Genomic DNA, 461,373 nt, shown 5'->3' with positions numbered 1-461,373 from the left:
CGCCGTCCTGCGGCGACCGCTGCCCGCTCCCTGGTGAACATCCGCACGGCTCCGACCCCAGGGGGTTCCAGTGACGGACGAAGCTCGACTCGTCGCATACATCCGCACGATGACGGGCGATCTCCGCAAGGCGCACAGACGGCTGAAACAGCTGGAGGACGCCGACAGCGAGCCCCTGGCGATCGTCGGCATCGGCTGCCGGTTCCCCGGCGGTGTCCACGGCCCCGACGAGCTGTGGCGACTGGTGGACGAGGGCCGTGACGCGGTGGGACCCATGCCCGACAACCGCGGCTGGGACTTCGACGCCCTGTTCGCCGACGACGAGGGGATCGGCACCAGCCGTGCCCGGGAGGGCGCCTTCCTCCACGACGCGGGCGAGTTCGACGCCGGCTTCTTCGGGATCTCTCCCCGCGAGGCCCTGGCGATGGATCCGCAGCAGCGACTGCTGCTGGAGGTCGTCTGGGAGGCGCTGGAGCACGCCCGGATCGTGCCGTCCTCGCTCGCAGGCAGCCGCACCGGTGTCTACGCGGGCCTCATGTACCACGACTACGGCGGCGAACTGTCCACCCTGCCCGACGAGGTGCAGGGCCTGATGAGTACCGGAATGTCCGGCAGTGTGCTCTCCGGCCGGGTCGCCTACACCCTCGGCCTGGAGGGCCCGGCGCTCACCGTGGACACGGCCTGCTCGTCCTCCCTGGTCACCCTGCACCTCGCCGCCCAGGCGCTGCGGGCGGGGGAGTGCGACCTGGCGCTGGCCGGCGGTGCCACCGTCATGTCCAGCCCGGCCACGTTCGTCGAGAGCAGCCGGCAGGGCAATGTGGCGCCCTTCGGCCGCTGCCGGTCCTACGCGGACGCCGCCGACGGCACCGCGTGGGGCGAGGGCGCCGCCGTCCTCGTCGTGGAGCGGCTCACGGACGCCCGCCGCCACGGTCACCGGATCCTCGCCGTGGTCCGCGGCACCGCCGTCAACCAGGACGGCGCGTCCAACGGCCTGACCGCCCCCAACGGCCCCTCCCAGCAGCGTGTCATCCGTCAGGCCCTGGCGAACGCCCGGCTGACCGCCGCGGACGTCGACGTCGTCGAGGGGCACGGCACCGGCACCCGCCTCGGCGACCCCGTGGAGGCGCAGGCGCTCCTGGCGACCTACGGCGCGGAGCGGCCCGACGGGCACCCGCTGTGGCTGGGGTCGGTGAAGTCGAACCTGGCGCACACCCAGGCCGCCGCCGGCGCCGCCGGGGTCATCAAGATGGTCATGGCCATGCGCCACGGCAGGCTGCCCCGCACGCTCCACGTCGACCGCCCGTCACCGCAGGTCGACTGGACGGCCGGTGCCGTCGAACTGCTCACCGAGGCACGCGACTGGCCCGCCCTCGGCCGCCCGCGCCGGGCCGCCGTCTCCTCCTTCGGCGTGAGCGGCACCAACGCCCACGTGATCCTCGAACAGGCCCCGGCGGACGCCGAACCGGCCGACGCCGAACCGGCCGACGCCGAACCGGTGGGCGCGCAACCGGCGGGCACGCGGGCGGCGGGCGCGCAGCCGGCCGATGCGCGCCCGGCCGAGCCGGACCCCGCTCGTTCGCGACCCGCCGGCCAGGGACCGGACAACGCGGCCGGCCCCGTGGTGCCGCTGCCCGTCGTACCCGTCCTCGTGTCCGCCCGCGACACCGACGCCCTGCGGGCCCAGGCCGCCAGGTTGCACGCGCACATGGGCGGCGCCACCGCACCGCGGCTGCTCGACGCCGCTCACGCCACCGCCACGACCCGCGCCGCCCTCGAGCACCGGGCCGTCGCCGTCGTGCAGGACCGCGACGACCTCGCCCGCGTCCTGACGGCCCTGGCCGCCGGGGAACCGGCACCCGGACTGGTGACGGGCCTTGCCGACGAGCAGGTCTGCGCCTTCCTGTTCACCGGACAGGGCGCCCAGCGCCCCGGCATGGGCCGTGAACTGCACGCCGCCTTCCCGGTGTTCGCGCGCGCCCTCGACGCCGTCTGCGCCGAACTCGACCGGCACCTCGAACGGCCCCTGCGGGACCTGATGTTCGCCGAAGCCGGCACCGACGCGTCCGCGCTCCTCGACGACACCCAGTACACCCAGCCCGCGATCTTCGCGATGGAGGTCGCGCTCTTCCGGCTCGTGGAGAGCTGGGGAGTCACCCCCCGCCACCTCGCCGGACACTCCATCGGCGAACTCACCGCCGCCCACGTCTCCGGCATGCTCACGCTGCCCGACGCCTGCGCCCTGGTGGCCGCACGCGGCCGGCTCATGCAGGCCCTGCCGGCCGGTGGTGCCATGGTCGCCGTCGAGGCCACCGAGGACGAGGTCGCGCCGCTGCTCGCGGGCCAGGAGGACACCGTCGCCCTCGCGGCCGTCAACGGTGAACGGTCCGTGGTGGCGTCCGGCACGGCGGAGGCGGTCGCCTCGATCGCGGAACACTTCACCGGACTCGGCCGCCGCACCCGGCCGCTGCGCGTCTCCCACGCCTTCCACTCGCCGCTGATGGACCCCATGCTCGACGCCTTCCGCGACATCGTCCGGACCCTGGACTTCCGGCCCCCGGCGATCCCCGTCGTCTCCAGCGTCACCGGTGCCCCGCAGACCGACGAGGAGTGGCGGTCGCCGGACTACTGGGCCCGACAGGTCCGCGACACCGTCCGCTTCCACGACGTCACCCGCGCCCTGCGCGAGGCGGGCGTCACCACGTCCCTCGAACTCGGCCCGGACGCCGCGCTGACCGCGATGACCGACGGCGACGACGACACCGCCCGGCCCGTGGCGGCCCAACGCCGCGACCAGCCCGAGGCGCGGGCGCTCGTCACCGCGCTCGCCCACCTGCACACCCGCGGCGTCCCGGTCGACTGGGCCGCCTTCTTCGCGGGCCGGGGCGCCCGACCGGTGTCCCTGCCGACCTACGCCTTCCAGCACCGGCACTACTGGCTGCGGCCCCGGCCCGGGGCCTCGGCCGCCACCGGCGCGGCCGGACTGCCCGCCGCCGGACACCCCCTGCTGGGCGCCGCCGTCACCGTCGCCGGCACCGGCACCCTGCTGCTCACCGGCCGCCTCGGCCTGGACACCCACCCCTGGCTGGCCGACCACGCGGTGGGCGGCACCGTCCTCGTCCCCGGAACCGCGCTCCTCGAACTCGCCCTGCACGCCGCCTCCCGGCACCACACCCCCGCCCGCACGGCGCTCCGCGTCGGCGAACTCGTCCTCCAGGCCCCGCTCGTGCTGCCCGCCACCGGCGGCGTCCACATCCAGGTCGTCGTCGGCGAGCCCGACACCGACGGGCGCTCGGCGTTCCGCGTGGCCTCCCGCCCCGAGGCTGCCGACGGCGACGACTGGACCACCCACGCCGACGGCGTCCTCGACACCGGCGCCGCACAGCCCGACACCGGCCCGGGAACCAGCACTTCCTGGCCTCCCACCGGAGCCGCCCCCCTCGACACGGACTCCCTCTACCCCGGCTTCGCCGCCGCCGGTTTCGCCTACGGGCCCACCTTCCAGGGCGTACGGCGGGCCTGGCGCCACGGCGACGACGTGTACGCGGAGGTCGCGCTGCCCGCGTCCGTCACGGACGCCGACGCCTTCGCCCTCCACCCGGCGCTCGCCGACGCCGCCCTCCACGCCGCCGTGTTCGCCGGCGGCCCCGCCGCCGAGACAACCGGCGAGGGCAGGCTGCCGTTCGTGTGGGACGGAGTGACCCTGCACGCCACCGGGGCGACCGCGCTGCGCGTCCGGATCACCCCCACCGGCCCCGACTGCTTCGCCCTGACCCTCGCGGACCCCACGGGCGGTCCCGTGGCGGACATCCGCTCGCTCACCGTCCGCGCCGCCCCCGGACCGACCGCTCCCACGCCGGCCGCAGCGCCGGACCGCGACCTCCTCCTGCCCGGCTGGGAAGAGGTCCCCGTCCCCGCGGAACCCGCCGCCCCGGCCGACCGCTGGGCACTCGTCGGCGATCCCGGCGGACTGCCCCGGCTCCCCGGCGCGGCCCAGCACCCGGACACGGCGTCCGCCGCACGGGACGCCGACCAGGTCGTCGTCGTCCTCGACGCGGCGCTCCCGCCCGGCACCGAGCCGGGCGACCCGGACGCCGTGACGGCAGTGCACACCGCGACCCGGCGGGCGCTCGACACCGTGCGCCGCTGGTCCGCCGACGACAGCGGGGCCCGGCTCACCGTGCTGCTGCGGGGCGCCGCGCGCGTCGGCGACGACGACCCCGTCCCCGATCCCGTCGCGGCGGCCGTGTGGGGGCTGCTGAGCTCCGCCGCGCACGAGAACCCCGACCGGATCACCGTCGTCGACTGGGACGGCGACGACGCGTCCGCCTCCGTCCTCGCCCGCGCCACGGCCCACCCGGAGCCCCGCCTCGCCCTCCGCGCCGGCACCCTCCACGCGCCCCGCCTGGTCCCCCTCACCCGCGACCCCGCGCTGCGGCCCCCGCCCGGACCGGGACCCTGGGTCCTCGACCGCGCGGGCGACGGCGCCACCATCGACGACCTGGCCCTCGTACCGGCCCCGGATGGCCTCGGGGAACAGCTCGCCCCCGGCCAGGTCCGGGTGGAGGTCCGCGCGTGCGGGGTGAACTTCCGCGACGTCGTCGTCGCCCTCGGCCTGGTCCCCGGCCTGCGCGGACTCGGCGGTGAACTCGCCGGTGTCGTCACCGCCGTCGGCCCCGACGTCACCGGCGTCCGCCCCGGTGACCGCGTACTCGGCCTCGGCCCCGCCACCTTCGGCCCGGTCGCCGTCACCGACCACCGCTGGCTGGCGCCCATGCCCGACGGCTGGACCTTCGAACAGGCCGCCGCCGTCCCCATCGCCTACCTCACCGCGTACTACGGCCTCGTCGACCTCGCCGGTGTCCGGCCCGGCCAGAAGGTCCTCGTCCACGCGGGCGCCGGAGGCGTCGGCACCGCCGCCGTGCAGCTCGCCCGCCACCTCGGCGCCGACGTGTACGCCACCTCCAGCGCCGGGAAGCGGCACGTGCTGCGCGCCGCCGGACTCGACGACGACCACACCGCCGACTCGCGCAGCCTCGGCTTCGCCGACCACTTCCACCGGACCACCGGCGGACAGGGCATGGACGTCGTCCTCGACTGCCTCGCCGGGGAGTTCGTCGACGCGGGCCTGCGGCTCCTGCCGCGCGGCGGCCGTTTCCTGGAGATGGGCAAGACCGACATCCGTGACCCGCGGGCTGTGGCCGCCGCCCATCCCGGCGTCGCCTACCAGGCGTACGACCTCCAGGAGGCGGCGCCCGACCGGATGCGCGAGATGCTCCATGCGGTTCTCGACCTGTTCGCGCAGGGCGCGCTCACCCCGCCTCCGCTGACCGTGTGGGACATCCGCCGGGCCCGCGACGCGTTCCGGGCACTGAGCCAGGCGAAACTCGTCGGCAAGGCGGTCCTCACCGTCCCCCGCGCCCCCGACCCCACAGGCACCTTCGTCGTCACCGGCGCGGGCGGCCACCTCGGCGGCCTCGTCGCCCGGCACCTCGTCACCCGCCACGGCGCCCGGCACCTGCTGCTGCTCGGCCGCCGCGGCCCCGCCGCCCCCGGCGCCGCGGAACTGGAGGCCGACCTGCGGGCGGCGGGAGCCACCGACGTCACCACCCTCGCCTGCGACGTCGCCGACCGCGACGCCCTGCGCTCCGCCCTGGCCGCCCTGCCCGCCGACCGCCCCACCACGGCGATCGTCCACACCGCGGGCGTCCTCGACGACGGCGTCGCCGCGGGACTCACCGACGAGCAACTCCACCGCGTCCTGCTCCCCAAGGCCGACGCCGCCGCCCACCTCGACGCCGTCACCCGCGAACTCGGCCACGACCCGGCGGTGTTCGCCCTGTTCTCCTCCGCGTCCGGCTTCACCGGCAACCCCGGCCAGGCCAACTACGCCGCCGCCAACACCTGCCTCGACGCCCTCGCTGCACAGCGCAGGGCCCGCGGACTCCCCGCCGTCTCCCTGCTCTGGGGTGCCTGGGAGCAGGCCGGCGACGGCATGACCGCCTCACTCGGCGACACCGACCAGCGACGCATGGCCCGCTCCGGGCTCCGTGCCCTGGGCGCCGACCAGGGCCTCGCCCTGTTCGACGCCGCCCTCGGCGTGGACGCTCCCGCCGTGGCACCGCTGGCACTGGACACCGCCGCCCTGCGCGGCCAGGCCGAGGCGGGCACCCTGCCCGCCGTGTTCCGGGCCCTCGTCCAGACCTCCGCCCTGCGCCGCGCGGCCCGCGCCGCGGCGGGCGAACCCGCCCTCGCCGAGCGGCTGGCCGCCCTGTCCGACACCGAGCGCGACCACCTGCTGCTCGACCTCGTCCACACCCACACCGCCACCGTCCTCGGACACGGCTCACCGGGGTCACTCGGCTCCCAGCGCACCTTCCGCGAACTCGGCTTCGACTCCCTGACCGCCGTCGAGCTGCGCAACAGCCTCGCCGCCGCCACCGGGCTGCGGCTGCCCGCGACCCTCGTCTTCGACCACCCCACCCCCCAGGCGCTGGCGGAACTGCTGCGCGCCGAACTCGCCCCGCCGCAGGCGTCACCGGCACAGGAGGCCCTGACCCTCCTCGACGGCCTCCTGAGGCACCTCGGCGACGTCGCCCCCGACGACCCGGACCGCAGGCGCCTCGACGAGCGGCTGCGGCACCTGCTGGAGACCTGGCGCCGACCGGACGCCACCGCCGACGGCCACGACCCGGAGCACGATCCGCACCACGACCTCGACGCGGCCTCCGACGACGACCTCTTCGCCATGGTCGACGACGGCGTCCGGCTGCACTGAACCGGCCGGGGCCCCCCGGCCGCCGCCCCGTCCGGCGGCGCACCACCTGCTCCGGCACGCCACCCCCACCCACGTGCCCCGCCGGCAGCACACCCCCCACCTCGAGGAAAGTGACGCACGTATGCCCAGCACAGCCGACGAACCCGGCACCGCCACCGAGAGCAAGCTGCGCGAGTACCTGAAGCGGGCCATCGCCGACGCCCGCGACCTGCGCGAGCGGCTGAAGCGGACGGAGGACCGGGTGCGGGAGCCGATCGCCGTCACCGGCATGGCCTGCCGGTTCCCCGGCGGGGTCCGCTCCCCGGAGGACCTGTGGCGCATGGCGGCCGACGGCGTCGACGCGATCGGCCCCTTCCCCCGCGACCGGGGCTGGCCGCTCGACGACCTGTACGCGACGGCCGACGGCGACTCCTCCTCGACCACCCTGGAGGGCGGCCTCCTCGACGATCCCGCCGGCTTCGACGCGGAGTTCTTCGGGATCTCGCCCCGCGAGGCCCAGACGATGGACCCGCAGCAGCGGCTGCTCCTGGAGGTGTCCTGGGAGGCGGTCGAACGCGCGGGCATCGACCCCACCTCCCTGCGGGGCAGCCGCACCGGAGTCTTCTTCGGCGGCGGGTCCGAGGACTTCGCCGGCCTGCTGGCGATCCGCCGCGACTCCGCCGAGTCAGCCTCCCTGACCGGCGTCACCAGCAGCGTCATGTCGGGCCGCGTCGCGTACACCCTCGGTCTGGAGGGCCCCGCGCTGACCGTGGACACCGCCTGCTCCTCCTCGCTCGTCACCCTGCACCTCGCCGTTCAGGCACTGCGCACGGGCGAGTGCGACCTGGCGCTCGCGGGCGGTGCGACGGTGATGGCCACACCCGGCATCTTCCCCGAGTTCGCCCGGCAGGGCGGCCTCGCCTCGGACGGACGCTGCAAGGCCTTCGCGGACACGGCAGACGGCACCGGCTGGGGCGAGGGCGTCGGCGTGCTGATGGTGGAACGGCTGTCGGACGCCCGCCGCAAGGGCCACCCCGTGCTCGCGGTGATCCGCGGCTCGGCGGTCAACCAGGACGGCGCCTCCAACGGCCTCACGGCACCCAACGGCCCCTCCCAGCAGCGCGTCATCCGTGACGCCCTGTCGAACGCCGGCCTGTCGCCGGCCGACGTGGACGCGGTGGAGGCCCACGGCACCGGCACCCGCCTCGGCGACCCCATCGAGGCACAGGCCCTGCTCGCCACCTACGGGCAGGGCCGGCCCGAGGGCCGGCCGCTGTGGCTCGGCTCCGTGAAGTCCAACATCGGGCACACCGTCGCGGCGGCCGGCGTCGGCGGCGTGATCAAGACGGTGATGGCCCTGCGGCACGGCGTCCTGCCGAAGACCCTGCACGTCGAACGGCCGACGCGACACGTGGACTGGTCGTCGGGCGCCGTGGAACTCCTGACGGAGACCCGGCCCTGGCCGGAGACGGGTCGGCCGCGCCGGGCCGGGGTCTCCTCGTTCGGGATCAGCGGCACCAACGCCCACGTCGTCCTCGAACAGGGCGACGCGTCCCCGGCCGGCCCCCCGGAGGAGGACACCTCCCCACGGCCCCTGCCCTGGCTCCTGTCCGCCCGCGGCGCGTCGGCCCTCCAGGCCCAGGCCGCGAAACTCCACGCCCATCTCACCGACCACCCCGACACGCGTCACCAGGACATCGGCCTGTCGTCGGCGGTCACCCGCGCCGCCCTGGAGCACCGCGCCGTGATCGTCGGCAGGAGGCGCGAGGACCTGCTGCGAGGCGTCGCGGCCCTGGCCGAGGGACGACCGGACGCCGGACTGACACGCGGCCGGGTGAGTGGCGGTCCCGGTCCGGTGTTCGTGTTTCCTGGTCAGGGGTCGCAGTGGGTGGGGATGGCGGTGGAGTTGCTGGAGGCTTCGCCGGTGTTCGCGGAGTGGATGGGGGAGTGCGAGCGGGCGTTGGCGCCGTATGTCGGCTGGTCGTTGCGTGAAGTCCTCGATGACGAGGTCGCGTTGGACCGGGTCGATGTGGTGCAGCCGGTGTTGTGGGCGGTGATGGTGTCGCTGGCGGGGGTGTGGCGGTCGTTCGGGGTGGAGCCTTCGGCGGTCGTCGGGCATTCGCAGGGTGAGATCGCCGCGGCGGTGGTGGCTGGTGGTCTGTCGTTGGAGGACGGGGCGCGTGTGGTGGCGCTGCGGTCGAGGGCGATCCTGGCGTTGTCGGGCAGGGGCGGCATGGCTTCCGTGCAGTTGCCGGTCGAGGACGTACGCACTTTCACGCCGGTGACGGACGGCCGGGTGGAGGTGGCCGCGGTCAACGGTCCTTCCTCGGTGGTCGTGGCGGGTACGCCGGAGGGTCTGGACGAGGTGGTTGCCGAGGCGGAGGCGCGCGGCGCGCGGGCCCGGCGGGTCGAGGTGGACTATGCCTCGCACTCGGCGCACGTGGAGGAGATCCACGACGAACTCGTGTCTGTTCTTGCTGATGTGGTGCCGTCCGTGTCGCGTGTGCCGTTCTTCTCGACGGTGACCGCGGACCGTTTCGACACGTCGGGGTTGGACGCGGAGTACTGGTACCGCAATCTGCGGTCCACGGTGCGGTTGGAGGCGACGGTGTCGGGGCTCGTCGGCGCCGGGCACGGTGTCTTCGTCGAGGTCAGCCCGCACCCCGTCCTCGTCGGTGCCGTGCAGGAGACGGCGGAGGCGGCCGAACGCGCGGTGGCCGTCACCGGTACGTTGCGGCGGGACGACGGGGGCCTGGAGAGGCTGCTGCTGTCGCTTGCGGAGGCCTACGTGCACGGGGCCCCCGTGGACTGGCGGGAGTGCTTCGCCGGGACCGGGGCCCGGACCGTCGACCTGCCCACCTACGCCTTCCAACATCTGCGCTACTGGACGGAGTTGCCCGCCGCACGGTTCGGGGACGCCACGCTCGCCGGGCTCGGTGCGGCCGAACACCCCCTGCTGGGTGCCGTCGTCGAGCCGGCCGACGGCGACCGCACGGTGTTCACGGGGCGGCTGTCGCCGCAGGAGCAGCCCTGGACGGCGGATCACGCGGTGCACGGCACGCTACTGCTGCCGGGTGCCGCCTTCCTGGAGCTGGCCCTGTGGGCGGGTGAGCGGACCCAGGCGCCACGGGTCGACGAACTCGTCCTGGAGGCGCCACTGCTGCTGTCCGCGTCGGAGCCGGTGCGGCTGCAGATCGTCGTGGACGGGCCGGAGGAGGACGGGCGACGGGCCGTGCGGTTCTACTCCCGCGCGGAGTCGACGGGACAGGAATGGACCCGGCACGGCAGTGCCGTACTGAGCGGGGCCGAGCAACCGGAGTTCGATCTGGGCGCCTGGCCGCCCACCGGCGCCGAACCGGTCGAACTGGATGGTCTGTACGAGAAGATGGCGACCGCCGGGTTCGGCTACGGTCCGGCCTTCCGGGGGCTGCGGGCCGCCTGGCTGCGCGGCGACGAGGTGTTCGCCGAGGTGGAGGTGGAGACCGACGCGGCGGGAACCGGCGGCGACGCGTTCCTGGCACATCCCGCGCTGCTGGACGCGGCGCTGCACGGCGCCAGTCTGCTGCCGGGCACGCTGGACAGCGGTGCGCGGCTGCCGTTCTCCTGGTCCGGCGTCACGATGTACGCGACCGGCGCCACCTCACTGCGGGTACGGCTGGCCCCGGCCGGGGCCGACGGGCTGTCCCTGCACGCCGTGGACGCCCTCGGTGCCCCCGTGCTCGCGGTGGACGAGCTGGCCTTCCGGCCGGTCGCCCCCGAGCGGCTGTCTGCTGCGGCGCCCGGTGGGCCGGACGGGCTGCTGCGGGTCGAGTGGCCCGAACTGCCCGTGCGCGCCGCCACCGCCGGGACGTACCTGTGGCTCGACGGCGACCGGGCGGAGGACACACGCACCTACGGCACGGTGGCGGACCTCGACGCCGCGCTCGCGGCGGGCGAACCGGCGCCCTCGGCCGTGGTGGCCCCCTGCCCCGTCACCGCCGACGAGGAGGAGCCGGCGGACGCCGCCGAACGCGCCACGACATGGGGCCTCGCCCTGCTGCGGCAGTGGCTGGGCGGCACCAGGACGGCCGACCTGCCGCTCGTGGTCGTCACCCGGGACGCGGCCCCCGTCGCCGGAACGCCCCCCACCGCCACGGGCACCGCCCACGCGGCCCTCGTCGGGCTGCTCAGGTCCGTGCAGGCGGAGGAGCCGGGCCGCGTCGTCCTCGTGGACGTCGCCGGGGACGAACCGCCGACCCCGGAGCTGCTCGACGCCGCGCTCGCCGCCGCCGAACCCGAGGTCGCCGTGCGGGGCGGCTCGGTGCACGGCAGGCGGCTGGTGCGGGCCGGCGGCGAACCCGGCCTGCTGCGCCCGCCCGCCGGGCACACCCAGTGGCGGCTCGACGTCACCGAGCCGGGGTCGTTCGGCAACCTCGCCCTCGTGCCCACCGCGGAAGGCGCCGGGGAACTCGCGGAGGGACAGGTCCGGGTGGCCGTCCGCGCGGCCGGACTGAACTTCCGCGACACCCTCATCGCCCTCGGCATGTATCCGGACCCGGCGCCCCTCGGCAGCGAGGGGTGCGGGGTGGTGACCGAGGTCGGCCCCGGCGTCACCGGCCACGCCCCCGGCGACCGTGTGATGGGCACCCTCGACACCCCGTTCGCGCCCCTCTCCGTCGCCGACGCCCGGCTGCTCGCGCCGGTCCCCGACGGCTGGACGGACGCCGAGGGCGCCTCGGCCACCGTCGCGTTCCTGACCGCGTACCACGGCCTGGTCGACCTCGGCGGGCTGCGTGCGGGCAGCCGGGTCCTGATCCACGCCGGCGCCGGCGGTGTCGGCTCCGCCGCCGTGCAGCTCGCCCGCCACCTGGGTGCCGAGGTGTACGCGACGGCGTCCCGCCCCAAGTGGGACGCGCTGCGCGCGGCCGGCCTCGACGACGCGCACATCGCGGACTCCCGCACCCTCGACTTCCGCGACGCCTTCCTCGCCGCCACCGACGGCCACGGCATGGACGTCGTCCTCAACTGCCTGGCCGGCGAGTTCACCGACGCCTCCCTGGAACTGCTGCCGCACGGCGGGCGGTTCGTCGAGATGGGCAAGACCGACCTGCGCGACCCCGGGCGGATCGCCGCCGACCGTCCCGCGGTCACGTACCGGCCCTTCGACCTCGCCGAGGCCGGACCGGAACGGATCCAGGAGATCCTGCGGGAACTGGGAGCCCTCTTCGCGGACGGCACGCTCACCCCGCCACCCGTGACCCGCTGGGACATCCACCGGGCCCCGGACGCGTTCCGCGCGCTGGCCCGGGCGGACCTCGTCGGCAAGGCCGTACTGACCCTGCCGGGCGCCGGGTTCACGGCCGACGAGACCGTCCTCGTCACCGGCGGCACCGGCACCCTGGGCGCCCTGGTCGCCCGGCGCCTCGTCACCCACCACGGGGCCCGGCGGCTGCTCCTGCTGTCGCGCTCGGGACCCGAACCGGACACGGCGCGGACGCTGAGCGCCGAACTCGCCGCGGCGGGCGCCGACGTCGAGGTGGTGGCCGGCGACATCGGTGACGCGGGCGCCGCCACGCTCCTCCACGACCACCTCCGGCGGCGGGGCGACCGGCTGGCCGGCATCGTGCACTGCGCGGGCACCACCGACGACGGCGCCCTCGCCTCCCTCACCGAGGAGCGGATCAGGCGCGTCCTGCGGCCCAAGACGCACGGCGCCCGGAACCTGCACCGGCTCACCGGACTCCACCCGGAGGTACGGCGGGTGGTGCTGTTCTCCTCCGCCGCCGCCACCTTCGGCTCACCGGGCCAGGCCAACTACGCGGCCGCCAACGCCTTCCTCGACGCCCTGGCGCACCGGTGGCGGGCCGAGGGCCCGCCCGCCGTGTCCATCGGCTGGGGACTGTGGGAACAAGCCAGCGGCCTCACCGCCCACCTCGACGCCACCGACCACCGGCGGCTGCGGACCGGCGGCTTCCGCGCCCTGCCCACCGACGAGGCGCTGGCCCTGTTCGACGAGATCCTGCGGGGCCCGGTCCCCGGCCCCGCCGTCGTGGCCGCGCCGCCGGACACCGCCGCCCTGCGCGCCCGGCACGCGCGTGACCCGCTGCCCCCGTTCCTGCGGGGCCTCCTCGGCCCGTCCGCGGCCCCCGCCCGACGCCGGGCCGCCGCGGAGACCCGCGCACCGGGCGAGGCGCTGCGCGCCCGGCTCGCCGCGATGCCGGAGGAACGCCGCCGCGCCGCCCTGCTCGCCGTGGTGCGCGCGGAGGTCGCCGCCGTGCTCGGCCATGCCACCGCGGGGCTCGTGGACACCGAACGGTCCTTCCGCGACATGGGATTCGACTCCCTCACGGCCGTCGAACTGCGCAATCGCGTCAATGCCGCGACCGGGCTACGACTTCCGGCCACGCTGGTTTTCGACCACCCCCGGCTGGAATCCCTCGCCGCGCACGTGTCGGACCTCCTCGCCCCCGGCGGAGGCCGAGCGGTCACCGGGGCGGACGGCGACGAGAAGGAGGCGGAGATCCGCAGCCTCCTCATGTCGGTGCCCTTGGCACGTCTGCGCAGCAGCGGACTGCTCGACCCGCTGCTCGCCCTCGCGACAGGGCGGTCCGCCCCGTCCGCCACCGCCGGCGTCGAACGACCCGACCGGGGGGACGACATCCGCGGGATGGACGCGGCGGCCCTGGTGAAAATGGCCAGAACTCTTTCCACGGGCCGGGAACCCGAAACGGAAACTCTTGCATAGTCATGGTTTTGATCGAACTCTGAGAATCTTTACACTGCGCATCCGGTCTGTTTCCGGAATGCTGGCTTCCGTGGCCGCTGACCCTTGGCTATGTTGGTGGCGAGTCGGCAACCGGACTGCTCGGCCGGGGCGGTCAACCACGGTTCCGGCTCATCAAAACCGATGTGGTTTCCACGGGGGCTCCGAACCCATCGGACAGTTCTATAGACCGTCCGGCGCGCTCTGCGATTTCTGGGTCGATCCCCATGCGAATCGCAGAACACGGTGGGGTGTGATTGGGGTTAGGTACATGTTGTTTTCTGGCCGAGACGACAAACTGCAACTCATGAAGGCCCTCCTCGCCGAATGCGAGCGCGGTACAGCCCTGACCGTCGTCCTGGAGGGCGGAGTCGGCTCCGGGAAGACCGACCTCATGGAAGGCTTCGCCCTCCATGCCGTGGACAACGGTGCCACCGTCCTGTCCGAGCGCGACCTCGACGGCCTGCTCTCCACCGGACCGGATCGCACCGTCGCGCCCGGGGCACCGGAATCCACCCGGCCGTCCGACTTAAGCGATCGCCTGGGGGAGCTCGCGGAGCGGGCTCCCGTGGTCATCTGCCTCGACCAGCCGCAGGAGCGCGAGGACTCGGTCTGGCGCCGCCTGCTGGCGGCCCTCCGGCGCCGGCTGCGCAAGAGCTCCGTCATGGTGGTCGTCCCCCTGCTGCCGTACGGCGGCTGCCAGGGCGACGTGCACTGCGAACTGCTCCGCCAGCCCAACCTGCACCGCCTCCGGCTCGGTCCCCTCGACCGCGACCAGGCCGCCGAACTCTGCGCGACCCTGCACGGCGGCCCCCTGGACGACAGCGACCGGGAGGCCGTGCACGCCCTCAGCGGTGGCAGCCCTCTGCTCGTCCGCGCCCTGGCCGAGGAACTGGACATGCGGTCGCGCGCCGAAGCGGGGGCGCCCTGGCCCAGCCCTCGCGGCCTGTACTCGCGGGTCGCCCGGGACTGCGTCTGCCTCAGCGGCCCGCTGGCCGCCTCCGTGGCCCTGGGGCTGGCCGCGCTGCGCGAGTTCTCCGACCCGGTCGGGCTCGCCGCCGTCCTGCGCCTGGACGGGGCGGAGATCGCGCGCGGCCTGCACCTGCTGCGCGAGGCCGGGGTGGCCGACGGCTGCCGGCTGCGGCACCCGGTGATCGAGGACGAGATCCTGGAGCACGCCGACCCCGACCACCGCTCCGAGGTCCTGCTGCGCGCCGCCGAACAGGTGCGCCGGTGCGGCGCGGGAGCCCTGGCGACGGCCCGCTATCTGCTGAAGATCGGCACCGCCCGCGAGCCCTGGCAGACGGCCGTCCTCCAACGCGCCGCCGACGAGGCGCTGGCCAGGGACGACGCCGACTTCGCCGTGGCGTGCGTCGACCTCGCCCATGACGCCGCGACCGACTGCTGGGAGCGGGCCCGCCTCGCGCTGAAACGTTACGTTGTGCTGCTGCGCACCGACCCGTGGCGGGTCGAGCACCAGTACCTGGGCAGGATCGAGTGGCCCGAGTGCCACCACGGGGCGGACGCCTGCCCGGCACGGACCGTGCTCGCCGCCCTGCTGATGATCGGATGCGGGCGGCTGGAAGAAGGCGGAGCCATGCTCCGCGCGGTGGCCGCGCAGGTGGACACCGGGGAGGCGAACGCGCGCCCCGACCACTTCAACGAGGGCTGGCCCTGGTTCTTCTGCCTCACCCCCGGCATCCCCGACGCCTGGTCGCTGGCGATGTCCTCCGAACGGACCGCCTGCGGCGAGGAGCACGACTTCGACGGACGGGTCAGCGCCGACGGGGTCAACTTCGGTGTCTGCGCCAACGGCCACCACGTCCGGCCCCCCGCCGTCCACGAGATCGAGGAACACCTCGCCGCCTGGACGCTCGGCGACACCACCCTCGCCCTGATCGTCCCCGAACTGCGCCACCTCATGGCCGCCGGCCGCCCCGACCTCGCCGACGCCTGGTGCGAACACTTCCAGAGCGAGGCGGCCGCACGCGGCGTCGAGGGCTGGCGCCAGCTGTTCACGGCGCTGCGCGCGGAGACCGCCCTCGCCCGCGGCCGCCTGACCGAGGCGGAGACGTACGCCCGGGAGATCGTCGACCTGGGCGGGGACGCACCCAGCCACTGGCTGTGCGGCCAGGTCATCACCGCCCTGATCGCCGTCTGCACCGCGTCCGGCCAGTACGAGGAGGCCGTCCGCCTGCTGGACCGCCCCGTGCCCGACGGGTTCTTCCGCAGCCTGCACGGACTGGACTACCTCCGCGCACGCGGCCAGTTCCTGCTGGCCGTCGGCCGCCCCCATCTCGCCCTCTCGGACTTCCTGGCCGTCGGCCGCCACACCGAACGCTGCGACGCGCTCCGGAGGACCCAGCCGACCTGGCGGATCGACGCGGCGGAGGCCTGGCTCGCCCTCGACAACCCCCAGGAGGCCCAGCAGTTGCTGGAGGACCACGAGAACCACTCCGGCGGTGAGTCCCCCCTGGTCGCCGGATCGTGGCTGCGCGTACGGGCCCAGTTCGCCCCGCCGTCCGAACGGCCAGGACTGCTCACCCGCGCCGCCGAGCATCTCCAGGCCTCCGGCAACTCCTGGGAACTCGCCCGCGTCCTGGTCGACCTCGCGGAGGCCTACCGGGGCCTCGACCAGCCGGCCCGCGCCGACCTCACCCTGCGCAAGGCCCAGCAACTGGCCGAGGAGTGCGGGGCCGGCCCGCTGCGCGAGCGGATCGCCTTCCTCGGGCTCGTCGACGGACGTCCCGCCGTACGGGTCGCCCGCGGCCCCCGCCGGGCCCCGGACCCCGTCGCGAAACTCAGCGACTCGGAGCGACGTGTGGCGGTCCTCGCCTCCCGCGGCATGACGAACCGCGAGATATCCAGCGAGCTCTTCATCACGGTCAGCACCGTCGAGCAGCACCTCACACGTGTCTACAAGAAGCTCGACATCACCTCGCGCCAGGAACTGCCGCTCCATATCGAGCTGGGGCTGCCCGAGACGGCCTGACACCGCCTTTACGGGGGTGCCTAGGGGTTGTCCGTGCGCGAGGGCGCTGCGAGATTCTCACCGAGGCAGAAGTCCACTGCGAATCCCTGGCTGAGGAGGTTTTCGGCATGGTTAATTTCAAGGTATTTCTGTCCGACGGCCCGGCGTATTTCCCGGATGAGGAGAGGGTGCAGTTCGCCACCTCCCTCACGGAGAAGGTCAAGCACCGCCTGGGTGCCGGATACGAGCACTTCGTCCACAAAGGTGAATTCACCACCATCGACGGTGAGGAGGTCGCCGTCTTCCGCTGGATCACCCGGACCGCCATCGCGGAATGAGCGCGGCCCCCGCACCCCGGACAGGGGGCCCCGCGGGATCTGAGGGGTGGCGTTAGGGGGCGGAGCCTCACCTAGCGTCGACGACACCGGTAGCCGTACGAGGAAGGGCCGACATGGGTTCTGTGACTGACGCGGTGCTCGCGGGAGCGAGTCCCGAGGAGGTGGAGCGTGCGGCTCTGCCGGAGGAGTTCACCGCGGCCCACCTCCGCATCGAGGACGTGGACGTGTTCCGGGGTGTCGCCGACAAGGACGTGCGCAAGACCCTCCGCGTCGGCCCCGTGCCGCTGCCGGAGCCCGCCCCCGACGAGGTCCTCGTCGCCGTCATGGCCAGCTCGATCAACTACAACACCGTCTGGTCCGCCACCTTCGAGCCCCTGCCGACCTTCCGGTTCCTCGCCGGCTACGGACGGCAGGGCGGCTGGGCCGCCCGCCACGACCAGCCGTACCACGTCCTCGGTTCGGACGCGGCCGGTGTGATCGTCCGGGTCGGCTCGGCCGTCCGGCGCTGGCGCGTCGGCGACCACGTCCTGGTCAACGCGGCCTGCGTCGACGAGCAGGAGGCCGTCACCCAGGCCGACGGCATGCTCGGCGAACACCAGCTCGCCTGGGGCTACGAGACCAACTTCGGCGGCCTCGCCCACTACTGCCTGGCCCGCGCCGGGCAGCTCATCCCCAAACCCGCCCACCTCACCTGGGAGGAGGCCGCCTGTGTGCCCGCCTGCGCCGGCACCTCCTACCGGATGCTGGTCTCGGACCGCGGCGCCCGCATGAAACAGGGCGACGTGGTGCTGATCTGGGGGGCGACCGGTGGAGTCGGCGCGTACGCCGTGCAGTTCGTCAAGAACGGCGGCGGCATACCCGTCGGCGTCGTCGGCTCACCGCGCAAGGCCGAGGCGCTGCGGGCCCTCGGCTGCGACATCGTCATCGACCGCTCGGAGATCGGCATCGGCGAGTCCGAGGGCGACGACTTCGAGCAGGCCATCGCCGACGGCAAACGACTCGGCGCGGTCATCCGCCGCGAGACCGGCGAGGACCCCCACATCGTCTTCGAACACGTCGGCCAGGCCACGTTCGGGATGTCCCTGTTCGTCGTACGACGCGGCGGCACCGTCGTCACCTGCGGCTCCAGCACCGGCTACCGGCACCGCTACGACAACCGCTACCTGTGGATGAAACTCAAGCGGGTCATCGGCAGCCACGTCGCCAACCTCCACGAACAGTGGGAGTGCGCACGGCTGTTCGGCCAGGGCCGCATCATGCCGGTGATGTCCTCGCTGTTCCCCCTGAGCGAGGTCGGCGAGGCCACCCGGCTCGTGCAGCGCAACGACCACATCGGCAAGGTCGGCGTCCTGTGCCTCGCCCCCGAACCCGGCCTCGGCGTCACCGACCCCGAACTCCGGGCCCGCATCGGCGAGGACCGCCTCAACCCGCTGCGCCCCTTCGCCGCCGACGTGCCCGGCGCCCTGGCGGTGACCCGATGACCACCTCCATCGGCGTCCTCGGCACCGGCTCCTACCTCCCCAAGGAGGAGATCACCAACGAGGAGATCGCCCGCCGCGTCCCCGGCATCACCGCCGAGTGGATCGGCCGCCGCACCCTCATCACCGGTCGCCGCTACGCCGCCCCCGACGAGGCCACTTCCGACCTCGCCCGGCACGCCGCCACCGCCGCCCTCGACGACGCGGGCGTCACGGCGGACCGCATCGACCACCTCATCGTCGCCACCTCCACCGGCGACGCCCCCCTGCCGCCCACCTCGTCCCTGGTGCAGAACGCGCTCGGCGCCCACCGCGCCGCCGCCTTCGACATCAACATCGCCTGCGCGGGCTTCGTCTACGCCCTCGACGTGGCCCGCGCCCTCGTCGCCCAGCGTCCCGGCTCACTCGCCCTGGTCATCGGCGCCGACCTCTACTCGCGGTTCCTCGACTACGGCGACCGGGGCACCGCCGTGCTCCTCGGCGACGCGGCCGGCGCCGCGGTCGTCGGCGCCGTACCGGAGCAGCGCGGCATCCTGGACGTCGAACTCGCCGGACGCGGCGACGCCCACGAACTCATCTGGATCGAGGGCGGCGGAAGCCGCGTCCCCGCCTCCGCCGACACCGTCGCGAACGGCGGCCACTACCTGCGGATGATCGGCCGCGGCGTCGCCGACTTCGTCATGCACAACGTCCCCCCGATGATCGACCCCCTGCTCGCCCGCACCGGCACCACACGCGAGGAGATCGCGCACTTCGTGCCCCACCAGGCCAACGGCGTGCTCCTCGGCGAACTCGTCGAACGCTGCGGCCTCACCGGAGCCCGCACCCACACCCCGCTCGTCACCTACGGCAACATGGGCGCCGCCTCGGTGGCCGTGGCCCTGGACGAGGCGTCCCGCGCGGGTCTGCTGCACGACGGCGAACTGCTCCTGCTGGCCGGCTTCGGCGCGGGCATGGCAGCCGGGCTCTGCCTGCTGCGCTGGTGAACCCGGCCGCCCGCACCGGCCGTTCACCCGCCGACGCGAACGCCGTCCTTCCCCCTTCTCCGTCCCGCCCCCTCCCACCGAAGGAACGCTGCCGTGCCCGAAGCCACCCCCACCGCGGAGTTCGACTTCCCCCTGCTGAGAACCTGCCCCTACGCGCCGCCCGCGGAGTACCCCGCCCTGCGCGCCACCGGGGGACCCGCACCGGGACGGCTCTACAACGGACGGCGCGTCTGGCTCGTCACCCGTCACGACCAGGCCCGCGCCGTCCTCAACGACGCCCGCTTCAGCTCCGACATCACCAACCCCGGATACCCCATGTACGCCGAGGCGTTCGAGGGGTCCCGCGCCTTCCCGATGCTGTTCACCATGGACCCGCCGCAGCACACCGTCCAACGCAGGGCCGTCGTCAGCGAGTTCACGCTGCGCCGTGCCGAACAGCTGCGCCCCGCCATGCAGCGCAAGGCGGACGAACTGATCGACGCCATGCTGGCCGGCGGGAACGAGGCGGACCTCGTCACCGCGTTCGCCGAGCCGTTCTCGGGCACCATCACCTGCTGGGCGCTCGGCATGGAGTACGCCGACATGCAGGCGTGGCTGCTGGACCAGCGGGAGGTGCGGCGGCAGGCGACCTCCGCCGTCGACACCGCGCAGGTCGGCGACGAGGTCGCGACCCGCATGATCGCCCTCCAGCAGTACTTCCTGCGCTTCATCGACAACAAGCAGGAGAACCCCGGCGACGACCCCACCAGCCGCGTCATCGAGAAGCACGTGAAGACCGGCACGATCAGCAGGACCGAACTCGCCAACCTCTGCTTCCTGATCTTCATCGCCGGCCAGTCACCGGTCCAGGCCATGCTCACCGCGGGCGTGGGCCTCCTCCTGGACAACCCCGACCAGGTCGACCTGCTGCGTGACGACCCCGCCCTCGTCCCCGGCGCCGTCGACGAGATGATGCGGCTGATCAGCCCCCTGGACCTGATGCCGCGGGTAGCCCTGGAGGACGTGGAGGTGGGCGGGCGGCTCATCCGCGCCGGCGAGGGCGTCGTCGTCGCCAACGGCGCCGCCAACCGCGACCCCGCCGACTACCCCGAGCCCGACCGGCTCGACGTCCGCCGGGCGGGCCGCGGCCATCTGGCCTTCGGTACCGGCATCCACCACTGCCTCGGCGCCAACCTCACCCGGATCGGCCTGGAGGTCGCCTACGGCACCCTCTTCCGCCGCCTGCCGGGCCTCAAACCGACGCTGCCCGTCGAGGAGTTCTACGACCGGCCCGGCTGGCACCCCGAGGTGGAGCGGATGCCGGTCACCTGGTGACGCCCGCGGGGGCCCGTCCGCTGCCGCCGAGCCGGACGGGCCCCCGCACGGCAGCGGGCCTGTACCTTCCCCCGCAGGGAGGTACAGGCCCGCTGCCGAACCCGGCGCTGCGCCTCAGCCGGTGACCTCGACCGTCAGCCGGCGCGGACCGACCACGTTCTTCGGGTGGTGGTGGGCCACCGCGTCCGCGTCCCCGGCGACCCTCAGCCCGGGGAACCGGTCCATCAGCAGGTTGAGCACGATCCGTGCCTCCAGCCGGGCCAGCGGGGCGCCCATGCAGAAGTGGACGCCCTGACCGAACCCGAGGTGGCGGCCCTGGTCCCGGCGCAGCTCGAAGGCGTCGGGGGAGGTGAACCGCTCGGGGTCCCGGTTGGCGGACACCGTCCACAGCGTCAGCACCTGGCCGGCGGGGATCGTCACACCGGCCAGCTCCGACTCCCGGGTCGTCATACGGACCAGTCGGGAGAAGGCCGGGCGCAGCCGCACCGACTCCTCCACCGCGGCCGGCACCAGGGAGCGGTCCCGGCGCACCTCCGCGAACGCCTCGGGGTTCTCGTCCAGGCACAGCACGGTGCTGCCGAGCACCGCCGTCGTCGTGATGTGACCGGCGAGCAGCAGCGTGCCGACGAAGCCGACGATCTCGTCGTCGTCGAGCTGCCCCTCGTCGGTCCTGGCCAGGACCAGCTGGGTGATCAGATCGTCCCTCGGCGCCGTCCGCCGCAGGGCGATCTGATCCAGCATGTACGTCCGCATCTCCACGGCCGTCCGCACGAAGGCGGCGATGTTCTCCTCGCTCGGCAGGGCGCTCTCACCGCCGCCGTTGGCGAGGATGAAGTCCAGCCCCCACTTCTCGAACAGGGGCTGGTCCTCCAGCGGAACGCCGAGCAGTTCGGCGATCACGAACACCGGCAGCGGATGGGTGACGGCCTCGACCAGGTCGAACCGGTCACGGTCGGCGACCGCGTCCAGCAGCCCGGAGGCCAGCTCGGTGATCCGCGGCTCCAGGCCGGCCACCAGCCGAGGAGTGAACGCCTTGCTGACCAGTGAACGCAGCCTGCCGTGCATCGGCGGGTCCATTCCGACCACGTTCCCCTTCGCCATCCAGTCGGTGTCCGGATGGGAGGGAATCACGGCGGACATGTCGCTGGAATAGGTGGCCGTGTCGGACAGCACCCGGGACACATCGGCGTACCGAAAGACATGCCAAAGCCCGGGAAACGCATCGGGAACAACGGGATTCTGCTGGCGGCTCTGCGTCAGCCAGGCAAGCAGGGACGGGAAATCGTCCTGGGTTTCCGGCAACGGGGACTGCTGATCGGTGGTCATCGCCTCGCTCCTCGGTGAAGGAACCGGACGGTGGCCGGCTCCGCCCCGGGAGCCTAATGACCTCAACAGATGCCGGACACCCCTAGCTCCCGCGCGACCCGCCCCCGATCACGTCCCGCGACCCCCCTAACAGATCCGTCCGGGCTTGTGCGCGGCAATCCCGGGTCCATAAATTCCCTTCCGTATCAACGGTGTCCCCAGCCAACGGAGTTGCCATGAGTGCGCAGCCCATTCAGTCCGCGGACGACACGTCGCGGGATTCCGTTCCCGTCGAGAGCGGTGCAGTCGTTCTGCCCAGCCGTAACGACATCGCGCCGGAAATGCGGCAACTGGATTTCCTCCTGGGTGATTTCCGCATCGAATACACCAACCTCACCACGGACGAGGTCACCACCGGTGAGGCGACCTGCTCCACCCGCCCCCTGGCCGACGGCCGGTTCTACGAACTGACCCAGCGGATCCCGGTGCCCGGCATCGTCGCCACCTGGCTCATCGGCTGGAGCGACGTCGACAAGTCCTTCGTCAGCTTCTACTACGACGACTGGGGCCACCACGGCACGTTCACCGGCCCCGGCTGGGTCGACGGCCACTTCAGGCTCCGGGGGGACAGCGCGGTCTTCGGCACCCACCACGCGTTCGTGGAGGACTTCGAGATCGTCGACGCCGACCACCTCGTCAAGCACGGCTTCATCGTCGTCGGCGACGACCTGGTCCCCGGCGACATCCTCCACTTCCACCGGATCTGACCGCACCCGAACCGCTCAGCCCACGGCACACGCCGTGCGACGGAACGTCTGGAACACAGGGAGGGAAGCGGATGACGGCCGCGTCCGAGGCGATCGCCGTGGTCGGCATGGCGTGCCGACTGCCCGGAGCCGGCAGCCCGGCCCAGTTCGCGGCCCTGCTCGCCGACGGCGGTGACGCCGTCGCGGAGGTCCCCGACGCACGCCGCGCCGCCGTCCCCGACAGGCCGGGGACCCGCCCGCGCGGCGGATTCCTCGACCACGTCGACACGTTCGACGCCGCGTTCTTCGGGATCTCCCCGCGCGAGGCGGCCGTGATGGACCCCCAGCAGCGCCTGCTGCTGGAACTCGGCTGGGAAGCCCTCGAACACACGGGCACCGTCCCCGCCGGGCTGCACGGCACCCGCACCGGGGTCTTCGTCGGCGCCCTCGCCGACGACTACGCCCATCTCGTGCGACGGCACGGCCCCGCCGCCCTCACCCCGCACACCTTCACCGGGGTGCAGCGCTCCCTCCTCGCCAACCGCGTCTCCTACACCCTCGGCCTGCGTGGACCCAGCCTGACCGTCGACACCGGCCAGTCCTCCTCCCTCGTCGCCGTCCACCTGGCCGTGGAGAGCCTGCGCCGCGGCGAGTGCACCCTCGCCCTCGCGGGCGGTGTCAACCTCATCCTGGCCCCCGAGAGCACCCTCGCCGTCGCCCGGCTCGGCGCGCTCTCGCCGGACGGCCGCTGCCACACCTTCGACGCCCGCGCCAACGGCTACGTCCGTGGCGAGGGCGGCGGCCTCGTCGTCCTCAAACCCCTGTCCCGGGCCCTCGCCGACGGCGACCGCGTGCACTGTCTGATCCGCGGCAGCGCCGTCAACAACGACGGCGGCGGCAGCGCCCTGACCGTCCCCGACCCCGAGGCGCAGCGCGAGGTGCTCACCCTCGCCTGCGAGCGTGCTGGCACCGAGCCGGGAGACGTCCAGTACGTCGAACTCCACGGCACCGGAACCCCCGAGGGCGACCCCGCCGAGGCCGCCGCGCTCGGCCGCGCACTGGGCGCGTTCCGCCCCGCCGGCCGGCCGCTGCGCGTCGGGTCAGTCAAGACCAACATCGGGCACCTGGAGGGCGCGGCGGGTATCGCCGGGCTCCTCAAGACGGTGCTGTGCCTGCGTGACGCCCGCCTCGTCCCCACCCTGCACCACGACACGCCCCACCCCCGGATCCCCCTGCACGATCTCGGTCTGACCGTGCAGCGCGCCACCGAGCCCTGGCCCGACACCGGGGGGCCACGCGTCGCCGGCGTCAGCTCCTTCGGGCTCGGCGGCACCAACTGCCATGTGATCCTGTCGAGTTGGGAGGGAGAGGAGGGCTCAGGCACGGGGGAGGGCGACCACCCCCTGCGGGACGCTCGGGACGCGGGACCGGGCTCCGCACCGGACACCGACGACCACGGGGGCACGGCCGTTCCGTGGGTGCTCTCCGCCCGGACGCCCGCGGCCCTCGCCGATCAGGCGCGGGCCCTGCTGGACGCCGCTCCGGACGCGCCGCCCGCCGACATCGGCCACGCCCTGCTGACCACCCGCACCCTGTTCCCGCACCGCGCGGTGGTGCTCGCCGCCGACGGCCCGGCCGGGACGCGCGGCCTCACCGCGCTCGCCTCCGGCGAACGCGCCCCCGACCTGGTCACCCACCCGGGCCCCCTGCCGCCCGCGGGGCCGGGCCCCGTCTTCGTCTTCCCCGGCCAGGGCTCCCAGTGGGCCGGCATGGCCGCCGAACTCCTCGACAGCTCAGCCGAGTTCGCCGCCGCCTGGGCCCGCTGCGAGGAGGCACTCACGGCCTGCGTCGACTGGTCGCCGACCGGCGTCCTCCGCGCGGCCCCGGGCGCACCGGGGCTCGACCGGGTCGACGTGCTGCAACCCGTCCTGTGGGCCGTCATGGTCAGCCTCTCCGAGGTCTGGCGCGCCCACGGCGTCGAGCCCGCCGCGGTCGTCGGGCACTCCCAGGGCGAGGTCGCCGCGGCCTGTGTCGCGGGTGTCCTCTCCCTGCGGGACGGCGCGCGGATCGCCGTACGCCGGGCCGAGCTGATCGCGCGCCGGCTGTCGGGCCGGGGCGGCATGGTCGCCGTACCCGAGTCGGAGGGCCGCGTCCGGGACCGGCTCGCGGCTCTCGGCGGACGTGTCGAGATCGCCGCCGTCAACGGCCCCCACGCGGTGGTGGTGTCCGGTGCCCCCGACGCGCTGGAGGAACTGCTCGCCTCGTGCGCCGCCGACGACGTCCGCGCCCGCCGGGTCGCCGTCGACTACGCCTCCCACTCCTCCCACGTCGAGGACGTCCGCGCCGAGCTCCTCGACGCGCTCGCCGACGTCAGCCCGCTGCCGGGCCGGGTCCCGCTGTACTCCACCGTCGAGCCGGGCCGGATCGTGCTCGGGGAGGACGGACCACGCCAGGACGGCACCTACTGGTACCGCAACCTGCGTGAGCCGGTGGCCTTCGCCCCCGCCGTCCGCGCGCTGGCGCGGGCCGGCCACCACACCTTCATCGAGATCAGCCCGCACCCGGTCCTCACCACGGCCGTCGCCGCGACCGTGGAGGAGATCGCGGAGGAGACCGGTACCGCGCCGGTGGTCGTCCCCACCCTGCGCCGCAACCACGGCGGCCCCGAGCAGATCACCGCCTCCCTGGCCCAGGCGTTCGTCGCCGGCACGGACGTCGACTGGGCCCCCGCCTTCGCCGGACACCGGCCCGCTCCCCGTCTCGACCTGCCCACGTACCCCTTCCAGCGCTCCCGGCACTGGCTGGCTCCGGACGACGGGCCGGACGAGCGGGGCGACGGGCGGAGCGGGCGGGGCGAGGGCGACGTGTCGGAGCACCCGTCGGTCCCGAGTAACCCGTCGGTCCCGAGTGACCGGCCGGTCCCGCGCGTCCCGAGCGACCCGCGTGACCTGCTCGACCTCGTGCGGGCCGAGGCGGCCCTGGTCCTCGGGCACCGGTCGGCGGCGGACGTCGCCCCCGAACTCACCTTCAAGGACCTGGGCTTCGACTCCCACCTGGCCCTCGAACTGCGCAACCGCCTGGGCGCCGTGACGGGCAGGCGGCTGCCCACCACCCTGCTGTTCGACCACCCCACGCCCACGGAGGTCGCGCGCCGGCTCGCCGAGGACGGCACGGCCACGGCCCGGTCCACCCCCGGCGTTCCCGTCCCCGCCGACGAGCCCGTCGCGATCGTCGGCATGGCCTGCCGGCTGCCCGGCGGCATCAGCGACCCCGAGGGGCTGTGGCAGGCCGTCCTGGACGGGGTCGACGCGATCTCCGCGCCACCCGCCGACCGCGGCTGGGGCGACGGCGTCCACCGGGGCGGTTTCCTCGCCGACGCCGCCGACTTCGACGCCGACCTGTTCGGCATCGCGCCGCGTGAGGCGCTGGCGATGGACCCCCAGCAGCGGCTGCTCCTGGAGACGGCCTGGGAGGCCCTCGAACGCGCCGGTGTCTCCCCCTCGTCCCTGCGGTCCACCAGGACCGGTGTCTACGTCGGCGCCATGTCCCAGGAGTACGGGCCCCGGCTCCACGAGGCCCCCGACGACCTGCGCGGCCATCTGCTCACCGGGAACACCGCCGGGGTCCTGTCCGGCCGTCTGGCGTACGTCTTCGGCTGCGAGGGCCCCGCAGTCACCGTGGACACCGCCTGCTCGTCGTCGCTGGTCGCGCTGCACCTGGCCGCCGAGTCCCTGCGTCGTGGGGAGTGCGCGACGGCGCTCGCCGCCGGTGTGGCGGTGATGGCCACCCCCGGTCTGTTCGAGGAGTTCGCCCGGCAGGGCGGGCTGGCGGGCGACGGCAGGTGCAAGGCGTTCGCCGCCGGGGCCGACGGCACCGGCTGGTCCGAGGGCGTGGGCGTTCTCGTCCTCGAACGGCTCTCCGACGCCCGCCGCGAGGGCCGTACGGTCCTCGCCGTGCTGCGCGGCTCCGCCATCAACCAGGACGGCGCCTCCAACGGCCTCACCGCCCCCAACGGCCCCGCCCAGCAGGGCGTGATCCGCGACGCGCTGGCCCGCGCCGGGCTGTCGGCATCGGACGTGGACGCCGTCGAGGCCCACGGCACGGGAACCCGGCTCGGCGACCCCATCGAGGCGCACGCCCTCCTCGCCACCTACGGTCAGGGTCGTGAACGGCCTTTGTATCTGGGGTCGTTGAAGTCGAACATCGGTCATGCCCAGGCGGCGGCCGGTGTGGCGGGTGTCATCAAGACGGTGCTGGCGCTGCGGCACGGGACGTTGCCGCGCACCCTCCATGTGGACGAGCCGACACCCGAGGTCGACTGGTCGGCGGGCTCGGTGGAGCTGCTGACGGAGGCACGGGCCTGGCCGGAGACCGGCCGTCCCCGCCGGGCCGGGGTGTCGTCGTTCGGGATCAGCGGCACCAACGCCCACGTCGTCCTGGAGGAGGCCCCCGTCGCGGAGACCCCCGACAACGAGGCGGTCGGCGTCCCCGTACCCATAGAACCACCCCTGTCTCCCGTACTCCCTCCATCTCCCGTACCCCCCGTATCGCCCGTGCCCCTCGTGGTGTCGGCCGCGACCGGGGAGGCGCTCGCGGCGCAGGCCGCGCGGGTGCGGGCGCGGCTGGCCGCGTCGCCGGACGGGGAGGGCGTGTTCGGGGAACCCGGTGGGCTCGCCCGCGTCGGGCACGCGCTCGCGGTCACCCGTGCCGCGCTCCCGCACCGGGCCGCCGTCGTCGCCGCCGACCGCGCCGAGGCACTGGCCGGACTCGACGCCCTCGCCTCCGGCGCCGGGACGGCCACGGCGTTCCACGCGACCGCCGCCGAGGGCCGGACCGTGTTCCTCTTCACCGGCCAGGGCAGCCAACGGCCCGGCATGGGCCTGGAACTGGCCGCCGCACAGCCCGTGTTCCGGGATGCGCTGGACGAGGTGGCCGCGCACCTCGACCCGCACCTCGCGCAGCCCCTCGCGAAGGTACTGGCCGACGGCACGGGTCTGCTCGACCGCACCGAGTACGCCCAACCCGCCCTGTTCGCGCTGGAAGTGGCGCTCCACCGCCAACTGGACCACTGGGGCTTCGTCCCCGACCACCTGCTCGGGCACTCCGTCGGCGCGCTCGCGGCGGCACATGTCGCCGGGGTCTTCTCCCTGCCGGACGCCTGCCGTCTCGTCGCTGCACGGGGCCGCCTGATGCAGGACCTGCCCGCGACCGGTGCGATGGCGGCCGTGGAGGCCACCGAGGAGGAGATCCTGCCGGAACTCGCCGGCCGGGAGCACGAGATCGGCCTCGCCGCCGTCAACGGCCCCGCCGCCGTGGTGATCTCCGGTGACACGGAGGCCGTGACGCGTACGGCACGACACTGGGAGCGGCGAGGCCGCCGCACCCGGATGCTGCGCGTCTCCCACGCCTTCCACTCGCCCCACATGGACCCGATGCTCGCCGCCTTCGCGGAGGTCGCCCGCTCGGTCGCCTACCACCCGCCGGTCCTCCCGGTCGTCGACGACCGGACGGGCGGGACGGCTACGGCCGACGACCTGTGCTCACCGGACCACTGGGTCCGTCACGTCCGTGAGACGGTCCGCTTCCATGCCGCCGTCCTGCGGCTGAGGGACCTGGGAGCCACCCGTTACGTCGAGTTGGGGCCGGACGGCGTGCTCAGCGCGATGGTCCGGGAGACCCTGACGGAGGAGGCCGGCGCGCCCGCCCCCGCACTCGTCGTGCCGCTGCTGCGCCGGGACCGGCCGGAGGCGCCGAGCGCGGTGGCCGCCGTCGCGCGCCTGCACGTGACGGGCCACAGCCCCGACTGGGGCACGGTCTTCGCGGGACACCCGCCCGCCGGCCCCGACACCCTGCCGACCTACGCCTTCCAGCGCCGCCGCTACTGGGTGGCCCCCGCCCCGGCCCGCACCACCGCCGTGCCCGGCGCCACCCCGCTCGACCATCCGCTGCTCACCTCGGCCGTCACCCTCGCCGACTCCGGGCACACCCTGCTGACCGGACGCGTCGACACCACCGTCCGGCCCTGGCCGGCGGACCGTACCGTCCACGGCAGGGTGTCCGTCCCCGACACGGTCCTGCTGGATCTCGCGGTCCTCGCCGCCCGCGAGACCGGCGCGGGCCACGTCGAGCACCTGCTGCCCGTGACACCGCTGGTACCGCCCCTGCGCGGCGCCCTCGACCTCCAGGTCACGGTCGGCCCGGAGGACGGCGTGCACGGCCACCGTTCCGTGACCGTGCACGCCCGCCCCCACGACGGCGACACCGGCTGGATCCGGCACGCCGAAGGCACCCTGACCACCGCCCCAGGCGCGGGACACGCCCTTGAGGACGAGCCGGAGCGCCCGGCGCGGGAAGCGCGCCCGTCCGAGGAGGCGCGGGAGTGGCCGCCGGCCGGAGCCGAGCCCGTCGACGTGCCGTCGTCGGCCGACGACGGACCCGACCGCACAGCGAGCGTCGGGTACGGGCCTGGCCTCGCCGGACTCCGCGCGCTGTGGCGGCGGGGCACCGAGGTGTGGGCCGAGCTGGTCACGCCGGACACCGACCAGGTCGCCGCGGAGGACTTCGGACTGCACCCGGCGCTCCTGGAGGGCGTGCTGCACGCCCTGAGGCTCACCCGGACGGGCGGCGCCACGCCCTGGCACACGGCGACCTACCGCGGCGTCACGGTGCGGGGCACGCCCACCGGACGGCTCCGGGCGCGGATCACCCCCGTGGACGGCGACACGGTCACCGTCACGATCACCGACACCACCGGCCGCACGGTCACGACGGTCGGCGCCCTCACCCCGCTCCACCGTCCCGCGCCCACGGCGACGGCCGCCCACCCCTACGACGAGGCCCTGCCGTACGAACTGGCCTGGCGCCCCGTCCAACCGCCCCTCGGCACACCTCCGGACCGCTGGGCCCTGATCGGCGATCCGCACACCCTCCCGTCCGGCGCCGTACCGGACGCCGACCGCCATCCGGACCTCGGCGCGCTCCTCGCCGCCCCGGCCCCGCTGCCCGACACGGTCGTCACCCGCTGCGCCGCCGCCACGCCCGCCTTCCCCGCCGACGCCTCTGCCTCCGCCGCCCCCTCGCCCCCCGAGGGGCCGTGTCCCGGCGCCTCCGCGTCCGACGCCGCCCGTGCCGCCGCGCACCGGGCCGCCGGGCTGGCCCGGACCTGGCTGGCCGACGACCGCCTCACCGACACCCGGCTGGTCGTCGTCACACGGCGAGCCGTCGCGGCCGGTGACGGACCGTGCGAGCCCGCCGAGGCGCCCGTGTGGGGCCTGCTCCGCTCGGCCCAGACCGAGCACCCGGGCCGGTTCGTCCTGGTGGACCTCGACGACGACCCGGCGTCCGCCGCCGCGCTGACCGCCGCAGCGGCCTGTGGAGAGCCGCAGGTCGCGGTCCGCGCGGGCCGCCTGTACGCACCCCGCGTCGTACGGGCCACGGCCCCCGGGACCGACCCGGACCGCAGCGACACGGCCCCCGACCCGAGCGGCACCGCGTTCGACCCGAACGGCACCGTCCTCGTCACCGGCGGTACCGGAGCCCTCGGCCGGCTCGTCGCCCGGCATCTCGTGGCCCGTCACGGGGCACGTCGGCTCCTGCTGGTCAGCCGCCGGGGCGCCGACGCCCCCGAGGCGGCCGGGATCGAGGCCGCCCTGCGCCGGGAGGGGGACGTCCACGTCACGGTCGCCGCCTGCGACACGGCGGACCGGGACGCGCTCGCCGCCTTGCTCGCGCGGATACCCGAGGCCCACCCGCTGACAGCGGTCGTGCACACCGCGGGCGTCCTGCACGACGCCGTCGTGGAGGCGATCGAGCCCGGTGACCTGGACCGCGTTCTGCGGCCCAAGATCGACGCCGCGTGGAACCTGCACGAACTGACCGCCGACGCCCGAATCTCCGCGTTCGTCCTGTTCTCCTCCGTGTCCGGCGTCAACGGCGCGGCGGGGCAGGGCAGTTACGCGGCCGGCAACGCCTTCCTCGACGCCCTGGCCCACCTGCGCCGCGACCGGGGCCTGCCCGCCGTGTCCCTCGCGTGGGGACCGTGGGCCCCGGAGGCGGGTGCCCCGCTCGGCGCGGACCCGGCCGCCGGACAGGCCGCGGGCATGACCGCCGGGCTCGGCGAAACCGACCTGCGCCGGATGCGCCGCACCGGACTTCTGCCCCTCGACCGGGACCAGGGCCTCGCGCTCCTGGACGCCGCCCTGCTGCGGCCGGGCCCCGCGCTGCGGCTGCCGCTGGCGCTGTCCCTGCCGGTCGTGCGCCGTACGGCGCACGAGGGGGCGGCCTCGCCGCTCTACCGGGAACTGGCCGGCAGCGCCTGGCGCGACCCCGCCACAGCGGCCCCCGGCACCGGTCCCGGCGGCGATGAGCAGTCCGGCAGCACGGCCGCACGCCTCACCGTCGGCGCCGGGCTGACCGCCCCCGAACAGGAGGCCGCCCTCCTCGAACAGGTCCGCGGCCACGCCGCGGCGGTCCTCGGCCACCGGGACGGGCGCCGCGTGGACGCCGCCCGCACCTTCAAGGAGCTGGGGTTCGACTCGCTCATGGGCGTCGAACTCCGCAACCGGCTCACCGCCGCGAGCGGGCACCGCATGCCCGCCGGGCTGCTGTTCAACCAGCCCACACCGGCCGCCGTGGCCCGCTATCTGCGCACCCGTCTCGCGCCACCGCCCCGGCCCGCCGCGGGCTCGCTCGACGACGGGATCGGACACCTGGAGGACCTCCTGACCCGGATCCCGGCCGGCCCCGCCGAACTGCACGCCACGGCTCGGCGCCTGCGCGACCTGCTCGCCCGGTGCGAGGAGCGCTACGCGGCCACCTCCACGGCGGCTGCTTCCGTACCCCACCCGGCGGGCGGCAACGGCACACCCCGGGCGGGCACCGCCGCCAACGGTGCCGGAGCCGGGCCGGGCGACACCGGCGACGGGAGCGCCGGGAACGCCGAGGACGGCGGCGTACGCGCGGCGCTCCGGACGGCGAGCGTCGACGAGATCTTCTCCTTCATCGACCGGGAACTCGGTACCGACCTGCAGGAGCGCGGGGAGTGACGCACATGGCGGAAGCGGAAGCGGAGAAGCTGGTCGAGTACCTCAAGCGGGTCACGGCCGAACTCCACGAGACCCGCGGGCGGTTGCGCGAGGTCGAGGACAGCGCGCGCGAACCGCTCGCGATCATCGGGGTCGGCTGCCGCCTGCCCGGCGGAGCCGACGCGCCGCAGCGGCTGTGGGAGCTGGTGGCCGGCGGCCACGACGCGATCGGGCAGGTCCCCGCCGACCGCGGCTGGGACGTGGCCTACCCGGGCGGCTTCCTGCCGGACGTGGCGGGCTTCGACGCCGCCTTCTTCGGCATCTCGCCACGCGAGGCCGCGGCCATGGACCCGCAGCAGCGGCTGCTCCTGGAGACCGCCTGGGAGGCGTTCGAACGCGCCGGGATCGCCCCGCGCTCGCCCGCGTCCCGGCGTACGGGCGTCTTCGCGGGACTGGTCTCCCAGGAGTACGGGCCGCGGCTGGACGAGGCGGCCGACGACACCGGCGGCCATGTCCTCACCGGCACCACCGCGAGCGTCGCCTCCGGCCGCATCGCCTACACCTTCGACTTCGACGGGCCCGCGGTCACCGTCGACACCGCCTGCTCGTCGTCGCTGGTCGCGCTGCACCTGGCCGCCCAGGCCCTGCGGCGCGGCGACTGCGACCTGGCCCTCGCGGGCGGCGTGTGCGTGCTGCCCACCCCGGGCACCTTCCTCAGCTTCGAACGCCAGGGCGGCCTCGCCGCGGACGGCCGCTGCAAGGCGTTCGGCGCGGGCGCCGACGGCACCGGCTGGTCGGAGGGCGCCGTCCTCCTCCTGGTGGAGCGGCTCTCCGACGCCCGCCGCCACGGGCACCCGGTCCTCGCGGTCGTCCGGGGCACGGCGGTCAACCAGGACGGCGCCTCCAACGGCCTCAGCGCGCCCAGCGGACCCGCGCAGGAACGCGTCATCCGGGCCGCCCTCGCCGACGCCGGACTGACCCCCGCCGACATCGACGCCGTGGAGGCCCACGGCACCGGCACCCGCCTCGGCGACCCCATCGAGGCGGAGGCGCTGCTCGCCGTCTACGGCCGGGACCGCCCCGCGGACCGGCCGCTGTGGCTGGGGTCCCTCAAGTCCAACATCGGCCACACCCAGGCCGCCGCGGGCGCCGCCGGTGTCGTGAAGATGCTGCTGGCGATGCGGCACGGGACCCTGCCGCCGACCCTGCACGCGTCGGAACCCACCCCCGAGGTCGACTGGTCCGACGGCACCGTACGGCTGCTGACGGAGAGCCGGCCGTGGCCGGAGTCGGGCCGGCCCCGCCGGGCCGGGGTCTCCTCGTTCGGCATCAGCGGCACCAACGCCCACGTCATCCTCGAACAGGCCCCCGACGACGGGGAGGCGGCCACCGCGCCGGAGCCGGCCGGGCCCGCCCCGTTCGCCGTACCGCCCCTGCTGCCCTGGCCGCTCACCGCGCGGTCCCGCGCCGCGCTGCGGGACCGGGCCCGCACCCTGCGCCGGCACCTGGAGGACACCACCGACGCGTCCGCCGCCGACGTCGCCTGGACGCTGGCGACGACCCGCGCCCCCCTGGAGCACCGCGCGGTCGCCCTCGCCCCGGACCGCGACGGACTGCTCGGCCTGCTCGCCGGGGCCGCCGACGACACCGCCCCGCACGGGCTCGTGCACGGCCACCACCCGGCCCCCGGACCGGCCCGCACCGTGTTCGTCTTCCCCGGCCAGGGCTCCCAGTGGGCGGGCATGGCGGTGGACCTGCTCGACGCCTCACCGGTGTTCGCGCGCCGCATGGCCGCGTGCGAGGCCGCCCTCGCCCCGTACACCGACCTGCGGCTCACCGAGGTGCTGCGCGCCCCCGACGTCGCCGACCTGCTGACCCGTGTGGACGTCGTCCAGCCCGTGCTGTGGGCGACCATGGTGTCCCTCGCCGAGCTGTGGGCCTCCTGCGGGGTGCGGCCCGACGCGGTCCTGGGGCACTCCCAGGGGGAGATCGCCGCCGCGGTCGTCGCCGGCGCGCTCAGCCTCGACGACGGCGCCCGCGTCGTCGCCCTGCGCGCCCGCGTTCTCCTCGAACTGACCGGCGGCGGCATGCTCTCCGTCGCCGAACCCGCCGACGCCGTACGCGCCCGCCTCGCCCCCTGGGCCGGCCGCCTCGACATCGGGGTCGTCAACGGCCCCGCGACGGTGGTCGTCACCGGCGACGCGACCGCCCTGGACGAACTGGCGGCCCACTGCGCCCGCGACGGCGTCCGCGCCCGCCGCGTCAACGTCGACTACGCCTCCCACTCCCCGCAGGTCGCCGCCCTCGAGGACCGGATCACCGGCCTCCTCGCCCCCGTGCGCCCGCACCCCGCCCGTACCGCCTACTACTCCTCCCTCGCCGGCGGCCGACTGGACACCACCGGCCTCGACGCCGGCTACTGGTACCGCAGTCTGCGCCACACCGTCCGGTTCGAGGAGGCCACCCGCGCCGCGCTCGACGACGGCCACACCCTGTTCGTCGAGATCAGCCCGCACCCGGTGCTCGTCGCGGCCGTCCAGGACACCGCGGAGGCCGCCGAGGCCGCCGCCACGGTGACCGGCACCCTGCGCCGGGGGCCCGGCGGCCGGCCCGAACGGTTCGTGGAGGCACTCGCGGAGGCGTTCGCGCACGGCGCCCCCGTCGACTGGACGGCGCTGCTCGCCGGCACCGGAGCCCGCCGCGTCGACCTGCCGACGTACCCCTTCCAGCGCGCCCGGCACTGGCTGGACCGCCCCGCCCCGGCCGCCGCGGACGATCCCGCGACGACCGCCCTGTGGGAGGCCGTGACCCGGGACGACACACCGGCGGTGGCCCGGCAGCTCGGCGTCCGGCCCGACGACTCCCTCGCCGGCACCGTGCGCGCGCTCGCCGCCTGGCGGGCGGCGGCCCGCGGCTCCGCCGCCGCCGACCGCTTCCGCTACCGCGTCACCTGGAAGCCCGTCCCCGCACCGGAGGACGCCCGGCCCACCGGCGACTGGGTGCTCCTCGTGCCCGGCCGCACCCCGACGGCCGACTGGGTGGCGGACGCCCTGCTCGCCCACGGCGCCGACCGCGTCGACCGGATCACGGTCACCACGGCCACCGGACGCGACGAACTCGCCGCACTGCTGCGCCGCCACGCCTCCGCGGCCGGTGTCGTCTCCCTGCTCGCCACCGACGTGCGGCCCCACCCCGACCAGCCCGGAGTGCCCGTGGGCACCGCCACCACCCTGACGGCCGTCCAGGCCCTGCTGGACGCGGGCGGCACGGGCCCGCTGTGGTGCCTGACGCGGGGTGCGGTCGCCACGGGGGCCGACGGGACGGCCCGCGCCCTGTCGACGGCCTTCCCCGGCGCAACGACGACCGGTGTCGGCGCGCCGACCTCCACGGGCGGCACGGTCCCCGTCGCCGGGACGGTCCCCGTCGATGGGAGTGCCCGCGCCGACGGGACGACTTCCGCGGGCGGCAGCGCGACCCACGTCGGCGGGACGATCCCCGTCGACGGAACCACCTCCGACGGCGGGACGACCCCTGCCGACGGAACTGCTCGCGGAGACGGGACGCCTCCCGTCGGCGGGACGATCCCCGCCGACGGGCCGGCCCTCGACGTCAGTCCCGAACAGGCCCAGGTCTGGGGGCTGGGCCGGGTCGTCGGGCTGGAGACCCCCGGTGTGTGGGGCGGCCTCCTCGACCTGCCCGACCGGCTCGACGACACAACGGCTTCCGCTCTCGCCGCCGTCCTCGCCGCCCCCGGCGACGAACAGGAGTGGGCGCTGCGCGCCTCGGGCCCCCGGGTCCGCCGCCTCCTGCGCGCCCCGCGCCCCGCCGCACCCGCCCCCCGCAAGCGGCCCCGCGGCACCGTCCTGATCACCGGCGGCACGGGTGCCCTCGGAGGGCACGTCGCCCGGCGGCTCGCCCGCGACGGCGCGGACCACCTCGTCCTGACCGGCCGTCGAGGCGCCGACGCGCCCGGCGCCGCCGACCTCGCCGAGGAACTGCGCGCCCTCGGCGCCCGGGTGACCCTCGCGGCCTGCGACGTCGCGGACCGGGACGCCCTGGCCGCCGTCCTCGACGCGATCCCCGCCGACCACCCCCTCACCGCCGTCGTCCACGCCGCCGGCGTCAGCTCCCTCGACCGGCTCGACACCCTCACCCCCGCCGATCTCGCCGCGGCGGCCGCCGCGAAGGTGACCGGGGCCCGCCACCTGGACGCGCTCCTCGACGGCCGCGAACTCGACGCCTTCGTACTGTTCTCCTCCGGCGCGGCCGTCTGGGGCGGCGCCCGCCAGGCCGCCTACGCCGCCGCCAACGCCCATCTCGACGCCCTCGCCGCCCGCCGCCGCGCCCGCGGCCTCACCGCCACCTGTGTGTCCTGGGGCAGTTGGGCCGGCGGCGGCATGGTCGACGCCCGCACCCAGCGCGTGTTCGAGCGGATCGGCGTACGGGCCATGGACCCGGACACCGCCGTCAGCGCGCTCCTCGACGCCGTCGCCCATGACGAGACCGCGCTGACGGTCACCGACATGGACTGGCGGGCCTTCGCCACCGGGTACCGCCTCTCCCGCCACCGCACCCTCCTCGACGACCTCCCCGAGGCGGCGCCCAGCGCCGGCGAAGCGGCCCCGGACCAGCAGCCGTCGGCCGCGACCTCCCTGGTGGAGGCCCTCTCGGGCCTCACCGACCGCGAACGCGACCGCCGCCTGCTGGACCTCGTCCGCTCCTCGGCCGCGGCCGCCCTCGGCCACACCGACGCGGCCGAGGTCGCCGCCGACGCCCCCTTCCGCGACCTCGGCCTCGACTCCGTCACCGCCGTGGACCTGCGCAACCGGCTCACCGCCGCCACCGGACTCCGGCTGCCGGGCACCCTGGCCTTCGACCACCCGACCCCCGCCGCGGTGGCCGCCGAACTGCGCGCCCTGCTGACGTCCCGCCCCGCCACGGCACCGGTACCGGCACCGGTTTCCTCCCGCGCCGCAGCAACGGCCGACGACCCCGTGGCCGTCGTCGCCATGGCCTGCCGGCTGCCCGGCGGCGTCGCCTCGCCGGAGGACCTGTGGCGGCTGGTCGCCGAGGGCCGCGACGGCGTCACACCCTTCCCCACCGACCGCGGCTGGCACCCCACCGCTCCCGACGACGACCGCGCCCTCCCCACCGAGGGCGGCTTCCTCCACGACCTCGCCGGCTTCGACGCCGCGTTCTTCGGCATCTCGCCGCGCGAGGCCCTGGCGACGGACCCGCAGCAGCGGCTCCTGCTGGAGACGTCCTGGGAGGCCCTGGAACGCGCCGGCATCGACCCCCTCTCGCTGCGCGGCAGCCGCACCGGGGTCTTCGTCGGAGCGGGCCACTTCGACTACGCCACCCTGGCCCTCACCACCGAGGAGGGCAGGGACTACGCCATCACCGGCTCCGCGGGCAGCGTCCTCTCCGGCCGCGTCGCCTACACCCTGGGCCTGGAGGGCCCGGCCGTCACCGTGGACACGGCCTGCTCGTCCTCCCTCGTCGCCCTCCACAACGCCGTCCGGGCCCTGCGTGACGACGAGTGCGGCCTCGCCCTCGTCGGCGGCGCCGCCGTGATGGCCACCACCGCCGCGTTCGAGGCATTCGCCCGACAGGGCGGCCTCGCCGCCGACGGTCGCTGCAAGGCGTTCGCGGACGGCGCCGACGGCACCGGCTGGGGCGAGGGCGTGGGTGTGCTGGTGGTGGAGCGGTTGTCGGACGCGCGCCGCAACGGTCATCCGGTGCTGGCGGTGGTGCGGGGTTCGGCGGTGAACCAGGACGGTGCGTCGAACGGTCTGACGGCGCCGAACGGTCCGTCCCAACAGCGGGTCATTCTGGACGCGTTGGCGAACGCGGGTGTGTCTCCGGCCGATGTGGACGCGGTGGAGGCGCATGGGACGGGGACGCGGTTGGGTGACCCGATCGAGGCGCAGGCGTTGCTCGCGACGTACGGTCAGGGTCGTGAACGGCCGTTGTATCTGGGGTCGTTGAAGTCGAACATCGGTCATGCCCAGGCGGCGGCCGGTGTGGCGGGTGTCATCAAGACGGTGCTGGCGCTGCGGCACGGGACGTTGCCGCGCACCCTCCACGTGGACGCACCGTCACGGCACGTCGACTGGTCGGCCGGCGCGGTGGAACTGCTCACGGAGAACCGGCCCTGGCCCGAGACGGGACGCCCGCGCCGGGCGGGTGTGTCCGCGTTCGGAGTGAGCGGGACCAACGCCCACCTGATCCTCGAACAGGGCGACGACCCGACGGAGCCCGGCACGGACACCGCCCGCCCGCTGCCCGTCGTCCCCGTGCTGCTCTCGGCTCGCGGGGCGGCAGCTCTCCAGGCACAGGCAGCCCGTCTGCGCGACCACCTGGACGGAGACGGAACCCCGCCCGACCTCCACGACACCGGCCTCACCCTGGCCGCGCACCGTGCCGCGCTCGACCACCGCGCCGCCGTCGCGGTCACCGACAGGGAGTCCCTCCGCGCCGCGCTCGACGCGCTGGCCGAGGACCGCCCCCACCCCTCGCTCGTGCGGGGGAGGGCCGCCGGAAGCGGTCTGGCGGTGGTGTTCTCGGGTCAGGGTGCGCAGCGGGTGGGGATGGGGCGTGGGCTGTATGAGGCGTTCCCGGTGTTCGCCGCTGCTTTCGACGAGGTGTGTGCGGCGTTCGAGGGGTTGTTGCCGGGTTCGTTGAAGGAGGTGGTGTTCGGGGGGCCTGCGGAGGTGTTGGAGTCGACGGGGTGGGCTCAGCCCGGGTTGTTCGCGGTGGGGGTGGCGCAGTTCCGGTTGTTGGAGTCGTGGGGTGTGCGGGCGGATGTGGTGCTCGGGCATTCGCTGGGGGAGTTGGTGGCGGCTCATGTGGCGGGGGTGTGGTCGCTGTCGGATGCGTGTCGGGTGGTGGCGGCGCGTGGGCGGTTGATGCAGGGGTTGCCGTCGGGTGGTGCGATGTGGGCGGTGCAGGCGGAGGAGGCGGAGGTCGCCGGCCTTCCTGAGGGGGTGTCGGTGGCTGCGGTGAACGGGCCGTCGTCGCTGGTGTTGTCCGGTGCCGAGGAGGCTGTGCGTGGGGTGGCCGACGGGTTCGCCGCCCGGGGTCGGCGGGTGAAGCGGCTGGCGGTCAGCCATGCGTTCCATTCGGTGTTGATGGAGCCGATGCTGGCTGACTTCGCCGGGGTGCTGGCCGGGGTGGAGTTCCGTGTGCCGTCGGTGCCGGTGGTCTCGAACGTGACCGGTGAGGTGGCGGGGGAGGAGCTGCGGACCCCGGGGTACTGGGTCCGGCATGTGCGGGAGACGGTCCGGTTCGCCGACGGGATACGTGCGGTGCGTGCCCAGGATGTGGGTACGGTGCTGGAGGTCGGTCCGGACGGTTCGCTGGTCTCCCTGGTCCAGGAGACCGTGCCCGATCTGCGCGCGCTTCCCGCTCTGCGCAAGGGACGGGACGAGGCGGCGGCGTGGGTGTCCGCGGTGGCGGAAGCACATGTGCACGGGGTGGCCGTCGACTGGCGGGCGGTGTTCGCGGGTACGGGCGCGCGGCGGGTGGAGCTGCCGACGTACGCCTTCCAGCACCGCCGTTACTGGCCCGACGACGCCGGGTTCGCTTCGACGGGTGCGCTTCGGGCCGCGGGGCTCGGCACGGCCGACCATCCGCTGCTGCGCAGCTGGCTCGTGCAGGCCTCGGGTGAGGGGGTCATCGCCACCGGGAGGATCTCGTCCGCCGCGCAGCCCTGGATCGCGGACCACACGGTGCTGGGCACGGTCCTGCTGCCCGGCACGGCCTACGTGGACATGGCGTGCTGGGCGGGGCAGCGGCTCGGCTGCCCGGAGCTGTCCGAGCTGACCCTCGCCACCCCCCTGGCGCTCACCGGGCAGGAGGCGGTCGATCTCCAACTCGTCGTGGGCGCACCGGACCCGGACGGTCGCCGCACGGTCGCCTTCCACTCCCGGCCCGCGTCCCCCGACACCGACGCGGACGGCGACCAGGTCTGGGTGCGGCACGCCGAGGGAACCCTCTCGCCCGCCGCCGCTCCCACCGCCGACGTCACCCTGTCCTGGCCCCCGGAGTCGGCCGTGCCGGTCCCGCTGGACGGCTTCTACCCCGCGCTGATCGACGCCGGCTTCGACTACGGGCCCGCCTTCCGAGGGCTGCGCACCGTACTGCGGTCCCCTGACGGCGCGCTGTACGCCGAGGCCGAACTGGACGGGGAGGACCGGGAACGCAGCGCACGGTTCGCCGTCCACCCCGCTCTCCTCGACGCGGCCCTGCACGCGCTCGGCGTGGACCTGCCGCCCGGTGCCCCGGCCCGGCTGCCGTTCACCTGGAGCGGCGTACGGGTCCACGCCACCGGCGCCGACGCCCTGCGGGTGCGGGTGACCCGGGGATCCGACGGGGCCGTGAGCCTGACGGCGGTGGACGTCGACGGTGCCCCGGTGGTCACCGTCGAGAACCTGGTGCTGCGCGAGGCGGACGCCGCACGGCTGCCGGGTGGCGCCGCCCCGGACCGGGACGCCCTGTTCCGGGTCGAGTGGACCCCGCTGCCCGTGCCCGTGGACGTGGCCCCCGTCGATCCCGTGCCGCTGCCGGTGACCGGTGAGGGCGCCGTCGACTTCGAGCGCCTGGAAGGTCTGCCCGACGCCGTGGTGGCGCACTGCCCGTCCGGTGACGTCGACGCCGTGACGGCCCGGATGCTGCGGCTGGTGCAGGAGTGGCTGGGCGCCGAGCGGTACGCGTCCGTCCCCCTCGTCGTGGTCACCCGGCGGGCCGCCACCGTCCCGGAGCCGGGTCTGCCGGCGGGTACCGCCGGGACCGGCGAGACGCTGGACGACACCCTCGCCCACGCCGCCGTGGCCGGACTGGTGCGCGCCGCCCAGGCCGAACACCCCAGCCGCCTGGTGCTCGTGGACATCGACGGCATCGACACCGTCGACGGCACCCCGGCCCCCGGTGCCGACCGCGCCGGCCGACCGGTGGCCTCCGCGGGCGACGCGGACACCTCGGGGACGCACGGGCTCCCGCTCGCGCGGCTCCTGGCGTCCGGCGAGCCCGACCTCGCGGTCCGCGCCGGACGCCTCCTCGGGCGCCGTCTCGTCCGGGCCGAGGCCGGCGCGCCCCTGGAAACGCCCGCCGGGCCCTGGCGGTTGGACACGGTCCGCCGTGGCTCGATCGACGGGCTGGAGCCGGTGGCCCACCCCGACGCCGAACGGGAGCTCGCGCCGGGCGAGGTACGCGTCGCCGTCCGGGCCGCCGGGGTGAACTTCCGGGACACGATGATCGCCCTCGACATGTACCCCGGAGCGGCCGACCTGGGCATCGAGGGCGCCGGAGTGGTGCTGGAAACCGGCCCGGCCGTCACCGGGTTCGCTCCCGGCGACCGGGTGGCGGGCATGCTGGACGCCGCGTTCGCCCCGGTCGCGGTCACCGACCACCGGCTGCTCGCCCGCGTACCCGAGGCCTGGACGTCCGCGCAGGCCGCGGCGGCGCCCGTGGCGTATCTGACCGCCTGGTACGGACTGTGCGACCTCGGCGCCGTGGGCCCCGGCAGCCGGGTGCTCGTGCACGCGGGGGCCGGCGGCGTGGGATCCGCCGCCGTCCGGCTCGCCCGCCACCTGGGCGCCGAGGTGTACGCGACGGCCTCCCGGCCCAAGTGGGGGGCGCTGCGCGCGGCGGGACTGGACGCGGAGCACATCGCGGACTCCCGCGACACCGGATTCCGCGAGCGGTTCCTCGCGCGCACCGACGGCGCCGGCATGGACGTCGTCCTCAACTGCCTGGCCGGGGAGTTCACCGACGCCTCCCTCGCACTGCTGCCGCGCGGAGGCCGGTTCGTCGACATCGGGAAGACCGATCCGCGCGACCCCGGGCGGGTCGCCGCCGACCACCCCGGCGTCCGCTACCGCGCCTTCGACCTCGGTGACGCGGGCCCCGACCGCATCCAGGAGATGCTCACCGAACTGTCCGCGCTGTTCGCCGACGGTGTGCTCACCGCGCCGCCCGTGACCACCTGGGACGTCCGCCGCGCCCCCGAGGCGTTCCGGGCAGTCGCCCAGGCCCGGATCGTCGGCAAGGCGGTGCTGACCTTCGCCGCCGGGCACTCCGCCGGGGGCACGGTCCTCGTCACCGGCGGCACCGGCACCCTGGGCGCACACGTGGCCCGTCACCTGGCCGTCCGGCACGGAGTGCGGCGCCTCGTGCTGACCTCGCGCTCGGGAGCCTCCGCACCCGGCGCGGCAGCCCTGCGGGACGAACTCGCCGCCGCCGGCGCCGAGACGGACATCGCCGCCTGCGACGTGGGCGACCGTGCGGACGTCACGGCGCTGCTGGACCGGCTCGCCGCCGAAGGACACGTCCTGACCGGTGTCGTGCACTGCGCCGGGACCGTGGACGACGGCGTCCTCACCTCCCTCACCCCGGACCGCGTCGGACGGGTCCTGCACGCCAAGGCGCACGGAGCCCGCCATCTGCACGACCTGACCCGGGACCTGGACCTGTCGTTCCTCGTCCTGTTCTCCTCCGCGTCCGCCACGTTCGGCGCCGCCGGACAGGCCAACTACTGCGCCGCGAACGCCTGCCTCGACGCCCTCGCCGAACGGCGCGCCGCCGAGGGCCTGCCGGGTGTCTCCATCGCGTGGGGCCTGTGGGAGGAGGCCAGCGGGATGACCGCCGCGCTGGACGCGCGGGACCGGGAACGGCTGCGCCGCACCGGCACCGCCGCCCTGCCCACCGAACGGGCGCTCGCCCTGTTCGACGCCGCCCTCACCGGCACCGCCCCGGTCGTGACGGCCGCCCCGCTCGACCTCGCCCGGCTGCGGACCGAGCACCGGGACCGGCCCGCCCCGGCCCTGCTGTCCGAGCTGCTCGGCACGGTGCCGCGCCGGGCGGCCGTACGCCGCCCCGACGCGCCCGCCGCGGACCTCGCGACCCTGCTCGCCGCGCTGCCCGAGGAGGAGCGGCCCGCCCGTGTCCTCGCCCTCGTGCTGGACAGCACCGCGCAGGTCCTCGGGCACGCCCGCCCCGACGAGGTCGACCCCGACCAGGCATTCAAGGACCAGGGGTTCGACTCCCTCACCGGCGTCGAACTGCGCAACCTGCTGCGGACCGCCACCGGCCTGGACATGCCCGCGACGCTCGTGTTCGACCACCCCGCCCCGACCGCCCTCGCCGAGCACCTGCTGCGCCGGCTGGTGCCCGCCGGGCCGAGCCCGCGGGAACGGCTGCGCGGCGACCTCGACCGGCTGGAGACCACCACGGAGGGCCTCGCCGCCGACGACCCGGCCCACGCCGAGGTCACCGAGCGGCTCCGCCGCATCCTGCACCGCCTCGAAGCGCCGACCGGCACCCCGGACGGTGACGCGGACGGCGACGCCGCCCTCCGCTCGGCCACTGCCGACGAGGTGCTCGCCTTCATCGACAGCGAGTTCGGCGACCTCACCTGACCCGCTCCGCCGACCCCGACCCGACTGCTCCCCGACCCCGACCCGACCGCCGCTGCGGGCCCCACCGGCTCGCGCCCGCGGACCCCACCAGACCCCTCTTCCGTACGTACGCTCGAATCGGAGTACCCGTGGCGAACGACGACAAGGTTGTTGACTACCTCAAGCGGGTGACCGCCGACCTCCAGCGCACCCGCGGCAGGCTGCGCGAGCTGGAGGAGAGCCGGCGCGAACCCGTGGCGATCGTCGCGATGGCCTGCCGCTTCCCCGGTGGAGTGGAGACCCCCGAGGCGCTGTGGGACCTGGTGCGCGAGGGCCGCGACGCCATCGGCGCCTTCCCCGCCGACCGCGGCTGGCGCACCGACGCCCTGTCCGGCGCCGGGGTCCGTCTCGAAGGCGGATTCCTGCACGACGCCGCCGAGTTCGACGCCGGGTTCTTCGGTGTCTCCCCGCGCGAGGCGCTGGCGATGGACCCGCAGCAGCGGCTGCTCCTGGAGACGTCCTGGGAGGCCCTCGAACGGTCCGGCCTCGACCCGGCGGCCCTGAAGGGCACCGACGGGGGCGTCTTCGTCGGCGTCACCGACCAGAAGTACGGCCCCGAGGGCGACGAGGCGCTGCGGGAGGTCCGGGGCCACGTCCTCACTGGCACCACCGCGAGCGTCGCCTCCGGCCGGCTCGCCTACCACTACGGCCTGGAGGGCCCGGCGCTCTCCGTCGACACCGCCTGCTCCTCCTCCCTCGTCGCGCTCCACCTGGCGGTCCGGGCCCTGCGCGCCGGAGAGTGCTCCTTCGCCCTCGTCGGCGGCGCCGCCGTGATGGCCCGGCCCGGCCTGTACGAGGAGTTCCTGCTCCAGGGAGGACTCGCTGGCGACGGCCGCTGCAAGGCGTTCTCCGCGGCTGCGGACGGTACCGGCTGGGCCGAGGGCGCGGGCGTCCTGGTCCTGGAACGGCTGTCGGACGCCCGCCGCGCCGGACACCGCGTGCTGGCGGTCGTCCGCGGCACGGCGGTGAACCAGGACGGCGCCTCCAACGGCCTGACCGCCCCCAACGGTCCCTCCCAGCAACGGGTCATCCGCGCCGCCCTCACCGACGCCGGCCTCAGCCCCGCCCAGGTCGACGCGGTCGAGGCACACGGCACGGGTACCCGGCTCGGCGACCCCGTCGAGGCGCAGGCGCTGCTCGCCACCTACGGCCAGGACCGTGAACAGCCCCTGTATCTCGGCTCGTTGAAGTCGAACATCGGCCACGCGCAGGCGGCGGCCGGGGTCGGCGGCATCATCAAGACGGTGCTGGCGCTGCGCCACGGCGTCCTGCCGCGCACCCTGCACGTGGACGAGCCGACGCCCGAGGTGGACTGGTCGGCCGGGTCGGTGGAACTGCTCACCGAACAACGGTCGTGGCCGGAGACCGGCCGCCCCCGCCGGGCCGCGGTCTCGTCGTTCGGGATCAGCGGGACGAACGCCCACGTCGTCCTGGAGCAGGCGCCCGACGCCGCACCCGACGGGAGCGAGGTCGCCGCCGGGGCCGCCGGCACCCGCGGCGCAGTCACGCCGCCCGGCGCGGCGGCACCGAACGCCCCCGTGGCGCTGCTCCTCTCCGCCCGCGACACCGAGGCCCTGCGGGCACAGGCCGGCCGACTCCGCGACCACCTCGGCCCCGCGAACGCCGACGACCTGGACACCGATGATGCGGACTCCCGCGACGCGGCCGACGGCGGCGCGGACGGCGACGACCGTGACGACGTCCCCGACCCGCGCGGCGCGGCCCGTGCCCTGGCCGCCCGGCGGACCCGGTTCGCGCACCGGGCCGTGGTGCTCGGCACCGACCGCGCGGAGCTGACCGCCGCACTCGACGCCCTCGCCCAGGGCCGTCCCGACGCCCGTGCGGTGCACGGCACGGCGACGGCACCCGGACCGCTGGCGTTCCTCTTCACCGGCCAGGGCGCCCAGCGCGTCGGCATGGGCCGGGAACTGCACGCGGCGTACCCGGTGTTCGCCGCCGCCTTCGACGCCGTACGCACCAGGCTCGACGCGCGGCTGGAGCGGCCCCTCGCCGAGGCACTGGACTCCGAGGAACTGCTCGGCCGGACCGCCTACACCCAGACCGCGCTGTTCGCCTTCGAGGTCGCCCTGTTCCGGCTCCTCGAACACTGGGGCCTGACCCCCGACCACCTCCTCGGCCACTCCATCGGCGAACTCGCCGCCGCACACGTCGCGGGCGTGCTCGACCTCGACGACGCGTGCACCCTGGTCGCCGCCCGCGCGACCCTCATGCAGGCCCTCCCCGACGGCGGCGCCATGCTCGCCGTCGAAGCGGCTGAGGAGGAGGTGCCCGCCCTGCTCGACGCGGCCGGCACCACCGGCCGGCTCGCCGTGGCGGCCGTCAACGGCCCCCGGGCCACCGTGCTGTCGGGCTCCGCCGGAGCGGTCGACACCACCGCCGCCCTGTGCGCCGAACGCGGCCTGCGGACCCGGCGCCTGAAGGTCAGCCATGCCTTCCACTCGCCGCTGATGGACCCCATGCTCGACGACTTCCGCGCGGTCGCCGAAACCCTCACCTTCCACGCGCCGCGCATCCCCGTCGTCTCCGACGTCACCGGCCGCCTCGCCACCGACGAGCAGCTCCGCTCGCCCGACTACTGGGTGCGGCACGTCCGGGACGCCGTACGCTTCCACGACGGCGTCCGGCAGCTCGGCGCGCTCGGCACCACCGCCTGCCTGGAGATCGGCCCCGGCGGCGCCCTGAGCGTGCTGGCCCGCGACTGCCTGCCCGAGGCCGGCCCCGCCCTCGTCCCCTCCGTCCCGCACGGCCACCACGAGCCCACCGCTGTGCTGACCGCACTCGGCGAACTGCACGTCCGAGGCGTCGACATCGACTGGACCGCCGTCCTCGGAACACCCGACGGCGACTGCCCGGACCCGCCCACGTACCCGTTCCGCCGCGAACGCTTCTGGCTGCCGGCCACGGCCGGCACCGGCGGCCCTCTCCTCCCCGCCCCGGCGCCCGCCGTCACCGAACCGACACCCGCACCGGACGGGGACCGGGGCGTCGACCTGGACCTGGTGCGCGCGGTGGCCGCCGCGGTCCTCGGACACGCCGGCCCCGACGCGGTGCCCCCGGACCGCGCGTTCAAGGACCTCGGCTTCGACTCGCTGTCCGCCGTACGCTTCCGCGACCGGCTCGCCGAGGAGACCGGCCTGGCACTGCCCACGACCCTCGTCTTCGACCATCCGACCCCGGAAGCCGTCGTCGCCCACCTGAACGGCGACACCACCGGCCGCCACGCCCCCGTCCGCGCCCGCTTCGCCGACGAACCCCTCGCCGTCGTCGGCATGGCCTGCCGCTATCCCGGCGGCGTCACCACCCCCGAGGACCTGTGGCGCCTGGTCGCCGAGGGCCGCGACGCCGTCACCGCCTTCCCCCGCGACCGCGGCTGGGACCTCACCGCCCTGCGGCACATCGACGGCGCCACCCCCACGACCGGCGGATTCCTGCAGGGCGCCGCCGAGTTCGACGCCGACTTCTTCGGGATCTCCCCGCGTGAGGCCCTCGCGATGGACCCGCAGCAGCGGCTGCTCCTGGAAACCTCGTGGGAGGCGGTCGAACGCGCCGGTGTCGACCCGATGTCGCTGCGCGGCAGCCGCACCGGGGTCTTCGCCGGCATCGCGGGCTCCGACTACGCGGACGTCCTCGCCGCCACCCCCGAGACCGAGGGCCACGTCATGACCGGAACGGCGGGCAGCGTCGTCTCCGGCCGCGTGTCCTACGCGCTCGGCCTGGAGGGCCCTGCCGTCACCGTCGACACCGCCTGCTCCTCCTCCCTCGTCGCCCTCCACCTCGCCGGGCAGGCCCTCAGGACGGGGGAGTGCGACCTCGCCCTCGCCGGCGGCGTCACCGTCATGAACACCATCGGCGGCTTCCTGGAGTTCGCCCGCCAGGGCGGCCTCGCCGCCGACGGCCGCTGCAAGGCGTTCTCCGAGGCGGCCGACGGCACGGGATGGGCGGAGGGCGTGGGCGTCCTCGTCCTGGAACGGCTCTCGGACGCCCGCCGCAACGGCCGGCGCGTGCTGGCGGTGGTGAAGGGCTCCGCCGTGAACCAGGACGGCGCCTCCAACGGGCTCACTGCACCCAACGGCCCCTCCCAGCAGCGCGTCATCCGCGACGCCCTGTCCAACGCCGGCCTGTCGCCGGCCGACGTGGACGCGGTGGAGGCGCACGGCACCGGCACCCGCCTCGGTGACCCCATCGAGGCGCAGGCCCTGCTCGCCACCTACGGGCAGGACCGCGAACAGCCCCTGTACCTGGGCTCGTTGAAGTCCAACATCGGCCACAGCATGGCGGCCGCCGGCGTCGGTGGCGTGATCAAGACGGTGATGGCCCTGCGGCACGGCGTCCTGCCGCGCACCCTCCATGTGGACGAGCCGACCCACCAGGTCGACTGGTCCGCCGACACCGTACGCCTCCTCACACAGAACAGGTCCTGGCCGGACACGGGCCGCCCCCGCCGGGCGGGGGTCTCCTCCTTCGGCATGAGCGGCACCAACGCCCACGTCATCCTCGAACACGCCCCCGCCGAGACCCCGCCGCCCACCGGCGAGCACCCCGAAGGGCCCGCCGACGGGGAAGGCGTCCGCGGCGACGCGCCGGGCGCCCAACGCCCCGCCGTCCGGCCCTGGCTCCTCTCCGCACGCACCCCCGAGGCCCTGCGCGCCCAGGCCGCACGTCTCGCGGACCACCTCACCACCGCCGACACCACGCCGGCCGCCGTCGGCAAGGCCCTCCTCGGCAGCCGCTCGCTGTTCGAACACCGGGCCGTCGTCATCGGCACCGACGACACCGACCTGCTCACCGGCGTACGCGCCCTCGCCGACGGCACGGCCACCGCCCCGCAGGTCGTCACGGGCACGGCCCGGCTCCTCGGCCGGGGCCCCGTGTTCGTGTTTCCGGGTCAGGGGTCGCAGTGGGTGGGGATGGCGGTGGAGTTGCTGGAGGCTTCGCCGGTGTTCGCGGAGTGGATGGGGGAGTGCGAGCGGGCGTTGGCGCCGTATGTCGGCTGGTCGTTGCGTGAAGTCCTCGATGACGAGGTCGCGTTGGACCGGGTCGATGTGGTGCAGCCGGTGTTGTGGGCGGTGATGGTGTCGCTGGCGGGGGTGTGGCGGTCGTTCGGGGTGGAGCCTTCGGCGGTCGTCGGGCATTCGCAGGGTGAGATCGCCGCGGCGGTGGTGGCTGGTGGTCTGTCGCTGGAGGACGGGGCGCGTGTGGTGGCGCTGCGGTCGAGGGCGATCCTGGCGTTGTCGGGCAGGGGCGGCATGGCTTCCGTGCAGTTGCCGGTCGAGGACGTACGCACTTTCACGCCGGTGACGGACGGCCGGGTGGAGGTGGCCGCGGTCAACGGTCCTTCCTCGGTGGTCGTGGCGGGTACGCCGGAGGGTCTGGACGAGGTGGTTGCCGAGGCGGAGGCGCGCGGCGCGCGGGCCCGGCGGGTCGAGGTGGACTATGCCTCGCACTCGGCGCACGTGGAGGAGATCCACGACGAACTCGTGTCTGTTCTTGCTGATGTGGTGCCGTCCGTGTCGCGTGTGCCGTTCTTCTCGACGGTGACCGCGGACCGTTTCGACACGTCGGGGTTGGACGCGGAGTACTGGTACCGCAATCTGCGGTCCACGGTGCGGTTGGAGGCGACGGTGTCGGGGCTCGCCAGCGCCGGGCACGGTGTCTTCGTCGAGGTCAGCCCGCACCCCGTCCTGCTCGCGCCCCTCACGGAGACCGTCGAGAAGGCGGATGCCGAGCCGCTCGTGGTCGGGACGCTGCGTCGGGACGAGGGCGGTCCGGCGCGGATGTTCGCCTCCCTCGCCGAACTCGCCGTCTGCGGCGTCCGGGTGGACTGGTCCCCGGCGTACGCCGATCACGTGGGCGCCGGGCCCGTCGGTGAGCCGGTGGAGCTGCCCACGTACGCCTTCCAGCGGCGCCGCCACTGGCCGCAGACCCTCCCCGGTGGGGCCCTGGCCGACCCGGCGCACGACGAGTTCTGGCAGGCCGTCGAGGAGCAGGACGTCACCGCGCTCGCCGCCACCCTCGACCTGCCGCCCGACGAACCCGCGCTGCGCGCCGTGCTGCCCGCGCTCTCGTCCTGGCGCCGCGACCGGCGCCGGCGCGGCACGGTAGACGCGTGGCGGTACACCGTCGACTGGCGTCCCCTGCACCCGGCCCCGGCTCCCGCCGCGCTTCCGGGCACCTGGCTCATCGCCGTACCGGAGGCACTGCGGGACGATCCGGGCCTCGTGGCGGCGGCCGACGCGCTGCGGGAGCGAGCCGAACGGGCGGTGACCCTGACCGTCGCGCCGGACGACGACGCCGACACCCTCGCCGCACGTGTCCGGGAGATCGCGCCGACCGCCGCGGTGACCCTGACCGGCGCCGACACCACACCGCACCCCGCCGATCCGGTCGTGCCCACGGGTCTCGCCACCACACTGGCCCTTTTCCAGGCGCTCGTCAGGACCGGCACCGCGGCACCCCTGTGGTGCGTGACGCGGGGTGCCGTCGGCACCGCCGACGACGCCGGGCCCGCCGATCCGGCGCAGGCAGCCGTGTGGGCGCTGGGACGCGCCGCCGCCGTCGAACTGCCCCAGCACTGGGGCGGTCTCGTCGACCTCCCCGCCACCGTCGACCCGGCCGCCACCGACCGGCTCCTCGCCGTCCTCGCCGGCACCGACGGCGAGGACCAGGTCGCGGTACGGCCCTCCGGGGTCCACGCCCGGCGCCTGGTGCACGCCGCTCCCACGGCCGACGGCAACCCCGGCTGGACACCGCGCGGCACCGTCCTCGTCACCGGCGGCACCGGTGCCCTCGGCGCCCACGTCGCCCGCTGGCTCGCCCGGGACGGCGCCGAGCACCTCGTGCTGCTCAGCAGGCGGGGCGCCGCCGCACCCGGCGCGGACGCGCTGCGGACCGAGCTGGAGGAGACCGGCGTACGCGTCACCCTGCTGGCCTGCGACACCGGCGACCGTGCCGCCCTGGCCACCGCCCTCGCCGAGGTCGAACGCGACGGCGACCTGATCCGCGCCGTCGTGCACGCCGCCGGCGTGGGCGTCCTCGGACCCGTCGCCGACGCCCCGTTCGAGGACCTGGTCACCGTCCTGGGCGCCAAGGTCACCGGGATCGAGAACCTCGAAGCCGTCCTCGATCCCGACCAGTTGGACGCCGTCGTCTACTTCTCCTCCATCACGGCCGTCTGGGGGGCCGGCGACCACGCCGTCTACGCGGCGGGCAACGCCGTCCTGGACGCGCGCGCCGAACGGCGCAGCGCCGACGGGGTGCCCACCCTGTCGGTGGCCTGGGGGCCCTGGGCGGGCGGCGGCATGGTCTCCGACACCATCTACGACCAGCTCCGCGCCACCGGCCTGCCCGTCATCGACCCGGAGACCGCCGTCGCCGGACTGAGCACGGTCCTCGCCGACGGAGAGGTCGCGGTGATCCTCGCCGACGTCGACTGGGAACGGTTCGCCGAGGTGTTCACCTCCGGACGGCCCAGCCATCTGCTGGACGACATCCCCGAGGCCCGCCCCGCCGCTCCCGGGGAGCCGGCGACCGGCTCCGCCCCCTCCGCGCTCGCCCGCCGCCTCGCCGACCTCGACGGCGCCGCCCGCACCCGCGCCCTGCGCGAACTGGTGCGCGAACACGCCGCCGCGGTCCTCGGCCACCCCGACCCGGCCGCCGTGGACCCCCAACGAGCCCTGAAGGAGCTCGGCTTCGACTCGCTCACCGCCGTCGACCTGCGCAACCGGCTCGCCGCGGCCAGCGGCGTACGGCTGCCCAGCACCCTGATCTTCGACCACCCCACCGTCACCGCCCTCGCGGTGTTCCTCGGCGGCAAACTCCTGGGCGAACAGGAACGCCCCGCGCCGGTCGTGGTCAGGGCCGCCGCCGACGGCGACGACCCGATCGCCGTCGTGGCCATGGGCTGCCGCCTCCCCGGCGGCATCGGCTCCCCGGAGGAGCTGTGGCGGGCCCTCACCCAGGAGGCGGACCTCATCGGCCCGTTCCCCACGGACCGCGGCTGGCCCCTGCACCGGCTCCACGACCCCGAGGGCACCGCACCGGACTCCAGCTACGTCGACCACGGAGGCTTCCTCTCCGACGCCGCCTGCTTCGACCCGGCGTTCTTCAACATCTCGCCACGTGAGGCGCCGGCCATGGACCCGCAGCAGCGGCTCCTGCTGGAGACGTCCTGGGAGGCCCTGGAACGCGCCGCCATCGACCCGTCGACCCTGCGCGGCAGCCGTACCGGCGTCTACGTCGGCGTCAGCGAGCAGGGCCACACGGCACGCCTGCTGGACGCGGCCACCGACGTCGAGGGCTACTTCGCCACCGGCGCCGCCGCCAGCGTCGCCTCCGGCCGCATCGCGTACACGCTCGGCCTGGAGGGCCCGGCGGTGACCGTGGACACGGCCTGCTCGTCCTCCCTGGTCGCCCTCCACCTCGCCGTGCAGGCGCTGCGGGCCGGGGAGTGCGACCTCGCGCTCGCCGGCGGAGCGACCGTCATGTCCGAACCCGCCTCCTTCGTGGGCTTCAGCCGGCAGCAGGCCCTCGCCCGTGACGGCCGCAGCAAGTCCTTCGCCGCCGCGGCCGACGGCTTCGCCCTCGGGGAAGGCGCGGCAGTGCTGGTGGTGGAGCGGTTGTCGGACGCGCGCCGCAACGGTCATCCGGTGCTGGCGGTGGTGCGGGGTTCGGCGGTGAACCAGGACGGTGCGTCGAACGGTCTGACGGCGCCGAACGGTCCGTCCCAACAGCGGGTCATTCTGGACGCGTTGGCGAACGCGGGTGTGTCTCCGGCCGATGTGGACGCGGTGGAGGCGCATGGGACGGGGACGCGGTTGGGTGACCCGATCGAGGCGCAGGCGTTGCTCGCGACGTACGGTCAGGGTCGTGAACGGCCGTTGTATCTGGGGTCGTTGAAGTCGAACATCGGTCATGCCCAGGCGGCGGCCGGTGTGGCGGGTGTCATCAAGACGGTGCTGGCGCTGCGGCACGGGACGTTGCCGCGCACCCTCCATGTGGACGAGCCGACACCCGAGGTCGACTGGTCGGCGGGCTCGGTGGAGCTGCTGACGGAGGCACGGGCCTGGCCGGAGACCGGCCGTCCCCGCCGGGCCGGGGTGTCGTCGTTCGGGATCAGCGGCACCAACGCCCACGTCGTCCTCGAACAACCCGAGCCGCCCGCGCAGTCGGAGTCTGCGCCCGTCAGGCGGCCGGAGGCAGGGACCGTCGAGCACGAGCCCCCCGCCGTGCCCCTCGTCCTGTCCGCCCAGGACGACGCGGCCCTGCGCGCCCAGGCGGCCCGCTATGCCGCCTTCCTGGCGGAGCGCCCCGACGTCCGGCTGCCCGACCTGGCGCTCTCCCTCGCCACCACCCGAGCCGTCCTGCCCACCGCCACCGTCCTCACGGCCACCGACCGCGACCAGCTCCACGAGGCGCTCACGGCTCTCGCCGAGAACGGAGCCTCCGCCACCGACACGCCCTCGGGCGGTGGTCTGGCGGTGGTGTTCTCGGGTCAGGGTGCGCAGCGGGTGGGGATGGGGCGTGGGCTGTATGAGGCGTTCCCGGTGTTCGCCGCTGCTTTCGACGAGGTGTGTGCGGCGTTCGAGGGGTTGTTGCCGGGTTCGTTGAAGGAGGTGGTGTTCGGGGGTCCTGCGGAGGTGTTGGAGTCGACGGGGTGGGCTCAGCCCGGGTTGTTCGCGGTGGGGGTGGCGCAGTTCCGGTTGTTGGAGTCGTGGGGTGTGCGGGCGGATGTGGTGCTCGGGCATTCGCTGGGGGAGTTGGTGGCGGCTCATGTGGCGGGGGTGTGGTCGCTGTCGGATGCGTGTCGGGTGGTGGCGGCGCGTGGGCGGTTGATGCAGGGGTTGCCGTCGGGTGGTGCGATGTGGGCGGTGCAGGCGGAGGAGTCCGAGCTGGGGGAGCTGCCCGAGGGGGTGTCGCTGGCCGCGGTGAACAGCCCGGAGTCGCTGGTGCTTTCGGGGACCGAGGAGGCTGTGCGTGGGGTGGCCGACGGGTTCGCCGCCCGGGGTCGGCGGGTGAAGCGGCTGGCGGTCAGTCATGCGTTCCATTCGGTGTTGATGGAGCCGATGCTGGCCGACTTCGCCGGGGTGCTGGCCGGGGTGGAGTTCCGTGTGCCGTCGGTGCCGGTGGTCTCGAACGTGACCGGTGAGGTGGCGGGGGAGGAGCTGCGGACCCCGGGGTACTGGGTCCGGCATGTGCGGGAGACGGTCCGGTTCGCCGACGGGATACGTGCGGTGCGTGCCCAGGATGTGGGTACGGTGCTGGAGGTCGGTCCGGACGGTTCGCTGGTCTCCCTGGTCCAGGAGACCGTGCCCGATCTGCGCGCGCTTCCCGCTCTGCGCAAGGGACGGGACGAGACACGGGCGCTGGTCACCGCGTTGGGGTGGCTGCACGTGCGGTCGGTGGGCGTGGACTGGGCCGCGTTCCTGGCCGGTAGCGGTGCGCGCCGGGTGGAGCTGCCGACGTACGCCTTCCGGCGGGACGCCTACTGGCTGGAGACGGTCCGCGACTCCGCCGAGGAGCCCCGCACCGGGGACGGGGACCTGTACACGACGACCTGGCAGCCCGTCGAGGGCGTCACCCCGGCCGGGGCCCGGTGGACGGTGCTGGGACAGCCGGACGGGCGGGCCGGTCTGCTGGCCAAGGCCCTCGCCCTGCACGCCGGGAACACGGTGGACGTCCGGCCCGAGGCGTCGGGCGTGGACGAGGGCGCCGGATTCCTGGTCCTGCCCCTGGAGCCGCCCCTCCGGGCGGAGTCCGGCGCCGATGCGGACCGGTCCCGGGAGCGTGGTGGCCCGGATGCCGTACGCGGTCTCACCTACGACACGCTCGCCCGGGTGCAGTCCGTCCTGGCGCAGGAGCGGTCGGCGGACGTCCGGGTGGTCCTCGTGAGCGGGGGCGCGACCACCGGGGACCCGGCCGGTGCGGCGGCGTGGGGGCTGCTGCTGTCGTCGCAGGCCGAGCACCCCGGCCGGTTCCTGCTGGTCGACCTGGAGGACGACGACGCCGACGCGCCCGCCCTGGCGTCCGCCGTGGCCACCGCGCTGGCCCGGGACGAGACACAGATCGCCGTACGCGGTGGACAGGTGCGTGTGCCGCGGCTCGTTCCCGCCGAGGCCCCGCCCGCCGACACTCCCGCCCCCGCCCCCGCGTACGGCACGGTCCTGGTCACCGGCGGCACCGGGGAACTGGGCGCGCTCGTCGCCCGGCGGCTCGCCACCGGGCACGGTGTGCGCGACCTGCTGCTCGTGAGCCGGCGCGGCGCGGACGCGCCCGGAGCCGAGGCGCTCGCGGCCGACCTCGAACGGGACGGCGCGCGGGTCACGTTCGCGGCCTGTGACGTGTCCGACCGTGCGGCGCTCGCCGCCGTCCTCGCCGCCGTACCGGCCGACCGGCCGCTGACCGGCATCGTCCACACGGCGGGCGTCGTCGACGACGGCGTGGTCACCGCCCTCACCCCGGAACGCGTGGACACCGTCCTCGCCCCCAAGGCCGACGCCGCACATCACCTGCACGAGCTGACCCGTGATGCGGACCTGTCACACTTCGTGCTGTTCTCCTCCGCCGTCGGTACCCTCGGCGGCGCGGGCCAGGCCAACTACGCCGCCGCCAACGCCTACCTGGACGCCCTCGCCCGCGAACGCCGCGCCCAGGGGTTGCCGGCGACGTCGCTGGCGTGGGGGCTGTGGGGCACCGGCGGCGGCATGGGCGGACGACTCGCCGAGGTCGACCTGAGGCGCCTCGCCCGGGCCGGTGTGCTGCCGCTGGACGCGGAGCGGGGACTCGCCCTGTTCGACCGGGCCTGGGCGACCGGGGAGGCCGTCCTCGTGCCGCTGCGCACCGACCCCGCCGTCCTGCGGGACCGGGCCGCGGCCGGCACGCTGCCCGCCGCCCTGCGCACCCTGGTGCCGAGCACCGGCCGGGAGGCACCCGCGCGGACCCGGCCGCAGGGACCCGACGGCACGTACGCCGACGGCGCCCCCGTCAACGGTGCGGCCTCCGGTGCCGTACAGGCGGAACGGCTGGCGGCGCTGCCCGCCGCCGAACGGTCCCGGACCCTGCTCGACCTGGTCAGGGCGCGCGCCGCCGCCGTCCTCGACTATCCGTCGCCCGACAGCCTCGACCCGCGCCGGTCGTTCCGTGAGGCCGGGTTCGACTCGCTCACCGCGGTCGAACTGCGCAACAGCCTCGCCGCCGCCACGGGGCTGCCGCTGCCCGCCGCCCTCGTCTTCGACCACCCCAGCCCCGCCGCACTGGCCGAACAGTTGGAGCGGCGCCTCGTCGACCAGGCTGGTCCCGCGCACGCCCGGCAGCGGCCTGCGCTGCCCGCGCTGCTCGACCAACTGGAGGCGGCGCTCGCGGAACTCGGCGCCGACGACCCGGAACGGCCCCGGGCCACGGCCCGGTTGCGGGCCCTCGCGGGCGTCGGCACGGCCCCCCAGACGGGCGGCACCGACGTCGAGGAGCGGCTCGCCGCCGCCTCGGACGACGAGTTGCTGGACTTCATCCGCTCGGAACTCGGCAAGGAGTGAACGGTTCACATGGCTGATGGCAAGGAACTCCGCGACTACCTCAAGCAGGTCGCCGCGGAACTGCACCGGACGCGGGGGCGCCTCGGTGAACTGGAGTCGGCGGCCCGGGAACCGATCGCCGTGGTCGGCATGGCCTGCCGCTACCCGGGCGGAGTACGGTCACCGGAGGACCTGTGGCGGCTCGTCGACGAGGGCCGCGACGCGATCGGTCCCTTCCCCACGGACCGCGGCTGGGACCTCGCCTCCCTCTACGACCCCGACCCGTCGAAGGAGGGCACCTGCTACGTCCGTGAGGGCGGCTTCCTCGACGACGTCGCCTCCTTCGACGCCGCGTTCTTCGGCATCTCCCCCCGCGAGGCGCACTCCATGGACCCGCAGCAGCGGCTCCTCCTGGAGACCAGCTGGGAGGCCCTCGAACGCGCCGGGATCGACACCCTCACCCTGAAGGGCAGCCGCACGGGCGTCTTCGCCGGTGTCTCCCAGCAGGACTATGCCGCCCTGCTGACCGCCACCGAGGGGCGCATCGACGGCCACGGCTCCACCGGCGTCTCCAACAGCGTGCTCTCCGGGCGGATCTCCTACGTTCTCGGCCTGGAGGGCCCCGCCCTCACCGTGGACACCGCCTGCTCCTCCTCCCTGGTCGCCCTGCACCTGGCGGTACGGTCGCTGCGGGCCGGCGAGTGCGATCTGGCGCTGGTCGGCGGGGTCACCGTGATGTCCACGCCCGACGTGCACGTGATGCTGTCCCGGCAGGGCTCCCTCGCCCCCGACGGGCGCTGCAAGGCGTTCGGCGCCGTGGCCGACGGCGCCGGTTGGAGCGAGGGCGCCGGCGTCCTCGTCGTCGAGCGCCTCTCCGACGCGCTGCGCGGCGGGCACCCCGTGCTGGCGGTCGTCCGCGGCACCGCCGTCAACCAGGACGGCGCGTCCAACGGGCTGAGCGCCCCCAACGGGCCCTCGCAGCAGCGCGTCATCCGCGACGCCCTCGCCGACGCCGCGCTGACCGCCTCCGACATCGACGCCGTCGAGGCGCACGGCACCGGCACCCGCCTCGGCGACCCCATCGAGGCCGACGCGCTGCTCGCCACCTACGGCGCCGCCCGGCCCGAGGGACGCCCGCTGTGGCTGGGCTCCCTGAAGTCCAACATCGGGCACACCCAGGCCGCCGCCGGCGTCGGCGGCGTCATCAAGATGGTGCAGGCGCTGCGGGAACGGGTCCTGCCGAGGACCCTGCACGCCGACGAGCCCACTCCGTTCGTCGACTGGTCCGCCGGTACCGTGCGCCTGCTGGACGAGTCCCGCGCCTGGCCGGACGGCGAGGCGCCCGGCCGCGCCGCCGTCTCCTCGTTCGGCGTGAGCGGCACCAACGCCCACGTCATCCTCGAAGAGGCACCCCCGGCCACCGCTCCGACTGCGGCCTCTACGACAGAGGCACCCACCTCCGCCCCCGCGTCCACGAACACCTCCCCAGCACCACAGCCCTCCGCCACCGCCGCCCCGTTCCCCGCCGTCCTCTCCGCCCGGGGCACCGCCGCCCTGCGCGCCCAGGCGCGGCGGCTGGCCGACCACCTCACCGCACGCACCCCGCTCGGCGTCACCGACGTCGCCTTCTCCCTCGCCACCACCCGCACGCCCCTCGACCAGCGGGCGGCCGTGCTCGCCGCCGACCGGGACACCCTGGTCGCGGGGCTCCACGCGCTCGCCGCGGGCCGCCCGCACGACGCGCTCGCCGAGGGCGCCGCCGTCACCGGCAGGACCGCGTTCGTGCTGCCCGGCCAGGGCTCCCAGTGGCTCGGCATGGGACGCGAACTCCTCGACACCGAGCCGGTGTTCGCCGAGCACGCCCGGCGGTGCGCCGCCGCCGTGCGGGAACTCGTCGACTGGGACGTCCTCGCCGTCCTGCGGGGCGAACCCGGCGACGTCGACCCCGACCGCATCGACGTCATCCAGCCCGTGCTGTTCACCGTGATGGTGTCGCTGGCCCGGACCTGGCAGGCGTACGGCGTCGCACCGGACGCGGTGGTCGGCCACTCACAGGGCGAGATCGCCGCCGCGCACCTCGCCGGCGGCCTCGGCCTGCGGGACGCGGTCCGTGTCGTCGTCCTGCGCAGCCGCGCCCTGCGCACCCTCACCGTGCGCGGCGGCATGGCCTCCGTGCTGCTGCCCGAGGACCAGGTCCGCGCCCGGCTCGCACCCTTCGGCGACCGGCTGTGGATCGCCGCCGTCAACGGCCCCGCCTCCGTTGCGCTCACCGGCGACCCCGACGCCTGCGACGCGTTCGTGGCCGCCTGCCAGGCCGACGGCGTCCAGGCCCGCCGCATCCCCGGCGCCGCGAGCCCCGGCCACTCCCCGCACGTCGAGCCGTTGCGGGAACAGCTGATGGCCGAACTCGCCGGCCTCGAACCCCGCAGCGGCGACGTGCCGTTCTACTCCACCGTCACCGGCGGCCCCTTCGACACCGCCGGACTCGACGCCGCCTACTGGTGCCGCAACATGCGCGAACCCGTCCGCTTCGAACCCGCCGTGCGGGCGCTGCTCGCCGACGGGCACCGCCTGTTCGTCGAACCCAGCCCGCACCCCGTCCTCGTCACCTCCCTGCAGCAGTGCGCCGAGACCGACGACCACGAGGTCACCGTCACCGGCACCCTGCGGCGCGGCGAGGGCGGCCCCGGCCGGCTGCGCACCGCCCTGGCCCACGCCTGGACCGGCGGGGCGCCCGTCGCCTGGCCCCGCGTCTTCGCGGACACCGGCGCGAGCCGCGTCGACCTGCCCACCTACGCCTTCCAGCGCACCCGGCACTGGCCCGACGGCCCCCGCCGCCGCGCCGACGTCTCCGCGGCCGGCCTCGGCCCGCTCAACCACCCGCTGCTGGGCGCTGCCGTGCGGCTCGCCGACGACGACGGCGCCGTCCTCACCGGGCGCATCGCCCCGCACGACCACCCGTGGCTCGACGGATACCGCATCGGCGACCGGGCGGTCCTGCCCGGCACCGCGTTCGTCGAACTCGCCGTCCTCGCCGGCGACCAGGTCGGCTGCGGCAGGATCGAGGAACTCACCCTGCACACCCCGCTGCCCCTGCCCACGGACGGCGCCGTCGCCCTCCAGGTCAGGATCGGCGCCGACCGGGGCGGCCGCCGCACCCTCGCCGTGCACGCCTCCACCACGGGGGCCGGCACGGACGGACCGTGGACCGTGCACGCCACCGGCACCCTCGTCGCCGAGACCGGGGCCCCCGCCGCGGACCTCACGGCCTGGCCCCCGCCCCACGCCACCCCCGTACCGGTCGACGCCGTGTACGAGGGGCTCGCCGCGGCCGGCTTCGGCTACGGTCCCGAACACCGCCTGCTGGGCGCCCTGTGGCGCACCGACGACACGGTGTACGCCGAGGTCGCCCTGCCCGCCGCCCAGCACCCCGAAGCCGCCCGCTTCGGCCTGCACCCCGCCCTGACCGAGGCCGCGCTGCACGCCCTGCACGCCCTCGGCGACAGCCAGGGGGGCGCCGTGCCGTTCGCCGTGCCGTTCTCCTGGGGCGGCGTCGAACTCCACGCCACCGGCGCGGCCCGCCTCCGCATCCGCCTGACCCGCACCGGCGAACGCACCGTCGCCCTGCTCCTCACCGACACCACCGGCGCCCCCGTGGCTGCCGCCGACTCCCTGCTGCTGCGCCCCGCCGACCCGGCCGGCCTCCTCACCGTGCCGCCCGCCGAACGCCTCGACCTGGTCGACCCCCGCCCCGTGCCCCGGCCCGCCCGCACCCGCCGCACCGCCGCCACCGGCGCCGACGACGGCGATCCCGGCTCGCTGCGTGGCCGCCTCACCCCGCTCACCGAGACCGAACGCACCCAGGCCCTGCTGCGGCTGGTCCGGGACACCGCCGCCGCGGCCCTCGGCCACACCGACGCCGACACCGTCCAGGCCGCCCGCCCGTTCAAGGAACTCGGCTTCGACTCCCTGACCGCCGTCGACTTCCGCAACCGGCTCGCCACCGCCACCGGACTGCGCCTGCCCGTCTCCGTCGTCTTCGACCACCCCTCACCCCGCCTCATGGTGCGGGCGCTGTACACGGAGCTGTTCGACGACGCGGAGCAGACGCCCGCGACGGCGGCGGCCACGCCCGCGCGACGGGCCGCCGCCGACGGCGAGCCCCTCGCGATCGTCGGCATGGCCTGCCGCTTCCCCGGTGGCGTCACCAGCCCCGACGAGCTGTGGCAACTGCTCGCCGAGGGCCGCGACGGCATCACCGGCTTCCCCCGCGACCGCGGCTGGCGCGCCCAGGACGCCGCACGCGGCGGCTTCCTCGACGACGTCGCCGGCTTCGACCCCGGATTCTTCGGCATCACCCCGCGTGAAGCCCTCACCATGGACCCGCAGCAGCGGCTGCTCCTGGAGACCTCCTGGGAGGCGATCGAACACGCGGGCATCGACCCGACGACCCTGCGCTCCACCCGCACCGGCGTGTACGTCGGTGCCGCCGGGCTCGGCTACTCGCTGCTGTTCCCGCCCGGCTCCGAGCAACTCGCCGGGTACGCCGTCACCGGCACCGCCACCAGCGTCATCTCCGGCCGCGTCGCCTACGTCCTCGGCCTGGAGGGGCCGGCCGTCACCGTCGACACCGCCTGCTCCTCCTCCCTCGTCGCCCTGCACGACGCGGTCCAGGCGCTGCGCTCCGGGCAGTGCGACCTGGCGCTCGCCGGGGGAGTGTGCGTCATGCCGGACGCCTCCCTCTTCGCCGACTTCGAACGCCAGGGCGGCCTGGCGACGGACGGCCGGTGCAAGGCGTTCGCCGACGCCGCCGACGGCACCGGCTGGTCGGAGGGCGTCGGCCTGCTCCTGGTGGAACGCCTCTCGGACGCGCGCCGCAACGGACACCCCGTCCTCGCCGTCGTCCGCGGCACCGCCGTCAACCAGGACGGCGCCTCCAACGGACTCACCGCCCCCAACGGCTGGGCCCAGCAACGCGTCATCCGCGACGCCCTCGCCGACGCGGGACTCACCCCCGCCGACGTCGACGCCGTCGAGGCGCACGGCACCGGCACCCGGCTCGGCGACCCCATCGAGGCGCACGCGCTGCTCACCACGTACGGCCAGGACCGCGAACGACCCCTGTACCTGGGCTCGTTGAAGTCGAACATCGGGCACACCATGTCCGCGGCCGGCGTCGGCGGCGTCATCAAGACCGTGCTGGCGATGCGGCACGGGGAACTGCCCCGCACCCTGCACGTGGACCGGCCCTCCCAGCAGATCGACTGGACGGCCGGCGCGGTCGAACTGCTCACCGAACACCGTCCGTGGCCGGAGACCGGCCGCCCCCGCCGGGCGGGCGTGTCGTCCTTCGGCATCAGCGGCACCAACGCCCACGTCGTCCTCGAACAGGCCCCGGACGAGACCCCCGCCGAAACCGCACGGCAAGCCGCACCCGACGGCACGTCCGACACCACCCCGGGCGATGCGACCGACGGCACCCGCGAGGCGACGGCGGGCGGTTCGCGTTCCTGGCCGCTGCTGCTGTCCGCGCACGACGAGAACGCCCTGCGCGACCAGGCGGCCCGGCTGCTCGACCGCCTGGACTGCGACCCCGGCCTGACCGCCCTCGACCTCGCCCACTCCCTGGCCACCACCCGCGCCGCCCTCGGCCACCGGGCCGCCGCGACCGTCCGCGACCGCGCCGGTGCGAGCGCCGCGCTCACCGCCCTCGCCGCCGGCGACCTGCCCGCCGGGGTACTGCGCGACACCGCCCGCGAGGGCACCCTCGCCGTGCTGTTCACCGGGCAGGGCGCCCAACGCTTCGGCATGGGCCGCGACCTGTACGCCACCCACCCGGTGTTCGCCGAGACCTTCGACGCGGTGTGCGTCCACCTCGACCCGCATCTGGGGCGGCCCCTCGCCGAGATCGTGTTCGGCACCGGCACGCAGGACCCCGACCCGGAGGCCGTGCACCGCACCGAGTACACCCAGCCCGCGCTGTTCGCCTTCGAGACCGCCCTGTACCGGCTGCTGGAGAGCTGGGGCGTACGCGCCGACTACCTGCTGGGCCACTCCGTCGGCGAGATCACCGCCGCGCACCTCGCCGAGGTGCTGACCCTGCCCGACGCCTGCCGCCTCGTCGCCGCCCGCGGCCGGCTGATGCAGCGACTCCCGGACGGCGGCGGCATGCTCGCCGTCGCCGTCGACGAGAAGCGGGCCGTCGAGGCACTCGCGGACCACCCGGACGTCGCCGTCGCCGCCGTCAACGCGCCCGGCTCCGTCGTCCTGTCCGGCCCCGCCGAGGCCCTCACCACCCTCCGCGACCACTTCGGCGAACAGGACGTACGGGCGACATTCCTGACGGTCAGTCATGCCTTTCACTCGCCGCTGATGGAGCCGATGCTCGACGACTTCGCCCAGGTCGTCGCCGCACTCGACCTCCGTCCGCCGCGCATCCCCGTCGTCTCCGACCTCACCGGCGAACTCCTCACCCCCGAGCAGGCGTGCTCCCCCGACTACTGGGTGCGTCACGTCCGTGACACGGTCCGCTTCGCCGACGGGGTGCGCACCCTCGCCGCCGAGGGCGTCACCGTCCTGCTGGAGGCGGGACCCGACGGTGTCCTCACCGGATCGGCGCAGAACTGCCTGGACGCCGACGACGAACCCCCGGTCTGCGTCGCCGCGCAGCGCCGGAACGCCCCGGAGGACGAGACCCTCGTCACCGCCGTCGCCCGCGCCCACCTCGCGGGCACCCCCGTCACCTGGTCCGCCGTCTTCGCCGGCACCGGAGCCCGCCGCGCCGACCTGCCGACGTACCCCTTCCAGCGCACCCCCTACTGGCCCGAGCCCCGCCCCGCCGCGTCGACCGGTGACCTCACCGCGCTCGGCCTGCGCCCCGCCGGTCACCCGCTGCTCGGTGCCCACGTCACCTCGGCCGCCGACGGCACCACCCTGTTCACCGGCGAACTGTCCACGGCGACGCAGCCGTGGCTCACCGACCACGCCGTCCTCGACACGGCCCTCTTCCCCGGCACCGGTTTCGTCGAACTCGCGCTGTGGGCCGGCAGCCGCCTCGACTGCCCCCACCTCGACGAACTCACCCAGGCCGCCCCCCTGCTCATCCCCGCCGACGCGCCCGTGCAGCTCCAGGTCGCCGCCGGCCCGCCCGACGACACCGGCCACCGCGCCCTGTCCGTCCACTCCCGCACCGGCGACGACGACACCTGGACCACCCACGCCGAAGGCACCCTCGCCCCCCACCCGTCCACCACGCCCGCCGCGCCCCTCACGGCCTGGCCCCCGCAGGACGCCGAACCCGTCGACCTGACCACGTTCTACGACGACCTCGTCGACCACGGCTTCACCTACGGCCCCGCCTTCCGCGGCCTCACCGCGGCCTGGCGGCGCGGCGACGAGGTCTTCGCCGAGGTACGGCTGCCCGACCCCGCCCGCGGCGGTTTCACCCTCCACCCCGCCCTGCTGGACGCCGCCATGCACTCCCTGGCGTTCCGCCCCTCGGCGCCCACCACCGGCGGACCCCTGCTGCCGTTCGCCTGGCGGGGCGTCACCGGCCACGCCCAGGAGGCGACCTCGCTGCGCGTACACGTCCGCGACGAGGCCGAGGACCGGGTCGCGGTGGACCTCACCGACCCGTCCGGGCGCCCCGTCGCCTCCGTCGCCGCCCTGCACATGCGGGCCGCGTCCACCGCCGGCTTCGACACCCCACGCATCCGCCCCGAATGGCTGCTCCACACGGAGTGGACCTCCCTCGACCCGCCCTCCGACACCCTCGCGGACACCCTCCCGGGCCGGATCGCGGTCCTCGGCGACACCGCCGCGTACGCCCTCGCCGCGCCCTGGGCGGCGACCACCGAGGGCGTCGGACACCACACGGACCTGGACGCCCTGACCGGCGCGGACCCCCTGCCCGACGTGGTGGTCGTGCCGCTGCCGCCCGCCGAGCCGACGGCCGCCGCCGCCCGCGACGCCGTCCACCGGGCTCTCCACCTGCTCCAGCGGTGGACCACCGACAGCGCCCTCGCCGCGACCCGGCTGGTGCTGTGCACCTCCGGCGCCGTCCGCGCCACGGACACCGAGACCGTCACCGACCCGGCGGCCGCCGCGGTGTGGGCCCTCGCCCGCTCCGCCCAACTGGAGAACCCCGGCAGCGTCGTCCTCGTCGACGACCATCCCGACAGCACCACACCCCTGCCGCGGGCCGTCGCCCTCGCCCTGGCCCTCGACGAACCCCAACTCGCCCTCCGCGACGACCGGCTGCTCACCCCCCGGCTCGCCCGGCTCACCCCCGCCGCCCCGCCTGCCGCCGACGACCGGCCGGAAGCCGCCGACCCGTCGGCCCCCGTCCCCACCGACGGCGCCCCCGGTGTCTGGCCCGCCACCGGCACGACCCTCGTCACCGGCGCCACCGGCACCCTCGGCCGTCTCGTCGCCCGGCACCTGGTCACCCGGCACGGTGTCCGCGACCTGCTGCTGGCCGCGCGGCGCGGCGGCGACGCACCCGGCATGGAGGACCTGCTCACCGAACTGACCGGACTCGGCGCCACGGTACGGGTCGCGGCCTGCGACGTCACCGACCGTGCCGCGCTGGCCGCGCTGCTCGACTCGGCCCCCGGTCTGAGGGCCGTGGTGCACACGGCGGGCACCGTCGACGACGCCACCCTCACCGCCCTCACCCCCGCCCAGGTCGACGCGGTGCTGCCGGTCAAGACGGAGGCCGTGGAGCATCTGCACGAACTGACCGCCGACCGTGACCTGGACGCCTTCGTCGTCTTCTCCTCGCTCGCCGGCACCATGGGCGGCGCCGGCCAGGCCAACTACGCCGCCGCCAACGCCTTCGCCGACGCCGTCTGCCTGCGCCGGGCCGCCACCGGGCTGCCCGCCCTCTCCCTCGCCTGGGGCCCCTGGCAGCGCGGCGAGGGCATGACCTCGGGCGTCGCCGACAGCGATCTCAAGCGCATCGCCCGCGCGGGCCTGCGCCAGCTCGATCACCGCGAGGGCATGGCCCTGTTCGACGCGGCCCTCACCACCGGGGAGAGCGTCGCCGTCCCCGTACGGCTGGACACCTCCGCCCTGGAACCCGGCTCGCCCACCACGCCCGTCCTGCTGCGGGCACTCGCCGCCGCAACCCGCGGGGGCGGCACCGCGCAGGCCGCCCCGGCGGCCGGGCTGCGTGAGCGGCTGCTGCCCCTGTCCGAGGCGGACCGCACCACTGCCCTCGTCGAACTCGTCCGCGCGGAGGCGGCGACCGCCGCCGGACTGCCCTCCGCGGACGCCGTGCCCTCGGGCAGGCCGTTCCAGAACCTCGGCTTCGACTCCCTCATGGCCGTGGACCTGCGCAACCGGCTCTCCGCCCTCACCGGGCTGCGCCTGCCCGCCACCCTCGTCTTCGACCACCCCACCCCGAAGGACCTCGCCGCACTCCTCCACCAGGGCCTCGACATGGCGTCCGCGCAGGCACCCGACCCCGCCGTGCTCGCCCTGCAGTCCCTCGAAGAGGCCCTGCGGACCCCCGCCGAGGACCCCGCACGCAGGTCCTCCCTGGCGCTGCGCCTGCGGGTGCTGCTCACCAAGCTGGAGGAGACGCCGGCCGTCGGCGGCCCGGCCGCCGCTTCGGCCGCCGGGGACGACACCGACGCCGACCTCAGCACCGCCAGCACCGAGGAACTCCTCAGCCTGATCGGGGACGAGTTCGGCATCAGGTGACCCCCGCCACGGCCGGGCGGACACGGCCGCCACCCCTGGCCCGCGCACCACGCGGGTTAGGGGGCGGCCCCCCGGATTCTGGGGCTCCCACGCCCGGCGCGGAGCCGTAGCGTCACCACCGCGCCCACCAGCACGACTCCCGTCCGCGGCGCCGTCCTCGCCCCCCGCCCGCCCTGATCCCTTCCCGTGTCCCGGCCCCTCGCGGCTTGATCCCCCCACGTGATCCGCGACCCCGATCACCCCAAGGAGTCCGATGCCCCTCGACATCGAAACCCCGCTGCCCTACCAACGCGACTCCGCCTGCCCGTTCGACCCCGGACCCCGGCTCCGCCAGGCGCAGCGGGAGGGCCCGATGCACCGGTACCGCCTCCCGAACGGGCAGGACATCTGGGTCGTCACCCGCTACGACGAGGTGCGGCAGATGTTCACCGACCCGCGTCTGAGCAGCGCCCTCACCCCGCTCACCCTGATGCTCCCCGGTCTCGGCGACGACCAACTGGAGGTGTCCCCGGGCAGCTTCGTCAACATGGACCCGCCGGAGCACACCCGGCTGCGCCGCACCGTCACCTCCAGCTTCACCGCCCGGCGCCTGCGCGAACTCACCCCCCGGCTGGAACGCATCGCGGAGAATTGCCTCGACGGCATGGAAGAGACGGGCCCGCCCGCCGACTTCATGACCGCGTTCGCATCCCCTTTCCCGCTGCTCGCCATCTGCGAACTGCTCGGCCTCACCGACGCGGAACGCGACGAGTTCATCGCCCTCACCGGCAAGGCCGCCGCCGGACTCGCCGCCACCCCCGAGGAGGCCAAGGACCTCGTCGACCACGCCCACCGTTTCATGCTGGGCATCGTCACCGCCCAGCGCGCCGACCCCCGCGACGGGATGATCGGCATGCTCGTCGCCGAGCACGGCGACGAACTCACCGACGAGGAGATCGTCGGCATCAGCAACATGTTCCTGTCCGCCGGCTTCGACACCACCGCCAACACCATCGGACTGGGACTGCTCGCCCTCCTCGACAACCCCGACCAACTCGCCCTGCTGCGCGACGACCCGGCCGTCCTCGACACCGCCGTCGAGGAACTCATGCGCTACCTCAGCGTCATCTCCGCCACCAGCGGCCGCACCGCCACCGAGGATCTCGAACTCGGCGGCGTCACCGTCAAGGCGGGCGAGTACGTCGTCCCCGCGCTGGCCGTGGCCAACCGCGACCCGGCCCACTACGCCGACCCCGACCGGCTCGACCTCACCCGGCCCCCCGGCCAGCAGGTCGGCTTCGGGTACGGCGTCCATCGCTGCACCGGCGCCACCATGGCCCTGCTGGAGCTGAAGATCGCCTTCTCCGCCCTGCTGCGCCGCTTCCCCGGCATCCGCCTCGCCGTACCGCGCGAGGAACTCGCCTTCCGCGGCTACACCATGGTGCACGGCGCGCTCGGCATCCCCGTCGTCTGGTGAGCCCCACCCCACCCCGCCGGAGGCCGGCCCCCTAGGACACGGCCCCGCCCCTACCCGGCCACGGTCACCTCCCGACCGGGCCCCTCGCGTCCACCACCAGCGGCAGAACCAGTGGGAGCCCAGCGGCATGAACACATCTCTCGACGAGGTCATCGACGCACTGCGCGCCTCTCTCCTGGAGAACGACAGGCTGCGCCGGCAGAACGAGCGGCTCACCTCGGCCGCGACCGAGCCCCTGGCGATCACCGGCATCGGCTGCCGCTTCCCCGGCGGGGTCGACGACCCGGAGGGCCTGTGGCGGCTGGTCGCCGAGGGCCGCGACGCCATGACCGGCCCGCCCGCAGACCGCGGCTGGGAGAACCATCCCGCCTACGACCCCGGACACCAGGGGGCGTTCCTCGCGGGCGCCGGGGACTTCGACGCCGGCTTCTTCCGCATCTCGCCGCGCGAGGCCCTGGCCATGGACCCGCAGCAGCGGCTGCTGCTGGAGGTGGCCTGGGAGGCGATCGAGCGGTCCGGCACCGACCCGCTGTCCCTTCGCTCCACCCGCACCGGCGTCTTCGTCGGCGGCGCCACCCAGGAGTACGGCGTCCTCCTCGGGGACTCCCCGGAGAACACCGACGGATACGCCCTCACCGGCCTGCCCGCCAGCATCATGTCCGGCCGGATCGCCTACCTCCTCGGTCTGGAGGGCCCCGCCCTCACCGTCGACACCGCCTGCTCGTCCTCCCTGGTCGGCCTGCACCTGGCGGCCCAGTCCCTGCGCGGCGGCGAGTGCGACCTCGCCCTCGTCGGCGGCGTCCTCGTCCTCACCGCCCCCACCATCTACGGCGAGTTCGACAGCCAGGGCGGATCGGCCGCCGACGGTCGCTGCAAGGCGTTCGCGGACGGCGCCGACGGCACGGGCTGGGGCGAGGGCGTGGGTGTGCTGGTGGTGGAGCGGTTGTCGGACGCGCGCCGCAACGGTCATCCGGTGCTGGCGGTGGTGCGGGGTTCGGCGGTGAACCAGGACGGTGCGTCGAACGGTCTGACGGCGCCGAACGGTCCGTCCCAACAGCGGGTCATTCTGGACGCGTTGGCGAACGCGGGGCTGTCCCCGGCCGATGTGGACGCGGTGGAGGCGCATGGGACGGGGACGCGGCTGGGTGACCCGATCGAGGCACAGGCGCTGCTCGCCACCTACGGCCAAGGACGCCCGCAGGAGCGGCCGTTGTGGGTCGGCTCCGTCAAGTCGAACATCGGACACACCCAGTTCGCCGCCGGGATCGCCGGCGTCATCAAGACGGTCATGGCGATGCGGCACGGCGTACTGCCCCGCACCCTGCACGTCGACCGGCCGACGCGACAGGTGGACTGGTCGGCCGGCGCGGTACGCGTCCTCACCGAGCAGCGGGAGTGGGCGAGGGCCGACCGTCCGCGCCGCGCGGGCGTCTCCTCGTTCGGGATCAGCGGCACCAACGCCCACGTCGTCCTCGAAGAGGCACCGAAGGACGAGCCGCCGGCCGACGAGCCCGAGCGGACCCGGGGCACAACGCTCCCGGCCGTCCCCGTCCTGCTCAGCGCCCGCAGCGAGCCCGCCCTCCGCGACCAGGCCGCCCGCCTCCTCGCCCACCTCGACCGGCACCCCGGCCCCCGGCTGACGGACCTGGCCGCCTCGGCGGCCACCACACGGGGCCTCATGGAACACCGCGCCGCCGTCACCGCCACCGACCTCCCCGCCCTGGCCGACGGCCTGCGCGCGCTGGCCACGGGGGAGGACGCGCCCGGCCTCGTACAGGCCACCGCGTCGGGCGGTGGTCTGGCGGTGGTGTTCTCGGGTCAGGGTGCGCAGCGGCCGGGGATGGGCCGTGGTCTGTACGAGGCGTTCCCGGTGTTCGCCTCCGCCTTCGACGAGGTGTGCGCGGCGTTCGAGGGGTTGGTGCCGGGCCCGCTCAAGGACGTGGTGTTCGGGGGTCCCGCCGAGGTGCTGGAGACCACGGGATGGGCGCAGCCTGCCCTGTTCGCGTGGGAAGTGGCGCAGTTCCGTCTGCTGGAGTCATGGGGGTTGAGGCCGGATGTGGTGCTCGGGCATTCCCTGGGTGAGGTGGTCGCGGCTCATGTGGGAGGGGTGTGGTCGCTTGCTGACGCGTGTCGGGTGGTGGCGGCGCGCGGACGGTTGATGCAGGCGCTGCCGTCGGGCGGTGCGATGTGGGCGGTGCAGGCGGAGGAGTCCGAGCTGGCGGAGCTGCCCGAGGGGGTGTCGCTGGCCGCGGTGAACAGCCCGTCGTCGCTGGTGCTTTCGGGGACCGAGGAGGCCGTGCGTGAGGTGGCCGACGGGTTCGCCGCCCGGGGTCGGCGGGTGAAGCGGCTGGCGGTCAGCCATGCCTTCCACTCGGCGTTGATGGAGCCGATGCTGGCCGACTTCGCCGGGGTGCTGGCCGGGGTGGAGTTCCGTGAGCCGTCGGTCCCCGTCGTCTCGAACGTGACCGGTGAGGTGGCGGGGGAGGAGCTGCGGACCCCGGAGTACTGGGTCCGGCATGTACGGGAGACGGTCCGGTTCGCCGACGGTGTGCGCGCCGCGCGCGCCCAGGGCGTGCAGACTGTTCTGGAGGTGGGCCCGGACGGCTCGTTGATCTCCGTGATCCAGGAGACGGAGCCGGAGGCGGCGGCGGTCGCGGCGCGGCGGGACCGGGACGAGGCGGTGGCGTGGGTGTCCGCGCTGGCCGAGGCGCATGTGCACGGCGCGGCCGTCGACTGGCGGGCGGTGTTCGCGGGGACGGGCGCGCGGCGGGTCGAGTTGCCGACGTACGCCTTCCAGCACCGCCGCTACTGGCCCGACACGCGGGTGGCCGCCGGTCGTGGCCGCGTCGTGGACGACTGGCGCTACAAGGTCACCTGGCGGCGCCGTCCGCTGACCGGGGAACGCGCCCTGACCGGCCGCTGGCTGCTGGTCCACGCAGGAGGCGCGGCCGGCGCCCGGGTGGCGGAGGCACTGCGGGCGGCGGGCGCGGACGTGCAGGTCGCGGACCGGGCCGCGGCCGGTGACTTCGCGGGCGTGGTGGCCCTGCCGGAGTCGGTCGAGGACGCCGTCTCGCTGGTGCGGGACCTGCGCGCCGCCGGTTCGCGGGCTCCGCTGTGGTGGGTGACGGCGGACGCGGTGGCGGTCGGCTCCGGTGACACCGTACGACCCGACGCCGCACAGCTGTGGGGCCTCGGCCAGGTGGTCGGCCTGGAGGAACCCGGCTGGTGGGGCGGGCTCGTCGACCTGCCCGCCATGGGGGACGACGCCACGGGGGAGTTGCTCGCGGCCGTTCTCGCCGGCGCCGCCGGTGGCGAGGACCAACTGGCCGTACGCGCGGGCGAGGTGTTCGCCCGGCGCCTGGTACGGGCCCCGCTGGCCGGGCGTGCCCCGGCCCGCCCGTGGAAGCCGCGGGGCACGGTCCTGGTGACCGGCGGCACCGGCGGTGTCGGCGCCCATGTCGCCCGCTGGCTCGCCGGGGAGGGCGCGGAGCATCTCGTTCTCACCAGCCGCCGCGGTGCCGCCGCGCCGGGGGCCGAGGCCCTGGCCGACGAACTGCGGGCCCTGGGCGCCGACGTGACCCTGGCGGCCTGCGACATGGCCGACCGGGAAGCCGTCGCCTCCGTCCTGGCGGACATACCGCCGACGACCCCGCTGAGCGCCGTCGTCCACGCCGCCGGCATCGTGCGCTACACCAAGGTGCGCCATCTGACCCCCGAGGAGATCCACGAGGTCGTCGACGGCAAGGCGACGGGCGCCCGCCACCTCGACGAACTCACCGCCGGTCTCGACCTCGACGCGTTCGTCCTGTTCTCCTCGGGAGCGGCCTCCTGGGGCGGCGGTTCCCAGGGCGCCTACGCCGCCGCCAACGCCTACCTCGACGGACTCGCCGAGTCCCGGCGCGCCCGGGGTCTGCCCGCCACCTCCCTCGCGTGGGGCACCTGGCGCTCCGACGGCATGGCGGCCGACCTCGACGAGGAGTCCCTGGCCCGCATGGGCCTCGCCCTCATGGACCCCGCGCTCGCGCTGTCCGTCATGCGGGAGGCGGTCGAACACGGCGAGACCTGCCTCACCGTCACCGACACCGACTGGTCCCGCTTCACCCCCGTCTACGCGGGCGCCCGCCACCGCCCCCTGATCGAGGAGATCCCGGAAGCGGCCCGCGCACTCCAGGGCGACACGGACACCACCGGCACTCCCGAGGGCACCACCGACACGGCGGACGCCGACAGCGCCTCCTCCGGGCTGATCCGCCGCCTCACGGACCTCACCGACGGTGAACGGCGCACCGCCCTGCTGGAGTTGGTGCGTTCCCGTGCCGCCGCCGTGCTCGGCCACACGGACGCGACGGAGGTCGCCGCCCACCGCCCGTTCAAGGACCTCGGCTTCGACTCCCTGACCGCCACCGAACTCCGCAACCGCCTCAACACCGCCACCGGACTGCGGCTGCCCGCCACCCTCGTCTTCGACCACCCCACCCCCACCGCCCTCGCCGACGACCTGCACCGGGCGTTGTACGGCGGCACCGACCCCGCCGCCCGGACCGTCGTCGTCCGCGAGGCCGGACACGACGAGCCGCTGGCGATCGTCGGCATGGCCTGCCGCCTGCCGGGCGGTGTCACCGGACCGGAGGACCTGTGGCGGCTCGTCACCGAGGGCCGCGACGCGATCTCCACCGTCCCCGGCGACCGGGGCTGGGACGCCTGGGGCGCGGCGGGCGGCCACGAGGGCGGCTTCCTCACGGACGTCGCCGGATTCGACGCGGAGTTCTTCGGGATCTCCCCACGCGAGGCGCTGGCGATGGACCCGCAGCAGCGGCTGCTCCTGGAGGTGGCGTGGGAGGCGGCGGAACGGGCCGGGATCGACCCGTCGTCCCTGCGTTCCACCCGCACCGGCGTCTTCGTCGGAGGCTCACCGACCGGCTACGGAAGCGTCGTCGGCGACAGCGCCGACGCCGGCGGCTATCTGCTCACCGGCAACAGCGGGAGCGTGATGTCCGGCCGCGTCGCGTACACGCTCGGCCTGGAGGGTCCGGCCCTCACCGTGGACACGGCCTGCTCCTCCTCCCTGGTCTCGCTGCACCTGGCCGGTCAGGCGCTGCGCGGCGGCGAGTGCGACCTGGCCCTCACCGGCGGTGTCGCGGTCATGCCGACCCCGGGGGCCTTCGACGAGTTCGCCCGGCAGGGCGGTCTCGCCGCCGATGGCCGCTGCAAGGCGTTCGCCGACGCCGCCGACGGCACCGGCTGGTCCGAGGGCGTGGCCTTCCTCGTCGTGGAGCGCCTCTCCGACGCGCGGCGCAACGGGCATCCGGTGCTGGCGGTGGTGCGGGGTTCGGCGGCGAACCAGGACGGTGCGTCGAACGGTCTGAGCGCGCCGAACGGTCCCGCTCAGCAGCGGGTGATCCGTGCCGCGTTGGCGAGCGCTGGTCTGTCTCCGTCGGAGGTGGACGCGGTGGAGGCGCATGGGACGGGGACGCGGCTGGGTGATCCGATCGAGGCTCAGGCGCTGCTCGCGACGTACGGGCAGGGTCGTGAACGGCCGCTGTTCCTGGGGTCGTTGAAGTCGAACATCGGTCATACGCAGGCGGTGTCGGGGGTCGCTGGTGTGATCAAGACGGTGTTGGCGTTGCGGCATGGGGTGTTGCCGAGGACGTTGCATGTGGATGAGCCGTCGAAGGAGGTGGACTGGTCGGCGGGTGCGGTGGAGTTGCTGACGGAGTCGCGGGAGTGGCCGGAGACGGGTCGGCCGCGTCGTGCGGGGGTGTCGTCGTTCGGGATCAGCGGCACGAACGTGCACGTGGTCCTGGAACAGGCCCCGGAACCCGACAGCACGACGGAGCCCACGCCACCCTGCTCCGGTCCGCTCCCCTGGACCGTGTCCGGCCACACCGAGCCCGCCCTGCGAGCCCAGGCCGCCCGTCTGGGAGCACACGTGACGGACCGTCACGACATGGCCGCCGACGTGGTGGGCCGCACGCTGGCTGTGTCCCGCGCCGGGCTGGAGCACCGGGCGGTCGTGGTCGGAACCGACCGCGAGGACCTGCTGCGAGGCATCGCCGCCGTCGCCGACGACCGGCCCGACGCGAGGGTGGTGCGGGGTCGTGCGCGTGGCGGTCCTGGTCCGGTGTTCGTGTTTCCGGGTCAGGGGTCGCAGTGGGTGGGGATGGCGGTGGAGTTGCTGGAGGCTTCGCCGGTGTTCGCGGAGTGGATGGGGGAGTGCGAGCGGGCGTTGTCGCCGTATGTCGGCTGGTCGTTGCGTGAAGTCCTCGATGACGAGGTCGCGTTGGACCGGGTCGATGTGGTGCAGCCGGTGTTGTGGGCGGTGATGGTGTCGCTGGCGGGGCTGTGGCGGTCGTTCGGGGTGGAGCCTTCGGCGGTCGTCGGGCATTCGCAGGGTGAGATCGCCGCGGCGGTGGTGGCTGGTGGTCTGTCGCTGGAGGACGGGGCGCGTGTGGTGGCGCTGCGGTCGAGGGCGATCCTGGCGTTGTCGGGCAGGGGCGGCATGGCTTCCGTGCAGTTGCCGGTCGAGGACGTACGCACTTTCATGCCGGTGACGGACGGCCGGGTGGAGGTGGCCGCGGTCAACGGTCCTTCCTCGGTGGTCGTGGCGGGTACGCCGGAGGGTCTGGACGAGGTGGTTGCCGAGGCGGAGGCGCGCGGCGCCCGCGCCCGGCGCATCGCCGTCGACTACGCCTCGCACTCCGCTCATGTCGAGGACATCCGAGAGGAGTTGGCGGAGGTACTGGCGGACATCACGCCCACCGCGGCCTCGGTGCCGTTCCACTCCACGGTCACGGAGGGACGGCTCGACACGTCGGGGCTGGACGCGGAGTACTGGTACCGCAACCTGCGCTCCACGGTGCGGCTTGACTCCGTGATCAGGGGGTTGGTGGAGGCCGGCCATCAGTCGTTCGTCGAGGTCAGCGCGCATCCGGTGCTGACGGGGGCGGTGCAGGAGACCGCGGAGGCGGCCGGTCGCGAGGTGGCCGTCACGGGCACGTTGCGGCGGGACGACGGGGGCCTGGAGAGGCTGCTGCTGTCGCTGGCGGAGGCGTACGTGCACGGGGCCCCCGTGGACTGGACGGTGCGCTTCACGCCGCCCGGCGAGGAGCCCACCCCGGATTCCGGCGTACCGCACGTCGATCTCCCGACGTACGCCTTCCAACACCGGCGCTACTGGCCCGAAACGACGGTGGTCGCCGCGGGCAAGGGCCGCGCCGTCGACGACTGGCGCTACCGGGTCGTATGGCGACGAGGCACCCTCCCCGACGGCGAGGACCCGCGCCTCGCCGGGCGATGGCTGCTGATCGCGCCCGAGACGCCCCACTCGGAAGAGGACCCCGGCGCCGTCTCCCGGACCGACGTGCCCACCACGACCGAGGACCGGATCGCCGCCGCGCTTCGGGCGGCCGGAGCCGAGGTGACCCTCGCGGCGCAGGCCGCGCCCGGCGACTACGCGGGCGTGATCGCGGCCCCGCGCTCCCTCCGCGACGCCGTGGCCCTGCTCCGCGACCTCCGTGCCGCCGATGTGACGGCACCGCTGTGGTGGCTGACCGAGGGTGCCGCCTCGGTCGTCGCGGGCGACGCCGTCAGCCCGGCGGCGGCCCAGCTGTGGGGGCTGGGACAGGTGGTGGGCCTGGAGCACCCGGACTGGTGGGGCGGGCTCGTCGACCTGCCGGCCGACTGGACCGAGGACACGGGGCGCGGGCTGGCGGCCGTACTCGCCGCGGGGCGCGCCGACCGCGCCGCCCTCGGCGACACGGCCGACAGGGGAGCCGTCGGCGGGGAGGACCAGGTCGCCGTGCGCGAGTCCGGGACCTACGTGCGGCGGCTGGTGCGTGCCCTGGCGGGCGGACGCCGGCCGGAGCAGGTCTGGAAGCCGCGCGGCACCGTCCTCGTCACCGGTGGCACGGGCGGCGTCGGCGCGCATGTCGCCCGGTGGCTCGCCGCCGAGGGAGCGGACCACCTGGTGCTGACCAGTCGGCGCGGCACGGCGGCGCCGGGCGCCGCCGACCTGGGCCGGGAACTGGAGGCACGCGGGACACGCGTGACGATCGCCGCGTGCGACGTGGCGGACCGCGACGCCCTCGCGGCCGTCCTGGCGGACATCCCCGAGGAAACCCCGCTCACCGCCGTCGTCCACGCCGCCGGCGTGGCGACCTTCTCCGACGTGCTGTCCATCGACGACGACGAAATCGTCTCCGGTACGGCGGCGAAGGTGGAGGGCGCCCGTCATCTCGACGCGTTGACGGCGGAGCTGGACCTGGACGCGTTCGTGCTGTTCTCGTCGGGGGCCGCGGTGTGGGGGAGCGCGGGCAACGGCACGTACGCGGCGGCCAACGCGTTCCTGGACGGGCTGGCGTACGAGCGGCGGGCGCGGGGGCTGCCGGCCACCTCCGTCGCCTGGGGCGGCTGGGCGGGCGGCGGCATGCTCCAGGGCTCCGAGTCCGTCGCCGGACAACTGGAGCGCATGGGGCTGCGGCAGATGCAGCCGGAGCTGGCGATCGGTGTCCTGAGCGAGGCCGTCGGTCAGGGCGAGACCGCTCTCACCGTCAGCGACATGGACTGGGAACGCTTCGCCCCCGTCTACGCGCTCGCCCGGCGCCGCCCGCTCATCGAGGAGATCCCCGAGGCCGCCCGCGCCCTGACCGGCGGGGACTCCACCGACGACACGACGACGGCCGACACGAACGCCGCCGCCCGCCTGCGCGAGAGCCTCGCCGCCCTCACCGACCTCGAACGTCAGGACACCCTCGTGGACCTCGTCCGGGAGCACGCGGCCGCCGTCCTCGGCCACGCCTCCCCGGACGCCCTCACACCCGACCGGCCGTTCAAGGACCTCGGCTTCGACTCCCTGACCGCCACCGAACTCCGCAACCGCCTCAACACCGCCACCGGGCTGCGGCTGCCCGCCACCCTCGTCTTCGACCACCCCACCCCCACCGCCCTCGCCGGCCTCCTGCACGACGAACTCCTCGGCGGCGCGCCGGACGACCCGATGGACGCCCTGCGCGTCCAGCAGGAGCTCGACCGCATGGAAAAGGCCCTCCTCCCGGCGGTGACCGCGCCCGACATGGACCCCGCTACCCGTGCCGACGTGGCGCAGCGACTGCGCGACCTCGCGGCACGGCTCAGCGGCACCGACCCGGACGCCGCACCCCGCACCGCCGACGGCCTGGAGTCCGCCACGGACGACGAGATCTTCGACCTCATCGACCGTGACCTGGGTGTCGGCTGACCCCGCCCCGACCGGCTCGCCCCCTCGCCCCCCACCCTGCCCCGCGCCGCCCCGCCGCGCCCATCCGCAGCCGGGTGACCTCACCGCGCCGCCGGACGGCACCACCGCCGTCCGCGGCCCGTTCAGGCGCCCCCCACACCGATCTGGAGTCGACCATGACCGAGGACAAGCTCCGCACGTATCTGCGGCGGGTCACGGCGGAGTTGCAGCAGACCCGCGACCGGTTGCGTGAGTCCCAGGACCGGTGGCGCGAACCCCTGGCCGTCGTCGGCATGGCCTGCCGCCTGCCCGGCGGGGCGGACTCGCCGGAGAAGCTGTGGCGCCTCGTCGCCGACGGCGTCGACGCGGTCGGCGGCCTGCCCACCGACCGCGGCTGGGACCTGGACGACCTGTACGACCCGGACCCCGACAAGCCGGGCAAGACCTACACCCGCGAAGGCGCGTTCCTCTACGAGGCGGGCGACTTCGACCCCACGCTGTTCGGTATCTCGCCCCGCGAGGCGCTGGCGATGGACCCGCAGCAGCGGCTGCTCCTGGAGACCTCCTGGGAGGCGATCGAACGCGCCCGCATCGACCCCCTGTCCCTGCGCGGCAGCCGCACCGGCGTCTTCGTCGGCGGCCTGCCCACCGGCTACGGAGGACTCCTCATGGACTCCGAGGAGGACCAGGGGTACGCCATCACCGGCGGCACCGGCAGCGTCATGTCCGGACGCGTCTCCTACTCCCTCGGTCTGCAGGGCCCGGCGGTGACCGTCGACACCGCTTGCTCCTCCTCCCTCGTCGCCCTCCACCTCGCGGCCCAGTCGCTGCGCCAGGGCGACTGCTCCATGGCCCTGGCCGCCGGAGTCGGCATCCTCGCGACCCCGGCCGGCTTCGTCATCTTCGCCCGCCAGCGCGGTCTCGCCGCCGACGGCCGCTGCAAGGCGTTCGCCGACGCCGCCGACGGCATCGGCTGGGGCGAGGGAGCCGCCGTCGTCTTGCTGGAGCGCCTCTCCGACGCGCGGCGCAACGGGCATCCGGTGCTGGCGGTGGTGCGGGGTTCGGCGGCGAACCAGGACGGTGCGTCGAACGGTCTGAGCGCGCCGAACGGTCCCGCTCAGCAGCGGGTGATCCGTGCCGCGTTGGCGAGCGCTGGTCTGTCTCCGTCGGAGGTGGACGCGGTGGAGGCGCATGGGACGGGGACGCGGCTGGGTGATCCGATCGAGGCGCAGGCGCTGCTCGCGACGTACGGTCAGGGTCGTGAACGGCCGCTGTTCCTGGGGTCGTTGAAGTCGAACATCGGTCATACGCAGGCGGTGTCGGGGGTCGCTGGTGTGATCAAGACGGTGTTGGCGTTGCGGCATGGGGTGTTGCCGAGGACGTTGCATGTGGATGAGCCGTCGAAGGAGGTGGACTGGTCGGCGGGTGCGGTGGAGTTGCTGACGGAGTCGCGGGAGTGGCCGAAGACGGGTCGGCCGCGTCGTGCGGGGGTGTCGTCGTTCGGGATCAGCGGCACGAACGTGCACGTGGTCCTGGAACAGGCCCCGGAACCCGAGACCCCCACCGAACCCGAGGCGACGCCCGGGGACCGGCCCCTCGCCGGGCCCACCCCGTGGACGCTCTCCGCCGCCACCGAGACAGCCCTGCGCGACCAGGCCCGCCGTCTCCTGGAGCACACCGCCGCGCACCCCGACCACACCGCATTCGACATCGGGCATTCCCTGGCCACCACCCGCGCGGCCCTCGCCCACCGGGCCGTCGTCCTCGCCGACTCGCACGAGGACCTGCTGACCCGCGCACGGGCCCTGGCCGACGGCACCGACGCACCCGGCGTCGTGACCGGCACGGGCACCAAGGCCAAGACCGTGTTCGTGTTTCCGGGTCAGGGGTCGCAGTGGGTGGGGATGGCGGTGGAGTTGCTGGAGGCTTCGCCGGTGTTCGCGGAGTGGATGGGGGAGTGCGAGCGGGCGTTGGCGCCGTATGTCGGCTGGTCGTTGCGTGAAGTCCTCGATGACGAGGTCGCGTTGGACCGGGTCGATGTGGTGCAGCCGGTGTTGTGGGCGGTGATGGTGTCGCTGGCGGGGGTGTGGCGGTCGTTCGGGGTGGAGCCTTCGGCGGTCGTCGGGCATTCGCAGGGTGAGATCGCCGCGGCGGTGGTGGCTGGTGGTCTGTCGTTGGAGGACGGGGCGCGTGTGGTGGCGCTGCGGTCGAGGGCGATCCTGGCGTTGTCGGGCAGGGGCGGCATGGCTTCCGTGCAGTTGCCGGTCGAGGACGTACGCACTTTCATGCCGGTGACGGACGGCCGGGTGGAGGTGGCCGCGGTCAACGGTCCTTCCTCGGTGGTCGTGGCGGGTACGCCGGAGGGTCTGGACGAGGTGATCGCCGAGGCGGAGGCGCGCGGCGCCCGCGCCCGGCGCATCGCCGTCGACTACGCCTCGCACTCCGCTCATGTCGATGACATCCGAGAGGAGTTGGCGCAGCTACTGGCGCCCGTGGCGCCGGTTTCCTCGAAGGTGGCGTTCCATTCGTGCGTCACCGGTGGCCGCTTCGACACGGCCGGACTGGACGGCGGGTACTGGTTCCGCAACCTGCGGCAGCCGGTGCGGTTCGAGGAGACGACGCGGGCCCTGCTGGAGCAGGGGCACGGGCTGTTCGTGGAGATGAGCCCGCACGCCGTGCTGACGGGGGCGGTGCAGGAGACGGCGGAGGCGGCCGGTCGCGAGGTGGCCGTCACGGGCACGTTGCGGCGGGACGACGGGGGCCTGGAGAGGCTGCTGCTGTCGCTGGCGGAGGCGTACGTGCACGGCGCGCCCGTCGACTGGCGGACGTGCTTCGCCGGGACCGGGGCCCGGACCGTCGACCTGCCCACCTACGCCTTCCAGCACCGGCGCTACTGGACCGAGACGCCGGTCGCGACCGGCGTCTTTACCGGCCGGGCCGTGGACGGCTGGCGCTACCGGGTGGCCTGGCGGCGGATCACCCCGACCGCCGCCGCCCCCCTGGCGGGCCGCTGGCTGCTGGTCGCCCCCGGCGGTGACGGGGGCGAGGTCACCGAGGCGCTGCGGACGGCGGGGGCCGAGGTGGAGGTGTCCGGTGTACCCGTCGCCGCCGGCGGCGACGGCGCGTACCGGGGAGTCGTCTCGCTGCTCGACTCGGCCGCCGACGCGCTCTCCCTGACACGGGAGTTGGACGCCGCCGGGGTGCGGGCGCCGGTGTGGTGGCTGACGCGTGGCGGGGCGGCCGTGGCGACGAGCGACGACGTGCGCGGTACCGCCGCACAGCTGTGGGGCCTCGGGCAGGTGCTGGGGCTCGAACACCCCGACTGGTGGGGCGGGCTCGTCGACCTGCCCCGAGCGTGGAGCGAGAGCACGGCGGAGGTGCTCGCCGCCCTCCTGGCGGGCTCGGCAGGCCCCGAGGACCAGCTCGCGATCCGTGGCTCCGCGGTCTACGCGCGACGGCTGGTCCGCGCCCCGCTCACCGACCGGGGCCCCGCCCGGCCGTGGAAACCGCGCGGCACGGTGCTCATCACGGGCGGCACCGGCGGGATCGCCGCCCACCTTGCCCGTCGGCTCGCCGCCGAGGGCGCCGAGCACCTGCTGCTGCTCAGCCGGCGCGGCCCGCAGGCACCGGGCACCGGGGCGCTCGCGGAGGAACTGCGGGCCCTGGGCGCCGAGGTGACGTTCGCGGCGTGCGACGTCGCCGACCGCGACGCCCTCACGGCCGTCCTGGCGGACATCCCCGAGGAGACCCCCCTCACCGCGGTCCTCCACACGGCCAGCTCCACCTCCTACGGTCCGCTGCTCGACGTCGGGGACCGGGAGTTCACCGACGGTACGGCGGCGAAGGTGGAGGGCGCCCGTCATCTCGACGCGTTGACGGCGGAGCTGGACCTGGACGCGTTCGTGCTGTTCTCGTCGGGGGCCGCGGTGTGGGGGAGCGCGGGCAACGGCACGTACGCGGCGGCCAACGCGTTCCTGGACGGGCTGGCGTACGAGCGGCGGGCGCGGGGGCTGCCGGCCACCTCCGTCGCCTGGGGCGGCTGGGCCGACGGGGGCATGCTGACGGGATTCCCGGCCCTCGCCGACCAGTTGGAACGGATGGGCGTACGCCCCATGCGGCCGGACTCCGCCCTCGACGTGCTGTGGGAGGCCGTCGAACAGTCCGAGACCACGCTCACCGTCAGCGACATGGACTGGGAACGCTTCGCCCCCGTCTACGCCCTCGCCCGACGCCGCCCGCTCATCGAGGAGATCCCCGAGGCCGCCCGCGCCCTGACCGGCGACCGGCCCGGCGACGGCCACGCCGACGGCGACGGCACGGCCGCCGGGCAGCTGCGCGGCACCCTCGCCGCGCTGAGCGAACCGGAACAGCGCGCCACACTGCTGGAGTTGGTGCGTTCCCGTGCCGCCGCCGTGCTCGGCCACACGGACGCGACGGAGGTCGCCGCCCACCGCCCGTTCAAGGACCTCGGCTTCGACTCCCTGACCGCCACCGAACTCCGCAACCGCCTCAACACCGCCACCGGACTGCGGCTGCCCGCCACCCTCGTCTTCGACCACCCCACCCCCACCGCCCTCGCCGGACGGCTGCGCGACGAACTCCTCGGCGGCACCGAGGCAGCGGGCACCACACCGGCCGCAGGGCGGACCACCGACGACGACCCGCTGGCCGTCGTCGGCATGGCCTGCCGGTACCCCGGCGGCGTCCGCGGCCCCGAGGACCTGTGGACACTCGTCACCGAAGGCCGCGACGAGATGGGCGACTTCCCCACCGACCGGGGCTGGGAGGCGCTGTCGCTGTACGACCCGGGGCGCGACACCACCCTCGCCGGACAGGGCGCCTTCCTCCACGACGCCGGTGACTTCGACGCCGAGTTCTTCGGGATCTCCCCGCGCGAGGCCCTCTCCATGGACCCGCAGCAGCGACTGCTCCTGGAGACCTCCTGGGAGGCGATCGAACGGACCGGCATCGACCCGCTGTCGCTGCGCGGCAGCCGCACCGGCGTGTTCGTCGGCGGCACACCCCAGGAGTACGGCGCCCTGCTGATGAACTCCGCCTCCCTCGCCGGCGGGTACGCCCTGACCAGCTCGTCCGGCAGCGTCATGTCGGGCCGGGTCTCCTACGTGCTCGGCCTGGAGGGCCCCGCCGTCACCGTCGACACCGCCTGCTCGTCCTCCCTCGTCGCCCTCCACCTCGCCGGCCAGGCGCTGCGCGCCGGGGAGTGCGACCTCGCCCTCGCCGGCGGCGTCACCGTCATGGCCACACCCGGCGCGTTCGCCGAGTTCGCCAACCAGGGCGGACTCGCCGCCGACGGCCGCTGCAAGGCGTTCGCGGACGCCGCCGACGGCACCGGATGGGGCGAGGGCGTCGGTATCGTCGTCCTCGAACGCCTGTCGGACGCGCGGCGCAACGGGCACCACGTCCTCGGCCTGGTCCGCGGCTCGGCCGTCAACCAGGACGGCGCCTCCAACGGCCTGACCGCCCCCAACGGCCCCTCCCAGCAGCGCGTCATCCGCGCCGCGCTGGACGGCGCGGGCCTCGATCCCCGCGACGTGGACGCCGTCGAGGCCCACGGCACCGGCACCCGCCTCGGCGACCCCATCGAGGCGCAGGCCCTGCTCGCCACGTACGGCAGGGACCGGGACACCGAACGGCCGCTCTGGCTCGGCTCCGTCAAGTCGAACATCGGGCACACCCAGTACGCGGCGGGCGTCGCCGGCGTCATCAAGACGATCATGGCGTTGCGTGCGGGCACCCTGCCGCGCACCCTCCACGTCGACGAGCCGACCCGGCAGGTCGACTGGTCCGCCGGCACCGTACGCCTCCTCACCGACAACCGGCCCTGGCCCGACACCGGCCGCCCCCGTCGCGCCGCCGTCTCGTCCTTCGGCATCAGCGGCACCAACGCCCACCTCATCCTGGAGCAGGCCCCCGAGACGGCGCCGGCCGAGACCTCCGGCGACACCCCCGCCGACCAGCCCCCCGTCCCCGCGGACGCGACCACCACCGGGCCCCCGCACGAGACACCCGCACCGGGGCAGCCGGACCCCACGGCCACCCCCGCACAGCCGACCCCGGCCGGCCCGCCCGAGCCGTCGGCCGTCACCGGGCCGGCGACCGCGGAGCCCCGCCCCGCCGCGGTGGTGCCCTGGCTGGTCTCCGGCCACACCGAGGCCGCCCTGCGCGCCCAGGCGGCGCGGCTCCTCACCCACCTCGGCGCGCGGACCGAGGGCACGCCCCTCGACGTCGCCTGCTCCCTGGCCACCACCCGCGGCGCCCTCACCCACCGGGCGGCCGTCGTCGCCGACACGCCGCCCGCCCTGCTCGCCGGACTGCGCGCCATCGCCGACGGCGACCCCACGGCCCCCGACGTCGTCCGGGGCACCGCACGGGAGACCCCGCTCGCGGTGGTCTTCCCCGGCCAGGGCTCCCAACGCCCTCAGATGGGCCGCGACCTGTACGAACGCCACCCCGTCTTCGCCGCCGCCTTCGACGAGGTCTGCGCCGCCCTCGACCCGTTGCTCGACCGGCCCCTGCGGGACGTCGTCTTCGCCGACGACCCGGACCGGCGGGCGGACCTGGACCGGACCGCCTGCACCCAGCCCGCCCTGTTCGCCGTGGAGACCGCGCTCTACCGCCTCCTGGAGAGCTGGGGCGTCCGCCCCGACGTGCTCATGGGCCACTCCGTCGGTGAACTCGTCGCCGCGCACGTCGCCGGGGTCTGGTCACTGCCCGACGCCTGCCGGGTGGTCGCCGCCCGCAGCCGCCTCATGCAGGCGCTGCCCGCGGGCGGTGCGATGCTCGCCGTCGAGGCCGACGAGACCACGGTCGTCGCCGTGCTCGCCGCCCACCGCGACCGCCGCATCGGCATCGCCGCCGTCAACGGACCCTCCTCCGTGGTCGTCTCCGGGCCCGAGAACGCCGTCCTCGACGTGGCGGCCGAGTTCGTCGGACGCGGCCACCGCACCCGGATGCTCACCGTCAGCCACGCCTTCCACTCCCCGCTCATGGAGCCCATGCTCGCGGACTTCGCCGCCGCCCTCGCCGACGTCGAGTTCCACGAGCCGGTCCTGCCCCTCATCTCCAACCTGACCGGCGCCCCCGCCGTCGCCGGCGACCTGCGCGCCCCCGGCTACTGGGTGCGCCACGTCCGCAACACCGTCCGCTTCGCCGACGGCGTGCGCACCCTTCTCGACCGGGGGGTGCGCACCTTCCTCGAAGCGGGACCCGGCGGCGCCCTGACAGCCATGACGGCCGCCACCGCCGCCGAACACACCGACGACGCCGTGACCTGCCTCGCCACCCTCCGCGACGCGGACCGAGGCGAGGCCGACGCCCTGGTCGCCGCCCTCGCCCGGCTCTCCGTCCACGGCACCCCCGTGGACTGGCGGGCGTACTACGCGGGCAGCGGCGCCCGCACCGTCCCGCTGCCCACCTACGCCTTCCAGCACCAGCGGTTCTGGCTGCGCGTGCTCGGCTCCGGCGCGAGCGGCGGCCGGGACGCCTCCTCCGTCGGCCTGACCACCACCGGGCACCCCCTGCTCGGCGCCGTCACCGAACTGCCCGGTACCGGAGGGCTGCTCCTCACCGGCCGGCTCGACCGCGCCGACCAGCCCTGGCTCGCCGAGCACACGCTCGGCGGCGTCCCGGTGCTGCCCGGCACCGCCCTCGTGGACCTCGCCCTGCACGCCGGCAGCCACCTCGGCTGCGACACCCTCGACGAACTCGTCATCCACACCCCCCTGGCGCTGCCCGAACGGGGCGGAGTCGCCCTCCACCTCGCCGTCGACGACGCGGACGACGACGGGCGGCGCCCCTTCGCCCTCCACGCCCGGTCCGAGACGGCCGCCGACCGCTGGACCCGCCACGCCTCGGGTGTGCTCGCCCCCGCCCCCGCCGGGGCGCCCCCGGCCGGGAGCACCGTGTGGCCGCCGCCCGGCGCGCGCCCCGTGCCGCTGGACGACTTCTACGCCACGACCGCCGCGGCGGGCCTCGACTACGGGCCCGTCTTCCAGGGCCTGACCGAACTCTGGCAGGCCGACGGCGCACTCCACGCCCACGTCGCCCTGCCCGACGCCGCCGAACAGGGCGCCGACGACGGGAACGCCGGCGAGGGGAGCACCGACGGCGGGAGCACCGACGGTTTCACCGTCCACCCCGCCCTCCTCGACGCCGCCCTCCAGCCACTCGCCCTCGGTGTCCTCGGCGCGGACCGGCCCGACGGCACCGCCGTCCCGGCGGGCCTGCCGTTCGTCTGGTCCGGCCTGCGCGCCCACGCTACCGGCGCGTCCGCCCTGCGCGTGCGGCTGGCGCCCACCGCCGACGGCGCCGTCACCGTACGGGCCACCACCCCCGACGGCCTGCCCGTCCTCGACATCGACGCCCTGACCCTGCGCGCGCCCTACACCGTCCCCGCGGCCCCGGCCACCACCCCCCGCGCCGAGCCGCTGTACCGGCTGGACTGGCCGAAGGCAACCCCCGCCGCCGAACCACCGTCGGCGACCGGGAGTTGGGGCCTGCTCGGCCTGGACCCCCGGGAACTGCGCCCCCGGCTGGCCGCGGCCATCGGCCGGGACGTCGTCCCGTACCTCGACCGTGACGCCCTCACCGACACGATCGACACGGGGGGCCCGGCCCCCACCGCCGTCCTGCTCTTCTGCGACCCGCCCGGCCGGGACGACGCGGCCGCCGACGCCCACGCGGCGACCCGGCACCTGCTCGACACCCTGCGGCCCTGGCTCGACGACCAGCGGCTCACCGGAACCCGGCTCGTCCTCGTCACCCACGCAGCCGTCACGGCCGCCCCCGACGACCCCGGGCCGCTCCCCGCTGCCGCCGCCGTCTGGGGCCTCGCCCGAGCCGCCCAGACCGAACACCCCGAGCGCCTCGTCCTCGTCGACCTCGACGACGACACCGCGTCCCTCGCGGCCCTGCCCCGAGCCCTGGCGACCGGCGAACCCCAACTCGCCCTCCGCCACGGCGTTCCCCACACCCCGAGGCTCACCCCGCTGCCGCCGCCGGAGCCCCCGGCGGCCCGCCGGACCCCTCCCGCGACCGCCGATGCCCCGGCCGCGGGAGGCCCCCCCGCCGCGGAGCAGGAGACGGCCCTCCCGGCGGTCTCCCCTTCCGGCGTGCTCTTCGGCCCGGGCGGCACCGTCCTCGTCACCGGCGCCACCGGTGCCCTCGGCGCCCTGGTGGCCCGCCACCTCGTGACCCGGCACGGCGTACGGCATCTGCTGCTGGCCGGACGCCGGGGGCCCGCCGCGCCCGGCGCGGACGAGCTGACGGCCGAAATCGCCGCGGCCGGCGCCCGGATCACCTGGGCGGCGTGCGACGTCGCCGACCGCGACGCACTGACCGGGCTGCTGGCCGGTGTGCCCGCCGCCCACCCCCTCACCGCCGTCGTCCACCTCGCCGGCGTCGTCGACGACGGACTGTTCGGCGACCTCACGGCGGAACGGCTCACGGCGGTGCTGCGCCCGAAGGCGGACGCCGCCTGGCATCTGCACGAACTGACCCGCGACCTCGACCTCACAGCCTTCGTGCTGTTCTCGTCCGCCGCCGGGGTGCTCGGCAGTCCGGGCCAGGCCAACTACGCCGCCGCCAACGCGTTCCTCGACGCCCTGGCACAGCACCGCCGCGCGCTCGGCCTGCCCGCGCTGTCCCTGGCCTGGGGGCCCTGGCAGGGCGTCGGCGGCATGGCCGACGCGCTCACCGCCGACGGGCGGCCCCGACCGGCGGCCGGCGGGGTACGGCCGTTCACCGCCGGCTCCGGTCTCGCCGCCCTCGACCGCGCCCTCGCCGCCCCCGACGACGCCGTGCTCGTTCCCCTCGGGCTCTCCCCGGGCACCACGTCCTTCCCTGCCGACCGCGTCCCCGCCGTCCTGCGGTCCCTCGTGCGCGCCAGCGTCCCCCGGCGGACCGTCACCCACCGCACCGACCGCGCGGACGCCTCCGCCCTGGCCGCCCTCGCCCCGGCGGACCGCCGGACCGCGCTGCTGGAACTGGTGTGCGCCCAGGCCGCCCGGGTCCTCGGGCACAGCGGCACCGACGGTCTGACCGCGGACCGGGCCTTCGGTGAACTGGGCTTCGACTCGCTCACCTCCGTCGAACTGCGCAACCGGCTCGCCACCGCCACCGGCCTGCGTCTGCAACCCACCCTGGTCTTCGACCACCCCACGCCCGGCGACCTCGCCGCCGCCCTCGACCGGCAGTTCACCGCCCCGGCGGACGCACCCGCGCGGGCCTCCGCCCCGGCCGACCCGACCACGGCCGTCGCCCAGGCCGTGGAGTCCCTCTACCGCCACGCCGTCACCGTCGGCCGCTACGACCAGGCCGGGAAGGTGCTGATGAACTCCGCGGGCCTGCGCCCCTCCTTCCCCTCCGCCGACGCGGTCGGCAAGGCACCGGCCCTGGTCAAGCTCGGTGACGGAGGCCGCCACCCCGCGCTCGTCGGGCTGCCGTCCACGTCGGTGTGGGCCAGCGACCAGGAGTTCGTCGCCCTGGCCCGGCCGCTGCGCGGACTGCGCGACACGCACTCGCTGATGATGCCGGGCTTCGTCTCCGACGAACTGGTCGCGGGCAGCGTCGAGGCGGCCGTGGACCACGCCGCCCGCACCATCGCCCGCACCCTGGACGGTGCCCCGTTCGCCCTCGCCGGCCGCTCCTCCGGAGGCTCCCTCGCCTACGCGGTGGCCACCCGCCTGGAGGAGCTCGGCACCCCCGCCCTGGGCGTGGTCATGCTGGACACCTATGTGGCCGGCACCCCGCAGACCGACTACATCGTCCACGCCATGGAGTCCCGCTCCCTCGAACGCGAGGCGGAGTTCGGCCGGATGACCGGCCTGCGGCTCACCGCGATGGCGTCGTACTTCTCCCTCTTCGAGACGTGGCGGCCGCGCCCCATCAGCACGCCGGCACTCCTCGTCCGGGCCTCCGAACCGATCGCCGTCGACGCCGACGCGCTGCGTGAGCGGCCCGAGCAGTGGCAGTCGACATGGCCCGTCCCCCTGGACGTGATCGACGTCCCCGGCGACCACCACTCCATGATCGAGGAACACGGCGAGACCACCGCGAGGACCGTGCACGACTGGCTGACCGGGCACGGCGCCTGAACGACGACGGCGGGGCCCCGGGGAGAACGCCTCCCCGGGGCCCCGCCCCGTCACGCCCGGCCTCCGAGCGCCTAACGGATCACCCGCGCGCAGGCCCGCACCCGGTCCAGCAGTCCGCTCATGCCCAGCAGGTCCTCCGGACCGTCCCGGGGCGGCACCCCGTCCAGCACGGCTGCCGCGAAACTCCGCACCACTGCCCCGCACTGGTCGTCGGCGGCCAGCGTGACCTCCCGCACGAGATCCTGCTGCTCCAGCCGCAGCACGGGCCGCAGCGCCGGCGGCGGGGTGAACGCGCGGTCGAGGACGATCCGGCCCCCGCTGCCCCACAGCGCGTACGAGCAGCGGTAGGCGTGCTCGAAGCCGAAGGACAGCTCGGCGGTGACCCCGTCCGGGGTCGTCAGCAGCACATGGCCCGCCACGTCCACACCGAGCCCCGCGTCGACCCGCAGCACCGCGCCCACCGGGTCGAGTTCGTCACCCAGCAGCAGCCGTGCCGCGCGCAGCGGATACACGCCGACGTCCAGCAGCGATCCCCCGCCGAGGTCGGCCCGGTGCCGGACGTCCCCGGCGGGCAGCGGCGGGATGCCGAACGCGGAGCTGAAGGAACGTGGTGCGCCGATCTCACCGGAGGCGACCAGACGCCGTACCTCCTCGTGCTGACCGTGGTGGAGGAACATGAAGTTCTCCATCAGCCACACCCCGTGGGCGCGGGCGGTCTCCAGCATCACGGCCGCCTCCGCGCGGCTCGTCGCCAGCGGCTTCTCCACCAGCACGTGCAGACCCGCGCGGAGCGCCCGCACGGTCCACGCGGCGTGCAGTCCGGTGGGCAGCGGGACGTAGACGGCGTCGAGGTCGCCGCGGTCGAGGAGCCGGTCGTAGCCCTCCACCGGTTCACCGCCGAACCGCTCGGTGAACCGGCGTGCCTTCGCCGCGTCCCGGCTGGCCACGGCCACCAGACGTGTCCTCGGTTCGGCGGCGAGGGCGGGCAGCACCCGGCGCCGGGCGATGTCCGCGCAGCCTAGGACCCCGACCCGCACCACACGCTCCGGTCCGGTCCCGGACGGCCCGCTCACCGCAGGGCCTCCGCGCAGGCCACCAGGGTGCGCGCCTCGATGCCGACGTAGTGACTGTGGCGGAGCAGTTCCTTGAGCTGCCCCAGGGTGACCCAGCAGTACCCGGCCGGCACCCGGGCGGGGAAGTCCTCCTCCAGTTCCGCGATCACGTACCGGTTCTCCGCGGCGAGGAACCGCCCGCCCTCCTCCGACAGGATCCGGTCGTAGCGGATCCGTTCCGGGGGGAGCGCGCCGAGAACGTCGAGGTACGCGGGCCGGTCCTCCGGTGCCCGGTCGCGCTGCTCGTCCGGTACGCAGTGCACGGTCGGCCCGATCTCCAGCCGGTCCAGACAGCCCTCCTGGGCGTGCGCCCGCACCAGGAAGTGCGGGACCCCGCCGATGGCCCGGTACAGCAGGGCCGCGAGTCCCCGGGAGCAGGGTGCCAGCATCGGCTGTGTCCAGTGCGGGACCTCGCGGTGCGGTGCGGTGACGTCGACGGCGACGATGCGGAACCGCCCGCCGTCCTCGGCCGCGATCTCGGTCGCCGTGCGGCGCCAGCCGGGGAGCCCGGCGAGCGGCCCGACGTCGGCGGTCAGCTCGCACCGCGTCTTGGCGTCGGTGAACCAGCTCGACAGCTCCGTCATCGAGTGCAGGGCGCCCTGCCGGGGCCCCAGGGCCTGCGCCGAGGCCCTCCACGCGGGGCCGGGCCCGCCCGGAGCGTCGGCCCCGGGTTCGGTGCGGGGCAGACACGACAGCACCGTACGGGCGTCCATGTTGACCAGGTTGTCCCGGTGGAGCAGGGCCCTGATCTCCTCCAGGGTGAACCAGCGGAAGTCGTCGTGGACGGGGACGTCGTCGTCGATCTCGACGATCATGTTCCGGTTCTGTTTGTGCAGGAACCAGGCGCCCTGCTCCGACTGCAGGACGTCGACCAGCACCCGTCCCCGGCGGTCGGTGAAGTACTCCAGGTAGCGCACGGACCCGCCCCGGTGGACCCGGGTGTAGTTGCTGCGGGTCGCCTGCACGGTCGGGGACAGCTGGATGCCGTCGACGTTGCCGGGTTCGGCCTTCGCCTGGAGCAGGAAGTGCCGGACGCCGTCGAACGTCCTGGCGAGGATGCCGAGGACGCCGATCTCCGGCTGGTGGATGATCGGCTGCCATCGTTCGGGGGCCGGGCCGTCGCCGCCGGGCCGCACCCGCAGGCCGCGCACGCTGAAGAACCGGCCGGTGCGATGCCGCAGGTCACCCGTGGCCCCGTCGAACCCCCAGCCGTCCAGGTCCGCGAACGGGATCGCCTCGACGCGCTGGTCGTTGACCCGGGCGCGCTCGGCGAACCAGGTGGCGAAGTCCGCCGTGGCGGGCACCGCGCTCACCATGTGACGGGCAGGCAGGCGGGGCCGCGCAGGACGCCCCCGGTGAACTCGATCGCGTCCCGGGGGATCGCGAGCGCCAGCTCGGGGAAGCGCCGCAGCAGGGACCCCGCCGCCACCTGGAGCTCCATGCGGGCGAGCTCGGCGCCGATGCAGCGGTGGGCGCCGTGGCCGAAGATGAGATGGGGATTGGCGGAGCGGTGGAAGTCCATCTCCGTCGGCTCGTCGAACACGGCCGGATCGAGGTTCGCGGCCTGTGTGTCGATCACCACGGCCTCACCCTTGCGGATGGTGCCGGTACTCAGCTCGACGTCGTCGACCGCGATCCGTACGAACCCGCCGGTGACCGAGAGCGGCGCGATCCGCAGGACCTCCTCGACCGCCGCCGGCACCAGCTCGGGCGAGGCCCGCAGCTCCGCCAGGTGCTCGGGGCTGCCCAGCACCAGGGCCGCGAAGTTGGCGATCTCGTGGGCGGTGTTCTCGAACCCGCCGACCAGCAGCGTCAGCGCGAGGTTGACGAGTTCCTCCTCGCTCAGCCGGTCGTCCTGGTCACGGGCCTGGACCAGCCTGCCCAGCAGGTCGTCGGACGGGGCCCGTCGGCGCTCCGCGACCAACTCGCCGATCAGGCCCATCATCTGCCCGACCGTGGACTCCACCTCGCCCTGGTCGGTGCCGGTGAACAAGGTGTGCGCCAGTGCGCGGAAGGTGTCGCTCTGCGCGTCGGGAACGCCCAGCATGTCGCAGATGACGGTGAGCGGCAGCGGCCGGGCCAGCGCGGTCACCAGGTCGGCGGGCGGCCCCTGTTCCTCCATCGCGTCCAGCAGCCCGGCCACGGCCTTCTCGACCCGCGGCCGCATGGTCTCGATGCCGCGCACCGTGAACGCCTGCGCGACCAGTCTGCGCAGGCGCGTGTGCTCCGGCGGATCGAGGCTGAGGATCGAGGTGTCGTGCAGCAGCGGAGCCGTCGGGCGGGGGATGTCCGCGCCCACCGTCGCGGCCCTGCTGAACCGGGGGTCCGACAGCACCGCCTTCACGTCCGCGTGCCGGGTGATCAGCCGCGCCTCCATGCCGTACGCCATGCGGATCCGCGCCAGCGGCTCCTTCTCCTGGAGCTCGCGATAGCACGGGGGATAGGCGAAGCCCGTGGGTTCGCTGATCGGGAACGTGTGGATGCCTTCGGCTACGTCCATTACCTGACTCCAAGTCATCGAGGAAGAGGGCGCGGTGTGTGCGGCGACGAGGGGGCGGGCCGGAAAGGACGCCACGCCCACGCGGCGGCCGAGGCATCGGCTGCCGCGTCGGCTGCCCCGACGTGACCCGCGTGACGGTGCTCTGGCGGACGGCCGGCGCCGTGGGACACGAAGACCTCCGGTGCGGTGAGGACGCCACGTCCTCACCGCACCGGAGGCCTCGTCCACTGCCGGGAACGACGGGTCTCAGGCGCGGTGATCCGCCGTCAGCTTCTCCAGCACGGGCACCACGTCCACCGGCGTGGGCAGGGCCAGGACCCGCTCGTCCCGCAGCCGCCGCGCGGACTCGCCGAACGACGGTTCCTTCAGCAGCCGCTCCAGCGCCGTCCGTAGCTCACGCCGCTCCGACACATGGAGCCCCGCGCCGACGCTCCGCAGGTGCCGGCCCAGGTGCACGGCGTACCAGGTGTCGGCGGCCAGCAGCTGCGGAACACCCGCCGCGAGAGCCGTGTTCCACGTGCCGCCGCCCGCGTGGTGGATCACCGCCGAGCAGCTCGGCAGGAGCGCCAGCAGCGGTACGAAGTCGACGAGCCGCGTGTTGGCGGGGACCGCCGTTTCCTCGCCGGGGACCTGTCGCAGGGTGGCGACCAGTTCGATGTCCAGGTCCTCGAACATGCGCAGGTCGGCGGGTGAGAGCGCGTCGTGCCCCGCCTGGTTGCGCAGGGTGACCCCACCGGTCAGGCACACCCGGGGCCGCGTGGGCGGCTCGTGCAGCCAGCCGGGCACCGTGGCGGGTCCGTTGTACGGCACGTACCGCATCGGGACCCGCCGCACGTCGAGCGGGAACCGGGCCTCCGCCGGAACCGTGTCGAGCGTCCACTGCCCGACTGCCATGTCCTCGGCGTAACCGCCTCCGCCGAACCGCTCCAGCAGCGGCCCGAGCCATGCCTCCAGCGGGTCGGCGCGTTGTTCCTCGGGCGCCTCGTGCCGCAGCCGCAGGAACGTGCGTCGCATCTGCTGGAAGTAGTCCGGGCTGAACACCAGCCGTGCGTGCGCCGCGCCGACGGCTCGCGCGGCGACCGGACCGGCGAAGGTGTAGGGCTCCCATACGACGAGGTCCGGCCGGAAGTGCCGGGCGAACCCGGTGAGCCCGGCGACGAACTCGTCGTTGTTGACCCCCCGCATGTAGAAGTCGACGAAAGCCCGGTACAGCAGTCCCTGGCCCTCCCAGGTCTCGGGCGGCTCGACGGCACCGTTCTGTCCGAAGCCACCCGAGAAGTCGGCCTGACCGGCCTCCTGGAGGCGCTGGAGGAAGGTGTGGTCCTCACCCACCGGTACGGCGGTGAGCCCGGCCCGGGTGATCTCCTCGGCGAGCGCGGGCTGCGACGCCACGCAGACGTCGTGCCCCGCCGACCGCAGGGCCCAGGCGAGCGGGATCAAACTGTGGAAGTGGGTCTTCTCTGAGTGGGTCGCGAAGAGCACCCGCATCGGGCGGAAACCTTCCGTTCGGTGGGCGGAGAGGCCGCGCCCCGGGCTGCGGGACCGGCACCCGGCAGCAAGGCTGCTCCGCCGCGGCCCGCCCGCCAACCCCTATCGCCCCCACCTCGCCGGACCCCGCCCGAGCCGCCACCCTTATCCGCTGGCCGTCCGGCGGACAGGGGGGTGCTCCCCGCCACCGCTCCGCGTCAGGTGCCCAGGGCGGCCGCGACCTCCGGGTCCAGCTCGCGCAGGGGCGTGTTCAGAACGGTCATCGACGTCCTCCGCGATGAAGCGTGATGCGTATGGGGCAACAAATCGTGTGATACGCAACATGGTCCGGTCGGGGCGTGCCCCGGTCAAGGGCGCGTCGCCGGAACCCGCGCACCCCGAACGCCGTCCCGCGCCGAAACGTCACGGGGCGCCCGTGCGCAGAGCCGTCCGCGACGGGGCCGGCAGTCCGGCCCGAGCCGTCACGCCCGCCCGTGTGCCTCCTGCGAGCGCCGCGACAGGGCGTCGATGACCACCGCGGCGAACAGCACCCCACCGGTGATCATGAACTGGACGGCGACCGGTGTGTCGGTGATGGCCATGCCCGAGGCGATCGACTGGATGACCAGCATGCCGAGCACCGCCGACCAGGTCGTGCCCCGGCCCCCGAACAGGCTGGTGCCGCCGATGACGGCCGCCGCGATCGCGTTGAGCAGCAGTACGCCCGAGCCGGAACTCTGGCTCACCGACGTGATGCGGGAGGCCAGGAACAGTCCGCCGATCCCGGCCATGGTGCCCGACACCGCCAGCACCGCCGTCTGGACTCCGGCCACGTTGAGGCTGGCGCGCCGCGCGGCCTCGACGCCGCCGCCGAGCGCGTACACCTGCCGCCCGTAATGGGTGCGGCGGAGCACGATGTCGAGGCCGGCCACCACCACCAGGAACACGAGCAGGGCGAGCGGCAGCCCTTGGAAGCTGTTGAGGACGTAGGCGATGGCGAACGCCGGCACCGCCACGGCGGCCGTGCGCACCGTGATGCCCGTGACCGAGCGGTGCGGCATGCCGACCGCCATCCGGCGCCGTCGGTCCTGGTGGGCGGCGACGAACACCATGGCGGCGCTGATCGCCGCCACACCGTACGCGGCGACGTCATTGCTGAGGTAGTAACTGGTCAGCCTGGCGACGATGCCGTCCTCGCTGAGGTTGACGGTGCCGCTGGTGCCCAGGATGTAGAGCATCAGGCCGTTCCAGGTGAGCAGACCCGCCAGGGTGACGACGAACGCGGGCACCCGCGTTCTGGCGAAGGAGAAACCCTGGACGGTGCCGGCGGCGGTGCCGGCGAGCACCGCGACGACCAGTGCCAGCCATTCGGGGACGCCGTTGTTCACGTTCAGCACCGCGAAGACGGCGGCGGCGAGCCCGCTGATCGCACCGACCGACAGGTCCAGCTCGCCGATCAGCAGCACGAAGACGATACCCACCGCGATCAGCCCCGTGCCCACGATGTCCACGCTCAGATTGGACAGGTTCCGGGGCGAGAGGAAGTTCTGGTTGAGGATCTGGAAGGTGATCCAGACGGCGCCGAGGACGAGGACGACGGGCAGCGAGTTCAGCTCGCCCGAACTCAGCTTGCGCCGGAGCACGGCGAGCCCGTGCTCCACCGCCGCGGCGACGGCCCGGCCGCGTCGCGGCGCGCGGGCCTCGGCGCCGGGCCCGGTCGGCTCCGTGCGCGGTTCCTCCCGCATCTCGCGCATCCCCCTCACCACCCCGCCTCGGGGGCGGCCACCCGGCGGGGCACGTTCTCCGTGGCGCCGGTGATGCACGCGATGATCTGCTCCTGCGACGCGGTGTTCACGTCGAAGAAGCCGTTGTTGCGGCCGAGGCGCAGCACGGCCGCCCGGTCCGCGAGTGCCTTGACGTCGCCCATGTTGTGGCTGATCAGCAGCACTCCGAGACCCCGGTCGCGCAGCTGGTCGACCAGGTCGAGGACCTCGTTCGTCTGCTCCAGGCCCAGGGCCGCGGTCGGCTCGTCCAGGATCAGCACCCGGGGCTCGCCCAGCAGGGAGCGCGCGATGGCCACCGTCTGCCGCTGGCCGCTGGACAGCGCCACGACGGGGGCGCGCAGATCCGGGACGCCCCGGGTCAGCCGCTCCAGCAGGCTCCGGGTCCTGCGCTCCATCTCCACCTCGTCGAGCAGGCCGAACCTGCTGATCTCCCGCCCGAGGAACAGATTGCCGACGACGTCGAGGTTCCCGCACAGCGCGAGGTCCTGGTAGACGGTGGCGATACCGAGGTCGCGGGCGTCATGGGGGCGTCTGATGTGGACCCTGCCACCCTCCCACTCGATGACCCCGCGGTCCGCGGGGGCCACCCCGGAGATCACCTTGACCAGAGTGGACTTCCCGGCCCCGTTGTCGCCCAGCAGCGCCACCACCTGTCCTGCGTGGATCTCCAACTCGACGTCCTTGAGGACGTCGACGACTCCGAAGCGCTTGCACACACCGCGCAGCGCCAGCAAGGGGGGACTCGGCACGGGCAACCATCTCCTCACCGGGGCGCGGGGCCCGGTCATGACCGGCTGTCAGGTCAGGCCGACCTTCTGGCAGGCGGCCCGTACGGCGGGGGAGCAGATCTGCTCGACCGTGTAGACGCCGTCCTTCACCAAGGTCTCCTCGATCGTGTCCGCGGTCACGGGTATCGGGGTGAGCTTGACGGCGGGCACCGTCCGGCCGTCGGTGGTCACGGTGTCCGTGGCCACCTGGTCGAGGTTCTCCCCGCGGGCCGCCGCCACCGCCATGGCCGCACCGGCGGAGGCCTCCGGCGCGAACGGCTTGTAGACCGTCATGTACTGGTCGCCGGTGACGATCCGCTGGACCGCCCGCAGTTCGGCGTCCTGCCCGGTGACCGGCGGCAGCGGCTCGATCTTGTTCGCCTTGAGGGCGGCGATGCTGCCGGCGGCGAGACCGTCGTTGGCGGCGTAGACCCCGTCGATGGACTCGGCGCCGAGGCTGGCGATGGCGCTGGACATGTTCATGTTCGCGGTCTCCGTCCGCCACTGGGCGGTGTCGTACTCCTTGCCGATCTTCACCCTGCCCCCCAGCACGGACAGCGCGCCCTTCTTGAACGCCACCGCGTTGGGGTCGCTGAGATCGCCGTTCATCATGACGATCTGCTGGTGGGCCGCGCCGTTCCCCATGGCCGTCAGCAGGGCCTCGCCCTGGAGGCGGCCCACCTCCTCACCGTCGAAGGAGGCGTAGCCCGAGACGGGGCCCTCGGAGAGCCGGTCGTAGGCGATTACGGGGATGCCCGCCTCCGCCGCCTTCCCGACGGAGCCCGCGAGCGCCCTGGAGTCCACGGCCGCGAGCACGATCGCGTCGACCCCGCGGGTGATCATGGACTCCATCTGCTCCTGCTGGGCGGCCACATCGCCCTTGGCGTTGCCGTGCTCGACCTCGCAGTCGGCGCAGCGCTCCTTGATCTGCCGCTCCAGCATCGGCCTGTCCCGCGTCTCCCACCGTGCCGTCGTGGAGTCCGGAAGCAGCAGCGCGATCGTCGTGGCGCCGCTCCCGCCCGACGCGTCGTCGGAGGGCTCGTCGGCCCCGCAGGCGCTGAGGACGACGACCGTCGAGACCGCGGTCACCGCGGTGGCCGCGTCCCGGATGCGGGCCTTCATGCGACCGACCTCCTCACCCGGCGTCGCGTCGCCCCGCACCGCGCGCGGAGGCATCCGGGTGCGCCGTGGAATCGGGGACGCGTGTCCGGTGGCGGAGCGGCGCCACCCGGCCTCGGACGTACCGCGTGTGGAAGGGGCGGGGCGACCACGTCGTCAGTTTGTCACCGGCCACGACGTTCGGCGAATGCTCGGCCATCCACTCCTCTGTCCGTTCTGTCCGGCTGGTTCGTCTATGCGATTCTGGTAGGTGAATGCCTGATCTTGCCAGTGCTCGCGGCATGGACGGGAGGATGGTCACGGACATGCCCCATGACGGCCCTGTCCAGGCCGGGGTCTCGGAACGGCGGGTGTCGGGGAACGGTGCCGCCGGCACCCGCCACCCCTTCCTGCTTTCGGAGGCCGCCGCGAGCGAACGGGCGCTCGCGTTCGCCGGGACGGCCCTCGCCGCCGTCTACACGGCCGACCCCGAGGACACGGAGCTGCGGCTGGTGGAGACGACGGGCCGCGCCACCCCCGCGTACGCGCCGCCCGACCGGCTGCCCCTGTCCGGCGGCTCGGCCGTCGCGCAGGCCGTCCGCACCGGCCGGCCGCTCTGGCTCGACGCCCGGGGGCTCGCCGGCTACCCGGAAGGACGGACGGTGCCGCCGGAGCCGGGCGCCTCCCTGGGCGCCCTGCCGCTGGGGGGTGAGCGCGGCCGTCGGGGCTGCCTCGTCGTCGTGGGGCCGTCCACCGCGGGTTTCGACCCCGAGCAGCGCGGTTTCCTCGGCCGGTACGCCGACGCCGTGGCCGACGTCCTGCGGTCCGGGGACGGCGGGACCGTGCCGGCGTCGCCGCTGACCACCGCGCTGCGCGGCATGCACGTCGGCTCGTTCACCCTGGTGCCGGACACCGGTCTCATCGAGGCGGACGAGACCCTGCTCGACCTGGTCGGGATCACCCTGGACGAGTTCGACGGCAAGGTCGACACCGTACTGGCGCACGCCGTCCCCGAGGACATGCACGCCCTGATGTCGGTGGTGGAGCCCACGATCCAGACCGTCGAACGGCGGGAACTGGAGTTCCGGGTCCGCCGGCCCACGGGCGGAATGCGCTGGCTGAGCCTCGGCTGCCGGGTCCTGGCGGGCGCCGACGGCCGGGCCGAACGGGTGCACGGAATCGTCCGGGCCACCTCCGAGCTGCGCCGCAGCGCCGACGACGTCGCCCGGATCCAGTGGCTGACGGCGGCACTCGACGACGCCACGACCGTCCGGGACGTCGGCCGGGTCGTGGTCAGGGCGCTGCGCGAGCCCCTCGGCGCCGACCGGGTGGCGCTCGCCGAGATCACGGGCGACCGGCTCGTGGTCACCGTGCTGGACCCGCCCCAGACGACCTACTGGCCCGAGAGGTGGCGGGCCGAATGGCGTACGGAGTGGCCCGAGGCACCCATCAGCATGCTCCCCACCCTCAGGACGGCCCTGCGGGACGGACGCATGGACCTGTGGCCGGCCGGCACCGAGCTCGAACCGGGGCTCGTCGGCGTCGGCGACGGCGGACTGGCCGTCCTGCCGCTGCCCGCCAAGGGCCGCGCCGTCGGCGTGTGCCTGATCGGCTGGGACCGACCCCACGAGTTCGTCCCCGACGAGCGGGCCCTGCTGACCGCAACCGCCGCGCTCGTCGGCGACGCGCTCAAACGCGCGCAGGCGCACGACGCCGAGCAGGAACTCGCGACGATGCTCCAGCGCAGTCTGCTGCCCCGGCGCCTGCCCGACCTGCCCGGCGGCGTCGCCGTCGCCCGCTACGTGCCCGCCCGGCAGGGCCTCCAGGTCGGGGGCGACTGGTACGACGTCATCGCCCTGTCCGAGGACCGGGTGGCGCTCGTCATCGGCGACGTCCAGGGACACAGCGCCGGCGCCGCGACGATCATGGGCCAGATGCGTACCGCGGTCCGCGCCTACGCCGTCGAAGGGCACCCGCCCGACGTGGTCATCTCGCACGCCAACCGGCTCCTCGTCGGCATGGAGACCGACCTCTTCGCCACCTGCTGCTACGCCGAACTGGACATGGAGGCGGACAACATCCTCTTCGTCCGCGCCGGACACCTCTCTCCGCTGATGCGCCACCCCGACGGCCGCACCGAGGAGGTCCTGGTCGAAGGCGGGCCCCCGCTCGGCATCCTCGCGGACGCCGACTTCCCCATGACGGCCGTCCCCATCGTCCCCGGCGCGCTGCTGGCGCTCGTCACCGACGGCCTCGTCGAGGCCGCCGACCTGCCCCTGGACGAGGGCATGCGCCGGATGAGCGCCTCGCTCACCGCCGCCGATCCGGCCGACCTCGGACGGGTGGCCGACGCCCTCCTCGGCGACTTCGGTCCCCGTGAGGACGACGTCGCGCTGCTGCTGCTGCGCTACGACGGCATGCGCACCCGGCCGGTCAAGGCGGGCTGGGCGGTGTGGCGGCTGCCCGACGCGGTCATGCACGCCCGCCGCTTCACCGCGCGCACCCTGCGCCGGTGGCAGGCGCAGGAGGTGGCCGACGCGGTGCTGCTGGTCGTCTCCGAACTCGTCACCAACGCCCTGATCCACACCCAGGGCCCGGTACGCATCGACCTGACCCTGCGCGGTGACCGGCTGCGTGTCTGCGTCAGCGACTCCTCGCCCCGCGCCCCGGCCAAGCCGGTCATCGTGGACTGGGAGTCGACCGGCGGGCGCGGCCTGATGCTCGTCGAGGCGATGTCCGACGCGTTCGGCACGGTGCCGGTGGCAGGCGGCAAACAGGTGTGGAGCGAGATCGTCGTACCGCCACCCGACACGGCCTCCGCGCATCCGGGGACCCGAACGGAACCGAGGGACCTGCCATGAGAGCACGGACGGGGCAGGCCGGGGCGGCGGTCCTCACCACGCTCCTGGCGATGTCCATGGCCGCCTGCGGAGGAGGCGACGCATCGGACGGGGACGGCGGCTTCACCGTCGGTCTGCTCCTGCCCAGCGGAGCCATCCCCCGCTGGGAGCACTCCGACAAGCCGCTGATCGAGAAACGGATCAAGGAACTCTGCCCCCGTTGCACCCTGCGGTACGCCAATGCCGAGAACGACGCGGCCCGCCAGCGGGACCAGGTCACCTCCATGATCACCAAGGGGGCCGAGGTGCTGATCCTCGACGCCGCCGACACCCGGGCGATCCGCTCCTCGGTCCATGAGGCCCGCCGCGCCGGCGTCCCGGTCGTCGCCTACGACCGGCTCGCCGAGGGCCCCGTCTCGGGCTACGTCTCCTTCAACGGCGCGGAGGTCGGCAGGCTCCAGGGCACGGCCCTGCTCAAGGCGATGGGCCGCGACGCCGAGGGCGGGACCGTCGTCATGATGAACGGCGACCCGGCCAGCCCCAACGCCGCCTGGTACCGGGAGGGCGCGCTGTCCGTCCTCAAGGGCAAGGTGAAGATCGGCAGGGAGTACGAGACCGGGTGGAGCACGGACGGCGCCCACGCCAACATGGACGCCTCCATCGCCGCCCTCGGCCCCCAGCGCATCGACGGTGTCCTCGCGGTCAACGACGCGGTCGCCGCCGGCGTCATCTCCGCCCTCAAGAAGGCCGGCGTCCGCGACCTGCCGCCGGTCACCGGCCAGGACGCCGACCTCGACGCGGTACGGCGCATCGTCGCGGGCGAGCAGACCATGTCCGTGTACAAGCCCTTCCGTTCGGAGGCGTCCGCGGCGGCCCGCATGGCCGTCGCCCTGGGCCGCGGCGAGGACCTCGACGCCATCGCCACCACCACGACCGACAGCCCCACCACCGAGGACATTCCCACCGTGCTGCTCGCGCCGACCCCCGTGACGGCCGACACCATCGGACCGACCCTCGTCGAGGACGGTGTCTACACCGTCGACCAGATCTGCACCCCGCCACTCCGCACCGCCTGCGAACGGGCCGGACTCACCTCCTAGTGCCGCGACGGGGCGAACGTTGCCCGTCGCGGCACCACCCAGGTCCCCACCGCCCCGGCCCGCCCGGTGTCCGTCGTCATCCGGGAGCGCGTGCCGGGCTGAACCGGCCGCCGACGATCCCGTCCGGTGGCTGCTGTCCGCCGCTCACCCGGAACCGCCGCGGGGCGGCCCCGGCTTCGAGGGCGTCCTCGGAGGCGTGCTGGACCAGGTCCGTCACCGTGCTCCCGTGCCGCGCGAGGCCGGGGTCGGGGCCTGTGGGCCGGAGGCGTGGAAGGTGACCGCCGTCTGCTCCCGGTGGAGTTCCTCCAGGGTGTGCAACTGCCGGTGGCCGCGGTGCAGGAGATCGTCCAGCACCGCGGGGTCGAGGCGCTCGTCGCTCTCGGCGAGCTGCCGCAGGGCCTCCCAGCACGCGATCTTGCCGGTGACCCCCGCCCGCAGCATCTCCAGTTCGACCACCGTGCTGAGCGGGGAGCGGCGCACCAGCCTGCCGTTCGCCTTCAGCCGCCCCAGCTTCTCGGCGGTCCAGCCCGCGTAGACCTTGTACCGGCGTGCGGGGATGTGCAGCCGGCGCAGCAGGTCGGTCAGGCTGCGCCGGTCCTTGGCGATCTCACCGGCGATCGCCTCCAGGGTCGGGCCGAGGTCGGTGCCACGACAGGAACGGGCCAGATAGCGGGCGCGGTCGGTGCCCGCGGTGGCGCCGGCCAGATGGTCGTTGAGGTAGACGGAGAGCAGTTCCGTGTGCGTCCGCCGGGCGGAGGCGGAGGTCCGTGCGGGCCGGGTCCGTGTCGCATGACTCATCGGGATGCTCCTTCGTGCCGAACGGGTGGGCCGCACGCCTGCGGGTACCCGCTCACCCCCGCTCACACCTGCGCGGAGCGGGGCCCGCGCGCACCGGGCGACCGGGCGCGCGGGCCCCGCTCCGCGCAGGCCGGTCAGCCGCACCTGCCGCTCGGCCTGGCCCGGGTGACCACCTCGCCGGTGCCGGTGGTCGCGTCCAGCCACACCACGCGGGTGCCCGGCGCCGCCGCGGCCGAGAGCTGCTCGCCCCGGTTGCAGGAGACCCGGTCCCGGCGGTCGCCGTCCGGCGAGAACTGCCAGAGCTTCGACAGTGCCTCGTTGCGCAGCACGGTGTCCGGCTTCCTGGCGACCATCGTCACCGCGCTTTCGGAGGCCGTCACGTGCGAGACGTTCAGCCCCTGCGGACCCGCCTCCGCACTGAGGTCGGTGACGTTCGAGCCGTCGAGTCCGGCGCTGCGCAGCGCCGTCGTCCCGTTCCCGTCGATCTCGTCGAGCAGCCAGTACACCCGCCCGCCCGCGACCGCCGTCGGGCCGAGGCTCGTGCCGGGCGTGGCGGTCTGGACGACGCTCTCCTCGCCGGTCGCGATGTCCACCACCCGGGTGCTGGACTCGTACACATGGGCCACCCGCCGCGTGTCCTGGTAGACGAGCTTGCCGTCGCTCACCGACGGCCAGGTCGCCCGGCGGTAGGTGCCCCCGCCGCGGGAGACCTTGTTCGCCGGGTCCTTCAGACTGAGGTGGGCGACGGCGGCGCGTCCGCCGTGGTTGTTGTAGGCGTAGGCGACCACGTCACCGTCGACGTCCAGGGCGCGCCCGACGCTCCGGTGGTGGGCGAGGACCTTCACCGGCCCGCCCGCGAGGGGGCGCGCGAGGATGTCGATGCCGTTCGATCCGTGGGCCTGCCACACCACGGTCTTGCCGTCGGTGGCCGGATTGACGTGGTAGCGGCCGTCGTTGGGGCTCATCAGCTTCAGCCGCCCGGTGCCGTCGTTGCGTCCGGCCCACACCGAGTACGGCTCCGTGCCGTCCTCGTCGGAGGTGGCGGCCGTCCACCAGTCGCCGCCGGCGCCCAGCCGGGTGTCGGCGGTGTTGACGCGTTCGAGCAGCGTGTCGGAGTCGACGCCGAGGGCCAGCTCCCAGTTGGGCACGATGCCGTGGGCGTTGAAGGCCCGCTGCACGGCCGTGAGGTCCTGCCCGGAGACGCCCAGGTCCTTCGCGGCGGCGATCACCGCGTCCCGGCCCTGGGTGAACCCGTCGAGCGGCGTGAGGTACTCGGTCACCGCCCTGTACACGACACGGTCGGCGCGCTCGGCGCCGAGGTCCTCACGTATGTCCCACAACGCACCCGAGAAGATGGTCGAGTTGAGGTGCACACCCCCGTTGTCGGTGCCGAAGCCGACACCGAGGAAGGACGCGGCGGTGGTCCGCCCGTCGTTCAGGTCGCGGAACGCGCACGCGTCCGCCGGTCCGGTGCGGCACAGCCGTTCGCCGAGCAGACCCGCGGTCGGGTCGTCCATGGGGACGCCGTACACGTCCGTCTCGATGGCGTTGCCGAAGTAGTCCGCTATTCCCTCGTTGAGGGCGCCGGACTGGCCCGCGTAGACGAGATCGGCCGAGTGGTCGATGACACCGTGGGTCATCTCGTGGCCGACGACGTCCAGCCCCGCGGAGAGCGGGAGATACGTCGAGTCCCCGGTGCCGTACACCGTCTTCTCGCCGTCCCAGAAGGCGTTCACGTACGGCTGACCGCCGTCGGTGACCCCGACCAGCGAGTGGACGGACATGCCGCGCCCGTCGAGGCTGTCCCGGCCGTGCCGGTCCTTGAAGTAGTCGTAGACCCGCCCGGCGGCCCAGTGCGCGTCGACCGCGCCCGCCTCGGTGGCCCCGGACCCGAAGGCCGGGGTCGGCGACGAGAACAGCGGCAGTTCCGGCGGCCACACACCGGCCACGTCCGTGACCCCGAGGCCCCGCGCGTCCCAGGTGCCGAGGAAGTCCCCGTAGTCGTTCTGGATCCGGGTGCGGTCGCGCAGCACGTACGTGCCCTGGACCTCGTCCTGACCGACCGGAAGCTCCACGGACCTCCCGTCGAGCGTGACCCCGGAGCCCACCGGATCGGCCGACCGCGCGGCCCGCCCGGCGGCCTTCCCCGCGGCGGCCGTGCGCGGGGCGCCGAACGTCTTGATACCGCTGTACTGGAGCACCGGGTATCCGGCGTGCGCGTCGATGTACACCTCGCGCAGCACCGGCTCGCCGCCCGCCGGGCTCGCGCCCCGCACGGTGACGTGCCGGGTGAGCAGGCCCGCGCCGGCGGGCAGGACCACCAGGCCGTGCGAGGTGCCCGTCAGCGGGGTCCCGTCCTCGTCGGCCCCCGCGAACGCCGTGAAGTCCTCGGCGTCCAGCTCGGCTCGTACGGCGTCGACCGCGCGTTCGACGGCGAGCATGTCGTCGACCTCGGCCGCGGTGTCGGTCCGCAGCCCCGTGAAGTACCTCCCGGAGGTGCCGGTGACGACCCTCCGGCCGTCGTCCCCCTTCTCCATGCGGACGACGTACTGGCCGCCGAGCACCGGCACACCGCGGTGCTCCTGCCGCAGCCGCACGGTCTCCCGTCCGCCGTCCGCCCTGACGGTCCCGGCCGGTTCCAGGTCCCGCACCGGGTCGGCGATGCGGTAACGGTCCCGTTCGGCGGCCAGGTACGCGCGCGCCGCGTCCGCCGCGCTGCCGGCCGCCGGGGCCCGCTCCCGGATGCCGTCCACCAGGGCGGGCGTCGCCGTCCGCTGCCCCGGCACCACCTCCCCCGGGACCGGTGGTGCCGTGCCGCCCCCGGTCGCCGCGCCGGCGGGCACCGCCGACATGACGAGTGCGGCGACGCCCAACAGCGCCGCCGCACCCGACACGCCACCTCGCCGTGCTCTCGACAAGCCCGCTGATCTCCCGGAACGCGCTCCGTGCTGACGCACTGTCTCCCCCACGCAAGTCGGCTCCCGGCGGCGGTCGACCACCGGCCAGGGGTCATGGAACAGGCGATGCGGCGTCCCATCAACGGGGCGGCGGTTCCCACAGGCGACTTCCGGCCCTTGGCGACCCCGTCCGCCGACGCCTGGGCGGGCACGGGAACCGGCGGACGGCCGACAGCCCGCTCCGGGCGGCGGCCATACGGTTCGAAACACGCCAATGCCGTCACAGAGCCCTCAGGCCCCGCCCCATCCCCACCCGCCGCGCCCGAGCCCTGCGTGACATGTCTATCACGCTGCGTCTATGGCCTGCCGGGCGATGTCGCACACAGACCCTCCACTACCTTCACGCCCCACACACTTTCGGCCGATGGCTCCCCGGCCCGCTCGCCGAGGGGCAGACGGCCCGCTCGTCGTGTGCCTAGCCTCCCGGCCCATGCGATCACCACTGATGACACGTCTCGGCCTCGGCGCCGTCCTCGCCCTCGCCCTCGCCGTCTTCGGGATGGCGCCCACCGCGAGCGCCGACCCCGCGCCGGCCGAGCTGAGCTTCGCCACCGACAGCGCCACCACCACCCCCGGCGGCACGGTGAACCTGTCGATGACGATCACGAACAACAAGACCTACGACATCTGGTTCGTGTACCAGACCATCGAGCCCACCTGGCTCACCACGCAGCGCCCCGACCTCAAGTACTCCTTCACCGGCTGCAGCCTGGCCACCGCCTCCGGCGCCACCCCCTGCTCCGGGACCGGCCCCGCCAACCTCGGCACCAACTACGGCGCCACCATCCCGCCCGGTCAGAGCCGCACCGTCACGCTGACGCTCCAGGTCGCCGCCGACTCCGGCTGCAACGGCAACATCGGCTTCTACTCGTACTACTACGCCGAGTTCAGCGACTCCACGAACACCAGCGGCGGCCCGGTCTACACCCCCCAGACACGGATCCTCTGCGCCTGACGGTTCATCCGGGACGGGGGCCTCCGAGGGGGGCGTGACCTGAAATGATCTGCGATCACGTACATGTCGCGGTATGAACCACTGACAGTTCCGCCGACGGGCCCCCGCGGCCCGTCGGCGCACGGCGCAGCGCCCGGACCAGCGCGCCGGGCCTCCACGGTCACGCGGAACCGGCCCTCCGTACCCCCCGGTGCGGACGGAAGAACACCTCATTCGGTTCCATGCGATTCCGTTCGGACACCTTCGCTTTTCCGTCATGTTTCTCCGCATGACCACAAAAGCTCCACACAGACACCACTATGTGACGCGACGGATGCGTCGACGACTGGCTTCTGAGGGGGATGCCGGCGTCACGCAAGGGGGTGCGTCCGCTCAGGAGAGGCGTGCTCACCCCTGCCCGGGGAGGGGACTTCACCGCATGAAGCGGACCTTACGCACCACCGTGCTCACGGTGGGCGCGCTCATCGCCGCACTCGGCCTGCCCGCCGGCCCCGCACAGGCCGACGACATCGCACCCCGTATCGACCTGCGGGTCCTGGTGGTGAGCGACGGCGGACCGTCCACCGACGCCATCGCCGCCGAACTCACCGCGGCCGGCACGCCCTACACCGAGATCGACCTGACCCGGTCGGACCGGCCCGTCATCGACGCCGGATTCCTCGCGGACACCGTCGACGGCCGACCGCGCGCCAGGTTCCAGGCCGTCGTCCTGCCCAACGACAACCCGTTCCCGGCCGGTTCCGCCGAGATGGCCGCGCTCGTCGCCTACGAGCAGACGTACGAGATACCCCAGGTCGACGCCTACACCTACGCCCGCCCCGAGGCCGGACTCCAGTACCCGGTGTACGGCGGCTACTCCGGCAGCATCGACGGCGCACAGGCCCAGGTCACCGCCGCCGGCAAGGCGGGCCCGTTCGGCTACCTCGACGGGACGGTGCCCTTCGAGGACAACGACCCCGCCGTCGGCGAGAGCTACGCCTACCTGTCGAGACCCGTGGCGGGCGCCGACTTCACCCCGTACGTCGACGCCGCGATCCCCGGCCGGTCCACACGGGGCGCCCTCGTCGGCGAGTACCGGCACGACGGACGCCGTGAACTCGTCGTCACGTTCGTCTACAACCAGTACCAGCAGCAGTTCCGGCTGCTGGCCCGCGGCATCGTGGAATGGATGACCGACGGCGTGCACCTCGGCGCCTCCCGCAACTACTTCGCCGTTCACGTCGACGACGTGTTCGCCGCCGACGACCGCTGGAACACCCAGCTCAACTGCACCCCCGGCGACGTCGACTGCACCGACCCGAACGCCCAGCCCGACCCCATCCGCATGACCCCGGACGACGTCGACCACGCCATCACCTGGCAGGACCAGAAGAACCTCACCTTCGACTTCGCCTACAACGGAGCCGGCAGCGTCGACCACCGCGAGGACCACAACGGCACCGACGCCCTCGCCGACCGGCTGATCGCGCAGCGGAACAAGTTCCGCTGGATCAACCACACCTACTCGCACCCCTTCCTCGGCTGCGTCCAGGACACCACCGTGGTCCCCTGGACGTGCGCGACCAACGCCGACGGCTCCACCCGCTGGGTCAGCCGCAACGAGATCTCCGACGAGATCGCCACCAACCGCGTCTGGGGCCAGATCAACGGACTGCCCCTGGAGAACGGCGAGTTGGTCACCGGCGAGCACTCCGGGATGAAGGTCCTGCCGCAGCAGCCCGAGGACAACCCCAACCTCGCGCTCGCCGTCGACGACAACGACATCACCTGGCTCGGCTCGGACAACTCCCGCGAACCCATCCAGCGTCGGGTCGGGCCCGCCACCACCGTGCCCCGCCACCCGATGAACGTCTTCTACAACGCGGGCCGCGCCGCCGAACAGGTCGACGAGTACAACTGGATCTACACCAGCCGCGCCCAGGGCGGCAGCGGCATCTGCGAGGACAACCCGGCCACCACCACCTGCCTCACCGCGCCCCTGGACACGGCCACCGGCTACGACCAGGTCATCGTGCCGCTGGAGAAGCGGATCGCCCTCGGCCACGTCCTCGCCAACGACCCCCGGCCGCACTTCATCCACCAGTCCAACCTCGCCGAGGACCGCATCGCCTACCCGGTCCTCGACGGCGTCCTCGACGGCTACGCCGCCCTGTTCGCCGACAACACCCCCGTCGTGAACCTGCGGATGAAGGACATCGGCGCCGAACTCCTGCGCAGGGCCGCCTGGCAGGCCGCCCTCCAGGCCGGCGACGTCACCGCCTACCGCATCGGCTCCACCGTCACCGTCGACGCACCCGACGGCACCGCCGTCACCGCCACCCTCCCCACCGGAACCACCCGTGGCGGCGCCGCCTTCGGCGAGGCGTACGCGGGCGCCGCCTCCGGCTGGACCACCGCCACGGGCGCACCCCTCACCCTCACCCTGCCGCCGTCCGCCGCCCCCCCGACGGTCTCCGCCGCCGAACCCGGCGCGGCCACGAAACCGGCACCGGACACCCGTGTCCCCGCGGGTGTGAGCGAGAGAGTCCCCTACGGCGCGGACACGTCCACCGAGGACGACTGAGGCGCACACCGCCCGAAGGTCCCGGCCGCCCCTGCGGCGGCCGGGAGCGGTACGAACCACCCCACACCCCGGCCGTGGAGCACAACGATGCCCGTTCCGCACGGAACGCGAAACCCTGGCGCAACGCGCGTCACCCTGCTCACCGAAGGCACCTATCCCCATAGTCACGGCGGCGTCAGCGTCTGGTGCGACCAGCTCGTCCAGGGAATGCCCGATCTCGACTTCGACGTCATCGCCGTGACCGGCACCGGGCGCGAACCCCTCGTCTGGGAGCTGCCGGCACACGTGTCCCGCGTGCTGTCCGTCCCCATGTGGGGCGACCCGCCGCAGGGCGACCCGCCCCGGGGCCGCGCCCGCAGCCGGCTCGCCACCGCCTACGAGCAGTTCCTCACCGCCCTGCTCGACCCCCGCGCCGAACCCGGCTTCGCCCCCGCCCTGTACACGATGGCCAGGGCCGCCGCCGACGGCGCGCTCAGCCCCTTCCTGCGCTCGGACCGCGCGATCACCCTGCTGACCACGGTGTGGAACCGCCCCGGCCTCGCCGTGCGCGAGTCCGGGCCCACCCTCCACGACGCGCTCACCGCGACCTCCCTGCTGGAACACGCCCTGCGCCCGCTGGCCGCGCCCCCGCCCGAGACCGGCGTCGCCCACGCGGTCAGCGGAGGCGTCGCCGTCCTGCCCGGACTCGCCGCACTGGACCGGCACGGCGTCCCCCTGCTGCTCACCGAGCACGGCGTCTACCTGCGCGAACGCTATCTCGGCTATCGCACCGCCCCCTACCGCTGGCCGGTCAAGGCCGTCGTCCTCGGCTTCTTCCGCCTCCTCGCGGAAGAGACGTACCGCAGGGCCGCCCTGATCACCCCCGGAAACCGCTACAACCGGCTCTGGGAGGAACAGGGCGGCGCCGACCCGGAATCCATCCGCACCGTCTACAACGGCGTCGACCCCGCCGCGTTCCCGCCCGCCGGACCCGAACCGCAGACCCTCACCCTCAGCTGGGCGGGCCGCGTCGACCCGATCAAGGACCTGGAGACCCTCATCCGGGCCTTCGCCCTCGTCCGGGCCCGACTGCCCGAGGCCCGGCTCAGGCTGTTCGGCGGGACCCCCAAGGGCGGCGAGGGCTACCGGGAACGCTGCGAGGCCCTCGCCGCCGAACTCGGGCACGCCGACGCCGTCACCTTCGAGGGCCGCGTCGACGACATCAAGGACGCCTACGCGGCCGGCAACGTCGTGATGCTCTCCAGCATCAGCGAGGGCTTCCCCTTCACCCTGATCGAGGCCATGTCGTGCGGCCGGGCCACCGTCTCCACCGACGTGGGCGGGGTCCGCGAGGCCGTCGGCGACACCGGGCTCGTGGTACCGCCCCGCGACCCCGCGGCGATGGCCGCGGCGGCGCTCGAACTGCTCGGCGATCCCGCCCGCCGCGCCGCCATGGGCGAGGCGGCACGGCTGCGGGTCATCGAACAGTTCACGCTCCGCCAGACCATCGACACCTTCCGGTCCATCTACCTCGAACTCCCCGGCCTGGTCCGGGCGCCGGCGGACGCACCGGTCCCGCCGGTCCCACCGGGGGAGCTGACCGCGGTCGGCACGGTGGCCGGATGAGCGGGCCCATGCCACTCGAACCCGGCGGCGTCGAACACGACACGCTCGCCATCCGCCTCGCCGACCGGCGCCGTCCGCGCCGCCGCCCCAGCTGGGCCCTCGCCGACGACACCACCCTCACCATCCGGCTGCCCCGCCAGGGGCCCGACGAGGCGGCGGTCAGCGAACTCGCCGCCGAACTCGCCGACCGCATAGGCCCCGCCGTCCACCCCTACGAGGTGGCCGCGTTCCTGGAGGCGGAGGGCCTGTCCGCCACCGTGATCAAGGAACGGTACGGTCACCCCACCCTCTTCTCCCTGGCCGCCGCGCTCTACGAACGGGTACCGAGGACGTTCCCCGAGCCCCCCTCGCAACCCGACGTGTGGCGTCCCGACACCGTGCGCTGCCTGCTGCGCGGCGTGCTGTTCGCGCTGCCCGGGCTCGCCTACCTGCTCACCGCGCCCCTGTGGAACCCCGGCGGGCATGCCTTCGCCCTGATCCTCGCCGGACTCGTCTCCTGGGCCTGGGGCCAGGCCCTCGGCCACCGCGCCCACCTGCGCATGGCGACCGGACGGCACGAGGCCGCCCGTACCCTGCTGACCGGTGCGCCCCTGGGCGCGGCCGCCGCCACGGCCGCCGCCGCGCTGCCCGCCGGAGGCGGACCGGTGACCCTCGTCGCCGCCGCGCAGTCCGCCTACCTCGCGGCGGCCGGTGTCCTGCTGGTGCTGGCCCGCGAACGGCTGCTGCTCGCCGCGCTCAGCCCGCTGATCGCCGGCGCCGCCGTCCTGCCCTGGTGGGAACCCGGCCCTCTGTTCCGGGCCGGACTGCCGGTGCTCGCCCTGACCGCCACCCTCGCCGTCACCGGCCGGGTGCTGCGCACCGCGCTCGCCGTCGACGCCGTGCCGGGCGCCACCCGGCCCCGCCTGCTGCCCTCCCTTCCGTACGGCCTGTTCGGACTGGCCGCCGGAGTGCTCGTCCTGCTCGAAGGACGCGAGGAACCGTACGCGGTGATCGTGCTCACCGTCAGCATGGGACCGGCCGAATGGCTGCTCTACCGCTACCGGGGCCTGTCCGTCGCCGCCCTCCGGGCCGTCGCGACCCCCGTGGGGTTCCTGCTCCGCTCGGCCGGCGTGCTCGGCCTCTGCCTGCTCGCCTACCTCCTGCCGCTGCTGCCCGCGGCCCTGCTCACCGGCGCCGACCCGGCACCGCTGCTGCTCCTCGCCGCCGCGCTGTGGACCGCGCTGCTGCTCCAGGCGTTCGGCACCGCCTGGCCGCCGGCCCTGATCTGCCTCGCCGCGGCCGCTACCGCAGGAACGATCACTCTGCTGCGCCTGCCACCCGGCGACCCCGCGCTGGCGCTCAGCTGCGCCGCCGCCGCGCTGTGTCTGTCGGCGTGCGCGCTGCGCGTGCTCGGCCGACCCGCGCCGCACGCCTGAGCCCCGCGCTCACCCATGACCCCGCCACAGCCCCCACATCCGACCTACCGGAAGGACACCACCGTTGACCTCCGCACCGCTCGCCGCCGTCACCGGAGCCGAGGGCTTCATCGGCTCCCACCTCACCGAGGCGCTCGTCGCCTCCGGCCACCGTGTGCGCGCCATGGCCCAGTACAACTCCTTCTCCTCGTACGGCTGGCTGGAGACCCTCCACCCCGACGTCCTCGACCACGTGGAGATCGTCCTCGGCGATGTCCGCGACCCCGGCTCCGTCCGCGGTCTCCTCGACGGCGCCGACACCGCCTACCACCTGGCCGCGCTCATCGCGATCCCGTACTCGTACCAGGCCCCGCACAGCTACGTGGACACCAACGTCACCGGCACCCTCAACGTGCTGGAGGCCGTCCGCGCCCTCGGCACGCCCCGCCTGGTGCACACCTCCACCAGCGAGACGTACGGCACCGCGCGGACCGTGCCCATCACCGAGGACCACCCCATCCACACCCAGTCCCCGTACGCCGCCTCCAAGGCAGGCGGGGACCGGCTGGCCGACAGCTACCACGCCAGCTTCGACACCCCCGTGGTCACCCTGCGGCCGTTCAACACCTTCGGCCCCCGCCAGTCCATGCGCGCGGTGATCCCCACCGTCATCGGCCAGGTCGCGGCGGGGGAGCGCACCATCACCCTCGGCGACCTGCGGCCCACCCGCGACTTCACCTTCGTCAAGGACACCGCGCGGGCCTTCCTCGCCGTCGGCACCGCCCCCGCCGAACGGGTCGTGGGCCGCACCTTCAACGCCGGAACCGGCGGGGAGATCGCGGTCGGCGACCTCGTCGCCCTCATCGGCAAGGTGATGGACACCGCCCTCGACGTCCGCGAGGACGCCGCCCGCATCCGGCCCGCCAACTCCGAGGTCATGCGGCTCGTCGCCGACGCGAGCAGGCTCACCGCCGCCACCGGCTGGCAGCCCGCCCACTCCCTGGAGGAAGGGCTCGCCGAGACCGTGGAGTTCTTCCGCGACCCGGCCAACCTCGCCCGCTACAAGACCGGGATCTACAACATCTGACTCCCGTCCGGCACGACCCGCTCGGCCGGCGCGGCCGCGCGGTCCACGACGTCCTGAAGGAGGAGCACCATGCACGCAGTGATCCTGGCGGGAGGCAAGGGCGTACGGCTGCGGCCCTACACGACCGCGCTGCCGAAGCCGCTCGTCCCCATCGGCGACCAGCACGCCATCCTGGAGATCGTGCTGCGCCAGCTCTCCACCGCCGGATTCACCCACTGCACCATCGCCATCGGCCACCTGGGCGAGATCATCCGCGCCTATGTCGGCGACGGCTCCCAGTGGGACCTGACCGTCGACTACGCCACAGAGGAGAGCCCCCTGGGCACCATGGGCCCGCTGCTCAACCTGCGCGACCGGCTCCCCGAGGAGTTCCTGGTGATGAACGGCGACATCCTCACCGACCTCGACTACGCCGACGTCCTGCGCCGGCACCGCGACTCCGGCGCGCCGCTCACCATCGCCACGTACGCCCGCAAGGTGCACATCGACTTCGGTGTGCTCACCACCGACGCCAGCAGGGTCGTGGCGTTCACCGAGAAGCCCAGCATCGACTACCGGGTCTCCATGGGCGTCTACGGGGTGTCCCGTTCGACGCTGGAGGGCTACACGCCCGGACTGCCCCTCGGCTTCGACGAACTGGTCCTCGACCTGATCAGGACCCGGAACCAGCCGCACGCCTACGAGTTCGACGGGTACTGGCTGGACATCGGCCGCCCCGACGACTACGACCGGGCCAACGCCGAGTTCACCACCCGCAAATCGCTTCTGCTCAAGGGAGCCTGAGCACCACATGCGCATTCTCGTCCTGGGTTCCACCGGCTATCTGGGCGGCCACGTCGCCGCACGGCTGCGCAGCCTGCCCGGCGCGCGGGTCCTCGGCGGCGGGCGCTCGCCGGCCGCCGAGTTCCCCGTGGACCTCGCCACCGTACGACCCGAGCAACTGGCGAAGGCCCTGGCGTCCGTCGCACCGGACACCGTGGTCAACTGCGCGGGCGCCACCGGCGGCGACGCCGTGACCCTCGCGGAGGTCAACGCCCGCGGCCCCGCGGTCCTGTGCGCCGCCCTGCGCGAGGCGGCGCCCGGCGCCCGCCTCGTGCACCTGGGCTCGGCCGCCGAGTACGGGCCCGGCGCGCCCGGCACCCGGACGGCCGAGACGGCGCCCACCCGGCCGACCGCCCCGTACGGCGCCACGAAGCTGGCCGGCACGGTCGCGGTCACCGGCGCCGGTCTGGACGCGGTGGTCCTGCGCGTCGGCAACCCCGTCGGTCCGGGGGCGCCGGCGAGCGGACTGCCCGGCAGGATCGCCCGCCTGCTGCGCACGACCGACCGGGACGGGGTGCTGCGTCTGGGCGACCTCTCCGCGCACCGCGACTTCGTCGACGTCCGCGACGTCGCCCGCGCCGCCGCCCTCGCGGCCACGGCACCGGGCCCCCTGCCCCCGATCCTCAACATCGGCGGCGGCCGGGCGGTCCTGGTACGCGACCTGGTCCACCTCCTGGCCGACAAGGCAGGGTTCCGGGGCCGCGTCGAGGAGAACACCACGCCACCGGGCAGCCCGGCGGGAACGGTCGGTGCTGGTGCTGGTGCTGGTGCTGGTGCTGGTGCTGGTGCTGGCGGTGGTGGTGTCGGGGGGCCCGCGCGGTCCGCCGATGTGTCGTGGCAGTGTTCGGACGTCACCGCCGCCGAGGAGGCGCTCGGCTGGCGGCCGGAGCACTCCCTCGACGACGCCCTGACCGCGCTCTGGGAAGAGCACCGGTGAGCCTGCTCGTGCCCCTCTACGTCCACCCGGCCGAGGACCCGGGGGCCTGGCACCGGCTGATCACGGCCGCGACCCGCACCTACGCGGTCGTCCTCAACCCGGCGAACGGGCCGGGCGACCGCCCCGACCCCGCGTTCGGCGCGGCCGCCGCCGCCCTGCGCGGGGCCGGGGCCCGCCTCCTCGGCTACGTCGACACCGACTACGGGATGCGCGACCGCGCCGAGATCGCCGACGACGTCCGCCGCCACCGGGAGTGGTACGCGGCCGACGGCTGCTTCCTCGACCAGGTGACCGCCACCCCGGACGGCCTGCCCGCCTGTCGGCGGCTGGTGCGCGCGCTGCGCCGCCTCGGCGCGGAGACGGTCGTCCTCAACCCCGGCGTCCACCCGGCGCCCGGCTACGCCCGCCTCGCCGACCTGACCGTCACCTTCGAAGGCCACTGGTCGACGTACGTGTCGTCGTTCAGCAGACCGGCGTGGACCGCCCGCCACCTGCCCGAACGGCTGTGCCACCTCGTCTACGGGGTGCCCGAGGCGCTCGTCCCGCTCGCCGTGCGCACCGCGCACGATCGGGGCGCGGGCGTCTGCGGCCCCGTCACCGGCGAACCACCCAACCCGTGGGCCCGGCTGACGCCCGCGCTGACCGGGAGCACCGAACGATGAGGCGCACGGCACTGGCGTACACGACCCTGCTGTTCACCCTGGTGGCTTCGGCGCTCGCGGGCTGCGGCGACACCCCGGACCGTCCGTCCGGCGAACGGTGGCTGCCCCGTCCCGGTCTCGCCTGGCAGTGGCAGCTGGACGGGAAGGTCGACCCGTCGGCGGACGTGCCGGTCTACGACATCGACGGCTTCGAGAACTCCGCGGCGGACGTGGCCCGGCTGCACCGCGACGGCCGCAAGGTCATCTGCTACGTCAATGTGGGCGCCTGGGAGGACTTCCGGCCCGACAAGGACGCCTTCCCCCGCTCGGTGCTCGGCGAGCCCAACGGCTGGGCCGGTGAACGGTGGCTGGACATCCGGCGGCTGGACGTCCTGCGGCCGCTCATGGAACGCCGCTTCGACATGTGCCGGGACAAGGGCTTCGACGCCGTCGAACCCGACCTGGTCGAGGGCTACGGCAACGACACCGGCTTCCCGCTCACCGCCCGTGACCAGCTCGCCTACAACCGCATGATCGCCGACATCGCCCATGAGCGGGGCCTGTCGGTGGGCCTGAAGAACGACCTCCCGCAGATCCCCCAACTGCTGGCCCACTTCGACTTCGCGGTCAACGAGGAGTGCGCCCAGTACGACGAGTGCGCCGACCTCAGCCCGTTCATCGCGGCCGGCAAGGCCGTGTTCCACGTCGAGTACACCGAACCGAGGGGCGCCTTCTGCGCGGAGTCCCGGCGGCTGCGGCTGTCCTCGATGGTCAAACGCCCGGAGCTGGACGCATGGCGCAAGCCCTGCTGAGTGCCCGCGCGCCGCCCGGTCGCTCCGCGCCCCCTCCGGACACAAGAGGTGAGCTGCCGCTTTCGCCGATGCCGGGGACGCGCCGTCCCGGCCGCAGGATCCTATGGTGGAGATCGCAGGACTGGCACGGACGCTGAGGCGGCGAACCATGGCGGAGACGGAGACGGACTACGCGGCGGTGTTCCAGGCGCTGCCCGGCATGGTGGCACTCCTGACGCCCGATCTGATCTACGCGGACGCGAACGACGAGTTCCTGCGGCAGTCCGGCCGCACCAGGGAACAGGTGGTGGGCCGGTACCTGTTCGACGTGTTCCCCGACAACCCCAGCGACTCCGGCGCCACCGGGATGCGGAACCTGGCGGCGTCCCTGGCCCGGGTGGTCGAGAGCGGCGAACGGGACGCCATGGCGCTCCAGCGCTACGACGTGGAGTCGGCGGAGCGGCCCGGCGAGTGGGAGGAGCGCTACTGGTCCCCGGTGAACGCCCCGCTGCTCGGCCCCGACGGCAGCGTGGTGCTGCTGATCCACAAGGTGGAGGAGGTCACCGAGCTGATCCGGGCCCGTGCCAGACCGCTGGGCGACCGGGCCCGGGTCCTGGAGGCCGAGCTGTACACCCGCGCCCGTGAACTGCAGGAGGTCAACGAACGCCTCCGCCGGGCGCACGCCCGGGAACGCGAGGTCGCCCTCGCCCTGCAGCGGGCGATGCTGCCCGCGCCCGGCCCCGTCCGCCACCACCGCGCGGCGGTGCGCTACCGGCCGGCCACCGGCGCGCTGAACGTGTGCGGCGACTGGTACGACCTCGTGGACATGGCCGGCGAGGACCGGATCGCTGTCGCCGTGGGCGACGTCGTCGGGCACGGCCTGCCCGCCGCCTGCGCCATGGGCCAGCTGCGCAGCGCGCTCAGCGCCGCCTCCCTCGTCGCGGACGGACCCGCCGAGGCGCTGGACGCCCTCGGTCTGTACGCCGACTCCGTCGAGGGCGCCGAGAACACCACCGTCGTCCAGACCTGCATCGACTGGACCGACCACACCATCACCTACAGCAGCGCGGGCCATCTGCCGCCCGCGCTGCTCCGCGCGGACGGCACGGTCACCTTCCTCGACCGGGCGACCGACCCGCCGCTCGGCGCCCGGCCCGACCGGGTGGCCCGCCCACAGGCCACCGTGGGCTTCGCCGCGGGCGACACCCTCGTCCTATACACGGACGGGCTGATCGAGCGCCGTGTCGAGGACATCGACACCGGTCTGGCCCGCCTGGCCGACGCCCTCACCCGCCATCGCCGGTCCGATGCGGAGGAACTCGCCGACGCCCTCCTGCTCGATCTGCTCCCCGTGAGCGGCGCCACCGACGACACCGCCCTCGTGATCATCGACCTGTGACCGGCCGGGCCCGCGTCACCGCCGGACGACCTGATCGGCCGACCGGCGGGCCTGCGCGAGCAGGGTGCCGTGGGCGCTGAGGGCGTCCGGGTCGTCCCGCACGGCGTCGGGCACCCGGCGGTGCAGTTCGTCGAGAGCGCAGGACCGCTCCTCGACGGCCTCCCGCAGCGCGATGTCGGCGTCGCGAGCGTCGCCGGTCGCGGAGAACCGGGTCCGGCTGTACAGGCCGACGGCGCAGGCGGTGCGCCGCAGGAAGTCCGCGTACGGACCGGTGATCCCCGGCACGGGACGGGCCCGCCGCCGTGGGCCGAGACCTCCGGCACGGTACGGGTCACGCCCGCCGTGTGCACGGCGACACGGTCGAGCACCGTTTCCGTTCCTCGCCTCGTCCGTTCACGGCGCTGCGAGTGCCATGGACCCCCGCCGGTCACACCGCGGGGCCGGTCGGACGTGTCGTCCGACCGGCCCCGCGACCGTGGGATGCCCTGCCCGGACGTCAGACCGCCGGGGACGGGTACGTCGGGTACTCCACGCCGGAGACGTGCTGGACGACCCGGATGACCTGGCAGGAGTAGCCGAACTCGTTGTCGTACCAGAGGTAGAGGATCGCGTTGTCGCCGTCGACCTTGGTGGCGCCCGCGTCGACGATCGAGGCGTGGCGTGAGCCGATGAAGTCGCTGGAGACCGAGTCGGGCGCGTTGGTGAAGTCGATCTGGCGCTTGAGCGGCGAGGTCAGCGAGACGCCCCGGAGGTAGTCGAGGACCTCCTCGCGGTCGGTCTCCCGGCCGAGGCGCAGGCTCAGGATCGCGATCGACACGTCCGGGACGGGGACGCGGATCGAGCTGCCGGTGATCGGCGCCTTCAGGTCGGGCAGCGCCTTGGCGACGGCCGAGGCGGCGCCCGTCTCCGTGATGACCATGTTGAGCGGCGCGGAGCGGCCGCGACGGTCCGACTTGTGGTAGTTGTCCAGCAGGTTCTGGTCGTTGGTGAACGAGTGGACGGTCTCCACGTGACCGCGCAGCACACCGAACTCGTCGTCCATCGCCTTCAGCGGCGGCACGATCGCGTTGGTGGTGCAGGACGCGCAGGACAGGATCTGCTCGTCCGGCTTGATCGTGTCGTGGTTGACGCCGTGCACGATGTTCGGGACGTCGCCCTTGCCCGGCGCGGTCAGGACGACCTTGTCGATGCCGGGACGCAGGTGCTGTGACAGGCCCTCGCGGTCGCGCCACTTGCCGGTGTTGTCGATGAGGATGGCGTTTTTGATGCCGTGTTCGGTGTAGTCCACCTCGGACGGGTCGTTCGCGTAGATCACCTTGATGGTGTTGCCGTTGGCGACGATCGTGCTGTTCGCCTCGTCGACGGTGATCGTGCCCTGGAACTGGCCGTGGATGGAGTCGCGGCGCAGCAGCGAGGCACGCTTCACGATGTCCTCGGAGGCCCGCCCGCCGCCGCGCACCACGATGGCGCGCAGCCGCAGACCGTTGCCGGACCCGGCCTTCTCGATCAGCAGACGGGCGACGAGACGGCCGATGCGGCCGAAGCCGTAGAGGACGACGTCACGCCCCTCGGCCCCCTCGATCTTGTTGGCGCCGGTGGCGCCGGCGACGGCCTCGGCGGTGAACTCCGCGACCGACAGGCCCCGGTCGTCGGCCTGGTGGGCCTCGGCGAGCAGGCCGATGTCGATCTGGGAGGGCCCGAGGTCGAGGGTGGTGAGGGCCTGGAGGAACGGCAGCGTGTCGGTGACCGAGAGCTCCACGCCGGCGATCTGCCGGGCGAAACGGTGCGTCTTCAGGATGCTGACCACCGACTTGTTCACCAAGGAGCGGCTGTGCAGCAGGACCGTGACGTCCCGCTCGCGGTGCAGCTTCCCGATGATCGGGATCATCGACTCCGCGATCTCCTCGCGGTGCTTCCAAAGGGTGAACGAGTCCTCGTTGACAGTCACAGATTTATCTTTCGAGCTAGGCGGCGCTCATATGCTAAACCGACGCCCGCTCGATCCCGCCACCGGGGTGGTGACGAGCCCCTGCACATCGATGTCTTGCCCTCCCGCGCCCGCCGCGTGCCGCCCCGCCGCGCTCGTCGGCGGTGAGGCGCGCCCCGAGCCCTGGTGGAGGTCCACTTCCCCGTCGTACTCGACGGCGAGCACCGTCGCGTGCGGGTACGGGTACGGGTACGGGTCCAGGCCGGCCTCGCCGGGGCGTCGATTCGTCTCGGTGCAGTGGCGCACCAGCCGGCGCACCGACTTGTGGTTGTCGTCGCGGTGCTGGAAACCCCATGAGTCGTTGACGGTGAGACGCAGCTCTCATGGCCCTTCGGGTCCTTCGAGCGGCACGCCCTGCTCCGGGTGACGTAGTCCCCGTGGCCCGGCATCCGGGCGTGGAGGCCGGTGTCCGGGTTCTCCGGAGGATCATCCGGGCCGGCTCCGCGATCCGCCGATGCTGTTCGGTCCGCTCGCGCTCGCCGTCGAACCGGGGCAGGTCGAGGCGAAAGCGCTCGACTCTCACCCGAGGGCTCCGCCGGCCCCCGGCGGCTCGCGTCCGCCCCGAGCCCGCCACGCACTCGGCCTCCGCGCGAACCCCCTGTGTGCGAACGCCCGTTGCGCGATCCCTTTACGCCACTGTCATGTCCCTGTAGCTTCCGCCTGCAAGCCCTTTCTGGAACTTTCCGGTTCATCTTGCAGAGCAACTCTCCTCCTCCCCACCCGCATTGGAGTCCCTGTGAGACCGCTGAGACGCACATCCCCACACCGGCCACGACGTCCACGCGTGGCGCTGGTCGTCGCGGCTGCCCTCCTCGGAGCGCTCACGGCCACGCCCGGAACCGCCCGTGCCGCTCTGGAACCGGCCGCCGCCGGGACGAACACGGCGACGGTCTTCTACTACACGAAGACCAAGAACTGGTCCTCGACCTACCTCCACTACGCCCCCGAGGGCGGCAGTTGGACGACCGTGCCGGGCACCCGCATGGAGGCCGCCTGCACCGACTGGGTGAAGAAGACCGTGGACCTCGGCGCGGCCACCGGTCTGAAGGCCACCTTCAACAACGGCAGCGGCACCTGGGACAACAACGGCGGCGCCGACTACGCCCTCGGCACGGGCACCCTCACCGTCAAGGACGGTGTGATCGCCCACAGCGACCCGTGTGCCGACACCGGCCCCGTCGAGGGCACCAGAGCGACCGTCTACTACTCCACCGCGACGACCGGCTGGACCACCGCGAACATCCACTACCAGCCCGCCGGCGGCTCGTGGACGACCCCTCCCGGCGTCGGCATGGAGGCAGCCTGCGCCGGCTGGTGGCGCAAGACCCTCGACCTCGGCACCGCCACCTCCCTCAAGGCGGCCTTCAACAACGGCAACGGCGTCTGGGACAACAACAACAGCGCCGACTACACCCTCCCCGCCGGCACGACCACCGTGAAGGACCGCACGGTCACCGCCAACGCGAAGGACCCGTGCGCCGCCGAGGCACCGGACACCGAACCCCCCACCGCCCCCACGAAGGTCACCGCGAGCGCCGACGGCACCTCGGTCGTGGTGAGCTGGGAGGCCGCCACCGACAACAGGGGCGTCACCAGGTACCAGGTCACCCGCACCGGCGGCACCACGGGCACGACCGTCACCGACGTGGCCTCGACCGTCCTGTCCGACACCGCACTGGAGGAGCGGACGCCGTACACGTACACGGTCCGGGCGGTCGACGCCGCCGGCAACGTCTCGCCCGCCTCCGCCACGGCCACCGCCACGACCGGCGAGAAGCCGCCCGCACCCGCCGGCGGCACCCCCCTCGGCACCGACCCGCGCAAGGACCCCATCTACTTCGTCCTGACCGCCCGCTTCTTCGACGGCGACAGCGGCAACAACCGGGGCGGCAGCCAGCACACCAAGTCCGGCAACGCCGAGGCCGACGACCCCATGTTCCGCGGCGACTTCAAGGGCCTGGTCGCCAAGCTCGACTACATCAAGGCGCTCGGCTTCTCCGCGGTCTGGATCACCCCGGTCGTCCTCAACCGTTCGGACTACGACTACCACGGCTACCACGGCTACGACTTCTACAAGGTCGACCCCCGTCTGGAGTCCGCGGGCGCCTCCTACCAGGACCTCATCGACGCGGCCCACGCCAAGGGCATGAAGATCTACCAGGACGTCGTCTACAACCACAGCTCCCGCTGGGGCGCCAAGGGCCTGTTCACGCCCACCGTGTACGGCGTCCGGGACAGCCAGTGGAGCTGGTACTACGACGAACGGAACGAGGGCTTCACCTACGACGGCCTCACCGTCGAGCCCAAGTCGGGGAAGTCGTACTACAACGGCGACCTGTGGTCGACGGCCGAGCCGACCGGCAACACCTGCGTCAACTGGGGCAGGCCGACCGGCGGGAAGAGCGCCGAGGGCTACACCCTCTACAACTGCCAGTGGCCGAGCCCCACGTCGGGCATGTTCCCCAAGGCGTACTACCACCAGTGCTGGATCGGGAACTGGGAGGGCGAGGACGCGCGCTCCTGCTGGCTGCACGAGGACCTCGCCGACTTCGACACCGAGAACCCGGCCGTGCAGAACTACCTGATCGGCGCCTACGACAAGTACATCGACATGGGCGTCGACGGTTTCCGCGTCGACACCGCCGTCCACATCCCGCGCGTCACCTGGAACCGCCGCTTCCTGCCGGCCATCCAGGAACGCGTCACACGGAAGTTCGGCGCGGAGGCCGCGAAGAACTTCTTCGTCTTCGGAGAGGTCGCGGCCTTCGTCAACGACAAGTGGAACCGCGGCTCGGTCAACCACTCGGCGCAGTTCTACACCTGGAAGGAGCGCAAGGAGTACAGCGCCGACGACGAGAAGGCCGCCCTGGAGCAGTACGCGTACGAGAACGGTCTGGGCACCGGAGGCCAGCCGACCTCCACCAACGCCTTCCTGCAGGGCAACGACTACCACGCACCGGACCACAGCCGGTTCTCCGGGATGAACATCATCGACATGCGCATGCACATGAACTTCAGCGACGCGCAGAACGCCTTCTCCAACGGCAAGGACTCCGACGACAGCGTCAACGACGCCACCTACAACGTCGTCTACGTCGACAGCCACGACTACGGACCGAACAAGTCGAGCGAGCGGTACAGCGGAGGAACGGACGCCTGGGCCGAGAACATGGCCCTGATGTGGACGTTCCGCGGCATCCCCACGCTGTACTACGGATCCGAGATCGAGTTCCAGAAGGGCCGGAAGATCGACTGCGGCCCCAGCTGCCCCCTGTCCACCACGGGCCGCGCCTACTTCGGCGACCACCTCGCCGGATCGGTCACCGCCTCCGACTTCGGCAGGGCCGACTCCGCGAGCGGCCAGGTCGCCACGACCCTGGCCCAGCCGCTGGTCCGGCATCTGCAACGGCTGAACCAGATCCGCCGGGCGGTCCCGGCCCTGCAGACGGGCCAGTACTCCACCGAGGGCGTCAGCGGCCAGATGGCCTTCAAACGCCGGTACACCGCCGGGGCCACGGACAGCTTCGCCCTGGTCACCGTCACCGGCGCCGCCACCTTCACCTGCGTCCCGAACGGCACCTATCGTGACGCCGTCACCGGCGATGTCCGGACCGTCACCGACGGCAGGCTCGCCGTGACCGCCCCCGGCAAGGGCAACCTGCGGGTGTACGTGCTGAACGGCCCCGGCAGGATCGGTGTCGACGGGCCGTATCTGAAGTGAGCCCCCGACCTGTGCCCCGTCCGCCGCACGGCATCGGCGGGGCACAGGATTGGCCGTCCGCGGATCGGGTACGCGAGGGGCGTCGCGCCCGGTACCGATCTCGTCCGGGCGGCCCGTCCCCACCATCAGGGATCTTCCATGGACATACCCGCCAACAACCATCCCGCGCCCCAGGACGCCACCCCGGCTCAGCGGGCGCTGACCGCCCTCGCCCTCGACAACGGCGACACGGCCGCGCTGGACACCCTGGCCGGGAGCGACGTCCTGGTGCCCGTGCCCGACGACGCCGACGACGCGGCCCTGAACGACCCCACGGCCGTGACGCTGCCCGTCCTGGAGCAGCCCGGAGGAGAACAGGTCGTCCCGGTGTTCACCTCGGAACCGGCGATGGCCGAGTTGCTGCCGTTCGTCTCCCGCTACCGGCTGGTACCGCTCGGGGCCCTCGCCTCGCAGTGGCCCGACAGCGATCTGTTCCTGACCATCGACGCCGGCTCACCGTACGGCCTGACCCTGGAGGCCCACGACGTGGGCACCCTGCTGGGAAGGCACGACGTCTGACCTCCACCGTCCGGGGAGGGGCTGCCCGGGATGTGTACGGACCTCGCGGCCCCCTCTCCGGACGCGAGGGCGCCGGTGCGCGTCGGTCAGTCGCCGCGCAGCGTCCTCGCGAGGACGTCCCGCTGCAGCGGCAGCACCTCGGAGTGCAGCGAGCGGCCCTTGTCGGTGAGGGCGACCCGGACCCCGCGCCGGTCCTCGGCGCAGACCGACCGCGTGACCAGGCCGTCCTTCTCCAGCCGTGCGATCAGCCGGGACAGGGCGCTCTGACTGAGGTGGATCTTCCCCGCGATGTTCTGCACCCGGCAGTGGTCGTCGGCGTCCGCGGCGGCGAGCCCGGACGCGAGGACGTCCAGCACCTCGAAGTCACTGGCCCCGAGGCCGTGGGGATGTAGCGCGCGGTCGATCTCGCACATCGTGCGGGCGTGCACCGCGAGGATGTCCCGCCACTGTTCCTCCAGCCGGGCATCGGCCGTGTTCGCTGCCATATGTGCACGGTAACAGAGAGTGCGGGGAGAGCCGTCCGCCCAGTTCACGCCGGGATCTACGCGGGCTTGAGCCAGATCGTCGCCAGCGGGGGCAGGGTCAGCCGGAGCGTGGCCGGGCGGCCGTCGTAGGGAGCGGGCTCCGCCTTCACGGGGTCGGCGTTGACGACGTCGCCGCCGCCGTAGGCCGCCGCGTCGGTGTTGAGGACCTCCCGCCAGGCGGGGATGTCGCCGGGCGCGCCGAGGCAGTAGTCGTGGCGCACCACGGGGCTGAGGTGGGAGACGCACAGCAGCGGGGTGCCGTCCGCGGCGAGCCGCAGGAACGCGAAGACGTTGTCCTCGGCGGCGTCGCCCTTGACCCACTGGAAGCCCGCCGGATCACTGTCGCGCTGCCAGAGCGCCGGGGTGCCCCGGTAGAGCGTGTTCAGGTCACGGACCAGGTCCCGCACGCCCCGGTGATCGGGTTCGGCGCCGTAGCCGGGGTCGAGGAGCCACCAGTCCGGGCCGTGCGGCTCGGACCATTCGCCGCCCTGGGCGAACTCCTGCCCCATGAACAGGAGCTGCTTGCCGGGGTGCGCCCACATGAAGCCCAGGTACGCCCGGTGGTTGGCGCGTCGCTGCCACCAGTCGCCCGGCATCTTCGACACCAGCGCCTGCTTGCCGTGCACGACCTCGTCGTGGGAGATCGGCAGGACGTAGTTCTCGCTGTACGCGTACACCATGGAGAACGTCATCTCGTTGTGGTGGTACTTGCGGTGCACCGGCTCCTTCGCCATGTAGCCGAGCGAGTCGTGCATCCAGCCCATGTTCCACTTCAGACCGAAGCCCAGTCCACCGCTGTCCGTGGGCCGGGTCACGCCGTCCCACGCCGTGGACTCCTCCGCGATGGTCACCACGCCCGGCGCCCGCCGGTACACGGTCGCGTTCATCTCCTGGAGGAAGGCCACCGCGTCCAGGTCCTCCCGCCCACCGAACACGTTCGGCGACCACTGGCCGGAGTCACGTGAGTAGTCGAGGTAGAGCATCGACGCGACGGCGTCCACGCGCAGCCCGTCGACGTGGAACTCCTCGCACCAGTACACGGCGTTCGCGACGAGGAAGTTGCGGACCTCCGTGCGCCCGAAGTCGAACTCGTACGTCCCCCAGTCCGGATGCTCGGCCCGCCGCCAGTCCCCGGGCTCGTACAACGGCTCCCCGTCGAAGCGGGCCAGCGCCCAGTCGTCCTTGGGGAAGTGCGCCGGAACCCAGTCCATGATCACGCCGATCCCCGCCCGGTGCAGGGAGTCGATCAGGTGCTTCAGGTCGTCCGGGCCGCCGAGCCGAGCCGTGGGCGCGTAGAACCCGGTGACCTGGTAGCCCCAGGACCCACTGAACGGGTGCTGGGCGACCGGCATGAACTCCACATGCGTGAAACCGAGGTCCCTCACATACGCCGGCAGCTCGTCCGCCAGCTGACGGTACGTCAATCCCGGTTTCCAGGACGGCAGATGCACCTCGTACACCGAGAAAGGCGCCTCGTGCACCGGGGTGTCCCCGCGCCGCGCCATCCACTCCGCGTCGCCCCACTCGTGGTGCGAGACCGTCACCACGGACGCCGTCGCGGGCGGCACCTCCGCCTGCCGCGCCATCGGGTCGGCCTTGAGGAAGCGGTGCCCGTGCCGGGAGGTGATCTCGAACTTGTACCGGGAGCCCTCGCCGACGCCCGGCAGGAACAGCTCCCACACCCCGGACGACCCCAGCGACCGCATCGGGAACGCCGTCCCGTCCCAGCAGCCGAAGTCCCCGGCGACCCGCACCCCTTGAGCGTTCGGCGCCCACACCGTGAAGCGGGTGCCGGCCACACCCTGGTGGACCATCGGCTCGGCACCGAGCGCCTTCCACAACTGCTCGTGGCGGCCCTCCCGGATCAGATGCAGATCCAGGTCGCCGAGCGCCGGAAGGAACCGGTACGGGTCGTGCAGTTCCAGGTCGGCGTCCTCGTACGACACCAGCAGCGTGTAGTCGGGGATCGCGTCGAGCGGCACCACCCCCGCGAACAGCCCGTCGCCCTCCGATGACAGGTACGTGCGCACCCCGTCGATGACGACCCGCACCGCGTGCGCGTACGGCCGCAGCGCCCGGACGGCGATCCCGCCGGGCACCGGGTGCGCACCCAGGAGGGAGTGCGGGTCGTGGTGCGCGCCCGCCAGCAGCCGTCCCCGTTCCTCGGCGGACAGGGGCGGGGCACCCGCGAAGGTGCCCGGCGGGTGCGACGGCGGACCGGCCGACTCGGGGGGAGTGATGTCGCGCAGGGCCACTGCTTCAACCTCCTCTTACGGCGAGACGCTCGATCGCCGCCATCGGTACGGGGAGCCAGTCGGGTCGGTGCCGTGCCTCGTACAGAACCTCGTAGACGGCCCGGTCGGTCTCATACGCGCGCAGCAGACCGTGCTTCTTGCGCGGGTCCCAGCCGGCGCGGGCGGCATAGCCCGCGCAGTACGCCTCGCGGCAGCGGCGCGCCCACTCGGGGCGCCAGGGGCGTCGCTGCCGGGCGGCGTAGTCGAACGAGCGCAGCATCCCCGCGATGTCCCGGACCGGGGACTGGGCGCCGCACCGCTCGGCGAGCGGACGGGACGGCTCGCCCTCGAAGTCGATGACGAACCACTCCCGGCCGGCCCGCAGCACCTGCCCCAGGTGCAGATCGCCGTGGATGCGCTGCGCGGGCGGCCCCGCATCGCAGGTGAGCAGCGCGCGGAACGCGTTCCGCAGCCCGGGCACGTACGGCCGCAGCGCCGGCACACTGTGCGCCGCCGCGTCGAGCCGCTCGGTCATCGCGGCCGCCGTCCGCGCGTTCTCGTCGTGCTCCCCGGCGGGGAACGCCGAGGCCAGCGCGAGGTGCACCTCCGCCGTGGCCCGTCCCAGCTCACGGGACTGCGCCGTGAAGTCGTCGCCGGAGGCGAGCGCGGCCAGCGCCAGCGTCCAGCCGTCGGAGGCGTCGGGCAGGAACGGCTGGAGCACACCGAGGGTCGCCGCGAACGGACGGGTCGTCCGGAACCACGCCACCGGCGCCGGCACCCGGCCGCAGCCCTGTCCCGCCAGCGCGCCGGGCACCTCCAGATCGGGGTTGACACCGGGCTGGATGCGCCGGAACACCTTCAGGATGTACGCGTCGCCGTACACCAGCGACGAGTTGGACTGCTCGGCGTCCAGCAGCCGCGGCGCCAGCCCGGCCGGCACCCGCGCCGACGGATCCCCCTCGAAGCGCAGCGGGCCCGCCGCGCCCGGGTTCCGCAGCCGTTCCAGCAGCACCCGCGCCGACCGGGGGTCGTGCAGGGCGTCGTAGACCGTGAGTCCCGCGAGCGGACCCTCCTGCACCTGCCCGATGAGGGCCCGGCCCAGGCGTGGCGCGGGATGGTCCCGTACGCCGAGCAGCAACTGGTAGCAGTCCCCGGACGGGGGAGTGCCGCCGGGAGCCGGCACCCCGCCGTGACTGCTGTGACCGGGATGTCCGGTGTGCACCAGCAGGTGCAGACAGCCCGGGTACAGCTCCGTCATGGACAGCAGCGTGAGGTCCGTGACCGGCCGGTCCTTGCCGGCGAACCAGCGCTGCCGGGGCAGCCAGTCGCGCAGCAGCCCCGCGAGCGCGGTCATCAGGTCGGCGGCGCCCCTGTCGCTGCTCGGCCGGAGCAATGCGGTCTTCGGCATGGTGACGCGTCCTTTCACCGGCCCGCGCCTCAACGCCCTAGGGCGGCGCGGGAGAGGACTCGGGAGAGCCGGAACCAGTAGAAGCCGTGGCCCGCGAGGGTGAGCAGATAGGGGAGTTCACCGATGGCGGGGAAACGGACCTGGCCGATGAGTTCGACGGGGTGGCGTCCGTCGTAGGCGCTCAGGTCGAGTTCGGTGGGCTGTGCGAACCGGGAGAAGTTGTTCACGCACAGCACGAGGTCGTCCTTGTACTCGCGCAGATAGGCGAGGACCGCGGGGTTGGACGAGTGGAGTTCCGTGTACGAGCCGAGCCCGAAGGCGGGGTTCTGCTTGCGGATCTCGATCATGCGGCGGGTCCAGTGCAGCAGCGACGCGGGCGAGGACATCGACGCCTCGACGTTGGTGACCTGGTAGCCGTAGACCGGGTCCATGATCGTCGGCAGGTAGAGCTTCCCCGGGTCGCAGGCGGAGAACCCGGCGTTGCGGTCCGGGGTCCACTGCATGGGGGTGCGGACACCGTCGCGGTCGCCGAGCCAGATGTTGTCGCCCATGCCGATCTCGTCGCCGTAGTAGAGGATCGGCGAGCCGGGCAGGGACAGCAGCAGGGCGGTGAACAGTTCGATCTGGTTGCGGTCGTTGTCCAGCAGGGGGGCGAGGCGTCGGCGGATGCCGATGTTGGCGCGCATGCGCGGGTCCTTGGCGTACTCCGCGTACATGTAGTCGCGCTCCTCGTCGGTGACCATTTCGAGGGTCAGCTCGTCGTGGTTGCGCAGGAAGATGCCCCACTGGCAGTGGGAGGGGATCGCGGGGGTCTTGGCGAGGATCTCGGAGACGGGGTGGCGCGACTCCCTGCGGACCGCCATGAAGATCCGGGGCATGACGGGGAAGTGGAACGCCATGTGGCACTCGTCGCCGCCGCTGGTGTAGTCGCCGAAGTAGTCGACCACGTCCTCCGGCCACTGGTTCGCCTCCGCGAGGATGACCGTGTCCGGGTACTGCGCGTCGATCTCCCTGCGGACCCGCTTCAGGAAGGCGTGGGTGGCGGGCAGGTTCTCGCAGTTGGTGCCTTCCTCCTGGTAGAGGTAGGGCACCGCGTCGAGCCGGAACCCGTCGATGCCGAGGTCCAGCCAGAACCGCAGCGCCGAGATCATCTCCTCCTGCACGGCGGGGTTCTCGTAGTTGAGGTCCGGTTGGTGGGCGAAGAAGCGGTGCCAGAAGTACTGCTTGCGGACGGGGTCGAAGGTCCAGTTGGAGACCTCGGTGTCGACGAAGATGATGCGGGCGTCCTGGTACTGCTTGTCGTCGTCGGCCCAGACGTAGTAGTCGCCGTAGGGGCCGTCGGGGTCCTTGCGGGACTCCTGGAACCACGGGTGCTGGTCGCTGGTGTGGTTCATGACGAAGTCGATGATGACGCGCATGCCGCGCTGGTGGGCGGCGTCGACGAACTCCACGAAGTCGGCGAGGTCGCCGAACTCGGGCAGGACGGCGGTGTAGTCGGAGACGTCGTAGCCGCCGTCCCTGAGGGGGGACTTGAAGAAGGGCGGGAGCCAGATGCAGTCGATGCCCAGCCACTGCAGGTAGTCGAGTTTCGCGGTCAGGCCCCTGAGGTCGCCGATGCCGTCGCCGTTGCTGTCCTGGAAGGAACGGACGAGGACCTCGTAGAAGACGGCGCGTTTGAACCACTCCGGGTCCCGGTCCTTCTGCGGCGTGTCCTCGAAGGTGTCCGGGATGGGCTTGTTCGTCGTCATCGGGTACCGGGCCCTCCGTTCCTGGCCGAGGACGGGGCGTCGTCGCCGTGGACCCCGACGTGGAGGATGTGTGCGGGCGCCAGGCCCGGCTCCAGGCGCACGTAGTTCGTGCTTCCCCATCGGTAGGTCTCACCCGTCAGCTCGTCGTGCATCGGCGCGTTCTCGTCGGTGCCCAGGCCGAGTTCCGTCATGTCGAGCGAGACCCGGGCGGTCTGCGTGTGGTGGGGGTCGAGGTTCACGACCACGAGGATCGTGTCGGGGCCGGTGCGCTTGCTGTAGGCCATCACCGCGTCGTTGTCGGTGTGGTGGAAGCGCAGGTTCCTGAGCCCGTGCAGTGCGGGATGGCGCCGGCGGATGTCGTTCAGCGCGGTGATGAGGGGAGTGATCGTGCGTCCTTCGCGTTCGGCGGTGTCCCAGTCGCGGGGGCGGAGTTGGTACTTCTCGGAGTCGAGGTATTCCTCGCTGCCGGGTTTGAGGGGGGTGTTCTCGCACAGTTCGTAGCCGGAGTAGACGCCCCAGGTGGGGGAGAGGGTCGCGGCGAGGACGGCGCGGAGTTCGAAGGCGGGGCGGCCGCCGTGCTGGAGGAAGGCGTGGAGGATGTCGGGGGTGTTGACGAAGAAGTTGGGGCGCATGTAGCTCGCGGCGTCGCCGGCGAGTTCGGTGGCGTACTCGGTGAGTTCGGTCTTGGTGGTGCGCCAGGTGAAGTAGGTGTAGGACTGCTGGAAGCCGGCCGCGGCGAGGGTGTGCATCATCGCGGGGCGGGTGAAGGCCTCGGCGAGGAAGATCACGTCGGGGTCGGTGCGGTTGATGTCCGCGATGACCTGTTCCCAGAACACCACGGGTTTGGTGTGGGGGTTGTCGACGCGGAAGATCCGCACGCCGTGGTCCATCCAGTGCCGCAGGATGCGGCACGTCTCCGCGATCAGGCCGGGCATGTCGGCGTCGAAGGCGATGGGGTAGATGTCCTGGTACTTCTTCGGCGGGTTCTCCGCGTACGCGATGGTGCCGTCGGGGCGGTGGTGGAACCACTCGGGGTGCTTGTCGACCCAGGGGTGGTCGGGGGAGCACTGCAGCGCGAAGTCCAGGGCCACCTCCATGCCCAGCTCGCGGGTCCGGGCGACGAAGCGGTCGAAGTCCTCCAGGGTGCCCAGGTCGGGGTGGACGGTGTCGTGGCCGCCCTCGGGGGAGCCGATGGCCCAGGGGACGCCGACGTCGTCGGGGGTGGGGGAGAGGGTGTTGTTGCGGCCTTTGCGGTGGGTGGTGCCGATGGGGTGGATCGGGGGGAGGTAGACGACGTCGAAGCCCATGGCGGCGATGGCGGGCAGGCGTCGGGCGGCGGTGCGGAAGGTGCCGTGGGGCTGTTCGGCGGTGCCCTCGGAGCGGGGGAAGAACTCGTACCAGGAGCCGAACAGGGCGCGTTCGCGCTCGACCAGCAGGGGCAGCGGGTCGGAGGAGGTGACCAGCTCCCGCAGCGGATGCCGGGCCAGCACCTCGTCCACCTCCGGCGCCAGCGCCGCCGCGAAACGTTCCGCCACCGGCAGCGTGTCGTCTCGCAGCCGCCGCACGGCACGCGTCAGCACGGCGTGCGCGTCCGCCTCCGGGACTCCGGCGGCGGCACGCTCGTACAGCTCGGCGCCCTCCTCCAGCACGAGGCCGCCGTCGATCCCGGCGGGGACCTTGATGTGCGCGACCCGGCGCCAGGTGGTCACCGGGTCGCTCCACGCCTCCACCCGGTACGTCCACCGGCCCACCGACGTCGGAGTGACGAACGCACCCCACCGGTCGGTCCCGGACCCCAGTTCCCTCATCGGCGTCCACGGCGCGGGGCGGCCCTCCGGGTCCTTCAGGACCACGTTGGCCGCGATGACGCCGTGCCCCTCCCGGAAGAGCGTCGCGGTGACCTCGAAGGTCTCTCCCACCACCGCTTTCGCGGGACGCCTGCCGCAATCGACGAGCGGGCGGACATCCCTGATGGGGATACGGCCGATGGCCGGGGTCTGGCTCATGGGTCTCACCTCCGCCGAACTCGGGATGGGAACTGCGCCGAACGGGGGCCGACGCCCCCTACCGTCCCGCGGCGGAACGCCGCTCGGACGGCGGGCCGTGGGGCACCGCACGGGTCTTGCGGGTCTGACCGGTCTGCTCCTTGAGGTACGCGGGCAGCGTCGTCTGGAGGTAGCGTTCGGCCGCGGCCACGGCCTCCCGGGCGCAGCGTTTGCCCATCAGCACGCACAGCGTGTATCCCGAGTCCTCGAAATGGTCCCGAGCGGCCCGGTCCGCGGGCGCCGCGAGCATCACGCGTTCCCACATGCGGTAGCGCCGCAGTTGTCTGGCCACCTCGTTCTTGGCGGGCAGCAGCATGTGCTGATCACCTCCCGGCACTCTCGCTGGAGCACGCTTCCCGTGGGAGGCCGTGCACTGAGGAGCACCGACGCATGAGGAGCCGGTGCTTTCACTCATGGTGCACGGACGGCGACAATGCGTCTTGTTGGCGCTTCAACCATCTCGTCCGTCGCTCGTGTTGCACGAATGGCGTAGCCACCGCACGCTGGAGCTGACTCAGAGATGATCGGTGCTCACGCTCCGTGTCCCGGACCCCTCCCGTGAGGACTGTCCGGGGCCCGTTCCGGAAGGAACGAGCGGGGCGGGAGCTTCGCCGGTGAGGAGCCAACGACGATGAAGACCGCAGTGCCTCGCTACTACCACCTCGACGTGGAAGTCAGTCCGGAACGGGTCGCGCAGGTCAGGCGCATCCTGGCCGCCCACCTCCGGTTCTGGGACCTGGAGACCCTCGTCGAACCCGTCTGCCACAGCGCCGAGCTGCTGCTGCGCGCGATCGACGAGCACGCCTCGGACAAGAACACCTCGGTCGAGATGTGGTGGAACGGGCAGCACCTCATCGCCGCGATCGCGGAGAACGACCGCGAGCTGCGACCCGACCGCGAGCTGCGGCCCTGCCTGACCCGCATCGCCGCGCTCAGCGACGGCTGGGGCTGCTGTGCCACCGACACCGGCAGCACGGTCATCTGGTTCACCCAGCGGGCCCCCGTCGACGAGAGCGTCCCCCTCGTCCCCACAGCCCCGTCGCCCACCCTGCGCGAGGTCCTCCAGGTGCCGCGCGAGGTACGGGTGGTCGCGCTCGCCGGCCCGCAGAGCGACGCCCCGGCCGCCGCGCCGGACACCGCCGCGGCCGCCGCGAGCACGGAGCGGCCCGCCAGCACGGTGCCGACCGTGTCGAGCACCTGCGACGCCGCGCGGTGACGGGGCGGGGGAAGCGGAACGGGCGCGCGCGATCCGGCGGGAGCGGATCCGCGCGCCCGGACGGCCAGGGCAAGGCGCGGGCGCACAACGCGCGGGCGGACCAGGCGCCGCCCGCGCGGACGGCGCCGCGCAAGCCCGTCACCGTGTGGAGCGGGCAGCCCTACCCGCTCGGCGCGTCCTACGACGGCACCGGCACCAACTTCGCCCTGTTCAGCGAAGTCGCCGAGGGCGTCGACCTCGTCCTCGTGGACGACGACGGCTCCCGCACGGTCCCGCTCACCGAGGTCGACGGCTTCGTCTGGCACGGCCACATCCCCGGCATCGGACCGGGACAGCGCTACGGCTACCGGGTGCACGGCCCCTGGGACCCGACCGCCGGACACCGCTGCAACCCCGCGAAACTGCTGCTCGACCCGTACACCCGGGCCGTGGACGGACAGGTGGACAACCACCCCTCGCTCTACGACCGCACCACCGACAGCGCCGGGCACACCATGCTCGGCGTGGTCACCGACCCCTACTTCGACTGGGGCGAGGACCGCCTGCCCCGTCGGCCGTACGCCGACACCGTGATCTACGAGGCCCACGTCCGGGGTCTCACCCGCACCCACCCCGACGTCCCCGCCGAACTGCGCGGCACCTACGCCGGGCTGGCGCACCCCGCGATCACCGAGCACCTCACCTCGCTGGGCGTCACGGCGATCGAGCTGATGCCGGTGCACCAGTTCGCGCAGGACGGCGTGCTCCAGGACCGGGGCCTGGCCAACTACTGGGGCTACAACACCATCGGCTTCTTCGCGCCGCACAACGACTACGCCGCCCACGGCACGCGCGGCCAGCAGGTCACCGAGTTCAAGTCGATGGTGAAGGCGCTGCACGCCGCCGGCCTCGAAGTGATCCTCGACGTGGTCTACAACCACACCGCCGAGGGCAACGAGAAGGGCCCCACCCTGTCCTTCCGCGGCATCGACAACGCCTCGTACTACCGGCTGGTGGACGGCGACTGGGAGCACTACTACGACACCACCGGCACCGGCAACAGCCTGCTGATGCGGCACCCGTACGTCCTGCAGCTGATCATGGACTCGCTGCGGTACTGGGTCACCGAGATGCACGTGGACGGCTTCCGCTTCGACCTCGCGGCCACACTGGCGCGCCAGTTCCACGAGGTCGACCGGCTGTCGGCGTTCTTCGACCTCATCCAGCAGGACCCGGTGATCAGCCGCGTCAAACTGATCGCCGAACCCTGGGACGTCGGCGAGGGCGGCTACCAGGTGGGCAACTTCCCGCCGCTGTGGTCGGAGTGGAACGGCAAGTACCGCGACGCCGTGCGGGACTTCTGGCGCGGCCGGCCCGGCACCCTGGGCGAGTTCGCCTCCCGGCTGACCGGCTCCGCCGACCTGTACGAGCACAGCCGGCGCCGGCCCCGCGCCAGCGTCAACTTCGTGACCGCGCACGACGGTTTCACCCTCCGCGACCTCGTCTCGTACAACGACAAGCACAACGAGGCCAACGGTGAGGGCAACCGGGACGGTGAGAGTGTCAACCGCTCCTGGAACTGCGGTGCCGAGGGCGACAGCGACGACGCGCGCGTCCTCACGCTCCGCGCCCGTCAGCAGCGCAACCTGCTGTCCACCCTGCTGCTCTCCCAGGGCATCCCCATGCTGTGCCACGGCGACGAGCTGGGCCGCACCCAGGGAGGCAACAACAACGCCTACTGCCAGGACAACGAGGTCTCCTGGGTCGACTGGCGGCTCTACGACGAGCAGCGCGCGCTGCTCGGCTTCACCCGGCAGCTGATCGCCCTGCGCGCCGCCCACCCGGTCCTGCGCCGCCGCCGGTACTTCCGCGGCTCCACTGCCACCTGCGCGGACCAGCCGCTGCCCGACCTGGTGTGGCTTCGACCGGACGCCCACGACATGACCGACGAGGACTGGGCCCGCCCCGACGCCCACTCCGTCGCCGTGTTCCTCAATGGCGACGCCATCGCCGAACCCGACCCGTACGGCAGGCCCGTCATCGACGACTCCTTCCTCCTGCTGCTGAACAGCCACTGGGAGCCCGTCGCCTTCCGCCTCCCCGGCACCGCCTACGGGGAGCGCTGGACCACCCGCGTCGACACCGCCGCCGAGCCGGACGGCACCCCCGACGAGACGGAGCACAAGGCCGGCACCGAGGTGCTCGTCGCCGCCCGTTCCCTGGTCGTGCTGTCACGGCCCTCCAGGACGGCCTGAACGGCGGGCGCGCACCCCCCCCGCGCAGCACCGCACAGCGCAGCACCGCACCGCCGACCGGGCGAACGGCCCGGTCGGCGGTGCGGTGCTGCGCTGTGCGTGGGTGCGGGACGCTCAGGGCTCGCGGTCCGAGGTGATCGTGAACTGCGCGCCGTCCGGATCGCGCAGCACCGCCTCGGTGGGACCCTTGGAGAGGACGGTGCCGCCGTGACGCTGGGCGGCCGCGACGCAGGCGGCCACGTCGGAGACCGAGAAATGGATCTGCCAGTGCGGCCGGATCGTGGGGTCGGGCGCGGCCTCCAGCGCCCCCGAGGTGATCCGGGCGACGACCTCGCCCTGACTGCGCAGGACGACCTCGTTGGCCTCGTAGCGGACCTCGCAGCAGCCCGGCTTCCCGGAGGCCCACTCCAGGACCTCGCCGTAGAAGATCGCCGCGTCGAAGGCGTCCCGTGTGTGGAGGCGGACGAAGGCGGGCGCGGCCCGGTGCCAGGCCTCCCAGTCCGAGAAGAGTTCCCCCTCCCAGATGCCGAACGTCGCCCCGTGCCGGTCGGCCAGCAGGGCCGCCCGGCCCGGCGGGAAGGACAGCGGGCCGACGGCGACCGTGCCGCCGCGCTCCCGGGCCCGTGCGGCGGCGGCGTCCGCGTCGGCCACCGCGAAGTAGGGCGTCCAGGCGACCGCCATCTGCCACAGGGTCGCCACCCCGGCGATCCCCGCGACGGGCACACCGTCCGCCAGCGCGATCCGGAAGTGGTCGCCGAGCTTCGCCGTGCGCCACCTCCAGCCCAGCACGGCTTCGTAGAAGTCCTCCGTGGCGGGCAGGTCCCGGCTGGTGAGGCTCACCCAGCAGGGTGCGCCGTACATGGATCGGGTGGACACGACACTCGTCGTGCCCCCGGGTTTCGTCTCGCTGTTCATGGCTGTCGCGTCCTGGTCTAGTCCACCGGCCCACACCGGCCGCACTCCAGTGTCCAACCGGAACCGGAGTCGGCGCCTGCCGAGTACCCCCGTGTCGGCGTTCCGATCCCGGTGGAGACGTGATCTTCGAGCGACCGTTCGGGTGATGACATACGGGTTCCGGTGCTTACCGCGCGCATACGCTGCGCCTCCTCCGTCAAGGGGAGGCCGTGGCACAGGGCCGGCATGACGGAACGTTCCACTTCCGGGCCCGTGACCACCGGCGACGCCGCTCCCCACCGGACCCATGGCCCGGCGGCGACGCTGCTCAACGCCCCTCTGCTCGCCCTCGCCGCTTTCTTCGCGCTCGGCTGCCGGCTCGCTGACGTCGTCGGGCACCGCCGGGTGACGGTGGCAGGCCCCCGGGTCACCGAGGAGGCGTCCACGCCCCCTGGGCTGCCCGCGCACCACTGAGGCGCGGACCGCGTGCGGCGCCGCCTCAGGTGGAGTCCCGCCGCACCAGCTCCGTCGGCAGGATCACCGCGGCGGGGTCCTCGCCGCCGATCTGCGCCAGCAGGACCCGCACCATCTCGTTGCTGATCCGGTCGTACGGCTGGCGGATCGTGGTGAGGGCGGGCACGGACTCCGTCGCGGCGGCCGAGTCGTCGAACCCGCCCACGGCCACGTCCTCCGGCACCCGGCGGCCCGCCCGGCGCAGCGCCGTCAGCGCGCCCTGCGCCATCAGGTCGGACGCCACGAACACCGCGTCCATGTCCGGCGCCCGCTCCAGCAGCCGTTCCGCGCCCGCCTCGCCGCTGGCCCGGCTGTAGTCGCCGGAGACGATCAGCCGGTCGTCGATGGCGACGCCCGCCTCGGTGAGCACCTCCTTGTAGCCGGCGAGCCGGTCCACACCGCCCGGTGTGTCCAGCGGTCCGGTGACCACGCCGACGCGGCGGCGGCCCAGCGACAGCAGATGGCGCACCATGTCACGGGCGCCGTCCCGGTCGTCCGCCGCCACGTAGCTCACCTTCGACCCGAGCCCCATGGGCTTGCCGCACTGGACCAGCGGCACCCCCGCGTCCCGGAGCTGCTCGGCGACCGGGTCACCGGAGTGACTGGACACCAGCAGCACCCCGTCGACGTGGCCCGCCGTGATGTACCGCATGATCCGGCGCCGCTCGTCCTCCGTGCCCGCCACCATCAGCAGCAGCGGGATGTCGTGCGCGGCCAGCGCCTGGGTGCACCCCCGCAGCAGGACGTTGAAGTTGGGGTCCTCGAACAGCTTCTCCTGTGGTTCGGTGAGCAGGAAGCCGACCGAGTCGGAACGGCCGGTGATCAGCGAGCGGGCGTGCCGGTTCACCACGTATCCCGTCTTGCGGATCGCCGCGTTGACCGCCTCCTGCGCGGCCGGGCTGACGTAGTGACCGCCGTTGAGCACCCGCGAGACCGTGCCCCGGGAGACCCCGGCCACCCGCGCCACGTCGTGAATGGTCGGCGGTTTGCGCCTGCCCCCCGTGTTGCTCATGGTCATGACTTTACGGCCCCGGACAGCAGATCAAGGCTCCAGAACCGTTGGATGACCAGGAACAGCGCGATCAGCGGGAGGACCGCCAGCAGGGCGCCGGTGATCACCAGGGTGTAGAGCGCGGGGGTGTTGGAGCCCTGTTCGAGGAGCGTGAACAGGCCCAGGGTGATCGGGAACTTCTCGTCGTCGCTGAGCATGATGTACGGCAGCAGGAAGTTGTTCCACACGGCGACGAACTGGAACAGGAAGACCGTCACCAGACCCGGCACCATCATCGGCAGCGCGATCCTGGTGAAGATCCGCCACTCGCCCGCCCCGTCCATCCGCCCGGCCTCCACCACATCGGCGGGGACCGCGGCGGCGGCGTAGATCCGGGACAGGTAGACGCCGTACGGCGACAGCACCAGCGGCAGCAGCACCGACCAGTACGTGTCCGCGAGGTCCGCCTTCGCCAGCAGTAGGTACTGCGGGATCGCCAGGATCACCGGCGGCATCAGGACGCCCGCCATCAGGACGCTGAACACGGCCTCGCGGCCCCTGAAGCGGTAGATCGCCAGCGCGTAGCCGCTGATCGCGGAGACGGCGGTGGACAGCAGGGCGCCGACACCCGCGTACAGCGCGGAGTTGCCCATCCACTGCCAGTAGACGCCGTCGCGGTAGGCGCTCAGGTCGGACAGGTTCTCCGCGAAGCCGGTGCCCGGCAGGAAGGTGAAGGTGGAGAACAGCTCGCTGCCGGACTTGGTGGCCGCGATCACCACCCAGGCGACCGGCAGCAGGCAGTACAGCGCGCCCAGCAGCAGGGTCAGCGTCGGGACGAGCGCGATCCGGCGGCGCAGCGGCGGGCCCTGCACGGTGCCGGGCGTGGTGCCGGCGGCGGGGGCGGTCTTGCGGACGGCGAGGGAACTCATCGTGCGGCTCCTTGACTGACGTCCCGCTTGTTCCGGGAGTTCGCGGCCCTGAGGAAGCCGAACGACACCACCAGCGTGGCCAGGGCGATCACCACCGCGCCGGCGGCAGCCCCGTGGATGTCGCCCTTGCCGAAGGCGTCCACGTACACCTTCATCAGCGGACTCCACGTGGTGGAGACGGAGTTGGTGAGGGGCTTGAGGGTGGTGGGCTCGCTGAACACCTGGAGGGTCGCGATGATCGAGAAGAAGAATGTCAGCACCAGCGAGGGCGCCACCATCGGGATCTTGATGCGCAGGGCGATCTGCAGCGGGGTCGCGCCGTCCAGCTTCGCCGCCTCGTACACCTCGGTGGGGATCGCACGGAGCGAGGTGTAGATGACGATCATGTTGAAGCCGGTGCCGCCCCACACGGCGATGTTCGACAGCGCCACGTACAGGCCGCCGCCGTCCAGCAGGTCGGGTTGCGGCAGGCCCAGTCTGTCGAGCACGAAGAAGAAGGGGCTGACGTCCGGGAGGTAGAGGAAGCCCCACAGCAGGGCCGCCACGACGCCCGGGACCGCGTACGGCAGGAAGATCGCGAGCCGGGTGAAGGGGGCGAGCCGCACCTTGTCGCTGTCCAGCATCAGGGCGAGGACCAGCGCCAGACCGAGCATGACGGGGACGACGATCATGCCGTAGGCCAGCACGCGCAGCGCGCCGTCGAGGAACTCGGAGTCGCTGAGGGCGTCGGCGTAGTTCTCCAGTCCCGCCCACACCTCCGTCCGGGCGCCCGAGCCCAGACCCAGCCCCTTGACCTGCACCTTGTGCAGGCTGAGCCAGATCGCGTAGCCGATGGGCAGGGCGAAGAAGAGGGCGAAGAGGATCGTCGCGGGGAGGAGGAAGGCGTACGGGGCCCCCTTGACCCCGTACGACTTCCGGCGTGCGCTGGTCACTCGGAGACCTCGAAGCCCTGCTTCTTCATGTCGGCGACGGTGTCGTCCTGCATCCTCCTCAGGGCGGCACCGAAGTCCGACTTGTCCTTGGCGGCGGCGCCGAAGGCGTCCTTGAAGCTGGTGTACGCGACGTTCACGTTCGGGCCCCACGCGGAGGGCGCCGTGGTCTTCGCGATCTCGGAGGCCGCGGTGTAGAAGTCCGCCTGGTTGGAGAAGAAGGCCGGCGGCTGGGCGAACGCGTCACTGGTCTGCGCGGTCGTGGCGGCCGGGTAGATGCCGCCCTCCTTCGCGAGCGCGGTGAGGGCCTGCGGGTCGGTGTTCAGCCAGGCGGCGAACTTCGCGGCGGCGCCCTTGTGCCGGGAGTCGGTGGTGACGGCGGTGGAGGAGCCGCCCCAGCTGCCGGTGACGTTCTCGGAGTCCGACCACTGCGGCAGCGGGGCCATCTTCCACTTGCCCTGGGTGTCGGGCGCGGCCGTGGTCAGGGTGCCCGGCGCCCACACGGCGCTGACCCAGGCGATCTGCTTGCCGGTGTTGAGCGCCTTGTTCCAGGCCGGGGTGTACATCGGCTGGTTGTCGATGGCGCCCTCCTCGACCAGTCCGCCCCAGAAGTCGGCGACCTTGCGCGTCGCCGCGTCGTCGATGCCGACCTTCCACTTCTGGCCCTCGGCGGACCACCACTTCGCGCCCGCCTGCTGCGCGAGACCGGCGAAGAGGCCCGAGTCGTTGGCGGAGAAGGTGGTCAGATCGACGCCGGGCTCCTTCTTCTTGAGCTTGCGCGCCGTCTCGGCGAAATCGTCCCAGGTCTTCGGCACGGTCAGGCCGTACTTCTCGAACAGGTCCTCGCGGTAGTAGAACATCATCGGCCCGATGTCCTGCGGGATCGCGTACACCGCGTCGGAGCCCAGCGTCGTCTGCTGCCAGACGCCGTCGGCGAACTTGCCCTTGGCGTCGCCCGCCTCCTTCGCTATGTCGGCGACCGCGTCATTGCTGACCAGCGTCGGCAGCGCCTGGTACTCGGCCTGCACCAGGTCCGGGCCCTTGCCCGCCTTGTGCGCGGTGAGGATCTTGGTCACGAGGGTGTCGCCGGACGCCTGCTTCTTCACCGTGACGGTGATCTGCTGCTCCTTGCCGGGCCCCTTGTTCCACAGGTCGACGACCTTGTCCATGCCCGGCGTCCAGGTCCAGTACGTGAGCTTCGCGGGCCCCGACTGGGCCTCGCCGTCGTCGTCGGACCCGCCGCAGGCGGCGAGTGTGGTCGCGCCGAGCGTCACGGCGACGGCAGTGGCCACAAAGCGCCGGTGCTTCGTGATGTTGGGCATGGATGTTTCTCCCCTGACCTGGGTCCTCACCTGTTGCGAAGACCGTGCCATGCTTCTGTGAGCGTTCACAGTAGAGAAACATCCCGGACACTTGTCAATGGTTGTTGCTGTGCGGTTATGTTGGGCTCGCACCGCTGTCGAGGTGTGTGCACGTTCCCAGATGACGACACAACGGGAGAGATCCATGCCGGAGACCACCCCCACGGGCCTGACCAGGCTCGCCTTCGGTGGGGACTACAACCCGGAGCAGTGGCCGGAAAGCGTCTGGCACGAGGACGTGCGGCTGATGCGCGAGGCGGGCGTCACCATGGTCAGCGTCGGCATCTTCTCCTGGGCCCTGCTGGAGACCTCCCGAGGCGTGTACGACTTCGCCTGGCTGGACCGCCTGCTCGACCTGCTCCACGACCACGGCATCCGCGCCGACCTCGGCACCCCCACCGTCGTACCGCCGGTGTGGTTCTACCGGGAGCATCCCGAGGCACTGCCCGTGGCCGCCGACGGCACCCGCTACGAGTTCGGCTCACGCGGCGCCATCTGCCACAGCAACCCCGACTACCGCGCCGCCGCCGCGAACATCACCACCCGGCTCGCCGAGCGCTACGCCGACCACCCCGCGCTCGCCCTGTGGCACGTGCACAACGAGTACGGCGTCCCCGTGTCCGCCTGCTACTGCGACACGTGCGCCGCGCACTTCCGCCGCTGGCTGGAGCGCGCGTACGGCGACGTCGCGGCGCTCAACGAGGCGTGGGGCACCGCCTTCTGGGGCCAGCACTACACCGATTTCGCGCAGATCAACCCGCCACGCGTGTCACCCACCGTCGGCAACCCCGGCCAGGCCCTTGACTACAAGCGGTTCGCCGACGCCACCATCCGGGAGAACTTCGTCAGGGAGCGGGACATCCTGCACCGCCTCGCGCCCGGCATCCCCGTCACCACCAACTTCATGACCGCCCTCAGCCAGTGCGACTCCATCGACTACTGGGCCTGGGGCCGCGAGGTCGACCTCGTCACCAACGACCACTACCTCATCACCGACGGCCGACGCACCCACGTCAACCTCGCGATGGCCGCCGACCTCACCCGGTCCGTCGCCGGCGGCGCCCCGTGGCTGCTCCTGGAGCACTCCACCTCGGGCGTCAACTGGCAGGCCCGCAACCCCGCCAAGGCCCCCGGGCAGATGGCCCGCAACTCCCTCGCCCACGTGGCGCGCGGCTCCGACGGCGCCATGTTCTTCCAGTGGCGGCAGTCCCGGCGCGGCGCCGAGAAGTTCCACTCGGCGATGCTGCCGCAGGCCGGCACCGAGTCGCGTGTGTGGCGCGAGGTCGTCGAACTGGGCGCGTCCCTCGACTCGCTCAGCCAGATCCGCGGCAGCCGCACCGCCGCCGACGTGGCCGTCCTGTGGGACTGGCACTCCTGGTGGGCGCAGAACCTCCAGTGGCACCCCAGCGAGGACCACGACGCCCGCGAACGCGCCGACGCCTTCTACGAGGCCCTCTACGACCGCCACCTCACGGTCGACTTCGCCCACCCGGAAGCGGACCTGTCGGCCTATCCCCTGGTCGTCGTTCCCGCGCTGTACCTGATGACCGAAGCGGCGCGGGACAACCTCACCGCGTACGTCGAGAACGGCGGCACCCTCGTGGTGTCGTACTTCTCGGGCATCGTCGACGAGCACGACGCCGTCCACGAGGGCCCCTACCCGGGCGCCCTGCGCGAGGTCCTCGGGCTGACGGTGGAGGAGTTCTCGCCGTTGCTCGCCGGGGAGAGCGTACGGATCACCGGGCCCGACGGCTCCGAGCTGACCGGCGACGTGTGGACCGAGTTCGTGGTGCCGGACGGCGCCGAGACGGTCTGGACGTACGCCGACGGGCTCACCGCCGACCGGCCCGCGGTCACCCGGCACCGGCTGGGGGAGGGCTCCGCCTGGTACGTGTCGACCCGGCTCGACGCGCACGGCCTGGACGCGCTGCTCGGCTGGGCCGCCGACGACGCGGGCATCGCGCCCCGCGCCGAACTGCCGCGCGACGTCGAGGTGGTGCGCCGTACGGGCGAGTCTGGCGACTTCCTCTTCGCGATCAACCACACCGCGCTCGACGCGAAGGTGCCGCTGGACGGCGACGGCACCGAACTCCTCACCGGCGAGCGCGCGGCGGGCCACCTCGCCGTGCCCGCCGGCGGCGTCAGGGTCGTCCGACTCGACCCCTGACCCCCCCGAACACCGGCCGGATTCCTGGGGACGTCCGGTCGGTCACGGCGGCGCCGCGCCCACGGCCTTCGGGCGCGGCGCCGCCCTCGCACCGTGCGACCAGGTCCCCGCCTTCGTCGAAGGGACGACGATGTTCCACGCGAGACGTGCCCTCAGGGCCCTGCTCATACCGCTGTTCGCGGGTCTGGCACTCACGACCGTGCCCGCCGGCTCCGCCCACGCGGCCTCCACCCTGACCAACGGGGGCTTCGAGTCCGACGGCACGGGGACCGCGACCCCGGCCGGCTGGTCGACGTACTCGGCGGCCGGACAGAACTCCGCCTCCTTCACCGAGTCCGGTGGCCACAGCGGCGGTTACCGCCTCTCCCACTGGTCGTCCTCCGCCTACAAGGTGGAGACCTACCAGTACCTGTCCGGCCTCACCAACGGGAACTACACACTCACCGCGTGGGTGCGGTCCGGCGGCGGCCAGAACTCCGCGTACCTCGCGCTGAAGAACTGCGGCAGCGCCGAGCAGCGCACCGACCTCCCGGTCTCCGCCAGTGGCTGGATCCGGATCGTCACCTCGATCGCGGTGACGAACAACCAGTGCACGATCAGCGTCACCTCCGACGCCAACGCGGGCAACTGGCTCAACGTCGACGACCTCACCTTCACCTCCGGCCGGACGGGCCTGTCCGTCAAGGGCTCCGACGTGTCGTCGCTCGTCAAGAGCGAGGCCAAGGGCGGCGTCTACCGCAACAGCTCCGGCACCGCCGGGGACGCCCTCGCCATCCTCAAGGGCGCCGGACAGAACTGGGCGCGCGTCAAGGTCTGGGTGAACCCCGCCGACGGCTACAACAACAAGACGCGGGTGCTCGCCGCCGCCAAGCGGATCAAGGCACAGGGCATGAAACTGCTGGTCGACTTCCACTACTCGGACACCTGGGCCGACCCCGGCGCGCAGACCGTGCCGTCCGCGTGGGCCGGCCACTCCTACAGCCAGCTGAAGACGGACGTCTACCACCACACCCACGACGTCCTGAACGCCCTCAAGTCGCAGGGCACCACCGCCGACATGGTCCAGGTCGGCAACGAGATCAACGGCGGCATGCTGTGGAGCGCGGGCTCCACCTCCAACTGGCCGCAGCTCGCCGGACTGCTCAACTCCGGCTACGACGCGGTGAAGGCCGTCAACTCCTCCACCCAGGTGGCGCTGCACCTCGCCAAGGGCGGTGACCTGTCCGGCACCCGCTGGTGGTTCGACAACGCCGTCGCCAACAACGTGAAGTTCGACGTCATCGGCCTGTCGTACTACGGCTACTGGCACGGCACCCTCGCCGACTTCCAGACCACCCTCGACGACGCGGCCTCCCGCTACGCCAAGCCGGTCTTCCTCGCCGAGACGGCCTACCCGTTCCGCCTCGACAGCAAGGACGCCCACGAGAACATCATCGACGTGCCGAGCGAACTGGTGTCCGGCTACCCGGCCACCACCGCCGGTCAGACACGCTGGATGAAGGACGTCGCCAGCATCGTCGAGGCCGTCCCGAACGGCCGGGGCCTGGGGGTCTTCTACTGGGAGTCGACCTGGACCGCCGTCAACGGCAACGGCTGGGACCCCACGGACGCGTCCTCCGGGAACGGCTGGGAGAACCAGGCGCTGTTCGGCTACGACGACAGGGCCCTCCCGGCGATGGCCTGGTTCAGCCACCGGTAGCGAGCGCTGACCGCGACGGGGGCCGTACGTCTCGGCGTACGGCCCCTCCGGCCGTTCAGCGGCCGGCGGTGCGAAGGAAACCGTGCAGGGAGCCGGTCATGGCCTCGACGAACGCGTCCCTGGTGGACTCGGGGACCCGGTCCAGGGACAGATACGGGTTGAGGTCCTCCAACTCGACCAGCAGCAGACCGCCCTCCCGGGTCCGGCACGCGTCCACCCGCTGGATGCCGTGGTCGAGGGTGTTCCAGTCGACGAAACGCCGGGCGAAGGCGAGGTCGGCGTCCGACGCCTCGTAGGGCTCCAGCACCCAGCGCCGCTCGGGGTCGGGGGCGTGCAGGGCGTACTGGAAGGTGTCGTCGACGTAGTAGAAGGACACCTCGTGGCGGAAGTCGACGCGCGGCTGCACCAGCACGTCGTCCCAGGTCAGAGCCGCCAGCTCGGTGCCGGTCACGAAGCGCAGGCCGATCGAGTCGGCGCCCGCCCTCGGCTTCGCCACGTACACGTCGGTCTCGGGCAGCAGCCCGAGGTCCTCGGGCCGGTCGACGGTGGGGATCACCGGGAACCCGGCCCGTGTGAGGTCGAGCAGATACTGCTTGCCGTCCATGTCGGCACGGCCGGTCAGCGGGTTGTAGACCGGGGTGCCGGTCGCCGCCGCCCGCTCGCGGAAGGCGTCGTACTCCCGCCGGTAGTGCAGCACGGGCCCGCTGTTGCGCACCACGACGGCGTCGAAGCCGTCCATGAGGGCGGCCGCGTCCAGGGGATGACACAGGGCGAGGTCGAACTCCGCGCGCAACCGCGAGGTGAGGAAGACGTCCTCGTCGCCGTAGCGCCGGCCGCGGGCCGGGTAGGCCAGGTCCGTCACGTACAGCAGGCGGGGGCGAGCGGGCACGGCACAACCTCTCCGATCGGTGGGGGCCGACCCAACCTATCCCGAGGCCCCGGTCGCCCAAGCCGCCGCCCGCGCGAAGGGGACCGCCCGCCGACCGCGCCCCGTGGTCAGATCGGCGCGGGGAGGCCCTTCAGATGCTCGCCGACCCGCTCACGGAGCAGCAGGTACTCCGTCCAGCGGCGAGGCAGAGGGCCCGCGGGGCGCTGGACGACTCGGCCCGCGGTGACGGTCTGCCCCCGCCGGAACTGCTCCCGCGTCAGATCCAGCTCGACCCCGCTGGGCAGCCTGTTCCACCAGTGGAAACCGCGCGGGACACCGTCCGGAAGACGCACCTCACCGACCAGCAGCTCGCCGCCGAAGACGTCATGGACGAGCAGAGCCGTGATGTCGCACTGCCCCCAGGCCGGGTTGCCGGGCTCCCAGGTCGCCCGGTCGTCGGGCGAACAGGTGTCGGCGGTCCAGCTCACGCGCAGGGCCCGGTCGAGATCCAGCAGATTCCAGGTGGTCATCCCGGCAGCATCGCAGCCCCCACTGACAACCGGGAGCGCGTCCCGGGTCCGTCCCGTGCCGGGCCGGGGCGACCGAGCCGCCGCCCGGCCCCCGCGTTACGCTGTCGATCAGCCGCGGTCCGCCGGGTGGTGCGGACGCGAGGAGGAGCCGTACGCACATGACAGTCCCGCACTCCGGCAGGGCCGAAGCCACCCAGGCCCCCGCCACCGCGCGGACCCCCGCCCGCCGGCCGTCCCCCTGGCACGGCCAGGGGCCCGTCGTCGCGGTGGTGGCCGTCGGCGGCGGCATCGGCGCGGCAGCCCGCTACGGCGCGTCCCTGCTCTGGCCCACCGAGGCCACCGGCTTCCCCTGGACCACGTTCGGGGTGAACGTCGCCGGCTGCTTCGTCATCGGCCTCTTCATGGTCGTCATCACCGACGTGTGGGCGGCGCACCGCCTGGTCCGGCCGTTCTTCGGCACGGGTGTGCTCGGCGGTTTCACCACCTTCTCCACCTACGCCGTCGACATCCGGAACCTGGTCGGCGAGGGCCACCCCCGCACCGCCCTCGCGTATCTCGCCGCGACCCTCCTGGCCGCCCTCGCGGCGGTCTGGCTCGCGGCCACCACAGCACGCCTGACACTGGCACGGAGGCGACGATGACCCCTGACACCGCGGACGCGTCGAGCCACCGGACGCGGCCCCGGCTCACCGGGCCGGCTCTGCGTCTGACCGTCCTGATCGGTGAGCAGGACACCTGGCACCACCGGCCGCTCTACAGCGAGATCGTGCACCGGGCGCACACGGCGGGCCTCGCCGGCGCGAGCGTGTTCCGGGGCATCGAGGGCTTCGGCGCCTCCTCGGTCGTCCACACCTCGCGTCTGCTGTCGCTCAGCGAGCAACTGCCCGTCGCGGTGGTCGTCGTGGACACCGAGGAACGCGTGCGGGCCTTCCTGCCGGAACTGGCGGAGCTGGTCCCCGACGGGCTGGTGACGCTCGACGCGTGCGAGGTCGTCGCCCCGGCCGCCCCCGGAACACATGAGGAAGGTAAGAGGTCGTCGTGAACTGGCTGCTGGTCGTCGTCGGCGGCATGGTCGGCGCGCCGCTGCGCTATCTCACCGACCGGGCCGTGCAGTCCCGGCACGACACGGTCTTCCCCTGGGGCACCTTCACCGTCAACGTCGCCGGCTCCCTCGTCCTCGGCGTGCTGACCGGAGCCGTGGCCGCCGGCGCGGCCGGCTCCGACCTGCGGCTTGTCCTCGGCACCGGGCTCTGCGGGGCCCTCACCACCTACTCGACCTTCTCCTACGAGACCCTGCGGCTCGCACAGGACGGCGCCCGCCTGCACGCCGCTGTGAACGTGATCGCGAGCGTGGCGGCGGGACTGGGCGCGGCCTTCGCCGGTGTGGCGCTGGCGGAGGCCCTCTGGAGGTGAGCCGGGCACTCGTCGAGCTGTTCGGGGCCCTTACCCGGCTGTAGTACGACACTGCCCTGTCGTCGCGTCCTCCGCTGAGCAGAACTGGACCACATGAGCGCCATCACCGTAGGTCAGGCCGTCGTCCTCGGAGCGGTGGAAGGGGTGACCGAGTTCCTGCCGGTGTCCTCCACGGGCCATCTGAAGATCACCGAAGGGCTCATGGGGATCCAGGTCGAGGACCGCGCGGTCGTCGGGTTCTCCGCGGTCATCCAGGTCGGCGCCATCGCCGCGGTGCTCGTCTACTTCCGCGAGGACATCACGCGCATCACCGGCGCCTGGCTGCGAGGGCTGTTCGACGCGGGGGAGCGGCAGCACCGCGACTACCGGTTCGCCTGGTGGGTGATCGCCGCGACCGTCCCCATCGTGCTCGTCGGGCTGCTCGCCCGGCCGCTGATCGAGGGGCCGCTCGCCTCGCTGTGGGTGGTGGCCGGGTCGCTGGTCGGCGGCAGCGCGGTCATGTGGGCGGCGGAGCGGACGGGACGGCACAAGCGCGGCGAGGACGACACGTCCTTCCGGGACGCGCTGCTGGTCGGCGGTTCGCAGGTCCTCGCTTTGCTGTTCCCCGGCTTCTCCCGCTCGGGCGCCACCATGTCCACCGCGCTGCTGCTCGACCTGGACCGGGTCGCCGCCACCCGGCTCTCCTTCTTCCTCGGTATACCGGCCCTGACCGGCGCCGGGATCTACGAGCTGAAGGACGCCCTCGGCGCCGGCGTGGGCGCCGCGCCGCTCCTCGCGGGCACCGCCGTGTCGTTCGCGGTCGCATACGCCTCGGTGGCCTGGCTGCTGCGTTTCGTGACCCGTCACTCCCTCACCGTCTTCGTGGCGTACCGGATCGTCGTCGGAGTGCTGCTGTTCGGGCTGCTCGCGGCGGGTGGCCTCAGCTGACGACGGCCCCGGCGCCCGACCGTCGCAGGTGATCCACCCTCCGACCAGCGCCAAGATCCAACAAGTCACCCCTTGACAGCCCCGTCCCGTCACCCGCAGGATCACCCCCGTGAACCTGTCAGACAGCCAGACAGGTGGCTCGGCACCCCAGCGCGTCAGCGCCATGGAAGCGGTGCTCACCCACCTTCGCGGCGCCATCGAGCGCGGCGAGTACGCCATCGGTGACAAGCTCCCCTCCGAGGCGGAGCTGTGCCGGCAGCTCGAAGTGAGCCGCCCGGTGCTCCGTGAGGCACTGCGCGCCCTCCAGGTGATGGGACTGACCCAGTCCCGCACCGGCAAGGGCACCTTCGTGATCGCGAACGCCGTCGAGGACCCCACCTTCGGCGACTACGCGGCGAGCGACCTGCTGGAAGTGCGTCGGCACGTGGAGATCCCGGTCGCCGGGTACGCGGCGGTCCGCCGCACCCCGGAGAACCTGGACCACCTGGCGCACCTCCTGGACCGGATGGAGCGGGAGACCGACACCACCGCCTGGGTCGCGATGGACACGCTGTTCCACCTGGCCGTGGCGGAGGCCGCCCAGAACCCGGTGTTCCGCCGGGTCATCGAGGAGATCCGGGACGCACTGGCGCGTCAGTCGGCCTTCCTCAACGAACTGGGCGGCCGCCGCGAGCAGTCCAACCGGGAGCACCGGGCCATCGTCGAGGCACTGATCGACGGTTCCGAACACGACGCGGTGGAGGCCATGTCCCACCACCTCGACCGCGTCGAGACCACCCTCACCGACATCGTGCGGTCCCCACGCACGACCAGTTCCACGGAAGGCGGACCCGAGGCGTGAGCGAGCAGCACCTCAAAGAAGAGACGCGCACACCGGCCGCACCCCATGTCGACGCGGGCGACGAGGGCTACAGCAAGTCCCTCAAGGCCCGGCACGTCAACATGATCGCCATCGGCGGCGCCATCGGCACCGGCCTCTTCCTCGGCGCCGGCGGCCGGCTGGCCGACGCCGGCCCCTCCCTGTTCATCGCGTACGCCGTCTGCGGCGTCTTCGCGTTCCTCGTCGTCCGGGCCCTCGGCGAACTGGTCCTGTACCGGCCCTCGTCCGGCGCCTTCGTGTCCTACGCCCGGGAGTTCCTCGGCGAGAAGGGCGCCTACACGGCCGGCTGGATGTACTTCCTGAACTGGGCCACCACCGGTATCGCCGACATCACCGCGGTCGCCGTCTACACCCACTACTGGGGCATGTTCTCGGACGTGCCGCAGTGGGTGATCGCGCTCATCGCCCTCGCGGTGGTCCTCACCGTGAACCTGATCTCGGTGAAGATGTTCGGCGAACTGGAGTTCTGGTTCGCGATCATCAAGGTCGGCGCGCTCGTCGTCTTCATGTGCATCGGCATCTTCCTGCTGGTCACCCAGCAGCCCGTCGACGGCCACAACCCGGGCCCCGCCCTGATCACCGACAACGGCGGTGTCTTCCCCAACGGCATCCTGCCGATGCTGCTGATCATCCAGGGCGTCGTCTTCGCCTACGCCTCCGTCGAGCTGGTCGGCGTCGCCGCCGGCGAGACCGAGAACCCCGAGAAGATCATGCCGAAGGCGATCAACTCGATCATGTGGCGTGTCGGCCTGTTCTACGTCGGCTCCGTCGTCCTGCTCTCCATGCTGCTGCCCTGGTCCTCGTACAAGGCCGGCGAGAGCCCCTTCGTGACGGTGCTCTCCAACATCGGCGTCCCCGCGGCCGGCGGCATCATGAACCTGGTCGTCCTCACCGCCGCCATGTCGTCGCTCAACTCCGGCCTGTACTCCACCGGTCGCATCCTGCGCTCGATGGCGAAGGCCGGCTCCGCCCCGAAGTTCACCGGCGTGATGAGCCGCAGCCAGGTCCCGTACGGCGGCATCCTGCTCACCAGCGGCATCTGTGTCCTGGGCGTCGGCCTCAACTTCGTGGTCCCCGCCGAGGCGTTCGAGATCGTGCTCAACTTCGCCGCCATCGGCATCATCGCCACCTGGGGCATGATCATGATCTGTCACCTGCTCTTCTGGCAGAAGACCCAGAAGGGCGAACTGACCCGGCCGAGCTACCAGCTCCCGGGCTCCCCCTGGACCGAACTCGTGACGCTCTTCTTCCTGGCGTCCGTGCTGGTCCTCATGTACGCCGACGGCGGCGCGGGCCGCACGACGGTGCTGTGCGTCCCGCTGATCGTGGGCGCACTCGTGGCGGGCTGGTTCGGCATACGCGGCCGGGTCGCCCGGAAGTCGACCGGAGCGGATGCGTGAACCAGGCAGTGACGTACGACCCCACGACCACCGGCGCCCCGGGTACCCCCGCGGCTCCGGTGGCCGCGGCCCCCGCGATCCGGGAGCCGCTCCACGCCCCCGTCGCCCACCTCGTACGAGGCGGTGTCATCGAGGGCATCCACTACGGCTCCGTCGTGGTGCTGGGTGCCGACGGGGAGGTGGAACTCCAACTCGGTGACATCGAGGCGGCGTTCTACCCCCGGTCGGCGCTCAAGCCGGTCCAGGCCGTGGCCATGCTGCGCGCCGGGCTGCCCCTGGACGGCGAACTGCTGTCACTGACCGCGGCCAGCCACTCCGGCGAGGAACGCCACCTCGCCGGAACCCGGCGCATCCTGGAGCTGGCCGGCGCCACCGAGGACGACCTGCGCAACGTCGCGGACATGCCGTACGGGCCCACCGTGCGCGACGCGTGGATCCGGGACGGGCGCCGGCCCTGCCGGCTCGCGCAGAACTGCTCCGGCAAGCACGCGGCCATGCTCTACACCTGCCGGCTCAACGGCTGGTCCCTCGACGACTACGCCGACCCCGCGCACCCCCTGCAGCAGGCCATCGCCGAGATCGTCGAGGACCTCACCGGGCAGGCCATCGCCCGGGTGACCGTCGACGGCTGCGGCGCCCCCCTGTTCTCCGTCTCCCTGCACGGCCTGGCCCGCGCCCTCGCCCGGATCACCACCGCCGCCGAGGGTACCCCCGAGCGCCAGGTCGCCGACGCGATGCGCGACCACGCCGAGATGGCCTCCGGCGCCGGGCGCGACGTGGCTGCGCTGATGCGGGCCGTCCCCGGACTGCTCAGCAAGGACGGCTTCGAGGGCGTCCAGGTCGCCGCCCTCCCCGACGGCCGCGCCGTCGCCGTGAAGATCGCCGACGGCGCCGACCGGGCCCGGGTCCCCGTCACCGCGGCGGCCCTCGCCCGCGCGGGCGTCGACCCGGTCGCCCTCGCCGAGTTCGCGGGCGCCCCGCTGCTCGGCGGCGGCCACGTGGTCGGCCACATCCGCCCGGCCCGCGCCCTGGACCCCGTCACCCCCTCCTCCCGCGCCTGACCTGCTCCTTCCTACGCCCGACCTCCTCCTACGCCCGCCCCCTCTCCTACGCCCGACCCCCTCGTACGACCGAAGCACCTCGTACGTCTGATCCACCTCAAAGAAGAGGACCCGTACCGCGATGACCGCCGCAGTCACCCGCAGCGAGCACGATCTCCTCGGCGACCGGGATGTACCCGCCGACGCGTACTGGGGTGTGCACACCCTGCGTGCCACGGAGAACTTCCCGATCACCGGCATGCCGATCTCCGCCTACCCGCATCTGGTCGAGGCGCTGGCCGCGGTGAAGGAGGCCGCGGCCCGCGCGAACGAGGAACTGGGTCTGCTCGCCCCCAAGAAGGCGGCGGCGATCGTCGCCGCGTGCCGGGAGATACGCGAGGGCGAACTGCACGACCAGTTCGTCGTCGACGTCATCCAGGGCGGGGCGGGCACCTCGACCAACATGAACGCCAACGAGGTCGTCGCGAACCGGGCGCTGGAGCTGCTCGGCCACGCGAAGGGCGAGTACGCGTTCCTGCACCCCAACGAGGACGTCAACCTCGGCCAGTCCACCAACGACGTCTACCCGACCGCGGTGAAGATCGCGACGGTGTTCGCGGTGCGAGGGCTGCTGAAGGCGATGGCCGTCCTCCAGGACGCCTTCGCCCGCAAGGCGGTCGAGTTCCGTGACGTGCTCAAGATGGGCCGTACCCAGCTCCAGGACGCGGTCCCCATGACCTTGGGGCAGGAGTTCTCCGCCTTCGCCGTCATGATCGAGGAGGACCGGGCACGGCTCGACGAGGCCGTCGCGCTGATCCACGAGATCAACCTGGGCGCCACGGCCATCGGCACCGGACTCAACGCGCCCGCCGGATACGCCGAGTCCGCCCGCCGCCACCTCGCCGAGATCACCGGGCTGCCCCTGGTCACCGCCGCGAACCTGGTCGAGGCGACCCAGGACTGCGGCGCGTTCGTGCAGATGTCGGGCGTGCTCAAGCGGATCGCGGTGAAGCTCTCCAAGAGCTGCAACGACCTGCGGCTGCTGTCGTCCGGGCCGCGCGCGGGCCTCAACGAGATCAACCTGCCGCCGGTGCAGGCCGGTTCGTCGATCATGCCGGGCAAGGTCAACCCCGTCATCCCCGAGGTCGTCAACCAGGTCGCCTTCGAGGTGATCGGCAACGACGTCACCATCACCATGGCCGCCGAGGCGGGCCAGCTCCAGCTCAACGCCTTCGAGCCGATCATCCTGCACTCCCTGTCGGAGTCCATCACCCATCTGCGCGCCGCCTGCCTGACCCTCGCCGAGCGATGCGTCGACGGCATCACCGCCAACGCCGACGCACTGCGCGCGGCGGTGGAGAACTCCATCGGCCTGGTCACCGCACTCAACCCGCACATCGGGTACACGGCCGCCACCGACATCGCCAAGGAAGCCCTCGCCACCGGCCGCGGAGTCGCCGAACTCGTCCAGGAGAAGGGCCTGTTGCCCGCCGAGCGCCTCCAGCAGCTGCTGCGGCCCGAGGTCCTCGCGGGCAGCGGGGCCCTCCGCTCCTGACCTCGTGCGAGACGGGTCCTGACCTGGGGCTGTGCTCCGGGACCGGTACAAAGGAGGCACAATGGTGATCATGACAACGACGTCGTCCCTCACCTTCCAGCCGGTCCTGGAGCGCATCGCCGAGGAGATCGAGCGGACCCCGGGCCGCGGCCGTCCCGCCGACTACATCCCGGCGCTCGCGGCCCGCGATCCGCGCCGCTTCGGCATGGCCGTCGCGGAACTCGACGGCACGGTGTACGGCGTGGGGGACTGGCGGGAGCCGTTCTCCACGCAGTCCATCACCAAGGTCTTCACCCTCGCCCTCGACCTGGCCCGTGAGGGCGACGCCCTCTGGGAGCACGTCGGCCGCGAGCCGTCCGGCAACCCCTTCAACTCCCTGGTGCAACTGGAGTACGAGAACGGCATCCCCCGCAACCCGTTCATCAACGCGGGCGCCCTCGTCGTCACCGACCGCCTCCTCACGCGCACCGGCGACGCGGCCGACGCGTTGCTGTCCTTCCTCCGCGCGGAGAGCGGCAACCCGGAGCTGGACTTCGACGCGGAGATCGCCGCCTCGGAGTCCGCGCACGGTGACCGCAACGCCGCGCTCGGCCACTTCATGGCGTCGTACGGCAACATCGACAACCCCGTACCGGTCCTCCTCGACCAGTACTTCCGCCAGTGCTCCCTCACCGCGTCCTGCGCGGACCTCGCCCTCGCCACCACCTTCCTCGCCCGGCACGGCGTCCGCGCCGACGGCACCCGGCTGCTCACCCGCAGCCAGGCCAAGCAGATCAACGCGATCATGCTCACCTGCGGCACGTACGACGCCGCGGGCGACTTCGCCTACCGCGTCGGCCTGCCCGGCAAGAGCGGCGTGGGCGGCGGCATCATCGCCGTCGTCCCGGGCCGCTGCACGCTGTGCGTGTGGAGTCCGGGCCTGGACGAGCGGGGCAACTCGGTCGCGGGCGTCGCGGCCCTGGACCGCTTCACCACACTGACGGGCCTGTCCGTCTTCTGACCTGCCGGGCCACGCGGTCCTCCGACCTCCACAGACCCACCCGGCCGCGCGGGCCGCTGCGCCGCCGCCCGGTCACGTCCGCTCGGTCTGCTGCTGCGGCTGCCGCTCGGTCCGTCGCCCGGCGGTCCGCCGGCCGACGGTCAGTCGCCCGGCTGGGGGCGTCCCCTGAGGCGCAGGAACAGGGCCACGGCCGCCGCGCCGACCGCGGCCGCTCCGGCGATCACCCCCGCCTCCGACCAGCCGGGAGCCGTGGCCCGGTCCTTCTCCCGGGCGGGCGGTGACGACGCACTGCGCGGCTGAGGCGCGGCCGCCGGACGCGGCGGCAACAGGGAGCCCACCGGCTCGACCCGGCCGGCGGCCCGGAAGCCCCAGTCGAGCAGGGAACGCGCCTCCTCGTAGACGGCGAACCCGACGCCCGACCGCGGTCGCATCACCGTGACGACGAGGGTGCGCCCGCCCCGTTCGGCGGCGGCGACCAGGGTGTTGCCCGCGTTGGTGGTGTAGCCGTTCTTGATGCCGATGAGGCCGGGATAGCGGTCCACCCCGGCGCCGGTCAGCAGCCGGTTGGTGTTCTGGATGCCGTATCCCCAGCCGCGGTTGGCGGGGAACTTCGCCGTGGCCGTGGCGCAGTACCCGGCGAACTCCGCGTTGCGCAGTCCGGCCCGCCCGAACACCGCCAGGTCGAAGGCCGACGAGACCTGGCCGCGGGCGTCGTAGCCGTCGGGGGAGACGACGTGCGTGTCGTGGGCGCCGAGGGCGCGGGCCTTGTCCTGCATCTGTTCGGTGGTGGCCCGCCAGCCGCCGTTGAGGGAGGCGAGGACGCGCACGGCGTCGTTGCCCGAGCTGAGGAAGACGCCGCGCCACAGGTCCGCCACGCGGTAGGTGCGGTTCTCCTGGACGCCGACGAGGCTGCTTCCCTCGCCGATGCCCGCGAGCTCCTTGCTCGTGACGGTGTGCTGGAGCCCCGCGGGCAGCCGCGGCAGCACGGTCAGGGCGAACAGGGTCTTGAGGGTGCTCGCGGGAGGCAGTTTGCGGTGCGCGTTGTGCGCGGCGAGCACCTCCCCGCTGCGGGCGTCGGCCACCACCCACGCCACGGCGGAGACGTCACGGGGAACCCGGGGCGCCCCGGCCCGTGGTCTCACCTGGGTACCCGACCGGTACAGGGAGGCCGGTTCCTGCGAGGACTTGGCGTCCTGGGCGCCCACCTCGACCGAGCCGCCGACGCCCTCGGGATGCGACGCGATCGCCAGGGCGCCCATCACACAGACGACGGAGCAGCAGACGGCGGCACGGGAGAAACGAGCAGCGCGAGGTGAAGATCCGATGGTCATATCGCAAACGTAGGAACGGTCGCGCCGCGGAACGCGATGCCAGGGCCGGGGGAGCGGACCGAGCACCCGGATGCCGCACACACCGTGGCGTCATACGGCGGGCAGGGTGGGCTGCACCTGCCGCAGGAAGGCCGCGTTGTCCGGGGTGGCGCGCAGCCGCTCCAGCAGGGTGTCCAGAGCGGCCTGCCCCTCGCGGGGGCGCAGGGCCCGCCGCAGCCCGCGTACGGTGGTCAACTCGCCCGGTGTCAGGAGGAGTTCCTCGCGGCGGGTGCCCGACGGGGTGATGTCGACGGCGGGGAAGACCCGCCGGTCGGCGAGGGCGCGGTCGAGGCGCAGCTCCATGTTGCCGGTGCCCTTGAGTTCCTCGAAGAAGAAGTCGTCGGCGCGCGAGCCGGTGTCCACCAGGGCGGTGGCGAGGATGGTGAGGGAGCCGGCCTCCTCGGTGAGCCGGGCGGCGCCGAAGAGCCGCTTGGGGCCGTGCAGCGCGGCGGCGTCGACTCCGCCGCTGAGGGTGCGGCCACCGGCGGCGGCCGCGTTGTTGTGGGCCCGGCACAGCCGGGTGAGGGAGTCCAGCAGGATCACGACGTCCTCGCCCTGTTCGACGAGCCGCTTGGCGCGCTCCACGACCAGTTCGGCGAGCGCGATGTGCTGTCGGGGGGACCGGTCGAAGGTGGAGGCGTACACCTCGCCCCGCACGGAGCGCCGCATGTCGGTCACCTCCTCGGGCCGTTCGTCGAGCAGCACCACCATCAGACGGGCCTCGGGGTGGTTGGCGGCGATCGCGGCGGCCAGCTGCTGGAGCAGCACCGTCTTGCCGGTCTTCGGCGGTGCCACGACGAGCCCGCGCTGTCCCTTGCCGACCGGGGCGACGAGGTCGACTAGACGGCCCGTCAGCCCGCTCGCCCGGTGCTCCAACCGCAGCCGCTCGCGCGGGTGCAGGGGGGTGAGGTCGTGGAAGTGCGGTCGGCCGCGCAGCTCGTCGGGTGTGCGCCCGTTGATCCGCTCGACCTCGGCGAGGACGCGCCGGCCCTCGCGGACGCCGTCGACGGTGTCGCCCTTGCGCAGCCCGTACCGGCGGATCAGCGCGGCGGGCACCTGGGTGTCGGAGGCGGTGGGCAGCCCGTTCTCGGTGCGCAGGAACCCCTGCCCGCCCGGCACGGTCTCCAGGACGCCGGTGACGTGGGTGGGAGGCTGCCGATGATGAGAAGTGTGTTCGAGTGTGGTGGTGGTCATGGGGGGTCCTTTCGCGGACTACCTGGGAGAGGCACATGCATGAGGAAGGGGAGGAGAGGCACACGCCCGCGGGTACGGCTGAGCCCTGCGCGAGGTGGTGCGGAGAAGCTGTCGCCGGTCGGACATCGACGGGCGGCCGGTTCAGCTGAGGAGATCTCAGGAACGGAGAGAAACGGAGAGAACGGCACCGGCGCCCGGGACCGGGCGATACACACGTGCCGATCTGATCCTACCACTTCTCGTCACCAAACGTTAGCGATTTCCTTACCGACGGCCGTTGAACCCACCTGAGCGGGCCCCCGTACAGGAGGGGGCGGCCCCGCCCACCCGAGTCAGGACCGCCGTCCCACCAGCGGTCTTCGCACGGAAGGAACGTCGGGTGTCGCTCTTCGCACGCTCCGGTCGACTGCCGGACACCGACACGGCCGGCCACACCGACACGGAGGCCGACACCGACCCCGCGTCTGCCGCAGCGGCGCCCGCGTCGGCCGAGGTGCCCTCCGGGCCGACCGACGCGCCCGCCGGGAAGGTCGGACCGTGGCGGCGGCTCCGGGCTGCCCCGCGGGAGCTGCGGCGGCGGTACCCGGTCGCCGCGCGGGGTGTGTCGTGGGGGATCACGGCGCTGGCCGCCGGTCTCGTGCTCTTCGCCCTGCTGATGCCGGGCAGCGTCGAGTACTTCACGGCCCGCCAGTTCCTGCGGATTCCGGTGGAGCCCATCCTGGGTGCCGCCCTGCTGACGGCGCTGCCGCGTCGGCCGCGCCTGGTGCTCGCGGTCGTCATCGGGGCGGGCCTGGCCGCGCTGATCGTGGTGAAGTCGCTGGACATCGGCTTCAACCAATTCCTCGGCCGGGGCTTCAACATCGTCCTCGACTGGGGGCTCCTCGACGACGCCGAGTCGTACGTGCAGGACACCCTCGGCCGCTCCGGCGCGCTCGCGGCCGTGACCGGCCTCGTGACCCTGGTCGTCGTGTTGTTCGCCGTCATGGCGCTGGCGGTGGTGCGGCTCGCGAACCTCCTGGTCGGGCACCGGGAGCGGGCCATGCGGGGCACGGTCGTCGCGGGCACCGTGTGGATCACCTGCGCGGCCCTCGGTCTGACACCTCTTCAGGACACTCCGGTCGCCTCCCGGAACACGATCGGGTTCGTGCAGGACCGCTGGGCCCGCGCCCGGGAGACCCTCGCGGACGAGGCGGCGTTCGCCGAGGAGGCCCGGAAGGACGCCTTCGCCGACGTGCCCGCCGACCGGCTGCTGACCGGGCTGCGCGGCAAGGACGTCATGATCACCTTCATCGAGAGCTACGGCCGCGCCGCCCTGGAGGATCCGGCCATCGCGCCCGGTGTGACGGCCACGCTCGACGAGCGTGGCGAGGCGCTGCGCAGGGCGGGCTTCGCGGCGCGGAGCGGCTGGCTCACCTCGGCCACCTACGGCGGCAGCAGCTGGCTCGGCCACTCCACCTTCCTGACGGGGCTGTGGATCGACAACCAGAACCGCTACCGCACGGTCACCGCGGGCGAGCGCCTCACCCTGCCCGGCGCCTTCCACAGGTCGGGCGCCTGGCGCACCGTCGGCGTGGTGCCCGGCGTCCAGTACAGCTGGCCCGAGGGCGACTTCTACGGCTTCGACAAGGTGTACGACTCCCGCGACCTCGGCTACCGCGGGCCGAAGTTCAGCTGGTCCACCATGCCCGACCAGTACGCCCTGACCGCCTTCGAGCGTCTGGAGGCCGCCAGGAAGGGCGACAGGCCGCTGATGTCGGAGATCGTCCTGACCTCCAGTCACCAGCCCTGGGCCCCGCTGCCCAGGATGGTCGGCTGGGACGAGGTCGGCGACGGCTCCGTCTACCGGGACATCGAGAAGGCCGGCAAGGACCCCGCGGACGTGTTCACCGACCCCGTCGAGGTGAAGGAGGAGTACGGCAGGTCCGTCCAGTACTCCCTGCGGAGCCTCCTCGAATACGTCCAGAGGTACGGCGACGAGAACACCGTCCTCGTCTTCCTCGGCGACCACCAGCCGATGGCCCGCGTCAGCGGCAACGGCGCCGACCACGACGTGCCGGTCACCATCGTCGCCCGCGACCCGAAGGTCCTCGACCGCATCGACGACTGGGGCTGGTCCGACGGCCTGGAGCCCGGCGCAGACGCCCCCGTCTGGCGCATGGACGCCTTCCGCGACCGCTTCCTCACCGCCTACGGCACCGCGCCGAACGCGACGAGGCCCGCGGCCCCTCGGACGGGCTGACGACGAGGGGGTGCGAGGGCCGGCCGCCCGGAACGGGGCTCCGGGCGGCCGGCCCCCGGCGTCAGCCGCCGACCTCGAAGATCCCGTAGCCGAAGCCCCGCGCCGCGATCCGCCCGCCGGCGACCTCCACGCCCCCCGCCTCCAGCGGGCGAGGCCCTGCGTCCGGCGGGTACGGGCAACTCACCTCGTTGCGCTGCGGGTTCACCACGACGAGGTAGCGCCCACCGCGCAGGTACACGAACGGGTACCCGAGGTGCAGCACCTCCACCGAGCCGCCTGGCCCCAGGGCGGGGGTGCGGCGGCGGAGGGCGATCAGACGGCGGACGAGATGGAGCAGGGAGGTGTCGTCGGCGCGTTGGGCGGCGACGGACGGGCGGTCCGGGGACGGGTCGACCGGCAGGTAGAGGCGGTCGGCGGGCGCGGTGGAGAACCCCGCGTTCGGACTGTCGTCCCACTGCATGGGGGTGCGGGACCCGGCCCGGTTGTAGCGGGGGCCGAGGACGCTGCCCTCCTTGTCGGGCAGGCCGGGCACGTACCGCATACCGATCTCGTCGCCGTAGTAGATCGCCGGGAGCGTCGGCCAGGTCAACTGGAAGACGAAGGCGGCGGGGAGCTGTTCCGCCGTGCGGGGGCCGCAGTTGAGGCGGGAGAAGTCGTGGTTGGCGGTGGGCAGGGAGATCGTGCCCGTGCCGTCGACGGCGGTGGTCGCCTGCCGCCACGCCTCGACGAAGGGGCGCGGTGAGCCCTTGCCGCCGGCGTCGAAGAAGCAGTCGAGGGGGTCCCAGCTCTCGTGGACGGTGCCCTCGCCGTTGCTCCACAGCGAGCGCAGCGCCAGGCCGTCGGCGGGGCCGCCGAAGTGGAGGAAGAAGTCGGCGTGGAACCCCGCCGGGATCGACACCTCCGGCTCGCCCCACTCGGCCAGGAGCACGGCGTCCGGGTGCGCGGTGTCCAGCCAGTGCCGCAGCTCCGTCCACACCCGGGCGGTCTCGGTCCTGCCGGGGTCGTCCTTCACCAGCGACGCCGCCATGTCGACCCGGAAGCCGGAGACGCCGAGGCCCAGCCAGTGGTCCATGATCGTGCGCAGGGCGGCGCGGTTGGCGCGCGGGCCGTCGGCGTCTACCGGCAGCCGCCACGGTTCGGCCGGGTCCTCGCGGGCGTAGCCGAAGTTCAGGGCGGGCTGGGAGTCGAAGAAGTTCGGCAGGTACGCGCCCGGCCGGGTGCCGGGGGAGTCGACGAAGCCGTCGGGCCGGCCCTCGGCCGTCCAGATGTAGCGGTGGTCGTCCGGGTCGTCCGCGGACGACCGGAACCAGGGGTGGTCGACGGACGTGTGGCCCGCGACCAGGTCCAGCAGGATGCGGATACCCCGGCGGCGGGCCTCGTCCACGAGCCGCGCCAGGTCGGCGTTCGAGCCGTAGCGGGGGGCGGCGTTCAGATAGTCGGCGACGTCGTACCCGGCGTCGCGGAACGGCGAGGCGAAGCAGGGGTTCAGCCAGACGGTGTCGACGCCCAGCCAGGACAGATGGTCGAGCTTCTCGCTGATGCCGGCGAAGTCGCCGACGCCGTCCCCGTCGGAGTCGGCGAAGGACTGCGGGTAGATCTGGTAGAAGACGGCGTCGGCCAGCCAGGTCGGGGCAGGACGGAACGAAGTCATGCCGTCGACCCTAGGCGAGCCCGCCCGTCGTCCGCTGCCCCGAGCCAAGGCCTAAGCTGAGCCGATGTTCACCCCGCAAGGCCCCAGCCTCCGCGAACTCGCCGTTCAGGCACTGTCCTCCGTCGAACACGGCTACGACCTTCTCGCACCCAAGTTCGACCACACCCCGTTCCGCACGCCGGACAGCGTCCTCGACGCGGTGGAACGGGCCCTGAGCGCGATGGGCCCCTTCGACCGCGGCCTGGACCTGTGCTGCGGCACGGGCGCGGGCCTGGAGGTGCTGCGCGGGCTGTGCCGGGAGAGCGCCACCGGTGTCGACATCAGCGCCGGGATGCTGGCGGTGGGCAGGGACCGGCTCGCCGCGGGGTCCGGGGACGACGGCGAGGACGGTGCCGCCGTCGGGTCTCCCCGCCTCGCCTGGGTGCGCGGCGACGCCCTCGCGCTGCCCTTCCGGCCCGTGTTCGACCTGGCCGTCAGCTTCGGGGCCTTCGGGCACTTCCTCCCGCAGCAGCTGCCGGGCCTGTTCGCGCAGGTCCACTCCGTGCTGCGGCCGGGCGGACGCTTCGCGTTCCCGCTCCCGGCGCCCGCCCCGCCCCGCTCGCCCTGGTACTGGGCGGCCCTCGGCTTCGACACCGCGATGCGGGTCCGCAACGCCGTCCGGCGGCCGCCCTTCGTCATGTACTACCGGCCGTTCCGCCTCGGCCGCGTCCGGCACGAGCTGGCACGGGCCGGGTTCGACGTCGAGCTGTTCGCCCTGCCCGAGTTCGGGTCGCGCCCGGACGGCAGCCCGCGCTGCCGGATGGTCGTGGCCACCCGCCCGGACACCCCCGGCGGCGGGGCCGCCGGGCGGTAGCGCGGGCTGCCGTCCGGTCAGAGGACGCTGTACGGGGTGTCGCCGAGTGCCGGGCGGGCGCTGTGTCACGCCGGGTCGGCGGCGGTCGGCACGCGGGGACTCACGCAGCACCGAAGAGGGGCACCGGCGCGACCGGTCTGTCGGGGTCGGCGCCGATGTCGGGACGCCGGGGCAGGCGCAGATGCGCGGTGATCTGTTTCCCCCGGCCGTGCGGTGTCACCGCCACGTGGTCGCTGACCGTGTGGACGAGGCGGAGTCCGTGGCCGCCGACGCGGTACCGGTCGCCGTCCCTGACCGTGGGATGAGAGGGGGACGTGTCCCACACGGTGATGGTCAGCGCCTCCTCGCTGAGCCGCAGCACGAGCCCGCACGGGCCGGGCGCGTGCCGGAGGGCGTTGGTGACCAGTTCGCTGACGACGAGTTCGGCGTCCCGTGCCAGGGGCGCCGGGACGGGGGTGCGGACGGTGTGCAGGGAATGGGCGAGGAGGGTGCGCAGCAGACGCCGGGCATCGGCCGCGCGGGCCGCGCCTGTGGCCCAGGTCGCGCCGGAGCGCAGCGTGAGGTGCTCGTCCGTGCCCTGCTCATCTGCCGCCTGCTTCCTGAGCGGGATGACCATACGGGGCTCTTTCGGTTGTGATCGCCGTTCTTCGGCGGCTTCCGACCATGCGGGTACCCGTGATGCGGACGGCGCATTCAGGGGTACCCGTTCGGCACGCGGACGTGGTGAGCCCGGTGAGGCGGCCGTTCCTCAGAGGCGCGAGGCCAGCCAGCGCAGTTTGGCCGCCTCCTGGTAGGGGCCGCCGCCCTCGTGGTCGTTGAACTCGTACACCTCGATCTGCTTGTCGTCCTCGGCCCACGCGTTGAACGCGGCGAACACGGTGGACGGCGGACACGTCAGGTCCTCCAGGGCCGCCGAGAACAGGGCCGGTGCCCGGCCGCGCGCGGCGAAGTGCACGCCGTCGAAGTAGGCGAGGGTCCGCTGGACGTCCGCCGCGCGACCGCGGTGCGTCTTCAGGTACTTGCCGATCTCGCGGTACGGGTCCCGGTCGGTGATCGTCGTGGAGCGCGGGAAGTCGCACAGGAACGGCACGTCGGGAGCGACGCCGACCAGGTCGGGGACCAGACCGCCGACCGCTATGGAGATGCCGCCGCCCTGGCTGGACCCGAGGACGGCGGTGCGGGAGGCGTCGGTGAGCGGGTGGGCGCGGGCGGCCTCCACCGCGCGGACGCCGTCCGTGTAGACGCGCCGGTAGTAGTAGTTCTCGGGGGCGTCGATGCCGCGGGTCATGAAGCCGGGGAAGGCGGGTGCGCCGCCGACCGGGTCCGGGGTGTCGCCGCCCCCGCCCCAGGCGCTGCCCTGGCCGCGGGTGTCCATGACGAAGTGCGCGTAGCCGGCCGAGGCCCACAGCAGATGGGTGTGGGGCAGACCGCGGCCGCCGCCGTACCCGATGAACTCCACGACCGTGGGCAGCGGCGCGGTCGCCCCGGCGGGCAGCACCAGCCAGCCCTTGACGCGGTGGCCGCCGAAGCCGGCGAAGGACACGTCGTGGACGTCGACGGTGGTCAGCTGGGTGTCGACCGGCTCGAAACGCGCGTCGAGGTCGTGCTCGCGGGACTCCTGGAGCGTCTTCGCCCAGAAGGCGTCGAAGTCCTCGGGCTCGGTTGAAGCGCTTCGATAACCACGGAGCTCGTCCAGCGGCAGATCGAACAGGGCCATGAAGGACCACCTTTTGAGTGCTCGGTGCGGATGATCACACCGTACGTGCGCGGTCGCGGGCCGCCAAGAGCCCCTCGGCTCCCGGCGGTCCGCGGCGGCCACGGTGCCGCCGTCCGGCGGCCCGCTCAGCGCTGGTCGGCGCCGATCAGCGCCCGGACCTCGAAGTCCTCGTACACGGTCTCCTCCTGCGGGGGACCGAGGAGTGAGCCCAGCCAGCCGAGCAGGAAGCCCGCCGGGATCGAGACGATGCCCGGATTCTGCAGCGGGAACCACGCGAAGTCGGCGTCCGGGTAGATGGAGTTCGGGGTCGAGGAGACGACCGGCGAGAACAGCACCAACAGCACTGAGGCCAGGAGACCGCCGTACAGGCTGAGCAGGGCGCCCCGGGCCGTGAACCCGCGCCAGAACAGGCTGTAGACGATGGTCGGCAGGATCGCGGACGCGGCGATCGCGAAGGCCAGGAACGCGAGGGTGGCCGTGTTGGTGCCCCAGGCGAGCAGCGCGAACAGCATGCCGAGGACGCCCATGAACAGGGCGGCGATCCTGGCGACGCCCAGTTCCTCCGTCTCCTTCGCCTTCCCCTTGCGGACGACCTCGCCGTACAGGTCGTGGGCGAGCGACGACGCCGCGGCGAGCGTGAGGCCCGCCGCGACGGCGAGCAGGGTGACGAACGCCAGCGCCGAGACGATCGCCGTGAGGACCTCGCCGCCGAGTTCGCCCGCGAGGAGCAGCACGGCCGCGTCGCCCTTGTGGTCGATGCCCTCGATGGTCTCCCGGCCCACGACGGCGGTGGCGCCGAGGCCCAGCACGGCGGCCATCAGACAGACGAACCCGACCAGGCCCACGGCCCACACCACCGAGGTGCGCAGCACCCGGGTCCGGCGGGGCGCGAGCAGCCGCATCATCACGTGGGGGAGCGCGGCGAGGCCCAGCACGATGGCCAGTTGCAGGCTGAGGAAGTCCAGTTTGCTGATGGGGCCGGCCCCGTAGCGCAGCCCCGGTTCGAGGTACGCGTCGCCGAGGCCGCTGCCCGCGGTCGCGGACGACAGCAGCGCGTCGACGTTCCAGTCGAAGCGGTTCAACACCATGACGGCGACGAGGGTGACCCCGGCGACGAGCATCACGGCCTTGACGACCTGGATGAAGGTCGCGCCCGGCATACCGCCGATCGCCGCGTAGATCGTCACGATGGAGCCGATGATGATCACGGTCATCGTCCTGGTGGTCGGCCCCGGCTCACCCACGAACTGCGTCAGCAGGGCGATGCTGCCGACCAGTTGGGCCACCAGGTACAGGGCGCACACGGTGAGGGTGCAGACGGCCAGCGCCAGCCGCACCGGCCGCTGCCGCCCCGGCAGGCGCCGGGCGAGGGTGTCACCCAGGGTGAACCTGCCCGAGTTGCGCAGCGGCTCCGCGACGAGCAGCAGCACCATCATCCAGGCGACGACCGTGCCGCAGAGGTAGAGCAGCCCGTCGTACCCGGTCAGGGCGACCAGGCCGGTGCTGCCGAGCAGGGTCGCGGCCGAGAGGTAGTCGCCGCACATGGCCAGGCCGTTGCGCAGCGGCGACATGTCCCGGTTGCCGAGGTAGAACTCGCCGATCTCGTCGCGTTGGGGCGCCGTCAGAAGCGCCGTGAACAGGGTGACCACCACGACCGACAGGAACAGGACGAAGGTCAGCCGCAGCCCGAACGCGTCGGCCACGCTCGCGGACACCGTCACCACGCGCGCAGCCGTCGCCCGGCGGGGAGGCGACGCTGCTCGCCCTCGTGGTCCTCCACCTGGGCGCGCAGCCGCCGCACGACCGGGTCGACGTTCTTGCGCATGTGCCGCACGTACAGCCACGCGGTCATGCCGATGACCGCGAACTGGGCGAGGGCGAGTGCCAGGCCCAGCGTCAGATGTCCGGCCAATCGCTGGTTCATCACGCCGGGGGCGAAACTCGACAGGACGACGTACGACAGAAATGCGCCGACGGAGAGCACCGTCGCCCACGTCCCGAATCTGCGATAGGCGGCACTCACGGAACGGAATTCAGGATGAGCGTGTATCGACTGACGCCCCGCGGCAGGGCCCCGCGGGGCGGGAGCGGGGGAAAACGGGTCGCCCCGCTGCTCGGACGGAGGTTGATGCGGGACGGAACTGCCGTACCGTGCCGTGGAGTCGGACACCATGCACCCTCTTTGCTGCTTTGTGTCTCACACGTGACGCCGACCGGTCATGGGATGTGTTCCCAGAGGAATTCGACCACTGCGGTGGTCACGTCGCGTGCGGAAATCGTGGGGGAGGGAGCGGAGTATGTCAGCGCGACGCTTGAAGTATCAACTGCTGCGTGGGGAGGATTTGTGTGAACGTTTCGAACCGGCCTCCATTCACGGCACGGCCTTCCTCCGCCCCGTCAGGCCCGGTGGTGTCCCCAGTCGGGGCCCGTGCGCGCCCACTCCCGCTCCCACTCGTCCAGGCGGCGCCGCACGGTGACACGGCGGACGGTGAAGTGCCCTGCCAGCACGACGCCGACGACTCCGGCCGTGGCGAACGTCCCCATGGACAGGGCGTGCTGCCAGACGGCGGTGTTCGTCGGCGGGGCCTGCACACTGCGGCCCGCCGCGTCCAGCCACACGTCGGCGCGGTCGCCGCGCTTCGTGCCCGCCGGGACACGCGCCTCACCCGTCCGTGAACCCCCGTTGGGTTCCGTCCAGCGGGCCCGGACCCAGTGCAGGGGCGGCTTGTCGCCGTGCGCCGAGGGCGTCGCGGCCGGGGCGTTCTCCACGACCACCGCGGTCACCAGGTCCCGCTCGGCCCGCTGCGCCGCGGCGTGCGCCCGCGCGTCCCCGTGGGCCCAGCGGCCCACCAGGAACCCGGCCGCCGGGGCGCCGACGACCAGCAGCATCAGGACGATCAGCACCGTCCACGCCTCGACGACGTCCGAGCGCCGACGCAGTGGATTGCGCCGCCACCGCCACCCGACCACCTGGCCTCGCATCTCACCCTCCCTCACCGGTACGGCCCTCGGTTACGAGAACGCCGGTTAGGACTGGTCCGCACTTCCGGTGTACCCGAAAGGAGCGGTGACAGCACCGTTCGCGCCGGAAATCATGGCGCCGGGAACGGGTGACAACCGTGGTGGAGGGAGCCCGGAGGCGGCGCGGGGTCAGCCGAAGCGTTCGATGCGGATGTGGTCCACCGGCTGACCGGCCTCGACCAGGAGCCGTGACGCGTGTTCCGCGAACGCGTTCGAGCCGCACACGTACGCCTCCCAGCCGCCCGGCGGCCGCTCGGCCAGCAGCGGTGCCACGTGGGCCGCCGACAGCCTGCCCACCGGCGCACCCTCGGGCGCCCGGCGGGTGAACACGGGCGTCGTCTCCGTGCCGTACTCCCGCGCGTAGATCAGCTCCTCGGGTCCGCGCGCGGACACCAGCAGCCGCAGTGGCACGTCGAGGCCCCGCAGCCGGTGGTGGCGGATCATCGACATCAGCGGTACGACGCCCGAGCCGGCGCCGAGCAGCAGCGCGGGCCGGTCGCCGGGCCAGGCGAAGAAACCGCTGAGCGGGCCCCGCACCTCCACCACGTCGCCGGGTCGGGCCTCGGTGTGGAACCAACCGGAGACCTCGCCGTCCTCCACGTGGTCCAGGGTCAGCTCGATGTGCCCGGTGTCGTCCGGCGGTGACGCCAGCGAGTAGTGGCGCTGGGCCCGGTATCCGTCCCCGGCGGTCAGCCGCAGCATCAGATGCTGGCCCGGCAGGTGTCCCGCCCAGCCCGGTACCGCGAACCGGAACGTGGCGACCCGCGGCGTCTCGCGCCGGATCTCCGTCAAGGTCGCGGTCTGCCAGAGGGTCGCCGCCCGGCTGCTCACGGCGATCCGCCCGGGCACGGCGAACCGCGTGGGCGGCGTGAACCCGGGGGCGGCCGTCCCACCGGCCGCCGTGACCGTGCCGGTCGTCCCGGCCGTGCCGGCCATGCCGCTCGGGCCGGCCTGTGTCGCCGTCGCTGTCTCAGTCACCGGAGTACCGCTGCTCCTCCCACGGGTTGCCCCGCGCGTGATAGCCGTTCTGCTCCCAGAAGCCGGGCTCGTCGTGGTCGAGGAGCCGGATTCCCGCGATCCACTTGGCGCTCTTCCAGAAGTACAGGTGCGGCACCAGCAGCCGGGCCGGGCCGCCGTGCTCGGCGGCCAGCGGCTCGCCCCCGTACTCCCAGGCGATCCAGGCACGCCCGCCGGTGAGGTCGGCGAGCGGCAGGTTCGTGGTGTACCCGCTGTGGGAGTACGCGACCGCGTGCGTGGCGGCGGGGTCGGGCCGCACCGCGTCCAGGAACACGTCCAGCGACACACCCCCGAAGCGCACCCCGAACTTCGACCAGCCCGTCACGCAGTGGATGTCACCCTCGTACACCGACCCGGGCAGCGCGTGCGCCGCGTCCCAGTCCCAGGTGTGCGGCCGCGCCACGAGCCCGTCGATCCGGAACGTCCAGTCGGCGGGCGACAGGGCGGGCGTGACCTCGGCGGACAGCACCGGCCAGTCGTCGCCCGCGTCGTACTGTCCGGGCGGCAGCCCCGGATTGCCGGCGCGGGGGCGCCCGGTGAACCCTCGGGTGACGTTCATACGAGTCCTACATGACGGCGGCGGTGACAGCTGGGCCATACAACGGTACGTGTCCGGCGCGGGTGCTCGATCATCGGGGCGGGCCGTGATCACTGCGGCCGTATGAACTCTTTCTCCGCGCCGGGAATAGCGGCTCCGTGATCCCCCTTGCCACTGTTGGCCGGCCCGGTCCCCTGAACGCGCCGGTGACCGTATGGCACCGGAGGAGAACGGAGAGCGCATGACCGAGTACGCGAGCGACCTCAGGGGCGCGGACACCGCGCCGCACGTCCTCGACAACCCCGCCCTCGCCTCCCTCACCGGGCCGCACGCCCACTTCGCCGAGCGGTCCGGCCGGGTGTTGCGCTACCCCGTCGACGTCTCGCCGTGGCTCGCCCTGCCCCACCACCCCGACGCCCACGACTGGGCCGACCTGGCCGCCCTGGCCGGCCCCGGCACGGAGGTCGCGGTCCCCGCCTACAGCGGGAGCTTCCCGGCCGACTGGGAGGTCACCTTCGACCTGGAGGGCGTCCAGTTCGTGGACGACGGGATCGCCGCCGCCCCGGACGCCGAGGCCGTACCGCTCGGCCCGGCCGACGTGCCCGAGATGCTCGACCTCGTGGAACGCACCCAGCCCGGCCCCTTCCTGCCCCGCACCGTCGAACTCGGCACCTATCTCGGCATCCGCCGGGACGGCGCGCTGATCGCGATGGCTGGCGAGCGGCTGCACCCGCCGGGCTGGACCGAGATCAGCGCGGTCTGCACCGACCCGGCCTTCCGGGGCGAGGGGCTCGCCACCCGGCTGATCCACGCCGTCGCCCACGGCATCCGCGAACGGGGAGAGACCCCGTTCCTGCACACCGCCGCGACCAACACCCACGCCATCCGCCTCTACGAGTCCCTCGGCTTCCGGCTGCGCCGCACGACCCGGTTCATGGCGGCCCGAGTGCCCGCCGTGGAGGCGGGGCAGGAGCGCGTCGCCGTGTGACGGAGGCGGTCGAGGCACCGGGCGCGTGGGGGTGCGGCGCTGCGGACGACCCGTCGTGACCATGGGGTAGGGTAACCGGGCCAGTCGCCACGGGACCGAGGAGGTGAGACCCATTACCGCTGTGTCAGGTCGGGTGCTCTCACCTCAACACCGCGCGGTGAACGGCCAATAGGCCACCGCAGGAGCGCCCTTCGGCCCACCGAAAGGCTCTCGGCTGTCATGCCACCTCTCACCACCGCCTCCGTCGTCACGGCCCTGCGCGCCGCGGGCTGCGTCTTCGCCGAAGAAGAGGCGCAGTTGATCCTCGCCACCGCACGGACCCCGGACGACGTCACCGCCATGGTCGACCGCCGCGTCTCCGGCGTCCCCCTCGAAGTCGTCCTCGGCTGGGCCGAGTTCGCCGGCCTGCGCATCGCCGTCGACCCCGGTGTGTTCGTCCCCCGCCGCCGCACCGAGTTCCTCGTCGAGCGGGCCCTCGCCGCCGTCCCCCACGCCTCGGTCGTCGTCGACCTGTGCTGTGGTTCGGGAGCGCTGGGGGCCGCCCTGGCCGCGTCGCTCCGCGGCGTCGAACTCCACGCCGCCGACATCGACCCGGCCGCGGTGCGCTGCGCCCGCCGCAACATCGCCCCGTACGGCGGCCACGCCCACGAGGGCGACCTGTTCGCCGCGCTGCCCGCCGGGCTGCGGGGGCGTGTCGACATCCTCGCGGCCAACGTGCCGTACGTCCCCACCGACGAGGTCGCGCTGCTGCCGGGCGAGGCCCGCGACCACGAGCCGCTCGTCGCCCTCGACGGCGGGACGGACGGCCTCGACGTCCTGCGCCGCGTCGCCGCCGAGGCGCCCCGGTGGCTCGCCCCCGGCGGCACCCTGCTCGTCGAGACCAGCGAACGCCAGGAGCCGCACGCCGTCGAGGTCGTCCGCGGTGCCGGTCTCGTCGCCGGTACGGCCGTCTCGGAGGAGAGAGCCGCCCACGTGGTCACCGGCACCAGACCGACGACCGTCTGACCGCCACCGCACGCAGGGGCGCGGGCCGGACGTCGTGGGTGCCCGAGTTGGTGCGCACCCCCACCGGGCCCGCCCTCGCGGCGTCAGGCCCTGCCTCGGTGTGGCCTTGCCCTCAGTCATTATGCAACTAGTTGCACAAACAGTGTGGGTCGTCTACAACCGTGGTGACGACGCCACGCATGGAGGCCCCGATGAGCCGATACCCCCACCTGCTGAGCCCTCTCGACCTGGGCTTCACCACGCTCCCCAACCGTGTGCTCATGGGCTCCATGCACGTCGGCCTGGAGGAGGCGGAGCGCGGCTTCGAGCGGATGGCGGAGTTCTACGCGGCCCGGGCCCGCGGGGGAGTGGGCCTCATCGTCACCGGCGGCATCGCGCCCAACGAGGCCGGACGCCCGTACGAGGGCGGCGCCAAGCTCACCACCGACGCCGAGGCCGCCCAGCACCGCGGGATCACCGACGCCGTCCACCGAGAGGGCGGTCGTATCGCGATGCAGATCCTGCACTTCGGGCGGTACGCCTACCACGCCGACCTGGTCGCCCCGAGCGCCCTCCAGGCCCCGATCAGCCCGTTCGTGCCGCACGCCCTCACCGACGCCGAGGTCGAGCAGACCATCGAGGACTACGCGCGGGCGGCCCGGCTGGCCCGCCGGGCCGGGTACGACGGCGTCGAGATCATGGGGTCCGAGGGCTACCTGATCAACGAGTTCACCGCCGCCGGGACCAACCACCGCGACGACCGCTGGGGCGGCTCGTACGAGAACCGCATGCGCTTCCCCGTGGAGATCGTGCGCCGGGTGCGCGAGGCGGTCGGCGAGGACTTCATCGTCGTCTACCGGCTGTCGATGCTCGACCTGGTGCCCGGCGGCTCTAGCCTCGGCGAGGTGGTCACCCTGGCGAAGGCCGTGGAGGCCGCCGGCGCCAACCTCATCAACACCGGCATCGGCTGGCACGAGGCCAGGATCCCCACCATCGCGACCTCCGTGCCGCGCGGCGCGTACACCTGGGTCACCAAGAAGCTCATGGGCGAGGTCGCCGTCCCCCTCGTCACCACCAACCGCATCAACACCCCGGAACTGGCGGAGGAGTTGCTGGCCGAGGGATACGCCGACATGGTGTCCATGGCCCGCCCGATGCTCGCCGACCCGGACTTCGTCAACAAGGCCGCCGAGGGCCGGCCGGAGGCCATCAACAGCTGCATCGGCTGCAACCAGGCCTGCCTCGACCACACCTTCAGCGGCAGGATCACCTCCTGCCTGGTCAACCCGCGCGCCTGCCACGAGACCGAGCTGGTGCTGTCGCCGACCCGGCTGCGCAAGCGGATCGCTGTCGTCGGCGCCGGGCCCGCGGGCCTCGCCTGCGCCGTGAGCGCCGCCGAACGCGGCCACGACGTCACCCTCTTCGACGCGGCGAGCGAGATCGGCGGCCAGCTCAACGTGGCCCGCAAGGTCCCCGGCAAGCAGGAGTTCGACGAGACCCTGCGCTACTTCCGCCACCAGCTCGACGCCCACGGCGTCGACGTACGGCTCGACACCCCCGTCACGGCCGACGACCTCGGCGCCTACGACGAGGTCGTCGTCGCCACCGGCGTCACCCCCCGCGTCCCCGACCTGCCGGGCGTCGACCACCCCAAGGTCGTCGGCTACCTGGACGTCCTGCGGGACGGCGCCCCGGTGGGCGAGCGGGTCGCGGTCCTGGGCGCCGGCGGCATCGGCTTCGACGTCGCCGAGTACCTGACCGACGGCGGGGAGAAGACGAGCGAGGACCCGGCGGCGTACTTCCGCCAGTGGGGTGTCGACATGGACTACCGCGCCCCCGGCGGCCTCGCCGCCCCCGAGCGCCCGGCCCCGCCGCGCTCGGTCCACCTCCTCCAGCGCAAGACCACCAAGGTCGGCGCCGGTCTCGGCAAGACCACCGGCTGGATCCACCGCACCGAGCTGAAGCACCGTGGCGTCGTCATGGTGCCCGGCGCGCAGTACGACCTGATCGACGACGCGGGGCTGCACGTCACCGTGGACGGCGTCCGCCAGGTCCTGGAGGTCGACACGGTGGTGCTCTGCACCGGTCAGGAACCGCGCCGCGACCTCTACGACACCCTCGTCGCCGCCGGTCGGACCGCCCACCTCATCGGCGGCGCGGACGTGGCGGCCGAACTGGACGCCAAGCGCGCCATCAAGCAGGGGACGGAACTGGCGGCGCGGCTGTAGCCCGAGGGCCGGGCGCCTGTGGTGGCACGGGCGGGGCGGCGAGTGCGACGGTTCCCCGCGGAGCGTGCAGGGGCCGGGCTCATCGGCCCTTCCTAGGATGAGCCCATGTCACTCCCGCACGCGATCCTCACCGCCCTGCTCGAAAAGCCCTCGTCGGGGCTGGAGCTGACCCGGCGGTTCGACAGGTCGATCGGCTACTTCTGGTCGGCGACGCACCAGCAGATCTATCGCGAGCTGGGAAGACTGGAGAGCGAGGGCTACATCCGCGCCCTGCCCGCCGAACGGCCCGCCCGGGGGCAGAAGAAGAGCTACGAGGTCCTCCCGGCGGGCCGCGAGGAACTGGCCCGCTGGACCTCCGCCCCCCAGGAACCCCGGCCGTGGCGTGACGCCCTCTTCGTGCGGCTGCGGGCCGCGGCGGTTGTCGGCACCACCGGCATCGAGGCCGATCTGCGGCGCCATCTCACTCTGCACGAGCGGCAGTTGGCGGAGTACGAGGAGATCGAGAAGCGGGACTTCGGGCCGGGCAGGGACTCCGCCCAGGACCGCCTCCAGCATCTGATCCTGCGGGCCGGCATCGACCTGGAGACCTTCTGGACCCAGTGGCTGCGGAACGCCCTGACGGAGTTGGAGGCCCTCCCGGACGCCGCGGCGCCGTACGGCAGCGGGCCACCGGACGACGGAGTGCCGGACGCCGGTGGGGGAGCGGCGGCGGGGCGGCCGTAGCCCGCGCCGGCCGGGCCGTGCGCACACGGGCAGGCGGTCGTCGGTGTCGCACGGCGACCGCCTGCCCGGTGTTCACAGCCGGTGCGGCTTGGCCCGGCGGCGCAGGTACCAGACCGCGGCCACCGTGCCGGCGGCCACCAGCGCGCCACCGCCCACCAGGGTGACGGTGCCGTACTCCTCGGTGGCACCGCCCACGCCGCCCATGACGCCCCGGGTGGGCGAGGCCGTCGCGGAGATCGTGGGCGTGGCGGCGGTGACGATGACGGACTGGGTGCCCGCCGTGGTCCCGTCCCGGCACACCACGATCACGGTGTAGGTCCCCGGGGTGACGCCGGTCCACGACGCCGACTGGCTGGTGCTCGTACCCACGAGGGTCGCCTGACGCCCCTGGGAGAAGTTCGCCTGCCCGCTCGCGAGCAGGGAGGCCGTACCGAACGCGCCGTTGGTGCTGTTCGGGCAATCGCTCGTGGTGACGGTGACCGAGGACCCGGTGGTGCTCACCGAGATCCCCGTGGGGACGGCGGCCGACGGCGTGGCCAGGGCGATCGGCAGCGCGGCGGCCGCCGTGGTCAGGCCGGAGCGGAGAAGGAGCTGAGACGTACGCATGGGTCTGCCCTCCGGCGGCACGGTCGGCGGCACATCCCTTGCGCCGCCGGGGAACGGAGGACCCGTGCTGCCTCAGGGCGAGCCAACGTGCCTCGCGCCCCGTCCGCATGCGGACAGCGACCGGGCAGGTGACGGGTTCCGCCGTGCGGGGGACGTCGTCACCCTCCCGTGGTCACCGTCCGCTCCGCCGAGAAGGCGCCCCAGGTGCCGTCCGGCAGCTTCGCCCGGATCCGCACGCGGTGCATCACCCCGGCCTCCCGGCCCGCGTAGAAGCTGTACGTGGCCCGGCCCCGCGGTGGGGTCCCGCCCCAGACGAGCGTCGTGGCGGGCCGCCCGTCGAGCTGGATCTCGTACTCCGTCACCATCCCGTCGGCGCGCGGCGGCACCCAGGACAGGTCGATGGAGTACGCCCCGTCGCTGAGGCGCGTGCCAGCCCGGAAGGCGGTGGGCGCGGTGCCCGCCGCGTCGCCCGCCCCCGGCCCGCCGTCCCCTTTCCCGGTGGTGAGGGTGAGGGCCCGGCTCGCGGGGGAGAGGTTGTCCGCGGCGTCCCGCGCCCGCACGGTGAAGGAGTAGCGGGTGCCGGGCCGCAGTCCCGTGACCACGGCCGCGGTCTGTTCCCCGCCCACGCTGTGGATCTTCGAGTCGCCCTGCAGGATGTCGTACGACACCACGTCCCGGTCGTCGGCCGACGGTCCCCAGGACAGCTGGGCCGCCGTGCCCCCGATCACCCGCCCGTCGAGGCCGGAGGGCCGGCTGGGGGCGCGCCGGTCGGCGACCCCGCCGGCGGGGGTGGTGGCCCGTACCTCGGCGCTGGGCGGCCCGAGGTCCCCGGCGGTACTGCGGGCGCGGACCGTGAACACATAGGTGGTGGACGGTCGCAGCCGGGTGACGTCCACCATGTGCGCGTCGCCGGGTACGTCCGTCACCTTCCGCTCACCGCGGTACACCTCGTACCCGGCGACCTCCGGCTCGCCGGACACCCGGTTCCACATGACGTGCACGCTGGTCGCGCTGCCCGCGGCGACGGTGACCCCCCGGGGAGCGGGCGGCGTACGACGACCCGGGCTCTCCCCCGTCCCGCAGGAGACGGCGAGGAGCAACGAGCCGCAGACCACCAGTGCCGGCACCGGCGACGACACCGGAACCGGCAGCGGCACGGGAACGCGTCGCACGATCCAGCCCCCTCGATCGTCGGCTCCGCGGGACAGGGAGCACACGGGCGGCACGGGTGAGCGGGTGCCGTGAGTGCCCCTGACACCGGATTGGTCTGTACCTGACCTCTTGTATGTATGCCATGCTGACGCGCCCACATCAAGAGGCGCGAGGGGCGGAGCCGAGCTGACGGGGGCGACCGCTCGGTTCACGGCGCGGCCCGCGGCTACGTATGCTGGTGCCCTGACGCGGCGTGAACTCGCACGCATGGCTGGTCAGTTCGCGTCGTACGGCGCGGGCCGCTGTCGTCGCCCACCCCGCGCCGGCCAGGGCGGCCGAGTGGCCGGGGCCGAGACGGACCGGGCCCTCGGCCGCGTCCTCGTGTGGGGGCGGTGTGCACCGTCCGGCCCCCTACCAGTGGCCTTCCTCTCCCGGCCCCTCCACCTTGGGGTGGTGAGTGACCGTCAGTGTCCCCCAGGAGAGGGTCCCTTATCGTGCGTGTCCGGTCGTTGACGCTGGCCGCCGCCGGCGCCGCCCTGTTGGCCCCCGTCACCCTGCCCGCCCTGGCCCACCAGCAGCAGTCCATAGAGCGTGAGGGTGCCGTGACGGCCGCGGAGCTGCTGGCGAAGGTCCGTGGCTGCGTCCGGGTGTCGGAAGGGCTCTTCCGCAGCGACGCCGACGCTCCCGCCGTCATCCCGGTCTGCGGTCTCGACCGCGCGGTGTACTGGAAGGCCGACATGGACATCGACTGCGACGGCCGCCCGAGCACGCGCTGCAACCGGACCACCGACCCGTGGTTCCAGCCCACGACCTCCTACCAGCAGTCCGACGGCCGCTACCTCAGCGCCGCCGATCTGCCGTTCGTCGTCCTCCCCGCCCCCAGCTCCGTCTGGGACTACCGCAAGCACGGCATCACGGGGGGCTCGGTCGCCGCCGTCGTCCACGGCGACCGCGTCCAGTACGCCGTCGTCGGCGACAACGGTCCGCAGAACATCATCGGCGAGGCCTCCTACGCCACGGCCGAGGGCCTGGGCATCCGCCCCGACCCCCGAACCGGCGGCGTCACCTCCGGAGTCACCTACATCGTCTTCGAGAACACCAAGGTCACCCCGATCGAGGACCACAAGGCGGCGGTGGAACAGGGGGAGGCGCTGGCACGCGAGTTCGTCCGGTCCTGACGCGCCGACCGGACGCGCCCGTACGCGGGACGGCCGCGCGGACGAGGTGTGAGCGTACGGGACGAGGGCCTGCCCGCCCCGGAGTGTGCGGGCAGGCCCGGGCGGAGCTGTCATTCCTTCCGGTACGTGTACGCCTCCGACGCGGCGGCTGCGACCGCCGCGAGGTCGGCTCCGGTGGAGGCGGTGACGACCGCGGCGACGGCGCCCTCGACGAACGGGGCGTCGACCAGACGGGTGCCCTCGGGGAGTTCGTCGCCCTCGGCGAGCAGGGCCTTCACGGTGAGGACGGCGCTGCCGAGGTCCGTGAGGACGGCGACCCCGGCGCCCCGGTCCACGGCCGCGGCCGCCTCCGCGATCAGCTCGGCGCTGGTGCCGAGCCCGCCGTCCGCGGTGCCGCCCGCCGGGGCGACCGGTACCTCGGCGCCCACGCCCGCGAGCCCCCGCGCCAGCTCGGCCACCGCGGAGGCCACGGCGGCGCTGTGCGAGACCAGCACGATGCCGACCGGCCGCACCTCAGCCACGGGAGACCTCCGCGGTGTCGGCGAGCGCGGCGACGAGCAGCGCGGCGGAGGTGGCGCCGGGGTCCTGGTGCCCGATGCTGCGCTCACCGAGATAGCTGGCACGCCCCTTGCGGGCCTGCAGCGGTGTGGTCGCCAGGGCGCCCTCCTCGGCGGCGGTCCGCGCCGCGGCGAAGGACCGGTCGAGCGCGTCGACGGCCGGCACCAGCGCGTCGATCATCGTCTTGTCGCCCGGTGCCGCACCGCCGAGCGCCATCACCGCCTCCACGCCCGTCCGCAGCGCCGACGCGAGGTCGGTGTCGCTCACCTCGGCCGCGTCGCCGAGCGCCTTGCCGGTGCGCCGCAGCAGCGTGCCGTACAGCGGACCCGACGCCCCGCCCACTGTCGAGATCAGCTGACGCCCGGCCAGCACGAGCACGCCGCCGGGCGTGTCCGGGGCCTCCTTCTCCAGGACGGACCGCACGGCGGTGAACCCGCGGTGCAGATTGCTGCCGTGGTCGGCGTCCCCGATCGGCGAGTCGAGCGCCGTGAGCCGGTCGGCCTCGCGTTCCACCGAGGCCGCTGTGGCCGTCATCCAACGACGGAAGAAGTCGGCGTCGAGCACGGGTTCTCCTTGCGTGGTACGAGAAGTCAGCGGACTGGGCCTTGGGGGGCGTACCCCCGCACGTACCGTACGCACCGTGCGGGGGCCGACGGATCACATGCCCCAGCGCAGCCCCGGAGTCCGCACGGGCGCGTCGTACAGCCGCAGCGTCTCCTCGTCGATCTGGCACAGCGTCACCGACGCGCCGGCCATGTCGAGGGAGGTGACGTAGTTGCCGACGAGCGTGCGGGCGACGGCGACACCGCGCTCGGTGAGGGCCCGCTGCACCTCGGCGTTGAACCCGTACAGCTCCAGCAGTGGTGTGGCGCCCATGCCGTTGACGAGGAGCAGGACGGGGTTGCGGGGGCTCATGTCGTCCAGGAGGGCGTTCACGGCGAAGTCGGCGATCTCGCGCGAGGTCATCATGGCGCGCCGCTCACGCCCCGGCTCGCCGTGGATGCCGACCCCCAACTCCAGCTCTCCGGCGGGCAGGTCGAAGGTGGGGCTGCCCTTGGCCGGGGTCGTACAGGCGCTGAGCGCCACGCCGAAGCTGCGGGAGTTCTCGTCGACCTGCCGGGCCAGGGCCGCGACCCGCTCCAGCGGCTGCCCCTCCTCGGCGGCGGCGCCGGCGATCTTCTCCACGAAGAGGGTGGCGCCGGTGCCGCGCCGCCCGGCGGTGTAGAGGCTGTCGGTCACGGCGACGTCGTCGTCGACGAGCACCTTGGCGACCTGGATGCCCTCGTCCTCGGCGAGTTCGGCCGCCATGTCGAAGTTGAGCACGTCACCGGTGTAGTTCTTCACGATGAACAGCACACCGGCGCCGCTGTCCACGGCCGAGGCGGCCCGTACCATCTGGTCCGGGACGGGCGAGGTGAACACCTCGCCGGGGCAGGCCGCCGACAGCATGCCCGGCCCCACGAATCCGCCGTGCAGCGGCTCGTGCCCCGAACCGCCGCCGGAGACCAGCGCCACCTTCCCGGCGACCGGCGCGTCGCGCCGCACGACCACCCGGTTCTCCACGTCCACCGCCAACTCGGGATGAGCGGCGGCCATGCCCCGCAACGCGTCCGCGACGACGGTCTCCGCGACGTTGATGAGCATCTTCATGGGGGTCTCCTCATGGGCTTAGCAGGTGGCCTTTGACCTGTGTTTTCGCTGGTCAGACCGGTTCGGTCACTGCTCGATCTTGGCGGTCCGTAGCGGTCGGGAGCGGGTGGTGGCGGTACTGATGCTGACTTAATGCTGACCTTGATGACGTCACGTCAGATTCTGCGACAGATCGACGGCGTGGCGAACGGGGTCCTACAGAGGCAGTATCGACCTTGCGGCTGCGAAGGTCACGTGGGCGGCAGCCGGAGAGCACGACTGGCGCTCGACAGCAGGATCAGTGGACCCGCAGCTTCGACATCGGCTCGGGAGCACACGCGTCCGGGCAGTCTCCACGTCCCGGAGGACTGGGCAGGCGCCTGTGTCAGCCTTCTGCGGGAGGGGTTTGCCCGGTCGGTTCGCGGCGGGCACGGTGAGTTGTTACCGGCGGCGACTGACGGCGTCCTGTCGATGTTGCTGAACTGGTCCTGGCGTCCCCTCTCAAGAGGGGACTGAATGAAAACAGCTAACCTGCTTGGTAACGTCCCTGCTCAGCAAGTGTCGACCCCGCGCCCGCGGGGATGCTCCGTGCCTCAACTGGTTGTTGGCCTGCGGATCTCGGTCGGCCCCGCGCCCGCGGGGATGCTCCGTAGGCGACACAGGCCCCGCCGTCCTGTTCCGCCTCGATGACCTGGGCAAGCGCTGCCTCGTCGCGGAAGAACAACAGGTCGCCGTAGCCGCTGCCGTCACCGTCCCTGACCAGGACGCGCCTGATGATGCCGTCCTGCCCGCTCGTGAACTCCTCCTCGAAACGGTCGGAGGCAGTGAGCAGCGTGTCCTCGGACACGCCTTCCCTGAGCTGGAACGGGGCCAGTGCGATGCACATGGCGGTTTTCCTCTCGTGGTGGGCGGCCCACGCTAGAGGCCAATGTGTCAGCGGATGGCATATTGGAGGGATGGGCGGTGGTCACGCCCGGGAGTGCCGGGTTCTGCGCCTCGACAAGCTGAAAGCGCTGCTCGCCGGGCGCGAGTACTCCACGGCCGCCGAACTGGCGGCGGAGCTCGGTATCAGCAGGCGCACCCTGCACCGTGATCTCGTCCTGCTGCGGGAGACGGGGATCCCTGTTGAGGGCGATCGTGGGACGTGGGGCGGGCTGCGACTGGAGGCCGGCTGGTCGCTGGGGCGCGTTCATCTGAACGAGGCGGAGGCCCTCGGTCTGCTCCTGGGTCTCACCATCGCGGAGAAGGTCGGCAGTCCGCTGCTGCTGGACGACCTGGACTCCGTCACCCGCAGGCTCGCCGCGGCCTTCGCGCCGGCGCAGGCACGGCGCATCCGTGCTCTGCGCAGCCGGATCCTGACCGGGCAGGCCGCGTCCGCGCGGGTGCTCGCGGGGTACACCGCGCCTCCGTCCGCGGTGCCGGGGCAACCGCTCGATGCGTTCGCCCGGTGCCGCACCGTCCTGGTGCGGTACGAGGACCGGCACGGAACGGTGACCGGACGCGAGATCGAGCCCCAGTTCCTCTACTGCAGCCTGCCGGTCTGGTACGTCCTCGCGTGGGACCTGCTGCGGGGCGGCATCCGTGCTTTCCGCGTCGACCGCGTACGCGTCCTGCGCGGGGCGGCCACCGAATTCCGGCTGCGTCCGGCCGCCGCGTTCAGGGCGGCCGGGGAGGAGGCGGCGCGGACCCTGTGAGGGTGGCGTTCACCCGCCTTGGCGTGTCCGCGTCGGAAAATCGACCGACATCTTCTGCGCAGCGCGGTCCTCACGCAACAGAGAAAGTGGCAATATAGGGCAATCCAATATAAAGAGTCTTCTTCTCGCGCAGTATGAGGAGAGAGCGGGTGGACATTCACCTTCTCGGCCCCCTGGCACTGGTGATCGACGGCCGGCCCTGTGACCTGCCCTCACGTGCGGAGTGCTCCGTCCTCGCCCGGCTCGTCCTGACCGCCGGCAAGCTCGTCACGGCCGACACCCTCATCGACGCCTTGTGGGCCGACCGGCTGCCGGCCGACCCGGGCAACGCCCTGCAGATACGCGTGTCCAAGCTGCGGCGGGCGCTCGCGGCCATGGGTGCCCCGTCCGACCTGATCGTCACCAGACCGCCGGGATATGTCCTACAGGTGGGCCCGGAGCATGTCGATCTTCACCGGTTCACCCGCCTCGTCGCTGACGCGCGCCACCTCGCGATCCACGCGCCGACCGAAGCCGTCCTGCGCTACGAGGAGGCACTCGGCCTGTGGCGGGGCCCCGCACTCGTCGACTTCATCGACGAGCCGTGGGCGACGACCGAGGCGACGCGTCTGGAGGAACTGCGCCTCACCGCGCAGGAGGAGCGCGTCGATCTCCTCCTCGCCATGGGGCGCCATGCGGAGCTCGTCGCCGAACTGGAATTCCTGACCGGTGAGCACCCCCTGCGGGAACGGATGCAGGGCCAGCTCATGCGGGCCCTGTACGGAGCGGGACGGCAGGCCCAGGCCCTGGAGGTCTACCAGCGCACCCGGGTCATGCTCGACGCGGAACTCGGTCTGGAACCGTCCGCGGAACTACGCGCCCTCGAGCAGGCCATCCTCCGGCAGGACCCGGCCCTGCACACCGCCCGCCAGCCCGAGCACCGTCGGGCCGGCAATCTGCCGGCCCGACTGAAGTCCTTCGTGGGCAGAGACGCCGAACTCGGGCGTCTTCACGAGATGCTCGGTGAGCACCGACTCGTCACGCTGACCGGCATGGGCGGCGTGGGCAAGACCACCTTGGCGGTGGAGGCCGCCCAGGAGTTCACCGATCGTCTCGACGGTGTGTGGATCGTCAGACTCGCCCCGGTGACCGACCCGGCGCGTGTCGCAGCGGCTGCGGCGGACAGCCTGGGAGTGGCCCACGGCGCGGAGGATGCGGGACCGAATCTGATCAGCATGCTCCGTACCCGTTCCGCGCTGCTGCTCCTGGACAACTGCGAGCACCTCGTGCAGGCCTGCGCCGAGCTCGCCGAAGAACTCCTCGCGGCCTGCCCCGGCCTCCGGATCCTGGCCACCAGCAGAGAACCGCTCGGCCTGACGGGAGAGGCGCACTGTCCCCTGCTGCCGATGGACGTCCCTCCTCAGGGCACCGAACTCACCCGCGCCCAGGAGTACGACGCCGTCCGGCTCTTCTGCGACCGGGCGCGCAACGCGCATCCCTCTTTCGCTCCCCACGCCGACGACGTCTCCGCGGTGACACGGATCTGTCGCGCACTCGACGGCATCCCCCTCGCGCTGGAGCTGGCGGCGGCGTGGACCAGGAGCCTGCCCGTCGCGGAGATCGAGGTCCGGCTGAACGACCGGTTCGCCTTCCTGGACAACGGCCCGAGGACGGCCTCCGCCCGGCAGCGCACCCTGCGTGCCGCCGTCGACTGGAGCTACGACCTGCTCTCCGGGCCCGAGCGGGCTCTGCTGCGAAGGCTCTCGGTGTTCCGCGGCGGCTTCGAGCTGCGCGCGGCCGAGCAGGTCTGCGAGGCGGGCGAGGTGCGTCGCGAGGAGGTCGTGAGCCTGCTGCGCCACCTGGTCGACCACTCCCTGGTCGTCCCCGGCAGCGGGCCCCGCGCGCGATTCCGTCTCCTGGAGACCCTGCGGCAGTACGCGGCCACGCGGCTGCGGGAGAGCGGGGAGGAAGCGGCCGTCACCGACGCCCACGTCGCCTACTACGCCCGGACCGTCGAGACGGCCAAGTCCGAGACGCGGGGACCGGGACAGAGCGAGTGGCTCTCCTGGCTGTCGGCGGAGAGAGACAACCTCCGCACGGCGCTCCACAGGGCCCGGGCCACGGCGGGGGCCGACCCGGACCGAGGACTGCGTTTCGTCGCGTCCCTCGGCTGGCTGTGGTACTTCGCCAGCCACCGCGAGGGCGTCGACGAGATCACCGCGATGCTCGACGCGGCCGGAACGGCCGGTGTCCGGGCACGAGGTCTCGCCCTGCAGACCCAGGCGCTGGTCGGCCGCCCCGGCGCCTGCGTGGTCCATCCCGATCCGGCCTGCGCCGTGGCGGCGGAGGAATCCCTGCGCCTGCTCGTCGAAGCGGGTGACGAGTACAACGCCGCTTACTCCCGCCTCTTCCTGGCGGTGGAGGGCGCCTCGGGTAAGAACACCGGGACGTGCCTGGCGCAGGCCGCGCAGGCCACCGGTGTTCTGCGAGATCAGCGTGACCGCTGGGGGACCGCTCTGGGCTCCTTCGTCGAGATGGAACTGCGGTTCGCGCTCGGCACCTTCGACAGGGCCGCCGAGTGCGGTGAGCGCGCCCTGGCCGACTTCCGCAGCGTCGGTGACCACTGGGGTACCTCCGCCATCCAGTACCACCTCGGCATGGCGCTGCACCGTGCGGGCCGACTCCGCCAAGCGCTCGTCGCCTACCAGGGTGCCTGGGCGGACGGCAGGAGGATCGGCCTGGCCAACACCGTTCAGTACGCGCTGGCGAACATGGGCCACGTCGAACTCAACCTGCAGGATGCGCGCACGGCTCAGCAGCATTTCGAGGAATCCCACCAGACGGCGCGGGCCCTCGGCGCCAGGGGCAACCCGCTGGCCGCGCTGGGGCAGGCCTACCTGGCGCGGCAGCAAGGCGACCTGCCCACCGCCGCCCGCCATGCCGAGGCGGTCCTCGAGTACCTGGCGGGACAGGACAAGCCCGACTGGTCGGCGGCGGCGCTGACCTGCCTCGGTCACGTCGCGGAACTTTCGGGTGACCTCGCTCTCGCCGAGGAACGCCACCGGCAGGCCCGCGCGACAGCCGCCAGGACCCCTGGTTCCCCGGCCGTGGCGGCCGCCGCCGAGGGTCTGGCCTGCGGCTGTGCCGCACTGGGCGACGGCAGTGCTGCGACGCGCCTTCTGAGCGAGGCGGCACGCCATCGCCGTATGCACCACACCCCACCGTCGCCTCTGGAGAGCCAGGACATCGAACGAGCCTCCCTGCGGGCCCGTTCCCTCCTCGGGGACGACGCCTACCGCAGGATCTACGCCGAGGCGTCCGACATGGTCGCGGACGGCAGGGCCAGCGCCCAGGCCGCCGACTGACGACCGCCCGACCGTCCACCCGCCGGCGAGGGTGAACGATGTGGCCCGAACGGCGCTCAGCGCTCCATGCCGGTCCGCCGCCCGCGGCATCCGGTGGAAGGCCGAGGCCGATACGGTGCCCGCGTACCCCCGCCGATCGAGCCGGACAGTGGGTGGACAGCACACGGACAGAGAGAACCCCGACGGTGGTGGCAGAGCCAAACAGGCAAAAGCCGTCATTGACGGTAATCGCCTCCATCGCGACGTCACCGACACGGGGTGTGCCATGGACAGCCTTCTGCACGTCGTCTGCTCTCCCCGGGCCACCGCCTCCCTGTCGCTCGCCCTGGCCGATGTCTTTCTGGACGCCTATCGCGAAGCGCATCCGACGGCCGTCGTGGACACCTTCAACCTCTGGGACGGGACGTTGCCCGCGTTCGGCCCGACCGCCGTCGGCGCACGCGCGGGGATACTGGCGGGTCAGGAACTGGGAGGCCCGCAGGAAGAGGCATGGGCCGCGGTCACCGAGACCTTCGAACGGTTCGCCGCGCACCGGCACTACCTCTTCAGCGTGCCGGTCTGGAACGGGGACATGCCCTACGTGCTGAAACAGTTCATCGACGTGGTCTCACAGCCGGGCCTGCTCTACCGGCCCGACGACGCGGCACGCGGACTGCTCACCCAGCGCAAGGCCGCGATCATCCGGACCGGTTCCGGCTACGGGCCCACGCCGCCGGACGGCACGTCGTCCCCCACCGGTCTCGAAGCGTGGCTTCGGTGGTCCGGCATGGAGGAGGTCAGGCAGGTCCTCCTCCGCCACGATCCCGCTGCACCGGAGGCCGCCCTGTCCTACCGGCTCGCCGAGAACCATGTCAGGGAACTGGGTTCCACGTTCTGAAAAGCCCGCGCCATGACACCCGGAGGCCGGCTGCCCGAGCCGGAGGTGGAGGGGAGCCGGGGCCGTCACGTCCGAACGACGTTGGCGTCGGGCGGCAGGCGGGGTTCCAGCCGCACGGGTGGTGCCCCGCTCGTGGCCGAGCCGGGCGCCAGCCGCTCACCACCATGTGGGTGCAGGGCTTCTGGTCAGCGGCCCACTCCGCCTTGGTCCGCACCGTGTAGGCACCGGCGAACGCGCCCAGGCGGGCGACCGTGTTCGCGCGGAGTTCGGCGTCACTCACGCCGGGGCCGGCGGTCAGGCCGATGGCGCTGAAGGCGTCGTCCCGGCCGAGCAGCCTGGTCTGGGCCGTCCGGGTGTCGAACCAGAAGCGCGCGGAGCCCGGATTGGCCACCTTGAAGGTGGCGGCACCCGCGATCCGGTTCCGGAACTCCCCGGCGGGGGTGATGATCCGACCCCGGACGGAGGAACCGATATCGCCGGCGTCACTGGGTGTCTCCTGTCGTGGGTGGGGTCTCTGCCGTGCCGCAGAGAACGGAAGCGTCGTCCGCCGGAGCGGCGGGCCGTCCCCCGCCTGCGCCTACGGCACAGCCGTCACCCCGGCGCGGTGTCCGCTTCCCGGGTGACGGCGGTGCGTGAGAGGGCCGGAAAGCCGTCGGTCCGTCCGCCGCTTCGGCGCAGGCGGCCTACAGGCCGGACTTCAGGGCGGCCACGATCCGGATCGCACGCTCGGCCTGGTGGTGGGCGGTGTTGCGTGTCGTCTCGTCGACCGCGTTGACCCCCTGACCGGCCACGTGGGACGTGCCCAGGGGTTGACGTCGGCGAACTTGACCGGGTCCGTGAAGCCGGGCGCGACGAGGATGCCGCCGAAGTGGTGGATCGAGTTGTGGAGCGCGAGCAGGGTCGACTCCTGGCCGCCGTGGGCCGCGGCGGTGGTGACGAAGCCGCTGCACTCCTTGCCCGTCGGCGAGCTTGACGTTCGTGGTCACAGGGGTTTCCTTCGAATAGGTGTGGGGGGTACGGGGGGTCGGGGCTCGGGGGTGATGCGGCCAGGGTCAGGACGCCCGCGCGCTTTGCGGGTTCGCCTGGTCCAGCAGGGCCTCCACGTCGTTGACCGGCGGATAGATCCACTCGGTGTTGATCTTGACCTTGATGTCCTTGGCCGTTTCACCGGTGTGCAGGACCGTCCGTTCGAAGCCCGTGGTGAAGACGGCTCCCTGCGCACCGAGGTCGAGGCACGTGACGTAGGGCGCGGCACGGAACGGGAGCGGGGGCGCCCCGAGCAGACTCGCCGCAGCGTTGTGCCCCGCGTACTTGCCCTGCGGAATCGCGTGCTGGCAGCTCTGGGTGACCGGGTGGCCCGGGGCCGCCTCGGGGGCCGCCGTGTCGCCGGCCGCGTAGACGCCCGGTGCGCCCGGCACCGCCAGATACTCGTCGACGTGCAGCCGGCCCAGCCGGTCGAGGGGAGCCGCCACCTCCGCGGCCAGAGGGTGGGCACGCATGCCGGCCGTCCACACGACCGTCCCGGCCTCCAGGACGCTGCCGTCCGAGAGGCGCACCCGGTCACCGTCGACCGAGTCGATGGTGACTCCCGTCCGGCGCTCGACCGCCAGCCGGTCGAGCGCCTCCTCGATGACGGGCCTCGGGCCGTCTCCCAGTTCCGGTCCGACGACCTCGGCCTTGTCGACCAGGATCACGCGTACGTCGTCCGCCGCGGAGGCTGCGGAGGCCAGCTTGCGGAGCCGGCCGACCAGCTCGGTGGCCACCTCGAGACCGGTGAAACCGGCTCCGACGACGACCGCCGTGAAACGAGCGCGCGACGGGGGCGTGTCGGCCAGGGAGTCCAGGTGCCTCTGGAGCGCCTCGGCCGCCTCGATCGAGTCCACGTCGTGGACCGCCTCGGACCCCGGGAACGCGGGGCGGACGACGCGGCTGCCGACGGCCAGGACGAGACGGTCGTAGGGGACGGGCTCATGACCCCCGTCGAGCGTCACCGTCGACGCCTGAACGTCGATGCCGGTCGCGGCCGCGGTGACGATGTCCACGCCGAGCGTGCCCAGCACCTTGCGCAGCGGCACTTTGACGTCGTGCGTAACCTGTTCGTACAGGCGCGGACGGATGACGAGATCCGGGCTCGGGCTGATCAGGGTGACCGACAGTTCGTGCCGCGGCACGTTCTGCTTGTCGCGCAGCCGAATGGCGGCCGCGGCACTCCACACGCCGGCGAAGCCACCGCCCAGAATCACGATCTTCTTCATACGACTTCCTTGAGGGCAATCGACGGAACGGCCAGCCGGCAACGAGCGGCGCCGTGCGACCGTTCTCCGGACGTCTCGGGGACACACATCACCGTGCCCGGGCGGGCTTTCGACCGGCTGTCCACTCACTGCCCGGGGCGACAAGGCCGCGGACAGGGGCGTGGAGACGACCGGCGGCACCGGCGGCGCCCAGGTGGTGCGCAGGGACACGAAGCCGGGACCTTCCGGGTGTCGTACCAGGGAGGTCCATCCCTTGCCGACAGGGGCCACCCGGGCGGAGCGCCAGGTCTTGCCGTCGTAGGAGACCTCGACCGAGGGCTTCTTGATCTTCCCGGCTGCGGGTCTGCCGCAGGCATCCGCGGATTCCGGCCCGCTGCGGAAGTATTCGGCCACTGTTGGCGCGATTTATTCTTCTAACTTCTCGGGTTACGTCAACTGAGTAATTCGAGCGGGAAGGCGGAGCGGAGGTTCATTTCTCAAATCGCTTCCTTTACCTACGCCGTGTGTTCCATGGAAGCGCCATCACTTACTGAGCGTGGCTGTGATCCAGGTCTCCTCGCGAGTGACGCAAGCCATAGGTATGGTCAAAACCGCCATTCTGAAACCGTCATAACGGTTGATAGTGGACGTCGATGTTCTCGCATGTGAGCGGAGTTGTTTATTCCGGCGCCTTATCGGCGCGATGCTCAATTGACTCGCCTCTAACCTTCTCTTGACCTTTGTTGGCCGATACTCATAGCCTTCACGTCACTATCGGCGCCGCCGACCACGTGCGCTGGAACCGGGCCCGATTATCTTCCGGTTGCCTGACCTGAACATGGGGGATCGCGTGTACGACGTCATTGTTGTGGGTGCCCGCTGCGCCGGCTCTCCGGTCGCCATGCTCCTGGCACGCCTCGGTCACCGGGTCCTGGTGGTGGACCGGTCCTCTTTCCCCAGTGACACCGTCTCGACCCACTACATCCACCAGGCGGGGCTGCTGAAGCTCCGCGAGTGGGGACTGCTCGACGAGATCGTCGACGCGAAGACCCCGGCGCTCCGCAAGATGCACTACGCGTACCGGGGCATCGAGCTCAACGGCTTCGCCGACCCCGTCGACGGCCTCGACGCCGTGTACTGCCCGCGCCGCACCGTGCTCGACGAGATCCTGGTCAACGCCGCCCGCAGGGCCGGCGCCGAGGTGCTGGAGAACTTCACCGTCTCCGACGTCCTCGCCTCCGAGGGCCGGGTGACCGGCATCCGGGGGCGGGAGGGCGACGGACCGGAGCGGGAGTTCCGGGCGTCGGTGGTCATCGGCGCCGACGGCTTCCACTCCACGGTCGCCAAGAAGGTCGGCGCCGAGCTGTACAACGTCCGGCCCGCGGCCGGATTCATCTACTACTCGTACTTCAGCGGACTCGACTGGGGCCTGCACCACAAGACCGGCTTCCACGAGCGCTGGTTCGGCAGCTGGCCCACCAACGACGGGCTGACCATGCTGGCCGTCATCTGCACCCGAGCCCAGCTCAAGGACTTCCGCACCGACGTGGAGGCCCGCTTCCAGGCCGTCTTCGACGACGTCCACCCCGACATGGGCGCCCAACTGCGCGACAGCGGGCGGCGCGAGGAGGACTTCCGTCCCATGCGCTACCCGGACAACTACTACCGCCGTGCCCACGGCCCCGGCTGGGCTCTCGTGGGCGACGCGGGCTACCACAAGGACCCCTACACCGGGTGGGGCATCACGGACGCCCTCCTCCACGGCGAGCTGCTCGCCGAACGCATCCACCAGGGACTGGCCGGGCAGCGGCCCATGGACGAGGCGCTCGCCGAGTACAACAAGGTGCGCGACGAGGAGAGCGCCGGCGTCTACGACTTCACCACCACGCTCGGCGAACTCACCGAACTCCCGCCGTTCTTCAAGGCGACGATGAGCGCGATGAGCGCCAGCCAGGAGTGGACCAACAAGATGCTCGGCCTGATCGGCGGGGTCGTCCCCGACTACGAGATCTACGCGCCGGACGCCCTGGAACGTCTCTACGACGACGCCGGCGTACCCGAGGAGGAGCGGGTCTACGACCCAGCCGCCTGACTCGGACGGACGGCACCCTCCCCGGCGGCAGCCGGGGAGCGGTCGTCGTGCCCGGGCGCTCGGGCCGACCGCCGCGTCCGGTGCGGCATGGTGTCCCGCCACCCTCCCGACGCGCCGCGCGCCGGGAGGCCATGGCCCCCCTCGGGTCGCGTCGGCCTCTCCGCCGCCCGCCCTCTCCCGCCCGCCGCCGCACGGCCCATGCGCTGTGCCCCCCGGGCGGCGGGAACCCCGGAGCCCGCGCCACGCCGCGCCGGCAGGGTGACGTACGGCGCCGCCGCGCCCGTCCCGCCCTCCCCGTGCTCCGAGCCGCCCCCGTACCGCCGACCCGCACGGAGTCGTGCCGCCGACCGCCACCGGACGGGCGGGCGCACTCCCGGGGCCGTCGCACCCCGGTGCGTACGCCCCGTGGCCCGGGCCGGGCCCTCCGCCACCGCCTTCCCGCACCTCACCCCGAGGGAGCCCAGCAGATGACGCGCGCGTCCAGCATGTTCGACCTCATCAGCGAGCAGACCGAGCAGAGGCCGTACTTCGAGTCCGGTGGCATCGGCCGGTCGCACGAGTTCTACACCGGCCAGGAGCAGTTCCAGCGGGAGATGTCCCGCATCTACGGCCGGCACTGGCTCCCCGTCGACCACGTCTCCCGCCTGAAGGAGAAGGGCGCCTACAGCACGCTGAACATCGGCAGCGGCTCCGTCCTCCTCCTCCACGGCGACAACGGCATCCAGGCGTACCACAACTACTGCCGGCACCGGGGCTACAAGCTCGTGGAGGAACCCAGCGGCAAGCGGCAGAGCCTCGTCTGCCTCTACCACTGCTGGGTCTACGACCGCAACGGCCGGCTCAAGAGCCTCAACGGCACCTACTTCGACCACTTCTTCGAGAAGGAGAAGAACGGTCTGCTGCCCGTCCGTACCGAGATCCGCCACGGCGTCGTCTTCATCACCTTCTCCGACGACGCCCCCGACCTGGACGAAGCCCTCGGCGAGTTCGGCGAGTTCGCGCGGGTCTACGCGCTCGCGGACCTGGAGTGCGTCCAGGCCAAGGACTATCCCGTCGCCTCCAACTGGAAGCTCGTCGCCCACAACGTCAACGAGTCCCTGCACTTCCCGACCGCCCACAAGGACCTGCACCGCATCACCGACTTCGACGACGCCGGCACCTACGACCTCCGGGGCGACATCGTCGGGGCCTGGCAGTCCATCCGCAGCGGCTTCAACTCCGTGTCCATGACGGGGCGCAGCCGGCGCACCCCGCTGCCGCTCGTGCCCGAGGCCGACCGGCAGCGGATCAACTGGATCACCATCCTGCCCAACCTCCTGTTCGGGTTCACCGCCGACTACGTGATGATGCAGTGGGTCTGGCCCGAGAGCCCCGGAACCTGCTTCGTACGGCACTTCTGGCTGTTCCACCCCTCCGAGACCGCCAAGGACGACTTCTCCCACGAGGCCGTGTTCGCCCTGTGGGACAAGGCGAACTACGAGGACTGGGAGATGTGCGAGCGCACCCACCGCGGTCTGTCGAACCCGCTGTGGACCCCGGGCCAGCTCTCCCTCGACGAGGAGGTCGTCTCCCAGATCGACGCCTGGGTCGCCGCCCGCACCGCGGACGGCACGCCGGAGAGCGCGGGCACCGACCCGGTCCGCCCCGCCGCGGCGGAGGGCGGAGCATGACGACCACCTGCTACGTCATAGGAGGCACCAGGGTCCTCACCCGGTGCACGGCGAAGCTGCTCGACGCGGGCGTACACGTCGCGGGCGTCCTCAGCGACGACACCGCCGTCGTGGCGTGGGCCGGCGAGCACGACGTGCCGGTGCTCGACCCGCACGCCGACCTCGCGGCGACCCTGTCCCGCCGGCCCTTCGACTACCTGCTCAGCATCGTCAACTTCCGCATCCTGACCGCGGACGTCCTGAACCTCCCGCGGGTCGCCGCGGTCAACTTCCACGACGGCCCCCTGCCCCGCTACTCCGGCAGCCACGTCCCGGCCTGGGCCCTGTACGAGGGCGCCACCCGGCACGCGGCGACATGGCACCGGATGACGGAGGCCGTGGACGCCGGCGGCGTCCTCCTCGAACGCTGGTTCCCGGTGCGCGACCACTCCACCGCGCTCTCCCTGACGTACGAGACCGCCGAGGTCGGCATCGACCTGTTCGACAGCCTCGTCCCGCACATCGTGGCGGGCACCCTGCCCGACGCCGTCGACACCGCCGACCGGGAGCGCCGCTTCTACCGGCGGTCCGCGCGCATGGCCTCCGGCGGCATCGTCCACGCGGGCACCCCGGCCGCCGAGGCAGCCCGTCTCTCCAAGGCCCTGGACTACGGCAGCTTCCCCAACCCGCTCGGCATCCCCACCCTCCTCACCGAGCAGGGTGCCGTCCTCACCCGGCAGATCAGGCTGATCCCGCGCGACGAGCCCCGCACGGACACCGTGGTGCGGTCCGTGACCACCTCGGCGCTGACCCTCTCCGCCCCGGACGCCGACCTCGTCCTCAGCGACTTCGCCGCCGTCGACGGCAGCGCCCTGAGCGGGCAGGCCGCCGCGCAGCGGCTCGGCGCCGTCGAGGGCGCCCCCCTGCCTCCGGTCGGCGCCGAACGCCTGGCCGCCGTCGCCGCAGCCCAGAAGGCTCTGCGCGTCCACGAACCCTGGTGGCGGGCCCGGCTGCTCGACCTGCGCCCGGCCCGGCTGCCCGTCGACGACTTCAGTGCCGGCGCAGCGCACTACGGCCGTTACGAGCTGGCGTTCGTCCCCCGCTCCCGCGAGGAGACGATCAGTCTCGTCCGCGCCTTCCTCGCCGTCGTCGCCGAACGCGCCGAGGAACCCGCCTTCGACTTCGCCTGGTCGCCGTCGGCCGCCCGCGCCCGTGCCGAGGACACCCACGGCATCGCCGCAGCGCGGTTCCCCGTGCGGTACGACGGCGACAGCGCGAGCGCCCTGCGCGACAAGCTGGACGAGGCCGCGGCCCGCAGCGGCTACACCGCCGACCTGGAGGTCCGGCTCGGCCTCGCCGGACGGCCCCTGGGCAGCGGGGAGCCCACGTTCACCGACGTGATGGTCCTCGAACGCGCCTCGGGCGAGGAGGCGTCGGCCGCCCCGCACACCGAGATCGCGCTGCTCTGCCTCAGGGACGGCCCGCCCACCGTCTTCGTCCGGGACACCGCGATGGCACGGGAGGAGGCGCTGGAGTTCACCGAACGGATCGAGGACCTCGCCCTCGCCGCCCTCCTCCACGGCGACGACATCCCGTCCGTCTCCCGGCCGGGCGAGACCGTCTCCGTCTCCCGGTCGGGCGAGGCCGTGTCCGTCTCCCGGTCGGGCGAGGCCGTGTCCGTCTCCCGGTCCGGTGAGACCGCGCCGCCCGCCGGGGACGCCACCGCGTCCGGCGGCGGGACCGTCCTCGACCTGTTCGCCGCCGCGGTCGCCGACCGGCCCACCGCCACCGCCGTCCGCAGCGGCACCCGCACCCTCGACTACGCCGCTCTCGACGCCTGGGCCGACGCGGTCGCCGCCCGGCTGCACGACCAGGGCATCGAGTCCGGGTCGGTCGTCGGCGTCCTCGTCGACCGCGGTCTGCCGCTGCTGCCCGCCCTCCTCGGCATCCTCCGCGCCGGGGCGTCCTTCCTGCCCCTCGACCCCGGATACCCCACCGACCGGCTGCGCGGCTACACCGAGGTAGCGCGGTGCGACCTGATCCTGACCGACCCCGCCACCCACGCGCTCGGCGCCTCCCTGGGCACCGCCCTGCCCGTACCCGAGGCGGACGGGTCGGCCCCGGCCGTGCCGCCGACCGTCACCGCCGGCGACCTCGCGTACACCCTGTTCACCAGCGGATCCACGGGCACCCCCAAGGGCGTCGAGATCGAGCACGGGGCGCTCGCCGCCTTCCTGACCGGGATCGGCGAACGGCTCGGCACCTCCGCCGACGAGGTCGTCCTCGCCCACACGACGGTCGCCTTCGACATCTCCCTGCTGGAACTCCTGCTGCCGCTGACCGTCGGCGCCGAGGTCGTCCTCGCCTCCCGCGAGACGGCCCGCGATCCGCAGCGCCTCGCCGAACTGGCCGGCCAGGTCACCGTCGCCCAGGCCACCCCCAGCATGTGGCGGCTGCTCCTGGCCACCGGCTGGACCCCGCCCGCCGGACTCACCGTCCTCTCCGGCGGCGAGGCCCTGCCCCGCAGCGTCGCCGAGAGCCTGCACGCCACGGCGCGGGCCCTGTGGAACCTGTACGGCCCCACCGAGGCCACCATCTGGGCCTCCGCCCACCGCGTCACCTCCGTGGGCGCCTTCATCCCGCTGGGCGAACCGCTGCCGAACCTGCGGCTGCACGTCCTGGACGAGCACCTCGCCCCCTGCGCGCCCGGTACGGAGGGCGCGCTGTGGATCTCCGGCACCGGCCTCGCGCGCGGGTACGCCCACCGGCCCGACCTCACGGACGACGCCTTCACCGTCCACCCCGGCACCGGGGTGCGCATGTACCGCACCGGCGACGAGGTGCGGCTCCACGCCGACGGCGCCCTGGAATGGCTCGGCCGCGCCGACGCCCAGGTCAAGGTGCGGGGCAACCGCATCGAGCCCGCCGAGATCGAGCAGGTGCTGGAACGGCTCCCCGGCGTCACCGCGGCCGTCGTCACCGCCGCGCGCTTCGAGGGCCGGGGCGAGCCGCGGCTGACCGCCTACCTGGTCGGCGACCGCCTGCCCGCGAAGGACCAGTTGGACGAGCTCGTCGGTGCCACCCTGCCCGAGTACATGGTCCCGGACGCGTACGTACGGCTCGACGCCCTGCCCCTGACCGACAACGGCAAGGTGGCCCGCGCCCGACTGCCCCGGCCGTCACGCGACACGATCCTGCGCACGGACACGTCGACGCCCGTCCGGGACACGACGCCGGCCACCGAGGGTGCCGTCCTCACCGGTGAGGCGCTGACCGCGCTCGTCGCCCGGGTCTTCGGCGAGGTGCTGGGGCAGGACGGCTTTCCGGCGGACGCCAACTTCTTCGATCTCGGCGGTGAGTCGGCCAACGTGACGGTCGCCGCCGTGCGCCTGAGCCGGGAGCTGGGTGCGGAGGTCACCGCCCCGTCCCTCTTCGCGACCGGCACCCCGGCCAGGCTGGCGCGACTGCTGGCCGACGAGGGGGTGGTACGGGTTGCCCCGTCGTCCCCGTCGTCCCCGTCGTCCCCGCTGTGCCCGTCGGCCTCGCCGGACTCGCAGGCACAGACCCCGGTCGAGGCCGCCGAGCCCGCACGGGAGACGGCCGAGGCGGACCGGCGGCCCCGGACGGACGTGACGCAGTCCCCACGGGCCGTGGACCGGCCTGCGCCGGGTGACGCGCCTGAGGGGGCGCCGGACGAGGTGCCCGAGCGCGCGCGGGAGGAGATGCCCGAAGGGGCGCTGGCCGTGGTCGGGATGGCGTGCCGGTTCCCCGGCGCCGCCACCCCGGACGAGTTCTGGCGCAACCTGGCCGACGGAGTCTGCAGCATCGGTGACGCCCCGGCGGACAGACGCGGCTGGGCCCGGCTGTGGACCGGCGCCGCGGCGGACGCACTGCCGATGGGCTGGGTCGACGGCGTCGCGTCCTTCGACCCCGCACGGTTCGGCCTCAGCGACCGCGAGGCCCGCCGCCTCGACCCCCTGCAGCGGATGCTGCTGAGCGTGACCGCCGAGGCGCTGGAGAGCGGCGGCCACGACCACGAATCGCTCGGCGGCGACACCGGCGTCTTCATCGGCACGATCGCCAGCGACTTCCCGGAACTGGTCGCCCGGAGCGTCGGCCACGACGACCCGCACGTCGCCACGGGCACCGCGATCTCCATGGTCGCCAACCGGCTGTCGCACGTCTTCGACTGGTCGGGCCCGAGCATGGCCGTCGACACGGCGTGCTCGTCGTCCCTCGTCGCCCTCCACCAGGCCGCCGTCCACCTCAGGTCGGGCGACATCGACGCCGCGGTGGTCGGCGCCGCCAACCTGGTGCTGACCCCGGACAAGACCCGGTCCTTCGCCCGCAACGGCATGCTGTCCCCGCAGGGGGTGTGCCGGGCGTTCGACGAGGGCGCCGACGGCTACGTCCGCGGAGAGGGCTGCGGCGTCGTGCTGCTGAAGCGGCTCGCGGACGCCCGCCGCGACGGCGACCCGGTCCTCGCGGTGATCCGCGGCACCGCCGTCAACCACACCGGCGGGAGCGCCGGCTTCCTCACCGCGCCGAGCAGACCCGCCCAGACGGCGGTCCTGCGCAAGGCGCTCGCCGCCGCCGGCGCCGCCCCCGCGGACATCGGCTACGTCGAGGCGCACGGCACCGGCACCCAGCTCGGCGACCTCGTCGAACTGGAGGCCCTGCACGCCGTCCTCGCCGGGGCCGGTCACCCGGTCGCCGTGGGGTCGGTGAAGACCAACATCGGCCACCTGGAGCCCGCCGCCGGCATCGCTGGACTCATCAAGACGATCCTCGCCCTCCAGGCCGGGACCATCCCGCCGTCCCTCCATCACACCGACCCGAACAAGTCGTTCGACTTCGCGGCCTCACCGCTGTTCGTGGCCGACCGGCCCCTGCCCTGGGACGGGCCGCGCATCGCCGGCGTCAGCAGCTTCGGCTTCGGCGGCGCCAACGCGCACGTGGTCGTCGAGGCCGCGCCCCCCGCACCGCACGAGGACGCCGACCGCGACCGGCTGCCCCGACTGGTGACCCTGTCGGCCGTGTCGGACGGCGCGCTGCGCACCCTCGTGCAGCGTCTGGTGCTGATGCTGCGCTCCCCGTACTGCCCGTCCCTCAGGGCGCTGAGCGAAGCGAGCCACAGGCGGACCCCGGCGGACCACCGGCTCGCCTGCGTGGTCGACAGCCTGGAGCAACTGGAGGACAAACTGCGGCTGTTCCTGGCCGGCGTGGACGACGCCCGCTCCCTCCACCTGGGAGTGGCCGCCCCCTCGTCGAACACGGACGGCGCGCCGGTCGCGGACGGGGCGGACCGGGAGGAACTGGAGGCGACGGCACGGCGGTTCGTCACCGGCGCCGACCTCGGCACCGGGCCGGGACGGGCGGGCGTACGCTTCCCGACCGCGCCCCACGACGAGACGTACCTGTGGCTGGAACCCGTCGCCCCCGCGACGCCCCACGAGGTCCCGCTCCCCGACACGCCCGCCGGGTCGGCCACCACCGGGCGTACGACCCACTCCTGGGCGCGGCTCCCCGAGGCCGACGAGCACGTCGTCCTCGGCAGGCCCACCCTGCCCGGCGCGGCCTACCCCGGCAAGGTGGCCGAACTCGTCGGCCGGGAACGGTTCGGCCTGCGCGATCTGACGTTCCGCAGGGCCGTCGAGACGCCCGCGACCCTGTCGGCGGAACGCGACGGAACACGCCTCGGCTTCCGCGACGGCGACGGCGCCCTCGTCGCCACCGCCGAACTGACCGCGCCCGAGCCGCCCGCGCTCCGCGTCCCGGCGGGCGACGACGGCCTCACCCCCGTCGAACTCGGTGCGCTGTACCGGGCCTTCGCCCGTGACGGACTCGTCTACGGCTCCGCCTTCCGGACCGTCGCGGCGCTCGCCACCGCCCCCGGTCGGGCGACGGGAACCCTCCGGGCCACCTCCGCGCCCGAGGGCGTGGCCGACGCCCGGCTCCTCGACGGCGCCTTCCAGATCGCCCTCGCCGCGTGCGGCGCGCAGGGACTGTACGTGCCGTTCGCCGTGGAACGCCTCACCGTCCTCGGCCCGGTCCCGGCCACGGCCCGCGTCCACGCCCGGCGCGAGAGGGACACCGGGCCCGACTCCGGCCTGCTGACCGCGAGTCTGGTGATCCTCGACGGCGACGATCCGGTCCTGGAGGCCCGCGGCATCACCTGGAAGCGGCTTTCGGGCACGCCCTCGTCCGGCGCCCCGAGCCCCGTCGCGGCCCGTAGCGCCGACGCCGCTCCGGCGAGGCCCGCGGTCCCGGCCGCGCGCAGCAACGGGCACCGTCCTGCGCCGCCCGGTCCGGGCAGGGGGCGGGGCGACGGCCTCGACGCCACCCTGGCCCGCTGGGTGGCGGACGCCCTGGAGAAGGGGGTCGACGAACTCGAACCGGACCGCCCGCTGCAGGAACAGGGCCTGGACTCCGTCCTCGCGGTCGCCCTGGCGCAGGACATCCGCGCCAGGCTCGACGTCGACATCCCGGTCACCCTCGTCCTGGAGACCGGAACGGTCGACCGGCTCACCGCCGAACTCCGCGAGGAGTACGGGGTCACCCTCACGCCCGGCGCCGCCGACATCCCCGACACGCCGGCGCACCCGGCTGAGCGGGAACCCCAGCCGGAGGACCCCCTCGTTCCCGCCGCACCCGCCGCCACCCCGACCGGGACGGCCCTCACCCCGGCCGCGCAGCCTGCCGCCTCCACCGCACCCGCCTCCGCCGCTTCGGCCCCCGCACCCGCCTCCACCGCGCCGACCACCGCTCCCGCCGCCCCCGCCGTCGGTGGTGCCGACCCGGAACGGCACGCCATCGCCGTCATCGGCGTCGACGGTGTCTTCCCGAGCGCCGCCGACCCGGGGGAGCTGTGGCGGGTCCTCCTCGACGGCGCGGACTGCCTCCGCGAGGTGCCCGCCTCCCGCTGGGACATCGACGCCTACTACGGCACCGACGGCGAGCCCGGCACCGTCTACCTCAGGCGGGCCGGATTCGTCGACGGACTCACCGACTTCGACCCCGGCTTCTTCCGGCTGTCACCCGCCGAGGCCCGGTGGATCGACCCGCAGCAGCGGCACCTGATCCAGTCGGCCTGGCGCGCGCTGGAGGACGCCGGGCTGGCCGGCCGGCCGGACCGCTCCACCGGCGTGTTCGTGGGCGCCAGCTACCAGCACTACCGGGACCTGGTCGTCGACGACGTCGTGCAGACCGCGGCGGGACTCGGCAACCACAACGCGATCCTCGCCAACCGGCTCAGCTACTTCCTCGACCTGCACGGCCCCAGCATGACGGTCGACACGCTCTGCTCGTCGTCGCTGGTGGCCCTGCACACGGCGGTCCGCAGCATCCGCGCCGGCGAGTGCGAGCAGGCGATCGTCGCCGGCGTGCACCTGGGAATGTCACCCCAGTACTTCCAGCTCGGCTCACGCCTCCGGTCGTTCTCGCCCACCGGCAGGTCACGCGCCTTCGACGCGGGCGCCGACGGCTTCGTCCCCGGCGAGGGGGTCGTCACGGTCGTGGTGAAGCCCCTCGCGGCGGCGCTGCGCGACGGCGACCGGGTACGGGGTGTCATCCGCGGGACCGCGGTCAACCACGGCGGCCGTACGAGCGGCCTGACGGTGCCCAGCGGCGCGGGGCAGCAGGAGGTCGTGGCGGCGGCCCTGGCGGACGCGGGTGTGTCCCCGGAGTCGATCGGGCTGGTCGAGGCGCACGGCACCGGAACCGGGCTGGGCGACCCGATCGAGGTGGAGGGGCTGATGCGGGCGTGGCGCCGCTTCACGGCACGGTCGCAGTTCTGCGCGCTCGGCTCCCTGAAGAGCAACATCGGCCACCTGGAGCCCGCCGCCGGACTCGCCGGGCTGGTCAAGGTCCTGCTGGCGCTGGAGCACCGGGTCATCCCGCCCACGGCGAACGTGACACGCCCGAACGACCACATCCGCTTCGAGAACACGCCCTTCTACCTCGCGGACCGGCCCGTCGAGTGGCCGCGGGGGAGCGGGCCCCGGCGTGCGGCGGTCAGCGCCTTCGGCATGGGCGGCGTCAACGCCCACGTCATCGTCGAGGAGGCCCCCGAGCCGCCCGTCCCCTCGGGCCCGGCCCAGGACAGCCATCTCCTGCGCGTCACCGGCGCCGACGAGGCCGCCGTACGGGCCCTGGCCGCCGCCTACGCCGACCGTGTGGCCGTCACCCCCGAGGACCGGCTGGGCGACGTCGTCCTCACCGCCAACGCCGGACGGGCGGCCCAGCGCCACCGGGTCGCCGTGCAGGGCGCCACGGCCCGCGAGCTGGCCGACCGGCTGGGCGACGTGGCGGCCGGCCGCACCCCCGTCGTCCGGCACACCGGCAGGGCCGTCACCACCGCCTTCCTGTTCACCGGGCAGGGCTCCCAGTACCCCGGCATGGGCCGCGGCCTGTACACCACGGAACCCCGCTTCCGCGACGCGCTGCACACCTGCGCCGACCTCCTCGTCCCGCACCTCGACGTCCCCCTCCTCGACCTGCTGTGGGGCGACGCCCGGCACCTGCTGGAGACGACCCGGTACGCCCAGCCCGCCATCGTCAGCGTCGAGGTGGCCCTGACCCGGTACCTGGAGGCCACCGGGGTCCGCCCCGACGCCGTCGCCGGACACAGCCTCGGTGAACTCACCGCCGCCTGGTGCGCCGGAGTGCTCCCGCTGCCCGACCTGCTCCGGCTGACCGCCCTGCGTGGACGCCTCATGCAGGACCGGCCCGCGACCGGCGCCATGGCCGTCGTCCACACCGACACCGCCACCCTCACCGAGGCGTTGCGCGCCCATCCGGGCCTGGAGATCGCCGCCTACAACGCACCGAACGTCCACACCGTCACCGGTCCGGCCGACACGCTCGCCCGCTTCCGCGAGGACACCCCGCACCGCACCGGGCTCCTCCCGGTCAGCCACGCCTTCCACTCCGCCGACATGGAGCCGGCCGTCGCGCCGTTCGCCGAGGCCGTGGCGGCGACCGCCCTCACCCCGCCCGCCATCCCGTTCGCGTCCACCCTCACGGGGACCTGGCACACCCCGGACTCCGCCGTGGACGCCGGGCACTGGGCCGAGGCCATCCGCCGGCCCGTCCGCTTCACCCAGGCGCTGGGCGCCCTCGCGGAGACCGACCCGAAGGCCGTCTGGGAGATCGGCCCGCACCCCCACCTCACGCCCCTGGCCCGGACGACCCTCGCCGAGCCGCACCCCGTCTGGCTCACCACGCTCCACCGCGGGCGGGGCGACCAGACACAGCTGCACACCGCCCTCGCCACCCACCACAACCTGACGGGCGCCGACCTGGACTGGCCCGCGCTCCACGAGGGCAAACCGCACCGCACGACCACCCTGCCCGTCTACCCGTTCCACCGAGAGCCGCTGGCCGCGCCCCCCGCACGTCGCCGCGCAGTGACGAACGCCGTCAGCCACCCGCTGTTCGACCGCCACTACGAGCACCGGAGCGAGGGACAGTGACGCAGCGAGCCGAGACGTACGAGAAGACCTTCGCGGGGGGCGAGCCCCTCATCGCCCAGCACCGCGCCGCCGGCACCGGACTGCTGCCCGCCGCGGCGCAGTTGGAGATGGCGATGGTGGGCGTGGCCCGGCTCGGGCCGTTCGCACCGCTGGAACTGACCGACGTGGCCTTCCTCAGGCCCCTCACCCTCGCCGACGACGCCACGGCGGCCGTCCGCCTCGACGTCGTCCACGACCCGGACACCCGCTTCGAGTTGAGCACCGTCACCGCCGGGGAACGCAAACAGCTCTCCACCGGCTGCGGCGGGCCCCTCCCGTACGGCACAGCCGCCGGGGCCGTTCCGCGGATCACCGTCCACCGCACCATCACCCCGGACGACCTGTACGCGGGCTGGGCGCGGGACGGCCTGCGGTACGGGCCCGACTTCCGCACCGTCCGCGAACTCACCGTCGGCGAGGGCACCGCCCGCGCCGTCCTGCGCAGCGACGCCGAACCCCTGCCCTGGTTCGCCCACCCCCTGCTGACGGACGGCGTGCTCCAGGTCATGAGCTGCGCCCTCCAGGACCTCGACGGGACGACCGGGCCGCGGCCCATGCTGCCGATCGGCGTCGCGCGCGTCGCCGTCCACACCGATCTGTCGGCCCTGGCGTCCGGGGCCACCGTCGTCGCCCGTCGCACCGCGGTCGAGGGCGCCTACTCGACGGGCGACGCCCTGCTCCTCGGGCCGTCGGGCGAGGTGGCGGCGGAGTTCACCGCAGTCCGCATGCGCCGCACCACCGAAGCGGGCCGAGCCACCGCGCCGAGCGGGCGCCCCGCGCGGCTCGTCTCCCGCATCGTGTGGCGGCCCACCCCCGCCCCCGGCCCGGCCCGCCGCGTCGCGCGGGGCACCTGGGTGGTCCTCCACCACGGCGACGCCCTCGGCCGGCGCACCGCCGGGCGGCTCCGCGCCGACGGCGCCCGCGTGGTGGAGGTCGGCCTCGGCACCGCCGCCGCGCCCCGGCCCGACGAGACCCCCGTGGCGCACCCGGGCGACCGGCTCGTCCTGCCGCACGCCGACGAGGACGCCTTCCGGGGGCTCTGGGAGGACGTGGGGGACGAGGTCGCGGGAGTGGTGCACCTGTGGAACGCCCACGCGACCGACGCCGACGGGCAGGAGGACGGGGAACTCGACGCCGGGCTCCACGGGTGCTTCGCCGCCCTGAAGACGCTCGGCGCCCGGCAGCGCAGATCCCGTTTCCTCGTGGTGACCCGGCACGCCCAGCCGGTGGGGCACGACGACCGGCCGGTGCCCGCCCGCGCCGCCCTGTGGGGACTCGTCCGTACGGCGGCCATCGAGTACCCCGGCCTGCGCCCCCGGCTCGTCGACCTCGACGACACCTCCGACGACGCGCTCATGACGGAACTCGGCGACGGCCGCCCGGAGAACGGAGACGGCTCCACGGCGACGGCCGGCTCCACGGCGAAGGACTCCACGGCGACTGAGGACAGCCCCGTGGAGGTCGGCTACCGCGACGGCGTCCGCCACCAACCCGTCCGCGTGTTCGACACGCCGGGAGGCCCGGCGGCCCGGCCCGTGCGCAGGGGCGGCCGCTATCTCGTCCTCGGCGGACACGGGGGACTGGGCCTGGAGGTGACCCGCCGTCTCGCCGCGGAGGGCGCGGGGCTCGTCGCGCTCGTCAGCCGCAGCGGCCGGCCCGCCGGCGACGCCTCCCGCCCGGTCGACACCGGCCCGGCGGGATGCACCGTCGTGTCCTACGCCGCGGATGTCACCGCCCCCGGTGAACTGCGCGCCGTCGTCGAACGGATCCGCGACGAGCACGGCGAACTGCACGGCGTGGTGCACGCGGCGGGCGTCCTCAAGGACGGGCTGATCCGGACGACCACCGCCGAGGACATCACGGCCGTCCTGCGGCCCAAGGTCTCGGGCGTACGCGAACTCGCCGACGCCGTCGCCGGCACGGACCTCGACTTCGCCGTGCTGTTCGCCTCCGTCTCCGGCACCTTCGGCAACCTCGGCCAGGGCGGCTACGCCGCCGCCAACGCCTACCTGGACGCGTTCGCCCACGCGCACGGCGCGCCCTGGCTCAGTGTCGACTGGGGCCTGTGGGGCGAGGTCGGCATGGGGACGGCGGTCGCGGACCGGCTCCGGCGGCGGGGCGTCCGGCCCCTGGGTACGGCCGAGGCCCTGGACGCGCTGATCGCCGTGCTGGGCGGGGACGCCCGCCAGGTGGTCGTCGCCCACCCCGACGCCTCGGAGGCCGGGCCCGACGCGGACGGGGGGAACGCCGCCGCGCCCCGGCCGCCTGCCGGGACGGACACCGGTGACCTGGACGCCGTACACGTCGCCGAGGGCCGGGAACGGGTCGAGGACGCGCTGGAGAGCTTCCTCGCCGAGCGGCTCGGTGTGTCCTCCTTCGACCGCCGCACCCCCCTCGCCGACTACGGCATGAGCTCCATCATGAGCGTCGAGCTGTCCGAGGAACTCTCCCGCCGGTGGGGCCTCCATCTCCCGGCCACCCTCTTCCTGGAGCACGGCGACTTCGCCGACCTCGCCCACGCACTGACGGACCGTCACGGGGCGGCCGGCGCGGTCGCGCCCCCGGCCACCGACCGGACCCCGGAACCGTCGGACCCCGCAGCACGGGACACACGGAGGGCCGAGCCCGAGCCCGAGGCGGGGGACGCATGCGCGCCCGGGCCCAGACCCGCCTCGGGGGACGCGCCAAGACCCGAAGCGAGGTCCGCGTCGGCCGGGCGGCCCCGGCGGACGCCCGACCCGGCGGATCGGGCCGGCCGGGACATCGCGGTCGTCGCCGTGTCGGGCGACCTGCCGGGCGCGCCTGACGCGGCCGCCCTGTGGCCGCTGCTCCGCTCCGGCGGACACGCGTTCACCGAGATCCCGGCCGCACGCTGGGACATCGACGCGCACTTCGAGGAACGCGGCCCCCACATGACGGGCACCTACTGCCGCACGGGAGCCTTCCTCGACGACATCGACCGCTTCGACCCGTCGTTCTTCGGTATCTCCGTACGCGAGGCCGAGGAGATGGACGCCCAGCAGAAGCTGCTGCTCGAACACGCCTGGGCGGTACGCGACGAGAGCGGCCTCGTCGGCCGCCGCGACATCGGCGTCTTCGTGGGCGCCACCTACACCCACCACCGCGACGCGCGCGGACTGGACACCGTCGGACCGCACACCGCCCTCGGCTCCCTTAACGCGGTCCTGGCCAACCGGATCTCGTACGCGCTCGACCTGACGGGCCCCTCCCAGACCGTCGACACCCTGTGCTCCTCCTCCCTCGTCGCCCTCCAGCAGGCGGTGGCGGCGCTGCGCTCCGGCACGTGCGGTGCCGCGATCGTGGCCGCCTGCCACGTCGGGCTGACCCCTTGGTACTACCGCAGCCTCAGCCAGCTCGGTGCCCTCTCCGAGAGCCTGCCGAGGCCGTTCGACGAACGCGCCGACGGGTTCGTCCCCGGCGAGGGAGCGATCGCCGTCATGCTCCGGCCCCTGGCGGACGCCGAGCGTGACGGTGACACCGTGTGGGGCGTGATCCGGGGGACCGCCGTCAACCACGGCGGTCGCGGCAGCGCCCTGCCCGTGCCGCGCAGCGAGGCACAGTCCGCCGTCATCCTGGCCGCCCTCGACGACGCGGGCGCCGCCCCGGCGGACATCTCCCTGATCGAGACCCACGGCACCGCGACCCGGCTGGGCGACCCGATCGAGATCGCCGCGCTCACCGAGGTGTTCGGCGCCGACCCGGACCGCCGTACCCCGCTCCACCTCGGCTCGGTGAAGGCCAACGTCGGGCATCTGGAACCGGCGAGCGGACTGGCCGGCCTGGTCAAGGTCCTGCTGTGCCTCCGGCACGGGGAGATCCCGCCCCTCGCGGGCCACGAGACGCCGGGACCGCACCTCGACCTCACGGGCGGGCCCTTCGCGATCCCCACGCGGCCCACGCCGTGGCGCTCCGACGCCCCGCGCCGCGCCGGGATCAGCGCCTTCGGGATGGGCGGCACCAACGCCCACGTCGTCGTGGAGGAGTACACCGCAGCTCCCGCACCGGACGCCCCCGCGCAGGACGCGCTCGGCGAGTACCTCCTGCCGCTGTCCGCGCACACCCCCGAGGCCCTGGTCCGGCGCGCGGCGGACCTGGAACGGGTGCTGCGGGCCGCGCCGTCCGCCGCGGGCGCGCTCTGCCGCTCGGCCGCCGTGGGGCGCGACCACCGGCGCCACCGGATCGTGGTCCTCGGCGCCACGGCCGACTCCCTGCTGGCCGGCCTGGCCCGGATCGCACACGGGGACCGGGAGCTCCTGCGGGCCGATGAGATTCCCGGGGCCGGCGAGCCTGTCGGGTCCGGGGGGAACCACGGGGAAGGGGAGGCCCGCCAGGACGGGGAGTTCCACGGCATCGTCCTGCGCGACGGGGTGGCGCCCGCTGGTGCCGACGGTCCCGTCGACGCCGCGCTCGCCGCCCGCCTGGCCCCCTTCACCTCCCGCACCCCCGACCGGATCGCGGCCCAACTCAGGCTCCCGGACGACCGGTTGAGCACCGGGCTGGCCTTCTTCCACGTCGGCGGCGGAACCGTCGACTGGAACCGGGTGTACGCGGGCATGCCGACCCGACGGGTCGCCCTGCCGCCCTACCCCTTCCGGACCGGGGCCGCCGCGGAGCGTTCGACGGGGACCAGCACCACGGACCGGGGGACACGCCGGGACACCGCCGACCTGACGGGGACCGTCCGCCGGCTGTCCCGCGCCCACCGCGTGTTCGGTGAGGACACGCTGCCCGGGGCGCTGACGCTGGCCCTGGCGCTCCGCGGCGCCGGTGTCCTGCGGCGGGTCGCGTTCGTCACCCGCGGCACCGGCTCCGACCCCCTCGTCACCGACCTCGACGACGCCACCCGCACCGGGCCGGTCACCTTCCGGCAGGGGGGCCGGATCGTGGCCCGTCTGGAGGCGGGCCCCGCGGACGAGGTGCCGGCCGGGACGTTCGCCGACCACGACATCGACGTCCTGCGCGCGGGGCTCGACCGCAGCCTCGAACCCACCGGTCTGTACGCCTGGTTCGCGGCCAAGGGCATGGACTTCGCCGCCCCTCTGCGGTCCCTCACAACGGTGCGCTTCTCCGCGGCCAGAGTGCTGGCCCGGATCGACGTCCCCGCCGGTGACGCCATGGAGGGGGCCGCGGTCGCCCTGGACGCCGCGCTGCAGAGCATGGCCGTCCTGACACTGGCCGATCCGGCCGCGGTGTCGGCGGCCTACCTGCCGGTGTCCATCGGGCGCGTCGTACGGCTGGACGATCCCGCGCGGGCCGTCCATGTGCTGCTCGACGCCGACGACACCGCGCCGGACGGGGTACGCCGCGGAGACGTCACCCTGCTGTCCGCGGCGGGCCGCGTCCTGGTGCGCCTGGAGCAGGTGGAGTACCGCACGGTGGCGGCCGGCTCCCGGCAGGAGGCGTACGGCACGGCCGCGCCCGCCTCCGCCGCCCCACCCGCTCCGGTGTCCGCCTCCTCCCTGGCCGCCCCGGTCTCCGTGCCCGGGGCCGGGGCCGGGATCGAGGCCGCCGTGCTGGCGGTCGTGCGGAGCGTCCTGCACGATCCGAGCGTCGCCCCCACCACCTCCCTCTCCTCCGCCGGCCTCGACTCCATGCTGGCGACGGCGGTCGCGGCGGAGATCGAGGAGAACCACGGCGTACGGCTGAGCCCCACGGACGTCCTCGACGCGCCGGACTGCCGTGCCCTGGCCGCCCACGTGGCCGAGCGGACGGAGGCGGCCCGGCCCGCCACCGCCCCCGCCGCACCACCGAAGGCCACCGGCGTTTGCGAGCCCGACCCGGCGCCCGACCTCGTGCCCGAACCGGCGCCCCGCCTCAAGGACATGGCCGTCATCGGCCTCGCCCTCGCCCTGCCCGGCGCCCGGACCCCCGAGGAGCTGTGGCGGCTGCTGATCCGCGGGGACTCGGAGGTCGGGGCCGCGCCCGCCCATCGCTGGGGGAGGTACGCGGAGGGCTCCGTGGCCGACCTCGGCGGCTTCCTCGACAACGTCGAGGACTTCGACGCCCGCTTCTTCGACTTCTTCCCCAAGCAGGCCGAGGTGCTCGACCCCCAGGCCCGCTGGCTGCTGCGCACGACCTGGGAGGCGCTGGAGTCGGCCGGCCTGCCGCCGCGCCGGCTGCCGCCGTCCACGGGGGTGTTCGTGGGCGCCAGCTACCAGCACTACCGCGACTACAACATCCCGCCGGAACTCGACGCCCACAGCGGCCTCGGCAACCACAACGCCTTCCTCGCGAACCGGCTCAGCCACTTCCTGGACCTGCGCGGGCCGAGCATGACCGTCGACACGCTGTGCTCGTCGTCGCTGGTGGCCCTGCACACGGCGGCGCGCAGTATCGGCAACGGCGAGTGCGAGCAGGCGATCGTCGCCGGTGTCCGCGTCGCCATGTCGCCGTTGCACTACGTGGCCATGAGGAATCTGCGGGCCCTGTCCGCCTCCGGCGCGTCGCGGGCCTTCGACGCGGCGGCCGACGGGTTCGTACCGGGGGAGGGCGTGGTGGCGGTGGTGGTCAAGCCGTTGGCGGCGGCGCTGCGGGACGGGGACCGGGTCCGCGGAGTCATCCGGGGGAGCGCGGTCAACCACGGGGGCCGCACCAGCGGACTGACGGTGCCGAGCGCCCGTGGCCAGGGGGAGGTCGTGGCCGAGGCGTTGCGGGACGCGGGGGTGTCTCCGGAGACGATCGGGTTGCTGGAGGCGCATGGGACGGGGACGAGTCTGGGTGATCCGATCGAGGTGGACGGGGTGAGTCGGGCGTGGCGTGTGCACACGGATCGGGCGCAGTTCTGTGCGATCGGTTCGCTGAAGTCCAATGTGGGTCATCTGGAGCCGGCGGCGGGTCTGGCGGGTCTGGTGAAGGCGTTGCTGGCGATGGAGTGCGGGGTGATTCCGCCGACGCTGCACGTGAGGCGTCCCAATGACCGTATCCGTTTCGAGGACACGCCGTTCTATCTCGCGGACCGTGCCCTGCCCTGGCCGCGGGGCGGGCATCCGCGGCGGGCCGCGGTCAGCGCGTTCGGCATGGGCGGCGTCAACGCCCACGTCGTCGTCGAGGAGCCACCGCCCGCACCCGTCCGTACGGGGACCGTCGAAGGCCCGCATCTGATGCGCGTCACCGCGGCGGACGAGACCGCCGTACGCACCCTCGCCGCGGCCTACGCGGACCGCCTCGACGCGGTGCGCGACGACTGGGAGACCGCCGACCTCTGCCACACGGCGAACATGGGCCGCTCCCCGCTGGAGTTCCAGACGGCCGTGAGCGGGCGTGACGCCGCCGAACTCGCCGCCGCGCTGCGCTCCGTCGCCGCCGGCGAGCTGCCGGTCGCCCGCGTCGACAGCTCCCTCACCGCCGAACAGGCCCTCGGGGGCAAGGCCGCGGCCGGGGAGCCGCACCGCCACACCGCTGTCGTCGCCATGGTGAGAGCCGGATACGCGCACGTCGAGTGGCCCCGGCTCGGCACGCCCGGAGCACGCGTCACCGACCTCCCGACCTACCCGTTCGCCGCGCGGAAGCACTGGCACACCCGCGACGACGCGACGGTGACGGCGCCGCAGGACGGCCCCGAGGCCCTGCGCGTCACATGGCACCCCAGCGAACTGCCGCCTGCCGGGGTCCGGCCGCCGCGCGGCTCGGTGCGCCTCGTCACCGCCGACACCGCCCTGCGGGCCGCCCTCACGACCCTGCTCCGCGAGCAGGGCGCGCTCATCGAGGAGACCGGACTGGGCGCCGACACCGTCGTCGTGGTGAACGCCCCCGACCGTCCGGCCGCCGAACCGTCCGACCTCAGCGCGTTCTGGTCCGAACTCGGCGCCCTCGTCAAGGCGTTGCCCGCGCACGGAAGGCTGCTCTGGGCGGGACACCACGGCGTGGCCGTGCACGCGGCGGAACACGCACGACCGGAACACGGGCGGCTGGAACCCGGAGCCACGGAACACCGGCGGCTGGAACCCGGAAACCCTGAGCCCGTACGGTCGGAAGCCGGACGGCCGGAACGCGCGGGACTGAGGCCGGAGGTCGCCGCCATGGCCGTGGCCGTCCGGGCGGCCTGCGCGGAGAGCCGGAAGCGGTGCGCCGTCGTCGACCTGGACCCGGCGGACCCGGCCGACGTCCGGGCCCGGCAGATCGCCGCCGAGTACACGGCCCTGCTCCGGAGCCCCGACGCCGATCCCGGCACGGACCTGTTCTCCGGCACGACCGCGGCCTACCGCCGGGGCGTCCGCTACGCGCCGCGGACGGCCGCCGCCCGGCCCGGCCCCGCGTACCGGCCGACCGGTGACGGGTACTACCTGGTGACCGGGGGACTCGGCGCGGTCGGACGGCATCTGATCCGGCGTCTCGTCGACGGCGGCGCCCGTCACATCGGCGTCGTCGGCCGGTCCGTCCTCGACGAGGCCCGCGCCGCGCTGCTGCGGGAGACGGCGAAGGGGGCCGAGGCGGCCTACCTGCCCTGTGACGTCGCCGACGCCTCCGCCCTGACCGCGGCCGCACGCGAGTTCGGGGCGCGCTGGGGTCGCCTGCGCGGTGTGGTGCACTGCTCCGGCGGGGTCAACCCGTTCGGCGCGATGCACCGCCGGCCCTGGAGCGACGCCGCGCGCGTGGTCGCCCCGAAGGTCCCCGGCTCGCTGAACGCCGTACGCCTGGCCCGCGCGGAGGGAGCCGACTTCGCGGTCCTGGTGTCCTCGGTCGCGGGCAGCCGGCCCCGGGCCGGGCGCGGCCTCGTCGACTACAGCCTGGCCAACGCCTATCAACTCGCCCTGGCCGAACGCGAGAACGACGCCGTCACCACGGTCACCGCGCACGCCTGGCCCAACTGGACCGGCACGGGCATGGAGGCCGACGCGTCGTACTCCGCCGCGCACTCCCTCGCGGCGGACGAGGCGGCCGACGCGTTCTTCGCCCACCTCAGGTCGTCGGGCGCGGTCGTCTTCCCCGGCACGGTCTCCACCGCCGCGCAGCCGCCCGCTCCCGCACCGGCCGGCCCTCCCGCGACGACAGGCGCGAACGGGACCGGGCCGTACGGCGAGGCCACGGAGATCCGTACCGTGATCGCCGCACGGCCGGCCGGCGGACGGAACCACGAGCAGCTGCGCGGTCACGTGCGGGACGCCTTCGTGCATGTGCTGGGCGAGGACCCCGGCGACCGCCCGCTCCGGACGCTGGGGCTGGACTCCCTGGTCATCGCCGAGCTGACCGCCGCCCTGGAGCGGTGCAGCGGCCTCACCGTCGATCCGTCCCTGCTGATGCGGGCCCCCACGGCAGCCGACGTCGCCGCCGGTCTCGCCGCGGCCGCCCCCGAGAGCCCTCCGGCACCCACCGGGGCCGCGCCGCCGACGGGATCCGCGGCGGGACACGACCAGGGTGTCCTCGCGGCCGACGACGACCAGAGCGCCCTCGTGGCCGGGGCCGCGGACGCTCCGCCTGTCTCCGCGGCCGGCGACGACCTGCGTGTCTCCGCCCTGAGCGCCCTGCTGCACCCCCTCCTCACCCGCGACCGGAACCGGTGACGCCATGACGACCGAGCCGAACGAGAGGACCGCCGTGAGCGAGCACGACGACCGCATCGCCGTCATCGGCATGGCGGTACGGCTCCCGGGGGCCGAGGACGTCACGGACTTCGCGACCCTGCTGGGGCGGGACGGCGTCGAGGTCGACGAGGTCCCGCCGAGCCGCTGGGCCCGCGAGCTGTACCTCGGTGACGGCAGCCACCAGGGCACGCACCACCGGGGCGCCTTCCTGCAGGACCCGTTCTCCTTCGACCACGAGGCGTTCGGCCTGACCGCCGAGGACGCCGTCCTCCTCGACCCGCAGCAGCGGGTGATGCTGGAGGTCGGGGCACGGGCGCTGGAGGACTCCGGTTATCTGGGGACCCGCCGGCGGCTCGACGCGGGCGTGTTCGTCGGCGCCCGCATGAACGCGTACGGCTTCGACCACGGCCGCGGCCTCGGCACCGACGGCACCCGAGGACTGTCCGGTACCCCGGCGCACGGCCCCGGCGACGGGCCGCGGCCGGCCTCCCTCTGGGGGCGGTCGCAGAACTTCACGGCGGCCTGGCTGTCCGACCGGTTCGACCTGGCCGGTCCCGCCCTCGTCGTCGACACCGCCTGTTCGTCCTCCCTGACGGCCGTGTGGCTGGCCTGCCAGAGCCTCACGGCGGGCGCCTGCGAGTTGGCCGTCGTCGGCGCCGTGGACCTGCTGATCGACCCGCTCACCTTCGTCATGCTCTCCCGCACCGGCGCCCTGTCGCCTGCGGGCCTGTGCCGGACCTTCGACCGCAGGGCCGACGGTTACGTCCCCGGCGAGGGAGCCGTCGCGCTCGTCCTGAAGCCGATGGGCGCGGCACGCGCCGACGGCGACCTGATCCTCGGCGCGATCGCCGCGAGCGCGGTCAACAACGACGGCCGCACCATGGGCGTCACCTCGCCGAACCTGGAGGCCCAGGTCGAACTGCTGGGCAAGGTGTACGAGCGGATCGACCCGCTGTCCGTGCAGTACGTCGAGGCCCACGGCACCGGTACCGCCATCGGCGACCCGATCGAGGCGCGGGCCCTCACGGAGGTGTTCGGGCGGCTCGGCGCACCGCGCGAGTCCGTGGCGCTCGGCTCCCTCAAACGCCGCATCGGCCATCTGCACTCGGCGGCGGGCCTGGCGGGCCTGGCGAAGGTGATCGTCATGCTGCGCGACGGCATGATCCCCGCGCTCACCGTGGAGGACCCCAACCCCCGCCTCAACCTGGCCGGCAGTCCCTTCCGCCTGCCCGCCGCGCACGGCGCCTGGCCCGAGGTGCCCGTACGGCGGGCCGCGGTGAGCGGGTTCGGTTTCGGCGGGACGAACGCGCACGTCGTCGCCGAAGCCGTCGCCCCGTTCCCCCCGGTCTCCCCGGTCTCCCCGGTCTCCCGCGAGGAGGACCGCGCGGGCGCGTCGTCCCGCACGACGGCGGCACGGGTGGCGCCCCAGGTGCTGCCGCTCTCCGCCGACACGCCGTACGCGCTGCGGGAACTGGTCGCGCAGTGGATCGGGTTCCTGCCCACCGCGACCGGTGACCTCGACGACGTGTGCGCCACCGCGAGGCTGGCCCGTCCGCACCGCGCCGCGCGGATCGCCGTCACCGGGGCCGACGCGACGGAGCTGGCGTCCGCCCTGCGTGCCTGGCTCCTCCGCCCAGAGACCGCGGACGACGCCCCGCCCGGCGACACCGCCGTACGGGTCCGCCCCACGTCGGAGGCGTCACCCCCCGCCTGGCTCGTCGCGCTCGACCGTGCGGTGCCCGCCGTGCACGAGATCATGGGCCTCTTCGAGACGGCGACCGGGGTGCGCCTGGCCGACTTCTCCGGTGAACTGCTGCGGATCAGCGAGGGGATCGCCCTCACCGTGGCCCTGCGGGACACCGGAGTGCCACGGACCGCGGTGGACCTGCCCGCGGGCTGGGAGGCGCTCCGCGACTTCGCCTGGGGCCGTGTCCCCCTGGAGGAGGCACTCGCCGAGGTCCTCCGCCGCGACGGCGACCCGGCCCCCGCGACCGGGTACGAGCCGACGGCCGACGACGAGTTGTGCGCGCGCCTGGCCCGCGCCCGCGACGACCGGGAGGTGGCCGCGGAGCTCGCCTCGATCACCGCCGGCCTCTTCACCGCGGGTCGCGACATCGACTGGGCCGCCTACCAGCGGGACACCGCGTGGCGCACCCGTCTGCTGCCGTCGGCCCAGTCCCGCGGCCGGGCCCTCGACCTGCGTGAGCCGCTGCGCTCACCCGAACCCGGCGCGCCCGCCGCACTCGTGCGGGACGACGGACCCGGCGGCTACGTCTTCGCGCGGGTGTTCGGACCGGGCGAGGCGCCCCTTGCGCAGCACGCCGTCTACCGCAGGATCATGCTTCCCGGGGTGGCGTGGCTGGAGTTCCTGCGCGAAGGGGCCGCGCTGCGCGGCGAACCGTTCCACGGGGTGCGGGACCTGCTCTTCCACCGCCCGCTGATCCCCTCCGGCGCGTGCCGCGTGGTGTGCCGCGTCGACGCTCAGGGGCGCTTCACGGTGGAGGACGAGCAGGGTGGTGGCCCCTTCGTCACCGGCCGGTTGCTGGGCGACGCCGCCGCCGTGCCCGCCCCGGTGCCCGTCGCCGCGCTGCTCGGCTCCTGCGGGGAGGTGCACGCCGGGTCGGGCCTCTACCGTTGGCTGCGGCGGATCGGCTACCACCACGGCCGCTACTACCGGAACATCTCCTGGGTGGCGGGCCTGCCCGACGGCGGCACGCTCGCCCGCGTCGAGGGGGCGCGGCAGCGCGAGATGAACGATCCCGGCGTCGAGTTGTTCCCGGGTCTGCTCGACAGCGTCACCATCGCCGCGATCGCCCCGGACAACCCGGTGTTCGGCGCGTCCGAGGCGTCCGCGTTCATCCCCCTGTCGGCAGCGGGCGTCCACGTCCACGGTCCGCTGCACGACGCGGCCTACGTCCGCACGGAGACCGCCTTCTGGAACGAGGAGGCCTGCCGCGTCACCCAGACGGTGACCGACGCCGAGGGCCGACCGCTGCTCGTCCTCGCCGACATGTCGTCCAAGCGGGTACCGGCGGAGGCGTTCGCCGAGGACCGCCCGCAGGCCCGCCGCCCCGCCGCACCACCGACGCCCGGACGGGAGACGCAAGCGCCCGCCGACCTGTCCACGGACACACCCGCCGACCCGCCCGCCGCCCTGGACTCCGCCCCGCCACCGCCACCGGAGCCGACCGCGCCGGTCCGCCGGCCCGCCACACCCGACCGGGTGCTCGACTGGTTCCTGGAGCTGACCGGGACCTCCGCGGGCGACGCCGACACGGAGTTCCTGTCGGCCGGGTTCGACTCGGTGGGCCTCGTGTCGCTGAGCGAGCGGATCTCCGGGGAGTTCGGGCTGTCCCTCTACCCGACCGTCTTCTTCGAGTACCCGACGCCCCGTCTCTTCGCAGACTTCCTCGTGGCGGAGTCGCCGGACGTGGCCGCCACCCTCGCCCCCTCGACGCCGTCAACCCCCTCGCCGGACGAGGCGCCCGCTCCCGAACCGCCGCCCGCCGCCCGGCCGGCCGAACCACCCGCCGCTACGGCCCCCACCGCACCCCCGGCCGCACAAGCCACCATCCGTCCCGTACCCGCAGCCGCCCCCGCGCCCACCCCGGCTTCGTCCCCGTCCGCATCACCCCGCGCCCGCGACATCGCGATCGTCGGCGCGGCCGTCCGGCTCCCCACCGCGCACACCCTGGCCGACTTCGCCGACCTCCTGTACGGCGGGCGCGACACGGTGGGCCCCCTGCCGGACGGCCGCTGGAGCAGGCCGCCGCACGGGCCCGTCCCGTACGCCTCGTTCCTGGAGGCCGTGGACGAGTTCGACCCGGGCCCGTTCCGTATCTCGCCCCGCGAGGCACCGCTGATCGACCCGCAGGCGAGGATCGTGTACGAGACGATCTGGCAGGCCCTGGAGGACGGGGGACGAGCGGGCGAGCGGGCCGCGGACAGCAGGACCGGTCTGTGGATCGCCTACAGCCACGACCACTACCACGAGGAGCGGGCCCGACACGGTGTCCCCGACGGCCGGGGGCTCGGGCTGGAGGCGATGATCCCGAACCGGCTGTCGTACCTGATGGACTGGCACGGTCCGAGCGGCCTCGTCAACACCCTCTGCTCGTCGTCGCTGGTGGCCCTGCACACCGCCCTCCAGCACCTGCGCGCCGGTGACATCGACACGGCCGTGATCGGCGCGGTGCACGCCGGTCTCAGCCCCGAGTACTTCCGCTCGATGGGCGACCTGATGGCCCTGTCACCGAGGCACCTCTGCCGGGCCTTCGACAGCACGGCCGACGGCTTCGTCCCCGGAGAGGGCGCCGTCGCGGTCGTGCTGCGACGCCACGACGACGCCCGACGGGACGGCGACCCGGTCCGGGGCCTCGTCAAGGGCGCGGCCGTGAACCACGGCGGCCGCACCACCCGTTACTCGGCGCCCAGCCCTCGAGGCCAACGTGACGTCATCGCCGAGGCGTTGCGGGACGCGGGGGTGTCTCCGGAGACGATCGGGTTGCTGGAGGCGCATGGGACGGGGACGAGTCTGGGTGATCCGATCGAGGTGGACGGGGTGAGCCGGGCGTGGCGTGTGCACACGGATCGGGCGCAGTTCTGTGCGATCGGTTCGCTGAAGTCCAATGTGGGTCATCTGGAGCCGGCGGCGGGTCTGGCGGGTCTGGTGAAGGCGTTGCTGGCAATGGAGTGCGGGGTGATTCCGCCGACGCTGCACGTGAGGCGTCCCAATGACCGTATCCGTTTCGAGGACACGCCGTTCTATCTCGCGGACCGTGCCCTGCCCTGGCCGCGGGGCGGGCATCCGCGGCGGGCCGCGGTCAGCGCGTTCGGCATGGGCGGCGTCAACGCCCACGTCGTCGTCGAGGAGCCACCGCGGCCCGTCAGGGACACCCCGCTGCCGCAGCACAGCCACATCGTCCGCGTCAGCGCGGCCGACGAGACCGCCCTGCGCGACCTGGCCGGCGCCTACGCCGACCACCTGACCGGTCTCGCCGAGGAACGGACCCCCGAGGAACGGCTCTCCGAGAACCACACCACCGAGCATCGGATCCCCGAGAATCCGCCCTCCAGGAATCTGCCCTCAGACAATCCGCTCTCCGACAATCCGCTCTCCGACGCCCGCCTCGGTGACTTCGCCCGGACCGTCAACACCGCACGGGCCGCCCACCCCTACCGCACCGCCGTCCACGGCACCACCGCCGCCGAGCTGGCCGCCCGGCTCGCCGAGGTCGCCTCCGGGGCGACCCCGACGACCCGCCACGCCCGGACGGCGACGACCACCGCCTTCCTCTTCACCGGGCAGGGCTCGCAGTACGCCCGCATGGGTGAGGGACTCAGGGCGACCGAACCGCACTTCCGGGACGCCCTCGACGAGTGCGCCGACCTGCTCCGCCCCTGGAGCGACGTGCCCCTGCTCGACCTGCTGTACGGCGACGCACGGCACCTCCTGGACCAGACGCGGTACGCGCAGATCGGCATCGTCGGCGTCCAGGTCGCGCTGGTGACGTTCCTGCGGGCCGTCGGCATCCGCCCCGACGTGGTCGCCGGGCACAGCCTGGGCGAACTGACCGCGGCGTGGGCGGCCGGCGTCCTCGCCCTGCCCGACCTGCTGCGGCTGACCGCGCTCCGCGGCCGGCTGATGCAGGCCCAGCCCGCGACCGGGACGATGGCCGTCGTCCACACCGACGCCGACTCGCTGGCCGCGGAACTGCGGGCCTACCCCGGCCTCGAGATCGCCGCCCACAACGCGCCCCGCGTCCACACGCTCAGCGGCCCGGCGGACGTGATGGACCGCTTCCGTCGGCAGACCTCCGCACGCGTGCAGCCCCTGACGGTCAGCCACGCCTTCCACTCCGCGGTGATGGAACCGGCTCTCGCCCCCTTCGCGGACGCCGTGGCCGCCACCCCGCTCGCGCCGCCCGCGATCCCCTTCGCCAGCGCTCTCACCGGCACCTGGCACAGCGACGTCACCGCCACCGACCCCGGCCACTGGGCCCAGGCCATCCGCCGCACCGTCCGCTTCGGCCAGGCCGTCACCACCCTCGCCGAGACCGGCCCCCACACCGTCTGGGAGATCGGACCGCACCCGCAGCTGATCCCCCTCGCCCGCGCCACGCTCGCCGAGGCGCGCCCCGACCTCACCCCCCTGTGGATCCCCACCCTCCAACGGGGCCGCGAGGACCAGCCGCACCTGCACGCCGCGCTGACCTCCCACCACAACCACACCGGCGCCGAGATGCACTGGACCGGCCTCCACCACGGCAAGGGCCAGAGCGTCACCACCGCTCCCGGCTACCCCTTCCGGCGCCGACGCTTCTGGATCACCCCCGGCACGCGCGATGCCCAGGGCCCCGCCCCCACGACCACCACCCACGGCAATCACACGCACGAGACGAAGAGGCCCGAGCACCATGGCTAGCGAATACGGACTGAAGCGACACTTCAACGGCGAGGCCGCACGCCTCATCGGCGGCAAGGTCAGCGCCGTGCACCCCGACTTCGACGTCGAGGGGTACGCCGCCGAGGTCGAACAGCGCATCCCCGGCAAGGAACTGAAGGACCGCGTCCTCGTGCTGACCGAGGGCCTGCGCAGCCGGCTCCCCGAGGACTACCCCACGGCCGTGTCCGTGCTCCTGCCGGTGCTCGGTGACGAACTCGCCGAGGGCGAGGGCATGTTCAACACCAGCTGGTTCCTGATGCCGGTGGCCAGGTTCGTGGAGGAGTACGGCCGGGACCACCCCGAGGTGTCCCTCGACGCCATCGAGGAGATCACCCGGCGCCACACCGGCGAGTACGCCATCAGGCCCTTCGTCGAGGACCACTACGAGCTGACCATGAAGCGGGTCGCGCAGTGGGCCCACAGCCCCAGCCACAACGTACGGCGCCTCGCCAGCGAGGGCATCCGCCCGCGCCTGCCGTGGGCCCGCACCCTCGACGTCTTCGTGAAGGACCCGCGGCCCGTCCTGGAGATCCTCGAACCCCTGCGCAGCGACCCCTCCGAGTACGTCCGCAAGTCCGTCGCCAACAACCTCAACGACATCTCCAAGGACACCCCCGACCTCGCGCTCGCCACCGCGCTGCGCTGGCTGGAGGAGAGCCCCACCCCCGAGACCGACTGGATCGTCAAGCACGCCCTGCGCACCCTGGTCAAGAAGGGTGACCAGCAGGCACTGGCCATCCTCGGGGCGACGGGCGGCGAACTCGTCCAGGTGTCCGCCCTGCGCGTCACGCCCGGCGCGGTCACCGTCGGCGACACCCTCCTCATCGACTTCACCGTGGAGAACGGCGACGACCGGCCGCACAACGTCACCGTCGACTACGTCGTCCACCACGTGCGCAAGAACGGCCGCAGCATCCCCAAGGTCTTCAAACTGACGACGCTGCGGCTCGCCGCGGGGGAGCGGCGGACCGTGCGCAAGTCCCATCCCGTCAAGGAGGTCCAGACCCGCCGCTACTACCCCGGGGAGCACACCGTCGACATTCAGGTGAACGGCCTGGTGAAGGCCACCGAGCGGTTCGACCTCCGCACATGAGCGGCTTCCGGGTGCACCTCGGCGCCACCGATCCGCTGGTCCGCGACCACCGCATCGGTGACACACCGGTCGTACCGGCCGCCCTCCAGACGGACGCCGTGCTGACCGCCTGCGACGCCCGACGCCCCGACCGGGTGTGGACGCTGGAGAACGTCACCTTCCACACCCCCCTGCGGGTGACGGGACCCGGCGTCGACCTGCGGGTGACCACGGCCGACGACGGACGGTGCTCGGTCCTCTCCGCCACCGCCGCAGCCGCAGCCGGATCCACGGCCGGCGACGACGCGGGTGGCGCGCCGGTCGAGCACTGCTCGGCGCGCGCCCGCGGCGTGCCGATGCCGCCGCCCCGCTACATCGACGTCGACGCACTGCGGGCCGGCTGCACCCGGCCCGTCCCGCTGACGGACATCGACGCGTGGCGGCGGGCCAGCGGCATCACGTACGGGCCCGCCTACCGGGTGGTCCGCTCCGCGCACCGGGGGACGGACCGCATGCTGCTGGTCCTGCGCGCCGACGACGACCTGCACGCGACCCGGTTCGTGCCGCCGCCGCTGCTCGACAGTGTCTTCCAGGCCCTCGGCATGCTCGACGACGGAACGGCCGGGGCCTGCCTGCCCTGGTACGTGGGCCGGCTCGTGGCCCGCCGGCCCCTCTCGGGCACGGCCCTCGCCCTCGTCGAGCGGGACACGACGGCCGGGGCCCGCACCGGTGCCGTGCGCGGGCGGGCCACCGTCTGCAGCCAGCAGGGCGAGGTGCTGCTCGAACTGGAGCGCATCACACTCAAGTCGCCCACGGCGGGTGCCCCGGCCGCCACGGCGGCGGAGGAGCGGAACCCGCCCGCCGCCGGTGCGGTCGAGACCCCGGTCTGGCGGGAGACCCGGCCCACCCGCACGCCACGGGAACGCCGAGGCGCCCTGCTGCTGGTCTCACGGCTGAGGCCGCCGGCGTCGGACGGACCGCCGGCCGTCCGGCTGGCTCCGGAGGAGCTGACGCCGGAGCGCCTGGACGAGGTCCTCGACGAGGTGCCCGTCGGCGCGGTGGTCTACGAGGCGCCGCACGGACTGACGGACGAGGACCGGGTGGGCGACGCCCTGGCAGGGGTCTTCGCCCTGGTCCGGCGGCTCGCCGCCCGACCGCCGATGCCGGACCTGCTCATCGTCACCAGCGGCGCCCACCGGGTGACGGGGGAGGAGACCGTCGACCCCTTCATGACCTCCCTGTGGGGCCTCGGCCGCACCCTGCGCGTGGAACACCCCCGCACCGAGGTGCGCCTGCTGGACCTGGAGCCCGGCGCCGACCTCACGACCTGCACGCCGACGGACCTCCTCGGACACGCCGAGCCGGAACTCGCCCGCCGCCCCGGTGGCTGGTACCGGCCGGCGTTCGAACCGGCCGGGCCGCCCGACGCGCTGCCGCCGGGCGGCGCCGACGCGCCGACGCCCGCTCCCCGCTTCCGCGGCGGACGCTTCCTCATCACCGGGGGAATGGGCGGCATCGGCCTGCGGATCGCGGAGTTCCTCGCGGCCGAGGGCTGCGCCCATCTGACCCTCGTGGGCCGCACGGTCCCGGACACGGGGGAGGGCCGGGCACGGCTCGACCGGCTGGGCGCCCGCTGCGACCTGCACACCGTCGCCGCCGACGTCCGGACGCTGCCGAAGGCACTCGACGGAGCCGCACGCTTCGACGGCGTGTTCCACGCGGCGGGAGTCCTGCGCGACGGCCTGGCCCGCACCCTGACACCGCAGCAGGTCGCGGACGTCCTCGCCCCCAAGGTCGGCGGGGTGCACGCGATCGACGACCTGATCGCCGCGAGCGGTCCCCCCGACTTCGTCGCCCTCTTCTCGTCCGTGGCCGCCGTCCGCGCCAACCTCGGCCAGAGCGCCTACGCGACGGCCAACGCCTACCTCGACGGCTACGCCGCCCGCAGACGCGCCGACGGAGCGCCGTGGTTCAGCCTCGGCTGGGGCCTGTGGAGCGTCGGCATGGGCGAGGGCATCGCCCCGAAAGCCGCCGCGCACGGCGTACCGGTCCTCACGGCGGACGCCGGTGTTGCCCTGCTGCGCACCGTCCTCGGCCGTCCTCCCGCGCACTACGTCCTGTGCGCCGCCGCCCACGCGAAGGAAGAACCCATGACCGTTGTGACGCCGGAAGGCGGACTGTGGCTGTCGCTGACCTCGGCTGTGCGGAACGTGCTGCACGTCGACGCCGTGGCGCCCGAGGACGATCTGCTGGAACTGGGCCTCGACTCCATGATGGCCGTCGAACTGGCGGCGTCCCTGTCCGTCGACGGCTTCGAGGTCGACCCGATGGTGTTCTTCGAACACAGCACGGTCGGCGCGCTGGTCGACCACCTGCGACCGTCGGCCCCGCCGTCGGTGCCCGCGCCCCGGGCGACCCCGGCTCCCACACATCCGGCCCCCGCACCCGCAGCAACCCCGCCGACCCCAGCCCCGGCCCCCGTCCTGGACCCGGCGTCGGCCCCGGCGCACCCGGCGCCCGCCGTCGCCGTGCGCCGGAGCGCCGCCGACTCCTTCGTCCCCGACTGGGACCGCTTCCGCGCCCCCGCGTCCGCCGGCGCCGAGGAGTACCCGGCCCCGACCGCCCCGCCGGCACCCCGGCCGCCGCAGGCCGTGATCCCGGCGACGGCCGTGCCCGAGGTCGCCGCACCCGTGACCGCACCGGCCCCCGACACGCCCCGTTCCGCCCCCCGCGTCCCCCGGCGCACCCTCCCCGGCCGGCTCTCCGACCGGCCCGGCGGCACCTTCCTGGAGCGGCGCATCGACGCCCTCTCCGTGGACGACCGGGTGATCGTCGCGAAGGACGAGTACTTCTACGAGCCCGTGATCGAGGAGGCGCGGGGCGCCCACATCAAGTTCGACGGCCGCTGGTTCCTCAACTTCGCCTCGTACAGTTATCTCGGACTCATCGGCCACGACTACATCGAGCAGCAGGCGCTGCGCGCCGTCGAGCGGCACGGGACCGGCGCCCACGGGGTGCGGCTCCTCGCGGGCACCCTCCACCTGCACCGCGAACTGGAGCTGGCGCTGGCCCGGTTCCTCGGCACCGAGGACGCCGTCGTCTTCTCCAGCGGCTACATGACGAACGTGGCGACGGTGGGCGCGCTCGTCGGCCCCGGCGACGTCATCATCGGCGACGTCTACAACCACGCCAGCATCCTCGACGGCTACCGCCTGTCGGGCGCCCGCGTCCTCACCTACGCCCACAACGACCTCGCCGACCTGGAGCGCGCCCTGCGCAAGGCGGGCGACGCGGGCAGACTGGTCGTCACCGACGCCGTCTTCAGCATGGACGGCGACGTCGCCGACCTGCCGGGCATCGTCGAACTGTGCGAGCGGTACGACGCCCCGCTCATGGTGGACGAGGCGCACAGCCTCGGTGTGCTCGGCCCCACCGGGCGCGGCATCACCGAGCACTTCGGCATCGACCCGGACCGGGTCGACGTGAAGATGGGCACCCTCTCCAAGACCGTGCCCAGCGCGGGCGGTTACGTGGCCGGGTCCAGCGACCTCGTCTTCGCGCTGAAGAACAACGCGCGCGGCTGGATGTTCTCCGCGGCGGCCACCCCGGCCCAGGTGGCGGCGGCGCGGGCGGCGATCGAGGTGATCGACGCCGCCCCCGAACTGCCCCGGGAACTGCGGGCCAGGACCACCCGCTACCGGGAGCGGCTGCGGGCGCTCGGTTTCGACACGCTCACCGGTGAGACGCCGGTCGTGCCGGTGATCTGCCGCAGCGCCGAACAGGCGGGCGCCATGGCCCGCCTGTGCCAGCAGGACGGGCTGTTCGTGCAGCCGATCGTGTACCCGGCGGTGCCGCGCACACTGCCGCGGCTGCGCACCATCGTCAACCTGACCCACTCCGAGGCGGACCTGGACACGGCCGTCGCGACGCTGGAGAAGGCCGGCCGCGCCTGCGGCCTCATCACCTGACACACGTCCCGGACCGCGCGGCGCGGGACGCCGCGCGGTCCGGGGGGAACGGCACGTCGCACGCACTCACGACGAGCAAGGGGGAACCGACATGGCGGACATCGACAAGACGGCGTTCTTCTCGGCGGTGCTGAAGACCATCGCCTCGACCCGAAACCACAACACCGACCAGGACGAACACACCAGAGGCGTGGTCGAGCCCGCCGCGCGCATCCGCGCCGTCGAGGAGGAGGTCGCCGAACAGCCGCTCACCCCGGGGCGGACCGGTGAGGTCCTCGACCTGCTGGAGACGACGTTCCGGGCCAAGCGCACCCCGGACGAGGAGCGCGAGTACTACCTCCAGTACATCGAGAAGGTCTCCGGCGTCAGCCGGGCCTCGCTGGGTGTGTCCGCCGGGTGAACACGTCCGACCTGGCGTGGTACAGCCACGAGATGTGCTTCTGGCACGACCCCGGGCCCGGCTCGGGGTACGTGCCGGTGGGCCCCGGCGTCGAACCGCTGCGGCAGTTCGCGGTCGACCCCGATCTGCGCCGCGCCGAGGGGCTGGTGAAGGCGTCCGGAGTGCTGGACCGGTACACGTGCGTGACGCCGGCGCCCGCCACCGACGAGGACCTGCTGCTGGTGCACGTGCCGGAGCACATCGCCCGCGTGGAGGCGGTGTCGGCGTCCGGCGGTGGCGACGCCGGCGTGTACGCGCAGGTCAACTACCACAGCGCGCAGGCCGCCAGGCTCGCTGCGGGCGCCGCGGTACAGGCCGCCGAGCAGGTCCTGGACGGGCGGTTCCGGCGGGCGTACTGCCTGGTCCGCCCGCCGGGCCACCACGCGGAACCCGACCGGGCGATGGCCCTGTGCCTCTACAACAACGTCGCCGTCGCCGCGCGGGCCGCACAACGCCGTGGGGCGCGCCGGGTGATGGTCCTGGACTGGGACGTGCACCACGGCAACGGCATCCAACGGGTGTTCTACGACGACCCGGACGTGCTGTACGTGTCGGTCCACCAGGACGGGCTGTTCCCGGCGGCGTCCGGCCACGTGATGGAGACGGGGACGGGCGCGGGCGCCGGCGGCACGCTCAACGTCCCGCTGCCGCCGGGGTCGGGGCACGGCGCCTACCTCGCCGTCGTCGAGCGGGTGGTGGAGCCCGCGGCCCGCGCGTTCCGGCCCGAGCTGATCCTGGTCGCGGCGGGCGTCGACGCGGGCGGCCACGACCCGATGGGCCGCATGATGTGCACCAGCCGGACGTTCCACGCCATGACGTCGGCGATGTGCCGTCTCGCCGACGAACTGACCGGGGGCCGTGTCGTCTTCGTGCACGAGGGCGGCTACTCCGCTTGGTACCAGCCGATGCTGGTGCTCGCCACGGCGAGCGCGATCGCCGCACTGCCCGCCCCCCAGGACCCGTTCCTGCACTCCCTGGACCATCTGCCGGGCCAGCGCCTCCAGGGCCACCAGAGCCGCGTGATCGAGCATCTGCGGACCCATCACCCACTGCTGACCGGCCGACCGGCCGACACCCGCGCCCCCCTCCCCACCCCCACCGGAGCCGAGGCCGACATCGGCGCGGGACGGGCGGTGGCCGATGCGTGACTGGTGGATCACCGTGGGCCCCGGGCACCCGCCCCGGTTCCGCGTGGTGGCCTTCCCGCACGCCGGCGGGTGGCCCTCCGCGTTCCGCCCGTGGGCGCGGTTCCTGCCCCCGGACGTGGAACTCGTCGTCGCCCAACTGCCCGGCCGGGGCGCCCGTGTCGGCGAGCGGCCCCTCACCCGCGTCGAACCCCTGGTCGAAGCGCTCGCCGCGGCGCTGGCGGAGCTGCCCGAGCTGCCGTACGCCGTCGTCGGGCACAGTTTCGGCAGCGTCCTCGCGTACGAACTGACCCGGATCATGGAGCACAAGGGCTTCGCGCCGGAGCTGCTGGCGGTCTCGGCGCGCCAGCCTCCGTGCTTCCCCGCCGAGCCGCCCTTCGCCCATCTCAGGAGCGACGCCGAACTGGTGGAGCACCTGCTGGACATCGGCGGCGTGACGCACCGGCTGCTGGACCGGGACGACCTGGTCCGGCTGTCGCTGCGGGCGATCCGCGCCGACCTGGAGGCGATGGAGCACCACGAGCGGCCGCTGTCGGGCACCGGCGTGCCCATCCTCGCGCTCGGCGCGGTCGACGATCCCGTCGTCGTCGCCGAGCGGCTGCACCTGTGGTCCCTGGAGACCACCGCCGGCTTCCGGCGGCTGATGTTCCCCGGCGGCCATTTCTACCTCTACGAGCCCGCGCCCGCTGCGGCCGTCGTCCACCGTCTGGTGGCCGGCCGACCCGGCGCACCGCACGCGGGCACCCCGTACGGGGGCCGGGTCCTCCGTACGTCCGGCCGCCCGGTATCCGTTCCGGGCGGCGGTTCGAAGCACCTGTCGAAGGAGACGAGTTGAGCACCATCGCCGATACCTCCCACCGGGCCGGGCCACGGGAGTGGCTGGGCCTGGCCGTGCTGGCGCTTCCCACGCTGCTGCTGTCGATCGATGTGAGCGTGCTGCACCTGGCGGTCCCGCACATCAGCGAGGCGCTGAACCCCTCGGCCGCACAGATGCTGTGGATCATCGACATCTACGGCTTCCTGATCGCCGGCTTCCTGGTGACCATGGGCTCGCTGGGCGACCGCGTCGGCCGCCGGAAGCTGCTGCTGACGGGCGCCGCCGCCTTCGGCGTGGCCTCCGTGGCGGCCGCCTACGCGGACGGCCCGGCCGCGCTGATCGCGGCGCGCGCGGCGCTCGGCGTCGCCGGTGCCACGCTGATGCCGTCCACGCTCGCGCTGATCACCAACATGTTCCGGGACGGCAGGCAGCGCGGCGTGGCCATCGCCGTGTGGGTCACCATGTTCTCCGTCGGCATCGCGCTCGGCCCGGTGGTCGGCGGGGCCATGCTGGAGTACTTCTGGTGGGGTTCGGTGTTCCTGCTCGGGGTGCCGATCATGGCGCTGCTGCTGGTGGCCGGTCCCGTGCTGCTGCCGGAGTACCGCGACGAGCAGGCCGGCCGGGTCGACCTGGTGAGCGTGGCGCTGTCGCTGGCGGCGATCCTGCCGGTGATCTACGGGCTGAAGGAGATCGCCAACGACGGGATGTCGGCCCCGCCGCTGCTGGCCCTCGTCGCGGGCCTGGTCATGGGCGTGGTGTTCGTGCGCCGGCAGCGCGGCCTGGACAGCCCCTTGCTGGACTTCCGCCTGTTCGGCAACCCGGCGTTCCGTACATCCCTGGTGACGCTGCTGCTGAGCATGCTGGTCGCGGGCGGCACCTATCTGTTCGTGACGCAGTACCTTCAGCTCGTCGGCGGCCTGTCACCGATGACGGCCGGCCTGTACCTGCTGCCTGCGGCGTTCGCGCTGATCGTGACGTCCGTGGTGTCCCCGATCGCCGCGAGCAAGGTGCGGCCCGCCTACGTCGTCGCCGTCGGACTCGCCGTGTCGGCGCTGGGACACGTCATGCTGGCCCTCGCCGACAGCACCTCCGGCATCGCGCAGGTGGTGACCGGGTTCGCCTTCGTGTACGCCGGTGGTGGCCCGCTCATCGCGCTGGGCACCGACATCGTGGTCGGCTCGGCGCCGCCCGAGCAGGCCGGTTCCGCGGCGGCGATCTCCGAGACCAGCACCGAACTGGGCATGGCCCTCGGCGTGGCGATCCTCGGCAGTGTCGGCACGGCCGTGTACCGCGGCGAGGTGGACGTGCCCGCGCGGGTCCCGGACGGCGCCGGTGACACCCTCGCCGAGGCGCTTCGTGCCGCGAAGGACCTGCCCGCGGACGTGGCCGCGGCGTTCGTCGGCTCGGGCCGGGCGGCGTTCACCGAGGGCATGAACGTCATCGGTGTCGTCGGCGCGCTGCTCGCGCTCGGCACGGCCGTGCTCGTGGCGGTCGTCATCAAGGCCCCGCCCACGGGCGCCGGGGAGCAGACCCCGGAACCCGCCGAGAGCCCGGTCACGCCCGCGGAGCAGCCCGCGTCCTGACCGGGGAGCGGGCCGCGGCCCTCACGCGCCGGGACGCTCCGTGTAGGCGGCGGCGTGCTCGGCGGTGGGGGCGATCGGGGTGATGACGTCGACGAGGACGCCGTCGGGCGCGGCCACGATGAAGTGCCGCTGCCCGAAGTCCTCACTGCGCAGGGGGAGTTCCGGCTTCAGCCCGGACTCCTCCACGAGCCGGGCGTACTCGGCGTCGACGTCGGGCACCTCGAAGTTGAGCAGGACGCCCTGAGCGGGGCGGCGGTAGGCGTCCGGGATCGTCTCGTGGGCCGCGTCGACCAGGGCGAGCTCGTAGTACGGGGGCTCGGGGCGGCGGAGGCTGACGTACCAGTCGTTCTCGAAGGTCTTCTCGAATCCGAGCAGGTCCGTGTAGAAGTCCGCGGACTCCCGCAGCCTCGGGGTGCAGATCACCGGATAGAAGCTGGTCACGGTGGAGGGCGTCATGGTGTCACCGTTCTGAGGTGGGCACGGGGCGTTCGAACGCGGGTCGCGTTCGCCGTGCCAACGAGGAAACACCTCCACCGTCACGTCGCGGGCAGCGGAACGGGGGACGCATGGCGGCCGCAGTGCCGAGACATACGGAGTCGCCGCAGGTGTGGGCCGTGCGGAGACCGCCGCCGTGGGACGAGGCACTGAGCCTGTCGCTCCTGGACGCGGACGAACGGCGCAGGGCCCGCTCCTTCCGGCGCCCGGCGGACCGTTCCCACTACGTCGCCACGCACGTCGCGCTGCGGCTGCTGCTCGCCGAGCACCTCGGCTGCCACCCCGTGGACGTCCTCCTCGGGCGGGCGCCGTGCGCGCGGTGCGGCGGCCCGCACGGGCGGCCCGTGCTGCTGGGGAACGGGGCCGGTCCGCACTTCTCGCTCTCCCACTGCCCGGGTCTGTCGCTCGTGGCGATCGGGGCCGTGCCGCTGGGCGTGGACGCCGAGCGGACACCCGGCCGCCGGACCGTCGAGTCGTGCCTGGAGCGCCTGCACCCCCAGGAGCGGCGCGAGGCCACCGCGGTCCCGGAGCGGGTCAGACCCCTGTGGTTCTGCCGCCTCTGGGCGCGCAAGGAGGCCTATCTGAAGGGTCTCGGCACCGGCCTCGCCCGCGCGCTGGACCGGGACTACCTGGGCGACGGCGAGCCGCCCGGCTCGCCCCGGCGTCCACCCGGCTGGACCGTCCGCAACCTGCCGTGCGGCCCCGCGCACACCACCCACGCCGCGGCCCTGGCCGTGCCCGAGGGTACGCCCGTACCCGCCGCCCCGTACGAGCTGAACTGGGTTTCCCGCACGGACATCGGCATGGCGGACCGGCTCCGGGCGGATGACCGCCGTGTTGACATACCGATGGTACGTCACTAGGTTCACTCGCATACCTTCGGTACGTGACTGGAGAGGGCGCTCCATGCTGACCAGCCTCTGTCCGGTGATCCGCACCATCCGCATCAAGGAGTCCCGCGCGTTCTACAGCGACCTGTTCGGCTTCGAGGTCACCGAAGAGACGGACTGGTACGTCGGTCTCGGCCGGCCCGGACCGGCCCCCCGCGAGCTCCTCCTCGTCGACCCCACGCACCCGGCCCTCCCGGCGGCCCTGCGGCGGCCGATGAACCTGGTCCGGTTCACGGTCGAGGTGGAGGGCGGGCACAAGGAGCTGGCACGGGTCGCCGCCTGCGCGGCCCCGGCCGGAGCGAGACGGTCCGGCACCGACGGACCGGAAGGTGACGACGTGCTCGTCACCGATCCCAATGGAGTGAAGATCCGCGTGATCGCACCGGAATGACCCCCGGTGCGGGCGCGGGATCGCTGGACGAGGGGGAGAGCGGTCATGCCCGGAAGAATCGACGCCGAGGTCGCGGTCGCGGTGATGCGCGCCGCGGGACTCGAACCACTGGAGCCCTACCCGGGGGCCAACGTGGCCTGGAACAGCCGCTGCGCGAAGAACGCCCACCACGTCGCACCCACGTTCACGTCGGTGCGCATCGGCGCCAGCGCGGGATGCCGCCACTGCGGACGCATCGCCGCCGGGGAACGGCGACGGGCGGCCGGCCGGGCGCAGGCCGAGGCCGACATGCGCGCCGCGGGCTTCGAACCGCTGGAGCCGTACCCCGGGGCCAGGGTCCGATGGCTGTGCCGGCACGTCGTCTGCGGCCGCGTCGTGCAGCCGAGGCTGTTCGGGATACGCGCCGGGAAGGGCGGCTGCCGCGCCTGCGCCGGTCGGGCCCCGGTGGACCGCGCGGCGGCCGAGGCGGAGATGCGGGCGGTCGGCATGGAACCGCTGGAGCCGTTCCCCGGCCGGGTGCGCGACCCCTGGAGGTGCCGCTGCACGACCTGCGGACACATCGGCACGCCCGCGCTCAACAACATCCGCCGCGGTCAGGGCGGCTGCTATGCCTGCGCGCACCGCGCGGGCCGTTCCCTCGGCGCGGCCTGACCGGCTCACCCGCCGACACCGCGGAGGTGCCCCGCCGCGTGCGCACGCGGCGGGGCACCGGCCCGTGTCAGGCCACCCGCAGGGCCCGCAACATCGCCACCAGCGCGTTCTGCGTGTCGTCGAGGTCGCCGGGATCCTTCGAGGCGGCCAGCCACAGCGCCGCCTCGTTCATCGCGCCCGACAGCAGATGGGTGAGCGGCTCGACCGGCTGCGCGGCGATCGTCCCCTCCTCGATCAGATCCCCGAGCACCTGCGCCAGGTGCCGCCCCGACGTCGTCTCGTTCATGGCCCGCCACTCGCTCCAGCCCAGCACGGCCGGCCCGTCGACGAGCATGATGCGCTGGAGCGCCGGGTCCGTGGAGACGGTGAGGAACGCCTGGCATCCCGAGACCAGCTGCTCCCAGGTGTCCTCCCGGGCGTCCGCCGTCTCGGCGATCCGCTCGGCCACCTCCTCCTGCACCTGCTCCAGCACCGCCCGGAACAACTCGGCCTTGCTGGAGAAGTGGTGGTACAGCGCACCCTTGGTGACGCCCGCCGCCCGCACGATCTCCGACAGCCCCACGGCCCCGTACCCCAGCGTCGCGAACAGCCGGCGGCCCTCGCGCACCAGTGCCTGCCGGGTCCGCTCCCGCTGCTCCGCCCGAGTTCCTCGCGTCATCTGCTCCCCCCGTCCTTCACGTACTGAAGGTACGTGAACTTTCCGCGCATGGCGATCCACCCTCCCGGACCGATCCCCCTCGGGGTGGACGGTGAGGGCGTGCGGCGGCGCGGGGGCGGAGGTATGACTGACAGGGGGCCCGGCAGCAGGGGACCGGTTCCCGTGCTGCCGCCGGAAGGAGTGTCCGGTATGCCCGAGCGAGAGACCCGGGCCGGAAGCGGCCGGCAGGACGGCGTCACGGCCGCCCCCGGCGGGCTGCTCGACGTGCTGCGGGTCGCCGCGCTCGTCCTCGGCAGCGACGGCCGGATCGCGCTGTGGAGCCCCGAAGCCGAGTCACTGTTCGGCTTCTCCGCAGCGGAGGCGCTGGGGCAGGACGCCGGCGCGCTGCTCGTCGCCCCGGAGAACCGGGCGCGGGCGCGGGACCTGTTCCGCGGCGTCCGCACCGGAGCACGCTGGGCGGGTGTCTTCCCGGTGCGGCACAAGGACGGCTCCACCCGCCGCGTCGAGTTCCGCACCATGCAGCTGCGCGACGCCGACGGCGACGTCCTCGCCCTCGGCCTGGGCACCGACGCGGAGACCGTCCGCAACGTCGAACGCGACCTGGCGCTCTCCCACATCCTGGTCAGCCAGTCGCCGGTGGGGATCGCCGTCTTCGACACGGAGCTCAGATGGCTGCGCGTCAACCCGTCGCTGGAACGCCTCAACGGAGTACCCGAGGAAGCCGTGCTCGGCCGCCGCGTCGGCGAGGTGCTGCCCGCCCTCGACGTCGACGCCATCGAGGCACGGATGCGCCACGTCCTGCGGACGGGGGAGCCGCTGCTGGACCAGCAGACGGTCGGTCACACGGAGGCCGACACCGAGGAACACGCCTTCTCGGAGTCCTACCACCGCATCGAGGACCCGAACGGGCGGGTACTGGGCCTGGCGGTCTCCGTCCTGGACGTCTCCGAACGGCAGCGGGCGGCGGCCCAGGTCGCCCGCGCGCGGGAACGGCTCGCGGTGATCGCCGACGCCGGTGTCCGCATCGGCACCACGCTCGACCTGCGCCGGACGGCACGCGAGCTGGCGGACGTGGCCGTTCCCCAGCTCGCCGACCTCGCGGCCGTCGACGCCCTCGCCGCCGTCGTCAACCCCGGCGGCCCGGCCGCGCCCCGCGCGGACGGGTCCCTCGACTTCTGGGCCCTCGCCCTCAAGGCGAGCCACCCCACCGACGCCGTCGAGGCCGCCGACCCGGTCGGGCGACCCGCTCTGTACAGCCCGTCCCGGATGGTCACCCAGTGCGTCCGCGAGGCACGCCCCATCCTGCGGGCACACGTCGACGACACGGTGATCCGGCGCATCGCCCGCGACGACGCCGCGGCGGAGACCCTGCGCCGGGCCGGGGTCCACTCCTATCTGGCCGTCCCCCTCACGGCCCGCGGCGAGGTCCTGGGCACCCTCAGCCTGTGCCGCACGGTCAACCCCTGCCCGTTCGACGACCAGGACGTCACCCTCGCCGTCGAACTCGCGGCACGCGCCGCCATCTCCATCGACAACGCGCGGCTGTACGGACGGGAACGGGACATCGCGCTCACCCTCCAGCGCAGCCTGCTGTCGCAGGCGCCTCCGCACCACGGCGGCATGGAGGTGGCCTCGCGCTACCGGCCCGCCGTCAGCGAGGTGGGCGGGGACTGGTTCGACGTGCTGCCCCTCAAGGACGGCAAGGTCGGACTCGTCGTCGGTGACGTGATGGGCAAGGGGGTGCACGCGGCGGCGATCATGGGCCAGCTCCGCACCGCCACCCGCGCCCTGGCCCGGCTCGACCTGCCTCCCGCCGAACTGCTGCACCACCTCGACGGTCTCACCGCCTCCCTCGGCGACTCCGACACCCTGGCCACCTGCCTCTACGTCGTCTGCGACCCGCGCAACGGCCGCTGCGCACTGTCCCGGGCGGGCCATCTCCCGCCGGTCCTGGTGGACCCGGACGGCAAGGCCGAACTCCTCGACGTCGCCGGCGGTGTCCCCCTCGGGGTGGGCGGCGTCCCCTTCACCGCAGGCGAGCACGAACTCGCCGAGGGAGCCCTGCTCGCCCTGTTCACGGACGGCCTGGTCGAGAGCCACACGATGTCCGTCGACGTGGGACTGCGCAACCTGCTGCGCGTCCTGGACGACACCCGGCTCCCCCTGGAGGACACCTGCGACCTGCTGCTCGCGGCCCTCAACCCCGAGGCGGACGACGACGTGGCCCTGCTCCTTGCCCGCCGTGCGGACGGCCGTCGGCAGGGCTGACGGTCACCGCCACCCGCCCCGCCCGCCCGGACCCTCCACCGCCCGGCGGGCGCAGTTCCCGCTTTCCGGTGAGCGGAGTGCAACCGTCCGGCCGATCCGAATGTCTCCCCTGATGTCGGACATTCACGCCCTTGGGGGGAACAGAGATGACCAGAAGCAGAACGGTCTGCGTGACCGCCGCCCTCGTGACCGCCGCACTGGGTGCGGCCGCGGTACCGAGCGTGGCCGCCCCGGCCGCCGCCCCGCGCGTGGCGGCCGCCTGCCCGACCGGTTGGGGCAGCCTCGCCAAGACGGACTGGTCCAGCACGGCGGGCGAGTACATCACCAACGCCAGGACCGGTCGCCACGACTGCTACGACCGGTTCGTCGTCGACGTCCCCGGCGCCTCCGCCGACCAGCTCGGCTACACCGTGCAGTACGTCGACCACCTGATCCAGGACCCGACCGGCCAGACCATCCCGGTCAGCGGCGGCGCCATCCTGGAGGTCGTCGTGCGGGCACCGGCCTACGACTCCGGCGCTCCCACGTACCCCGGCAAGGTCGGCAAGGCCCTGCCCGGTGTGAACCTCACCGGCTACCACACCTTCCGCGACGCGAAGTTCGGCGGCTCCTTCGAGGGCCAGACGCAGTTCGGACTCGGGGTGCGGGCCCGTCTGCCCTTCCGGGTGCTGCAGTTGGACGGGCACCTCGTGGTGGACGTGGCCCACACCTGGTGAGCCACCGCCGCCGACCGGCCGCCCGGCCCACCGCCTCCCGGCGGCCGTCGGCCGTTGGCCGCACTCCGCCCCGGCCCCGGCTCCCGGGACGGAACAGCTAGAAGGCTCATGGAGATCTCGGTGAGCCTTCTAGGCCGACGGGTGGGCGTGCGCGGACTGCAGGAAGGCGGCGGCGCCGCGGAGCGCGGCCGTGTGCGGTGCCGGTACCACCCGCATCGACGTGCGCAGGCTGCCGCCGAGCCGGAAGGTGAGGTCCGGGCGCAGCGCGCCACCGCCCGCCAGGAGCAGGCCCCGGCTCAGGGCGTCGGCGGTCAGGGACGTGCGGTCCTGCCGCAGCATCGACGTGACCATGGTGGTGATCGCCCCGATGATCTCCTCGGGCTCACCGGCGCGGGAGACGTCGGCGGTGCCCAGGGCCGTACGCCGGGCGTCGAAGACGAGGCCGTCGCAGAGCAGGACGACCTCGGTGAGGTGCGCACCGATGTCCACGACCAGCAGCGGGCGCTCCAGGTCGGCCCGGGCGGCGAGGGCGACCGCGCGGGCCGTGGGCACGGTCAGCACCGCGCGAGGCCGCAGCACCGCGACCGCGGCGCGGGCCCGCTCCCGGTAGACGGGGCCGCCCAGCACCGGTGTCGTGACCACCACCAGGGGGCGGGTGAGGCCGGGCAGGCGGTGACCGAGCAGCCGGTCGAGCATACGAGCCGTTCCGGGCACGTCCACGATCGTGCCGCGCTGGATCGGGTACACCTCGTCGGTGCCGGGACGGGTCACGGTGGGTACGTCGAGGATCATGCCGCGGCCGGCGATCCACGCGCGGGTGCGCAGGCTGCCCAGGTCGAGGGCGAGGCCGCAGCACCGCCGGCACCGCGGCCAGGGCCGGTGCCCCGCCGGGAACACGGCGCGGGGACGGCGGATGACGGTCATCGCCCGGCCTCCCGCACCTGCTGGCACCGCCCGCAGTAGCGGGCCTGCGGGACGACCGTCAGCCGTTCGCGGTCGACGGGGCGCCGGCACAGGTGGCACATGCCGTAGCGGCCCTCGGCGATACGGCGCAGTGCCGCCTCGACGTCGGCGAGGACCATGCGCGCGGAGGCGGCGAGCTTCACATGGACTTCGTCCTGCGCCGGACAGCGGCGTCGGCGCAGGTCCTCGGAGCGGGACGCCGCGGCGATCTGCCGCAGTTGTTCCCGGCGGAACACGAGTTGCTCGCGCAGGTTCTCCTGCAGCGCGGCGAGGTCCTCGGGCGACAGATGCGTGGCCTGGACGCCGATGGTCTGGTGGTTCACCACTTCACCCCTTGTGAGCAGGGCGGGAGACAGGAACGGGCGGGACGGCGGGACGGATCAGGCGGCGGCGCGGCGCTGGCAGGCCACGCAGTACCGCGTGTAGGGGAGGATCTCCAGGCGTTCCACGGGGACCGGCGTGGAGCAGCCCACGCACGTGCCGTAGGTGCCCTCGTCGATACGGGCGAACGCCGCGTCGATCTCCTTGAGGACCTTCCCGATCGCGTCGGCCTGCGCCGACATCAGGGGGTCCTCCGCGCTCTGCCCGCTCTCACGCAGGGCCCGGAGCTGTGCCATCCGGCTGTTGCGGGCGTGTTCGAGGCGCTGCCGCGCTTCATGCGCGGCCGGTCGCGCGGGACGGGAATCGGTCCGGGATGTGTCCAGAGGCACGGGAAGGGTCCTTCCTGAAGGGGGCCGGGCGCAGCAACGGCCGCCCGGCCCGGCGGCGTACGGTCGGGGGCCCCGTATCCGCCGGCCGTCCGGGCGGCTCGGTCACCCACGACACTGCCCGTCCGCGCGCCCAAAGCCCATCGGGCGCGGGCCCCATTTCCCCGGCACCGCGTTGCCCATGCCCATGGGTACCGGTCGACCTCCGATATGGGTACCGCAGCCCCTCGCTTCCTCCCGTAATTCAAGGCAGAGTAGGGGGATAACGGTCACAATCAGAGGCTTCGATTGCTCCAGGGTTCCACGGCGACCGACAGTGGAGGGGAACGAGGTCGGGTTCGCGGAGGGAGGCGTTTCCCCGGTGTCGCTGTTCTGGCGGATCTTCGGGCTCAACGCCCTGGTGCTGGGCGCCGCGACGGCTCTGCTGCTGTGGGCTCCGGTGACCGTCTCCGTGCCGGTCCTGCTGACCGAGGCGTTCATCCTGGTGGGCGGCCTCGCCGTCATGCTGGTCGCCAACGCCGCCCTGCTGCGTCTGGGCCTGGCCCCGCTGGACCGGCTGACCCGGCTGATGGCCACCGTCGACCTGCTGCGCCCCGGGCAGCGGCTGCCGGTGCCCGGCGCGGGGGGCGAGGTGAGCGAGCTGATCCGCACGTTCAACGCCATGCTCGACCGGCTGGAGCACGAGCGCGCCACCTCCAGCGCGCGGGCCCTGCTCGCCCAGGAGGCGGAGCGCCGCCGTATCGCGCAGGAACTGCACGACGAGGTGGGGCAGAGCATGACCGCGATCCTGCTGGTCCTCAAACGGGCCGCCGACGACGCCGAGGACCCGCTCCGCGAGGAGCTGCGGCAGGCGCAGGAGATCACCCGCGACAGCCTGGACGAGGTCCGCCGCCTGGTCCGCCGCCTGCGCCCGGGTGTGCTGGACGACCTCGGTCTGGTCAGCGCCCTGACCTCGCTCACCCAGGACTTCGCCACCCACACGGGTCTGCACGTCGTGCGCCGTTTCGACACCGACCTGCCCGCCCTCAGCCCGGAGACCGAACTCGTCCTGTACCGGGTGGCGCAGGAGAGCCTGACGAACGCGGCCCGCCACGCCGACGCCGGCCGCGTCGACGTGAGCCTGCGCCGCGAGGGGGAGGCCGTGGTGCTGGAGATCACCGACGACGGCCGCGGCATCGAGGCACCGTGCGAGGGCGCCGGGATCCGCGGCATGCGCGAACGCGCCCTCCTCGCCGGGGCGGCCCTGCACCTCACCTCCACCCCGGGCACCGGAACCCGGATCCGCCTCACCACCCCGTCCCCAGAAAGCAGCGACCATGTCCGCCCCGGTCCCGCCGCCTGACCCCGCCGCGGCCCCGCCGCCCGTGCCGCCCGCGTCCCCGGCTCCCGAACCGAGGTACGGCCCCGGCCCCGCGGCCGCGCAGGCGCCGATCCGCATCCTGCTGGCCGACGACCACGCCCTCGTGCGGCGTGGCGTACGCCTGATCCTGGAACGGGAACCGGACCTGGAGGTGGTCGCGGAGGCCGGGGACGGTGCGGAGGCCATCGAGGCGGCCCGCCGTCAGGACATCGACCTGGCCGTCCTGGACATCGCCATGCCACGGATGACCGGCCTGCAGGCGACCCGCGCGCTGGCCACGCTCAAGCCGGGCCTGCGCATCCTGATGCTCACCATGCACGACAACGAGCAGTACCTGTTCCAGGCGCTCAAGGCAGGTGCCTGCGGCTACGTGCTGAAGTCCGTCGCCGACCGCGACCTGGTCGCCGCGTGCCGCGCCGCGATGCGCGACGAGCCGTTCCTCTACCCCGGCGCGGTCACCGCCCTGATCCGCAACTACCTCGACCGGGTACGCCACGGCGAGGAGAACGCCGACCAGCTCCTCACGCCCCGCGAGGAGGAGGTCCTCAAGCTGGTCGCCGAGGGCCACTCCTCCAAGGACATCGCCGACATCCTCGTCATCAGCATCAAGACGGTGCACCGCCACCGGGCCAACCTGCTGCAGAAGCTCGGCCTGCGCGACCGGCTCGAACTGACCCGTTACGCGATTCGCGCGGGCCTCATCGAACCCTGACCCGCCCCCGCCCCCGCCCCCGCTGCCGCCGCCCGCCACCACCGCCGCCGGGCGGCGGCCCGGTACGGCGGTGACTGCGACGACACAGAAAAGGACGGCGCATGCGCCGAGCACTCCACGCCGTCCCGGCCGCCGGTCACCGGATGGCCGTGACCCTGGTGCTGCTCCTCGCCGTCCTGATACCGGGGACGCAGGCCCTCTCCTCGCTCGCCACGCCCTCCTCCCTCGCCAGGTCCTCCGCCTCCGCAGCGCCTTCCGCTGTCTCCGCCTCCGCGCCTTCGGCGCCTTCCGCCCTCGTCGAGCACGCCCGTCCCGGTCCCGCACCCGACCCGGTCGCCGCAGGCACGGCCGCCGCGCACACGTACACCGCCCCCCGCGTAGAGGCCTCCTGCGCCCTGGACTGCGCGGTCCAGGTCCTGGCCCGGCAGGGACAGCACGGCGAGCGGCCCTCGCTCCCGGAACACCACGCCACCGACGACCTCGGCGGTCCCACCGGCCTCCCGGCCGAGGGGACGTACGCCCCCGTCCCGTCCGCGCGTCCTGCGGTCTCACCCGGCCGGTCGGCCCACGACCGGGGCCGGGCGCCTCCGGCTTCCTCCGGCATCTGAGCGACCCCTTTCTTCTTCTTCCCGTCGCGGCCGCGCCACGGCTGCCGCGGCATGCCTGCCGGAGGCTTGTCTTGAAACGCCACAACCGCTCGTTGCGCACCCGTGCGCTGCTCGCCCTCGCGGTGATCGCCGGATCACTGGCCATCGCCCTGACCGTGCCGGTCCGTCTCGGACTCGACCTGCGCGGAGGCAGTCAGATCGTGCTGGAGACCCGTTCCACGCCCGCCGCCGAGGCGAGTCGTGAGGCCACCGACCGCACCGTGGAGGTCCTGCGCGGCCGTGTCGACGCGCTCGGTGTCGCCGAACCCACCCTCGTCCGCTCGGGCGATCACCGCATCCTCGTCGAACTCCCCGGCGTCCAGGACCCGGAGAAGGCCACCGACGTCCTGGGCCGCACCGCGCAACTCACCGTGCACGAAGTCCTCGGCCGGGCCGAGGACGCCGACACCGCCGCGGCCCCGGCCGACGCCACCGCCGCACGTGTGCTGCCGGACGAGGCCGGGCAGCCCCTGCGGCTGAAGGCCGCCGAGCTGACCGGTCAGGACGTCAAGAGCGCCGACGCCCGCATCGACCAGCAGACCGGCGCCGGATGGCACGTCACCATCGACTTCACCGATACCGGCCGCGACCGCTGGGCCGCGATCACCGCCGACGCCGCCTGCCACCCGGCGGGGGACCCCCAGCGCCGTATCGCCATCGTCCTGGACGACAAGATCATCTCGTCACCGCAGGTCGCCACCTCCGTGACCTGCGGCGCCGGCATCGCCGGCGGCACCACCCAGATCACCGGCTCCTTCGACGCCACCGAGGCCCGCGAACTGGCCCTGCTCGTCTCCGGCGGCGCCCTGCCCGTACCGGTGGAGGTCATCGAACAGCGCACCATCGGCGCCACCCTCGGCGACGCGGCGGTCACCGCGGCCGCCTGGGCCGCCGTCATCGGCACGTCGCTGACCGCGCTGTTCGTCATCGCCGTCTACCGCCTCATGGGACTGCTCGCCACTCTGGCCCTGGCCTGCTACGGACTGATCTCCTACGCCGCCCTGGCCGCCCTCGGCGCGACCCTGACACTGCCCGGTCTCGCCGGGTTCGTCCTCGCCATCGGCATGGCCGTCGACGCCAACATCCTGGTCTTCGAACGCGCCCGCGAAGAGCACGCCATCCGCAACCGTCCCAGTACCCGCTCGGCGCTGGCCGCCGGGTTCCGCGGCGCGCTGAGCGCGATCGCCGACTCCAACATCACCACCCTGATCGCCGCCGGCCTGCTGTTCGCCTTCGCCTCGGGTCCGGTGCGCGGCTTCGGCGTCACCCTCGGCATCGGCGTCCTCGCCTCCATGGTCAGCGCCCTGCTGATCACCCGTGTGCTCGCCGAGTACGCAGCGAGCCGTGCGGCCGTCCACCGCCGTCCGCACCTGTCCGGTATCGCCCACACCGGCTGGGTCCGTGACCGGCTGCTGCGCCGCGGTCCGCACCTGATGCGGCATCCGCGCCGCTGGCTCGCGGTCTCCGCCGCCCTCCTCGTCATGACGGCCTCGGGCATCGTGGTGCGCGGCCTCGACTTCGGCATCGAGTTCACCGGCGGCCGCCTCGTCGAGTACGCCACCAGTGCCCCCGTGGACCCGGACCGGGCACGCGTCGCCCTGGCCGAGGCCGGGTTCCCGCGCGCTCTCGTCCAGTCCTCCGGTGACGGCCGGCTCACGGTCCGCGCGGAGGACCTGACCGACACCGACACGGCCAACGTCACCGACACCGTCGCCGGGCTCGGCGGCGACGCGGAGAAGGTCCGCGACGAACTGATCGGCCCCACGCTGGGGGACGAACTGCGCCGCAACGCCCTCATCGCCCTCAGCCTGGCCCTCGGCGCCCAACTGGCCTATCTGGCGGTCCGCTTCCGCTGGAGGTTCGCCACCGCGGCCGTCGGCGCGCTCGCCCATGACGTGCTGATCCTCGCCGGCGTCTTCGCCTGGCTCGGCAAGCCCGTCGACGGCGTCTTCCTGGCGGCGCTGCTCACCGTCATCGGCTACTCGGTCAACGACTCCGTCGTCCTCTTCGACCGGGTACGCGAACTTCTCGCCCGTGACCGCACCGGGCCCCTGGCCCGCCTGGCCAACCGGGCGATCCTGACGACCCTGCCCCGCACCGTCAACACGGGAACGGGCGCGGCCCTCATCCTCGCCGCCCTGGCCGTCCTCGCCGACGACACCCTCACCGACTTCGCCCTCGCCCTGCTCATCGGCCTGGCGGTCGGCACGTACTCCTCCGTCTTCACCGCCACCCCCCTGGCCCTGGAACTGCACCCACGGACCCCGGCCAAGCCGCAGCGCCCGACCGCGCACGACCGTGCCTCCCGGCCGACGGGAGCGCCTCGGGCGGAACGAGGTCGAGCGGATCGCGTCTGAGCTGTCGCCAGCGGTGCGGACGATGAAGAAGGCGATCTTGGGCAGACGGTGGAAGTGATCTTTCCCATCGGTCCTGAGGGGGGCTTGGCGTGACCGTACCCGCGCGTCGAACACTGCCGGTGCGTCGAATACGGCCTGTGCGGCAGGCACCGCCCACGCGGACTCTGCCCGTCCGCCGAGCATCGGCCGCACACCGCCGACATCGGTTCGACCTTCGCTCGACCGCCTTGTTCTTCGTCATCCTGGCCGCGCTGCTCAGCGTTCTCGGCTGGGTGGCCCGCATGGTGGCGGGCGCCGTCGAGAGGCGTCCCGGCTGGGTGTTGGTGCTGGTCGTCATGGGCGCCGCAGCCCTGGTGGGTCTGCGGCGCCGCCTGCACGTGGCCCGGGCGGCGCGCCGGGCCGCGACGGCGCTCGACGAAGCGGCGAGGGAGGCGGCCGAGGAACTGGACGCGGACCTGATCGCCCGTCAGCGACCAGCTGTCCAGGCCGACCCGGGCTATGAGGTGGACCCCGGCCACGAGGTCGATCCCGGCCATGCGGTCGATCCCGGCTACGACTCCCTGACGCCCGGGGAGTTCGAGGAGGCGATCGCCGCCCTCTGCGAGCGCGACGGCTGCTCGGACGTCGAAGTCGTGGGCGGCGCGGGTGACTTGGGTGCCGATGTCGTGGCGGTGACGCCGGACGGGCGCCGTGTCGTCGTCCAGTGCAAGCACTACGGCGAGTCGAACCGCGTCGGCTCCCAGGACCTCCAGCGCTTCGGCGGCACGTGCTTCACGGTCCACGGGGCCGACGTGGCCGTCCTCGTCACCACCAGCGACTTCACGGCGCCGGCGATGGAGTACGCCGACCAGTGCGGGATCGTCTGCGTGGACGGGGAGCGGCTCGGGAACTGGACGGACGGCACCGGTCCGTGTCCGTGGGACGCGGCCCCGGGGAGTTGGACGGACGAGTAGCGGGTGGGGCGGTGACGAGCCGTACGGGCCGGACCCTCCTCGGAAGGGGGGGCGGTCGTGGCGTAGTCGGGGCCCGGGGGCGGTTGGCGCTCGCTCGTGCCGAGTGAGGCCGGTCAGACGCAGCGCGTAGCTCTGGGCGGCTGACTCAGGTGCGTCGAGGAGGCCGGCCGCGTCCTGGCCTTCCGAACCTTCAGCCTGCGCCACCAGGGTTGGGGGTCGTCCGGCTCCACCGGTGCGTCCGGCAGAGCCGAGAAGACGCCCGCCTCTGCGTGCCAGCCGCGGAACACCATGGAACATCTGGTGGGGCTCGTACGGCTGGGGCCCCGGAATGAAGCCGACGCCTGCGAAGGAAGTCGGACCAGGGTTCACCCGTCGCCCGGACGGCCCCCGACGGTGGTCCGGCCGAATGCCGTTCCAGATTGACGGATTCACCCTCACCGTCACCGGGCAGGCACCACCAGAATGTCATGCGCACGACTACCTTCCCCCACAAGGAGGTCGAACATGCACATCCGTACGCTGACCGGCGGCTTCGCCGCGGCCATGGTGGTGTCCCTGTCCCTCACGGGCGGTCAGGCCACGGCCGCACCTGCCGGGGCGGACGCTCCCGCCGCCGCCCGCGTCCTCACCTACGACGCCAGCGGCTCCGCCGAGTTCAGGAGCGCTGTGGACCGGGGCGCGGCGATCTGGAACGAGAGCGTCGACGCCGTCGAACTGCGGCCCGCCGCCACCGGGCAACGCGCGAACATCCGGGTCGTCGCGGACAACGGCTGGCCGCGCGCCCTCACCACCTCCCTCGGCAACGGAACCGTCTACATGGGACGCCAGGCCGTCGACCAGGGCTACAACACCGTTCGCATCTCCGCGCACGAACTGGGGCACATCCTGGGCCTGCCCGACCGCAAGCCCGGACCGTGCTCCAGCCTGATGTCCGGGTCCAGCGCGGGCACCGCGTGCACGAACCCGTACCCGAACGCCGCGGAGAAGTCCGAGGTCGAGGGCAACTTCGGCGGCGCGCTCATCGGCACGGCCCCCGCAGTGCGGACGGGGGTCGTCGTGGACTGACGCCCGTCCCACCGCTCGGCCGGCGCACAGGTGGCCCGCTGCCCGTCAGGTCACGTCCGTGAGTCGGCCGGGACCACCACCACCGGGCACAACGCCTCGTCCAGCAGGGCGCGTACGGTCGCACGGGAACGCGGACCGGGCGTGGTCCCCACCACGACCAGCCCGGCCCCGGCCCCGTGGTGGGCCAGTGCCTGGACGGGGGACAGCAGTACGACGTCCTCGACCACCGGGACGTCCGGGTACCGTTCCCGCCACGGGCGCAGCGCGTCGGCCAGGAGCTGCACCTCGTGGTCCTCCCATGTCGCACGGTCCTTCTCCGGTACGGCGAACGGCCACTCGGCGGCGCTCGCGGGAAGCGCCCACGCGTGCACGACCCGCAGACGCGTCCCCCGCGCGCGGGCGCAGTCGAAGGCGAAGCCGACCGCGCTGTCGACGGGATTCCGCGCGTCCAGGCCCAGGACGACCTCCCGGGTGCGGCGCCCGCCGCCGGTCCCGTGCCCGGTGCGGCTTTCCACCACCGGCGTGCCCGGGGTGCTCCTCGTCGGTTCCATCACGGTCCGCCCTTCCGGTCGCGGTGGACGCCTTCCGTCCCCGACAGCCTCCTGCGCGCCGCCCGCCCCGGACAGAGGCCGATCGGGCCCACGTACGAGACCCGGGTCCCTCGTGCCTCGGGACTCGCGGACATCGGATCAGAGGTGCGGAGCGGGTTCCTCACCGCCCTGGTCGAGCCGGAAGGGCGGATACACGTCCGTGAGCAGGGCTGCGTAGGCGGCCACCCGCAGCACCCAGCGGTTCAGCCCGATGACCAGGTCGAAGAGTCCGCGCGGATACCGGTCCGTCGCGGCCAGCGCGATACCGGCGAACAGCACCAGCAGCCCGATGAGCCCTCCGGAGAACCACACCACCCGCGTGCCGCCCAGCAGGAACCCCAGCACCAGGTAGTGCGGGATCGCCAGCAGCCACCACTTCACCAGGACCAGACCGCGGGAGAGCTGTTCCGGGTACGCCACGTCGAAGCGGGCCGGATAGTCGGGGACGTCGGCGAGGGCGAAGGGCGGGTAGCGGTCGGTGCCCAGCCCTCCGTACGCGTAGTACGCCACGCGCCAACTCCAGCGCAGCACACCGACGTTGAAGTCGAACAACGACCGCGGGTAGCGGCCGGTGAACAGGATCGCGAAGAACGCGATGACACAGACCACGACGAACGCCACCCACAGGAACATCAGGACGACGTAGTGGGGGACCGCCAGCAACCACTTCACCAGCCACAGCCAGCGTGAGAGCGGGGTGTCGAGCCTCGCGCTCAGCCGGGCCGGATGAGGGGGCGCGTAGAACTCCGTGCTCATGAGGACCGATCCCTTCGTCGTTCGGCGCGGTCACGTCCAGGACTCCAGGCGGGGGGCCGAGCGGCCGGCGCGACGTCCGCCTCAGTCGATGGTGAGCACCTCGTCCACCGGTCGGCGTGGGGTCGCCGGGCCCGAGGGGCCGTAGCCGAGCCGCATCACCATCTGCACGAAACCCATCGCGGACTCCGGGTCCCGGGTGATCCAGCGGACCTCGGGCCATTCGAGGGCCTGGGAGGTGAGCGAGGTGGCCAGCCCGTCCATGGTGGCCTGCAGCAGGACACGCTCCATGGCCTGCCCCGCCACCAGCCAGTCCCTCGGCCGGTCGTCCCTGGTGCCCAGGACGGCGAGCTGGGGCGCGCTCTCGAACACGACGGTCTCGCGGCCGGGAAGCGGCTGCCGGCCGGCGAAGTCGCGTACGGGCGCCCCGCCGTACCGCTTGAGCGGGCCGAAGGCGTAGTCCGGCACCCCGTCGCCCGCCGTGCCCCGCTCCTGCGTGCCCACGCGGACCCAGTGCCTCAGTTCCTCCACCGCGGCCGGGTCGTGCGCGTCCCGCCCCTCCGCGTCCCGGACCGAGTCCAGCAGGGTCTGGATGTGCCACATGTCGGGGAACGCCAGCCGTGCCCCCTCCAGCAGGGCGGCGGCGCTGAGGCCGTCCTTGATGGCGTCGGGCACCACCTCGTCGGAGAACGGCTGCCTGCTGGTGCGGCGCCGGCGGATCGCCGGGTGGAGCGGGGCGAGGTCGTCCTCGGCCGGGGCCTGTCCGGTGAGCCGTACGACCGCGAGCAGCCGGCGGTCCGAGGGATCGGGCAGCAGTTCGGTGACCGGGGTCCAGCCCGCGTGGGCTGCGGCGACGCGCAGATTGAACAGGGCGGCGGCGCACCCCAGGTGGAGGGCGCGGGTGGCCGGGTCCGTCCGCGGCATCGCGCGGTCGAGGTCCGCCCGGACGTGGAAGGTCCCGTCGTCGCGGAGGAAGCGGAACTCCCAGGGCTGGGCGTTGTGCATGGAGGGGGCCGCCGCGGCGTCCTCCACCAGGCTGGTGACGGTCTTCTCGTCGATTGCGTGTACGGGCACCACAGCTGCTTCCCTCCAGTGCCGACCGGCCGAGGTGGGACGGGTGACGTGCCTGCTTCCCACTGTTCCACGCGGACGCGCGGTCCGCGCACCCGAGCGGGCGGGCCACCGGTGCATGGCCCCCGCCCGTGACTCTGTTCCCGTGCTGCTGCAGCGGCTCGACTCGTACCGGAATCAGGGTGTGCCGGACGGCGAGTTCGTCCCCGAACGCAGGACGGTCAGGCGTCGGCGGTACTCGTCCTCGTCGATGTCGCCCCGGGCGAAGCGTTCGGCGAGGAGTTCCTCGGGGGAGCGCCCCGGCCGCGGACCACCGGTCGAGGTGCCCGTCCCGTCCGTCCGGGACGGTCCGGACAGGTACCGGAACAGCAGCACGCCGAAGGCGATCAGCGCGGCCCAGAAGAGGATCATGCCCGTCGACATGACGAACCAGCCCCACCCGCTGAGATCGTGGCCGTACCAGAACATCGCGGTCACCCGCTTCCTCGCGATCACCGGGCGTGGGCCTGACCCCCGCGCCTGCGGCGCTCACTCCCACTGTCGTCACCGGCGCTCCGTCCGGCATGGGCCGAAGAGGCAGACCGGCGGGGTCGTTGGTCCCTGCCCCGGGCACGGCGAGGGGACGCATGAACCGCACGAACCTGCGGGCGCACCCGGCGGCGGACAGGGGGACCGCTCTCCGCCGGCGGGACCGGGACCGCGTACTGCCGCGCGTCCGCCGCCCCGGTCAGGCGTGCGGTACGACGGCGACGGGGCAGCGCGCGTGGTGCACGGCCGCCTGGGTGACGGGGCCGAGACGGGGGACCGGGGTGTGGCGGTGCCTGCGGCGGCCCACGACCAGGAGTCCGGCACCCTTGGCGGCCGACAGGACCGCTCGGGCGGGACTGTCCAGGCGGACGGTGTCCGACACGGCCACTCCCGGGAACTTGTCCCGCCAGGGTTGGAGCACTCGGCCCAGGCTCGTGCGGGCTTCCTGCCTGACTTCGTGCGTCACGGTGTGGTCCATGCCCCACGGGGTGAACGCGTGCAGCGGCACCCTGCTGCCGTGGACGGCGCGCAGGGGCACACCGCGGGCCGCGGCGGTGGTGAAGGCGAACTCCAGCAGGTCGTCGGACGGTCCGTGCAGCTTCAGCGCCACCACCACGGCGCCCTCCGTCGTGGATCCGCGCGGGCCCCCGTCGTCCGTCTCCTCGGCCCGCACCAGGACCACGGGCCGGTCGGCGTGTCCCACGACGGACATGCCGATGTCGCCGAGGAAGTAGCTCTCCGCCGGGCTCACGCCCCGTGAACCGAGGACGAGCATCTCCGACTCGCCGGCCGCCTGGATCAGTGCGTGCTGGGCGTCGTCCGCGACCAGGTTGCCGACGACGGTGAGCCCCGGGCTGCGGGCCTGGATCTCCGCCTTGGCCTGGTGCACGAGCCGCCTCGCCCAGTAGTTCTGGTCCACCTCCGAGGGCACCCGCGTCGGTTCGGGGATGAGCAGGGGCCAAGCGTGCATGAGGCGCAGGGTGAGGTTGCGGCGCTCGGCCTCGTCGGCGGCCCAGTGGGCGGCGGCGATGCTCTCGGGTGTGCCGTCGAGGCCGACGGTGAGGGCTTGTTCCATGGGGCTGCCTCCGTCTCGTAGGACGCGGGGAGGTCGGCGGACGTGCCACCGCCGGGGCTCCTGCCGCTGGGGGTGCCGCCGCCCCGGTGCGTCGGCGGTGCGGTGTGGACGCGCTCGGGTGCGCTCGACGACCTGATGGGCGCGGGGCGGTGCCGTCGGGCGTCCGGCGGAGCGCGGCGGTTTCTCTTCGAGGAGTACCGCAGATCGCTTCCGGGCGCATGTGCTCTGCGTGGAAGCAGCGGTCGGTTGCCCGGCCTGCGTGCGAGTGGCCGCGAAGGGGCGGCGCGCGGATGCTGGAGACGGTGGTGGTGGCGGTTCGACCGCACGCGCCGAGGAGGCCGGGTGCCGCATTCGTCGGCGATGCCCGAGGACCGTCCACCGCCCACCCGCGGGACGCACGGGAGCGGGGCGACCGCCTCCGTGCCCGTCTCGCACTGGGATGAGGAGGACCGTGATGGCCCATACCGTGGAATGGAAAGTCCGTCTCCATCTCTTCGAGGACGAGGGGACGACGAAGGCGCGCGTGATGCTGGACACCGGGACCACGGAGCTCGTCGGGCACGGCGTGGCGCGCCGGAGCCCCGAGGACATGGACGTGCCGGAGATCGGTGACGAGCTCGCGGCGGGCCGGGCCCTGCACGACCTCGGCCGGCAGTTGGTGCGTGTGGCGGCCCAGGACATCGAGGGCGTGGGCGCGGCCGGAACCGGGCGCGGCGACCTTCCGGAGACCGGGTGGCCGCTGCCCGATCAGTCACCGGGAGGTTGACGGCGGCCGACACGACGGCGTGGAAGCGGTTCACGACACGCAGAGTCGCGCGGGACCGCGGTCCCGCGGTTTGCGGTCCGTGGTCTGCGATCCGCGGTCCGCGGTCGGGCCCGGATCGTCGGATCGAGGCACAGGCACAGGCACCGGCACCGGCACAGGCACCGGCCAAAAGTCACAAGCCACAGGTCACAGCGGTATACGACGAAACGGCGGCCATCATGCGAGCTCAACTCGGTGACCAACTCGTGGTCGAGAGCACCACCACCGGCGCCGCCAGGCGCGACGGCGAGATCGTCGGACTCCACCACGAGGACGGGACGCCCCCCTACGACGTGCGCTGGTCGGACACGGACGAGGTGACCCTCGTCTTCCCCGGCCCGGACGCCCACATCCATCACATCGAACACCGGCCCGCCGGTGGACGAGAACCGTCCCGGACGCCCGCGCCGCCCGCCGACGAGCCGCGCGCGGGCACGCAGGCTCCCGGGACCCCGCCGGCCAAGCCGCCCAACCCCGGTGACATCGGCCGCCGCGTCGCGGCCGCGCGCCTTCGCCTGGGGCTGACCCGGGAGGAGGCGGCCCGCCGCGCCGGGATGGCACCGGAGTACCTGGCCTACGTGGAGGAGCAGCCGGCCGACCCGACCAAGGCCAGCCTCATCGGCCTGGCCGACGCCCTCGACACGACCGTCGCCGCCCTGCGCGGCGCCGGAGTGGACATGCCGCCCGGCCGGGGTCAGGCGCTCCAGCACCCCCGGCTGGTGGACCTCGACCCCGACGAGTGCCGTGCCCTGCTGTCCACCCACGGCGTGGGCCGGGTGGCGGTCTCGTCGGCGGGAGGCCCGGCGGTGGTTCCGGTGAACTACGAGGTCGTCGGGGAGACGATCGCGTTCCGGACCGCGCCGGAGTCGGTGCCGGCGGCGGCCGTCGGGTCGGAGGTGGCCTTCGAGGTCGACCATGTGGACGAGGCGATGAGCCAGGGCTGGAGCGTCCTCGTCGTCGGAACCGCGCGCGTGGTCACCGCGCCCGACGAGGTGCGCGGCCTCGTGGAGGGCGCCCATTCCTCACCGTGGGCCGGAGGCGGCCGCGAGATGTGGGTGGCGATCCGGCCCACACGCGTCACGGGGCGCCGCATCGTCCCGGCGGAGCAGTGAGCCGCGGGGCCGCCGCTGTCACGAGGGGGGCTTTCCCTCGGTCTGCGCGGCCTGGAGGTCGGCCAGCAGTTCGGCCTGCCCGGCGAGCACCCCGGAGAGGATGGTCCGCGCGACCCGCAGCAGTTCGGCGACGTCGGGGCTCGTCAGCGAGTAGTACACCGTCGAACCCTCCTTGCGGTTCTTGACCAGGTTGGCGCGGCGCAGCACCGCGAGCTGCTGGGACAGGTGGGCGGGCTCGATGCCCACCTCGGGCAGCATCTCCGCGACCGCGTGCTCACGCTCGCTCAGCAGTTCCAGGACCCGGATGCGGGCCGGGTGGCCCAGCGTCTTGAAGAACTCGGCCTTCAGTTGGTACAGCGGCGTACTCATCGTGCCGTCGCCTCCTCGACGCATCCGCGCGGTCTCACCGGCAGGGGCGCGGCGCGTCGCATCCACTCACTCGTCAGGAACATGCGGTCCATCCTCGCCTGCCGCGCCGAACAGCCCGAAACCGCGGGGGTGGAAACCGAGCGGCCGGACCCGGCGACGGTGGCTTTCCCGAGGTCCCTCCCGGCTTCACGCCCGGGTCGCCGAGTGCGCCGCCTCCCTCCGTCGCAGCCGGCGCCCCGGCCGTCCGCTGTGCGTTCACAGGGGCAGGGTGATCCATATGCTCTTGCCGTTCCCGTCGGTGTCGGGCTCCACGACGGCGGTGCCGCCCAGCCCGAGCGTCAGCTCCATGACGGTGGACAGCCCTCCGGTGCCGTCGCTGGTGAGCGCGCCGTACAGCGAGGGCTGGTACGGGTGCCGGTCGTGCACGGCGAGGGCCAGCCGGTCCCGGTCCGCCGCGTAGACCACCGTCAGCTGCGGTGACAGGACGGCGGCGTGCCGGACGCTGTTGGCCACCAGCTCCCCGAGGATCAGCAGGGCCGGGTCAACGGTGGGGTGCCGCAGCCCGATTCCCCATTCGGTCAGGGCCTGCTCGGCGGTCTCCCTGGCCAGCCGCACGGCGGCCGGCATGGTCGGGAGGGTGAGCACGTGCCGGTACGGCAGCGCGTCCAGTCGCGTGGTCATCCCCGTACCGTCCCGCCCCGGCCCGAGCCCGCGGGCAGGATCCCGGCCGTCTCCAGGTGGTGGCGGGCCGCCCTGATCGCCTCCGGGGTGGTGGCGTACTCCCGGCCTTCGTGCAGCAGCGGCTCCAGCGCGCCGACGGAGTCCAGGACGCGGCGCTGAACGGGCCGTATCCCGGAGGCCAGGACGAGGATGCCGCGCCGCGTCAGTCGTTCCACCGCGTCCTTCAGCACGAGCGCACCCGTGGCGTCCATCGTGGACACGCGGGACATGCGCAGGATGACGACCCGTACGTCGGCCACCTCGGTCAGCTCCAGCAGGAAGCGGTGCGCGGCGGCGAAGAACAGCGGCCCGTCGATGCGGTACGCCACGATGTGCTCGGCGAGCAGGGCGTGCTCCTCGGCGCTGTGGTCGCCCCGGTCCAGCGGCACCCGGTCCAGGCGGGCCTGCTGGGCCACGGCACGCAGGGCGAGCGCCCCCGCCACGGCCAGGCCGATGAGCACCGCGTACACGAGGTCCAGGGCGAGGGTCGCGACCGCGGTGAGGACGAGGATCAGCGCGTCCGAGCGGGTCGCGCGGGCCATCGCCCGGAGCGAACCGACCTCGACCATGCGGACCGCGGTCGCCAGCAGCACACCGGCCAGGGCCGCGAGCGGGATCCTCGCCACCAGGGGTGCCGCCGCGAAGACGATCGCGGCGAGGATCGCGGCATGGGTCAGGGCCGCCAGGCGGGAACCGGCGCCCGTACGGACGTTGACGGCGGTCCGGGCTATCGCTCCGGTCGCGGGCACCCCGCCGAACAGGGGCGCCGCGAGATTGGCCAGCCCCTGGCCGAACAGCTCGCGGTCGGGGTCGTGCCGCCGCCCCACCGTCATGCCGTCCGCCACCGAGGCCGACAGCAGGGACTCCAGGGCCGCGAGCGCCGCCACGGCCACGGCCGGGGCGAGCAGCGAACCGAGCGCGCCGGGGTCGAGGAACCCGAGCGAGGGCGCGGGCAGTCCGGACAGGAGGTCACCGATGGGTGCCGCGTCGAGGTGCGCGACCTGGGTGAGGACCGTGGCCGCGACGACGGCGACGAGGGAGAACGGGAGGGTCGGCCACAGACGGGCGCCCACCAGCATGATCACGGCGACGGACACCGCGAGGCCGACCGCGGTCCAGTCCGGGTTCCCCGCGAACTCCGCGACGGCCCGCCAGGCCACCACCAGCACCCGGTCGCCGTCGGGCGCGGGCACACCGAGCGCGTGGGGCACCTGCTGGAGCCCGATGACGCAGGCGATGCCGAGGGTGAAGCCCTCCACCACGGGCGCCGGCACGTACCGCATGCAGGTTCCGGCCCGCAGCGCGGCCAGCGCGATGAGCATCACTCCGGCCATCAGCCCGACGGTGAGCACACCCCTCGTGCCGTACTCGCCGACGATCGGTACCAGCACCACGGTCATCGCACCGGTCGGCCCGGACACCTGGAGGTCGGAACCGCCGAACAGGGCGGCGAGCGCACCGGCCACCACGGCGGTCGCCAGTCCCGCCTCGGCCCCGAGGCCCGAGGAGACACCGAAGCCGAGCGCGAGCGGCAGGGCCACGATCGCGACGGTGAGCCCCGCGAGGAGATCCCGTCTCGGTGAGCGCCCCATGGCCGCCAGGTCGGCGCGTGAGGGCAGCAGCGCGGTGAGCCGCGCCGCGGCCTGGTACAGCGGAACGGACACGACCCCTCGGCTTCCCTGCGGCGCCCCGTCCTCGGAGCGGCCCCCTGCGTCTCGCCCGGCGGACCACGGGCACGGAGACAAGCATCTAGTGAATTGCTAAATTTCGCAATTCCGCAGGTGAGGGTGGTGGCAGGTCAGGAGGGGGGATGGTGAGAGGGCGGGCAAGGGAGGGGGCACGCCGGGAGGTGGCGGTCGGCGCGGCGTCAGGTCGCCTTGTGGTCCCACCGCGGGCCGACCAGGGTCCATTCCCTGCCCCACCGCTCGACACGTCGCCGGTCGAGCCACCACCGCCCGGCACGGCCGACGCCGTACGTCAGGCCGCTCAGGGCGAGCGCCGCGGCCGTGCCGAGCGCGCCGGCCTCGATCGCCGCTTCGTCCTGCGTGGGCGGCTCACTGCTCAGGGCGCCCGTCCCGTCGGTCCAGACCGTGACCCGGGTGCCGGCCTTCCGACCGCCCTCCACCAGTGTCGTCCCGGTGCGCCGGGTGCCGTCCGGGGCGGTCCAGCGGATCTCCGCCGAGGAGCGGTCGCCCGCGCTGTACGGATCCGACTCCGGTACGGGAACGTCGGAGAGGAGTACGGCCGGGACCGGACGCCGCTCGGCGCGCTGGTCGGCGAAGACCTCCTGCGCCGCCTGCGAGGTCAGGAAGCCGGCCAGGGTGCCACCGATCACGATGACCGCCCAGACGGCGAGCACGACCCATGCCTCCAGCACGTCCTCGTGGCGTCGCAGCGGATTGCTCCGCCACCGCCACAGCGGCTCCGTCCCTCGTCTGCTGCCGGCCATCGGTCCGCACCTCCTCCTCGTCCCCCTGGAAGGTGCCAGTCGGAACGCCGCCGCCGCATGGGCCGTTCAGGTGCCGTCGTCAGGGCCTGACGGGACCGACCCGCCGCCCCGCGAGGGCCTTTCAGCCCTGGGCGAGGCGCGCCGTGCGAGGGCGGGAACACTTCGGATCGGGGGCGCGGGGCGACGGCCCTCGTACGGCGGCGGCGCCCTGCGGTCTGCCCGCGGCGTTCGGCAGGCGGCACGGGCGGCACGGCAGCGGCACAGCAGGACGGAAAGGGCCCCACCCGCTTCTCGCGGATCCTGATTGCGCGGTGCGCGACCTCGCGGGCCGCTTCTCCGCGTCTGTTCAACGGGGCCCTTCCCGTCGATTCAAGGACAACACGAGGACGCCGAACGCGCCAGGGCCGAACGTCCCCCGACGGGTCACCTCTTCACGGGAGCCGTGACCCGTGCCACGAGAGCGCCGACGTCGTAACCGTCCTGGCCGTCGACCGTGTCCCACAGGAGCGGACCTCCTCCCGACGTCGCCGCGGACGGCTCGGGAGCGGGCACCGCGACCACGGGAACCGTCGCGTGGAGCAGGCACTCCCGGCCGACCGCCCCGATCGGGGGCACCCCGAACGCGCTGTGGGTCCGGCGTCCCAGCACGAGCAGCCGCGCCCCGCGGGCGTGTCGCAGGAGCACCCGAACGGGTGGCCCCTGGGTCACCACGGCGCGGACCTCGCCGTCGTTCCGCGGGCCGAGGGCCTCCCGCAACGTGTCGGCGAGCAATCCCGCGGCTCTCACCCGCTGTTCGGCGACCGTCGGGCGGGCCGACGGGGGAGCGTACGGGGCGAGCGTGGGCTCGGCCGGTTCCCAGGCGTGCACGGCGACGACCTCCGCGTCGACGGCGCGGGCCTCCCGGACCGCCCAGCGCAGCGCGGACATGGACGCCGCGGAGCCGTCGACGCCCACGACGATGGTGTTCTCGGCGGTGACTTCCGGCATGGCCGCCTCCCTGAATGGCCTCTGGAGCCACCATGCGGTGGTGCGGGGAGACGGCGCTTGGGCCGGGCGGGCTCGTCCCGTCGGCCGAACGGCCCCCGGGGAGCCACGTCGAATCCGCCGGGGGCTCCCCGACGGCGACTCGCCCGTCCTGGGCCCGGCGCGGGGACGGCTTCCGGGGATCCCGTCACACGTGGGAGGCTCCGGTACCGGCGGCGGACTCGGCCCGGTCGGCGTGGGCGAGTAGCTGGTGGGCCAGTTCCCGGGCCTCCTCGGTCGTCAGCGAGGCCCAGACGCCGGGTTCTTCACCCTGGTCCGGCCCCACCCGCAACGTCACCCGGGTGATCGGCCGGGCCGCCGCCAGCGTCAGACATCTCACGGTGATCCTGCGCCCGCAGGAGGTCACCAACGGGGGCGGTTCACCCGGTGAACGCCGCTCCTGACCTGGAGCCGTCATGGGTCTCACACCTTTCTCCGAGCCGTGAGGACACCCCCTCCGGGACGGCTTCGCCGTGAAGGCCGCGATACCGGCCGGGGTATCAGGAACAGCGCCGCGCGGATGTGTCATGTTCCCGCGCGGGCCCGACAGTTCGGTCGCCGCCACGCCTCGCGCGCGGACGGGTGTCGGTGTGCACGCGAGGCGGTCGCGGTTCACTCGTGCGGGACGATCGCCACGGGGTCAGGGCCGGACGGCACGCGCCCCGGGCCGGTCCGGCGGCCGTGCGCGAGGGCCACGGGTCCGTCACGACGCGAACAGAGTGCCCGCGTCCAGGGCCTGCCGGGCCGGGCGGCGCGGGGACGGCGGGCCTTCCGGGCCGTAGCCCAACCGGATCACCATCTGCGCGTGGGCGCGGAGGGCGTCCACGGGAGGCACGACCCGCTGCCGCAGATCGGGCCACTCCAGCGCCTGGTGCAGGAGCGAGGCCCGCAGCCCGTGGGCGGTGGCCACCAGCAGGACACGCTGGAGTGCCTGTCCGGCACGCAGCCAGTCCGACCTCCGGTCGTGCGCGGTGGACAGCACGGCGATCGACGGCCGTTTCTCGAAGGGACGCGTGGCCAGCACGGACGGACGCCGGTGCGCGCCGAAGTCCCGGAGGGGCATCCGCTCCCAGAAGTCCTGCGGCCCGATCGCCGCCGGCGGCATGCCGAGCGCTGCCGCGTTCGGCTCGTGCACCCAACGTCTGCTCTCCGCCGCCCGTTCGGGGTCGGCCGTGTTGCGGCGCTCGGCATCACGGAACAGCCGCAGCACCCGCTCCGTCTCACCCGGACCGGGTCGGCTCAGCGCAGCGCCCTCACTGTGCGCGGCCTCGGCGAGTTCCGCCGCCACCGCGCCCGGCAGGGGCGCTCCGGAGAACGGCAACCGGCTGCTGTGCCGGTGCCACAGTGCCTCGTACAGCCGGGGAACGGCCGTGTTCCGCACCGGCCCACCGAGCCGTACGGCGGCCAGCAGATCCGGTTCGTCGGGCCGGGGCAGCAGCCGGGTCACCGGTTCCCGGCCGACGTGGGCGACCGCCAGCCGGAGGTTGAGCAGGGCACAGCCCACGGACACGTGCAGCGCCCTGCCCGTGGGGTCGAGGTGCCGTAGCCCGCGGTCCGCCACCGCGCGGACCTCCAGCGTCACCGTGTCCGGATCGAACCGGAAGCGCCAGGGCTGGGTGTTGTGGATCGAGGGAGCGGCCACGGCCGCCGACACGATCGTCTCCAGCGTCGGGAGAGCGGGAGCTGCGGATGCTGCGGACCACATCGGGGACTCCTTCCCGGCCCGCGCCGCGGAGCCGGAGGGGCTGGGGGTGGACCCTGCCCACAGTCGCGGCGCCGCGCCGGACGCAGTAGGGGCCGTACGGCTCCACGGCCGGGCCGCACAGCACCCCACGGGAGCCCTTCGGCACCCTGCGCCGTGGCCCGCCAGGCTGTTCCCTTGAGGAGGGGGACCGGAACCCGGAAAGGGGTGCGCAGCATGGTCACGACGACATCGGAGGCGACGCCGCGGTGGGCAGCGACGCCACCATCGGCATCGGCATCGGCATCGGCAGGGGCATCGGCGTCGGCATCGGCATCGGCATCGAGGCCGACTTCGACCTCGACCTCGACCTCGACATCGGCTTCGGCATCGCTCGTTCGGAGGCGGTACGCCGCCCTGCTGGCCGCCTCCGCCGTGGTGGCCTTCGTCCTGCGGGCCGTGCGCGACGCGCTGGCACTGCGTGCGGTGCGCCGCCGCGCGGATCACGCCACGAACGGCCGGCCGCCGATGGCGCCGATGCCGCCAGTGGCGCCTTTGGCCCCTGGGGCGCCGACGGGGCCGGTCGCTCCGACGGGGCCGCCGAGGACCGTGCCCTCGCTCCTTCCGACGGGCTCGCCGGCCGGGGCGCCGGCGGACACGGCGGCCCTTCGCCCCGCCCTGGCTCTCGTGTCGCGTTGAGCCGTCCGGGCCATGGGGCGGGGGGAGTTGAGGGCCCAAGGGCCCAGGGGAAGGACTTGCGGCCCCCTGCGCACCGCCGTCTCCCTCCCCGATGCTCGGGCTCAGGCCCATCCGGCAGGGAATCAGGAGGCGCACCATGGTTCGGTACGTGATCGCGGGAGTCGACGGATCGACCGAGAGTCTCGCCGCCGCCCACTGGGCGGCCAGGGAAGCCCTGCGCAGAGGCACGCAGCTGCGGCTCGTGCACGCGTGGGAGTGGCATCCGCGTCCGCCGGCCTCCGTCCCCCTCGGGACCGGTCAGCGCGCGTGGGCCGAACAGACCCTGGAGGAGGCGGCCCGTAGCGTCCGGGCCGCGCACCCCGGCCTCGGGATCGAGGGCCGGCTCGTGCGGGAAGCCCCGGTCGCCGCCCTGCTCGACGCCACCGACGAGGCCGAACTGCTGGTCCTCGGCTCCCGTGGACTGAGCGGTCTCGCCGGGTTCGTCGTCGGCTCGGTCTCCCAGCGGGTCGTGGCACGGTCGACGCGCCCCATGGTGCTCGTCCGGTCCGGGGAGGGCGCCGCGGGCGAACACCTCCCTGCCCCGGACGGGGTGTCGCCGGACGAGGTGCCCGAACTCCCGTACCGGGACGTGGTCCTCGGGCTCGACGTCTCCCACCCGTGCGACGAACTGATCGAGTTCGCCTTCGCCGCGGCCCGGCTCCGCGGCACCGGGCTCCGTGTGATTCACGCCTACCGGGTGCCGACGGCGTACGCCGTCGACGACACCCGCGACCCGGTTCCCGAAACCGCGCTGCTCGCGGAACGGGGGCGCGCCGTGGTCGCGGCACTGCGCCCGTGGTCCGCGAAGTTCCCCGAGGTCGCCGTGGCCGAGACCGTCGTCCAGGGGCGGGCCGCGGGCGCGCTCGTCGACGCGTCGTCCGACGCCTCGCTGTTCGTCGTCGGCCGCCGGATCCGGGACGCCCGGCTCGGCTCGCACACCGGGCCCGTCACCCACGCGGCCCTGCACCACGTCCGCTGCCCGGTGGCCGTCGTACCGCACACCTGAGTCCCGGGCACCTGAGTTTCGACCGTCTCGGTTGCGGACGCGCCTGAGCCCCCGCACACCTGAGCCCTCGCGCCGAGTCACCCGTGCCTGATGCGCGCACGGCTGATGCAGGACTCGTCCGCGCACGTCCGGACCGCTGCCCGGGAGCAAGGACGCCCCGAACCCCGAACCCCGACAGGAGCAACTACCATGAGGACCCGTCACGTGACCGTCGGCGTGGACGGCACGGTCACCGCCGTACGCGCTCTCGACCGCGCCGCCGACGAGGCCGCCCTGCGCGGTGTGGGTCTGGAGATCGTCCATGCCGTGCCGGATCTCGACGAGGCCGGCCCCGTGCTGGCGTCCGCCGCCGCACGTGTGCGTGCCCGTCGTCCCGGCACGGCCGTCACCACCGTCCCGGTCGAGGGGCACTCGGCCGGCGTCCTCGCGGAACGGGGGCGTCACGCGGCACTCACCGTCGTCGGCTGCCGGGACCTCGGCGGGATACTCGGCGCGGTGGTGGGCTCGGTGAGCGCGCGGCTGGCCGCGCACGCGCCGGGGCCGCTGCTCCTCGTACGCGGCGACTCACCGATGAACCGCCACGACGAGATCATCCTCGCCCTCGACGACGCCACCGACGCGGGTACGGCGGCCTACGCCTTCCAGGAGGCCGAACTGCGCCGCGCCCGGCTGCGGATCCCCCCGTTCACCACGCACCACCGCGTGCTCCCCGTGACGGCCCCCCGGGCCCACGGGCGGTCGGCCGCGCGCTCCGCGCTGGTCGCCGCACTGGCGGACCTGGGGGAGCAGCACCCGACCGTACGCGCGGACGCCCCCGAGCCGGGCTCCGCCCCGGTGCGGGCCCTGGTGGACGCGACCCGCACCGCCGACCTCGTCGTGGTCGCGGCCGGCCCCGCGGCGCACGGCCCCGGCCGCCACCTCGGGCCCGTGGCCCGCGAGCTGCTGCACCACTCCCACTGCCCGGTCCTCATCGTCCCCGCCGGGCACGAGACGGCGTAGGGCGCAGAAGCAGCGCGTGGAAGGGAGCGGGGAGGAGGGAGCAGGGCGGCTGGGGAAGGACGAGGGCGAGGTCCGTGCTGCCGGAGCCGCTGCCCTCGCCCCGCCCCAGGTCAGCTCGCCAGCTGGGAGCGGCGTGACATCCCCGGGCCCGACAGGGCCTCGGCCGTGTCGTCGATGCGGTGATCCAGCTCGGCGGAGACGTCGACGACCCCGTCCACGCCCCGGCACAGCCGGAGCACCACGGGGACCAGGGATTTCCGCTCGACGGTACCCCGCAGCGCGACCCGCCCGTCGACCACCCGCACGGTGACCGTGTCGGGCGCGAGGCCCAGGGTGCGTACCAGCACCTCCCCGGTGATCTCCTCCCGGATCGCGCTGTCGCCGCGCAGGAAGACGCGCAGCAGGTCCGCGCGGCTGATCAGCCCCACGAGTCGTCCCGCCTCGTCGACCACCGGCAGTCGTTTGACGTGGTGGCGCTCCATGACCTGGGCGGCCTCCACCACCGTCCACTGCGGTCGCGCGGTCACGGCAGGGCTGTTCATCAGCCCCTCGGCGGTGGACGCCTCGGCCTTCGCGCCGGCCGAGTCCCCCGGACGCAGCACCGGCAGCAGCCCGGCCGGGTCGAGTTGCGCGGCCTCCTTGCGCAGGAGGTCCGCCTCGGAGACGACACCGAGGGGACGGTCGTCGTCGTCCACGACGGGGACGGCCGTGACGTCGTGCTCGGCGAGGAGTTTCGCGATCTCCTTGAAGCCGGTGTCCCGCCGTACCCGTACGACGCCTGTGGTCATGAGGTCACTCACCATCCGGTGCCGCATGCCTCTCGCCTCCTGAGGACGCTCGCGCTGATCTTCCTCTCTTCCCTCCCACTGTCCGCCGCCACCGAGCCCCTCCCAAGGGCCGTTCGGCCCCCGTACAAGGCCCGACCAGCCCGTACGGCCCACCGGTGAACGTGTGTCCCGCCAGCGGTTGCCCGGCGCAAGGGCCCGCGGCCGGCCTCGACCCGGGCCGTGCGGCCGGGCGGTATCCGGTTCGCGGCCGATGGGGACCGTTCGACCCCCTCGGGGGACGACCTGGGGACCGTTCGACCCTATCGGGGCGGGGGGCCGGTCCGACGATCATGTGGCGGCGCCGGGAAGCGCCGTGTCTCCCATGCGTACGCGCGGGCGCTTCCCGGCGCTCTGAAGCACGTGAGCAGATGGGGAGGACGCCGTCCGATGGACGAGGCGCAGCTGGAGCAGGAGAAGCACACGGCGGGGGCGCGGTCGCGTCCCCCGGTCCGTGCGGAGGCCGGGGCGGCCGTCCCGTCGGCGGGACGGCCGACGTGGGTCGACTGGCTGACGACCACCGATCACAAGAAGATCGGGACGATGTACCTGGTCACCGCGTTCGCGTTCTTCGTCGTCGGCGGTGTGATGGCCCTGATGATGCGGGCCGAACTCGCCCGCCCGGGCCTGCAGATCATGTCGGGCGAACAGTTCAACCAGGCGTTCACCATGCACGGCTCGATCATGCTGCTGATGTTCGCCATGCCGCTGTTCACCGGCTTCGCCAACTGGATCATGCCGTTGCAGATCGGCGCCCCGGACGTGGCCTTCCCCCGGTTGAACATGCTCGCCTACTGGCTGTTCCTGTTCGGCTCGTCGATCGCCGCGTTCGGCTTCCTGACCCCGGGCGGTGCCGCCGACTTCGGCTGGTTCCTGTACGCGCCGCTGTCCGACGCCGTCCACTCGCCGGGACTCGGCGCCGACATGTGGATCATGGGTGTGGCCCTCTCCGGCTTCGGCTCGATCCTGGGCGCGGTCAACTTCATCACCACGATCATCTGCATGCGCGCACCGGGCATGACCATGTTCCGGATGCCGATCTTCACCTGGAACGTGCTGCTGACCGCGCTGCTGATCCTGCTGGTGTTCCCGGTGCTGGCCGCGGCCCTGTTCGCACTGGAGTGTGACCGCAAGTTCGGCAGCCACGTCTTCGACGCGGCCAACGGCGGAGCGCTGCTCTGGCAGCACCTGTTCTGGTTCTTCGGCCACCCCGAGGTGTACATTCTCGCGCTGCCGTTCTTCGGGATCGTCTCCGAGGTCATCCCCGTCTTCTCGCGCAAGCCGATGTTCGGCTACATGGGCCTGATCGGCGCGACCATCGCGATCGCCGGCCTCTCCGTCACGGTGTGGGCGCACCACATGTACGTCACCGGCGGGGTGCTGCTGCCGTTCTTCTCCTTCATGACGTTCCTCATCGCCGTACCGACCGGCGTGAAGTTCTTCAACTGGATCGGCACGATGTGGAAGGGCAGCCTCTCCTTCGAGACGCCGATGCTGTGGACCACCGGCTTCCTCATCACGTTCGTCTTCGGCGGCCTGACCGGGGTGATCCTGGCGTCACCGCCGATGGACTTCCACCTGTCGGACTCGTACTTCGTGGTGGCCCACTTCCACTACACGGTCTTCGGCACCGTCGTGTACGCGATGTTCGCCGGATTCCACTTCTGGTGGCCGAAGTTCACCGGCCGGATGCTCGACGAACGCCTCGGCAAGATCACCTTCTGGACGCTCACCGTGGGCTTCCACCTCACCTTCCTCGTGCAGCACTGGCTCGGCGCCGAGGGCATGCCCCGCCGGTACGCCGACTACCTCGCCGCGGACGGCTTCACCGCCCTCAACTCGCTGTCCACGATCGGCTCGTTCCTGCTGGGCCTGTCGATCCTGCCGTTCTTCTACAACGTCTGGAAGACCGCCAGGTACGGCAGCAAGGTCGACGTGGACGACCCCTGGGGGTACGGCCGTTCCCTGGAGTGGGCGACCTCGTGCCCGCCGCCGCGCCACAACTTCACCTCGCTGCCGCGCATCCGCTCCGAGTCGCCGGCCTTCGACCTGCACCACCCGGAGATCGTCGCGATCGAGAGGGCGGTCTGAACCGTGACGCACCCCGTCCCGGCCCTGGGCGTCGCCCTGGTGGCCGCCTCCGGCTGCGTCTGGTGGCTGCCGGCCCTCGCGACGGTGCGCGCGGGGGCCGACCGGCCGGACTCCCTGCGCGGTGGGGCGGCCGCCTGCCTGAGCGGCTGGACGACGGTCGCCGGCGTCGCCGTACTCCTGCTCGTGGCCGACCCGTGGTGGGCGCCGGGCGCCCTGGCCGTGGTGGGCGCCGCCACCACGGCCGGCCTGCGGATCCGCGCGGCCGTACGCCGCGGGAGCGAGGCACGGGAGACCAGGCGGGCACGGGCGGCCCTGGCGACCCGGCCGACCCGCTCGGCCGTCTCCACGCAGCCGATCCAGCCGATCCAGCCGACCCAACAAGCCCAGCAGGCCCAGCACAGCCAGTCGCCCCAGCGAGCCCGGCCGACCCAGCAGCCCCACTCGGCCCACGCGCACGACGTGGGTCACGTCGACCGGGCGGATTCGTCCCCGTGGCTGACGGCCCGTGCGCGCATGCACCGCGCCCGGAACCGTTTCGTCACCGTCCTCGGAGTCGGCCTCGGGGTGGCGGTGGCCTCCGCTCTGCTCCCGCTGGCCGCCCGTCCCGGACACGGCGGGGCCCGGCCGGGGGCGGCCGTCGCGGTGCCCGTCCTGCTGACGGCGCTGTTGCTCCTCGAACAGGTGGATGTCCGACCCGTCGAAGCCGCCGTCGCGGATCAGGAACGCCGCCGCGGCGAGCGCCGCGATGCCGCTGCCCACCAGATATGCCTTCGCCATCACACAACTCCTCGCGCTCGCCCGCCCGTCGGGAACGGGGCGCCCCCAGCTTCCCCGGCGCCGGCGCCACCCGTCACGGGGCCGTTGGTCACTCGTCGGGCGCCCCGCGGGACCAGCGAGCCCGCCGCCCCGCCCGGGAACCCGGCCAAGCCCCCGTCCGGGACGTCCGACCTCCAACGGGGCCCGAACCGCGGGACGTTCGGCCTGCGGTCCGGGCCCGTGGGGCCTCTGCGGCAGGCGACGAAGACGCGGGACATTGAAGGCGCAACGACAGGCGTCCCCATTCCGCGCGTCGGACCCTCGAAAGGGATGAGCATCATGGCAGTGCACCACCACCCCCAGCGTCACCCCGCGTTCCGCCTCCCGTCCCTGCGCCGCACCGGCACGGCTCCCGCCTCCACCGACGACACGACCACCGCGGCGACGGCCACCGGCCCGTACGTGTTCGCCGGGCTTCGCATCCTGACCGGGTTCGTCTTCCTCTGGGCGTTCCTCGACAAGACGTTCGGCTTCGGCTACGCGACCCCGTCCGGCCGGGGCTGGATCGACGGCGGGTCACCGACCGAGGGCTTCCTCAGCCACGTCGCCGTCGGCCCGATGGAGTCCACGTTCCACGACTGGGCCGGAGCCGCCTGGGCGGACACGCTGTTCATGCTCGGACTGCTCGGTATCGGGCTCGCCCTGGTCGCGGGCGTCGGCCTGCGGCTCGCCGCCGTCGCCGGCACCCTGATGATGGCGCTGATGTGGGTCGCGGAATGGCCACCGGCGAAGCACCTGTCCGACGGGTCGGCCAGCATGTCGACCAACCCCTTCGCCGACTACCACCTCGTCTACGCCGTCGTCCTCGTGGCCCTGGCCGCCGCGGGAGCCGGCGCCACCTGGGGCCTGGGCAGGGCCTGGGCCCGCCTGCCCTTCGTCAGCCGCCACCGCTGGCTCCTCTGAGAGCAGGCCCTGACGGACGAGAAGGTGACGGCTCGTCGGACCGGGGGCGCCTCCGCCAGGACGCGGGGGCGCCCCCGGTCGTCCGCGTCACCGACCGTCAACGGGTCGCTCCCGCACCGGACTTCGCCAGGGCCCATCGGCCCCCACCCGCCAGGGACCGATGGCGCGGCCCGGCTGCGCCGACCGACCCTCCCCGCCGCCACCGAGCGGGACGAGCATCGAAGTGCAGAGATTCTGCAAGCGGAACGAGGGAGAGACCGGCGATGACGGCAACGGTGACAGCGGGACCCGGTGCGACGACCGAGGCATGGCGCGGCTTCGCCGGTGCCCACTGGCGCGACCAGGTCGACGTACGGGACTTCATCCAGGCCAACTACACGCCCTACGAGGGCGACGCGGCCTTCCTCACCGGGCCGACCGAGCGGACGCTCGCCGTCTGGAACAAGGTCGCCCGGCTGTTCCCCGAGGAGCGGCGCCGGGGCGTTCTCGACGTCGACCCCGGGCTGCCCTCCACCATCACCTCGCACCGGCCCGGCTTCATCGACCGCGACCGGGAACTCATCGTCGGCCTCCAGACCGACGCCCCCCTGCGGCGGGCCATCATGCCCAACGGCGGCCTGCGGATGGTGGAGAACGGACTGAAGGCGTACGGCTACCAGGCCGACCCCTTCGTCAAGCGTGTCTTCGGGACCTACCGCAAGACCCACAACGACGGCGTCTTCGACGCCTACACCCCCGAGATGCGGGCCGCCCGCAAGGCCGGCATCATCACCGGTCTGCCCGACGCGTACGGCCGCGGCCGGATCATCGGCGACTACCGGCGCGTCGCCCTCTACGGCACCGACCGGCTCATCGAGGCCAAGCGGGCCGAGCGGGCCCTGCTGGACGCGCGGCCCTCCACCCCGGACGTCATCCGCGACCGCGAGGAACTGGCCGAGCAGATCAGGGCGTTGGGTGAACTGGCGCGGATGGCGGCCTCGTACGGCTGCGACGTCACCCGCCCCGCCGTCACCGCACACGAGGCGGTGCAGTGGCTGTACCTGGGCTTCCTCGCGGCGGTGAAGGAGCAGAACGGCGCCGCGATGTCCCTGGGCCGCACCTCCACCTTCCTCGACGTCTACCTCCGACGCGACCTGGAGGAGGGCACGATCGACGAGACCCGCGCCCAGGAACTCATCGACGACTTCGTGATCAAGCTGCGGATCGTACGGTTCCTGCGCACCCCCGAGTACGACGCCCTGTTCTCCGGCGACCCGACCTGGGTCACGGAGTCCATCGGCGGCATCGGCGCCGACGGCCGCCCGCTGGTCACCCGCACCTCGTTCCGTTTCCTGCAGACCCTCTACAACCTCGGCCCGGCCCCCGAGCCCAACCTGACCGTCCTGTGGTCGCCGCGCCTGCCCGAGGGGTTCAAGCAGTTCTGCGCGCAGGTCTCCATCGACACCAGCGCCATCCAGTACGAGTCCGACGACCTGCTGCGCCCCCGCACCGGCGACGACACGGCGATCGCCTGCTGCGTCTCCGCGATGGCGGTGGGCCGCCAGATGCAGTTCTTCGGAGCGCGGGTCAACCTCGCCAAGGCCCTGCTGTACGCGGTCAACGGCGGCCGGGACGAGATGACCGGCGACCAGATCGCCCCCGTGACGCCCGCCCTGACCGGCGAGTACCTGGACTACGAGGAACTGTCGGCGGCGTACGACCGCGTGCTGGACTGGCTCGCGGCCACCTACGTCAACGCGCTCAACGTCATCCACTACATGCACGACAAGTACGCCTACGAGCGCATCGAGATGGCCCTGCACGACCACCCCGTGCACCGCTTCATGGCGTGCGGCATCGCGGGCCTGTCCGTCGCCGTGGACAGCCTCTCCGCCGTCAGGCACGCCCGCGTGAAGGTCTTCCGCGACGCCACGGGACTCGCCGTCGACTTCCGCACCGAGGGCGAGTTCCCCGCGTACGGCAACAACGACGACCGCGCCGACCGCATCGCGGTCGACCTCGTGGAGTCGTTCATGGCGAAGGTGCGGCGCCACCCCACCTACCGGGACGCCGAGCACACCCAGTCCGTGCTGACCATCACCTCCAACGTCGTGTACGGCAAGCACACCGGCAACACCCCCGACGGCCGCCGCGCCGGAGCCCCCTTCGCGCCGGGCGCCAACCCCATGAACGGGCGCGACCTGCACGGCGTGGCCGCCTCCGCCCTGTCCGTGGCCAAGCTGCCGTACGAACAGGCCCGGGACGGCATCTCGCTGACGACGACGATCACACCCGAGGGACTCGGCCACGACCCGGCCGAACGCCCGGGCAACCTCGTCGGCGTCCTCGACGCCTACACCGCCTCCGGCGGCTTCCACATGAACGTCAACGTCCTGGACCGGGCCACCCTGGAGGACGCCATGGAGCATCCGGAGAAGTACCCGGAGCTGACCGTCCGCGTCTCCGGATACGCCGTCAACTTCGTCCGTCTGACCCGCGAGCAGCAGCTCGACGTGATCAGCCGCACCTTCCACGGAACGCTGTGAGCACCACCGCCGGACCGGTGACGGGCCGCGTCCACTCCTGGGACCTGTCCACGGGAGTGGACGGGCCCGGGACCCGGTTCGTCCTCTTCCTCAGCGGCTGCCCGCTGCGCTGCCTGTACTGCGCCAACCCGGACACCTGGCACCTGCGCGACGGCCAGGAGGCCACCGTCGACGACGTGGTCGCCGAGATCGAGAAGTACCGCCCCTTCGTCACCACCGCGGGCGGGGGAGTGACACTCACCGGCGGGGAGGCCCTGCTGCAACCCGCGTTCACGGCCGGGATCCTGAGCCGCTGCAAGGAACTCGGCCTGCACACCGCGCTGGACACCTCCGGCTTCCTCGGCGCCCGCGCCGGCGACGGCCTGCTCGCCGACACCGACCTCGTCCTGCTCGACATCAAGTCCTTCGACATCGGTACCTACCGGACGCTGACGGGCGGGGACCTCTCCCCGACCCTCACCTTCGCCACCCGCCTGGACCGGCTCGGCGTCCCGGTGTGGATCCGCTACGTCCTCGTCCCCGGCTGGACCGACGACCCGGCCGCCGTCGACAAACTGGGCGCCTTCCTCGCCGGCCTCGGCAACGTCGACCGGGTCGACGTCCTGCCCTTCCACAAGCTCGGCGCCCACAAGTACCAGGCGCTCGCCATCCCCTTCCCGCTGCGCGACACCCCCGCCCCCGACGCGGCCCTGACCGAACGGGTCCGCGAACAGTTCCGGGAACACGGCCTGCGGGCCCTGTGACACGGACCGGAGCGCCGGCCGAGTCGCCACCCGGCCGGCGCTCCGTCGTCATGTCACCGCGCGGGGCGGACGCCCAGGTGCCTCCGATCGACGGCGGCGTCATCGGCGGCGACGTCGTCGACCCGGAACGTCAGCTCGCTCACGACACCGACCACCCCGTCCACCCGCCACGCCAGCCGCACGGTGACCGGCACGTCACCGCGCCGCTCCAGCCGGCCCCGCAGCCTCACCACACCGTCCCGCACCGACACGGTGACGGCCCCCGGCGGAAGGCCCGGCGCACGGGTCAGGATCCCGTCGGTCACGTCCCGGCGGATCTCCTCGTCCGTGCGCAGGAACACCCGCAGCAGATCCCGCCGGGTGGCGATGCCGATCAGCCGGTCCTCCTCGTCCACCACCGGCAACCGGTCGACACGATGCCGTTCCATCACCCGCGCGGCGTCCGCGACGCGCTGCTCCGGGTGCACCGTGACGGCCGGCGACGACATCAGGTCCCCGGCGGTCACGGCCGCGGCCGGGTCCGCCGACCGGCGGCCGGAGCGGCGCGACGCGGGCCGGGGGAACCCCCCGGCCCGGCCCCGCCCGGCCCCGGCCGCCGCCTGCCGGCGGATCAGATCGGTCTCGGAGACCACTCCCACCACCTTGTCGTCGTGGTCCACCACGGGCAGACCACTGATGCGGTGCCGGTCCAGCAGCCGCGCCACCTCCTTGAACGACGTGTCCCGGCGCGCCTCGACGACCTCACGGGTCATCACCTCACCGACGATGCGCGTCATGACGCCCACTCCTCTCTCACCGGGTGTCGCCGCCGTCCGTCCCCGACAGCGCGGCACGCCCGGCCTCCAGGCGGGCGACCGGAACGCGGAAGGGGGAGCAGGAGACGTAGTCGAGGCCGGCGGCGTGGAAGAAGTGCACGGACTCCGGGTCGCCGCCGTGCTCGCCGCAGACACCGATCTTCAGGTCCGGCCGCACGGCCCTGCCCTCCGCCACGGCGATCTCGACGAGCCGGCCCACCCCCTCACGGTCGATCGTCTCGAACGGGGACACCGTGAAGATCCCCTTGTCGAGGTAGGCGGAGAAGAACGCCGCCTCGACGTCGTCACGGGAGAAACCCCAGGTGGTCTGGGTCAGATCATTGGTGCCGAAGGAGAAGAACCGCGCCTCCTCGGCGATCCTGCCCGCGGTGAGCGCGGCCCTCGGCAGCTCGATCATCGTGCCGACCGGGCACGACAGGGCGACGCCCGACCGGTCCGCGACCTCCGCCAGGACCTGCTCCACCTCCTCACGGACGATCCGCAGCTCCTCCACGGTGTCCACGAGCGGCACCATGATCTCCGCGCGCGGGTCGCCGCCCGCCCGCTTCCGCTCCACGACCGCCTCGGCGATCGCCCGTACCTGCATCGCGACCAGCCCCGGCGCGACCAGACCCAGGCGTACGCCGCGCAGGCCGAGCATGGGGTTCTCCTCGTGCATGCGGTTCACCGCGTCCAGCAGCTCCGCGTCGTGCGCGCTCGGCGGGCTGCCCTGCGCCTCGGCGGCCGCCAGCCGGACGGCCAGCTCCGTGCGGTCGGGCAGGAACTCGTGGAGCGGGGGGTCGAGCAGCCGGATGGTCACGGGCAGCCCGTCCATCGCCTCCAGGATGCCGACGAAGTCCCGCCGCTGCAGCGGCAGCAACGCGTCCAGCGCCTGCTCGCGCGCGGCGTCGGTCCCGGCCAGGATCATCGCCTCGACCAGCTGCCTGCGGTCGCCGAGGAACATGTGCTCGGTACGGCACAGCCCGATGCCCTCGGCACCGAACCGCCGGGCCCGCGCGGCGTCCTCGGGGGTGTCGGCGTTCGCCCGCACTCCCAGACGCCGGACGCCGTCCGCCTGCCGCATGGCCCGCGCCACGGCGGCCACCAGCCCCGCCGGCTCCTCGCCGCGACCGCCCGTCTCGAAGTACCGCATCACCGCGGAGTCCACCAGCGGGGCCGCCCCCGGGTAGACGGCGCCCTCGGAGCCGTCGACGGAGATGACGGTGCCCTCCTCGACGGTGGTGCCGCCCACGGTGAAGCGGCGCCCGTGCGGATCCACCGCGATCTCCTCCGCGCCGCACACACAGACCTTGCCCATGCCGCGCGCGACGACGGCCGCGTGGCTGGTCTTCCCGCCGCGGCTGGTGAGCACCGCCTGGGCGGCGACCATGCCCGGCAGGTCGTCGGGGGTCGTCTCCTGCCGTACGAGGACGACCCGCTCCCCGGCGGCGGCCCGCCGTACCGCCTCGGCGGAGTCGAACACGACCGCGCCCACCGCGGCGCCGGGCGAGGCCGGGATGCCGTGCGCGAGGGCCTCACCGACCGCCGCGGTGTCGAAGCGGGGGAACATCAGTCTCGCGAGCCCGCTCCCGCCCACTCGGGCCAGCGCCTCGTCCTCGCTGATCAGACCCTCCTCGGCCAGCTGACCCGCGATGGCGAACGCCGCCTCCGCGGTCCGCTTCCCCACGCGGGTCTGCAACATCCACAGCGAGCCGCGCTCGATGGTGAACTCGATGTCGCACAGATCCCGGTAGTGGGTCTCCAGGGTGCGCATGAGAGCGCGCAGCCGGGCGAACGACTCCGGGTCGAGACGGTCCAGCTCGTCGAGCGGGACCGTGTTGCGGATGCCGGCGACGACGTCCTCGCCCTGCGCGTTCGGCAGGTAGTCGCCGTACAGGCCGGGCCGGCCGGTGGCCGGGTCGCGGGTGAAGGCGACACCGCTGCCGGAGTCCGACCCGAGGTTGCCGAACACCATGGTCTGCACGGTGACGGCCGTGCCCAGGTCGTCGGGGATGTGCTCGCGGCGGCGGTAGATCCGGGCGCGCTCCCCGTTCCACGACTGGAACACCGCGAGGACCGCCCGGCGCAGCTGCTCGGCCGGCGACTGAGGGAAGTACTCGCCGGTCCGGTCGCGGATCAGCTCCTTGGACGCCTCGACCAGCTCGGCCAGGTCGGCCGCGTCCAGCCCCAGGTCGTCGGCGGCCCCCCGGCGCTCCTTCAGCCGGGCCATGACCTCGTCGAACAGCGCGCCGTCGACCCCCATGACCGTACTGCCGAACATCTGCACGAGGCGGCGGTAGGAGTCCCAGGCGAAGCGCTCGTTGCCGGACACCTTGGCCAGGCCCAGCACCGACTCGTCGTTCAGCCCGACGTCGAGGATCGTCTCCATCATGCCGGGCATGGAGAAACGGGCCCCGGAGCGGACGGACAGCAGCAGCGGATCCCCGGGCTCGCCCAGCCGGCGTCCCGCCGCCCGTTCCAGGGCGGACAGGTGCTCGGAGATCTCGCGGTCCAGGCCGTCCGGCACGGAGCCGGTGGCCAGGAAGGCCCGGCAGGCCTCGGTGGTGACGGTGAAGCCCGGCGGCACCGGCAGACCCATCCGGGTCATCTCCGCCAGATTGGCGCCCTTGCCGCCGAGGAGGCCGGCCATCTCCCGGCCGCCCTCGGCGAACTCGTACACGTAACGGACCATGGCGTCGCGCTCCTTTGTCCGGCTTCCGGGGAGGTGTGGCGGCCAGGTCACATCTCGAAGACGATGCGCGCCTTGACCTGACCGCCGAGCACCTCGGCGATCGACTCGTTGACCGCATCCAGCGGGCGGGTCTCGTAGATCACCTTCGTGCGTCCGGCGGCGTGCAGCCGGAACACCTCGTCCAGGTCCTGGCGGGTACCCACGATCGAACCGATCACGGACGTGCCGTTCAGAACCGTGTCGAAGATCGGCACCCGGATGGTGCCACCGGCCGGCAGGGCCACCATGACGAGCTTGCCGCCGCGCCTGAGACCGCCGTACACCGAGGCGAAGGCCCCCTCGTCGACGGCCAGCGCGATCGCCACGTGGGCCCCGCCGTGCCGCTTGAGCACCTCAGCCGGGTCGTCCCTGCGGGCGTCGATCAGGATGTCGGCCCCCAGCTCGCGCGCGAGGCCGAGCTTGTCGTCGGTGACGTCGATCGCGGCGACGGTCGCGCCGGCGATCTTCGCGTACTGCACGGCGAGGTGGCCGAGACCCCCGATCCCGGAGACCGCCACCAACTGGGCGGGACGCACCTCGGCCACCTTCAGGGCCTTGTACGTGGTGACCCCCGCGCAGGTCAGCGGGGCCGCGTCGCGCGGGTCGACACCCTCAGGCACCGGGGCGGCGAAGTCCGCCGAGGCGAGCATCTTCTCCGCGTGGCCGCCGTCCACGCCGTAGCCGGTGTTCCGCTGCCGCTCGCACAGCGTCTCCCAACCTGACCGGCAGTGCTCGCACCGCCCGCAGGCCCAGCCCAGCCACGGCACCGCCACCCGCTGCCCGATCTCCAGGTGGGTCACCCCCTCGCCGAGCGCCTCGACGACACCGACGCCCTCGTGGCCGGGGACGAACGGGAGAGTGGGCCTGACCGGCCAGTCGCCGTGCGCGGCGTGGATGTCGGTGTGGCACAGCCCCGACGCCTCCACCCGGATACGGACCTGACCGGGACCCGGCCGCGGATCGGGCCGCTCCTCGATCACCAAGGGCCGGCCGAACGACGTGACCACTGCTGCCTTCATGGAATGCTCCCGGACTCTGTCGACGCGATGCCGCATCCAGGCTCGGCCGCGCCGGGACCCGGCGGCAGGTGCTGGACGTCCTCACGGAGGGGGCCGACCGGCCCCGCGCACCCGGTAGGGCCTTCAGACCCTGGCCCTTCGGCCCCGCATCACGGAGGATCATCGGTAGACAGTGGCCGGTCGCCCCACGGGGCACGGCGCGGGAGCGACGCAGAGCGAACGAGGAGCATTCGATGGCGGACGGCGAGCAGCCCGGACCCGACAACCCGATCCGGGTCTTCCTGCTGGACGACCACGAGGTGGTGCGGCGCGGGGTGCACGACCTGCTGAACGACGAGCCCGACATCACCGTGGTCGGGGAGGCCGCCAACGCCGAGCAGGCCCTGGTCCGGGTCCCCGCCCTGCGGCCCCACGTGGCGGTGCTGGACGTGCGCCTGCCGGACGGCGACGGGGTGACCGTGTGCCGGGAACTGCGCTCGACCATGCCGGAGCTGGCCTGCCTGATGCTGACCTCGTTCGACGACGAGGAGGCCCTGCTGGACTCGATCATGGCGGGCGCGTCCGGGTACGTGCTGAAGCAGATCCAGGGCTCCGACCTGGTGTCCGCCGTCCGCACGGTGGCCGCCGGCCAGTCGCTGCTCGACCCCAGCGCCACCGCCCGGCTGATGGCGCGGCTGCGGCAGGGCCAGGAGCCGGAGCCCGAGCCGGACGCCCTGCCGGGCCTCACCGACCGGGAGCGGGAGATCCTCGCCCTGATCGGTGAGGGGCTCACCAACCGCCAGATCGGCCAGCGGCTCTACCTCGCCGAGAAGACCGTCAAGAACCACATCTCCCGGCTGCTCGCCAAGCTCGGGGTGGAGCGGCGCGTCCAGGCCGCCGTCATCGCCACCCAGGCCGCGGACCGGCTCAAGCAGGACGGCAGCTGACGTCCGAGGGCGGGCCGCCGGGCCGAACGTCCCCCGGCCCGCCCCCGTCCGGCCCAAGCCCCGCCGTGTTCCCGGCCCGCAGTCTGACGGCTGACGGACGAGGACACCGATCGGGAGGGCGACGGACATGAGCGTGCGCGTCGGCATCAACGGCTTCGGCCGCATCGGACGGAACTACCTGCGCCGGGCGCTGGAGCGCACGGACAACGCCACCGGCACGGCCGTCGAGGTCGTCGCCGTCAACGACATCGCCTCACCGGCGGCGCTGGCCCATCTGCTGGCGTACGACTCCACGTACGGCCGCCTCGGCCGGCCCGTCGAGCACGACGACGACTCGATCACCGTGGCCGGGCACCGCATCGCCGTGACCGCCGAGCGCGACCCCGCCGACCTGGGCTGGGGCGACCTCGGCGTGGACGTGGTCATCGAGGCGACCGGCCGTTTCCGCACCCGCGAGCAGGCCGGCCGGCATCTGGCGGCCGGGGCGCGCAAGGTGCTGCTGTCCGTGCCCGGCAAGGACGTCGACGCCACCGTGGTGATGGGCGTCAACGAGGGCACCTACGACCCGCGACGGCACGACGTCGTCTCCAACGCGTCCTGCACCACCAACTGCGTCGCCCCCATGGTGAAGGTCCTCGACGAGCACTTCGGGATCGTCAAGGGCCTGATGACCACCATCCACGGCTACACCAACGACCAGGTCGTCCTCGACGGCCCCCACAAGGACCTCCGCCGCGGGCGCAGCGCCGCCGTGAACATCATCCCCACCTCGACGGGCGCGGCCCGCGCGGTCGGCCTCGTGCTGCCGGAGCTGTCCGGCACCCTCGACGGCATCGCCGTACGCGTCCCCGTCGAGGACGGCTCCCTCACCGACCTGAGCGTGGTCCTCGACCGGCCGGTGACCGCCGAAGAGGTCAACGACGCCTTCCGGGAGGCCGCCGACGGACCGCTGAAGGGCGTCCTGCGGGTGTCGCAGGCACCGATCGTGTCCCGCGACGTCGTGGGCGACCCGGCCTCCTGCGTCCTCGACGCCCCGCTGACGCAGGCGCACGGCGACCTGGTGAAGGTCTTCGGCTGGTACGACAACGAAGGGGGCTACACCCACCGCCTCCTCGACCTCACCGAGTACGTCGCCGACCGCCTGCCCCCGCGACACCAGGGCGCCTGAACACGGCCCGCCCGGGCGGGCCGTCCCCGCCCGGCCCGGGGCGCGGCTGCGCGTACACCCGCGCGTACTCCTGTCCTTCGCCACGAAACCCGGTTGAGACGGCGGCCGATGTCGGCGAGGGTCCGGTCCCATGGAGTTCCTCTGCTACCACCGCGACCGGCCCGGCTCCCTCCCCCTGCGGCAGGAGCTGGCGGAGGCGCACTGGTCCTACATGGACCAGTACGCCGCTCAGCTGATCGCCCGCGGCCCGACCTTCGCCGAGGACGGCGAGACCCCCACCGGCAGCGTCCACATCGTCGACCTGCCGGACCCGGCCGCCGCCCGCGCGTTCGCCTTCGACGAGCCCAACCACCAGGCGGGCGTCTACCGTGACGTCCTGCTGCGCCGGTGGCGCAACCTGCTGGGGCGCACCATGGAGGAGTTCCCCGGTGGCCGGACCGGCGGCAACCGCTACCTGGTGCTCGGCCTCGGCTCGGGCGGGCCCGCCGACCTCACCGTGCCGCCCGGCCACGACGGGCTGATCGCGTACGGGCCGCTGCTGTCCGACGACGGCGCGACCTGGCTGGGCACGGCCGCGCTGGTCCGGGCCACCGATCCGGACGGGGCCCGCGCCGTCCTGACCACGCACCGGTACGCCCACATCGAGGTCCACGACTGGGAGTTCGGCGGACGCCGCTGAACCGAGGGCTCCCCATGCCCGCCCGGCGGGGCCGATCAGTCGGGCAGTGCCTCGGCGTAGTGGCGGAAGCCGTCGCGGTCGGTGTGCAGGGCGTACAGGCGCCGGGCCAGGGCGTCGGGGTTGCTGTGCTCGGAGTCGGGGTGGATGGCGCCGGGGACGATCAGCTGCGCGGCGTGGATGTTCTCCGGGGCGAGCGTGTCGTGGAGCATCCGCGCGTAGGCGCTCTCGGCGGCGAACGCGACGGACGTGCCGGCGCGTTCCGGGTGCGGGCGTACGGCACTGCCCCCGTTGACGAACAGGAGCGTGCCGCGGCCGAGTCGCCGCATGCCGGGCAGGACGGCGCGCACCGCGGTGACGGGGCCCTTGACGGAGAACGTGAGGGGCGCGTCGAGGTCGTCGGCGGTGGTGTCGAGGACCGGTTTCATGAAGTCGGCTCGGACGGCGGGGCTGTACTGGAGGATCTCGACGGGACCGAGGGCGTCGGCGGCGGCCCGCAGGGCCGTGGCCAGCGAGGCGGGGTCCAGCGCGTCGGCGGTGAAACCGCGGGCCTGGACGCCGTCCCGCGCGAGTTCTGAGGTCAGGGCGTCGAGGTGTTCGGCGCCCCGCGCGATGAGGGCGACGGTGTGACCGGCGGTGCCGAAGCGGCGGGCGGCGGCCAGTCCGAGGCCGGAACCGGCGCCGATCAGGGCGAAGGTCGTCATGGTGCGTCCTTGCGAGGAGTGGGGAACGGGGGAGGTCCGCCGCACGAGTGTGACCGATGCGCCCGGCCGTCTCCTCGCCCGGCCGCGATCCGGGTGCCCCGGCCATGGCCGGGCCGCCACGCTCAGCGCACCCCGCCCGCCTCCGGCGCGGTCACCGGGCGGCGCAGGAGTTACAGGCCCGCGGCCGACACCAGGAGAGCCATGCAGGCGATGAACACCAGACCGGCGTTCTCCAGGCCGATCGACTCCGTCAGCAGACCCATCCCGATGACCGGCAGGGAGATGCCCGTGTACGCCACCACGAAGAGCGCGGAGATCGCGGCCGCGCGACGGTCCGGCTCGGCGGCACGCGCCACGGCCGACAGCGCCCCTCGAAACGCCAGCCCCTGCCCGGTGCCGCCGACGAGCGCGCTCAGGACGACCAGCGCCAGCGACTCCCACCACAGCGCACCCGCCAGCAGTGCCAGACCGGTCAGGAGCGCGGCACACCCCAGCGGCAGCGACCGGCCGACCCCGACCCGGCCGACGGCCAACTGCCCGCCGGTGGACGCGAAGAACGCCAGCGCGACGACCAGACCGCTCACCGCGTGGTCGCGCACGTCCAGGGACTGGGCGAGGAAGGCCGGACTGACCGACGTGAACACCCCGAACAGCGCGAATCCCACGAAGGACGCGGTCCCCGCCGGCGCGAACACCGCCCGGACCCCCGGGGTCAGCCCCGGCCGCTCGGGCCGTACGGTGCGCAGCGGCCGTCGCTCCCGCACGGTCTCCGGAAGCCGCAGCAGCACGACGGCTGAGCAGGCCACCAGGGCGAGGTGGACGGCGAACGGCAGATACAGCGGCCAGGCGGCGTACTCGGCGAGCACCCCCGCCAGCAGCGGACCGCAGCCGAGGCCGCCCATGTTCGCGGCGGTCGCCACGAACGTCGCACGCGAGGCACCGCCGGGCGGCGCCAGCTCCATGACGTACGCCGTGGCGGCCCCGGTGAAGAGGCCCGCCGACAGGCCCGACAGCAGTCGTCCCGCGTAGAGCCAGCCCATCGCGGTGGCGCACAGGAAGCAGACGGCGCTCGCCGCCGCGAACCCCAGCCCCCACAGCAGCACCGGCCGGCGGCCCACGGCGTCCGAGACGTTGCCCGCCAGAAGCAGGACCCCGATGACCCCGACGGCGTAGACCGCGTAGACGACGGTGACGGTCAGCTCGGAGAAGCCGAACTTCTCCTGGTAGAGGCCGTAGAGAGGGGTCGGCAGCGTCGTGCCGACCATGCACACGGCGAACACCGCCCCACCGAGCAGGCACCGCCGCCACCCGCCGAGATCACTGCGCATACCGCCGACGGTAGCCGCCGCCACCGGCGCACGCGCCCCGGCACGGTCCGCCCCCGCGCGCCGCTCGGCGGACCGGGGCGGCCGCTCCGGTCCCGCGCCCTCGGGTCAGTGGTCGGTCCCGTCGCGCCGGCAGTGCAGGAAGAGGTGCGGCTCGGGGCCGGCGCCGGGGTGGTCCGGGGTGAAGAGGGCGCTGCGCCGGGACAGCACCGTCAGGCCCGCCCCCTCCACCAGGGCGACGACGTCGTCCTCGGCGAAGCTGGTCGCCCGGACCGGCCGGCCCATGAAGACCACCTCGACGTCCTCGACGTCCGCCGGCACGGTGGCCAGCACCAGATGCCCGCCGGGCCGCAGGGCCCTGGCCAGTCGCCGCAGCAGGGCCGACTGCTCGGCGCGGGTCATCTGCAGCAGCGAGAAGAACACGCACACACCGTCGAACGAGCCCGCCTCCAGCGGGAGGTCACGCACGTCCGCGCGGCGGAACTCGGCCTCGGGGACCTGGCGCCGGGCGAGCTCCACCATGACGGGGGAGACATCGACCCCCAGCACCGAGTGCCCCGCCTCCACCAGCGCCGCCGCGGTGGGCCGCCCGGTGCCGCTGCCCACGTCCAGCGTCCGCGCGCCGGGAGGCAGCCGCTCGATCAGCCACTCCAACGCCGCCAGATGCGCCGGGGCTTGGGCGAACGCCCTCTCGTAGTCGGCGCCCAGGGCGTCGAACAGCACAGCGGCGGGCGGCCGTTGGTGCTCCTGCGTCACGTCGGTGTCCCTTCGATGGCCGACCCGCATCGTCGCACTCGCGGGACGTGCGCCACAACGTCCGCCACGACGTCCGCCCCGTGCGCGTCCCGGTGCGTCCGGCAGGGGAGAATGAGGGCCGTACCCAACGGTCGAACCTTGCGGAGGAGCGGGACATGCAGGACGCGCGAGCGGGGCAGGTCGCCGGACCCGGCGACCTCGTCGATGTGGCCCGCCTGGTCACGGCGTACTACGCGCTGCACCCGGACCCGGCCGAGCCCGGGCAGCGGGTGGCGTTCGGCACTTCGGGACACCGCGGCTCGTCCCTCGCGGCGGCGTTCAACGAGGACCATATCGCCGCCACCAGCCAGGCCATCTGCGAGTACCGGGCCGCCCAGGGCACCGACGGCCCCCTCTTCCTCGGGGCAGACACGCACGCCCTGTCCGAGCCGGCGCGGGTCACGGCGCTGGAGGTGTTCGCCGCCAACGACGTCACCGTCCTCATCGACCAGGCCGACGGCTACACGCCCACCCCGGCCGTCTCGCACGCCATCCTCACCCACAACCGCGGCCGCACCTCGGCCCTCGCAGACGGCGTGGTGGTCACCCCCTCGCACAACCCGCCCGCCGACGGCGGCTTCAAGTACAACCCGCCCAGCGGCGGCCCCGCCGGTTCCGAGGCGACCTCCTGGATCCAGGACCGCGCCAACGAGATCATCGCCGGCGGCATGAAGGACGTACGGCGCATCCCGTACGCCCGCGCCCTCGCCGCCCCCGGCACCGGCCGCCACGACTTCCTCGGCGCGTACGTCGCCGACCTGCCGCACGTGCTGGACCTGGACGCGATCCGCTCCGCCGGTGTGCGCATCGGAGCCGACCCGCTGGGCGGCGCCTCCGTCGCCTACTGGGGCCGGATCGCCGAACAGCACCGGCTCGACCTGACGGTGGTGAACCCGCTCACCGACCCCACCTGGCGCTTCATGACGCTGGACTGGGACGGCAAGATCCGCATGGACTGCTCCTCGCCGTACGCCATGGCCTCGCTCATCGAGCGGCGCGACCGGTTCGACATCTCCACCGGCAACGACGCCGACGCCGACCGGCACGGCATCGTCACCCCGGACGGCGGCCTGATGAACCCCAACCACTATCTGGCCGTGGCGATCGCCTACCTGTTCGCGCACCGGGAGCAGTGGCCGGCCGCTGCCGGGATCGGCAAGACCCTCGTGTCGTCCAGCATGATCGACCGGGTCGCGGCGGACGTCGGCCGGCAACTGGTCGAAGTCCCCGTCGGCTTCAAATGGTTCGTGGACGGCTTGTCCGACGGCACGCTCGGCTTCGGCGGCGAGGAGTCGGCGGGCGCGTCGTTCCTGCGCCGCGACGGCTCCGTGTGGACCACCGACAAGGACGGCATCATCCTGGCGCTGCTCGCCGCAGAGATCACGGCCGTCACCGGCCGGAGCCCGTCGCAGCACTACGCCGGGCTCACCGAACGCTTCGGCGCCCCCGCCTACGCGCGCGTCGACGCCCCCGCGTCCCGCGAGGAGAAGGCACTGCTCGCGAAGCTGTCGCCGCGTCAGGTCACCGCCGACACGCTCGCCGGGGAACCGGTCACCGCGGTCCTCACCGAGGCCCCCGGCAACGGCGCGGCCCTCGGCGGCATCAAGGTGGCCACCGCCAACGCCTGGTTCGCGGCACGCCCCTCCGGCACCGAGGACGTCTACAAGATCTACGCCGAGTCCTTCCACGGCCCCGACCACCTGACCCGGATCCAGGAGGAGGCCAGGTCCGTGGTCCTGAACGCCCTGAAGGCGTAGGGGCTCGCTCCCTCCCACCGGCCGGTGATCCGGCGGTGCCCGAGGCCGGAGTCCGAGGCGTTGCTGGTCGGAGAACGGCCGGTGCCGTCGCCCGCGTGGCGGTGAACACCACGACGCGGCGCGGCACCGGCACTAGTGCCGCGGCAGGTGACGTCTGCCCGTCGAGGAGCGGCGTTTGGTGCGTGCTCGCGGCGTGCCGGGCGCACGTCCTCGTACGGGACGTACCCGGGCTTGTTCCCGATGCGGCGGGAGTGCGTGCCGGAGCGTCGCGACGGGGCGAACGTTGCCCGTCGCGGCACTAGGGACGTTCGACGTGCTGGAGGAGGCCGCCGGCCAGGAAGCAGAGGGCGCCGGTGAGGGTGCCCCAGTTGGAGATGTCGGTGTTGACCGGGCTGCCGGTGGCCGGGCGGATGTAGGCGGCGATCGCCGAGACCATGAACAGGACGGAGCCGAGTTGGTTCACGGCGACGATCCACCATCCGAGGTCGCGCGGCAGGAGCCGCGGCCGGCCGTGGCAGACCTCGACGAGGGCGAGGTGCCCTGAGATCAGGAAGAGCGTGCAGCCGATCACGTCGGGTGTCCAGATCAGACGGTTGATCTGCTGCACGGTCAGGCCCTGCATGAAGGAGTCGAGCAGGTTGACCGCGAACACCAGGGTCCCGGCGAACAGGACGAACGTGCTCAGCCAGTCCGCCCGTGCCGGCTCGTAGCTCCACCATCGCCAGCGCTGGGTGACCAGGGTCCCTTCGCCGCCCGGCACATGGCGCGGCGCGTTGATCACCTGGAGCAGGGACACATAGCCGCCGGTGTTGAAGAACAGGCCGCCGACGAAGTAGATCGTCGCGCAGGTGGTGGCGTCGCCGGAGCGGAACTGGGCGACGGTGGCGCCCACCGCGAAGAGCGCTCCGCCGAGGACGAAGGCGGTGGCGGCGATCGCGTTGAGTCCGCGCAACCGGGCGACCGCGGTGTCGTCGGCACTGGCGCGACGGGCGGCGGGCGCTCCGGGCGGGTGGACGGTGATGAGTCCGCGGCGCCGGGCGAGCCGGGACTCCCAGACCGCGACACCGCCGCCGGGCGGCTCCCAGGTAAGCCGCGTGACGAAGGGTCCGGCGCCCTCGGCGTGCTGCTCGCGCCGTCTCATGCGGGCGGGACGAGGGCCGTGGTCCCGTTGCCGTCGGTCCCGTCCGTGGGCGGGCGGGAACCTCCCGCTTCCCTCATGGCGTCTCCCCGGGTCGCTGCGGTCCGGGCGCCGTCGACCACGGATCCCCGGCGCCCCCTCGACTCTGCCAGAGCCGGCGGGAGACGGCCCGGCGTCGGAGCACCTGTACGTCCGATCAGCGGATGACCGGCCTCGATCCGAACCGCGTGCCGGATGTCCCCTCGGGGCCCGCGCCGGCCCTGCGAAAATGTCCGACCGGATCACTGTGGATCACTGCCGGCTCACTGCGGCGGCGTGCTGCCGTGCCATTCGCAGCACAGGACCGTGGCGTCGTCGGCCAGGAAACCGTCGTGGTAGTCGAGGACCGCGTGGATCAGCCGGCGCAGTGTCTCCGGCAGCGGCACGTCGTCCGCGTGGTGGCGGACGACGAAGTCGACGAACCGGTCGCGGCCGAACTCGTGCCCTCCGGTGTCGCGTGCCTCGGTGATGCCGTCGGTGTAGAACAGCACCCGGTCGCCCGGTTCCAGCTGCTCCCGGCAGACCGTGGCGGACAGCTCCAGGTCCGTGCCGAGGGGATGGGTGGGCGGACAGGCCAGGGGGGTGACCCAGCGCCCGCCCCGGATGAGGACGGGCACAGGGTGCCCGTAGTTGACCCAGCTCAGGTATCCGGAGCTGAGGTGGAGGTCGGCGAGGATGCCGGTGGCGTAGCGGCTGTGCTGGAACTGTTCGAGGAGCGCCGCCTCGATCGCGCTGCCCGCCTCGGACAGCCCGGCTCCCCGGCGGCGGTGGCTGCGGCAGGTGGCGATGGCCAGGTTCGCGGTGAGCCCCGCGGCGGTGTCGTGTCCCATCGCGTCGAAGATGGTCATATGGACGACGTCCGAGGCCAGGGCGTAGTCGAAGGCGTCCCCGGCGGTGTCGTACGCCGGTTCCATCGCGGCCGCGACGGTCACCCGGCCGTCGGAGAACGTCTGCGGCGGCATCAGGGTCCACTGCATCTCCGCGGAGGGGCTCATCCGCCGGGTGCGGGTGAGGCGGGCGTAGGAGTCGCTGCAGCTGCGTATGGACACCAGCATCAGTCCCAGCAGGGAGGCCAGGTCCTGCATCGCCTCCTGGTCCGGGTCGGCGGTGGTGACGTCGACGCGCAGGACCCCGAGGCGTTCGGTGCCGTCCACGACGGGGATCCAGTGCCGCCCGCGTCCGTCGGACACCCCGCCGCCCAGCCCCTTCTGGAAGGCCCGGCCCGCCAGGGTGCCGTCGACGCGGAGTTCCTCGCCGCCGTCCCCGGCGTCCACGCCCCGGCCGGTGACCTCCCGCAGCACGTCCTGCTGCAGATCGGCCAGAAAGATACTGGTCCGGCCGAGTCCGGCGCGCTCCGCGTGGGTGGCGACCAGGGCGGACAGCTTCTCGAACGTCGTCAGATGGCTGGCCCGGGTGAGCGCCACGAGCATGCGCGCCGGGTCCTCGTACACCGTCACACCACGCCCCATCGAACGGGGACTGCCCGGTTCCGTCCGTCGACCTCGTTCGTTCACGGTGGTCAGGAACGGCTGACGGCTGACGAAGACGAGAAGCCCGAATGGCTGTTACGGCCAGCCTACGGCAGCGCATCGGACGGGACGCCGGACGGCGGCGCGGGCGTACGCCGACGTCACGACCGTGCGCCGGCCCGCACGCCCGGCCCCCGCGCCAGGTCCATGTGTCCGGCCCGTGCGCGGTGCGCGTGCGCCGGTCAAAGGGTGCGTCCCACAGGCGCCGAGTGTCACCGCCAGCCCGCTCCACGCCCGTCGGTTTCACGCCGACCCGCTTCACGCCGCCCGCGCCACGCCCGTTCGCTTCACGCCCGTCCGCTTCACGCCGACCCGGTGACGCCGAGCGCCGACTCCCCCTGGACGCCGCCCCGGCGCAGTCCGCGCCGTTCCTCCTCGCACGTACCGCCCCACACGCCCTGCGCGCCCGTCGCCTGGAGCGCCCACGACAGACAGGGGTGGATCACCGGGCAGCGCCGGCAGACCGCCTTCGCCCTGGCCTGCTGATCCCGCAGGGCCGCCCCGGTGACGGCCACCGGGAAGAAGAGTTCCGGATCCTCGTGGGCACATGCCGCGTCCCGCCACCAGTCCATGGCTGCCGCCTTCCCGTCCGCGTCGGCGACCAGCGGGTCGGTCCCGCCATCGGCGGCCACCGCCGCCACCGATGCCCCGGCGTCCGCTGGCCCCCTGCCAGCCGAGTGCGCTGTCCCACCGGGGGAGCCCGACCTCGTCGCGAAGCAGACACACCGCGCGGCCCCCATTTTCACGCCAAATCCGGCGTTCGCAACCGTGACGACGTGACCTTTTGCGAACCACCTCCGGTGCCGGGCGTCCGGACGCCGCGGTCCCGACCGTCCTGGACGAGATCAGGTGACGGCATCGGTCGTAGGCGAGTGCTTCACGGGTACCCGGTCGCGGTGCAGAGGCCATGGCCGGCGTCGCGACGGTCCGGCCGGGGCGAAACCACAGCGAGGAGATCTCAGATGAGCACGGTCAAGGAAGCGGTGGAGGTCGAGGTCCCCGTCCACACCGCCTACAACCAGTGGACCCAGTTCGAGGAGTTCCCGCAGTTCATGGAGGGGGTCGAGGAGGTTCGGCAGCTCGACGACCGCCACAACCACTGGGTGACCAAGGTCGGTGGGACGCGGCGCGAGTTCGACACCGAGATCGTCGACCAGCTTCCGGACGAGCGGATCACCTGGCGCACGACCACGGGTGACACCAAGCAGAAGGGCACGGTCCACTTCGAGCGCCTGGACGACACGCACACCCGGGTGGAGCTCGTCATGGACGTCGAGCCCAGCGGCCCCGTCGAGAAGGCGGGCGACATGCTGGGCATGGTCGACCGGCGTGTGAAGGGTGACATGCGGCGCTTCAAGGAGTACATGGAGAAGCGCGGCGGCGAGTCCGGAGCCTGGCGTGGCCGCATCCGGCCCGGCGCGTGACCCCGCTGCGCCCCTCAGACGCGTCCTTGTCGGCGCCGACCGCGGAACAGGCGGCCGGCGCCGACGTCTGCGCGCGTCACCAGGGCGGAAACGCCCTGCCCGTGGGTCCGTTCGGCCCTACCCCCGGGCCGTCGGGACGGGCTTCACTGCGTGCCATCGGTTGCCGAGGCGGAAGGACACGCATGTCCGGCAAGAGGACGGCTGGGGAGGGCGAGCGGTGATCGTCGCGGTGGGGCACGCGGATCTGACCGCGCCCGCGCTGGAGTTGGTGCAGGTCGAACTGCGAGGCCACCTGGACCGGCTGAGCGACGGTGCCACCGGGCTCGTGCGAGCCGGGGCCGGGGTGCCCGTGGCGTTCGGGCGGGCGGTGCGCGCGGCGGGCAGGAGACTGGTGGTGCTGCTGCCGACCGAGCGTGCCGTACCCGCCGTCCTGCCCGAGCCCGATCGGTCGGGTGCCGCGGAACTGCTGACGCTGGCCGAGGAGGTCCGGCTGCTGGGCTTCGACCCCGCCGACCGCGACGCCCGCGTCAGCGCCGACGAACGTGTCGTCGCCGCCGGCCGGCGGGTGTTCGCGGTCTGGGACGGCTCGCCCTCCGACGGCAGGGACGCCACCGCTCACCTGGTCGCGTTCGCCCGGTCCCGCGGCATCCCCGTCGAGGTCGTCTGGCCGGCCGGGGCCGCCCGCAGGACGAGGCCGGCGGACACCCACGGCGCGCCGGCCGACGCGGCGGGCATCAGGCCCGCGGCCATGTCCCGCGCGGGTGCCGCCGCGGTGAAGGGCGGTGCGAGGTGAGCACGCTGCGGCTCGCGGCCGGCGAGGGCGCCCCGCGACACGGTCACGACACGCGCACGGGGGCACGGCCCGCCTTCGCCTGGCTCCTCGTGATCACCGGAGCGCTCGGACTCCTCGGCTCCTTCGTCATCACCGTCGACAAGTTCCGGCTGCTGGAGAACGCCTCGTACGTGCCCCCGTGCAGTCTCAGTCCGGTGGTGTCCTGCACGAGCGTGATGCGCAGCGAACAGGCGGCCGTGTTCGGCTTCCCCAACCCGGTGATCGGCCTGATCGCGTTCGGCGTCGTCACCGGCATCGGGTTCGGGCTGCTGGCGGGGGCCCACTACCGGCGCTGGTACTGGCTCGGCCTCAACGCCGGCACCCTCGGCGGGGTCGTCTTCAGCATGTGGCTGATGACGCAGGCGCTCTACGACATCGGCGCGCTCTGCCTGTGGTGCATGCTCGTGTGGGCCGCCACCATCGCCATGTTCTGGTACACGACCGTCCACAACCTCCGCCACGGCATCATCCGCGCACCGCGCCCCCTCGTCGCCGCGGCATGGGAGTTCCACTGGGTGGTGCCGGTGACCTGGTACGCCCTGATCGGGATGCTCGTCGCGACCCGGTTCTGGACCTACTGGCTGACCCTGCTCTCCTGACCGCGCCGGGCCGCCCGCGGCCCCGCGCCGTCCTGAACACGACGTCGTTCTCAGCCCCCGTCGCCGCCCCACTGCCGGTACGCGGCCACGGCCGTCGGGAGCGTGGGGAAGATCCGGTCGGCGCCGACGGACTCCGTGAGGCCGTAGGCCCTCAGGTCGCTCATCAGGTCCTGCTTGACACGGGCGAGCGCGAAGACGACGCCCCGCCGGGTCAGCTCACGCCGCAATTCGTCCACGGCGTCCAGGGCGGTGATGTCGACCTCCACGTTCGCCTCCGCGTTGAGGACGAACCAGCGCACGGGGTCCTTCTGCTCGTCCACCGCGGCCAGGGCACGACGGCGGAAGTCCTCCGCGTTGGCGAAGAACAGCGGGGAGTCGTAGCGGTACACCAGCAGGCCGGGGATGGTCCGGGCGGTCGGGTAGTCGTCGATGTCGTGCATGCCCGCCACCCCGGGCACCAGCCCCTGGACGGCGTCGTGCGGGCGGGCCACCCGCGTCAGCAGCTCCGCGATCGACAGGCCGACGGCGACCAGCACCCCGTACAGGATGCCGAGGACCAGGACCCCGGCGAGGCAGCCGAGGGCCAGCAGCAGCTCCCGCCGGCGGAACGACGCGAGCCTGCGGAACCCCGCCAGGTCGACCATGCGGACGGCCGCGTACACGACGAGCACGCCCAGCACGGCCCTCGGCGTGCGGGACAGCAGCGGGCTGAGGAAGAGCAGAACCGCCAGCACGGCCGCCCCGGCGACCAACGAGTACGCCTGGCTGCGGGCACCCCCGGAGGACGCCAGCGCGGTACGGCTGGCGCTGCTGCTCACCGGGAAGCCACTCAGCGCGCCCGCCCCGAGGTTGGCGGCGCCCAGGGCGAGGAACTCCTGGTCGGCGTCGAGCGTCTCCTCGCCGTCGCGGCCGGCGAAGGCCCGTGCGGTGAGGATGAAGTCGGTGTAGGCGACCAGCAGCACACCCAGCGCGGGCAGCACCAGCCGGGGCAGCTCGCCCAGGTCCGGCGCGGAGAACCCGGGCAGCCCGACCGGCACGTCACCGATCACCTCGATGCCGAACCGGTCGTCCAGCCCGAGGACGGCGACGGACGCCGTGCCCAGGACCAGGACCAGCAGAGGACCGGGAACGGCCCGGACGTACCGGGCGACGGTGAACAGGACGACCAGCGCCACCGCGGAGAACACGGCGGTCGCCACGTGCAGCTCCGGCAGGTTCCCCAGGAACGACCACACCTGCGCGAAGAACGCGGACCCCGCCGTGTCGATCCCGGTGAGCTTCGGCAGCTGGTCCACCGTCATGATCAGCGCGACGCCCGCCAGATAACCGATCAGCACCGGCCGGGACAGCAGGTCCGCGACGAAGCCCAGGCGCGCCAGGCGCGCCCCCACGCACAGCAGGCCCACCGTGATCGCGAGCGTCGCCGCCAGGGTCGCGTACCGGTCCGGGTCCCCGGCGGCGAGGGGAGCCACCACTGTCGCCGTCATCAGCGCCGTCGTCGACTCCGGTCCCACCGACAGCAGCCGGGACGAGCCGAGCAGCGCGTAGGCGGCCAGGGCGGGCAGGATCGCCCACAGCCCGACGACCGGCGGCAGCCCCGCCACCCCCGCGTAAGCCATCACCTGGGGCACCAGATACGCGGCGACGGTGACCCCGGCCAGGACGTCGCCCTTCAGCCACGCCCGCCGGTAGCCGAGGAGCGTGCCGAGCCCGGGGGCCACGCGCCGCCACCCCGGAACGTGCTCTCCGCCCGCGCCCTGGACCATGGGCCTCCCTCCACCGCGTGGGGATCAGCATCCACCGAGGAGCGGCCCGCGCGCGAGCCACATCGCGGGTCCGCGCACCGGACCGGTCGCGTCAGGGACGTTCGGCCCCTGCCGGGGACCTGCGGCCCCTCCACCACCGGCCCCCGTGGCACGACGCTGGGAGCACACCCCCCGTTCAGGAGGCAGAAAGATGGTGAACACCGTTGTCGTAGGGCTCGACGGGTCGGCCGAGAGCCGGGCCGCCGCCGAGTGGGCGGCCCGCGAGGCGAAGCTGCGGAACCTGCCGCTGACCCTCCTCCACGTCTGGGAACCGGTACCCGACCCCGTCGCCCAGGCACCGCTGCTCGCCGCCGAGACGCTCCAGCACTGGAGCGAGCGGATACCGCGCGAGGAGGCCGAAGGGCTGCGGCTGCGGCATCCCGGCGTGGACGTCACCGTGGAACAGGTCAGGGGCCGGCCCGGCGAGGTCCTGACCCGCGCGGCGCAGGACGCCGCCCTGCTCGTCCTCGGCTCCCGGGGGCTCAGCGGCATCGGCGGCTTCCTGGTGGGCTCCGTCGGTCAGATGGTCGTCGCGCACGCCGAACAGCCGGTCGTCCTCGTCCGCGCCGGGGAACAGGCCGCCGACGAGCACCAGGCCGACCCGGTCGGCATCCCGTCGGCCGCCACCCCCTTCCGGCCCGTCGTCCTCGGCCTCGACACCGAGAACCCGCACGACACCGTCATCGAGTTCGCCTTCGACGCGGCCGCCCGGCGGGAGACCTCCCTGCGGGTCGTCAACGGCTGGAACCCGCCGCCGTACTACGCCTACGCCCTGCCCGCCGACCCGGAACTCGGCCCCGAGCTGCGCACCAACCAGGTCACCGCCCTGACCGAGGTCCTCAGGCCGTGGCAGGTGAAGTTCCCCGACATCGACGTCACCGAGGTGTGCCGCTGGGGCAACGCCGCCCACCCCCTCGTCGAAGCCTCCCGCGAGGCGTCCCTCGTGGTCGTCGGCCGCCGCGTCCGGCGCAGCCCGGTCGGCGCGCACATCGGCCCGGTCACCCACGCGGTCCTGCACCACTCGGCCGCCCCCGTGGCCGTGATCGCCCACCCCTGACGGGGCACCCGCGCTCCGCGCATCCCGAGGAGGACCACCGATGGAACGTCCCCTGGTCGTCGGTGTCGACGGCTCCGCACCGAGCCTGCGGGCCGTCGACTGGGCGGCCGACGAGGCCGCCCTGCACGGCGTGCCGCTCCGGCTGGTGCACGCCTCGCTGTGGGAGCGCTACGAGGGCGCCGCGCTCGCCGAGGACCTCGGAAAACCGTCCGAGCAGACGATCGCCGAGGGCATCGTCGACGCCGCCGCACGCCGGGCGCGCGAACGCCGCCCGGAGGTGAAGGTGTTCACCGGGATCGTTCCCGAGGAACCGGAGTACGCCCTGGTCCACGAAGGACACGACGCCACGGCACTGGTCCTCGGCGCGCGGGGGCGCGGCGGCATCGCCGAGTTCCTGCTCGGTTCCGTCAGCCTGGGCGTCGCCGCGTACGCCACCTGCCCCGTGGTCGTGCTGCGCGGCGCCCCCGACGGGCAGCCGCCGACAGCACACGGGCGGATCGTGCTGGGCGTCGGCGAGGAGGCGCACGGAACCGAGGCCGTCGGGTTCGCCTTCGAGGAGGCTGAGCGGCGGGGCGCCGTACTGGAGGCCGTCCGCGCCTGGCGGTGCCCCGCGCGCGAGTCCACCGACCACCCCCTGCTCGCGGGCGAACCCGCCCGCTTGCACGAACAGCACGCCGCCGAGACGCTGGAGACCGCGCTCGACGACGCGGTCGCCCGCTACCCGACCGTGCGGGTGCACCGGCGCACCGCCGAGGGCCCCGCCCACAAGGTGCTCCTCGACGCCTCGGCCGACGCCGACCTGCTGGTCGTGGGCGCGGCCCGGCGCCACAGGGAGCACCGCTTCGGGCTCCAGCTCGGCCGCGTCGCCCACACAGCGCTCCACCACGCTGCCTGCCCGGTCGCCGTCGTCCCGCACCGGGCGCACCCCGACTAGACGACGGGACGACGACTGGACGACGACAGGACACCGCACCCATGACGGCTTCCGAGAGGAGGCGGACCACATGTCCACCCGTGTACTGGTCACCTATGGATCGACCAACGGCTCCACCGCGAGGATCGCCGAGACCGTCGCGGAAACCCTCACCGGGGCGGGACTCACCGCCGAGGCACTCCCGGCGCCCTCCGTGGCGAGTCTCGATCCGTACGACGCGGTCATCGTCGGCGGCGGGCTCTACGCGGGACGCTGGCACAAGGACGCCCGGCGCTTCCTGCGCCGGCACCGTCACGCCCTCGCCGAACGGCCCCTGTGGCTGTTCAGCAGCGGCCCCCTCGACCCCTCCGCCACACAACGGAACATCCCACCCGTCCCCGGAGTGCGCAAGGCCATGGCCCGCCTCGACGCCCAGGGGCACGTCACCTTCGGCGGCTGCCTGGAGGAAGGGGCCAAGGGATGGGTCGCCGGGATGATCCTCCGGTCCGGCAAGGGCGGGGACTTCCGTGACTTCCCCGCGATCCGGGCATGGGCCGCGGACCGGGCGGCGGAACTCACGGGCGTCGCGCCGGGCGGGAGCCGCGCCACCCTCTGAGCAACACCGGCACTCCGTCCGCCCGTGCGGACGGGGGCCGACCAGCCACTCCTCGCGGCTGCTCGCCGGCGGGCATGCACGCACCCGTGCCCCAACAGCCGCGAGGGTGCCCGGCGAGCCCTCCTGACAGGGGAGACGGGAGGTCTCGCGCCACGGCCGCCGCCCTCACCGGCGCAGGGCGGCGGCCGTCCGGACACCCGCAGCCACCGGGCCCGTCATCGCGGGTCCGGTGGCCGCGGGTGGCTCGACCTGCGGTGGGAGGAGCGAGCGCGCGCGTGACGGCGGGCGCCGGCCTGAGGCGTGCAGCCTCCGGCCGGCGCACGCCGTCACGCGCGGGTCAGGACGACGCAACGCCGTCCTCGCGCCCCGACGAGTCGCGCCCCGACGAGGCGTCGGCCGAGAGGTCGGGGCGTCCCGACAGGTCGAACTCGACGTCGACGACGCCCTCGACGGCCCGGATCAGCCGGGCGGCCACCGGCACGAGGGAGGTGTCGCGGACGTGTCCGCCGACCCGCACGACCCCTTCCCGGACGGTCAGGCGCACGGCGGACGCCGGCTCGGGGAAGAGGTACGACACCACCTCCCGGCGCACCTCCTCGGCGATCTCGTCGTCGCCGCGCAGGAACACCTTCAGCAGGTCGCCCCGGCTCACGACGCCCTCCAGCATGCCCAGCTCGTCGACCACCGGAAGCCGCTTGACCCGGGCCTGCGCCATGGCCCGCGCGGCCTCGGCGAGGGTCGCGTCGGCGCGGACGGTGACGGCGGGGGAGGTCATCAGCTCCCCGGCGGTCCTGGCACCGGCCTTGGCGAGGTCGGCCAGGCGGGCCAGCTGGGTGCGACGGTCGGGGTCGCTGTCGCGGAACTCCTCCTTGGCCAGCAGGTCGGCCTCGGAGACCACACCGACGACGCGCCCCTCGCCCTCCAGGACGGGCAGGGCGCTGACCTTCCAGTCGTGCATCATCCGCACGATCTCCTTGAAGGCGGCGCCGCTGCCTATGGCGGCGACGGTGTGGGTCATCACGTCGCTCACGATGTGCGGGCTGCCGTGCATCATGTCTCCTCGGTCGTCACGTCACGGGGCCGTCGGATGTCAGGTGCCCGAAGTCGGAAGATGCTGGACGTCGAGGCACGCCGGCCGTCGGCCGTCAGCCGGTGGTCGGTGGTGGGTGGCGGGTGTGCCGTCAGTCGTCGGCCGTCACAGGAGGCTGCCGCTGCCGTAGGGGGCGTACAGGTCCAGCAGCCGGGTGCGGGCCGAGTGCAGACGGTGGGCGAGGATGCCGCCCACCCACTGGGCGACCGCGAAGCCGAGCGCGGGGTCCTCCTGGCACAGCAGTCGGATCGCGGCGGCGTCGAACTCGTGGGCGCGCACCGGGCTGGTGGCCTCGGCCCCCAGATGCCACACGTGCGGGGGGAAGAGCCAGGACCAGCCGATCAGCTCGTTGTGGCCCAGCGTCTCGATGACAGCGGGGCGGCGGCCGGGCACCCGCATGTCGAGGGCGACCGTGCCGGTCCGGATGATCCAGAACCGGTCGGCCGTACCCCCCTCTTCGAAGATGCGGGCGCCCTGCGGGAACGACACCTCGCGGGCGAACCGCATCAGCCGCTGCCGGTGCTCGGCGGGCAACGCCCGCAGCATGCCGGGCGTGGGGGGAGCGTTCATGACGTACCTCCGGAACGGGTGTACGGACCGAGTCACCTCCAGCGTCGTCCCGGCGTGCGCGCCCGGCCATGGGTCACCCGGCCCCCTGACCGGGACCACCGGGCACGTCGGGAGAGCCCTTCGGCACCCCGCGGCGGAGCGGACCCGGCGGGAGGCGCCCGATCCGGCCGGGGAAGCGGTAGGGCCCGGCCGGATCGGCGGCCCTCGGCGGCGCCCAACGAGTGGACTCACCGGACTGCGCCCCGGACGGTGGTCTCCGGCCGGGGCCCGGTCGGTGATCTTTCGACCACCGACCCGACGACGTTCCCGGAAGCACCACACCTTCCTCCCCGGGGGCGCCGAGCCCCGAGCCGCACCGCGCGGCCACACGAACGACGCCCTCACCGTCGGGCGCGCGGACGCCACCGGATGCGTACGGCGTCATGCCGGTGCACCGGGGCACTCGGCGCGCTCAGGCGCCCACCGTGACGCGCCCCGAGAGAAGGCCGCCGGCAGGACCACGCACACCCGCGCGACGACCGCGACGAGGGGGACGTCCCCCGGGGCCGCCCTCATGGGCGACGCCGCGCGGCGTCGCCACTGCCGAGCGTGCTCAGGCGGGTGAACCGGTCACCGTGCCGCCCGACTTGGTGACGTGGTACGTGACCTTCGCGCCACTCCAGAAGTGGAAGGTGAGCGTCACGCGCGCGTTGTCCCGCAGCGAGGTGAAGAACTCCGCGGTCAGCTTGATGGAGTCGCCGGTGTACGCCGAGAAGGCGGTGTCCCACTGCTGGTACGACGTCCAGTCGGCGGGTCCCGCGTTGGCGCCGTCGTCGTACTTCGCCTCCATGGTCGCGAGCATGTCACCCCGGAACTGGGTGGGGACGCTCAGGCCGCCGGTGGTCCCCGAGGCGGTCGACAACACCGGCCGGTCGTGGCTGATCACGTCGATACGCCAGGGGACACCGCGGGAGAACCTCGCCTCCAGCGTCGCGTTGACCCCGTACGCCCGGTCGCCGACCAGCTCGGTGAGCGTGGCGGCCGTCAGGGTGAGCCGGTTGCCGGACAGGGTGTAGTCCTTGCCCCGGAGGAGGGTGCGGGAGCCGTGGCGCAGGCCCTGGAAGTCGGTGCCGTTCAGGTTGAGTGTGAGGTCCTGGCTCGTGACGGCCCCTGTCTTCGGCACGAACACCATGTCGCTGGAGGCGGTTCCCGAGCGTGTGGTCCAGCTCGACCTGATCTGCCCGAACAGCTCCGCGTCACGCCACTGCAGGGTGTTGCGGTTCAGGAACTGGCCGGCGTCCCACAGCATGGTGGTGAGGTTCCGCCGACGGGCGTAGTCGCCCAGGAACTCGAAGTACTTGCGCTGTTCGCCCCGCTGGATGATGCCGGGCCGGTAGTGGTCGTAGGCCAGCAGCGCGTACTCGCCGATGACCACCGGGATGCCGCGCGCGGTGAAGGCGTTGTACACCCGGTCGAAGGTGCCGGTGAGGTCCTGCTCGGAGGTGGCGTCGAACCGGGTGTAGCCGGCGATGTTCACGCTGAACGGCCACCAGCCGTAGAAGTGGACGGTCGTGGCCACCATGGGGTCGCGCAGGTCCGCCAGTTCGGTGGCCAGCGCGTCGAGCCTGCCCTGGTCGGCGTTGGTGTACAGCGTCGGCAGCACGAGCAGACGGTCCGCGTTCCCGCCGCCGGAGCCGCGGACGATCCGGTGGAACTCCTTGTTCAGTTCGGCCAGCAGCCGGTAGTTCTCCTCGTCCCCGGACGTACCGCTGAACGTGGGCTCGTTGATGCTCTCCAGCGCCAGCTTCGGCGACCGGTCACGGAACTCGGCCGCTATCTGGGTCCAGGTCGCGCGGTAGCGGGCGAGGACGGCGTCGTGGTCCGTGGAGAGGGTGTTCACCCACATCCAGGAGTCGTGGTGCATGTTGAGCAGGACGTACAGGTCCTCGCTCAGCGCCAGGTCGACGACCTGGCGCACCTTCGCCATCCAGGCCGCGTCGATCCGGTGGTCGGGCGCCGGCCCCTGGTGGATGCCCCAGGTGACGGGCAGCCGGATGCTCTTGAAACCCTGGGACTTGACCTTCTGGAAGAGCGCCCTGGTCACCGGGGGATTGCCCCACGACGTCTCGTCGGGGATGGCGTCGTAGGTGTTGCCCAGGTTCCAGCCGGGCTGCATCGCCGCCACCGCGCTCCGCGCGGCCGGGGAACTCGGCGGCGGCACCGGGGGATCGGCGGCCAGCGCGGTTGCGGGCAGCAGTGGAAGCAGGACGAGCGCCAGGACGAGTGCCGTCAGTCTCCGCGGGATCCGCGACGACCGGCGCCGTCGCGGAAGAAGTCGTGCGAGTCTCGTCGTCATCACGTGCACCTTCTGTTGTGGGGGTGTGCGACACGTGGAGCCGGCCGGAGGCCGACACAGATAGGGATTCGACGGAGCAACTTTCGCGGTGAGCGGCGGAGAAATTAACATGACGACGTGGCCGGGGCCACAGCTGTGACCGGAGCAGGACGGCGCGGACGCGGACCAGGCCGGAGCCCTCCTGTGCGGCGATCGGGAGCGGCGGCGAGGGGTGGTCAGGTCCCGGCGTGACGCCAACGGGTCTGACCGGCCCGTTCGTTGCGCTCCCGGCGGTCGACGAGATCCCATTGACCTCGCTGACGACCCCTGGCTAGCCTCCTTCGGAAAGTGTCCACAGGGCAAAGCGAAAACTTTCGACGCCGCCGCCGGGGACGGTCCCCCGTGCGACCCCGGCCGTCGGTGAAAGGATTCGACGAGGGTGTCCAACCTGCCTGATACCGGAGCCACCTTCAGCAACCCGGTGATCCCCGGCTTCCACCCCGACCCCAGCGTCTGCCGCGTCGGCGACGACTACTACCTCGCCTGCTCCAGCTTCGAGTACTTCCCCGGCGTGCCCCTCTTCCACAGCCGCGACCTGGTCCACTGGACCCAGATCGGCAACGCCCTCGACCGGCCCAGCCAGTTGCGGCTCCCCAAGGAGACCCCCGCCTCCGGCGGGATCTACGCCCCCACGCTGCGCCACCACGACGGCCGGTTCTGGCTGATCGTCACGAACGTCAGCGGCGACGGCAATCTGCTGTTCACGGCCACCGACCCGGCCGGCCCCTGGTCCGAGCCCGTACGACTGCCCGGTGTCCACGGCATCGACCCCGACCTCGCCTGGGACGAGGACGGCACCTGCTGGTGCACCACCGCGGGCGTCGCGCAGATCCCCATCGATCCCACCACCGGGGAGACCCTCGGCCCCTCCCGCCGCCTGTGGTCCGGCACACCCGGTGCGAAGGCCCCCGAGGCGCCGCACCTCTACCGGATCGGCGGCTACTGGTACCTGCTCATCGCCGAGGGCGGCACCGAACGCTGCCACGGCGTGTCCATCGCCCGCGCACGAACCCCCGACGGCCCCTTCGAGCCCTGCCCCGCCAACCCGATCCTCACCCACCGGGGCACCGACCACCCCATCCAGAACACCGGCCACGCCGACCTCGTCCAGGGCCCCGACGACAGCTGGTGGATGGTCCTCCTCGGCGTCCGCCCCGGCGGCGGCACCCCCGGCTGGCACGTCCTCGGCCGCGAGACCCACCTCGCCCCCGTCACCTGGGTGGACGGCTGGCCCGTCATCGACGAGGTGCCGCTGCAGGCACCCGCCCCCGCCTGGCCGCTCCAGCCCCCGGTCACCGCGCCCGAGGTCCGGGACGACTTCGACACGAGCGAACTCGCCCCGCACTGGGTCTCCCTGCGGCACCGCTCCGCGGAGGAGTGCACCACGAAGGAAAGGCCCGGATGGCTGACCCTTCGCGCTCGCGGCAGCTCGCTCGACGAACCCGACGTCACCTTCGTGGGCCGACGGCAGCAGCACGTGGCGTGCCGGGTGCGTACCTCCCTCGACGCCTCGGACGGGCACGGCGGCCTCGCCGTCCGCCTCGACGAGCAGCACCACTACAGCGTCGAGGTCGCCTCCGGCCAGGTGCGGGTCAGGGCCCGGATCGGCCCGTCGAGCACGATCATGGCCTCCCGTCCCGCGCCGGCGGGGCCCGTGGTCCTGCGCGCCGAGACGCGGGAGCTGCGGGCCCCGCACGATCCGCGCGTCGGCCCCGACACCGTCACGCTCGGTTTCGAGGAACCCGACGGCACCTTCACCGCACTCGCCTCGCTGGACGGCCGCTACCTCTCCACCGAGGTCGCCGGCGGCTTCACCGGCCGGGTCCTCGGGATGTACGCCACGGCGGACTCCGCGCACTTCGACTGGTTCGACTACGAGCCGCTCGACGACTGACGGCGCGCACCGCGTCACGGCCGCGCAGCGGCACAGGACCGGGACTCCGCCCGACCGCCACCGCGGCGGGCGGACCGTTCTGCCGGGCGTACCTGTTCGGCCGTGCTCACCAGCACCGCCGTGCGGTTGCGTGCCCCCGTGCGCACCGGCTCCGCGTCAGTCCCCCGCGTGCCGCCGCAGGAGCGACCCGTTCGGATGGCCGAGCACCGCGGCGGGATGCTTCGTCAGCGGCGGCGCCCTCGGCAACCTCTCGGCGCTCGTCACGGCCCGCGCCGCCGCTGCCGCGTCCCGGCCCGGCCCGCGGACGGCTGGAAGATCGTGTGCGCCGACAGCGCCCACTCCTCGATCGAATCCGCGGCGCGGGCCATGGACGTCACCGTCGTCACCGCCCCCGTGGACCGGCGGGGTCACCTCACCGGGGACGCCGTGAACGCGGTGCTGACCTCCACGGCCGGGGTGTTCGCCGTGGTGGCGACCGCCGGCACCACCAACGACTCTCCGCACGCTCCGCCGGGGCGCGCCGACGAGGTGAACGGGTGGGCGGGCGCGCGCCGCCGTGCCGGGACCGTGGTGGACCCGGGGCCGACAGGTGCGCCGCCCGCACCCGTGGGCTGCGGCGGCTGTTGCGGGCGGGCCGGCGAAGCCCGGCTGGGAGACGTACGAGGTGGTCCCGCAGACGGTCATCCTCAGCAGATCGACACGGTGACCTCCACAGTCGAGGGCGACATCCGCTTCGGCATCACCCGCGACGGGACGAAGGTGACCCCGACCCTCACGCCCGGTCGGGACCACCGTGCGGGTGGGCGGCCCGACCTGCGGTGGCTCGTCGCCGGTCGGCAAGGCGCTCGGCGCCTCGGTGAGCAGCCGTGCGCGCGGGCGTCGGACCGCACCGGACGGCCGTGGCCGTGTGACAGCGTTGTCCGGGCGCGGCCGGAGTCCCGTTCCCCCGGGGCCGTCGGGCCTACGCGCCCGCCTCCCGACGGGCCGACGGCCCAGGGACCCCGTACTCCGGCATCTCGCCCCGTATCGGGACGGGACGGGGAGGGCGGTCCGGGCGGTCGGGCGCGCGCATCCGGCTGCCGAGGGCCACCCCCAACTGGAAGCGGTTGTCGACCCCCAGCCGGTCCATGAGCGAGCGGAGGATGTTCGTCACCGTGCGGGGGCTGACGCCGAGCCGGCCGGCCGCGCTCGCGTCCGTGTGCCCGGCGAGCAGCAGCGCCACCAGCTTGCGCTGCCGCTCGTCGAGGGGCATGACGGCGGCGAGCCTCTCCTCCAGGGACGGCCGTGCCGGGACGGTCCGCTGGTCGCCGCCGGGTACCCGGAGACTGCCGCGGCGCACAGGTGTGGGTGTGGTCGAGCTACGCACTGGGCTCCCCTGGTCGGTGTGGTCGGATGGCGTGCGGCGGCCGGCAGCCGCCGTTTCCGGAGGGCGGAAGCTGACAGAGAAGATGACAGAGAAAGTGACCGGAAAATAACTGCGGTCAACAATCTGCTCCAGTACCGGACGGTGTCCGCGAGCGAGAGCGCTCACCTGCGGAAACGGCGGCGTCGACGGTCGGTGACGGACCGGATGGAACGGCAGTGGTCCACGTTCTGGCTCAATGTGACGCTTCCCCGTACGCCGTCGTCTTGAGCTAAACTTGACCGACTGGTAATGATCATCCACAGGGCCGAGGAGCAGGCGTGAAGAACTCGGGTGAAGTCGGCGCGCGCATCCGACGCCTGCGCCGCGCAGCCGGAATGTCCCAGGCCGAACTCGCCGGTGACGGGCTGTCCGCCAGCTACATCTCGCTCCTCGAAGCGGGCAAGCGGGTGCCGTCGGCCGATGTGCTCGACCAGTTGGCCGCGCGGTTGGGCTGCGACCCGGCGGACCTGAGCGGCGCTCCGCCGGAGGTCTCGGCCAACGAGTTCCAGGTGGAGCTGAACTACGCCGAGATGGCCCTGAACAACGGGGACCCGGACGCCGCGTTCGAGGCGTACCGGTCGCTCCAGGACAAGATCAGCCTCGCCGACCGGCCCGAGGTCTGGTACAAGGCGGAGTACGGCATGGCCCGGTCGCTGGAGCACGGCGGGCGGCTGGAGGAAGCGGTCACCCGGTACGAGTACCTGCACGCTGCCTCCCTGGACCGACCCGACATGGTGCCGCGCCTGCCCACCGTGATCGCGCTGTGCAGGTGCTACCGGGAACTGGGCGACCTGTCGCACGCCATCGAGGTGGCCGAGGCCACCCTGGCCGAGCTGGAGAAGCTCCAGCTCCGGCCGACCGTCATCGGTATCGAACTGCTCTCCACCCTGGTCGGCGTCTACATGGAGCGCGGCGACATGCACCGCGCGGCCTACCTCGCCACCCAGGCGATCGAGCAGGCGGGGACGGTCACGGACTCCCGGGCGCTCGGCGCCGCGTACTGGAACGCCAGCGTGGTCATGCACCGCAACGGCAACACCGCGGACGCCCTCACACTGATCGAGAAGGCCCTCGCCATCTACGGCGAGGGCGAGGACCAGCGGGCCCTGGCGCGGCTGCGGAACGCCTACGCCATGCTGCTCCTCCAGTCGGAGACGGCGAAGCCGGAGGTCGCCCGCGACGTCCTCGAACAGAGCCTCACGAGCCTGCGCGAGGTGGGCAGCAGCATAGACATCGCCTACTGCCTCTCCGCCCTCGCGCAGGTCGAACTGCGCCTCGGGAATGCCGAGGCCGCCATCGGGCACGCCGAACGGGCCCTGGAACTGCTCGGCCCCGACCACCGGTTGCAGAGCGCCCGCAACCATCTGGTGCTGGCCGCGGCCCGGTTGGCGCTCGGGGACCGCGAGTCCGCGCAGGACGCCTACGAGCGGGGCGCCCTGATGCTGGAGGCGTCGGAGGCCAATCGCCAGGCGGCTTTCGCCTGGGCCGAGTTGGCCGAGATCCTGAAGCTCTGCGGTGAGGACGAGCGCGCGGTGTGGGCGTACCGGCAGAGCATGCGGTGCATGGGGCACCGGGAGACCTTCCTGACGGGCCGGAAGCTGACGTCGCGCACGTAGCGACGGCGCGGAGGGGGACGCGACCGCCCTCACCTGGTGAGGCACCGCGGTCAACAGCAGAGCGGTACGTCGCTGATGGCCGGGGGCCAGTCGGGCCCGGACCCGGCGACGGCGGACGGCGACGCGGGCCCGGCCGGCCGCTCGGCGTGCGCGGCGGACGCCACCGGAGCGGCGAAACACAGCAGGAGTGCGACGGCTGCCGACAGGCGCCTTAAGCGATTCATCCCTCAGTCCTCACTCGATCCCAAGTGGCAGCGGTACGTGACTCATGTTGTGACTCACTTGACTGCGACGAGATCAAATGCTGGCACGGCATGACTTGATGGTCAACACCAGAATTAAGTGGCACGAGAAATGCGTATAGCGCGCTTCTGGTGCGCTTTGAGCTGTCTTGCGTGCGGAGCGAAACAGCCTCAAACCTCGCATCTCGGTAGCCTGGTGGGAATGAATGCAGCCGCGTCTGAGCTGTGACAGAATTTTGTGACAGCGTGTAAAGTTTTGCCTCTGTGAACTTGAAACGGGGAGTGGTGGGCGTGCGGGAGAGCGTGCCGCAGGTGTCGACGTTCGCGGAATGTTTGGTGTGGCTCGGCTATCGCCGCGTCCCACCGGGACCCCTGCTCGCGGCCGACGACGGTGCCACCACCCTCTTCACCTCGGTGGCGGCACCGGCCTGGCGCAGGTTCCTGACCGGTCACCCCCGGCCGGAACCCGGCGGCGCGGTCGTCCTGCAGTGGGTCCTGAACACCAGTCGGCTGGCTCACCTGCCCCCCGCCTCCCCACCGAGCGTGCAACGCACCGTCGGAGCCGTGTGGACCGGCAGGCGCCCCTACCAGGAGGCGCTGGGCGATGTCCTGGACGCGCTGCGGAAAGCCGGCGTCCCACCGGGTGAACTGACCTTCCTGATCCGGGCGGAGCCGCAGGACGGCCCGCCCGTGACAGCCGCCCTGCGCGGACTCGGCGTCCGGCCCGGGAGCATCGTGCGCGGCCCCCGGCCGCCGGACGCACCGCAGCGGATGGAAACCGAGCTGGGACCGTGCCTCACGGTGCGCCGCCGGTCCCGGGACGTGGTGTTCGGGCACTGCGACGGACACTGCCCCTGCGGGTGCCACCTCTCGGTCGCGCACATCCAGTTCGTCGAACGCCGGCGGACGGCAGGCCGTGTGACCCCCCTGCGCCGGCCGCTGTTCGAGGTGATCGTCTCCGAGCACGCGCTGACACACCACGCCGCTCCCGACGGCCCGCCGGTGCGGGGCGGCAGGAGAACCCCGGTGCCGCCCCTGCTCGGCCGGCTGACCGCGGGCATCGCCGACCTGCTGGCCCTGGCCGGCGCGGCGGCCGGCCCGAGCCCCCTCTTCCTGGCGGACCTCTCCAGCGCCGTGTCCCTGCTGCTCGGCGAGGGAATGGCACCCGGGCCCCGCGGCGGTCCGTACGTACTGCGCCGGCTGATCCGCATGATCGGCACCGAACTCGCGGTGCACGGACTGCCGCCCGCCCTGTTGACCTCCGTCATCGCCACCACGGAGTTCGCCTACCGCGCACCGCTCGGCTTCCCCGAACTGTCGGCCAGCTCCTGGGTGCACATGGCCCGGGAACGGGACGCCTTCCTGAGGGCGCTGGTACGCGGACGCACCCTGCTGCTGCGGTCCGGCGCCCTCTCGGAGCGGCCGGGAGAGGCCGCGCGGCAGCTGACGCGGCTGTGGTCGGAACGGGGCGTGCCGCTCGCGCTGTCGCTGCGCTGGTGCCGCGAGGCGGGCGTGGAGCCGTCTCTGCCGCACCTGGCGCTCGCGGGGAATCCGGACGTGGCCCACGCGGAGCCCGCCGTGACCGTACGGCCCGCACCGCCCCGGCCGGCAGCGGATCCCTGGACGTGACGCGGGGCCGGGGGCCGCGATCCGGCGGCCCCCGGCCAGGTGCGGCGAGCGGCCGGCGCCGGGCGCGCCGCGGTGCGCCGTTCGGCCCGGCCGGACCCTCCCGGTTTCGCGGACCGCCCGGCCGGGCGTGGCCGGACGCACCTTCCCCGAGCATGGCGATGCCCCCGGTCGCGGGAGCCGACCGGGGGCAGGGGGAGGCCGGGGCGCGGGGGAGGCGGTCGCGGGCCGGGACCGTGCGCGGTGTTCAGGACGCGGCGGCCGGGCTGGTCGTCAGGGCCGGGTCGGTGAGCGCCACCGGTGCCAGGACCGCGTCCACCGCCGCCTTCAGGTCGTCGTCGAGGACGACGTCGCACGCCGCGGCGTTGGCGGTGATCTGCCGGGGCCCGCTGGCCCCGATCACCGCACCCGCCACGTTCGGTTCCCGCAGCACCCAGGCCAGGGCCAGGACCGGCAGCGGCATCCCCGCCTCCTCGGCCAGCGGCACCAGCCGCTGCACACGGCCGAGGATGTCCTCACGCAGCACCTTCTCCATGAAGTGCCCGCCGAACCCCTTGGTGTCGGTCGCACGCGACCCGGCGGGCGGTGGCCGACCGGGCAGGTACTTCCCGGTGAGCACGCCCTGCGCCAGCGGCGAGAAGGCGAGCTGGCCGAGCCCCAGCTCCCGGCAGGCGGGGATCACCTCGGCCTCGATCACGCGGTGCAGCGCCGAATAGCGCGCCTGGTTCGACACCAGCGGCACCCGCAGCTCCCGCGCGAGCGGCTGCGCGGCGCGGATCTCCTCAGCCCGCCACTCCGACACCCCGACGTAGAGGGCCTTGCCCGCGCGGACCACGTCGGCGAAGGCCGTCATGGTCTCCTCCAACGGGGTGCCGTGGTCGAAGCGGTGGGCCTGGTAGAGGTCGACGTGGTCGGTGCGGAGCCGGCGCAGCGAGACGTCGATCGTCTCCAGGATGTGCTTGCGGGACAGGCCGCGCTCGTTCGGCCCGGGGCCGACCGGCCAGTACACCTTGGTGAAGATCTCGACCCCGGACCGGCGTTCACCCGCCAGCGCGCGGCCCAGGATCTCCTCGCCCGCACCGAACGCGTAGCCGTCGGCCGTGTCGAAACTGGTCACACCGCAGTCCAGCGCCGCCCTGACGCACGCACGGGCGCGGTCCTCGTCGATCTGCCCGCCGTGCGTGATCCAGTTCCCGTACACCAACTCACTGACGTGCAGGCCGCTTCGGCCCAGCCGACGGTGCTTCACCGCGTGTCTCCCCTCACGCCCCGCCGTCCGCCGCCGGATCGGTCCAGAAGTGCACCGTCACGGTCCTGCGCAGGGTCGGTGCCGGGGCCCGCAGCACGGACACGCCGTGCAGCGAACGGGCCGTCGTCTCGATGAGGACGCTGCGGTTGAAGGAGGGCATGATCCGGGCGGGTGCCGTGCCGTCGACCGGTTCGCCCAGTTCCAGCCATCCGCCGTCCTCCGGGCGCCAGCCCTCCGTGAGGTAGGTGAACAGCGAGTACCGGCGCAGCCGACCTGTCTCCGGGTGCCGGTTGGAGCCGACGTGCGCGTGATGGACGGCGCCGTGACCGGCGAGCCGGTAGCTGCCCCAGTCCCCGTCCGGTTCCGTACGCAGCCCTTCCACGCCCGTCACCTTGCCGAGGAAGGCGGCGAGGTCGTCGCCGAGCAGGGCCTCGCACAGGTCCCGCAGGGCCGGTCCGGCCAGCTCCCGGTCCTGCGAGTGCCAGCGGGGGATGCCCGGCTTCGCCGTCATCACGGCGGTGTCCGGAAACGCGTCGGCGGCGGCCCGTAGCGCGTCGGCGGGCAGGATGCCGTCCCACACGTAGTGCGGGAAGGGTTCGGCGCGGAAACAGGGCTCGTGGGCTGCGTTCAGCTGCCGTTCCATGGCCGCGTAGTCGATCACTGGTGTGCCTGCCTTTCTCGGGGACGCCCCGGGGCGTCCGTCGGGGTGTGCGGCTGGGTGTGCGTCGCTGTGTCCGGTGCGAGGGCCGCCGAGACGTCCGCCGGGGTGGCCGCAACCGCCGCCGGTCCGGCCGGTGAGACGTCCAGCCGTGCCCGGCCGTTGGCGCAGGCGCCGTCCGGCAGGGCGAAACGCCAGCCGTGCTGGGGGCAGACCACCGCGTCCAGCTCCGGGTCGTAGTCCCCCGGGCCGAGCCGCGCGCCCAGGTGGGGGCAGACGTCGGACACCCGGTACGTCCCCCGCGGCGTCTCCAGCGTGAACGTGCCGGCGGGGCGCACGCCGCCCTGCGCCGTCCGCCGCAGGTACACGGCGAGGTCGTCGGGATCGCTGCACCGCAGAACCGACATGAGTTCCTCGTTGTACGCGCCGATGCCCGGCCGCCAGGCGCTGAAGCGGAACGAGAAGAAGAACTCCTCCCAGCTCATCCCGCCCGCCAGGATCTCCGGCAGGTACCGCGACGACAGGGTGAAGCGGTAGTCGTGCGGATCGCTCTCCGGCCCGGTGCCCTCGCGCACCTCCAGCGAGCGGAAGTCCACGAGCCAGAAGCCGCCCCCGGGACCGCGCACATCGAAGGCGGCGACGGCGTCGACGGCCCGGCACAGCCTCTCGCCGGCCGCGAACAACGCCTTGAAGTGCGCGGCGAAACCGTCGTACAGGTCGTGCCGCGGCTCCGGGTACCGGGCGACCACCTCCGCGATGGCGGGGGCACGTCTGCGGGCGTAGTCCGCGATGTACGGCGCGAGGTCCTCCCAGTCGAACCCCTCCCGGATCGCCGGGTCGGCAGTCGACCGTCCCGTGGACACGTCGAGCGTGTCGCCGGGCAGCGGCGCCACGGTGCGCTCCGCCAGGTCCGGGTGCGTGCGGCGCAGCCAGGCGAGGAGTTCGGGCGGGGTGGTGAACACCGAGGACTCCGCGAAGAAGTGCGCGGCCAGATCCGGGTCGAGCAGGGCCGGCGGCCCGGCGAACGCGACCGCGCTGCGCGGCTCCAGAGCCTGCATGTAACGGGTCCACCGGCGCATGGAGTTGACCTTCTTGCGCTGGGCCGCCTCCACCTGTTCCGCGGCGGGGAAGGAGTAGGCGAACGGGAACCAGGTGGCGCCGGAGAACTGCGCCAGCACGACGTCGATGCGGGGATGGAGCCGGCGGATGGTCCGCAACTGGTCGCGGTCCACCTGGCAGTCGTTGAGGTTGACGACGACCTGGCCGGTGACGGTGTCCTCGATGACGAGGGCCGAGTCCTGGTGCCGGGGCGTGGGGGAGTGGATCAGGCGCAGCCGGAGCGGACCGGCCCGGAACACCTCCTGGTCGCCGAGGAGGACGGGGGCCGGACCGCGCAGCGAGCGGACCAGCCGCTTCCAGGTCGGCAGCGGGTAGTCGGGCATCAGCAGCGTGACCGAGGGGTCGAGCGCGTCGAGCACGTCGGCGTCGAAGTGGTCCTGGTGGTCGTGCGACACGTACACATGGGTCGCCTCGCGTACGAGCGGAGCGCAGGCGCTGTTGTCGGGCAGCTGGTGCCAGCCCGACAGGAAGGCCCCGCCCTCGGAGAACCACGGATCGCAGACCAGCTTCACCCCGTCGGCCTCCACGAGGGCACCCGCGTGCCCGAGGAACGTGATCTTCATGGCTGCCTCCACTGAAGGGTGCGGTGGGTGGTGCGCTGCTTGCGTGCCGCGACGAGATGCCGCGCGAGGTTGGGGTCGTCGCAGCCGGCGAAGGGCCGTCCCAGGACGCACACGTCGAGGCCGGCGGCCGTGAGGACGGCGGTGAGCTGCGCGGCGGTCGGGACATGCAGCACGGAGTGGAAGACCTCCGGGGGCCGGCCGCCGGGGCCGTCGTCCACCGCGACGATGCGGTGGCCGAGCAGGGTGCCGTCCGCGGCGGTGAACCCCTCGCTGAGCAGCAGGTGCGGCCCGTCCCGGAACACCGAACCGGTCCGGCGCCGGTGCACCCGCCGGCCCTCGTCGAACCCCGGGGTGCCGTCCTCGGCGAGCCGCAGGTCCAGGACGGCGATGCCGCCCGGACGCAGCCCCCGCACCAGCGAACCCAGCAGTTCCCGCAAGGCGCGCGGTGCGAAGAAGTTGGCGGCGTCGTAGGTGAGCAGCAGCGTGTCACAGGCCGGTTCCCCGGCGGGCACGGCGGTGTCTCTCACGTCGCCGAGCACGAAGCGGACGTGGTCCTGCCCGGCGAAGCGGCGGCGAGCGTGTTCGACCACCGCGGGGCCCGCGTCGACGCCGACGTACCCGGTCAGACCGTGGCCCGCCAGCGCGGCCGTGTAGGCGCCGGGCCCGCACAGCGGATGGTGCACACGCCCCGCCCGCCATCCGGGCAACTTCGCGCGCAGCCAGGCGAGTTGCTGCTCGATCACCGCCGGGGGGCGGGAGGAGTCCGTCGTCGTGCTGTCGGTCTGCTCCCGCAGCAGCCGGGCACTGAACTCCGGGTCCCCGTACGGCAGGGGAGGCAGTGCGGCGATACGGTCCGGCGGGAGGCCGGCGAGGTCGGGCAGTTCGGGCCAGAGGAACGGGGCACCGTGCTCCAGGAATTCCCGCGCCATTTCCCGCCCGTCCCGGTGCGTCGCTGTGTCGATCAATTCCATGACGACTCCGTAGCCTGGGGAACGTGCCCGCCCTGCAGGGCATTTCGGTATTCAGGTTCTGTGCGCCGGATCGGCGTGGTCAACTCTTTTGCGGATACCCGCTATTTCTTGGACTCCGCCGGCCCGCCCCGGCATGATGCGCGCCATGTTCACGCATTCATGCACTGTTGTGTTGGATCTGGTTCCGCACTGTTCCTCGTCGCCGCGCGAGGAGTGGAGCCAAGACGACGATCTGCGTCCGTTGAGCGAGGAGGGAGCACGCCAGGCGGACGTCCTCGCCGAGGTGTTCAAGGAGGGCGTCGACGCCGTCCACAGCAGCCCCGCGCTGCGCTGCCGGCAGTCGGTCGCCCCGCTGGCCGCCGTCGCCGGGGTGCCCGTGCTGATCGACGAGCGGCTGCGGGAGGCGCGCGGCTTCGCCGAGCCGGCGGCCTGGACCGAGGGCGTCTTCGCTCCCGTCGGCCCGTCCCTCGGCGGCGCTTGGGCCGCCGGACGGGTCATGGGCGCGCTGGTGGAGATCGCCGCCGGGCACGACGGCGGCCACGTGGTGGCCTGCTCGCACGGCGACGCCATCCCCGCCACGCTGGCGTACCTGTCGGCCGCCCACGACTGCCCGCTGCCGAGCATCGTGGGCCGGGGCGGCTGGTACCGGCTGCGCGTGGAACGCGGCCGGCTCACCCTGACCGGCATGCGCCCGTCGGGCCCCGCCTGACGACCGCTCACCGAAGGCGCCGGTCGGTGGCCGGAAGGCCTGTGCCCGACGGTCGGTGGGCCGGGGGCCCGGCCTGCGGCGGACGTGCGTCCGCCGTGCGCGAGGGCTCCCGGCCTGCGGTTCTCCCGTCCGCGGCCGGCGCCCCCGGCCGGTGAGGCGGCGGCCTGGAGGACGGCCCCGGCCCACCGCCCGCCGGGTTCGGCCTCCCGCCGTCACAGATCCCCCTGCGCCTCCTCCAGCAGTGCCGTCATCACCGCCACCCGCCGCCGCGTGCCGGGGTCGGCGGCGGTCTCGGCGCGGGACGCGGCGTCCCGCGCGAGCAGCCGGTCGGCGATCCGCACCACGGGCAGTCCGAAGTGGTAGGCGGCCACCAGACGGTAGGCGAGGGCCACGTCCTGCGGATCGCACGGACCCCCGTCGTCCGCCGCGCCCGCGGCATGGCGGGCCGCGGCGGCGCCCCCGAGGGCCAGTGTGGCCGCGGCGTCGAGATCCGCGGCCACCGCCGACGACAGGACCAGGGTGGCCAGATCCTCCCCGGCCGGCCCCAGCCCCGCCTGACCCCAGTCGATCGCGACGGTGCCCCCCGCCGTCCGGAACAGGTTGCGCGGTGTCAGGTCCCGGTGCACCAGCCCGGCCGGCAGGGACCGCATCGTCCGGACGGCCTGCGCGTGCCGTCGCTCCAGCGACCGCAGGGCCGTGGCGGTCCCCGGCCGGAACAGGCCGCGCACCGCCGGATCCGCGCTCGTCTCCGCGTCGGCGACCCGTTCGATCAGGGCGAACCGCCCGCGCAGCGCGGCCTGTTCCAGGAAGGGCCTGCACCACCACGGCCGGGACGGCGGTGGCCGCCGCAGCGACCGGGCGTGGAACCCGCCGAGGAACTGGGCGGTGTCGAGCAGTTCACGCGCCGACCAGGCCTCGCCTGGCAACCCGTCGGCCCGCTCCAGCCACAGCCGGAGCCGGTCACCGGGCCCCGGCACGATCCCCAGACAGCGGACGGCGGCGAACCGGCCGGCGACGGCGTACGGGAGGGAGGAGCCCAGCACCAGTGCCTCGCGGCGCCAGTACGCCCAGTCCGCCGGAGCGTCGCCGCCGTCGTCGATCTGCCGGGCCAGATCACGCGGGCCGGGCGTCCAGGAGCGGTGCCGCACCTGCTTCAGCACCAGGTCCCAGGCGTGGTCACCGCCGTCGCCCGAGGCCGTGCCCCGCACCGCGTACAGTCCGTCGCTGGCCCGGCTCCAGCTCTCGTAGCCGATCGGCTCACCGCTCCAGCCGGTCACCTCGGCCGTGGGATCGGCCAGCAGCGCGCGTACGGGCTCGCGCAGGTCCTCGGCGGTGAGGTGGGGCAGCGGGCCGAGGTGACGGTAGGGCGGACCGGGCATGGGCGCCGCCGTCAGCCCGCGCGCCGCGCGTCGGCGACGGCCGCCCGCAGGTAAGCGCGCAGCGGTTCGCTGGGCACCTGGTCGAAGCAGGTGAGGGCCGCGGCGTGACCGGCCTCCAGCGACTCCCGTTCCACCTCCAGGCGCCGCCGCAGCACGGCGGCGAGCCGCGAGTCGTCGTCGGGCGCCGGCTGGATGCGGGAGAGGTAGTGGATGACGTTCGCGAAGGCGAGGGCCGCGTGCACGATCCCGAACACCGGCCGGTCCTCGTTCTTCCACGGGGAGTGGAAGAGGGGGCCGTCGTCCGCGAACGACACGTCCTCCGCGCCGAAGGACTCGTTGAGCCACGAGTGCGTGGCCTCGTGCACGAGGGTCTCGCCCAGGCGCAGCGGTTCGTCGGTCCAGTTCAGCACGACGGTGCCGGGCAGGAAGTCGAAGGTGTAGCTGCGGCAGGTCGCCCCGAGCGGTACGGCCTCGGTCCAGATGACCACGGCGGTGGAGGAGCGGAGCACCTCGCCGCCGACGGCGAGCGCGGCGTCCACGGCCTCGTTCAGGGTCCGCGCGATGCGCGCCCGCTCCGCCGCGTCCTGCTCGGGCGAGTCGCCGAGCAGGTACATGCGGCTGCCGAGGCGGTCGTCGTCCACCGCGTCGCAGTCCGCCGCGCGCAGCACGAGGACCGGTCCGACGGCCGTCCGCACGGCCTCGGCCCGGAGCGCGGCCCGGTCCTGCCACAGGCGGACGGCCCGTCGGGCCCGGTCCGCGTCACGGGTCCGCGCGGCGAGGCGCGCCTGCTGGAAGGCGTGGTGCAGGACGGCGTTGTCGAAGGCGTCCGGCGCCCCGTCCGGTTCGTCGAGCTGTGTGTCCGGCGCGAGCCTGCGCAGGCTGGCCAGCAGCGTGCGCGCCCGCTCGGCACGGTGCTCCACCAGCCGCGCGGTCAGCGCGGCCTGGAGCGAGGTGACGGACGCGGCCGCCTCGATGGTGTCGGCTCGGGTCATGATGGTCTCGGTCCTTTCAGGGCGGCGGCGGTCAGCGTACGGCGCTCGGGGCGGCCCACCGGTGGAGGTGTTCCGCCTTCTCGGCGTCCGTCAGCGGCCGGATCTCACGGACGTAGTCGAAGGGGGACTTGACGGCGAACTGCCGCCGGTTCCAGCACGGGTAGGTGGTGCCGATCAGCTCGGCGACGATGCCGATGCCGACCGTCTCGCCGATCCGGTCCGGCAGTACGGGCCGCAGCGCGCGCAGCCCGTCGAGGAGTTCCCCTCGGCGGCGCGCGACCGTGTCCGGGGTGTCCGCGGCCCGGCGGGCGGCGAGCCGGTCGTACAGCTGGAAGGCGAGAGAGTCGGCGAACACGCCGGTCAGCCAGGTGCGGTCGGTCCCGGACAGCGGACCACTCCGGGCGCCGACGGCCTCCTCGGTGCGCAGCCACTGGTCCATCCAGGACGCGGCGCCCTCGCGCAGCAGCGCCTCGGCGCGGGCCAGCGCGTCGGACCCGCCCGGCAAGAGCCGGGCCACGTCGCACACGCCGCCCGGCACGGCGGCGCCCGCCGCGTCGCCGAGGACGACCGCGCCCACGGCGAGGTCGACGACGTACCGCAGGCCGACGTCGTCCAGCACCCGTACGGCGTCGCCCACCGCCGCCCGGTCCGGCGCGGCGGCCGGGGCGAGCCGCAGCCGGCCGCCGTCCTCGGGCACGCCGTGCAGCACGGCCAGACGCGGACCGTCCGGCAGGGCCAGCAGCGCGTCGCCCGCCTCGGCCGGGTCGACGGCGATGCCCGGGACACCGGCGAGCCCCACCAGGGCGCGGGTGAGCGGGTCGGGCGGTTCCGTGGTCCGCGGCGCCCCGGCACCGGCCGCGGTGGCGGCACGGCGGGCCCAGGCGGTGCTGTGCGGCTCGACCCACAGCAGGAACGAGTGGATGGCCCGGCCGTCCAGCGAGGCGTTCCAGCAGCGGTTCTGTGTCTCGTCGTCGTCGATGACGGGGAGGAGGAACATCGCGGTTCTCCTTTCAGACCGCTGCCGGGAGGGCCGCGGCCACGTGGTCGATGACCTTGCGCCGGTGGTCGCAGTACTCCTCCTCGAACCCGGTGCCCTCGAAGCGGAGCCGGTCGGGAAGGGCACCGCCGCGGCACGAGGCCTCGTGCGAGCAGCCCGCGCACTTGTCGAGCAGTGCGGACAGGTCCCGGCGCAGCCCGGGGTTGCTGTCCAGGGTGAGCAGCTCGTCCATCCCGGTCGCCGTGTCCACCGAACCCAGCAGCGCGCCGGGCATGGTCAGTTCGTCCGAGCTTCCGATGCGCCCGTCGGGGTAGAGCGTCACGACGAAGGGTTCCTTGCGGTCGCTGAAGCTCGTGTAGCTGGTGGGCAGCCCGGACAGCGACCGGATGACGCTGAAGAACGGCTCCAGCACGTACGCGCCGTAGGAGCGGGTCGCCGACCAGTGCTCGAACGCCTCGATCAGGAAGTCGGCGTACTCGTCGGGCGTCGTCGCCCAGCCGGGCATGCCCACGCCGTCGGGGTTGAGGATCTGGAGCGACTGGCGGTTCGGCGTCCGGTAGTCCTTGCTCTTGACGTTGAAGTCCAGGCAGCCGGAGAGCTTGACGACCTTCACGGCCTCGAACCTGCTCAGCGAGTCCAGCACGTCCGCGGCCCGGCCGAGGATGCGGCGCGTGACGACGACGATGACCCCGACGTTGCGGCCCCGGGCCGCCAGCAGCTCCAGCGCCTTGGTGACCTTGCGGTAGGTGGGGCGGTCCCGGAAGTCGACGCGGTGAGCGTTGCCCTGCTCGTCCCCGTCCAGGCTGATGCCGATCTCGATGTCCGGCCACTCACGGTCGAAGAAGTCGAGCCAGGCCTCGTTCAGCAGGATGCCGTTGGTCTGCATCGAGACGGTCACCGGGCCCTCGTAGGCGCGCAGTTCGGCGAACAGCTCGCCCATCCTGCGGCGGCCGATCAGCAGCGGTTCACCGCCGTGCAGTTCCACCGCCAGCGGCCGTCCGCCGCACAGCGAGAGGAACTTGCGCAGCACCTCCGGCTTCAGCATGAGGGCGTTGGGATACGGCTTGCGCCGCTCGTAGCAGTAATGGCAGTTGATATTGCACATTTCTCCGGGGAGTTTGAGCATCGCCAATATGGTTTCCCCGGGAGCCGGCAGCTGTAGTTTCATGGTGCAGCTCCTCCGTGCTGAATGTCTGGGAAAAGGCTCTCGTGGCGGTGGAAACGCGTCAACGAAATGCCGTTCTTCTTGCGGGAACCCGCACGTGGCGAACCGTCAGCGGGCGGCGACCGCCCGGGCCCGCCGTGCCCGCGCCGTCTTGCGCACCAGATCCGCCGCGGACAGCCAGTCGGTCTCGCCGACGGCCGCGGTCAGCCGGTCCAGACAGGGCACCCGGCCGGTCACGTCCGTGCGGCCGGGGAAGACCGACTCGTACGGCACATGGACCCAGCCCGCCGTGCTGCCGGTGGCGTCCAGGACCAGGCGGGCCAGGCCTGCGATGGTCGTCTCGCTGCGGGAGCCGATGTTGACCACATGGGCGCCGGGCCGCCACGCGGACTCGGTGGCCGCGAGGTCGAGCAGGCGGCGGGTGAACTGGTCGATGTCGGTGAAGCAGCGGCGCTGGCTGCCGTCGCCGTGCACGGTCAGCGGCTCCCCGGACTCGGCCTGCCGGAAGAACGTCGGCACCACCATGCCGTAGCGCCCCCGCTGGCCGGGGCCGACGACGTTGAAGGGCCGCACCGTGAGCACGGGCCGGTGGCGGGCGGCCTCACTCCCCAGCCGTTCCATCTCCCACTTGCCGGTGGCGTAGCCCGGGCTGCCGCCGTCGTAGGCCAGCGGCACGGCCCGGTCCACGGCCTGGTCCTCGCGCAGCTCGGCGGAGCTGTCGCTGAGCCCGTAGACGGCGGAACTGGACACGAGCACGACAGGCGTGTCCCCGGTGTGCGCCAGGACGTTCGCCGTCCCCTGGCGGCCCACGGCGTAGGCCAGTTCGGCCTGTCGTGCCGCGAGCCGCATGCCGACGACGCCGGCGAGGTGCAGCACCAGCCCCGTCCCCCGCGCGGCCTCGGCCACCGCGTCCGCGTCCAGCACGCTGCCGCGCACCAGGGTGGCGCCCGGGACCGACGCGACGGACTCGGGCCGGCCCGTCGAGAGGTCGTCCAGGACCCGGACGGGGTGGCCCGCCGCGGCCAGCGAGCGCACGAGCCGGCTGCCGATGAAGCCGGCACCGCCGGTGACGAGCACGGGTGTCGAGGGGGTGGACCACATGTCGGTGTCTCCTTCGAATGGGAGGCGGGTGGGACGCCGGTGGGGCGGAGGACAAGGGCGGTGGGTAGGGGAGGAGGGCGGTGGGGCGGACGAAGGGGCGGGGCCCGTGGAGGGCGGGAGACGGACGGGCGGCGGGGCGTCAGCCGCGCCCGGCGCCGTCCATGGCCCTCAGCAGGGCCCGCGCCCACCCCAGAAGCCGTGGCGCCCAGCCCGGCCGCTCGTGCGGTTCCGCCATGTCCGTGAAGTGCGCGTAGGTGACGAGCTGGTTGAACGCGGCGACCGGTTCGGCGAGCCGCCACACCTCACGGCACTCGGCGGCCGGTACCAGCGGCGACCAGCTCGCGAAGTACCGGTCCAGGGCGCGGGACCGGACCCCGGGGTCCGCGCAGCTCCTGAGGGCCGCCGCGACGTCGAGGAACGGGTGGCCGACGGATGCCTCCGCCCAGTCGAGGAACACGGTCCGGCCGGTGGGGGTCACGCCCCAGTTGCCCGGGTGCAGGTCGCCGTGGACGAGGCTCTCGCCGGGCGGTGCCGTGGCCAGCGCCGCGCACCGTTCGGGCAGCCGGGCGCAGGCGTCGGCCAGCCGGGCGGACTCCGCCGCGCTCAGCGCGCCCGGCAGTCCCGAGTCCGGCCCGAACAGCTCGCCCCGCTCCGCAAGCGGTGTCAGGCCGGCCAGGGCCCGCGGTGTGCGCGCCCAGCAGCCGGCGGTGGTGAGGTCGGCGGTCCGGCCGAGCCACGCGCGCTGCACCGTGCCGAGGACCGCCAGGGCCCGGCCCCGTTCCTCGTCGGGCAGCTCCGTGCCCGGCCGCAGGGCGACCTCCCGGGTGCACCAGCCCTCGTCCGGCGGCCCGGACGCGAGCAGTTCGGGCACCAGGTGGGGGTGGTGGCCGGCCAGCAGGCCCAGCACCCGGCCCTCGTGCGCCAGGGACGGCAGCGACTGCTTGTGGAACACCGCGCCCCCGCTGGTGGGGCAGCGCAGCACGGCCGACAGGGACCAGCGCTTGACGTCCTCGACGGGCCCGGTGCGCCGCAGGCCCGCCGCGGCCAGCCGGGCGTCGATGACGGCCACGGCACGCGGGCGCCAGCCCGGCAGCCGCCACGGGCGTGCGAGGGGTTCGGTGCCGGGAGAACCGGTGTCAGTGCCGGAAGAAACGCTCACCGGTCACGATCCAGCTCATCGCGTGGGCCGCACAGGCCTCCCGCAGCGCGTCCGCGCCGGTCGAGCCGGCGGGTGTGACCAGCTGGGTGACGCCCAGGCGGGCCGCGATCTCGACGACCTCGACGAACGGGAAGTGGTTGTCGGCCGCCAGCGTCACCCCGGACAGCGGTGGTGTCGCCGTCCAGTCGGGTTCCCAGTCGGCGTCCCGGGGGTCCGCCAGCACCCCGGCGAACTCGGCGCGGACCGAGGCGGTCAGGTCGCCCTCGGCGAGCCGCGCCCGCCACACCGCGCGTTCCGCGGTCCCGACGCCCTCCCGGAACCGGAGCCCCAGCACGTCCGGGTGGCGGCGGCGCTGCCAGGTCCGGGCGCGGGCCGCCGCCAGGCGGGTGCAGTCCAGGCGGTTCTGCTGCCCCATGCCGATGCCGATCGTCGTGCCGTCCACGACGAAGGCCATGGCGTTCGACTGGGCGTGCCGGACGGTCTCCAGGGCGACGGCCAGGTCGTCGGCGCTGCCGGGCGTGCCGCACTCCGTGCGCGTGCCGCCCGCGAACCCCGGCAGCGGTGCGGCGGACCGCGTCAGGCGCAGGCCGGCCGTCTCGACGGACTCCCGCGCGGCTCCGCCGTGTCCGTCCCGCTCCCCGTCCTCGTGGGACCGCAGCAGGATGAACCGGCCGTGGTTCGAGCGGGAGAGCGCGGCGAACGCCTCCGGGGTGAAGTCCGGGGCGATGACCCCGATGGCGTTCGCGAACAGCGGCACCTGTGCCGAGGTGACCGGCTCGGACACCGCGACGAAGTCCCCGTAGGAGCACTTGGGCGCGGTGTTCCGGGCCCGTACGACGGCCCGGCCGAGGGCGTCGTCCGGCAGCGGCCCCCGGTCGTGGAGGTCCTCGTCCCCCGGCGCGAAGGGCCGCCCGAGGGCGATGCCCGCGGGGGAGGTGTGCTTGAACGAGGCACAGGCAGCCACGCCGGTCCGGTCGCGCAGCGCCCGGACCGCCTGCCGGGCGCCCAGCGCGTCGAGCACGTTGATGTACGAGGGGCTGCCGTGCAGGAGGGTGAAGGGAGGCCGGTCCGGGACCACCGGTTCCGCCCAGGCGCTCTCGTGCGGGTTCAGTCCCCGGGACAGGGTGATCATGACGGCTCCGGAGCGGTGAGGGGGGACCGCGGGCGCGACTCGGAGCGGAGGGCGTCCAGGACGCCCGTCTGCCAGCCGAGTTCCCACACCAGCGCGGACAGGGCGGCGGGAGCTCCCGCGCGTGCGGCGGTGACCGGCAGGCGCACCCAGTCCGCCAGATGGTCGCGCCAGGTCAGGGGCTCGGTGCCGTGCGCGGCGAACTTGCGGCGCAGGGCCACGATGTCGTGTCCCTGGAACCGGCCCCGGCGGAACCTGCCGCGGTGCGTGGACCGGATGCCGACCGACACGACGGTGTCCGCCACGCCGATGGTGCGGCCCGCCAACTGGGCCCGCCAGGACAGGTCGACGTCGGCGAGCGCGGGCAACTGCTCGTCGAAACCGCCCAGTTCCTCGAACAGGCTCCGGGAGATCCCCATCAGCCCGCCCAGCACATGGGGTTTGAACAGGCTCGCGGTCAGGATGTCGGGGAGCTGGTCGGGGGGCGTCGCGCGCAGCACCTCGGGCGGGTTGAGGCGCCGGTAGTCGATGCGGGCCGTGACCAGTTCGGCCCGGTCGAGCGCCGCCGCCATCGCCGCCACGTGGTCGTCGGCGATCTCGTCGTCGGCGTCCAGGAACAGCAGGCGGTCGCCGCGGGCCGCGCGCGCCCCCGTGTTGCGGGCGGCCCCGGTGCCTCCGCGCACGCGACGGGTCACGATCCGGGTGTCGGCGGGCAGATGGCGGCGGTGGTCGTCGACGACGGCCGCGAGGGCGTCGGTCGAGCCGTCGTCCACGATCACCAGGCCCCAGTCGGCGTCGGTGCGCTGCCGACCCAGCGCCGCGAGCTGCCGGCCCACGCAGTGGGCGCCGTTGTGGCAGGGGACGACGACGTCCAGGCGGCTCACGAGGTCTCCAGCAGCGCGCGTCGCCGCCCGGCCACGGCGTCGTCCACGGCCCGGTACAGATCGTGCATCCGGCCGTCGTCGTGCGCGCCCGCGGTGTTGCGGAACACGTGCACCGGCGGCAGGTAGGGCGGCGGGTCGTCGAGGAGCAGCGCGCGGTACACCGTGCTGACCTTGTCGAGGGTGTAGCTGTTCTCGTAGTGGCGCATGCTCTTGCCGCGGGAGACGACGCGGTCGGCGGCCAGTTCCACGGGGACGTCGAGGTAGACGATCAGGTCGGGCAGCAGGGTGCCGTGCGCGTGGTGGCGGTCCAGCGTCTCGCGCGCGGGGATGCCGTACAGCACCTCCAGGTAGGCGGCGTCGCTGAAGACGTAGCGGTCCGACAGCACGGTGCGGTCGCGCAGCAGGTCGCCGATGGCGCGGGCCTGCAACTGCTTGTCCCGGAAGTAGGCCTCGGTGATCCGCCGGTGGCTGTGCCGGTGCGGCCGGTCCTCGCGGACGTCGATGATGACGCGCGCCGCCTGCGGATCGAGCCACGAGTGCTGGCCTATGCGGGACAACGGCCGTCCCTGCGCGCGCACGTGTTCGGCGATGAGCCGTGCGGTCGTCGTCTTCCCGGATCCGTCGACGCCCTCCAGCGCGAGGAATCCGTGGTTCGTGGTGCTGGGCAAGGGGATCTCCCTGTCTGCTGTCCGGGTCATGTCGTCGCCGGGGCCGAACGCCGCGCCGCCCAGGCGAAGGCCTCCTCCATGACCTGGGACATGGAGGAGTAGGTCCAGGTGCCGTAGCGGCCGAGCGGGGTGATGCCGAGGGAGGCGAGGTGGCGGACGGCCTCGTCGGCGGTCTGCCGGGCCTCGTCGGTGAAGACGACGTAGCCGGGGTCGCTCGTGAACACGCGGGAGCCGACGACCCGGCAGTCCGCGCCGAGCAGCCCGACCGTCCCGACCCCGCGCAGCACGTCGGCCACCAGCGTGTCGTCCGCCGCGCGCGGCGCCTCGGACGGTTCGAGTACCTCGGCGAGCACCCCCCAGCCGTCGGCGGGTGCCATGTCCGGGTCGAACTCCGTCATGAAGACGAGGCGGGTGAACGGCACGTCCTCGCGCGTGTAGTACCGCCAGTGCCCGGTGTCGCGCGGGCGCGGCCCCTGGACGGCGAGCGCGACCGACCGGACGCGGTTGCGGGGCAGGGCACGGCAGCGTGCGACGAGTTCCTCGGGCGCCCCGCGGCACAGCTCGACGGTGGCGGGCAGCGGCAGCGTGGAGACGCAGTCGTGCGTGTAGCGGAAGTCGGTGACGCCCTCGGGCGAACGGGTGCGCACGGTACGGGACGACGGGTCGACGGCGGTGACGGTGTGCCGCAGTCGCAGGTCCCGGACCTGGTCGGCCAGCGCCTGGGAGAGCACCTCCATGCCGCGCCGGCCGCCGGGAGCGGGCCGCGGGTACCAGCCCCGCGCGTTGTAACCGTCCGCCGGCCGCGCCGAGTCGGCGCCGCGTTCGACCTCCGCCACGCTGGGCCGCGTCAGGTTCCAGTGGAAGCCGGACGCCGACAGCGTGCCGAGCGGACGCCGCCACAGCTTGCGGTTGTACGGGAAGAAGAACAGCTCGCACAGGGTGCGGCCGAACGCGCTGAGCAGCAGTTCCTCGTAGTCGCCGGGCGTCGCGCCCCGGGCGTGCGCGGCCCTCAGGTCCGCCAGGCACGCGGCGCGCACCTCGGCGGGCAGACCGTGCAGGTTCAGCTGGACGGGGAAGCGGGTGGTGCCCCGGGCCGTCTCGACCCGGGCGTCCGGGGGGCAGGGGCGCAGGACGTCACCGAGCAGCGCGCGGACGCGGGCCTCGACGTCGGGATGGCTGAAGTAGAGCAGGTGGATGACGTGGTCGAACCAGTGGTTCCCGACGCGTTCGGTGCGTACCAGGCCACCGGGCCGGTCCGCGGCCTCCACCACGACCGCGCGGTCCCCGAGCAGGGAACCGGCGGACAGGCCGGCCAGTCCGCCGCCGAGGATCAGCACCTCGGTCTCCACTTCGCGGTCCGCAGGGTCCGCCCACGGGGACGGGTCGAGCATGTGAGTCACCTCGCAGGGCCGGCGGGACGGGCGCCCGGCCGCCGGAGCGCGGTGGGCGCGGGGGTTCCGGCGGGCGGCCGCGGAGAGCCGCCCGCCGGTCTGGCGCAGCGGATCAGACGGCGTCGGAGGTCTGCTCCGTGACGTGCTCCCAGGGCTTCACCGAGACCGCCGACGAGTGGGCGGTGTCCTTGGCGCTGACGGACTCCAGGTCGTACGACTTCACGGCGTCGACGAACGCGTCGAAGGAGATCTCGTTCTTCTCGGACATGATGAACCTCTTTCTTTGGCGTCGAGGAATCCGTTGATTCCCTGGAATGAAATTAGCAGCGCCCGGAGGGCTGGATCAATGAATTGTCGGGCTGATGATTTCCGATATCCGCAGCGCCTTTTTCCGGGAATGTGGAATGCCCGGTCGGCGTCCTTTCTGTGAAAGGGGCCGGCCGGGTGGTCGTGCGGCGGGGTCAGAGATGCGCCACGCGTGCGCCGACGGTGCGTCCGGTCGTGTCGAACAGCAGCGGCGCGGTGTCGGCGAGGGCGGCCAGGTCGTAGTCCAGGTGTGCCTGCAGCAGCACGACGAGGTCGGCCTCGGCCACCGCCGCGTCCAGCGACTCGGCCCGGACGAGGCTCCGCCCGCGCAGCCGCAGGGTGCGCAGATACGGGTCGTGGAAACGCACGAGGGCGCCCCGGTCCAGCAGGAGTTCGGCCACGGGCACCGCGGGCGAGCCGCGGCCGTCGGCGATGTCCGCCTTGTAGGTCGCCCCGAGCAGCAGCACACGGCTGCCGCGGACGCCGCGCCCCCGGTCGTCGAGGAGCCGCGCGACGCGGTCGACGACGTACGCCGGCATCCGGTCGTTCACCTCCTGCGCCAGCTCCGGCAGCCGTAGCGGAAACCCGGATGCCCGGCCGCTGAAGGCCAGGTAGCCGGGGTCCACCGGGATGCAGTGGCCCCCCACCCCCGGGCCGGGCCGGAACGGCTGGAAGCCGAACGGCTTGGTCGCCGCGGCGGCCACCACCTCCCACACGTCCACACCGAGTCCGTCGCAGTACACGGCGAGTTCGTTGACGAGCGCGATGTTGACCTGCCGGTACGTGTTCTCCAGCAGCTTGGTCAACTCGGCCGCCGCCGGCGTGCTCACCGTCACCACCTTCTGCACGACGCGCTCGTACAGCGCGGTGGCGGCCTCCGTGCAGCGGGCGGTGACACCGCCGACCACCTTCGGGGTGTTGTGCAGCCCGAACGCCGGGTTGCCGGGGTCGATCCGCTCGGGGGAGAAGGCCAGCAGGAAGTCCTCGCCGACCGTCCGTGACCCCTGCGCGAGCAGGGGCAGCACGACATCGGTGGTGGTCCCCGGGTACGTGGTCGATTCCAGCACCACCAGCGCCCCGGGGCGCAGCCGGGGTGCCACCAGGCGCACGGCGTCCAGGACGGCGCTCAGGTCGGGCACGGCGTCCCGCAGCGGCGTCGGCACGCAGATGATGACGGCAGCCGCGGCGGCGATCACCTCCGGGTCCGAGGACGGGGTGAACCCCGAGCCCAGCGCCTCGGCGATCTCCTGGTCGGAGATGTCGTCGACGTAGCTCGTCCCGCCTGCCAGGGCGGTGAGACGGTCGTCGTTGACGTCGTAGCCCGCGACCCGCATGCCGTTGCGGGCGGCCGCGACGACCAGCGGAAGCCCGGCGTAACCGAGTCCGACGACGGCCAGATCGTACTTTTCAGCCACGGGCCCGACTCCTTCCCTTGCGGCGGAAGAGGATTCTGTGATCCGCCGTGGACGGCGGCACGTTCCAGCAGGATGACCGAGGCGACCGGCCCGCGGCCAAGGAATTGCGTAAATGCGAACGGAAGAGGAATCCGGTCGAGTGCGGGCCCTGCTGGAATGCGCACCATCGGGCCTCCCGTGAGAATCGCCGGGCCGTTCCCGGCTATTTCGTCGTTAGGATCGCCGGGCAGCATCCTGAATCCGTGGCCATAAACCGGGAGGGAAATTGTGACAGGTTCCGAAGAGGGGATGACGGCGGCGGGCGCGCGGTGCCGCACGCTCGCGCACCGGCCCCGGTTCCCGAACGTCATGCCCGACGTCGACGAGTTCCTCGGCCGCTGGAACGCGCCCGCCGCGCCCCGTCGCCCCGCCCGTCTGCTCAGGAGCGCGGACGGCAACATCAACACGGTCGGACTCCCCGGCATCCACGAGGCGGACGACGTCGATCCCGGACACCCCCAGTGGCGCGACGCCATCGAGGACGGCGTCTGGCCCCTGGTGGACACCCTCACCACGGGCGCCTGGCGGCTCGTCACCTACGACAGCTGCGAGGGCCACGCCCACCGCTCCGCGTCCCTCACGCCCGGCCGGCGCCGCGTGGGTGTGCTGCCCCGCTCCCCGCAGGAGTTCGCGCGGGCGGCGGCGGCCCTGTGCCGGGCGGTGCGCGCCGCCGCCCCGGACGTCCCGGCACCGGTCCGGATCACGCTCGGCACCTGCGACCTGACCTGCGGACGCACCGGGCGCCGCCGTCCCGTGCTCGACCTCGGGCTGGAACCCGCCCCGGGCACCGGCGACGACGCCTACTTCGCGGCGCTGCACACGGCCACCGAGGTGCTCGCCGACGCCCTGCTCGCGCAGCGGCCGGCCGCGGACCGGCCCTGCGGCTGCCCGGCCGGCGGCCGCCGTCAGTAGGACAGGTCCAGGGTGCCCGCCCCCCGGGCGGGCACCGCGACCAGCCAGCGGAAGATGACGACCGCCGCGAGCAGCCAGCAGCCGGCCGTCAGCACCGCCGGCACCACCGGACCGAACACCTCGGCCGCCGGACGGTTGTCGCTCACCGCCCGCAGCGCCCGCAGGGTGTGCGTCAGCGGCACCGCCTGGACCACCGCCCCCACTGCGCGCGGCCAGAAGTCCACCGGCACCTGGACACCGCAGAACCCCATCATCGCCAGGTAGGCGCAGTTGGACACCACGTTGCGCAGCCGCGGCACGTTGATCACCAGCACGGCCAGGAACAGCCCGACGCAGTAGGTGCCCAGCGCGGTGAGCGCGATCAGCAGCAGGACCAGCGGAACCTGTGCCGCAGCCCAGGTGACCCCGAAGAACGGACCCAGGCCGAACAGGGCCACCGACGCGGTGGCGAACCCGCTGACCGGCCAGTGCAGACTGCGCCCGGCGAACACCCACATCGGGTCCGCCGGGCTCGCCACCAGCAGCGACAGCGTGCCGGCCCGGCGCTCCCCGCTCGTCGTCGCCACCACGGCCATGGTGTCCACGACACAGGTCATCAGCGCGTTGCCGAGCGCGAGGTACCGGACGGCGCCGGGATGGTCCAGCATCCCGCCGAGACCGGTGAAGAACAGTACCTGGGCGAGCATCCGACCGAGCCAGCCGAACGACCAACTGCGCCAGGTGTAGGTGGCTTTGAAGTCGGCCACGGCGTTGAGGACGCCGTAGCGCACGAGATGGAACGGGGATGGGTACACGTCGGCCCCTAGGTGTGCGTGAGGGTGCCGAGCCTGCGGACCCGGCGCAGCACGCGGGCCAGCAGGAGCGCCCCGATGAGGTATCCGGACAGCCCGAGCAGGGCGACGACGGCGATCCGCCCCGCCGGCCGGGAGACGGCCGCCTCGTCCAGGGCGGCCCGGAACAGGTCGGCGCTCCAGCTCAGGAACACCACGCGGCCCAGCGGCCTGACCCAGGCGGGCAGTTGCGACAGCGGCACCAGGACGCCGCACAGCAGGTACAGCGGATAGGTGAGCGTGTTCTGCACGATCCGAGCCGACGGCATCAGGACGAACAGCGACGCCATGATGCTCGCGGTCCCGGCCATGGCCGCCGCGTTCGCCAGCAGCGCGGCGGCCAGCACGACGGGGTGCGGTACGGCGATCCAGCGTCCGAAGCCGACTCCCGCGACCAGCCACGCCTCCGCCATGGTGGTGACGCCGAGCAGGCTGACCGCCAGGATCCGGCCCACGACGATCACCGAGAGCCGGCCCGGGGTCGCGATCACCGCCTCCAGGGTGCCCTGGCTGCGTTCCTCCGCGATGAGTTCGCCCGCGATGCCGAGGGCCAGCGCCCACTGGCCCATGAGGGTCGGGGCGACGACGGCGAACGACGTGAGGTCGGTGCGGTCCGCGTGCTCGGCGATCGACAGGAACACCGCCGTGAACAACGGTGCCGTCGCCCACACCTGCAAGGTGCCGGGGGAGTGCGCCGCGAGGCGCAACTGGAAGCGCAGGGCGGCCATGAAGAGGGACATCAGGTCACCGCCATGCCCCGCCGGCCCACCAGGTGCAGGTACACCTCGGCCAGGTCCGGCCGCGCCGTGCTGACCCGGTGGACGCCTTCCCCCGCGAGCACGGCGAGGACCGAGGCGGTCGCGGACGGCAGCTCGGTCTCGGCCTCCAGCCGGTCCGCCTCGTGCCGTACGGCGACGACGCCCGCCAGCGCCCCCACCCGGTCCGCCAGACCGGCGGACACCCCGTGCGCGACGACCCGCTCGTAGCGGGAGAGCAGCCGGCCGACGGCGTCCGTGTCCTCGGTCATGAGCAGCCGGCCCCGGTCGATCAGCGACACCCGGTCGCAGACCGCCGCCGCCTCCGCCATGTCGTGCGTCGTCAGCAGGACCGTACGCCCCTCCTCCCGCAGCTCCGCGACGAGCGCCCGGAAGTCCAGCGCGGCCACCGGGTCCATGCCCATCGTCGGTTCGTCGAGGATCACCACGCGCGGGTCGCCGACCAGGCCGCGTGCCAGGTGCAACCGCTGCTTCATCCCGCGCGAGAACGTGTCGACCCGCGCGTCCGCCCGGTCGGCGAGCCCCACCCGTTCCAGCAACAGCTCGGCGCGCGCCCGCAGTTCGGAACGGCGCAGTCCGTACATGGCACCCCAGAACCACAGGTTCTCGCGGGCGCTGAGCCGTCCGTACAGTCCCCGGTCGCCGCCGAAGACCAGGCCGATCGACCGCCGCACGGCCCGCGACTGCCGGGTCACGTCCAGGCCGAGCACCCGCGCCGAACCCGTCGTCGGCTCCAGGGTCGTCGTCAGGATCTTGCACAGCGTCGTCTTGCCGGCGCCGTTCGGGCCGAGCAGGCCGTGCACCTCGCCGGGCGCCACCCGCAGGCTGATCCCGCTCAGCGCGGTCACCTCACCGGCCCCCCGGCCCCGCCGGTCGACGAAGGTCCGCCCGAGGTCCTCGACGACGATGGCGTCCGCCCGCGCACCCCCGTCCGCGGGGCGCTTCGTCGCTCCGCGACGCGTCGGGCCGTACTTCTCCATGCTCACCACGGGCTCTCCCAGAAACAGTGGTCGACCGACCAGTCGCCCGCCACGAGGGCGCGCAGCACCGTGTCCGCGCCGCGCGCCGCTCCGGGCTCGTACGGGTGCACGACATGGCCGCACAGCGGACGCCCCTCGGTGGCGCGCACGGCGGCGTCCACCAGCGCGGCGACGGCGGCCCGCCGGACGCCCGGGTCGTCCACCAGCGTGTCCACCAGTTCGGCGAACTCCTCGCCGGTGACGCTGTCCTGCTGGCGGACGAGCACGGTCGCGTGCCCGACCGCCTCGCCGTCCACCTCGGCGATGAGCGACATCCGGTCCGGGGCGTCCACGACGTCCGTGACGCCGGGGTGCCCGGGGCCGACCTCCTGCCCCGGGTAGGCGTTCCGGAACGCCTGCGCGAGCCAGTCGCGTACGCGCGGGTCGTCGGCGGGCGTCGCGGGCCGCACCTTCAGACCGCCGGGGGGCGGGGTGCCGGCTCCCGGCGGGCGGGGCGCGCGGTCGTGCCGCACATAGGTCAGCCGCGGGCGCCACGGCGCGGGCAGCCGCACGTCTCCGACGACCCGCAGCAGCACGGCGTCGGCCTCCTCGGCGCCGGCGCGCAGGGCGTCGTGCAGGGCCGCCAGCGCGTCGGCGGACGCGGGCAGCCGCGGGTCGCAGTACTCGACCAGCACCTGCCGGCGCCCGGTGAACGGGTCGTCGCAGCGGTCCGCGACGAAGCCGAACCCGCCCGCCTCGCGCAGGAGTCCGGCCGCCGCGGCCCGGTCGAGGTACTCCCGGACGGCCGTCATCGTGCCTCCGGCCGGACCACGGCCCGCCAGCCGTCCAGCACGTGCGCGGCGGCCGCGCGCAGCTCCTCGGCGCCGACCGCTGCGATGTTCGCCACCTCGGCCGCGGGCGACCAGTCGGCGGGGCCGCCGCTGCGCAGCGCGAGGAAACGCGCGCACTCCAGCGGGGTGTCGACGGAGGTGTGGATCCGCATCTGGGCCTGGCGCCGGGCGGACTCCAGGTCGTCCGGCTTCGGGCCGTCCGCCGCGATCTCCTCCAGCGCGCCCCGGATCACGGCGAGCGCGGCGTCACCGTTGCCGGATTCGACACCGGCCAGGACCCGCCACGCGCCCGTCTCCCCGTACCCGCGGTTCCACGACTGGAACGCGTACGCCAGACCCGCCTCGCCGCGCAGCCGGCGGTAGAGCACCGACGACGGACTCGAACCGAGCAACTGAGCGAGGACGTTGAAGTGAGGTCGGCGCGGATCGTGGTTGCCGACGGAGCGCGCGCCCGCACAGACCCACGCGAACTCGTCCGGCCACGGCAGCGGTCCGTGCGGCCCGGGGTCGGGCAGCGCGGACAGATCGCGCCGGGCCGTGCCCAGCCGCGCCAGTGCCTCCGCGGGGACACCCGCCACCAGCGGGTCCGCCGTCGCGGGGACCGACGGTCCGACCACGATCAGCGACAGCGGGGCGGTCAGCAGCCGGTCGTGGTGTCCGGCCGCCACCGCCGCGACGTCGAACGCCTCGACGGTCTCCCGGGTGCCGCCCACGGGACGGCCCAGCGGGTGCCCGGGGAACAGGTGCTCCAGGAAGGCGTCCTGCACCACGTCGCTGGGGTCCGCGGCGGCCGCCGCCAGTTCCTGGAAGACCGCCGCCTTCTCCTGCGGCAGTGTCCTGTCGTTCCACCGGGGACGCAGCACCGCCTGCTGGAGCAGTCCGGTGATCTCCTCGGCGTCGTCCGCGTGCACCTGCGCGTAGAACAGCATGCGGTCCAGGCCGGTCTCCGCGTTGGCGTGCCCGCCGAGCCGCTCGACGTACTCGCTGAACGACGGCACCGGTCCCACCGGCGCGGACATCAGCACGTGTTCCAGCACATGGGCGAGACCGCACTCCCGCGCCGGATCGTCCCGCGAACCGTACTTGGAGGCCAGACAGACCGTGGTGGTGCTCAGCCGTTCGTCGACGACCGCCATGACCGGAAGCGGCCCGTCGAGGTTCCGGAATTCGTACAAGGAAAGCACTCTCCCTCACTGGTCCGTATAAGCGAATGCCGCCCCCCGAGGGCGGCGGCATTCCCTTTCATGCGGTGATTCAGCGGCTCTGCGGCTTCACCTTGTCGAGACGCGGGCGCAGGATCGAAGCGTGCTTCATCATGTGATGCTCCTTCGTTCGGGGTTGAGTGAACGAAAAGGACTGTAGGCAGGGTCGGACCGGGCGGGCAACGACTGCTTCCGTAATCCGCACCCCACCGCCCGCGCACCCGCCGTAAACCCGTGCAGCGGGCCCCGACTCGTCTTTTCCGGAATGCGCACACCGCGGGTCCGGTTCTCGTCCGCGCGGTTACGCTGCTCGGAATTCCGTCCCTGGAGGTGCACCGTGGAACTGTCGCTGAGGAGCGTGCGGGAGGTCATGGGCCTCGACCCGGACATCAGGCTCGGCCTGGTCCTGGAGCGCGCCACACGGCGTGACCACCGGCTCGGCGGCACCGTGTGCTCGCTGGCCGCGGCCGAGGGCCACCGGATGGGAGCGCTCGGCACGGCACTGCTCGACGTGGAGCGCGCACGTCACGACGAACACGAGCGCCTCATCGCCCTCGTCCGCGAGGCGGGCCACGCCCACGTCCTCAAAGGAGCGGCGCTCCAGGCCTACTATCCGCCGGGCGTGCTGCGCACCAGCCGTGACGTGGACCTGCTGATGCCCGACGAGGACGAGCTGTGGGCGGCGGTGGCCGCCGTGGCGCGTGAACGGCCCGTGGACGAGGCCCGGGTGAGCATGCTGGAGAGCGACGGCCGCCGCCACTGGGCCGTGGCCCTGAACTGGCCCTCACCGGAGTCGGACCTGGACCCCGTGTACGCGGCGGAGTTCCTCTCGGCGGCCTTCGTCGGCAACTCCACGAACGTGCCGCTGCGCGCGGAGTGGCCCGCCAACCCGGTGGTGGCCCATCTGCTCCTCATCGCCGAGGAGTTGTTCCAGCAGCCGTTGCGGGGGAGGGACGTCGTAGACGCCGCGGTCCTGGCCGACGCGATGACCGAGCGGGACGCGGACGATCTGCTCCGCGCCGCCGAACACCTGATGCTGGCGCCGGAGGTGCATGAGGCGCTCACCAGGGTGAACGCCGTCCCCGGCCTGGCGTCCGGGATCTCACGGGCGCTGGCGCGGGACCTCGGCGCCGCCGCCGAACGGGAACGGGCCCGACGGGCCGCCGGCTCCGACGACGGCACCGCGGTGGTGGTGCACTACGGATTCCCGCTCGGCCCGGCGCTGAGCAGTCCCACCGTGGTCGTCGAGCAGGACGCCGAGATGACCGTCGTCCGCTGTCCCGTGGGCGGATACCTGATGGTCGACACGCTCTCCGTGCCCGTCGAACTGGCCCGCGCGGCACTGGACCGCCATCCCGGCGCCGTATTGCCGCACTGACTTCCGAAGAGAAAAGGGATTCCCGGGAGAAGGGGCCGGCCCCGCCCATGTACGACCGATGCCCGCCCCACAGGCGGGAGATTCCGCACCGAATTTCCCGCCATCCACGGGAACGGACAGCCGGGTGTCTTCCGCCCGGACGGCGGCGGCCACGACGCTTTAACCCTCAGTGATCTGACGGATTCCAACGCCACCCCTCCACCGCATTCCTTCGCGAGCCGTACGGGGAGATGCCGGAGATGCGGGACGGCGACTGGCTCCCCACGGAATTCAGCCCGCCGGGTCGTCGCCCGCGCAATACCGGCGGGATTCGCCGACGCCCACGTCGTCCGGGCCGACTGGCGGGCCGACGGACGGCCCGGCTGGCGGACGCTCTACGGCTTCCCGTCCGGCTCCGTCGCCCCCGGCGCGGCACCGGGGCGGGGGGCCGTCTCGCCCCGGATCACCGAAGCGGGCGCACTCGTCTCGTCGTCCTTCATGGCGCGGGCCTCCGCCTTGAGGATCCGCGCGGACTTGCCGGCCGAACGAGCCAGGTCGGGCAGCTTCTTGGCGGCGAGGACGGCTATGACGACGATGAGGACGACGGCGACTTCGCTCAGTCCGAACATGCTGGTCCTGTCTGCTGGGCGGCTCGGGCCGGAACCGGGCCGGGGCCGGTGGTCGGGCGGGCCGGCAGCGGCCCCGAGGAAATCTACAGCACTGTAGAAGCGGTGGGGAGGCTCCTCCATCGCGCTCCGCCAGAGGCGCACGCCCGCACCCCCCCGCGCCGCGCACCGGGCCCTGGCGGGGCTGCCGGGCAGGGGCGTCGCCGTTCTGCCCGACGACACGCCGTACGCGTACGTGTTTCCCGGGCGGCGCCACGACCGGGTGGCGGTGACCACCGGCATGCTGGCCCGCCTCGAACCGGCCGAGCGGTGGGTGCTGTTCGCCCACGAGCGCGCCCATCTCGTGGCCGGGCACCACCGCTTCCCGCCGGCCGTGCGACTGGCCGCGCAGGCCGGCCCGTTCCTGCGGCCCCGGTGCACGGCTGTGTCGTACACCGGGGAGCGGTGGGCGGACGAGGAGGCCGCCCGGACGGCCGGCAGCCGCCGGGTCGTGTCGTGGCCCGCGCTAAGGGCTGTCCCGTGATCCCCGGCGGGCGCACGACGCCGGCTACGGCACCTCGCCGCGTTGTCGGAACGCCCGCATACGTCCAGTACGCGGATGCCTCTCCGCCTTGCGATGCACCGCATCCGACGCCGTGCGCTGATCCACCGCGATTACGGGACAGCCCTCAGGCAGAGCGGCGCCGGTCTCCCGCTCCACCCCTGCCCGGACGGTCCGGGGTTCGCCGTGCCCGGCCCGGTGCCGCGCGGGGTGGCCGCGCTGCCCGGTCCCGAGCCGGTGCCGCGGACCTGGCCGCCGGTCTTCACGAGCGTGGGCCTCGCCGCCTGGGACCCGGCCGCCGGCACCGCCGTGTCCGTCCTGTCCTCCGCGAACTCCGCGGTCACCGCGGCCCTCACCCTCCACGTGGCCACATCGCTGTGAGCCGTCCGACGCCTGCCGGTCGAGCGGCTGCGGGTGGCTTGGGTCCGTGGGTCCTCCGGTGGCCGCGGCGCGGGCTCCGGGAGCCCTGGGACGGCAGCCCGTTCGGGGGCCGTGAGCTGCCGGACGTCACCCGTTCGTGCGCCGGGACGCGTGCCCACCGGTCGCTGAGGGGCGCCGGCCGCCGACCGACGCCCTCGGGCCGTCAGCCTTCCTCTTCCTCCTCGTCGTCGCCCTCGAAGAAGTCCCCGACCTCGTCGACCACCTCGGCGGCGACCATCCCGCCCACGACACCGACCGCCAGACCGGCCGCCCCCGCCGCCACGGCGGTGCCCATGCCGGGACCGGAGCGGCGGCCCTCGTCGTGGTGCCCGCCGTGGTGCTCGCCGTGACCGTGGTACCCCTCGGGCGCGTATCCGGCGGGTGAGCCGTACGCGGGCCCGCTCTCCAGCAGCTGCCGGATCCAGCCGTCGACGAGGGCGGTCCAGTCCTGGTGCTCGACGCCGTCGTGGGCGACGGTGAACCGGGTGACGGCGTCGCGGCCCTCGGAGAGGAACCCGCCGCGCCTGTCGGCCTCCAGGACGACCTCCATGCCGCCCGGAGTGGCCAGGAACGTCAGCTCGATCTCGTTCACCCGTGACGCGTACGCGGGCGCCGGGGTGATCTCGATCTCCTGGTAGAACGGCAGCTGCTGCCCCGTGCCGGAGATGCGGCCGTACTCCAGGTCCGCGGACCGGAACGCGAAGCCGAGCTGCCCCAGTGCCTCCAGGATCGCCTCCTGCACGGGCAGCGGAGCCACGGTGAGCTGGTCGAGGTCGCCCTTGTCCCGCGCGCCGGCCACCCCGAGTTCCGTGCGCACCCCGAGGACGATGCCGAGCGGCTGGCCGTACAGCTCGCTGATCGGGGTCTCCCACGGCAGCGTCGCGCTGAACGGCACGGCGCGCTCCTCGCCCGCGGCCAGCCGGAACCCGCCGCCGACGACGAACCGGTCGAAGGGGACGGTCCCCTCGCTCTCACCCCCCTCGTGCTCGGCCTCGACCCGCGCCACCAGCTCCAGGGTGATGTGCTCGATCTCGAAGTCGGCGTCGCCGCCCTTCAGGCGGACCTGCCCCGACAGGGTGCCGCCCGGCAGGGCCGGGCCCGGGTCGAGAACCGTGTCCACCGTGGGTCCGCCCAGACCGAGCGAGCCGAGCAGCCGTTTGAACACCATCGCGGCGTCCACTCCTTCTTTCGTGCGTCCAAGTCATGCGGTCATGCGCCGCGGAACAACCGGGAAACCACGATTGTTCTACAGGCGAGTAGAAGCATAGGGTCGGGGGAGCGTCCGTCGATGAGCCGTCGCGGGATCCGGAACGGGAAAGTCCGAAAACTGCCGCAGATGTGACCGTGGCGACATGAACAGCGAGTTTTGCCTTCCCTTTACTATGGGGACGGACCTTGCGAAGATGTACCGACCCACCGACCGACGAAGGAGCCGAAGACCCCCGATGGGTGAGCCTCCCAGTACCGGCCGCAGCGTGCCCCGACCACCCCACGGAGCGGGGGTGGCACGGTGACCGAGATCCTGCTGCTCCTGCTCGCTCTTCTCCTCACCCTGGCCTGCGCGCTGTTCGTCGCGGCCGAGTTCTCCCTGACCACCGTCGAACGCGCAGAGCTGGAGCGCGCGGCCGAGGCGGGGGAGCGCGGCGCCGAGGGCGCCCTGAAGGCCGTACGCCGGCTGACGTTCCAGCTGTCCGGGGCGCAGCTCGGCATCACCGTCACCTCGCTGGTGATCGGCATGCTCGCCGAGCCGTCCCTCGCGGCGCTGCTCGAAGGCCCCCTGCGGGCGGTCGGGCTCGGCGGCGCCGCCCCGTCGGCGGCGACCGTGCTGGGCGTGGCCCTCTCCACCGTCGTCCTGATGGTGGTGGGCGAACTGGTGCCGAAGAACTGGGCGATCTCCCGGCCGCTGGCCGTGGCCAAGGTCGTCGCGGGCCCCCAGCGCGGCTTCACCGCCGCCTTCGGCCCGTTCATCCGCCACCTCAACGGCACGGCCAACGGGTTCCTGCGCCGCTTCGGACTGGAGCCGGCCGAGGAACTGGCCTCCGCGCGCACCTCCGAGGAACTCGTCGCGCTCGCCCGGCACTCGGCGGCCGAGGGCGCCCTGGAGGCGGACTCCGCCGAGCTGTTCGTCCGCACCCTGCACCTGGGCGAGCTGACCGCCGAGAACGTGATGACACCGAGGGTCGACGTCAAGGCGCTGGAGGCACACGCGACCGCCGCCGACGCCGCCAACCTCACCCACGCCACCGGCCTGTCCCGGTTCCCCGTCTACCGCGACACCCTGGACGAGGTCATCGGCACCGTCCACATCCGCGACGTGCTCGCCCTGGAACCCGCCCGGCGCGCCGTCACACCGGTCACCGCACTGACCACCGAACCCCTGCTGGTGCCCGACAGCCTCACCGCCGACCGGCTGCTGGAGCGGCTGCGCGAGACACGCACCATGGCCGTCGTCATCGACGAGTACGGCGGCACCGCCGGCGTCGCGACGGTCGAGGACATCGTCGAGGAGGTCGTCGGCGAGGTCCGCGACGAGCACGACCCCGTCGAGGTCCCCGATCTGCTGCCCGCCCGGGCCACCCGGGACGGCCGCCCGGTGTGGGAGGCCGGCGGCTCGGTCCGCGTCGACCGGCTCGGCGAGATAGGGCTGGCCGCGCCCGACGGTCCGTACGAGACCGTGGCCGGCCTGGTCGCCACCCGGCTCGCCCGCATCCCCGCCGAGGGCGACGCGCTGGACCTGGACGACGGCTGGACGCTGGACGTCCTCGACGTCGACCACCACCGCGCCGACCGCGTCCGCATCACCGCACCGGCGAACCGGCCCGTCCGGGAACGGACGGAGGCTTCCCGATGACCGTTCTGCAGCTCACCATCGGCGCGCTGACCCTGCTCACCAACGCCTTCTTCGTCGGCGGCGAGTTCGCCCTGATCTCCGTGCGCCGCAGCCAGATCGAGCCGCGCGCCGAACAGGGCGACAAGCGGGCCCGGATGACCCTGTGGGGCCTGCGCCACATCTCCGCCCTCATGGCCACCGCCCAGCTCGGCATCACCGCGTCCTCCCTGGTGCTCGGTGCCGTCGCCGAACCCGCCATCGCCCATCTCATGGAACCCGCGTTCGAAGCAGTACGCATCCCGGACGGCCTGGTGCACCCCGTCGCGTTCGTCGTCGCGCTCACCCTGGCCACCTATCTGCACATGCTGATCGGCGAGATGGTCCCGAAGAACATCGCCCTGGCCGCACCGGTCCCCACCGCGCTGCTCCTCGGGCCACCCCTGGTCGCGCTCACCCGGGCCCTGCGGCCGGTGATCTTCGGGATCAACGCCTTCGCCAACGTCCTGCTGAAACTGCTGCGCGTGGAGCCGAAGGACGAGGTCGAGTCGGCGTTCACCGACGACCAGCTCGCCCGGATGGTCCTCGACTCCAGCGAGGCCGGACTCCTCTCGCCCGCCGACGGCGAGCGGCTGCGCGACGCACTGGAGCTGGGCACCCGCCCCGTCGGCGAGATCCTCGTCCCCGCCCAGCGGATGCGCACCGTCGGCCACACCGTCACCCCGGCCGAACTGGAACGCACCGCCGCCGCGGCCGGCTACTCCCGCTTCCCCGTCACCGGACCCGGCGGCGACCTCCTGGGCTACCTGCACATCAAGGACACCCTCGGTCTCGCCGAACGGAACCGGCCGTTCCCGCCCGGCACCCTCCACCCGGTCACCCGGGTCCGCATCGACACCCCGCTGGACGACACCCTCACCGCCCTGCGCGCCGACGGCAGCCACCTCGCCGCCGTCACCGGCGCGACCGGCACGGTCCTCGGCTTCGTGACCATGGAGGACGTGCTGTCCGAACTGGTCGGCCCGGCACAGCCGCTCCCGGCGTCGTCGGGCGCCGCAGGGCCGTCGGACACGGCGTCGTCCGGGACGGCGCCGTCGGGCGCCGCGCCGAAGCGGGTCTGAGCAGGCCCGGGAACCCCGATCCGGTCAGAATCGTTCACCCAGCACATCGACACAAGGAGCAAGCCCGTGTCCGCGTCCGCCGGCCTGACGGACTCCCCGGGGCACAGTCCCCGACCACCCCGCCGAGACACGGTAGACCGTCTCGGCCACGGCACACGGCGGGGTGGTGTCCGGTGAGTGCCGTGAACGCCGTCCTCGGCCTGCTGGCCGTCCTCGTCCTGACCGCGGGCACCGGGTACTTCGTCGCCCAGGAGTTCGCGTACGTCTCCGCCGACCGCCTCGCCCTCGCCCGTGAGGCGGAGGCGGGCGACCGGCGGGCGGCCCGTGCCCTGAAGGTGCTGGAACGGCTGTCGTTCATGCTGTCCGGCGCGCAGCTGGGCATCACCGTCACCGGTCTGGTCGTCGGCTTCATCGCCGAGCCGTCCGTGTCGGCGCTGCTGGAGCCCGCCCTGACCGGCATCGGCGTCCCCGGCGGCGCGGTCGGCGGCATCTCCGTCGTGCTCGCCTTCGTCCTCGCGACCGTCGTGCAGATGGTGCTCGGCGAGCTGGCCCCGAAGAACCTCGCGATCGCGGTGCCGGAGCGGCTCGCGAAGTCGCTGGCCGCCTCCACCCTCGTCTACCTGAAGGTCGTGGGCCCGGTGGTGCACGTCTTCGACAGCGCGGCGAACAAGCTGCTGCGCCGGGTCGGTATCGAGCCCGTGGAGGAACTGCACCACGGCGCGACCCTGGAGGAGCTGGGCCACCTCATCGGCGAGTCCCACGAGCGGGGCGAACTGCCCAAGGACACCGCCGAACTCCTCGACCACGCCCTGGAGTTCTCCGAGCGGACCCTGGACGAGGTGATGGTGCCGCGGGCCGACACGGTGTTCGTCCGCGTGGACGCCTCCGCGGCCGAGGCGGTCGAGCTGATCGCGAAGTACGGCCACTCCACCTACCCGGTGCTCGGCGACCACCCGGACGACGTCACCGGCGTCCTGGGCGTCCGGGAGCTGATGCGCACGCCCGCCGCGGACCTCACCGCCACCACCGCGGGAGCCCTGGCGCGCCGCCCGCTCGTCCTGCCGGACACCCTGCCCCTGCCGGACGCGGTGACGCGGATGCGGGAGCAGGACGACGAGTTCGCCGTCGTCCTCGACGAACACGGCGGCGTCGCGGGCATCGTGACCTACGAGGACATCGCGGAGGAACTGGTCGGGGACATCGCCGACGAGTCCGACACCGTCGTCGAACCCGCCGTCGCCGACGGAGCGGGCTGGCTGGTCGACGCGGGACGCCGGCTCGACGAGATCGCCGACGCCACCGGTCTGCGACTGCCCGGGGACGACGACTACGACACCGTCGCCGGGCTGGTCGTGGACCGCCTGGGCCGCTTCCCGGCCATCGGCGACCGCCTCACCGTGGACCTGCCCGACGGCGGGCACGCGGTGATCGACGTACGCACGCTCGACCGGCATGTGCCGGACCGGGTCCGCATCGAACAGCTGCCCGCGCGTGAGCCGGAGGAGCAGGCATGAGTTTCCCGACGGCGATCTTCGTCACCGTGCTGCTGCTGATCGGCAGCGGATTCTTCGTCGCCGCCGAGTTCGCGCTGGTCGCCGCCAAACGGCACCGCATGGAGAAGGCCGCGGCGGAGGGCCGCAGGGGCGCCGGGGCGGCCCTCGCCGGGATGCGCGAGCTGTCCCTGATGCTGGCCGGCGCCCAGCTCGGCATCACCGTGTGCACCCTGGGACTCGGCTCGGTCTCCAAGCCCGCCATCTCCCACGAACTCGACCCGCTGCTGCACGACCTGGGCCTGCCCAGCGCGCTCAGCTACGGCGTGGCGTTCGTGTTCGCGATGGTCGTGGTGGTCTTCCTGCACATGGTGGTCGGCGAGATGGCCCCCAAGTCGTGGGCCATCGCCCGCCCGGAGCGCTCGGCGATGCTGCTGGCCCCGCCGTTCCGGGCCGTGGTCAGGGCGGTCCGTCCGCTGATCGGGCTGCTCAACCGCGTCAGCAACGCGCTGGTGCGCCTGTGCCGGGTCACCCCGCGCGACGAGCTGGCCTCGGTCCACAACCGTGAGCAGCTCACCCACCTCGTCGAGGAGTCGCGCCGGCTCGGCCTCATCACCGCGACCGACTCGGAGCTGATCACCCGCTCGCTGACCGAACCCGAGACCCCGGTGCGCGACCTCGCCGTCCCGGCCGCCGAGATCACCTCGGTCGACGCGGACGCGAGCACCGAGGACATCCTGCGCACCGCCGCCGACCACGACCGCACCCGGCTCCTGGTCCGCGACCGGGGCACCGTCCTCGGTTCGGTCCACGCCCGTGACGCCCTGGTGGCGCGGGCCAGGGGGCGGACCGCCACGGCCCGTTCGCTGGCCCGGCCCGTCCCCGAGGTGACCGGGGACACCACCGTGGCCGACGCGATCGACGTGCTCCGCGGCAACCGGGCCTCCCTCGCGGTCATCCGCGACGACACCGGCCGCCCGGCCGCCCTGGTCAGCCTCGACGACCTGCTGGCCCGCTATCTGCAGCCCCGGGCGTCCTGAGCGGGGACGCCCGGACCGCGCCGCCCCGGGCCCCCTCGCGTGAGGAGGGGCCGGGGCTTCGTCGTGGAGAACCCCGTGCGCAAAGTATTGACGCCTCATTCACCCCACCCCTAACGTCTGGCCGGTCTTGCGAACGCCGTCCGAAAAATCGAACACCCGGGTCGGTGTGCGTCGGGTCTCCAGGGTGGTGCCCGCAGAAAGACAGGAGACGTCATGTCCGCGGTTCTCTCCCGGCTCGCGGCGGTGCTGGCCGCTGTCGCCCTCCTCCTCGCCGGCCAGGTGCTGACGGTACCGGACCGGGCGGCCGCGGCCGACCCGGGCCAGCTGATGGCGCACTTCATCGGGGAGGGGGCGACCGGGCAGCAGATCTACTTCTCGCACAGCACCGACGGCCTGCACTGGAACGACCTCAACGGCGGCGGGATGACGCTGCGTTCGACGGTGGGCACCCGCGGGGTGCGCGACCCCGCACTGGTGCGCTCTCCCGACGGCGGCACGTACTGGATCATCGCCACCGATCTGTGCATCGACTGCGGTCAGACATGGAGCCAGTCCATCAACGACGGCAGCCGCAACCTCGTGGTGTGGCAGTCCACGGACCTCGTCACCTGGTCGCAGCCCTGGCTGCTGAACGTCGCCGGCGCCATCCCCGACGGACGCAACGCCTGGGCGCCGGAGGCGATCTGGAACCCGGCCACCCACGACTACGTCCTGTACTGGGCGACGAACAAGCCCCTCAACGGCGCCACGAAGCACCGCATCTACTACGCCCGCACCAGCGACTTCCGCTCCATCACCACCCCGCAGACCTACATCGAGCGGCCCGGCACCCAGGAGATCATCGACACGCAGATCGTCGAGATGCCGGCGGGCGTCGGCTCCTACCGCTACGTGCGGGCCTCCGGCGACGGCCAGATCACGCTCGAGGGCAGCAACTCGATCCTCGGGACATGGACCGCCCTCGGCAACCTCTCCGGGATCGGCCTGACCGGCTCCCAGGTCGAGGGCCCGATGTGGATGAAGTTCCGCGACCGCGACGAGTGGACGCTCTACCTCGACCAGTACGCCTCAGGCCGCGGCTACCTGCCCGTCCTCACGACCGACCCGACCAGCACCGCCACCTACCGGCTGCCCGCGACGGGCAGCTACCACCTGGGCGGCACGAAGAAGCGCCACGGCTCCATCCTGCCCCTGACGGCCGCCGAGGAGACCCGGGTCCTCGCCCGGTACGCGAACACCCCCGGCAACCGGCTCCAGTCCTTCAACTTCCAGGACCGGTACGTACGGCACGCCGACTTCGACGCGCGGATCGACGCGAACGTCAGCCCGGCCGACGACTCCCGGTTCCGGATCAGGCCCGGCCTCACCGGCTCCGGCACCGTCTCCTTCGAGTCGGTGAACTTCCCCGGCCACTTCCTGCGCCACTCCGACTACGACTTCCAACTCGTCCACAACGACGGCAGCGCCCGGTTCGCCGCGGACGCGACCTTCCGTCAGGTCGCCGGCCTGGCGGACGCCGGCTGGTCCTCCTTCCAGTCGTACAACCACCCCGACCGCTACATCCGCCACTACGCCTACCAACTCCGCCTCGACCCGATCACCGACGCGACGGGACGCGGTGACGCCACGTTCCGGGTGACGAGCTGACCTCCGACTGACCCCACCCGACTGCCCCTGGGGCCGACGGCCGCGGCACCCCGCGCCCTTCCGGCCGGTGCTCCGCCGGGCGGGAGGGCGCACGCAAAGGGCGCCCCCCGCCCCGGCCTCAACGCCCCGACCGGGTCAGCGGGCGCAGCCGAGGTCCAGCACCTCGATCACGTCGCCATGCACCGTGTAGACGAGCCAGCACCAGTCGCCGAACACCGCGGCCAGCTCTCTGACCTGGATCCTCGGTTCCTCGGCCACCGCCTCGATGAGGGCGACGATCTCCTCGTGAACGGTGTCCGGGACGTCGAACAGCGCGTCGGCGGCTTGCTGGACCAGTTCGACCTTCATGGGTCCCCCCGCGGAGGGCAGGAGCAGCACGCGGCGAATCCGTGCTTCTTACACGATAGGTCCGCCGCGCGCCCCGTGCCGAGGGCTGCGCACGAAACCGGCCCCGCCCCGCCCGCAGTCCCGCCCGCCGCCCCGGCCGCAGTCCCGCCCGCCGGCGCGGGCGCACCGGCGCGGAACGGCGCCCACGACCCTTTGGTCATGGCATGGCCAGATCACGTCTGCCCGTCCGCAAGCTTCCCTCCGCACTATCTGCATGTCCCCGACGATCGGCAGGGGTTCGAGCACGCTCCGCCGACATCCGACCGACGGTGAGGAAGCGCCCGTGAGAAAGTCCCGCACCACCAGGCGAGTGGCCGCCCTCGCCACCGGTACCGCGCTGACCGCCCTGCTCACGGCGGCTCCCGCCGGCGCGGGCACGTCCGACCTGCCCGTGGTGACCGCCAGCGGCGAGACCGCCGCCCTCCACGACGACGAGCCCGGCGGCAACTCCGACGCGGACGACCCGGCGATCTGGCGCAACCCCGCCGACCCCGGCCGCAGCCTCGTCGTCGCCACCGCCAAGGAGGGCGGACTGCGCGTCTACGACCTCGACGCCCGCACGGTGCAGTCCCTGCCCGCCCCCAAGCCCCCGTCGGAGGACGACGCGCCGGGCCGGTACAACAACGTCGACCTCGTCACGGGCCTGCGCACCACCTCCGGCCGCGCCGACGTGGCGGTGGTCAGCGACCGGGGCAACGACCGGCTGCGCGTCTACCGCATCGACCCCGCCCGGCCCGGCGGCCCCCTCACCGACATCACCGACCCGGCCGCCGCCCCCGTGTTCTCCGCCGACCAGGCCGAGATCAACGACCAGCGCACCGCGTACGGCCTCGCCACCTGGACCGACCGGGCCACCGGCCGCTCCTACGCCCTGGTCAGCCGGCGCGAGCGCACCCGGCTCGCCCTGCTGGAACTCGTGCCCGCCGCGCACGGCACGGTCGGCTACCGCAGGGTGCGCACCCTCGACCTGCCGTCCTCCTTCCGGCTGCCCGACGGCACCACCTGGCGCCCCTGCGCCGAACCCGGTGAACTCCCGCAGGTCGAGGGCATGGTCGTCGACCCGGCCACCGGCACGCTCTACGCCGGCCAGGAGGACATCGGCATCTGGCGGCTGCGCGCCGACCTCACCGGCAGGCCCGTCCTCGTCGACAAGGTGAAGGAGTACGGCGTCCCCGGCACCTACGACGAGGAGAGCGAGGAGTGCGTGCCGGGCACCGACCCCGGCTACGGCGGGAAGCGGCTGTCGGCCGACGTCGAGGGTCTGACGCTCCTTCAGGACCGGGACGGCGACGGCCATCTGCTCGCCTCCAGCCAGGGCGACGACACCTTCGCCCTGTACGACCGTGAGGTGAGCGAGGGCAACGCGTACGAGGGCGGCTTCCGGATCGGGGCCGCTACACCGACCCTCGACGGCGTGCAGGAGTGCGACGGCGCCGCGATCCTCGACGCCCCGCTGGGCAGCCGCTATCCGCGCGGCCTCCTCGTCGTCCAGGACGGGGAGGACACCCCGGCGGTGCCGGACGGCGACGGCGGCACCCGCACGGCCACCGGCTTCAAGTTCGTGGACCTCGGCGACCTGAGGGACGCCGCCGACCTGTGAGGTCAGTCCTGTGCCGCGCAGAGCGGATCGTCGACCAGGCGGGCGGCCAGCCACTGCTCGACCGCGGCCACGTGCACCGTGGCCGCGGAGACCGCCAACTGGGCGTCCCGGTTGCGCAGCGCGCGGAGGATCTCGTCGTGCTCCCGGTGGGCGTGCTCCACCGCACGCTCGGTGCGGGTGCCCCGCACGATAAGGGCCCGCTGGGTGCGGGTGGACAGCACCCGCAGCAGCATGGACAGCACCGGGTTGCCCACCGCCTCGACGATCCGCAGGTGGAACAGGATGTCGTGGGCGACGAACTCCTCGACCGTCGCCGCGGCCCGCGACCGCTCCAGGACCGACCCCGGCTCCCGCAGCTCGTCGGCGGTGAGCGGGGCGGCGGCCAGCCCCGTCGCCTGCGGCTCCGGCAACCGTCGCACCTGGAGCAGTTGGGGCCGTCTGCCCCTGGGAGACGTCCGAGGCGAAGGAGAGCGACTCCAGCAGCAGACGGGGTCCCAGGCCGGAGACACAGGTGCCGTCGCCCTGCCGGGTGACCAGGATCCGCACCGCGGTGAGCGCCCGCACCGCCTCCCGCAGGGAACTGCGGGACAGCCCGATGAGGGGAGGGATGAAGGTCAACCGGTGTACGAGCAGCTGAGTTCGAGCAGCCACTACGCCGTGGAAATCCGTGGGAATCCGTGGGACGATTCCTCCGATGTATCTCGGACGGCGAGGACGTTACGACGGCGTTGCGGGCACTGACAAGAGGCAGTCCGCAAGGATTTCCGTCGACGAGCGGGCAGCCATCCGTCGGCTCACGTGAGGCGATTTCGCCCATGAGGCGCCTTTGGTGTGCGGAGTGTGACTGTAACCGGTACATACATCCGAGGAATGCGTTGTCAGCCCGCCGTTCGGGCTCTACAGTCACGGTGGTGCTATTCCTCCGATGACTTCTCCGGCTTCGATGGCCTCGATGACTTCTGATCCTCTGTGGGCAAGGGAGCTGCTCAGTGAAACTGCTACGCGTCGGCGCCCCGCGGTCCGCACCGACGACGGCCGACTGCTGGACCTGTCCGCCGTGACCGCCGACGTCGACGGCTCCTTCCTCGGCTCCGGCGGGATCGACCTGGCCCGCGCCGCCCTCGATGCGGGCGCGCTGCCCGAGCTCGACCCCGACCACCTGCGGATCGGTGCCCCCGTCGCCCGCCCCGGCGCGATCGTCTGCGTCGGCCTCAACCACCGTGACCACGCCTCCGAGACCGGGGTCGCGATCCCCGAACGCCCCGCCGTCTTCCTGAAGGACCCCGGCACGGTCGCCGGCCCCCACGACGAGGTGCTCGTCCCGTGCGGCTCCGTGAAGACCGACCGGGAAGTCGAGCTCGCCGTCGTGATCGGCCGCCGCGCCCGCCACCTGGAGTGCCCGGACGGTGCGGCCGAGGTGATCGCGGGCTACGCGGTCAGCCCCGACGTCTCCGAACGCGAGTTCCAGCTGGAGTACTCGCCCCAGTGGGACCTCGGCAAGTCCTGCGAGACGTTCAACCCGCTGGGGCCCTGGCTGGTCACCGCCGACGAGATCGGCGACCCCCAGGACCTGGAGCTGCGCCTGAGCGTCAACGGCGTCAAGCGCCAGCACGGCCGCACCCACGACATGATCTTCCCGGTCCACCAGGTCGTGGCCCACCTCAGCCGGTACCTGGTGCTGGAGCCGGGCGACCTCATCAACACCGGAACGCCCGCGGGCGTCGCCCTCGGCCTGCCCGGCACCCCCTATCTCCGCGCCGGCGGCACCGTCGAGCCCGAGATCGACGGGCTCGGAGGCCCGGACCAGACCTTCGGCCGAGCGTGAAAGGCACCCTCTTGACTGCAACCCCCGCCCGGATCACCGCGGTCGACACCTACGACATCCGGTTCCCCACCTCACGGGAACTGGACGGGTCCGACGCCATGAACCCGGATCCCGACTACTCCGCCGCCTACGTCGTGCTCCGCACCGACGCCGGCGACGGGCTCCAAGGCCACGGCTTCACCTTCACCATCGGCCGCGGCAACGACGTCCAGGTCGCCGCCATCGGCGCCCTGCGCCCCCACCTCCTCGGCCGGTCGGTGGACGCGCTGTGTGCCGACCCCGGCTCCCTCAACCGCGACCTGATCGGCGACAGCCAGCTGCGCTGGCTCGGCCCCGAGAAGGGCGTGATGCATATGGCGATCGGCGCCGTCGTCAACGCCGTGTGGGACCTGGCCGCCAAGCGGGAGGGCCAGCCGCTGTGGCGGCTGCTCGCCCACGCCGACCCCGCGTGGCTGGTCTCCCAGATCGACTTCCGCTACATCGTCGACGCCCTCACCCCCGAAGACGCCCTCCGCATGCTCCGCGAGGGCAGGACCGGGCTCGCCGAGCGCGAGGCGGCGCTGCTGGAGCGCGGCTACCCGGGCTACACCACCTCGCCGGGCTGGCTCGGCTACTCCGACGAGAAACTCACCCGCCTCGCCAAGCAGGCCGTCGCCGACGGGTTCACCCAGATCAAGCTCAAGGTCGGCGCCGACCTCGCCGACGACGTCCGCCGGATGCGCACCGCGCGCGCCGCCGTCGGCTCGCGGATCCGCATCGCCATCGACGCCAACCAGCGCTGGAACATCGGCGAGGCCGTCGCATGGACCCGCGCCCTCGCCGAGTTCGACCCGTACTGGATCGAGGAACCCACCAGCCCCGACGACATCCTCGGCCATGCCGCCGTCCGAGAGGGCGTCACCCCGGTGAAGGTCGCCACCGGGGAACACGTCCAGAACCGCGTCGTGTTCAAACAGCTCCTCCAGGCGGGCGCCATCGACGTCCTCCAGATCGACGCCGCTCGCGTCGGCGGTGTCAACGAGAACCTGGCGATCCTGCTGCTCGCCGCGAAGTTCGGCGTGCCTGTCTGCCCGCACGCCGGCGGGGTCGGCCTGTGCGAACTGGTCCAGCACCTGTCGATGTTCGACTACCTGGCTCTCTCCGGCACCACCGACGACCGGGTCATCGAGTACGTCGACCACCTCCACGAGCACTTCACCGACCCGGTCAAGCTGCGCGAGGGCCACTACCTCGCGCCGCTCGCCCCCGGATTCTCCGCCACCATGCACCCCGGGTCGCTCGCCGCATACCGTTACCCCGACGGCGGGTTCTGGGCCGTCGACCTCGCTGGACGGGAGGAAGTCGCATGACGGATCTGACAGGGCTGCGCGCGATCGTCACCGGTGGCGCGTCCGGTATCGGACTGGCCACGGCCCGGTTGCTGGCCGCGCGGGGCGCCGGGGTCGCCGTGTTCGACCTGAACCCCTCCGACGTCCCGCCGCCGCTGCAGGCCCTCACGGCGGACGTCACGGACGACGCCTCCGTACGGGCCGCCGTCGGCGACGCCGTCGAACGCCTCGGCGGTCTGGACGTCCTCGTCAACAACGCCGGCATCGGCGCCATCGGCACCGTCGAGGACAACCCCGACGAACAGTGGCACCAGGTCCTCGACGTCAACGTCCTCGGCATCGTGCGCACCAGCCGCGCCGCCCTGCCGCACCTGCGGAACTCGGACCACGCGGCCATCGTGAACACCTGCTCCATCGGCGCCACCGCCGGGCTGCCGCAGCGGGCCCTGTACTGCGCCAGCAAGGGCGCGGTTCTCTCCCTGACCCTCGCCATGGCCGCCGACCACGTCCGCGAAGGCATCCGCGTCAACTGCGTCAACCCCGGCACCGCCGACACCCCCTGGGTCGGCCGGCTCCTCGACGCCGCCGACGACCCCGAGGCCGAGCGCGCCGCCCTCAACGCCCGCCAGCCCATGGGACGCCTCGTCACCGCCGACGAGGTCGCCGCCGCCATCGCCTACCTGGCGAGCCCCGCCGCGGCGTCCGTCACCGGCACCGCCCTCGCCGTCGACGGCGGCATGCAGGGGCTCCGGCTCCGCCCGGCGGCCTCATGAGGACCAGGACCCTCGGCCGCACCGACGTCGAGGTCACCGAACTGTCCTACGGCGCCGCCGGCATCGGCAACCTCTACCGGCCGGTGGCCGACGAGGAGGCCGCCGCCGCGATCGACGCCGCCTGGGACGCCGGGATCCGCACCTTCGACACGGCCCCCCACTACGGCCTCGGCCTGTCCGAACGCCGTCTCGGCGAGGCCCTGCGCGGCCGCCCCCGCAGCACCTGGACCCTCTCCACGAAGGTGGGCCGCCTGCTCGTACCCGCCGACGGCGACGGCGGTGGTCACGGCGACGACCTGGCCAACGGCTTCGCCGTCCCCGCGACCCTGCGCCGCGTCTGGGACTTCAGCGCCGACGGCGTCCGCCGCTCCCTCGAAGCCAGCCTGGACCGCCTCGGCCTGGACCGGGTCGACATCGTCCTCCTCCACGACCCCGACGACCACGCCGAGCAGGCACTCGACGAGGCGTACCCGGCACTGGAACGCCTTCGCGGCGAAGGCGTCGTCGGCGCGATCGGCGTCGGCATGAACCAGTCCGCGCTCCCCACCCGTTTCCTGCGCGAGACCGACATCGACGTCGTCCTCCTCGCCGGCCGCTACACCCTCCTCGAACAGGAGGGCCTCACGGACCTGCTCCCCGCGGCCGCCGCCCGCGGCAGGAGCGTCCTCATCGGCGGCGTCCTCAACTCGGGCCTCCTCACCGACCCCGCCCCCGGCGCCACCTACGACTACGCGCCCGCCCCCGAGCCCGTCCTCGACCGCGCCCGCCGGCTCAGGGCGGTCACCGAACGCCACGGCGTGCCCCTGCGCGCCGCCGCCCTCCACTTCCCGCTCGGCCACCCGGCGGTCGCGAGCGTCCTGACCGGCGCCCGCTCCACCGACGAGGTGCGCGACACCGTGGAGCAGCTCAGGGCCCCCGTCCCGGCCGCCCTCTGGGACGAGCTGCGCGCGGAGGGCCTGCTCGCCCCGGACGTCCCGGTGCCCACGTCCCGGACGACGCCCCTGGACCCGCCGCCGGACCTGTCCCTGGACACGCCCCTTGAGGGATCACCGTCGCCGAAGGAGCCGTCGTGAGGGTCGCCCTGCACACCAGGGTCCGCGCCGACCGCGTCGCCGAGTACGAGGCGGCCCACCGCGAGGTGCCCGAGGAACTGACCGCCGCGATCCGCGCCGCCGGGGTCGGCGCGTGGACGATCTGGCGCAGCGGCACGGACCTCTTCCACGTCCTGGAGGTCGAGGACTACCCGGCGATGATCGCGGAGCTGGAGAAGCTGCCCGTCAACATCGCCTGGCAGGCCCGCATGGCCGAACTCCTCGACGTCGTCCACGACTACTCCGCGGACGGCTCCGACGCCACCCTGCCCGTGGTGTGGGAACTGTGAGCCGCACGGACACCGCAACGTCCTCGGGTGGCGGCGCCACGGAGACCGGCGTCGAGGGCGCCGCGGAAGGGCGCGCCGGGATCGTCGACGCCCACCACCACGTCTGGGACCTCGCCGTCCGCGACCAGGACTGGATCAGCGGTCCGGAACTCGCCCCGCTGCGGCGTGACTTCAGCCTCGCGGACCTGGAACCGCAGGCGCGTGCCGCCGGCGTCGCCGCCACCGTGCTCGTGCAGACCGTCACCGTGGCCGGGGAGACCCCCGAGTTCCTCGCCCTGGCCGCAGGCAGCGACCTGGTCGCCGGGGTGGTCGGCTGGACCGACCTCACCTCGCCCGAGGTCGACGACGCTCTCGCCCGGCTGCGCGAAGGGCCGGGTGGCGAGCACCTGGTGGGCATCCGCCACCAGGTGCAGGGCGAGGCGGACCCCAGTTGGCTGACGCGCACCGACGTGCTGCGCGGTCTGGCCGCCGTCGCCGACGCGGGCCTCGTCTACGACCTGCTGGTCAAGCCCCACCAGCTCCCGGCGGCCGTGGAGGCCGCCCGGCGTCTGCCCCGGCTCACCTTCGTCCTCGACCACCTGGCCAAACCGCCCGTCGCCTCCGGTGAACTGGAGCCGTGGGCGGGGGAGATACGGCGGCTGGCCGCCCTGCCGAACACCGTCTGCAAGCTCTCCGGTCTGGTCACGGAGGCCGACTGGGACACCTGGCGGGTCGCGGATCTCCAGCCGTACGCGGCCACCGTGCTGGACGCCTTCGGCCCCGGGCGGCTGATGTTCGGCTCCGACTGGCCCGTCTGCCGGCTCGCCTCCGACTACGGTGAAGTGCTGGACACGGCGCAGACGTTGGTCTCGGGGCTCGGTCCGGCCGAGCACCACGACGTCTTCGCCGGCTGCGCCGTCCGCACGTACGGCCTGCGCTTGTGACCCGTGGGACGACGCCCCTGCCCGGCCGTGCGCGGCCGGGGTCAGCCGTCGGCGGGTACCGCAGGAGCGGCGCCCACGAGCGCGGCCAGCTCGTCCGGTGTGCGCGGACCGGCCGCGTCGTCCGTCAGCAGACCCCGCTCGCGCAGGAGCCGGGTGACCGCGATGCCCCAGGGCAGGCGTAGCCCCGCCTGTTCGAGGAGGTCCGTGCGGGCCAGCATCGCGGCCACCGGGCCGGTCCGCGCGCCGGACGGGGTGAGCAGCGCCGCGTCGTCGGCCCACCGCAGCGCCAGATCGACGTCGTGGGTGGCCATCACCACGGTCGTACCGGACCGGCGGAGCCCGTCCAGGGCGGCGAGCAGGCGTTCCTGGCCGTCGGGGTCGAGGCCCGCGGTCGGTTCGTCCAGGATCAGCACGCGGGGCCGCATCGCCACCGCTCCGGCGATCGCGGTCCGTTTGCGCTGGCCGTAGGAGAGCAGATGGGTGGGCCGCTCCGCCAGGGCGGAGATGCCGAGCGCCGCGAGCGCCTCGTCCACCCGGACCCGCACCTGGTCGTCGGGCAGCCCGAGGTTCAGCGGCCCGAACGACACGTCCTGGGCGACCGACGCCGCGAACAGCTGGTCGTCGGGGTCCTGCACCACCAGTTGCACGGTCGTCCGCAGCCCGGTCAGGCCCTTGCGGTCGTACGACACCGGGCGCCCCTCGACCGTCAACTCGCCCGAACGGGGCCGGAGTCCGCCGCTGAGCAACCGCATCAGCGTCGTCTTGCCGCTGCCGTTGCGGCCCAGCAGGGCCAGCGCGCGGCCCTCCCGCACCTCGAAGTCGAGATCACGGAGCACGGCCGGGCCGTCCTCGTACGCGAACGACACGCCCCGCAGGGCGACCAGCACCGGCTCGCTCATGTCAGCGGCCCTTCCAGGACGAAGGTGAGCGCGGCCACGGCCGCGAGGAGGACCACACTGACCGAGGTGAAGCGGACGGAGACCCGCGCCTCGGGCACCAGGACGCGCAGGGTGCCGTCGTAGCCCCGCCCGGCGAGTCCCGTCTGCAGTCGGGCCGCCCGGTCGAAGGCCCGCACGAACGCCGTCGCGCCGAGCCCGGCGAGCGACCGCCAGGTGGCGGCCCGTGTGGTGTGCCCGAGCCGGGCCGCCTGCGCGTCGCGGATCCGGCGCACCGAGTCCAGCAGCAGGAAGCTCATGCGGTACGTCACCAGGGCGACGTCCACCACCGGCGCGGGCACCCCGGCCCGCACCAGCCGCGGCAGCAGATCCGACAGGGGAGTGGTGAAGGCGAACAGCAGGACGCCCAGGGAGGCGGCGGACGTCCGCAGCAGCAGCTCCGCCGCGCGGACCGGACCGCCCTCGGCCAGGGTCACGAAACCGCCCGGCCCGCCCACCTGGACGAGCAGCGGCAGCGCCCCGGTCACACAGAACCCCAGCGGCACCCGGTACGCCCGCCACAGCCGGCGACGCGGCACTCCGGCCGGTCCGAGCAGCACCACCAGCGAGGTCAGCAGGACGAGGGCCGCGCCGGGCCAGGGCGGCAGCGAGATCGCGAGCACGGTGAGGCCGAGCCCGAGCACGGCCTTGTCCACGGGATGGCGGCGGCGCCAGCGACTGCTGTGCGCCGCCTCGTCGATCGGCAGCACGCGGCGTCAGACCTCGTCGGCGCCGGACTCGGCCGGCGTCTTCGCGGTCTCCCGCCGCGCCAGCGCCCGTGCCTCGCCCTGGCGGCGGCCCCGGCGCAGACCGAAGTAGTAGGCGAGGACGCCCGCGCCGAGAGCGGCCTGGAGCGAGAACAGCGCGGACTCGATCTCACCGGAGGGCGGCTCGTACAGGGGGGAGAACCACGGCTCGTAGTCCGGCTCGATCTCGGTGATCGCGCTCTCGGCCTCCGCGTCCGCCCCCGTGAACGGCTCCTTCTTGTGGTCGCCGAGGCCGAGGGCCAGCGGCAGCACGGCGAGCGCGGCCACGAGCGCCAGCAGCAGAAGGTTGATCTTGGTGTTCCGGCTCATCGCGCCACCGCCTCGGTCGTCGTGTCCCGCTTGCCCGCCACGAGCACGCCGAGCCGCGTCAGCTCGCCCTTGCTCGACTGCACCAGAAGCCGCATCACGAGGACCGTGAGCAGGCCCTCGCTCACCGCGAGGGGGAGCTGGGTGACGGCGAAGATGGAACCGAACTTGCCGAGCGCGCCCAGGAATCCGCTGCTCGGGTCCGGGAACGCGAGCGCGAGCTGGACGCTGGTGACGCAGTAGGTGGACAGGTCGGCGAAGAACGCGCCGAAGAACACCGCGACCATCAACGGCACGTCGTAGCGCCGCAGCAGCTTGTAGACGGCGTATCCGACCCAGGGACCGACGATCGCCATGGAGAAGACGTTCGCGCCGAGCGTGGTCAGGCCGCCGTGGGCGAGCAGCAGGGCCTGGAAGAGCAGGGTGATGGTGCCCAGTACCGCCATGATCGGCGGCCGGAACAGGATCGCGCCCAGCCCGGTGCCGGTGGGGTGCGAGCAACTGCCGGTGACCGACGGCAGTTTCAGCGCGGACAGGACGAAGGTGAAGGCCCCCGAGGCACCGAGCAGCAGCGTGCTCTCCGGGTGCTCCCTGACCTCACGGGTGAGTGACCGTACTCCGTGGACGACGAACGGCGCGGACGCGACGCCCCAGGCGATCGCGTGCGCCGGGGGAAGGAAACCCTCGGCTATGTGCATGGCTCAGCAGACCCTCTCCAGCACCTCGTGGATGGTTGACGCGCCTTGGCCGGTCTCCTGGCTCACGGGTACCACCGCCCGTGCTCCGCCTTCCCGGGTCACAAGGACCCAGTGGCTGTCCGTGAGGACTGGAGCCGGACTTCCCGATCACAGTGGCGAGGGCCGCACCGGCATCACACCGGATTTCCCGTTCACCAAGGCGTGGTGACAGTAGTGCCCGCACGACGACGCTGACAAGCGCCGACGGGAGCGTGGGGACGGTGGTGAACAGCACACACCCGGCGCACGCCCCAGCAGTTCCACGCGGCGCACGCCACGGGAGGCCCAACGGCAGCGCCCCGTACGACGGTTCTGCCGTCCGGCGGCCGTCCCGGGACCGCGGGCCGCCCTTGGCCGGTGCGCGGGCCCTGCGCTTGAATGCAGGCTTCACACCTTCGGCACAAGGGAGTCAGCTGTGCACCGCCCGCCCCTGGCACGCAGCACGCGCCGTCTCGGCGTCCTCACCGCGACCGCACTGGCGGTCGCCGTCGCCACCGCGGTACCGGCCGCGGCCCACGCGGAGGTCGAGGCGGAGGGCGCCCGCGCCCTCGACCAGAACGTCGAGCTGACCTTCTCCGCCGAGTCGGAGTCCTCCTCCGCCGGCATCACGAAGCTGGAGGTGATCCTGCCGAAGGGCATCGACCCCGCCGACGTCACCTACGAAGAGGGCCCCAGGGGCTGGAAGTTCGCCGCCACCGACCGGGGCTACACGGTCTCCGGACCGGAGCTCGCGGTGGGGCAGGACGTCGAGTACGAGGTCACCGTACGGCAGTTGCCCGATGCGAAGTCGCTCGTGTTCAAGACCCTGCAGTCCTACAGCGACGGCACAGTGGACCGCTGGATCGAGCTGGACGACTCCGGTGGTGACGGGCACGGCCACGGTCACCCCGCGCCCCGTCTGGACCTGAAGCCCGCCGCTCCCGGCGCGAAGCTCGTCAGCCCCACCCCCACCCCCAGCCCGGCGGACGCCCCCTCGACAGCGGCCCCTTCGGAGAACCCCGGCGCCGAGAAGACCCCGGCGGCGTCGGCGAAGCCGGCTGCGGACGACACCGACGACGGTCTGCCGCCGGCCGTCCCCGTCGGCATCGGCGCGGCCGTCCTGCTCCTCGGCGGCGGCCTGTGGTGGTGGCGAAGCCGCCGCGGGGGCTCCGCCTGACCTCCGTGGGCCGGTGCTCGACTCCGGCCCGCGGCTGCGGACCGGTCGAACCGCTCGGTCCGGGAAGGGGACGGCGGGCCGAACTCCCCGAGCGTGCGGGACGGTCGCCGTGGGCGCCGCCTGTTCCGGTGTCAGAGACCCGCGTGGAGTCCGTCCGTGAGCCGCCTGTGGCTGTGGCTCCAGCCCGCCGGCACCCGGAGCGCGTCCGCCAGATGCGGATGGCCGAGGGGCAGGTCGGAGTGCACATGGGCCGCGGGCGGCGCGGGCCAGAGCCGTACGGCCAGCAGCGCCGCGGCCAGCGCGACCGACCCCAGGGCGAGCGTCGTCCAGCCGAGTCCGGCCGTCGCGCCGAGCCAGCCGGCCAGCGGATACGTCAGCAGCCAGCAGCCGTGCGAGAGGGAGAACTGGGCGGCGAACGCGGCCGTGCGCTCCCCGTCCGGTACGGACCGCCGGATCAGCCGCCCGGTCGGTGTGAGCACCGCCGAGCACGCCGCGCCGAACGCGGCCCACACGCCGAGCAGCGCGGGCAGCCGCCACCCGCCGCCCGGCGCCGCCGTGACGACACCCAGCCCGGCGAAGACGACCGTCAGGAGCAGCGCGGCCGGCAGCATCACCGCCCGGTCCGGCACCCGGTCCAGCAGCCGCGGCAGCACCAGCGCCACCCCCATCGACCCGGCCCCGTACGCGCCGAGCGCCAGCGGCACGGCGCCCTCGGACAGACCCAGCACCTCGCGGACGTAGACCACGGAGTTGACGGTGACCATCGCACCGGCCGCGGCGACCGCGAGGTCCAGGGCGAGCAGCGCCCGCAGCCGGGGGACGGCGAGGAACCCGCGAACGCCCGTACGGCGACGGCACCGTGGCCCCGGAGGGGTCGCGTGTGCGGGCAGCACGGCGGGGACCACCAGCGCGGCCGACGCGAGGAAACCGACGACGGTACCGGTGAACAGCCAGTCATAGGTGAGGACGGACAACAGCGCCGCCGCGAGCGCGGGGGAGAAGAGGCTCTCCAGGTCGTAGGCGAGACGCGACATCGACAGCGCCCGCGTGTAGGCGCGCTCCTCGGGCAGTACCTCCGGGATCAGGGCCTGGAACGTCGGCGTGAACACGGCGGACGCCGACTGGAGGAGGAACACCAGGACGTACACCTGCCAGATCGAGTCCACGAACGGCAGGAAGACCGCGACCCCGGCGCGCACCAGGTCAGCCGCCACCATGAGCGCCCGGCGCGGCAGCCGGTCCGCGATCGCGCCGACGGCCGGGGCGATCGCCACGTACGCCACCATCTTGATCGCCAGCGCGGTGCCCAGGACGGACCCGGCGTCGGCGCCCGCCAGGTCGTACGCCAGCAGTCCCAGGGCGACGGTCGCGAGCCCCGTGCCGACCAGCGCGATGACCTGGGCGGCGAACAGCCGCCGATAGGTGCGGTGACGCAGGACGGCGAGCATACGGGCGGCTCCCCTCGGCACGACGGCGCGACGGCTCGGCGCGGCGGCGCCGATGCCGTCCGAGTGTAGCCATCATGTGCGCACCTGTGCACATGATGGCCCTGGATTCGCGGTCACGCCCGTCACGCCCGTCGCGACCGTGACCATCGGCCCACGTCCCGGCCGATGGCTCTAGGCTGGCCTCATGCCCGAACGCCACGCTGTGTCACCTGCACCCGGTGCGCATCTGCGCGCTCCCGACAGCGCGCGGCTCACCGAGGCGACCGGGGTGTTCGCGATGCTCTCCGACGCCACCCGGCTGCATCTGCTGTGGCTCCTCGCGCAGGGCGAGTCCGACGTCGGATCCCTGGCCGAACACTGCGACGCCTCCCGGACCGCGGTGAGCCAGCACCTCGCGAAGCTGCGGCTCGCGGGGCTCGTGCAGACCCGCCGCGAGGGGCGCCACATCCACTACCGCCTCAGCGACGGACATCTGCGGCGCCTGGTCGTGGAGGCCCTCAGCCACGCCGACCACCGCGTGAGCGGGCAGGCGCCGCACGACTGACGGCCCGCGTGCGACTGCCCGCGTGCGCGCGGAGGGCTCAGACGGGGTCGATGGACCGGAGGGTGGGGACGACCTCCTCGATCGAGCCGTCGGCCGCGAACACCAGCCGGTCCAGGGTCGACTCACGGTGCGTTCCGTCGCCGCGCGGTGTTCCGGGGCCGGGAACCGCGAACCGGTGGTAGCAGATGAACCAGTCGTCGGTCCCGGGGACGTTGACGACGGTGTGATGGCCGGTGGCGAGGATCCCGTACTCGGGGCGCTTGCGCAGGATCACCCCCCTCTTGGTCCACGGTCCGAGCGGCGAGGGCCCGGTGGCGTAGGCGACCCGGTAGTCCTCGCTGCGGGTGTCGTCCTCCGACCACATGAAGTAGTAGACGCCCCGCCGCTTGAGGACGAACGCGCCCTCGCGGAATCCCTCGGGGGTGAACCGCCGTACCCGTGCCGGGTCGAACGACACCATGTCGTCGTGGAGGGGCACCCCGTAGGCCTCCGTGTTGCCCCAGTACAGGTACGTGGTGCCGTCGTCGTCCCGGAACACGGCCGGGTCGATCATCTGGCCGGCGTAGTCGTCCCGTGCGATGAGGGGCCGGTCGAGGGCGTCCCGGAAAGGGCCCGTGGGGCTGTCCCCGACGGCCACGCCGATCTGCTGGTTCGCGCAGAAGTAGAAGTAGTACGCCCCGTCGCGCTCGCCGGCGGCCGGCGCCCAGGCGTACCGGTCCGCCCAGCTCACGTCGGACTCCAGGTCGAGGACGACCCCGTGGTCCTGCCAGGTGACGAGGTCGTCGGAGGAATGGACCGTGAACCGGGTGCCGCCCCAGCCCTCGAAGCCGTCGGTGGTCGGGTAGATGTAGTAACGGCCTCCGAACTCCTGGATGTTGGGGTCGGCGGTCAGCCCCGGCAGCAGTGGGCTGCGCATGGGGAGGGCCTCGACCGTCCAGGTGCGCCGGGTGCCGTCGGCCGCGGTGACCGTGTACGCCCGCGGGGTGCGGAAGTCGCGCGGGGTGCCGGACGGCGGGTCGATGCGGGCCCCCGCCGCGAGGTCGAAGTCGGGTGCGAGCGCGTCGAGTTCGGTGTCGGGGTGCAGCGGCAGCACGACCTTCGAGGAGTGCTCGTCGACGAGGGCGTACGCTTTCAACCCCGGACGGACATGGGCGTCGACGACCGACGTGCTCGGTGCGTGGGCGGCCAGCAGCCGCTCGTACTCGGCCCGGGTCACCGGCAGGACGGAGCCGTGCCGGGCGCCGGGCGGCAGGGCATGGTCCTCGCAGGGCGTCCAGGTGCCGGAGTCGAGGTCGGTGGTCTCGAAGGGGACGTAACCGCGCCCGCTGAACTCGTCGATGAAGAGGTACCACTTGGCCTCGGTGTTCGACCTGAACACGATCGGGCCCTCACCCTGCTCGATCCCTCCCTGCCCCACGCCGTCCGCCACGAACGCGTACGACGTGGCCCGCAGGTCGGCCGACTTCTCCACGGTGATGAACTTCCCGCCGGGCACCTCGGGCGAGCGGGCGCGCTCGTCCTTGGTGAAGCGGTAGTAGGTGCCGTCGTGCCGGACGACCGTGGAGTCGATGACGGAGTGACCGGGGTCGTTCCAGAGCCGGGGTTCGCTGAAGTCGCGGAAGTCGCGGGTGGTCGCGTACAGCATCACGTTGTGCGTGTCGGCGGTGTGGTCGGGGTCGTCGTCGGCGTACAGCTTGGAGGCCCAGAAGACGACGTACTCGTCCCGGTCGGGATCGTGACACGCCTCCGGCGCCCAGAGGTTGCCGGCCGCGCCGGGGGCGAGGGGGACCAGCCGCTGGTCGGTCCAGTGCACGAGGTCGGTGCTGTCCCAGACCATGAGGGCGGTGCTGCCGGTGCGCTGGACGCGGTCCCAGTCGCCGTCCTGCTCGCCGTGCATACGGAGGTCGGTGGCGATCAGATGGAACCCGTCGCCCCGCGGTGAGCGGATGACGAACGGGTCGCGCAGGCCCTTCGTCCCGAGGTCCGACGTCAGGACCGGGGCGCCGCCGTTCAGTTCGCGCCAGCGGAGGGGGTCGTCGCCCCGGCTGAGCGCGCAGCGGATCTGCTCGCCGTCCGGGCTGCCCTCGCCGGTGAAGTAGAAGAAGACGTAACCGGCGTACTCCTGCAAGCCGACCTCCAGAGCTGCGAGCTTTTGACGCTTCCTGTTGGAAACCTGTCGAAGAGTGTTGCTATCTGGGACGACAGGCGTCAATCGCCGAACTGCTCTCGGACGGCATCGAAAGTTTCGAGCGGACGCGACTGCCACTCGGTGAGGCCGGTGAGGCAGGTGAGGGCCGTGGTGAAGGTCGCGCCTGCGTTTCTTCAGTGCTCGTGCCTGAGGCCTTCATTGCCTGGCGCCTGCGCCCGCCGAGCCGGCCGCAGGCGTGAGCAGGCTGCGGAGGTCGATGACGCGGTAGCCGCGCGCGGTGATCGCGTCGAGCATCCGCGGCAGGGCCTGCGCGTCGATCACCTCGGTGCGGCCCTCGGACGCGCCGACGTGCATCTGGATGATCGACCCCGGAACCAGGGCGTCAAGCGCCCGCCCCACGGCGAGGTCCACGGTCATACCGCCTTCGGTGCCCTTCCATCCGTTGGTGTCGGCGGTGAACTCGATGTCCGCGAAACCCAGGCCGTTGACCTCGTTGATCTGAGCGGGGCTGGTCTCGCTGTAGGGGAAACGGAAGAACGGTGTCAGGGACGTTCCCGCCCCGGCCGTGCGCAGGGCCTGGTCCGTCGCCTGGACCTCGCGGCGCCGGCCGGCCGCGCTGAGGTCCCGGAAGTAGGGGTGGCTGTAGGAATGGTTGCCCAGCCCGTGCCCTGCGGCCGCGATCTTCCTGACCACCTCGGGCCGGCTGTCGGCGAAGGCGCCGGTCAGGAAGAACGTGGCAGGCGCGTGCCGACGGGCGAGCTCACCGAGGACGCTGTCGAGGCCGGCGTCGTTCCAGGCCGCGTTGAAGGTCACCGCGACCACCTGCTCACGCGTGCGGATCAGACGGTTCTCCGACCCGAACAGCGCCTGCAGGCCGTCCGCGGCTGCCGTCGGGCGCATCGGCACGGCTCTCGCCGCCCCGGTCGGGGGCCCGGACACCACCTCCCAAGCCCCGGCGAGCAGCCCGGCAGTCACCAGGCGGCGGGAGACCCTGCGGCGTGCGGCGAGAGAGCGCGTTTCCATGCCCTCGTCATCGGCCGACCGCCACCCGCCCTTGAGCCCGAGCCGGGGGAAGGCTTCATCGCGGAGGGCGACCGATTCGGCCGGGTCATGGACCTCCGCGTTTTGCCGGTCGTCGCGTCCCACGGCCGAAGGGGGCCGCGTCCCCCTCGCCGGCCAGCGCTGCACCCCAAGGGCCACCTCCCCCGGAACGTCCACGCGCCGCTGCTGCGCGCGGGGACAGCGTGGTGGTGTTCTCACTCGCGGGCGCCTGCGCCTGGAACATCTCCCACCACGACTTCCTGACGCACCCGCACCCCGGGGCCCACCTCGTGGACTGAGCCCTCTCCGCCCCCGGCCCCTCCCGCCCGTCCCTCTTCTCCGTACCCGTCCGATCCCCCCGCCCACCGCGACCGTCCTCCGTGTGTGACCGTTGACAGGCGGGCGAGCCGGGCGCACACTCATGCAGCAACTTAGTGAACTGAACTTCACCTGACGAACAAGGTCGGCTCCCGGAGGCGGGACACGGCTCGTCCTCAACGACGAGGAGTACTCATGCACACCACCGTCGGCATCATCGGCGGCGGCCCGGCCGGGCTGCTGCTGGCCCGTCTGCTGCACAACGCGGGTATCGACAGTGTGGTTCTGGAACGCAAGGACCGGGCCTACGTCGAGCAGCGGCAGCGCGCCGGAATCCTGGAGCAGGCCACCGTCGACGTGCTGCGGGCCTGCGGGGCCGGCGCCCGTCTCGACGCCGAGGGGATGCCGCACGACGGCATCGAACTGCGCTTCGCCGGCCGCGCCCACCGCGTCGACTTCCCCGAGCTGACCGGCGGGCGCCGCGTGTGGGTCTACGCCCAGACCGAGGTCGTCAAGGACCTGATCGCGCTCCAGCTCGCCGACGGCGGTCCGCTGCTGTTCGAGGCCGAGGTGCACGCCGTGGAGGGCGTGGACGGCGACCGCCCGCTGATCCGGTACACCCACGAGGGCCGTGAGCAGACCCTGACCTGCGACTACGTGGTCGGCTGCGACGGCTTCCACGGCGTGGCCCGCGACGCCGTCCCGGACGGGGTGCGCACCACGTACGAGCGCGTCTACCCCTACTCCTGGCTGGGCATCCTCGCCGACGCCCCGCCTGTCTACGACGAGCTGATCTACGCCAACTCCGAGCGGGGCTTCGCGCTGGCCAGCATGCGCTCGCCGTCCGTCAGCCGGCTCTACCTCCAGGTCCCCAACGGCACGGACCCCGCCGACTGGTCCGACGAACGGATCTGGGACGAGCTGGACGCCCGGTTCGCCCTGACCGCGAACCCCGGCTGGCGGCTCAAGCGGGGGCCCGTCACCGCCAAGGCCGTCCTGCCGATGCGCAGCCACGTCACCGAGCCGATGCGCTACGGCCGCCTCCTCCTCGCCGGTGACGCCGCCCATATCGTGCCGCCCACCGGCGCCAAGGGCCTCAACCTCGCCGCCACCGACGTCATCGTGCTCGCCCGCGCTTTCGCGCGGCTGAAGGAGACCGGGTCGACGGAGCTGCTCGACGCGTACTCCGACACCTGTCTGCGCCGGGTGTGGCGGGCCGAGCACTTCTCCTGGTTCATGACCACGACCCTGCACACCGACCCGGATCAGTCCCCGTTCGAGACGAAGCTCCAGCTCTCCCAGCTGCACCGCGTCGCCACGTCCCGCCACGCGGCGGCCGAACTGGCCGAGAACTACACCGGACTGGCGCTGGAGGACTGACCACCCGCGGGGAGGGGCGCCCCACCCACGGGGGAGAGGCGCCCCGCACGACACGGGACGCCTCTAGTGTGCGTCGACTCGACACGGCATCCCACCGCAGGCCCGTGGCTGTCCGGGCCCGCCGGACCCCGCGCGTCGCGACGCCGCGGAGATCCGTCGGAAGGACCCTGAGCCCGGTCGCCCTTCGGGCGGCCCCGCTGGTCCGGGGTGCCGTGCGGCGGCGGGCGCATCGGCTGCGGCGACGTCGCCGGCGACACCGGGGAGCCGGAACGACTGCCGTGCTGCTCGGGTCGCAGTGCCCCGGGATCGCCCGACGTGGGCTCGGCACCCGAGTACAACTGGTCCAGACGCGCCGTCAGCAGCTGGGTCACCGGCAGCCGGTCGGCGTGGCCGCGCTCGTACGCGAGCAGTTCCTCCACGTCGTCAGCGGTGAGCGACCGTACCCGGCTCTCCAGACCGCCGATCGGCAGATGGTCGTAGTCGGGCAGAGGCAGCGTCCGGTGGTCTGTCATGACTCTCACTCCCTCGTGCTCCCGCGCGGCGGTACGTACGCGGACCGGGTGGCACGGCGTGTTCCCGAGCGGGTGTGGCGCGGCGGGCCCCTGCCGTGGCAGGGGCCCGCCGCGCCACGGGGTCAGTGGGCGCCGATCCCGCCGCTGCCGAAGGAGCCGCTGCGGTGGCGGCTCCAGCGGGGCCGCTTCTTGTCGGGGTCGGGCCGGGTGCCCTGGTTCCCGTGCACCTCGTACGGCGTCAGCCGGTAGTCGCTCTTCGGGATCTCGTCCGGTTCACGGCTCCCCTGCTCCTCGCGCACAGGGCCCCCCTCCGGCAGCTTGGGCTGCTCCTCGGGCAGGGGGCGGCGCGGCTCGCGCGCACGGACGCGCGCACCCAGCCACAGGGCCCCGACCAGCACCGACACGACGACCACCCCCGCGATGAAGGGGGCGGCGCCGCCCAGTACGCTGCGCTCTGCTGCGAAATTAGCCCATTCCGTGTTCATATCGGATGAATACCCCCAAAGGGTCGGGTGAACCTGCTCTGCTCACTTGGGAGGCGGCCGGGGCGACCGTTCCTCTCCCCCGTGCCGGGGTGTGCACGGGTGCCCGGTCGACCGCCGGGGGAAACCGGAACGCGGCGGACGGTGCGCGGCGGACCACGTCCGGCGAACGATCCCGGTGGGTCCGACCCGGCGGACGACCGTGCGCGACGGGCCTGTGCGGCGATGGTCGCGTTTGACCGACCGCGCTCCGGCTACCCGCCCGGGGTGACCTCGACGACGACATCCCAGCAGGAACTCATCCGATTCCTCGAGGACCGCTTCGCGTGTGCACAGGCGTGCACCGAATGTGCGCGTGAGTGTGCCCTGCGGGCGAGCCTCGCCGACCCGGACGGCCCCGAGGGGCAGGAGCGCGTGCGCCGCAAGGGCATCATGTGCGCGGAGGTGTGCGACGCCACCTGCCGGGCGCTGTCCGAGCAGGCCGACCTCGACGAGGCGGCCGTCCGCCTCCAGGTCGAGTGGTGCCGGACCGTGAGCCTGGAGTGCGCCCGTGTCTTCGACGAGCACCCCGGTGCCGAGGAGAGTGCCCGGGTCTGCCGCGCCTGCGCCCGGGCCTGCACGGACTTCCTCGCCACCCTCGGCTGAACCGCGCGTCCTCCTCGGGCCCCTCCATGCCTCCCCGGGCGGCTCCGAAGGCGATCGGCCGGACCGCCACGCTCCCGCGTGTTCCCAATTACTGGAACACGTTCTAGCGTGTGCGCCGTCAGGTCGGCCCTGGGGAGCCTGGAGGCGCCGTGCACCTCGAATACACGCCCGAGCAGCAGCGGTTGCGCACCGAACTGCGCGCCTACTTCGCCGAGTTGGTACCTGCCGGCGCCTACACCAGGCACTCCGAGCCGGCGGCGCAGAAGCGCTTCTACCGGGAGACCATCCGCCGCCTCGGCGCGGACGGCTGGCTCGGCGTCGGCTGGCCCGAGGAGTACGGCGGGCGCGGACTGACCGCCATCGAACAGTTCATCTTCTTCGACGAGGCCGCCCAGGCCGGCGTCCCGCTGCCGCTGATGGCCCTCAACACCGTCGGGCCGACGATCATGCAGTACGGCACCGAGGAGCAGAAGTCGTACTTCCTGCCGCGCGTCCTGTCCGGTGAGATCGACTTCGCGATCGGCTACAGCGAGCCGGACGCCGGCACGGACCTCGCCTCCCTGCGGACCCGCGCGGTACGCGACGGCGACGAGTACGTCGTCAACGGCCAGAAGATCTGGACGACCAACGGCGACACGGCGGACTGGGTGTGGCTGGCGACCCGCACCGACCCGGACGCCCCACCGCACAAGGGCATCACCATGCTCCTCGTCCCGACCAACGACCCCGGCTACTCCTGCACCCTCATCAACACCCTCGCCTCGCACGACACCACCGCCAGCTACTACGAGAACGTCCGCGTCCCCGTCTCCCGCCGCGTCGGCGAGGAGAACAAGGGCTGGCGGCTGATCACCAACCAGCTCAACCACGAACGCGTCACCCTCGCCGCCCACGGCACCATGGCCATCCGCTCCCTGCACAACGTCCAGCGCTGGGCCACGGACACCGAACTCGCCGACGGCCGCCGCGTCATCGACCTGCCCTGGGTGCGCCGCCGCCTCGCCCGGACCCACACCAGGCTGGACGCGCTCAAGCTCCTCAACTGGCGCATGGTCAGCGCCGTCCAGGACGGCACCCTCACTCCCCAGGAGGCGTCCGCCGTCAAGGTCTACGGTTCCGAGGCGCGCCGCGACGCCTACGCCTGGCTCATGGAGGTCGTCGCCGCCGGCGGCGCCCTCAAGGAGGGCTCGGCCGGCGCCGTCCTGCACGGCGAACTCGAACGCGGCTACCGCTCGGCCGTCATCTTCACCTTCGGCGGCGGCAACAACGAGATCCAGCGCGAGATCATCGCCTGGATCGGCCTGGGCATGCCTCGCGTCCGGCGCTGAGGCAGGAGGCCGGCGGCGTGTGTTCGCTCACCCATTCGGGGGGATGATGCTGAACGGTCGACACACGCGCGAGCCGACAGCCACCCGAGGTGACCACAGATGACCGTGACCCGACCCGACGGCGTGGGCGCCCCGCACCGGGGCGACCCCGGACTCTTCGGGCCCGACTCGGTGACCTGGCAGACCCACGGCGATCCCATGATGTGGATCGCCGGGATCCGTGCGCTCTACCTCCAGGCCTTGCACCCCCGGGCCGTACGCGGCGTCATGCAGAACTCCGACTTCCGCAAGGACGCCTGGGGCCGGCTGCTGCGCACGGCGGACTTCGTCGGCACCGTGTCGTACGGCACCACGGACGCCGCCGAGCGGGCCGGCGCCCGTGTCCGGAAGATCCACAGCATGCTCACGGCCACCGACCCGGAGACGGGGGAGCGGTACGGCGTCGACGAACCCGGACTGCTGCTGTGGGTGCACTGCGCCGAGATCGACTCCTATCTGCACATCCTGCTGCGCTCCGGCTTCCCCCTCGGCGAGACGGCCGCCGACCGGTACGTGGCCGAACACCGCGTCAGTGCCCGCCTGGTGGGACTCGACCCGGCCGACGTCCCCGGCAGCCGCGCCGAGCTGGCCGCCTACTTCGACCGGGTCCGCCCCGAACTGGCCGCCGGACCGGAAGCGCGCGACGTGGACGACTTCCTGCGCCGTCCGCCCACCCACCCGTTGCTCGTACCGGCACGCGAAGCGCTCTGGCGGCGCGTGGCCGACCTGGCGTACGCCTCCCTGCCCCCGTACGCCCACGAGCTGTACGGCAGACCGGCCCCCGCGCCGGCGGTCGTCACCCGGCGCCTGCGGCGCACCGGCACCCTGCTGCGCGGCGTTCCCGCACGTCTGCGCTGGCAGCTCCCGCCCCAACACATCCTGAGGGCCATGGCCCGGCTCGGCCCCGGCACTCGCCCGGCACCGTACAAAGTCATGAGATAGGTCGCCGAACCGGACACCGGACCGGCCGGGGGAGAGCGGGTCCCTACGGACGGGGGCGACCGTCGGCGATGACGGACCGTCGCCGCCGTCGTCGAGGTGACCTGGGGCGCGCCGGCGTTGGTCCACCTGCCCCAGCCCTCTGGCCGTCCGCGATCGACGCGTGTTACCTGGAGCCATGCCTGCCACCCCCGCCCCACCAGCGCACCCCGGCCGCCCGGGACCCCGACCGCACGCCTCCTACGACGCGGTGATCGTCGGAGGCGGTCACAACGGCCTGGTCGCCGCCGCCTACCTGGGCCGCGCCGGGCGGTCCGTGCTCGTCCTGGAGCGGCTCGGGCACACGGGCGGCGCCGCCGTCTCCACCCGCCCCTTCACCGGGGTCGACGCCCGGCTGTCGCGGTACTCCTACCTGGTCAGCCTGTTGCCCAAGAAGATCGTCCGGGACCTCGACCTCGACTTCCGCGTCCGGGGCCGCACGATCTCCTCGTACACGCCCGCCGAACGCGACGGCCGCCCCACCGGTCTGCTGGTCGGCGGCGGCCAGCGCCGCACCAGGGAGGCGTTCGCACGACTGACCGGATCGGGGCACGAGTACGAGTCCTGGCGGCGCTTCTACGCGATGACGGGCCGCGTCGCCGAACGCGTCTTCCCCACGCTCGTCGAGCCGCTGCCCACCAGGGACGAGCTACGGGCCCGCGTCGACGACGAGGACGCCTGGCGCGCCCTGTTCGAGGAGCCCATCGGCGTCGCCGTGGAGTCGGCCTTCCACGACGACCTGGTGCGCGGCGTCGTCCTCACCGACGCCCTGATCGGCACCTTCGCGGACGCCCACGACCCCACCCTGAGCCAGAACCGCTGCTTCCTCTACCACGTCATCGGCGGCGGCACCGGCGCCTGGGACGTGCCCGTCGGCGGCATGGGTGCCCTCACGGACGCCCTTGCCGCCGCCGCCCGCGCGGCCGGCGCGGTGCTCGCCACCGGGCACGAGGTGCGGTCGATCGCGACCGATGGCCGGTCCGCCGAGATCACCTACCGGACACCGGACGGCGAAGGCACCGTCACGGCCCGGCACGTCCTGGTCAACGCCTCACCGCGGGAACTCGCGACGCTGACCGGCGACACACCGCCGGCGTCGGCCGAGGGCGCACAGCTCAAGGTGAACATGCTGCTCAAGCGGCTCCCGAGGCTCCGGGACGAGACCGTCGACCCGCGCGAGGCGTTCTCCGGGACCTTCCACGTCGCCGAGGGCTACGAGCAGCTCGCGACCTCCTACGCACAGGCCGCCGCGGGCCGGCTGCCCGAGGCGCCGCCCTCCGAGATCTACTGCCACTCCCTCACCGACCCGACGATCCTCGGCCCCGACCTGGTCGAGCAGGGCTACCAGACGCTCACCCTGTTCGGGCTGCACACGCCCGCGCGGCTGTTCGAGGCCGACAACGACGCCGTGCGTGAGGAACTCCTGAAGTCCACCCTCGCCCAGCTCGACGCCCATCTCGCCGAGCCCCTCGCCGACTGCCTCGCCACCGACGCCGAGGGTCGCCCCTGCATCGAGGCCAGGACCCCCCTCGACCTGGAACGCGACCTCGGGCTGCCCGGCGGCAACATCTTCCACCGCGCCCTCGCCTGGCCCCACACCCAGGAGGGCACCGGACGCTGGGGCGTGGAGACCCGCCACTCGAACGTGCTCCTGTGCGGCGCGGGCGCCGTGCGGGGCGGCGGGGTCAGCGGGGTGCCGGGCCACAACGCGGCGATGGCGGTGCTGGAGGCCCGCGACGGTCCGTCCTGACCCGTGGGCGTCCATGCTTTCGATCGCGCATTCCGGACAGGCGGGCGACGCTATAGGTACCTTTCCTTCCGCATCCGCACCCGAGCCGGGTGTGCGGATGCGGCTTCGTCCACAGAGTCGAGAGCGCGGTGACGGGAGAGCAGCGGGCGTCCGAGCCGCCCGGCGCGGGTGCGGTGCCACAGGCCGGGGGTCTGCCGTTCCACGCCTCGATGCTGGCCGCCGCCCGGGCGGCGGCCCAGGTCGCCGCCCTGCTGGCCGCCCTGCTGGGAGGGCTGAGCCTGGCGGGCTGGATCCTCGACGTCGACGGGCTGAAGCGGATTCTGCCCGGTGCCGGGACCTCCATGAAGGCGAACACCGCCGTGGCCGTCGTCGCCCTCGGCCTGTCGGTGTTCCTGGTCGCGCGCCGACCGCTCGGCACCGGCGCGGCGGGGCGGACTGTGCCGGGTCGGGGCGCGCCGGGTCCGCCCTCCGGGGGGACGACGGGATCCTCGCGGGCCACGCTGATCACCGCCCGCGCCGCCGCCTCCCTGACCCTCCTCATCGGCGGTCTCACCGGCCTGGAGTACCTCACCGGGGCCGGATTCGGCATCGACGAACTGCTCTTCGAGGACGACACGGCGGGCGTGGCGACGGGGAAGCCCGGACTGATGTCCCCGAACACGGCCGCGGGCCTGGTGCTCGGGGGATCCGCCTCCCTGCTGGCGAGCTTGCCCCGTGCGCGCGCCTGGACCAGTCAGGTGCCCGGCCTCGCCCTCCTGGCCCTCGGCATGCTGCGGCTCTACGGCGCCCTCTACTCCGTGCCCGAACTGGAGCGGTTCGGCGCGTACACGGGCATGGCCCTGCACACCGCGATCGCCCTGGTGCTACTGGGCACCGCCCTCTTCCTGGTCCGACCCGACGAGGGCCCGGCCGGACTGCTGATGAACTCGGGCACCACCGGCGCTCTCGGGCGCCGGCTGTTCGTCACCGTCCTGGTCGTACCGCCGCTGCTGGGCTGGGCCGTCCTCGCGGGTGAGGACGAGGGACTCTTCGGCGCGCGACTGGGCACCGCCCTCCTCGTGGCCGGCCACGTCGCCGTCTTCATGACGGTCGTCCTCGCGTCCGCGGTGGTGGGCCGGCGCGTCGAGGAGGCCCATGCCCGTGCCGAGTGGCAGGTACGGCAGAACGAACTGCTCCAGGCCTTCATGGACCACACTCCGGCGGAGGTGTTCATCAAGGACCTGGAGGGCCGCTTCCTGGCCGTCAACACGACGTTCGAGGCGGACACGGGCCTCACCCGCGAACAGGTCCTGGGGCTGCGGGACGCGGACGTCCTGCCGCCCGACCTCGCACGTCAGGCCCGCGCCGCCGACCTCGCCATGCTCGCCCGGGGCGCACCCATGCAGCGCGAGGAGCTGATGAGGCTGCCGGACGGCGAGCGGGACGTCCTCAGCTCCCTGTTCCCGCTGTACGACACGGACGGCAAGCCCTACGCCGTGTGCGGTGTGATCACCGACATCTCCGAACGCGTCGCGGCCCAGCGCGAGGTCCAGCGGGCCCGCCGGCGCTTCCTCTCCCTCCTGGAATCCGCGCCCGACGCCACCCTCATCCTGGACGGCGACGGCACCATCGTCATGGCCAACGCCCAGGTGGAACGCGTGTTCGGCCTCGTTCCGGACGACCTCGCCGGACACGACGTCGGCCGGCTGGTGCCCCCCGGCCGGCGCCGACGGCACAGCGCCCTGCTGAGCGCCTACCTGCGCCTGCCCGACCCCCGGCCGACGGTCGTGGACCGGGACCTGTACGGGCGGCGCCCCGACGGCTCCGAGTTCCCCGTCGAGGTCAGCGTCAGCAGACTGCAGGCCGAACAGCAGACCCTGGTGGTCCTGAGCGTGCGGGACATCACCGAGCGCAGACTGGCGGAGGCCGCGCGCGCCGAGCGCGCCGAGCAGCACCGGCACATCGCCTACACCCTCCAGCACAGCCTCATGGGGGAGCCGCCCCGCCTCCCGTACCTGCCCAGCGCGCACCGCTATCTGGCCTCCGTGCAGGACCCCGGGGTCGGCGGGGACTGGTTCGACGTCATCCCCCTCGGCGGACGCCGTACCGGCGTCATCATCGGCGACGTGATGGGCCGGGGTCTGGAGGCGGCTTCCGTCATGGGGCAGCTGCGCGCCGCCGCCCACGCGCTGGCCCGTACCGGCGCCTCGCCCGGCGCGCTCATGACGGCCCTCGACACCTTCGTCGGTGACCTCCCGGACCAGCTCGTCACCTGCGTGTACCTGGTCATGGACCAGGACGCGGACAAGGTCACCCTGTGCTCGGCCGGGCATCTTCCCGTCATCGCGCTGCCCCCGGACGGGGCGGCGCACCAGCTGCGGTCACCGGTCGGAGTCCCGCTCGGCGTCAACGACGCGACGAGCGGCTGGGTGCCGTTCGAGGAGGCCACCCAGCCGCTGCCGCCCGGCAGCACCCTCGTGCTCTACACCGACGGACTCGTCGAGAAACCGGGCACCGACATCGAGGTCCAGATCGGCGTCCTGAGCCGCACCCTCGAACGGGTACTGAAGGGCGCCCCCGTGGACCGGGAACTCCTCGACCGGGCCGCGGACCTGCTGATCGCCACCCTCCTCCCCGACCCCGACGCCCATGACGACGACGTGACGCTGCTGATGATCAGCGTGCCCGGCCCGGAGGCGGAGGAGGGCACCCGCGGCTGACCGACGGAGGGGGGAGGGACGTCACGGGGCCGCCGGACGTCCCGGGACGGGCCTCGACCGGGCGCGACGCGATCGGCGCAGACGTTCGGCAGGGATGTTCGGCGGAACCGGTCCGTCCGTCGCACGCTTCCGCCGGCGTGCTCGCGATGTCGGAGATGCGGGAGACCGAGGCGTTTCCGGCCGTGGTCGAGGAACCCCGCTTCGGGCGGGCCACCGACCGTCTGCGGCTGTCCACGTCACGGGTCGGCAACCTCGTGCGGACGGTGAAACGGCGACGGGAGCGCGCCTCTTCGCACGTAGGCTGTGACCGCGGCGGCCACTGGACGGCCCACGACGCCCCCTAGCTGCTCGTCACCGACCTGCGCGCCTTCTTCGGCCCGCTGTGCCGGAGCTGGGGTGACCCGCGGCGGTGCGTCGGAAAGCGACAAAACGGGCGGCGCGCGAGACGCTGAACCCATGACTGCTTCTTCGGCGCCCGCCACGGACCCGTACCGGTTCGACGACCTGACCGCCCTGTTCGTCAACTGCACGCTAAAACCGTCTCCACAGCTCAGCCACACCCAGGGCCTCATCGACAAGAGCGCGGCCATCATGATGTCGCGCGGGGTGACCACCTCCGAGATCCGTGCCGTCGACCACGACATCGCGCCCGGTGTCTATCCGGACATGGCCGAGCACGGTTTCGCGACGGACGAGTGGCCCGCCCTGTACGAGCAGGTGATGGCCGCGGACATCCTGGTCGTCGCCGGGCCGATCTGGCTCGGCGACAACAGCTCGGTGACCAAGAGGGTGATCGAACGCCTGTACGCCTGCTCTGGCGAGCTCAACGCGCGGGGGCAGTACGCGTACTACGGCCGTGTCGGCGGCTGCCTGATCACCGGCAACGAGGACGGCGTGAAGCACTGCGCCATGAACATCCTCTACAGCCTTCAGCACCTCGGCTACACGATCCCGCCCCAGGCCGACGCCGGCTGGATCGGCGCGGCCGGCCCCGGACCGTCGTACCTGGATCCCGGCTCGGGCGGCCCGGAGAACGACTTCACCAACCGCAACACCGCGTTCATGACCTGGAACCTCATGCACATGGCGGCCCTGCTGAAGCGCTCCGGGGGTGTGCCCGCCCACGGCAACCAGCGCACCCAGTGGGACGCCGGCTGCCGCCCCGGCGCGGAGAATCCCGAACACCGCTGACCTTGTCGCCGCAGGTCACGACGGCCCCGGCCCCCCCACACGCCCCGTCCGTCGGCCCCTCGCGCCACAAGATTCACAACTTCGCCAATCCGCCGCCCGACCTGCTCCGGATTACGCGAGAACAGGTGAACGCAGGGTGGGAGGAAGAGACGATGGATCCGCTGGACAGAGGCAAGCCACCGCACGATACGGGGCCCTCGGCAGGGCGCGGACGGCGCATGGCCGTGGTGGGCTCCGGGGTGGCCGGACTGACGGCCGCGTACATCCTGGGGCGGACCGGGCACGTCACCCTGTACGAGGCCGACGACCGGCTCGGCGGGCACGCCCACACCCACGAGGTGACGTCGGCGCACGACGGACGGGTGCACCGCGTCGACTCCGGGTTCATCGTGCACAACCGGCGCACCTATCCACGGCTGCTGCGGCTCTTCGACGAGCTCGGCGTCGCCACCCAGGAATCGGACATGAGCATGTCGGTCCGGTGCGAGGGGTGCGGACTGGAGTACGCCGGCGCGCGAGGCCCCGCCGGACTGTTCGCCCGCCCCGGCAACCTTCTGCGCGGCCGCTATCTGCGCCTGCTGGCGGAGGTGCCCGTCTTCCACCGTGCGGCCCGGCGACTGCTCGCCCGGGGCGGCGACCCGCCGCTCACGCTGGGCGAGTTCCTCGACCGCGAGGGCTTCTCCGCCTACTTCCGCACCCACTTCATGACGCCGGTCGTCTCCGCCGTCTGGTCCTGCGACGCCGCCACCGCCCAGCGCTACCCGGCCGCCTACCTGTTCCGCTTCCTGGAGCACCACGGGCTGCTGTCCGTGGGCGGTTCACCGGTGTGGCGCACGGTCACCGGCGGATCGCGTGAGTACGTCGACCGGGTCGCCAAGCACATCGGCGAGATCCGCACCGGCACGCCCGTACGAGCGGTACGCCGCCACGCCGACCGCGCCGCGGTGACGGCCGCCGACGGCACCACCGAGTCCTACGACGCCGTCGTGATCGCCGCCCACCCGGACCAGGCGCTGCGGATGCTGGCCGACCCCACCGAGGCGGAGCGGGACGTCCTCGGTGCCTTCCGCTACTCCCGCAACACCACCCTCCTGCACACCGACCCCCGGCTGCTGCCGAGGTCCCGCGGTGCCCAGGCCTCCTGGAACCACCTGCTGCCGTCCTGCGACGCCGGAGCCGACCGGGTACGGGTCAGCTACGACATGAACCGGCTGCAGCGCCTGGACGCCGCCGAGCGGTTCGTGGTCACCCTCGGCGGCGAGGACCGCGTCGACCCCGACCGGGTCCTCGCCCGCATGGTCTACGAACACCCCGTGTACACCCCCGAGTCGGTGGCCGCCCAGCGCCGGCTGCCGGAACTCAACAGCCCCGTCTGCGCCTTCGCGGGGGCCTACCACGGCTGGGGGTTCCACGAGGACGGCTGCCGCTCCGGCGTCGAGGCCGCCGCGGCCCTGGGGGCGCGCTGGTGAACCCCGTACCGGACACGGCCGCACCCGCGCTCTACTCCTGCGTGATCACCCACGTACGGACCACCCCCCGGCGCTACGCGCTGCGGCACCGCACCTACATGTGGTTCCTCGACCCGGACCGGCCGCCCCGGCTGCCCCGCCTCCTGCGACCGCTGGCCCGGTTCGACCCGCGTGACCACTTCACCGGCGACCAGCCCTCGATCCGGGCCGGCCTCGACGCGTTCCTCGCCGAACACGGCGTACGCCTCGACGGCGGGCGGGTGCTGATGCTCACCCACGCGCGCGTGTTCGGGTACGTGTTCAACCCGCTCACCCTGTTCTGGTGCCACGGACCCGACGGCGCACTGCGCTGCGTCGTCGCCGAGGTCCACAACACCTACGGCGGACGCCACAGCTACCTCCTGCCCGCCGGCGGTTCCGGCACGGCCGACGAGCCGTACCGCGCCGACAAGGAGTTCTACGTCTCGCCGTTCCTCCCGGTCGACGGCCGCTACCGCATGCGGCTGCCGTCGCCCGGAACGAGACTCGACCTGACCGTGCACCTCGACCGCGAGGAGGGCCGCACCCTCACCGCGACCGTCCGGGGCACCCGCCGTGAGGCGACCGCGCGGACCCTGCTGCGGCTGGCGGTGCGCCACCCCTGGTCCACCCTCGCCGTGTCGGCCGCCATCCGGGCCCACGGCATACGCCTCTACCTGCGCGGACTGCCCGTCCACCCGCGCCCCGACGACCGCATCCCGGAGAACGCCGCATGACCACAGCAGAACCCCGCATCGTCCCCGGCGGCCGGACCGCCCCGGTCGATCCCGCCCGCTGGCCCGACGTCGCCGCCGTCCCCGCCTCCTCCCCGCTGCGCACCGCCGTGACCTCGGCACTCGTCCGGCGCGCCCTGCGCGGCCTGCCGCTGCGGGCCCGGCTCGAAGGCATCGGCACCGTCGGCCTAGGCGGGCCGCTGCTGGACGTGCGCGACCCGGCCGCCTTCCACGCCCGCATCGGCACCGCCGGCCTCGTCGGGTTCGGCGAGTCGTACATGGCCGGCGAGTGGGACGCCCCCGACCTGGTCGGCGCCCTCACCGTGCTCGCCGGCCACGCCGCCGAACTGATCCCGGCCCCGCTGCAACGCCTGCGCGGTCTGTGGGCGCCGCGTCAGCCGCGCGAGGAGCGCAACACGCCCGAGGGCTCCCGCACCAACATCAGCCGCCACTACGACCTCTCCAACGACCTGTTCGCCCTCTTCCTCGACGACACCCTCACCTACTCCTCCGCCGTCTTCCGGGGATTCCCCGCCGACTGGGACCGGCTCGCCGCCGCCCAGCACCGCAAGATCGACCGCCTCCTCGACCTCGCCGAGGTCGGCGAGGGCACCCGGCTGCTGGAGATCGGCACCGGCTGGGGCGAACTCGCCCTGCGCGCCGCCGCCCGCGGCGCCCACGTCACCTCTCTCACCCTCTCCCGCGAGCAGCGCGACCTGGCCCGCGACCGCATCCGCGCCGCCGGACTGGACCAGCGGGTGTCCATCGAACTGTGCGACTACCGCGAGGCACGGGGGGAGTACGACGCCGTCGTCAGCGTCGAGATGATCGAGGCGGTCGGCGCCGAGTTCTGGCCGGTGTACTTCCGCGCCCTCGACGAGCGGCTCGCCCCCGGCGGCCGGGTGGCGCTCCAGGCCATCACCATGCCGCACGACCGGATGCTCGCCACCCGAGACAGCTTCACCTGGATCCACAAGTACGTCTTCCCCGGCGGAATGATCCCCTCCACCCGCGCCATCGAGGACACCGCCCGCGACCACACCCGGCTGCGCCTCGCGCGGCGCGACGCCTTCGGCGCCCACTACGCCGAGACGCTGCGCCTGTGGCGGGAGCGGTTCACCGAGCGCGCCGACGACGTCGAGGCACTCGGCTTCGACGAGACCTTCCGCAGGCTGTGGACCTTCTACCTGGCCTACTCCGAGGCCGGGTTCCGGGCCGGCTACCTCGACGTGCACCACTACCTGTTCGACAAGGAGGGCACCGCCCGATGACCACCGCCGCCACCTCGACCCGCTCGGGCGCCGCCCACCTGCTCACCGCCCTCGCCGAGGACGCCCTCGGCGGCCCCCTGCCGGTGCGGCTGCGCGCCTGGGACGGCAGCGAGACCGGCCCGGCCGACGCCCCCGTGGTCGTCGTACGGTCCCGGCGCGCGCTCCGCCGGCTCCTGTGGCAGCCCGGCGAACTGGGCCTCGCCCAGGCGTACGTCACCGGCGAACTCGATGTGGAGGGCGACCTCGCGCACGGTCTGCGAACGGCGTGGGCCGCCCACCGGGAGCTGCGTCTGCGCCCGCCGAAACTGACCCCCGGCGACCGGGCCCGCGCCGTCGCCACCGCCGTACGGCTCGGCGCGGTCGGCCCGCGACCGCCCGCCCCCGCCTCCCAGGCCCGGCTCCGCGGCGGTCTGCACAGCCGGGCCCGCGACCGGGCCGCCATCAGCCACCACTACGACCTCTCCAACGACTTCTACGCCCTCCTCCTCGACGAGACCATGGCCTACTCCTGCGGCTACTGGGCCGGGGAGCACACCGGGTTCGGGCCCGCCGACGCCCAGCGGGCCAAGCTGGAGCTGATCTGCCGCAAGCTCGCCCTGGCACCCGGCGCCCGGCTCCTCGACATCGGCTGCGGCTGGGGCTCGCTCACCCTGCACGCGGCCGAGCGGCACGGCGTCCGGGTCACCGCCGTCACCCTGGCCCGCGAACAGGCCGCGTACGTGCGGGAGCAGGTCCGCGCGCGCGGCCTGACCGACCTGGTCGACGTCGTCCGCCAGGACTACCGCGACATCGACGGCGGACCCTACGACGCCGTCGCCACCGTCGAGATGGGGGAGCACGTCGGGGACGCCGAGTACCCGGCGTTCACCGCCGCCCTGCACCGGCACGTCCGGCCGCGCGGCCGGGTGCTGGTCCAGCAGATGTCCCGCGGCCGGGTCGCCCCCGGCGGCGGGCCGTTCATCGAGGCGTACATCGCCCCCGACATGCACATGCGCCCCCTGGGTGAAACGGTGGGCCTGCTGGAGGGGGCGGGCCTGGAGGTCCGGCACACCGAGTCGATGCGCGAGCACTACGTCCGCACCATCGGCGCCTGGCACCGCACCCTGGAGGACCGCTGGGAGCAGTTCGTCCGGCTGGTGGGGGAGGAGACCGCCCGGGTGTGGCGGCTGTACATGGTCGGCGCGGCCCTCGCGTTCGAGGAGGGCCGGATGGGCGTCGACCAGATCCTCGCGGTACGGCCCGGTCCCGACGGCGACACCGCTCTGCCGGCGACCACGCACACCTGGTACGAAGGGCTGGAGCGGCTGTGAGCGACTTCCCTTGGGGCGCCTTCGCCCTGAACCTCGCCTGGGCCGCCGCCGCGGCCCTCGCGGTCATGCTCGTCACCTTCGCCGTCGCGGTCCGCATCGGCATGCACCGGATCGTGGACATCGCCTGGGGCGTCGGCTTCACCGCGGTCGCCCTCGTCACCTACGCCGTCTCCGCGGGCGAGGGCGACCCGGTGCGGCGGCTCCTGGTCACCGCGCTGACGGCGATCTGGGGGCTGCGCCTCGCGGTGCACATCGCCCGCCGGGGCCGGGGCCACGGCGAGGACCCCCGCTACGAGGCCATGCTGTCCAAGGCCCCCGGCAACCGGAACGTGTACGCCCTGCGCATCGTCTACCTGCTCCAGGGCGGTCTGGTGTGGCTGGTCTCCCTGCCCGTCCAGGCCGCGCAGTACGTTCCCGGCCCGCCGTCGGCCCTCACCTGGGCCGGCGCGGCACTGTGGGCGGTCGGCCTCGGCTTCGAGGCGATCGGTGACGCCCAGCTGGCCCGGTTCAAGGCCGATCCCGCCAACCGCGGCAAGATCATGGACCGGGGGCTGTGGTCGTGGACCCGGCACCCCAACTACTTCGGGGACTTCTGCGTGTGGTGGGGCCTGTTCCTCGTCGCCTGTGACTCGCTCGGGGCAGCCGCGGTCTCCGTGGTGTCACCGGTGGTGATGAGCCTGCTGCTCACCCGGGGCAGCGGCGCGCGACTGCTGGAGAAGCACATGGCCGACCGGCCCGGCTTCGCCGAGTACCAGGCCCGCACCAGCGGCTTCTTCCCCCGTCCGCCGAAACGGACGCACAGCGCGGCGGGAGCACGATGACGTACGGACCACGGCAGGGGGACGCCCTCCTCCTGCGGGCCACCCCGACCCGGCCGAAAGCCGCCGTCCTGGTGCTGCACGGCGGGCAGGCGGTGAGCCAACGCCCCACCCGTCCCTGGCAGCTCGCCGCACTGCGCATGGACCCCTTCGTCCGGGCGGTGTCCGCCGCGCTGCCCGACCAGGACGTCCTCGTCGCCCAGGTCCGCTACCGTCTGCGCGGCTGGAACGACCTTCGCGCCGACCCGGTGCGGGACACCGAAATCGCGCTGGACGACCTCGGCGCCCGCGTCGGACCCGTCCCCACGGTCCTGCTCGGGCACTCCATGGGCGCCCGCGCAGCCCTGCGCGCCGCCGGTCACCCCCAGGTGGCCGGCGTGGTCGCCCTCGCGCCGTGGTGGCCGCCCAACGAACCGGTCGACCACCTGGCCGGCCGGCAGGTCGTTGCGCTGCACGGCGACCGCGACCGGATCACGTCACCCGCCGACTCGGCGCTCTGCGTGCGACGCGCCCAGCACACCGCGGTACGCGCCGGCATGGCCGTCGTGCACGGCGGTGACCACGCGATGCTCCGCCGCCGCCACTTCTGGCACCGCACCGCCACCACGCTCGTCGCCCATCTCCTCGACCCCACCGACGCACCGGACCCCCTGCCCGAGGAGTCCTACGGAACGCACGGCTTCCCCGTGCTCTGAGCACGGGACGGCGCGCGGTCGCCCGTCCCCGGCCCGCGCCTGTCCCTGATCCCGTTCCTGATCCCTGCGAGGGACCGTCGTCGAACTCCCTTCGTGGCCCGGAAAGCTGCCGCTGCCCCCTGGAATCCCTCCGCCGGCTTCCGGGGGGCCGCTCGTCGGTTGGGCTCCCCGTGTGAACCCGGGCGGTCGTTCGGACGCAGCCCCGGCACGTCGCTGCCCCCTCGCTCCTGCCTGCGGTTTCAGTGAACCCGACTTGTCGGATGATCCGTGGCCGATGCCCGGCTGACCGGGCCGCTTCCCCGCAATCGGCCGCCCTCGGGAGGTTCAGTGAAATCGTCAAGGTGGTGGGTCCGCGTCGTCGCCGCGGTCAGCCTGTCCAGTTCCCTCGTCATGGGTGCTTCAGCCTCGTCGTCCGCGACTGCGGCCGACGACGACGGCAGGACGGCAGCCGTCCGGCAGATCCGGCCGGCCACGTCGGCACCCGCACCGGTCGGACCCCTGGCGCAGCCCGGAGACGGGCCCAACACGTCCGGTGTGCCACGTGCGTGCAGGGGCCTGGTGCCCTATCCGATCCCCGCCGCCTACCGTCACTACTACTACTGCGGCGACTGGCGGCTCGGCCCCAGACGGTTGCCGAACCACGGACCGGTGGGAGCCATCCTCAAGGGCTACAACCGGCTCGGCGGCCTCAGCGCGGTGGAGTTCCTGGACCGCTGGTGGAATCCGGCCGCCGACTCGGGCCAGGGCGACTGGCGCTATCCGCCGGACGACGGCTTCGCGCACGACGCCCAGGGCGGTGTGATCGCGTCGCCGCTGGTGCTCCACGCCAACCAGAACCTGCTGCTCGACCGCTTCGGCAGCGAGGCGGGACGCTTCCTCGCCTCGGCGGGCACGAAGTACGGGCTGAGGGCGCTCCCGCCGTCCAGCCTCGACACCGTCGACCCCCGCTACCCCTACAACTACCACCTGTACCGCCTCGCCAAGGACGTCACCGTGTGCGCCGGCCCGCAGGCCCCGGCGTTCGAGCAGCCGGGCACGGGTATCCAGTTCGTGACCTCGAGCTCGTTCTGCCCGACCATCCCCCGCACCAGCGTCGCCGACCTGGTGAACAACGGCACCCTCGTACGGCTGAAGACCACGTACCCGTCCTGGTCGTGACCGTGTGGCCCGTGGTGGGAGGCTGGCTCCATGGACAGGTTCGAGCTGTGCCGCGCGCTTCGGTCGGCCGGCGTCCCGGAGGCGTACTACGAGATCCAGGACTGCCCCCACGGGCCTCAGCCGAGCGACCGCTACTTCCTGGAGGAGCGCGGCGGCCTGTGGGCCGTCGGTGTCCATGAGCGCGGCACGCGCCTGGTGTGGGAACGGTTCACGGACGAGGACCAGGCATGCCGTTGGCTCCACGACCGGCTGACCGGCGAGGAACCGCGGCTCGAACCACCTACCCCCGAGGAGATGGACCAGGTCCTGCACGGCGGTGAAGGCATCCAACGGCGAACGCGTGAGGCGCTGGACCGGGCCCTGGCCGAGGCCCGAGGCCGGCCGCCGCAGGAGCCTCGCGCCGACGACGGTCGTACGCCACCCCCACCGGCGGGATGACCCGAAGCCCGGCCCCGCCCCGGTGACCACGAGCACCGCCCGGGGCGGCCGGGGTTCAGCTCCGGTCCTGGTGGACCCGGAGCAGGCTCAGGTGGGGAACGGCACCTGGGTGAGCGGGGCGGAGGTGGGGTGGTCGGAGCCGCCCTCGGGTTCCAGCGTGATGCCCATCCCGGAGGCGCCGTCGACGGCCCCGCGCATCAGCACCGTCTGGTCGGCGCGGCCCGGATCCATCAGACCGGCCGACCGCATGCCGCCACGGTCGTCGAACCAGAGCTGGTAGACCTTGCCGCCCGGCGGCCGGGCCATTCCCGAGGCGACGAACACGGCGCGGTCCTGGTCGCGCGAGACGACGACGGCCGCTGACGCGCCGCCGGCCAGCTCGGTCGCCCGTACCTCGGCGTCCGGCGCGGCCAGCACGGCGGCGATCTCGTCCGCCGTCCGCGTGGCGCTGCGCGCCTCGGCTCGGGCGTCCTCCGCCCGCCCGTGCTCCCACACGGCCGTCCCGCCCAGGGCGGCGGCCGCCGCGAGGCAGGCGGCCAGGGCCCAGAGGGAGACCGGCCCGGCCCGCAGTCCGGCCCGGCCACGGCGTCCCCGCGCGGGCCCGCCGGGCGTGTCCTGCCGCACGGTCGTGATCCGGCGCAGCACCTGGTCCCGCATGTCCGGCGCGGTCGCCGTGGACACCGCGAGTCCCAGACGGGCCGCCGTCGCCGACAGCTCGGCCGTCTCCTGCGCGCAGGCATCGCAGCCCGCGAGGTGACGCTCGAACAGCAGGGTCTCCTCCGGGGACAGGGCGTGCAGTGCGTAGGCACCGGTCAGCCGGTGCGGGTCGACGGTCCTCATGCGGTCACCCCCAGGCAGTCGCGCAGCCGGATGAGGCCGTCGCGCAGACGGGTCTTGACGGTTCCCAGGGGAACCGCGAGCGCCTCCGCCACCTCACGGTGGGTGAGACCCCGGTAGTAGGCCAGGGTGACGGCCTGGTGCTGGACCTCCGTCAGCATGCGCAGACACCGCCGGACCTGCTCGCGTTCGAGCCGCGCCTCCACGTGCTCCACCACCTCGTCGTACTCGGGCAGCCGCGCCAGCAGCGCCGCCTTGTGATCGCGGGCCACCGCGGCGTCCACCGAACGCACCCGGTCCACCGCCCGCCGGTGGGCCAGGGTGAGGATCCAGTTGATGGCCGTGCCCCGGTCGGACCGGTAGCGGGGCGCGGTCCGCCACACCTCCACCAGCACCTCCTGCGCCACTTCCTCCGACTGCGCCCGGTCCCGCAGCACCGCGAGCACCACGCCGAGGACGGAGCCGGCCACGGAGTCGTAGAGCCGGGCGAACGCCTCCTCGTCCCCCAGGGCGACCAGACCCACCAACTCCTGGAGGTCGGGCTCCGCCGAGGGATGCCTGCCGATGCGCACCGCTTCTTTCACCGAGGGTTCCTCCACCATCGCGCCGTGTCCGGACGTAATCCGTTCCTGCCGGGCCCCCGGATCGGTTGCACTTGAGGAAAAAGTCCACGGGACGGACCGCGGGTTGTCCCACCGCAACCGAACTGGCCGAATATGTGTCTCAGGACGCGTGGTCCTACTCCGGGGCGTGGGGGTCCCGGCGGCACGGCGGCCTTGGGGGGCTGGAATGAACACATGGGCGGTGCCCGGGTACACCGAGTCACTGGAGCTCGGGGCGGGGGCGAGCGGGCGGGTCGTCCTCGCCGTGCACGAGGAGACCGGGGTCCCGGTCGCGATGAAGTACCTCAGCGAGTCGCTGCGCGGCCGTCCCGGCTTCGTACGCGACTTCCGCGCCGAGGCCCGGCTCCTCGCCGGTCTGGAGAGCCCGTACGTCGCCGAGCTGTACGAGTACGTCGAGAGCGCCGACGGCGCCGCCATCGTGATGGAGCTGGTGGACGGCGTCTCGCTGCGGACCCTGCTCACCAGGGAGGGCCCCCTCGACCCGGAGGCCGCCCTCGTGATCCTGAAGGGCTCACTGCTCGGCCTCGCCGACGCGCACCGCGTCGGCGTCGTCCACCGCGACTACAAGCCCGAGAACGTCATGGTCGTACCGGACGGGGCGTCCAAGCTCGTCGACTTCGGGATCGCGGCGGACGCCGGCACCCGGGCCGGCGCGGCCGGCACCCCCTCCTACATGGCCCCGGAGCAGTGGACCGGAGCACCCGCCTCACCCGCCGCCGACGTGTACGCCGCCACGGCCACGTTCTTCGAGTGCCTGACCGGCCACAAGCCCTACGGGGGCGACAACCTCGCCGCCCTCGCGCTCCAGCACGTCGACGCGCCCGTCCCCGTCGAGGAGGTGCCCGAGCCGGTGCGGGACCTCGTACGGCGCGGTCTCGCCAAGAATCCGGGGGACCGCCCCCCGCACGCCGAGGAGTTCGTCGCCGACCTGGAGGCGGCCGCCGGTGCCGCCTACGGGCCCGACTGGGAGGAACGCGGCCGTGGCCGGCTCGCCGCGCTGGTGGCGCTGCTGGCCCTGCTGCTGCCCTCGGCCCGCAGCACCCCGGAGACCACCACCGACACCGCCCGCACCGTGCTGAGCCAGGGAACGCGCCGCGACGGGGCCCGGTCGTGGCGCCCCGGCCGGCCGGGCCTCGCGGTGTCCGGTGCCGCGCTGCTCCTGGGCGCGTTCCTCACCTACGGCGTGCAGCACGCCCCGGTGACCCCGCAGGAGGCGGCGCAGGCCCTGGCCACCACCAGCGTCGAGCAGGGCGCCGAGTCGTCGGGGCCCGCCGATCCGAGCGTGACCCCTTCGTCCTCGTCCTCCGGGTCGACCACCCCCAGCGCGTCGGCCGACCCGTCGGCCTCGGCGTCGGCGAGCACCGGCACGGGGGACCCGTCCACCTCCGCCACCCCCACCGCGCCGCCGACCGAGTCGACACCGCCGACGGAGACGACCGCCGAGACGACACCGACGAGCGCGTCGCCCAGCGCCCCGAGCGCGCCCGCCGTCAAGGACGTCACCATCACCGGGTTCCGGCAGACGGGCCCGACCACCGCCACGGCGACGATCGAGATCGTCGCGGACGGACCCGGGCCGCTCTCCGTCACCGTCTCGTGGCTCTCGGGCGGAATCCGGCAGCTCAGCCCGGACGGCGCCGCCCAGACGTTCCAGCGCAGCGGTTCCGGCACGTACACCCTCACCGTCGACCACACCTTCCGGGGCACCGGCTGCTACTGGGCGGTGCGGGCCACGACCACTCCGGCCTCCGCCGACGGCGGCGCCTCGCAGCAACTCCTGACCAGGCAGTGTGAGATCAGATGACCGCACCGTACGACCGCGACCCCGCGTCCGCCGAGGGCCAGGACGGCGAGCACACCCAGGTGCTCGACACCGCCGGCCGGTCAGCCCCGCGCGACACGTCCGGCTACGACGACCCCGACTACAGCGCGACCGTCCTTGGCAGCCAGTGGATCCAGCGGCCCGACCCGGACACGACGTTGGTCGAGCCCGACACCACCGACACCACCACGCCGGTACCGCGGGACGCCACACCCGTCGGGCCGGCCCCCGTCGCCCTCGGGCCGGAGGGTACCTTCGCCGAGCCCGACGGCACGTCGGCCGCACCGCACAGGACCCTCGTCGAGCCGGACGCCACGTCGGTGAAGCCGGACACCACCCTGGTCGGCCCGACCGGCGCGGAGGACCCCCTTCCGCCGCCGGACCGCACCGACGGCACCGTGCTCCGTTTCGGCCCCGGCGTGACGGCCACCGTCGCCCAGCGCACCCACCGCACGCTGCCCACGATGGAGCCGCTCCCCGCGCCCCCGCGCCGACGCCGTCTGCGCCGGCACGCGCTGCCCGCTCTCGTGCTGCTCTGCGTCATCGCCTTCCTCGCCTGGCAGCGGCTCGGCCCCTCCGTCGAGGTGCGCACGGTGGCGGTCAAGGCCCGGCCGACGGTGCTGGGCTGCGACGAGACGGTGGACCTCGTCGGCCTGGTCACCACCGACGGCCGCCCCGGCACCCTCACCTACCGCTGGACCCGGAGCGACGGCACCGAGTCGGGTGTCCTGCGCGAGGTGATGGTCCGCGGCCAGACCCGGGCCCGGCTGCACCTGCTGTGGACCTTCGAGGGCAAGGGCCGCCAGACCGCCCGGGTAGACCTCCACATCCTCACCCCCAGCGAGCACAGGGCCACGAAGCGCTTCACCTACACCTGCCCCTGACGGCGGTCGGCCCGAGCGGCGCTCCCCCCGCACGCCCGGCACACCCGCGACCGCACAAAAACTGACGGTGCATCAGAATACCTCTTCCCTCGTCCGGAGGACTGCGGCATCCTGCGCACCATGCAGACGGAGCTGAGCAGAAAACTCGGAGTCGAGTACGCCGTCTTCGGCTTCACGCCGTTCCCCGCCGTCGCCGCCGCCATCAGCCGCGCCGGCGGCTTCGGCGTGCTCGGCGCGGTCCGCTACACGGCCCCCGACGACCTCAAGCGCGACCTGGACTGGATCGAGGCCCACGTCGACGGCAAGCCGTACGGGCTGGACGTCGTCATGCCGGCCAAGAAGGTGGACGGCGTCACCGAGGCGGACGTCGAGGCGATGATCCCGGAAGGGCACCGCCGGTTCGTCAAGGACACCCTCGCCACGTACGGCGTCCCGGAACTCGCCGAGGGCGAGGCGTCCGGCTGGCGCATCACCGGCTGGATGGAACAGGTCGCCCGCACCCAGCTGGACGTCGCCTTCGACTACCCGATCAGACTCCTCGCCAACGCCCTCGGCTCCCCGCCCGCCGACGTCATCGCCCGCGCCCACGAGCAGGACGTGCTGGTCGCCGCGCTCGCCGGCAGCGCCCGCCACGCCCGCAAGCACGCCGACGCCGGCATCGACATCGTCGTGGCCCAGGGCTACGAGGCCGGCGGCCACACCGGAGAGATCGCCTCCATGGTGCTCACCCCCGAAGTCGTCGACGCCGTCGCCCCGTTGCCCGTGCTCGCGGCCGGCGGCATCGGCAGCGGGCAGCAGATCGCCGCCGCGTTCGCGCTCGGCGCGCAGGGCGTGTGGCTGGGCTCGCTGTGGCTCACCACCACCGAGGCCGAACTGCCCTCCCCGCGCCTGATCGAGAAGCTGCTCGCCGCCGGTTCCGGCGACACCGTCCGCTCCCGCGCCCTCACCGGCAAACCCGCACGCCAGCTCCGCACCGAATGGACCGACGCCTGGGACGATCCGCACGGTCCCGGCGCCCTGCCGATGCCCCTGCAGGGACTGCTCGTCGCCGACGCGGTGTCCCGCATCCAGAAGTACGAGGTGGATCCGCTGCTCGGCACCCCGGTCGGTCAGATCGTCGGCCGGATGACCAGCGAACGCAGCGTCCAGGCCGTCTTCGACGACCTCACCCGAGGCTTCGAGCAGGCCGTGGACCGCATCACCCGGATCGCCGGAAGGAGCGCGGAACAGTGAGCCGAGCCCCCCAAGGGCAAGCCGCCGGACAGGCCCCCCAGGGCTTCTGGGCCCAGGCGAGCGCCGACCCCGACCGCCCGGTGCTCGTCGCGCCCGACGGCGAGGAGTGGACCGCCGGACGCCTGCACGGCGCCGCCAACCGGCTGGTGCACGGACTGCGCGCGGCCGGCCTCGAACGCGGCGACGCCTTCGCCGTCGTCCTGCCCAACGGCGTCGAGTTCCTCACCGCCTATCTCGCCGCCAGCCAGGCCGGCTTCTACCTCGTCCCCGTCAACCACCACCTGGTGGGCCCCGAGATCGCCTGGATCGTCTCCGACTGCGGAGCCAAGGTGCTGATCGCCCACGAACGGTTCGCCGGGGCCGCCCGCCACGCCGCCGACGAGGCCGGCCTCCCGGCGGGCCACCGGTTTGCGGTCGGCGCGGTCGAGGGATTCCGCCCGTACGCCGAACTCCTCGCCCGGCAGCCGAAGTCACCGCCCGAGGGCCGCACCCTCGGCTGGGTGATGAACTACACCTCGGGCACCACCGGCCGCCCGCGCGGCATCCGCCGCCCCCTGCCCGGCAGACTCCCCGAGGAGTCCTACCTCGGCGGCTTCCTCGGCATCTTCGGCATCAGGCCGTTCGACGGGAACGTCCACCTGGTGTGCTCGCCGCTCTACCACACGGCCGTCCTGCAGTTCGCGGGCGCCTCCCTGCACATCGGGCACCGGCTGGTGGTGATGGACAAGTGGACCCCCGAGGGCATGCTCCGCGCCATCGACACCCACCGCTGCACCCACACGCACATGGTCCCCACCCAGTTCCACCGGCTCCTCGCACTCCCCGAGGAGGTGCGCGCCCGCTACGACGTGTCGTCGATGCGGCACGCCATCCACGGCGCCGCCCCCTGCCCGGACCATGTGAAGCGGGCCATGATCGAGTGGTGGGGCCACAGCGTCGAGGAGTACTACGCGGCCAGCGAGGGCGGCGGCGCGTTCGCCACCGCCGAGGACTGGCTGAAGAAGCCCGGCACCGTCGGCAAGGCCTGGCCCATCAGCGAACTCGCGATCTTCGACGACGACGGCAACCGGCTGCCCCCCGGTGAACTCGGCACCGTGTACATGAAGATGAGCACCGGCGGCTTCTCGTACCACAAGGACGAGGGCAAGACGCGCAAGAACCGCATCGGTGACTTCTTCACCGTCGGCGACCTCGGGCTCCTCGACGAGGACGGCTATCTCTTCCTCCGCGACCGCAAGATCGACCTCATCATCTCCGGCGGCGTCAACATCTACCCCGCCGAGATCGAGGCCGCCCTCCTCGCCCACCCCGCCGTCGCCGACGCCGCCGCCTTCGGGATCCCGCACGACGACTGGGGCGAGGAGGTCAAGGCCGTCGTCGAACCGTCCCCCGGCTTCACCCCGGGGCCCGCGCTCGCCGAGGAGATCCTCGCCCACTGCGCCCGCGAACTCGCCGGGTACAAACGCCCGAGGAGCGTCGACTTCACCGACGCCATGCCCCGCGACCCCAACGGCAAGCTCTACAAGCGGAGGCTGCGCGCACCCTACTGGGAGGGCCTGGACAGGTCCGTGTGAGCGTCACGGCCTGCGCGCCACCCCGCCGACCGCGATCACCTCACCGGACCGGAGGGCCGCCGCCGGATCGGGGCGCCGGGATATATGCCAACGGCATGGTGCCGCCCCGCTGGGGGACGGCACCACACCTCCCCGGATCACTGGCTCACGCGCACCACCTCGAGCTTCGGCGACGACCGGATGTCCTTCTCGCAGAAGCGGGACGTCACCCACTTCCCGGAGGAGAACAACCGCGTCTGGTCGCTGTGGTGCTTGGAGTTCGGGTTCGAGGACTGCCCGTACGTCAGCAGGGTGCGCGCCACCGGGCAGCGGCTGCCGTCCCAGCCGACCGCCTGGATGTGGCTGGAACCCGACGACACCTCGGCGTAGCCGCCGGCGGCGGCGTCCCACGGCGCCTCGATCTTGTTCCAGACGCCCAGCGACTCCGTGCCGCCGGGCACCGGGACGCGCCGGTCCCCGCGGACGACGAACTGGTGGTCGCCGAGCCGCGCGTCCAGGGCGATGCCCGCCGCCCGCAGCTCCGTCACCGTGTCCGCGAGCGCCGTGGCGAAGCCGGGCGCGGAGGTGTTCAGCGTGTGCGGCGTCCCCACCGGGTCGGCCGCCGAGAACGGCACCTTCCACAGCTGCGCGTTCGGCACCGCCCGGGTCAGCCTGCGCCAGAACCTGTCGTAGAGCAGCGCGCCCCGGCTGTCGGTGTCCACCGTCCGGTCCCACGCCGCGAGGACACGGCAGGCCCTCGACACGTCGACGGCCCTGCCGTCACTGCCCGTCGCCGTGCCGCCCGGCAGCGCGGCACACGCCCGCGCCACGTCGGGGGCTGCCAGATCGGCCGCGGGCACCCGGTTCGCGAACTGCTGCCGCTGCAGGTCCCGTACGGTCAGCCCACCCTTGGCCGCCATCGCCGCGACGTCCTCGACCGCTCCGCGCGTGCGCATCGACCGCTGGGTGCCGACGTTGCCGAAGACCCGCTCGTAGCCGGTGAGCGGCTGGTCCGCGTTGGCCAGCCACGCGCTGTCGTTGGAGTTCTCCGCGTACGGGGCGTCCTTCAGTGTCGGCATCCTCGCCGGACCGAAGACCCCCGGCTGCAGGGCGTCGGGGTCGCTGCCGGGCACGCAGTCGCCACGCGCCCCGTCGAGGACGGCGACACCGGCCGCCGGGTACGTGGCCCGGCCCAGTGGCGTCGAACAGCGCGCCACCAGTTCGTCGGTGACGCGGGGCAGCACCTGCGACTGGGTGAACAGGGTGTGCCCGGCGGAGTCGGCGGCCACGGTGTTCACCCAGGGCAGCCCCTGGTGCCGGGCGAGCGCCTTCAGGACGTCCGCCGTACCGCGTGCCTTGGCGAAGCCGAGGGAGGTGTCGGCGAACCGCAGGTTCGTCGTGTTCGGGTCGGACAGCGCGTACGCGGTCCCGGCCGTCCACGGCAGCGGGAGGTCGGCGCCGAGGGAGGCGACGACGGGTCCGTACCGGGTCCAGTACTGGGTGCGGGTGACGGGCGGACCGTCCTGCACGGCGACGGTGACGGTCCGCCTCGTCATCCGCTCCGCCCTGCCGTCGACCAGGTACGCCGTCGGGTCGGCGGGGTCCAGGGTCAGCTGGTGCAGGTTCATCGGGACGCCGGTGGCGACCGTGTGGCTCCACGCCACGTTCGCGTTGAACCCGATCTGGGTGATCGGCGAGCCGAGCAACGCACCGCCGGAGACGTTCAGTTCGCCGGGGATCGTCTGCTGCGCCTGCCAGAAGCGGCGGCCCCCGGCCCACGGGTAGTGCGGGTTGCCCAGCAGCAGACCGCGCCCGTTCGCGGTGGTGTCGCCGCGGAAGGCGACCGCGTTGGAGCCCATGTCGGCGTCGGCTGCGGAGAACAGCTCGCCCGCGGCCCGCGCGGCGGCCCCCGCGTCCGGCTCCGCGGCCTTCGGAGCCGCTCCGGGGGCGGGCGGCCGGGCGGAGGCGATGGCGTCCACGAACCGCCCCTCGCCGCCGAGGACGGCCAGGGCGTACGTGCGGGAGAACACGTCGAGCGTGCTCACCGGCCGCACCCAGGAGGCTCCCCTGCACGCGGGATCGGTGATCCGGTTCTTCCGCAGCCAGGCGTTGTACCCGGCCGCCCAGCCGCGCATGAGCTCCTTCACCTCGCGGCTCGGGCCGAGCGGCGCGGGCCGCTCCAGCAGCCGCTGTACGGAGCCGGTGTCCCGCAGGCCCCGGAAGTACAGGTCGCTCGTGAGGTTCTTCGTGGCCGAGGAGAGCGAGAAGTCGGGCGCGCTGTCCGGCCCGAAGTGGCGCGACCGCTCGCCGCGCACGGTCACGAACCCGTCGGCGAGCACGCACACCTGGTCGGCGGCCTGCGCCCAGCCGGTGCCGAAGCCGAGGTCGGCGTAGTCGTCGGCGAGGATGTGCGGAATGCCGTACTCGGTGTAGCGGATCACGGCGGACAGCCCGCCGTGCGAGGGACGGTGCCCGCCGCGGTCGCCGTCGGCGGCGGTGGCCGCGGGTAAGGCGGACGAGGCGGTGAGCAGGGCGACGGCCGAGACGAGGAGCTGTCTCAGACGGGTGCGCATGGGGCCTCCCGACATCATGGTGAAGAAACGGTTGAGCCTGACAGTGCGTTCGTACGTAGTCCAGGTGTGCGTTGATCTTCACCTTGGTTGACTCGTGCACCAGGCGTCGGAGTTGAGCCGGTTCACGCCACACGGGCCGGATTCCGGTCAGCTGCGCGGCACGCTTGACCCGGCTCGACGGGCCGGACGAGGATCACGCCGGGACCGGTGGACGAAGGGGCGGATCATGACGGCTGGACGCGATGTGACGGTCGACGGGGTGCTGCGGCGCAGTGCCCGGCGGACACCGGCACGTGTGGCGATCCGCTACGGCGACCGCTCCTGGACGTACGCCGAACTGGACGACGCCGTCTCCCGCGCCGCACGCGCTCTGCGCGACACCGGACTGGGGCCGGGCGACCGGGTCGCCGCCTACGGACACAACTCGGACGCCTATCTGATCGCGTTCCTGGCCTCCGCCCGCGCCGGACTCGTCCACGTCCCGGTCAACCAGCACCTCACCGGCGACGACCTGGCGTACCTCCTCGACCAGTCCGGCAGCACCCTCGTCCTCACCGACCCGCACCTCGCCGGGAACCTGCCCGAGGCGACCCGCACCCTCCCGCTGCGCGACGCGGACGACTCGCTGCTCGCCCGGCTCGCCGCAAGCCAGCCCTACGACGGCGAGGAGTCGAGGGCCGAGGACCTCGTACAACTCCTCTACACGTCCGGCACCACGGCCCTGCCCAAGGGCGCGATGATGACGCACCGCGCGCTGGTCCACGAGTACCTCAGCGCCATCACCGCCCTCGACCTCTCCGCCGGTGACCGGCCGGTGCACTCGCTGCCGCTGTACCACTCGGCGCAGATGCACGTCTTCCTGGTGCCGTACCTCGCCGTCGGCGCCACCAACACCATCCTCGACGCGCCCGACGGCGACCGGATCCTCGACCTCGTCGAGTCGGGCGACGCCGACAGCCTCTTCGCCCCGCCCACCGTGTGGATCGCGCTGTCCAACCGCCCCGACTTCGACAGCCGCGACCTCGGCGGGCTCCGCAAGGCGTACTACGGGGCGTCGATCATGCCGGTGCCCGTGCTGGAGCGCCTCAAGGAGCGCCTGCCGAAGCTCGCCTTCCACAACTGCTTCGGCCAGAGCGAGATCGGCCCCCTCGCCATGGTCCTCGGCCCCTACGAGCACAAGGGCCGCATGGATTCCTGCGGGCGCCCCGTCATGTTCGTCGAGGCCAGGGTCGTCGACGACAAGGGCGCGGACGTGCCCGACGGCACCCCCGGTGAGATCGTCTACCGGTCCCCGCAGCTGTGCGAGGGCTACTGGGACAAGCCAGAGGAGACCGCCGCCGCGTTCCGCGACGGCTGGTTCCACTCCGGCGACCTCGCGGTCCGCGACGCCGACGGGTTCTTCACCGTCGTCGACCGCGTCAAGGACGTCATCAACTCCGGTGGCGTCCTCATCGCCTCCCGGCAGGTCGAGGACGCCCTGTACACCCATGACCGGGTCGCCGAGGTCGCCGTCGTCGGGCTGCCCGACGACCACTGGATCGAGGCCGTCACCGCCGTCGTCGTCCCCCGCGGCGACGTGACGGAGGCCGAACTCCTCGCCCACGCACGGGAGAAGCTCCCGCACTTCAAGGCACCGAAGAAGGTGCTCTTCGTGGACGAGCTGCCGCGCAACGCGAGCGGGAAGATCCTCAAGCGGGAACTGAGGGATCGCTACGCGCGACCCTGAGCCCCGCCCCCCTGAGCCCGCCCCCCGGGGCCGTCGCCCCCGAACTCCGTTGCACCGCACGGTCCCCCGCCAGCAGGATCGGATCCATGCCCCGCCTCACCGCACCCGACGGAACCGAACTCGCCTACCACGTGCGCGGGGAGGGCGATCCGCTGATCGTCCTCCCCGGCGGCCCCATGCGCGCCTCCGCCTACCTGGGCGACCTGGGGGGCCTGGCCGCCCACCGCCGTCTGGTCCTGCTGGACCTGCGCGGCACGGGCGACTCGGCGGTCCCGGCCGACCCGGCGACGTACCGGTGCGACCGGCAGGTCGACGACGTGGAGGCCCTGCGCGCGCACCTGGGCCTGGACCGGGCGGACGTCCTCGCCCACTCGGCCGGCGGCAACCTCGCCACGCTGTACGCGGCCCGCCACCCGCACCGCGTCTCCCGCCTGGTCCTGGTCACCGCCACGCCCTGGGCGCTGGGCCTGCCGGTGACCGTCGAGGACCGGCTCGCCGCGGCCCGACTGCGCGAGGACGAGCCCTGGTTCGCCGACGCGTACCCGCACTTCGAGGCCGCCTGGACCGGGCGCGGCCCTTTCGACGACGCGATGATGCCGTTCTTCTACGGCCGGTGGGACGCCGCCGCCGAGGCCCACATGGCCGCCGAGGTGGCGCAGACCAACGAAGCCGCCGCCGATGCCTACGGCTCCGCCGGCGCCTACGACCCCGCGGCCACCCGAGCCGCCCTCGCGGAACTGACCGCCCCGGTCCTCCACCTCGGCGGCGCGCTCGACACCGGCCCGACGCCGCGGCTCGTGGAGCGGGCGGCCGGCCTCTTCCCCGAGGGCGCGTACGCGATCCAGCCCGGCGCCGGGCACTTCCCCTGGCTCGACGACCCCGAGTGGTTCGTACGCCGCGTCACGGCCTTCCTCGCCGCCACCGCGCCACCCGGCGGGGCCGGGCGCCCTCACCCGTCCGCCGACACCGCCACGGAGCGGGCCCACCGGTAGTCCGCCTTGCCGCTGGGGGAGCGCTGGATGGTGTCGGTGAGGACGAGCCGGCGGGGGATCTTGTATCCGGCGAGGCGGGTGCGGCAGTGGGTCTGGATGTCCTCCAGGGTCGGGCGGGCCGCGCCCTCGCGCAGCTGGACCACGGCTGCCACATGATGGCCCCAGCGGGCGTCCGGCACCCCGGCGACCAGCGCGTCGTACACGTCGGGGTGGGCCTTGAGCGCCTGCTCGACCTCCTCCGGGTACACCTTCTCGCCGCCGGTGTTGATGCACTGCGAACCCCGGCCGAGCACGGTGACCACGCCCTCCTCGTCGACGGTCGCCATGTCGCCGAGGAGCACCCAGCGCTCGCCGTCCTTCTCGAAGAAGGTCTCGGCGGTCTTCCGCGGGTCGTTGTAGTAGCCGAGGGGTACGTGCCCGCGCTGGGCGACCCGGCCGGGCACACCGACCGGGACGGGCTCGTACGTCGCCGGGTCCACCACCCGGGTACGGTCGTGGACGCGGATCCTGAAGCCGTCGCCCGCCCCCGAGTCGTCGGTCGCCGTCCCGTTGAAGCCGGACTCCGACGAGCCGAAGTTGTTGAGCAGCATCACGTTCGGCACCAGGGCCTCGAACTGCCGCCGCACCGTCTCCGACATGATCGCGCCGGACGACGACACGCTGAACAACGACGAGCAGTCCGTGCCCTTCATCGGGCCGTTCAGCGCGTCGATCAGCGGGCGCAGCATCGCGTCGCCCACCAGCGACACACTGGTGACCCGCTCCCGCTCGATCGTCCGCAGCACCTCCTCGGGCACGAACTTGCGGTGGATGACGACCCGTTGGCCGAAGTTGAACCCGATGAACGCCGTGAGCGTCGATGTGCCGTGCATCAGCGGCGCGGTGGGGAAGAAGGTGATCCCGTCCCCGCCGGCGGCGACCCGATCGGCCAGTTCCCGCGGTGCCTTCACCGGCTCCCCGGTCGGCGCCCCGCCCCCCAGCCCCGAGAAGAACAGGTCCTCCTGACGCCACATCACCCCCTTGGGCATGCCCGTCGTACCGCCGGTATAGATGATGAACAGGTCGTGGCCCGAGCGGGCCGGGAAGCCCCGCCCGGGGTCACCGGAGGCCTCGGCGTCGGCGAAGTCCGTCACGGACAGGCCGGGCGCGTCCGGCGCGCGGGTCCCCACCCGCACCAGGTGCCGCAGCTTCTCCGTCCGCGGCACGGCCTTCGCCACACGCCCGGTGAACTCCGCGTCGAACACCAGGCCCGCCAGATCGGCGTCCCGGTAGAGGTAGACCAACTCCTCCTCCACGTAACGGTAGTTGACGTTGACCGGTACGAGCCGGGCCTTGAGGCAGCCCAGCGCGGTCTGGAGGTACTCGACGCCGTTGTACAGGTGCAGGCCCACGTGCTCACCGGGCCGCAGGCCGCTGTCCAGCAAGTGGTGGCCGATCCGGTTCGCCGCCGCGTCCAGCTCCGCGTAGCCGAGCCGCCGGTCCGCTCCGGTCCCGGGGATGTCGAAGTACGCGAGCGCCGCCCGGTCCGGGACGACGTCGACGACCGACTCGAACAGGTCGGCAAGGTTGTACTCCACCATGCTCCTCCTGACCCCGGGCGCGCCTGGCGGGTGGCTGCCATCCGTCGGTTGCCGGTCATCAGAGCAAAGGGGGCCGTGACTGTGAAGGGCCTGCGCAGAGAAAATCTGACTGACTGTCAGAAAACTCTTGTACTGGCTCGGCGCCTGCTGCAACCTGTTCTCGTTCCGCAGACGGAACCTGTTCCCGCCCTGCCCCACGGGAGGAAGCGATGGGTGGCACGGAACACCTCACCGTGCGGCGCGAAGGCGCCACACTGGTGCTCACGCTCAACCGGCCCGAGGCCAGGAACGCGCTCTCGCTGCCGATGCTCGTCGGCCTGTACGACGGCTGGGTGGCCGCCGACGCGGACGACGAGGTCCGCTCGATCGTCCTCACCGGATCCGGCGGCTCCTTCTGCGCCGGGATGGACCTCAAGGCGCTCGCGGGCAAGGGCATGGAGGGCCAGCAGTACCGGCACCGGCTCAAGGCCGACCCCGACCTCCACTGGAAGGCGATGCTCCGCCACCACCGGCCCCGCAAACCCGTGATCGCCGCCGTCGAGGGCCACTGCGTCGCGGGCGGCACCGAGATCCTCCAGGGCACGGACATCCGCGTCGCGGGGGAGTCGGCGACCTTCGGCCTCTTCGAGGTGCGGCGCGGTCTCTTCCCGATCGGCGGCTCCACGGTCCGTCTCCAGCGGCAGATCCCCCGCACCCACGCGCTCGAGATGCTGCTCACCGGCCGCCCGTACTCCGCCCGCGAGGCCGCCGGCATCGGACTGATCGGCCATGTCGTGGCCGACGGCGACGCGTTGGCGAAGGCCCTGGAGATCGCCGATCGGATCAACGCGTGCGGCCCGCTCGCCGTGGAGGCCGTCAAGGCGTCCGTGTACGAGACGGCCGGGATGACCGAGACGGACGGACTGGCCGCCGAGCTGAAACGGGGGTGGCCGGTCTTCGACACGGACGACGCCAAGGAAGGGGCCCGCGCCTTCGCCGAGAAACGGCCCCCCGTCTACAAGCGGGCGTGAGCGCTCCGCCGGGGACGGTTCCCGGCCGCGGGCGTCCCCGTCCGCTCGCACCCCGGCGGAGCCCGAAGGCCCACCCCGCGCCCTGGACGCGTCGCCCCCTCCCGAAGGAGTAACCCCGCCGATGTCCGCAGTCCTCAAGGCACCCCTGACCGTCGAGTTCCCGTTCACCCGATCCGTCGGGCCCGTGCAGAGCGCCTTCCTCACCGGGCTGCGCGAACGCGTGATCCTCGGCGTGCGCACCGGCGACGGACGGACCCTCGTCCCACCCGTCGAGTACGACCCCGTCACCGCCGAGGAGATCCGCGACCTCGTCGAGGTCGCCCCCACCGGAACCGTCACCACCTGGGCCTGGAACCACGCGCCCCGCCGAGGGCAGCCCCTCGACACCCCCTTCGCCTGGGTCCTCGTCCGGCTCGACGGCGCCGACACCGCCCTCCTGCACGCCCTCGACGCCCCCGGCCCCGACGCAGTGCACACCGGGATGCGCGTGCGGGTCCGGTGGGCCGGGGAACGCTCCGGCGCCGTCACCGACATCGCCTGCTTCGAACCGTACGACGGCGACCCGGCCGAACCGACCGGCCACAGCGGTGAGTTCGCCGACGCGGTGACCGGGATCGTCGCCCGGGCCCGCCTCGACTACACCTACTCGCCCGGCCGCGCCACCACCGGCTACCTGCACGCCCTCGCCGGGCACCGCATGGTCGGCGAGCGCTGCCCGTCCTGCCGCAAGGTGTACGTCCCGCCGAGGGGCGCCTGCCCCACCTGCGGCGTGGCCACCGCCGAACAGGTCGAGGTCGGCCCCGGCGGCACCGTCACCACGTTCTGCATCGTCAACATCAAGGCGAAGAACCTGGACATCGAAGTCCCCTACGTCTACGCCCACATCGCCCTCGACGGCGCCGACCTCGCCCTGCACGGCAGGATCGCCGGCATCCCCTACGACCAGGTGCGGATGGGGCTGCGCGTCGAACCCGTGTGGACGGAGGGGGGCCGCTACCCCGACCACTACCGGCCCACCGGCGAGCCGGACGCCGCGTACGACACGTACAAGGAGCTGCTGTGAACCGGGAGATCGCCGTCGTCGCCTTCGCCCAGAGCGACCACCGCCGCACCAGCGACGAGTCCTCCGAGGTGGAGATGCTCATGCCGGTGCTGCACGAGGTGCTGGAGCGGACCGGGCTGAAGACCGCCGACATCGGCTTCACCTGCTCCGGGTCCAGCGACTACCTCGCCGGCCGGGCCTTCTCCTTCACCCTCGCCCTCGACGGCGTCGGCGCCTGGCCGCCGATCTCCGAGTCGCACGTCGAGATGGACGGCGCCTGGGCCCTGTACGAGGCATGGGTGAAGCTCCGGACGGGCGACGCCGACACCGCCCTCGTCTACTCCTACGGCAAGTCCTCGCCCGGCTCCGTCCGCGACGTCCTGACCCGGCAGCTCGACCCGTACTACATGGCCCCGCTGTGGCCCGACTCCGTCGCCCTGGCCGCCCTCCAGGCCCAGGCGCTCATCGACGCGGGCCGCACCGACGAGCCGGCCCTCGCGGCGGTCGGCGCCCGCAGCCGCGCCGACGCCGGGACCAACCCCCACGCCCAGCTCAGGGGTTCGGTGCCGCAGGGCGATTACCTCGTACGGCCGCTGCGCACCGGCGACTGCCCGCCCATCGGCGACGGGGCCGCGGCCGTGATCCTGGCGGCGGGGGAGCGGGCCCGCGACCTGTGCGAGCGGCCCGCCTGGATCCGGGGCATCGACCACCGCGTCGAGGCCCACGCCATCGGCGTCCGCGACCTCACCGACTCGCCCTCCACCCGCCTCGCCGCCGAGCGCGCCGGCGCCTTCGAACGCCCCGTGGACACCGCCGAGTTGCACGCCCCGTTCAGCTCCCAGGAGGTCGTCCTGCGCGAGGCGCTGCGGCTCGGCGACAGCGTGCGCGTCAACCCCTCGGGCGGCGCCCTCGCCGCGAACCCGGTGATGGCCGCCGGACTGATCCGCATCGGCGAGGCCGCCGCCCGCATCCACCGGGGCGAGTCCGACCGCGCCCTCGCCCACGCCACCTCCGGGCCCTGCCTGCAACAGAACCTGGTCGCCGTCCTCGAAGGGGATCCCCGATGAGCAAGGAGCCCGTGGCCGTCATAGGCGTCGGCCAGACCAAGCACGTGGCGGCCCGGCGGGACGTGTCGATCGCCGGACTCGTCCGCGAGGCCGCCCGACGCGCCCTCGACGACGCCGAGTTGACGTGGGCCGACATCGACGCCGTCGTCATCGGCAAGGCGCCCGACTTCTTCGAGGGCGTCATGATGCCCGAGCTGTACCTCGCCGACGCGCTCGGCGCGGTCGGCAAGCCCCTGATGCGGGTGCACACGGCGGGCTCCGTCGGCGGATCGACCGCGCTGGTCGCCGCCGGCCTGGTCGCCGCCCGCGTCCACGGCACCGTCCTCACGCTGGCGTTCGAGAAGCAGTCCGAGTCCAACGCGATGTGGGGCCTGTCCCTGCCGATCCCCTTCCAGCAGCCGCTGCTGGCCGGCGCCGGCGGCTTCTTCGCCCCGCACGTCCGCGCGTACATGCGGCGCAGCGGCGCCCCCGACACCGTCGGCTCCCTCGTCGCGTACAAGAACCGCCGCAACGCGCTGAAGAACCCGTACGCGCACCTCCACGAGCACGACATCACGCTGGAGAAGGTCCAGGCGTCGCCCATGCTGTGGGACCCGATCCGCTACTCGGAGACCTGCCCGTCCTCCGACGGTGCCTGCGCGATGGTCCTCACCGACCGCGCCGGGGCCGCCCGTGCGCCCCGGCCCGCGGCGTGGATGCACGGCGGGGCGATGCGCAGCGAGCCGACCCTGTTCGCGGGCAAGGACTGCGTCTCGCCGCGCGCGGGCCGCGACTGCGCCGCCGACGTGTACCGGCAGGCGGGCATCGCCGACCCGCGCCGGGAGATCGACGCGGTGGAGATGTACGTGCCGTTCTCCTGGTACGAGCCGATGTGGCTGGAGAACCTCGGCTTCGCCGCCGAGGGCGAGGGCTGGAAGCTCACCGAGGCGGGGGTCACCGAACTGGACGGCGACCTCCCCGTCGACATGTCCGGCGGGGTGCTGTCCACCAACCCCATCGGCGCCTCCGGCATGATCCGCTTCGCCGAGGCGGCGCTCCAGGTACGGGGCCTCGCCGGGGAGCACCAGGTCGACGGCGCCCGCCGGGTCCTCGGACACGCCTACGGCGGCGGTTCGCAGTTCTTCGCGATGTGGCTGGTCGGGGCCGAGCCGCCCTCCTCCTGAACCTCCTCCTCACGTGGCCTGTCCGCGGCGGGGACCGGTCGCTAGTCTGGCGGGCGGACGACGAACCGGGAGGAGCACGGACGTGGCCGAGAGCACCATGCAGCAGCAGCGACCGCTCGACGGCTGGCACAAGCCGGCGGAGCTCGACCTGAGCAACGCGGACTGGCGGTCCAGCAGCCGAGGGAGGGGAGACGTCCAGATCGCCTTCGTCGAGGGCTTCATCGCCATGCGCAACAGCCGCCGCCCCGAGAGCCCTTCGCTGATCTTCACCCCCGCCGAGTGGGGGGCCTTCGTGTCAGGGGCCAGGGAGGGCGAGTTCGACCTGACCTAGGATCGCCGCCCCGGAGGCCGTCGGCGGGCGCCCCCGCGGGTCACAGGCCGCCGGAGACGTTCCGCACGCGGACCCGGCCGGTCCCGACGTGGTGCGTGGTGTAGCGCGGCGAGCAGGCCGGCGCCGCGTACGCGAGGTGCACGAGCCGGGACTGCTCCTGACGCATGTGCGTGAGCGATTCCAGGATGTACCCGACGAGGAGGACGAGCGCCGCGATCGTCATGACGGCCGCGGCGAGGATCGCCGTGGGGATGCGCGGCACCGTGCCGGTGCGGAGGAAGTCGGCGATGACGGGGATGCCGAGGACGACCGAGACGAGAGCCAGCAGCCCCGCGACCGCGGTGTGGACGAGCGAGGGCCGCTCCCGCCGCGCCAGATCGAGGATGACCCGCAGGATGCGCCAGCCGTCGCGGAAGGTGCGCAGTTTGCTCTCGCTCCCGGCAGGTCTGACCCGGTAGTCCACCTCCACCTCCGCCGTGGGGAGCCGGAGGTGGAGCGCGTGGATGGTCATCTCGGTCTCGGTCTCGAACTGGCGGGCGAGCGCGGGGAAGGACTTCACGAAGCGCCGCGAGAAGACGCGGTAGCCGCTCAGCATGTCGGACACGTCGTTGCCGAACAGGGCCCCCACGACACCCGTGAGCAGCCGGTTGCCGAACGCGTGCCCCGTCCGGTAGGCGGCGCTGACCGTCTCCCGGCGGGCGCCGACCACCTGGTCGTACGGCCCCTCGAAGAGCAGGTCCACCAGATCGCGCGCCCGGGACGCGTCGTAGGTGTCGTCGCCGTCGATGATGAGCAGGGCGTCCGCGTCGACGTCGGCGAAGGCGCGCCGGATGACATTGCCCTTGCCCTTGCGCCGTTCCTCCCGGACGATCGCGCCCGCCTCGCGGGCGACCTCCACGGTCCGGTCGGTCGAGGCGTTGTCGTACACATAGATGTCCGCCTCCGGGAGCGCGGCCCTCAGGTCGCGCACCACCTTCCCGACGGCCGCCTCCTCGTTGTGACACGGCACGACACACGCGATCGTCGGTGGCACGTCCACTCCCTGTCCGCCTTGGTGACATATGAGGTGGAAATCATGCGATATGGGCGCGTCCGGGGAGTGGGGGCGCGCCGGGTCGTTACTCTCGCGGGGTGTCGGTCCTCGCGTCTTTGGCGCTGCGTGCGCGTGACGCCGTCAAGGGTGTCTGGCGCGAGGTCACCAAGTTCGGGGTGGTCGGGGCGCTGGCCTTCGTCGTGGACAACGGCGGCTACAACCTGCTGGTGTTCGGGCTGCCCGGTGGTGCCGAGGGCGGGGTGATGCGGGAGTTTCCCGTCCAGGCGTCCGTCGTCGCCACGGGCGCGGCCGCCCTGCTCAGCTGGGCGGGGAACCGTTACTGGACCTACCGCCACCGGCATCGCGAGAGGCTGACCCAGGAGTTGGTCCTCTTCCTGCTGGCGAACCTCGTCGGCGTCGCCCTGACGGCGGGCACGGTCTACGCCTCGCGGCACCTGCTCGGCCTGGACTCGGTGTTCAGCGACAACGTCGCGCGCGTCTTCGGCTGGGTCCTCGCGACCCTGTTCCGCTTCTTCGCCTACCGGCGCTACGTCTTCGTCGCGCCCTGATCCGTACGGTCCCGGCGCCGCTGTTAGCATCCCGCCCCATGGGACGAAATGTGTGGTTTCAGGGTGAAAAGCTCTGGGGCTGGGGGTTGGCCGCTGCCGCCATGGCGTGCTGTCTGGGCACGACCGTCGTGTTCGCCCCCGGGTACATGAGTCCCGACAGCATCGAGCAGCTCCGGCAGGCGATGGGCAGGACGCCGCTCACCGACTGGCACCCGCCCGTGCTGAGCCTGGTGTGGCGTGCGCTGATCGCCGTCACCGGTAAGGCCGCGTCCATGGCCGTACTCCAGTCCGTCGTGTTCTGGGGCGCGCTGTGGGTGGTGGCCCGGTGCGTCTGGGACCTGACCGCGAGCCGTGCCGGTTCGCTCGCCGTTCTCGGCATCGGACTCACACCTCCCGTGCTGACGTTCGTCGGCGTGGTGTGGAAGGACGTCCACGCGGCCGCCGCGCTGCTCGCCGCGTGCGCGGTGGCGTTCGTGGGCCTGCGGCTGCGGGACCGCGACGTGCCGCCCGCGACGCGCTGGGGTCTGCTCGGGCTGGGCGTGCTCTTCCTCGCCTACGCCATGCTCGTCCGCAAGAACGTGTTCCTCGCGGCGATCCCCCTGTTCGTCCTGCTGGTGCTCGCGCTGTGGCGCGGGCCCGGCCGCCGCACCTGGGCCCTGGGCGTGGCGGCGCTTGTGACCGCCCTCGTGGTGCCCGCCGTCGCGATCTCGCGGATCGCCCATCCCGTGGAGACGCGACAGGGCGCGCAGATCATGCTCGACGACCTCGTCCACGTCCTGACCGTGGAGGAACTGCGGTCGGCGGACGCCCCGCCGGACCTCCGGAAGCGTCTGGTCGCGGCGGCGGAGAAGTGCCGTGACACCGGCGCCCTGTCGGACGCCTACTGGGCGTGTTACGAACGCCGGGCGGACGGGATGGCCAGGGACGCGGACGGGATCACCGCCCTGTGGCTGAGCGAGATGGGCTCCCACGTGCCCGGCTATCTCCAGTACCGGCTGCGGCTCTTCGCGGGCCTGCTCTTCGAGACCGGTTACCCGTACCAGGCAGGGGTCTTCGGCAACGACCTCGGCATCGAACTGGCCCACCCCCGGCTGGAGGACAGCCTCGACGCGTACGTCAGAGGCGTCGGCGGGGATCTCCGACCGCTCTTCCGGGGCTGGTTCTGGCTCGCGGTCGCCCTCGTCCTCACCGTCCGGCCCGGCAGGGGACGGTTCTCCCTGCCCGTCCGGGCGCTGGGCGTCAGCTCCCTGGCCTATGTGCTCGGGTATCTGCCCACCATGCCGGCGACGAACTACCGCTACATCTACTGGCCGGCGCTCGCCTGCCTGCTCGGTCTGCTGCTGCTCTGGCTGGACCGCCGCCCCGCCGCCCCCGCCGCTGCCGGTGCAAAGCGAACCGGCTCCGCCCTGACACCGGCCGACGCCCGTGACGGCGCGGCACGCGGCGGAATCCCAGGAGCAGCGCCGGACCCGGTGAGAACGCCGGGGGACGGCCAGGTCTGACCGCCCCCACGTACGAGGGGTCGGGAGGAAGCGGACGCCGGCCGATCTAATGGATGCCGGCTCACCTATCATTAACGCCATGGAGTACTCGATCAGCGCGGACGCGCGGCTCTCCCTCGACCTCGCTCTCACCGTGCGCCACGACGGCGACGGCGGAGTCGCCGACGACCTGGCCGATCCCGCCGGACTCGCCACCTGGGTCCGCGCCCACGCCGACCTCCTGCCGGGCACCGTCGGCCTGACCGCCGACGAGGCCGCCCTCGCCGCCGTGCGCGACCTCCGGGCCGCCGTCCGCGCCCTGTTCGCCCGTGCCGTCAGCCCCGCCGAGCCCAGCCCGGCCGACGCCACCCGGCTGCCGCCCCTCCCCGAAGCCCTGGAGCACCTCAACCGGGCCGCGGCCCAGGCCCCGACCGTCCCGGTGCTGACCTGGGCCGCGAGCGCCGAACCCGTCCTGCGACAGGAGCCCACGACCGGTGGTGCCCCGCTCACCGCGGCGCTGGCCCGGGCCGCCATCGCCTTCCTCGCGAGCCCCGAACGGCAGCGGCTGCGGGCCTGCCACGCACCCCGCTGCGTGCGCTACTTCCTGAAGGAGCACCCGCGCCAGGAGTGGTGCAAACCGGCCTGCGGCAACCGGGCCCGGGTGGCCCGCCACCACGAGCGCCACAGGGCGTCCGCCGGCCGGTGACAGGCGCCTTCCCCGCCGCCCCGGGAATCGTCTCGCCCACCCGGCACCGACCACCTTCGGACACGTACCATGGCGGCATGTCCTTCCTCCGCCGCCGCAGTGCCACCCCTGCCGGGCCCGAATTCGACGTACTGGCCATGGACCCGGGCGACTGGCCGGGCAATCTCGGCGCGGGCCTGCTGCCCGCACCCGACGGAAGCTGCCAGGGCGTCTTCCTGCGCTACGACCTGTACGGCGGCCGCGGCCCCGCGATGATCATCGGCAACCTTCCGGAGGGGTCCCCGGCCCGCGAGGTCGCCGAGGGGGAGGTCCCCTTCGAGGTGGCCCAGCTGCTGCTGGCGCTGGAGAACGAGGAGGACATCACGGTCGTCGGCACCGAGGACATGCCGGTGATGCAGGGCGACAACCTCCTGATCGTCCGCCGCCTGAAGCTCTCCGAGTCCCGGATCTCCTGCGTCCAGTTCGACCGCAGCGACAACGTCCTGGTGACCATCGCCGCCTGGGACCGCCCCATCACCGACGACCTGTACGCGCTCCTGAAACCGCTCCCCGCGGAGCTGTTCCAGCAGGGCTGACCCCCGACGGGCCCCACCGACCCGCGGACGCGTCGTCCGCGGGTTTTGTCATGCCTCTTGTTGACCAAGTGATCGGACCATTACGGTCCGGGGCATGCCTCCTGAGATCTCGCGTAGAGAGACCCTGAAGACCGCCTTGGCCGGTGCGAGTGCGATCACCCTGGCCGCAGGACCCTTGGGGCAGTCCGCAAGTGCCGATGATTCCTCCGATGTGTCCGAGTCGAGCTCCGAGGGACAACAGCCCTCGCACGAGCCGCGGGAAGCACGCCGGACACCCCTCTCGCTCTGGTACACCGCCCCCGCCGCCGACTGGGAGCGCGAGGCCCTGCCCATCGGCGGTGGCGCCCTCGGCGCCACCGTCTTCGGCACGCTCGCGTCCGAGCGGCTCCAGTTCAACGAGAAGACCCTGTGGACCGGCGGCCCCGGCTCCGCCCAGGGCTACGACCACGGCAACTGGACCGCGCCCCGCCCCGGCGCGATCGCCGCCGTCCAGGACCGCGTCGACGCCGAGACGAAGGTCGCCCCCGCCGCCGTCACCGCACGCCTCGGCCAGCGGCGCGTCGGCTACGGTCACCACCAGACGTTCGGCGACCTACGTCTCGACCTGCCCGGAGGTCCCGACACCGTCCCCGCCGACTACCGGCGCGCACTCGACCTGCGCGAAGCGGTGGCGACCGTGACGTACACGCACCGACAGCGGCGCCACACACGGGAGTTCTTCACCTCCCATCCGGACGGCGTCCTCGTCGGTAGCCTCACCGGAGGCATCACCCTCACCCTGCGTTACACCTCGCCCCGCTCCGACTTCACCGCGACCGCCACCGGTGACCGCATCACCGTGCGCGGGCAACTCGCCGACAACGGGCTGAAGTTCGAAGCGCAAATCCGTGTCGCCCACACGGGCGGCACCCTCACCGCGAACCCGGACGGCACCCTCACCGTCACCGACGCCGACAGCGTCTGGTTCGTCCTCGCGGCGGGCACCGACTACGCCGACACCTACCCGCACTACCGCGGCGACGACCCGCACGCCACCGTCACCAGCACCGTCGACCAGGCGTTCCACAGGGGGTACCGGAAGCTGCGCGCCCGCCATGTCGGCGACCACGGCGCCCTCTTCGACCGCGTGGCGCTCGACATCGGCGGCGAGGCACCGGACACGCCCACGAACGAACAGCTCGCGGCGTACTCCGGCGGCACCACCCCTGCCGACCGCGCCCTCGAAGCGCTGTACTTCCAGTACGGCCGCTACCTCCTCATCGCCTCCTCGCGCGCCGGCTCCCTCCCCGCGAACCTCCAGGGCGTCTGGAACAACAGCACCAACCCGCCCTGGTCGGCGGACTACCACACCAACATCAACATCCAGATGAACTACTGGCCCGCCGAGGCCGCCAACCTCGCCGAGACGACGGACCCCTACGACCGCTTCGTCGAGGCGCTGCGCGCGCCCGGCCGGCGCACCGCACAGGAGATGTTCGGCTCACGCGGCTGGGTCGTCCACAACGAGACCAACCCGTACGGCTTCACCGGGGTGCACGACTGGGCGACCGCCTTCTGGTTCCCCGAGGCCGCCGCCTGGCTCACCCAGCAGCTGTACGAGCACTACCGCTTCGGCGGCTCCACCCGGTACCTGCGCACCACCGCGTACCCGGTGATGAAGGAGGTCGCCGAGTTCTGGCTGGACAACCTGCGCACCGACCCCCGCGACGGCACCCTCGTCGTCACGCCCAGCTACTCGCCGGAGCACGGTGACTTCACGGCGGGCGCGGCCATGTCCCAGCAGATCGTGCACGACCTGTTCACCAACACCCTGGAAGCCGCCCGCGTCCTCGACGACAGCCCCGCCTTCCGCGAGCAACTAGCGGACACCCTGCGGCGGTTGGACCCCGGGCTCCGTATCGGCTCGTGGGGTCAGCTCCAGGAGTGGAAGGCCGACCTCGACGACCCGGACGACGAACACCGCCACGTCTCGCATCTGTTCGCGCTGCACCCCGGTCGCCAGATCGAACCCGGAAGCACGTGGGCCGAGGCGGCGAAGGTGTCCCTCACGGCGCGCGGCGACGGCGGCACCGGCTGGTCCAAGGCATGGAAGATCAACTTCTGGGCACGGCTCCGCGACGGTGACCACGCCCATCGGATGCTCGGCGAACAGCTGAAGTCCTCGACCTTGCCGAACCTCTGGGACACCCACCCCCCGTTCCAGATCGACGGCAACTTCGGTGCCACCTCCGGGGTCGTCGAGATGCTCCTGCAGAGCCAGCACGACGTCATCGAGATCCTCCCGGCCCTCCCCGCCGCCTGGCCCGAGGGCTCCGTCCGGGGGCTGCGCGCCCGCGGCGGCGCCACCGTCGACATCGCCTGGTCCTCGGGCACCGCCACCCGTGTCGCCCTCACCGCCGGGCACACCCGTGACCTCACCGTCCGCAGCACCCTGCTGCCGGGAGGGGAACTGACCTTTCGGGCGGTCGCCGGCCGACGCCACGTCTGGTCCAGGTAGCCGAACGGCGGGGGCGGGTTGTTCGACGGCTTCGGGGGGCGTGGGGGGTGTTCGCGCAGTTCCCCGCGCCCCCGAAGCCCGGGACGCCCCTCAGACCCCCGGCAGCACCCGCACGTCCGCGGCCCGCACGAACGCCACCCGGTGCCCGTACTGGATCTCGTAGTAGACATCCTCGCCGGTCACCACCGTGTGCCCGGACGGGTCGAAGGAGACGGCATAGTAGTACTCGCCCTTCAGCCGGTCACCGACCACATAGCGCTGCCCCTGGAGGACCTTGTACGGCAGCGGCGACACCGCCTGGGCCGGGACGTCCGCAGGGTAGGCCTCCTTCTCCGGGTACGCCCTGCCGTACACGGGGACCTCCGCGAGATCCTTCCGGGGCGTCACGACCAGCCCGGCCGCGCCGACCGCCGTGGGCTGCTCCGCGGGGTTGTGGAACCACGCCTCCTGCCCGAGGTACCAGATCGCCGTCCACGCGCCGCGCCGCTCGGCGACGGCGTACTGCTGGCCGGTGGAGACCCGTGAACCGACGTCGTTCACGTCGGTCGTGGAAGGGCTCCCGTCCGGCCGCAGACCGATGTCCTTGATGAGGGGGGAGGCCGAGTCGGGCTCGCTGTACAGGCGTACCGCGCTGGAGCCGTGCACGGCGCAACTCTGCCCGCCGCTCACACACCCGGTGAACTCGGGCCGGTTGTCCGCGTAGTCGGGCAGGATGGTGACGAGGCCGGCGTGCCGGCCGGCCGTCGGGCCGAAGGGCCTGCCGAGCAGCTCGAAGTAGTGCCGCCAGTCCCAGTACGGTCCGGGGTCGGTGTGCATGCCCCGGACCGTCGCCGTCGTCGGGCCCGGCACGGTGTCGTGGCCGAGGATGTGCCGGCGGTCCAGCGGCACCCGGTACTTGCCGGCCAGGTACTTCACCAGCCGTGCCGACGTCCGGTACATCGCCTCCGTGTACCAGGCGTCCGGCGAGGCGAGGAAGCCCTCGTGCTCCAGACCGATCGACCCCGCGTTGACGTACCAGTTCCCGGCGTGCCAGGCCACGTCCTTGTTCTTCACGTGCTGGGCGATGTACCCGTCCGTGGAGCGCAGCGAGTAGTGCCAGGACACGTACGTCGGGTCCTGGACCAACTGCAACGTGGTGTCCCAGGTGGCCTCGGTGTCATGGACGACGATGTACCGGATGCGCTGGGACGCCGGCCGGTCGGCCACGTCGTGGTTGCCGTAGTCCTCGTCGCCGAACTCCTCGTACGGCGCCGGGATCCACTCGCACGACACCGTCCTCGGGCATTCGGTGCCGTCCGCCGCGGCGGCGCGCAGCCCGGCCCGCGACAACTGTCCGGTGTCGGGGGCCAGCCGCGGCTCCGCGGCGAGCGTCACCCGCTGACCGGCGTCGGTGACCCGGTGGGCGCCGTCCCGGATCACGGCGAAGACCTCGTTCGCGTACGCAGCCGCCGTGGCCCGGTCGTCGGCTCCGGAGAACCGTGCCACCGCCCCGTACCAGTCGGCGGGGTCGGTGCTCGGCTCGCGGCCCAGTTCCCGTTGCGCCGCCGCGAGCAGTGCCGCGCCGCCGGCGACATTGGCCTCGGCGTCCGTGCGCAGTGTCTCGGCGGGCAGCCCCGTCAGCTCGGCCGCCCTGGGCAGGGTCCGCAGCCGGGGCGGGAGTTGCGTGTTCTCGGGCAGGTCCGCCGCGGGGCGCAGCGGCGGACGGGAGTCGTCGCCGCGCGGGTCCTCCGTGCCCTCGCTGTGGTGCGGGGCCTCGGCCAGCGCGGTCCGCGCGTCCGTGAGGTGCATGGGCCCGTAGCCGCCGGTGACGCTGGGGGCACCGCCGTGCGCGTCCCAGCGGGACTGGAGATAGGACACGCCCAGCAGGACACTGCGGGGGACCTCGTACTCTGCGGCCGCGGCCGCGAAGGCGCCCTGCAGCCGAGCCGACGAGGACGACTGGGTCTCGGGCGGGGCCGCGCCCAGCAGCGGCAGCACCAGCACCGCCGGGGCGGCGGCGACCGCCGTACCGCGGAGGCGTCTGCGACGGACGGTGGGCCTGCGGTCGGTGGGGGATCCTCGCAAGGCGGCCTCCTGGAACGGTGGGGCGTTGGCGGGGCGTGCGGTGCGGAGCGTGCACCAGTGCTATCGGTCGGCCGACGATCCGTCAATCATGCCCGGCCGACGCCCCGGTCACCCGATCGTGGGCTCCGGCAGCTGCCGGGCGCCACCGCTGTCGCCCCGCCCGCATCGAGCCGGGGCGCGACGTACCCCGCGGGCGGTTCCGCCGCGGGTCCCCGGACACGGCGAAGGCCCGCGGTGCGCCGGTGTGCGGAGCGCGCCGCGGGCCTTCGTCTCCCCTCAGCGAGTGCCGACCGCCGCCCGTACGGCCTTGCGGGCCAGCTGGCAGTCGTCGTGCAGCCGCCTGAGCAGCAGCCGCTGTTCCTCGCCGGACGGCGCAGCAGCCGGGTGGGCCGGGCCCGGTGCCGCCGGGGTCGTGTCGTGCATCGAACGCTGCACGGCCGTTTCGTAGGTTCGGATCTCGCGGGTCAGGACGAGCATCAGGTTCACCAGGAACGCGTCCCGCGAGGCAGGGCCCGCGGACTGCGCCAGCTGACTGATCTGACGCCGCGCCACGGGAGCGTCCCCGAGCACCGCCCACAGTGTCGCCAGGTCGTAGCCCGGCAGGTACCACCCGGCGTGCTCCCAGTCCACCAGCACCGGACCGGCCGGTGAGAGCAGGATGTTCGACAGCAGGGCGTCGCCGTGGCAGAACTGGCCCATGCCCTGACGGCCCGACGCGTGCGCGATGCCGTGCAGCAGCTTCTGCAGATCGCCCATGTCCCGGTCGGTGAGCAGACCCAGCTCGTGGAACCGGGAGATCCGCTCCGCGTAGTCCAGCGGAGCGTCGAACGTGCCCGCCGGTGGCCGCCACGCGTTCAGCCGGCAGATGGCGCCCAGCGCCGCCCGGATGTCGGCGCGCGGCGGCGCCTCCACCGGATGCCGCTGCAACGCGGCCACCCGGCCAGGCATCCGCTCCACGACCAGGGTGCAGTTGTCCGGGTCCGCCGCGATCAGTCTCGGCACCCGCACCGGGGGGCGGTGCCGGACGAACGAGCGGTATGCCGCTATTTCGTGCCGGATCCGCTCCTCCCAGATCGACGAGTGGTCCAGTAAACACTTGGCGACGGCCGTGCTGCGCCCTGTCGTACCGACGAGCAGCACCGAGCGGCCGCTGCGGCGCAGCACCTGGACCGGAGAGAACTCCGGGCAGATGCGATGCACCGAGGCGATCGCCGTGCGCAGCTGCGCGCCCTGGGGGCCGGACAAGTCGATTCTCCCGCTGAGCGGTTGGGGGACGAGCCCCGGAATCCGCCGGGCCCGGCCGGCACCGAGTCCGGGGGCCGCGGAACGGGAGGGGTCGAGGTAGGGGCCGCCGCCGCCCGGCTGGCGGGGCGCGAGCGGCCGGGGCGGAGCGGACACGGAGGACGATGCTGCGTACATGGGCGGTACAGATCCCTTCGTGTGCCTGCGTTGTCACGCGCCACCCCGCCCCGGCCGACCGGGGACACCCTGGGGAGTGCCTGTCGGGCGACCGGGCCGGGGTGGCGCTTTCCTACCTGACACCGGACGGCCCGTGGCACACCATCTAGCGCACCCTGGCGAAGCCTGGCGAATAGTCCCCCAGCAACTGACAGCGGGCTACATTCAACTCAGCCGAGAACCTGGGGGCTTGACGTGAGCGGACAACCCAACACCCGTCTCTCAGACCTGTTCGGCCTGGCCGGCTGGTCGAAGGGCGAACTCGCGAGGCTGGTCAACCGGCAGGCGGCGGCCATGGGCCACCCGCAGCTGGCGACCGACACCTCACGGGTGCGGCGGTGGATCGACATGGGAGAGATCCCGCGCGATCCCGTGCCACGGGTGCTGGCGGCACTGTTCACCGAGCGTCTCGGCCGTGTCGTGACCATCGAGGACCTCGGTCTGGTCCGGCACGGGCGTACGGGGAAACGGCAGGGCGGCGGGAATGCGGAGCATCCCGACGGTGTGCCGTGGGCGCCCGAACGGACCGCCGCGGTCCTCACCGAATTCACGGGAATGGACCTCATGCTCAACCGACGCGGCTTGGTGGGTGCGGGCGTCGCGCTCACCGCGGGATCAGCACTCAGCAGCGCCATGCACGACTGGCTGCACACCGACCCGACGCTCAAGGCCGACGCTCCCGATCTCGACGACCCCCTGCACGCCGACCCCGCTGGGTTCGACCGCTATGAGGCCGCCCCCATCGGATCACAGGAGATCGAGGAACTGGAGCGCTCCGTCGAGGTGTTCCGGGCCTGGGACGCGGCCCGTGGCGGCGGGCTGCAACGCAAGGCTGTCGTGGGACAGCTCAACGAGGTGGGCGGCATGCTCACCTACCGCCACCCCGAACATCTCCAGCGCCGCCTGTGGGGCGTCGCCGCCAACCTCGCCGTCCTCGCGGGCTGGATGTCCCACGACGTCGGCCTCGAACCCACCGCCCAGAAGTACTTCATCATCGCCGCCCACGCCGCCAGGGAGGGCGGCGACCGGCCCCGCGCCGGCGAGGCGCTCTCGCGGGCGGCCCGGCAGCTGGTGCACCTCGGAAAGCCCGACGAGGCACTCGACCTCATGAAGCTCGCCCAGTCCGGCTCCGGCGAGCGGCTACTGCCCCGCACCAAGGCCATGTTCCACACCATCGAGGCGTGGGCGCAGGCGTCCATGGGCAAGGGCCAGGCCATGCGCCGCACCCTGGGGCTGGCGGAGGACCTCTTCGTCTCCGACAAGGGCGACACGGCGCCGCCGAGCTGGATGCAGACCTTCAAGGACGAGGATCTGTACGGCATGCAGGCACTCGCCTACCGCACCCTCGCCGAGTTCGAGCCCGGCGCGGCCGTGCACGCCCAGCACTACGCGGAGAAGGCCCTGGCCCTGCGCAACGACGGACGGGAGCGGTCGAAGATCTTCGACCATCTCTCCATGGCGTCCGCCTGCTTCATCGCGGACGACCCCGAGCAGGCGAACCGGTACGCCCGGCTGGCCCTGATGTCGATGGGGTCCAACTCGTCGGGACGCACCTGGGACCGGCTGCGGCAGATGTACCGGCTCACCGGGCAGTACTCCAGCTATCCGAAGATCCAGGACCTTCGGGAGGAGATCAAGCTCGCCCTGCCGAAGCCGCAGTCGAAGAACAAGGGCGACATCGCGTCGGCGTGACCGCCGGCCGGTGGTGCCGGTGCGCGGCCGATCCCGGCGTCAGGCGAGGACCGTGGCGACGAGCACGCAGGCGTCGTCCTCGCGCTCACCCTCGCCGAACTCCTCCACCACCGCCCGCACGCCGTCACGGGAGGTCTCCGCCTCGGCGAACCGCGGGGCCAGGTCCAGTAGCCGCTGGACGGCGGCCGTGTCACCCCGGGGCACCAGCCCATCGGTGTGCAGCAGCAGGACATCACCCGGTCGGAGCGTCACCTCGTCCTGCCCGTAGACGGCGCCCGAGGTCGCTCCCAGCAGGACGCCGTCCGGTGTCGGCAGCACGCGCCCCGTCCCGTCGCGGAACAGCAGCGGGGCGGGGTGCCCCGCCTGCGCCCACACCAGGGTGCGGGTCGCGGGCCGGTAGCGGCAGCACACGGCGCTGCCGAGAGCCGGTTGCCCGGTGGCGTCGAGTAACTGGTTGAGGCAGGCCATCAGCTGCCCCGGCTCGGTGCCGGCCATGGCCAGCCCGCGGACCGCGCCGATCAGGGTCGCCATGCCCGAGGTGACGGTCACGCCGTGGCCGGTGAGGTCACCGACACTCAGCAGGCTCTCGCCGCCGGGAAGTTCGAGTGCGTCGTACCAGTCGCCGCCGATGAGCTCGGTCGTCGAGCAGGGGAGGTAGCGGGCCGCCACGTCCAGGGTCTGGGGGCCCCGCTGCGGGAGCCGCAGGGCGCCCCGCCACGGCGGCAGCACCGCCTCCTGGAGCTCGACCGCGATCCGGTGCTCGGCCCGCGCGATGTGCCGGCGGCGTTCGAGCGAGTCACGGGTCTCGCTCACCGCCCGCTGGCTGCGCCGCAGTTCGCTGACGTCCCGCAGCACCGCCCACATGGAGGCGGTGTTTCCGTCGTCGTCGAGGACGGGCTCGCCCATCATGTGCACGGTGCGCACCATGTCGTCGGGGAGGGGGATGCGGAACTCGCCGTCGATGCGCCTGGCGTCGATCAGGCAGTCCGTCACCATCGCCGTCAGCTGTGGCCGGTCCTCCTCCAGCACCAGCGACGGCAGTTCGTCGAGCGTGAGTGCCGGGGCGGCCGGATCGCGCCCGAGGATCGCGTACAACTCCCCGGACCAGCTCGCCTCGTCCGTGAGCAGGTTCCACTCGGCGCTGCCGACCCGGCTGAGCAGCGAGACGCCAGGGCGGGCGGCGACCGGTCCGGCGGGAGCGCCGGACTCGTCCGCGTCCCCCGCGGGGGCGTCGAGGCCGTCCCGCAGCTGCGCCAGGTGGTCGTCCACGTCGCTGAGTTGATGGAGCGTCAGTTCGCACAGGGCGCGCTGCCACCTGCCCTCGGTGTCCGCCCCGTCGGCTGAGGTGCCCCGCCGTACGGCGTCCACGTCGCCGCGCAGCCGACGCGTCTGCGAGATGAGCGCGTCGACCGTGCCGCGTCGCGGCGGCTGGGCGGCGGGTCGATCCGCAGAGAGAGGGGACGGCATCACGTACTCCGAGGGGGGATGGTACGACCAACGCTGACGGATGGGCCGGTTACGACTGTCGCACAGCGCGCGACGCGCTGTAAGGGATTTGGCAAGACACGATCCGGTGGTGCTTCCGGCATATGCCTCTGTCCTTGCGGGCCGGATCCGTCGCGGTGCCCGGCTCCGCGCTCCGAGGCGACAAGTCGTAGGCGGCGTACGTGACTTGATGGATTGTCGGGTCCGCTTCGGGCCGTTCTCAAGGTCGTGTTCGAGGGTCATTAGTGCGAGCCGCTTTGATCGTGTGTCGCGCGGTCGGTACATCCGAGGAGAACCGGCGAGCGCCGGGGTGATGCGGGACTCGGGTTTGGGGGAAACGGGTGACTTGGGTCACAGCGGTGAATCCAGGAAGGCGTGGCGCGCGAATGCCCTTCGCGAGGCCGATGAGGCATGTCGGCGCAGGGCCGACCCGGATCCGAAACGGAGAGCGCGCATGACCGTCACACTGGAACAGCCCGCACGAGTCCTCCTCGTCACGGCCGAGGACCGCGAGCTGCCGGTGCCCACCACGCTGCGCTACACCTCCGACGACCCGTTGGCCGTGCATCTCGACTTCCCCGCGGACATCTCGCTGAGCGGCTCCACGGTGACCTGGACCTTCGCCCGTGAGCTGCTCGACGAGGGACTGCGGGGGCCCGCCGGGACCGGGGACGTGCACATCTGGCCCTGCGGGCGCGGCCGCACGGTCGTGGAGCTGCACTCGCCGCACGGCATGGCCCTGCTCCGGTTCGACACCGCCGCTCTGCGGCGTTTCCTGGTGCGCTCCTTCGCCGTCGTCGGCTCCGGCAGCGAGCAGGTCGGACGGGCCGTCGACCGGGGCCTGACGGCCCTGTTCGACGGTGTCTGACCGGCGCGCGCGGCGTGCCCAGGGGCGGGACCGGGACCGCCTGCGCGGTGGCGGACGTCGGCGGGCCCGGTGGCGACGGACGGCGGGACCGCGGGTTCAGTAGCGCAGGACGCCCGCGATGCCCTGTGCGTCGCCGAGGGTGCCGTCGGGGACGAACCGAACCTCGGCCCCGGTGTCGAGGCAGCGTTCGACGATCTCGTCCACGATGTCGTCCAGGGCGTCCAGCTCGCCGCTCTCCGCCGGTACGAGGTGGACCCCGCCGTCGTCGGCGCGTACGGTCGCCCGGTAGTTCTCCTCGACGGCCAGGAGCTGGACGCGGCCCTGCTCCGCGTTCTGCCGGACCTCGTCGACGCCCGCCGCGAACGTCCTGCTCCCCCGTGCCGCCTCCAGCCGGCGGGCCACGGTGTCGACGTTCCGGCGGTTCTCGGCCTCGATCATCGGGCCGATCGCCTGCCACACCGCCTCCGGGGTGCCGTGCGCCAGACCGCCGTGCGGGAGGGGGGTGGCGTCCTTGGTGACGGTGCCGATCTCGTCCAGGAGGGACAGCGCCGCGGTCTCGCCCGTCACGTACAGGGGTCGCGGATGGGTACGCAGTACCCGGCTCATCGCCGTGTCGGCGTCCCGCAGGAAGTGCCGGGTGTCCTCGTCCCGGAAGGCGCTCGGCATGTCGCCGATCCGCTGCTGCCGCTCCGCGTCGAAGTTGTCGCGGTCCCGGGTGAGCGGGAACCCCTCGACGCGCGCGGACGTGACCCGGTCGTCGCCGCCGCTCCACAGGGCGACCCGGTCGGAGGAGACCGACAGCACCCAGAAGGGACGTTCGGCGGCCTGCGCGGCCACCAGGTTCCGGGTCAGGAAGGTGTCCGCGAGCACCACGCGCTCCGGTACCGTCCGGGCCAGTGACCACACCTGGTGCTCGCCCGGCGCCGCGAAGATCACCAGACCTTCCTCGGCGTGCGTCAGGTCCACCTCGGCCAGTGCGCGGTCCAGCTGATCGGCGACGTCACTGCGTCGCTCACGGGTGACCGCGGGGTCGTGCTCCAGTCGCTTCTTCGCCTCGGCGAGCACGTTGCGCAGCCGGACCGGATCCTGTGCGTTCTCCGGCTCCCGCCGGTGTGTCGGCGTCAGTACCGACACGGCGGGGTAGGGCCGCGGACGGCGCAGCTCGGTGAGGGTCGCGGGGCTGAGGACAGGCTCCATGACTTCACGATAGGACTGATTCGCGTATCGGGCATTTGGGGTATTCGGCTCGCCTGTCCCCGTGGGTCGGAGGCCGGACCGCTCGCCGGTGGGGGAGGTGTGGGCCGGCGGAGAGGGCACGGGGCGGGCCCGCCGCCGCGCACCGGTGAGGGTGCGCGCCCGACGGGCCCGACTCGGTCGTCCAGCGGCGGCGGACGCCCGCCGCAGGCGTCAGCCGACCTGCTTCTTCAGCGACTTGTCCGCGGCCGCCTGGGACGCCTTCCACCAGGTCGTCACCGGCTCCCAGACCTTCACCTTCTTGCTCGCACCCAACTGCTTCAGCGTGAACGAACGGCCGTTGAGGTTCGGGTTGGCCGACACGCCGATCGAGTCGACGCGGCGCGCCTCGGGGTCCTTGAGGTCGGCGATCGTCCGGACCGTGGCGTACGCCGTCTTCCCGGCGCCGAGCTTGTACGGGCCGCTCTCGCCCGACGGCACCGGCTGCGCCGATCCGTCCAGGTCGCCGAACGTGACCACCGGGAGCCGGTCGATCGTGCACGCGAGGGTGCCGGTGTTCTTGACGGTGATGTGCACGATCCTCGTGTCCTTCGCCTGCTTGGCGCCGATCTTGAGGACCTTCGCCTTGCAGACGGGGACCTTGGCGGCCGGCTGGGCGGCCAGACCCTGCGGCGCGGCCGCGAGGAGCAGTGCGGCGCCGGCGGTCGCGACGGTCGAGACGGTGAGGACGGAACGGATACGCATCGGTGTATTCCCCCGGGTTCGGTCACATACGGGCGCGGGTCGCGTGAAATGCGACGCACACCCAGTGTGACGCGCGAGGCGCGGGCGGGGTTGTGGCCGACCCGCCCGTGTTACACGCCTGATGCTCAGTCGTCGGCTCCGCAGGAACTTCCGTCGTCGGGCAGCGAGCCGTACAGCAGGAACTCGTCGACCGTGTCGCGCACGCACCTCGACGACGCGTACCCGGTGTGCCCCGTGCCCTTGTTGTCGAGGACGACCGCCGAGGAGCCGAGGCGCTTCGCCGTCTCCACGGTCCAGCGGTACGGCGTCGCCGGGTCGCCCCGGGTGCCCACCAGCAGCATCTTCGGGGTGTCCACGTCCCGCACCTCCTCGCGGATGAAGTCGGTGCCCTTCGGGCGGCCGTAGCACATCAGCACCTGCGTGAGCCGGTACGTGCCGAACACCGGGGAGGCGTCCTCGTACGCGTCACGCAGGTCCGCGATCTCCTGCGTGATCCGGTCGGCGGTCGGCCGGTCGGGGTCATCGGCGCAGTTGATCGCCATCAGCGCGGCGGGGACGTTGTCCAGCGGCACGTCCTCCTCGTCGACGAGTCCGCCGCCCGGACTCGGTGTGGGAGACCGCGGCGGTCTGCTCATGCCGCCGCCCGCGAGTGCCACGACACCCCGTGTGTCGCCGTCGTGGACGAGCATGGTGAGGGCCTGCGTCAGCGCGGGCCACATCTGCTCGCTGTAGAGGGCCTGGCTGAGGGCGCCCACCAGGTCCTGCCCGGAGAACTCCTGCCCGAAGTCCGTCGGGACGGGATACGCGTCCAGCGACTCGACGAGGTCGACGACCTGTTCGCGGGCCGACCGCGCGTCCTGCCCGAACGGACAGGTCAGTTGCTCGGTGCACGCGTCGAGGTAGTCCTCCAGCGCGGTCTGCTGGCCCTGCGCGCCGACCAGGCCCTGTTCCGCCAGCGGCTCGGTGAGGGTGTCGACGCCGTCGAGCACCATGCGGCCCACCCGCTTCGGGAACTGCGCCGCGTACACCGCGCCGAGCCTGGTCCCGTAGGAGAAGCCCAAGTAGTTGAGCTTCTTGTCGCCGAGGGCGGCGCGCATCACGTCCAGGTCGCGGGCGGCGTCGACCGTGCCGATGTGCGGCAGTACCGGACCGGAGTGCCTGGCGCAGGCCGCCGCGGCCTTCCTCAGCTGCCGGAGGGCGACCCGGGGGTCGTTCGCGTCGCCGCCGTCGTCCGTCGCCTCCAGCGCTTCGTCGGTGCCCTCGCCGCAGCTCACGGGGGAGGAGCGGCCGACGCCGCGCGGATCGAACGAGACGACGTCGTACCCCTTGGTGAGGGCCATGAACTCCGCTCCGCCGTAGGCCAGTTCGGGGACGCCCGGGCCGCCGGGACCACCGAAGTTCAGCAGCAGGCTGCCGCGTGAGTCGCCCGTCGCCCGGTAGCGGGCCATCGCCAGGTCGAGCGTCCCCTTCCCGGGCCGCGCGTAGTCGAGTGGCACGGTGACCTTGCCGCAGCGCAGATCGTCGGGCATCCCCACGCCCGTGCACCGGCGCCACTTGATCTTCTGTTCGTAGAAGCGGGACAGACCGGGCTGCTCGTCGCCCTGCTCGTCGGCGCCCGCCGCCGCGGCCGGCAACCCGGCGCCCAGCAGCGCCAGCACCAGGACCGCGGCTCCGCTGAACGGACGCCGTCTGCGCGTGGACCGCATGCGTGCCTCCAGGGGCACCCGGCCAGGGGCGACCGGGAACGACCCCCGGATCACGATAGGCGGGCCCCCGCGGCCACGCCTCCCGGCGGGCGACCCGCCCGGACCTGCCGTATCGTGCGCCACGAGTCCGACCCGTAACGGTCGGACACCTCTCACCCGTCCGAGTGGATCCGGACGCCGTGAAGCCCCGGCGGCCGACCGGTCCCGTCCGTATTCCGCGTCGCGCCGGCCACCGGACGCGGCCAGGATGCTGCGGGCGTGCGGCAGACCCCCGCACGCGCGGCCTCATCGAACGGAGCGCACAGATGACCACTTCGGGTGCTCAGGACCTCGTCGTCAGCCGGGCCACGCTCGACGACTGGGCGGTGGTCGCCGCATGGGCGGGGGAGGAGGGCTGGAACCCGGGGCTCTCGGACGCCCCGTGCTTCTTCGCCCAGGACCCCGACGGCTTCTTCATCGGCAGGATCGGCCCGGAGCCGGTCTCCTCCGTCTCCGTCGTCAACTACGGTGCCGACTACGCCTTCCTCGGCTTCTACCTCGTCCGCCCCGACCTGCGCGGCCGCGGCTACGGCCTCACCACCTGGAAGACCGCCCTCGCCCATGCCGGGGACCGCACCGTCGGACTCGACGGGGTGGTCGCGCAGCAGCACAACTACCGGCAGTCCGGTTTCGAGTTCGCCTACCGCACCTTCCGCTACACGGGAACGGCCCCCCGCGCGGAGGTCCCCGCCGGCGTCCGGCCCGTCGAGGCCCCGCGGACCGTCGCCGCCTACGACAGCGCCTGCTGCGCCGCCGACCGCCCCCGCTTCCTGGAACGGTGGCTGACCACCGAGGGGCACCGGGCCCTGGCCCGGGTCGTCGACGGACGGCTCACCGGCTACGGCGTCATCCGTCCCGGCCGGGACGCGCTGCGCGTCGGACCCCTCTTCGCCGACACCCCCGCGGACGCCCGCGCACTCCTCGCGGGCCTGGCCGCCGAGGCCGCCGGCCGGGTGCTCGCCGTCGACGTTCCCGAGGAGAACACCGCGGCGGTCGCCCTGGCCGAGGAGTACGGGCTGACGCCGTCCTTCGAGACGGCCCGCATGTACACGGGTCCGGTCCGGCCGTACGCCCGCGACCGCGTCTTCGGCGTCACGACTCTGGAGCTGGGCTAGTGCCGCGGCAGGCAACGTTTGCCCGTCGAGGAGCGGCGTCCGGTGCGTGCTCTCGGCGTGCCGGGCGTCGCGACGGGGCAAGCGCTGCCCGTCGCGGCACTAGACCCAAGATCTTCATCGGACTTCCAGCGGCGGCGGGACGGGAGTGCCGCGCCACGTCCTCAGGCATCGCGGCAGGTTCCCCGGTCGGCGGCGACGGACCCGGACCGCCTGCCCCGTCCCGGCCGTCTCAGTCGTCGGCGCCGCCCGCGGCTTCCGTGTGGAACCTGCGGTGCAGGGCGCGTACCTCCTCCACCAGCTCCGGTACCGGGCCCTCGACGACCACACCCGGCGCGACGTCCCGTACGGGAAGGGTCCGCACGGGCGGCGGGGGCACCCCCCACGCGCCCAGCCAGTCGGCGAGTTGCTCACAGGAGGCGATGTACACGATGCGACCGAGGCCCACCCAGGCATGGGCGGCCGCGCACATCGGGCAGTGCTCCCCGGAGGTGTAGACGGTCGCCGCGGCCCGCTCCTGCGGGGTGAGTCGGGCGGCGGACCAGCGGGCCAGTTCGAACTCCGGGTGACGGGTGCGATCGCCGCCGGCCACCCGGTTGTGGTCCTCCGCCAGCACCGTCCCGTCGGCGCCGACGAGCACCGAGCCGAACGGCTCGTCACCGGCCTCCAGTGCCTCGGTCGCGAGCTCCACACACCGCCGCAGGTACGCCAGTTCGGATGGGTTCGTCATGGTCGAGCGCGCACTCCTCGGGATCGTCGGGATGCCGTCCGCGGGTGCACCCTACGCCGGGTGTCCGAATCACACCCCTTTCCGCGGGCGAAACCCGTTGCCAGGGCGAACGAGTGATGATGGAGTGACCGTATGGATCACGCTGCTGTGCTGGCACTGTTCGACCGGGACATGCGGGAGGGCGCCCGCCCCGACGGCCCCGGAGCCCGGATCGAGCGCGTGGGCGGAGTGGTGCGTCAGGTCGGCTCCGACATCGGCTGGAGCGGAGTCGTCTGGTCCGATCTGGACGAGGCCGACGCCGACGCGGCCATCGCCGAGCAGATCCGCTACTTCTCCGACCTCGGCCGCGACTTCGAGTGGAAGCTGTACGGACACGACCTGCCCGTGGACCTGGGGCGAAGACTCCGCGCTGCCGGATTCACCGCCGCTCCGGAAGAGACGCTGATGGTCGCCGAGGTCGCCGACCTCACCCTCGACGTCGACCCGCCCGACGGCGTCCGCATCCTGCCCGTCACCGACGCCGAGGGGGTGGCGATGGTGGCCGACGTCCACGAGAAGGCGTTCGGCACGGACAGCTCCCGGATGCGGCACCAGCTTCTCGCCCAGCTCGGCGGGGACACCGACACGGTGGTGGCCGTCGTCGCCCTCGCCGGTGACGAGCCGGTGAGCGCCGCCCGCATGGAGCTGCTGCCGGGCACCCGTTTCGCCGGTCTGTGGGGCGGCGGCACCGTCGAGGAATGGCGTGGCAGGGGCGTCTACCGGGCCCTGGTCGCCCATCGGGCCAGGGTCGCGGCCGACCGCGGCTACCGCTACGTCCAGGTCGACGCCCTCGCCCGCAGCCGCCCGATCCTGGCCCGCCTCGGCTTCGAGCCGCTCACGACGACGACGCCGTACGAGTACGCCGTGGGCGGGGCCGCGACGGCGTGACCCGGTCGCGCCCGGGTCACAGGTCGAGCTGGTACTCCACCGCCCGGTGCGTGGGCCGGTAGCCGAGCCGGTCGTTGACGCGGCGCATCGGCGCGTTGTCCTCCGCCGTGTCGGTGAGCAGGGCGATGCCCGGGTACAGGCTGTACGCGTGGAGGACGGCCTGTGCCTTCATCGTCAGGGCCAGGCCGTGGCCCCGGTGCTCGGGCAGGACCGCCGTGCCGTAGTGCTGCCCGTCGCCCTCGCCGCCGGCGGGCAGGACGAGTTCCGAGAAGCCGACGATCGTGCCGTCCGACGAGTCCACCGCCGCGACCGTGTGGAGCGCGTCGCCGCGCTTCCCGATGGTCTCCGCGGCTGCCACGAGCCGCTCGACGTCCCAGACCACCGTCCCGTAGTCGGTCTCGCCCATCGGCATGTCGTCCATCGCGCGGCGGGAGGCCGCATAGGTTTCGGCCAGATCGGCGGGCACGACACCCGCCCAGGCGGTCAGGTGGTAGCCGGGCCGCGGCCGTCGCGCCAGGGCCCGGACACGGTCGAGGTCCAGGTCCGCGAGGTCCAGACGGGCGTACGTCAGCGTCAGGACGCCGCGGAAGCCGCGTGCCGCGAGGAACGCGTCACCGGGGGAGCCCTGCCGGGCCTGGGCGACCACCGTCCGGCGGCCCTCGCCCCTGGCCGCGCCGACCGCCGCGTCGAGCAGGACCGTGCCCACGCCGCGCCGTCGTTCGGCCGGGTGCACGGTGAGTTCGAGTTCGGCCAGATGTGTCTGGCCCTCCTCGGTGAACAGCCGCAGGAAGGCCGAGCCGAGGGGCTCGCCGCCGGGACCTGAGGCCAGCCAGGCCGAGCGGCGGCTGGACGGGCTGGGGGAGGGGTCGGTGAGCGGGGTGACGCGTGGGGGCAAGAGGGCTCCGGAGCGGTTCGGCGGGGTGGGCGGCGGACCGGGGAGCCCCGGCTGCCGGATCGGGGCACGCTAGCCGTGATCACGGCAGCGCCACAAGGGAATTAGGTGCCGCTCCACAACGCAATCAGGTCAGGCCCCGCCCGCGCCGCACCGGCCCCTGAGGGCTGCCCGCCGGACGCGGCGCCGGGGCGGCCGTCGTACCGCTGCCGCCCCGGTTCCGCCCGCGCCGTCGCGCCGGACTGCGCCGTCCTTGCCCGACGTCGCGTCAGCGTCCGGCCTTGGCGCGGTCCAGTGCCACGACGCCCAGGGCCGCGAGCCCGATCTGGATGAGCCACTCGACCCAGTCGACGCCGTTGGTGTCGGCGACGCCGATCCCCGCGGCGATCGCGGATCCGATGAGCGCGGCGACGATGCCGACGAGAATCGTCAGCAGGATGCCGATGCGCTGCCGCCCCGGGACGACCAGCCGCCCCAGGACACCGATCACAATGCCGATGACGATGGCACTGATGATGCCGTCGATCTCCATCTGTACTCCGCCCCTTCGTGATGACCCCCGCAGAATGCGTGTGCCCTTCGAACGCGAGTGCACTCCGTTTCGTTTTCAGCTTCTTCACGAACCGTCCGGAGGGGCGGCACATCGCACCGCTTTCCGGATCATCGCGGCCGGGTCGCCCTCGTGGTACGGCCGCTCCGACTGCTCGATCCCGTCCAGGAACTCCTGGTAGCGCACGGCGTAGGAGAGATGGGCCAAGGGCTCGGCGAGCGCGAGCGCACGCGCGGGGGCGCTCGTGGGGACATGGGACCGCCAGGCGTCCACCCAGGTGCGGACGGCTGTCGCCCGCAGCGCCGCGGGGAGGTGGTCAAGCAGGCGCAGGCAGTCGAGGACCGGATTGCCCCAGTGGGCGTCGGCGAAGTCCACGACGACGGGCAGGCCGCCGTTCCCGCGCCAGTTGCCGGGATGGAAGTCGGCGTGCACCAGCGTGTCGGGCAGTCCGCACGAGGCGAGGAGGCCCCAGCGGTCGGTCAACTCCCGTGCCGTGTCCCGTTCCCGCGCGCTGATCTCCAGGTGGACGGTGCCGTCCAGGAGGCGCCGCGCGAGACCGGCGAGCGTCTCGTCGCGCCGGTCCCGCAGTCCGGGGGGCCGCCGGCCGGCCAGTGCGGCCTGGGCGGCGACGAGGCGGCGCACCCCTGACTCGATGGTGCGCGCGTCTGCGTTCCAGCAGTCCTCGCCGGGGATGTGCTCCAGCAGGACGCGTCCGTCGGCCGAGCCGAGCACGGTCGGGACGAGCCCGGGGTCGACCTCGGCGAACGCGGCGATGACGGACGCCTCGTCGGAGGCGAAACGAGGGGTGGCCTTGAGCCAGACCGGGCCGTGTCCGGTGGGCAGCCGGAACAGCCCCGCCAGGTTCCAGGTGCGCCGCTGTTCGACCGCCCCCGTCACCGGCCGCCCCTGGGCGGACAGCGTCCGCCGGGCCCAGTCGAGCAGGTCCCGCAGTCCGTCCGCCCGTGCCCACGGGGACCGCAGGGGGTGGTGGTCGTTGCACGGCGCCCGGTCCACGTGCCGCTGTTCCAGCGAGCCCGGCTCCGGGGGGTGGGCCGCCTCGACGTGGTAGGTCACATGGCCGTCGCGTCCTCCCCCGCCCCCGTCGACGGCGAGGAGACGCAGCACCAGGACGGGCGCGCCGAGAGTCCCCTCCAGATGCCGGACGACCTGTTCGACCTCGGCCCACCAGGGGATGTCGACGGGGAACGGGCCGGTGACCCCGAGGAAGTGCGCACCCGAGGTCACCCATGCGCTGACGGTTCGACTCACGGGCGCAAGTGTGCGGGCGCGGGCGCGCCCCCGGCGAACGAATATCGGCCGGGGCGGTGCGTTCCGCGGGGACCCTCAAGGCGGCCCCCGCACGGCGACGGCCGACCCGCCGGAGCGGATCGGCCGTCAGTACCCCTCGCGGGCTTCTGTTCTACATCGATGCGGTACGGGAGCCACGGGAGCCGCCCCGCGCCGACGCACCGGCGCACAGCAGTCCGAGGACCAGGGCGAGGGCACCGATGATGATGTTGTTGACCACGACACCGGCGTCGGGGCTGTCGCCCACGACCCACGGGGCGATGATCATCCAGACTCCGAGAGCGCACATGGCCCAGCTCAGGCCGTACATCCTCTCCGGTGCTGCGGTGAAGCCGAGGGCCAGCAGGCCGATCGCCACGCCGACGATCAGGTTGTGGGGCACCAGCGCGGGCTGGCTCGTCGTGTAGTGCAGAATCCACGGGGAAACGGCGCAGTACAGACCGAGCAGGAACACCGGTCCGTCCACGAGCACCACATCGCGACCACCGAGCACGCGGTCGTACCGCGCCCGCATTTCGGATACATCAGGGTGGCTGGTGATGTCACTCCTGTGTGAGACGTTGGCCATGAGTCGACTCCTTTGCACTCAGCAGCCTGACCGCGTCCGATCGGGTGTGCGGGAAGGGCCGCATATGCCCATTCTGCTCTTGTTTCTCCCGTATGTGTAGACGTCGTCGAGCAGCGCGACGCGGCCGGGCGGTACGGGGAGCGAAGGAGAGAAGGCCGTCCCCGGGGATCGCCGACCGTTCCCCGGGGACGGGCCCGGCCGGGCGTGCCGACCGGAGGCGGCGGTACGGTCGTTCGACCCCGCCACCCGTACTTCCGGCGCGGAGGCCGGTCCGGATGCAGAGACGTGCGCGGGTGTGCGAGAAGGCTCGGATCGGTCTGCATCGTTCATGTAGCGAATAGTGGTGATCGGGTGTGGGTCACCCGGGGTCGTTCTCGGTCAGACGGCCGTGCAGGCGGCGCAGTCCCCGCCGGGTGTGGCTCTTGACCGTGCCCAGGGGCAGGCCCGTGCGCTCCGCGATCTGCGTCTGGGTGAGGTCCTCGTAGAAGGCCAGGTGGAGGACCTGTCGCTGCGGTGCGGGCAGCCGGGCCAGTTCGGAGCGGATCACCATGCGGTCGAGGACGGCCTCGGCATCCTCCCCGCGGCGGCCCGGCCGCTCGGCGAGCGCCAGCGCGGTCCCCGCGGAGGCCGCCAGGTCCGCCCGGCGGGTCCGCGCGGACAGGGCGTCGGCGATCCTGCGCCGGGTGATGCCCACGATCCAGGCGCCGACCGCGCCCCGCTCGGGCCGGTATCCGTGCCGCCCGCGCCACACCCCCAGGAACACCTGCTGGGTGACGTCCTCCGCCTCCGTCGTGTCGCCGAGGCTGCGCCGGGCGAGGGCGTGCACCAGCGCCGACCAGCGTTCGTAGGCCGCCGCGAGGCTTGTCTCGTCGCCCGCCGCCAGGCCCCGCGCCAGTTCGTCGTCGGTGGCGGCCGGCGCGTGCGTGCACACAGCGCTCATGGGGACGGCTCCTCGCGTAGGCGGTGGGAATGCCGTCATCGTGTGAGGCGGGACAGAACGCCCTCAACTCGCATCGCTTCTGCATCGTATAGTCGCCGCATGGGTCTGTTCAGGGACGAAACCCCCGTCGACGCGGGACTCACCACCGGGGCCGTCGCGCGCAGACTGGGCGTGTCGCCCACGACCCTGCGCTCCTGGGACCGGCGCTACGGCATCGGGCCCGCCGTGCGCCCCGACGGGCGGCACCGGCGCTGGACCCCGCAGGACGTCGCGATGGTCGAGACGATGTGCCGACTGACCTCCTCCGGCGTGCCGACGGCGGAGGCGGCGCGCGCGGCGAAGAAGGGGACGGTGGAGGAGGTCCCCGACGACTGGGAGGACGGCGGGGACCCGGGGGACGCCGCCGACGGTGCGGGAGCGTCGGCCCCCGCACCGCCGCGGTCGTCGGCGCCCGCCGCCCCGGCCATCGGCTCCGCCCCTCCCTCCGCAGCCGATGTGCGCCAGGAGTGCCGGGGTCTGGCCCGTGCCGCCGTACGGCTCGACGCGCCCGCCGTGGAGGAGCGGCTGGCGGGGGTCGTCCACCGGTACGGCGTCGCCGCCGCCTGGCAGGAGGTGATGGTGCCGACGCTGAACGCGGTCGGCCGCAAGTGGGAGTCCTCCGGGGACCGCTACGTCGAGGTCGAGCACCTGTTGTCGTGGCACGTCTCCACGGTCCTGCGCCGCTGCGCCCCGCCCGCCGGAGCACGGCACGAGCCCGCGGTCCCCGGCCCGGTGGTCCTCGCCTGCGTCCCCGGCGAACAGCACACCCTGCCGCTGGAGGCTCTCAACGCCGCCCTGGGCCAACTCGGCCTGCCCAGCCGGATGTTCGGCGCCGCCGTCCCCGCCGAGGCTCTCGTCGCGGCGGTCGACCGGCTGGGGCCGACCGCCGTCGTGCTGTGGGCGCAGGCCCGCTCCACGGCGAGCGTGCCCCTGGCACGCCATGTCGCCGCCGCGCGCTGGGGCGTGAAGGGCGCCCGTCGCCGGCCCCTCGTCGTGCTCGGCGGCCCCGGCTGGTACGGACGCCCCGCGGAGGGAATGGTCCGTCCGACGGCGCTCGGCGAGGCGGTGGACGTCCTCACCGACCTGTACGGCCGGGCCCCCTGAGCCGCCCGCGGCCGTGCCCCTCGGGCCGCCGGACGCCCGACCGCCCTCATCCCGCCCGATGTCGTCCGGGAGTCACGGCGTGCCCGTGCGCCCGCGCAGGAAGCGCTCCCGTCCCTCGGCCAGGTCGACGATCGGGTCCGGGTAGTCCAGCGCGGCCCGGTCCAGGCCCTGGAGCTTCCACGGCTCGTGCACGGCCGGCCCGGCCACGTCCGCCAACTCCGGTACCCAGCGCCGTACGTACGCCCCGTCCGGGTCGTACCGCTTGGCCTGGGTGACCGGGTTGAGGATCCGGTTGGGGCGCGTGTCGGTCCCGGTTCCGGCCATCCACTGCCAGTTGAGCTGGTTGTTGGCCATGTCACCGTCCACCAGCAGGTCCAGGAAGTGCCGGGCTCCGACCCGCCAGTCGACGTACAGCGTCTTGGTGAGGAAGCTCGCGACGAGGAGGCGGCCCCGGTTGTGCATCCAGCCCTCGTGGAGGAGCTGGCGCATCGCGGCGTCCACCACGGGGTAGCCGGTGCGTCCCTCGCGCCAGGCGCGGACCTCCTCCGGCGCGGACCGCCAGCGGTCGTGCTTGGCGCGGTAGTCCTCGGTGGCCGCGGCGGGCCGGGCCGCCAGCACCTGACGGTGGAAGTCCCGCCACGCCAGCTGCCGTACGAACGCCTCCGCACCCGGACCGCCCGCCCGGCGGGCCCGGTGGACCAGCTCGACGGGGGAGAGGGTGCCGAAGTGCAGATGGGGCGAGAGCCGCGAGGTCGCGTCACCCGCCAGGTCGTCGTGGCGGTCCTCGTACGCGGCGATGCCCGACCGCAGCCAGGCCGCGAAACGCGCCCGGCCCGCCGTCTCGCCGCCCGCCGCCAGCCCCGGCGACAGCCCCGACAGCCCGTCGCGGGTCGGCAGTTCCTCCGAGCCGACCCCGTCCGGCACCCGCACGGTCCGCGGCGCGGCCAGCGGGTCGCGCAGCCGCTGCCGCGACCAGTGACCGAAGTACGGCGTGAAGACCGCGAAGTGGTCCGAGGAGGCCGGCGACACCGCGCCGGGGTCCACCGCGCCCACCACCGTGTCGTGCACGTGCAGGCGTACGCCCTCCGCCTCCAGGGCGTGCCGCAGGCGCTCCTCGCGCCGCCGCGCGTACCCACTGACGTCGGCGGCCACATGCACCTCGTCGGCGTCCGTCTCGGCGGCCACCTTGCACACCTCGCGCACCACGTCACCGGAGCGCACCACGAGACGCCCGCCGCGCTCCCGCAGTCCCGAGTCGAGATCGCGCAGGCAGTCGGCGAGGAACGCCAGCCGGTTGGGCACCGCGAACCCGGCGTCCGCCACGGCCCGGTCCCGCACGAACAGCGGGACCACCTCGCGCGCCCCGTCCAGGGCGGCGCGCAGCGGCGGATGGTCGTGCACGCGCAGGTCGGAGGTGAACAGGACGACCGAGACGTTCATGGGGGGCTCCGGTGGCGAGAAGAAGGATCACCTGCTGCTTCCGGGAAGGGACCCGCGACGGATGCGCCGGGCGCGGGCCGGAACCGGCGGCCTCCCGGCGCGCGTCACCGTGCGGGCGCCCGCTCCCGCGCGCGGGCGGTCGCGTCCGACACCGCGGCCCGCGCGATGTTGCGGGCCATGCCGCCGAACACGACGGAGTGGAAGGGCGCCACGCTCCACCAGTAGGCGTGACCGAGCAGCCCGTGCGGATGGAACAGGGCGCGCTGGCGGAAGACCGTGCGGCCGGCGTCGTCCGTGTCCGCGTACATCTCCAGCCACGCCAGACCCGGCAGCCGCATCTCCGCCCGCAGCCGCAGCAGCCGCCCCCGCTCGATCTCCTCCACCCGCCAGAAGTCGAGCGAGTCGCCCACCCGCAGCCGGGTGGCGTCCCGGCGGCCCCGGCGCAGGCCCACCCCGCCCGCCAGCCGGTCCAGCCAGCCCCGGACGGCCCAGGCGAGCGGGAAGGAGTACCAGCCGTTGTCGCCGCCGATGCCCTCGATGACCCGCCACAGGGACGCGCGCGGGGCGTCCACGCGCAGCTCGCGCTCGTCCTTGTAGAGGCTGCCGCCCGCCCAGTCGGGGTCGGTGGGCAGCGGGTCGCTGGGCGCGCCGGGCAGGGAGGCGGACGACCAGCGGGTGGTCACCCGGGCCTCGCGCACCCGCCGCAGGGCGAGCCGTACCGCCTCGTCGAAGCCGATCGGATGGCCGGGCGGATCCGGCACGTACCGCGCGATGTCGTGCTCGTGGCAGACCACCTCGTGCCGCAGCGACTCGGTGAGCGGCCGGGCGATGGAGGCCGGCACGGGCGTCACCACCCCGATCCAGTGGCTCGACAGGCGGGGGGTGAGCACCGGCACGGACAGGATGAGCCGGGGCGGCAGCCCGGCGACGGCCGCGTACCGGATCATCATCTCGCGGTACGTCAGGACGTCGGGGCCCCCGATGTCGAAGGTCCGGTTGACGTCGTCCGGCAGGCGGGCGCAGCCCACGAGGGCACGGAGCACGTCCCGGACGGCGACGGGCTGGATCCGGGTGTGCACCCAGCTGGGCGTCACCATCACCGGCAGACGCTCGGTGAGGTAGCGCAGCATCTCGAAGGAGGCCGATCCCGAGCCGATGACGACCGCCGCCCGCAGCGCGGCCGTCGGCACACCGCAGTCGAGCAGGATCCGGCCGACCTCGGCGCGGGAGCGCAGATGCGGCGACAGTTCCTCCTCGGGCACGCCGTAGGGGGTGAGACCGCCGAGGTAGACGAGCCGGCGCACACCCGCGGCGCGCGCCTGCTCCCCGAAGATCCTCGCGGCCCGCCGGTCCGTCTCCTCGAAGTCGTCGCCCGTGCCCAGCGCGTGCACCAGGTAGTAGCCGACGTCGACCCCGCGCATCGCGCGGGCCACGGACTCCGCGTCGGTCACGTCTCCGCGGACGACCTCGACCGCGTCCGCCCACGGATGGTCGCGCAGCCGCTCCGGGGAGCGGGCGAGACAGCGCACCCGCAGGCCCGCCTCCAGCAGTTCCGGTACGAGCCGGCCGCCGATGTATCCCGTCGCACCGGTCACCAGGGCCAGTGGCCCGGCGCCGCGCTCGGCCTCTCCCGTCATGGGTCCCTCGTCCTCCGCGTCTGCGTCCCCCGGACATGACTACCCCCACGGGGCCGGTCCCGGATGCACCGGCGGGCCCGGCGCCGCGCGATCGAGTGATCGGTGGGGCGACTACCCTTGCCGCGTGGCCACAGTGAACGACCCGCGACGGCGGACGGAGGACGGGGCGCGGGGTCCCGCCGCGGCGGCGACCGATCTGGCCGCCTTCGCCGTCGCCCTGCGCCGGATGAACGGCGAGATCAACCGGCTCGTGCACGCGTTCGCGGGTGACCACGGACTGCACGCGACGGACGTCCAGGCGCTCGCGGCGATCCTCGACGCGGACGCGCCCATGACACCCAAGAGGCTGCGCGAGCACCTCGGACTCACCTCCGGGGCCGTCACCGCCTGCGTGGACCGGCTGGAGCGCGCCGGTCATGTCCGCCGGGTCCGGGAGAGCGAGGACCGCAGGGTGGTCCACCTGTACTACGCGGCCGACGCCCGTTCGGCGGCCCGCACCTACTTCCGGCCCCTGGCGGAGGCCACGGAGGCAGCCCGCTCCCGCTTCACCCCTGAGGAACTGGCCGTCGTCCTGCGCTTCCTCGCGGCGATGAACGAGGAACTGGGCGCGAGCGCCGACCGCGACCGCTGATTCTCAGCGAAGGTGCATCCGAAGGCCGGGTGACGGCGGAAGAGCTGGCACCGTCTATGATCGCCGCCGTCAACAATTTCAATCATTGAGATTGTTTTTCGTTGAGTCATCTCCTTCCGCCTGGAGCACCATGTCCACCACCCCCCGACGCGCCCGCCGGCTCGTCCCCCTTCTGCTGATCGCCGTGTGGCTGGTCGTCGGAGGCGTCCTCGGCCCCTACGCCGGGCGTCTCGGCGAGGTCGCCACCAACGACCAGGCGGCGTTCCTGCCGCGCAGCGCCGAGTCCACCGAGGTCATAGCCGCTCAGCGGGCCTTCCGCCAGGAGGAGACCCTCCCGGTGATCGTCGTGTGGACGGGGGAGGACATGCCCGAGCGGCGTGCCGCCGCCGACCGCGCCCTCGACTCCCTCGCCGACGGCCCCGGCCTGGCGGGACCGGTCTCGCCCGCCCTCCTCTCCGAGGACCGCGAAGCCCTCCAGGGCGTGGTCCCGCTCCGGCCCGACCTGGGCGACGACCTGGCCGGCACCCTGGACCGGATCCGGGCCGCCGCCGAACGCGTCCCCGGCACCACCGTGCAGCTGGCGGGCCCCGCGGCCAGCCAGGCCGACCTGGCGGACGCCTTCGCCGGCATCGACGGTCTGCTGCTCGCTGTCGCGCTGGTCACCGTGCTGGTGATCCTGCTGCTGGTCTACCGCAGCGTCCTGCTGCCGCTGCTGATCATCCTGGGCGCCGTGTTCGCCCTCGGTCTCGCCTGCGCGGTCGTGTACGCGCTCGCCGACCGGGGGGTCGTCCGCGTCGACGGACAGGTCCAGGGCATCCTGTCCATCCTCGTCATCGGCGCGGCCACCGACTACGCCCTCCTGCTCACCGCCCGCTTCCGCGAGGAACTCGCCGCCCGGACCGACCGCTTCACCGCGATGCGCGAGGCCCTCCGGCAGTCCTGGGGCGCGATCGTGGCGAGCGCCGCGACCGTCGCGCTGGGCCTGCTCGCCCTGCTGCTCAGCGACCTCACCAACAACCGCGCGCTCGGACCGGTCGGCGCCATCGGCATCGGCTGCGCCGTCCTCTCCACGCTCACCTTCCTGCCCGCCGTCCTCGTCGCGCTGGGCCGCGCCGCCTACTGGCCCGCCAAGCCCGGCGCCCGGCCCGCGTCCGAGTCGGCCGGCGAGGGCGTGTGGCGGCGCGTCGCCGCGCTGGTCGACCGGGCGCCGCGCCGGGTCTGGGCGGTGACCCTGGCCGTCCTGCTCGCCGGGGCCGCCTTCGCGCCGACGCTCACCTCCAAGGGGGTCCCGCTCGACGAGACCTTCGTCAACGACGCCCCGTCCGTCGCCGCCCAGCAGACGCTCGGCGACCACTTCCCCGGCGGCTCGGGCAACCCCGCCGTGGTCATCGCGGACGCCGACCGCCTGGACCCGGTGCTCGCCGCGGCCCGCGCCACCGACGGCGTCGCCTCGGCCGCCGCCGTCAGCGGATCCGGCCGGCCCGGCGGCGAGCCCCTGGTCGTCGACGGACGCGTCCGGGTCGACGTCACCCTCACCGCCGCGGCCGACAGCGACGCCGCGAAGGAGACCGTGGCGCGGCTGCGCACCGACCTGCACGACGTGTCCGGCGCGGACGCCCTCGTCGGCGGCTACACCGCTCAGCAGTACGACACCCTGCGCACCGCCGAACGCGACCGCACACTGATCGTCCCGGTCGTCCTCGCGGTCATCCTCCTCATCCTGGTCGGCCTGCTGCGTTCGCTGCTGCTGCCGGTGCTGCTGGTCGCCACGGTGGCCTTGAACTTCCTCGCCACACTCGGGGTCTCCGCTCTCGTGTTCCAGCACGTGTTCGGGTTCACCGGCACCGACCCGTCCGTGCCGCTCTACGGCTTCGTGTTCCTGGTCGCCCTGGGCGTCGACTACAACATCTTCCTGATGTCCCGGGTCCGCGAGGAGTCCCTGCGGCACGGCGTGCGTGAGGGCGTGCTGCGCGGGCTGGTCACCACGGGCGGCGTCATCACCTCCGCGGGCGTGGTCCTCGCCGCGACCTTCGCCGCGCTGGGTGTCATCCCGCTGGCCTTCCTCGCCCAGATCGCCTTCATCGTCGCCTTCGGCGTCCTCCTCGACACCCTCGTGGTGCGCTCCCTGCTGGTGCCCGCGCTGGTCCGGGACATCGGCGAACGCGCCTGGTGGCCGAGCCGCATGAGCCGCGGCGCGACCGCGGCCGACGGCGACTGACACGTCCGCGGCTGCCGCGGGGGACCCGGGCCGCCGGCCGGGGCGTGCGGCGCTCCGGCCGGGCCGGCCGCGCCTGGCGGCCCGGACGCGCTTCGGCGTGCCCTCAGGCATTCAGGGGCGGTGCTCCCCGTGGCGATCGGTCCGGGTCGGTTCGCACGAGCCCGCCGCGGCCAGCCGCCCGGTCGCCGGGCGGTCGGCCGCCGCCCCGTAGGCCGGGAGCCGGTCGACGCGGCCCAGGCGCAGCCAGTCGGCGGCGTGCGGGACGGGAAGCCCCCGTCCGGGTACCGGGCGTGCACGCCCCGTCGGGCCAGTTGCGCCAGGCAGGCGCTCATCAGCGGGTCCGCGGCCTCCTCGCAGTCCGCCAGGAAGGACGCCGGCACCCGGCTGACGAACCAGCCGACCGCGCCGACGTTCCGGCGGCACGGGCCGGTGAGCGAGGGCGTGGGGGACCTCCGGTCGGAGAACGTGTCGGAAGCCCGCCATGCGATGCGGTACGGGGCCGAGGGTACGGCGGCGGGGCGCCCGGCTGCAGCGGTTCGCGGACCTCACGGTGCGACGCCCGCACGGGTGAACGTCAGATGTGTGACGCCGGTGGGCGAGGAGACCGCCTCGACCGTGTAGTCCCTCTCCAGGCCCTCCAGCCCGTCCCAGAGGCGGACGCCCCGGCCGAGCAGGATCGGGACCACCACGACGTGCAGATGGTCGATGAGCCGGGCGGCGAGGAACGCGCGGACCGTCGTGGGCCCTCCGCCGATCCGGACGTCCTGGCCGCCCGCCGCCTCACGCGCCCTCTCCAGGGCCTCGGCGGGTGAGGCGTCGAGGAAGTGGAACGAGGTGCCGCCCTCCATCGCGAGCGTCGGGCGCGGGTGGTGGGTGAGAACGAAGACCGGCGTGTGGAACGGCGGATTGGGGCCCCACCACCCCTTCCACTCGGGGTCGTCGTGCCATCCGGGGTGGCCGAACTTCCCCGCGCCCATGATCTCCGCACCGATGCCGGGCGCGAACCGCCGGGCGAAGGTGTCGTCCGGCCCGCCCTGCCCGCCGGACCCGCCGGTCATCTCGTGCCACCACCGGGTGGCGAACATCCACTGGTGCAACCTCTCACCGGCGTGGCCGAAGGGCGCGTCACGGCCCAGGCCCTCACCGGTGCCGTAACCGTCGAGCGAGAGGGAGAAGTTGTGGACGCGGGCGAGGGACATGGCCGCGCCTCCTTTCGGCTGCCGTTCGGGCCGCGCCGGACCGACGCGGCGACGGGGCCATGATGGTCCTCGGGATGTGCCGCCCCCTCAGTACGCGGCCGACAGCGCCCCCAGATGGGCCCGGCGCACCTCCGCCGTCTGCCCCTGCACGAGCAGGAACATCGCCTCACGCGCCAGACGTTGCGCCCGGTTGTCCACGGCGAGGGCGCGTCCGCCCCCGGTGACGAGCGCGGCGGTCGTCGCGGTGCGCATCAGGTCGAACGCCTTCGTCTTGAGGGCCAGCCGCTCCTCGATGTGCTCGTGCGGCGCGGGATGGTCGGCGAGGGCGTACGCCTGCCGCCGCACCTTGTCCAGCCGCAGCCGCAGACCCTTCGTCGTGGGGTCGTCCTGGTCCAGCAGTGCCAGGGCCGACTCGGCGACGCCGAACACCGCCGGTGAGGCGTTCGCAGGTCCGGGCCGGTCGCCCGCCGCCCAGCTCTCGTACGGGGCGTGCAGGGCCACCGCCTCGTCGGGGATCCACAGCCCGTCGAGCTGGAGCGAGACCGTGCGGGCGGCCGTCAGCGCGGCGAGCCGCATCGGCGGCGACGCCGTCAGCCCCGACTGCTGTCGGGCCTCCGTGAACGCGAACACCACCTCGTCCGCGTCGGTGACCCCGGCCAGCAGCATCACGTCGTTCAGGCCCCACCCCGTGTACCAGGGAACCGTTCCGTGGAACCGCCAGCCGCCGTGCTTGGGCACGGCACGGACCGGCACCCGGGGGTAGCTCCGCAGATGCGCGTACGCCACCCCGGACAGCAGCTCACCCGTGGCCAGCTTCGCCAACAGCTGCTCCTTGGCCGGGAGTTCGGTCCTGGTGAGGGTCAGTACGGGCGTGTAGTGCTGGGTCTGCACGAACCACGTGGCGCAGCACGCGCCCGCCAGGATCTCCGCGATCTCCCGCGCCACGGAGTTCGGTGCCCCCGAACCGCCGTACGCCTGCGGCGCGTTCACCCCCAGCAGCCCGGACGTCTTGATCGCCTCGATGCTGCTCGCGGGCACCTGCTCCTGATCGACACGCTCGGCCTGGGGCGCCAGCACTTCGGCGGCGAGACTGCGCGCCCGGACGACGAGAGGGTGCGGTGACGTGGTCATGGGGGGATTCTCCCCCGCCCCCGCGCCGGAAGATCACCTTTTCGCGTCGGCGACGTGTCGTTGACTGGTCTACACCCTTGACTGGTACAGACCAACGCGGTTGAGTGTGCCACCACGCCCCCCACCACGGCCGCCCCGCACCGTGGCCGGCTCCGCCGGCGCGTGCGCGCGAGGTCCGTCCCCGTCATGCCCCGAGGAGCCTCGCCCGGGTGCGGCCGTGCCCCACGAAGGAGTTGATCCCGTGTCGAGGCGCCGACTCTCCGCCCTGCTGACCGCGCTGGTCATCGGCGGTTCCACGCCCCTGCTGCTGCCCGCCCAGAGCGCGAGCGCCGCTCCCTGCTCCAGCTACCCGGACTGGGTGGCGGGCCGTTCCTACGCCGCCGGAGACATCGTCCGATACACCGACGGACGGGCCTACGTGGCCGAGCACGCCAACCCGGGCTACGACCCCACCATCAGCACCTGGTACTGGGAGCCGTACGCCTGTGAGAACGGCCCCACCGACCCCTCCGGGTTCGTGGTGAGCGAGGCGCAGTTCCACCAGATGTTCCCGAACCGGAACTCGTTCTACTCGTACAGCGGGTTGCGGGCGGCCATGAGCGCGTTCCCGGCCTTCGCCACCACCGGCAGCGACACCGTCAGGAAGCAGGAGGCGGCGGCGTTCCTCGCCAACGTCCACCACGAGACGGGCGGGCTGGTCCACATCGTCGAGCAGAACACCGCCAACTACCCCACCTACTGCGACTGGAGCAGGCCCTACGGCTGCCCCGCCGGACAGGCGGCCTACTACGGCCGGGGCCCGATCCAGCTCAGCTGGAACTTCAACTACAAGGCCGCGGGCGACGCGTTGGGGCTCAACCTGCTGGGCAACCCCTGGCTGGTGCAGAACGACGCGGCCGTCGCCTGGAAGACCGCCCTGTGGTACTGGAACACCCAGACCGGCCCCGGCAGCATGACCGGCCACCACGCGATGGTCACCGGATCGGGCTTCGGCCACACCATCCGCAGCATCAACGGCTCACTGGAGTGCGACGGCAGGAACCCGGCGCAGGTACAGAGCCGGGTGAGCGCCTACCAGCGGTTCGTACAGGTCCTCGGGACTTCGCCGGGCGGCAACCTGTACTGCTGACGGCGACCCCTCCGTCATGATGTCATGCACCTGACTTTCTGACTCCGGGGTCCGGCCCGCGTCGCGGCCGGGCCCCGCTCCCGTCCCCGTTCGACGAAGGGCACCCCCATGCCAAGTCCCCGTACCACCTCGCTCGCGGCCGCCGTGGCACTGGCCGCCGTCGTGGCCGCGCCCGCGCCCGCCGCCTCCGCCGCGGTTCCCGCCCCCGGCGCCTACTACGTGCAGAGCGCCGTCACCGGACTCAACGCGGCCGACAGCGGGGGAGCGGTGGAACAGCACCGGCCCAAGGGCAACGAGGACCGCCAGCAGTGGACGCTGCGGACGAGCGGCACCTCGTACGTGCTGGAGAGCGTGGACGCCGTGGGCAGTTGTCTCGGCCGCTCCGGCGACCAGGCCAGAACGGTCGCCTGCACCAGCGGCGACGCCGTCTGGGACATCACCGACCTCGGCTCCGGCCGCCACCGGCTCAAGGTGCCCGGCGCCGAGCGCTACCTCACGGTCGGCGCCAAGCCCTCCGGCGCCAACTACCCCGCCCCGCTGGTCACCGGCGGGGCGGGCGACCTGGCCGCCTGGTACCTCACCCCGGTCAACCCCACCACCAGCCCCATGCCGCCCGCCGGGCAGCGCACCCTGGACCAGCTCACGTTCCTCACCGCCCACAACGCCTACGCCAACGGCGTCGACGGCGGCTTCGCACCGCCCTTCGTCAACCTCGTCCCGAACCAGACCCGAGGCATCAACCAGCAACTCGCCGACGGCGTACGCGGATTCATGCTCGACATCCACCAGACCCCCGACGGCGCGATCCTCTGCCACAACAGCTGCACTCTCGTCAGCCGGCCCGTCGCCCTGTGGGTCGACCTCCAGCGCATGGTCGACTTCCTCAAGCAGAACCCCGACCAGTTCCTCACCGTGTTCCTGGAGGACTACGTCGACCCGGCCGTCCTGCGCTCCGAACTCGTCCGCGTCAACGGCCTGTCCGACGTGCTGTACCGGCCCGACCAGACCGGCGTGCGCACCAACGGCTGGCCGAGGATGGCCGACCTGATCGCCGCGAACAACCGCCTGCTCCTCTTCACCGACCGCAGCCGTGCCTCCGACCAGGCCGCCGGGCTCACCCGCGACACCTTCGGCGTCATGTACCAGAAGGAGTGGACCGTCGAGAACTACTGGTCCATGGGCGGCGGCATCGGCTCCTCAGACTGGTCCTGCTACAGCCGCTGGTACGACGCCAACACCAACATCCCGCTCACCCGCACCGAGTCCGCGTTCAAGCCGCTCTTCGTCATGAACCACTTCCGCGACGTGGGCATCACCGCCACCGCCGGCAACGACAACGCGAAGCTCGCCGACCGCGCCCAGCGCTTCTGCCAGCCGGCCGCCCGCAAGAAGCCGAACTTCCTCGCCGTCGACCACTACAACCTGGGCGACGCGGCATCGGCGGTCACCACCCTGAACACGTACACCTATCCGTAAGGTGGGAGCACCTCACCCGCGGGCTCTTCCGGGCGGGACGAGCGGAGATCCGCATGCGGGGCGCCCCCTGCGCCTGGTGACCCGCATGCGTGGCGACACACGCGCGCCGGATCGGGGCGCAAAGCGGCACCAAGCGGTTCATATAGGCTGCCTGTTCTGCCCTGTCGTTCGTCACCACTCGGGAGAGTCATCCGTGAGCGTAGCCACCGCCCACTCCGCGTCTGCCGTACCGCCCGCCGACGAGACGCCGGCGACCGGGGGAGTGCCGGCGCAGGACGAGGGAATCTGGGTCGAGCCGGGTGCCGCCGACGCCGGGGCGGCCGGTGCGGGCCCGACCGAGACGTCCGCGGGGCAGGTGCCGGCCCAGGTGGCCGCCCAGGCGCCGGCCGACGATCCGGCCGCGCCCGCCGTGGACGGCCACACCACCGCCACCCCGGTCGCCGCGGTCACCACCGAGGACGCCGAGGGCCCCGGGGGCGCCGAGGGCGCTGAGGGCGTCGCGGACGCCGTGGACGAACAAGTCGCCCGCGACGCGCACGACTTCGGGGTGTACGCCCGCACCGGCGGCTGGGCGTTCGCCCTGAAGGTGGCGCGGAGCGTGCGGCCCGGCGGGGAGTTGCCCGGGGAGACCGTGAAGGTGTCCGCGAAGCGGTTCGCGGAGCTGGCCGGGTGCTCGGCGGAGCGCGTCATGCGCTACTACAAGGCGTGGGACAGGGCGGCCGACGACGGCATGGTCCCGCACTTCGAGGCACTCGCCCCCGGCGCCGAGGTCGAACTGCCCGACTCGGACGTCTGGCTGTCGTACTACAGCTCCCGCTCCAGCGCGACCTCCGACCGGGGCACCGCCATCACCGCGGCAGCCGAGGCCGAGGGCATCCGCCCCACCAAGGCCCTGGAGGTCGCCGAGAACCCCACCGCGCTGCGCGCCGCGATCCTCGCCGACCCCTCCACCGCGCAGGCGGCCCGCACCGCCCTCCTCGACCGGCTCAAGGAGGACCCGTCCCTCCAGACGGAACTGGCCCGTGACATCGCCCGCACGGAGGAGCTGAAGAAGGCCGTCGCCAGCGAGACCCAGGCGGCGACCCGTATCGGCTACGTCCGGCAGATCGTGGAGAACGGCCAGGTCAAGACTCCCGCCGGGCAGGTCATCGACGCCCCCGCCGAACTGCGCGCCGAGGCCGAGCGGCACCTGTCGCTCATCGACGAACTGGACGACGACGAGGACACCGGCGAGTGGGCGACGGAGGCGTACGACACCGTCAAGGAGCTCGTCGTCCAGACCGTCGAGTCGAACCCCGAACTGCGGGTCCAGGAACGCCGCACGAAGTTCTACAGCAGCCTCCAGAAGGCGACGAAGGTCTTCGAGGAGCTGACCCTCGACGACGCCGTGGACCTCGACGCGATCTACGAGGACGACATGCTGCAGCGCCTGGAGGAACTCCAGGAGGCGCTCACCAGCTGCATCGCCGCCCTCCGCAAGGCCTCGCCGGGCGACTGATTCCCGGCCCCGACCATCACCGGCCCCGGCACCCCGGCCCCGACCATCACCGGCCCCCGCACCCTGCCCTCACCACCGTCGGCCCCGCCGGACCCGCCGGCACCGAGGCCCCCTGCACCGGCAGGGGGCCTTCGCGGTTCCCCGGGCATCCGCACCGAGGGCTGGGCAACACCACGGCGAAGACCCCCGCCGTGCCTCGCGTGCCCTGGCCGGTGCCCGCTGTCGCCCCCTTCCCCCCGCTCCCGGGGACCGGCATTTGCCGCACGGTAGGTGTTACGTATAACCTCCCGGGAACCCCGAGCGAGCCCTGGGGAGATCCCCGCACCGCCCCGCGCGTGAACCGCGCCCCACCCGAGAGGCCCTCCGATGAGACGCGTCGCCCTGGTCACCCTCGTGGTCGACGACTACGACGAGGCGATCCGCTTCTACACCGAGGCGCTCGGCTTCCGGCTCGCCGAGGACGCCCCGAGGCCCGACGGCAGCCGCTGGGTCGTCGTCGAGCCGGGCACCGGGGGCGCGGGCACCGGACTGTTGCTCGCCAGTGCCAAGGACGAGGCGCAGCGCGGCCGGATCGGCGACCAGACCGGCGGACGCGTGGGCTTCTTCCTCCACACCGACGACTTCGCCCGCGACCACGCCCGGATGCTGGCCTCGGGCGTCAGGTTCTTGGAGGAGCCGCGGCACGAGCCGTACGGCTCGGTCGCCGTCTTCGAGGACCTGTACGGAAACCGCTGGGACCTCCTCCAGCCCGCCGCCGACTGAGCGGCCACCCACCGAGCCGTCTGCCGGGCCGCCCCGGTCCGGCCGGCGCTCGCGCGCCGCACACCCATCGCACCACCTGCCGAGGAACGAACGCCATGACCGCGCCCCGCATCGACGCCGACACCATCCGCCGCCTCCCCAAGGTCGTCCTGCACGACCACCTCGACGGCGGTCTGCGCCCCGCCAGCCTCGTCGAGCTCGCCGCGGAGGTCGGCCACACCCTTCCCGAGACCGACCCGGAGGGCCTCGCCGCCTGGTTCTACGAGGCGGCCAACTCCGGTGACCTCGTGCGGTACATAGCCACCTTCGAGCACACCCTCGCCGTGCTCCAGACCCGTGAGGGCCTGCTGCGCGCCGCCGAGGAGTACGTGCTCGACCTGGCCGCCGACGGGGTCGTCTACGGCGAGGTCCGCTACGCCCCCGAGCTGAACACCAGGGGCGGGCTGACCCTGGCCGAGGTCGTGGAGACCGTGCAGGAGGGCCTCGCCGCCGGCATGGCGAAGGCGGCGGCCCAGGGCACTCCGGTCCGCGTCGGCACGCTGCTGTGCGGGATGCGCATGTTCGACCGGGTCCGTGAGGCCGCCGACCTGGCCGTCGCCTTCCGGGACGCCGGTGTCGTCGGCTTCGACATCGCGGGCGCCGAGGACGGTTTCCCGCCCGCCGACCACCTGGCCGCCTTCGAGCACCTGCGCCGCGAGAGCGTCCCCTTCACGATCCATGCCGGTGAGGCCCACGGTCTGCCCAGCATCCACCAGGCGCTCCAGGTGTGCGGCGCCCAGCGCATCGGCCACGGCGTCCGGATCACCGAGGACATCGTCGACGGCAAGCTGGGCCGCCTCGCCTCCTGGGTCCGCGACCGCCGGGTCGCCCTGGAGATGTGCCCCACCTCCAACCTCCAGACCGGCGCGGCCACCTCCATCGCGGAGCACCCCGTCACGGCCCTGAAGGACCTCGGCTTCCGCGTCACCCTGAACACCGACAACCGTCTGGTGTCCGGGACGACGATGACCCGGGAGATGGGCCTGCTCGTCGAGGAGGCGGGCTGGACCCTCGACGACCTGCGCACCGTCACCGTCAACGCCCTCAAGAGCGCGTTCATCCCGTTCGACGAGCGGAACGCCCTGATCCGTGACGTCGTGCTGCCGGGCTACGCGTCCGCGCGCTGAACCAGCCCCCGTACGTAGGCGGCCTGGCCGACATGCTGAAGATCGTCGGCCAGGACGCTCACCAGGCGGACCCCCAGGCTGACCGGCGGATCCCAGCGCTCGTCCACGACGCGGCCGAGCTGTGCGCCGGTCAGCCCGCGCACGTACCCGAGGGTCTGGTCGTGCACGGCGTCGTAGTACCCGCTCAGCAGGCCGGCGGAATCGACCCGTACCCGCTCGACCTGCGCCGCGCCGTGCCCGTAGCCCGTGTCGTGGCGCGGCAGCCCCAGTCCGAACCGCTTCTCCCAGCCCTGTGACAGCCAGACCTGGTCGAGTCCGGCGACGTCGGCGACATGGTCGTCCTGGATCCGGGTGAGGTGCCACACCAGCCAGGCGACGGAGTTGGCGCCGGGTGCGGGGCGGGCCCGGAGATCCTCGGCGGTGAGTCCCTCCACCGCGGCGTGGACCTCCTCCTTGATCCGGCCGAACGCGTCGATGAGAACGTCCTTCACATCCATACGTCCACCATCGGCCATCGGCGCGGCCCTCGCACCGCCCCCCGCACCCTGTCCGCGCCGCCCCGTGTGCGCCTCGCGTGAGCCCCGGGTGAGCCCTGCGTGTGGCGCGTCCGTCAGCTGCCGGACGCGCCCTTCGTGCCGATGTGGAAGATCTTGTAGCCGCGGGTCATGTCTACGACGAGCCTGGTCTTCGTGCCGTCGCCCCAGGTGAAGGTGATCCCGGCCTCCGTGTGGTTCGCGGTGCCGTTGTCGGTGACCTTCCACGACACGGGCACGTTCTGGGCGCGCAGGACGCCGTCCGCGTGGTTCTTCGCCTCCCATGTCTTGAGCTGCGTGCGCAGATCGGCCGTCAGGTAGTACTTCCGCAGCTCCTCGGCGAGCCTGCCGCCGTTCGCCGGGCCGCTCTGCGCGTCGATGTAGGCCCCGTAGAAGTCGGCGATACGGGTCACCGCGTCGGACGGCTTGCCGCTGACGGTGCGCGGACCGCCGGCGGACGCCGTGGCCGTCACGCCGAGGCCGAGCGCCAGGGCGAGGCTCGCGGCCAGTGCGGCGCGGCGGATGGTGCGCGTGCCGTTCACGTGTGTTCCCCGGTTTTCAGTTCTGCTGTGCGTGGTCGTATGGTCGTGTGGTCAGTGGTGCCGGTGGGCGGCCGTGGGCTCAGTGGAGCTTGTGCACGGCCGTGGTCGTCTTCTTCTTGAACGCCTTGACCGGCGCGCTCCTGAAGTCGCCCATCTGGGCCCAGTGGAACCGCTCCGCTCAGCCGTCGATCTGCGGTTCCAGCAGCCCCAGCAGGGCCCGTGCCGCCGGGCTCATGGCCTGCGGGGGCGGCAGCAGGGCGACCGTCTCGTACACGGTGTCGCCGGTGCCCTTCACGGGGACGGCGGTCAGCGACGCGCGCTTGTGCCGGAAGTGGCGCGGCACGACCGCGATGCCGAGGTTCTCGTCGACCAGGTCGAGGAGGCTGTGCACGTCGTTGACCTCCAGCGGCACCGTCCTGCGGACGCCCGCGGAGGCGAAGACGGCGTCGGTCGTGCGGCGCGGTCCCCAGTCCGGGTGGAAGTCGACGAAGACCTCACCGCCGAGTTCCTCGGGCGTCACGGCGGCGCCTGCGGCCGCCAGACGGTGGCTGGGATGGCACAGCACCGTCATCGGCTCACCGGTCAGCGGGACGACCCGCAGCTGGTCGGTGTCCTCCTGCGCGGTCCGCACCGCGAAGGCCAGGTCCAGCCGCCCGCTCGCGACCTCGTCCGCGAGGGCGCCCGAACCGGCCTGCCGCAGGCAGATCTCCACGTCCGGGTGCCGTCGCCGGAACGCGGCGAGCAGCCCCGCCACGTGCACCCCGGCGATGCACTGCTCCGACCCGAGCGCCAGCATGCCGCGCAGGACACCCTGCACCGCGGCCACCGCCTCGTGCGCCGAGCGCACCTGCGCGAGGATCCGCTCCGCCTCCGTCCGCAGCGCCCGGCCGGCCGGGGTGAGCGTCACCCGGCGCGTCGTCCGCACGAACAGCGGCGTCTGCAGCTCCCGTTCCAGCGATCGGATGGACGCGGACAGACCGGACTGCGAGACCAGCAGACGCTCGGCCGCCCGGGTGAAGTGTTCCTCCTCGGCGACGGCGACGAAGTGCTGCAGATGACGGAGCTCCATGACTGAGAAGCGTAAGCGCTGAATCCCATCGGATTCTTCTGTTGGACCAATGCCCCAGGTCGCGAAAGAGTGGGCACCGGTTCTCAGGGAACCCGGACCCACCGTGCCAACCTCTCAGGAGTCGCGTTGTACACCGCACACCACGACCGTTACGCGGACATGCCCTACCGGCGCACCGGACGCAGCGGTCTGAGACTGCCGGCGCTCTCACTCGGCCTGTGGCACAACTTCGGCCCCGACCGGTCCGTCGAGACGCAGCGCGGCATCCTGCGCCGCGCCTTCGACCTGGGTGTCACCCACTTCGACCTGGCCAACAACTACGGTCCGCCGCCCGGCGCCGCCGAGTCCGCGTTCGGCGAGGCCCTCAGGGCCGACTTCGCCCCCTACCGCGACGAGCTGATCATCTCCACCAAGGCGGGCTATCTGATGTGGCCCGGCCCGTACGGCGAGTGGGGCTCCCGCAAGTACCTGCTGTCCTCGCTCGACCAGAGCCTGAAGCGCATGGGTGTCGACTACGTCGACATCTTCTACTCCCACCGTCCCGACCCGGACACGCCGCTGGAGGAGACGATGGGCGCCCTGCACTCGGCGGTGCAGCAGGGCAAGGCGCTGTACGTCGGCGTCTCCAACTACTCGGCCGAGCAGACCCGTGAGGCCGCCCGCATCCTGGGCGAGCTGGGCACCCCGCTCCTCATCCACCAACCTCGCTACTCGATGCTCGACCGGCGCCCCGAGAGCGAGGGCCTGCTCGACGCGCTCGACGAGCTGCAGGTCGGCTCCATCGTGTTCTCCCCGCTGGAGCAGGGACTGCTGACCGGCCGCTACCTCGACGGCATCCCGGAGGACTCGCGGGCCGCGAGCGACAGCCCGTTCCTGAACTCCGACGCCGTCACCGAGGACCTGGTCGGCCGGCTGCGCGCCCTGGACGAGGTCGCCAAGTCGCGCGGCCAGTCGCTGACCCAGCTCGCCCTCGCCTGGGTGCTGCGCGGCGGCCGGGTGACCTCCGCGCTGGTCGGCGCGAGCAGCGCCCGCCAGATCGAGGACAGCGTCGGCGCGATCCGCAACCTCGACTTCGAGGCCGACGAGCTGGCCCGTATCGACGCGATCGTCGAGGGCAAGCTCTAGCCCCCAGCCCCAGCCGCCCAGCCCTCACCTCCCAGCCGCCGGGGCGGGGGCGGTGCTAGGAGTCGACGCGTTCCTCCAGATGGACGGTCACCGACTCGCCCGCCTCCTTCCCGATGGCCCTGCGGAGGTCGCCCTTCACGGGCAGCTTGTGGGTGCCGTCGCCGAGCGCCATGAAGGAGCTGCGGAACGGGTGGCCGTCGATCGTGCCGCGGACCTTGACCAGTCCGCGCGTGCCGAAGAACGCGACGGACTCCGGCCAGACGAGATACGTCCAGCCGCCCTTCGCGGGACTCTTCCTCAGCTCGGCCGTGAACTGCTTGTCGAGTGTGCTCATGATGCCCTCCGCTTCCGTTGTCTCTCCCACACAGACCGTCGGGAGCGGAGAAACTCATCGCCCGGCGGCGGATCGCACGACCGCTGTCGCCGTGGTCGGTGAACGCTCCGCCCCGGCCGTACGTATGGGACGGGGACCTGACCCGGAGCGGCCCCCTGGCGACCGAGGAACCTCGCGCTCCGGCGCCACCGGGGGAGCCGCCGGTCGGAGGGCTCGTCGTACCGTTTCGGCCATTCACGCGCTCGCATATGCCAGGAGACTGGCTGGATTGACATGGTGACAGAGCGTCAGGAGTGGCGATACTCGAGTGACAGGCGATTGAGTCATGAACAAAGCGGGCCTCCGTACGCGTCCATGACGTCACCGTCCGTGACATCCGGTCGCCTGGCGCGCACGACCAGCAGGTCTGTGAGGCGAGAACGGGTCCGTACGGCGAGCGGGGCCGGACGGCGACCGACGGCGGTGCGATCGGGGGAGTTGAGGGTGCACGACGAATTCCTGTGCCATGTCACCGCGTACGGGATGTGCGGCGGACAGCGCGTCGGAGTGCCTCTGGGGACCTACCGTGCCCCCACGCTGGCGCTGGCGCTCTGGTGGATGCGCGACCGCGCGTTATGGATCGCCGATCGCCTCGACCCGCGCCCCGAGAACCCGAGCTTCCCGCCCAACGCCGTGGTCCCCGTGGCCGACACCGTCCCCGACGTGCCGAGCATGCTGCGCGCCTGGTCCGCCGACGGCGTCCAGCAGGGACTGGTCGCCGAGGAGTTGGCCGCCGGGAACCTGGTGCGCATCGCCACCAACGACGACACCACCGAGTACGAGCTGCTCGCCGAGTCCGTCGACGCCGTGCGCATGCAGCGGATCGCCCAGCGGATCGCCGCCCCCGCCGCCTGACCTCGTCGTGCGGCCCGGCCTCCCGGACGCCCCTGTGACGCGCCGACCCGCCTCCTGCACGCCTCCCTGGCTGATCGGGCGCATAAGTGGGCCGATCGGTAGAATTTCGGGCATGGCAGAGCGGTCGATCGCACCGACTGCGCCCGCACTCGTGCTGGAGACCGAGTCGGGCTCCACGGTGATGACCCCGAGCCACGAGTACCACGTCGGACGCGACCCGCTCAGCGACATCGTGCTCGACGACGACCGGGTCTCGTGGCACCACGCCGTGCTCAGGGCGGACACCGACCACTGGACCATCGCGGACGAGAACAGCACCAACGGCACCTACGCCGACGGCCACCGCGTCCGCGAGCGGGACGTGGGCCCCGGCACCGTCATCCGCTTCGGCAGCCCCGAGGACGGGCCACGAGCCGTTCTCGCCGGACTGGCCCCCTCCCGTCCCTCCGGCGTCCACCAGCCCGCCTCCACGGGCACCTTCCGCCGGCCGACCAGCGTCCGCCCCCTGCCGCAGCGCACCGTCCGTATCGGCCGCGCCGCCGACAACGACCTCGTCATCGACGACCTCGTGGTCTCCCGCCGGCACGCCGAACTGCGGGCCCGCCCCGACGGCACCTTTGAGATAGCCGACCTCGGCAGCCACAACGGCACCTACCTCAACGGCAGCCCCATCGACACCGCGCCGGTCACTGCCGGTGACATCGTCGGTATCGGCCACTCCGCGTTCTGCCTGGTCGGGGACGAGTTGCAGGAGTACGTCGACACCGGAGAGGTCTCCCTCGACGTGCAGGAACTGACCGTCGCCGTCGACCGCCGCCGCAGGACACTGCTCGACAAGGTGACGTTTCCGGTCGGCGAGAAATGACTCCTCGCCGTCGTCGGCCCGAGCGGAGCCGGAAAGTCCACCCTCCTCAACGCCCTCACCGGTCAGCGTCCCGCCGACAGCGGCACCGTCCTGTACGACGGCCGGGACCTCTACCGCGACTACGCCGAACTGCGCCAGCGCATCGGCCTCGTCCCGCAGGACGACATCCTGCACGCCCAGCTGACCGTGCGCAGAGCCCTTGCCTATGCCGCCGAACTGCGTTTTCCCCAGGACACCGCGAAGGCCGAGCGGCAGGCGCGCGTCGACGAGGTGATCCACGAGCTGGGCCTCGAACAGCGCGCCGGGCAGCCTATCCACAGCCTCTCCGGCGGCCAGCGCAAGCGCGTCAGCGTCGCCCTGGAACTGCTGACGAAACCCTCCCTGCTCTTCCTCGACGAGCCGACCTCCGGCCTCGACCCCGGCATGGACCGCTCGGTGATGCACATGCTGCGCGGCCTCGCCGACGACGGCCGCACCGTCATCGTCGTCACCCACAGCGTCCTCAGCCTCGACGTCTGCGACCGCCTCCTCGTCCTCGCGCCCGGCGGCAAGGTCGCCTACTACGGCCCGCCGGACGACACCCTCGCCTTCTTCGGCTTCCGGCAGTGGCCCGAGGCCTTCGAGGCGTTCGAACGGGACCAGGACCGGGACTGGGCGGGGGAGTACCGCGACTCGCCGTTCCACCGCCAGTACGTCACCGCGTCCATGAGCGGGCCGTACCGACCGGAGGCCGCGCCCGTCGACGTGGCGCCGCCGCCCAAGCCGCAGAGCTGGGGCGCCCAGCTCGGCACACTGGTCCGGCGGTACGCCGCCGCGCTCAGCGCCGACCGCACCTTCCTCGCCATCATGATCGCGCTGCCGTTCGTCATGGGCGCCATGGCCCGAGCGCTCGCGGGCAGCGAACTGGACCGCGAGACCGCCATGAACGCGCTGCTCATCCTGTGCGTCGGCGGCGTCCTGACCGGCGCGGCCAACGCGGTACGGGAACTGGTCAAGGAACGCGTCATCTACCAACGGGAACGCGCCGTCGGCCTGTCCAGATCCGCGTACCTGATGTCCAAGGTCGTGGTCCTCGGCACCATCACGGTCCTCCAGGCCGTCGTCCTCACGCTGGTGGCCCTCCTCGGCGTCGACCTCAACGCCCCGGGCGGGGACGGCGTCCTGCTGCCGCCGCTCGTCGAGATCACCGTGGCCGTGGCCCTGCTCGCCTTCACCGCGATGATGCTCGGCCTGCTCGTCTCCGCGCTCGTCCGCAAGGAAGAGGTCACCATGCCGCTGCTGGTGCTCCTCGCGATCATCCAGGTGGTGTTCTGCGGCGCGCTGCTCGACGTGCGGGGCACGATCGTCCTCGAACAACTGGCCTGGCTGGTGCCCTCGCGGTGGGCGTTCGCCGCCATGGCCGGCACGATCGACCTCGAACGGATCGTCCCCGACACGTCCGACCCGCTGTTCGCGCACTCCGCCGCTGTGTGGCTGCTCGACCTGGGGATGCTCGTCGTGCTGTCCCTGGTCTGCGGCGTCCTCGTCGCCCGTCTGCTGCGCCGCCGCGAACCCGCGGTGATGCGGAAGTAGCCGCGATGACGACCCCCGGTTTCCTCCCCACGCACGTCGTCCCGCCGGGCGGACTGCCCGCCTGGGAGGCCCCCGATCCCGCACGCCCCACCGTGCCCCTCGACGCGCTGCTGCCCGTCCAAGTCCTGGACCGCCTCGGCGACTGGGGGCAGGTCCTGTGCGCCAACGGCTGGTCCGCGTGGGTCGACGGACGCCTCCTCGTCGCCGTGCCCCAGGCGCCGCCGGCCGCCGGCACCGGACCCACCCGCACGGCCGACCCCCGCCCCCTGCTGGCCCGCGCGGAGGAGGCCCTCACCCGCTACCGCACCGAGGCGGAGGCCCTCGCGGCGGGACGGCTCGACGGAGGGGACTTCCACGACCGGATGAAGGGCCTGCGGATCGGTGTCGTCGTCGACGGCGACTCCCTGTGGCTCTTCGACGCCGCGCACGAGCGGTGGGTGTACTGCGACGGCACCCGGCTGAGCACGTTCGCCGTCGCCGGGGACCCCCAGGAGGACCCGGCCCCGCCCGCGGAGCCGACCAGGGGTCCGGCGCCGACCCGCGTCGTGGGGGAGCGCGGACCGGCTGAGCCCGCGCCGGAGGGACGCGGTCGGGCGGACACCGCGGCCGAGGAACACGGTCGGGCGGACACCACGGCGAAGGAGTCCGGTCGGGCGGACGCCACGCCGGTGGTGTCGGGTCGGGCGGACGCCACGCCGGTGGTGTCGGGTCGGACGGACACCGCGCACGCGGTGCGGGAGCGTACGGAGGGGTCCCGTCCCGGCCGACAGGACCCGGGCGACCACGAACCCACTCGTCTCGTGCGGCCGGTGACGCCCGATGAGTGAGACACGGCCGTACGCGGGCCGGCCGTCCGACCTGGTCGGGCAGCAGATCGCCGGCTACCGCGTCGAACGCGAGATCGGCCGCGGCGGCATGGCCGTCGTCTACCGGGCCAGGGACCTGCGGCTGGACCGGACCGTCGCGCTGAAACTCCTCGCCCCCGAACTGGCCCGCAACGACACCTTCCGCCGCCGCTTCACCCATGAGTCCCGCGTGGCCGCCGCGATCGACCACCCGCACATCGTGCCCGTCTTCGAGGCGGGCGAGACCGAGGGCGTCCTGTACATCGCGATGCGGTACGTGGCCGGCCGGGACCTGCGCCACCTCCTGGACCAGGAGGGCCCGTTGCCGCTGACGACCGCCACCCGGATCACCGGCCAGGTGGCCTCCGCGCTGGACGCCGCGCACGACCACGGTCTGGTGCACCGGGACGTCAAACCCGGCAACATCCTGGTCGCGCAGGGCACGGACAGCGACCACCCCGAGCACGTCTACCTCACCGACTTCGGCCTGACGAAGAAGTCGCTGTCACTGACCGGGTTCACCAGCGTCGGCCAGTTCGTGGGGACGCTCGACTACGTGGCCCCGGAACAGATCTCCGGCAAGCCCGTCGACGGCCGCTGCGACGTCTACAGCCTCGCCTGCGTCGTCCACGAGACCCTCGCCGGCCGCCCGCCCTTCCAGCGCGACGACGACATGGCGCTGCTCTGGGCCCACCAGTACGACCAGCCGCCGCCGCTGACCGGGCTGCGTCCCGATCTGCCGTCGTCCGTCGACGAGGTGCTGGCGAGGGCGCTGGCCAAGAGCCCCGACGACCGCTACGACTCGTGCCTGTCGTTCGTGGCCGCGCTCAGGGTGGCCGGTACACGCCACCCCACGCCGACCGGACACCCGCCGACCCGCACCGTACGAGCGCCCATGAACGGCACACCCGAGCCGCCCCCGGAACCGCCCGCCTGGGCGAGGCCGGTGTTCATCGGTCCCTGAGGTCGAGCCGCTCGACCCTGGCGACGTTCTCCCGGTCCTCGGCGTCCTGACTGGCCTCGGCGGCGAACCAGGCGTCGAGGATCTCCTTCAGCAGCGGGGCGGAGGTCAGCCGCAGACCGATCGCCAGCACATTGGCGTCGTTCCAGCGGCGCGCGCCGTCCGCCGTGTAGGCGTCCGTGCACAGGGCGGCCCGTACGCCCGGCACCTTGTTCGCGGCGATCGACGCGCCGGTGCCCGTCCAGCAGCACACGACGGCCTGGTCCGCCGCACCGGAGGCGACCTCGCGGGCCGCCGCCTCCGAGCACGCCGCCCACTGCGGGTCGTCCCCCGGGCTCAGCGCCCCGTGCGTCAGCACGTCGTGGCCGCGGTCGCGCAACTCCTCGACGAGGAGGCGGGCCACGGGTTCGTCCATGTCCGAGGAGACGGAGATCCGCATGCCCGGGAGAGTACCGTCCACGGGGCCCACGGGACCAAGGGCCACGGGCCGCCGCGCGACCGGGACTACGGGCGCGGCCACGGCTTCCCGGCCAGCCGTTCGATGCTGGTGTTGAAGCGCTGGAGGTAGTCGGCGAAGCAGGCGATGTCCTCGTCGGACCAGTCGGCCAGCACCAGTGCGAGGCTGCGCACATTGCCCTCCCGCTCCTCGTCGAGGCGGCGCTCGCCCTCCTGCGTGATCCGGAACTTGCGTGCCACCCCGCCGTCGGGGTCGAGGGTGTGCTCGACCAGGCCTGCCCGCAGGGCGGCGGCGGTCTGCCGGCGCAGCGTGGAGGCGTCCAGACCGAAGGCGTCGCTCAGCTCGCTGATCGACATCGGTCCCTCGATCCGGATCCGGCTCAGCAGGATGTACGCGCTGCGCTCCAGCGTGGAGTCCTTGGGGCGCCCCTTGCTCTTGCTCAGGTGCTGGTAGCGCCCGAGCAGCATGTTCTCGTACTCGACCCGGCGCGTCGGCTCTTCCACGTCGCCTACCTCCTCGTAGCGGACCTCGCAGGGGCGATCCTTCCATCCCGCCTGGCCGCCCTCCGCCCGCCTGTGGTGCATGATGCACATAACGGGTGCCATGCCTGTCGCGTGTATGGTGCACGTCAGGTGCATGACGTATGCCCAGTCGCCGGTCCCCGCACGGAGGAAACCCTTGACCGCCCATCCCTCGACGTCCGCCCGTCCGGGCGGCGTCATCGCGACGCTGGCACTCGCCGGGATCGTCGCCGCGATCATGCAGACGCTGGTGACGCCGCTGCTCACCGAACTGCCCACGATCCTCGACACCAGCGCGGCCAACGCCTCCTGGGTGATCACCGCGACCCTGCTCACGGGTGCCGTCTTCGGCCCGGTCGGGGGACGCCTCGGCGACCTCCACGGCAAGCGGCGGATGCTGCTGGTGTGCTGCGTCCCGCTGGTCGCGGGCTCCGTGGTGTGCGCACTGTCCTCGACGGTGGTGCCGATGGTCGTGGGCCGCGGCCTCCAGGGCGTCGGCATGGGGGTGGTGCCGCTCGGCATCAGCCTGCTGCGCGACGTCATGGCACCCGAGCAGCTCAGCTCCGCCATCGCCCTGGTCAGCGCCTCCCTCGGCATCGGCGCCGGTCTCGGCCTGCCGATCGCCGCCGCCGTCGCCCAGTACGCCAGCTGGCGTGTGCTGTTCTGGGGATCCGCGGGGCTCGCCCTGGCCGTCACCGCCATGATCTGGTTCCTGGTACCCGAGACCCCGCCCGGCGCCAAGGGGCAGCGCTTCGATCTCGTCGGCGCCCTCGGTCTCGGCGGGGGAGTGGTGTGCCTGCTGCTCGCGGTGTCCAAGGGGGCCGACTGGGGCTGGGGTTCGGCGACGACCCTGGGCCTGTTCGCCGGTGCGGCCGTCCTGCTGCTCTGCTGGGGGTGGTGGGAACTGCGCACCCGCGAGCCGCTGGTCGACCTGCGCACGACCGCCCACCCGCGCGTCCTGCTGACCAACGCCGCCTCGGTCCTCGTCGGGTTCGGGATGTACGCGCAGTCGCTGATCACCCCTCAGCTCCTCCGGCTGCCCGAGGCGACCGGCTACGGTCTGGGGCAGTCGATGCTGGCGATGGCGCTGTGGATGGCCCCGGCCGGGCTGATGATGATGGCCCTCTCCCCGCTCGGCGGGAAGCTCACCAACGCCCGCGGCCCCAAGTTCACCCTGGTCACGGGCTCGTTGGTGATCGCGATCGGTTACGGCCTCGCGCTGGTCCTGATGGGCTCCACCTGGGGCCTGCTGATCGTCTCCCTCGTCGTCAGCTCCGGGGTGGGCCTCGCCTACGGTGCGATGCCCGCACTGATCATGAGCACGGTGCCGCTGTCCGAGACCGCCTCCGCCAACAGCTTCAACACCCTGATGCGGGCGCTCGGCACGTCCACCGCGGCCGCGGTGATCGGTGTGGTCCTCGCCCAGATGACCACCACGCTCGGCGGCTTCTCCCTGCCCTCGGAGGCGGGCTTCCGCACCGGCCTCACCATCGGCGGCGGCGCGGCACTCGTCGCCGCGGCGGTCGCCGCCCTGATTCCGGCGGTGCGGACCACCGGCCCGGGGACGGCGGCGGAACGCCGGCCGACCGGCACCGGGGCGCCCGCTCCGGCCGCGTAGCCGGGCCCGCCGCGCGGGCGTCGATCGCCTGACCCGCGCGGCCGTCCGTGCCCGACCGGGCGGCTCCGGGGGTGGCCCCGGTGACCTCCGTGGCCACCCCCGCCTCTCGGCAGCCGTCGTCTCAGACGCCGTCGTCCCCCTCGACGAACGTCCGCAGCACCTCGATGTCCGCGACCCTCGACACGTCCACCCGGCGCGGGTCGTCGCCCAGCACCACCAGGTCCGCCCGCTTGCCGGCCGTGAGACTGCCCGCGTCCGCCTCCCAGCGGCAGGCGCGGGCGGCCTCGACGGTGTACGCGCGCAGCGCCTCCTCGACGGTGATCGCCTCGCCCGCGCCGATGAGACGGCCGGACTCCGAGGCCCGCTCCACCATGAACCGGATCGCCCGCAGCGGCGCGCCGTCGGCCACCGGCCGGTCCGAACTGCCGGCGACCCGGACGCCGTGGTCGAGGAAGCCGCGGCCCCGGTACAGCCAGTCGGCCCGTTCCTCCCCCATCACCGTCGCGTAGTCGTCGCCGTAGTACCGCAGGAAGCTCGGCTGGACGACCACGGTCATGCCGAGCGCGCCCAGCCGGGGGAGCTGGTCGGGGCGGACCAGCCCCGCGTGCTCGATACGGTGGCGTGCCTCCGGCCGCGGCCGCAGCCTCTGGGCCTTCTCCAGCGCGTCCAGGGCGACATCGACGGCCCGGTCGCCGATCGCGTGCACGGCCAGCTGCCAGCCCGCCAGGTGCCCGGCGACGATCGCGTCCTCCAGCACGTCGGGCTCGTGCATGAGCTGACCGGAACCGCCGCCCCCGAGATAGGGGCTGCTCAGAGCCGCCGTGCGGGCCATCATCCCGCCGTCGGTGAAGATCTTGAGCGCGCCGAGCGAGAGCGGACCGTCACCGAAGCCGGTGCGCAGGCCCAGGTCGATCGCCCGACTCGTGGTGTCCTGACCGGCCGCCTCGACCGGGCGGAGCGCGTCGGCCGCCACCATCAGCTGCACCCGCAGCGGCAACCGGCCCGTCTCCCGGGCCAGTTGGAACGCCGCGCCCTCCAGGGGGCTGTGCCCGAAGAGGCGGGCCCCGATCCCCGCCTCCGCGCAGCCGGTGATGCCCTCGGACCGGCAGACCCGGGCGGCACGCCCGATCGCCGAGGCCAGTTCGGACAGGGAGTGCGGCGGCCTGGACCGGAGCGCGGCCCCCATCGCGCCCTCCGCGAGGAACCCGTCCGACCGGACCGCCTCGGCCGGGAGTCCCTCCAGGACCGCCGAGTTGACCAGGCAGGCATGCCCCGACAGATGTCCCAGGCACACCCTGCGTCCGGCGCTGACGGCGTCGAGGTCGGCCGCCGTGAGGGGGCGGTCGAGGGTGCGCTGGTCGTAGCCGCCGAAGTCCACCCAGCCGCCCGCGGGAGCCCGCTTCACCGCCTCCGCCACGACCCGCAGCACGTCGTCGGCGCGCCGGCTCGGCGCCACACTGGGCGCCTCGGCCTTCAACCCCGTCCAGGCGAGGTGCACATGGGCGTCGATGAAGCCGGGGAGGACCGTCGCGCCGTCCAGGTCCAGGGTCCGCCGCGCGGGCAGCCCCGCCACCTCCTCGTCGAGGCCGACTATCCGCCCGCGCCAGATACCCAGCTCCCGCGCGGCCGGACGCGCCGGGTCCATCGTGACGACACGGGCGTTGGTGATCCTGGTGCAGAGCACGGGCAGAAGTCCTTCCGGTCGGTGCGGGCACAGGCCGAGTGCCACGCGGAACGCGCACGGGTCGATGACATGAATGATCACCGAGTGGACCGCTCCCGGACAGAGCGGGGTCTTCGGCGGCCGGTTCGCGTCAACGACGCCCCGGGGCTGGCCCGGGACAGCAAATGTAGTTAGCCTTACCTAAGTTCTCTGGTGCTTCTTCGTTTCTTCCTTCTTCTGCTGTGTTGGCGCGACCGGTCCGGAGGGACGTGTGAGGGTGGCGGACCCGCCGGGACGGGACGTCCTGTGGCGCGCGGTCGGTGGACAGCGTCGTGATGTCACGCTGGGCGCGGTGCTGGGCATGGGGCACCAGACGGGTGAGGCCCTCGTACCGGTGCTCATCGGCGAGGCCGTCGAACGCGGAGTCGTCGACGGGAGCGTTCCCGGCCTGCTGTTCTGGCTCGGCGTGCTCGCCGCCGTGTACGTCGGGCTCTCCTTCAGCTTCCGGTTCAGCGCCCGAGCGGGCGAACGGGCCTCCGTCACCGCCGCCCACCATCTCAGGGCCGAGCTGGTGGCCCGTGTCCTCGCACCCGAGGGCGGGGCCGACGAGGGGCGGCTGCCGGGGGAGTTGACGAACGTCGCCACCGAGGACGCCAAGCGCGTCGGCGCCGTCGCCATGGCCCTCGTCGTCGCCCTCGCGGCGACGGCCGGTCTCGTGGTGAGCGCGGTCGCGCTGTTACGTGTCTCCCTCGTCCTCGGGCTCCTCGTCCTGCTGGGCACCCCGCTGCTGCTGTGGCTCGGCCACCTGCTGAGCAGGCCGCTGGAGCGCCGCAGCGAGACCGAGCAGGAACGCGCGGCCCGCGCGTCGGGCGTCGCGGCGGACCTCGTGGCCGGGCTGCGCGTCCTCAAGGGCATCGGCGCGGAACCGGCCGCCGTCGCCCGCTACCGGCGGATCAGCGGGGACTCCCTGTCCGCCACCCTGCGCGCCGCCCGCGCCGAGGCCTGGCAGAACGGCGTCGTCACCCTCCTCACCGGCACGTTCATCGCCCTGGTCGCCCTCGTCGGCGGCCGGCTCGCGGCCCGCGGCGACATCGGCCTGGGCGACCTCGTCTCCGCCGTCGGTCTGGCGCTCTTCCTCATCGGCCCGCTCACCGAGTTCGCCTGGGTCAACACCGAACTGGCCCAGGGGCGCGCCTCCGCGGCGCGGATCGCGGAGATCCTCGGCGCGCCCCCGGCCCTCCCACCGGGACCGGCGTCCACCGACCGGACCACGGGAGATTCCGGCCCCGAGCTCGACCCGTCGCTGCACGCCGTCGAGGGCAGGCTGCGGCTGCGCGGCGTCTCGTACGGCCCTCTGCGGGACGTCGACCTGGACGTGGCCGCCGGGGAGATCGTCGGCGTCGCCGCACCGGACCCCGCCGACGCGGTCGCGCTCCTCGGCCTCCTCGGCCGGAGCGCCGACCCGTCGGCCGGGGCGGTCGAGCTGGACGGCAGGGACCTCACGGCGCTGGACCTCAAGGCCGTGCGCGCGGCGATCCTCGTCGCCGACCACGACGCCGACCTGTTCGAGGGGACCGTCCTGCAGAACGTGACCGCGGCCGCCGGGGCGGGCGCACCCGCGGCGGTCACCCTCACGAGAGCCGCGATGGCCGCCTCGGGCACCGACGAGGTGGCCAGGTCCCTGCCCGACGGCGTCGACACCCCCGTCACCGCGCGCGGCCGTTCCCTGTCCGGCGGGCAACGGCAGCGTGTCGCGCTGGCCCGCGCCCTCGCCGCCGACACCCCCGTCCTGGTCGTGCACGAACCCACCACCGCCGTCGACGCCGTCACGGAGGTGCGCGTCGCCGCCGGCATCCGCGACCTCCGCCGGGGCCGCACCACGCTGCTGGTGACCAACAGCCCCGCCCTCCTCGCCGTCACCGACCGTGCCGTCCTCCTCCAGGACGGCCGGATCACCGCGACGGGCCACCACGAGCGCCTCGTCCACACGTGCGCGCCCTACCGCACGGCGGTCCTCACATGACCCGACCCCGCCCGAACACGAGCGCCGAGCCGCACCGGGCCGAGGGCACCGACGCGAGCCGCGACCCCGGCGCCGACGGGCATCCCGCCCCGAACACCGGCACGGGCCCGGCCTCCGACGCGGCCCCGGCTCCGAACACCGACACGCGCTCCTCCCCACCCCCGCGCACAGACTCCCTCCTGCCCGTCGCCACCCCCGCTCGTACACGTGCTGTCGTGGCGGGGCTGTTGCGGCCGCAGCGGGGGCTGGTGGTGGGGGCGTTCGCCGTGACGGCCGGGTCCACCGCGGTCGGGCTGCTCGTGCAGCCGCTGCTGGGGCGGATCGTCGATCTGGCCGCCGGGCGCGGTTCCGTGGACGCCATCACGACCACCGCCGCGCTGCTGGTCGCCGTGGCCGTGGCACAGGGCGTCAGCGCCGGGTTCGGACTGTCGCTGATCGCCCGGCTGGGGGAGACGACCCTGGCCCGGCTGCGCGAGCGTTTCGTCGAGCGGGCGCTGGCCCTGCCCCTGGACCGGATCGAGCGGGCGGGCGCCGGCGACCTGACCGCCCGGGTCACCGCCGACGTGTCCCTCATCGCCGACGCCGTACGCAACGCCCTGCCCGCACTGGCCCGCTCGGTGCTCACCATCGTCCTCACCCTCGGCGCCATGGCCGTCCTCGACTGGCGGTTCCTGCTCGCCGCGCTGCTCGCCGTGCCCGTCCAGGCGGCCACCGCCCGCTGGTACGTCACCCGGGCCGTCCCGCTCTACGCCGAGCAGCGGGTCGCCGCCGGCGCCCAGCACCAGCAGCTGCTCGACACCGTCGGCGGCGCCTCCACCGTGCGGGCGTTCGGGCTGGAGCGGGAGCACACCGAGCGGGTGACCGAGCGGTCCCGGTCGGTGGTGCGGCTGACCATGCGGGGACTGCGGCTCGTCCTCGGCTTCTACAGCCGACTGCACATCGCCGAGTACATCGGGCTCTCCGCCGTGCTGATCACCGGCTACTGGCTGGTCCGCCAGGGCTCGGCCGGCATCGGTACGGCGACCACCGCCGCCCTGTACTTCCACAGCCTGTTCGGCCCCATCAACGCCGCCCTGGCCCTCCTCGACGACGCCCAGGCCGCCACCGCGGGACTCGCCCGACTGGTCGGGGTCACGGACGAGCCGCCGCCCGCCGGGCGCCCCCCGGCCGAGCCGGACACCGTCGACGTCGTGGTGCGCGGGCTGAGCCACTCCTACCGTCCCGGTCACCCCGTGCTGCACGACATCGACCTGACGATCGGTCACGGCGAGCGCGTCGCCCTCGTCGGCGCCAGCGGAGCGGGCAAGACCACCCTGGCCCGGCTCGTCGCGGGCATCCAGCCCCCGGCCGCGGGAACGGTCCTCGTCGGCGGCGTCCCGCCCACGGAACTCGGCACGGCCGCGGACGCCGCGCACCCGTCCCCGGGCCCCGCCCCGGGCCCCCGCACGATCGCCCTGATCACCCAGGAGACCCATGTCTTCGCCGGGTCCCTCGCCGACGACCTGCGGCTCGCCAGGCCCGACGCCACCGACGACGAACTGCGCGCCGCGCTCGACCGCGTCGACGCCCTGGCGTGGGCCGAGGCCCTGCCCGACGGCCTCGCCACCGTCGTCGGGGACGGCGGCCACCGGCTCAGCGGCGAGCGGACGCAGGCGCTCGCGCTGGCCCGGCTGGTCCTCGCCGACCCGCCGCTGGTGATCCTCGACGAGGCCACCGCGGAGGCGGGCAGCGCCGGCGCACGCTCCCTGGAGAGGGCGGTCGCGCACGCCGTGGACGGCCGCACCGCGCTGATCGTCGCCCACCGCCTCAGCCAGGCCGCGACCGCCGACCGCGTCGTCGTCATGGAGGCGGGCCGCGTCGTGGAGACCGGCACCCACGACGCACTGCGCGCCGCGCAGGGGCCCTACGCCGACCTCTGGTCGGCCTGGTCCGACGCCCGGGACACCGCAGCGGACGCCCTCGACGCACCCGCCCCCGCCGACGTGCCCGGCGCCCGCGTCGCCCCCAAGGCGCCCACGACGCCGAAGACCCTCACGCGCACCGCCCCACAGGAACCCGAACCGAAGGACCGCTGATGTCCCGCTCCCGCAGAGCGCCCCGGCTCGCCGCGGCGTTCGCCTCCGCCACCCTGCTCCTCGCCACGGCCACGGCCTGCGGCGGCGACGCCCCGGCCTCCGACACGTCGGGCGCCGGCGACGAGGGGAACACCTCCGGCGCGTCCCCCTTCCCCGTCTCCGTCGACCACAAGTACGGCAGCACGACGATCACGTCGGAGCCGAAGCGGATCGTCACCGTCGGCCTCACCGACCAGGACGCCGTCCTCGCCCTCGGCAAGGTCCCCGTCGGCACCACCGAGTGGCTCGGCGGCTACAAGGGCGCCGTCGCCCCCTGGGCCGAGGACCGCCTGGGTTCCGCCGAGGCGCCGACCGTCCTCAAGGACACCGGCACCGGCCCGCAGGTCGAGAAGATCGCCGCCCTCCAGCCGGACCTGATCCTCGCGGTGTACGGGGGACTCACCAAGGAGCAGTACGCGTCGCTGTCGAAGTTCGCCCCGGTCGTCGCCCAGCCGAAGAAGTACAACGACTACGGCGTCCCCTGGCAGGAGCAGACCGAGACCATCGGCAAGGCCCTCGGCAGGACGCACGAGGCCCGCGAGGCGGTCGAGGAGACCGAGGCGACGATCGCCGAGTCCGTCAGGGAACACCCCGAGTTCAAGGGAAAGAGCGCGGTGATGGCCACGCCGTACGAGGGCATGTTCGTCTTCGGCAGCCAGGACCCCCGCTCCCACCTGCTCACCGACCTCGGCTTCACCCTGCCCGCCGACCTCGACAAGGTCATCGGGGACCGGTTCGGCGCGAACATCAGCAAGGAGCGCACCGACCTGCTCGACCAGGACGCCCTCGTCTGGCAGGTCACCGACGTCACCAAGGACGCCGACAAGCTGCACAAGGACCCCTCCTACAAGGGCCTGGACGTCGTGAAGGAGGGGCGCGAGGTCTACGTCAGCGAGACCAGCGACTACGGCAACGCCCTGTCCATGGGCACCGTCCTCAGCCTGCGGTACGTCGTCGAACGGCTGGTCCCGCAGCTGGCCGCCGCCGTCGACGGCGAGACCGGCACGAAGGTGGAGCAGCCCGCCGCCTGAGGCCCGAACGCGCTCCTCGAGGCTCGGACGTGCTCCTGACGCCCGGACGTGTCGTGCGGTGGGCAGGGGCCGGTCGCCGACCGGCCCCTGCGGTGTGTCAGCCGTCCATCGACTCGGCCAGGCTCCGGGGCCGCATGTCGGTCCAGTGGGTCTCGACGTGCTCCAGGCAGGACGCGCGTGAGGCGGGCCCGTGGACGGTCCGCCAGCCGGCCGGGACCTCCACGAAGTCCGGCCACAGGCTGTGCTGGTTCTCGTCGTTGACCAGCACCAGGTAGACGCCCTCGGGGTCCTCGAACGGGTTGCTCATGCCACTCCTCGTCATCGCTTCGGATTCCGTTCCGCCCACGCGATCAGCCCTCGCAGGGCCCGGAACCAGGTCTCGGCGAGATCCCGGACCGTCTCGCGCGGCACCAGCCCTTCCAGATACGACCAGTGCGCGGCCAGCACCGGCCCGTCCGCACGGTCCTCGGTCACCACGTTGATCTCCAGCGCGTGCCCCTCCCGCATGGCTCCCGCGGGCCCGATGTCCGCCGCGTCCTCCTCGGGCGCGTACGACCAGTCCGTCTCCTCGGGGATGCCGAACCGCCCCAGGTAGTTGAACTCGACGCGAGCCGGTGCGTGGGCCGCCAGCACCTCACGGGTGCGGGGGTTGAGGTGCCGGAGCATGCCGTAGCCGACCCCGTTCGCGGGGAGCGACGCCAGATGTGCGCGCACCCGCCGTACGGCTTCCTCGGCCGCCGGTCCGCCCGCGAAGGCGTCGGCGGGATCGGCGGGCCCCGGGTCGAGCCGTACCGGGAACACACTGGTGAACCAGCCGACCGTACGCGACAGGTCGATCCCGTCGCCGCCCAGCTCCTCCTCCCGGCCGTGGCCTTCGAGGTCGACCAGGACGGAGGTGCCGCTCCCGCCGTCGCGCCGCCGTCGGTCCGCGAAGGCGAGACCGAGCGCCGCGAGCAGGACGTCGTTGACGCCCGCCCCGAAGGCCGCCGGTACGGCCGACAGCAGGGGACCGGTGTCCTCGGCGGGCATCCGCAGGACGACCTCGCGCCGGGTCGCCGCGGTGTCGCGGTCCGGCTCGGGCGTCCGCAGGAGCGGGAAGGGCTCCGCCGCGGAGGCCAGCACGTGCGTCCAGACGGGGAGTTCGGTCTCGCGTTCCTCGTCCCCGGCCAGGTCGGTGAGCAGCCGCGACCAGCGCGCGAAGGACGTGTCGACCGGGTCCAGCCGGACCGGACGCCCGGCGGAAACATCCCGCCACGCCGCCGCCAGGTCCGGCAGCAGCACCCGCCACGACACGCCGTCGACGACCAGGTGGTGGGCCGTCAGCAGCAGCCGTCCCGGCGCGTCGGCCGCGTCGAACCACACGGCCCGCACCATGACCCCGGCGTCCGGGTCGAGGGCCGCCCGCGCCCGGTGCGCGTGCTCACGGACCACCCCGGCCAGCGCCCCCGCGTCCAGCCCGGCCACGTCCACGCGGGTGATCCACCCGGCGGCGTCGACCGCCCCGGCCGCCGGGACGTGCAGCGACCAGTCCTCGGTCGCCTCGCGGGACGGCCTCACCAGGGTCGCCCGGAGCAGGTCGTGCCGGTCGGCGAGGGCCCGCAGCACGGCGGTCAGGGCGGGCAGGTCCAGGTCCGCCGGGGTGCGCACGAGCGCCGACTGGTGGTAGGAGGCGAACGGGCCGCCCAGTTCGCGCAGCCAGTGCATGACCGGGGTGAGCGGTACGACGCCGGTACCGTCGTCCTCGGGGCGGCGCTCGGCACCGTCGACGGTCCCGGCGACGGTGCCGAGCGCCGCCACCGTACGGTGCCGGAACACCAGCCGGGGCGTGATGCGGACGCCCGCGGCGCGGGCCCGGCCGACGAGCCGCATCGCGACGATGCTGTCGCCGCCGAGGGCGAAGAAGTCGTCGTCCGCACCGACCTGTTCCAGCCCCAGGACCTCGGCGAAGACCGCGCACAGCGTCCGCTCCACCGGCGTCGCGGGCGCCCGGCCCGTGGACAGGGCCGAGAAGTCGGGGGCGGGCAGCGCGGCCCGGTCGAGCTTGCCGTTCGCCAGCTGGGGGAACCGGTCGACGGCGACGACCGCCGCCGGGACCATGTGGTCGGGCAGTCGGGCGCCGACGTGCGCGCGCAGCTCCGCCGGATCCGGCACGCCACCGGACGACGACGGCACCACATGGGCGACGAGCAGCTTGCGCGCCTCGTCCTGACGCACCGTCACCACCGCCTGCGCGACGGCCGGATGGGAGGAGAGCGCCGACTCGATCTCCGCCGGTTCGATGCGGAAGCCGCGGATCTTCACCTGGTCGTCGGCCCGGCCCAGGTAGTCGACGTGCCCGTCGGCCGTCCAGCGGGCCAGGTCACCGGTCCGGTACAGACGTGAGCCGGGCGCCCCGAACGGGTCGGCGACGAACCGCTCGGCCGTCAGCCCCGGAGCGCCCAGATAGCCCCGGGCCAGACCACCGCCCCCCAGATAGAGCTCACCGGTGACCCTGGGCGGCACGGGCCGCATCCGTCCGTCCAGCACATACGCCCGAGTGCCGGCGACGGGCCGCCCCACGAGCGGGCGGTCGCTGTCCCGGACACGCGCCACCAGGGCGTCCACGGTCGACTCGGTCGGCCCGTACAGGTTGAACGCCTCGGTGCCGCGCAGCCCGGACAGCCGCCGCCACAGGTCCACGGGGACGGGCTCGCCCCCGACGCCGACCACCGCGAGCGGGCAGTCCCCGCCCCGCAGCAGACCGCCGTCGGCCATCTGCGCGAAGAACGACGGCGTGACCTCCAGGAAGTCCAACCGGTGCTCGATCACGGCCGCAGTGAGCAGTTCGGGGTCGCGCCGCACCTCCTCGGACACGATGTGCACGCAGTGCCCGTCCAGCAGCCACAGCTGGGGCTGCCAGGAGGCGTCGAAGAAGAACGACCAGGCGTGTCCCGCCCGCAGGTGCCGTCGCCCCGTGGCCTCGACCGCCGGTGCGTAGAGCGTCTCGCGGTGGCTGTGGAAGAGGTGGCCGAGGGACTCGTGGGTGATCACGACACCCTTGGGACGGCCGGTGGAGCCGGAGGTGTGGATGACGTACGCCGGATGAGCTGGCAGCAGCACGGCCCCCCGGTCGGCGTCGGTGAGGGCGGTGGCGCCGTGCGCCGCGATCCGCTCGGCGGTGGCGGGATCGTCGAGCACCCACGGCTCCACGCCCGCGGGCAGCGTCCCCGCGAGCGCCCGCGTGGTGAGCGTCAGCAGGGGCCGGACATCGTCGAGGATGCCCGCCGTGCGCTCCGCCGGCGCGTCGGGATCCAGCGGAACGTACGCCGCGCCCGCCTTGTGCACCGCCAGCACGGCCGAAAGGAACCGGGCGGTGCGCGGCAGCGCCAGCGCCACGAACCGTTCGGGTCCCGCGCCGAGTTCGACCAGGAGGCGGGCCAGACGGTTGGCCTCCGCGTCGAGTTCGGCGAAGGTCAGCTCGATGCCGTCGGAGGCGACGGCGGGCAGCTCGGGGTGGCGTCGGACCTGTTCCTCGAACAGCGCGGGCACGGTGGTGGGGGCGGCGAGGAGCGGCCGGCTGGGCCGGCCGCCGGTCAACTGCCGTCGCTCATCGGTGCCGAGGATGTCGACATGGCCGAGCGTCACGTCCGGGTCGGCGACGACGGCCCGCAGGACGCGCCGCAGTCGGTCGGCGAAGGACTGCGCGGTCGCGTGGTCGAAGAGGTCGGCGCTGTACTCCAGCACCCCGTCGACCCCGTCACCGTCGCCGCGTTCCATGAAGTCGAACGAAAGGTCGAACTTCGCGGTGGCACCGGCCACGTCGACCCGGCGGGCCCGAAGTCCGGGGAGCCCGGCGTCCCTTCCGCCTGCCGCGAGGTACACCACCATGACCTGGAAGAGCGGGTGCCGGGCCAGCGAGCGGGCCGGGTTGAGCGCCTCCACCAGCCGCTCGAACGGTACGTCCTGATGGTCGAAGGCCGCCAGATCTGCCTCCCGCACCCGCCCCAGCAGTTCCCGGAACGTGGGCTCGCCCGAGGTGTCGGTCCGCAGCACCAGCGTGTTGAGGAAGAACCCGACCAGATCCTCCAGAGCGGCGTCGGTCCGCCCCGAGATCGGGCTGCCGAGAGGGATGTCGTGGCCCGCGCCGAGCCGGGTGAGCAGCGTCGCCACGGCGGCCTGCAGCACCATGAACACGCTGACGCCGTTGTCCCGCGCCAACCGGTGCAGATCCGCCGCCAGTCCGGCGTCGAGCGACAGGTCGGCGGTACCGCCCCGGTGGCTCGACTCCAGCGGACGGGGCCGGTCCACGGGCAGCGCCAGCTCCTCCGGCAGCCCCGCCAACGCCCGGCGCCAATAATTGATCTGACGGGCCGACACGCTGTGCGGGTCCTTCTCGTCGCCGAGGACGTCGCGCTGCCAGAGCGTGTAGTCGGCGTACTGCACGGGCAACGGATCCCACCCGGGCGCCCGCCCGGCCGCACGCGCCGCGTAGGCGACCGCCAGGTCCCGCTGCAGTGGCCCCTCCGACCACTCGTCACCGGCGATGTGATGCAGCAGGAGCAGCAGCGTCCACTCCTCGGCACCTGTCCGGAACACCCGCACCCGCAACGGCGGTTCACGGTCCAGCGCGAAGCCGTACGCCCCTGCCCGCGCGAGCCGCTCCGGGAGCAGTGCGGCGTTCACGTCCTCCACCTCGAACGGGACGCGCACGTCGTCCGCGTCCAGCACCCGCTGGTGGGGCCGCCCCTCCTCGTCGGGGAAGACGGTGCGCAGCGTCTCGTGCCGGACGACGAGGTCGTGGACGGCGGCCCGCAGCGCCTCGACGTCGAGAGCACCGGTCAGCCGCCACGCGGCGGGGATGTTGTACGTCGGGCTCGCGCCCTCCACCTGGTACAGCACCCACAGGCGCCGCTGGGCGGACGACAGCGGCAGCCGCGCGGGACGCGCCCGGACCCGGAGCGCGGGCGGCCTCGCCCCGGCGTCCGCCGGGGTGCCCTCCGCCAGCCTCCGCGCGAGCCGCGCCACCGTGGGCGCGTCGAACACCGTGCGCAGCGACACATCCGTCCCGAACGCGGCCCGTATCCGGGCCACCAGGCGCATCGCGAGCAGGGAGTGACCGCCCAGGGCGAAGAAGTCGTCGTCCACGCCGACGCTCCCCACGCCGAGGACGTCCGCGAACAGCCCGAGGAGGATCTCCTCGCGAGGATCGCGCGCCCGCCCGCCGCTGCCGCCGCCCGCCGCGAAGTCGGGCTCGGGCAGCGCCCGGCGGTCCAGCTTCCCGTTCGGGGTGAGCGGCAGAGTGTCGAGGACGACGAGGGCCGCGGGCACCATGTGCTCGGACAGCGCCGTGGCGGCATGCGCGCGCAGCGCCACAGGGTCGGCGGTCCGGCCGGCGGCGGGGACGACGTACGCGACGAGCCGCTGCTCGTGCGGGACGACGACGGCGTGGGCGACGCTCGCGTGCCGGGCGAGCACGGCCTCCACCTCGCCGGGCTCGACGCGCACACCACGGATCTTGACCTGGTGGTCGGTGCGCCCGAGGAAGTCCAGGGTGCCGTCCGGCAGCCAGCGGGCCAGGTCGCCCGTGCGGTACATCCGGGCGCCGGTGCCGCCGTACGGGTCCGCGACGAACCGTTCGGCCGTGAGACCGGGCCGGTCGAGGTAGCCGCGGGCGAGCTGGACGCCCGCCAGGTACAGCTCGCCCGCCACACCCGGAGGCACCGGCCGCAGCGCCGCGTCCAGCACATAGGCACGGGTGTTCCACACCGGGCGCCCGATGGTGACCCGGCCGGCGCCCCCCGGCACGCGCCCCGCGGTGACGTCGACCGACGCCTCGGTCGGCCCGTACAGGTTGTGCAGCTCCGCAGGCAGTACCGCGTGGAACCGCTCCGCCACGGGCGGGGGCAGCGCCTCGCCGCTGCACAGCACCCGGCGCAGACTGGTGCACCCGCCGGCGGTGGGCTCCTCCACGAACGCCTGGAGCATCGACGGCACGAAGTGGACCGTGGTCACGCCCTGTTCCCGGATCAGCCGCGCCAGGTACGCCGGATCCCGGTGCCCCTCCGGCCGCGCCACCACCAGGGCCGCCCCGGTGATCAGCGGCCAGAAGAACTCCCACACCGACACGTCGAAGCCCGACGGCGTCTTCTGCAGCACCCGGTCGTCGGCGGTGAGACCGTACGCCTCCCGCATCCAGAGCAGCCGGTTCACGATGCCCCGCTGCGGGACGACCACCCCCTTGGGGCGGCCGGTCGAACCCGAGGTGTAGATCACGTAGGCCGGGCTCGACGGGTCGTACGTGGTGGGCGTCTCATCCTCCGGGCCCTCGGGAAGGGCGTCCTCGATGACGCACACCGGCCGCGCCTCCTCCAGCATGAGCGCGCGCCGCCCCGCCGGCTGGCCGGCGTCGAGCGGCAGATACGCGCCGCCCGCCCGGTGCACCGCCAGCAGGGCCACGACCAGGTCCGCCGACCGTGGCAGCGCCACCGCGACGGTGCGCTCCGGGCCGACGCCCCGCCCGGCCAGGACCCGCGCGGTCCGCTCGACCCGCGTGTCCAACTCGGCGTAGGTCAGGCGCTGTTCGCCGTCGACGAGCGCCAGGGCGTCCGGTGTCCTGGCCACCTGCTCCCGGAACAGCTCTGGCAGGGTCGTCGCCGGCACCGCGTGCCCGGTGTCGTTCCACCGCACGAGCACCGACTCCCGCTCCCCGTCCTCCAGGACCGCCAGATCCCGTACGGGAACGGCGGGGTCGGCGGCCACCTGCTCCAGCAGCCGCACGAGCCGGCCCGCCAGCTGCCGGGCCGTCGACTCCTCGCACAGGTCGCGGGCGTACTCCAGCAGCAGGGTGAGACGATCGGGACCGGTCTCGTCCACGAAGGTGACGTGCAGGTCGAACTTGGCCATGCCCGTGTCCATGTCGAACCACTCGGTGGGCATGCCGAGCACGTCCGGGTCCCCGTCGGGCCGGTGGTGGTAGCCCAGCATCACCTGGAACAGCGGATTGCGGCCCGCGATGCGCGGGGGGTTGAGGGCCTCGACGACATGGTCGAAGGGCAGGTCCTGGTGCGCGAACGACTCCAGGGCGGACTGACGCACCCGGGTCAGCAGTTGTCCGAACGTCAGGCCCGACTCGGCGCCGGACAGGTCGGTGCGCAGCACGAGCGTGTTGACGAAGAAGCCGACCAGGTCGTCCAGCGCGTCGTCGGCGCGGCCCGCGACGGGCGCGCCCAGCGGGATGTCGTCGCCCGCGCCGAGCCGGTGCAGCAACGCGGCCGTCGCGGCCTGGAACAGCATGAACATGCTGACCCCGGCGGCGCCGGACAGCGCACGCAGCGCACGTAAGGTCCCAGTCGACAGCTCCAGCCGCACCTTTGCGCCGCGACCGGTGGGCACCTCGGGACGCGGCCGGTCCAGGGGCAGGGCCAGCTCCTGCGGCAGCTCCCGCAGTGTCTCGGTCCAGTAGGCCAGCTGGGTCCCGCCGACCTGCCCGAGCAGCGTCTCCTGCCACAGCGTGTAGTCGGCGTACTGGACGGGCAGCGGAGCCCACCCCGGCGCACGGCCCGCCCGCCGGGCCTCGTACGCGGTGGTGAGGTCACGCAGGAACGGCCGGTCCGACCACTCGTCGGTGGTGATGTGGTGCAGCACCAGCGCCACCACATGGTCCGCGGGCCCGAGCCGCAACACCTCCGCGCGTACGGGGAGTTCGGCGCTCAGGTCGAACGGCCGCCGCTGCGCCGCCTCGACGGCCCCGGCCAGCTCCTGCGCGGTGATCCCGCTGACCGTGAACCCGGGCTCGGCCGTGCCCGGCGGCGCGATCCACTGGTACGGCTCGCCGTCCTCCTCCAGGAACACTGTTCGCAAAGCCTCGTGACGTTCCGTCACATCGGTCAGCGCCGCACGCAGCGCGTCGAGGTCGAGTGCGCCGCGCAGCCGGAACACCAGCGGGAAGTTGTACGCGACGCCGCCGCCGGTGATCCGTTCGACCAGCCACAGCCGACGCTGCGCCGCCGACAGGGGAACACGCGTCGGCCGATCAGGCACCGGACGCAGCGCCGGACGTACGGGACGCCCGGTGCCCGCCCGCAGGGCAAGTGCCTCGGGGGTGGGCGCCTCGAACAGGTCGCGGATCGCGAGTTCCGCGCCCAGTTCGGTGCGGGCGCGGCTGACCAGCCGGGTCGCGAGCAGGGAGTGCCCGCCCAGGTCGAAGAAGTTGTCCTCCGCGCCGGTGCGGGGCAGCCCCAGCACCTCGGCGAACAGCCGGCACAGCACCTCCTCGACGGGCGTCCGTGGGCCCCGGCCCCGTGACAGGGCGACCTCGGGCCCGGCGTCCGGCAGGGCGCGCACGTCGAGCTTGCCGTTGTCGTTCATCGGCAGCCGTGGCAGGACCACGAAGGCGGCCGGGACCATGTGGCCGGGCAGCCGCCGCCCCAGGTCGTCCCGCAGCCGCCGGACGAGGGCGCCGTTGCCGCGCGCGGCGGTCGGCGTGTTGGAGTACGGGGCCCCACCACGCTCCGGGCGCGGCACATACAGGCCCGTGGTGGGTACGGGGGCGGTGCCCCGCACGAGGACCGCGTCGAAGAAGCCCGGCTCGTCCGACCAGGTGGTGAGGACGCGGTAGCCGTGGGCCGCGCCCAGCGCCCGCAGATCCTCCGGCTCGACACCCGCCGCGCCCGCGCCCGCACCAGGCGTGCACCCGGCATCGCCCGCGTGCCCGGCCTGACTCGCGGGTGCGGTGCCGGGCAGCCGCGCGGGGTCCCCGGCCACGACCGCGCCCGGCATCCGTCCGGCGTCCAGCGCCCGCGTCGCGGCCAGGTCGCCCGCAGTCCGCGCGTCGGGGATCCGCCGTACCCGGAGCAGCTCCCGCCCTTCGAGGCGCTCCAGGAGGGCGCCGGGCCCGGACCACTCCTCCACCGGCGCGTCACCCAGCCGCAGCGTGTCCCCGCCGGCCGGCGGCCCCCCGGCGCGGAGCACCACGTCGTACCGGTAGCGCGTCAGCTCGTTGTGGTGCCGTCCGCCCTTCGTGCGCAGCTCGACGTCCAGGCCCAGCGTCGTGAACCAGTCGGGATCGACCAGCAGTTCCTTCTCCAGCGCCAGCCCGCGGTCCACGGCCCGGCGCAGCGCCTCCGGCTCGACGCCGTCACCCGCGCGGGCCAACTGGACACCGGTCTGGAACACCCGGGCCTGCCGCAGATCGCGCACGTCCCCGAGGAACAGGGCGCCGCCGGGCGCGAGGAGCGCCGTCGCCCCCCGGATCACCTTCCGCAGATGCTCCAGGCTCGGGAAGTACTGCACGACGGAGTTGATGACGACCGTGTCGAAGGACCCGGCCGGCAGCCCGTCGGTCACCTCGGCCGGCTGACAGCGCAGGTGCACCTTCCGCGCCAGCTCCGGGTCGGCCCGGAGGTCCTCGCCGAGCTTGCGGATCACGGGCGCCGCGAAGTCCGTCGCCCAGTACGCCTCGGCGTCCGGGGCGAGCCGCGACAGCAGCAGACCCGACCCGACACCGATCTCCAGGATCCGTCGCGGCCCCAGCTCGCGGATCCGCTCGACGGTCGCCTCCCGCCACTCCCGCATGTGCTCCAGCGGGATCGGGGCACCGTCGTAGGAGCTGTCCCAGCCCGCGAAGTCCTCGGCGAACAGCGCGGTGCCGATCTCGGTGTACTCGGCGGAGTAGACCTCCCGCCACTCCCCGATCTGCTCCCGCTCCACCGACTCCCGCGCACCGGCGTCGAGTTCGGCCGGTACGACATACCCGACGAGCCGCCGCGCACCCGGCGCGGAGGCGTCGTCGCGGGCGACCACGGCGGCCTGTGCCACCTCGGGATGCTGGGCGAGCGCCGTCTCGACCTCCCCCAGCTCCACCCGGTGGCCGCGGATCTTGACCTGGTCGTCGGTACGGCCCAGGAAGTCCAGGTCGCCGTCGGGCCGCCGCCGTACCAGGTCCCCGGTGCGGTACATCCGCTCACCCGGCCGCCCGAACGGATCGGCGACGAACCGCTCGGCGGTCAGGCCCGGCCGGTCGAGGTAGCCGCGCGCCAGCCCGACGCCCGCGATGTACAGCTCGCCCGCCACGCCGTCCGGCACCGGCCGCAGCCACGTGTCGAGGATCCGGGCGCGGGTGGCCCGGATCGGGCGCCCCACGGTCGGGGTCGCGCTGTCCTGCGTACCACCGCCGAGGGTGTTGATCGTGTACTCCGTCGGGCCGTACAGGTTGTAGCCGTACGTTCCCTCCGTGTCCCGCAGGGTGTTCCACACCGACTCGGTGACCGCCTCGCCGCCGAGCAGCACCAGCGGCGGCCGGTGCCCCTCCAACAGGCCCTCCTCGATGAGGAGATGGGCGTACGTCGGCGTCACGTTGACGACGTCGACACGGTGCTCCTCGCAGTACGCCACCAGCGCGGTCGCGTCCCGGCGCAGCTCCTCGTCGCAGACGTGCACCTCGTGGCCCTCGACGAGCCACAGCAACTCCTCCCACGACATGTCGAACGCGAACGACACGGTGTGCGCGATCCGCAGCCGCCGCCCGCCGGCCGACGCGATCGCCGGCGCGAAGATCTCCTTCTGGTGGTTGAGCTGCATGTTCGTCAGCCCGACGTACGGCGTGACGACACCCTTGGGGCGGCCGGTCGAGCCCGAGGTGTAGATCACGTACGCCGGGTGGTCCAGGCTGAACGACCGGGACACGGCGTCGGCGGGCAGCCCCGCCAGCTCGGCCGCCACCGCCGGGTCGTCCAGCAGCACCCGCGGCGTGTCCCCCGTCAGCGTCCGCGACACACTGTGCGTCGACAGCAGGAGCAGCGGACGGGCGTCCGCCAGCATCAGCGACAGCCGCTCGGCGGGGTGGTCCAGCTCCAGCGGCAGATACGCCGCCCCCGTGCGCAGCACGGCGAACAGCGCCACCACCATGTCGATCGAGCGCGGCAGGCCCAGCGCGACGATCCGCTCCGGACCCGCGCCGCGCGCGATCAGCAGCCGCGCCATCCGGTTGCAGCGGGCGTCCAGCTCCGCGTATGTCAGGGTCCGCCCGCCGAAGACCAGCGCGGTCGCGTCCGGGGTCCGGGCGGCCTGCCTGGCCAGCATGTCCGCCACCGTCTCGTGCGGCACGGGCTGCCGCTGCCCGGCCTCCGCGCGGGCGAGCGCGGCGGCTTCGGCCGGCAGCAGCGGGTCGATCGAGCCGACGGCCGCCGACGGGTCCGCCACCAGCCGCCCCACCAGCAGCACGAAACGGTCCAGCAGACTCCTCGCGTACGCCCCGTCCAGCACATCGGGCCGGTACGCCAGCGTCACCCGCACCCGCTCGCCCGGTGTGACCACCAGGTTCGCCGGATAGTGCGTGGCGTCCACGTTCGCCACCGCCGTGGCACCGTGCCGCTCCCGCAGTGCGGCGAGCCGCTCGTCGGTGTCTGCGTTGCGCAGCACGAACAGCGTGTCGAACAGCCGCCGGTGCCCCGTCTCCGCCTGCAGCACCCCCAGGCCCAGGTACTCGTACGGCATGGTCTGCAGCCGCTCGCCCTGGACGCGGCGCAGCAGACCGAGCACCGGCTCACGCGGGTCGAACGCGAAGCGCGCGGGCACCGTGTTGAGGAACATGCCGATGACGTTCTCGACGTCCGGCACCTCGCTGGGGCGACCGGCGACCGTCGTACCGAACACGACGTCCGTCCGGCCGGTCGCGCCGGCCAGCACCAGCCCCCACGCCGCGGTGAGGACCGTGTTCGGCGTCAGACCGTGCCCCCGTGCGGTGTCCCGCAACCGTCGCGCCACCGCCGGGTCCAGCACGGCGTCCAACTGCACCGGGACCACCGGCTCGGAGCGGCGGTCGTCGGCGGCCGGCACCAGCAGCGTGGGCTCCTCGAAACCGGACAGGGCGGCACGCCACGCCCGGGTCGCCGCGGCGTCGTCCTGCCGTTCCAGCCAGGTCAGGTAGTCGCGGTACGAGCCGGGCCGCTCCAGACCCGCGGGATCGCCCCCGCACTCGTACAGCGCGAACAGCTGGTCGAGGAACAGCCAGGCCGACCAGCCGTCCCACAGGATCAGATGACGGCCCACGATCAGCCGGTCCCCGCGCCCCTCACCGAGGCGGACCAGCAGCATCCGGAACAGTGGCGGCCGGGACAGGTCGAAGCGCCGCGTCCGTGAATCGTCCAGCAACTCCCGCATCCGGCGGTCCTGTTCGTCCGCCGGGAGCCCCGACAGATCCACCTCCGTCAGGGGGACGTCGGCGTCCCGCACGATGAACTGCACCGGCTGGCGCAGCCCTTCGCCGGTGAACCCGGCACGCAGGCTCGGGTTGCGGTCCAGCAGCGCCCGCACCGCGGCGGACAGCCGCTCGCGGTCGACGCCCGCGGCGAAGTCGAAGGACTCGTGGACGGTGTACACGTCCAGGGCGCCGTCGTCGAAGTGCGAGTGGAAGAACAGCCCCTCCTGGAGCGGGGCAAGGGGCCACACGTCCTCGACCCTGCCCGGAGCGAGCCGCTCCACCCGCTCCCGCTCCGCCTCGGTCGGCGCGAACGCGGACACGGCGTCCGTGGCTCCCCGCGCCGCCGCGTCGACGCCGGCCGCCGCGGCGAGGGCCGCCGGTGTGCGGTGCTCGAACACCTCACGCGGGCCCAGCACGAGTCCCGCGCGACTGGCCCGGCTGGACACGGCGATGGAGCTGATGCTGTCGCCGCCGAGCAGGAAGAAGTCGTCCTCGACCCCGACCTCCGGCAGCTTCAGCACGGCCGCGAAGATCTCGGTGAGCAGCTGCTCGCGGGGATCTGCCGGGGCGCGCGTCACCGCGGCCCGCACCGCTCGCGGGGCGGGCAGCGCGGCCCGGTCCAGCTTCCCGCTGGGGGTGAGCGGCAGCGCGTCGAGCACCACCCAGGCACCCGGAACCATGGGGGAGGGCAGCGACGCCGCCAGCGCCTCGCGCAGCACGCTGACGTCCACCTCGCCCCGCGGGACGACGTACGCCACGAGCGCGTCGTCCCGTACCGTCACGGCGGCCTGGGCGACGTCCGGCAGCCTGACGAGGGCGGCCTCGACCTCGCCCGGCTCGATGCGGTTGCCCCGCAGCTTGACCTGCCGGTCGGTGCGGCCGAGGTACTCGACCACGCCGTCCCCGCGGCGGCGCACCAGGTCACCGGTGCGGTACATACGGGTGCCGGGCGGCCCGTACGGGTCCGCGGTGAACCGTTCGGCGGTCAGCGCCGGACGGCCGTGGTAGCCGCGGGCGAGCTGGACCCCCGTCAGATACAGCTCTCCCGGCACACCGTCGGGCACTGGCCGCAGACAGGCGTCCAGGACCCTCAGTCCGGTGTTCCAGACGGGGCGCCCGATCGGCACGGACACACCCCGGTCGGCGCCGGCGTCGTACGGGTGGTGCGTGACGTCGACGGCGGCCTCGGTCGGGCCGTACAGGTTGTGCAGCGGTACGCCCGTCAGCCTGTGCCAGCGTCTCGCCGCGGCGACCGGGAGGGCCTCGCCGCTGCTCAGCACCCGGCGCAGCGACGCCGCCCAGGACGGGTCGGCGGTCACCTCGTCGGACCGCAGGAACGCCTCCAGCATCGACGGCACGAAGTGCAGGGTCGTGATGCCCTGCTCACGCACGAGCGCCGCCAGATACGCGGGGTCGCGGTGGCCGTCGGGCCGGGCGAGGACGACGGCCGCGCCCTCCAGCAGCGGCCAGAAGAATTCCCACACCGACACGTCGAAACTGGACGGCGTCTTCTGCAGCACCCGGTCGTCGGCGCCCAGCCCGTACGCCCCTTGCATCCACGCGAGCCGGTTCACGACGGCCCGGTGCGTGACGACGACGCCCTTGGGCAGGCCGGTCGAGCCGGAGGTGTAGATCAGGTACGCGGGGTCGTCGGGGCCGGCCGGGCGTGCGTCGACCGCTGCCGACGGGACGAGGTCGTCGTCCGGGGCGTCGAGCAGCAGCACCGGCGGAAGGTTCCGCCGGGCCTCGCCCACGGGGCCGGACACGTCGGCGGGTCGGGCACCTCGGCCAGGCAGGGGCGGCTCGGACGGCCGGGGTTCACCGGGTCGCGGGGACGGCTGCGGCAGCCGTCCGGCCGTCGTCGAGAGGGCGACGACCACCGTGGCGCCGGAGTCGGACAGCATGTGCGCGACCCGGTCCGGCGGATAGTCGAGGTCCACCGGCAGATACGCGGCCCCCGACTTCAGCACCCCGAGCAGCGCCACCACCAGCTCCGCCGAACGCGGCACGGCGACCGCCACTAACCCGCCCGCACCGGCGCCCCGGGCACGCAGCCGTACCGCCAACGCCTCCGCACGGGCCTCGAGTTCGGCGTACGTGAGGCGTTCGCCCTCGAAGACCACCGCGGTGGCGCCCGGCGTCCGGGCCACCTGCTCCGCGAACGCTCCCGCCAGCGTGGTCCCGGCGACCCGGCGCTCGTCACCGGTGGGGTGGGCGCGCAACGCCTCGTCGGCCGACAGCAGTTCCACCGAGGCGGCGGCTCGCTCCGGGGCCTCGGCGATCGCCTCCAGCACCCGCGCCAGACGGCCCCCGAGCAGGCGGACGGTGTTCGCGTCGAGACGTTCCGCGTGGTGCTTGAGACGCAGGTCGAGGCGGCGGCCCGGCTTGACGACGAGGGCGAGCGGATAGTGCACGGCGTCGTGGAAGGCGTCCCCGGTGATCCGCACCCGGCCCGAGGCGTCCCGCAGGTCCGTCTCGGCGGGATAGTTCTCGAACACCACGAGCGTGTCGAACAGGTCGCCCTCGCCCGCGTGCCCGGCGAGCCGCTGGATCTCCGCGAGCCCGAGGTGCTGGTGGTCCAGGAGCCGTGCCTGCTCCTCCTGGAGGCGGACGAGCAGCGCGCCGAGCGACGCACCGGGCGCCCAGCGGAAACGGGTGGGGAGGGTGTTGATGAAGAGACCGACCATGGAGGCGATGCCGTCGACGTCCCCGTCGCGCCCGGAGACCGTCGTGCCGAAGACCACATCGTCCCGGCCCGTCAGCCGGCCCAGCAGCAGACCCCAGGCGCCCTGGATCACCGTGCCCAGGGTCACGCCGTGCTCACGGGCCCGTTCGGTGAGCCGCGCGGTCGTCCGCTCGGACAGCTCCACCCGGACGTGCTCCGGTCGCACGGGCGCCCCGCCCGCCGGGGGGTCGACCAGCCGGGTCGGCCCGTCGAGTCCGGCGAGCGCCTCGCGCCACGCGTCACGGGCGGCGTCCTGGTCCCGCTCCCCGAGGCGGCGCAGGAAGGAACGATAGGGGGCGACCTCGGGCAGCGGGGGAGCGTCCGTACCGTAGAACGCCATCAGTTCGCGGTGCAGGACCGGCAGCGACCACCCGTCGGCGACGATGTGATGGAACGTCAGGACGAGGCGGCTGCGCCGCTCCCCGAGGTGGAGCAGCGCGCAGCGCAGCAGCGGAGGTACGGCCAGGTCGAACCCGTGGGCCCGCTCGTCCGCCGCCACCGCCTCGCCCAGGGCCTCCCGTACCAGCGCGGCCTGCGCGGACAGGTCGACCTCCCGCCACGGCAGTTCGGCGTGGGGCGTGATGATCTGCACGGGAGTGCCGTCGGCCCTCTGGCGGAACGCGGCGCGCAGGGGCGCGTGGCGGTCGAGCAGCCGCCGGGCGGCGGCGCGCAGCGCCGTCCCGTCCACGGGACCGGCCAGATCGAGGACCTGCTGCACGACGTACGTGTCGCCGTCGGCGCCGCCGGTCAGCGCGTGGAAGTAGAAGCCCTGCTGGAGCGGGGTGAGCGGCAACAGCTCCGCCACCGCCAGCGGCCGCGCGCCCTGGATCGCGGCGAGTTCGTCCTCGTCGACCTCCACCAGCGGCGTGTCCACGACGTGCTCGGCGGTGCGCTCGGCGGCGGCCCTCGCCAGGGCCTCGACCGTGCGGTGCCGGAACACGTCCCGCGTGGTCAGCCGGAGGCCCGACTCCCGTGCCCGGACGAGGAGTCGGATGGCGATGATGCTGTCGCCGCCGAGCGCGAGGAAGTCGTCCTCCGCGGTCACCGCGTCCACGCCGAGGACCTCCGCGTACAGCGCGCACAGCAGTCTCTCCCGCGCGGTGCGCGGTGCGCGGCCGGTGCTCGTCGCCCCGTAGTCCGGTGCCGGCAGCGCCCGCGCGTCGATCTTGCCGCCGGGGGTGACCGGCAGCGCGTGCAGCGGCACGAACGCCGAGGGCACCATGTAGTCCGGCAGCCACTCAGCGACATGACCGCGCAGCTCCCTCATCAGCGCGCCGACGTCACGGAAGGGCGCGGGACTGTTGGCGTGCGGGTAGGCGCCGGCGGACCGGTACAGCGGACCGAAGGAGCCGCCCGCCGTGCCCTCGCCGCGGCCCGGACCGCCGCCGCTGCCGCGGGCCCCGGCGCTGCCGCCCCCGCCGTCCGCGTCGCCGACGGGCGCGGGGATCAGTACGGCGTCGAAGGACCCGTCGTCGGCGCTCCCGTTCCAGGTGAGGGCCGCGCGGTACCCGTGCTCCGCCGCCAGCGCGTGCACGTCCTCGGGGTCGACGCCGGGCGCCGCCTCGCCGCTGCTGCCCTCCAGGCGCCGCAGGTCGGCCAGGTCGTCGGCGAGCCGGGCGTTGGGCACGCCGGTGATCCGCAGCCGTGGCGGGCGCGCGGTGAGCAGTCCCGCCAGTCCGGCGAGACCGCCGACCGCGCCCCAGCCGACTTCCCGGGCCCGCGCGGCCCCGGTGCCCTCCGGCGGGGGCGCGGCCGCCCCCGGACGCAGCACGACGTCGTACCGGTAGCGGCTCAGCTCGTTGTGGTTCACGGCCCGCTTGAGGTGGATCTCGGCGTCGAACCCGTCGAGCGCGGCGAAGAAGTCCGGGTCGAGGAGGAGTTCGCCCTCCCAGCGCACCGAGCGCTCCACGGCGGCGCGCAGGGCACTCTTGTCGTCGGTCTCGTCACCGGCCGCCCGCCGGGTCTCCACGGCGGCGCGCAGGGTCCGCAGCAGGCGCAGGTTGCGCACGTCGCCGACGTGGATCCGGCCGCCGGGCGCGAGCAGCGCCGCCGCCCGGCGCAGCACGTCGGCGAGGTACTCGCCGCTCGGGAAGTACTGGGCGACGGAGTTGATGACGACCGTGTCGAAGAACCCGACGGGCAGGCCCTCCGTGTCGTGCGCGGGCCCGGTCCGCAGCTCGACCTTCGAGGCCAGCTCCGGATCACCGTCCACCTGGGCGCGCAGCGCCGCGACGGCCGCCGCCGACAGGTCGGTGCCCCAGTACGCCTCGCAGCCGGGCGCGATCCGGGAGAGGAGCAGACCGCTGCCGACGCCGATCTCCAGCACCCGTCGCACGGCGCCGAGTTCACGGATGCGTTCGACGGTCGCCGCCCGCCACTCGCGCATCTCCTCGACGGGGATCGGCGCCCCGTCGTACATGCTGTTCCAGCCCGCGTAGTTCTCGCGCAGGCCCGAGCCGCCGAGATCCGCGGGGCTGCCCGCGCTGCCCGCGCTGCCCGAACCGCCCGAACCGCCCGTGCCGTCGGGCGCGTCGTGGGCGTGGGAGCCGTCCGGGCCGCCCGCCGCCTCCTCCCGCACCCCCTCGGAACCGGCCGCGCCGTAGAGGAGTTCGTGCACCTGCTTCCACTGCTCGACCTGCGTGTCCGGGTCGGGGTCGCGCGGCCCGTCGAGGGCGGGGACGACGTAGGCGGCGAGACGGCGGTCGCCGGGACGGTCCTCGCGGACGACGACGGTGACCTGGTCGACCGCCGGATGGCCGCGCAGCACCGACTCGATCTCGCCGGGCTCGATGCGGAAGCCCCGGATCTTGACCTGTGCGTCGGCCCGCCCGAGGAACTCCAGCCCGCCGTCGGCCCGCCGGCGCACCAGGTCACCGGTGCGGTACAGCCGTTCACCGGGCGCGCCGAACGGATCGGCGACGAACCGCTCGGCGGTCAGGTCCGGCCGCCCCAGATAGCCGCGCGCCAGGCCCGCACCGCCGAGGTACAGCTCACCCGTGACACCGGCCGGCACCGGGCGCAGGAACGCGTCGAGGACGTACGCGCGGGTCCCTGGGTCGGGCACCCCGATCGGCACGATCGCCCCCGCCGGGATGTCCGGATCGCACAGCCCGAGTGTGGAGTTGGTGGTGGCCTCGGTGGGACCGTACGCGTTGAACATCATCCGCCCGCGCGCGTACCGCCCGACCAGCTCGGGCGAGACCCGCTCCGTGCCCGCCAGCAGGGTCGCCGTGGCCGGCAGGCGCACGTCGTCGGGCATGGCGGCGAGCAGCGCCGGCGGAAGGATCATGAAGGTGACGCCGTGCGCGTTCGCGTAGTCGGCCAACGGGGCCCCGGGAACCCTCCGCTCCGCCGGTACGACGACCAGCCGGCCGCCGGACAGCAGGCCGAGGCACAGGTCCCAGAAGGCCACGTCGAAACTGGGCGACGCGAACTGCAGGACCCGGCTGTGCGGCCCGATCCCGAACCGCTCGCTCTGCGTCGCCACCAGCTTCGCCACACCGCTGTGCGCGAGGACGACGCCCTTGGGCCGGCCGGTCGAGCCGGAGGTGTAGATCACGTAGGCGGCGTTCGCGACGGTGAGGTGTGCGCCCCGGTCGGCGTCGGTGGGGTCGTGGACCGGGCACCGCGTCAACTCGGCGACCACGGCGGGCGAGTCGAGTGCGACCACGGTCATGGCGTGCGCCGGCGCGGGCAGCTCGCGGGCGGTCTCGGCGACGGTCACCAGGCAGACGGGCCGGGCGTCGTCGAGCATGTACGCGATGCGGTCCGCCGGGTAGTCGTGGTCGATCGGCAGATAGGCGGCGCCCGACTTCAGGACGGCCACCTCGGCGACGAACAGGTCGACGGAGCGCGGCAGGGCGAGCGCGACGATGCGCTCGGGGCCCGCGCCCCGCGCGAGGAGCGCGTGGGCCAGGCGGTTGGCCCGCTCGTCCAGCGCGGCGTAGGTGAGTTCCTCGTCGTCGAGGACCAGCGCGACCGTCTCGGGCCGCTGCCGCACCTGCTCGGCGAACATCGCGGGCCAGGTGCCGGCCGGGACGGCGTGCGCGGTGTCGTTCCAGTCGACGACGACCTGCCGGTACTCGTCCGCCCCCATCAGGTCCAGGCGGGCGACAGGAGTCTCCGGCCGGGCGAGCGCGTCGGCGAGGAGGGTCCGGTAGTGGCCGAGGAGCCGATCGACGGTCGTGCCGTCGAACAGTCCCGGATGGTAGGTCGCCCGGACCGTACCCCCGTCGGACACCTCCAGTGCCAGGTCGGCCGGTGCCGGGAGGTCCCCGACGGGCCGGGCCTCGGTCGCGAACACCGTGGTGAAGAAGGGGCCGCCGCCGCGGGTGGTCCGGGGACTCAGCTCGTCGACCAGAAGGTCGAGGGGCACCCGGTGGATGTCCGCCTCGTCCCGTGCCTGCGTCACCCGCCGCACCAACTCCGCGAAGGACGGTTCGTGTTCGACGGACAGCCGTAACGGAAGCCCGTCATGGCCGACCGTCAGGTCCGTCGCCCCGGTGTAGCGGTGCAGCAACGCCACGAAGGCGGCGAGGCGTTGGGCGTCGGTGGCGTCGGCGACGCCGGCCTGTGTGCGGGTCACCCGTTCCGGGACCGGCTGCGGGGGACGGGGCCGGTCGGCGGGCAGTGAGACCTCCGGCGGAAGCGGTGTGAGCAACCGCCGCCAATGGGCCAGGACTTCCTCGGAACCGCACACAGCAGCGAGCCTCCCCAGCGGGTCGGGGTCCCGGCCCTGGACCGGGATCGCCGTCATACTAAGGTAAGGGTTACCTAATTTATAGAGGGGGTGGTGGCACCCGGCCGGAAGTCGGCACGGTGATCCGCGCTCGTTCTACAGTTCATCCGGCACTCGGCCTACAGTTAAGGCAAGCCTCATCAAAGGAAGTTGACGACGTGGGGACCTCGACGGTCCGGGCGGCGAAAGGCCCCCGCGCGGTACTGCTGCTCGCGCTCTCCGGCGCGGTACTGCTCGCCCTGTGCGCCCTGTCCATGGCGTTCGGTGCGCTGGGCGTCCCGCTCGACCAGGTGTGGCACACCCTGCTGGGCGACGCCCCCGACTCCCGCGTCGACAACGTGATCTGGTCGGTACGGCTGCCGCGCACCGCCCTCGGCCTCGCCACCGGTGCGGCGCTCGGCCTCTCGGGCGCGTTGATGCAGGCGCTGACCCGCAATCCGCTCGCGGACCCGGGCATCCTCGGGGTGAGCGCCGGCGCGGCCTTCGCCGTCGTCCTGTCGGTGGGCGTGCTCGGCGTCGGCTCCGTGTACGGCTACCTCTGGTTCGCCTTCGCCGGCGCGTTCGTCGCCAGCGTCCTCGTCCACGTCCTCGGCGGACTGGGCCGGTCCGGTTCCACGCCGGTCAAGCTGGCGCTGGCGGGT

General features: G+C 73.5%; 300 protein-coding genes, 11 pseudogenes and 1 riboswitch (1 of these 312 cut by a window edge). Of the genes and pseudogenes, 171 read left to right on the top strand and 140 right to left on the bottom strand.

From position 1 onward, the window contains the following. Positions 1-70 precede the first annotated feature (70 nt). The 7 genes from GSY65_RS02685 (at position 71) to GSY65_RS02655 (ending at position 20,583) form a co-directional block, all read left to right on the top strand. The gene (locus GSY65_RS02685; protein WP_159765755.1) at positions 71-6,775 is read left to right on the top strand and encodes a type I polyketide synthase; all 6,705 of its coding nucleotides are present in this window, start codon (positions 71-73) and stop codon (positions 6,773-6,775) included. A gap of 121 nt (positions 6,776-6,896) precedes the next feature. Continuing rightward, positions 6,897-13,478 carry a type I polyketide synthase gene (locus GSY65_RS02680; RefSeq protein WP_159765754.1) on the top strand — a complete coding sequence of 2,194 codons (6,582 nt, stop codon included), beginning with the start codon at positions 6,897-6,899 and terminating at the stop codon, positions 13,476-13,478. A 325-nt stretch (positions 13,479-13,803) separates the two neighbouring features. Then, a complete protein-coding gene (locus GSY65_RS02675; protein WP_236579677.1) occupies positions 13,804-16,488 on the top strand; it encodes a LuxR family transcriptional regulator in 2,685 nt (894 codons plus the stop codon). A gap of 107 nt (positions 16,489-16,595) precedes the next feature. Then, positions 16,596-16,805 (top strand): DUF5988 family protein, encoded by a 210-nt coding sequence (locus tag GSY65_RS02670; protein ID WP_159765752.1) that lies wholly within the window; start codon positions 16,596-16,598, stop codon positions 16,803-16,805. Between the two features lie 113 nt (positions 16,806-16,918). Then, positions 16,919-18,286: a crotonyl-CoA carboxylase/reductase gene (gene ccrA, locus GSY65_RS02665; RefSeq protein ID WP_159765751.1), complete on the top strand. Its 1,368-nt coding sequence runs from the start codon at positions 16,919-16,921 to the stop codon at positions 18,284-18,286. Beyond that, the gene (locus tag GSY65_RS02660) at positions 18,283-19,269 is read left to right on the top strand and encodes a 3-oxoacyl-ACP synthase III family protein (protein WP_159765750.1); all 987 of its coding nucleotides are present in this window, start codon (positions 18,283-18,285) and stop codon (positions 19,267-19,269) included. The genes ccrA and GSY65_RS02660 overlap by 4 nt, the downstream gene beginning before the upstream one ends. Positions 19,270-19,362: 93 nt before the next feature. Beyond that, entirely contained in the window at positions 19,363-20,583 is a 1,221-nt protein-coding gene (locus tag GSY65_RS02655) for a cytochrome P450 (protein WP_159765749.1), read from the top strand. Positions 20,584-20,697: 114 nt separating this feature from the next. Here GSY65_RS02655 and GSY65_RS02650 read toward each other — a convergent pair whose 3' ends face one another. Beyond that, positions 20,698-21,723, bottom strand: coding sequence for a cytochrome P450 (locus GSY65_RS02650; protein WP_236579676.1), 1,026 nt, complete (start codon positions 21,721-21,723; stop codon positions 20,698-20,700). 506 nt (positions 21,724-22,229) lie between these two features. On the opposite strand from GSY65_RS02650, the gene GSY65_RS02645 reads away from it, so the two are divergent. The 8 genes and pseudogenes from GSY65_RS02645 to GSY65_RS02585 form a co-directional block, all read left to right on the top strand. Beyond that, on the top strand, positions 22,230-22,655 hold the full coding sequence (locus tag GSY65_RS02645; RefSeq protein ID WP_159765747.1) for an NlmOI: 426 nt from the start codon (positions 22,230-22,232) through the stop codon (positions 22,653-22,655). A 71-nt stretch (positions 22,656-22,726) separates the two neighbouring features. Continuing rightward, positions 22,727-31,678: a type I polyketide synthase gene (locus GSY65_RS33530; protein WP_328707479.1), complete on the top strand. Its 8,952-nt coding sequence runs from the start codon at positions 22,727-22,729 to the stop codon at positions 31,676-31,678. A gap of 5 nt (positions 31,679-31,683) precedes the next feature. Further along, a complete protein-coding gene (locus GSY65_RS33520; protein ID WP_236579675.1) occupies positions 31,684-43,074 on the top strand; it encodes a type I polyketide synthase in 11,391 nt (3,796 codons plus the stop codon). Between the two features lie 128 nt (positions 43,075-43,202). Then, entirely contained in the window at positions 43,203-55,661 is a 12,459-nt protein-coding gene (locus GSY65_RS02605; protein ID WP_159765745.1) for a type I polyketide synthase, read from the top strand. A gap of 39 nt (positions 55,662-55,700) precedes the next feature. Beyond that, a pseudogene (locus GSY65_RS02600) lies at positions 55,701-65,345 on the top strand (type I polyketide synthase); the annotation flags it as partial. A 253-nt stretch (positions 65,346-65,598) separates the two neighbouring features. Then, entirely contained in the window at positions 65,599-66,801 is a 1,203-nt protein-coding gene (locus tag GSY65_RS02595; protein ID WP_159765743.1) for a cytochrome P450, read from the top strand. 175 nt (positions 66,802-66,976) lie between these two features. After that, positions 66,977-76,036, top strand: a pseudogene (locus tag GSY65_RS02590) (SDR family NAD(P)-dependent oxidoreductase); the annotation flags it as partial. Positions 76,037-76,191: 155 nt separating this feature from the next. Continuing rightward, positions 76,192-87,099 (top strand): annotated as a pseudogene (locus GSY65_RS02585) (SDR family NAD(P)-dependent oxidoreductase); the annotation flags it as partial. A 101-nt stretch (positions 87,100-87,200) separates the two neighbouring features. Here the strand turns inward: GSY65_RS02585 and GSY65_RS02580 are convergent. The 7 genes from GSY65_RS02580 to GSY65_RS02550 form a co-directional block, all read right to left on the bottom strand. Continuing rightward, positions 87,201-88,202, bottom strand: coding sequence for a Gfo/Idh/MocA family protein (locus tag GSY65_RS02580; RefSeq protein ID WP_159765740.1), 1,002 nt, complete (start codon positions 88,200-88,202; stop codon positions 87,201-87,203). Then, positions 88,199-89,545: an NDP-hexose 2,3-dehydratase family protein gene (locus tag GSY65_RS02575; protein ID WP_159765739.1), complete on the bottom strand. Its 1,347-nt coding sequence runs from the start codon at positions 89,543-89,545 to the stop codon at positions 88,199-88,201. Before GSY65_RS02575 ends, GSY65_RS02580 begins: the two co-directional genes overlap by 4 nt. Positions 89,546-89,550: 5 nt before the next feature. Beyond that, positions 89,551-90,741, bottom strand: a complete 1,191-nt coding sequence (locus tag GSY65_RS02570) for a cytochrome P450 (RefSeq protein WP_159765738.1) — start codon at positions 90,739-90,741, stop codon at positions 89,551-89,553. A gap of 246 nt (positions 90,742-90,987) precedes the next feature. Beyond that, complete coding sequence (locus GSY65_RS02565; protein ID WP_159765737.1) at positions 90,988-92,229, bottom strand: activator-dependent family glycosyltransferase; 1,242 nt, start codon at positions 92,227-92,229, stop codon at positions 90,988-90,990. Positions 92,230-92,690: 461 nt separating this feature from the next. After that, the gene (locus tag GSY65_RS02560) at positions 92,691-93,953 is read right to left on the bottom strand and encodes a sugar ABC transporter permease (RefSeq protein WP_159775557.1); all 1,263 of its coding nucleotides are present in this window, start codon (positions 93,951-93,953) and stop codon (positions 92,691-92,693) included. Positions 93,954-93,967: 14 nt separating this feature from the next. Continuing rightward, entirely contained in the window at positions 93,968-94,741 is a 774-nt protein-coding gene (locus GSY65_RS02555) for an ATP-binding cassette domain-containing protein (RefSeq protein ID WP_159765736.1), read from the bottom strand. Positions 94,742-94,789: 48 nt separating this feature from the next. Next, positions 94,790-95,881 carry a sugar ABC transporter substrate-binding protein gene (locus GSY65_RS02550; protein WP_159765735.1) on the bottom strand — a complete coding sequence of 364 codons (1,092 nt, stop codon included), beginning with the start codon at positions 95,879-95,881 and terminating at the stop codon, positions 94,790-94,792. 302 nt (positions 95,882-96,183) lie between these two features. Between GSY65_RS02550 and GSY65_RS02545 the strand changes: the two genes are divergently transcribed. Next, positions 96,184-98,718 carry a SpoIIE family protein phosphatase gene (locus GSY65_RS02545; RefSeq protein WP_159765734.1) on the top strand — a complete coding sequence of 845 codons (2,535 nt, stop codon included), beginning with the start codon at positions 96,184-96,186 and terminating at the stop codon, positions 98,716-98,718. Next, a complete protein-coding gene (locus GSY65_RS02540) occupies positions 98,715-99,797 on the top strand; it encodes a sugar ABC transporter substrate-binding protein (RefSeq protein ID WP_159765733.1) in 1,083 nt (360 codons plus the stop codon). Before GSY65_RS02545 ends, GSY65_RS02540 begins: the two co-directional genes overlap by 4 nt. Positions 99,798-99,873: 76 nt before the next feature. Here the strand turns inward: GSY65_RS02540 and GSY65_RS02535 are convergent, their stop codons facing one another. From GSY65_RS02535 to GSY65_RS02525, 3 genes are all read right to left on the bottom strand, one after another. Next, positions 99,874-100,014, bottom strand: a complete 141-nt coding sequence (locus GSY65_RS02535; protein WP_159765732.1) for a hypothetical protein — start codon at positions 100,012-100,014, stop codon at positions 99,874-99,876. Beyond that, a complete protein-coding gene (locus GSY65_RS02530; protein WP_236579674.1) occupies positions 100,011-100,595 on the bottom strand; it encodes a hypothetical protein in 585 nt (194 codons plus the stop codon). Before GSY65_RS02530 ends, GSY65_RS02535 begins: the two co-directional genes overlap by 4 nt. A 134-nt stretch (positions 100,596-100,729) precedes the next feature. Then, the gene (locus tag GSY65_RS02525; protein ID WP_443043194.1) at positions 100,730-103,489 is read right to left on the bottom strand and encodes a M4 family metallopeptidase; all 2,760 of its coding nucleotides are present in this window, start codon (positions 103,487-103,489) and stop codon (positions 100,730-100,732) included. A gap of 493 nt (positions 103,490-103,982) precedes the next feature. Between GSY65_RS02525 and GSY65_RS02520 the strand changes: the two genes are divergently transcribed. From GSY65_RS02520 to GSY65_RS02475, 10 genes are all read left to right on the top strand, one after another. After that, on the top strand, positions 103,983-104,507 hold the full coding sequence (locus GSY65_RS02520) for a hypothetical protein (RefSeq protein ID WP_159765731.1): 525 nt from the start codon (positions 103,983-103,985) through the stop codon (positions 104,505-104,507). Between the two features lie 418 nt (positions 104,508-104,925). Continuing rightward, positions 104,926-107,070: a hypothetical protein gene (locus tag GSY65_RS02515; protein WP_159765730.1), complete on the top strand. Its 2,145-nt coding sequence runs from the start codon at positions 104,926-104,928 to the stop codon at positions 107,068-107,070. A gap of 87 nt (positions 107,071-107,157) precedes the next feature. Continuing rightward, entirely contained in the window at positions 107,158-108,675 is a 1,518-nt protein-coding gene (gene pelF / locus GSY65_RS02510; RefSeq protein WP_159765729.1) for a GT4 family glycosyltransferase PelF, read from the top strand. After that, positions 108,672-110,090 carry a hypothetical protein gene (locus GSY65_RS02505; RefSeq protein ID WP_159765728.1) on the top strand — a complete coding sequence of 473 codons (1,419 nt, stop codon included), beginning with the start codon at positions 108,672-108,674 and terminating at the stop codon, positions 110,088-110,090. The genes pelF and GSY65_RS02505 overlap by 4 nt, the downstream gene beginning before the upstream one ends. 64 nt (positions 110,091-110,154) lie before the next feature. After that, a complete protein-coding gene (locus GSY65_RS02500) occupies positions 110,155-111,156 on the top strand; it encodes a GDP-mannose 4,6-dehydratase (RefSeq protein WP_159765727.1) in 1,002 nt (333 codons plus the stop codon). A 69-nt stretch (positions 111,157-111,225) separates the two neighbouring features. After that, a complete protein-coding gene (locus tag GSY65_RS02495) occupies positions 111,226-111,939 on the top strand; it encodes a nucleotidyltransferase family protein (protein ID WP_159765726.1) in 714 nt (237 codons plus the stop codon). 7 nt (positions 111,940-111,946) lie between these two features. Then, positions 111,947-112,915: an NAD-dependent epimerase/dehydratase family protein gene (locus GSY65_RS02490; protein WP_159765725.1), complete on the top strand. Its 969-nt coding sequence runs from the start codon at positions 111,947-111,949 to the stop codon at positions 112,913-112,915. After that, positions 112,912-113,577, top strand: a complete 666-nt coding sequence (locus GSY65_RS02485) for a spherulation-specific family 4 protein (RefSeq protein WP_159765724.1) — start codon at positions 112,912-112,914, stop codon at positions 113,575-113,577. Before GSY65_RS02490 ends, GSY65_RS02485 begins: the two co-directional genes overlap by 4 nt. Continuing rightward, the gene (locus GSY65_RS02480; RefSeq protein ID WP_159765723.1) at positions 113,574-114,368 is read left to right on the top strand and encodes an endo alpha-1,4 polygalactosaminidase; all 795 of its coding nucleotides are present in this window, start codon (positions 113,574-113,576) and stop codon (positions 114,366-114,368) included. The genes GSY65_RS02485 and GSY65_RS02480 overlap by 4 nt, the downstream gene beginning before the upstream one ends. A gap of 148 nt (positions 114,369-114,516) precedes the next feature. Further along, complete coding sequence (locus tag GSY65_RS02475; RefSeq protein ID WP_159765722.1) at positions 114,517-115,746, top strand: PP2C family protein-serine/threonine phosphatase; 1,230 nt, start codon at positions 114,517-114,519, stop codon at positions 115,744-115,746. Positions 115,747-115,761: 15 nt separating this feature from the next. Here the strand turns inward: GSY65_RS02475 and GSY65_RS02470 are convergent, their stop codons facing one another. Both GSY65_RS02470 and GSY65_RS02465 read right to left on the bottom strand, forming a co-directional pair. Continuing rightward, positions 115,762-116,031, bottom strand: coding sequence for a hypothetical protein (locus GSY65_RS02470; RefSeq protein ID WP_159765721.1), 270 nt, complete (start codon positions 116,029-116,031; stop codon positions 115,762-115,764). Positions 116,032-116,242: 211 nt separating this feature from the next. Further along, positions 116,243-117,694 carry a glyceraldehyde-3-phosphate dehydrogenase gene (locus GSY65_RS02465; RefSeq protein WP_159765720.1) on the bottom strand — a complete coding sequence of 484 codons (1,452 nt, stop codon included), beginning with the start codon at positions 117,692-117,694 and terminating at the stop codon, positions 116,243-116,245. A gap of 784 nt (positions 117,695-118,478) precedes the next feature. Between GSY65_RS02465 and GSY65_RS02460 the strand changes: the two genes are divergently transcribed. Then, positions 118,479-121,454: a carbohydrate binding domain-containing protein gene (locus GSY65_RS02460; protein WP_159775553.1), complete on the top strand. Its 2,976-nt coding sequence runs from the start codon at positions 118,479-118,481 to the stop codon at positions 121,452-121,454. Positions 121,455-121,592: 138 nt separating this feature from the next. Next, a complete protein-coding gene (locus GSY65_RS02455; protein WP_159765719.1) occupies positions 121,593-122,012 on the top strand; it encodes an SseB family protein in 420 nt (139 codons plus the stop codon). A gap of 86 nt (positions 122,013-122,098) precedes the next feature. Here the strand turns inward: GSY65_RS02455 and GSY65_RS02450 are convergent, their stop codons facing one another. From GSY65_RS02450 to GSY65_RS02425, 6 genes are read right to left on the bottom strand one after another with little or no spacing between them, the layout of a single operon-like run. Next, positions 122,099-122,497 carry a MarR family winged helix-turn-helix transcriptional regulator gene (locus GSY65_RS02450; RefSeq protein ID WP_159765718.1) on the bottom strand — a complete coding sequence of 133 codons (399 nt, stop codon included), beginning with the start codon at positions 122,495-122,497 and terminating at the stop codon, positions 122,099-122,101. A 56-nt stretch (positions 122,498-122,553) separates the two neighbouring features. Continuing rightward, positions 122,554-124,791: a 1,4-alpha-glucan branching enzyme gene (gene glgB / locus GSY65_RS02445; protein ID WP_159765717.1), complete on the bottom strand. Its 2,238-nt coding sequence runs from the start codon at positions 124,789-124,791 to the stop codon at positions 122,554-122,556. Between the two features lie 4 nt (positions 124,792-124,795). Further along, positions 124,796-126,178, bottom strand: a complete 1,383-nt coding sequence (locus GSY65_RS02440; protein ID WP_159765716.1) for a maltokinase N-terminal cap-like domain-containing protein — start codon at positions 126,176-126,178, stop codon at positions 124,796-124,798. 29 nt (positions 126,179-126,207) lie between these two features. Beyond that, on the bottom strand, positions 126,208-127,926 hold the full coding sequence (gene treS / locus GSY65_RS02435) for a maltose alpha-D-glucosyltransferase (protein ID WP_159765715.1): 1,719 nt from the start codon (positions 127,924-127,926) through the stop codon (positions 126,208-126,210). Then, positions 127,923-129,932, bottom strand: a complete 2,010-nt coding sequence (locus GSY65_RS02430) for an alpha-1,4-glucan--maltose-1-phosphate maltosyltransferase (protein WP_159765714.1) — start codon at positions 129,930-129,932, stop codon at positions 127,923-127,925. The genes treS and GSY65_RS02430 overlap by 4 nt, the downstream gene beginning before the upstream one ends. 58 nt (positions 129,933-129,990) lie before the next feature. Continuing rightward, complete coding sequence (locus GSY65_RS02425; protein WP_159765713.1) at positions 129,991-130,287, bottom strand: DUF5133 domain-containing protein; 297 nt, start codon at positions 130,285-130,287, stop codon at positions 129,991-129,993. 315 nt (positions 130,288-130,602) lie between these two features. On the opposite strand from GSY65_RS02425, the gene GSY65_RS02420 reads away from it, so the two are divergent. Further along, positions 130,603-131,187, top strand: coding sequence for a pep a2 (locus tag GSY65_RS02420; RefSeq protein WP_159765712.1), 585 nt, complete (start codon positions 130,603-130,605; stop codon positions 131,185-131,187). 143 nt (positions 131,188-131,330) lie between these two features. Next, positions 131,331-133,421 (top strand): glycogen debranching protein GlgX, encoded by a 2,091-nt coding sequence (glgX, locus tag GSY65_RS02415; protein WP_159775551.1) that lies wholly within the window; start codon positions 131,331-131,333, stop codon positions 133,419-133,421. A gap of 114 nt (positions 133,422-133,535) precedes the next feature. Here the strand turns inward: glgX and GSY65_RS02410 are convergent, their stop codons facing one another. Then, positions 133,536-134,336 (bottom strand): VOC family protein, encoded by an 801-nt coding sequence (locus GSY65_RS02410; protein ID WP_159765711.1) that lies wholly within the window; start codon positions 134,334-134,336, stop codon positions 133,536-133,538. Between the two features lie 252 nt (positions 134,337-134,588). Here GSY65_RS02410 and GSY65_RS02405 point away from each other — a divergent pair, with 252 nt between their 5' ends. Continuing rightward, positions 134,589-134,789: a hypothetical protein gene (locus GSY65_RS02405; protein ID WP_159765710.1), complete on the top strand. Its 201-nt coding sequence runs from the start codon at positions 134,589-134,591 to the stop codon at positions 134,787-134,789. Between the two features lie 25 nt (positions 134,790-134,814). On the opposite strand, the gene GSY65_RS02400 is transcribed toward GSY65_RS02405, so the two are convergent. From GSY65_RS02400 to GSY65_RS02385, 4 genes are read right to left on the bottom strand one after another with little or no spacing between them, the layout of a single operon-like run. Further along, positions 134,815-135,846: a LacI family DNA-binding transcriptional regulator gene (locus GSY65_RS02400; RefSeq protein ID WP_159765709.1), complete on the bottom strand. Its 1,032-nt coding sequence runs from the start codon at positions 135,844-135,846 to the stop codon at positions 134,815-134,817. Beyond that, on the bottom strand, positions 135,843-136,748 hold the full coding sequence (locus tag GSY65_RS02395; RefSeq protein WP_159765708.1) for a carbohydrate ABC transporter permease: 906 nt from the start codon (positions 136,746-136,748) through the stop codon (positions 135,843-135,845). Before GSY65_RS02395 ends, GSY65_RS02400 begins: the two co-directional genes overlap by 4 nt. Beyond that, positions 136,745-137,680: a carbohydrate ABC transporter permease gene (locus GSY65_RS02390; protein WP_159765707.1), complete on the bottom strand. Its 936-nt coding sequence runs from the start codon at positions 137,678-137,680 to the stop codon at positions 136,745-136,747. Before GSY65_RS02390 ends, GSY65_RS02395 begins: the two co-directional genes overlap by 4 nt. Then, positions 137,677-138,999 (bottom strand): ABC transporter substrate-binding protein, encoded by a 1,323-nt coding sequence (locus GSY65_RS02385; protein WP_159765706.1) that lies wholly within the window; start codon positions 138,997-138,999, stop codon positions 137,677-137,679. The genes GSY65_RS02390 and GSY65_RS02385 overlap by 4 nt, the downstream gene beginning before the upstream one ends. 184 nt (positions 139,000-139,183) lie before the next feature. Between GSY65_RS02385 and GSY65_RS02380 the strand changes: the two genes are divergently transcribed. Together GSY65_RS02380 and GSY65_RS02375 are read left to right on the top strand one after the other, a co-directional pair. Next, a complete protein-coding gene (locus GSY65_RS02380) occupies positions 139,184-141,205 on the top strand; it encodes a beta-galactosidase (RefSeq protein ID WP_159765705.1) in 2,022 nt (673 codons plus the stop codon). 130 nt (positions 141,206-141,335) lie between these two features. Next, positions 141,336-142,904, top strand: coding sequence for a glycoside hydrolase family 53 protein (locus GSY65_RS02375; protein WP_159765704.1), 1,569 nt, complete (start codon positions 141,336-141,338; stop codon positions 142,902-142,904). A gap of 55 nt (positions 142,905-142,959) precedes the next feature. On the opposite strand, the gene GSY65_RS02370 is transcribed toward GSY65_RS02375, so the two are convergent. After that, complete coding sequence (locus GSY65_RS02370; protein ID WP_159765703.1) at positions 142,960-143,793, bottom strand: hypothetical protein; 834 nt, start codon at positions 143,791-143,793, stop codon at positions 142,960-142,962. Positions 143,794-143,900: 107 nt separating this feature from the next. Further along, positions 143,901-144,302: a YunG family protein gene (locus GSY65_RS02365; protein WP_159765702.1), complete on the bottom strand. Its 402-nt coding sequence runs from the start codon at positions 144,300-144,302 to the stop codon at positions 143,901-143,903. A 158-nt stretch (positions 144,303-144,460) separates the two neighbouring features. Here GSY65_RS02365 and crcB (GSY65_RS02360) point away from each other — a divergent pair, with 158 nt between their 5' ends. From crcB (GSY65_RS02360) to GSY65_RS02320, 9 genes are all read left to right on the top strand, one after another. Further along, on the top strand, positions 144,461-144,943 hold the full coding sequence (gene crcB, locus GSY65_RS02360; RefSeq protein ID WP_159765701.1) for a fluoride efflux transporter CrcB: 483 nt from the start codon (positions 144,461-144,463) through the stop codon (positions 144,941-144,943). After that, entirely contained in the window at positions 144,940-145,344 is a 405-nt protein-coding gene (locus GSY65_RS02355; RefSeq protein ID WP_159765700.1) for a DUF190 domain-containing protein, read from the top strand. The genes crcB (GSY65_RS02360) and GSY65_RS02355 overlap by 4 nt, the downstream gene beginning before the upstream one ends. Continuing rightward, positions 145,341-145,715, top strand: coding sequence for a fluoride efflux transporter CrcB (gene crcB, locus GSY65_RS02350; protein ID WP_159765699.1), 375 nt, complete (start codon positions 145,341-145,343; stop codon positions 145,713-145,715). The genes GSY65_RS02355 and crcB (GSY65_RS02350) overlap by 4 nt, the downstream gene beginning before the upstream one ends. 93 nt (positions 145,716-145,808) lie before the next feature. After that, positions 145,809-146,642 (top strand): undecaprenyl-diphosphate phosphatase, encoded by an 834-nt coding sequence (locus tag GSY65_RS02345; RefSeq protein ID WP_159765698.1) that lies wholly within the window; start codon positions 145,809-145,811, stop codon positions 146,640-146,642. Positions 146,643-146,805: 163 nt separating this feature from the next. After that, positions 146,806-147,483, top strand: coding sequence for a FadR/GntR family transcriptional regulator (locus GSY65_RS02340; protein ID WP_055714253.1), 678 nt, complete (start codon positions 146,806-146,808; stop codon positions 147,481-147,483). Further along, entirely contained in the window at positions 147,480-148,922 is a 1,443-nt protein-coding gene (locus tag GSY65_RS02335) for an amino acid permease (RefSeq protein ID WP_159765697.1), read from the top strand. Before GSY65_RS02340 ends, GSY65_RS02335 begins: the two co-directional genes overlap by 4 nt. Before the next feature lie 8 nt (positions 148,923-148,930). Beyond that, positions 148,931-149,983, top strand: coding sequence for an asparaginase (locus GSY65_RS02330; protein ID WP_159775549.1), 1,053 nt, complete (start codon positions 148,931-148,933; stop codon positions 149,981-149,983). Between the two features lie 121 nt (positions 149,984-150,104). After that, complete coding sequence (gene aspA / locus GSY65_RS02325; RefSeq protein ID WP_159765696.1) at positions 150,105-151,517, top strand: aspartate ammonia-lyase; 1,413 nt, start codon at positions 150,105-150,107, stop codon at positions 151,515-151,517. Positions 151,518-151,578: 61 nt separating this feature from the next. Then, positions 151,579-152,517: a glutaminase gene (locus GSY65_RS02320; RefSeq protein WP_159765695.1), complete on the top strand. Its 939-nt coding sequence runs from the start codon at positions 151,579-151,581 to the stop codon at positions 152,515-152,517. A 140-nt stretch (positions 152,518-152,657) separates the two neighbouring features. Here GSY65_RS02320 and GSY65_RS02315 read toward each other — a convergent pair whose 3' ends face one another. Both GSY65_RS02315 and rho read right to left on the bottom strand, forming a co-directional pair. Next, positions 152,658-153,848 carry a D-alanyl-D-alanine carboxypeptidase family protein gene (locus GSY65_RS02315; protein ID WP_159765694.1) on the bottom strand — a complete coding sequence of 397 codons (1,191 nt, stop codon included), beginning with the start codon at positions 153,846-153,848 and terminating at the stop codon, positions 152,658-152,660. Positions 153,849-153,938: 90 nt separating this feature from the next. Further along, positions 153,939-155,081 (bottom strand): transcription termination factor Rho, encoded by a 1,143-nt coding sequence (gene rho / locus GSY65_RS02310; RefSeq protein WP_159765693.1) that lies wholly within the window; start codon positions 155,079-155,081, stop codon positions 153,939-153,941. 379 nt (positions 155,082-155,460) lie between these two features. Here rho and GSY65_RS02305 point away from each other — a divergent pair, with 379 nt between their 5' ends. Continuing rightward, positions 155,461-157,320 carry a sulfatase-like hydrolase/transferase gene (locus GSY65_RS02305; protein WP_159765692.1) on the top strand — a complete coding sequence of 620 codons (1,860 nt, stop codon included), beginning with the start codon at positions 155,461-155,463 and terminating at the stop codon, positions 157,318-157,320. A 61-nt stretch (positions 157,321-157,381) separates the two neighbouring features. Here the strand turns inward: GSY65_RS02305 and GSY65_RS02300 are convergent, their stop codons facing one another. Then, positions 157,382-158,971, bottom strand: a complete 1,590-nt coding sequence (locus GSY65_RS02300) for an alpha-amylase family glycosyl hydrolase (protein WP_159765691.1) — start codon at positions 158,969-158,971, stop codon at positions 157,382-157,384. Positions 158,972-159,035: 64 nt separating this feature from the next. On the opposite strand from GSY65_RS02300, the gene GSY65_RS02295 reads away from it, so the two are divergent. Then, positions 159,036-159,824, top strand: a complete 789-nt coding sequence (locus GSY65_RS02295; RefSeq protein WP_159765690.1) for a class I SAM-dependent methyltransferase — start codon at positions 159,036-159,038, stop codon at positions 159,822-159,824. 100 nt (positions 159,825-159,924) lie between these two features. On the opposite strand, the gene GSY65_RS02290 is transcribed toward GSY65_RS02295, so the two are convergent. The 7 genes from GSY65_RS02290 to GSY65_RS02260 form a co-directional block, all read right to left on the bottom strand. After that, complete coding sequence (locus GSY65_RS02290) at positions 159,925-160,440, bottom strand: ATP-binding protein (protein ID WP_159765689.1); 516 nt, start codon at positions 160,438-160,440, stop codon at positions 159,925-159,927. Positions 160,441-160,572: 132 nt separating this feature from the next. Continuing rightward, entirely contained in the window at positions 160,573-161,541 is a 969-nt protein-coding gene (locus GSY65_RS02285) for an acetylxylan esterase (RefSeq protein ID WP_159765688.1), read from the bottom strand. Positions 161,542-161,666: 125 nt separating this feature from the next. Further along, positions 161,667-163,265 carry a solute symporter family protein gene (locus GSY65_RS02280; protein WP_159765687.1) on the bottom strand — a complete coding sequence of 533 codons (1,599 nt, stop codon included), beginning with the start codon at positions 163,263-163,265 and terminating at the stop codon, positions 161,667-161,669. Continuing rightward, a complete protein-coding gene (locus GSY65_RS02275) occupies positions 163,259-163,714 on the bottom strand; it encodes a DUF485 domain-containing protein (RefSeq protein ID WP_159765686.1) in 456 nt (151 codons plus the stop codon). Before GSY65_RS02275 ends, GSY65_RS02280 begins: the two co-directional genes overlap by 7 nt. A 224-nt stretch (positions 163,715-163,938) precedes the next feature. Then, complete coding sequence (locus GSY65_RS02270) at positions 163,939-164,523, bottom strand: Rv1733c family protein (RefSeq protein ID WP_159765685.1); 585 nt, start codon at positions 164,521-164,523, stop codon at positions 163,939-163,941. Positions 164,524-164,691: 168 nt separating this feature from the next. Beyond that, on the bottom strand, positions 164,692-165,498 hold the full coding sequence (locus tag GSY65_RS02265) for a ferredoxin reductase (RefSeq protein WP_443043284.1): 807 nt from the start codon (positions 165,496-165,498) through the stop codon (positions 164,692-164,694). A 34-nt stretch (positions 165,499-165,532) separates the two neighbouring features. Continuing rightward, entirely contained in the window at positions 165,533-166,138 is a 606-nt protein-coding gene (locus GSY65_RS02260) for a sulfite oxidase-like oxidoreductase (RefSeq protein ID WP_159765684.1), read from the bottom strand. Positions 166,139-166,358: 220 nt separating this feature from the next. On the opposite strand from GSY65_RS02260, the gene GSY65_RS02255 reads away from it, so the two are divergent. The 4 genes from GSY65_RS02255 (at position 166,359) to GSY65_RS02240 (ending at position 171,040) form a co-directional block, all read left to right on the top strand. Next, positions 166,359-167,105 (top strand): GNAT family N-acetyltransferase, encoded by a 747-nt coding sequence (locus GSY65_RS02255; protein ID WP_159765683.1) that lies wholly within the window; start codon positions 166,359-166,361, stop codon positions 167,103-167,105. A 219-nt stretch (positions 167,106-167,324) separates the two neighbouring features. After that, positions 167,325-168,110 carry a putative protein N(5)-glutamine methyltransferase gene (locus tag GSY65_RS02250; RefSeq protein ID WP_159765682.1) on the top strand — a complete coding sequence of 262 codons (786 nt, stop codon included), beginning with the start codon at positions 167,325-167,327 and terminating at the stop codon, positions 168,108-168,110. A 191-nt stretch (positions 168,111-168,301) separates the two neighbouring features. Continuing rightward, positions 168,302-170,317, top strand: coding sequence for an NADPH-dependent 2,4-dienoyl-CoA reductase (locus tag GSY65_RS02245; RefSeq protein ID WP_159765681.1), 2,016 nt, complete (start codon positions 168,302-168,304; stop codon positions 170,315-170,317). A gap of 105 nt (positions 170,318-170,422) precedes the next feature. Then, entirely contained in the window at positions 170,423-171,040 is a 618-nt protein-coding gene (locus GSY65_RS02240) for a PadR family transcriptional regulator (protein ID WP_236579671.1), read from the top strand. Positions 171,041-171,112: 72 nt separating this feature from the next. On the opposite strand, the gene GSY65_RS02235 is transcribed toward GSY65_RS02240, so the two are convergent. Continuing rightward, positions 171,113-171,646, bottom strand: coding sequence for a hypothetical protein (locus tag GSY65_RS02235; protein ID WP_159765680.1), 534 nt, complete (start codon positions 171,644-171,646; stop codon positions 171,113-171,115). A gap of 158 nt (positions 171,647-171,804) precedes the next feature. Further along, positions 171,805-172,818, bottom strand: a complete 1,014-nt coding sequence (locus GSY65_RS02230; protein ID WP_236579670.1) for a fibronectin type III domain-containing protein — start codon at positions 172,816-172,818, stop codon at positions 171,805-171,807. 474 nt (positions 172,819-173,292) lie between these two features. Here GSY65_RS02230 and GSY65_RS02225 point away from each other — a divergent pair, with 474 nt between their 5' ends. Continuing rightward, positions 173,293-173,976: a glycoside hydrolase family 75 protein gene (locus tag GSY65_RS02225; RefSeq protein ID WP_159765678.1), complete on the top strand. Its 684-nt coding sequence runs from the start codon at positions 173,293-173,295 to the stop codon at positions 173,974-173,976. 110 nt (positions 173,977-174,086) lie between these two features. On the opposite strand, the gene dhaM is transcribed toward GSY65_RS02225, so the two are convergent. The 3 genes from dhaM to dhaK form a co-directional block, all read right to left on the bottom strand. Next, positions 174,087-174,497, bottom strand: coding sequence for a dihydroxyacetone kinase phosphoryl donor subunit DhaM (gene dhaM / locus GSY65_RS02220; protein ID WP_159765677.1), 411 nt, complete (start codon positions 174,495-174,497; stop codon positions 174,087-174,089). Beyond that, entirely contained in the window at positions 174,490-175,098 is a 609-nt protein-coding gene (dhaL, locus tag GSY65_RS02215) for a dihydroxyacetone kinase subunit DhaL (protein ID WP_159765676.1), read from the bottom strand. The genes dhaM and dhaL overlap by 8 nt, the downstream gene beginning before the upstream one ends. A 93-nt stretch (positions 175,099-175,191) precedes the next feature. Continuing rightward, positions 175,192-176,184 (bottom strand): dihydroxyacetone kinase subunit DhaK, encoded by a 993-nt coding sequence (gene dhaK / locus GSY65_RS02210; RefSeq protein ID WP_159765675.1) that lies wholly within the window; start codon positions 176,182-176,184, stop codon positions 175,192-175,194. A 935-nt stretch (positions 176,185-177,119) separates the two neighbouring features. On the opposite strand from dhaK, the gene GSY65_RS02205 reads away from it, so the two are divergent. From GSY65_RS02205 to GSY65_RS02195, 3 genes are all read left to right on the top strand, one after another. Then, on the top strand, positions 177,120-177,857 hold the full coding sequence (locus GSY65_RS02205; protein ID WP_159765674.1) for a helix-turn-helix transcriptional regulator: 738 nt from the start codon (positions 177,120-177,122) through the stop codon (positions 177,855-177,857). Between the two features lie 149 nt (positions 177,858-178,006). Continuing rightward, complete coding sequence (locus tag GSY65_RS02200; RefSeq protein WP_159765673.1) at positions 178,007-181,201, top strand: BTAD domain-containing putative transcriptional regulator; 3,195 nt, start codon at positions 178,007-178,009, stop codon at positions 181,199-181,201. Positions 181,202-181,466: 265 nt separating this feature from the next. Beyond that, complete coding sequence (locus GSY65_RS02195) at positions 181,467-182,078, top strand: FMN-dependent NADH-azoreductase (protein ID WP_159765672.1); 612 nt, start codon at positions 181,467-181,469, stop codon at positions 182,076-182,078. Positions 182,079-182,761: 683 nt separating this feature from the next. On the opposite strand, the pseudogene GSY65_RS02190 reads toward GSY65_RS02195, so the two are convergent. Together GSY65_RS02190 and GSY65_RS02185 are read right to left on the bottom strand one after the other, a co-directional pair. Beyond that, positions 182,762-183,033: pseudogene (locus GSY65_RS02190) on the bottom strand (NAD(P)H dehydrogenase); the annotation flags it as partial. Between the two features lie 97 nt (positions 183,034-183,130). Further along, entirely contained in the window at positions 183,131-184,333 is a 1,203-nt protein-coding gene (locus GSY65_RS02185) for an NAD(P)/FAD-dependent oxidoreductase (protein WP_159765671.1), read from the bottom strand. Between the two features lie 802 nt (positions 184,334-185,135). Between GSY65_RS02185 and GSY65_RS02180 the strand changes: the two genes are divergently transcribed. The 11 genes from GSY65_RS02180 to GSY65_RS02130 all read left to right on the top strand — a co-directional run bounded on the left by GSY65_RS02180 (position 185,136) and on the right by GSY65_RS02130 (position 222,576). Beyond that, entirely contained in the window at positions 185,136-186,404 is a 1,269-nt protein-coding gene (locus tag GSY65_RS02180; RefSeq protein WP_236579669.1) for an NAD(P)/FAD-dependent oxidoreductase, read from the top strand. A 467-nt stretch (positions 186,405-186,871) separates the two neighbouring features. Continuing rightward, entirely contained in the window at positions 186,872-188,074 is a 1,203-nt protein-coding gene (locus GSY65_RS02175) for an aromatic ring-hydroxylating oxygenase subunit alpha (protein ID WP_236579668.1), read from the top strand. After that, positions 188,071-197,526: a polyketide synthase gene (locus GSY65_RS02170; RefSeq protein ID WP_159765670.1), complete on the top strand. Its 9,456-nt coding sequence runs from the start codon at positions 188,071-188,073 to the stop codon at positions 197,524-197,526. The genes GSY65_RS02175 and GSY65_RS02170 overlap by 4 nt, the downstream gene beginning before the upstream one ends. Continuing rightward, a complete protein-coding gene (locus GSY65_RS34240; RefSeq protein WP_159765669.1) occupies positions 197,523-207,086 on the top strand; it encodes an SDR family NAD(P)-dependent oxidoreductase in 9,564 nt (3,187 codons plus the stop codon). Before GSY65_RS02170 ends, GSY65_RS34240 begins: the two co-directional genes overlap by 4 nt. A gap of 4 nt (positions 207,087-207,090) precedes the next feature. Then, positions 207,091-213,531: a type I polyketide synthase gene (locus GSY65_RS02160; protein ID WP_236579667.1), complete on the top strand. Its 6,441-nt coding sequence runs from the start codon at positions 207,091-207,093 to the stop codon at positions 213,529-213,531. Next, complete coding sequence (locus tag GSY65_RS02155; RefSeq protein ID WP_159765668.1) at positions 213,524-214,645, top strand: DNA alkylation repair protein; 1,122 nt, start codon at positions 213,524-213,526, stop codon at positions 214,643-214,645. Before GSY65_RS02160 ends, GSY65_RS02155 begins: the two co-directional genes overlap by 8 nt. Further along, positions 214,642-218,592, top strand: a complete 3,951-nt coding sequence (locus GSY65_RS02150; RefSeq protein ID WP_159765667.1) for an aminotransferase class I/II-fold pyridoxal phosphate-dependent enzyme — start codon at positions 214,642-214,644, stop codon at positions 218,590-218,592. The genes GSY65_RS02155 and GSY65_RS02150 overlap by 4 nt, the downstream gene beginning before the upstream one ends. Positions 218,593-218,683: 91 nt before the next feature. Beyond that, positions 218,684-218,992 carry a hypothetical protein gene (locus tag GSY65_RS02145; RefSeq protein ID WP_159765666.1) on the top strand — a complete coding sequence of 103 codons (309 nt, stop codon included), beginning with the start codon at positions 218,684-218,686 and terminating at the stop codon, positions 218,990-218,992. After that, complete coding sequence (locus GSY65_RS02140; RefSeq protein ID WP_236579666.1) at positions 218,989-220,179, top strand: class II histone deacetylase; 1,191 nt, start codon at positions 218,989-218,991, stop codon at positions 220,177-220,179. Before GSY65_RS02145 ends, GSY65_RS02140 begins: the two co-directional genes overlap by 4 nt. Next, positions 220,172-221,011, top strand: a complete 840-nt coding sequence (locus GSY65_RS02135; protein ID WP_159765665.1) for a thioesterase II family protein — start codon at positions 220,172-220,174, stop codon at positions 221,009-221,011. Before GSY65_RS02140 ends, GSY65_RS02135 begins: the two co-directional genes overlap by 8 nt. Beyond that, on the top strand, positions 221,008-222,576 hold the full coding sequence (locus GSY65_RS02130; RefSeq protein WP_159765664.1) for an MFS transporter: 1,569 nt from the start codon (positions 221,008-221,010) through the stop codon (positions 222,574-222,576). Before GSY65_RS02135 ends, GSY65_RS02130 begins: the two co-directional genes overlap by 4 nt. A gap of 21 nt (positions 222,577-222,597) precedes the next feature. Here GSY65_RS02130 and GSY65_RS02125 read toward each other — a convergent pair whose 3' ends face one another. Next, positions 222,598-223,032 carry a VOC family protein gene (locus GSY65_RS02125; protein ID WP_159765663.1) on the bottom strand — a complete coding sequence of 145 codons (435 nt, stop codon included), beginning with the start codon at positions 223,030-223,032 and terminating at the stop codon, positions 222,598-222,600. Between the two features lie 158 nt (positions 223,033-223,190). On the opposite strand from GSY65_RS02125, the gene GSY65_RS02120 reads away from it, so the two are divergent. From GSY65_RS02120 to GSY65_RS02110, 3 genes are read left to right on the top strand one after another with little or no spacing between them, the layout of a single operon-like run. Continuing rightward, positions 223,191-223,934: a 4'-phosphopantetheinyl transferase family protein gene (locus GSY65_RS02120; RefSeq protein WP_236579665.1), complete on the top strand. Its 744-nt coding sequence runs from the start codon at positions 223,191-223,193 to the stop codon at positions 223,932-223,934. Positions 223,935-223,977: 43 nt separating this feature from the next. Then, positions 223,978-224,352: a VOC family protein gene (locus GSY65_RS02115; protein WP_159765661.1), complete on the top strand. Its 375-nt coding sequence runs from the start codon at positions 223,978-223,980 to the stop codon at positions 224,350-224,352. Positions 224,353-224,397: 45 nt separating this feature from the next. Next, positions 224,398-225,003 carry a hypothetical protein gene (locus GSY65_RS02110; RefSeq protein WP_159765660.1) on the top strand — a complete coding sequence of 202 codons (606 nt, stop codon included), beginning with the start codon at positions 224,398-224,400 and terminating at the stop codon, positions 225,001-225,003. Positions 225,004-225,070: 67 nt separating this feature from the next. Here GSY65_RS02110 and GSY65_RS02105 read toward each other — a convergent pair whose 3' ends face one another. Next, positions 225,071-225,661: a TetR/AcrR family transcriptional regulator gene (locus tag GSY65_RS02105; protein ID WP_159765659.1), complete on the bottom strand. Its 591-nt coding sequence runs from the start codon at positions 225,659-225,661 to the stop codon at positions 225,071-225,073. 189 nt (positions 225,662-225,850) lie between these two features. Here GSY65_RS02105 and GSY65_RS02100 point away from each other — a divergent pair, with 189 nt between their 5' ends. Together GSY65_RS02100 and GSY65_RS02095 are read left to right on the top strand one after the other, a co-directional pair. Next, positions 225,851-227,929, top strand: a complete 2,079-nt coding sequence (locus GSY65_RS02100; RefSeq protein ID WP_159765658.1) for a SpoIIE family protein phosphatase — start codon at positions 225,851-225,853, stop codon at positions 227,927-227,929. A 146-nt stretch (positions 227,930-228,075) separates the two neighbouring features. Continuing rightward, positions 228,076-228,645, top strand: a complete 570-nt coding sequence (locus tag GSY65_RS02095; protein WP_159765657.1) for an AMIN-like domain-containing (lipo)protein — start codon at positions 228,076-228,078, stop codon at positions 228,643-228,645. A 129-nt stretch (positions 228,646-228,774) separates the two neighbouring features. On the opposite strand, the gene GSY65_RS02090 is transcribed toward GSY65_RS02095, so the two are convergent. Genes GSY65_RS02090 through GSY65_RS02080 form a run of 3 tightly spaced genes read right to left on the bottom strand, consistent with a single transcriptional unit; the run spans position 228,775 to position 230,318 of the window. After that, positions 228,775-229,569 carry a rod shape-determining protein gene (locus tag GSY65_RS02090; protein WP_159765656.1) on the bottom strand — a complete coding sequence of 265 codons (795 nt, stop codon included), beginning with the start codon at positions 229,567-229,569 and terminating at the stop codon, positions 228,775-228,777. Then, positions 229,566-229,934 carry a TraR/DksA family transcriptional regulator gene (locus tag GSY65_RS02085; protein ID WP_159765655.1) on the bottom strand — a complete coding sequence of 123 codons (369 nt, stop codon included), beginning with the start codon at positions 229,932-229,934 and terminating at the stop codon, positions 229,566-229,568. Before GSY65_RS02085 ends, GSY65_RS02090 begins: the two co-directional genes overlap by 4 nt. Before the next feature lie 54 nt (positions 229,935-229,988). Beyond that, the gene (locus GSY65_RS02080; RefSeq protein WP_159765654.1) at positions 229,989-230,318 is read right to left on the bottom strand and encodes a TraR/DksA family transcriptional regulator; all 330 of its coding nucleotides are present in this window, start codon (positions 230,316-230,318) and stop codon (positions 229,989-229,991) included. A 358-nt stretch (positions 230,319-230,676) separates the two neighbouring features. On the opposite strand from GSY65_RS02080, the gene GSY65_RS02075 reads away from it, so the two are divergent. From GSY65_RS02075 to GSY65_RS02050, 6 genes are all read left to right on the top strand, one after another. Further along, on the top strand, positions 230,677-231,657 hold the full coding sequence (locus GSY65_RS02075; protein WP_159765653.1) for a HAMP domain-containing sensor histidine kinase: 981 nt from the start codon (positions 230,677-230,679) through the stop codon (positions 231,655-231,657). Next, the gene (locus GSY65_RS02070) at positions 231,632-232,387 is read left to right on the top strand and encodes a response regulator (RefSeq protein ID WP_159765652.1); all 756 of its coding nucleotides are present in this window, start codon (positions 231,632-231,634) and stop codon (positions 232,385-232,387) included. Before GSY65_RS02075 ends, GSY65_RS02070 begins: the two co-directional genes overlap by 26 nt. Positions 232,388-232,488: 101 nt before the next feature. Then, a complete protein-coding gene (locus GSY65_RS02065; protein WP_159765651.1) occupies positions 232,489-232,995 on the top strand; it encodes a hypothetical protein in 507 nt (168 codons plus the stop codon). A gap of 71 nt (positions 232,996-233,066) precedes the next feature. After that, positions 233,067-235,391, top strand: coding sequence for a protein translocase subunit SecD (gene secD / locus GSY65_RS02060; RefSeq protein ID WP_159765650.1), 2,325 nt, complete (start codon positions 233,067-233,069; stop codon positions 235,389-235,391). Between the two features lie 227 nt (positions 235,392-235,618). Then, positions 235,619-236,344, top strand: coding sequence for a restriction endonuclease (locus tag GSY65_RS02055; protein WP_328707477.1), 726 nt, complete (start codon positions 235,619-235,621; stop codon positions 236,342-236,344). Positions 236,345-236,848: 504 nt separating this feature from the next. After that, complete coding sequence (locus GSY65_RS02050; RefSeq protein WP_159765649.1) at positions 236,849-237,409, top strand: snapalysin family zinc-dependent metalloprotease; 561 nt, start codon at positions 236,849-236,851, stop codon at positions 237,407-237,409. A gap of 50 nt (positions 237,410-237,459) precedes the next feature. Here the strand turns inward: GSY65_RS02050 and GSY65_RS02045 are convergent, their stop codons facing one another. The 5 genes from GSY65_RS02045 to GSY65_RS02025 all read right to left on the bottom strand — a co-directional run bounded on the left by GSY65_RS02045 (position 237,460) and on the right by GSY65_RS02025 (position 241,426). Continuing rightward, positions 237,460-237,960 carry a universal stress protein gene (locus GSY65_RS02045; RefSeq protein ID WP_159765648.1) on the bottom strand — a complete coding sequence of 167 codons (501 nt, stop codon included), beginning with the start codon at positions 237,958-237,960 and terminating at the stop codon, positions 237,460-237,462. A gap of 138 nt (positions 237,961-238,098) precedes the next feature. Beyond that, positions 238,099-238,755, bottom strand: coding sequence for a DUF4389 domain-containing protein (locus GSY65_RS02040; RefSeq protein ID WP_159765647.1), 657 nt, complete (start codon positions 238,753-238,755; stop codon positions 238,099-238,101). Positions 238,756-238,836: 81 nt separating this feature from the next. Next, positions 238,837-239,826 carry an Acg family FMN-binding oxidoreductase gene (locus GSY65_RS02035; protein ID WP_443043192.1) on the bottom strand — a complete coding sequence of 330 codons (990 nt, stop codon included), beginning with the start codon at positions 239,824-239,826 and terminating at the stop codon, positions 238,837-238,839. Between the two features lie 174 nt (positions 239,827-240,000). Then, positions 240,001-240,291, bottom strand: a complete 291-nt coding sequence (locus GSY65_RS02030; protein WP_159775539.1) for an SHOCT domain-containing protein — start codon at positions 240,289-240,291, stop codon at positions 240,001-240,003. A 259-nt stretch (positions 240,292-240,550) separates the two neighbouring features. Next, positions 240,551-241,426 carry a universal stress protein gene (locus tag GSY65_RS02025; RefSeq protein ID WP_159765645.1) on the bottom strand — a complete coding sequence of 292 codons (876 nt, stop codon included), beginning with the start codon at positions 241,424-241,426 and terminating at the stop codon, positions 240,551-240,553. Between the two features lie 454 nt (positions 241,427-241,880). Here GSY65_RS02025 and GSY65_RS02020 point away from each other — a divergent pair, with 454 nt between their 5' ends. Both GSY65_RS02020 and GSY65_RS02015 read left to right on the top strand, forming a co-directional pair. Further along, on the top strand, positions 241,881-242,192 hold the full coding sequence (locus GSY65_RS02020) for a DUF1876 domain-containing protein (RefSeq protein ID WP_159765644.1): 312 nt from the start codon (positions 241,881-241,883) through the stop codon (positions 242,190-242,192). 218 nt (positions 242,193-242,410) lie between these two features. Then, a complete protein-coding gene (locus GSY65_RS02015; RefSeq protein WP_159765643.1) occupies positions 242,411-243,343 on the top strand; it encodes a pyridoxamine 5'-phosphate oxidase family protein in 933 nt (310 codons plus the stop codon). An 18-nt stretch (positions 243,344-243,361) separates the two neighbouring features. On the opposite strand, the gene GSY65_RS02010 is transcribed toward GSY65_RS02015, so the two are convergent. The 7 genes from GSY65_RS02010 to GSY65_RS01980 all read right to left on the bottom strand — a co-directional run bounded on the left by GSY65_RS02010 (position 243,362) and on the right by GSY65_RS01980 (position 249,609). Then, complete coding sequence (locus GSY65_RS02010) at positions 243,362-243,712, bottom strand: ArsR/SmtB family transcription factor (protein ID WP_159765642.1); 351 nt, start codon at positions 243,710-243,712, stop codon at positions 243,362-243,364. A 255-nt stretch (positions 243,713-243,967) separates the two neighbouring features. After that, on the bottom strand, positions 243,968-244,393 hold the full coding sequence (locus tag GSY65_RS02005) for an ATP-binding protein (protein WP_159765641.1): 426 nt from the start codon (positions 244,391-244,393) through the stop codon (positions 243,968-243,970). Beyond that, positions 244,390-246,024 carry a SulP family inorganic anion transporter gene (locus GSY65_RS02000; protein WP_159775537.1) on the bottom strand — a complete coding sequence of 545 codons (1,635 nt, stop codon included), beginning with the start codon at positions 246,022-246,024 and terminating at the stop codon, positions 244,390-244,392. Before GSY65_RS02000 ends, GSY65_RS02005 begins: the two co-directional genes overlap by 4 nt. Positions 246,025-246,299: 275 nt before the next feature. Further along, complete coding sequence (locus GSY65_RS01995) at positions 246,300-246,881, bottom strand: Rv1733c family protein (RefSeq protein WP_159765640.1); 582 nt, start codon at positions 246,879-246,881, stop codon at positions 246,300-246,302. Between the two features lie 423 nt (positions 246,882-247,304). Then, positions 247,305-247,868 carry a universal stress protein gene (locus GSY65_RS01990; RefSeq protein WP_159765639.1) on the bottom strand — a complete coding sequence of 188 codons (564 nt, stop codon included), beginning with the start codon at positions 247,866-247,868 and terminating at the stop codon, positions 247,305-247,307. Between the two features lie 184 nt (positions 247,869-248,052). Then, a complete protein-coding gene (locus GSY65_RS01985; protein ID WP_236579664.1) occupies positions 248,053-248,244 on the bottom strand; it encodes a hypothetical protein in 192 nt (63 codons plus the stop codon). 363 nt (positions 248,245-248,607) lie between these two features. Then, entirely contained in the window at positions 248,608-249,609 is a 1,002-nt protein-coding gene (locus tag GSY65_RS01980) for an Acg family FMN-binding oxidoreductase (protein WP_159765638.1), read from the bottom strand. An 811-nt stretch (positions 249,610-250,420) separates the two neighbouring features. On the opposite strand from GSY65_RS01980, the gene GSY65_RS01975 reads away from it, so the two are divergent. Together GSY65_RS01975 and GSY65_RS01970 are read left to right on the top strand one after the other, a co-directional pair. Next, complete coding sequence (locus GSY65_RS01975) at positions 250,421-251,329, top strand: universal stress protein (RefSeq protein ID WP_159765637.1); 909 nt, start codon at positions 250,421-250,423, stop codon at positions 251,327-251,329. Between the two features lie 189 nt (positions 251,330-251,518). Further along, positions 251,519-252,328 carry a universal stress protein gene (locus GSY65_RS01970; RefSeq protein ID WP_159765636.1) on the top strand — a complete coding sequence of 270 codons (810 nt, stop codon included), beginning with the start codon at positions 251,519-251,521 and terminating at the stop codon, positions 252,326-252,328. A 110-nt stretch (positions 252,329-252,438) separates the two neighbouring features. Here the strand turns inward: GSY65_RS01970 and GSY65_RS01965 are convergent, their stop codons facing one another. After that, entirely contained in the window at positions 252,439-253,143 is a 705-nt protein-coding gene (locus tag GSY65_RS01965) for a CBS domain-containing protein (protein ID WP_159765635.1), read from the bottom strand. Between the two features lie 399 nt (positions 253,144-253,542). On the opposite strand from GSY65_RS01965, the gene ctaD reads away from it, so the two are divergent. Beyond that, a complete protein-coding gene (gene ctaD, locus GSY65_RS01960) occupies positions 253,543-255,243 on the top strand; it encodes an aa3-type cytochrome oxidase subunit I (RefSeq protein ID WP_236579662.1) in 1,701 nt (566 codons plus the stop codon). A gap of 681 nt (positions 255,244-255,924) precedes the next feature. Here the strand turns inward: ctaD and GSY65_RS01955 are convergent. Next, a pseudogene (locus GSY65_RS01955) lies at positions 255,925-256,020 on the bottom strand (oleate hydratase); the annotation flags it as partial. Between the two features lie 318 nt (positions 256,021-256,338). Here GSY65_RS01955 and GSY65_RS01950 point away from each other — a divergent pair. The 3 genes from GSY65_RS01950 (at position 256,339) to pflA (ending at position 260,230) form a co-directional block, all read left to right on the top strand. Next, on the top strand, positions 256,339-256,962 hold the full coding sequence (locus GSY65_RS01950; RefSeq protein WP_159775533.1) for a DoxX family membrane protein: 624 nt from the start codon (positions 256,339-256,341) through the stop codon (positions 256,960-256,962). Between the two features lie 263 nt (positions 256,963-257,225). Further along, positions 257,226-259,487 carry a formate C-acetyltransferase gene (pflB, locus tag GSY65_RS01945; RefSeq protein ID WP_159765634.1) on the top strand — a complete coding sequence of 754 codons (2,262 nt, stop codon included), beginning with the start codon at positions 257,226-257,228 and terminating at the stop codon, positions 259,485-259,487. After that, positions 259,484-260,230, top strand: coding sequence for a pyruvate formate-lyase-activating protein (gene pflA, locus GSY65_RS01940; protein ID WP_201452432.1), 747 nt, complete (start codon positions 259,484-259,486; stop codon positions 260,228-260,230). The genes pflB and pflA overlap by 4 nt, the downstream gene beginning before the upstream one ends. A 53-nt stretch (positions 260,231-260,283) precedes the next feature. Here the strand turns inward: pflA and GSY65_RS01935 are convergent, their stop codons facing one another. Genes GSY65_RS01935 through GSY65_RS01925 form a run of 3 tightly spaced genes read right to left on the bottom strand, consistent with a single transcriptional unit; the run spans position 260,284 to position 264,774 of the window. Continuing rightward, positions 260,284-261,006: a CBS domain-containing protein gene (locus tag GSY65_RS01935; RefSeq protein ID WP_159765633.1), complete on the bottom strand. Its 723-nt coding sequence runs from the start codon at positions 261,004-261,006 to the stop codon at positions 260,284-260,286. A gap of 16 nt (positions 261,007-261,022) precedes the next feature. Next, positions 261,023-263,716: a pyruvate, phosphate dikinase gene (ppdK, locus tag GSY65_RS01930; protein WP_159765632.1), complete on the bottom strand. Its 2,694-nt coding sequence runs from the start codon at positions 263,714-263,716 to the stop codon at positions 261,023-261,025. A 47-nt stretch (positions 263,717-263,763) separates the two neighbouring features. After that, on the bottom strand, positions 263,764-264,774 hold the full coding sequence (locus GSY65_RS01925) for a zinc-dependent alcohol dehydrogenase (protein WP_159765631.1): 1,011 nt from the start codon (positions 264,772-264,774) through the stop codon (positions 263,764-263,766). 233 nt (positions 264,775-265,007) lie between these two features. Between GSY65_RS01925 and GSY65_RS01920 the strand changes: the two genes are divergently transcribed. From GSY65_RS01920 to GSY65_RS01910, 3 genes are all read left to right on the top strand, one after another. After that, entirely contained in the window at positions 265,008-265,700 is a 693-nt protein-coding gene (locus tag GSY65_RS01920) for a response regulator (RefSeq protein ID WP_159765630.1), read from the top strand. A gap of 127 nt (positions 265,701-265,827) precedes the next feature. Beyond that, positions 265,828-266,868 carry a type I glyceraldehyde-3-phosphate dehydrogenase gene (gene gap / locus GSY65_RS01915; RefSeq protein ID WP_159765629.1) on the top strand — a complete coding sequence of 347 codons (1,041 nt, stop codon included), beginning with the start codon at positions 265,828-265,830 and terminating at the stop codon, positions 266,866-266,868. A gap of 130 nt (positions 266,869-266,998) precedes the next feature. Then, positions 266,999-267,547 carry a YciI family protein gene (locus GSY65_RS01910; protein ID WP_159765628.1) on the top strand — a complete coding sequence of 183 codons (549 nt, stop codon included), beginning with the start codon at positions 266,999-267,001 and terminating at the stop codon, positions 267,545-267,547. Between the two features lie 35 nt (positions 267,548-267,582). Here GSY65_RS01910 and GSY65_RS01905 read toward each other — a convergent pair whose 3' ends face one another. The 3 genes from GSY65_RS01905 to GSY65_RS01895 all read right to left on the bottom strand — a co-directional run bounded on the left by GSY65_RS01905 (position 267,583) and on the right by GSY65_RS01895 (position 270,359). Further along, positions 267,583-268,248: an SDR family NAD(P)-dependent oxidoreductase gene (locus GSY65_RS01905; RefSeq protein WP_159765627.1), complete on the bottom strand. Its 666-nt coding sequence runs from the start codon at positions 268,246-268,248 to the stop codon at positions 267,583-267,585. 170 nt (positions 268,249-268,418) lie between these two features. Further along, entirely contained in the window at positions 268,419-269,576 is a 1,158-nt protein-coding gene (locus GSY65_RS01900) for an MFS transporter (RefSeq protein WP_159765626.1), read from the bottom strand. A gap of 105 nt (positions 269,577-269,681) precedes the next feature. Continuing rightward, entirely contained in the window at positions 269,682-270,359 is a 678-nt protein-coding gene (locus GSY65_RS01895; RefSeq protein WP_159765625.1) for a class I SAM-dependent methyltransferase, read from the bottom strand. A gap of 125 nt (positions 270,360-270,484) precedes the next feature. On the opposite strand from GSY65_RS01895, the gene pgm reads away from it, so the two are divergent. After that, positions 270,485-272,125, top strand: a complete 1,641-nt coding sequence (gene pgm / locus GSY65_RS01890; RefSeq protein WP_159765624.1) for a phosphoglucomutase (alpha-D-glucose-1,6-bisphosphate-dependent) — start codon at positions 270,485-270,487, stop codon at positions 272,123-272,125. A gap of 298 nt (positions 272,126-272,423) precedes the next feature. Here pgm and GSY65_RS01885 read toward each other — a convergent pair whose 3' ends face one another. The 3 genes from GSY65_RS01885 to GSY65_RS01875 form a co-directional block, all read right to left on the bottom strand. Next, a complete protein-coding gene (locus GSY65_RS01885) occupies positions 272,424-273,266 on the bottom strand; it encodes a hypothetical protein (RefSeq protein WP_159765623.1) in 843 nt (280 codons plus the stop codon). Positions 273,267-273,565: 299 nt separating this feature from the next. Next, positions 273,566-274,759, bottom strand: coding sequence for a PP2C family protein-serine/threonine phosphatase (locus tag GSY65_RS01880; RefSeq protein ID WP_328707476.1), 1,194 nt, complete (start codon positions 274,757-274,759; stop codon positions 273,566-273,568). 374 nt (positions 274,760-275,133) lie between these two features. After that, entirely contained in the window at positions 275,134-275,403 is a 270-nt protein-coding gene (locus GSY65_RS01875; RefSeq protein WP_159775527.1) for a WhiB family transcriptional regulator, read from the bottom strand. A gap of 390 nt (positions 275,404-275,793) precedes the next feature. On the opposite strand from GSY65_RS01875, the gene GSY65_RS01870 reads away from it, so the two are divergent. The 3 genes from GSY65_RS01870 (at position 275,794) to GSY65_RS01860 (ending at position 277,686) form a co-directional block, all read left to right on the top strand. Next, positions 275,794-276,255, top strand: coding sequence for an SRPBCC family protein (locus tag GSY65_RS01870; RefSeq protein WP_159765622.1), 462 nt, complete (start codon positions 275,794-275,796; stop codon positions 276,253-276,255). Between the two features lie 217 nt (positions 276,256-276,472). Then, positions 276,473-277,048, top strand: a complete 576-nt coding sequence (locus tag GSY65_RS01865; protein WP_236579658.1) for a hypothetical protein — start codon at positions 276,473-276,475, stop codon at positions 277,046-277,048. Between the two features lie 5 nt (positions 277,049-277,053). Next, complete coding sequence (locus GSY65_RS01860) at positions 277,054-277,686, top strand: vitamin K epoxide reductase family protein (RefSeq protein WP_236580172.1); 633 nt, start codon at positions 277,054-277,056, stop codon at positions 277,684-277,686. Positions 277,687-277,736: 50 nt separating this feature from the next. Here GSY65_RS01860 and GSY65_RS01855 read toward each other — a convergent pair whose 3' ends face one another. Further along, on the bottom strand, positions 277,737-279,452 hold the full coding sequence (locus GSY65_RS01855; RefSeq protein WP_159765620.1) for a SulP family inorganic anion transporter: 1,716 nt from the start codon (positions 279,450-279,452) through the stop codon (positions 277,737-277,739). A gap of 190 nt (positions 279,453-279,642) precedes the next feature. Between GSY65_RS01855 and GSY65_RS01850 the strand changes: the two genes are divergently transcribed. From GSY65_RS01850 to GSY65_RS01840, 3 genes are all read left to right on the top strand, one after another. Continuing rightward, positions 279,643-280,548, top strand: a complete 906-nt coding sequence (locus tag GSY65_RS01850) for a universal stress protein (protein ID WP_159765619.1) — start codon at positions 279,643-279,645, stop codon at positions 280,546-280,548. Between the two features lie 40 nt (positions 280,549-280,588). Next, entirely contained in the window at positions 280,589-281,482 is an 894-nt protein-coding gene (locus GSY65_RS01845; RefSeq protein WP_159765618.1) for a universal stress protein, read from the top strand. Between the two features lie 70 nt (positions 281,483-281,552). Next, entirely contained in the window at positions 281,553-282,077 is a 525-nt protein-coding gene (locus tag GSY65_RS01840) for a flavodoxin domain-containing protein (RefSeq protein WP_159765617.1), read from the top strand. 337 nt (positions 282,078-282,414) lie between these two features. Here the strand turns inward: GSY65_RS01840 and GSY65_RS01835 are convergent, their stop codons facing one another. From GSY65_RS01835 to GSY65_RS01825, 3 genes are all read right to left on the bottom strand, one after another. After that, a complete protein-coding gene (locus GSY65_RS01835) occupies positions 282,415-283,128 on the bottom strand; it encodes a CBS domain-containing protein (protein WP_159775525.1) in 714 nt (237 codons plus the stop codon). A 144-nt stretch (positions 283,129-283,272) separates the two neighbouring features. After that, positions 283,273-283,737, bottom strand: a complete 465-nt coding sequence (locus GSY65_RS01830) for a cyclic nucleotide-binding domain-containing protein (protein ID WP_159765616.1) — start codon at positions 283,735-283,737, stop codon at positions 283,273-283,275. A 592-nt stretch (positions 283,738-284,329) separates the two neighbouring features. Further along, a complete protein-coding gene (locus tag GSY65_RS01825; RefSeq protein ID WP_201452431.1) occupies positions 284,330-286,072 on the bottom strand; it encodes a cellulase family glycosylhydrolase in 1,743 nt (580 codons plus the stop codon). Positions 286,073-286,490: 418 nt separating this feature from the next. On the opposite strand from GSY65_RS01825, the gene GSY65_RS01820 reads away from it, so the two are divergent. Beyond that, the gene (locus GSY65_RS01820) at positions 286,491-288,005 is read left to right on the top strand and encodes a glycoside hydrolase family 43 protein (RefSeq protein ID WP_159765614.1); all 1,515 of its coding nucleotides are present in this window, start codon (positions 286,491-286,493) and stop codon (positions 288,003-288,005) included. Between the two features lie 366 nt (positions 288,006-288,371). After that, positions 288,372-288,437, top strand: a pseudogene (locus GSY65_RS33500) (hypothetical protein); the annotation flags it as partial. A gap of 529 nt (positions 288,438-288,966) precedes the next feature. On the opposite strand, the gene GSY65_RS01810 reads toward GSY65_RS33500, so the two are convergent. Further along, positions 288,967-289,344, bottom strand: coding sequence for a helix-turn-helix domain-containing protein (locus GSY65_RS01810; protein ID WP_201452430.1), 378 nt, complete (start codon positions 289,342-289,344; stop codon positions 288,967-288,969). Positions 289,345-289,688: 344 nt separating this feature from the next. Here GSY65_RS01810 and GSY65_RS01805 point away from each other — a divergent pair, with 344 nt between their 5' ends. Together GSY65_RS01805 and GSY65_RS01800 are read left to right on the top strand one after the other, a co-directional pair. Beyond that, positions 289,689-291,026, top strand: a complete 1,338-nt coding sequence (locus GSY65_RS01805; protein WP_236579657.1) for a helix-turn-helix domain-containing protein — start codon at positions 289,689-289,691, stop codon at positions 291,024-291,026. Between the two features lie 533 nt (positions 291,027-291,559). Further along, positions 291,560-292,897: a hypothetical protein gene (locus tag GSY65_RS01800; protein ID WP_236579656.1), complete on the top strand. Its 1,338-nt coding sequence runs from the start codon at positions 291,560-291,562 to the stop codon at positions 292,895-292,897. Between the two features lie 244 nt (positions 292,898-293,141). On the opposite strand, the gene GSY65_RS01795 is transcribed toward GSY65_RS01800, so the two are convergent. The 4 genes from GSY65_RS01795 to GSY65_RS01780 are packed head-to-tail and all read right to left on the bottom strand — an operon-like array spanning position 293,142 to position 297,454. Beyond that, entirely contained in the window at positions 293,142-294,143 is a 1,002-nt protein-coding gene (locus tag GSY65_RS01795) for an aldo/keto reductase family protein (RefSeq protein WP_159765612.1), read from the bottom strand. Between the two features lie 13 nt (positions 294,144-294,156). Continuing rightward, positions 294,157-294,804, bottom strand: a complete 648-nt coding sequence (locus tag GSY65_RS01790) for a 2OG-Fe(II) oxygenase (protein WP_159765611.1) — start codon at positions 294,802-294,804, stop codon at positions 294,157-294,159. Next, positions 294,801-296,483: an MBL fold metallo-hydrolase gene (locus tag GSY65_RS01785; RefSeq protein WP_159765610.1), complete on the bottom strand. Its 1,683-nt coding sequence runs from the start codon at positions 296,481-296,483 to the stop codon at positions 294,801-294,803. The genes GSY65_RS01790 and GSY65_RS01785 overlap by 4 nt, the downstream gene beginning before the upstream one ends. Next, positions 296,480-297,454, bottom strand: coding sequence for a class I SAM-dependent methyltransferase (locus GSY65_RS01780; RefSeq protein ID WP_159765609.1), 975 nt, complete (start codon positions 297,452-297,454; stop codon positions 296,480-296,482). The genes GSY65_RS01785 and GSY65_RS01780 overlap by 4 nt, the downstream gene beginning before the upstream one ends. A 241-nt stretch (positions 297,455-297,695) precedes the next feature. Here GSY65_RS01780 and GSY65_RS01775 point away from each other — a divergent pair, with 241 nt between their 5' ends. Further along, a complete protein-coding gene (locus GSY65_RS01775; RefSeq protein WP_159765608.1) occupies positions 297,696-298,163 on the top strand; it encodes a histidine phosphatase family protein in 468 nt (155 codons plus the stop codon). Positions 298,164-298,375: 212 nt separating this feature from the next. Here the strand turns inward: GSY65_RS01775 and GSY65_RS01770 are convergent, their stop codons facing one another. From GSY65_RS01770 to GSY65_RS01715, 12 genes are all read right to left on the bottom strand, one after another. Beyond that, positions 298,376-299,542, bottom strand: coding sequence for a phosphotransferase (locus GSY65_RS01770; protein ID WP_159765607.1), 1,167 nt, complete (start codon positions 299,540-299,542; stop codon positions 298,376-298,378). Positions 299,543-299,553: 11 nt separating this feature from the next. Beyond that, positions 299,554-300,534, bottom strand: a complete 981-nt coding sequence (locus GSY65_RS01765; RefSeq protein ID WP_159765606.1) for an aKG-HExxH-type peptide beta-hydroxylase — start codon at positions 300,532-300,534, stop codon at positions 299,554-299,556. 31 nt (positions 300,535-300,565) lie between these two features. Beyond that, entirely contained in the window at positions 300,566-301,531 is a 966-nt protein-coding gene (locus GSY65_RS01760) for a hypothetical protein (RefSeq protein WP_159765605.1), read from the bottom strand. 13 nt (positions 301,532-301,544) lie between these two features. Continuing rightward, positions 301,545-302,657 (bottom strand): radical SAM protein, encoded by a 1,113-nt coding sequence (locus GSY65_RS01755; protein ID WP_159765604.1) that lies wholly within the window; start codon positions 302,655-302,657, stop codon positions 301,545-301,547. Positions 302,658-302,804: 147 nt separating this feature from the next. Beyond that, positions 302,805-303,797: an NAD-dependent epimerase/dehydratase family protein gene (locus GSY65_RS01750; protein WP_159765603.1), complete on the bottom strand. Its 993-nt coding sequence runs from the start codon at positions 303,795-303,797 to the stop codon at positions 302,805-302,807. A gap of 139 nt (positions 303,798-303,936) precedes the next feature. Next, positions 303,937-304,956 (bottom strand): phosphotransferase family protein, encoded by a 1,020-nt coding sequence (locus tag GSY65_RS01745; protein WP_159765602.1) that lies wholly within the window; start codon positions 304,954-304,956, stop codon positions 303,937-303,939. Further along, positions 304,934-306,088, bottom strand: a complete 1,155-nt coding sequence (locus GSY65_RS01740; RefSeq protein ID WP_159765601.1) for a hypothetical protein — start codon at positions 306,086-306,088, stop codon at positions 304,934-304,936. Before GSY65_RS01740 ends, GSY65_RS01745 begins: the two co-directional genes overlap by 23 nt. Continuing rightward, positions 306,085-306,969, bottom strand: a complete 885-nt coding sequence (locus tag GSY65_RS01735) for a glycosyltransferase family 2 protein (RefSeq protein WP_159765600.1) — start codon at positions 306,967-306,969, stop codon at positions 306,085-306,087. Before GSY65_RS01735 ends, GSY65_RS01740 begins: the two co-directional genes overlap by 4 nt. Further along, complete coding sequence (locus GSY65_RS01730; RefSeq protein ID WP_159765599.1) at positions 306,966-307,637, bottom strand: dTMP kinase; 672 nt, start codon at positions 307,635-307,637, stop codon at positions 306,966-306,968. The genes GSY65_RS01735 and GSY65_RS01730 overlap by 4 nt, the downstream gene beginning before the upstream one ends. Before the next feature lie 26 nt (positions 307,638-307,663). Continuing rightward, a complete protein-coding gene (locus GSY65_RS01725) occupies positions 307,664-309,028 on the bottom strand; it encodes a protoporphyrinogen/coproporphyrinogen oxidase (protein ID WP_159765598.1) in 1,365 nt (454 codons plus the stop codon). A 112-nt stretch (positions 309,029-309,140) separates the two neighbouring features. Further along, positions 309,141-309,296, bottom strand: coding sequence for a hypothetical protein (locus GSY65_RS01720; protein ID WP_159765597.1), 156 nt, complete (start codon positions 309,294-309,296; stop codon positions 309,141-309,143). Positions 309,297-309,489: 193 nt separating this feature from the next. After that, on the bottom strand, positions 309,490-310,749 hold the full coding sequence (locus GSY65_RS01715) for a nucleotide sugar dehydrogenase (protein WP_159765596.1): 1,260 nt from the start codon (positions 310,747-310,749) through the stop codon (positions 309,490-309,492). Positions 310,750-311,016: 267 nt separating this feature from the next. Between GSY65_RS01715 and GSY65_RS01710 the strand changes: the two genes are divergently transcribed. Continuing rightward, entirely contained in the window at positions 311,017-311,700 is a 684-nt protein-coding gene (locus tag GSY65_RS01710; RefSeq protein ID WP_159765595.1) for a hypothetical protein, read from the top strand. Here GSY65_RS01710 and GSY65_RS01705 read toward each other — a convergent pair. The 5 genes from GSY65_RS01705 to GSY65_RS01685 are packed head-to-tail and all read right to left on the bottom strand — an operon-like array spanning position 311,694 to position 316,291. Next, positions 311,694-312,494, bottom strand: coding sequence for an ABC transporter permease (locus GSY65_RS01705; protein ID WP_159765594.1), 801 nt, complete (start codon positions 312,492-312,494; stop codon positions 311,694-311,696). The genes GSY65_RS01710 and GSY65_RS01705 overlap by 7 nt on opposite strands. An 8-nt stretch (positions 312,495-312,502) precedes the next feature. After that, positions 312,503-313,270 (bottom strand): ABC transporter permease, encoded by a 768-nt coding sequence (locus GSY65_RS01700; RefSeq protein ID WP_159765593.1) that lies wholly within the window; start codon positions 313,268-313,270, stop codon positions 312,503-312,505. Beyond that, positions 313,270-314,286 (bottom strand): ABC transporter ATP-binding protein, encoded by a 1,017-nt coding sequence (locus GSY65_RS01695; protein ID WP_159775519.1) that lies wholly within the window; start codon positions 314,284-314,286, stop codon positions 313,270-313,272. The genes GSY65_RS01700 and GSY65_RS01695 overlap by 1 nt, the downstream gene beginning before the upstream one ends. Before the next feature lie 2 nt (positions 314,287-314,288). Further along, positions 314,289-315,077, bottom strand: coding sequence for a hypothetical protein (locus GSY65_RS01690; protein ID WP_159765592.1), 789 nt, complete (start codon positions 315,075-315,077; stop codon positions 314,289-314,291). Next, entirely contained in the window at positions 315,074-316,291 is a 1,218-nt protein-coding gene (locus GSY65_RS01685; protein WP_159765591.1) for a M16 family metallopeptidase, read from the bottom strand. The genes GSY65_RS01690 and GSY65_RS01685 overlap by 4 nt, the downstream gene beginning before the upstream one ends. Positions 316,292-316,655: 364 nt before the next feature. On the opposite strand from GSY65_RS01685, the gene GSY65_RS01680 reads away from it, so the two are divergent. Then, positions 316,656-317,696, top strand: coding sequence for a nucleotidyltransferase family protein (locus GSY65_RS01680; protein ID WP_159765590.1), 1,041 nt, complete (start codon positions 316,656-316,658; stop codon positions 317,694-317,696). A gap of 374 nt (positions 317,697-318,070) precedes the next feature. Here the strand turns inward: GSY65_RS01680 and GSY65_RS01675 are convergent, their stop codons facing one another. Next, entirely contained in the window at positions 318,071-318,304 is a 234-nt protein-coding gene (locus GSY65_RS01675) for a twin-arginine translocase TatA/TatE family subunit (RefSeq protein ID WP_159765589.1), read from the bottom strand. Positions 318,305-318,458: 154 nt separating this feature from the next. On the opposite strand from GSY65_RS01675, the pseudogene GSY65_RS01670 reads away from it, so the two are divergent. After that, a pseudogene (locus GSY65_RS01670) lies at positions 318,459-318,797 on the top strand (M48 family metalloprotease); the annotation flags it as partial. 222 nt (positions 318,798-319,019) lie between these two features. Continuing rightward, a pseudogene (locus GSY65_RS01665) lies at positions 319,020-319,223 on the top strand (M56 family peptidase); the annotation flags it as partial. 202 nt (positions 319,224-319,425) lie between these two features. Here GSY65_RS01665 and GSY65_RS01660 read toward each other — a convergent pair. After that, a complete protein-coding gene (locus tag GSY65_RS01660; RefSeq protein ID WP_201452428.1) occupies positions 319,426-320,430 on the bottom strand; it encodes a sporulation protein in 1,005 nt (334 codons plus the stop codon). A 342-nt stretch (positions 320,431-320,772) separates the two neighbouring features. Here GSY65_RS01660 and GSY65_RS01655 point away from each other — a divergent pair, with 342 nt between their 5' ends. The 5 genes from GSY65_RS01655 to GSY65_RS01635 all read left to right on the top strand — a co-directional run bounded on the left by GSY65_RS01655 (position 320,773) and on the right by GSY65_RS01635 (position 327,387). Next, the gene (locus GSY65_RS01655) at positions 320,773-322,113 is read left to right on the top strand and encodes a hemolysin family protein (RefSeq protein WP_159765587.1); all 1,341 of its coding nucleotides are present in this window, start codon (positions 320,773-320,775) and stop codon (positions 322,111-322,113) included. After that, complete coding sequence (locus GSY65_RS01650) at positions 322,110-323,210, top strand: hemolysin family protein (RefSeq protein ID WP_159765586.1); 1,101 nt, start codon at positions 322,110-322,112, stop codon at positions 323,208-323,210. Before GSY65_RS01655 ends, GSY65_RS01650 begins: the two co-directional genes overlap by 4 nt. Positions 323,211-323,383: 173 nt before the next feature. Beyond that, on the top strand, positions 323,384-324,724 hold the full coding sequence (locus GSY65_RS01645) for a hemolysin family protein (protein ID WP_159765585.1): 1,341 nt from the start codon (positions 323,384-323,386) through the stop codon (positions 324,722-324,724). After that, a complete protein-coding gene (locus tag GSY65_RS01640; protein ID WP_159765584.1) occupies positions 324,721-325,740 on the top strand; it encodes a hemolysin family protein in 1,020 nt (339 codons plus the stop codon). The genes GSY65_RS01645 and GSY65_RS01640 overlap by 4 nt, the downstream gene beginning before the upstream one ends. Positions 325,741-325,953: 213 nt before the next feature. Next, positions 325,954-327,387, top strand: a complete 1,434-nt coding sequence (locus GSY65_RS01635; protein WP_159765583.1) for a glycoside hydrolase family 43 protein — start codon at positions 325,954-325,956, stop codon at positions 327,385-327,387. Positions 327,388-327,522: 135 nt separating this feature from the next. On the opposite strand, the gene GSY65_RS01630 is transcribed toward GSY65_RS01635, so the two are convergent. Next, positions 327,523-327,735 carry a hypothetical protein gene (locus GSY65_RS01630; RefSeq protein WP_159765582.1) on the bottom strand — a complete coding sequence of 71 codons (213 nt, stop codon included), beginning with the start codon at positions 327,733-327,735 and terminating at the stop codon, positions 327,523-327,525. 322 nt (positions 327,736-328,057) lie between these two features. Between GSY65_RS01630 and GSY65_RS01625 the strand changes: the two genes are divergently transcribed. Next, the gene (locus GSY65_RS01625; RefSeq protein ID WP_159765581.1) at positions 328,058-329,374 is read left to right on the top strand and encodes a phytase; all 1,317 of its coding nucleotides are present in this window, start codon (positions 328,058-328,060) and stop codon (positions 329,372-329,374) included. 2 nt (positions 329,375-329,376) lie between these two features. Here the strand turns inward: GSY65_RS01625 and GSY65_RS33495 are convergent, their stop codons facing one another. After that, positions 329,377-329,784, bottom strand: coding sequence for a FadR/GntR family transcriptional regulator (locus GSY65_RS33495; RefSeq protein WP_236579655.1), 408 nt, complete (start codon positions 329,782-329,784; stop codon positions 329,377-329,379). Positions 329,785-330,326: 542 nt separating this feature from the next. Between GSY65_RS33495 and GSY65_RS01615 the strand changes: the two genes are divergently transcribed. The 6 genes from GSY65_RS01615 (at position 330,327) to GSY65_RS01590 (ending at position 335,604) form a co-directional block, all read left to right on the top strand. Beyond that, positions 330,327-331,199 carry a fumarylacetoacetate hydrolase family protein gene (locus GSY65_RS01615; RefSeq protein WP_159765580.1) on the top strand — a complete coding sequence of 291 codons (873 nt, stop codon included), beginning with the start codon at positions 330,327-330,329 and terminating at the stop codon, positions 331,197-331,199. 11 nt (positions 331,200-331,210) lie between these two features. Then, positions 331,211-332,548 (top strand): L-fuconate dehydratase, encoded by a 1,338-nt coding sequence (locus GSY65_RS01610; protein WP_159765579.1) that lies wholly within the window; start codon positions 331,211-331,213, stop codon positions 332,546-332,548. Then, positions 332,545-333,300 carry an SDR family NAD(P)-dependent oxidoreductase gene (locus tag GSY65_RS01605; RefSeq protein WP_159765578.1) on the top strand — a complete coding sequence of 252 codons (756 nt, stop codon included), beginning with the start codon at positions 332,545-332,547 and terminating at the stop codon, positions 333,298-333,300. Before GSY65_RS01610 ends, GSY65_RS01605 begins: the two co-directional genes overlap by 4 nt. After that, positions 333,297-334,373, top strand: a complete 1,077-nt coding sequence (locus GSY65_RS01600) for an aldo/keto reductase (protein ID WP_159765577.1) — start codon at positions 333,297-333,299, stop codon at positions 334,371-334,373. The genes GSY65_RS01605 and GSY65_RS01600 overlap by 4 nt, the downstream gene beginning before the upstream one ends. After that, complete coding sequence (locus tag GSY65_RS01595; protein WP_159765576.1) at positions 334,370-334,681, top strand: L-rhamnose mutarotase; 312 nt, start codon at positions 334,370-334,372, stop codon at positions 334,679-334,681. The genes GSY65_RS01600 and GSY65_RS01595 overlap by 4 nt, the downstream gene beginning before the upstream one ends. Positions 334,682-334,761: 80 nt before the next feature. Beyond that, positions 334,762-335,604: an amidohydrolase family protein gene (locus GSY65_RS01590; protein ID WP_159775515.1), complete on the top strand. Its 843-nt coding sequence runs from the start codon at positions 334,762-334,764 to the stop codon at positions 335,602-335,604. A gap of 41 nt (positions 335,605-335,645) precedes the next feature. On the opposite strand, the gene GSY65_RS01585 is transcribed toward GSY65_RS01590, so the two are convergent. Genes GSY65_RS01585 through GSY65_RS01570 form a run of 4 tightly spaced genes read right to left on the bottom strand, consistent with a single transcriptional unit; the run spans position 335,646 to position 338,310 of the window. Continuing rightward, entirely contained in the window at positions 335,646-336,503 is an 858-nt protein-coding gene (locus GSY65_RS01585) for an energy-coupling factor ABC transporter ATP-binding protein (protein ID WP_159765575.1), read from the bottom strand. Beyond that, positions 336,500-337,249 carry a cobalt ECF transporter T component CbiQ gene (cbiQ, locus tag GSY65_RS01580; protein WP_159765574.1) on the bottom strand — a complete coding sequence of 250 codons (750 nt, stop codon included), beginning with the start codon at positions 337,247-337,249 and terminating at the stop codon, positions 336,500-336,502. The genes GSY65_RS01585 and cbiQ overlap by 4 nt, the downstream gene beginning before the upstream one ends. Positions 337,250-337,255: 6 nt before the next feature. Continuing rightward, positions 337,256-337,615, bottom strand: coding sequence for an energy-coupling factor ABC transporter substrate-binding protein (locus tag GSY65_RS01575; protein WP_159765573.1), 360 nt, complete (start codon positions 337,613-337,615; stop codon positions 337,256-337,258). Next, entirely contained in the window at positions 337,612-338,310 is a 699-nt protein-coding gene (locus tag GSY65_RS01570) for an energy-coupling factor ABC transporter permease (RefSeq protein WP_159765572.1), read from the bottom strand. Before GSY65_RS01570 ends, GSY65_RS01575 begins: the two co-directional genes overlap by 4 nt. A 30-nt stretch (positions 338,311-338,340) precedes the next feature. Further along, positions 338,341-338,524: riboswitch (cobalamin riboswitch) on the bottom strand. 240 nt (positions 338,525-338,764) lie between these two features. Here GSY65_RS01570 and GSY65_RS01565 point away from each other — a divergent pair. After that, a complete protein-coding gene (locus tag GSY65_RS01565; protein WP_159765570.1) occupies positions 338,765-339,505 on the top strand; it encodes a DUF1775 domain-containing protein in 741 nt (246 codons plus the stop codon). A gap of 131 nt (positions 339,506-339,636) precedes the next feature. Here GSY65_RS01565 and GSY65_RS01560 read toward each other — a convergent pair whose 3' ends face one another. After that, positions 339,637-340,953 (bottom strand): MFS transporter, encoded by a 1,317-nt coding sequence (locus GSY65_RS01560; RefSeq protein ID WP_159765568.1) that lies wholly within the window; start codon positions 340,951-340,953, stop codon positions 339,637-339,639. 184 nt (positions 340,954-341,137) lie between these two features. On the opposite strand from GSY65_RS01560, the gene GSY65_RS01555 reads away from it, so the two are divergent. Then, positions 341,138-341,497, top strand: a complete 360-nt coding sequence (locus GSY65_RS01555) for an ArsR/SmtB family transcription factor (protein ID WP_159765566.1) — start codon at positions 341,138-341,140, stop codon at positions 341,495-341,497. A gap of 37 nt (positions 341,498-341,534) precedes the next feature. Here GSY65_RS01555 and GSY65_RS01550 read toward each other — a convergent pair whose 3' ends face one another. Both GSY65_RS01550 and GSY65_RS01545 read right to left on the bottom strand, forming a co-directional pair. Further along, the gene (locus GSY65_RS01550; protein WP_159765564.1) at positions 341,535-343,625 is read right to left on the bottom strand and encodes a family 43 glycosylhydrolase; all 2,091 of its coding nucleotides are present in this window, start codon (positions 343,623-343,625) and stop codon (positions 341,535-341,537) included. 216 nt (positions 343,626-343,841) lie between these two features. Further along, a complete protein-coding gene (locus tag GSY65_RS01545) occupies positions 343,842-344,669 on the bottom strand; it encodes a polysaccharide deacetylase family protein (RefSeq protein ID WP_236579654.1) in 828 nt (275 codons plus the stop codon). A 115-nt stretch (positions 344,670-344,784) separates the two neighbouring features. On the opposite strand from GSY65_RS01545, the pseudogene GSY65_RS34440 reads away from it, so the two are divergent. Then, a pseudogene (locus GSY65_RS34440) lies at positions 344,785-344,986 on the top strand (type III PLP-dependent enzyme); the annotation flags it as partial. Between the two features lie 214 nt (positions 344,987-345,200). Continuing rightward, entirely contained in the window at positions 345,201-346,385 is a 1,185-nt protein-coding gene (locus GSY65_RS01540) for a 4-hydroxybenzoate 3-monooxygenase (RefSeq protein ID WP_159765562.1), read from the top strand. Between the two features lie 173 nt (positions 346,386-346,558). Here the strand turns inward: GSY65_RS01540 and GSY65_RS01535 are convergent. Both GSY65_RS01535 and GSY65_RS01530 read right to left on the bottom strand, forming a co-directional pair. Next, positions 346,559-346,897 (bottom strand): annotated as a pseudogene (locus GSY65_RS01535) (hypothetical protein); the annotation flags it as partial. A gap of 122 nt (positions 346,898-347,019) precedes the next feature. Beyond that, a complete protein-coding gene (locus tag GSY65_RS01530; RefSeq protein WP_159765560.1) occupies positions 347,020-347,382 on the bottom strand; it encodes a DUF6479 family protein in 363 nt (120 codons plus the stop codon). Positions 347,383-347,646: 264 nt separating this feature from the next. Here GSY65_RS01530 and GSY65_RS01525 point away from each other — a divergent pair, with 264 nt between their 5' ends. The 15 genes from GSY65_RS01525 (at position 347,647) to GSY65_RS01455 (ending at position 363,920) form a co-directional block, all read left to right on the top strand. Continuing rightward, positions 347,647-348,024 carry a four-helix bundle copper-binding protein gene (locus GSY65_RS01525; RefSeq protein WP_159765558.1) on the top strand — a complete coding sequence of 126 codons (378 nt, stop codon included), beginning with the start codon at positions 347,647-347,649 and terminating at the stop codon, positions 348,022-348,024. Positions 348,025-348,173: 149 nt separating this feature from the next. Then, entirely contained in the window at positions 348,174-349,352 is a 1,179-nt protein-coding gene (locus tag GSY65_RS01520) for an acyl-CoA dehydrogenase family protein (RefSeq protein WP_159765556.1), read from the top strand. A 99-nt stretch (positions 349,353-349,451) separates the two neighbouring features. Beyond that, positions 349,452-350,333 (top strand): oxygenase MpaB family protein, encoded by an 882-nt coding sequence (locus tag GSY65_RS01515; protein WP_159765554.1) that lies wholly within the window; start codon positions 349,452-349,454, stop codon positions 350,331-350,333. A gap of 175 nt (positions 350,334-350,508) precedes the next feature. After that, entirely contained in the window at positions 350,509-352,119 is a 1,611-nt protein-coding gene (locus GSY65_RS01510) for a phytoene desaturase family protein (protein WP_159765552.1), read from the top strand. Between the two features lie 128 nt (positions 352,120-352,247). Beyond that, the gene (locus tag GSY65_RS01505) at positions 352,248-354,818 is read left to right on the top strand and encodes a SpoIIE family protein phosphatase (RefSeq protein ID WP_159765550.1); all 2,571 of its coding nucleotides are present in this window, start codon (positions 352,248-352,250) and stop codon (positions 354,816-354,818) included. A 137-nt stretch (positions 354,819-354,955) separates the two neighbouring features. Next, entirely contained in the window at positions 354,956-355,162 is a 207-nt protein-coding gene (locus GSY65_RS01500; RefSeq protein ID WP_159765548.1) for a hypothetical protein, read from the top strand. Between the two features lie 112 nt (positions 355,163-355,274). Then, positions 355,275-356,009 (top strand): flavodoxin family protein, encoded by a 735-nt coding sequence (locus GSY65_RS01495; protein WP_159765546.1) that lies wholly within the window; start codon positions 355,275-355,277, stop codon positions 356,007-356,009. A gap of 218 nt (positions 356,010-356,227) precedes the next feature. Continuing rightward, the gene (locus GSY65_RS01490) at positions 356,228-357,478 is read left to right on the top strand and encodes an NAD(P)/FAD-dependent oxidoreductase (protein ID WP_236579653.1); all 1,251 of its coding nucleotides are present in this window, start codon (positions 356,228-356,230) and stop codon (positions 357,476-357,478) included. Next, the gene (locus GSY65_RS01485; protein WP_159765542.1) at positions 357,475-358,233 is read left to right on the top strand and encodes a DUF1365 domain-containing protein; all 759 of its coding nucleotides are present in this window, start codon (positions 357,475-357,477) and stop codon (positions 358,231-358,233) included. The genes GSY65_RS01490 and GSY65_RS01485 overlap by 4 nt, the downstream gene beginning before the upstream one ends. Beyond that, positions 358,230-359,501 carry a class I SAM-dependent methyltransferase gene (locus GSY65_RS01480; RefSeq protein ID WP_159765540.1) on the top strand — a complete coding sequence of 424 codons (1,272 nt, stop codon included), beginning with the start codon at positions 358,230-358,232 and terminating at the stop codon, positions 359,499-359,501. The genes GSY65_RS01485 and GSY65_RS01480 overlap by 4 nt, the downstream gene beginning before the upstream one ends. After that, a complete protein-coding gene (locus GSY65_RS01475) occupies positions 359,498-360,811 on the top strand; it encodes an SAM-dependent methyltransferase (RefSeq protein WP_159765538.1) in 1,314 nt (437 codons plus the stop codon). The genes GSY65_RS01480 and GSY65_RS01475 overlap by 4 nt, the downstream gene beginning before the upstream one ends. Next, positions 360,808-361,632: a DUF1295 domain-containing protein gene (locus tag GSY65_RS01470; RefSeq protein ID WP_159765536.1), complete on the top strand. Its 825-nt coding sequence runs from the start codon at positions 360,808-360,810 to the stop codon at positions 361,630-361,632. The genes GSY65_RS01475 and GSY65_RS01470 overlap by 4 nt, the downstream gene beginning before the upstream one ends. Continuing rightward, complete coding sequence (locus GSY65_RS01465; RefSeq protein WP_159765534.1) at positions 361,629-362,324, top strand: alpha/beta family hydrolase; 696 nt, start codon at positions 361,629-361,631, stop codon at positions 362,322-362,324. Before GSY65_RS01470 ends, GSY65_RS01465 begins: the two co-directional genes overlap by 4 nt. Positions 362,325-362,882: 558 nt before the next feature. Next, the gene (locus tag GSY65_RS01460) at positions 362,883-363,482 is read left to right on the top strand and encodes a TNT domain-containing protein (protein ID WP_159765532.1); all 600 of its coding nucleotides are present in this window, start codon (positions 362,883-362,885) and stop codon (positions 363,480-363,482) included. A gap of 30 nt (positions 363,483-363,512) precedes the next feature. Then, positions 363,513-363,920 carry a hypothetical protein gene (locus tag GSY65_RS01455; RefSeq protein ID WP_159765530.1) on the top strand — a complete coding sequence of 136 codons (408 nt, stop codon included), beginning with the start codon at positions 363,513-363,515 and terminating at the stop codon, positions 363,918-363,920. An 87-nt stretch (positions 363,921-364,007) separates the two neighbouring features. Here GSY65_RS01455 and GSY65_RS01450 read toward each other — a convergent pair whose 3' ends face one another. Together GSY65_RS01450 and sigK are read right to left on the bottom strand one after the other, a co-directional pair. Continuing rightward, on the bottom strand, positions 364,008-364,760 hold the full coding sequence (locus tag GSY65_RS01450; RefSeq protein ID WP_159765528.1) for an anti-sigma factor: 753 nt from the start codon (positions 364,758-364,760) through the stop codon (positions 364,008-364,010). Further along, positions 364,757-365,341 (bottom strand): ECF RNA polymerase sigma factor SigK, encoded by a 585-nt coding sequence (gene sigK / locus GSY65_RS01445; RefSeq protein ID WP_159765526.1) that lies wholly within the window; start codon positions 365,339-365,341, stop codon positions 364,757-364,759. Before sigK ends, GSY65_RS01450 begins: the two co-directional genes overlap by 4 nt. A gap of 205 nt (positions 365,342-365,546) precedes the next feature. On the opposite strand from sigK, the gene GSY65_RS01440 reads away from it, so the two are divergent. The 4 genes from GSY65_RS01440 to GSY65_RS01425 all read left to right on the top strand — a co-directional run bounded on the left by GSY65_RS01440 (position 365,547) and on the right by GSY65_RS01425 (position 370,893). Next, positions 365,547-367,184, top strand: a complete 1,638-nt coding sequence (locus tag GSY65_RS01440) for a serine/threonine-protein kinase (RefSeq protein ID WP_159765524.1) — start codon at positions 365,547-365,549, stop codon at positions 367,182-367,184. Further along, positions 367,181-368,086, top strand: a complete 906-nt coding sequence (locus GSY65_RS33490) for a hypothetical protein (protein WP_236579652.1) — start codon at positions 367,181-367,183, stop codon at positions 368,084-368,086. Before GSY65_RS01440 ends, GSY65_RS33490 begins: the two co-directional genes overlap by 4 nt. Before the next feature lie 120 nt (positions 368,087-368,206). Further along, the gene (locus GSY65_RS01430; protein ID WP_159765522.1) at positions 368,207-369,319 is read left to right on the top strand and encodes an NAD(P)H-dependent flavin oxidoreductase; all 1,113 of its coding nucleotides are present in this window, start codon (positions 368,207-368,209) and stop codon (positions 369,317-369,319) included. Then, positions 369,316-370,893, top strand: a complete 1,578-nt coding sequence (locus tag GSY65_RS01425; RefSeq protein ID WP_159765520.1) for an acyl-CoA synthetase — start codon at positions 369,316-369,318, stop codon at positions 370,891-370,893. Before GSY65_RS01430 ends, GSY65_RS01425 begins: the two co-directional genes overlap by 4 nt. Before the next feature lie 137 nt (positions 370,894-371,030). Here the strand turns inward: GSY65_RS01425 and GSY65_RS01420 are convergent, their stop codons facing one another. Beyond that, positions 371,031-373,445: a penicillin acylase family protein gene (locus GSY65_RS01420; RefSeq protein ID WP_159765518.1), complete on the bottom strand. Its 2,415-nt coding sequence runs from the start codon at positions 373,443-373,445 to the stop codon at positions 371,031-371,033. 226 nt (positions 373,446-373,671) lie between these two features. On the opposite strand from GSY65_RS01420, the gene GSY65_RS01415 reads away from it, so the two are divergent. Both GSY65_RS01415 and GSY65_RS01410 read left to right on the top strand, forming a co-directional pair. Then, positions 373,672-375,171, top strand: coding sequence for an acyl-CoA synthetase (locus GSY65_RS01415; protein ID WP_159765516.1), 1,500 nt, complete (start codon positions 373,672-373,674; stop codon positions 375,169-375,171). Between the two features lie 86 nt (positions 375,172-375,257). Then, positions 375,258-376,163: an alpha/beta fold hydrolase gene (locus tag GSY65_RS01410; RefSeq protein WP_159765514.1), complete on the top strand. Its 906-nt coding sequence runs from the start codon at positions 375,258-375,260 to the stop codon at positions 376,161-376,163. Here the strand turns inward: GSY65_RS01410 and GSY65_RS01405 are convergent. Continuing rightward, entirely contained in the window at positions 376,121-377,740 is a 1,620-nt protein-coding gene (locus tag GSY65_RS01405; protein ID WP_159775509.1) for an acyl-CoA synthetase, read from the bottom strand. The genes GSY65_RS01410 and GSY65_RS01405 overlap by 43 nt on opposite strands. Positions 377,741-377,952: 212 nt before the next feature. On the opposite strand from GSY65_RS01405, the gene GSY65_RS01400 reads away from it, so the two are divergent. From GSY65_RS01400 to GSY65_RS01380, 5 genes are all read left to right on the top strand, one after another. Next, complete coding sequence (locus tag GSY65_RS01400; protein WP_159765512.1) at positions 377,953-378,753, top strand: crotonase/enoyl-CoA hydratase family protein; 801 nt, start codon at positions 377,953-377,955, stop codon at positions 378,751-378,753. Positions 378,754-378,874: 121 nt separating this feature from the next. Next, positions 378,875-379,816, top strand: a complete 942-nt coding sequence (locus GSY65_RS01395) for a Zn-ribbon domain-containing OB-fold protein (RefSeq protein WP_159765510.1) — start codon at positions 378,875-378,877, stop codon at positions 379,814-379,816. After that, positions 379,813-380,862 (top strand): thiolase domain-containing protein, encoded by a 1,050-nt coding sequence (locus tag GSY65_RS01390; RefSeq protein WP_159765508.1) that lies wholly within the window; start codon positions 379,813-379,815, stop codon positions 380,860-380,862. The genes GSY65_RS01395 and GSY65_RS01390 overlap by 4 nt, the downstream gene beginning before the upstream one ends. Further along, positions 380,859-382,025, top strand: coding sequence for a thiolase domain-containing protein (locus GSY65_RS01385; protein WP_159765507.1), 1,167 nt, complete (start codon positions 380,859-380,861; stop codon positions 382,023-382,025). The genes GSY65_RS01390 and GSY65_RS01385 overlap by 4 nt, the downstream gene beginning before the upstream one ends. An 82-nt stretch (positions 382,026-382,107) precedes the next feature. Next, positions 382,108-382,356, top strand: coding sequence for a DUF397 domain-containing protein (locus tag GSY65_RS01380; RefSeq protein WP_159765505.1), 249 nt, complete (start codon positions 382,108-382,110; stop codon positions 382,354-382,356). A 40-nt stretch (positions 382,357-382,396) separates the two neighbouring features. Here GSY65_RS01380 and GSY65_RS01375 read toward each other — a convergent pair whose 3' ends face one another. Then, entirely contained in the window at positions 382,397-383,395 is a 999-nt protein-coding gene (locus GSY65_RS01375) for a glycosyltransferase family 2 protein (protein WP_159765503.1), read from the bottom strand. Between the two features lie 92 nt (positions 383,396-383,487). Here GSY65_RS01375 and GSY65_RS01370 point away from each other — a divergent pair, with 92 nt between their 5' ends. The 5 genes from GSY65_RS01370 to GSY65_RS01350 all read left to right on the top strand — a co-directional run bounded on the left by GSY65_RS01370 (position 383,488) and on the right by GSY65_RS01350 (position 389,217). Further along, positions 383,488-383,958 (top strand): GtrA family protein, encoded by a 471-nt coding sequence (locus tag GSY65_RS01370; RefSeq protein WP_159765501.1) that lies wholly within the window; start codon positions 383,488-383,490, stop codon positions 383,956-383,958. Positions 383,959-383,996: 38 nt separating this feature from the next. Next, positions 383,997-385,460 carry a hypothetical protein gene (locus GSY65_RS01365; RefSeq protein WP_236579650.1) on the top strand — a complete coding sequence of 488 codons (1,464 nt, stop codon included), beginning with the start codon at positions 383,997-383,999 and terminating at the stop codon, positions 385,458-385,460. A 79-nt stretch (positions 385,461-385,539) separates the two neighbouring features. Beyond that, on the top strand, positions 385,540-386,145 hold the full coding sequence (locus GSY65_RS01360; RefSeq protein WP_159765499.1) for a CGNR zinc finger domain-containing protein: 606 nt from the start codon (positions 385,540-385,542) through the stop codon (positions 386,143-386,145). 77 nt (positions 386,146-386,222) lie between these two features. Next, a complete protein-coding gene (locus tag GSY65_RS01355; RefSeq protein ID WP_159765497.1) occupies positions 386,223-386,720 on the top strand; it encodes a hypothetical protein in 498 nt (165 codons plus the stop codon). Between the two features lie 94 nt (positions 386,721-386,814). Continuing rightward, positions 386,815-389,217, top strand: a complete 2,403-nt coding sequence (locus GSY65_RS01350; protein WP_236579649.1) for a glycoside hydrolase family 95 protein — start codon at positions 386,815-386,817, stop codon at positions 389,215-389,217. 90 nt (positions 389,218-389,307) lie between these two features. Here GSY65_RS01350 and GSY65_RS01345 read toward each other — a convergent pair whose 3' ends face one another. Further along, positions 389,308-391,281: an N-acetylmuramoyl-L-alanine amidase gene (locus GSY65_RS01345; protein ID WP_159765495.1), complete on the bottom strand. Its 1,974-nt coding sequence runs from the start codon at positions 391,279-391,281 to the stop codon at positions 389,308-389,310. Between the two features lie 276 nt (positions 391,282-391,557). Continuing rightward, entirely contained in the window at positions 391,558-392,700 is a 1,143-nt protein-coding gene (locus tag GSY65_RS01340; protein WP_159765493.1) for an aminoglycoside phosphotransferase family protein, read from the bottom strand. A 234-nt stretch (positions 392,701-392,934) separates the two neighbouring features. On the opposite strand from GSY65_RS01340, the gene GSY65_RS01335 reads away from it, so the two are divergent. Beyond that, positions 392,935-394,431, top strand: coding sequence for a DNA-binding protein NsdB (locus tag GSY65_RS01335; protein ID WP_159765491.1), 1,497 nt, complete (start codon positions 392,935-392,937; stop codon positions 394,429-394,431). A gap of 39 nt (positions 394,432-394,470) precedes the next feature. On the opposite strand, the gene GSY65_RS01330 is transcribed toward GSY65_RS01335, so the two are convergent. Further along, complete coding sequence (locus GSY65_RS01330) at positions 394,471-395,898, bottom strand: PP2C family protein-serine/threonine phosphatase (protein ID WP_159765489.1); 1,428 nt, start codon at positions 395,896-395,898, stop codon at positions 394,471-394,473. 472 nt (positions 395,899-396,370) lie between these two features. Between GSY65_RS01330 and GSY65_RS01325 the strand changes: the two genes are divergently transcribed. Further along, a complete protein-coding gene (locus GSY65_RS01325) occupies positions 396,371-396,784 on the top strand; it encodes an SsgA family sporulation/cell division regulator (protein ID WP_159765487.1) in 414 nt (137 codons plus the stop codon). A gap of 96 nt (positions 396,785-396,880) precedes the next feature. On the opposite strand, the gene GSY65_RS01320 is transcribed toward GSY65_RS01325, so the two are convergent. The 3 genes from GSY65_RS01320 to GSY65_RS01310 form a co-directional block, all read right to left on the bottom strand. Next, entirely contained in the window at positions 396,881-397,981 is a 1,101-nt protein-coding gene (locus GSY65_RS01320) for a baeRF3 domain-containing protein (protein WP_159765485.1), read from the bottom strand. Between the two features lie 210 nt (positions 397,982-398,191). Beyond that, positions 398,192-398,722, bottom strand: a complete 531-nt coding sequence (locus GSY65_RS01315; RefSeq protein ID WP_159765483.1) for a DUF4232 domain-containing protein — start codon at positions 398,720-398,722, stop codon at positions 398,192-398,194. A 125-nt stretch (positions 398,723-398,847) separates the two neighbouring features. Continuing rightward, the gene (locus GSY65_RS01310) at positions 398,848-400,428 is read right to left on the bottom strand and encodes an alpha/beta hydrolase (protein WP_159765481.1); all 1,581 of its coding nucleotides are present in this window, start codon (positions 400,426-400,428) and stop codon (positions 398,848-398,850) included. A 305-nt stretch (positions 400,429-400,733) separates the two neighbouring features. On the opposite strand from GSY65_RS01310, the gene GSY65_RS01305 reads away from it, so the two are divergent. Then, entirely contained in the window at positions 400,734-401,582 is an 849-nt protein-coding gene (locus GSY65_RS01305; RefSeq protein WP_159765479.1) for a GNAT family N-acetyltransferase, read from the top strand. 229 nt (positions 401,583-401,811) lie between these two features. Here GSY65_RS01305 and GSY65_RS01300 read toward each other — a convergent pair whose 3' ends face one another. Next, positions 401,812-402,309, bottom strand: a complete 498-nt coding sequence (locus tag GSY65_RS01300) for a nucleoside deaminase (RefSeq protein ID WP_159765477.1) — start codon at positions 402,307-402,309, stop codon at positions 401,812-401,814. A gap of 132 nt (positions 402,310-402,441) precedes the next feature. On the opposite strand from GSY65_RS01300, the gene GSY65_RS01295 reads away from it, so the two are divergent. After that, positions 402,442-403,236 (top strand): GNAT family N-acetyltransferase, encoded by a 795-nt coding sequence (locus GSY65_RS01295; RefSeq protein WP_159765475.1) that lies wholly within the window; start codon positions 402,442-402,444, stop codon positions 403,234-403,236. A gap of 16 nt (positions 403,237-403,252) precedes the next feature. On the opposite strand, the gene GSY65_RS01290 is transcribed toward GSY65_RS01295, so the two are convergent. The 5 genes from GSY65_RS01290 to GSY65_RS01270 form a co-directional block, all read right to left on the bottom strand. Beyond that, a complete protein-coding gene (locus GSY65_RS01290; protein ID WP_159765473.1) occupies positions 403,253-404,131 on the bottom strand; it encodes a GNAT family N-acetyltransferase in 879 nt (292 codons plus the stop codon). A 265-nt stretch (positions 404,132-404,396) separates the two neighbouring features. Then, positions 404,397-404,660 (bottom strand): GlsB/YeaQ/YmgE family stress response membrane protein, encoded by a 264-nt coding sequence (locus GSY65_RS01285; RefSeq protein ID WP_159765471.1) that lies wholly within the window; start codon positions 404,658-404,660, stop codon positions 404,397-404,399. Between the two features lie 84 nt (positions 404,661-404,744). Beyond that, positions 404,745-405,947, bottom strand: coding sequence for an aminoglycoside phosphotransferase family protein (locus GSY65_RS01280; RefSeq protein ID WP_236579648.1), 1,203 nt, complete (start codon positions 405,945-405,947; stop codon positions 404,745-404,747). Positions 405,948-406,098: 151 nt separating this feature from the next. Continuing rightward, positions 406,099-406,554, bottom strand: coding sequence for an SPW repeat protein (locus tag GSY65_RS01275; protein WP_159765469.1), 456 nt, complete (start codon positions 406,552-406,554; stop codon positions 406,099-406,101). A 358-nt stretch (positions 406,555-406,912) separates the two neighbouring features. Beyond that, positions 406,913-407,494, bottom strand: coding sequence for a sigma-70 family RNA polymerase sigma factor (locus GSY65_RS01270; RefSeq protein WP_159765467.1), 582 nt, complete (start codon positions 407,492-407,494; stop codon positions 406,913-406,915). A gap of 99 nt (positions 407,495-407,593) precedes the next feature. Between GSY65_RS01270 and GSY65_RS01265 the strand changes: the two genes are divergently transcribed. Then, positions 407,594-408,637, top strand: coding sequence for a MerR family transcriptional regulator (locus GSY65_RS01265; protein ID WP_159765465.1), 1,044 nt, complete (start codon positions 407,594-407,596; stop codon positions 408,635-408,637). Positions 408,638-408,709: 72 nt separating this feature from the next. Here the strand turns inward: GSY65_RS01265 and GSY65_RS01260 are convergent, their stop codons facing one another. Both GSY65_RS01260 and GSY65_RS01255 read right to left on the bottom strand, forming a co-directional pair. After that, positions 408,710-410,077, bottom strand: coding sequence for a cryptochrome/photolyase family protein (locus GSY65_RS01260; protein WP_159765463.1), 1,368 nt, complete (start codon positions 410,075-410,077; stop codon positions 408,710-408,712). A 104-nt stretch (positions 410,078-410,181) separates the two neighbouring features. Beyond that, positions 410,182-411,714 carry an SDR family oxidoreductase gene (locus GSY65_RS01255; protein WP_159765461.1) on the bottom strand — a complete coding sequence of 511 codons (1,533 nt, stop codon included), beginning with the start codon at positions 411,712-411,714 and terminating at the stop codon, positions 410,182-410,184. A gap of 124 nt (positions 411,715-411,838) precedes the next feature. Between GSY65_RS01255 and GSY65_RS01250 the strand changes: the two genes are divergently transcribed. Both GSY65_RS01250 and GSY65_RS01245 read left to right on the top strand, forming a co-directional pair. Continuing rightward, positions 411,839-412,345: a MarR family winged helix-turn-helix transcriptional regulator gene (locus GSY65_RS01250; protein ID WP_443043190.1), complete on the top strand. Its 507-nt coding sequence runs from the start codon at positions 411,839-411,841 to the stop codon at positions 412,343-412,345. A gap of 130 nt (positions 412,346-412,475) precedes the next feature. After that, on the top strand, positions 412,476-414,563 hold the full coding sequence (locus GSY65_RS01245) for an MMPL family transporter (protein ID WP_159765459.1): 2,088 nt from the start codon (positions 412,476-412,478) through the stop codon (positions 414,561-414,563). A gap of 545 nt (positions 414,564-415,108) precedes the next feature. Here the strand turns inward: GSY65_RS01245 and GSY65_RS01240 are convergent. Both GSY65_RS01240 and GSY65_RS01235 read right to left on the bottom strand, forming a co-directional pair. Continuing rightward, positions 415,109-415,762: a dihydrofolate reductase family protein gene (locus tag GSY65_RS01240; RefSeq protein WP_159765457.1), complete on the bottom strand. Its 654-nt coding sequence runs from the start codon at positions 415,760-415,762 to the stop codon at positions 415,109-415,111. A gap of 87 nt (positions 415,763-415,849) precedes the next feature. After that, positions 415,850-416,893: an acyl-CoA dehydrogenase family protein gene (locus GSY65_RS01235; RefSeq protein WP_159765455.1), complete on the bottom strand. Its 1,044-nt coding sequence runs from the start codon at positions 416,891-416,893 to the stop codon at positions 415,850-415,852. 241 nt (positions 416,894-417,134) lie between these two features. Between GSY65_RS01235 and GSY65_RS01230 the strand changes: the two genes are divergently transcribed. The 5 genes from GSY65_RS01230 to GSY65_RS01210 all read left to right on the top strand — a co-directional run bounded on the left by GSY65_RS01230 (position 417,135) and on the right by GSY65_RS01210 (position 422,924). Beyond that, positions 417,135-418,022 (top strand): glycoside hydrolase family 19 protein, encoded by an 888-nt coding sequence (locus tag GSY65_RS01230; protein WP_159765453.1) that lies wholly within the window; start codon positions 417,135-417,137, stop codon positions 418,020-418,022. 108 nt (positions 418,023-418,130) lie between these two features. Then, on the top strand, positions 418,131-419,498 hold the full coding sequence (locus GSY65_RS01225) for a PI-PLC domain-containing protein (protein ID WP_159765451.1): 1,368 nt from the start codon (positions 418,131-418,133) through the stop codon (positions 419,496-419,498). 193 nt (positions 419,499-419,691) lie between these two features. Beyond that, positions 419,692-420,996 (top strand): hypothetical protein, encoded by a 1,305-nt coding sequence (locus GSY65_RS01220; protein ID WP_159765449.1) that lies wholly within the window; start codon positions 419,692-419,694, stop codon positions 420,994-420,996. Positions 420,997-421,362: 366 nt separating this feature from the next. Next, positions 421,363-421,758, top strand: coding sequence for a VOC family protein (locus tag GSY65_RS01215; RefSeq protein WP_159765447.1), 396 nt, complete (start codon positions 421,363-421,365; stop codon positions 421,756-421,758). Between the two features lie 95 nt (positions 421,759-421,853). Next, entirely contained in the window at positions 421,854-422,924 is a 1,071-nt protein-coding gene (locus GSY65_RS01210) for an adenosine deaminase (RefSeq protein WP_159765446.1), read from the top strand. Here the strand turns inward: GSY65_RS01210 and GSY65_RS01205 are convergent. The 3 genes from GSY65_RS01205 to GSY65_RS01195 all read right to left on the bottom strand — a co-directional run bounded on the left by GSY65_RS01205 (position 422,906) and on the right by GSY65_RS01195 (position 425,068). Beyond that, a complete protein-coding gene (locus GSY65_RS01205; protein ID WP_159765444.1) occupies positions 422,906-423,421 on the bottom strand; it encodes a mycothiol transferase in 516 nt (171 codons plus the stop codon). The genes GSY65_RS01210 and GSY65_RS01205 overlap by 19 nt on opposite strands. A 113-nt stretch (positions 423,422-423,534) precedes the next feature. After that, positions 423,535-423,999, bottom strand: a complete 465-nt coding sequence (locus tag GSY65_RS01200) for a hypothetical protein (protein ID WP_159765442.1) — start codon at positions 423,997-423,999, stop codon at positions 423,535-423,537. Positions 424,000-424,177: 178 nt separating this feature from the next. Continuing rightward, a complete protein-coding gene (locus GSY65_RS01195; RefSeq protein ID WP_159765440.1) occupies positions 424,178-425,068 on the bottom strand; it encodes a LysR family transcriptional regulator in 891 nt (296 codons plus the stop codon). A 126-nt stretch (positions 425,069-425,194) separates the two neighbouring features. On the opposite strand from GSY65_RS01195, the gene mgrA reads away from it, so the two are divergent. Then, complete coding sequence (gene mgrA / locus GSY65_RS01190; protein ID WP_159765438.1) at positions 425,195-426,193, top strand: L-glyceraldehyde 3-phosphate reductase; 999 nt, start codon at positions 425,195-425,197, stop codon at positions 426,191-426,193. Positions 426,194-426,248: 55 nt separating this feature from the next. On the opposite strand, the gene GSY65_RS01185 is transcribed toward mgrA, so the two are convergent. Beyond that, positions 426,249-426,527, bottom strand: coding sequence for a DUF1905 domain-containing protein (locus tag GSY65_RS01185; protein WP_159765436.1), 279 nt, complete (start codon positions 426,525-426,527; stop codon positions 426,249-426,251). A gap of 483 nt (positions 426,528-427,010) precedes the next feature. Here GSY65_RS01185 and GSY65_RS01180 point away from each other — a divergent pair, with 483 nt between their 5' ends. The 4 genes and pseudogenes from GSY65_RS01180 (at position 427,011) to GSY65_RS01165 (ending at position 431,667) form a co-directional block, all read left to right on the top strand. Further along, complete coding sequence (locus GSY65_RS01180) at positions 427,011-427,421, top strand: hypothetical protein (RefSeq protein WP_159765434.1); 411 nt, start codon at positions 427,011-427,013, stop codon at positions 427,419-427,421. 112 nt (positions 427,422-427,533) lie between these two features. Then, positions 427,534-429,858, top strand: a pseudogene (locus GSY65_RS01175) (FHA domain-containing protein). Between the two features lie 5 nt (positions 429,859-429,863). Continuing rightward, a complete protein-coding gene (locus GSY65_RS01170) occupies positions 429,864-430,685 on the top strand; it encodes a hypothetical protein (RefSeq protein WP_159765432.1) in 822 nt (273 codons plus the stop codon). Further along, positions 430,678-431,667 carry a serine/threonine-protein kinase gene (locus GSY65_RS01165; protein WP_159765430.1) on the top strand — a complete coding sequence of 330 codons (990 nt, stop codon included), beginning with the start codon at positions 430,678-430,680 and terminating at the stop codon, positions 431,665-431,667. Before GSY65_RS01170 ends, GSY65_RS01165 begins: the two co-directional genes overlap by 8 nt. Here the strand turns inward: GSY65_RS01165 and GSY65_RS01160 are convergent. Together GSY65_RS01160 and GSY65_RS01155 are read right to left on the bottom strand one after the other, a co-directional pair. Next, on the bottom strand, positions 431,654-432,103 hold the full coding sequence (locus tag GSY65_RS01160; protein ID WP_159765429.1) for an RpiB/LacA/LacB family sugar-phosphate isomerase: 450 nt from the start codon (positions 432,101-432,103) through the stop codon (positions 431,654-431,656). The genes GSY65_RS01165 and GSY65_RS01160 overlap by 14 nt on opposite strands. Before the next feature lie 65 nt (positions 432,104-432,168). After that, complete coding sequence (locus tag GSY65_RS01155) at positions 432,169-432,624, bottom strand: MarR family winged helix-turn-helix transcriptional regulator (RefSeq protein ID WP_159765427.1); 456 nt, start codon at positions 432,622-432,624, stop codon at positions 432,169-432,171. A 133-nt stretch (positions 432,625-432,757) separates the two neighbouring features. Between GSY65_RS01155 and GSY65_RS01150 the strand changes: the two genes are divergently transcribed. Next, on the top strand, positions 432,758-434,260 hold the full coding sequence (locus GSY65_RS01150; protein ID WP_443043189.1) for an MFS transporter: 1,503 nt from the start codon (positions 432,758-432,760) through the stop codon (positions 434,258-434,260). 121 nt (positions 434,261-434,381) lie between these two features. On the opposite strand, the gene GSY65_RS01145 is transcribed toward GSY65_RS01150, so the two are convergent. Next, positions 434,382-435,944 (bottom strand): amidohydrolase, encoded by a 1,563-nt coding sequence (locus GSY65_RS01145; protein WP_159765423.1) that lies wholly within the window; start codon positions 435,942-435,944, stop codon positions 434,382-434,384. A 250-nt stretch (positions 435,945-436,194) separates the two neighbouring features. Here GSY65_RS01145 and GSY65_RS01140 point away from each other — a divergent pair, with 250 nt between their 5' ends. From GSY65_RS01140 to GSY65_RS01130, 3 genes are read left to right on the top strand one after another with little or no spacing between them, the layout of a single operon-like run. Further along, on the top strand, positions 436,195-437,946 hold the full coding sequence (locus GSY65_RS01140) for an ABC transporter transmembrane domain-containing protein (RefSeq protein WP_159765421.1): 1,752 nt from the start codon (positions 436,195-436,197) through the stop codon (positions 437,944-437,946). Next, complete coding sequence (locus GSY65_RS01135; RefSeq protein ID WP_159765419.1) at positions 437,943-440,021, top strand: ABC transporter ATP-binding protein; 2,079 nt, start codon at positions 437,943-437,945, stop codon at positions 440,019-440,021. Before GSY65_RS01140 ends, GSY65_RS01135 begins: the two co-directional genes overlap by 4 nt. Further along, positions 440,021-441,091: an iron-siderophore ABC transporter substrate-binding protein gene (locus GSY65_RS01130; RefSeq protein WP_159765417.1), complete on the top strand. Its 1,071-nt coding sequence runs from the start codon at positions 440,021-440,023 to the stop codon at positions 441,089-441,091. Before GSY65_RS01135 ends, GSY65_RS01130 begins: the two co-directional genes overlap by 1 nt. A gap of 97 nt (positions 441,092-441,188) precedes the next feature. On the opposite strand, the gene GSY65_RS01125 is transcribed toward GSY65_RS01130, so the two are convergent. Together GSY65_RS01125 and GSY65_RS01120 are read right to left on the bottom strand one after the other, a co-directional pair. Beyond that, positions 441,189-441,398: an MbtH family protein gene (locus GSY65_RS01125; protein WP_159765415.1), complete on the bottom strand. Its 210-nt coding sequence runs from the start codon at positions 441,396-441,398 to the stop codon at positions 441,189-441,191. Positions 441,399-441,409: 11 nt separating this feature from the next. Continuing rightward, on the bottom strand, positions 441,410-460,693 hold the full coding sequence (locus tag GSY65_RS01120) for a non-ribosomal peptide synthetase (protein ID WP_159775501.1): 19,284 nt from the start codon (positions 460,691-460,693) through the stop codon (positions 441,410-441,412). Positions 460,694-460,890: 197 nt separating this feature from the next. Here GSY65_RS01120 and GSY65_RS01115 point away from each other — a divergent pair, with 197 nt between their 5' ends. Beyond that, a protein-coding gene (locus GSY65_RS01115) for a FecCD family ABC transporter permease (protein WP_159765413.1) crosses the window boundary here: on the top strand, positions 460,891-461,373 show its beginning. It continues 558 nt past the right edge of the window; the window shows 483 of its 1,041 coding nt (coding positions 1-483); its start codon is at positions 460,891-460,893; its stop codon lies off the right edge, out of view.

The sequence above is a fragment of the Streptomyces sp. HM190 genome (assembly GCF_009857135.1).
Lineage (GTDB): Bacteria > Actinomycetota > Actinomycetes > Streptomycetales > Streptomycetaceae > Streptomyces > Streptomyces heilongjiangensis.
This window is presented reverse-complemented; position numbering and strand designations above follow the sequence as displayed.

Bases quoted from the DNA above. Each gene is read 5' to 3' on its own strand.
- GSY65_RS02100 (WP_159765658.1), top strand. From the start codon at position 225,851: ATGCCCGAGCGAGAGACCCGGGCCGGAAGCGGCCGGCAGGACGGCGTC.
- GSY65_RS01770 (WP_159765607.1), bottom strand. From the start codon at position 299,542: ATGCCCGGTCCGCCCTACCGTCACCTCGGCCCGCTGCCCCACCTCACC.
- GSY65_RS01530 (WP_159765560.1), bottom strand. From the start codon at position 347,382: ATGAACACGGAATGGGCTAATTTCGCAGCAGAGCGCAGCGTACTGGGC.
- GSY65_RS01395 (WP_159765510.1), top strand. From the start codon at position 378,875: ATGTCCGCAGTCCTCAAGGCACCCCTGACCGTCGAGTTCCCGTTCACC.
- GSY65_RS02570 (WP_159765738.1), bottom strand. From the start codon at position 90,741: ATGGACGTAGCCGAAGGCATCCACACGTTCCCGATCAGCGAACCCACG.
- GSY65_RS02355 (WP_159765700.1), top strand. From the start codon at position 144,940: ATGACCCCTGACACCGCGGACGCGTCGAGCCACCGGACGCGGCCCCGG.
- GSY65_RS01195 (WP_159765440.1), bottom strand. From the start codon at position 425,068: ATGGAGCTCCGTCATCTGCAGCACTTCGTCGCCGTCGCCGAGGAGGAA.
- GSY65_RS02395 (WP_159765708.1), bottom strand. From the start codon at position 136,748: ATGAGTTCCCTCGCCGTCCGCAAGACCGCCCCCGCCGCCGGCACCACG.
- ccrA (WP_159765751.1), top strand. From the start codon at position 16,919: ATGGGTTCTGTGACTGACGCGGTGCTCGCGGGAGCGAGTCCCGAGGAG.
- GSY65_RS01575 (WP_159765573.1), bottom strand. From the start codon at position 337,615: ATGAGCCGGAACACCAAGATCAACCTTCTGCTGCTGGCGCTCGTGGCC.
- GSY65_RS01215 (WP_159765447.1), top strand. From the start codon at position 421,363: ATGAGACGCGTCGCCCTGGTCACCCTCGTGGTCGACGACTACGACGAG.
- GSY65_RS02045 (WP_159765648.1), bottom strand. From the start codon at position 237,960: ATGGAACCGACGAGGAGCACCCCGGGCACGCCGGTGGTGGAAAGCCGC.
- GSY65_RS01205 (WP_159765444.1), bottom strand. From the start codon at position 423,421: ATGGATGTGAAGGACGTTCTCATCGACGCGTTCGGCCGGATCAAGGAG.
- GSY65_RS02265 (WP_443043284.1), bottom strand. From the start codon at position 165,498: ATGGCCGGCACGGCCGGGACGACCGGCACGGTCACGGCGGCCGGTGGG.
- GSY65_RS01310 (WP_159765481.1), bottom strand. From the start codon at position 400,428: ATGCGGTCCACGCGCAGACGGCGTCCGTTCAGCGGAGCCGCGGTCCTG.
- GSY65_RS02455 (WP_159765719.1), top strand. From the start codon at position 121,593: ATGGACATACCCGCCAACAACCATCCCGCGCCCCAGGACGCCACCCCG.
- GSY65_RS02260 (WP_159765684.1), bottom strand. From the start codon at position 166,138: ATGAACGTCACCCGAGGGTTCACCGGGCGCCCCCGCGCCGGCAATCCG.
- GSY65_RS02675 (WP_236579677.1), top strand. From the start codon at position 13,804: ATGAAGGCCCTCCTCGCCGAATGCGAGCGCGGTACAGCCCTGACCGTC.
- GSY65_RS02480 (WP_159765723.1), top strand. From the start codon at position 113,574: ATGAGGCGCACGGCACTGGCGTACACGACCCTGCTGTTCACCCTGGTG.
- GSY65_RS02340 (WP_055714253.1), top strand. From the start codon at position 146,806: ATGGAAGCGGTGCTCACCCACCTTCGCGGCGCCATCGAGCGCGGCGAG.
- GSY65_RS02195 (WP_159765672.1), top strand. From the start codon at position 181,467: ATGGACAGCCTTCTGCACGTCGTCTGCTCTCCCCGGGCCACCGCCTCC.
- GSY65_RS01725 (WP_159765598.1), bottom strand. From the start codon at position 309,028: ATGCTCGACCCGTCCCCGTGGGCGGACCCTGCGGACCGCGAAGTGGAG.
- GSY65_RS02560 (WP_159775557.1), bottom strand. From the start codon at position 93,953: ATGCGGGAGGAACCGCGCACGGAGCCGACCGGGCCCGGCGCCGAGGCC.
- GSY65_RS01975 (WP_159765637.1), top strand. From the start codon at position 250,421: ATGGTTCGGTACGTGATCGCGGGAGTCGACGGATCGACCGAGAGTCTC.
- GSY65_RS02150 (WP_159765667.1), top strand. From the start codon at position 214,642: ATGAGCGGCTTCCGGGTGCACCTCGGCGCCACCGATCCGCTGGTCCGC.
- GSY65_RS01455 (WP_159765530.1), top strand. From the start codon at position 363,513: ATGGACAGGTTCGAGCTGTGCCGCGCGCTTCGGTCGGCCGGCGTCCCG.
- GSY65_RS01935 (WP_159765633.1), bottom strand. From the start codon at position 261,006: ATGACGCGCATCGTCGGTGAGGTGATGACCCGTGAGGTCGTCGAGGCG.
- GSY65_RS01785 (WP_159765610.1), bottom strand. From the start codon at position 296,483: ATGAAGATCACGTTCCTCGGGCACGCGGGTGCCCTCGTGGAGGCCGAC.
- GSY65_RS01555 (WP_159765566.1), top strand. From the start codon at position 341,138: ATGCCCGAACGCCACGCTGTGTCACCTGCACCCGGTGCGCATCTGCGC.
- GSY65_RS01170 (WP_159765432.1), top strand. From the start codon at position 429,864: ATGACGACCCCCGGTTTCCTCCCCACGCACGTCGTCCCGCCGGGCGGA.
- pgm (WP_159765624.1), top strand. From the start codon at position 270,485: ATGCAGGACGCGCGAGCGGGGCAGGTCGCCGGACCCGGCGACCTCGTC.
- GSY65_RS01300 (WP_159765477.1), bottom strand. From the start codon at position 402,309: ATGACGAACCCATCCGAACTGGCGTACCTGCGGCGGTGTGTGGAGCTC.
- GSY65_RS02010 (WP_159765642.1), bottom strand. From the start codon at position 243,712: ATGAGTACGCCGCTGTACCAACTGAAGGCCGAGTTCTTCAAGACGCTG.
- GSY65_RS02145 (WP_159765666.1), top strand. From the start codon at position 218,684: ATGGCGGACATCGACAAGACGGCGTTCTTCTCGGCGGTGCTGAAGACC.
- GSY65_RS02400 (WP_159765709.1), bottom strand. From the start codon at position 135,846: ATGACCATGAGCAACACGGGGGGCAGGCGCAAACCGCCGACCATTCAC.
- GSY65_RS02025 (WP_159765645.1), bottom strand. From the start codon at position 241,426: ATGGAACAAGCCCTCACCGTCGGCCTCGACGGCACACCCGAGAGCATC.
- GSY65_RS01875 (WP_159775527.1), bottom strand. From the start codon at position 275,403: ATGGACTGGTGGCGGGACGCGGCATGTGCCCACGAGGATCCGGAACTC.
- GSY65_RS01475 (WP_159765538.1), top strand. From the start codon at position 359,498: ATGACCACCGCCGCCACCTCGACCCGCTCGGGCGCCGCCCACCTGCTC.
- GSY65_RS01360 (WP_159765499.1), top strand. From the start codon at position 385,540: ATGGAGTACTCGATCAGCGCGGACGCGCGGCTCTCCCTCGACCTCGCT.
- GSY65_RS02365 (WP_159765702.1), bottom strand. From the start codon at position 144,302: ATGACCACCTGGAATCTGCTGGATCTCGACCGGGCCCTGCGCGTGAGC.
- GSY65_RS02240 (WP_236579671.1), top strand. From the start codon at position 170,423: ATGTCACTCCCGCACGCGATCCTCACCGCCCTGCTCGAAAAGCCCTCG.
- GSY65_RS02135 (WP_159765665.1), top strand. From the start codon at position 220,172: ATGCGTGACTGGTGGATCACCGTGGGCCCCGGGCACCCGCCCCGGTTC.
- GSY65_RS01855 (WP_159765620.1), bottom strand. From the start codon at position 279,452: ATGGTCCAGGGCGCGGGCGGAGAGCACGTTCCGGGGTGGCGGCGCGTG.
- GSY65_RS02345 (WP_159765698.1), top strand. From the start codon at position 145,809: ATGAGCGCCATCACCGTAGGTCAGGCCGTCGTCCTCGGAGCGGTGGAA.
- aspA (WP_159765696.1), top strand. From the start codon at position 150,105: ATGACCGCCGCAGTCACCCGCAGCGAGCACGATCTCCTCGGCGACCGG.
- GSY65_RS01905 (WP_159765627.1), bottom strand. From the start codon at position 268,248: ATGACGACCTTCGCCCTGATCGGCGCCGGTTCCGGCCTCGGACTGGCC.
- GSY65_RS01765 (WP_159765606.1), bottom strand. From the start codon at position 300,534: ATGACCCGAGCCGACACCATCGAGGCGGCCGCGTCCGTCACCTCGCTC.
- GSY65_RS01410 (WP_159765514.1), top strand. From the start codon at position 375,258: ATGCCCCGCCTCACCGCACCCGACGGAACCGAACTCGCCTACCACGTG.
- GSY65_RS02110 (WP_159765660.1), top strand. From the start codon at position 224,398: ATGCCCGGAAGAATCGACGCCGAGGTCGCGGTCGCGGTGATGCGCGCC.
- GSY65_RS01510 (WP_159765552.1), top strand. From the start codon at position 350,509: ATGCCTGCCACCCCCGCCCCACCAGCGCACCCCGGCCGCCCGGGACCC.
- GSY65_RS02115 (WP_159765661.1), top strand. From the start codon at position 223,978: ATGCTGACCAGCCTCTGTCCGGTGATCCGCACCATCCGCATCAAGGAG.
- GSY65_RS02160 (WP_236579667.1), top strand. From the start codon at position 207,091: ATGACGACCGAGCCGAACGAGAGGACCGCCGTGAGCGAGCACGACGAC.
- GSY65_RS01830 (WP_159765616.1), bottom strand. From the start codon at position 283,737: ATGAACGCTCCCCCCACGCCCGGCATGCTGCGGGCGTTGCCCGCCGAG.
- GSY65_RS01150 (WP_443043189.1), top strand. From the start codon at position 432,758: ATGACGTATGCCCAGTCGCCGGTCCCCGCACGGAGGAAACCCTTGACC.
- GSY65_RS01160 (WP_159765429.1), bottom strand. From the start codon at position 432,103: ATGCGGATCTCCGTCTCCTCGGACATGGACGAACCCGTGGCCCGCCTC.
- GSY65_RS01415 (WP_159765516.1), top strand. From the start codon at position 373,672: ATGACGGCTGGACGCGATGTGACGGTCGACGGGGTGCTGCGGCGCAGT.
- GSY65_RS01490 (WP_236579653.1), top strand. From the start codon at position 356,228: ATGGCCGTGGTGGGCTCCGGGGTGGCCGGACTGACGGCCGCGTACATC.
- GSY65_RS02300 (WP_159765691.1), bottom strand. From the start codon at position 158,971: ATGACTTCGTTCCGTCCTGCCCCGACCTGGCTGGCCGACGCCGTCTTC.
- GSY65_RS01340 (WP_159765493.1), bottom strand. From the start codon at position 392,700: ATGTACGCAGCATCGTCCTCCGTGTCCGCTCCGCCCCGGCCGCTCGCG.
- GSY65_RS01690 (WP_159765592.1), bottom strand. From the start codon at position 315,077: ATGACGGCCGTCCGGGAGTACCTCGACCGGGCCGCGGCGGCCGGACTC.
- GSY65_RS01885 (WP_159765623.1), bottom strand. From the start codon at position 273,266: ATGAGACGGCGCGAGCAGCACGCCGAGGGCGCCGGACCCTTCGTCACG.
- GSY65_RS01275 (WP_159765469.1), bottom strand. From the start codon at position 406,554: ATGGCCAACGTCTCACACAGGAGTGACATCACCAGCCACCCTGATGTA.
- GSY65_RS02680 (WP_159765754.1), top strand. From the start codon at position 6,897: ATGCCCAGCACAGCCGACGAACCCGGCACCGCCACCGAGAGCAAGCTG.
- GSY65_RS01515 (WP_159765554.1), top strand. From the start codon at position 349,452: ATGACCGTGACCCGACCCGACGGCGTGGGCGCCCCGCACCGGGGCGAC.
- GSY65_RS02650 (WP_236579676.1), bottom strand. From the start codon at position 21,723: ATGTCCGCCGTGATTCCCTCCCATCCGGACACCGACTGGATGGCGAAG.
- GSY65_RS02290 (WP_159765689.1), bottom strand. From the start codon at position 160,440: ATGGTCATCCCGCTCAGGAAGCAGGCGGCAGATGAGCAGGGCACGGAC.
- GSY65_RS01605 (WP_159765578.1), top strand. From the start codon at position 332,545: ATGACGGATCTGACAGGGCTGCGCGCGATCGTCACCGGTGGCGCGTCC.
- dhaK (WP_159765675.1), bottom strand. From the start codon at position 176,184: ATGAAGATGCTCATCAACGTCGCGGAGACCGTCGTCGCGGACGCGTTG.
- GSY65_RS01285 (WP_159765471.1), bottom strand. From the start codon at position 404,660: ATGGAGATCGACGGCATCATCAGTGCCATCGTCATCGGCATTGTGATC.
- pelF (WP_159765729.1), top strand. From the start codon at position 107,158: ATGCCCGTTCCGCACGGAACGCGAAACCCTGGCGCAACGCGCGTCACC.
- GSY65_RS02155 (WP_159765668.1), top strand. From the start codon at position 213,524: ATGGCTAGCGAATACGGACTGAAGCGACACTTCAACGGCGAGGCCGCA.
- GSY65_RS01675 (WP_159765589.1), bottom strand. From the start codon at position 318,304: ATGTTCGGACTGAGCGAAGTCGCCGTCGTCCTCATCGTCGTCATAGCC.
- GSY65_RS01615 (WP_159765580.1), top strand. From the start codon at position 330,327: ATGACTTCTGATCCTCTGTGGGCAAGGGAGCTGCTCAGTGAAACTGCT.
- GSY65_RS01130 (WP_159765417.1), top strand. From the start codon at position 440,021: ATGTCCCGCTCCCGCAGAGCGCCCCGGCTCGCCGCGGCGTTCGCCTCC.
- GSY65_RS02205 (WP_159765674.1), top strand. From the start codon at position 177,120: ATGGGCGGTGGTCACGCCCGGGAGTGCCGGGTTCTGCGCCTCGACAAG.
- GSY65_RS02000 (WP_159775537.1), bottom strand. From the start codon at position 246,024: ATGGGGCGCTCACCGAGACGGGATCTCCTCGCGGGGCTCACCGTCGCG.
- GSY65_RS01355 (WP_159765497.1), top strand. From the start codon at position 386,223: ATGTCCTTCCTCCGCCGCCGCAGTGCCACCCCTGCCGGGCCCGAATTC.
- GSY65_RS01245 (WP_159765459.1), top strand. From the start codon at position 412,476: ATGTCCACCACCCCCCGACGCGCCCGCCGGCTCGTCCCCCTTCTGCTG.
- GSY65_RS01315 (WP_159765483.1), bottom strand. From the start codon at position 398,722: ATGCGTATCCGTTCCGTCCTCACCGTCTCGACCGTCGCGACCGCCGGC.
- GSY65_RS02565 (WP_159765737.1), bottom strand. From the start codon at position 92,229: ATGCGGGTGCTCTTCGCGACCCACTCAGAGAAGACCCACTTCCACAGT.
- GSY65_RS02295 (WP_159765690.1), top strand. From the start codon at position 159,036: ATGTTCACCCCGCAAGGCCCCAGCCTCCGCGAACTCGCCGTTCAGGCA.
- GSY65_RS02125 (WP_159765663.1), bottom strand. From the start codon at position 223,032: ATGACGCCCTCCACCGTGACCAGCTTCTATCCGGTGATCTGCACCCCG.
- GSY65_RS02375 (WP_159765704.1), top strand. From the start codon at position 141,336: ATGTTCCACGCGAGACGTGCCCTCAGGGCCCTGCTCATACCGCTGTTC.
- GSY65_RS01585 (WP_159765575.1), bottom strand. From the start codon at position 336,503: ATGAGCGAGCCGGTGCTGGTCGCCCTGCGGGGCGTGTCGTTCGCGTAC.
- GSY65_RS02385 (WP_159765706.1), bottom strand. From the start codon at position 138,999: ATGCCCAACATCACGAAGCACCGGCGCTTTGTGGCCACTGCCGTCGCC.
- GSY65_RS01240 (WP_159765457.1), bottom strand. From the start codon at position 415,762: ATGTCCCTCGCCCGCGTCCACAACTTCTCCCTCTCGCTCGACGGTTAC.
- GSY65_RS01895 (WP_159765625.1), bottom strand. From the start codon at position 270,359: ATGCGGGTCGGCCATCGAAGGGACACCGACGTGACGCAGGAGCACCAA.
- GSY65_RS02475 (WP_159765722.1), top strand. From the start codon at position 114,517: ATGGCGGAGACGGAGACGGACTACGCGGCGGTGTTCCAGGCGCTGCCC.
- GSY65_RS01185 (WP_159765436.1), bottom strand. From the start codon at position 426,527: ATGAGCACACTCGACAAGCAGTTCACGGCCGAGCTGAGGAAGAGTCCC.
- GSY65_RS02550 (WP_159765735.1), bottom strand. From the start codon at position 95,881: ATGAAGGCCCGCATCCGGGACGCGGCCACCGCGGTGACCGCGGTCTCG.
- GSY65_RS02670 (WP_159765752.1), top strand. From the start codon at position 16,596: ATGGTTAATTTCAAGGTATTTCTGTCCGACGGCCCGGCGTATTTCCCG.
- GSY65_RS02645 (WP_159765747.1), top strand. From the start codon at position 22,230: ATGCGGCAACTGGATTTCCTCCTGGGTGATTTCCGCATCGAATACACC.
- GSY65_RS02660 (WP_159765750.1), top strand. From the start codon at position 18,283: ATGACCACCTCCATCGGCGTCCTCGGCACCGGCTCCTACCTCCCCAAG.
- rho (WP_159765693.1), bottom strand. From the start codon at position 155,081: ATGACCACCACCACACTCGAACACACTTCTCATCATCGGCAGCCTCCC.
- GSY65_RS02095 (WP_159765657.1), top strand. From the start codon at position 228,076: ATGACCAGAAGCAGAACGGTCTGCGTGACCGCCGCCCTCGTGACCGCC.
- GSY65_RS01570 (WP_159765572.1), bottom strand. From the start codon at position 338,310: ATGCACATAGCCGAGGGTTTCCTTCCCCCGGCGCACGCGATCGCCTGG.
- GSY65_RS01755 (WP_159765604.1), bottom strand. From the start codon at position 302,657: ATGCTCAAACTCCCCGGAGAAATGTGCAATATCAACTGCCATTACTGC.
- GSY65_RS02090 (WP_159765656.1), bottom strand. From the start codon at position 229,569: ATGACCGTCATCCGCCGTCCCCGCGCCGTGTTCCCGGCGGGGCACCGG.
- GSY65_RS02380 (WP_159765705.1), top strand. From the start codon at position 139,184: ATGCCGGAGACCACCCCCACGGGCCTGACCAGGCTCGCCTTCGGTGGG.
- GSY65_RS01840 (WP_159765617.1), top strand. From the start codon at position 281,553: ATGTCCACCCGTGTACTGGTCACCTATGGATCGACCAACGGCTCCACC.
- GSY65_RS02030 (WP_159775539.1), bottom strand. From the start codon at position 240,291: ATGTTCTGGTACGGCCACGATCTCAGCGGGTGGGGCTGGTTCGTCATG.
- GSY65_RS02070 (WP_159765652.1), top strand. From the start codon at position 231,632: ATGTCCGCCCCGGTCCCGCCGCCTGACCCCGCCGCGGCCCCGCCGCCC.
- GSY65_RS01835 (WP_159775525.1), bottom strand. From the start codon at position 283,128: ATGCACGGCAGCCCGCACATCGTGAGCGACGTGATGACCCACACCGTC.
- GSY65_RS01970 (WP_159765636.1), top strand. From the start codon at position 251,519: ATGAGGACCCGTCACGTGACCGTCGGCGTGGACGGCACGGTCACCGCC.
- GSY65_RS33490 (WP_236579652.1), top strand. From the start codon at position 367,181: ATGACCGCACCGTACGACCGCGACCCCGCGTCCGCCGAGGGCCAGGAC.
- GSY65_RS33520 (WP_236579675.1), top strand. From the start codon at position 31,684: ATGGCGGAAGCGGAAGCGGAGAAGCTGGTCGAGTACCTCAAGCGGGTC.
- GSY65_RS02530 (WP_236579674.1), bottom strand. From the start codon at position 100,595: ATGAGTCATGCGACACGGACCCGGCCCGCACGGACCTCCGCCTCCGCC.
- GSY65_RS01640 (WP_159765584.1), top strand. From the start codon at position 324,721: ATGAGTTTCCCGACGGCGATCTTCGTCACCGTGCTGCTGCTGATCGGC.
- gap (WP_159765629.1), top strand. From the start codon at position 265,828: ATGAGCGTGCGCGTCGGCATCAACGGCTTCGGCCGCATCGGACGGAAC.
- ppdK (WP_159765632.1), bottom strand. From the start codon at position 263,716: ATGGTCCGTTACGTGTACGAGTTCGCCGAGGGCGGCCGGGAGATGGCC.
- GSY65_RS02545 (WP_159765734.1), top strand. From the start codon at position 96,184: ATGCCCCATGACGGCCCTGTCCAGGCCGGGGTCTCGGAACGGCGGGTG.
- GSY65_RS01325 (WP_159765487.1), top strand. From the start codon at position 396,371: ATGACCGTCACACTGGAACAGCCCGCACGAGTCCTCCTCGTCACGGCC.
- GSY65_RS01450 (WP_159765528.1), bottom strand. From the start codon at position 364,760: ATGAGGACCGTCGACCCGCACCGGCTGACCGGTGCCTACGCACTGCAC.
- GSY65_RS01560 (WP_159765568.1), bottom strand. From the start codon at position 340,953: ATGCTCGCCGTCCTGCGTCACCGCACCTATCGGCGGCTGTTCGCCGCC.
- GSY65_RS02505 (WP_159765728.1), top strand. From the start codon at position 108,672: ATGAGCGGGCCCATGCCACTCGAACCCGGCGGCGTCGAACACGACACG.
- GSY65_RS01630 (WP_159765582.1), bottom strand. From the start codon at position 327,735: ATGAAGGTCGAACTGGTCCAGCAAGCCGCCGACGCGCTGTTCGACGTC.
- GSY65_RS02105 (WP_159765659.1), bottom strand. From the start codon at position 225,661: ATGACGCGAGGAACTCGGGCGGAGCAGCGGGAGCGGACCCGGCAGGCA.
- GSY65_RS01125 (WP_159765415.1), bottom strand. From the start codon at position 441,398: ATGAGCAACCCGTTCGAGGACCCCGAGGGCGTCTACCTGGTGCTGGTC.
- GSY65_RS02255 (WP_159765683.1), top strand. From the start codon at position 166,359: ATGACCGAGTACGCGAGCGACCTCAGGGGCGCGGACACCGCGCCGCAC.
- GSY65_RS01760 (WP_159765605.1), bottom strand. From the start codon at position 301,531: ATGTTCCTCCTCCCCGTCATCGACGACGACGAGACACAGAACCGCTGC.
- GSY65_RS33530 (WP_328707479.1), top strand. From the start codon at position 22,727: ATGACGGCCGCGTCCGAGGCGATCGCCGTGGTCGGCATGGCGTGCCGA.
- GSY65_RS02005 (WP_159765641.1), bottom strand. From the start codon at position 244,393: ATGACCACGCGACTGGACGCGCTGCCGTACCGGCACGTGCTCACCCTC.
- GSY65_RS02420 (WP_159765712.1), top strand. From the start codon at position 130,603: ATGAAGACCGCAGTGCCTCGCTACTACCACCTCGACGTGGAAGTCAGT.
- GSY65_RS01950 (WP_159775533.1), top strand. From the start codon at position 256,339: ATGGCAGTGCACCACCACCCCCAGCGTCACCCCGCGTTCCGCCTCCCG.
- GSY65_RS01910 (WP_159765628.1), top strand. From the start codon at position 266,999: ATGGAGTTCCTCTGCTACCACCGCGACCGGCCCGGCTCCCTCCCCCTG.
- GSY65_RS02185 (WP_159765671.1), bottom strand. From the start codon at position 184,333: ATGAAGAAGATCGTGATTCTGGGCGGTGGCTTCGCCGGCGTGTGGAGT.
- GSY65_RS01850 (WP_159765619.1), top strand. From the start codon at position 279,643: ATGGTGAACACCGTTGTCGTAGGGCTCGACGGGTCGGCCGAGAGCCGG.
- GSY65_RS01700 (WP_159765593.1), bottom strand. From the start codon at position 313,270: ATGTCCCTCTTCATGGCCGCCCTGCGCTTCCAGTTGCGCCTCGCGGCG.
- GSY65_RS01845 (WP_159765618.1), top strand. From the start codon at position 280,589: ATGGAACGTCCCCTGGTCGTCGGTGTCGACGGCTCCGCACCGAGCCTG.
- GSY65_RS01750 (WP_159765603.1), bottom strand. From the start codon at position 303,797: ATGTGGTCCACCCCCTCGACACCCGTGCTCGTCACCGGCGGTGCCGGC.
- GSY65_RS01235 (WP_159765455.1), bottom strand. From the start codon at position 416,893: ATGACCACGTCACCGCACCCTCTCGTCGTCCGGGCGCGCAGTCTCGCC.
- GSY65_RS02170 (WP_159765670.1), top strand. From the start codon at position 188,071: ATGACGACCACCTGCTACGTCATAGGAGGCACCAGGGTCCTCACCCGG.
- GSY65_RS01320 (WP_159765485.1), bottom strand. From the start codon at position 397,981: ATGGAGCCTGTCCTCAGCCCCGCGACCCTCACCGAGCTGCGCCGTCCG.
- GSY65_RS02430 (WP_159765714.1), bottom strand. From the start codon at position 129,932: ATGAGCCAGACCCCGGCCATCGGCCGTATCCCCATCAGGGATGTCCGC.
- GSY65_RS01295 (WP_159765475.1), top strand. From the start codon at position 402,442: ATGGATCACGCTGCTGTGCTGGCACTGTTCGACCGGGACATGCGGGAG.
- GSY65_RS01495 (WP_159765546.1), top strand. From the start codon at position 355,275: ATGACTGCTTCTTCGGCGCCCGCCACGGACCCGTACCGGTTCGACGAC.
- GSY65_RS01365 (WP_236579650.1), top strand. From the start codon at position 383,997: ATGGGACGAAATGTGTGGTTTCAGGGTGAAAAGCTCTGGGGCTGGGGG.
- GSY65_RS01920 (WP_159765630.1), top strand. From the start codon at position 265,008: ATGGCGGACGGCGAGCAGCCCGGACCCGACAACCCGATCCGGGTCTTC.
- GSY65_RS02040 (WP_159765647.1), bottom strand. From the start codon at position 238,755: ATGAGCACGGAGTTCTACGCGCCCCCTCATCCGGCCCGGCTGAGCGCG.
- GSY65_RS01900 (WP_159765626.1), bottom strand. From the start codon at position 269,576: ATGCGCAGTGATCTCGGCGGGTGGCGGCGGTGCCTGCTCGGTGGGGCG.
- GSY65_RS02020 (WP_159765644.1), top strand. From the start codon at position 241,881: ATGGCCCATACCGTGGAATGGAAAGTCCGTCTCCATCTCTTCGAGGAC.
- GSY65_RS02320 (WP_159765695.1), top strand. From the start codon at position 151,579: ATGGTGATCATGACAACGACGTCGTCCCTCACCTTCCAGCCGGTCCTG.
- GSY65_RS02410 (WP_159765711.1), bottom strand. From the start codon at position 134,336: ATGAACAGCGAGACGAAACCCGGGGGCACGACGAGTGTCGTGTCCACC.
- GSY65_RS02285 (WP_159765688.1), bottom strand. From the start codon at position 161,541: ATGGCCCTGTTCGATCTGCCGCTGGACGAGCTCCGTGGTTATCGAAGC.
- GSY65_RS01480 (WP_159765540.1), top strand. From the start codon at position 358,230: ATGACCACAGCAGAACCCCGCATCGTCCCCGGCGGCCGGACCGCCCCG.
- GSY65_RS01465 (WP_159765534.1), top strand. From the start codon at position 361,629: ATGACGTACGGACCACGGCAGGGGGACGCCCTCCTCCTGCGGGCCACC.
- GSY65_RS01650 (WP_159765586.1), top strand. From the start codon at position 322,110: ATGACCGTTCTGCAGCTCACCATCGGCGCGCTGACCCTGCTCACCAAC.
- GSY65_RS01305 (WP_159765479.1), top strand. From the start codon at position 400,734: ATGACCACTTCGGGTGCTCAGGACCTCGTCGTCAGCCGGGCCACGCTC.
- GSY65_RS01635 (WP_159765583.1), top strand. From the start codon at position 325,954: ATGTCCGCGGTTCTCTCCCGGCTCGCGGCGGTGCTGGCCGCTGTCGCC.
- GSY65_RS01270 (WP_159765467.1), bottom strand. From the start codon at position 407,494: ATGAGCGCTGTGTGCACGCACGCGCCGGCCGCCACCGACGACGAACTG.
- GSY65_RS01135 (WP_159765419.1), top strand. From the start codon at position 437,943: ATGACCCGACCCCGCCCGAACACGAGCGCCGAGCCGCACCGGGCCGAG.
- GSY65_RS01695 (WP_159775519.1), bottom strand. From the start codon at position 314,286: ATGGAGAAGTACGGCCCGACGCGTCGCGGAGCGACGAAGCGCCCCGCG.
- GSY65_RS01780 (WP_159765609.1), bottom strand. From the start codon at position 297,454: ATGGAATTGATCGACACAGCGACGCACCGGGACGGGCGGGAAATGGCG.
- GSY65_RS02425 (WP_159765713.1), bottom strand. From the start codon at position 130,287: ATGCTGCTGCCCGCCAAGAACGAGGTGGCCAGACAACTGCGGCGCTAC.
- GSY65_RS01660 (WP_201452428.1), bottom strand. From the start codon at position 320,430: ATGGTGTTCAAACGGCTGCTCGGCTCGCTCGGTCTGGGCGGACCCACG.
- GSY65_RS01925 (WP_159765631.1), bottom strand. From the start codon at position 264,774: ATGAAGGCAGCAGTGGTCACGTCGTTCGGCCGGCCCTTGGTGATCGAG.
- GSY65_RS01965 (WP_159765635.1), bottom strand. From the start codon at position 253,143: ATGCGGCACCGGATGGTGAGTGACCTCATGACCACAGGCGTCGTACGG.
- GSY65_RS01440 (WP_159765524.1), top strand. From the start codon at position 365,547: ATGAACACATGGGCGGTGCCCGGGTACACCGAGTCACTGGAGCTCGGG.
- GSY65_RS01330 (WP_159765489.1), bottom strand. From the start codon at position 395,898: ATGCCGTCCCCTCTCTCTGCGGATCGACCCGCCGCCCAGCCGCCGCGA.
- GSY65_RS02235 (WP_159765680.1), bottom strand. From the start codon at position 171,646: ATGCGTACGTCTCAGCTCCTTCTCCGCTCCGGCCTGACCACGGCGGCC.
- crcB (WP_159765701.1), top strand. From the start codon at position 144,461: ATGACAGTCCCGCACTCCGGCAGGGCCGAAGCCACCCAGGCCCCCGCC.
- GSY65_RS01350 (WP_236579649.1), top strand. From the start codon at position 386,815: ATGCCTCCTGAGATCTCGCGTAGAGAGACCCTGAAGACCGCCTTGGCC.
- GSY65_RS02275 (WP_159765686.1), bottom strand. From the start codon at position 163,714: ATGGTGTCCGACTCCACGGCACGGTACGGCAGTTCCGTCCCGCATCAA.
- treS (WP_159765715.1), bottom strand. From the start codon at position 127,926: ATGACGACGAACAAGCCCATCCCGGACACCTTCGAGGACACGCCGCAG.
- GSY65_RS01385 (WP_159765507.1), top strand. From the start codon at position 380,859: ATGAGCAAGGAGCCCGTGGCCGTCATAGGCGTCGGCCAGACCAAGCAC.
- GSY65_RS01400 (WP_159765512.1), top strand. From the start codon at position 377,953: ATGGGTGGCACGGAACACCTCACCGTGCGGCGCGAAGGCGCCACACTG.
- GSY65_RS02440 (WP_159765716.1), bottom strand. From the start codon at position 126,178: ATGCCGAAGACCGCATTGCTCCGGCCGAGCAGCGACAGGGGCGCCGCC.
- GSY65_RS02450 (WP_159765718.1), bottom strand. From the start codon at position 122,497: ATGGCAGCGAACACGGCCGATGCCCGGCTGGAGGAACAGTGGCGGGAC.
- GSY65_RS01740 (WP_159765601.1), bottom strand. From the start codon at position 306,088: ATGATCACCCTGTCCCGGGGACTGAACCCGCACGAGAGCGCCTGGGCG.
- GSY65_RS02015 (WP_159765643.1), top strand. From the start codon at position 242,411: ATGCGAGCTCAACTCGGTGACCAACTCGTGGTCGAGAGCACCACCACC.
- GSY65_RS02250 (WP_159765682.1), top strand. From the start codon at position 167,325: ATGCCACCTCTCACCACCGCCTCCGTCGTCACGGCCCTGCGCGCCGCG.
- GSY65_RS02595 (WP_159765743.1), top strand. From the start codon at position 65,599: ATGCCCCTCGACATCGAAACCCCGCTGCCCTACCAACGCGACTCCGCC.
- GSY65_RS01265 (WP_159765465.1), top strand. From the start codon at position 407,594: ATGGGTCTGTTCAGGGACGAAACCCCCGTCGACGCGGGACTCACCACC.
- GSY65_RS02490 (WP_159765725.1), top strand. From the start codon at position 111,947: ATGCGCATTCTCGTCCTGGGTTCCACCGGCTATCTGGGCGGCCACGTC.
- GSY65_RS01420 (WP_159765518.1), bottom strand. From the start codon at position 373,445: ATGCGCACCCGTCTGAGACAGCTCCTCGTCTCGGCCGTCGCCCTGCTC.
- GSY65_RS01825 (WP_201452431.1), bottom strand. From the start codon at position 286,072: ATGACGACGAGACTCGCACGACTTCTTCCGCGACGGCGCCGGTCGTCG.
- pflB (WP_159765634.1), top strand. From the start codon at position 257,226: ATGACGGCAACGGTGACAGCGGGACCCGGTGCGACGACCGAGGCATGG.
- GSY65_RS01255 (WP_159765461.1), bottom strand. From the start codon at position 411,714: ATGACGGGAGAGGCCGAGCGCGGCGCCGGGCCACTGGCCCTGGTGACC.
- GSY65_RS02245 (WP_159765681.1), top strand. From the start codon at position 168,302: ATGAGCCGATACCCCCACCTGCTGAGCCCTCTCGACCTGGGCTTCACC.
- GSY65_RS01225 (WP_159765451.1), top strand. From the start codon at position 418,131: ATGCCAAGTCCCCGTACCACCTCGCTCGCGGCCGCCGTGGCACTGGCC.
- GSY65_RS01165 (WP_159765430.1), top strand. From the start codon at position 430,678: ATGAGTGAGACACGGCCGTACGCGGGCCGGCCGTCCGACCTGGTCGGG.
- GSY65_RS02315 (WP_159765694.1), bottom strand. From the start codon at position 153,848: ATGACCATCGGATCTTCACCTCGCGCTGCTCGTTTCTCCCGTGCCGCC.
- GSY65_RS01720 (WP_159765597.1), bottom strand. From the start codon at position 309,296: ATGTCCGAGAAGAACGAGATCTCCTTCGACGCGTTCGTCGACGCCGTG.
- GSY65_RS01545 (WP_236579654.1), bottom strand. From the start codon at position 344,669: ATGGAAACGCGCTCTCTCGCCGCACGCCGCAGGGTCTCCCGCCGCCTG.
- GSY65_RS02270 (WP_159765685.1), bottom strand. From the start codon at position 164,523: ATGCGAGGCCAGGTGGTCGGGTGGCGGTGGCGGCGCAATCCACTGCGT.
- GSY65_RS02515 (WP_159765730.1), top strand. From the start codon at position 104,926: ATGAAGCGGACCTTACGCACCACCGTGCTCACGGTGGGCGCGCTCATC.
- ctaD (WP_236579662.1), top strand. From the start codon at position 253,543: ATGGACGAGGCGCAGCTGGAGCAGGAGAAGCACACGGCGGGGGCGCGG.
- GSY65_RS02520 (WP_159765731.1), top strand. From the start codon at position 103,983: ATGCGATCACCACTGATGACACGTCTCGGCCTCGGCGCCGTCCTCGCC.
- GSY65_RS01870 (WP_159765622.1), top strand. From the start codon at position 275,794: ATGAGCACGGTCAAGGAAGCGGTGGAGGTCGAGGTCCCCGTCCACACC.
- GSY65_RS02495 (WP_159765726.1), top strand. From the start codon at position 111,226: ATGCACGCAGTGATCCTGGCGGGAGGCAAGGGCGTACGGCTGCGGCCC.
- GSY65_RS01540 (WP_159765562.1), top strand. From the start codon at position 345,201: ATGCACACCACCGTCGGCATCATCGGCGGCGGCCCGGCCGGGCTGCTG.
- GSY65_RS01990 (WP_159765639.1), bottom strand. From the start codon at position 247,868: ATGCCGGAAGTCACCGCCGAGAACACCATCGTCGTGGGCGTCGACGGC.
- GSY65_RS01600 (WP_159765577.1), top strand. From the start codon at position 333,297: ATGAGGACCAGGACCCTCGGCCGCACCGACGTCGAGGTCACCGAACTG.
- GSY65_RS01430 (WP_159765522.1), top strand. From the start codon at position 368,207: ATGCAGACGGAGCTGAGCAGAAAACTCGGAGTCGAGTACGCCGTCTTC.
- GSY65_RS01210 (WP_159765446.1), top strand. From the start codon at position 421,854: ATGACCGCGCCCCGCATCGACGCCGACACCATCCGCCGCCTCCCCAAG.
- GSY65_RS02050 (WP_159765649.1), top strand. From the start codon at position 236,849: ATGCACATCCGTACGCTGACCGGCGGCTTCGCCGCGGCCATGGTGGTG.
- GSY65_RS01995 (WP_159765640.1), bottom strand. From the start codon at position 246,881: ATGGCCGGCAGCAGACGAGGGACGGAGCCGCTGTGGCGGTGGCGGAGC.
- GSY65_RS01980 (WP_159765638.1), bottom strand. From the start codon at position 249,609: ATGTGGTCCGCAGCATCCGCAGCTCCCGCTCTCCCGACGCTGGAGACG.
- GSY65_RS02540 (WP_159765733.1), top strand. From the start codon at position 98,715: ATGAGAGCACGGACGGGGCAGGCCGGGGCGGCGGTCCTCACCACGCTC.
- GSY65_RS02065 (WP_159765651.1), top strand. From the start codon at position 232,489: ATGCGCCGAGCACTCCACGCCGTCCCGGCCGCCGGTCACCGGATGGCC.
- GSY65_RS01260 (WP_159765463.1), bottom strand. From the start codon at position 410,077: ATGAACGTCTCGGTCGTCCTGTTCACCTCCGACCTGCGCGTGCACGAC.
- GSY65_RS02175 (WP_236579668.1), top strand. From the start codon at position 186,872: ATGACGCGCGCGTCCAGCATGTTCGACCTCATCAGCGAGCAGACCGAG.